Annotated in this window: 470 protein-coding genes, 3 tRNA genes, 2 other RNA genes, 1 pseudogene and 1 CRISPR repeat array (2 of these 477 running past the window's edge); of the genes and pseudogenes, 216 read left to right on the top strand and 260 right to left on the bottom strand. The window is 34.4% G+C overall.

Annotated features, from left to right (window positions below; all coding sequences use genetic code 11):
* Positions 1-921 carry the 3' portion of a KamA family radical SAM protein gene (locus EDC58_RS03300; protein WP_123352077.1) on the top strand. It extends 342 nt beyond the left edge of the window, so only the last 921 of its 1,263 coding nucleotides appear in the window; the start codon falls outside the window, past its left edge; its stop codon occupies positions 919-921.
* Here EDC58_RS03300 and EDC58_RS03295 read toward each other — a convergent pair.
* From EDC58_RS03295 to EDC58_RS03285, 3 genes are all read right to left on the bottom strand, one after another.
* Positions 918-1,298, bottom strand: a complete 381-nt coding sequence (locus EDC58_RS03295; RefSeq protein ID WP_123352076.1) for a bacteriohemerythrin — start codon at positions 1,296-1,298, stop codon at positions 918-920. The genes EDC58_RS03300 and EDC58_RS03295 overlap by 4 nt on opposite strands.
* Positions 1,299-1,375: 77 nt before the next feature.
* On the bottom strand, positions 1,376-2,800 hold the full coding sequence (hcp, locus tag EDC58_RS03290) for a hydroxylamine reductase (protein ID WP_123352075.1): 1,425 nt from the start codon (positions 2,798-2,800) through the stop codon (positions 1,376-1,378).
* A 70-nt stretch (positions 2,801-2,870) separates the two neighbouring features.
* Entirely contained in the window at positions 2,871-4,196 is a 1,326-nt protein-coding gene (locus EDC58_RS03285) for a chloride channel protein (RefSeq protein ID WP_123352074.1), read from the bottom strand.
* A gap of 71 nt (positions 4,197-4,267) precedes the next feature.
* On the opposite strand from EDC58_RS03285, the gene rgy reads away from it, so the two are divergent.
* Complete coding sequence (rgy, locus tag EDC58_RS03280) at positions 4,268-7,489, top strand: reverse gyrase (protein WP_123352073.1); 3,222 nt, start codon at positions 4,268-4,270, stop codon at positions 7,487-7,489.
* On the opposite strand, the gene EDC58_RS03275 is transcribed toward rgy, so the two are convergent.
* Positions 7,464-8,069: a sterol desaturase family protein gene (locus tag EDC58_RS03275; RefSeq protein WP_123352072.1), complete on the bottom strand. Its 606-nt coding sequence runs from the start codon at positions 8,067-8,069 to the stop codon at positions 7,464-7,466. The genes rgy and EDC58_RS03275 overlap by 26 nt on opposite strands.
* Before the next feature lie 116 nt (positions 8,070-8,185).
* On the opposite strand from EDC58_RS03275, the gene EDC58_RS03270 reads away from it, so the two are divergent.
* The 3 genes from EDC58_RS03270 to EDC58_RS03260 all read left to right on the top strand — a co-directional run bounded on the left by EDC58_RS03270 (position 8,186) and on the right by EDC58_RS03260 (position 9,752).
* Positions 8,186-8,845 (top strand): phosphoribosyltransferase, encoded by a 660-nt coding sequence (locus EDC58_RS03270; protein ID WP_123352071.1) that lies wholly within the window; start codon positions 8,186-8,188, stop codon positions 8,843-8,845.
* Between the two features lie 58 nt (positions 8,846-8,903).
* Positions 8,904-9,317: a rhodanese-like domain-containing protein gene (locus tag EDC58_RS03265; protein WP_123352070.1), complete on the top strand. Its 414-nt coding sequence runs from the start codon at positions 8,904-8,906 to the stop codon at positions 9,315-9,317.
* 78 nt (positions 9,318-9,395) lie between these two features.
* Positions 9,396-9,752 carry a response regulator transcription factor gene (locus tag EDC58_RS03260; protein WP_170151105.1) on the top strand — a complete coding sequence of 119 codons (357 nt, stop codon included), beginning with the start codon at positions 9,396-9,398 and terminating at the stop codon, positions 9,750-9,752.
* 50 nt (positions 9,753-9,802) lie between these two features.
* On the opposite strand, the gene EDC58_RS03255 is transcribed toward EDC58_RS03260, so the two are convergent.
* Both EDC58_RS03255 and EDC58_RS03250 read right to left on the bottom strand, forming a co-directional pair.
* Positions 9,803-11,335, bottom strand: coding sequence for an OmpA family protein (locus EDC58_RS03255; RefSeq protein ID WP_123352068.1), 1,533 nt, complete (start codon positions 11,333-11,335; stop codon positions 9,803-9,805).
* Between the two features lie 61 nt (positions 11,336-11,396).
* Positions 11,397-12,602, bottom strand: coding sequence for an argininosuccinate synthase (locus EDC58_RS03250; protein ID WP_123352067.1), 1,206 nt, complete (start codon positions 12,600-12,602; stop codon positions 11,397-11,399).
* 53 nt (positions 12,603-12,655) lie between these two features.
* Here EDC58_RS03250 and EDC58_RS03245 point away from each other — a divergent pair, with 53 nt between their 5' ends.
* From EDC58_RS03245 to EDC58_RS03230, 4 genes are read left to right on the top strand one after another with little or no spacing between them, the layout of a single operon-like run.
* On the top strand, positions 12,656-12,901 hold the full coding sequence (locus tag EDC58_RS03245) for an RNA-binding S4 domain-containing protein (protein ID WP_123352066.1): 246 nt from the start codon (positions 12,656-12,658) through the stop codon (positions 12,899-12,901).
* Positions 12,901-14,625, top strand: coding sequence for a proline--tRNA ligase (locus EDC58_RS03240; RefSeq protein ID WP_123352065.1), 1,725 nt, complete (start codon positions 12,901-12,903; stop codon positions 14,623-14,625). The genes EDC58_RS03245 and EDC58_RS03240 overlap by 1 nt, the downstream gene beginning before the upstream one ends.
* 32 nt (positions 14,626-14,657) lie before the next feature.
* Positions 14,658-15,047, top strand: a complete 390-nt coding sequence (locus EDC58_RS03235) for a GNAT family N-acetyltransferase (protein ID WP_211325215.1) — start codon at positions 14,658-14,660, stop codon at positions 15,045-15,047.
* A 5-nt stretch (positions 15,048-15,052) separates the two neighbouring features.
* Complete coding sequence (locus EDC58_RS03230) at positions 15,053-15,478, top strand: FxsA family protein (protein ID WP_123352063.1); 426 nt, start codon at positions 15,053-15,055, stop codon at positions 15,476-15,478.
* Here EDC58_RS03230 and prfA read toward each other — a convergent pair.
* Both prfA and rpsT read right to left on the bottom strand, forming a co-directional pair.
* Complete coding sequence (gene prfA / locus EDC58_RS03225; protein WP_123352062.1) at positions 15,475-16,542, bottom strand: peptide chain release factor 1; 1,068 nt, start codon at positions 16,540-16,542, stop codon at positions 15,475-15,477. The two genes, EDC58_RS03230 and prfA, sit on opposite strands and share 4 nt — an antisense overlap.
* 70 nt (positions 16,543-16,612) lie before the next feature.
* Positions 16,613-16,885 carry a 30S ribosomal protein S20 gene (gene rpsT / locus EDC58_RS03220; RefSeq protein WP_123352061.1) on the bottom strand — a complete coding sequence of 91 codons (273 nt, stop codon included), beginning with the start codon at positions 16,883-16,885 and terminating at the stop codon, positions 16,613-16,615.
* Between the two features lie 80 nt (positions 16,886-16,965).
* Between rpsT and glmM the strand changes: the two genes are divergently transcribed.
* From glmM to infC, 5 genes are all read left to right on the top strand, one after another.
* A complete protein-coding gene (gene glmM / locus EDC58_RS03215) occupies positions 16,966-18,288 on the top strand; it encodes a phosphoglucosamine mutase (RefSeq protein ID WP_123352060.1) in 1,323 nt (440 codons plus the stop codon).
* Positions 18,285-18,725 carry a signal peptidase II gene (gene lspA, locus EDC58_RS03210; protein WP_123352059.1) on the top strand — a complete coding sequence of 147 codons (441 nt, stop codon included), beginning with the start codon at positions 18,285-18,287 and terminating at the stop codon, positions 18,723-18,725. Before glmM ends, lspA begins: the two co-directional genes overlap by 4 nt.
* A tRNA-Val gene (locus EDC58_RS03205) sits at positions 18,716-18,791 on the top strand. Before lspA ends, EDC58_RS03205 begins: the two co-directional genes overlap by 10 nt.
* 211 nt (positions 18,792-19,002) lie before the next feature.
* Positions 19,003-20,841 (top strand): threonine--tRNA ligase, encoded by a 1,839-nt coding sequence (gene thrS, locus EDC58_RS03200; protein ID WP_123352058.1) that lies wholly within the window; start codon positions 19,003-19,005, stop codon positions 20,839-20,841.
* Entirely contained in the window at positions 20,838-21,371 is a 534-nt protein-coding gene (gene infC / locus EDC58_RS03195; RefSeq protein WP_123352057.1) for a translation initiation factor IF-3, read from the top strand. The genes thrS and infC overlap by 4 nt, the downstream gene beginning before the upstream one ends.
* 1 nt (position 21,372) lies before the next feature.
* Here infC and EDC58_RS03190 read toward each other — a convergent pair whose 3' ends face one another.
* The 3 genes from EDC58_RS03190 to EDC58_RS03180 all read right to left on the bottom strand — a co-directional run bounded on the left by EDC58_RS03190 (position 21,373) and on the right by EDC58_RS03180 (position 23,756).
* Entirely contained in the window at positions 21,373-22,344 is a 972-nt protein-coding gene (locus EDC58_RS03190; RefSeq protein ID WP_123352056.1) for a GGDEF domain-containing protein, read from the bottom strand.
* Positions 22,341-22,757 carry a hypothetical protein gene (locus EDC58_RS03185; RefSeq protein ID WP_123352055.1) on the bottom strand — a complete coding sequence of 139 codons (417 nt, stop codon included), beginning with the start codon at positions 22,755-22,757 and terminating at the stop codon, positions 22,341-22,343. Before EDC58_RS03185 ends, EDC58_RS03190 begins: the two co-directional genes overlap by 4 nt.
* A 129-nt stretch (positions 22,758-22,886) precedes the next feature.
* Positions 22,887-23,756 carry a YfdX family protein gene (locus EDC58_RS03180; protein ID WP_123352054.1) on the bottom strand — a complete coding sequence of 290 codons (870 nt, stop codon included), beginning with the start codon at positions 23,754-23,756 and terminating at the stop codon, positions 22,887-22,889.
* A gap of 162 nt (positions 23,757-23,918) precedes the next feature.
* Here EDC58_RS03180 and lepA point away from each other — a divergent pair, with 162 nt between their 5' ends.
* The 12 genes from lepA (at position 23,919) to EDC58_RS03115 (ending at position 39,521) form a co-directional block, all read left to right on the top strand.
* The gene (gene lepA / locus EDC58_RS03175; protein WP_123352053.1) at positions 23,919-25,700 is read left to right on the top strand and encodes a translation elongation factor 4; all 1,782 of its coding nucleotides are present in this window, start codon (positions 23,919-23,921) and stop codon (positions 25,698-25,700) included.
* Entirely contained in the window at positions 25,700-26,677 is a 978-nt protein-coding gene (locus EDC58_RS03170; protein ID WP_123352052.1) for an AI-2E family transporter, read from the top strand. Before lepA ends, EDC58_RS03170 begins: the two co-directional genes overlap by 1 nt.
* The gene (locus EDC58_RS03165) at positions 26,670-27,869 is read left to right on the top strand and encodes a M48 family metallopeptidase (protein WP_123352051.1); all 1,200 of its coding nucleotides are present in this window, start codon (positions 26,670-26,672) and stop codon (positions 27,867-27,869) included. Before EDC58_RS03170 ends, EDC58_RS03165 begins: the two co-directional genes overlap by 8 nt.
* Before the next feature lie 39 nt (positions 27,870-27,908).
* Positions 27,909-28,568 carry an SDR family NAD(P)-dependent oxidoreductase gene (locus EDC58_RS03160; protein ID WP_123352050.1) on the top strand — a complete coding sequence of 220 codons (660 nt, stop codon included), beginning with the start codon at positions 27,909-27,911 and terminating at the stop codon, positions 28,566-28,568.
* A 67-nt stretch (positions 28,569-28,635) separates the two neighbouring features.
* On the top strand, positions 28,636-29,685 hold the full coding sequence (locus EDC58_RS03155) for a hypothetical protein (RefSeq protein ID WP_123352049.1): 1,050 nt from the start codon (positions 28,636-28,638) through the stop codon (positions 29,683-29,685).
* Positions 29,673-30,194, top strand: a complete 522-nt coding sequence (locus EDC58_RS03150; RefSeq protein ID WP_123352048.1) for a condensin complex protein MksE — start codon at positions 29,673-29,675, stop codon at positions 30,192-30,194. Before EDC58_RS03155 ends, EDC58_RS03150 begins: the two co-directional genes overlap by 13 nt.
* Positions 30,187-33,741 carry an ATP-binding protein gene (locus EDC58_RS03145; protein WP_123352047.1) on the top strand — a complete coding sequence of 1,185 codons (3,555 nt, stop codon included), beginning with the start codon at positions 30,187-30,189 and terminating at the stop codon, positions 33,739-33,741. Before EDC58_RS03150 ends, EDC58_RS03145 begins: the two co-directional genes overlap by 8 nt.
* A gap of 165 nt (positions 33,742-33,906) precedes the next feature.
* Positions 33,907-35,754 carry an McrB family protein gene (locus tag EDC58_RS10340; protein ID WP_123352046.1) on the top strand — a complete coding sequence of 616 codons (1,848 nt, stop codon included), beginning with the start codon at positions 33,907-33,909 and terminating at the stop codon, positions 35,752-35,754.
* Complete coding sequence (locus tag EDC58_RS03130; RefSeq protein WP_123352044.1) at positions 35,738-36,910, top strand: McrC family protein; 1,173 nt, start codon at positions 35,738-35,740, stop codon at positions 36,908-36,910. Before EDC58_RS10340 ends, EDC58_RS03130 begins: the two co-directional genes overlap by 17 nt.
* Entirely contained in the window at positions 36,903-37,643 is a 741-nt protein-coding gene (locus EDC58_RS03125) for a Wadjet anti-phage system protein JetD domain-containing protein (RefSeq protein ID WP_123352043.1), read from the top strand. Before EDC58_RS03130 ends, EDC58_RS03125 begins: the two co-directional genes overlap by 8 nt.
* Complete coding sequence (locus EDC58_RS03120; protein ID WP_123352042.1) at positions 37,640-38,542, top strand: N5-glutamine methyltransferase family protein; 903 nt, start codon at positions 37,640-37,642, stop codon at positions 38,540-38,542. The genes EDC58_RS03125 and EDC58_RS03120 overlap by 4 nt, the downstream gene beginning before the upstream one ends.
* Positions 38,543-38,627: 85 nt before the next feature.
* Complete coding sequence (locus EDC58_RS03115) at positions 38,628-39,521, top strand: Fic family protein (protein WP_123352041.1); 894 nt, start codon at positions 38,628-38,630, stop codon at positions 39,519-39,521.
* On the opposite strand, the gene EDC58_RS03110 is transcribed toward EDC58_RS03115, so the two are convergent.
* The 3 genes from EDC58_RS03110 to EDC58_RS03100 are packed head-to-tail and all read right to left on the bottom strand — an operon-like array spanning position 39,515 to position 41,501.
* Positions 39,515-40,645: an MFS transporter gene (locus EDC58_RS03110; protein ID WP_123352040.1), complete on the bottom strand. Its 1,131-nt coding sequence runs from the start codon at positions 40,643-40,645 to the stop codon at positions 39,515-39,517. The two genes, EDC58_RS03115 and EDC58_RS03110, sit on opposite strands and share 7 nt — an antisense overlap.
* Positions 40,646-40,647: 2 nt before the next feature.
* Positions 40,648-41,229 (bottom strand): MarC family protein, encoded by a 582-nt coding sequence (locus EDC58_RS03105; RefSeq protein WP_123352039.1) that lies wholly within the window; start codon positions 41,227-41,229, stop codon positions 40,648-40,650.
* Positions 41,229-41,501, bottom strand: coding sequence for a hypothetical protein (locus EDC58_RS03100; protein ID WP_123352038.1), 273 nt, complete (start codon positions 41,499-41,501; stop codon positions 41,229-41,231). The genes EDC58_RS03105 and EDC58_RS03100 overlap by 1 nt, the downstream gene beginning before the upstream one ends.
* 56 nt (positions 41,502-41,557) lie before the next feature.
* Here EDC58_RS03100 and EDC58_RS03095 point away from each other — a divergent pair, with 56 nt between their 5' ends.
* Entirely contained in the window at positions 41,558-44,305 is a 2,748-nt protein-coding gene (locus EDC58_RS03095) for a MutS-related protein (protein WP_123352037.1), read from the top strand.
* Here the strand turns inward: EDC58_RS03095 and EDC58_RS03090 are convergent.
* The 7 genes from EDC58_RS03090 to EDC58_RS03060 all read right to left on the bottom strand — a co-directional run bounded on the left by EDC58_RS03090 (position 44,302) and on the right by EDC58_RS03060 (position 50,173).
* Positions 44,302-45,132, bottom strand: a complete 831-nt coding sequence (locus EDC58_RS03090; protein ID WP_123352036.1) for a DMT family transporter — start codon at positions 45,130-45,132, stop codon at positions 44,302-44,304. The two genes, EDC58_RS03095 and EDC58_RS03090, sit on opposite strands and share 4 nt — an antisense overlap.
* A complete protein-coding gene (locus EDC58_RS03085) occupies positions 45,132-46,088 on the bottom strand; it encodes an amino acid ABC transporter permease (RefSeq protein ID WP_123352035.1) in 957 nt (318 codons plus the stop codon). The genes EDC58_RS03090 and EDC58_RS03085 overlap by 1 nt, the downstream gene beginning before the upstream one ends.
* Positions 46,085-46,882: a transporter substrate-binding domain-containing protein gene (locus tag EDC58_RS03080; RefSeq protein ID WP_123352034.1), complete on the bottom strand. Its 798-nt coding sequence runs from the start codon at positions 46,880-46,882 to the stop codon at positions 46,085-46,087. Before EDC58_RS03080 ends, EDC58_RS03085 begins: the two co-directional genes overlap by 4 nt.
* A gap of 11 nt (positions 46,883-46,893) precedes the next feature.
* Complete coding sequence (locus EDC58_RS03075) at positions 46,894-47,631, bottom strand: amino acid ABC transporter ATP-binding protein (RefSeq protein WP_123352033.1); 738 nt, start codon at positions 47,629-47,631, stop codon at positions 46,894-46,896.
* 70 nt (positions 47,632-47,701) lie between these two features.
* Entirely contained in the window at positions 47,702-48,589 is an 888-nt protein-coding gene (locus EDC58_RS03070; protein ID WP_123352032.1) for an LPP20 family lipoprotein, read from the bottom strand.
* Complete coding sequence (locus EDC58_RS03065) at positions 48,586-49,527, bottom strand: hypothetical protein (protein WP_123352031.1); 942 nt, start codon at positions 49,525-49,527, stop codon at positions 48,586-48,588. The genes EDC58_RS03070 and EDC58_RS03065 overlap by 4 nt, the downstream gene beginning before the upstream one ends.
* Before the next feature lie 31 nt (positions 49,528-49,558).
* Positions 49,559-50,173 (bottom strand): hypothetical protein, encoded by a 615-nt coding sequence (locus EDC58_RS03060; protein ID WP_123352030.1) that lies wholly within the window; start codon positions 50,171-50,173, stop codon positions 49,559-49,561.
* 79 nt (positions 50,174-50,252) lie between these two features.
* Here EDC58_RS03060 and EDC58_RS03055 point away from each other — a divergent pair, with 79 nt between their 5' ends.
* Positions 50,253-51,014: an ABC transporter ATP-binding protein gene (locus tag EDC58_RS03055; RefSeq protein ID WP_123352029.1), complete on the top strand. Its 762-nt coding sequence runs from the start codon at positions 50,253-50,255 to the stop codon at positions 51,012-51,014.
* A 17-nt stretch (positions 51,015-51,031) separates the two neighbouring features.
* Positions 51,032-51,766, top strand: coding sequence for an efflux RND transporter periplasmic adaptor subunit (locus EDC58_RS03050; protein WP_123352028.1), 735 nt, complete (start codon positions 51,032-51,034; stop codon positions 51,764-51,766).
* Here the strand turns inward: EDC58_RS03050 and EDC58_RS03045 are convergent, their stop codons facing one another.
* Both EDC58_RS03045 and dapE read right to left on the bottom strand, forming a co-directional pair.
* Positions 51,767-51,979, bottom strand: a complete 213-nt coding sequence (locus EDC58_RS03045; RefSeq protein ID WP_123352027.1) for a succinyl-diaminopimelate desuccinylase — start codon at positions 51,977-51,979, stop codon at positions 51,767-51,769. It lies immediately after the preceding gene.
* An 83-nt stretch (positions 51,980-52,062) separates the two neighbouring features.
* Positions 52,063-53,160: a succinyl-diaminopimelate desuccinylase gene (gene dapE, locus EDC58_RS03040; RefSeq protein ID WP_123352026.1), complete on the bottom strand. Its 1,098-nt coding sequence runs from the start codon at positions 53,158-53,160 to the stop codon at positions 52,063-52,065.
* A 55-nt stretch (positions 53,161-53,215) separates the two neighbouring features.
* On the opposite strand from dapE, the gene EDC58_RS03035 reads away from it, so the two are divergent.
* The gene (locus EDC58_RS03035; RefSeq protein ID WP_123352025.1) at positions 53,216-54,040 is read left to right on the top strand and encodes a hypothetical protein; all 825 of its coding nucleotides are present in this window, start codon (positions 53,216-53,218) and stop codon (positions 54,038-54,040) included.
* On the opposite strand, the gene EDC58_RS03030 is transcribed toward EDC58_RS03035, so the two are convergent.
* A complete protein-coding gene (locus EDC58_RS03030; RefSeq protein WP_123352024.1) occupies positions 54,041-54,514 on the bottom strand; it encodes a class I SAM-dependent methyltransferase in 474 nt (157 codons plus the stop codon).
* A gap of 23 nt (positions 54,515-54,537) precedes the next feature.
* On the opposite strand from EDC58_RS03030, the gene EDC58_RS03025 reads away from it, so the two are divergent.
* Positions 54,538-55,701: an amidohydrolase gene (locus tag EDC58_RS03025; protein WP_123352023.1), complete on the top strand. Its 1,164-nt coding sequence runs from the start codon at positions 54,538-54,540 to the stop codon at positions 55,699-55,701.
* Entirely contained in the window at positions 55,698-56,714 is a 1,017-nt protein-coding gene (locus EDC58_RS03020) for a GNAT family N-acetyltransferase (RefSeq protein WP_123352022.1), read from the top strand. The genes EDC58_RS03025 and EDC58_RS03020 overlap by 4 nt, the downstream gene beginning before the upstream one ends.
* On the opposite strand, the gene EDC58_RS03015 is transcribed toward EDC58_RS03020, so the two are convergent.
* From EDC58_RS03015 to EDC58_RS03005, 3 genes are read right to left on the bottom strand one after another with little or no spacing between them, the layout of a single operon-like run.
* On the bottom strand, positions 56,709-57,248 hold the full coding sequence (locus tag EDC58_RS03015) for a YqiA/YcfP family alpha/beta fold hydrolase (RefSeq protein WP_123352021.1): 540 nt from the start codon (positions 57,246-57,248) through the stop codon (positions 56,709-56,711). The genes EDC58_RS03020 and EDC58_RS03015 overlap by 6 nt on opposite strands.
* A complete protein-coding gene (locus EDC58_RS03010; protein ID WP_123352020.1) occupies positions 57,245-57,586 on the bottom strand; it encodes a hypothetical protein in 342 nt (113 codons plus the stop codon). The genes EDC58_RS03015 and EDC58_RS03010 overlap by 4 nt, the downstream gene beginning before the upstream one ends.
* 1 nt (position 57,587) lies before the next feature.
* Positions 57,588-58,988: a transporter substrate-binding domain-containing diguanylate cyclase gene (locus EDC58_RS03005; protein ID WP_235823159.1), complete on the bottom strand. Its 1,401-nt coding sequence runs from the start codon at positions 58,986-58,988 to the stop codon at positions 57,588-57,590.
* A 175-nt stretch (positions 58,989-59,163) separates the two neighbouring features.
* Between EDC58_RS03005 and ligA the strand changes: the two genes are divergently transcribed.
* The 5 genes from ligA to EDC58_RS02980 are packed head-to-tail and all read left to right on the top strand — an operon-like array spanning position 59,164 to position 64,660.
* Entirely contained in the window at positions 59,164-61,197 is a 2,034-nt protein-coding gene (ligA, locus tag EDC58_RS03000) for an NAD-dependent DNA ligase LigA (protein WP_123352018.1), read from the top strand.
* Positions 61,197-61,490, top strand: coding sequence for an ATP-dependent Clp protease adaptor ClpS (locus EDC58_RS02995; protein WP_123352159.1), 294 nt, complete (start codon positions 61,197-61,199; stop codon positions 61,488-61,490). Before ligA ends, EDC58_RS02995 begins: the two co-directional genes overlap by 1 nt.
* Positions 61,491-63,686 (top strand): ATP-dependent Clp protease ATP-binding subunit ClpA, encoded by a 2,196-nt coding sequence (clpA, locus tag EDC58_RS02990; protein WP_123352017.1) that lies wholly within the window; start codon positions 61,491-61,493, stop codon positions 63,684-63,686.
* Positions 63,670-64,383 carry a leucyl/phenylalanyl-tRNA--protein transferase gene (aat, locus tag EDC58_RS02985; protein WP_123352016.1) on the top strand — a complete coding sequence of 238 codons (714 nt, stop codon included), beginning with the start codon at positions 63,670-63,672 and terminating at the stop codon, positions 64,381-64,383. Before clpA ends, aat begins: the two co-directional genes overlap by 17 nt.
* Positions 64,349-64,660, top strand: coding sequence for a DUF7132 family protein (locus tag EDC58_RS02980; RefSeq protein WP_123352015.1), 312 nt, complete (start codon positions 64,349-64,351; stop codon positions 64,658-64,660). The genes aat and EDC58_RS02980 overlap by 35 nt, the downstream gene beginning before the upstream one ends.
* Here EDC58_RS02980 and EDC58_RS02975 read toward each other — a convergent pair.
* Positions 64,653-65,276 carry a LexA family transcriptional regulator gene (locus EDC58_RS02975; RefSeq protein WP_123352014.1) on the bottom strand — a complete coding sequence of 208 codons (624 nt, stop codon included), beginning with the start codon at positions 65,274-65,276 and terminating at the stop codon, positions 64,653-64,655. The genes EDC58_RS02980 and EDC58_RS02975 overlap by 8 nt on opposite strands.
* Before the next feature lie 87 nt (positions 65,277-65,363).
* On the opposite strand from EDC58_RS02975, the gene EDC58_RS02970 reads away from it, so the two are divergent.
* Positions 65,364-66,605, top strand: coding sequence for a DNA polymerase Y family protein (locus EDC58_RS02970; protein WP_123352013.1), 1,242 nt, complete (start codon positions 65,364-65,366; stop codon positions 66,603-66,605).
* On the opposite strand, the gene EDC58_RS02965 is transcribed toward EDC58_RS02970, so the two are convergent.
* Complete coding sequence (locus EDC58_RS02965; protein WP_123352012.1) at positions 66,576-67,838, bottom strand: MgtC/SapB family protein; 1,263 nt, start codon at positions 67,836-67,838, stop codon at positions 66,576-66,578. The genes EDC58_RS02970 and EDC58_RS02965 overlap by 30 nt on opposite strands.
* Before the next feature lie 63 nt (positions 67,839-67,901).
* Between EDC58_RS02965 and mobB the strand changes: the two genes are divergently transcribed.
* The 10 genes from mobB (at position 67,902) to EDC58_RS02915 (ending at position 76,249) form a co-directional block, all read left to right on the top strand.
* Positions 67,902-68,387, top strand: coding sequence for a molybdopterin-guanine dinucleotide biosynthesis protein B (mobB, locus tag EDC58_RS02960; RefSeq protein WP_123352011.1), 486 nt, complete (start codon positions 67,902-67,904; stop codon positions 68,385-68,387).
* Entirely contained in the window at positions 68,387-68,830 is a 444-nt protein-coding gene (locus EDC58_RS02955; RefSeq protein WP_123352010.1) for a hypothetical protein, read from the top strand. Before mobB ends, EDC58_RS02955 begins: the two co-directional genes overlap by 1 nt.
* Positions 68,820-69,104, top strand: a complete 285-nt coding sequence (locus EDC58_RS02950; protein ID WP_123352009.1) for a nucleotidyltransferase domain-containing protein — start codon at positions 68,820-68,822, stop codon at positions 69,102-69,104. Before EDC58_RS02955 ends, EDC58_RS02950 begins: the two co-directional genes overlap by 11 nt.
* Positions 69,097-69,942, top strand: a complete 846-nt coding sequence (locus tag EDC58_RS02945; RefSeq protein WP_123352008.1) for a class 1 fructose-bisphosphatase — start codon at positions 69,097-69,099, stop codon at positions 69,940-69,942. The genes EDC58_RS02950 and EDC58_RS02945 overlap by 8 nt, the downstream gene beginning before the upstream one ends.
* Positions 69,939-71,846: a methionine--tRNA ligase gene (gene metG, locus EDC58_RS02940; RefSeq protein WP_123352007.1), complete on the top strand. Its 1,908-nt coding sequence runs from the start codon at positions 69,939-69,941 to the stop codon at positions 71,844-71,846. Before EDC58_RS02945 ends, metG begins: the two co-directional genes overlap by 4 nt.
* A complete protein-coding gene (locus EDC58_RS02935; protein WP_123352006.1) occupies positions 71,846-72,727 on the top strand; it encodes a hypothetical protein in 882 nt (293 codons plus the stop codon). The genes metG and EDC58_RS02935 overlap by 1 nt, the downstream gene beginning before the upstream one ends.
* Positions 72,720-73,280 (top strand): NUDIX hydrolase, encoded by a 561-nt coding sequence (locus EDC58_RS02930; RefSeq protein WP_123352005.1) that lies wholly within the window; start codon positions 72,720-72,722, stop codon positions 73,278-73,280. Before EDC58_RS02935 ends, EDC58_RS02930 begins: the two co-directional genes overlap by 8 nt.
* Positions 73,281-73,406: 126 nt before the next feature.
* The gene (locus EDC58_RS02925) at positions 73,407-74,771 is read left to right on the top strand and encodes a phosphomannomutase/phosphoglucomutase (protein ID WP_123352004.1); all 1,365 of its coding nucleotides are present in this window, start codon (positions 73,407-73,409) and stop codon (positions 74,769-74,771) included.
* A gap of 204 nt (positions 74,772-74,975) precedes the next feature.
* Entirely contained in the window at positions 74,976-75,833 is an 858-nt protein-coding gene (locus EDC58_RS10335) for a DnaJ domain-containing protein (RefSeq protein ID WP_123352003.1), read from the top strand.
* 44 nt (positions 75,834-75,877) lie between these two features.
* The gene (locus EDC58_RS02915) at positions 75,878-76,249 is read left to right on the top strand and encodes a heat shock protein transcriptional repressor HspR (protein WP_123352002.1); all 372 of its coding nucleotides are present in this window, start codon (positions 75,878-75,880) and stop codon (positions 76,247-76,249) included.
* A gap of 18 nt (positions 76,250-76,267) precedes the next feature.
* Here the strand turns inward: EDC58_RS02915 and EDC58_RS02910 are convergent, their stop codons facing one another.
* Positions 76,268-79,135, bottom strand: coding sequence for a YhdP family protein (locus EDC58_RS02910; RefSeq protein ID WP_123352001.1), 2,868 nt, complete (start codon positions 79,133-79,135; stop codon positions 76,268-76,270).
* Between EDC58_RS02910 and mltG the strand changes: the two genes are divergently transcribed.
* The 12 genes from mltG to EDC58_RS02850 all read left to right on the top strand — a co-directional run bounded on the left by mltG (position 79,059) and on the right by EDC58_RS02850 (position 90,277).
* Positions 79,059-79,997 carry an endolytic transglycosylase MltG gene (gene mltG / locus EDC58_RS02905; protein ID WP_123352000.1) on the top strand — a complete coding sequence of 313 codons (939 nt, stop codon included), beginning with the start codon at positions 79,059-79,061 and terminating at the stop codon, positions 79,995-79,997. The genes EDC58_RS02910 and mltG overlap by 77 nt on opposite strands.
* Positions 79,998-80,098: 101 nt before the next feature.
* A complete protein-coding gene (locus tag EDC58_RS02900) occupies positions 80,099-82,321 on the top strand; it encodes an NADP-dependent isocitrate dehydrogenase (RefSeq protein ID WP_123351999.1) in 2,223 nt (740 codons plus the stop codon).
* Positions 82,322-82,360: 39 nt separating this feature from the next.
* Complete coding sequence (mdh, locus tag EDC58_RS02895) at positions 82,361-83,311, top strand: malate dehydrogenase (RefSeq protein WP_123351998.1); 951 nt, start codon at positions 82,361-82,363, stop codon at positions 83,309-83,311.
* Positions 83,308-84,171 carry a fumarate hydratase gene (locus tag EDC58_RS02890; protein ID WP_123351997.1) on the top strand — a complete coding sequence of 288 codons (864 nt, stop codon included), beginning with the start codon at positions 83,308-83,310 and terminating at the stop codon, positions 84,169-84,171. The genes mdh and EDC58_RS02890 overlap by 4 nt, the downstream gene beginning before the upstream one ends.
* Before the next feature lie 11 nt (positions 84,172-84,182).
* The gene (locus EDC58_RS02885; RefSeq protein WP_123351996.1) at positions 84,183-84,737 is read left to right on the top strand and encodes a Fe-S-containing hydro-lyase; all 555 of its coding nucleotides are present in this window, start codon (positions 84,183-84,185) and stop codon (positions 84,735-84,737) included.
* 29 nt (positions 84,738-84,766) lie between these two features.
* A complete protein-coding gene (gene sucC / locus EDC58_RS02880) occupies positions 84,767-85,939 on the top strand; it encodes an ADP-forming succinate--CoA ligase subunit beta (protein ID WP_123351995.1) in 1,173 nt (390 codons plus the stop codon).
* Positions 85,939-86,820: a succinate--CoA ligase subunit alpha gene (gene sucD / locus EDC58_RS02875; protein WP_123351994.1), complete on the top strand. Its 882-nt coding sequence runs from the start codon at positions 85,939-85,941 to the stop codon at positions 86,818-86,820. Before sucC ends, sucD begins: the two co-directional genes overlap by 1 nt.
* A 209-nt stretch (positions 86,821-87,029) precedes the next feature.
* Positions 87,030-87,329, top strand: coding sequence for a 4Fe-4S binding protein (locus EDC58_RS02870; RefSeq protein ID WP_123351993.1), 300 nt, complete (start codon positions 87,030-87,032; stop codon positions 87,327-87,329).
* On the top strand, positions 87,329-88,474 hold the full coding sequence (locus EDC58_RS02865) for a 2-oxoglutarate synthase subunit alpha (RefSeq protein ID WP_123351992.1): 1,146 nt from the start codon (positions 87,329-87,331) through the stop codon (positions 88,472-88,474). The genes EDC58_RS02870 and EDC58_RS02865 overlap by 1 nt, the downstream gene beginning before the upstream one ends.
* A 24-nt stretch (positions 88,475-88,498) precedes the next feature.
* On the top strand, positions 88,499-89,329 hold the full coding sequence (locus EDC58_RS02860; protein WP_123351991.1) for a 2-oxoglutarate ferredoxin oxidoreductase subunit beta: 831 nt from the start codon (positions 88,499-88,501) through the stop codon (positions 89,327-89,329).
* Positions 89,329-89,886 carry a 2-oxoacid:acceptor oxidoreductase family protein gene (locus EDC58_RS02855; protein ID WP_123351990.1) on the top strand — a complete coding sequence of 186 codons (558 nt, stop codon included), beginning with the start codon at positions 89,329-89,331 and terminating at the stop codon, positions 89,884-89,886. Before EDC58_RS02860 ends, EDC58_RS02855 begins: the two co-directional genes overlap by 1 nt.
* Positions 89,870-90,277, top strand: coding sequence for a hypothetical protein (locus tag EDC58_RS02850; protein WP_123351989.1), 408 nt, complete (start codon positions 89,870-89,872; stop codon positions 90,275-90,277). Before EDC58_RS02855 ends, EDC58_RS02850 begins: the two co-directional genes overlap by 17 nt.
* Positions 90,278-90,290: 13 nt before the next feature.
* Here the strand turns inward: EDC58_RS02850 and EDC58_RS02845 are convergent, their stop codons facing one another.
* Genes EDC58_RS02845 through kdsB form a run of 3 tightly spaced genes read right to left on the bottom strand, consistent with a single transcriptional unit; the run spans position 90,291 to position 92,796 of the window.
* Positions 90,291-91,133 carry a 4-hydroxythreonine-4-phosphate dehydrogenase gene (locus tag EDC58_RS02845; protein WP_123351988.1) on the bottom strand — a complete coding sequence of 281 codons (843 nt, stop codon included), beginning with the start codon at positions 91,131-91,133 and terminating at the stop codon, positions 90,291-90,293.
* 60 nt (positions 91,134-91,193) lie between these two features.
* Complete coding sequence (gene pdxA, locus EDC58_RS02840) at positions 91,194-92,096, bottom strand: 4-hydroxythreonine-4-phosphate dehydrogenase (RefSeq protein WP_123351987.1); 903 nt, start codon at positions 92,094-92,096, stop codon at positions 91,194-91,196.
* Positions 92,077-92,796 carry a 3-deoxy-manno-octulosonate cytidylyltransferase gene (gene kdsB / locus EDC58_RS02835; RefSeq protein ID WP_123351986.1) on the bottom strand — a complete coding sequence of 240 codons (720 nt, stop codon included), beginning with the start codon at positions 92,794-92,796 and terminating at the stop codon, positions 92,077-92,079. Before kdsB ends, pdxA begins: the two co-directional genes overlap by 20 nt.
* Before the next feature lie 76 nt (positions 92,797-92,872).
* Here kdsB and EDC58_RS02830 point away from each other — a divergent pair, with 76 nt between their 5' ends.
* From EDC58_RS02830 to EDC58_RS02805, 6 genes are read left to right on the top strand one after another with little or no spacing between them, the layout of a single operon-like run.
* Entirely contained in the window at positions 92,873-93,556 is a 684-nt protein-coding gene (locus tag EDC58_RS02830; RefSeq protein WP_123351985.1) for a tRNA1(Val) (adenine(37)-N6)-methyltransferase, read from the top strand.
* A gap of 7 nt (positions 93,557-93,563) precedes the next feature.
* Positions 93,564-93,959 carry a YkgJ family cysteine cluster protein gene (locus EDC58_RS02825; protein WP_123351984.1) on the top strand — a complete coding sequence of 132 codons (396 nt, stop codon included), beginning with the start codon at positions 93,564-93,566 and terminating at the stop codon, positions 93,957-93,959.
* Entirely contained in the window at positions 93,943-95,199 is a 1,257-nt protein-coding gene (locus tag EDC58_RS02820; RefSeq protein ID WP_235823157.1) for a tetratricopeptide repeat protein, read from the top strand. The genes EDC58_RS02825 and EDC58_RS02820 overlap by 17 nt, the downstream gene beginning before the upstream one ends.
* Before the next feature lie 58 nt (positions 95,200-95,257).
* Positions 95,258-96,028, top strand: a complete 771-nt coding sequence (gene trpC, locus EDC58_RS02815; protein ID WP_123351982.1) for an indole-3-glycerol phosphate synthase TrpC — start codon at positions 95,258-95,260, stop codon at positions 96,026-96,028.
* A 3-nt stretch (positions 96,029-96,031) separates the two neighbouring features.
* Complete coding sequence (locus EDC58_RS02810; protein ID WP_123351981.1) at positions 96,032-96,760, top strand: GGDEF domain-containing protein; 729 nt, start codon at positions 96,032-96,034, stop codon at positions 96,758-96,760.
* Positions 96,761-96,810: 50 nt separating this feature from the next.
* Positions 96,811-97,488, top strand: coding sequence for a flagellar basal body L-ring protein FlgH (locus tag EDC58_RS02805; RefSeq protein ID WP_123352158.1), 678 nt, complete (start codon positions 96,811-96,813; stop codon positions 97,486-97,488).
* Positions 97,489-97,558: 70 nt separating this feature from the next.
* Here EDC58_RS02805 and hemW read toward each other — a convergent pair whose 3' ends face one another.
* Entirely contained in the window at positions 97,559-98,734 is a 1,176-nt protein-coding gene (gene hemW, locus EDC58_RS02800; protein WP_123351980.1) for a radical SAM family heme chaperone HemW, read from the bottom strand.
* 56 nt (positions 98,735-98,790) lie between these two features.
* On the opposite strand from hemW, the gene EDC58_RS02795 reads away from it, so the two are divergent.
* From EDC58_RS02795 to folP, 5 genes are read left to right on the top strand one after another with little or no spacing between them, the layout of a single operon-like run.
* Complete coding sequence (locus tag EDC58_RS02795) at positions 98,791-99,249, top strand: RNA pyrophosphohydrolase (protein ID WP_123351979.1); 459 nt, start codon at positions 98,791-98,793, stop codon at positions 99,247-99,249.
* A 19-nt stretch (positions 99,250-99,268) separates the two neighbouring features.
* Positions 99,269-100,477, top strand: a complete 1,209-nt coding sequence (locus EDC58_RS02790; protein ID WP_123351978.1) for an aspartate kinase — start codon at positions 99,269-99,271, stop codon at positions 100,475-100,477.
* Complete coding sequence (locus EDC58_RS02785) at positions 100,477-101,007, top strand: HobA family DNA replication regulator (RefSeq protein WP_123351977.1); 531 nt, start codon at positions 100,477-100,479, stop codon at positions 101,005-101,007. Before EDC58_RS02790 ends, EDC58_RS02785 begins: the two co-directional genes overlap by 1 nt.
* A complete protein-coding gene (locus EDC58_RS02780) occupies positions 101,004-101,549 on the top strand; it encodes a DNA polymerase III subunit delta' (protein WP_123351976.1) in 546 nt (181 codons plus the stop codon). Before EDC58_RS02785 ends, EDC58_RS02780 begins: the two co-directional genes overlap by 4 nt.
* Positions 101,546-102,706 (top strand): dihydropteroate synthase, encoded by a 1,161-nt coding sequence (gene folP, locus EDC58_RS02775; protein ID WP_123351975.1) that lies wholly within the window; start codon positions 101,546-101,548, stop codon positions 102,704-102,706. Before EDC58_RS02780 ends, folP begins: the two co-directional genes overlap by 4 nt.
* 3 nt (positions 102,707-102,709) lie before the next feature.
* On the opposite strand, the gene EDC58_RS02770 is transcribed toward folP, so the two are convergent.
* Entirely contained in the window at positions 102,710-103,018 is a 309-nt protein-coding gene (locus EDC58_RS02770) for a hypothetical protein (protein ID WP_123351974.1), read from the bottom strand.
* A 139-nt stretch (positions 103,019-103,157) separates the two neighbouring features.
* Here EDC58_RS02770 and EDC58_RS02765 point away from each other — a divergent pair, with 139 nt between their 5' ends.
* The 14 genes from EDC58_RS02765 to EDC58_RS02700 all read left to right on the top strand — a co-directional run bounded on the left by EDC58_RS02765 (position 103,158) and on the right by EDC58_RS02700 (position 119,435).
* Positions 103,158-103,856 carry a CRISPR-associated endoribonuclease Cas6 gene (locus tag EDC58_RS02765; protein ID WP_123351973.1) on the top strand — a complete coding sequence of 233 codons (699 nt, stop codon included), beginning with the start codon at positions 103,158-103,160 and terminating at the stop codon, positions 103,854-103,856.
* Between the two features lie 66 nt (positions 103,857-103,922).
* On the top strand, positions 103,923-105,572 hold the full coding sequence (locus tag EDC58_RS02760) for a hypothetical protein (protein ID WP_123351972.1): 1,650 nt from the start codon (positions 103,923-103,925) through the stop codon (positions 105,570-105,572).
* On the top strand, positions 105,569-106,453 hold the full coding sequence (locus EDC58_RS02755) for a type I CRISPR-associated protein Cas7 (protein ID WP_123351971.1): 885 nt from the start codon (positions 105,569-105,571) through the stop codon (positions 106,451-106,453). The genes EDC58_RS02760 and EDC58_RS02755 overlap by 4 nt, the downstream gene beginning before the upstream one ends.
* Positions 106,450-107,169, top strand: a complete 720-nt coding sequence (cas5b, locus tag EDC58_RS02750; protein WP_123351970.1) for a type I-B CRISPR-associated protein Cas5b — start codon at positions 106,450-106,452, stop codon at positions 107,167-107,169. The genes EDC58_RS02755 and cas5b overlap by 4 nt, the downstream gene beginning before the upstream one ends.
* Positions 107,166-109,553 carry an SIR2 family protein gene (locus EDC58_RS02745; protein ID WP_123351969.1) on the top strand — a complete coding sequence of 796 codons (2,388 nt, stop codon included), beginning with the start codon at positions 107,166-107,168 and terminating at the stop codon, positions 109,551-109,553. Before cas5b ends, EDC58_RS02745 begins: the two co-directional genes overlap by 4 nt.
* Position 109,554: 1 nt before the next feature.
* The gene (gene cas3 / locus EDC58_RS02740; protein ID WP_123351968.1) at positions 109,555-111,831 is read left to right on the top strand and encodes a CRISPR-associated helicase Cas3'; all 2,277 of its coding nucleotides are present in this window, start codon (positions 109,555-109,557) and stop codon (positions 111,829-111,831) included.
* Positions 111,828-112,313 carry a CRISPR-associated protein Cas4 gene (locus tag EDC58_RS02735; RefSeq protein ID WP_123351967.1) on the top strand — a complete coding sequence of 162 codons (486 nt, stop codon included), beginning with the start codon at positions 111,828-111,830 and terminating at the stop codon, positions 112,311-112,313. The genes cas3 and EDC58_RS02735 overlap by 4 nt, the downstream gene beginning before the upstream one ends.
* 63 nt (positions 112,314-112,376) lie before the next feature.
* Entirely contained in the window at positions 112,377-112,643 is a 267-nt protein-coding gene (locus EDC58_RS02730) for a hypothetical protein (protein WP_123351966.1), read from the top strand.
* Positions 112,636-113,625, top strand: coding sequence for a hypothetical protein (locus EDC58_RS02725; RefSeq protein WP_123351965.1), 990 nt, complete (start codon positions 112,636-112,638; stop codon positions 113,623-113,625). Before EDC58_RS02730 ends, EDC58_RS02725 begins: the two co-directional genes overlap by 8 nt.
* Complete coding sequence (cas1b, locus tag EDC58_RS02720; RefSeq protein WP_123351964.1) at positions 113,622-114,617, top strand: type I-B CRISPR-associated endonuclease Cas1b; 996 nt, start codon at positions 113,622-113,624, stop codon at positions 114,615-114,617. The genes EDC58_RS02725 and cas1b overlap by 4 nt, the downstream gene beginning before the upstream one ends.
* On the top strand, positions 114,614-114,913 hold the full coding sequence (cas2, locus tag EDC58_RS02715; RefSeq protein ID WP_123351963.1) for a CRISPR-associated endonuclease Cas2: 300 nt from the start codon (positions 114,614-114,616) through the stop codon (positions 114,911-114,913). The genes cas1b and cas2 overlap by 4 nt, the downstream gene beginning before the upstream one ends.
* 152 nt (positions 114,914-115,065) lie before the next feature.
* A CRISPR array of direct repeats spans positions 115,066-116,937; the repeat unit is 30 nt; unit sequence ATAACACCGATACATTTGGAGTATTGAAAT.
* An 89-nt stretch (positions 116,938-117,026) separates the two neighbouring features.
* Positions 117,027-117,998, top strand: a complete 972-nt coding sequence (locus EDC58_RS02710) for a virulence RhuM family protein/type II toxin-antitoxin system death-on-curing family toxin (RefSeq protein WP_123351962.1) — start codon at positions 117,027-117,029, stop codon at positions 117,996-117,998.
* A 36-nt stretch (positions 117,999-118,034) separates the two neighbouring features.
* A complete protein-coding gene (locus tag EDC58_RS02705) occupies positions 118,035-118,664 on the top strand; it encodes a HesA/MoeB/ThiF family protein (RefSeq protein WP_123351961.1) in 630 nt (209 codons plus the stop codon).
* Between the two features lie 105 nt (positions 118,665-118,769).
* A complete protein-coding gene (locus EDC58_RS02700; protein WP_123351960.1) occupies positions 118,770-119,435 on the top strand; it encodes a hypothetical protein in 666 nt (221 codons plus the stop codon).
* Positions 119,436-119,565: 130 nt separating this feature from the next.
* On the opposite strand, the gene EDC58_RS10135 is transcribed toward EDC58_RS02700, so the two are convergent.
* On the bottom strand, positions 119,566-120,003 hold the full coding sequence (locus tag EDC58_RS10135) for a ComEA family DNA-binding protein (RefSeq protein ID WP_123351959.1): 438 nt from the start codon (positions 120,001-120,003) through the stop codon (positions 119,566-119,568).
* Between the two features lie 90 nt (positions 120,004-120,093).
* Positions 120,094-120,873 carry a pyridoxine 5'-phosphate synthase gene (locus EDC58_RS02690; protein ID WP_123351958.1) on the bottom strand — a complete coding sequence of 260 codons (780 nt, stop codon included), beginning with the start codon at positions 120,871-120,873 and terminating at the stop codon, positions 120,094-120,096.
* Positions 120,874-120,917: 44 nt separating this feature from the next.
* On the opposite strand from EDC58_RS02690, the gene rpiB reads away from it, so the two are divergent.
* Together rpiB and EDC58_RS02680 are read left to right on the top strand one after the other, a co-directional pair.
* Positions 120,918-121,346, top strand: a complete 429-nt coding sequence (rpiB, locus tag EDC58_RS02685) for a ribose 5-phosphate isomerase B (RefSeq protein WP_123351957.1) — start codon at positions 120,918-120,920, stop codon at positions 121,344-121,346.
* Positions 121,336-121,668 (top strand): PspA/IM30 family protein, encoded by a 333-nt coding sequence (locus EDC58_RS02680; RefSeq protein WP_123351956.1) that lies wholly within the window; start codon positions 121,336-121,338, stop codon positions 121,666-121,668. The genes rpiB and EDC58_RS02680 overlap by 11 nt, the downstream gene beginning before the upstream one ends.
* Here EDC58_RS02680 and EDC58_RS02675 read toward each other — a convergent pair.
* The 3 genes from EDC58_RS02675 to EDC58_RS02665 form a co-directional block, all read right to left on the bottom strand.
* Entirely contained in the window at positions 121,660-122,415 is a 756-nt protein-coding gene (locus EDC58_RS02675; RefSeq protein WP_123351955.1) for a hypothetical protein, read from the bottom strand. The two genes, EDC58_RS02680 and EDC58_RS02675, sit on opposite strands and share 9 nt — an antisense overlap.
* Positions 122,415-122,927, bottom strand: coding sequence for a molybdopterin adenylyltransferase (gene mog / locus EDC58_RS02670; RefSeq protein ID WP_123351954.1), 513 nt, complete (start codon positions 122,925-122,927; stop codon positions 122,415-122,417). The genes EDC58_RS02675 and mog overlap by 1 nt, the downstream gene beginning before the upstream one ends.
* Positions 122,928-123,554: 627 nt before the next feature.
* Positions 123,555-124,871, bottom strand: coding sequence for a malic enzyme-like NAD(P)-binding protein (locus EDC58_RS02665; protein ID WP_123351953.1), 1,317 nt, complete (start codon positions 124,869-124,871; stop codon positions 123,555-123,557).
* 101 nt (positions 124,872-124,972) lie between these two features.
* Between EDC58_RS02665 and EDC58_RS02660 the strand changes: the two genes are divergently transcribed.
* From EDC58_RS02660 to mrdA, 11 genes are read left to right on the top strand one after another with little or no spacing between them, the layout of a single operon-like run.
* Positions 124,973-125,722: a TatD family hydrolase gene (locus tag EDC58_RS02660; RefSeq protein WP_123351952.1), complete on the top strand. Its 750-nt coding sequence runs from the start codon at positions 124,973-124,975 to the stop codon at positions 125,720-125,722.
* Positions 125,719-127,053, top strand: a complete 1,335-nt coding sequence (locus EDC58_RS02655) for a lytic transglycosylase domain-containing protein (RefSeq protein ID WP_123351951.1) — start codon at positions 125,719-125,721, stop codon at positions 127,051-127,053. Before EDC58_RS02660 ends, EDC58_RS02655 begins: the two co-directional genes overlap by 4 nt.
* Positions 127,054-127,737, top strand: coding sequence for a septal ring lytic transglycosylase RlpA family protein (locus EDC58_RS02650; RefSeq protein WP_123351950.1), 684 nt, complete (start codon positions 127,054-127,056; stop codon positions 127,735-127,737).
* Between the two features lie 2 nt (positions 127,738-127,739).
* Positions 127,740-128,309: an imidazoleglycerol-phosphate dehydratase HisB gene (gene hisB, locus EDC58_RS02645; RefSeq protein ID WP_123351949.1), complete on the top strand. Its 570-nt coding sequence runs from the start codon at positions 127,740-127,742 to the stop codon at positions 128,307-128,309.
* Positions 128,309-128,800 (top strand): KdsC family phosphatase, encoded by a 492-nt coding sequence (locus tag EDC58_RS02640; RefSeq protein WP_123351948.1) that lies wholly within the window; start codon positions 128,309-128,311, stop codon positions 128,798-128,800. The genes hisB and EDC58_RS02640 overlap by 1 nt, the downstream gene beginning before the upstream one ends.
* A 35-nt stretch (positions 128,801-128,835) precedes the next feature.
* Positions 128,836-129,288: a hypothetical protein gene (locus EDC58_RS02635; RefSeq protein ID WP_211325214.1), complete on the top strand. Its 453-nt coding sequence runs from the start codon at positions 128,836-128,838 to the stop codon at positions 129,286-129,288.
* A complete protein-coding gene (gene lptA, locus EDC58_RS02630) occupies positions 129,285-129,737 on the top strand; it encodes a lipopolysaccharide transport periplasmic protein LptA (protein WP_123351946.1) in 453 nt (150 codons plus the stop codon). The genes EDC58_RS02635 and lptA overlap by 4 nt, the downstream gene beginning before the upstream one ends.
* Positions 129,734-130,330, top strand: coding sequence for a ribosome biogenesis GTP-binding protein YihA/YsxC (yihA, locus tag EDC58_RS02625; protein WP_123351945.1), 597 nt, complete (start codon positions 129,734-129,736; stop codon positions 130,328-130,330). The genes lptA and yihA overlap by 4 nt, the downstream gene beginning before the upstream one ends.
* Positions 130,302-130,760: an N-acetyltransferase gene (locus EDC58_RS02620; protein ID WP_123351944.1), complete on the top strand. Its 459-nt coding sequence runs from the start codon at positions 130,302-130,304 to the stop codon at positions 130,758-130,760. The genes yihA and EDC58_RS02620 overlap by 29 nt, the downstream gene beginning before the upstream one ends.
* Positions 130,727-131,128 (top strand): hypothetical protein, encoded by a 402-nt coding sequence (locus EDC58_RS02615; protein WP_136779800.1) that lies wholly within the window; start codon positions 130,727-130,729, stop codon positions 131,126-131,128. Before EDC58_RS02620 ends, EDC58_RS02615 begins: the two co-directional genes overlap by 34 nt.
* On the top strand, positions 131,113-132,888 hold the full coding sequence (gene mrdA, locus EDC58_RS02610) for a penicillin-binding protein 2 (protein WP_123351942.1): 1,776 nt from the start codon (positions 131,113-131,115) through the stop codon (positions 132,886-132,888). Before EDC58_RS02615 ends, mrdA begins: the two co-directional genes overlap by 16 nt.
* On the opposite strand, the gene EDC58_RS02605 is transcribed toward mrdA, so the two are convergent.
* Both EDC58_RS02605 and dnaG read right to left on the bottom strand, forming a co-directional pair.
* Positions 132,889-133,848: an argininosuccinate synthase domain-containing protein gene (locus tag EDC58_RS02605; protein ID WP_123351941.1), complete on the bottom strand. Its 960-nt coding sequence runs from the start codon at positions 133,846-133,848 to the stop codon at positions 132,889-132,891.
* Entirely contained in the window at positions 133,826-135,451 is a 1,626-nt protein-coding gene (gene dnaG, locus EDC58_RS02600) for a DNA primase (RefSeq protein ID WP_123351940.1), read from the bottom strand. The genes EDC58_RS02605 and dnaG overlap by 23 nt, the downstream gene beginning before the upstream one ends.
* Before the next feature lie 40 nt (positions 135,452-135,491).
* Between dnaG and EDC58_RS02595 the strand changes: the two genes are divergently transcribed.
* Together EDC58_RS02595 and purL are read left to right on the top strand one after the other, a co-directional pair.
* Positions 135,492-136,454, top strand: a complete 963-nt coding sequence (locus EDC58_RS02595; RefSeq protein WP_123351939.1) for a tetratricopeptide repeat protein — start codon at positions 135,492-135,494, stop codon at positions 136,452-136,454.
* Positions 136,455-136,492: 38 nt separating this feature from the next.
* The gene (gene purL, locus EDC58_RS02590; protein ID WP_170151109.1) at positions 136,493-138,706 is read left to right on the top strand and encodes a phosphoribosylformylglycinamidine synthase subunit PurL; all 2,214 of its coding nucleotides are present in this window, start codon (positions 136,493-136,495) and stop codon (positions 138,704-138,706) included.
* Positions 138,707-138,713: 7 nt separating this feature from the next.
* Here the strand turns inward: purL and ppk2 (EDC58_RS02585) are convergent, their stop codons facing one another.
* The 16 genes from ppk2 (EDC58_RS02585) to EDC58_RS02510 form a co-directional block, all read right to left on the bottom strand.
* Positions 138,714-139,622, bottom strand: coding sequence for a polyphosphate kinase 2 (gene ppk2 / locus EDC58_RS02585; RefSeq protein WP_123351937.1), 909 nt, complete (start codon positions 139,620-139,622; stop codon positions 138,714-138,716).
* A gap of 8 nt (positions 139,623-139,630) precedes the next feature.
* On the bottom strand, positions 139,631-141,028 hold the full coding sequence (locus tag EDC58_RS02580; RefSeq protein ID WP_123351936.1) for an MBL fold metallo-hydrolase RNA specificity domain-containing protein: 1,398 nt from the start codon (positions 141,026-141,028) through the stop codon (positions 139,631-139,633).
* A 10-nt stretch (positions 141,029-141,038) separates the two neighbouring features.
* Positions 141,039-143,438: a phosphoenolpyruvate synthase gene (gene ppsA / locus EDC58_RS02575; RefSeq protein ID WP_123351935.1), complete on the bottom strand. Its 2,400-nt coding sequence runs from the start codon at positions 143,436-143,438 to the stop codon at positions 141,039-141,041.
* Between the two features lie 58 nt (positions 143,439-143,496).
* Positions 143,497-144,402 (bottom strand): beta/alpha barrel domain-containing protein, encoded by a 906-nt coding sequence (locus tag EDC58_RS02570; protein ID WP_123351934.1) that lies wholly within the window; start codon positions 144,400-144,402, stop codon positions 143,497-143,499.
* A 10-nt stretch (positions 144,403-144,412) separates the two neighbouring features.
* Positions 144,413-145,660 carry an MgtC/SapB family protein gene (locus EDC58_RS02565; RefSeq protein WP_123351933.1) on the bottom strand — a complete coding sequence of 416 codons (1,248 nt, stop codon included), beginning with the start codon at positions 145,658-145,660 and terminating at the stop codon, positions 144,413-144,415.
* Positions 145,657-148,329, bottom strand: coding sequence for a plasma-membrane proton-efflux P-type ATPase (locus tag EDC58_RS02560; RefSeq protein ID WP_123351932.1), 2,673 nt, complete (start codon positions 148,327-148,329; stop codon positions 145,657-145,659). The genes EDC58_RS02565 and EDC58_RS02560 overlap by 4 nt, the downstream gene beginning before the upstream one ends.
* Positions 148,329-149,624 carry a dihydrolipoyl dehydrogenase family protein gene (locus EDC58_RS02555; RefSeq protein WP_123351931.1) on the bottom strand — a complete coding sequence of 432 codons (1,296 nt, stop codon included), beginning with the start codon at positions 149,622-149,624 and terminating at the stop codon, positions 148,329-148,331. The genes EDC58_RS02560 and EDC58_RS02555 overlap by 1 nt, the downstream gene beginning before the upstream one ends.
* Entirely contained in the window at positions 149,617-150,816 is a 1,200-nt protein-coding gene (locus EDC58_RS02550; protein ID WP_123351930.1) for a dihydrolipoamide acetyltransferase family protein, read from the bottom strand. Before EDC58_RS02550 ends, EDC58_RS02555 begins: the two co-directional genes overlap by 8 nt.
* Positions 150,806-151,780 (bottom strand): alpha-ketoacid dehydrogenase subunit beta, encoded by a 975-nt coding sequence (locus EDC58_RS02545; RefSeq protein ID WP_123351929.1) that lies wholly within the window; start codon positions 151,778-151,780, stop codon positions 150,806-150,808. The genes EDC58_RS02550 and EDC58_RS02545 overlap by 11 nt, the downstream gene beginning before the upstream one ends.
* Entirely contained in the window at positions 151,767-152,738 is a 972-nt protein-coding gene (locus tag EDC58_RS02540; RefSeq protein WP_123351928.1) for a thiamine pyrophosphate-dependent dehydrogenase E1 component subunit alpha, read from the bottom strand. Before EDC58_RS02540 ends, EDC58_RS02545 begins: the two co-directional genes overlap by 14 nt.
* Entirely contained in the window at positions 152,731-153,063 is a 333-nt protein-coding gene (locus EDC58_RS02535; RefSeq protein ID WP_123352157.1) for a carboxymuconolactone decarboxylase family protein, read from the bottom strand. The genes EDC58_RS02540 and EDC58_RS02535 overlap by 8 nt, the downstream gene beginning before the upstream one ends.
* Positions 153,064-153,211: 148 nt before the next feature.
* Positions 153,212-155,119, bottom strand: a complete 1,908-nt coding sequence (locus EDC58_RS02530) for an acetate--CoA ligase family protein (protein ID WP_123351927.1) — start codon at positions 155,117-155,119, stop codon at positions 153,212-153,214.
* A gap of 9 nt (positions 155,120-155,128) precedes the next feature.
* Positions 155,129-156,088, bottom strand: coding sequence for a 6-phosphofructokinase (locus tag EDC58_RS02525; RefSeq protein ID WP_123351926.1), 960 nt, complete (start codon positions 156,086-156,088; stop codon positions 155,129-155,131).
* Positions 156,089-156,097: 9 nt separating this feature from the next.
* Positions 156,098-156,913, bottom strand: a complete 816-nt coding sequence (locus EDC58_RS02520; RefSeq protein WP_123351925.1) for a lipoyl synthase — start codon at positions 156,911-156,913, stop codon at positions 156,098-156,100.
* Positions 156,882-157,487: a lipoyl protein ligase domain-containing protein gene (locus EDC58_RS02515; RefSeq protein WP_123351924.1), complete on the bottom strand. Its 606-nt coding sequence runs from the start codon at positions 157,485-157,487 to the stop codon at positions 156,882-156,884. Before EDC58_RS02515 ends, EDC58_RS02520 begins: the two co-directional genes overlap by 32 nt.
* Positions 157,456-158,631 carry a glucose-6-phosphate isomerase gene (locus EDC58_RS02510; RefSeq protein WP_123351923.1) on the bottom strand — a complete coding sequence of 392 codons (1,176 nt, stop codon included), beginning with the start codon at positions 158,629-158,631 and terminating at the stop codon, positions 157,456-157,458. The genes EDC58_RS02515 and EDC58_RS02510 overlap by 32 nt, the downstream gene beginning before the upstream one ends.
* Before the next feature lie 60 nt (positions 158,632-158,691).
* Between EDC58_RS02510 and purH the strand changes: the two genes are divergently transcribed.
* Positions 158,692-160,212: a bifunctional phosphoribosylaminoimidazolecarboxamide formyltransferase/IMP cyclohydrolase gene (gene purH / locus EDC58_RS02505; RefSeq protein WP_123351922.1), complete on the top strand. Its 1,521-nt coding sequence runs from the start codon at positions 158,692-158,694 to the stop codon at positions 160,210-160,212.
* Here the strand turns inward: purH and ade are convergent.
* Positions 160,209-161,816, bottom strand: a complete 1,608-nt coding sequence (gene ade, locus EDC58_RS02500) for an adenine deaminase (RefSeq protein ID WP_123351921.1) — start codon at positions 161,814-161,816, stop codon at positions 160,209-160,211. The two genes, purH and ade, sit on opposite strands and share 4 nt — an antisense overlap.
* Before the next feature lie 45 nt (positions 161,817-161,861).
* On the opposite strand from ade, the gene EDC58_RS02495 reads away from it, so the two are divergent.
* The 5 genes from EDC58_RS02495 to EDC58_RS02475 are packed head-to-tail and all read left to right on the top strand — an operon-like array spanning position 161,862 to position 164,476.
* The gene (locus EDC58_RS02495) at positions 161,862-162,368 is read left to right on the top strand and encodes a macro domain-containing protein (protein ID WP_170151104.1); all 507 of its coding nucleotides are present in this window, start codon (positions 161,862-161,864) and stop codon (positions 162,366-162,368) included.
* Positions 162,369-162,417: 49 nt separating this feature from the next.
* Positions 162,418-163,005, top strand: coding sequence for a hypothetical protein (locus EDC58_RS02490; protein ID WP_123351919.1), 588 nt, complete (start codon positions 162,418-162,420; stop codon positions 163,003-163,005).
* Entirely contained in the window at positions 163,002-163,319 is a 318-nt protein-coding gene (locus EDC58_RS02485) for an MTH1187 family thiamine-binding protein (protein ID WP_123351918.1), read from the top strand. Before EDC58_RS02490 ends, EDC58_RS02485 begins: the two co-directional genes overlap by 4 nt.
* Positions 163,306-164,001 carry an ATP-binding cassette domain-containing protein gene (locus tag EDC58_RS02480; RefSeq protein WP_123351917.1) on the top strand — a complete coding sequence of 232 codons (696 nt, stop codon included), beginning with the start codon at positions 163,306-163,308 and terminating at the stop codon, positions 163,999-164,001. Before EDC58_RS02485 ends, EDC58_RS02480 begins: the two co-directional genes overlap by 14 nt.
* Positions 163,994-164,476 (top strand): HIT family protein, encoded by a 483-nt coding sequence (locus EDC58_RS02475; protein WP_123352156.1) that lies wholly within the window; start codon positions 163,994-163,996, stop codon positions 164,474-164,476. Before EDC58_RS02480 ends, EDC58_RS02475 begins: the two co-directional genes overlap by 8 nt.
* Before the next feature lie 393 nt (positions 164,477-164,869).
* Here EDC58_RS02475 and EDC58_RS02470 read toward each other — a convergent pair whose 3' ends face one another.
* Positions 164,870-165,304 (bottom strand): polysaccharide deacetylase family protein, encoded by a 435-nt coding sequence (locus EDC58_RS02470; protein ID WP_123351916.1) that lies wholly within the window; start codon positions 165,302-165,304, stop codon positions 164,870-164,872.
* Between the two features lie 52 nt (positions 165,305-165,356).
* On the opposite strand from EDC58_RS02470, the gene tsaE reads away from it, so the two are divergent.
* The 3 genes from tsaE to EDC58_RS02455 are packed head-to-tail and all read left to right on the top strand — an operon-like array spanning position 165,357 to position 167,691.
* Positions 165,357-165,758 carry a tRNA (adenosine(37)-N6)-threonylcarbamoyltransferase complex ATPase subunit type 1 TsaE gene (tsaE, locus tag EDC58_RS02465; protein ID WP_123351915.1) on the top strand — a complete coding sequence of 134 codons (402 nt, stop codon included), beginning with the start codon at positions 165,357-165,359 and terminating at the stop codon, positions 165,756-165,758.
* Positions 165,746-166,465, top strand: a complete 720-nt coding sequence (gene lptB / locus EDC58_RS02460; RefSeq protein ID WP_123351914.1) for an LPS export ABC transporter ATP-binding protein — start codon at positions 165,746-165,748, stop codon at positions 166,463-166,465. The genes tsaE and lptB overlap by 13 nt, the downstream gene beginning before the upstream one ends.
* Positions 166,462-167,691 (top strand): RNA polymerase factor sigma-54, encoded by a 1,230-nt coding sequence (locus tag EDC58_RS02455; RefSeq protein WP_123351913.1) that lies wholly within the window; start codon positions 166,462-166,464, stop codon positions 167,689-167,691. Before lptB ends, EDC58_RS02455 begins: the two co-directional genes overlap by 4 nt.
* Here the strand turns inward: EDC58_RS02455 and ybeY are convergent.
* Positions 167,688-168,104 carry an rRNA maturation RNase YbeY gene (gene ybeY, locus EDC58_RS02450; RefSeq protein WP_123351912.1) on the bottom strand — a complete coding sequence of 139 codons (417 nt, stop codon included), beginning with the start codon at positions 168,102-168,104 and terminating at the stop codon, positions 167,688-167,690. The genes EDC58_RS02455 and ybeY overlap by 4 nt on opposite strands.
* A gap of 166 nt (positions 168,105-168,270) precedes the next feature.
* On the opposite strand from ybeY, the gene queC reads away from it, so the two are divergent.
* The 6 genes from queC (at position 168,271) to EDC58_RS02420 (ending at position 175,205) form a co-directional block, all read left to right on the top strand.
* Positions 168,271-168,939 (top strand): 7-cyano-7-deazaguanine synthase QueC, encoded by a 669-nt coding sequence (gene queC, locus EDC58_RS02445; protein ID WP_123351911.1) that lies wholly within the window; start codon positions 168,271-168,273, stop codon positions 168,937-168,939.
* A gap of 300 nt (positions 168,940-169,239) precedes the next feature.
* The gene (gene argB, locus EDC58_RS02440; RefSeq protein WP_123351910.1) at positions 169,240-170,082 is read left to right on the top strand and encodes an acetylglutamate kinase; all 843 of its coding nucleotides are present in this window, start codon (positions 169,240-169,242) and stop codon (positions 170,080-170,082) included.
* Entirely contained in the window at positions 170,082-171,290 is a 1,209-nt protein-coding gene (locus EDC58_RS02435; protein WP_123351909.1) for a cation:proton antiporter, read from the top strand. The genes argB and EDC58_RS02435 overlap by 1 nt, the downstream gene beginning before the upstream one ends.
* Positions 171,291-171,321: 31 nt before the next feature.
* A complete protein-coding gene (fliW, locus tag EDC58_RS02430; RefSeq protein ID WP_123351908.1) occupies positions 171,322-171,681 on the top strand; it encodes a flagellar assembly protein FliW in 360 nt (119 codons plus the stop codon).
* A 27-nt stretch (positions 171,682-171,708) separates the two neighbouring features.
* Complete coding sequence (locus EDC58_RS02425; RefSeq protein ID WP_123351907.1) at positions 171,709-173,727, top strand: ATP-dependent helicase; 2,019 nt, start codon at positions 171,709-171,711, stop codon at positions 173,725-173,727.
* Positions 173,728-173,996: 269 nt separating this feature from the next.
* Positions 173,997-175,205 carry an MFS transporter gene (locus EDC58_RS02420; protein ID WP_123351906.1) on the top strand — a complete coding sequence of 403 codons (1,209 nt, stop codon included), beginning with the start codon at positions 173,997-173,999 and terminating at the stop codon, positions 175,203-175,205.
* Positions 175,206-175,397: 192 nt separating this feature from the next.
* On the opposite strand, the gene EDC58_RS02415 is transcribed toward EDC58_RS02420, so the two are convergent.
* Complete coding sequence (locus EDC58_RS02415) at positions 175,398-175,961, bottom strand: NifB/NifX family molybdenum-iron cluster-binding protein (RefSeq protein ID WP_123351905.1); 564 nt, start codon at positions 175,959-175,961, stop codon at positions 175,398-175,400.
* A 10-nt stretch (positions 175,962-175,971) separates the two neighbouring features.
* Positions 175,972-176,250, bottom strand: coding sequence for a DUF134 domain-containing protein (locus tag EDC58_RS02410; RefSeq protein ID WP_123351904.1), 279 nt, complete (start codon positions 176,248-176,250; stop codon positions 175,972-175,974).
* Between the two features lie 166 nt (positions 176,251-176,416).
* Between EDC58_RS02410 and EDC58_RS02405 the strand changes: the two genes are divergently transcribed.
* The 3 genes from EDC58_RS02405 to EDC58_RS02395 all read left to right on the top strand — a co-directional run bounded on the left by EDC58_RS02405 (position 176,417) and on the right by EDC58_RS02395 (position 180,211).
* Positions 176,417-177,613 carry an NAD(P)/FAD-dependent oxidoreductase gene (locus tag EDC58_RS02405; RefSeq protein ID WP_123351903.1) on the top strand — a complete coding sequence of 399 codons (1,197 nt, stop codon included), beginning with the start codon at positions 176,417-176,419 and terminating at the stop codon, positions 177,611-177,613.
* A gap of 64 nt (positions 177,614-177,677) precedes the next feature.
* Positions 177,678-179,285 carry an AAA family ATPase gene (locus EDC58_RS02400; RefSeq protein WP_123351902.1) on the top strand — a complete coding sequence of 536 codons (1,608 nt, stop codon included), beginning with the start codon at positions 177,678-177,680 and terminating at the stop codon, positions 179,283-179,285.
* A complete protein-coding gene (locus EDC58_RS02395) occupies positions 179,282-180,211 on the top strand; it encodes an HNH endonuclease family protein (RefSeq protein ID WP_123351901.1) in 930 nt (309 codons plus the stop codon). The genes EDC58_RS02400 and EDC58_RS02395 overlap by 4 nt, the downstream gene beginning before the upstream one ends.
* On the opposite strand, the gene EDC58_RS02390 is transcribed toward EDC58_RS02395, so the two are convergent.
* Positions 180,204-180,953, bottom strand: coding sequence for an SIR2 family NAD-dependent protein deacylase (locus EDC58_RS02390; RefSeq protein ID WP_123351900.1), 750 nt, complete (start codon positions 180,951-180,953; stop codon positions 180,204-180,206). The genes EDC58_RS02395 and EDC58_RS02390 overlap by 8 nt on opposite strands.
* Positions 180,943-181,296, bottom strand: coding sequence for a NifB/NifX family molybdenum-iron cluster-binding protein (locus tag EDC58_RS02385; protein ID WP_123351899.1), 354 nt, complete (start codon positions 181,294-181,296; stop codon positions 180,943-180,945). Before EDC58_RS02385 ends, EDC58_RS02390 begins: the two co-directional genes overlap by 11 nt.
* A gap of 56 nt (positions 181,297-181,352) precedes the next feature.
* Between EDC58_RS02385 and EDC58_RS02380 the strand changes: the two genes are divergently transcribed.
* Entirely contained in the window at positions 181,353-181,586 is a 234-nt protein-coding gene (locus tag EDC58_RS02380) for a hypothetical protein (protein WP_123351898.1), read from the top strand.
* Here EDC58_RS02380 and EDC58_RS02375 read toward each other — a convergent pair whose 3' ends face one another.
* From EDC58_RS02375 to aspS, 8 genes are all read right to left on the bottom strand, one after another.
* On the bottom strand, positions 181,587-182,048 hold the full coding sequence (locus EDC58_RS02375) for an adenylate kinase (RefSeq protein WP_123351897.1): 462 nt from the start codon (positions 182,046-182,048) through the stop codon (positions 181,587-181,589).
* On the bottom strand, positions 182,045-183,187 hold the full coding sequence (locus tag EDC58_RS02370; protein WP_123351896.1) for a GGDEF domain-containing response regulator: 1,143 nt from the start codon (positions 183,185-183,187) through the stop codon (positions 182,045-182,047). The genes EDC58_RS02375 and EDC58_RS02370 overlap by 4 nt, the downstream gene beginning before the upstream one ends.
* Entirely contained in the window at positions 183,180-185,201 is a 2,022-nt protein-coding gene (locus EDC58_RS02365; RefSeq protein ID WP_123351895.1) for a sensor histidine kinase, read from the bottom strand. Before EDC58_RS02365 ends, EDC58_RS02370 begins: the two co-directional genes overlap by 8 nt.
* Positions 185,191-186,987 (bottom strand): hypothetical protein, encoded by a 1,797-nt coding sequence (locus EDC58_RS02360; RefSeq protein ID WP_123351894.1) that lies wholly within the window; start codon positions 186,985-186,987, stop codon positions 185,191-185,193. The genes EDC58_RS02365 and EDC58_RS02360 overlap by 11 nt, the downstream gene beginning before the upstream one ends.
* 71 nt (positions 186,988-187,058) lie before the next feature.
* A complete protein-coding gene (locus tag EDC58_RS02355; protein ID WP_123351893.1) occupies positions 187,059-187,778 on the bottom strand; it encodes a competence/damage-inducible protein A in 720 nt (239 codons plus the stop codon).
* A complete protein-coding gene (locus EDC58_RS02350; RefSeq protein ID WP_123351892.1) occupies positions 187,778-188,359 on the bottom strand; it encodes an adenylate kinase in 582 nt (193 codons plus the stop codon). Before EDC58_RS02350 ends, EDC58_RS02355 begins: the two co-directional genes overlap by 1 nt.
* A 107-nt stretch (positions 188,360-188,466) precedes the next feature.
* Positions 188,467-188,727 carry a ferrous iron transport protein A gene (locus EDC58_RS02345; protein WP_123351891.1) on the bottom strand — a complete coding sequence of 87 codons (261 nt, stop codon included), beginning with the start codon at positions 188,725-188,727 and terminating at the stop codon, positions 188,467-188,469.
* Positions 188,720-190,486: an aspartate--tRNA ligase gene (gene aspS / locus EDC58_RS02340; RefSeq protein ID WP_123351890.1), complete on the bottom strand. Its 1,767-nt coding sequence runs from the start codon at positions 190,484-190,486 to the stop codon at positions 188,720-188,722. The genes EDC58_RS02345 and aspS overlap by 8 nt, the downstream gene beginning before the upstream one ends.
* Positions 190,487-190,549: 63 nt before the next feature.
* Here aspS and EDC58_RS02335 point away from each other — a divergent pair, with 63 nt between their 5' ends.
* A complete protein-coding gene (locus tag EDC58_RS02335) occupies positions 190,550-191,647 on the top strand; it encodes a mechanosensitive ion channel family protein (RefSeq protein WP_123351889.1) in 1,098 nt (365 codons plus the stop codon).
* Positions 191,635-192,234 (top strand): CHAD domain-containing protein, encoded by a 600-nt coding sequence (locus EDC58_RS02330; RefSeq protein ID WP_123351888.1) that lies wholly within the window; start codon positions 191,635-191,637, stop codon positions 192,232-192,234. Before EDC58_RS02335 ends, EDC58_RS02330 begins: the two co-directional genes overlap by 13 nt.
* Here EDC58_RS02330 and EDC58_RS02325 read toward each other — a convergent pair.
* A complete protein-coding gene (locus EDC58_RS02325) occupies positions 192,215-192,715 on the bottom strand; it encodes a bacterioferritin (RefSeq protein WP_123351887.1) in 501 nt (166 codons plus the stop codon). The two genes, EDC58_RS02330 and EDC58_RS02325, sit on opposite strands and share 20 nt — an antisense overlap.
* Before the next feature lie 115 nt (positions 192,716-192,830).
* Between EDC58_RS02325 and EDC58_RS02320 the strand changes: the two genes are divergently transcribed.
* Genes EDC58_RS02320 through EDC58_RS02310 form a run of 3 tightly spaced genes read left to right on the top strand, consistent with a single transcriptional unit; the run spans position 192,831 to position 196,076 of the window.
* Entirely contained in the window at positions 192,831-193,658 is an 828-nt protein-coding gene (locus EDC58_RS02320; protein ID WP_123351886.1) for an NAD(+)/NADH kinase, read from the top strand.
* Positions 193,655-195,205 (top strand): DNA repair protein RecN, encoded by a 1,551-nt coding sequence (locus tag EDC58_RS02315; RefSeq protein ID WP_123351885.1) that lies wholly within the window; start codon positions 193,655-193,657, stop codon positions 195,203-195,205. Before EDC58_RS02320 ends, EDC58_RS02315 begins: the two co-directional genes overlap by 4 nt.
* Positions 195,198-196,076 carry a hypothetical protein gene (locus EDC58_RS02310; protein WP_123351884.1) on the top strand — a complete coding sequence of 293 codons (879 nt, stop codon included), beginning with the start codon at positions 195,198-195,200 and terminating at the stop codon, positions 196,074-196,076. The genes EDC58_RS02315 and EDC58_RS02310 overlap by 8 nt, the downstream gene beginning before the upstream one ends.
* On the opposite strand, the gene EDC58_RS02305 is transcribed toward EDC58_RS02310, so the two are convergent.
* The 5 genes from EDC58_RS02305 to cutA all read right to left on the bottom strand — a co-directional run bounded on the left by EDC58_RS02305 (position 196,073) and on the right by cutA (position 198,663).
* Positions 196,073-196,612: a J domain-containing protein gene (locus tag EDC58_RS02305; protein ID WP_123351883.1), complete on the bottom strand. Its 540-nt coding sequence runs from the start codon at positions 196,610-196,612 to the stop codon at positions 196,073-196,075. The two genes, EDC58_RS02310 and EDC58_RS02305, sit on opposite strands and share 4 nt — an antisense overlap.
* 28 nt (positions 196,613-196,640) lie before the next feature.
* A tRNA-Leu gene (locus EDC58_RS02300) sits at positions 196,641-196,727 on the bottom strand.
* A gap of 128 nt (positions 196,728-196,855) precedes the next feature.
* Complete coding sequence (locus tag EDC58_RS02295; RefSeq protein ID WP_123351882.1) at positions 196,856-197,161, bottom strand: F0F1 ATP synthase subunit C; 306 nt, start codon at positions 197,159-197,161, stop codon at positions 196,856-196,858.
* A gap of 112 nt (positions 197,162-197,273) precedes the next feature.
* Positions 197,274-198,350, bottom strand: a complete 1,077-nt coding sequence (locus EDC58_RS02290) for a pyridoxal phosphate-dependent aminotransferase (protein ID WP_123351881.1) — start codon at positions 198,348-198,350, stop codon at positions 197,274-197,276.
* Position 198,351: 1 nt separating this feature from the next.
* Positions 198,352-198,663 carry a divalent-cation tolerance protein CutA gene (gene cutA / locus EDC58_RS02285; RefSeq protein ID WP_123351880.1) on the bottom strand — a complete coding sequence of 104 codons (312 nt, stop codon included), beginning with the start codon at positions 198,661-198,663 and terminating at the stop codon, positions 198,352-198,354.
* Between the two features lie 40 nt (positions 198,664-198,703).
* Here cutA and EDC58_RS02280 point away from each other — a divergent pair, with 40 nt between their 5' ends.
* Positions 198,704-199,291 carry a LysE family translocator gene (locus EDC58_RS02280; RefSeq protein ID WP_123351879.1) on the top strand — a complete coding sequence of 196 codons (588 nt, stop codon included), beginning with the start codon at positions 198,704-198,706 and terminating at the stop codon, positions 199,289-199,291.
* Positions 199,288-199,923 (top strand): hypothetical protein, encoded by a 636-nt coding sequence (locus tag EDC58_RS02275; protein WP_123351878.1) that lies wholly within the window; start codon positions 199,288-199,290, stop codon positions 199,921-199,923. The genes EDC58_RS02280 and EDC58_RS02275 overlap by 4 nt, the downstream gene beginning before the upstream one ends.
* Here the strand turns inward: EDC58_RS02275 and EDC58_RS02270 are convergent.
* From EDC58_RS02270 to argH, 3 genes are read right to left on the bottom strand one after another with little or no spacing between them, the layout of a single operon-like run.
* Positions 199,909-200,301: a tetratricopeptide repeat protein gene (locus tag EDC58_RS02270; RefSeq protein WP_123351877.1), complete on the bottom strand. Its 393-nt coding sequence runs from the start codon at positions 200,299-200,301 to the stop codon at positions 199,909-199,911. The genes EDC58_RS02275 and EDC58_RS02270 overlap by 15 nt on opposite strands.
* Positions 200,302-200,311: 10 nt before the next feature.
* Positions 200,312-200,800, bottom strand: coding sequence for an OsmC family protein (locus tag EDC58_RS02265; protein ID WP_123351876.1), 489 nt, complete (start codon positions 200,798-200,800; stop codon positions 200,312-200,314).
* The gene (gene argH / locus EDC58_RS02260) at positions 200,797-202,173 is read right to left on the bottom strand and encodes an argininosuccinate lyase (protein ID WP_123351875.1); all 1,377 of its coding nucleotides are present in this window, start codon (positions 202,171-202,173) and stop codon (positions 200,797-200,799) included. The genes EDC58_RS02265 and argH overlap by 4 nt, the downstream gene beginning before the upstream one ends.
* A gap of 68 nt (positions 202,174-202,241) precedes the next feature.
* Here argH and EDC58_RS02255 point away from each other — a divergent pair, with 68 nt between their 5' ends.
* From EDC58_RS02255 to EDC58_RS02240, 4 genes are read left to right on the top strand one after another with little or no spacing between them, the layout of a single operon-like run.
* Positions 202,242-202,520 carry a flagellar basal body rod C-terminal domain-containing protein gene (locus tag EDC58_RS02255; RefSeq protein ID WP_123351874.1) on the top strand — a complete coding sequence of 93 codons (279 nt, stop codon included), beginning with the start codon at positions 202,242-202,244 and terminating at the stop codon, positions 202,518-202,520.
* Positions 202,517-203,665, top strand: a complete 1,149-nt coding sequence (locus EDC58_RS02250; RefSeq protein ID WP_123351873.1) for an HD domain-containing protein — start codon at positions 202,517-202,519, stop codon at positions 203,663-203,665. Before EDC58_RS02255 ends, EDC58_RS02250 begins: the two co-directional genes overlap by 4 nt.
* Positions 203,658-204,401 carry a hypothetical protein gene (locus tag EDC58_RS02245; protein ID WP_123351872.1) on the top strand — a complete coding sequence of 248 codons (744 nt, stop codon included), beginning with the start codon at positions 203,658-203,660 and terminating at the stop codon, positions 204,399-204,401. The genes EDC58_RS02250 and EDC58_RS02245 overlap by 8 nt, the downstream gene beginning before the upstream one ends.
* Positions 204,402-204,410: 9 nt before the next feature.
* Positions 204,411-205,697: an FAD-dependent oxidoreductase gene (locus EDC58_RS02240; RefSeq protein WP_123351871.1), complete on the top strand. Its 1,287-nt coding sequence runs from the start codon at positions 204,411-204,413 to the stop codon at positions 205,695-205,697.
* A 5-nt stretch (positions 205,698-205,702) separates the two neighbouring features.
* Here EDC58_RS02240 and acs read toward each other — a convergent pair whose 3' ends face one another.
* The 9 genes from acs to EDC58_RS10055 all read right to left on the bottom strand — a co-directional run bounded on the left by acs (position 205,703) and on the right by EDC58_RS10055 (position 216,339).
* Positions 205,703-207,655, bottom strand: coding sequence for an acetate--CoA ligase (gene acs / locus EDC58_RS02235; protein WP_123351870.1), 1,953 nt, complete (start codon positions 207,653-207,655; stop codon positions 205,703-205,705).
* 137 nt (positions 207,656-207,792) lie between these two features.
* Positions 207,793-208,311: an inorganic diphosphatase gene (gene ppa / locus EDC58_RS02230; protein ID WP_123351869.1), complete on the bottom strand. Its 519-nt coding sequence runs from the start codon at positions 208,309-208,311 to the stop codon at positions 207,793-207,795.
* The gene (locus EDC58_RS02225; RefSeq protein ID WP_235823154.1) at positions 208,298-209,098 is read right to left on the bottom strand and encodes a YihY family inner membrane protein; all 801 of its coding nucleotides are present in this window, start codon (positions 209,096-209,098) and stop codon (positions 208,298-208,300) included. Before EDC58_RS02225 ends, ppa begins: the two co-directional genes overlap by 14 nt.
* Before the next feature lie 150 nt (positions 209,099-209,248).
* Entirely contained in the window at positions 209,249-211,189 is a 1,941-nt protein-coding gene (gene abc-f / locus EDC58_RS02220) for a ribosomal protection-like ABC-F family protein (RefSeq protein ID WP_123351867.1), read from the bottom strand.
* 210 nt (positions 211,190-211,399) lie between these two features.
* Positions 211,400-212,191, bottom strand: coding sequence for a bifunctional riboflavin kinase/FAD synthetase (locus EDC58_RS02215; protein ID WP_123351866.1), 792 nt, complete (start codon positions 212,189-212,191; stop codon positions 211,400-211,402).
* Complete coding sequence (locus tag EDC58_RS02210; protein WP_211325212.1) at positions 212,184-212,636, bottom strand: putative metalloprotease CJM1_0395 family protein; 453 nt, start codon at positions 212,634-212,636, stop codon at positions 212,184-212,186. Before EDC58_RS02210 ends, EDC58_RS02215 begins: the two co-directional genes overlap by 8 nt.
* A 23-nt stretch (positions 212,637-212,659) precedes the next feature.
* Positions 212,660-214,480, bottom strand: a complete 1,821-nt coding sequence (gene uvrC, locus EDC58_RS02205; protein ID WP_123352154.1) for an excinuclease ABC subunit UvrC — start codon at positions 214,478-214,480, stop codon at positions 212,660-212,662.
* Between the two features lie 45 nt (positions 214,481-214,525).
* Positions 214,526-216,169, bottom strand: a complete 1,644-nt coding sequence (locus EDC58_RS02200) for a sodium:solute symporter family protein (protein ID WP_123351865.1) — start codon at positions 216,167-216,169, stop codon at positions 214,526-214,528.
* The gene (locus EDC58_RS10055; protein WP_170151103.1) at positions 216,166-216,339 is read right to left on the bottom strand and encodes a symporter small accessory protein; all 174 of its coding nucleotides are present in this window, start codon (positions 216,337-216,339) and stop codon (positions 216,166-216,168) included. Before EDC58_RS10055 ends, EDC58_RS02200 begins: the two co-directional genes overlap by 4 nt.
* Before the next feature lie 114 nt (positions 216,340-216,453).
* Between EDC58_RS10055 and EDC58_RS02195 the strand changes: the two genes are divergently transcribed.
* The 4 genes from EDC58_RS02195 (at position 216,454) to EDC58_RS02180 (ending at position 220,591) form a co-directional block, all read left to right on the top strand.
* Positions 216,454-218,259 (top strand): thiamine pyrophosphate-dependent enzyme, encoded by a 1,806-nt coding sequence (locus tag EDC58_RS02195; protein WP_123351864.1) that lies wholly within the window; start codon positions 216,454-216,456, stop codon positions 218,257-218,259.
* Positions 218,256-218,783, top strand: coding sequence for a 2-oxoacid:acceptor oxidoreductase family protein (locus EDC58_RS02190; protein ID WP_123351863.1), 528 nt, complete (start codon positions 218,256-218,258; stop codon positions 218,781-218,783). The genes EDC58_RS02195 and EDC58_RS02190 overlap by 4 nt, the downstream gene beginning before the upstream one ends.
* On the top strand, positions 218,767-219,168 hold the full coding sequence (locus tag EDC58_RS02185; RefSeq protein ID WP_123351862.1) for a PaaI family thioesterase: 402 nt from the start codon (positions 218,767-218,769) through the stop codon (positions 219,166-219,168). Before EDC58_RS02190 ends, EDC58_RS02185 begins: the two co-directional genes overlap by 17 nt.
* 136 nt (positions 219,169-219,304) lie before the next feature.
* Positions 219,305-220,591, top strand: a complete 1,287-nt coding sequence (locus EDC58_RS02180; RefSeq protein WP_180937071.1) for a phenylacetate--CoA ligase family protein — start codon at positions 219,305-219,307, stop codon at positions 220,589-220,591.
* Here the strand turns inward: EDC58_RS02180 and EDC58_RS02175 are convergent.
* Entirely contained in the window at positions 220,572-221,000 is a 429-nt protein-coding gene (locus EDC58_RS02175; RefSeq protein WP_123351861.1) for a DciA family protein, read from the bottom strand. The genes EDC58_RS02180 and EDC58_RS02175 overlap by 20 nt on opposite strands.
* A gap of 137 nt (positions 221,001-221,137) precedes the next feature.
* Here EDC58_RS02175 and nadB point away from each other — a divergent pair, with 137 nt between their 5' ends.
* The 21 genes from nadB (at position 221,138) to EDC58_RS02075 (ending at position 241,097) form a co-directional block, all read left to right on the top strand.
* A complete protein-coding gene (nadB, locus tag EDC58_RS02170; protein ID WP_123351860.1) occupies positions 221,138-222,565 on the top strand; it encodes an L-aspartate oxidase in 1,428 nt (475 codons plus the stop codon).
* Complete coding sequence (gene nhaD, locus EDC58_RS02165; RefSeq protein WP_123351859.1) at positions 222,558-223,865, top strand: sodium:proton antiporter NhaD; 1,308 nt, start codon at positions 222,558-222,560, stop codon at positions 223,863-223,865. Before nadB ends, nhaD begins: the two co-directional genes overlap by 8 nt.
* 72 nt (positions 223,866-223,937) lie before the next feature.
* Entirely contained in the window at positions 223,938-225,473 is a 1,536-nt protein-coding gene (gene guaA / locus EDC58_RS02160) for a glutamine-hydrolyzing GMP synthase (RefSeq protein ID WP_123351858.1), read from the top strand.
* Between the two features lie 34 nt (positions 225,474-225,507).
* Positions 225,508-226,155, top strand: coding sequence for a uroporphyrinogen-III synthase (locus EDC58_RS02155; protein ID WP_123351857.1), 648 nt, complete (start codon positions 225,508-225,510; stop codon positions 226,153-226,155).
* 87 nt (positions 226,156-226,242) lie between these two features.
* A non-coding RNA gene (gene ssrS / locus EDC58_RS10415) (6S RNA) lies at positions 226,243-226,421 on the top strand.
* 137 nt (positions 226,422-226,558) lie between these two features.
* The gene (locus EDC58_RS02150) at positions 226,559-227,923 is read left to right on the top strand and encodes an HD-GYP domain-containing protein (RefSeq protein ID WP_123351856.1); all 1,365 of its coding nucleotides are present in this window, start codon (positions 226,559-226,561) and stop codon (positions 227,921-227,923) included.
* Complete coding sequence (locus tag EDC58_RS02145) at positions 227,923-228,300, top strand: DUF1987 domain-containing protein (RefSeq protein WP_123351855.1); 378 nt, start codon at positions 227,923-227,925, stop codon at positions 228,298-228,300. Before EDC58_RS02150 ends, EDC58_RS02145 begins: the two co-directional genes overlap by 1 nt.
* A 3-nt stretch (positions 228,301-228,303) precedes the next feature.
* Positions 228,304-228,843 (top strand): SiaB family protein kinase, encoded by a 540-nt coding sequence (locus tag EDC58_RS02140; RefSeq protein ID WP_211325211.1) that lies wholly within the window; start codon positions 228,304-228,306, stop codon positions 228,841-228,843.
* Between the two features lie 29 nt (positions 228,844-228,872).
* Positions 228,873-230,897, top strand: a complete 2,025-nt coding sequence (locus tag EDC58_RS02135; RefSeq protein ID WP_123351854.1) for a SpoIIE family protein phosphatase — start codon at positions 228,873-228,875, stop codon at positions 230,895-230,897.
* 10 nt (positions 230,898-230,907) lie between these two features.
* The gene (locus EDC58_RS02130) at positions 230,908-231,702 is read left to right on the top strand and encodes a substrate-binding periplasmic protein (protein WP_123351853.1); all 795 of its coding nucleotides are present in this window, start codon (positions 230,908-230,910) and stop codon (positions 231,700-231,702) included.
* Positions 231,703-231,759: 57 nt separating this feature from the next.
* Positions 231,760-232,443 carry a lysozyme inhibitor LprI family protein gene (locus EDC58_RS02125; protein ID WP_123351852.1) on the top strand — a complete coding sequence of 228 codons (684 nt, stop codon included), beginning with the start codon at positions 231,760-231,762 and terminating at the stop codon, positions 232,441-232,443.
* 65 nt (positions 232,444-232,508) lie between these two features.
* Positions 232,509-233,120, top strand: coding sequence for a hypothetical protein (locus EDC58_RS02120; RefSeq protein WP_123351851.1), 612 nt, complete (start codon positions 232,509-232,511; stop codon positions 233,118-233,120).
* 162 nt (positions 233,121-233,282) lie between these two features.
* Positions 233,283-234,173 (top strand): tetratricopeptide repeat protein, encoded by an 891-nt coding sequence (locus EDC58_RS02115; protein ID WP_123351850.1) that lies wholly within the window; start codon positions 233,283-233,285, stop codon positions 234,171-234,173.
* Positions 234,174-234,189: 16 nt separating this feature from the next.
* The gene (locus EDC58_RS02110; protein ID WP_123351849.1) at positions 234,190-235,095 is read left to right on the top strand and encodes a tetratricopeptide repeat protein; all 906 of its coding nucleotides are present in this window, start codon (positions 234,190-234,192) and stop codon (positions 235,093-235,095) included.
* A gap of 325 nt (positions 235,096-235,420) precedes the next feature.
* Positions 235,421-236,770 carry a tyrosine-type recombinase/integrase gene (locus tag EDC58_RS02105; protein ID WP_170151102.1) on the top strand — a complete coding sequence of 450 codons (1,350 nt, stop codon included), beginning with the start codon at positions 235,421-235,423 and terminating at the stop codon, positions 236,768-236,770.
* 100 nt (positions 236,771-236,870) lie between these two features.
* A complete protein-coding gene (locus EDC58_RS02100) occupies positions 236,871-237,062 on the top strand; it encodes a hypothetical protein (RefSeq protein WP_123351847.1) in 192 nt (63 codons plus the stop codon).
* A 195-nt stretch (positions 237,063-237,257) separates the two neighbouring features.
* The gene (locus EDC58_RS02095) at positions 237,258-238,463 is read left to right on the top strand and encodes a hypothetical protein (RefSeq protein WP_123351846.1); all 1,206 of its coding nucleotides are present in this window, start codon (positions 237,258-237,260) and stop codon (positions 238,461-238,463) included.
* Between the two features lie 89 nt (positions 238,464-238,552).
* Entirely contained in the window at positions 238,553-239,395 is an 843-nt protein-coding gene (locus tag EDC58_RS02090) for a replication endonuclease (RefSeq protein ID WP_170151101.1), read from the top strand.
* A 79-nt stretch (positions 239,396-239,474) separates the two neighbouring features.
* Positions 239,475-240,209 (top strand): hypothetical protein, encoded by a 735-nt coding sequence (locus EDC58_RS02085; RefSeq protein WP_123351844.1) that lies wholly within the window; start codon positions 239,475-239,477, stop codon positions 240,207-240,209.
* A gap of 32 nt (positions 240,210-240,241) precedes the next feature.
* Complete coding sequence (locus EDC58_RS02080; protein WP_123351843.1) at positions 240,242-240,868, top strand: hypothetical protein; 627 nt, start codon at positions 240,242-240,244, stop codon at positions 240,866-240,868.
* 10 nt (positions 240,869-240,878) lie between these two features.
* Positions 240,879-241,097: a hypothetical protein gene (locus EDC58_RS02075; protein ID WP_123351842.1), complete on the top strand. Its 219-nt coding sequence runs from the start codon at positions 240,879-240,881 to the stop codon at positions 241,095-241,097.
* A gap of 47 nt (positions 241,098-241,144) precedes the next feature.
* Here the strand turns inward: EDC58_RS02075 and EDC58_RS02070 are convergent.
* From EDC58_RS02070 to fliL, 3 genes are all read right to left on the bottom strand, one after another.
* Positions 241,145-241,221: transfer RNA gene (locus EDC58_RS02070), tRNA-Arg, on the bottom strand.
* A 13-nt stretch (positions 241,222-241,234) separates the two neighbouring features.
* Positions 241,235-241,588 carry a holo-ACP synthase gene (acpS, locus tag EDC58_RS02065; protein WP_123351841.1) on the bottom strand — a complete coding sequence of 118 codons (354 nt, stop codon included), beginning with the start codon at positions 241,586-241,588 and terminating at the stop codon, positions 241,235-241,237.
* Positions 241,585-242,109, bottom strand: coding sequence for a flagellar basal body-associated protein FliL (fliL, locus tag EDC58_RS02060; protein ID WP_123351840.1), 525 nt, complete (start codon positions 242,107-242,109; stop codon positions 241,585-241,587). The genes acpS and fliL overlap by 4 nt, the downstream gene beginning before the upstream one ends.
* 44 nt (positions 242,110-242,153) lie before the next feature.
* Here fliL and EDC58_RS02055 point away from each other — a divergent pair, with 44 nt between their 5' ends.
* The gene (locus EDC58_RS02055; RefSeq protein ID WP_123351839.1) at positions 242,154-242,933 is read left to right on the top strand and encodes an MlaE family ABC transporter permease; all 780 of its coding nucleotides are present in this window, start codon (positions 242,154-242,156) and stop codon (positions 242,931-242,933) included.
* Between the two features lie 33 nt (positions 242,934-242,966).
* Here EDC58_RS02055 and ftsZ read toward each other — a convergent pair whose 3' ends face one another.
* Genes ftsZ through EDC58_RS02040 form a run of 3 tightly spaced genes read right to left on the bottom strand, consistent with a single transcriptional unit; the run spans position 242,967 to position 246,883 of the window.
* Positions 242,967-244,079: a cell division protein FtsZ gene (ftsZ, locus tag EDC58_RS02050; protein ID WP_123351838.1), complete on the bottom strand. Its 1,113-nt coding sequence runs from the start codon at positions 244,077-244,079 to the stop codon at positions 242,967-242,969.
* Between the two features lie 13 nt (positions 244,080-244,092).
* Entirely contained in the window at positions 244,093-245,433 is a 1,341-nt protein-coding gene (ftsA, locus tag EDC58_RS02045) for a cell division protein FtsA (RefSeq protein ID WP_123351837.1), read from the bottom strand.
* Between the two features lie 10 nt (positions 245,434-245,443).
* A complete protein-coding gene (locus EDC58_RS02040) occupies positions 245,444-246,883 on the bottom strand; it encodes a peptidylprolyl isomerase (RefSeq protein ID WP_123351836.1) in 1,440 nt (479 codons plus the stop codon).
* 118 nt (positions 246,884-247,001) lie between these two features.
* Here EDC58_RS02040 and EDC58_RS02035 point away from each other — a divergent pair, with 118 nt between their 5' ends.
* The 6 genes from EDC58_RS02035 (at position 247,002) to EDC58_RS02015 (ending at position 252,508) form a co-directional block, all read left to right on the top strand.
* A complete protein-coding gene (locus tag EDC58_RS02035) occupies positions 247,002-248,297 on the top strand; it encodes an adenosylmethionine--8-amino-7-oxononanoate transaminase (protein WP_123351835.1) in 1,296 nt (431 codons plus the stop codon).
* 35 nt (positions 248,298-248,332) lie between these two features.
* The gene (locus EDC58_RS02030; RefSeq protein WP_123351834.1) at positions 248,333-249,862 is read left to right on the top strand and encodes an MFS transporter; all 1,530 of its coding nucleotides are present in this window, start codon (positions 248,333-248,335) and stop codon (positions 249,860-249,862) included.
* 35 nt (positions 249,863-249,897) lie between these two features.
* Positions 249,898-250,782 carry a protease HtpX gene (gene htpX, locus EDC58_RS02025; protein WP_123351833.1) on the top strand — a complete coding sequence of 295 codons (885 nt, stop codon included), beginning with the start codon at positions 249,898-249,900 and terminating at the stop codon, positions 250,780-250,782.
* Positions 250,783-250,812: 30 nt separating this feature from the next.
* On the top strand, positions 250,813-251,577 hold the full coding sequence (locus EDC58_RS02020; RefSeq protein WP_123351832.1) for an inositol monophosphatase family protein: 765 nt from the start codon (positions 250,813-250,815) through the stop codon (positions 251,575-251,577).
* Between the two features lie 2 nt (positions 251,578-251,579).
* Entirely contained in the window at positions 251,580-251,741 is a 162-nt protein-coding gene (locus EDC58_RS10045; protein ID WP_170151100.1) for a hypothetical protein, read from the top strand.
* A 254-nt stretch (positions 251,742-251,995) separates the two neighbouring features.
* Positions 251,996-252,508: a hypothetical protein gene (locus tag EDC58_RS02015; RefSeq protein ID WP_123351831.1), complete on the top strand. Its 513-nt coding sequence runs from the start codon at positions 251,996-251,998 to the stop codon at positions 252,506-252,508.
* Positions 252,509-252,554: 46 nt separating this feature from the next.
* Here the strand turns inward: EDC58_RS02015 and EDC58_RS02010 are convergent, their stop codons facing one another.
* The 10 genes from EDC58_RS02010 to EDC58_RS01965 are packed head-to-tail and all read right to left on the bottom strand — an operon-like array spanning position 252,555 to position 261,490.
* The gene (locus EDC58_RS02010) at positions 252,555-253,028 is read right to left on the bottom strand and encodes a hypothetical protein (protein ID WP_123351830.1); all 474 of its coding nucleotides are present in this window, start codon (positions 253,026-253,028) and stop codon (positions 252,555-252,557) included.
* Positions 253,029-253,083: 55 nt separating this feature from the next.
* Positions 253,084-253,788: a DUF72 domain-containing protein gene (locus EDC58_RS02005; protein WP_123351829.1), complete on the bottom strand. Its 705-nt coding sequence runs from the start codon at positions 253,786-253,788 to the stop codon at positions 253,084-253,086.
* Entirely contained in the window at positions 253,785-255,077 is a 1,293-nt protein-coding gene (locus tag EDC58_RS02000) for a TRAP transporter large permease (protein ID WP_123351828.1), read from the bottom strand. The genes EDC58_RS02005 and EDC58_RS02000 overlap by 4 nt, the downstream gene beginning before the upstream one ends.
* On the bottom strand, positions 255,077-255,664 hold the full coding sequence (locus EDC58_RS01995) for a TRAP transporter small permease subunit (protein ID WP_123351827.1): 588 nt from the start codon (positions 255,662-255,664) through the stop codon (positions 255,077-255,079). The genes EDC58_RS02000 and EDC58_RS01995 overlap by 1 nt, the downstream gene beginning before the upstream one ends.
* Before the next feature lie 8 nt (positions 255,665-255,672).
* Positions 255,673-257,094, bottom strand: coding sequence for a Mur ligase family protein (locus EDC58_RS01990; protein ID WP_123351826.1), 1,422 nt, complete (start codon positions 257,092-257,094; stop codon positions 255,673-255,675).
* On the bottom strand, positions 257,087-257,746 hold the full coding sequence (locus EDC58_RS01985) for a metal-dependent hydrolase (RefSeq protein ID WP_123351825.1): 660 nt from the start codon (positions 257,744-257,746) through the stop codon (positions 257,087-257,089). Before EDC58_RS01985 ends, EDC58_RS01990 begins: the two co-directional genes overlap by 8 nt.
* Positions 257,747-258,016 (bottom strand): acylphosphatase, encoded by a 270-nt coding sequence (locus EDC58_RS01980; protein ID WP_123351824.1) that lies wholly within the window; start codon positions 258,014-258,016, stop codon positions 257,747-257,749.
* Between the two features lie 56 nt (positions 258,017-258,072).
* Complete coding sequence (locus EDC58_RS01975; RefSeq protein ID WP_123351823.1) at positions 258,073-259,107, bottom strand: D-alanine--D-alanine ligase; 1,035 nt, start codon at positions 259,105-259,107, stop codon at positions 258,073-258,075.
* A gap of 9 nt (positions 259,108-259,116) precedes the next feature.
* On the bottom strand, positions 259,117-259,647 hold the full coding sequence (ruvA, locus tag EDC58_RS01970; protein ID WP_123351822.1) for a Holliday junction branch migration protein RuvA: 531 nt from the start codon (positions 259,645-259,647) through the stop codon (positions 259,117-259,119).
* Entirely contained in the window at positions 259,631-261,490 is a 1,860-nt protein-coding gene (locus tag EDC58_RS01965; RefSeq protein ID WP_123351821.1) for a flagellar assembly protein A, read from the bottom strand. The genes ruvA and EDC58_RS01965 overlap by 17 nt, the downstream gene beginning before the upstream one ends.
* 28 nt (positions 261,491-261,518) lie before the next feature.
* Here EDC58_RS01965 and murJ point away from each other — a divergent pair, with 28 nt between their 5' ends.
* A complete protein-coding gene (gene murJ, locus EDC58_RS01960; protein WP_123352151.1) occupies positions 261,519-262,916 on the top strand; it encodes a murein biosynthesis integral membrane protein MurJ in 1,398 nt (465 codons plus the stop codon).
* On the top strand, positions 262,913-264,307 hold the full coding sequence (cysS, locus tag EDC58_RS01955; RefSeq protein ID WP_123351820.1) for a cysteine--tRNA ligase: 1,395 nt from the start codon (positions 262,913-262,915) through the stop codon (positions 264,305-264,307). The genes murJ and cysS overlap by 4 nt, the downstream gene beginning before the upstream one ends.
* Here cysS and EDC58_RS01950 read toward each other — a convergent pair.
* On the bottom strand, positions 264,304-264,891 hold the full coding sequence (locus EDC58_RS01950) for a DUF996 domain-containing protein (protein ID WP_170151099.1): 588 nt from the start codon (positions 264,889-264,891) through the stop codon (positions 264,304-264,306). The two genes, cysS and EDC58_RS01950, sit on opposite strands and share 4 nt — an antisense overlap.
* A gap of 77 nt (positions 264,892-264,968) precedes the next feature.
* Here EDC58_RS01950 and pyrD point away from each other — a divergent pair, with 77 nt between their 5' ends.
* Together pyrD and EDC58_RS01940 are read left to right on the top strand one after the other, a co-directional pair.
* Positions 264,969-266,057, top strand: coding sequence for a dihydroorotate dehydrogenase (quinone) (pyrD, locus tag EDC58_RS01945; RefSeq protein ID WP_123351818.1), 1,089 nt, complete (start codon positions 264,969-264,971; stop codon positions 266,055-266,057).
* On the top strand, positions 266,047-267,276 hold the full coding sequence (locus EDC58_RS01940; RefSeq protein ID WP_123351817.1) for a M16 family metallopeptidase: 1,230 nt from the start codon (positions 266,047-266,049) through the stop codon (positions 267,274-267,276). Before pyrD ends, EDC58_RS01940 begins: the two co-directional genes overlap by 11 nt.
* Here EDC58_RS01940 and EDC58_RS01935 read toward each other — a convergent pair.
* The 8 genes from EDC58_RS01935 to secA form a co-directional block, all read right to left on the bottom strand.
* Positions 267,259-268,203 carry an arsenate reductase ArsC gene (locus tag EDC58_RS01935; RefSeq protein WP_123351816.1) on the bottom strand — a complete coding sequence of 315 codons (945 nt, stop codon included), beginning with the start codon at positions 268,201-268,203 and terminating at the stop codon, positions 267,259-267,261. The genes EDC58_RS01940 and EDC58_RS01935 overlap by 18 nt on opposite strands.
* A 160-nt stretch (positions 268,204-268,363) precedes the next feature.
* Positions 268,364-269,023, bottom strand: coding sequence for a YggS family pyridoxal phosphate-dependent enzyme (locus EDC58_RS01930; protein WP_123351815.1), 660 nt, complete (start codon positions 269,021-269,023; stop codon positions 268,364-268,366).
* A gap of 9 nt (positions 269,024-269,032) precedes the next feature.
* On the bottom strand, positions 269,033-270,076 hold the full coding sequence (gene rseP / locus EDC58_RS01925; RefSeq protein ID WP_123351814.1) for an RIP metalloprotease RseP: 1,044 nt from the start codon (positions 270,074-270,076) through the stop codon (positions 269,033-269,035).
* Positions 270,073-270,624, bottom strand: coding sequence for a CDP-diacylglycerol--glycerol-3-phosphate 3-phosphatidyltransferase (gene pgsA, locus EDC58_RS01920; RefSeq protein WP_123352150.1), 552 nt, complete (start codon positions 270,622-270,624; stop codon positions 270,073-270,075). The genes rseP and pgsA overlap by 4 nt, the downstream gene beginning before the upstream one ends.
* A 42-nt stretch (positions 270,625-270,666) precedes the next feature.
* Entirely contained in the window at positions 270,667-271,443 is a 777-nt protein-coding gene (locus tag EDC58_RS01915) for an enoyl-ACP reductase (protein ID WP_123351813.1), read from the bottom strand.
* 9 nt (positions 271,444-271,452) lie between these two features.
* A complete protein-coding gene (gene dapA / locus EDC58_RS01910) occupies positions 271,453-272,319 on the bottom strand; it encodes a 4-hydroxy-tetrahydrodipicolinate synthase (RefSeq protein ID WP_123351812.1) in 867 nt (288 codons plus the stop codon).
* Positions 272,320-272,430: 111 nt separating this feature from the next.
* Complete coding sequence (locus EDC58_RS01905) at positions 272,431-273,624, bottom strand: ABC transporter permease (protein WP_123351811.1); 1,194 nt, start codon at positions 273,622-273,624, stop codon at positions 272,431-272,433.
* A gap of 9 nt (positions 273,625-273,633) precedes the next feature.
* Positions 273,634-276,288, bottom strand: a complete 2,655-nt coding sequence (gene secA, locus EDC58_RS01900; protein WP_123351810.1) for a preprotein translocase subunit SecA — start codon at positions 276,286-276,288, stop codon at positions 273,634-273,636.
* A gap of 58 nt (positions 276,289-276,346) precedes the next feature.
* Here secA and lolA point away from each other — a divergent pair, with 58 nt between their 5' ends.
* Positions 276,347-276,838, top strand: coding sequence for a LolA-like outer membrane lipoprotein chaperone (gene lolA, locus EDC58_RS01895; RefSeq protein ID WP_123351809.1), 492 nt, complete (start codon positions 276,347-276,349; stop codon positions 276,836-276,838).
* On the opposite strand, the gene EDC58_RS01890 is transcribed toward lolA, so the two are convergent.
* From EDC58_RS01890 to ppk2 (EDC58_RS01860), 7 genes are all read right to left on the bottom strand, one after another.
* A complete protein-coding gene (locus EDC58_RS01890; protein WP_123352149.1) occupies positions 276,835-277,266 on the bottom strand; it encodes a phosphoribosylaminoimidazolecarboxamide formyltransferase in 432 nt (143 codons plus the stop codon). The two genes, lolA and EDC58_RS01890, sit on opposite strands and share 4 nt — an antisense overlap.
* A complete protein-coding gene (locus EDC58_RS01885; protein WP_123351808.1) occupies positions 277,247-278,377 on the bottom strand; it encodes an MFS transporter in 1,131 nt (376 codons plus the stop codon). Before EDC58_RS01885 ends, EDC58_RS01890 begins: the two co-directional genes overlap by 20 nt.
* Entirely contained in the window at positions 278,370-279,155 is a 786-nt protein-coding gene (locus tag EDC58_RS01880; RefSeq protein ID WP_123351807.1) for an undecaprenyl-diphosphate phosphatase, read from the bottom strand. The genes EDC58_RS01885 and EDC58_RS01880 overlap by 8 nt, the downstream gene beginning before the upstream one ends.
* Entirely contained in the window at positions 279,152-279,730 is a 579-nt protein-coding gene (locus EDC58_RS01875) for a DedA family protein (RefSeq protein WP_211325210.1), read from the bottom strand. Before EDC58_RS01875 ends, EDC58_RS01880 begins: the two co-directional genes overlap by 4 nt.
* Before the next feature lie 312 nt (positions 279,731-280,042).
* Positions 280,043-280,762: an alpha/beta fold hydrolase gene (locus EDC58_RS01870; protein WP_123351806.1), complete on the bottom strand. Its 720-nt coding sequence runs from the start codon at positions 280,760-280,762 to the stop codon at positions 280,043-280,045.
* Entirely contained in the window at positions 280,762-281,745 is a 984-nt protein-coding gene (gene trpD / locus EDC58_RS01865) for an anthranilate phosphoribosyltransferase (protein WP_123351805.1), read from the bottom strand. The genes EDC58_RS01870 and trpD overlap by 1 nt, the downstream gene beginning before the upstream one ends.
* Before the next feature lie 71 nt (positions 281,746-281,816).
* The gene (ppk2, locus tag EDC58_RS01860) at positions 281,817-282,722 is read right to left on the bottom strand and encodes a polyphosphate kinase 2 (RefSeq protein ID WP_123351804.1); all 906 of its coding nucleotides are present in this window, start codon (positions 282,720-282,722) and stop codon (positions 281,817-281,819) included.
* A 48-nt stretch (positions 282,723-282,770) separates the two neighbouring features.
* Here ppk2 (EDC58_RS01860) and EDC58_RS01855 point away from each other — a divergent pair, with 48 nt between their 5' ends.
* Positions 282,771-283,424 carry a ParA family protein gene (locus EDC58_RS01855; RefSeq protein ID WP_123351803.1) on the top strand — a complete coding sequence of 218 codons (654 nt, stop codon included), beginning with the start codon at positions 282,771-282,773 and terminating at the stop codon, positions 283,422-283,424.
* Here the strand turns inward: EDC58_RS01855 and EDC58_RS01850 are convergent.
* The 6 genes from EDC58_RS01850 to msrB all read right to left on the bottom strand — a co-directional run bounded on the left by EDC58_RS01850 (position 283,416) and on the right by msrB (position 287,440).
* Positions 283,416-283,874 carry a nucleoside deaminase gene (locus EDC58_RS01850; RefSeq protein WP_123351802.1) on the bottom strand — a complete coding sequence of 153 codons (459 nt, stop codon included), beginning with the start codon at positions 283,872-283,874 and terminating at the stop codon, positions 283,416-283,418. The two genes, EDC58_RS01855 and EDC58_RS01850, sit on opposite strands and share 9 nt — an antisense overlap.
* The gene (locus EDC58_RS01845) at positions 283,874-284,737 is read right to left on the bottom strand and encodes a polyprenyl synthetase family protein (RefSeq protein WP_123351801.1); all 864 of its coding nucleotides are present in this window, start codon (positions 284,735-284,737) and stop codon (positions 283,874-283,876) included. The genes EDC58_RS01850 and EDC58_RS01845 overlap by 1 nt, the downstream gene beginning before the upstream one ends.
* Positions 284,737-285,114 carry a hypothetical protein gene (locus EDC58_RS01840; protein WP_123351800.1) on the bottom strand — a complete coding sequence of 126 codons (378 nt, stop codon included), beginning with the start codon at positions 285,112-285,114 and terminating at the stop codon, positions 284,737-284,739. The genes EDC58_RS01845 and EDC58_RS01840 overlap by 1 nt, the downstream gene beginning before the upstream one ends.
* On the bottom strand, positions 285,107-285,373 hold the full coding sequence (locus EDC58_RS01835; RefSeq protein ID WP_123351799.1) for a DUF2018 family protein: 267 nt from the start codon (positions 285,371-285,373) through the stop codon (positions 285,107-285,109). The genes EDC58_RS01840 and EDC58_RS01835 overlap by 8 nt, the downstream gene beginning before the upstream one ends.
* 366 nt (positions 285,374-285,739) lie before the next feature.
* Positions 285,740-286,927, bottom strand: a complete 1,188-nt coding sequence (locus EDC58_RS01830) for a pyridoxal phosphate-dependent decarboxylase family protein (protein WP_123351798.1) — start codon at positions 286,925-286,927, stop codon at positions 285,740-285,742.
* A gap of 144 nt (positions 286,928-287,071) precedes the next feature.
* Positions 287,072-287,440 (bottom strand): peptide-methionine (R)-S-oxide reductase MsrB, encoded by a 369-nt coding sequence (gene msrB / locus EDC58_RS01825; protein WP_123351797.1) that lies wholly within the window; start codon positions 287,438-287,440, stop codon positions 287,072-287,074.
* A 68-nt stretch (positions 287,441-287,508) separates the two neighbouring features.
* On the opposite strand from msrB, the gene recR reads away from it, so the two are divergent.
* Positions 287,509-288,072: a recombination mediator RecR gene (recR, locus tag EDC58_RS01820; protein WP_123351796.1), complete on the top strand. Its 564-nt coding sequence runs from the start codon at positions 287,509-287,511 to the stop codon at positions 288,070-288,072.
* Here recR and EDC58_RS01815 read toward each other — a convergent pair.
* The 24 genes from EDC58_RS01815 to pheS form a co-directional block, all read right to left on the bottom strand.
* The gene (locus tag EDC58_RS01815; protein WP_123351795.1) at positions 288,055-289,431 is read right to left on the bottom strand and encodes an FAD-dependent oxidoreductase; all 1,377 of its coding nucleotides are present in this window, start codon (positions 289,429-289,431) and stop codon (positions 288,055-288,057) included. The two genes, recR and EDC58_RS01815, sit on opposite strands and share 18 nt — an antisense overlap.
* Positions 289,428-290,057, bottom strand: a complete 630-nt coding sequence (locus EDC58_RS01810; protein WP_123351794.1) for a phosphoglycolate phosphatase — start codon at positions 290,055-290,057, stop codon at positions 289,428-289,430. The genes EDC58_RS01815 and EDC58_RS01810 overlap by 4 nt, the downstream gene beginning before the upstream one ends.
* A 27-nt stretch (positions 290,058-290,084) precedes the next feature.
* Positions 290,085-290,582 carry an LOG family protein gene (locus EDC58_RS01805; RefSeq protein ID WP_123351793.1) on the bottom strand — a complete coding sequence of 166 codons (498 nt, stop codon included), beginning with the start codon at positions 290,580-290,582 and terminating at the stop codon, positions 290,085-290,087.
* A 181-nt stretch (positions 290,583-290,763) separates the two neighbouring features.
* Positions 290,764-291,216 carry a hypothetical protein gene (locus tag EDC58_RS01800; RefSeq protein WP_123351792.1) on the bottom strand — a complete coding sequence of 151 codons (453 nt, stop codon included), beginning with the start codon at positions 291,214-291,216 and terminating at the stop codon, positions 290,764-290,766.
* 35 nt (positions 291,217-291,251) lie between these two features.
* Positions 291,252-291,659 (bottom strand): YchJ family protein, encoded by a 408-nt coding sequence (locus EDC58_RS01795; RefSeq protein WP_123351791.1) that lies wholly within the window; start codon positions 291,657-291,659, stop codon positions 291,252-291,254.
* The gene (locus EDC58_RS01790; RefSeq protein ID WP_123351790.1) at positions 291,607-293,136 is read right to left on the bottom strand and encodes a pentapeptide repeat-containing protein; all 1,530 of its coding nucleotides are present in this window, start codon (positions 293,134-293,136) and stop codon (positions 291,607-291,609) included. Before EDC58_RS01790 ends, EDC58_RS01795 begins: the two co-directional genes overlap by 53 nt.
* 63 nt (positions 293,137-293,199) lie before the next feature.
* Positions 293,200-293,856 (bottom strand): 2OG-Fe(II) oxygenase, encoded by a 657-nt coding sequence (locus tag EDC58_RS01785; protein WP_123351789.1) that lies wholly within the window; start codon positions 293,854-293,856, stop codon positions 293,200-293,202.
* Between the two features lie 13 nt (positions 293,857-293,869).
* Complete coding sequence (locus EDC58_RS01780) at positions 293,870-295,570, bottom strand: molybdopterin-dependent oxidoreductase (protein WP_123351788.1); 1,701 nt, start codon at positions 295,568-295,570, stop codon at positions 293,870-293,872.
* Complete coding sequence (locus EDC58_RS01775) at positions 295,554-295,958, bottom strand: HepT-like ribonuclease domain-containing protein (protein ID WP_211325209.1); 405 nt, start codon at positions 295,956-295,958, stop codon at positions 295,554-295,556. The genes EDC58_RS01780 and EDC58_RS01775 overlap by 17 nt, the downstream gene beginning before the upstream one ends.
* Positions 295,959-295,974: 16 nt before the next feature.
* Positions 295,975-296,259, bottom strand: a complete 285-nt coding sequence (locus tag EDC58_RS01770) for a nucleotidyltransferase family protein (RefSeq protein ID WP_123351786.1) — start codon at positions 296,257-296,259, stop codon at positions 295,975-295,977.
* A gap of 10 nt (positions 296,260-296,269) precedes the next feature.
* Positions 296,270-297,103, bottom strand: coding sequence for a CvfB family protein (locus EDC58_RS01765; RefSeq protein WP_123351785.1), 834 nt, complete (start codon positions 297,101-297,103; stop codon positions 296,270-296,272).
* A complete protein-coding gene (ychF, locus tag EDC58_RS01760) occupies positions 297,100-298,194 on the bottom strand; it encodes a redox-regulated ATPase YchF (RefSeq protein ID WP_123351784.1) in 1,095 nt (364 codons plus the stop codon). Before ychF ends, EDC58_RS01765 begins: the two co-directional genes overlap by 4 nt.
* A 134-nt stretch (positions 298,195-298,328) precedes the next feature.
* Positions 298,329-299,699: a leucyl aminopeptidase gene (locus tag EDC58_RS01755; protein WP_123351783.1), complete on the bottom strand. Its 1,371-nt coding sequence runs from the start codon at positions 299,697-299,699 to the stop codon at positions 298,329-298,331.
* A 9-nt stretch (positions 299,700-299,708) separates the two neighbouring features.
* Positions 299,709-300,347 carry a DedA family protein gene (locus EDC58_RS01750; RefSeq protein WP_123351782.1) on the bottom strand — a complete coding sequence of 213 codons (639 nt, stop codon included), beginning with the start codon at positions 300,345-300,347 and terminating at the stop codon, positions 299,709-299,711.
* 1 nt (position 300,348) lies between these two features.
* A complete protein-coding gene (gene trpB / locus EDC58_RS01745; protein ID WP_123351781.1) occupies positions 300,349-301,548 on the bottom strand; it encodes a tryptophan synthase subunit beta in 1,200 nt (399 codons plus the stop codon).
* Positions 301,549-301,563: 15 nt separating this feature from the next.
* Complete coding sequence (locus tag EDC58_RS01740; RefSeq protein ID WP_123351780.1) at positions 301,564-302,094, bottom strand: adenine phosphoribosyltransferase; 531 nt, start codon at positions 302,092-302,094, stop codon at positions 301,564-301,566.
* A gap of 33 nt (positions 302,095-302,127) precedes the next feature.
* Positions 302,128-302,691, bottom strand: a complete 564-nt coding sequence (gene efp / locus EDC58_RS01735; RefSeq protein WP_123351779.1) for an elongation factor P — start codon at positions 302,689-302,691, stop codon at positions 302,128-302,130.
* A 58-nt stretch (positions 302,692-302,749) separates the two neighbouring features.
* Positions 302,750-304,318: a phosphoglycerate dehydrogenase gene (serA, locus tag EDC58_RS01730; RefSeq protein ID WP_123351778.1), complete on the bottom strand. Its 1,569-nt coding sequence runs from the start codon at positions 304,316-304,318 to the stop codon at positions 302,750-302,752.
* Positions 304,319-304,759, bottom strand: a complete 441-nt coding sequence (locus EDC58_RS01725; protein WP_123351777.1) for a hypothetical protein — start codon at positions 304,757-304,759, stop codon at positions 304,319-304,321. It abuts the gene before it with no gap.
* On the bottom strand, positions 304,756-305,916 hold the full coding sequence (locus EDC58_RS01720) for a S1 RNA-binding domain-containing protein (RefSeq protein ID WP_123351776.1): 1,161 nt from the start codon (positions 305,914-305,916) through the stop codon (positions 304,756-304,758). Before EDC58_RS01720 ends, EDC58_RS01725 begins: the two co-directional genes overlap by 4 nt.
* A complete protein-coding gene (locus EDC58_RS01715) occupies positions 305,913-306,743 on the bottom strand; it encodes a 4-hydroxy-3-methylbut-2-enyl diphosphate reductase (protein WP_123351775.1) in 831 nt (276 codons plus the stop codon). The genes EDC58_RS01720 and EDC58_RS01715 overlap by 4 nt, the downstream gene beginning before the upstream one ends.
* A complete protein-coding gene (gene aroA, locus EDC58_RS01710; protein ID WP_123351774.1) occupies positions 306,733-308,031 on the bottom strand; it encodes a 3-phosphoshikimate 1-carboxyvinyltransferase in 1,299 nt (432 codons plus the stop codon). The genes EDC58_RS01715 and aroA overlap by 11 nt, the downstream gene beginning before the upstream one ends.
* A complete protein-coding gene (gene ytpR, locus EDC58_RS01705) occupies positions 308,028-310,277 on the bottom strand; it encodes a YtpR family tRNA-binding protein (protein WP_123351773.1) in 2,250 nt (749 codons plus the stop codon). Before ytpR ends, aroA begins: the two co-directional genes overlap by 4 nt.
* Complete coding sequence (gene pheS, locus EDC58_RS01700; RefSeq protein ID WP_244939579.1) at positions 310,274-311,257, bottom strand: phenylalanine--tRNA ligase subunit alpha; 984 nt, start codon at positions 311,255-311,257, stop codon at positions 310,274-310,276. Before pheS ends, ytpR begins: the two co-directional genes overlap by 4 nt.
* Positions 311,258-311,309: 52 nt before the next feature.
* Here pheS and EDC58_RS01695 point away from each other — a divergent pair, with 52 nt between their 5' ends.
* Genes EDC58_RS01695 through murA form a run of 3 tightly spaced genes read left to right on the top strand, consistent with a single transcriptional unit; the run spans position 311,310 to position 313,803 of the window.
* On the top strand, positions 311,310-311,645 hold the full coding sequence (locus tag EDC58_RS01695) for a histidine triad nucleotide-binding protein (RefSeq protein ID WP_123351771.1): 336 nt from the start codon (positions 311,310-311,312) through the stop codon (positions 311,643-311,645).
* Between the two features lie 51 nt (positions 311,646-311,696).
* Positions 311,697-312,542, top strand: a complete 846-nt coding sequence (gene nfo / locus EDC58_RS01690) for a deoxyribonuclease IV (RefSeq protein WP_123351770.1) — start codon at positions 311,697-311,699, stop codon at positions 312,540-312,542.
* Complete coding sequence (gene murA, locus EDC58_RS01685; RefSeq protein ID WP_123351769.1) at positions 312,535-313,803, top strand: UDP-N-acetylglucosamine 1-carboxyvinyltransferase; 1,269 nt, start codon at positions 312,535-312,537, stop codon at positions 313,801-313,803. Before nfo ends, murA begins: the two co-directional genes overlap by 8 nt.
* On the opposite strand, the gene EDC58_RS01680 is transcribed toward murA, so the two are convergent.
* Genes EDC58_RS01680 through EDC58_RS01640 form a run of 9 tightly spaced genes read right to left on the bottom strand, consistent with a single transcriptional unit; the run spans position 313,793 to position 322,893 of the window.
* Positions 313,793-314,563: a shikimate dehydrogenase gene (locus EDC58_RS01680; protein WP_123351768.1), complete on the bottom strand. Its 771-nt coding sequence runs from the start codon at positions 314,561-314,563 to the stop codon at positions 313,793-313,795. The two genes, murA and EDC58_RS01680, sit on opposite strands and share 11 nt — an antisense overlap.
* Before the next feature lie 8 nt (positions 314,564-314,571).
* A complete protein-coding gene (locus EDC58_RS01675; protein ID WP_123351767.1) occupies positions 314,572-315,939 on the bottom strand; it encodes a chemotaxis protein CheX in 1,368 nt (455 codons plus the stop codon).
* Complete coding sequence (locus tag EDC58_RS01670; protein WP_123351766.1) at positions 315,926-317,335, bottom strand: anthranilate synthase component I family protein; 1,410 nt, start codon at positions 317,333-317,335, stop codon at positions 315,926-315,928. The genes EDC58_RS01675 and EDC58_RS01670 overlap by 14 nt, the downstream gene beginning before the upstream one ends.
* Positions 317,335-318,096, bottom strand: a complete 762-nt coding sequence (locus tag EDC58_RS01665) for an SPOR domain-containing protein (RefSeq protein ID WP_123351765.1) — start codon at positions 318,094-318,096, stop codon at positions 317,335-317,337. The genes EDC58_RS01670 and EDC58_RS01665 overlap by 1 nt, the downstream gene beginning before the upstream one ends.
* 9 nt (positions 318,097-318,105) lie before the next feature.
* A complete protein-coding gene (locus EDC58_RS01660; RefSeq protein WP_211325208.1) occupies positions 318,106-318,654 on the bottom strand; it encodes a DUF1882 domain-containing protein in 549 nt (182 codons plus the stop codon).
* Positions 318,655-318,690: 36 nt separating this feature from the next.
* A complete protein-coding gene (locus EDC58_RS01655) occupies positions 318,691-319,941 on the bottom strand; it encodes a serine hydroxymethyltransferase (RefSeq protein WP_123351764.1) in 1,251 nt (416 codons plus the stop codon).
* 15 nt (positions 319,942-319,956) lie between these two features.
* Positions 319,957-321,465 carry a lysine--tRNA ligase gene (gene lysS / locus EDC58_RS01650; protein ID WP_123351763.1) on the bottom strand — a complete coding sequence of 503 codons (1,509 nt, stop codon included), beginning with the start codon at positions 321,463-321,465 and terminating at the stop codon, positions 319,957-319,959.
* A 16-nt stretch (positions 321,466-321,481) separates the two neighbouring features.
* Entirely contained in the window at positions 321,482-322,006 is a 525-nt protein-coding gene (locus EDC58_RS01645; protein WP_123351762.1) for a CvpA family protein, read from the bottom strand.
* Positions 322,007-322,014: 8 nt separating this feature from the next.
* The gene (locus EDC58_RS01640) at positions 322,015-322,893 is read right to left on the bottom strand and encodes a GGDEF domain-containing protein (protein WP_123351761.1); all 879 of its coding nucleotides are present in this window, start codon (positions 322,891-322,893) and stop codon (positions 322,015-322,017) included.
* Positions 322,894-322,949: 56 nt separating this feature from the next.
* Between EDC58_RS01640 and EDC58_RS01635 the strand changes: the two genes are divergently transcribed.
* On the top strand, positions 322,950-323,996 hold the full coding sequence (locus EDC58_RS01635; RefSeq protein ID WP_123351760.1) for a dehypoxanthine futalosine cyclase: 1,047 nt from the start codon (positions 322,950-322,952) through the stop codon (positions 323,994-323,996).
* Here EDC58_RS01635 and EDC58_RS01630 read toward each other — a convergent pair.
* Genes EDC58_RS01630 through EDC58_RS01610 form a run of 5 tightly spaced genes read right to left on the bottom strand, consistent with a single transcriptional unit; the run spans position 323,993 to position 329,469 of the window.
* Positions 323,993-324,766: a carbon-nitrogen hydrolase family protein gene (locus EDC58_RS01630; protein WP_123351759.1), complete on the bottom strand. Its 774-nt coding sequence runs from the start codon at positions 324,764-324,766 to the stop codon at positions 323,993-323,995. The genes EDC58_RS01635 and EDC58_RS01630 overlap by 4 nt on opposite strands.
* Positions 324,763-324,936, bottom strand: coding sequence for an exodeoxyribonuclease VII small subunit (gene xseB, locus EDC58_RS01625; protein ID WP_123351758.1), 174 nt, complete (start codon positions 324,934-324,936; stop codon positions 324,763-324,765). Before xseB ends, EDC58_RS01630 begins: the two co-directional genes overlap by 4 nt.
* Positions 324,923-326,041 (bottom strand): homoserine O-acetyltransferase MetX, encoded by a 1,119-nt coding sequence (metX, locus tag EDC58_RS01620; protein ID WP_123351757.1) that lies wholly within the window; start codon positions 326,039-326,041, stop codon positions 324,923-324,925. The genes xseB and metX overlap by 14 nt, the downstream gene beginning before the upstream one ends.
* 27 nt (positions 326,042-326,068) lie before the next feature.
* Positions 326,069-328,219 carry an EAL domain-containing protein gene (locus EDC58_RS01615; protein ID WP_123351756.1) on the bottom strand — a complete coding sequence of 717 codons (2,151 nt, stop codon included), beginning with the start codon at positions 328,217-328,219 and terminating at the stop codon, positions 326,069-326,071.
* Positions 328,216-329,469 carry an O-acetylhomoserine aminocarboxypropyltransferase/cysteine synthase family protein gene (locus tag EDC58_RS01610; RefSeq protein WP_123351755.1) on the bottom strand — a complete coding sequence of 418 codons (1,254 nt, stop codon included), beginning with the start codon at positions 329,467-329,469 and terminating at the stop codon, positions 328,216-328,218. The genes EDC58_RS01615 and EDC58_RS01610 overlap by 4 nt, the downstream gene beginning before the upstream one ends.
* 52 nt (positions 329,470-329,521) lie before the next feature.
* Between EDC58_RS01610 and cmoA the strand changes: the two genes are divergently transcribed.
* Positions 329,522-330,241, top strand: a complete 720-nt coding sequence (gene cmoA, locus EDC58_RS01605; RefSeq protein ID WP_123351754.1) for a carboxy-S-adenosyl-L-methionine synthase CmoA — start codon at positions 329,522-329,524, stop codon at positions 330,239-330,241.
* Here the strand turns inward: cmoA and flhA are convergent.
* From flhA to EDC58_RS01590, 3 genes are read right to left on the bottom strand one after another with little or no spacing between them, the layout of a single operon-like run.
* Positions 330,231-332,405, bottom strand: a complete 2,175-nt coding sequence (flhA, locus tag EDC58_RS01600; RefSeq protein ID WP_338025534.1) for a flagellar biosynthesis protein FlhA — start codon at positions 332,403-332,405, stop codon at positions 330,231-330,233. The two genes, cmoA and flhA, sit on opposite strands and share 11 nt — an antisense overlap.
* A complete protein-coding gene (locus tag EDC58_RS01595; protein WP_123351752.1) occupies positions 332,395-332,811 on the bottom strand; it encodes an Rrf2 family transcriptional regulator in 417 nt (138 codons plus the stop codon). Before EDC58_RS01595 ends, flhA begins: the two co-directional genes overlap by 11 nt.
* Before the next feature lie 40 nt (positions 332,812-332,851).
* The gene (locus tag EDC58_RS01590; RefSeq protein ID WP_123351751.1) at positions 332,852-334,576 is read right to left on the bottom strand and encodes an ABC transporter substrate-binding protein; all 1,725 of its coding nucleotides are present in this window, start codon (positions 334,574-334,576) and stop codon (positions 332,852-332,854) included.
* Between the two features lie 120 nt (positions 334,577-334,696).
* Between EDC58_RS01590 and rpsO the strand changes: the two genes are divergently transcribed.
* The gene (rpsO, locus tag EDC58_RS01585; RefSeq protein ID WP_123351750.1) at positions 334,697-334,972 is read left to right on the top strand and encodes a 30S ribosomal protein S15; all 276 of its coding nucleotides are present in this window, start codon (positions 334,697-334,699) and stop codon (positions 334,970-334,972) included.
* A 10-nt stretch (positions 334,973-334,982) separates the two neighbouring features.
* Here rpsO and EDC58_RS01580 read toward each other — a convergent pair whose 3' ends face one another.
* The 7 genes from EDC58_RS01580 to EDC58_RS01550 are packed head-to-tail and all read right to left on the bottom strand — an operon-like array spanning position 334,983 to position 340,650.
* Positions 334,983-335,405 carry a hypothetical protein gene (locus EDC58_RS01580; protein WP_123351749.1) on the bottom strand — a complete coding sequence of 141 codons (423 nt, stop codon included), beginning with the start codon at positions 335,403-335,405 and terminating at the stop codon, positions 334,983-334,985.
* Positions 335,406-336,695, bottom strand: a complete 1,290-nt coding sequence (gene hisD / locus EDC58_RS01575; protein WP_123351748.1) for a histidinol dehydrogenase — start codon at positions 336,693-336,695, stop codon at positions 335,406-335,408.
* A 31-nt stretch (positions 336,696-336,726) separates the two neighbouring features.
* The gene (locus EDC58_RS01570; RefSeq protein ID WP_123351747.1) at positions 336,727-337,743 is read right to left on the bottom strand and encodes a hypothetical protein; all 1,017 of its coding nucleotides are present in this window, start codon (positions 337,741-337,743) and stop codon (positions 336,727-336,729) included.
* Positions 337,744-337,767: 24 nt separating this feature from the next.
* Complete coding sequence (locus tag EDC58_RS01565; protein WP_123351746.1) at positions 337,768-338,466, bottom strand: outer membrane lipoprotein-sorting protein; 699 nt, start codon at positions 338,464-338,466, stop codon at positions 337,768-337,770.
* A 46-nt stretch (positions 338,467-338,512) separates the two neighbouring features.
* Positions 338,513-338,764, bottom strand: coding sequence for a hypothetical protein (locus EDC58_RS01560; RefSeq protein WP_123351745.1), 252 nt, complete (start codon positions 338,762-338,764; stop codon positions 338,513-338,515).
* Between the two features lie 4 nt (positions 338,765-338,768).
* A complete protein-coding gene (locus EDC58_RS01555; protein ID WP_123351744.1) occupies positions 338,769-339,977 on the bottom strand; it encodes an ABC transporter permease in 1,209 nt (402 codons plus the stop codon).
* A 1-nt stretch (position 339,978) separates the two neighbouring features.
* The gene (locus EDC58_RS01550; protein WP_123351743.1) at positions 339,979-340,650 is read right to left on the bottom strand and encodes an ABC transporter ATP-binding protein; all 672 of its coding nucleotides are present in this window, start codon (positions 340,648-340,650) and stop codon (positions 339,979-339,981) included.
* Positions 340,651-340,732: 82 nt separating this feature from the next.
* Between EDC58_RS01550 and EDC58_RS01545 the strand changes: the two genes are divergently transcribed.
* The 5 genes from EDC58_RS01545 to EDC58_RS01525 all read left to right on the top strand — a co-directional run bounded on the left by EDC58_RS01545 (position 340,733) and on the right by EDC58_RS01525 (position 344,459).
* Positions 340,733-341,362, top strand: a complete 630-nt coding sequence (locus EDC58_RS01545) for a response regulator transcription factor (RefSeq protein ID WP_123351742.1) — start codon at positions 340,733-340,735, stop codon at positions 341,360-341,362.
* Entirely contained in the window at positions 341,352-342,398 is a 1,047-nt protein-coding gene (locus tag EDC58_RS01540; RefSeq protein ID WP_123351741.1) for a sensor histidine kinase, read from the top strand. The genes EDC58_RS01545 and EDC58_RS01540 overlap by 11 nt, the downstream gene beginning before the upstream one ends.
* Before the next feature lie 83 nt (positions 342,399-342,481).
* On the top strand, positions 342,482-342,922 hold the full coding sequence (locus EDC58_RS01535; protein ID WP_123351740.1) for a hypothetical protein: 441 nt from the start codon (positions 342,482-342,484) through the stop codon (positions 342,920-342,922).
* Positions 342,923-342,933: 11 nt separating this feature from the next.
* Positions 342,934-343,701: a hypothetical protein gene (locus EDC58_RS01530; protein WP_123351739.1), complete on the top strand. Its 768-nt coding sequence runs from the start codon at positions 342,934-342,936 to the stop codon at positions 343,699-343,701.
* A gap of 38 nt (positions 343,702-343,739) precedes the next feature.
* On the top strand, positions 343,740-344,459 hold the full coding sequence (locus EDC58_RS01525; protein WP_123351738.1) for an ABC transporter permease: 720 nt from the start codon (positions 343,740-343,742) through the stop codon (positions 344,457-344,459).
* Here the strand turns inward: EDC58_RS01525 and gpmA are convergent.
* On the bottom strand, positions 344,456-345,145 hold the full coding sequence (gene gpmA / locus EDC58_RS01520) for a 2,3-diphosphoglycerate-dependent phosphoglycerate mutase (protein ID WP_123351737.1): 690 nt from the start codon (positions 345,143-345,145) through the stop codon (positions 344,456-344,458). The two genes, EDC58_RS01525 and gpmA, sit on opposite strands and share 4 nt — an antisense overlap.
* A gap of 18 nt (positions 345,146-345,163) precedes the next feature.
* The gene (locus EDC58_RS01515; RefSeq protein WP_123351736.1) at positions 345,164-345,685 is read right to left on the bottom strand and encodes a stationary phase survival protein SurE; all 522 of its coding nucleotides are present in this window, start codon (positions 345,683-345,685) and stop codon (positions 345,164-345,166) included.
* A gap of 40 nt (positions 345,686-345,725) precedes the next feature.
* On the opposite strand from EDC58_RS01515, the gene surE reads away from it, so the two are divergent.
* Genes surE through EDC58_RS01500 form a run of 3 tightly spaced genes read left to right on the top strand, consistent with a single transcriptional unit; the run spans position 345,726 to position 348,317 of the window.
* Positions 345,726-346,499, top strand: a complete 774-nt coding sequence (surE, locus tag EDC58_RS01510) for a 5'/3'-nucleotidase SurE (RefSeq protein ID WP_235823151.1) — start codon at positions 345,726-345,728, stop codon at positions 346,497-346,499.
* The gene (locus EDC58_RS01505; protein ID WP_123351734.1) at positions 346,496-347,704 is read left to right on the top strand and encodes a YcaO-like family protein; all 1,209 of its coding nucleotides are present in this window, start codon (positions 346,496-346,498) and stop codon (positions 347,702-347,704) included. Before surE ends, EDC58_RS01505 begins: the two co-directional genes overlap by 4 nt.
* Entirely contained in the window at positions 347,691-348,317 is a 627-nt protein-coding gene (locus EDC58_RS01500; RefSeq protein WP_123351733.1) for a tRNA threonylcarbamoyladenosine dehydratase, read from the top strand. Before EDC58_RS01505 ends, EDC58_RS01500 begins: the two co-directional genes overlap by 14 nt.
* Here the strand turns inward: EDC58_RS01500 and EDC58_RS01495 are convergent.
* Genes EDC58_RS01495 through EDC58_RS01480 form a run of 4 tightly spaced genes read right to left on the bottom strand, consistent with a single transcriptional unit; the run spans position 348,314 to position 351,903 of the window.
* The gene (locus tag EDC58_RS01495) at positions 348,314-349,207 is read right to left on the bottom strand and encodes an AAA family ATPase (RefSeq protein ID WP_123351732.1); all 894 of its coding nucleotides are present in this window, start codon (positions 349,205-349,207) and stop codon (positions 348,314-348,316) included. The two genes, EDC58_RS01500 and EDC58_RS01495, sit on opposite strands and share 4 nt — an antisense overlap.
* Entirely contained in the window at positions 349,201-350,403 is a 1,203-nt protein-coding gene (locus tag EDC58_RS01490) for a vWA domain-containing protein (protein ID WP_123351731.1), read from the bottom strand. The genes EDC58_RS01495 and EDC58_RS01490 overlap by 7 nt, the downstream gene beginning before the upstream one ends.
* Complete coding sequence (locus EDC58_RS01485) at positions 350,400-351,089, bottom strand: hypothetical protein (protein WP_123351730.1); 690 nt, start codon at positions 351,087-351,089, stop codon at positions 350,400-350,402. The genes EDC58_RS01490 and EDC58_RS01485 overlap by 4 nt, the downstream gene beginning before the upstream one ends.
* Positions 351,064-351,903 (bottom strand): vWA domain-containing protein, encoded by an 840-nt coding sequence (locus EDC58_RS01480; RefSeq protein WP_123351729.1) that lies wholly within the window; start codon positions 351,901-351,903, stop codon positions 351,064-351,066. Before EDC58_RS01480 ends, EDC58_RS01485 begins: the two co-directional genes overlap by 26 nt.
* 137 nt (positions 351,904-352,040) lie before the next feature.
* Here EDC58_RS01480 and EDC58_RS01475 point away from each other — a divergent pair, with 137 nt between their 5' ends.
* Positions 352,041-352,766 carry a DUF58 domain-containing protein gene (locus tag EDC58_RS01475; RefSeq protein ID WP_170151097.1) on the top strand — a complete coding sequence of 242 codons (726 nt, stop codon included), beginning with the start codon at positions 352,041-352,043 and terminating at the stop codon, positions 352,764-352,766.
* A complete protein-coding gene (locus EDC58_RS01470) occupies positions 352,763-354,532 on the top strand; it encodes a hypothetical protein (protein WP_123351727.1) in 1,770 nt (589 codons plus the stop codon). Before EDC58_RS01475 ends, EDC58_RS01470 begins: the two co-directional genes overlap by 4 nt.
* A 22-nt stretch (positions 354,533-354,554) precedes the next feature.
* Here the strand turns inward: EDC58_RS01470 and EDC58_RS01465 are convergent, their stop codons facing one another.
* From EDC58_RS01465 to rsmH, 8 genes are all read right to left on the bottom strand, one after another.
* Positions 354,555-355,649: a TRAP transporter substrate-binding protein gene (locus EDC58_RS01465; protein WP_123351726.1), complete on the bottom strand. Its 1,095-nt coding sequence runs from the start codon at positions 355,647-355,649 to the stop codon at positions 354,555-354,557.
* A 63-nt stretch (positions 355,650-355,712) separates the two neighbouring features.
* Positions 355,713-356,849 (bottom strand): calcium:cation antiporter, encoded by a 1,137-nt coding sequence (locus EDC58_RS01460; protein WP_123351725.1) that lies wholly within the window; start codon positions 356,847-356,849, stop codon positions 355,713-355,715.
* Position 356,850: 1 nt separating this feature from the next.
* Positions 356,851-357,336 (bottom strand): pimelyl-ACP methyl ester esterase BioV, encoded by a 486-nt coding sequence (gene bioV / locus EDC58_RS01455; protein ID WP_123351724.1) that lies wholly within the window; start codon positions 357,334-357,336, stop codon positions 356,851-356,853.
* Positions 357,323-358,804 (bottom strand): AAA family ATPase, encoded by a 1,482-nt coding sequence (locus tag EDC58_RS01450; RefSeq protein ID WP_123351723.1) that lies wholly within the window; start codon positions 358,802-358,804, stop codon positions 357,323-357,325. The genes bioV and EDC58_RS01450 overlap by 14 nt, the downstream gene beginning before the upstream one ends.
* A complete protein-coding gene (gene mtaB, locus EDC58_RS01445; protein WP_123351722.1) occupies positions 358,791-360,005 on the bottom strand; it encodes a tRNA (N(6)-L-threonylcarbamoyladenosine(37)-C(2))-methylthiotransferase MtaB in 1,215 nt (404 codons plus the stop codon). Before mtaB ends, EDC58_RS01450 begins: the two co-directional genes overlap by 14 nt.
* Positions 360,006-363,125: an efflux RND transporter permease subunit gene (locus EDC58_RS01440; RefSeq protein ID WP_123351721.1), complete on the bottom strand. Its 3,120-nt coding sequence runs from the start codon at positions 363,123-363,125 to the stop codon at positions 360,006-360,008.
* 37 nt (positions 363,126-363,162) lie between these two features.
* The gene (locus EDC58_RS01435; RefSeq protein ID WP_235823150.1) at positions 363,163-363,447 is read right to left on the bottom strand and encodes a hypothetical protein; all 285 of its coding nucleotides are present in this window, start codon (positions 363,445-363,447) and stop codon (positions 363,163-363,165) included.
* Between the two features lies 1 nt (position 363,448).
* On the bottom strand, positions 363,449-364,354 hold the full coding sequence (gene rsmH / locus EDC58_RS01430; protein WP_123351720.1) for a 16S rRNA (cytosine(1402)-N(4))-methyltransferase RsmH: 906 nt from the start codon (positions 364,352-364,354) through the stop codon (positions 363,449-363,451).
* 43 nt (positions 364,355-364,397) lie between these two features.
* Between rsmH and EDC58_RS01425 the strand changes: the two genes are divergently transcribed.
* The 4 genes from EDC58_RS01425 to EDC58_RS01410 are packed head-to-tail and all read left to right on the top strand — an operon-like array spanning position 364,398 to position 368,391.
* On the top strand, positions 364,398-364,961 hold the full coding sequence (locus tag EDC58_RS01425) for a class II aldolase/adducin family protein (RefSeq protein WP_123351719.1): 564 nt from the start codon (positions 364,398-364,400) through the stop codon (positions 364,959-364,961).
* Between the two features lie 9 nt (positions 364,962-364,970).
* On the top strand, positions 364,971-366,128 hold the full coding sequence (locus EDC58_RS01420; protein ID WP_123351718.1) for a M16 family metallopeptidase: 1,158 nt from the start codon (positions 364,971-364,973) through the stop codon (positions 366,126-366,128).
* Positions 366,115-367,878 (top strand): ATP-dependent DNA helicase RecG, encoded by a 1,764-nt coding sequence (recG, locus tag EDC58_RS01415; RefSeq protein ID WP_123351717.1) that lies wholly within the window; start codon positions 366,115-366,117, stop codon positions 367,876-367,878. The genes EDC58_RS01420 and recG overlap by 14 nt, the downstream gene beginning before the upstream one ends.
* Before the next feature lie 39 nt (positions 367,879-367,917).
* Positions 367,918-368,391, top strand: coding sequence for a hemerythrin domain-containing protein (locus EDC58_RS01410; RefSeq protein ID WP_123351716.1), 474 nt, complete (start codon positions 367,918-367,920; stop codon positions 368,389-368,391).
* A gap of 172 nt (positions 368,392-368,563) precedes the next feature.
* On the opposite strand, the gene EDC58_RS01405 is transcribed toward EDC58_RS01410, so the two are convergent.
* From EDC58_RS01405 to EDC58_RS01345, 13 genes are read right to left on the bottom strand one after another with little or no spacing between them, the layout of a single operon-like run.
* A complete protein-coding gene (locus EDC58_RS01405; protein WP_180937072.1) occupies positions 368,564-369,244 on the bottom strand; it encodes an aspartate/glutamate racemase family protein in 681 nt (226 codons plus the stop codon).
* On the bottom strand, positions 369,241-370,548 hold the full coding sequence (murC, locus tag EDC58_RS01400) for a UDP-N-acetylmuramate--L-alanine ligase (RefSeq protein ID WP_123351714.1): 1,308 nt from the start codon (positions 370,546-370,548) through the stop codon (positions 369,241-369,243). The genes EDC58_RS01405 and murC overlap by 4 nt, the downstream gene beginning before the upstream one ends.
* A complete protein-coding gene (locus EDC58_RS01395; protein WP_123351713.1) occupies positions 370,545-371,015 on the bottom strand; it encodes a hypothetical protein in 471 nt (156 codons plus the stop codon). The genes murC and EDC58_RS01395 overlap by 4 nt, the downstream gene beginning before the upstream one ends.
* Positions 371,012-372,103 (bottom strand): succinyldiaminopimelate transaminase, encoded by a 1,092-nt coding sequence (locus EDC58_RS01390; protein ID WP_123351712.1) that lies wholly within the window; start codon positions 372,101-372,103, stop codon positions 371,012-371,014. The genes EDC58_RS01395 and EDC58_RS01390 overlap by 4 nt, the downstream gene beginning before the upstream one ends.
* A gap of 3 nt (positions 372,104-372,106) precedes the next feature.
* Positions 372,107-374,272, bottom strand: a complete 2,166-nt coding sequence (locus EDC58_RS01385; protein ID WP_123351711.1) for a polyribonucleotide nucleotidyltransferase — start codon at positions 374,270-374,272, stop codon at positions 372,107-372,109.
* A complete protein-coding gene (locus EDC58_RS01380; RefSeq protein WP_123351710.1) occupies positions 374,272-374,862 on the bottom strand; it encodes a phosphoribosyltransferase in 591 nt (196 codons plus the stop codon). Before EDC58_RS01380 ends, EDC58_RS01385 begins: the two co-directional genes overlap by 1 nt.
* Before the next feature lies 1 nt (position 374,863).
* Positions 374,864-375,088: a DnaJ domain-containing protein gene (locus EDC58_RS01375; RefSeq protein WP_235823149.1), complete on the bottom strand. Its 225-nt coding sequence runs from the start codon at positions 375,086-375,088 to the stop codon at positions 374,864-374,866.
* A gap of 26 nt (positions 375,089-375,114) precedes the next feature.
* Positions 375,115-376,506 (bottom strand): MlaD family protein, encoded by a 1,392-nt coding sequence (locus tag EDC58_RS01370; protein WP_123351708.1) that lies wholly within the window; start codon positions 376,504-376,506, stop codon positions 375,115-375,117.
* 9 nt (positions 376,507-376,515) lie between these two features.
* On the bottom strand, positions 376,516-378,504 hold the full coding sequence (locus EDC58_RS01365; protein ID WP_170151096.1) for an LPS-assembly protein LptD: 1,989 nt from the start codon (positions 378,502-378,504) through the stop codon (positions 376,516-376,518).
* Positions 378,491-378,937, bottom strand: coding sequence for an RDD family protein (locus EDC58_RS01360; RefSeq protein ID WP_123351706.1), 447 nt, complete (start codon positions 378,935-378,937; stop codon positions 378,491-378,493). Before EDC58_RS01360 ends, EDC58_RS01365 begins: the two co-directional genes overlap by 14 nt.
* Positions 378,937-380,193 (bottom strand): phosphoribosylamine--glycine ligase, encoded by a 1,257-nt coding sequence (gene purD / locus EDC58_RS01355; RefSeq protein ID WP_123351705.1) that lies wholly within the window; start codon positions 380,191-380,193, stop codon positions 378,937-378,939. Before purD ends, EDC58_RS01360 begins: the two co-directional genes overlap by 1 nt.
* 31 nt (positions 380,194-380,224) lie before the next feature.
* Positions 380,225-380,719, bottom strand: a complete 495-nt coding sequence (locus tag EDC58_RS01350; RefSeq protein ID WP_235823148.1) for a DUF2628 domain-containing protein — start codon at positions 380,717-380,719, stop codon at positions 380,225-380,227.
* Positions 380,716-380,898, bottom strand: a complete 183-nt coding sequence (locus EDC58_RS01345; protein ID WP_123351704.1) for a hypothetical protein — start codon at positions 380,896-380,898, stop codon at positions 380,716-380,718. Before EDC58_RS01345 ends, EDC58_RS01350 begins: the two co-directional genes overlap by 4 nt.
* 42 nt (positions 380,899-380,940) lie before the next feature.
* Between EDC58_RS01345 and EDC58_RS01340 the strand changes: the two genes are divergently transcribed.
* From EDC58_RS01340 to EDC58_RS01315, 6 genes are all read left to right on the top strand, one after another.
* Entirely contained in the window at positions 380,941-381,927 is a 987-nt protein-coding gene (locus EDC58_RS01340; protein WP_123351703.1) for an amidohydrolase family protein, read from the top strand.
* An 84-nt stretch (positions 381,928-382,011) separates the two neighbouring features.
* On the top strand, positions 382,012-383,013 hold the full coding sequence (gene amrS, locus EDC58_RS01335; RefSeq protein ID WP_123351702.1) for an AmmeMemoRadiSam system radical SAM enzyme: 1,002 nt from the start codon (positions 382,012-382,014) through the stop codon (positions 383,011-383,013).
* 10 nt (positions 383,014-383,023) lie between these two features.
* A complete protein-coding gene (gene amrB, locus EDC58_RS01330; protein ID WP_123351701.1) occupies positions 383,024-383,815 on the top strand; it encodes an AmmeMemoRadiSam system protein B in 792 nt (263 codons plus the stop codon).
* Between the two features lie 144 nt (positions 383,816-383,959).
* Entirely contained in the window at positions 383,960-386,554 is a 2,595-nt protein-coding gene (locus EDC58_RS01325; protein ID WP_123351700.1) for an NAD-glutamate dehydrogenase domain-containing protein, read from the top strand.
* On the top strand, positions 386,547-386,774 hold the full coding sequence (locus EDC58_RS01320; protein WP_123351699.1) for a hypothetical protein: 228 nt from the start codon (positions 386,547-386,549) through the stop codon (positions 386,772-386,774). The genes EDC58_RS01325 and EDC58_RS01320 overlap by 8 nt, the downstream gene beginning before the upstream one ends.
* Positions 386,771-387,097, top strand: a complete 327-nt coding sequence (locus EDC58_RS01315; protein ID WP_123351698.1) for a hypothetical protein — start codon at positions 386,771-386,773, stop codon at positions 387,095-387,097. Before EDC58_RS01320 ends, EDC58_RS01315 begins: the two co-directional genes overlap by 4 nt.
* Here EDC58_RS01315 and EDC58_RS01310 read toward each other — a convergent pair.
* The 13 genes from EDC58_RS01310 to fliW (EDC58_RS01250) form a co-directional block, all read right to left on the bottom strand.
* Positions 387,081-387,473 (bottom strand): GatB/YqeY domain-containing protein, encoded by a 393-nt coding sequence (locus EDC58_RS01310; protein WP_123351697.1) that lies wholly within the window; start codon positions 387,471-387,473, stop codon positions 387,081-387,083. The genes EDC58_RS01315 and EDC58_RS01310 overlap by 17 nt on opposite strands.
* A gap of 15 nt (positions 387,474-387,488) precedes the next feature.
* The gene (gene mnmE, locus EDC58_RS01305; RefSeq protein ID WP_123351696.1) at positions 387,489-388,817 is read right to left on the bottom strand and encodes a tRNA uridine-5-carboxymethylaminomethyl(34) synthesis GTPase MnmE; all 1,329 of its coding nucleotides are present in this window, start codon (positions 388,815-388,817) and stop codon (positions 387,489-387,491) included.
* Positions 388,786-389,436 carry a Jag N-terminal domain-containing protein gene (locus EDC58_RS01300; RefSeq protein ID WP_123351695.1) on the bottom strand — a complete coding sequence of 217 codons (651 nt, stop codon included), beginning with the start codon at positions 389,434-389,436 and terminating at the stop codon, positions 388,786-388,788. Before EDC58_RS01300 ends, mnmE begins: the two co-directional genes overlap by 32 nt.
* Positions 389,433-390,977, bottom strand: coding sequence for a membrane protein insertase YidC (yidC, locus tag EDC58_RS01295; protein ID WP_123351694.1), 1,545 nt, complete (start codon positions 390,975-390,977; stop codon positions 389,433-389,435). The genes EDC58_RS01300 and yidC overlap by 4 nt, the downstream gene beginning before the upstream one ends.
* Entirely contained in the window at positions 390,970-391,293 is a 324-nt protein-coding gene (gene yidD / locus EDC58_RS01290; protein WP_123351693.1) for a membrane protein insertion efficiency factor YidD, read from the bottom strand. The genes yidC and yidD overlap by 8 nt, the downstream gene beginning before the upstream one ends.
* Positions 391,259-391,480 (bottom strand): ribonuclease P protein component, encoded by a 222-nt coding sequence (gene rnpA, locus EDC58_RS01285; protein WP_235823147.1) that lies wholly within the window; start codon positions 391,478-391,480, stop codon positions 391,259-391,261. Before rnpA ends, yidD begins: the two co-directional genes overlap by 35 nt.
* A gap of 65 nt (positions 391,481-391,545) precedes the next feature.
* Complete coding sequence (gene rpmH, locus EDC58_RS01280; RefSeq protein WP_007472994.1) at positions 391,546-391,680, bottom strand: 50S ribosomal protein L34; 135 nt, start codon at positions 391,678-391,680, stop codon at positions 391,546-391,548.
* A 47-nt stretch (positions 391,681-391,727) separates the two neighbouring features.
* Positions 391,728-392,228 carry a ribosome hibernation-promoting factor, HPF/YfiA family gene (gene hpf / locus EDC58_RS01275; protein ID WP_123351691.1) on the bottom strand — a complete coding sequence of 167 codons (501 nt, stop codon included), beginning with the start codon at positions 392,226-392,228 and terminating at the stop codon, positions 391,728-391,730.
* A gap of 31 nt (positions 392,229-392,259) precedes the next feature.
* Positions 392,260-392,673 (bottom strand): type II secretion system protein, encoded by a 414-nt coding sequence (locus tag EDC58_RS01270; RefSeq protein ID WP_123351690.1) that lies wholly within the window; start codon positions 392,671-392,673, stop codon positions 392,260-392,262.
* Positions 392,673-393,671 carry a prepilin-type N-terminal cleavage/methylation domain-containing protein gene (locus EDC58_RS01265; protein ID WP_123351689.1) on the bottom strand — a complete coding sequence of 333 codons (999 nt, stop codon included), beginning with the start codon at positions 393,669-393,671 and terminating at the stop codon, positions 392,673-392,675. Before EDC58_RS01265 ends, EDC58_RS01270 begins: the two co-directional genes overlap by 1 nt.
* An 8-nt stretch (positions 393,672-393,679) precedes the next feature.
* Positions 393,680-394,366 (bottom strand): prepilin-type N-terminal cleavage/methylation domain-containing protein, encoded by a 687-nt coding sequence (locus EDC58_RS01260; RefSeq protein WP_123351688.1) that lies wholly within the window; start codon positions 394,364-394,366, stop codon positions 393,680-393,682.
* Positions 394,344-395,084, bottom strand: a complete 741-nt coding sequence (locus tag EDC58_RS01255) for a pyrroline-5-carboxylate reductase (protein WP_123351687.1) — start codon at positions 395,082-395,084, stop codon at positions 394,344-394,346. Before EDC58_RS01255 ends, EDC58_RS01260 begins: the two co-directional genes overlap by 23 nt.
* A gap of 3 nt (positions 395,085-395,087) precedes the next feature.
* The gene (gene fliW / locus EDC58_RS01250; RefSeq protein ID WP_123351686.1) at positions 395,088-395,459 is read right to left on the bottom strand and encodes a flagellar assembly protein FliW; all 372 of its coding nucleotides are present in this window, start codon (positions 395,457-395,459) and stop codon (positions 395,088-395,090) included.
* 119 nt (positions 395,460-395,578) lie between these two features.
* Between fliW (EDC58_RS01250) and EDC58_RS01245 the strand changes: the two genes are divergently transcribed.
* From EDC58_RS01245 to flgA, 4 genes are read left to right on the top strand one after another with little or no spacing between them, the layout of a single operon-like run.
* Entirely contained in the window at positions 395,579-398,152 is a 2,574-nt protein-coding gene (locus EDC58_RS01245) for a valine--tRNA ligase (protein WP_123351685.1), read from the top strand.
* Positions 398,145-398,762: an outer membrane protein assembly factor BamD gene (bamD, locus tag EDC58_RS01240; RefSeq protein ID WP_123351684.1), complete on the top strand. Its 618-nt coding sequence runs from the start codon at positions 398,145-398,147 to the stop codon at positions 398,760-398,762. The genes EDC58_RS01245 and bamD overlap by 8 nt, the downstream gene beginning before the upstream one ends.
* Before the next feature lie 8 nt (positions 398,763-398,770).
* Positions 398,771-401,095 carry an endopeptidase La gene (gene lon / locus EDC58_RS01235; RefSeq protein ID WP_123351683.1) on the top strand — a complete coding sequence of 775 codons (2,325 nt, stop codon included), beginning with the start codon at positions 398,771-398,773 and terminating at the stop codon, positions 401,093-401,095.
* Positions 401,092-401,676, top strand: coding sequence for a flagellar basal body P-ring formation chaperone FlgA (flgA, locus tag EDC58_RS10375; protein WP_123351682.1), 585 nt, complete (start codon positions 401,092-401,094; stop codon positions 401,674-401,676). The genes lon and flgA overlap by 4 nt, the downstream gene beginning before the upstream one ends.
* On the opposite strand, the gene EDC58_RS01225 is transcribed toward flgA, so the two are convergent.
* On the bottom strand, positions 401,673-402,011 hold the full coding sequence (locus tag EDC58_RS01225; protein ID WP_123351681.1) for a DUF805 domain-containing protein: 339 nt from the start codon (positions 402,009-402,011) through the stop codon (positions 401,673-401,675). The genes flgA and EDC58_RS01225 overlap by 4 nt on opposite strands.
* Before the next feature lie 100 nt (positions 402,012-402,111).
* On the opposite strand from EDC58_RS01225, the gene EDC58_RS01220 reads away from it, so the two are divergent.
* Genes EDC58_RS01220 through cysE form a run of 4 tightly spaced genes read left to right on the top strand, consistent with a single transcriptional unit; the run spans position 402,112 to position 404,354 of the window.
* On the top strand, positions 402,112-402,630 hold the full coding sequence (locus EDC58_RS01220) for a UbiX family flavin prenyltransferase (protein ID WP_123351680.1): 519 nt from the start codon (positions 402,112-402,114) through the stop codon (positions 402,628-402,630).
* Positions 402,630-403,103 (top strand): pantetheine-phosphate adenylyltransferase, encoded by a 474-nt coding sequence (gene coaD / locus EDC58_RS01215; protein ID WP_123351679.1) that lies wholly within the window; start codon positions 402,630-402,632, stop codon positions 403,101-403,103. Before EDC58_RS01220 ends, coaD begins: the two co-directional genes overlap by 1 nt.
* Positions 403,094-403,666 (top strand): dTMP kinase, encoded by a 573-nt coding sequence (gene tmk / locus EDC58_RS01210; RefSeq protein ID WP_123351678.1) that lies wholly within the window; start codon positions 403,094-403,096, stop codon positions 403,664-403,666. The genes coaD and tmk overlap by 10 nt, the downstream gene beginning before the upstream one ends.
* The gene (gene cysE / locus EDC58_RS01205) at positions 403,653-404,354 is read left to right on the top strand and encodes a serine O-acetyltransferase (RefSeq protein ID WP_123351677.1); all 702 of its coding nucleotides are present in this window, start codon (positions 403,653-403,655) and stop codon (positions 404,352-404,354) included. The genes tmk and cysE overlap by 14 nt, the downstream gene beginning before the upstream one ends.
* On the opposite strand, the gene EDC58_RS01200 is transcribed toward cysE, so the two are convergent.
* Together EDC58_RS01200 and EDC58_RS01195 are read right to left on the bottom strand one after the other, a co-directional pair.
* Positions 404,327-406,540, bottom strand: coding sequence for a sensor domain-containing protein (locus tag EDC58_RS01200; RefSeq protein WP_123351676.1), 2,214 nt, complete (start codon positions 406,538-406,540; stop codon positions 404,327-404,329). The genes cysE and EDC58_RS01200 overlap by 28 nt on opposite strands.
* A gap of 12 nt (positions 406,541-406,552) precedes the next feature.
* Positions 406,553-408,913 carry a methyl-accepting chemotaxis protein gene (locus EDC58_RS01195; RefSeq protein WP_123351675.1) on the bottom strand — a complete coding sequence of 787 codons (2,361 nt, stop codon included), beginning with the start codon at positions 408,911-408,913 and terminating at the stop codon, positions 406,553-406,555.
* Between the two features lie 132 nt (positions 408,914-409,045).
* On the opposite strand from EDC58_RS01195, the gene EDC58_RS01190 reads away from it, so the two are divergent.
* From EDC58_RS01190 to EDC58_RS01180, 3 genes are read left to right on the top strand one after another with little or no spacing between them, the layout of a single operon-like run.
* Positions 409,046-410,209, top strand: coding sequence for a pyridoxal phosphate-dependent aminotransferase (locus tag EDC58_RS01190; RefSeq protein ID WP_123351674.1), 1,164 nt, complete (start codon positions 409,046-409,048; stop codon positions 410,207-410,209).
* Positions 410,209-410,490 (top strand): Dabb family protein, encoded by a 282-nt coding sequence (locus EDC58_RS01185; RefSeq protein ID WP_123351673.1) that lies wholly within the window; start codon positions 410,209-410,211, stop codon positions 410,488-410,490. The genes EDC58_RS01190 and EDC58_RS01185 overlap by 1 nt, the downstream gene beginning before the upstream one ends.
* Positions 410,483-411,553, top strand: coding sequence for a GGDEF domain-containing protein (locus tag EDC58_RS01180; protein ID WP_123351672.1), 1,071 nt, complete (start codon positions 410,483-410,485; stop codon positions 411,551-411,553). The genes EDC58_RS01185 and EDC58_RS01180 overlap by 8 nt, the downstream gene beginning before the upstream one ends.
* On the opposite strand, the gene EDC58_RS01175 is transcribed toward EDC58_RS01180, so the two are convergent.
* The 4 genes from EDC58_RS01175 to EDC58_RS01160 form a co-directional block, all read right to left on the bottom strand.
* Complete coding sequence (locus EDC58_RS01175) at positions 411,543-412,124, bottom strand: DedA family protein (RefSeq protein ID WP_123351671.1); 582 nt, start codon at positions 412,122-412,124, stop codon at positions 411,543-411,545. The genes EDC58_RS01180 and EDC58_RS01175 overlap by 11 nt on opposite strands.
* Before the next feature lie 8 nt (positions 412,125-412,132).
* A complete protein-coding gene (gene xth / locus EDC58_RS01170) occupies positions 412,133-412,891 on the bottom strand; it encodes an exodeoxyribonuclease III (RefSeq protein WP_123351670.1) in 759 nt (252 codons plus the stop codon).
* A 174-nt stretch (positions 412,892-413,065) separates the two neighbouring features.
* Positions 413,066-414,448, bottom strand: coding sequence for an FAD-binding oxidoreductase (locus EDC58_RS01165; protein ID WP_123351669.1), 1,383 nt, complete (start codon positions 414,446-414,448; stop codon positions 413,066-413,068).
* Position 414,449: 1 nt separating this feature from the next.
* Positions 414,450-415,076, bottom strand: a complete 627-nt coding sequence (locus EDC58_RS01160; RefSeq protein ID WP_123351668.1) for a plasminogen-binding N-terminal domain-containing protein — start codon at positions 415,074-415,076, stop codon at positions 414,450-414,452.
* Between the two features lie 51 nt (positions 415,077-415,127).
* On the opposite strand from EDC58_RS01160, the gene EDC58_RS01155 reads away from it, so the two are divergent.
* A complete protein-coding gene (locus EDC58_RS01155; protein ID WP_123351667.1) occupies positions 415,128-416,681 on the top strand; it encodes an L-aspartate oxidase in 1,554 nt (517 codons plus the stop codon).
* Here EDC58_RS01155 and EDC58_RS01150 read toward each other — a convergent pair.
* The 6 genes from EDC58_RS01150 to EDC58_RS01125 form a co-directional block, all read right to left on the bottom strand.
* Positions 416,678-418,678 carry an EAL domain-containing protein gene (locus EDC58_RS01150; RefSeq protein WP_123351666.1) on the bottom strand — a complete coding sequence of 667 codons (2,001 nt, stop codon included), beginning with the start codon at positions 418,676-418,678 and terminating at the stop codon, positions 416,678-416,680. The genes EDC58_RS01155 and EDC58_RS01150 overlap by 4 nt on opposite strands.
* 46 nt (positions 418,679-418,724) lie before the next feature.
* Positions 418,725-419,690 (bottom strand): iron-sulfur cluster assembly scaffold protein, encoded by a 966-nt coding sequence (locus EDC58_RS01145; protein WP_123351665.1) that lies wholly within the window; start codon positions 419,688-419,690, stop codon positions 418,725-418,727.
* 74 nt (positions 419,691-419,764) lie between these two features.
* A complete protein-coding gene (locus EDC58_RS01140; protein WP_123351664.1) occupies positions 419,765-420,940 on the bottom strand; it encodes a cysteine desulfurase family protein in 1,176 nt (391 codons plus the stop codon).
* 70 nt (positions 420,941-421,010) lie between these two features.
* The gene (gene lpxD, locus EDC58_RS01135) at positions 421,011-421,961 is read right to left on the bottom strand and encodes a UDP-3-O-(3-hydroxymyristoyl)glucosamine N-acyltransferase (RefSeq protein WP_123351663.1); all 951 of its coding nucleotides are present in this window, start codon (positions 421,959-421,961) and stop codon (positions 421,011-421,013) included.
* A gap of 28 nt (positions 421,962-421,989) precedes the next feature.
* Positions 421,990-422,463 carry an acetolactate synthase small subunit gene (gene ilvN, locus EDC58_RS01130; protein WP_123351662.1) on the bottom strand — a complete coding sequence of 158 codons (474 nt, stop codon included), beginning with the start codon at positions 422,461-422,463 and terminating at the stop codon, positions 421,990-421,992.
* Positions 422,460-424,157: an acetolactate synthase large subunit gene (locus EDC58_RS01125; RefSeq protein ID WP_123351661.1), complete on the bottom strand. Its 1,698-nt coding sequence runs from the start codon at positions 424,155-424,157 to the stop codon at positions 422,460-422,462. Before EDC58_RS01125 ends, ilvN begins: the two co-directional genes overlap by 4 nt.
* Positions 424,158-424,327: 170 nt before the next feature.
* Here EDC58_RS01125 and EDC58_RS01120 point away from each other — a divergent pair, with 170 nt between their 5' ends.
* Positions 424,328-424,663 carry a DUF2853 family protein gene (locus tag EDC58_RS01120; RefSeq protein ID WP_123351660.1) on the top strand — a complete coding sequence of 112 codons (336 nt, stop codon included), beginning with the start codon at positions 424,328-424,330 and terminating at the stop codon, positions 424,661-424,663.
* A gap of 5 nt (positions 424,664-424,668) precedes the next feature.
* Here the strand turns inward: EDC58_RS01120 and EDC58_RS01115 are convergent, their stop codons facing one another.
* Positions 424,669-425,568, bottom strand: a complete 900-nt coding sequence (locus tag EDC58_RS01115) for a Ppx/GppA phosphatase family protein (RefSeq protein WP_123351659.1) — start codon at positions 425,566-425,568, stop codon at positions 424,669-424,671.
* A 158-nt stretch (positions 425,569-425,726) separates the two neighbouring features.
* The gene (locus EDC58_RS01110; RefSeq protein ID WP_123351658.1) at positions 425,727-426,962 is read right to left on the bottom strand and encodes a glutamate-5-semialdehyde dehydrogenase; all 1,236 of its coding nucleotides are present in this window, start codon (positions 426,960-426,962) and stop codon (positions 425,727-425,729) included.
* A 210-nt stretch (positions 426,963-427,172) separates the two neighbouring features.
* Between EDC58_RS01110 and EDC58_RS01105 the strand changes: the two genes are divergently transcribed.
* Positions 427,173-428,168: an NAD(P)-binding domain-containing protein gene (locus EDC58_RS01105; protein ID WP_123351657.1), complete on the top strand. Its 996-nt coding sequence runs from the start codon at positions 427,173-427,175 to the stop codon at positions 428,166-428,168.
* A 38-nt stretch (positions 428,169-428,206) separates the two neighbouring features.
* Here EDC58_RS01105 and EDC58_RS01100 read toward each other — a convergent pair whose 3' ends face one another.
* The 21 genes from EDC58_RS01100 to panB all read right to left on the bottom strand — a co-directional run bounded on the left by EDC58_RS01100 (position 428,207) and on the right by panB (position 449,471).
* Positions 428,207-429,064: a CoB--CoM heterodisulfide reductase iron-sulfur subunit B family protein gene (locus tag EDC58_RS01100; protein WP_123351656.1), complete on the bottom strand. Its 858-nt coding sequence runs from the start codon at positions 429,062-429,064 to the stop codon at positions 428,207-428,209.
* 2 nt (positions 429,065-429,066) lie between these two features.
* Positions 429,067-430,038: a succinate dehydrogenase/fumarate reductase iron-sulfur subunit gene (locus EDC58_RS01095; protein ID WP_123351655.1), complete on the bottom strand. Its 972-nt coding sequence runs from the start codon at positions 430,036-430,038 to the stop codon at positions 429,067-429,069.
* A gap of 10 nt (positions 430,039-430,048) precedes the next feature.
* A complete protein-coding gene (locus EDC58_RS01090; RefSeq protein WP_123351654.1) occupies positions 430,049-431,755 on the bottom strand; it encodes an FAD-dependent oxidoreductase in 1,707 nt (568 codons plus the stop codon).
* Between the two features lie 2 nt (positions 431,756-431,757).
* The gene (locus tag EDC58_RS01085; protein ID WP_123351653.1) at positions 431,758-433,179 is read right to left on the bottom strand and encodes an NAD(P)-dependent oxidoreductase; all 1,422 of its coding nucleotides are present in this window, start codon (positions 433,177-433,179) and stop codon (positions 431,758-431,760) included.
* Between the two features lie 2 nt (positions 433,180-433,181).
* Positions 433,182-433,517 (bottom strand): hydrogenase maturation nickel metallochaperone HypA, encoded by a 336-nt coding sequence (gene hypA, locus EDC58_RS01080; RefSeq protein ID WP_123351652.1) that lies wholly within the window; start codon positions 433,515-433,517, stop codon positions 433,182-433,184.
* Positions 433,510-434,028 carry a 4Fe-4S dicluster domain-containing protein gene (locus tag EDC58_RS01075; protein ID WP_123351651.1) on the bottom strand — a complete coding sequence of 173 codons (519 nt, stop codon included), beginning with the start codon at positions 434,026-434,028 and terminating at the stop codon, positions 433,510-433,512. Before EDC58_RS01075 ends, hypA begins: the two co-directional genes overlap by 8 nt.
* Before the next feature lie 32 nt (positions 434,029-434,060).
* Positions 434,061-435,140 (bottom strand): hydrogenase large subunit, encoded by a 1,080-nt coding sequence (locus tag EDC58_RS01070; RefSeq protein ID WP_123351650.1) that lies wholly within the window; start codon positions 435,138-435,140, stop codon positions 434,061-434,063.
* Positions 435,130-435,639 (bottom strand): NADH-quinone oxidoreductase subunit C, encoded by a 510-nt coding sequence (locus tag EDC58_RS01065; RefSeq protein WP_123351649.1) that lies wholly within the window; start codon positions 435,637-435,639, stop codon positions 435,130-435,132. Before EDC58_RS01065 ends, EDC58_RS01070 begins: the two co-directional genes overlap by 11 nt.
* A complete protein-coding gene (locus EDC58_RS01060) occupies positions 435,624-436,139 on the bottom strand; it encodes a 4Fe-4S binding protein (protein ID WP_123351648.1) in 516 nt (171 codons plus the stop codon). The genes EDC58_RS01065 and EDC58_RS01060 overlap by 16 nt, the downstream gene beginning before the upstream one ends.
* Positions 436,136-436,564: an NADH-quinone oxidoreductase subunit B family protein gene (locus tag EDC58_RS01055; RefSeq protein ID WP_123351647.1), complete on the bottom strand. Its 429-nt coding sequence runs from the start codon at positions 436,562-436,564 to the stop codon at positions 436,136-436,138. Before EDC58_RS01055 ends, EDC58_RS01060 begins: the two co-directional genes overlap by 4 nt.
* A complete protein-coding gene (locus EDC58_RS01050; RefSeq protein ID WP_123351646.1) occupies positions 436,561-437,520 on the bottom strand; it encodes a respiratory chain complex I subunit 1 family protein in 960 nt (319 codons plus the stop codon). The genes EDC58_RS01055 and EDC58_RS01050 overlap by 4 nt, the downstream gene beginning before the upstream one ends.
* A complete protein-coding gene (locus tag EDC58_RS01045) occupies positions 437,510-440,986 on the bottom strand; it encodes a complex I subunit 5 family protein (RefSeq protein WP_123351645.1) in 3,477 nt (1,158 codons plus the stop codon). Before EDC58_RS01045 ends, EDC58_RS01050 begins: the two co-directional genes overlap by 11 nt.
* A gap of 207 nt (positions 440,987-441,193) precedes the next feature.
* Positions 441,194-443,074 carry a molecular chaperone DnaK gene (gene dnaK, locus EDC58_RS01040; RefSeq protein ID WP_123351644.1) on the bottom strand — a complete coding sequence of 627 codons (1,881 nt, stop codon included), beginning with the start codon at positions 443,072-443,074 and terminating at the stop codon, positions 441,194-441,196.
* A 15-nt stretch (positions 443,075-443,089) separates the two neighbouring features.
* Complete coding sequence (locus EDC58_RS01035) at positions 443,090-443,623, bottom strand: nucleotide exchange factor GrpE (protein ID WP_123351643.1); 534 nt, start codon at positions 443,621-443,623, stop codon at positions 443,090-443,092.
* Positions 443,616-444,374, bottom strand: coding sequence for a hypothetical protein (locus EDC58_RS01030; protein WP_123351642.1), 759 nt, complete (start codon positions 444,372-444,374; stop codon positions 443,616-443,618). The genes EDC58_RS01035 and EDC58_RS01030 overlap by 8 nt, the downstream gene beginning before the upstream one ends.
* 113 nt (positions 444,375-444,487) lie before the next feature.
* Positions 444,488-445,486, bottom strand: a complete 999-nt coding sequence (locus tag EDC58_RS01025) for an AI-2E family transporter (RefSeq protein WP_123351641.1) — start codon at positions 445,484-445,486, stop codon at positions 444,488-444,490.
* Between the two features lie 9 nt (positions 445,487-445,495).
* On the bottom strand, positions 445,496-446,488 hold the full coding sequence (gene ruvB, locus EDC58_RS01020) for a Holliday junction branch migration DNA helicase RuvB (protein WP_123351640.1): 993 nt from the start codon (positions 446,486-446,488) through the stop codon (positions 445,496-445,498).
* Positions 446,469-447,110: a retron system putative HNH endonuclease gene (locus EDC58_RS01015; protein WP_123351639.1), complete on the bottom strand. Its 642-nt coding sequence runs from the start codon at positions 447,108-447,110 to the stop codon at positions 446,469-446,471. Before EDC58_RS01015 ends, ruvB begins: the two co-directional genes overlap by 20 nt.
* On the bottom strand, positions 447,103-448,173 hold the full coding sequence (locus EDC58_RS01010; protein WP_123351638.1) for an AAA family ATPase: 1,071 nt from the start codon (positions 448,171-448,173) through the stop codon (positions 447,103-447,105). Before EDC58_RS01010 ends, EDC58_RS01015 begins: the two co-directional genes overlap by 8 nt.
* On the bottom strand, positions 448,170-448,694 hold the full coding sequence (locus EDC58_RS01005) for a Uma2 family endonuclease (protein WP_123351637.1): 525 nt from the start codon (positions 448,692-448,694) through the stop codon (positions 448,170-448,172). Before EDC58_RS01005 ends, EDC58_RS01010 begins: the two co-directional genes overlap by 4 nt.
* Positions 448,695-449,471: a 3-methyl-2-oxobutanoate hydroxymethyltransferase gene (panB, locus tag EDC58_RS01000; RefSeq protein WP_123351636.1), complete on the bottom strand. Its 777-nt coding sequence runs from the start codon at positions 449,469-449,471 to the stop codon at positions 448,695-448,697.
* Between the two features lie 56 nt (positions 449,472-449,527).
* On the opposite strand from panB, the pseudogene trpA reads away from it, so the two are divergent.
* The 4 genes and pseudogenes from trpA to EDC58_RS00975 all read left to right on the top strand — a co-directional run.
* Positions 449,528-450,253 (top strand): annotated as a pseudogene (trpA, locus tag EDC58_RS00995) (tryptophan synthase subunit alpha); the annotation flags it as partial.
* Positions 450,254-450,400: 147 nt separating this feature from the next.
* Positions 450,401-450,777: a transfer-messenger RNA gene (gene ssrA / locus EDC58_RS00990) on the top strand.
* 60 nt (positions 450,778-450,837) lie between these two features.
* Complete coding sequence (locus tag EDC58_RS00985) at positions 450,838-451,131, top strand: hypothetical protein (RefSeq protein WP_123351634.1); 294 nt, start codon at positions 450,838-450,840, stop codon at positions 451,129-451,131.
* A 579-nt stretch (positions 451,132-451,710) separates the two neighbouring features.
* Positions 451,711-452,469, top strand: a complete 759-nt coding sequence (locus EDC58_RS00975; protein WP_123351632.1) for an SDR family NAD(P)-dependent oxidoreductase — start codon at positions 451,711-451,713, stop codon at positions 452,467-452,469.
* On the opposite strand, the gene nhaA is transcribed toward EDC58_RS00975, so the two are convergent.
* From nhaA to EDC58_RS00950, 5 genes are read right to left on the bottom strand one after another with little or no spacing between them, the layout of a single operon-like run.
* A complete protein-coding gene (gene nhaA / locus EDC58_RS00970; RefSeq protein WP_123351631.1) occupies positions 452,466-453,611 on the bottom strand; it encodes a Na+/H+ antiporter NhaA in 1,146 nt (381 codons plus the stop codon). The genes EDC58_RS00975 and nhaA overlap by 4 nt on opposite strands.
* Positions 453,608-455,446, bottom strand: a complete 1,839-nt coding sequence (locus EDC58_RS00965; RefSeq protein ID WP_123351630.1) for a WD40 repeat domain-containing protein — start codon at positions 455,444-455,446, stop codon at positions 453,608-453,610. The genes nhaA and EDC58_RS00965 overlap by 4 nt, the downstream gene beginning before the upstream one ends.
* The gene (locus EDC58_RS00960) at positions 455,446-457,068 is read right to left on the bottom strand and encodes an ABC1 kinase family protein (protein WP_123351629.1); all 1,623 of its coding nucleotides are present in this window, start codon (positions 457,066-457,068) and stop codon (positions 455,446-455,448) included. Before EDC58_RS00960 ends, EDC58_RS00965 begins: the two co-directional genes overlap by 1 nt.
* Positions 457,055-457,357: a phasin family protein gene (locus EDC58_RS00955; protein WP_123351628.1), complete on the bottom strand. Its 303-nt coding sequence runs from the start codon at positions 457,355-457,357 to the stop codon at positions 457,055-457,057. Before EDC58_RS00955 ends, EDC58_RS00960 begins: the two co-directional genes overlap by 14 nt.
* Positions 457,358-457,390: 33 nt before the next feature.
* Positions 457,391-458,551 (bottom strand): hypothetical protein, encoded by a 1,161-nt coding sequence (locus tag EDC58_RS00950; protein ID WP_123351627.1) that lies wholly within the window; start codon positions 458,549-458,551, stop codon positions 457,391-457,393.
* An 82-nt stretch (positions 458,552-458,633) separates the two neighbouring features.
* Between EDC58_RS00950 and EDC58_RS00945 the strand changes: the two genes are divergently transcribed.
* Positions 458,634-459,437 (top strand): ferritin-like domain-containing protein, encoded by an 804-nt coding sequence (locus tag EDC58_RS00945; protein WP_123351626.1) that lies wholly within the window; start codon positions 458,634-458,636, stop codon positions 459,435-459,437.
* On the opposite strand, the gene EDC58_RS00940 is transcribed toward EDC58_RS00945, so the two are convergent.
* Entirely contained in the window at positions 459,434-460,012 is a 579-nt protein-coding gene (locus EDC58_RS00940; protein WP_123351625.1) for a hypothetical protein, read from the bottom strand. The genes EDC58_RS00945 and EDC58_RS00940 overlap by 4 nt on opposite strands.
* Positions 460,013-460,088: 76 nt before the next feature.
* Between EDC58_RS00940 and EDC58_RS00935 the strand changes: the two genes are divergently transcribed.
* Together EDC58_RS00935 and EDC58_RS00930 are read left to right on the top strand one after the other, a co-directional pair.
* Positions 460,089-460,631 (top strand): TetR/AcrR family transcriptional regulator, encoded by a 543-nt coding sequence (locus tag EDC58_RS00935; RefSeq protein WP_123351624.1) that lies wholly within the window; start codon positions 460,089-460,091, stop codon positions 460,629-460,631.
* Positions 460,628-461,373, top strand: the 5' portion of a protein-coding gene (locus tag EDC58_RS00930) for a TolC family protein (protein WP_123351623.1). Its footprint extends 517 nt past the window's final position; the window shows 746 of its 1,263 coding nt (coding positions 1-746); its start codon is at positions 460,628-460,630; the stop codon falls past the right edge of the window. The genes EDC58_RS00935 and EDC58_RS00930 overlap by 4 nt, the downstream gene beginning before the upstream one ends.

The following is a 461,373-nucleotide window of genomic DNA, read 5'->3' as shown; positions in this document are numbered from 1 at the left end:
AAAAAACTTGAGGGGTCTCAACACAAATACAAAGAAACGATTCTTTTTTTCCCGAAACAAGGTCAAACGTGTCATGCGTATTGTACTTTTTGTTTCAGATGGCCTCAATTTACGGGAATTGACGAACTTAAATTCGCAAGTAAAGAGGTTGAGGTTTTAATCGAATACATAAAAGCTCATCCTACCATTACGGATTTGCTATTTACAGGAGGAGACCCGCTTGTAATGAGCTCTAAACTTCTTAGAGCTTATATAGAGCCAATATTGAAAGCTAAAATTCCACATCTTAAAAATATCAGATTCGGCTCTAAAGTTTTAGGGTTTTGGCCTTATAGATTCGTAAGTGACAGCGATAGTGAAGATTTGTTAAATCTTTTTAGAGAAATCGTAGATAGCGGATATCATTTGGCGTTTATGGCGCATTTTAATCACTATAAAGAGCTTGAGGGCGAAATCCTTGAAAAAGCTGTCCGAAATATAAGAAAAACCGGAGCTATTATAAGAACTCAAGCGCCGGTGCTTAGACACATAAACGCAAGCAGTGAAGTTTGGGAAAAAATGTGGAAAAGACAAGTGGCTCTTGGAATGATTCCTTATTATATGTTTATGCCGCGCGATACCGGGGCAAAGCATTATTTCGAGCTACCGCTATATGAAGCATGGAAAATATATAAAGGCGCTATTAGTAAAGTCAGCGGACTTGCAAGAACTGTAAGAGGTCCGAGTATGAGTGCTACACCCGGTAAAGTTGCTGTGGTTGGTGTTAATGAGATTAATGGAGAGAAAGTGTTTGTTTTAAATATGCTTCAGGCTAAAAATCCGGAGCTTGTAGATATTCCGTTTTTTGCTAAATTCGATGAAAAAGCCACTTGGATAGACGAGTTAAAACCGGCGTTTGCCGATAAGTTTATCTTCGATTAGGGCTTTGCCCCTACCATATTGAAAAATCCGGCCGTAACCGTATCCATTGTTGCTATATGATTTTCAAGCCACGGTAAAAAGTGGTCGTTAAAATATCTCTCAAGCATTTCGTAATTATCTAAGTGATTTTTTAGTTGATATAGCTCGTTTAGGATTCTGTCGTGTTCCATTTTGTGAGGTATTTTTGCAAAAAAATCGTATTTTTCCATTAAGTTTTGCTCGAACTCAAAATGATTTTCCACATCTTTTACGAATTCGTCGAATATTTCTTCGAGATTTTCTCTGTTTTTTATAGCGTTTAGGAGTTTTTGTAGTATTTCACCTTCTTTGTCGTGGATTTCGTTCATTGGTTCAAACGCAACTCTTTTTAATTCCATAAATTTCCTTTTTTGGTCGGTATTTTAATAAAAAAAAGGCTAAGAAGCCAGGAAGGAGGGCGGGTTGTTTAAACGAATCAGCCTGCGAGTTCTTTTCCGAAATCTTTGTGAATATCTCCTGAAATTACTCCTAAGTTGAAGTTTTGTACTAAGAAATTAACGATATCTTCGTTTGCAAATTGAGGAGCGTTCGGTCCGATATAGATATCTTTAATTCCAAGGCTAAGCAATGCAAGTAAAATGATAATCGCTTTTTGTTCCATCCACATAAGAGCGATTGATACCGGAAGTTCGTTGATATCTTCGATTCCAAGAGCGTTTGCAACCGCAAGTGCGATATGAACCGCTCCGTTCGAGTCGTTACATTGTCCTAGGTCGATGTATCTTGGAATGTCAGTACCAGGTACGGTTCCGAAATCTACGTCGTTGAATCTGAATTTACCACAGCTACTTGTGATAATGATATGGTCTTTCGGTACTGCAAGTGCAAGTTCTCTAAAGTAGTCTCTTTTTCTACCAGGTGCGTCACATCCTGCAATTACCCAAACTCTTTTTAATTTTCCTTCTTTAATCGCATCAAGTACTTTCGCTCCGTAAGCTTCAAGTACGGTTTTGTAATGATGTCCTGTTGCGATTTTTTCGTCGCTATCGAATCCCGTAATATCAGGAAGTTCTAAAGTATGGTCGATTAGCGGGTCGAAATTGTCGTTTTCAATTTTTTTAGCACCTTCGATACCTACGATTTTGTAAGTGTATAGTCTGTCGATATAGTTTTTAACTTTTCCTGATTTTTCAGGCGGTACGATACAGTTCGTATTTACTACGCACGTTCCGTTCCATTTGCTGAAGATGTCAGTTTGGTCGAACCACGCTTTACCGATGTTTCCTTTTAGGTTTTTATATTTTCTTAGATGAGGATATCCGTGAGCCGGTAACATTTCCGAGTGAGTATATACGTTGATTTTATCACTAAGTCCTCTTTCTTCAATTCTTTGAAGTAATTTTTCAAGCATATCGAGGTTGTGTCCAGAAACAAGGATACCTTTTCCTTCCGCTTTATTTTGAGTAACTTCTACAGGTGTAGGGATACCAAGAGCTTTTGTATGAAGTTCGCTTAGTAAATCCATTACTTTAACACCTGCGTTTCCTACTCTCATAAGTTGAGCGATATGCTCGTCAAAATTGAAGTTTACGTTTGTAAGTGTGAAATATAATGTTTCAGCAGTTACGTCATCAATATCCATTAATGTTTTCCATTCAGCTTCATCACCGAATTTTTCGATTAATTCTCTTGCGTGTTCTCTATATGCGCTAAGACCTCTTAGTCCGTATGTCATTAAGTCTTGAAGTCTTGCTTTTGTCGCGTCTTTACCACAAACTCCTTTGCTTTCTCCGTGAGCTCCACACCCTCCAGGTGCGCTCATTTCACATTGCCAACATAAAAACGGCAAATCGCACGCTTGCTTTTTGCTTTCTTCTTTTTTACCGAAAAGTCCGAACATTTTTTCTCCTTTTGTATTTTGTATGTGAGAGTATTGTAGGATTTTAAAAGGAGAAATTCATTGACTAAAATCAATGGAGCTTGAAATTAGTAAAATTTATATCTATGGTATTGAATTTTTTGAGATTGAAGTTTAGTCTTGTAAGATATGAAATAATAGCCACACTCATTCCGGTTGCGATTACTACGTTGTAGTCGTTTGTAACTTCTAACGCCAAAACTATCGAAGTAAAAGGAAGTTTCATAAGTACTCCCATAAAAACGGCAGCTCCTATAGCCGCGAAATAAAAAGGCTCTATGTTTAAATGAATAAGATTTAAAAGTTCCGCAAATCCGTATCCTACAAGCGCACCGATACTCATAAGAGGCACGAACATACCTCCGATGGCATTTGAATAGATTGAAAAAGCGGTTGCTATGATTCTTAAAAGAAGAATTTCGATTATTAATAAAAAAGGAATATGATAGGCGTTGTTTATAAGATAGGTGACGATATTGTGTCCCGTAAAGCCGGCATATGGATTGATATATATGATAAGAGCTATTGTTACTCCACCGATAATCGCAAAAATCAAATCTTTAATAATTCCGAATTTATTAAAAAGCTTCAAATTTAATAAATAGAGAATTTTGTCTTGCAAAATAAGATAAAAATAGATAAAAAACGTAATAAACGGAATAAATAGCATCGTATAATAGATATATTTCAAATCTATCTCTCTTCCGGCTGAAAAAATAAAATGAAAAGGTTTAAGATATAAAACCGAAACGGTAAAAGCGGCAAGGCTTCCTACGATTATGAATTTAAGATATGTTTTTACAAAATTATAAGCAATGCTTTCCAAGGCAAATGCTATTCCGGTTATAGGGGATACGAAAATAGCGGCTATTCCGCTGCTGGCACCAACACTGATAATCGGTTTTATTAGTTGGCTTGGAAGTTTGAAAAGTTTATGGATTTTATATGCAATCATAGCGCCTATTGCCGCACTCGGACCTTCGTTTCCAACAGCAAAGCCGCTACCGATAGATAGAGCGGAAGCTATGATTTTTAATAAAAGGTTTTTAATCGTAATCATCTCTTTGTCTTTTTCTACGATTTCGGCAATTTCGCTAACTCCGTACTCTTTTACGCTTTTATCGACTGAGACGATAAAATTTACGATTAAAATCGAAAGAGTAGGTATCAAAACCAAATACCACAATGGAAGATTATGAATCGTTTCTAAAGGGTCTCCTCTATATAAAAATTTTGAAATGAGTTTTGTTAAGATATCGTATACGACTACTAAAAACCCGCTGATAAATCCGGTAAGTAAAGAGGCGAGCAAAAAATCTCTTATTAATGATAGTTTTGTAAGGGATTGTTTTAAGATTTTTACCGGGTTTAGAGTCATCTTTTCCCTTTTTTTGAAGGTTTTCAATTATAACACATTTATGATATTATCAAATTAAAAAAAGGTCTTAAATGCTCGAATCGATATACAAAAACAGATGTCCGAGATGTCACGGCGACATCACTTCAAACAGGCTTCAAAACGGAGAGTTTTGCGATAAATGTATGAGTGAGATTAAATCGTTTGAAAATTGTGAAAATTTAATGTTTTATGAAAAATTTTGCAAAGCAAAAGAGAAATTGGAAGAATTTAACGATTTTTTTCATTCAAAAACAGGTAATGATTTGAGCGATATTCAAAAAATGTGGGCTAAGAGATATTTTTTGGATAATTCGTTTGCTCTTCTTGCTCCGACAGGAATAGGAAAAACTACATTCGGGCTTTTACTCAGTGCGTTTGAGAAAAACTCTTATATTATATTCCCAACAAAACTTCTTGTGCTTCAAGCTCTTGAGAGGTTTAAATCTTGGGGGATAGATGTTTTGGCATATACGGGTAAAAAACAAGAAAAAGAGAAAATAAAAAGCGGTGAATACGATATTTTGATTACGACCACTCAATTTTTGTATAAAAACAGAGAAATCATAAATAAAGATTTTAAACTTGTTTTTGTAGATGATGTTGATTCTATTCTTAAAAGTGCCAAAAAAATCGATGACGTTTTGTCGCTTGTTGGATTTTCAAAAGAAGATATTGACGAAGCATTGAGGCTGATTGAAAAAAAAGAGTACGAAAAACTTCAGGAATTTCAAAAAAAGAAAAAAGGCAATCTGATAGTCTCTTCGGCTACGGCGAATCCTAAAAGTAAAAGAGTGCTTTTGTTTAAGTATCTTTTGGGATTTGAGATTAGCAGACCCAACTTGTCATTAAGAAACGTAATCGATTCGTACGACGTTGAATATTCCTGGCAAAAGTCGGTTGAATGGATAAGAAGGCTTGGCAGAGGCGGACTTTTGTTTTTACCTGGTAACGAATCCAAAGAAAAGGTTTATGAATATATAGAGTTTTTGAAAAAAAATTCGATAAAGGCCTATTCTTATGAGGAATTTGAGGAAAAAATCGAAGAATTTAAAAAAGGAGAGTGTTTTTTCGTAGGGTTTGCGAGTTATAAAAACCCTCTTGCCAGAGGAATAGATTTGCCTGAGTTCATCAGATATACGCTTTTTGTCGGTGTGCCGAAAATGGAGTTTAGGCTTAGTGAAGATAATTACAGGAGTTTGTATTTTATATTGCTCAGCGTTTATCCTTATCTTTTGAAAAATAATATTTTAAACGAGGATGAAAAAATCGAATTTCAAAAAGCTATAGAATTTATGAAAAAGTACGTATTTTTTAGCGTATTGCATCCGAACGTCGAAAAAAAACTGAGTGAAATTTCTCAAAAAATAAAAAAGTTTATTAAAAAATACGAAAACGAAATAAAAAACTCTCCGGAAATCAGTTTTGACTCGGAAAAGTTAATAGTTGCGGATATTACAGGATATATTCAAGCAAGCGGAAGGTCGAGTAGATTTTATAAAGGGCATCTTACAAAAGGGCTTGCTTTAACGCTTGTGGATAATCAAAAGGCTTTTTATTCTTTAAAAAAGAGACTTTCTTGGTTTGTTAAAAACGAATTTGTGGATATTAATACTCTTGATTTGGATGAGATCTTAAAAGAAATTGACGAAAGTAGAAAAAGCGAAGAAAAAATAGCTCTAAAAACTACGTTTGTGGTCGTCGAATCGCCGACAAAAGCAAAAACCATAAGCGAATTTTTCGGTAAAGCTTCAAGAAGAGTGATTGAGGGAGTGAGTGTTTATGAGATATTGAGCGAAAATAGGGTACTGCTTATTAGTGCGAGTATAGGTCATGATTTTGATTTGGTACATGATGAGGGTGTTTGGGGAGTTAAGGATAAATATATCCCGATTTTTCATGTTTTGGAAAACAAAGATAAAATTTTGGATGCTTTCAATCTAACTTCCGCCGAGGTTGAAGAGGTGATAATTGCAACCGACCCCGATAGAGAAGGAGAAAAAATTGCATTTGACTTGACACTAAACAACAAACCTTATAATTTCAACATCAAACGAGCCGAATTTCACGAAATCACCAAATACGCATTCGAAGAAGCTCTAAATAATTTAAGAGAAGTCAATAAAAATTGGGTGGCGGCTCAGTTTTTAAGAAGAATTTCGGATAGGTGGGTCGGATTTAAAATCTCTCAGTATCTCCAAAAACTTCTAAAAAACGCTCATTTATCCGCCGGAAGAGTACAAACACCGGTACTTAGGTGGATTTGTGAGAGGACGGAGAGTTTAAAAGAGAAAATTTATGTCGTTAGAGTGAGTGTTAGTGATGTAAATTTTGAGTTTGTTTTTGAAGATAAGCAAAAAGCAAAAGAGTTTTTTGAAAAAATAGATAAAGTCGTTATTAAAAAAGTATCTCAAGAAATTGAAAATTATATTTTTACCCCTTTCAATACTTCCGCTCTTTTGAAAGAAGCGGCTCTTAAGCTTAGATTTTCTCCTCAAAAAACGATGAAATTGGCCCAAGAGCTTTTTGAAAGCGGATTTATTACGTATCATAGGACCGATTCCATAAGAATTTCACCGCTTGGAGAGCATATCGCAAAAGAGTATATAAAAGAGAGATTCGGAAGCGAATTTGTAAAGCTTAGGAGTTTTGAAAGCAGCGGCGGAGCGCACGAAGCGATAAGAGCTACGAGCGCTATGGATGCGAACGATTTAAAAAGTTATCTTTTAATGAAAAACCTAAATTTAACAAACGAACATATAAAGCTTTACGATTTGATTTTTAGAAGGTTTATCGCTTCTCAAATGAAAGAGGCGGTAGTAAAAAAAGAGAAATTCTCGCTTTTTGATAAAGAGTTTGAATTTTTAACCGAAATTTTAGAACACGGGTGTGATTTGGTATATGAAATTGAGATAAAAAAAGTAAATGAAGGCGAATTCAAAGCGAAAAAAGAGATTTTCGAAAAAAGTAAATTCACTCCTTTTACCTATGCCGAGGTTATAGATACGATGAAAGAAAAAGGAATCGGAAGACCTTCAACTTATGCAATTACTATCGAAAAACTGCTTGAGAGAAAATATATTATAGAAAAACACGGCTTTTTATTTGCGACAAGACTCGGGTTTAAAGTGATAGATATTTTAGATAAAAGCGAATATAAAGAGTTTGTAAGCGAAGAATTTACAGCCAAACTTGAAGAGTTAATGGATGAAATAGAAGAGGGAAAAGGCGATTATAAAAAAGAACTGATTAAGCTTTTTTCTTTACTCTTTTAAGTTTTTCGATTCCTTTTAGGTCTTCTTCATTCCATTGATAATATGTTCCGAATACTCTATCCCAAATATCAGTCGTAATTCCGTGGTTCATTTTAGGTTTTTTGTGATGAACGAAATGAAACTCTTGCATATATCTCCAATATTTGCTCGAAAATTCACGTCTATGCATAATGTGGTGCATAATTCCGTAGTTGAAATATCCAAGAGCCATACCTCCTACGATGGCAAAAGCGTCTCCAAGAGGCATAATGAAATGAAATAACCATACGAAAATCGAAGCTATAAGCGCACTCATAAAAAACGGCATAGCGTCGTAACTAAATGGGTTTTGGTGATGGTGTGCGTGTCCTTCAATGAAAACTTTTAAAGGATGGTTTTCGTGAAAAAGCCAAGCATGTACGGCGTATTCTATAAATGTAAATATGATAACTCCAAGAACAAAAAGAGCGATACTCGCCCATACGTCTTTTGAGTAAATTATACTCAATACTAAAAACACAAGAGCTGTTAAACCGTCAGTTATCAAGCTTAGATAATAGTTCCACTTGCTTGCGGTTACTTTTAAAATTAAATCTTTCATTTACCCCTCCTTAACCAGGACTTATACTTATAATAATTTAGAATTATATCAAAGCTAACGTTATTTTAATATTAATTTCATATATTTGTTATAATCCCCAAAAAAAAGGATTCAAGATGATATTTAAAGACAGAACTGAGGCCGGAAGACTTCTTGGAGAAAAAATAAAAGAATTAATTCAATCCGGAAGAATTGTAGATCCTGTTGTAGTAGCTTTGCCAAGAGGCGGAGTACCTGTGGCTGCAGAAATTGCAAAAGAAATCAATGCTCCTCTTGATATTTTGTTCGTTAAAAAAATACCGTCTCCCGTAAATGAAGAAGCTGCGATAGGTAGTGTAAGTGAAAGCGGTCTTGTTTTTGTAAATACTAATGCTATTGAAACTTTAAAAGCTAGAGGAATTGATGTTGACGAATCTTATATTCAACAAAAAGCGCTTGAAAAAATTCAAGAAATGGCAAGAAAAAGAGATACTTATAAAGTAGAGCCTTTACCTCTTGAAGGAAAAGATGTTATTTTAGTAGATGACGGTATTGCGACGGGAGCGAGTATGTATCTTGCCGCTCAAAGCGTTGTTAGAGATATGCCAAGAAGCATCACTATTGCGGCACCGGTTGCACCTGCGGATGAAAATGTACTTGAAATGCTTAGAAAAGTCTCTCATAATCTCGTAATTTTGGAAACTCCTCCTATGTTTATGAGTGTGGGACAATGGTATGAGGATTTTCATCAGTTGAGCGATAAAGAAGTTAAAGAAATATTGTCTCAATTTAGATGAACTTGACAAATCAATAAACTTGAGTTATAATAACTAAAATTAATTTAAGGAGGGGCTAATGGCAAAATTAACACCATTTGAACAAGAAGTAGTTGAAAGATTCAAAGAAGCAATTGAACTTAATAAAGAAAAACCGGGACTTGGAAATATCGATATTCATAAAACAAGAGAGCTGATAAAAGATGCGGGTGCTATTTTACTTGATGTAACGTTGCCTAATTTGGTAGAAGGTGAAAATGCTGAAGAAGCCGGAATTCCGACAGCGTACTATACTCCGTATCCGGAATTTACGGAATATTTGGATATTTTACCTGAAGATAAAACTCAGCCTATCGTAGTTGCTTGTAGAAAAGCGTTTTTTGCTAATAGAGTAAAAGGTCTTCTTGACGTGCTCGGATATAAAAACGTATTCGTAATGACTGACGATATCAAATATTTAATCGAAGCCCATAAAGCTCATACGGAAGGTTAATTCTTCTTTTTTTCTTCTTTTTGTTATTTTAATTTCATTTTTCTTCGGTATAGTTTCAATAAAAAAAAGTGAGAGATAGTGAATCGAAAAATCTTAGTCGTTGAAGATGAAAAATTACTTAATGATACTATAAGTACTTTTTTAACTTATAGTGATTATGATGTTGTTAGTGCTTATGACGGAATTAGCGCGGTAGAAATGGCAAAACAGCATAATCCCGATTTGATTTTACTTGATGTGATGTTACCATGTATGTTGGGATATGACGTTGCAAAAGCGATTAGAAAATTCAGTAGCGTGCCTATTTTGTTTTTGACTTCTATCGAAGATAAAGAGAGTAAACAAAAAGCTTTTGAAGCGGGAGCTACGGATTATCTCTCAAAAAGTATCGATTTAAGCGTTCTTGTAGAAAAGATTAATCAAATATTAAAATAAGTGTCAAAGGATTGTCAAATTTTAATAAAAAAAGGAAAAAAAGTTTCCTTTTAATATAAACATTGATTGTTTATAAATCTTCCGTTATTTTGTGTACATTCATATTCATCTCTTGTAACTCTTTGGATGTGAATATATCCAGGTTTGCCGTTTGACCAATGTCCTGAAGCATAAAAGTCATTTATATTTCCTGTTAATTTACCTTTGAAAACGGCATTATTAGGGTATTTTCCGTTAAAAGTAAAATCTAATGTTAAGGTTTCACTGTTTTTATTATATTTCCAACTAAATTTTTGATTATAAGTCATTTTTTTATTAAATGCGTATTCGCTAAATTGTCCCGTATTATTGGCATATAATACAAGATAGGTATGGTATTGATCGAACGTTCTTTTCGGGTCGGTTAATTTATAATATCCGATAAACGAATATTTTGTAGCGTTTTTAATAGTTGTTTTCTTTTCAAGGTTTATTTTATTAAGATGAGAGATGTTTAAGTTTCCGTCTTTTATAATATGTGCTTCAACTCTTCTATTTAAAAATCTTCCTTGGGGAGTGTCATTTGAAGCGATAGGTGCGTATTCTCCGTATCCTACGGCATAAACTTTATCTTTGTCTACTCCCATTTCTATTAGTTTGTTTACTACGGCTTGTGCTCTTTTTAATGATAATTTTTCATTGTATTTTGCATTTCCCGTAGAGTCGGTATGTCCTTGTAATTCCGCCCCGTAGCCTGTATTTTTTAGATATTGTGCCAATTTTTTTATTTGAGGTATGTATTTCGGTTTTATTTTATAGGAATTACTATCGAAATTGATATTAAACTTAAATGTGTCTCCGTTCCAATTGTTAGAAACAATTTTCAGTTTCTTTGATATTTTATTGATATATTCATTTAAGCTCATACTGTTTTTGGCATCGAAATACTCACCGTTTGCAGCTTTAGCTATTTTTTCTAATGATTTTTTTGTAAAAGTATCAACACCGTAACCTATTACATAAAGTTGAATATCCGCACCGTATTTTTGTTTTAACATTCTTGCTTGATAAACGGGGTCTCCGTTACATGTCTCTATACCGTCGGTAATTAAAATAATTTTTACCGGCTGATGCACGGCTTTTATAAAATCACCAGCTTTTTTTAAAGAGTAAGCAAGTGGAGTTTTATTTTCGGGTTCGATTTTATCTGCGGTATTTATTACTTGATTGATATTGTCGGTAGGCGGTACGAGTAGTTTAGTGCTGCCGCAACCGTGATTAAATGCCATTAAAGAAATATTTACTTTTTTTGTGTCTACTTTGTTTAAAATATCTTTTAATGATTCTTTTGCTGCATTCATTTTTATTTTACCGCTTGAATCTTTTTCTCCCATACTTCCTGAGCCGTCTAAAATGATAAGCAATACCGGTTTGTCGGATTTAATTTTGGAATAAGAAATTTCTTTTTGTTCGTTAGGATTTGAAAAAGTTTTATTAATAAATGTTTTTGTTTTTTGAGTAATTTGGTTTAATTCCACACAACCTGTGAAAGATAATATAAAAATTGAAGTTAAAAGTATCTTAAATATATTTCTCGATTTCATGAAATACCCCTTTTTCGTTTGAATCTATTTGATTAAAATATAAAATAAGAAAGGAAGGAAATTATTTATTTTTCCCTCTTACATAACCTTCGATGATAAATCTTAGTGCGTTAAGTTTAATAAAGCCTTCAGCGTCTTTTTGATTATATACGCTATCTTCTTCAAATGTAGCAAATTCAGGACTGAAGAGTGATTTTGGAGATTTTCTTCCAACAACTTGTACGTTTCCTTTGTAAAGTTTGAGCCTTACGGTTCCCTCGACATTTTTTTGAGTATTGTCGATTAGTTTTTGAAGAGCTTCTCTTTCAGGCGCAAACCAAAATCCGTTATAGATAAGCTCTGCGTATTTTGGCATTATTTCATCTTTTAGATGAGCTTCACCTTTATCAAGTGTAATGCTTTCAATCGCTCTATGGGCTTTTAAAAGAATCGTACCTCCCGGAGTTTCATAGCATCCGCGTGATTTCATACCGACAAATCTATTTTCAACGATATCGATTCTACCGATTCCGTGTTTTTTTCCGTATTCGTTTAGAGTTTCAAGAATTTGAGCCGGAGTCATTGCGCTTCCGTTGATTGCAATAGGGTCTCCGTTTTTAAATTCTATTTCGATATATTCTGGTTTATCAGGAGCTTTTTCAGGGGCTACCGTCCATCTCCACATATCTTCTTCAGGCTCAGCCCAAGGGTCTTCCAAAATTCCGCCTTCATAAGAAATGTGAAGTAGGTTTGCATCCATTGAATAAGGAGATTTTTTTCCGTGTTTTTGAATAGGAATTCCGTGTTTTTCCGCATATGCAAGAAGTTTTTCTCTACTATTCAAATCCCACTCTCTCCAAGGAGCGATAACTTTAATATCAGGTTTTAGCGCGTAATATCCAAGCTCGAATCTCACCTGGTCGTTTCCTTTTCCTGTCGCGCCGTGAGCCACCGCTTCTGCGCCTACTTGTTTTGCGATTTCTATTTGTCTTTTTGCAATTAACGGTCTTGCAATTGAAGTCCCAAGAAGATATTCACCCTCATAAATAGCATTCGCTCTAAACATAGGAAATACGTAATCTCTAACAAACTCTTCTCTTAAGTCTTCAATAAAGATGTTTTCAGGTTTTACGCCAAGTTTAAGTGCTTTTTCTCTTGCTTCTTCTACTTCTTCACCCTGTCCGATATCAGCCGTAAACGTTACAACTTCCGCATTGTATTTATCTTGAAGCCATTTTAAAATAACACTCGTATCAAGTCCGCCGCTATAAGCCAAAACTACTTTCATCGATATCCTTTTTTAGTGCAATTATAGTATAATTTGGCAAAAAAAGGCTAAATTTGAGAATAGATAAATTTTTAAATGCGGTGAATATCGTAAAAAGACGCTCAATAGCCGATGAGATGTGTAAAGAAGGCGTAGTTTTTATAAACGGCAAAAAAGCAAAGAGCGCAAAAGACGTAAAAGTAGGAGATGTTATAGAGATACATTATCTTAGCGGAATAAAAAAATACGAAGTTTTAAAGTTGCCGGAGACAAAAACCATTCCTAAAAGCAAAAAAAGCGAATACGTAAAGGAGATTTGATGAGATGGAGTAGATTTTTTGCATATACATTAAAAGAAGCGCCAAAAGACGCTGTCGTAGCAAGTCACAAGTATTTGGTAAGAGGCGGATATATTAAGCAAGTGGCGGCAGGTATTTATGATTTTGCGCCTCTTGGGAAAATGGTGCTTGATAATATTAGAAACATTATAAAAGAAGAGATGGATAAAGCGGGGGCTCAGGAAGTAATGCTTAGTTTCGTAACTCCTTATGAATTGTGGGAAGAGACGGGAAGAGCTAAAAAATACGGGGACGAGCTACTTAGGATTGAAGATAGAAAAGGGCAAAAGTTCGTACTTTCTCCTACAAATGAAGAGAGTGTGGTGGATTTGGTAAGAGGTACTATCAAAAGCTATAAACAACTGCCGGTAAATTTATATCAGATAAACCTTAAATTTAGAGATGAAGCAAGACCGAGATTCGGACTTCTTAGAGGTCGTGAATTTATTATGAAAGACGCGTATTCTTTCCATGCTACAAGAGAGGATTTGGATAGAGAATTTAATCTTATGCAGGAAACTTATGAAAAGATTTTTGAGAGAATGGGTCTTGATTTTAGAGTGGTTGAGGCCGATAGCGGCGCTATAGGAGGGAGTGGTAGTCGCGAATTTATGGTGCTTGCGGATACGGGAGAAGATGATATCGTAGTTTGCAGCGAGTGTAACTATGCGGCGAATATCGAGGTTGCCACAAGAAAACACGAAAAAAGAGAAAATCCTGTAAAAACCGAAGTAATAGAAGAAGTATATACTCCAGATAAAAAATCTATTGAAGAGGTGTGCGAATTTTTGGGAATCGACCCGTATTTCAGTATAAAAGCGGTAGCTAAAAAGGCAATATATGATGACGGAAAAGAAGAAGTTGTCGTGTTTTTTGTAAGAGGTACTGACAGCTTGGAAGAGACAAAAGCCAAAAACGCAATAGGAGCGCTTGAGCTTGTGGATGCGAGTGAAGAAGAGCTTGAAAAAGCCGGGCTTGTGCCTGGATTCATAGGACCGTTCGGGCTTCCTTTTGATGTGAAGTATGTGATTGATGATGATTTGAGAATGGCGGAAGAACTTGTTTGCGGTGCGAATAAGAAAGATTATCATATTAAAGGTGCGGGACTACTTGATGCTAATCTGCTTGGGAATCTAACTATTTATAGAGACATAGCAGCCGTAAAAGAAGGAGATAAATGTCCTAAATGCGGTGCGCCTCTTAGAATTACAAAAGGTATAGAAGTAGGACATATCTTTAAACTCGGGACGGTTTATAGCGAGCCGATGAACGCTACGTTTCTTGATGAAAACGGAAAAGCCAAGCCGTTTATTATGGGGTGTTACGGGATAGGAGTTAGTCGTCTGATAGCTGCCGCAATCGAGCAAAATCACGACGATAAGGGAATTGTCTGGCCAAAAGAGATAGCTCCGTTTGTAGTGGATATAATCGTAGGAGACGTTAAAAAAACCGAGCAGCTTGAATTTGCCGAAAAACTTTATGAAGACCTTCAAAAAGCCGGCGTTAAAGTAATGCTTGATGATAGAGCCGAAAGATTCGGGCCTAAAATTGCCGATTTCGAGCTTGTGGGATTTCCTGTGGGAGTGATTGTAGGTAAGAAACTTAAAGACGGAAAAGTTGAAGTTAGAGATAGGAAAACTGGTGAGAAATTTGAAGTAGAGGCCGGTGAAGCGTTTGAGAAGGTTATGGAATTAATTAATCGCTAAAAAATCTGAGGATTTTTTAGCGGAGAGTGATAATGGAAATAGTTTATAATGTAGATGAATATATCGATGATTTGATGGCTCTTTACAAAAACGAATGGTGGACGAATAAAAGAAGCAAAGAAGAAGTAATAAAAATGCTTCAAAACTCCACTTTTGTTTTTGGAATAGTGGAAAATAACGAGCTTATAGCTTTTAGTAGAGTTTTAAGCGATAAAGTTTACAAAGCTTTTATTTTTGACGTAATAGTTAGGAGCGATTGTAGAAACAGAGGTTTGGCTAAAATTTTAATGGAAAATATTTTAAACCACGAAGAATTAAAAAACGTAAAAACGTTCGAGCTTTATTGTAAAGAAGAGATGATAGGTTTTTATGAAAAATTCGGGTTTAAAAAAGTTGAGGATTTAGTTCTTCTAAAAAGGTAAAAATTATGGCACTTTTATATTTTTTGGCGTATCTTTTTTTTGAAATTCTTTTTTCTTATGAATTTGCGAAAATTTTTACTCCTATAGGGCTTTTTATAGAAGTTATAGTAACAGCTATAGTTGGGGTGTATATTTTAAGAACGCTTCATTTTTCTCTTGCCGTTGAAATGCAAAAAGTAATGCGAATGGAAATGACTCAAGAAGAGTTTATGACTGCCGGACTTTTTAGACTTATAGGTGCTTTTTTGCTGATAATTCCGGGAGTATTTAGTGATATATTGGGAATTTTGTTTTTAATGGAGCCGATAGCAAGATGGTTTGCTAAGAAGTTTTTAAAGCCAAAAACAACTCATTATCAAAATTATCACACTTCAAGCGATGATGATATTATCGATGTCGAAATCGTAGAAATTATAGAAAAGAAAGACTAAAGCCCCGCTTCTTTTAGGGCTTCGGCTTGGTAGTGGGCTATTAAAGGGTCGATAATTTCGTCAAATAATCCCTCACTCATAATTTGTTCGAGTCTGTAAAGAGTAAGGCCTATTCTGTGGTCGGTAATTCTGTTTTGAGGATAGTTGTACGTTCTGATTCTCTCGCTTCTGTCACCGCTTCCCACTTGGCTTTTTCTTGCTTCTCCGATTTTTGCGAGTCTTTCGCTTTCGAGTTTTTCATAAACTCTTGCTTTTAGAATTTGAAGGGCTTTTTCTTTGTTTCTTTGTTGGCTTCTTTCATCTTGCATCGATACCGTTATGCCTGTTGGGATGTGCGTCATCCTGACGGCACTTTCGGTTTTATTTACGTGCTGACCTCCAGCACCTCCGGCTCTCATAACTTCGATTTTAATGTCTTTCGGGTCGAGTTCTATATCTACGTCGTCAACTTCTGGCATAACCGCTACCGTAACTGCTGAAGTGTGGATTCTTCCTTGGGATTCGGTAGCCGGGATTCTTTGGACCCTGTGAGTTCCGCCTTCGTATTTCAGTCTGCTGTATGCGCCTTCCCCTTTTATCAAAAGAATAATCTCTTTAAATCCGCCGATATCGTTTTTGCTTTCGCTCACTATCTCTATTTTCCAACCTTTTTTTTCAGCGTATCTTACATATGCTTTCATCAAGTCACCCACAAACAATGCCGCTTCATCTCCTCCGGTTCCGGCTCTTATTTCAAGATAGATGTTTTTATCGTCATTCGGGTCTTTAGGTAAAAGGAGTAGTTTTATCTCTTCTTCTAACTTAGGAAGTTTTTCTTCAGCTTCTTTTAATTCCTCTTTTGCAAGTTCCGCCATTTCCGGGTCGTCAAGCATTGATTTCGCTTCTTCGATAGTATTTAACAGCTCTTCGTATTCTTTGGCTTTATTTACTATTTCTTCAAGTTGTCTGGCTTCTCTGGATAGTTTCGTCATCTGTTTTATATCTTGGGTAATTTCGGGAGATGAGAGTTTTTGGTTGATTTCATTATATTTTTCGACAAAAGGTTGTAACTTTTCAAGAAGCATAAATATCCTTTTTTGGTGGAATTATAACATTAAAAAGCAAGGAGGGGAATCTGGGAATTCGACGGGTTTTTTAGCTTGCCGGTTCGATTGATTTTACAAGTTTGTGAAGTCTGCTGATTTTTCTTCTTGCAGTATTTTTCTTTAAGATACCTTTGTTGATGTAGCTTTGGAATTTTTTGTTTGCTACTTTCCAATATTCAAGAGCTTTTGCATAATCACCAGCTTCTACAGCTTTTTCTACGTTTTTAGTGATAGTTTTGATTCTTGTTCTGTAGTATCTGTTTCTCTCTGTTCTTTTTTTAGTTTGTCTGATTCTTTTTTGAGCTGATTTTGTGTTTGCCATATAGTTCCTTTTTTTGAAGCGTATTTTATAAAAATTTGGTAAAATTTGCAAATCGTTATTTCATTTTGGAAAGGAAAAGGATGAAATTATTCGGAACTGACGGAGTGAGGGGGAAAGCGGGAGAGTTTATAACTCCGAGTCTTGCTATGAACCTCGCAATGGCATTTGGTGAAGTTATTCCTAAAAAAACGGGAAAAATATTGGTAGGAAAAGATACGAGAAGAAGCGGTTATATGATAGAAAACGCCATAGTTAGCGGACTTACCGCTATTGGGTATGACGTAATTCAAATAGGTCCTATGCCAACTCCTGCGATTGCGTTTTTGACTGAAGATATGAGATGTGACGGCGGAATAATGATAAGTGCGAGTCACAATCCGTATTATGATAACGGAATTAAATTTTTTAATAACGAAGGTAATAAATTATCTCAAAATATTGAAGAAGCTATAGAAAGAAGATATTTTGAAAACAATTTTAACTTAAAAACGGGAAAAGATATAGGAAAAAGTAAAAGAATCGACGACGTTATCGGTAGATATATCGTGCATATCAAATCTTCTTTTCCTAAACATTTGAATTTAAACGGAGTTAGAATTGTCATTGATACGGCAAACGGAGCGGCTTACAAGGTCGCACCGACTATTTTTAGCGAACTTGGGGCCGATGTGATTACGATAAACGATAATCCGAACGGATTTAATATCAACCAAAACGCCGGAGCTATGCATCCTGAATTTTTGGCACAAAAAGTGAAAGAATATAGAGCCGATATCGGTTTTGCGCTTGACGGGGATGCCGACAGGCTCGTTGTTGTGGATGAAAACGGAGATTTGGTTGACGGAGATAAACTTTTAGGTGCTCTTGCATATTATTTACATCAAAAAGGAAAACTCAAAAACAACGGTATAGCCGTAACCGTTATGAGTAACGGAGCTCTTGAAGATTTTCTAAAAAAATACGGAATAAAAGTCTATAGAAGCAAAGTAGGGGATAAATACGTACTTGAAGTTATGAAAGAAAAAGATTTGAATTTCGGCGGAGAGCAATCGGGACACATTATATTTAGCGATTACGCAAAGACGGGTGACGGACTTGTTAGTGCTCTTCAGGCTATCGCGTATGTGCTTGAGAGCGGCAAAAAAGCAAGTGAAGCGTTTAATCTTTTTGAACTTTATCCTCAAGTCCAGACAAATATAAACGTCTCCGAAAAAATTCCTCTTGAAAAAATCGAAGGCGCCGATGAAATGTTAAAATCGGTAGAAAAAGAAGGGTATAGACATCTTGTGAGATATTCGGGTACCGAAAACAAACTTAGACTGTTGGTAGAAGGTAAAGAGCACAAAAAGGCAAAAGAGCTGCTTGAGAAATTGACTAACTTCTTCAAAAGTAAGCTTTCATGAAAAAATTTTTTCTCTCTTTTTTCGCCGTTTTTTTTATAGACCAGCTTTTAAAACAGCTGTTTTTGCACGGATTCGAGTGGCATAGCAAATGTATCTCTTTAGTGCTTGCCATAAATAAAGGAATAGCGTTTTCGCTTTTGAGTTTTCTTGGTAGCAACCTAAAATTCATACAGCTCGGGATAATAATACTTCTTGCGATATTTCTTTATAAAGAAAAAATAATAAAAAAACATCCGATAATTACGGGGATATTATTAGCGGCGGCATTATCAAATCTACTTGATAGGTTTTTAATAGGCGGAGTGGTGGATTATGTCTATTGGCATTGCGGATTTAAGTTTGCAATATTTAATTTTGCGGATGTTATGATAGATTTTTCCATTTTGGTATTTGTTTATTATTATATTTTTGGTAAAATTCCGAAGTCGGTCGCATAGCTCAGTTGGTAGAGCACTACCCCGACACGGTAGGGGTCGCTGGTTCGAGTCCAGCTGCGACCACCACTTCAAAAAAATCTTTCTAAAATAGTACAATCCATAAATTGATTTTTTTATGTTTCTTTAACGATTGACATTAAAATAAATTTAAGATAAAATTCATAAAAATTAAACACAAGGAGATTGCAATAAACAAGGAGACACTTGAATAAGATTTTTTCTACACAAAACGCTACTGCAATCAATCTACAACTTCTAATATTTCAAAAGGATTTTAATGAGTGATGTTATTGGATACAAAATAGGCGATAATATTGTCGATTTACAGACAATCGAAGCCAAAAATATCGATACGAGCAACGCAACACCTATATATTTCGACGATAGTGAAGACGCACTTGAAATTATTCGCCACTCTGCTGCGCATTTAATGGCTCAAGCGATAAAAGAGCTATATCCTGATGCTAAATTTTATGTAGGGCCTACTATTGAAAACGGATTTTACTACGACCTAAAAACAAGCGAGCCAATCAGTGATAAAGACTTAAAAAATATCGAAAAGAAAATGAAAGCGCTCGCAAAGAAAAAATTCGATATCACAAGATACGAAATCACAAAAGATGAGGCTATCGAAAAATTCAAAGACGACGAGCTAAAACAAGAAGTATTAAAAATGATACCGGGAGATACGGTATCGATTTATAAACAAGGTGATTTCGAAGATTTGTGTAGAGGCCCTCACGTACCGAATACAAAATATCTTCAAAACGTAAAATTACAAAAAGTTGCGGGTGCTTATCTTGGAGGTGACAGCTCAAAAGAGATGCTGACTCGTATCTACGGAACTGCATTCGCTACTAAAGACGCACTTCAAAAATACTTAAAAATGCTTGAAGAAGCTCAAAAAAGAGACCATAGAAAACTCGGAACCGAACTTGAACTTTGGATGTTTGACGAAGAAATCGGAGCGGGTATGCCTATTTGGCTTCCGAAAGGCGCGCTTCTTAGAGGGAATTTGGAAAAACTTTTATATTCGGCTCATATCAGACGCGAATACGACCCCGTAAGAGGACCTGAGCTTCTTAGAAGTCATATGTGGAAAATTTCGGGACATTATTACAACTACAAAGAAAATATGTACTTTACCGAAATAGAACACGACGATCCGAACAAACCTGCAGAAGAGTACGGTATCAAACCTATGAACTGCCTTGCTCACGTAAAAATTTTCGGGCACAAAACGAGAAGTTATAAAGAGCTTCCTCTTAGATTTTTCGAATTCGGAACAGTCCACAGACATGAAAAAAGCGGTGTACTTCACGGACTTCTTAGAGTTAGAGAGTTTACGCAAGACGACGCTCATATTTTCTGTAGACCGGATCAAATAGAAGAAGAGGTGATTAAAGTACTTGATTTTGTCGATTCTATAATGCAAAGATTCGGATTCGAATACGAAATGGAAATCTCAACCCGTCCTGAAAAATCTATAGGTAGTGACGAAATTTGGGAAAAAGCGACAAACGCTCTTAAAGCGGCTTTAAATAAACTTGGAAGAGAATACGGAATCGATGAAGGCGGTGGAGCGTTTTACGGGCCGAAAATCGATATCAAAATCACAGATGCTATCGGTAGAAAATGGCAATGCGGTACTATACAAGTAGACTTTAACCTGCCTGAGAGATTCGATATCAGCTATATCGACGAAAACAACGAAAGAAAACGTCCTGTAATGATTCATAGGGCTATTATCGGAAGTTTCGAGAGATTCATTGCGATTCTGACAGAACATTACGCGGGTGAATTTCCGACGTTTATAGCACCTATTAAGGCGATATTCGTACCTATCGGAGAAAAACATATAGATTATGCAAAAGAGATTCAAAAAGAACTGCTTGAGAACGATTTAAAAACTGAAATTTACGCAAGCAACGATTCGCTTAATAAAAGAATCAGAAACGCCGAAAAACAAAGAGTCGGCTATGTTGTAATTATCGGTGATGAAGAGGTGGAAAACGGCACTGTTGCTATCCGCGATAGACGCAAAAGAGAACAATACAAAATGACAAAAGGAGAATTTGTGGAAATGATTAAAAAACTTAGCGAGGTAAAACTATGAGTAAGAAACAAGATAAAACGTTAATTAATGAAGATATTATCGATTTTACTGACAGAGTGAGACTCGTAGACGGAGAAGGCGAGCCTAAAATAGTAGATTCGCAAAAAGCGCTTGAAATTGCATACAATAAAGGGCTTGATTTGGTGCTTGTAGCGCCTCAGGCCAATCCGCCGGTTGCAAAAGTAATGGATTACGGAAAATACAAATACGAACAAGAGAGAAAGAAAAAAGAAGCTAAGAAAAAGCAAGTTAAAATCGAAGTAAAAGAGATTAAATTCACTTCGAAAATTCAAGATAACGACATCAATTACAAAGTAAAACACGCAAGAGAATTCCTTGAAAAAGGAAAACACGTAAAACTTAGAGTTTTCCTAAGAGGTAGAGAACTTGCAACGCCTGAGAAAGGTTTTGAGGTTATTAATAGAGTTTGGGATATGCTAAAAGATGTTGCCGAAAAACAAAACGAACCTAAACTTGAAGGTAACTATATCAATCTATTGGTAACGCCTCCGAAGAAAAAGAAAAAATAACCTAAGCAACGGTTATTCTGTTTCTTCCTTTTCTTTTTGATTCGTAAAGGGCTTCGTCTAGTTTTTGGAGAGTATCGTTAGTGATTTTATTCGTTTCGCAAATACCGAAACTTGAAGTGATTTTTAATCCTTGAAAATCGTGACTTTCAATGTCGTTTTTTAATTTTTCGACTACTTTCATACCTCCTTCAAGGTCGGTATTTTTAAGAAGAATAATAAATTCTTCTCCTCCCCATCTGAAAATATAATCGTTTTTTCTTATGTTGTGACGAATTATATCTGCCACTTCTTTTAATACGAAATCACCTTTGTCGTGTCCGTAGTTGTCGTTTATCTGTTTGAAGTGGTCGATATCGAGCATTATTAAAGAGTGTGTTTTATCGCTAGGAAGTGAAGCTGCGATTTCGTAAAATTTTCTTCTATTATAAGTATCTGTCAAATAATCCTTGAATGAAGCTTCTTCGAGATGGTTTTTATGGCGTTTGTTTTCTAAAAGAATTATTATTAATACACTCAAAACTATAATGGATATATCAATAAATATAAACGTTTGATTGATAACATGTTTGTATTTTTGTAGGTTGTCTAAACTATTTAATATATTTAAGTACTGGCTTTCGGCTGTATGTTTAATTATCTCATAAAGATTTTTAGTATCTTGAGTCGGGTTTACTTTATTTTGTTTTATTTTTATTTTTTCTTTTTCCAAGAAATTTTTAATAACTTGAGAGTTTTTTATCATATCTGTGAAAAATTCAGCAGTATTTATATATTGAAGTTGCAATTTTTTATCTTTGGTTAGCATTGCCTTGTTAAACATATATTGAATATTAAAAAGAAAATGCATTGGGGTTTTTAAAGTTTCTATTTGTTTGTTTATTTGAACTATTTTTTGATTTTTTGTGTATTCAAGTCCGGAAATAAATAATATGGATATTGTTATTAATAGTAAATAGAAAAGTTTTGTTTTCATTTACATTCAGCCTTTTTGATAAGAAAAATCGATTTTTTATAGATAGTTGTTTGAGGATAATTTTTTTGAGTATATACAATTTTTGGAATTATTTTTTTATTGTCGCTTTCGAATGCTAAGAAAATAGTTTTATCGTTAATTTCTTTTTTGGAGAAAATTGTTTCATAATCGTCATATGCTGTAAATTTTATAATGTTTATTTTTTTACATACATTTTTTACAAAATCTAATAAAGGAATTCCACAATAGTAATGCTTTTTAGTGTCAAAGGGATTTATTGCATAAGTGCATTTTAAAGTTTTAATTTGATTATTTGTAAAATAGTCAATTTTTCCATTTTTTATAACTATCTTTGACGAGTCATTTGCAATTAATATTGTAATAAATGCTAATGATGAAATTAAGAATTTCATTATAATCCTTGCATTTTTTAAAGTTGATAATACAATCTTTTCTTGACTTTTAAATGATATTATAAAAATTTAAAGTAAAATTGATGTAAGATTAAGGAAATCTTAAGAAAAAAAGAAGAAAAAGGAGAATTATTTGTTGATATGTTCGATTGCTTTTTCTTTGAACTCTTTAAGTTTTTTAATGAGTTCTTCGAATAATCCTCCGGTTTTATGGTTGGCTTTTATCTCTTTTTCAAGATGATTAATCGCGTCTTTTAACATTTTGTAAGTAGTTGAACTTTTGCTTGTATAACCTAATGTTTCCGCAAGTTTTAGTTGATATTTCGCTTCTTCAAGATATCTTAGAGCTTCTTTTTTGTCTTTTTTAACGATTTTACTTGCTTGTTTTACAAGAGCTTCGGCTTTTACGATAGGAATAGGAATAATAGTATCAACTTCTACAAGAGTTGAAAGCGCCATAGCAAGTACGTCTTTTGCTTCTTTGATTTTCCCTTCGTTGATGTATTTGATAGCCAAATTCAATGCCGCCGGATATGTTGCAAGCGGTAGGTTGATTGTTTTGATTACAATTTCGTCTCTTAAAGCGTTAAGGATTGCTCTTGCTTGAGGTAGTTTGTTTTCAGCTACTAAAATTTTCGCTTGAGCTACCATTTTTGCTACGTCGCTGAGTTTTCCGTTGAATTGATAAGCTTCCATTTGAATATCTACAGGTAGTAAATATGGCGCATTCGGTGCGTTTAGTACTATTGCAAGTTCACCTACCGCTTTTTTTAAAGATTCGATAGCTTTATCTTTTTTGTTTGCGTTTAGGTAGATTAAAGCGTCTTGAGTGTATTGGATGGCTCTGATAGCTTCTTTTACCAATTTAGTTGCGCTTTGAGCATTTTGTTCCGCTTTTATAACGGCATTTTTGCTAACTTCGTTTGTTTTTGCGTCAGCAGCGAATGATGATGTCACAAGTAAGCTTGCAGCTATCATTGATGTAAGTAATTTTTTCATATGACCCTCCTTAAAATATTTTAGTAAGCTTATTATATAAATTTTAGTCATATTATGTCAAGAATTTTCACTAAAAAGACTCAAAATTTAATTTTTGCTTAATAAAGATTATCTAAATTTTAAAAACATATTTAGATATAATTACATCAAAAAAGGCGGTTGATGCAAGATAAAATCAGAAACTTTTCAATTATCGCTCATATAGACCACGGCAAAAGTACGCTTGCCGACAGACTTATAGAATTTTGCGGCGGAATTACCGAAAGAGAAAAAGAAGACCAACTTCTTGATACTATGGATATCGAAAGAGAAAGAGGTATTACGATTAAAGCCCAAAGCGTTAGACTTGAATATAAAGGGCACATTCTAAATTTAATCGATACCCCGGGACACGTCGATTTTTCTCATGAAGTTAGCAAATCTTTAAAAAGTAGTGAGGGTGCGCTATTGGTCGTGGATGCAAGCCAAGGCGTAGAGGCTCAAACACTTGCGAATGTTTATATGGCTATAGAAAACGACCTTGAGATTATTCCGGTTATAAACAAAATCGACTTGCCAAGCGCAGAGCCTGAAAGGGTTGCCGAGGAGATAGAGACGACTATAGGAATCGACGCGAGCGAAGCTATTATGGTAAGCGCTAAAACGGGACAAGGAATAGAAGAGCTCCTTGATGCGATTATCGAAAGAATTCCTGCACCTCAAGGAGACCCGAACGCTCCTACCAAAGCTTTGATTTACGATAGCTGGTTTGATAATTACCTCGGAGCGGTATGTCTTGTAAGGGTGTTTGACGGAAGTATAAAAAAAGGCGAAGAAGCGCTCGTAATGGGTACGGGTAAAAAACATAAAGTACTCGACCTTTATTATCCTCATCCTTTAAGAAAACTAAAAACGGACGAAATCAAAACGGGTGAAATCGGCGTTGTGGTTATGGGGCTAAAAAACGTGGCGGATATTAGAGTCGGTGATACTATTACAATGGCGAAAAATCCTGCTTCGGAGCCCGTTGAAGAGATGAGCGAAGCGAAAAGTTTCGTATTTGCGGGGATTTATCCTATCGATACCGATAAATACGACGACTTAAGAGACGCACTTGAAAAGCTAAAACTAAACGACGATTCGATTACTTTCGAGCCGGAAACTTCCCAGGCTTTAGGCTTCGGATTTAGGGTAGGATTTTTAGGAATGCTTCATATGGAAGTTATCAAAGAAAGACTTGAGAGGGAATTCGGAATCGAACTTATCGCAACCGCTCCGAGCGTTACGTATAAAGTAAAACTGACGGACGGCAGCGAAATGGAAGTTAGCAACCCGAGCGAACTTCCTCCTCCGAATAAAATCGACAAAATTTACGAGCCGTACGTTAAAGCTACGATTTTAACTCCTGCCGAATTTGTAGGGAATTTGATTCAGTTTTTGAATGAAAAACGCGGAATTCAGCTGAAAATGGATTATTTATCGCCTGAGAGGGTACTGCTTGAATATGAGATTCCTCTAAATGAAATAGTTACCGATTTTTACGACAAACTAAAAACCTTAACAAAAGGTTATGCGAGCTTTGATTATGAACCTATCGGCTATAAAGAGGGCGACCTTGTAAAAATGGATATCAGAGTTGCTGGCGAGCCTGTGGATGCTTTAAGTATTATCGTTCCAAGAGACAAAGCCGAGAAAAAAGGAAGAGAGCTTATTAAGGTTATGAAAGAGCTTATCCCTCGTCAGCTTTTCGAAGTGGCGATTCAAGCGAGTATCGGAAATAAAATTATCGCTCGCGAAACCGTAAAAGCCCTAAGAAAAGACGTAACTGCCAAATGTTACGGAGGGGATATCAGTAGAAAAAGAAAACTTCTTGAGAAACAGAAAAAAGGTAAAAAAAGAATGAAAGCCATAGGAAAAGTAAATATTCCTCAAGAAGCGTTTTTAAGCGTGCTAAAGATAGATTAATGAGCGTTTTGTATATTGCGGCGAGTATTATAATTATTTTGGGGCTAAAATTTCTCTCGCCCGTTTTGATTTATCTGATTTTATCTCTTTTTTTGACCGTTTTGATTTATCCGATTATAGAGTTTTTTGAAAAAAGAGGTTTTCATATTTTAATCGTTTATAGTATCGTTGCGGTTATGGTGGTTTTGATTTTCGGCGGGATGTTTTTGGTTATGACTTCATCACTAAAAGAATTTTTAAATAACGCGGCGTTTTATCAGGAAAAACTGGGAAGAATGTTTAGTGATGTAAATAATTATCTAAATACTTACGGAATAAAATTCGACATCGCTTCGATAAACATAATACCGATAATAAAGTCGTTTTTGGCAAAAGCCGGGGGAATAGTTTCCGGGTTTTTGGTTGTTTTTATCGGGGTTTCGTTTATGATTTTCGAAACGAAAAATTTCGGCAAAAAATTGGTATATATTTCCAAAAACAAAGAAACTTTTAAGCTATTTTTTAAAAACACTCAAAAATATTTTATTATCAAAACGTTCACTTCGGCATTAACGGGCGTTTTGATTGCGTTGATTTTGATTGTTTTTAAGGTTCCGTACGCTTTTCTTTTCGGAATTATGGCTTTTGTTTTTAATTTCATACCGGTAATAGGGTCTATTATTGCGGCGATTCCTGCGGTTTTGATAGCTTTGATTACGTATGATATAAAGATTGCACTATATGTGACGATAGGATATTTGATAGTTAATAATTTGGTTTCAAACGTAATAGAACCGAAGATAATGGGAGACGGGCTTGATTTATCACCTGCTGTGGTGTTTTTTTCTCTGCTTTTTTGGGGATGGGTTTTCGGAATCGTAGGTATGTTTTTGGCGGCACCTCTTACGATGACTCTAAAACTTGCGCTTTTAAGCAGCGAAAAGACAAAATGGCTCGGTATCTTATTATCAAACAAAATTAGGAGGATAGATGGTTAATTATTTGATTGCGGCATACGGAATATATATTTTTATAAAAATCGTACTTGAGATTCACGAAGTCTTTTTTATCAAAAAAGAGTTTGAAAAAGGGGCGGTGTTGATGAGTCTTGACGAATACAAAAACGCCGCTCTTTATGCGATAAACAAGCACACTCTAAATATCTTCAACGACCTCGTTTCGATGTTTTTAGTGGTGTTTTGGATAAGCGGCGGGCTGTTTATTCTGAACTTTTTACTTTATAAACCGGGAGATTTACTCAGCGAACTTGAGATACTTTTTGCTTTTTTTGCGGTGAATTATATTTTGACTCTTCCGATTCATATTTGGGAGAAACATATCGATAAAAGATTCGGATTTAATGTCGCGCCTTGGAAACTTTTCGTAGTTGACGAGATTAAGAAAATAGCTCTTTTCGTAATTTTCGGAGGAGCTTTTTTTGCAGGACTTATCTATTTTATCGAACATTTTAAGAATTGGTGGTTAATAGGATTTTTATTTACTTTTGCGGTTGTAATTTTGATAAACGTACTTTATCCTATATTTGCGGCTATGTTTAATAAATTCGAGCCGTTAGAAGATGAAGAATTAAAAACGGCAATTGAAGATATGATGAAAAAAGTCGGTTTCGAATCAAACGGCATATTCGTAATGGACGCCAGCAAAAGAGATACGAGGCTAAATGCTTATTTTGCTGGGCTTGGAAAAAGTAAAAGGGTGGTACTTTTCGATACTTTATTAAAAAAACTTGATAAAAACGAAATTTTGGCTGTTTTGGGTCATGAACTCGGACATTTCAAACATAAAGACATAATCAAAAACATTGCGGTTGTGGGTGTTATGCTTTTTGTTTTGTTTTATATATTCGGACATTTGCCGCAATCCCTTTTTCATGAGCTCCATATCCCTAAAAACGGCGTTAATATAGTGATATTGGCGTTATTGTTTAGCGATATGATTTTCTTCTTGCTTCAGCCTTTGGTTAATGCCGTAAGCCGTCATAACGAATTTGCAGCAGACGAGACGGGTGGCGAGCTTGTAAGCAAAAAAGACCTTGCAAGCGCACTTAAAAAATTGGTAAAAGAAAACAAACACTTCCCGAAAGTTAGCAAAATTTATTCGTTTTTACACTACACTCATCCACCGATTTTAGAAAGACTTGAGAAATTGGAGAGAAAAGAAAGTGAATGAAGTTGTGAGGTTGTGTCAAGTTTTAAAAAAGGGGAGCGTATGAAAGTATTAATTACCGGTATAAGCAGAGGTATCGGTTACGGGCTTGCTAAATATTACCTTGAAGAAGGAGCTGAGGTTTACGCTCTTGGAAGAAGTAATCCTTTCGGCGATGCCGTTAGGTTTTATAAACTCGATATGGGTGCGTTTGAAAAAATACCTCACGCTATTGAAGCTCTTGAAATAGATTCTTTGGATTTGGCGATACTGAATGCCGGAATTTTGGGTGAAATTAAGCTTATGAAAGAGTGGAGTGTAAAAGAGCTCCAAAATATCTTCGATATAAACGTTTGGGCGAATAAAGTTTTGATAGATGAGATTTCACCTTTTACGGAAAAAATCGTAGTTATGAGTAGCGGCGCGGCAGTAAACGGAAATCCGGGATGGGGTGGTTATAGCCTTAGTAAGTGTGCAGTTAATATGATGGTGAGTATCTATTCAAAAGAGATAGACTCCAAAATCTACGCTTTGGCTCCGGGAGTTATCGATACCGATATGGTAGCGAAAGTGATAAGCGGTGACCATTCTAAATTCCCAAGCCTTGATAGGGTTGAAGCTGGAAGAGTCGGCCTTGAAGAGGGTGTCAAAAGAATCGTAAACACTATTGAAAAACTTGACGAGTTCGAAAACGGAAGTTTTGTGGATGTGAGACTCGTTTAACTTCTTTTTTTCCTTTTCAAGTCATTTTTTGATGTTATAATTTCATTTATTTCGTGTAGGAGAGCGGATGAAACATATTGAGCTTTTGAATCTTCTTTGTCGTCACAGAAAAATCTTAGACAGTGCGTATAAAAACAAAAAACTACTCTCAGTCCCCCAGGAACTCATTGAAATAGGTCTTTTTAATAAAGTCGGCGGGTTTTATTATCTCAATGAAATATATTTTACTTTTGTGGATACTCTGCTTGCAAGGGCGGATTTTAGCTATATCGCGGAGGATTTTGATAAAGAGCTTAAAAAACTGATAGAGCTGAAAGAAGAGTACAAACTAAACAAAAGCAACTATTTAAGAGATTTGATTTTCAAACTTTTAAACAGAATCTATCAGGGAATGAAAAACCGCGACAAAAGGCTTTTGGGACTTATCGAAAAGCTTGAAAACGATGAGGTGAGTGAGCTTGAATTTTTGATAAAAGAGGCAAGAAGCATACTAAAAGACGTCGAAGAGATTATGGTTAAAAACGAAATGATAGTGAATGTTTTTGAAGGGTTTATGGAATTTGGTGATTTTAAAGAGTTTGTAAAAGATATTTTGCTTGATATCATACATTTGAATCAAAACGTTGATAGTTATTTAAAGAGACTAAGAGAATTCATAACTCAAACTGAAAAGAAAAGACGCTTTAATCAAAAACTCTTTAAAATCGCTCATTTAATAATAAATGAAGATAATAGAATCGACAACTTTTTAATTACAAAACGTTTCGTAATAAAACAAAAATTCGAATACGTTCCTGATAGCGCGTATGTAAATTATGAAAAAATAAGAGAAATAATAGGAAAATTCACAAAAGAGAGAAAAATCAAACATTCTCACGTAAAAAGAGACCTCGAAGAAGTGATAAATTTAATCGACCTAAAAGGTCTTATTAAAAGTATCGAGGGCAGTGAAGATATATTTAAAAGCATTATCGCATATGTCGGAAAAATCGATAAAGAACTGTTAAATGAAAGCGTTAGGGTGTTTGTCTATATCCTCAACCACTTCGACAAAAAACTCACATATACAAAAGAATACAATGAATTTAACGTAAGGGTAGTAAAATGGAAAGCGTAATTTTTGAAATATTAAGTAAGGGCGTAATAATCTCCACCAATTCTTCGAAATTTCAAAAAGAAGCCTCATGGCTTATGGAGGATGAGAATTTCGAATCACTAAACAGGACTCTTAATAAAATCGGGCTTTATTTGGTGGGTGAAAACGGATATTTTTACCTTAGCAAAGATTTGAAAGCCGATGAAGAAGAGAAGTTTTTTAATTCCCACAAACAGCTTATTTTGGCACTTGCTCAGTTAAAAAAAGTTTTCGTTCATCTTGATAAGGGACACAAAATCAAAAAAAGCGAATTTATAAAAAGATTCGAGGCAAAAAAAGATGAAAAAATCATAAAAGCGCTTTTTGATACGAATGATATTATCGAAATTACCGATAAGCTTTTTAATCTGCTTGAGAGATTCTACGTCATAGAAAACAGAGGTAAAAAAGACGAATATGTAGTGCTTAACTCTATAAATTATTATCTTGATATTGTAGATGCGATAAGTGAAGGAGAAGTTGATGAATAAGATATATTTTTTTAACGCCGCAAATTTCGGATTTGCCGAGATAGATTTACGCAAAAAAAACGTCTTTTTCGTAGGAGATAACGGAAGCGGGAAAACTACGGCTATTAGAGCTATTCATTACTATTACAATTCCGATGTAAAAGCGCTTGGAATAGACCCGAACAAAGAGAGTTTTAAAGACTTTTATTTTAAATACGACAACTCGTTTTTAGTTTATGAATTTGAAGATTATTTTGTTTTGATGTATAAACGCTCGGGTGATATTAAAAGAATTTTTAGCAAGCAAAAATTTGATTTAAACAGAGTCCTAAAAGGCGATGAAATCGCACCTCTTAAAGAAGTGATAGAATATGCTAACGAAGCGCCTTTAAAATACCGCCCTCAAACAAACGAAGAATACAAAAAAATCATATACGGGCTTGATAGACAAAGGCTTGATTTTAAACTCACAACCATAAAAAACTACAACACTTTTATAAACCTTTACAATAAAATCTTTAACGTAAATAGAGCCGTATTCGATGCAAAAAGTATAAAAGAGACTATTTTTACTACCCTTGATAGGGTGGAAGCGGGTGAGATTAATTACGAAGAGTTTGCAAACGAGCTTATGGATTACAGGCAATATTTTATTTTTTATAGAAAATTCAAACAAGAAAGCGCAAATATCGAAAAACTATATATCTATAAAAACGCTCTTATCGAATTAAAAAAAGATATTGAAGAAGTGCTTGCAAAAATAGCTTATAAAAAAGAAATCGAAGAAAAACTCGTAGATGAGCTTATAAATGAATTAAAAGAGCTTGAAACTAAAAAAAGAAAAGTCTTAAAGCAATTCGGATATTTTGATAAGAAAATCAAAAATATAGAAGAAAATATTCAAAACACTATTTTTGAGCTTAGCTCTAAACTAAAAGAGATTGAAAAACTAAAAGAGATTTTCAACCTAAAAGCAATCCAAGAAGCGGAAAAAAAGGTGTCTCAAAAAGAAGAAATCGAAAAAAAACTCATAACTCTCCAAACATCTCTTAACGAACTGATTAAAGGAATAAAAAACCAGGTCGAAGAGATTGAAGAAGAGATAGAAAGACTAAAAAGAGAAAAAAGAATTCTAAAAGACAAACTAAAAGAAGAAGAAATCAGGGAAAAAAGAAACTTGGAAGAAGAGTTTTTCGAAAAATTCGAAAAAGTAAAAGAGGAATTCATTCAAAAAGAAAAAGAACTTTTAAGCAAAATTGAAAAAATAGAAAAAGAGATAACCGAAAAAGAAGATGAAAAAAGAGCTTACCAAAGAGAACTAAACGAAGTAAATTTCAAATATTCAAAAAAAGAAGACGAACTAAAAGCCGAAATTCAAGAAGAAATAAACAAACTCAAAAACAAAAAAAGAGAAATTCAAATAAAAAAAGACGAACTGCTTGATGAAGTCGTAAGGCTTAAAAGAGAGCTGAAAAAATTAAAAGGTGATTATCAGGAAAAAGTAGAAAACATAAAAAAAGAGTACACAAGAAAAATATCTCTTTTGGAAGAAAAAATCATTTTTTACAAAAACATCCTAAAAACAAAACCTAATTCTTTTAAAGAATTCTTAAATCAAAACGTGGAAAACTGGGAAGAAGAACTATATCCAGTGATTGACGAAAAACTTTTGAGTATGGATATTGATGAATTAAAACCGAAAGTTGTTAGTGATAGGGTATTTGGAATAGAGCTTGACAAGAGCCGTTTAAAATCCATTCCTACCATGAAAGAAGCGGAAGAAGAGATAGAAAAACTAAATATCAATATCGATTCGCTAAATAAAGAGCTTCAAAATACTTTAAGTCTTTTGGAGAAAGAATTTAAAGCAAAAGAGATAGAAATTACCTCGAAAATCGAAATAAACGAAGAAAAAGCAAAAGAGATAGATGCCGAATTTAAGCTAATTGATGAAGAGATTAAAAACCTAAATGAAAAACTAAAAGCTAAACTAAACGAACTAAACAACCTAAAAAACGAAGAAATAAAACTCATAAAAATAAACATCAACAAAAAAAACGATGAAATAAAAGCCCTAAACGAAGAGATTAATAAAATCAGAAGAGACATAAAAGCATTAAAAAGAGAACTTCAAAACAAAAAAGAGGAACTCGAAAAAGAAAAAATTCAAAAATTCAAAGAAATAAAAGAAAAATTAATAGAAGAATTTAAACAAAAAGAAGCATTAATAGATGAAAAAATCAACGAATTAAATATCAAGAAAAACAAAATATCAAAAGACGAAAGGGTTGAAGAACTAAACAGAGAAATTCAAAACATAAGAAATAAACTAAAAGAGATAGAAAAAGCCGAAATGTTTTTGAAAGAGTGGGAAGAGAAAAAAGAGTTTATAAACTCCGAAAATTCTCTAAAACAAAAACTCGAAAAATACCAAAACTATAAAGTAAGAATTAACGAATTTTTCTTAAAAATGGAAAAAATCCTAAATAATAAACTCGCTAAAATCGAAGAGAAAATAAAAAATAAAGATAACGAACTAAACATCGTAAAAGAAGGGCTAAAAAAAGTATCGGGAATTAAACTGCCTGAAAATAAAATAAAAACAAACGAATATTTGAGTACTCTGATTGACGAATACAAACTAAAAGACTCAGAATTCAAAGAGAAAAAAATCGCCCTAAAAGATATAGCAAGCGATATAAAAAGTGCACTTGAGAGATTCGTTGTAGAGGGGCTTGAAGTAAACTTCAACCTTGAGGCTCTTGGAAACCTGGTAGCCGAAGAGCTTGAAAAAGTGGATGAGCTTTATATCTTCAAAGATAAAAAATTCGACGTACTTAATAAAACAAGGCTTAAAGGTCTAAAAAACCTAATCTCAGGTATCCTTGATAAAAAACTCGATAACTTTGAAGGCGCAAAAGAAGACTTCCTAAAACAGGTAAAAAGAATCAATAACAACTTAAGCAAAGTGGATTTCGGGATTATTAAAGGTATAAGAATAGAAATTGAAGAGACAAAAAGAAATATTTTAAAAATCTTTGATGAAATCAAAGAAAATATCGCTGATTTGGTGACTCTGCTTGAGAGTGAAGAGTCACTATTTTTCGACAGGGCTGAGAGCGATAGAAAACTCAGAAAAATCGAAGAGCTTTTCAATATCATCAAACAAGAAGTTAAGAGTGAAAGCTTTACATTGATAGACGTCGTGGATATAAACGTAAAATTTATAGAAAACGAAAAAGAAAACACCCTCAAACTCATCAAAAACGAAAGCTCAACCGGTGGGTCGATATTACTAAAAATCGCAATTGCCGTGAGTTTGCTTGAGCTATTTATAAAAGAAAAAGCCTCACTTTTCCTAATCTTAGATGAGGTAAGCGTCCTTTCAACCAAAAACCAAAAACTTCTAAAAGAATACGTAAACGAAAGAGGCCTTGGGGTTATATACGTTACACCGGACCTTCCGCTTGTAGACGTAGACGAAATCGACATCTACAAATTCAGAAACATCGGCGGTGAGTTTGAAGTCGTAAGACTTATCGGAGAAGAAGGGGTTAGGGTAAATTGAGAATTGAGAATTGAGAATGGAGAATGGAAAATGAAAAGAGAAGATATTGCATTTGGGATATGGAGGGATAGGAAAATTGAAATAAACACATTAAGAAAAAAAAGATTTTGGATTAAAATTAAAGATATTAATAAGTGTGTCGAATTCAAATAAAAGGTATTAACAATGATATTGGATATTAATGGCTTTAAAAGGTTTTGTAAAAATATAAATTTTATCAAGTCAATGGATACATATATATCCTATTTAAAAAGAGGATTTGAAATAATAAATAAATTAAATTTAAATATCCATGAATTTGACAATGATGAATTTAAAGAAAAATTTCAAGAATATGTAGAAAAGAATAAATTGCATCCTGATCTATATAATGATTTTAAATCAGCATACAGAAAATATTTAGAATATCAGAATAATTTTTATGGAGATTCAATAAATGAAGAAGAAATAAAAAAAAGATATGAAAGTTTATATAAAGAAATTCAAAAATACGGACCTCTTGTGGTGAAAACATTGGAAGGAAATCCTTTTGCTATTGATATAAATTCTTCATCATTAGTCACAATAGGTGATGGAGGAAACGGTCAAGAACGTATGAGTATTTCATTAAATAAAATTTTAAGAATTATGTTCGAAAAGGAAGATTATACTTATCCTTCTTATGAACCCGTGATAATTCAATTATTATTAAATAAATATCATGATACAAAAGAATTTAGCATGAAGGAAAGTAAATTAATGAATCATGAAAATAACAATAAACCGAAAACTTCCCTCAACCAAATTTTATATGGACCTCCAGGTACAGGGAAGACATATAGTGTAATTGAGAGTGCTGTTGAGATAATTGAGGAAGTTATGCCAAGTTCAAGAGAAGAAGCAAAAGAAAAATTTAAAAAGTATCAAAAAGAGGGGCAAATAGAATTTGTGACATTTCATCAAAGCTATAGTTATGAAGAATTTGTGGAAGGTTTAAAAGCAAAAACAGATGAAGAGGGTAATGTTTATTATGAGATTGACGATGGGATTTTTAAAGAGTTGAGCAATAAAGCAAAAAAAAACTTGTATACATATAAAAATAGAAAAAGAAAAAAATCTTTTGAAGAAGTTTTTAAAGAAAAAATAATTGATAAATTGGAAGCTGAGGAAAAAATAAAAATTCCATTAAAAAGAAAAAATATTTATGTTTATGAAGTAACAGACAGAAGTATAAAATTTGAAAAAGAAAATGGAGACATAAGTCATACTCTTTCCATTAAAACTTTAAAAGATATTTATAATTCTGAAGATGTTAAATCCAGAATAGTTGGAGGTTTAGAACCTTATTATCAGGGAGTTTTAAACTATTTAAAAAGTGATTCAGAAGTTGATTCAGATGAAGTGTTAAAAAACTACATCCTCATAATCGACGAAATAAACCGCGGGAATATTTCTAAAATTTTTGGTGAACTTATTACATTGATTGAAAAGGATAAGAGGCTTGGGAATAAGGAAGAGATGAGAGTAAAACTTCCTTATAGCAAGGAAGATTTTGGGGTACCTAAAAATCTCTATATTATCGGGACAATGAATACTGCTGATAGAAGTATCGCTTTAATGGATACGGCTTTGAGAAGAAGATTTGAATTTGTTGAAATGATGCCAGAATATGATGAGTTACCAAATATTGAAGATATTGATATTTCAGAAATGCTAAAAGCTATGAATGAAAGAATTGAGTTTTTATACGACAGAGACCATACAATCGGGCACGCTTATTTTATAAATATTGAAACTTTTGAAGAGTTAAAAGAAGTTTTCAAAAATAAAATCATTCCTTTGCTTCAAGAGTATTTTTATGATGACTGGGAAAAGATTAATTTGGTTTTAAATAATAACGGATTTATAAAAGAAAAAGAGTTTAAATATTTAGGTAAGTTAGCCGATGATGAAAAAATAGTTTATGAAATAGATAAAAATGCTTTCGAAGAGATAGAAAATTATAAAAAAATATACAATGAAGAAAATCAATAATAAACATTTTCAAATTATAGAGTATGAAGAGATAAATAAAAAAAATATTAATAAAAAATATTTCAAAGAGCTTGAAGAAATAGCACAAACTACTGAGTTTTTATCGTATTCTAAAAAAGGGGTTTTGAAATCTCAAAACTATGTAGGAATTATCCAGACAAAAAGCGGATTTGTGCTTGAGATATTTCCTAAAATTTCTGTTGGTAATGATACTTACAAAGAAAGTAAAATAATCTTAATTGAGATGATAAAAACTCTTAAAAATCATCCTTTTAAAAAACTTTCAACCGCAAATCTAAAGACTGAGAAAATGTCTCTTTTAGAGATTTTTGTCTCTTTTTTTCTAAATGAACTTGATAAATTGGTTAAAAAAGGAATAAAAAGAGACTACATTTCCATTCAGGAAAATCAAAAATTTTTAAAAGGCAAACTTTTAATTAACGAACATATTAAAAACAATTTAGTACATAAAGAGAGATTTTTTGTGGAGTATGACGAATATATCGAAGATATCTTGGAAAATAGAGTTATAAAAACAACTCTTATAAAATTAAATAAACTCTCAAAAAATTTAGAAAATCAACGTAGAATTAGGGAATTCATGTTTGTTTTTGATGATGTGGGTGAAATTAGAAGTTTGTCAGAATTAAAAAAAATTCATATCGACAGAAGTAAAAAATATTATGAAAACGTGATTGAGATATGTAAGGTGTTTTTGGATAACAAATCTTTTACTCCTTATAAAGGTGAAAGTATTTCATTTGCAATTCTTTTTGATATGAATAAGCTGTTTGAAAGTTTTGTCGGGTATTGGTTTAAAAAATATTGTGATAAAGTAAAACTTCAGCATAAAAAATATTATCTTTTTGATGTGGATAAAAAATATCGCCTCACTCCTGATATTGTTATTGAAAATAAGATTTTTGATACAAAATGGAAGATAATTGAATCTTTAGATGATATTTTAGGAAATGACTTTTATCAAATGTTTGCATATTCGCAAAAATATTCTTCAAAAGAAGTGACTTTGATTTTTCCGAGGGTTTATAATATTGAAGAACAAGAGTTTGGGTTTGATGAAGAATATAAATTGAAAGTAAGGTTTATTGATTTGAAAAATTGCGAAAAAGAGGTTAAGAGGATAATAAATGACTAAAAAAAGATTTTACCGCATAATAAAAGAAGTAAAAAACGGAATTGTAGAAAATAGCAAAGACAGAAAAGATTTGGTAAAACTTATTGATGAATTTAGCAAAAAAGAGGATGTTTTTAGGTATTTTGTAAGGTTTAGGGGTAAAGAGGTTATTATTAATGATGAAAAAATTTTTGGGAGGTTTATTGAAAGTATTCTTGGATGTAAGTTTGAAGATTTTGGAGAGGTTGAAAGCAAAAAAGAACTCGCAGAAATTTTTAAGGATACGAAAGCCAAAAATCTTCACACAAGCGATATTACGATAATACATAGAAAAAGAAATGCACTTCCTCAAATTTTTTATGATGAATTTGAGCCTAAAATTAGCGGCAGGGTTGTTGTGGTTGAGAATTATGAGAGTTTTTTGAGGATTGATTTTGAGTTGTTTAAAGAAGTGGATTTTATATATCTTGGGGGATATAGCAATAAAAAAACGGCTGAGTTTTTAAGAGATAAAGATATATTGTTTTTTGGGGATTTTGATTTTTACGGGATGATGATATTTGATTCGATTAAGTGTAAAAGCAAAGAATTTTTTGTGCCTGAAAACTTAGAAGAGCTTTTTATAAAATATCCAAATCAAAAACTTTACCTCAAACAAAAGTTTATTGAAGATAAAGTAAAAAAAGTGGATGCTGTATATGAATTAATCAAAAACCATTCAGCCGTAGTAGAGCAGGAGGTACTTAATAAATGAAAATAAAAGATTTTATAAAAGAAAGAGATGGAATTTACATCTTAGAAAAAGTACTAAATAAAGACAAGACCTGGATATACTTAAACGATAATATTGAAGTACCAAAAGAGGCAATTGAGATACTTGAGAAGGTAAAAAAAGGGTACCCGATTGAGTATATTTTTGAAGAAGTGTGGTTTTATGGAGATAAGTTTTATATAAAAGAAGGTGTGCTGATTCCAAGAGACGATACGGAAGTGGTGGTAGAAAGAGCTATAAAATTAATAAATGGAAAATGTAAAATGGAAAATGGATGCAGGGTGGTGGATTGCTGTACGGGAAGCGGAGTGATAGCGATAGAAGTTGCAAAACATACGAATTCAAAAGTTTTGGCTACGGATATAAGCGACACAGCTATAGAAGTTGCGAGAAAAAATATTATGTTAAGTGGAGTGCAAGAAAAAGTAAAAGTAGTGAAAGCCGACTTGTTGGATGTGAGAGGTTTGAGAGATTCGGATTTAATATCTGTAAAAAGTAGGGCAAGTCAAGAGAAAATAGAACAAAATGATATTTTGCAATACAATGATATTGAAGAAAATATCAAAAATTTCGGTTTTGAGATTGAAAAAGGTTTGATAAAGGGTGATATTTTACTCTCCAATCCTCCGTATGTGGAAAACAGCTGGAAAAAGCCGAATGTTTATGAGCCCGATATTGCTTTTTTCGGAGGAGATGACGGGCTTGATATAGTAAGGAAACTGATAAATTATGCTATTGCTTTGAAATATAAAGCCTTGGTTTTGGAGATAGGTTATAATCAAAAGAAAAGTTTAAGTGAGTATTTGGAAGGAAAAGTTAAAAGTTTTGAATTTTTTGAGGATTTGGCGGGAAATATTAGAGGCGTTGAGATAATAGTGTAAAGTGAAAGTGTAAATTTGCACTGTTGCTTTACATAATTACCTTTTTTGTGTAAAATATTTGTGTAAATAAACAAAAAGGGTTACATTGGATTATCAACAAAAAATTGAAGAATTGCTTAAATTTTTTAAGTATTCTACTAAGCTTGCCCAAGCTTTGGGTGTAAGTCGTATGAGTCTTATTAATTGGCGCGACGGAGGTAATATAAGTGAAGAGAATAGATTTAAAATTGACGTGTTGTATAACAAGTATATTTTTATTCCGGCTTTAAAAAAAGAAGAAGTTGAAAAATATGTCAAAAAGATTATTTCCCTTGATGATAGCAGATATTTAAGAAACATTGATTTGATTGAAGAGGTTAGCAAAATTCAAGCATTCGGTTCGTATGAAATTGAGGTTTCTGATTCGAATGAAGAGGAGTTTGAAAAAATTATAGAGGGTAGGTATATTCAAAAAGATATAGAAAAAAGAAAACTTCTTGAAATGAATAACCTTGCTTTTTTAACTAAACAAATTATCGAACAAACTATAGAAGGTAAAATTGAAAAAATAACCACCGATTTAATTAAAAAATGGCATTTCGGGTTGTTTTTGGGTATAAGAGAGGATGCCGGAGAGTATTCAAAACATATAAGAAAAATCAAAAATTCGGATTTAACCTTAACTCATCCTGAAGATATAGAAGAAGAGATGGAGTATTGGGTAAAACTATACGGAAACGTATCTAATATTTATGATATTGCAAAAGCTCATGAGCATTTTGAATTAATTCATCCTTTTGGGGATGGAAACGGAAGAGTAGGCAGACTTATTATGGCTCATCAGTTTGTCAAATTAAATTTATTGCCGCCTCTTATTAATGCACAAAACAAATCTTTTTATTATATGACTCTTGAAAAAGCGCAAAAAGAAGGTGATATTTTGCCGCTTGCATATTTTTTGGCGAATGCTATAGAAGAAATGAGAAAAAGAGTCTATTGAGTTTTTATCGTATAGATAAAAGGAATTGACAGAAGTGTCAAAATCGCTGCAATTTCGAATGTTTTGAATAATCCCAAATGCTGTCCCAAAATCCCCGCAAAAAGAACGATTAAAGAGCTGATACCGAAATTAATAAACATATAAAGGCTGTTGATGAAATTCGGGGTATCGGTTTTTAGGTCGTGTGTGAAAGCAAGAAGTACGGGTGATTGAGAAAAAAGAAAAAATCCCAAAAACGGAAGTACGAATATAGAATTCATAACTAAAAAGAGCGCCAAAAATAAACTCGCACCAATAGCCTGAAAAAGCAGTGCTTTTTTTCTGCCTATTTTATCCGATATCCTACCTCCAAAAAACGCCCCCAAAATTCCTCCCGCTTGCATAATACCAAAAGCAATAGCCCCAAACTCCGCGCTTTTCCCGTGCTGGGTCAGATATACCGGTAAAAAGAGGCTAAGGGAAAATTTTGAAGTGTAGTTTAACATCATAAAAGAGCCAAGCTTTATAAAAAACGGGCTGACTTTTCTTAGTGTATCTTTGATTTGTGTTGTTTCGAATTTTTTTGCTTGGTATTTTGGCGTGTAGTCTTTTAGTTTGATATAAAGAAAAATAGAAGCGATTATCCCTAAGACCGAAAGTCTCAAAATCCCTTCAAGTCCCCACATGGATATAACCGCCGCGGCAAGCAGAGGTCCTATCGTCCTCGCGCTTTCACCCGCCGCCATAAAATAGCTCATTCCTTTGCCGCTCTCATCGCCTGAGAATTCTTTTATCATAGCGGGGCTTGGGATATGAAAAAAAGTAGCGCTGATACCTGCAATAAAAAGCAGCAACAGTGCTAAAAAGTATGAATTTACAACTCCCAAAAGTCCCATGGATATAGCAGTTACGGCAGGAGCGAGGATTACGAAATATTTTGCGTTGGTGCGCTCTGCCACTATTCCCAAAACGGGGTTAAAAAGGGCTGGTAGTTTTCTTGCTATGTCAAAAAGACTTGCCTGTGTTAGCGTAATTCCCATTTTGTCTATCAAAAGAGGAAGAATAGGAGCAAGAAGAGCTGAGAAGATATCATGCGTAAAATGAGCAAAAGATATCAGTAATACTTTTGATTTTTGAAATTTCATTTTTATCCTTGTATATGAAGATATTTTGAGATTCCCTCAAGCAACATCTGAACGGCAAGGGCGATAAGAATCATACCCATGAGTTTTTCCATTGCGCTAAAAAATTTATAAGGGATGTATTTTGAAAGCTGAATGAAAAATATTATTATCGCAGCACTTGCCACCCATGCTGCAAATGCCGCCGAGATTACTATTTTTAAATCATAATTAGTCGAAAACAAAAGAAGCGTCGCAAGTAATGAAGGTCCCGCTATCATCGGAATTGCGATAGGCACTATAAAAGGCTCGTTTTGTGCTCCGAACATCGGCTCGGAGCTTGGAAATATCATTTTTATAGCGATTAAAAATAGAATTATTCCTCCGGCAATCGATATGGATTCTTCTCTTAGACCCAATAGATGCATTAAACTTTTGCCGAAAAATATAAAAATAAAAATTACAAAGAGAGAAATTGCAAGTTCTTTTGTGATAATTTCGATTCGTTTTTTCTTATCGTAATCTTTGAGTAAAGAAATAATCACCGGCAGATTGCCAAACGGGTCCATAATGAGAAAAAGTGTCACGAAAACGGAGAAAAAATCCATTATTTAAGCTTTTCGTTCATTTTTATATATTCAGGTTTTGTCTCAATACATTGCATAGCCGGGCTTGTTTTTGGGTCGTCTCTAAATACGACAACACAATGCATTCTCGGGTATCCTTGCGTATCGAATTCATAAACCCTCGGGTTAATACCGCTCGTTTCGATTGTGTAGCTTAGGGTGTTTACCGTTTTTTTGAAAACTCCTACAATACTGTTCCAATTGAAAGCAAATGAAAAACTTGCCAAAATTACGGCAAAAATTAACTTTTTCATATCGATCCTTTTTGATATAATTATATCAATTAAATCAGGGTGAAATAAAGGTAAAAATGGATATTAATAAGCTTCTTAATTCAAAAAAACTTCTAACTGAAATCTATTTCGAGCTTCAAAAATATTACGACAGCCTCTATCCGAATGCGGTAGTTTTGATGGAGGTGGGGACTTTTTTCGAGACGTACGAAGCGGACGGAATCGGAAAAGCCAGAGAAATAGCAAACGTACTTAATATTCAGCTTACCAAAAAAAATAAATCAATCCCGGAAATTAATGTAAAAAATCCTCTAATGGCCGGGTTTCCGAATCACGCTCTTGATAGGTATCTCGAAAAATTAATAGACGAAAACAAATACACTATCGTTCTTATAAAGCAAAAAGGAACGCCTCCTAACGTCAAAAGATATCTTAGCGAGATAATATCTCCAGGAGTCAATATCGAATATTCAAAATCCGCGGAAAATTACGTAACAAGCATTATCATCGAAAAATATAACGCATATCACGTAGGATTTGCAAATATAGACCTAAACACCGGGAAAAGCTACATCTACGAAAACTACTCCACAAAAGACGACCCGACTTTTGCTTTGGACGAACTTTTTAGGCTTCTTCAAACATACAAAAGCAACGAAATTATTCTTACTTTAAAAAATGTGGACTGCGATGAAATTGTGAATTATTTGGAACTTGAAGGCAAAAATATTATCATCAATAAAGCGCGTATGAAAATCGATTATCAAAACGAGCTTTTCAAACAGGTTTATAATATTCAAAGTCTTTTAAGCCCTATTGAAGTGATGAATCTTGAAAAATATCCTTTAATTACCGAATCTCTTGCTATTTTGCTTGAATTTGTAATAGCTCACAATAAAGAGCTTCTCAATAAATTAAAACTCCCTGAAATGATAGAAGACGATAAATTCGTATATCTCGGTAATAATCCTATAAAACAGCTTGAAATAAATAAAGTCTTAAAACTTATAGACAAAACAAAAACTCCTATGGGAAGACGTCTTATAAAAGAGAGACTTTATAACCCTATCCATGACAAAGACGAATTAGAAAGACGCTACAAAAGTGTCGAATATATGCTAAAAAGATATAAAGAGTTTGAAGAGTTTATAAGAGATATTTACGATATCGAAAAACTCAACAGAAAAATAAAAATTAAAAAACTTCATCCTTTTGAGATAAATTTCTTGCTGACCTCTTTAAAATCGAGCGAAAAAATCTACACGAAACTTCGCAGAAAAACGACAAAAATAGATAATTTCATAGAGTATTTGCAAAATACATTCGATACCGACAAATTGGGAGTTAAATTCGAAGATATAAAAGAGTCGTTTTTTAAAAAAGGTGTGGATAGAGAGCTTGACGAGCTTGTAAAAGAGAGGGATTATTATCTAAAAGAATTATTAAAAATCAAAGAAAAAATCGAATCTTTAGGGGATGTAAAAGTAGAGTGCGGAGTATTGGATAAAGAAGGGCACTATTTTTCGCTTACAAAAAACAGATTCAATCTCATAAAACAGAGATTTTTAGATACTTTTATGGAGATTGACAATAAAAAGATATTTTTTAGCGATTTTAATATCAAACAACTGACAAACAGCGTAAAAATCACCGGCGGAATAATAGACGAACTTAGCGAAAAAATTTTAGCGCTCGAAGCGAAAATCGTAACGGCTACATCAAAACTTTTCTTAAAAACTCTCGAAGAAATCGAGAAAAAGTTCGACTTTTTAGATGAGCTTGCAAGAGAAATAGCAAAAATAGACGTAGCTATAAGCTCCGCAAAAGTCGCAAAAACATACAATTACTTTAAACCTACTCTTAATGAAAAAAGAGTATTCAAGAACTTAAGACATCCTTTAATAGAAGTCAATCAAGAAAACGGCGTTTACGTTCCCAATGACGTCGATTTTAGCGAATATGACGGAATGCTGCTTTACGGGATAAACAGCTCGGGAAAAAGCTCGCTTATGAAGAGTGTAGGTATTGCCGTATTTTTGGCTCAAAGCGGTTTTTTCGTACCGGGTGAAATAGAACTTAATCCTTACAGAGGAATTTTTACACGTATTGAAGCCAAAGATAATCTCTCAAAAGGGCTTTCGACTTTTGCTGTTGAGATGCTTGAACTCAAAAACATCTTCAACCGCGCAAACAAAGACTCTTTGGTTTTAGGAGACGAAATAGCCCACGGTACCGAAACTCTTTCGGCTTTAAGCATTGTCGCAAGTGCCGTTATAAAGCTTGCGAAGAAAAAAATCAATTTCGTTTTTGCTACGCATTTGCATCAGTTAATGGACTTGGAAGAGATAAAAAGTTTGCCTAATGTAGTTGCGAAACATCTTGAAGTGTGGTTTGACGGCGAAAAGCTTATTTATGATAGAAAACTCAAAGACGGAAGCGGCAGCAGCGTTTACGGGCTTGAGTTTGCAAAATCGATATATATGGACGAAGAATTTTTAAAAACGGCGGAAAATATAAGAAAAAAATTAAGTGAAGAATACAGTGCGCTTGAACTTCTTATCAAGAAAAAGCGCTCTCGCTACAACAAAAACCTTTATGTTACAACCTGTGCGATTTGCGGCAAGGTGGTGGAAGACGTACATCATATCGTAGAAAAAGAAAAAGCAAAAGAGGGCTTTGTGGGACATATGAATATCAACCACAAATACAATCTTATTCCTCTTTGTAAAAAACATCACAAAATGGTACACGAAGGAAAAATCAGAATCACCGGATTTGTTACAACCAGCAAAGGAATCGAGCTTCACTGGGAGGAGGTTGATTAAATTTCGGCTGTTATCATCGAAATAACTACCAAAACTCCTCCTATTATCTGCTTTATATTCAAGCTCTCACCGAAAAACGCTCCCAAAAACGCGGCGCTTACCGGCTCTAAAGCAAAAATAATCGCCGTTTTTGTCGGTGTGGTGAACTGCTGTGCGAACGTTTGAACGAAAAAAGCGAAAACGGTTGCGAAAACAACCGTAATAATTATCGCAAATACGACCGTAAAAGAGATTTTGACATTTTGTAAATCTTCAAAAGGTATTAAAAACAGACTGAAAATCGCTACGAACAAAAACTGAAAAGTTACAAGTGAAAAAATATTGTATTTTTTAGAAAAAATATCTGTAAAATTGATATGTAAAGCGTAAAAAAAGGCGCAAAGAATTACCAAAAAAACGTATATGGAAAAGGCAAATTTCGCTTGAGTTAAAAAGTATATTCCCAAAAACGCCAAAATTGCCGCAATTATGACTTTTTTGGGAATCTCTTTTTTAAAGAAAAAATAAGCGCTTACGGGAGTAAATATTACGAATAGTCCCGTTAAAAAAGCGACTATGTTTGAAGGTAGATAATAAAGCGAAACGGTTTGTAGCGCATAAGCCGAAAAATTTAAAAATCCTAAAATCAGAGAAGCTTTCAAGATTTTTTTGTCTATTTCTATTTTTTTATGAAAAAATACGTACATTAGCAAAAAAGCCAAAAAGAATCTTACGAATAAAAATGAAAAAGCGGGGAGGTCTTCTATCGCTTTTTTTACTAAAATAAAAGTACTCCCCCAGCTTAGAGCCACTAAAACAAGCAGAAAATCGGCGTACTTTCTTAGCACTAAAAGCCGCCTTTTACTTTCATTCTTTTTTCAAGTTTATGTCCTATAAAGCTTAAAATGCTTGTCAGCATCAAATATAAAGCCGCAACGGTCAGCCAAGTTTCAAACGGCGAGAAAGTATTGGCTACGATTTCGCGTCCGACTTTTGTCAGGTCCGTAATAGATATGATAGACACAAGCGAGCTGTCTTTGATTAAAGATATAAGCTCTCCGACAAGTGCCGGAAGCGCTTTTCTAAGAGCCTGCGGCAAGATAATATAATACATTCTTTGCCAGGCGTTGAATCCTAAGGATTTTGCCGCTTCGTGTTGGCCTTTATCCACCGCTTGAATCGCACCTCTTAAAATCTCGGCGATATACGCTCCGTAAAAGATAGACAAACTCATAACACCCGCCCAGAATCTCGGTAGGTTAAAAATCGTCGCCACAATAAAATAAAAAATAAAAAGCTGTACCAAAAGCGGAGTCCCTCTTATTACCGTTACATAAACGCTTCCGATATAATCAAGCGCCGGAATACCGCTAAGTCTCATAATCGCTATAATAAGCCCTATAATAAAAGCAATTACCATAGAAATAATCGAAATTTTAATAGTTACCCAAAGTCCCATTAAAAATGGTCCCGGTTTTAGTACGCTTTTGTAAGCTATTTCGTCATCTTCATAAAGATAATCCCCGTTTTTAAACTCTAACTTATAGCCTTTTATGTTAAATGTATATGTTTTTTTGTTTTCGCAAATTACGATGGCTTTGTCGCCTTTTATTTCAAGCTTTCCGTCACAAGGCGAAGTTATCGGTTCTTTTTGATGATAAACGAAATATTTGGGAATCATATCCCATTTCCAAGTGTAGTTTATCTTGCTTGCGGCTTGATACAAGAAATATCCAAGCCCGATATAAAACAGAAGGGCTAAAATAAGCCCCGTTTTTTTATTTTTGAAAATCGACTCTCTCATTGTACTCTTTTTAGCCAATCAGTGTTTCTAAACCATTTGTTGTAGAATTTTTCGTAAGTTCCGTCGTGTTTGATTTGTCTTAGGAAGTTGTTTAGCCAATTTAGAAAATCAGGGTCTCCGTGATTGATAGCAAATCCTAAAGGTTCGTAAGTTAAGTCTTGTTTTAAGAAGATAAGTCTTCCTTTACCTTTTCCTGCCATAAATAGTTCGTTGTAAGGTTTGTCGTAGATAAATGCATCGGCTCTGTTGTTTAATACTTCTTGAACCGCCGCACTTTCGCTGTCAAAAGTTTTGATAGTAGCGTGTTTGAAAAGTTTTCTTGCTGCGATTTCACCTGTAGTTCCGAGTTTCGTAGTGATTACGATTCCCGGTTTATCAAGGTCTTTGTAGCTTTTAACGTTTGAATGTTTTTTATTTACGAGTAGTGTTTGTCCTACTAAAAAGTAAGGGTCGCTAAAGGCTACTTTTAAATTTCTTTTTTGCGTAATCGTCATACCGGAAATGATAATATCACATTTATTCGTCATAAGTGCCGAAATAATTCCGTCCCACGCAGTAGGTACGAGTTTTAGTTTTACACCCATATCTTTTGCCATTTTTTTTGCGATATCCACGTCAAAACCGATAATTCTTCCGTGTTTGTCTCTCATCTCAAACGGCACGTATCCGGGTTCTAAACAGACTCTTAATTGATTGTTTTTAAGAATTGAATTTAGTGTAGATTTTTGCCAAAGTTGAAAATCGGCCGCAAATAGTGAAGCGACAATAAATAAAAACGCGATTAATTTTTTCATAATTTCCTCCTTTAATGATGTAAAATTTCGCTAAAAAATTTTTTTGCTCTGTCGGTTTTCGGGTTTTTGAAAAATTCTTCCGGGGTGTTTTCTTCTACAATCTCACCCGCATCCATAAATACGATTCTATCCGCAACTTCCCTTGCAAATCCCATTTCGTGAGTTACGCAAACGATTGTGTAATTTTCACGTGCAAGTTCTTTCATTACATCCAAAACTTCTCCTATCATTTCCGGGTCGAGTGCGCTTGTGGGTTCGTCAAAAAGAATGATTTTAGGTTTCATCGCAAGCGTTCTTGCTATTGCCACTCTTTGTTTTTGTCCTCCGCTTAGCTCGCTTGGATATTTGTTTGCTTGATGAGGTATTTTTACTCTCTCAAGCAGTTCCATAGCAAGTTTTTCGGCTTCTTCTTTTGGCATTTTTTTGACTTTGATAGGAGCTAACGTGATGTTTTCTAAAATTGACAGATGAGGGAAAAGATTGAAGTGCTGAAACACCATTCCGACTTCTTGGCGAAGTTTGTTTATGTTTGTTTTTTTGTCGTATAGGTCTTTGCCGTCAACGATAATTTTTCCTTCACTTATATCTTCGAGTCTGTTGATACATCTGATAAGTGTGGATTTACCGCTGCCGCTCGGACCGCAAACTACGACGACTTCACCTTTTTTAACGTCGAAATTGACATTTTTGAGTGCATGAAAATCGCCGTAATGTTTGTTGATGTTTTTCATCTGAATGATAGGTTCCATTACTCTCCCTAACGTTGATAGTTCAACAATATTATAACGAAAATATTACAAAAGTGAAGAGAGGATTAAATTAAAAAAGAGTATTTAGAAGTTTTTTTGCTTTGTCGGCACATTTTTTAATTGCAATTTTTTTTGAAAGTTCCGGATTGAAACTGCTTGCGGCACATTCGAAGAAGTACTCTTTTTGTGTCGTTTTGTCTTTTAATAAAAGATTTAATTTTGCGTTTGTGAGGTATTCACCGACAATTTTTTTCGTTTTTAAATATATGTTTGCTATTACTTTTATTTTCGGACTGTTTGAAATCGTATATTTTTTTGAGATGGTATTTAGCAAGTAGTTTTTTAAAAACGTAGAATTCGAATAGACGTTAAAAGTTGTGTTTCGGATTATTTTTTCATATTTTTTAGGAAAATTGATGTTTTGGATTTGAGGGTTTAGTATTTTTGCGAGTTTATATCTGTTTTTTAGTTTTATTATCGTTTTTTGGGCTTTTTTTGCGTTTTTTAGGTTTTCTATTGCGGAGTTTGTAAGAGCAGGGAGGTTTTTTAATGAATTTTTTATATCTTGAATGATTTTTTGAGCGTTAGTTTGGCGGTTTATTTTGATTAGAGCGTAATATTTGTCGTCTATTTTTTTGATTTTGTCTATTTTGTAATTGTAAAACGTGAAGTTGTCAATCGTACTTTTTATGTTTTGAGACATATTTTTATATACGTCTTCTTTTCCGTTGTAATCGATATATGATTTTTCGCTTTGAAAAGTAGATGATATTTTTACTTTAAGTTTGCTGGCGATAAAACTAAGAGCCGAGTTAATTGCTTCGTTTCTGTCGTATCCCTCACCGCTGCCGTAAAGATAAAGTGAATTGTCTTTTGGGGTGTTTAAATACCATTTGGGAATATCAGGTTTTGAAGAACATCCCAAAATCAGTAGTGCCAAAAAAATTAAATATCTCATTCAAAAAGCCTTTTAAAAAATCCTTCGTCAAATTTCGGTTTGACGAAATCTCCTATTTTTATTTGAGTTTTCGGGTCTTTTACTATTATCCAAGAGGTATTTTGGTGTATGACGTTGGAAACTTCTCCGCTTGCAATTTTTACTATTTCTTTAAAAGGTTTGTTTGTCAGCGGGTTTATCGATTCTTTTATCGTATAAACATCAACCTCGTCTCCCTCTTTTATGCCGTCTATCGCTCCTAACGTCGTTTTTAGAATATAGACGTCGTCTTTTTTTCTTATTTCTATAATATAGCCTTTTTTTGCAAAGAAATTTTTCAGTTTGGTTTGAATATTTGAAATCGCGCCTTTAAGTGCCTCATAAAGCAGGGCTCTTTTTTTGTTTTGATAATATCTGCTCGAATCATAAGCGCAGTCGTTTATGTAAAATGTTTTTGCTATGTAGTTTTGAGGAATTTTAATAATCTCTATTTGAGCGCTCACACACCCCCTATACGAATAATAAGGCGGTTCGTAGTGAGTTCTGCCTTTTTTGTCTTTCCAATAATAGCCTTTGTGATAATAGTGAGAATAACTCGAAGATAAGATTTTTGCATTTATGACGTAATCCGCGCTATTTATATTCGAATTACTAAGCTCCGCTTCTTGTGCGTAGATTATCTCTTCTTTTAGAGTGGTTTTTTTGTTTCTTTGGATTAACACGGCCGAGGTTTTTGAAATTGCGTTTTCAAGCAGATTTTTAAAACTTCCAAGTAAAAAATAAGTTTTAGGGTCGTTTGTCGAAATATTTAAAATCAAAACTTTCGTTTGTGCGTTTATTTCGTTTTGGCTTGGCAGATATTTTGCTTTAGGGGCGTTTATTTTGTGATATTCGGCCGGATTGATTTTCAGACTGCACGCACTAAAAAAGAGAAAAAGCACTAAAACGAAATATCTCATGAGAGCCTTTTTTATTGTAATTGTAGAAAAATCAGAGGAGCAATTCAAGCGTTTGAGGATTAATCAGCTCGGTATTGTATGCATTTAAAAGTGTTCCTGAGTTTAGTAGTGACGTAAACGTTTCGAAATCGACCGGATTTACGTTTTGAGTCGATAGCGGTGTTGTGATACTTAAATTTTGAAGAGCGCTGAAAATATTGTCTTTTTGTTTTAGCAAAAGCTCCTCATATTTTTCTATATCCGTATTCGGTGTAAAAGCCGGGATTGATAAGTTTAGTTTATCGTCTCCTATATTTATCGTTTGAGAAAAGACGTTTAGATTATCAAAAGTCGTATTGTTAATAACCGAATTTATCTCATCCGCAATCTCTTTTAAGACGTCTTGTGTGGGGTTGTTGATATTTTTTAGCATATCTACGTATGTAAGTATCGTATCAAGAGCGTTGTTTGCCGTTTGTAAAATACCTATGTTTTGATGAAATTCGTCAACCTGTGCAAAAAGCGGATTTTGTGCGAATTGGCTCGGCAAAAAATAATCCGTAACTCCCAAACTTTCAAGATGAGAGATGTAGTCGTAATTAAACGTCACAGGCACCGTTTGGATAGGGTTTATAGGTAAGTAGCTTAAAGGATAAATAGTACTCATTTTTCGCTCCTCGGTTGTTTATTAATATTAATTATAACATATTTTTGATAAAATGTTTAAAAATTTTTTAAGGTTCATGATGATAAAAATCAGACATCTAAAAAAGGTATTCGGTAGCAAAGTCGTATTAAGAGATGTCAATTTGGATATAAAAGACGAAAAAATCACTTATATTTTAGGAATGTCGGGGCAGGGAAAATCGACGATTATCAAACATATCGTAGGGCTTTTGAAACCTACTGCCGGTGAGATTTGGGTCGATGAAATAAACGTAGCCGATGCAGATATTCAACAATTATACGAAGTTAGAAAAAGAGTGGGGTTTACGTTTCAAGAGGGGGCATTATTCGATAGTATGAATATTTTCGATAACGTGGCTTTTCCTCTAAAAGAACATACGAATATGAATAAAGACGAGATTAAAAAAAGAGTTTTCGAAACACTTGAAATGGTAGGTCTTGATGCCGATAGGGTGGCTTATCTTTATCCTCACGAATTAAGCGGAGGAATGAGAAAAAGAGCGGCTACGGCAAGGGCGATAATTCTAAAGCCCAAATACATCCTTTACGACGAACCTACAAGCGGACTTGACCCGATTATCAGTGATAAAATCACAAGAATGATAGAATCTTTAACAAGAGAGCACAAAATGACAAGTGTCGTAATCTCTCACGATTTGAAAGAGACTTTCAAAAGTGCCGATTATGTCGCAATGCTTTATAACGGAGAAATAATCGAATACGGAACCGTCGAAGAATTTAAAAACTCTCAAAATCCTATCGTTAGGGCGTTTATCGAAGGAAACAGCGAAAAATACGAAAAAATAGCTGACGGAGTATAAATCGAAAAAGGAGCGATATGAAAAAATTGTTATTTTTATTAAGCGTTGTTTTATTGTTTGCGTATGATGCAAAAGTGGAGCCGTATGAGGTTTATAAAATAAAAGCGCCTCAAAGTGGTGAAGTTTTGGTTTCAAATAAAAACTTGGAATCTAAATTCGTAACGAATAAACTAATTGTCAAAATTGATGATACGAAAGATAAAATCAATCTTCAAAATTTGAAAAATCAAATTGCGGTTTTAAAAGAAGAGATTAAAAATCAAGAGCAAATCGTAAAAAGAAAAAAATCAATTTATGAAAGATATAAAAACTTAAAAACCAAATCTCAAGAACAAAAAGATTTGAAATTTTACGATTATATGGGAGCGTTAAATCAACTTTTGAATATGAAATCTCAGCTTAGTAATTTACAAGCTCAAGAAAAAACGACTCTTGATAACATAAACAAAAAAAATATCAAAGTTACGGGATATGTAAATAAAATTTATGTCACTGCCGGAGATTATGTAAATCCGGGAGTTTTGGTAGCGGAAGTGGACGATACTACAAAACAAAAGCTAACAATTTACGTGCCGATTGATAAAATAGATTCGATTTTAAACAAAGACGTCTATATAAACGGAAAACTCAGTGATTTTAAAATAGAAAAAGTATGGAGTTTGCCCGATAGCAAATATATTACGAGCTATAGAGTCGATTTGGTCGGAAAAGGTCTTAGATTCGGTGATATCGTAAAGGTTGAATTTAAATAATTAAAAAAGCGAAGGCGTTAGAGAATCTTCGCTTCTATTCGTTTCGTCGTAAATTTCTCCTATTTCGTCTATATCCAAATAATCCGGAAATTCGAACTCGATACCCCAATCGTTATAAAATATGGCTTTATCACCCCTGATTTCTTCGAATTCCAAAATTTCGCCGTCGCTAATGATTTTCATCCCCTTTTTTAATTCGTATACCTTTCTCAACCCACGCCTTTTTTAATTGTATATTAACATATAAACTTAAAGGTTTGCTGAAAGATAACAAATTGTTATCTTTCACATTTCACCTATTTCCACTCTTCAATTACGTCTTTGAATATTTTTGATAGCTTAATCACTTCGTCTTTGCCCGTTCTTTCGTTAGGAGCGTGAATAGTGTCGTTTTTTACTCCGAATTCGACTACTTTTACTCCGTATTTCGCAAAAAATCTCGCATCGCTCGTTCCGCCTGCGGTTGAATGTTTCGGCGTTATGCCCGTTTCTTTTTGTATTGCCTTATCAAGAGCTTTTACAACTTTTGTATTCGGGTCGGTAATAAAAGGTTCGGCGCTTTGTTTAAGCTCAAGCGTATAGTTCATATCTTTGAAATGCTCGTGGATGAAGTTTTTGATTTTTTCTTTGTCAGTATGAGTGTTGTTTCTGACGTTAAACATCATTTTAAGCTCACCCGGAGTTACGTTTGTCACTTCCATTCCGGCTCTGATGTCGGTGACTACGAATTTACTCGGAGCAAAATACTCATCTCCCTCGTCCAAATCCACACCCGCGATTTTGTGTAGTACTTGAGCTACTTTATGGATAGGGTTTATTGATTTTTCCGGATATGCCGCGTGACCTTGAAGTCCGATTTTTCTTAGCACTCCGTTAATACTTCCTCTTCTTCCGATTTTAATAGCATCTCCGAAAACCTCTTCGCACGTAGGCTCGGCTACAATTGCAAAATCCGGAATAAGATTTTTTTCTTTTAAAATTTCAAGCATATATTTTGTTCCCCACACGGCATCGCCTTCTTCATCGCTTGTTATAAGAGCGCTGAGGGTTCCGTTGAAGTTTTTTGCGTTTTTCATAGCCCACAAAAACGCCGCAAGTCCGCTTTTCATATCCTGTGCACCTCTTGCGTATATTTTTCCGTCAATTTCAGTCGGTGTAAAAGGGTCTGTTTTCCAGCCCTCTCCCGGTGGTACTACGTCGATATGCCCCCCGAAACACAAATGATCGCCTTCGCCGAATTTTTTATAAATAAAAAGATTTTTTACACCTTCTTTTTCTGTTTCAATTACTTCGTAATCGTTTAAATAATTCTTTATAAATTCCATCGCTCCGTCGTCATTTGGAGTAATCGATTTAAATTCAAGTAACTTTTTAAAAAGTTCTATTACGTCCATTTTTAGCCTTTTTTGTTAGAATTTTATAATATTTAAAACAGATTGGGAGTTTTTAATGGATGAATTCTTAAAAAATGTCAACGGCATTGAAAAATATAGTATATTATTTATGTTTTTTATATATTTATTTGGTTTTGTTATTGTAAATGCATTTTTGGGTAAATATAGCGTTTATGAGGTTAATGCTATTAGTACTTTAAATATAATTGCTGGTTTATTATTTTTGGTATTTTTGCTGGAATATTATTTTTTAGTGTGGAATAACTTAGTTATTTGTATAAAAAAGTATGTGTTATGGTATTGTTCTATTGAAATGTTTTTTTTATTAACTCTAAATACATTTATATTAAATAATATATTTTTTTCAGTCCATGATAATTTGATTGAATATATCTTTTTTAGTGGATTTGTATTTTTTTTTATTTTAGAATTATTAAAAATTTATAATAAATTAATTTTAGCTTTTGAATTAATATTTAAAATTATTGTAGTAATTATTTTTATTTTTTCGTGGAAACATTATCTGATTGAGTTTATAATATTTGCTTTTTATTTTCTTTTAACAGTTTATTTACTTTTTTTTAAGATTATTAAATATTTACATAATGTAAATTTTTATTTTACTTCTTTTTCATTGTTATTTGGGTTAATTTTATTTGCAGTTTACTTTGGAAAATTTATTTATTCAAATATAGATAAAAGTTTTGGTGGTGGGAAAGAAATTCCTGTAGAAATAGAAACAAATAATAAAAGATTTTATAAAGGTCTATTAATTTTAGAATTAGATGATTGTTATTTATTAAAGCAAAATGATTTAAACAAAACTAAAATAATAAAAATTTTAAAAAATAACATTAATAAAGTTGTTGTTTTTAAATAGTTAAAAAATTTTACCAACGAATCTAAAGGGTTCTTTAGTAAAAAAAATCGTTTCAAAATCCTTAAAAATTTCAAAAAACTCCTCGGTTGTCAGTTTGTATTTGGGGATTTTTTCAAATGCGAAATAACCGCCTTTTTTTAGTGCTTTTGGTATTTGTTTTAGCAAATCTAAATTAAAATATTTAATTATTATGATAACATCGTACTCATTTTGTGGTATAATATAATTATCAAGGTCAAGGCAAATCGTTTTGATTTTAGGGTTTTTGATTTTTGATATTGCGACATTGCTTATATCTATAAGCGTTACGTCGTATCCTTTGTTTAGTAAAGCTTCGGCGTTTGTACCAAGACCGCCGGCCAAATCCAAAGCTTTTTTATTTTTTGCGCTTGGTATGTGGTCTAAAAGGATACTCGGTGCTTTTGGGGTGAAAGTTTTATATTTTTCATTCCATTTGATTTTTTCTTCTATCATTTTGTACCTTTAAGGAGTTTCGTATGAAAAAAATTATAGCCGAAATAGACAAACTAAAAGATAAAATCATCGAAATTAGACGTCATATTCATATGTATCCTGACCTCTCGGGTGAAGAGTATCCCACAAGAGACTATGTAAAAGAGATTTTGCAAAAAGAGGGAATAAAAGAGATAAGAACTTTTGAAAATCACGCCGGAATGGTCGTGGATATTATAGCGGGCGATAATTTGCCTACAATTGCGTTTAGGGCTGATATGGACGCACTGCCGATAAAAGAAGAAAACAACGTTCCGTATAAGTCAAGAAAACAAGGCGTTATGCATGCTTGCGGTCATGACGGGCATACGGCGATACTCACGGGCTTTTTGATAGCCTGCAACAGACACAAAGACAAACTCCCCTTTAACATAAGAGGAATTTTCCAACACAAAGAAGAAGTAATGGACGGAGGCAGCGAAGATTTGATAAGAGACGGAGCGCTTGATGGAGTCAGTGCGATTTTCGGGCTTCATATGTATCCGTATTTGAAGACGGGTGAGATAGGGTATAAATACGGCGAAATGATGGCGAGTGCCGATATGTTTGAGATTGAGATTTTCGGAAAAAGCGCTCACGGGGCAAGACCGCACGAGGGGGTGGATGCTATTCTTACCGCTTCTATGGTTGTGAATTCTATCAATCATATCGTAAGTAGAAGAATCGACCCTTTACATCCTGCGGTGATATCTTTCGGAACGATTGAAGGCGGAAAGGCCGCCAATATCATTTGCGACCATGTAAAACTTAGCGGAACGGTCAGAACCTTAAACGATTCGGTTAGACAAAACATAAAAGAGATGATGGAAGAAGCAACCGCCGGGATTTGTAGAGCGATGGGCGCGAAATATAATTTTCATTACTACTTCGGAAATCCCGAGCTTATAAATGATGATAAAATGGTGGATGTGGTTATTAAAGCGGCAAAAAAATTCGCAACGCCTATAGACTTAAGACAACCCGTTATGGGCGGTGAAGATTTTGCGAATTATCTAAAGGTGGTTAAGGGAGCGTTTTTCAGACTCGGCTGTTGTAATGAAAACAAAGCCACCTGCTATCCGCAACATCACCCGAGATTCGATATTGATGAGGATAGTTTGATAATAGGTGCTAAAATATTTGCAAATATTCTTAAGGAGCTTAAATGAAAGGACATAGCGGAATATCATCGCCGTTTTTTATCGTAAAAAAGCCGGTTGATGCGATTATTAGAGATATTAAAAAGGGCGATTCGAAAGATATTGTCGAGCTTTTTAGAGCGAATTACGACGATACTTATTACAAAAAAAGTTTTTATGACCATAAAACGTGGGAAGAGATGGTCGAGAGTAAAAAATATTATCCGATTGTTGCCGAAATTGACGGGAAGGTTGTGGGGCAGTTTTTGCTTACTGTAAATGACAAATATAACGGAGAAATCGGAGCGGTAGTGGTTCATCCCGATTACAAAGGTAGGGGACTTATGAATAAAATGTTTGATTATTTGATAAAAAAAGCCGAGAGTCTCGGGCTTAGTGCAATATACGGAGAAGCTATAATGTTTCATCCTTTTTCTCAAAAAGCCAACCTAAAACACGGAATGATTGAAACCGCTCTTCAGCTTGGAGAGGTCGCTTCTTGGATAGCCCAAAAAGATATTAAATTCGAAAAACGCTCCGGCACGCTTGTAGGCTATAAGATTTTTAATCGTCAAAAACGCTCTTTATATACTCCGAAAATTTATAGAAAATTGATACTTGATAGGTATAAAAAAGCATCCCTTCCAATCTCAAAAGCCGCAATCAGACCTATTAAAAAGTCCCTAAAACTTTGGGAAAACAGACTTTTAAAACTCTCAGGTATCATAATTGACGGAAAAATTAAAAACTTCGAAAACAGATTCAACACTCTCTTTACAAAAGCGAAACTCAGAGGAGAAATGGTATATGCCGATATCAACCTCCACACTCCCGAAATAGAAGAAATTACCGAGTTTTTAAACAAAAAAAGATTTTTTTACAGCGGTGTTTTGTTTTATAGATACAACGGATTTGATTATTTAAGACTACAATACGAAAATACCCACAACGTCGAGGAGAGATTAAACGTATGTTTTAGCGATTATTGTAAATTTTTAAGTAAATTCGTTATAAGAGATAAAAAAAGAGTGGCGAGATTATGAGTTTTTGAAGTTTTCTATCATTGAGAGGTAGTCGTTTAGATTTTCAAATCTGTGATTGCCTCCGTATTCTACTACAACTTTTGCGTTTGGCAGGTTTTTGAATTTTTTAAGAGCTTTTTTATAGTTTAAAATTTCGTCACCGCTTTGCAAAAGTACCAAATATTTTCCTCTTTTTGGTTTTGTTTTAAGTTTTTTTAATTCTTTTAAATAGCTCTTTTTCCATTTAAAAGGAGTGTTGTCGCAATATCTGTATTGGGTGCCGATGTAAGGTTTTAGGGTTTTATAAGGTTTTAAGGACGGGTTGATTAATACAGCTTTTAGGCCGTATTTTTCGGCCAAGTGCATTGCATAATATCCTCCAAGAGAACTACCAATAAGAAGATTACCAGGTTTTGCATACTCTTTTAGTTTCTCTATCGCTTCAAGAGGGGAGGGAGGCAGGTTTATTGCGACCAAATCCCCGAAATAATCTCTTAAGATTTTGGTTTTGTTGCTTTTTGCACAGCTTGCGAATCCGTGAATATATACAATCATGGCAGAGGATTTTCATAAAAAATATAAGTTTCGTAGTTGGTTACTTCGAAATAGACCTTTTTCTTTTCATCAGGGTCTACTTTGTAGTTGAAATTTTTATCGATATATCCGTAAGCAAATCTATAAGGACGAGGTTTATTATCATCCGTTCCGTGAGCCGTAGTGAGTTTGTCTACTTTCAAAAATCTCATAACAAGCTTGCCGCCGCTATAAATGTCCACAACTCCGTTTACTCCGGTATAGTTTTGGATAGTTCTTCCGAGTTTGTTTTGTTGCTCTTGCGTACATCCTAAAAATAAGGCGCTTAGAGCCAATGGAACTATTAACAATTTTTTCATTTCAGTCCTTTTTTACTACTATTTTGTCTCTTCCGGTGTTTTTCGCTTCATATAAAGCTTGGTCCACTCTTATCATAAGTCTATAAATCGAATCTTCGCTTTTGAATTCGGTAACTCCGAACGAACAGGTTATTTTTCCGATTTTCGGAAATTCGTAGTTTCTTATCGCACTTTGTAATTTTTCGGCTACTCTTAACGCTTCGTTTAGAGGAGTGTGAGGTAGAATAATCAAAAACTCTTCTCCTCCCCAGCGCCCGATTATATCGGATTTTCTAATATTTTGTTTCATAATTCTCGCAAGTTCTTCAAGGACGATATCTCCTACTTTATGGCCGAATTTGTCGTTAATATCTTTAAAATGGTCGATATCGCAAAAGATGATACTAAGAGGATTGGCGTATCTTTTGGCTTCTTCGACCTCTTTTTGTAGCATATAATCGATATGTTTTCGATTAAAAATACCGGTTAGGGAGTCGATGGTCGCCGTTTTTATAAGTTGGGTTTCGAATTTTCTTCTTTTTTTGATTTCGAAAAATTGATAAATAACAAGCGCAATTAAAATCAAAATAAGTCCGATAGCTATAAAAGCGATAGTTAAAAGTTTTTTGGTGTCTATTCCCGTTTGATATACTACATAAACCCATTTTTTAAATATTCTCTCTTTTTCTTCCGGAGTAATTGAATCTATCGCTTTATTTATAGCGCTTACAAGCAGGGGATAGTCGTTTCTGACCATAAATCTCACTTTAAAATCAAAAGGAGTTTTTCCTGAAATTTTTAAGTTTGCGAATTGATATTTGTTGATGTTATAAGCTATTACCGGTAAATTGTCTATTGCGGCAAAAGCTTTTCCTCTGCTTACATAATCAAGAGCTGTTTTGATATCTTTTACTTCTATAATATTCAAATTCGGAAAATGTTTTTTTAATATTTCCGCGGCGGAATAGTTTTTTCCGACTACTATTTTTTTGTTTTCGAGTTGCGCCATGCTGTTTATGAATCCTATATTGTTTCTTGTGGCGATTACGATAGGATATGTGGCATAAGGTTTTGTAAATAGTGCGAAATTTTGCTTTTGAGGCGTTTTTGCCGTAGCCGGAACGATGTCGGAATTTTTATTTTTGATATCTTCTAAAACAAGCGTCCAAGAGGGTAAAATTTTGCAGTTTGATTTTAGATTCAGTTTGTGTTTTATGAGTTTCCAATAATCTATCGCAATACCTTCTATTTTGTCGTCTTTTAGCATATTAAAAGGCGCCCAATTAGGCGTTACGACACAATGAAAAAGGTGATTTTTAATAAACAACTTTTCGTTTGGTGTCAAATCTACTTGAGCAAATAGACTCACCACAGCTATTACGATAGACCATATAACCTTCATCAAACTCCCATTTTTAATCATTTATCTCATTATAATACAAAAAAAAATTTTTTTCTAGAAAAATTAACAAAAAAATAATAAATTTAATCATTTAGTCAAACTAACTAAATAAAATTGATTTTTATTACTATTTTTGATATAATCAATTACTACGCCGGCTACAATATGCTACAATAAGTTAAAAAATGGAGACGGAATGATTAAAAATCATGAGGAATATAAAAAAGCCGTTGAAACGTTAAAAAAATGGGCGTATTATTATTACGTACTTGATAATCCGCTTGTTACCGATGAAGAATACGATAAGTTATATAAAGAAGTGGAAAAGTATGAAGAAGCTCATCCGGATGAAATAGACCCGAGCTCACCTACTCAAAGAGTCGGTGATGTAGTACTTGAAGAATTTAAAAAAGCGCGTCATATTACGAAAATGTGGTCTATGGAAGACGTATTTGACGAAAATGAATTTAAAGACTGGGTAAATAGAGTAAAAAGACTTGCAAACGAGCATATTACGTTTTATATAGAGCCTAAATTCGACGGGGCGAGTTTGAATCTCGTGTATAAAGACGGAAAACTGATAAGAGCAGAAACCAGAGGGGATGGAGAAATAGGAGAAGACGTAACTCTAAATGCTAAAACAATCAACTCCATTCCTCTTGAAATAGATTATAAAGGGCTTATAGAAATAAGAGGCGAAGTCGTTATTAAGAAAAAAGATTTTGAAAAATTAAACGAAGAGAGAGTAAAAAAAGGAGAGCCGACATTTGCCAATCCAAGAAACGCGGCGGCAGGAAGCTTAAGACAGCTTGACCCGAAAATTACGGCAAGTAGGCCTTTGATATTTTATCCGTGGGGAGTGGGATATCCGATAGAAGTTTTAAATAGCGATGAAGTGAGCAAAGAGCAATATGAAAACGATAAAAAAAGATTTATCGAGGAGTTTAAAAAATACAAAAACGTAATGGATTACGTCTATTCTTTGGGATTTAAAGAACCGCCTAAAAGAGGGGAGTGTGATAGTGAGGATATCGAATGCGTGCTAAAAAAATATCACGAGTTTATCGAAATAAGAGACGATATTCCCGTAATGCTTGACGGAATGGTTGTAAAAGTAAACGAACTACATCTTCTTGAAAAGCTCGGATATACGACCAAATATCCGAGATGGATGGTGGCGTATAAATTCCCGGCTGTTGAAAAAGAGACGATACTCGAAGATGTTGTCGTGCAAGTGGGAAGAACCGGGGTATTGACCCCTGTAGCGGTGCTAAAACCTGTAGAAATCGGAGGAGTGATAGTAGAAAGAGCTACGCTTCATAATTTTGACGAAATAGAAAGAATGGATATAAGAATAGGAGACCACGTAATAGTCATAAGAAGCGGGGATGTTATACCGAAAATTACTAAAGTTTTGTATCACAAAAGAACCGGAAACGAAAAACCTATACCAAGACCTACCCATTGTCCCGTATGTGGGGCTGAGGTATTGGATGAGGGAGCGATAATCAAATGCCAAAACCTATCATGCCCTGCAAGGGTGGTAAATACGATAATCTATGCCGCAAGCAAAAACTGCCTTGATATAGAAGGGCTTGGAGAGAGTGTCGCAAAACTGCTTTATGAAAGAGGCCTTGTTAGAGATATTACGGATTTATTTAAATTAAAAGTCGAAGATTTGGAAAAATTACCGGGCTTTGCAAGAAAAAAAGCCGAAAATTTAGTAAAAGCCATAGAAAAAGTAAAAGGAATAGAGTGCTGGAGATTCGTTAACGCTCTTGGAATCGAGCATATAGGAGAGGTGGCGAGCAAAAAGATTTGTGAGACTTTCGGAATAGATTTTTACAAACACGACCCGGAAGAATTTTACAAAATCGAAGGTTTCGGGCCTGAAATGGTAAAATCTATCGCAGAATATGTTAAAGTAAATAGAGAAAAAATCGAAAAACTAATAGAATTGATACAGCCTACCAATCCGAAAAAAGAGGAGGTAGAAAACTCTCCTTTTAGCGGAAAAACGGTAGTGCTAACTGGTACTATGAAAAAACCGAGAAGCGAAATAAAAGAGCTTCTTGAGCATTTGGGCGCTCATGTCACTAATAGCGTAAGTAAAAAGACCGATTTTGTAATATACGGAGAAGACCCGGGCAGTAAGTATGAAAAAGCGCAAAAATTGGGGGTTACGCTGCTGCCTGAAGAAGAAATGTGGAAAATGATAGGAGAAGGATGATGGGTACGAAAACGACTCTTGATAATGATTTGGAAATATTACTTCCGAAGCTTTATAGAGTTATATTATTAAATGACGACTATACGACTTTTGATTTCGTAATAGAGATTTTAAAGTCGGTTTTTAATAAAACCGAAGAAGAAGCTATAAATTTGACTCTTAAAGTGGATAGAGAAGGCAGTGCGACTGTGGGAGTGTATCCATACGAAATAGCGGAAATGAAAGTAAATAAAGTACACTCTTTAGCTCGCTCTGCCGGCTATCCGCTAAGAGCCAGAATTGAGGAGGTATAAATGCAAATAACTGAAACTTTAAGAAATATATTAAATGAAATAATCCAAGAAGCGAAACGTAGAAAAAACGAATATATCACAATAGACCATGCATTCTACGTTTTGCTAAAAAACAAAAACGTCCGCTCTATCTTAGAAGACGTGGGCGTTGATATCGATTATATAAGAAGGGGACTTGATTATTATCTTGACAGATACATCGAAAAAGTTTCGGGAAGCACTATGCCTACCGAAACTTTGGCTTTTCATAAAGCTACAGATAGAATGTTTAAACATATCGAAGGTATCAAAAAACCTTATGCCGATGAAATCGACTTTTTTATAGCGTTGCTTGAAGACGAGACAAGCTACGCTTCTCAACTTTTAAGAGAATTCGGTATAGAAAAAGTCGAAATCGTTGAATACGTAACCGAAATTCAAGATATCGAAGACGAGATAAAAAAACTCAATTCCGAGAAAAAAGAAAAAAGCGTACTTGATGAGTACGCAACCGAACTAACATCGATAGCAAAAGAGTTTGACGACGTTATCGGAAGAGAATCGGAAATCGATAGGGTTATGCAAGTCCTTGCAAGAAGAAAGAAAAACAATCCGGTACTTGTAGGAGAGCCGGGTGTCGGTAAAACGGCCGTGGTAGAAGGGCTTGCCAAAAAAATAGCTACCGGTGACGTGCCTGATGTATTAAAAGGCAAAAAAATCTATTCTCTTGATATGGGAAGTTTGATTGCCGGTACGAAATATAGGGGTGAATTCGAAAAAAGAATGAAAGCTATTTTACAAGAGCTGAAAAAAGAAAAAGAGCCTATTTTGTTTATCGATGAAATTCATATGATTGTAGGTGCTGGTGCTGCCGGAGATAGTAAAATGGACGTAGCAAATTTACTAAAACCGGCGCTTGCAAGAGGCGAAATCAGATGTATAGGCGCTACAACGTATGAAGAGTATAAAAATCATTTCGAAAAAGATAAGGCTCTAAATAGAAGATTTCAAAAAATAGACATTAAAGAGCCGAGTATAGAAGATACTATTAAGATTTTAGAAGGCTTAAAACCTAAATACGAAGAGTTTCACGGAGTAAGATATTCAAAAGAAGCGATAAAAAGCGCAGCGGTACTTGCTAAAAAGTATTTAAGAGAAAAATTCTTGCCTGATAGTGCAATCGACTTAATTGACGAAGCGGGAGCGAAATATAAACTAAGAGGCAAAAAACTAATAACAAAAAGCGATATCGAAAACATCGTAGCGAAAATCGCGAATATTCCTAAAGAATCGGCATCTCAAAACGAGGTGGAAAAACTAAGACACTTGGAAGAAAACTTAAAAGCCAAAGTTTTCGGACAAGATGAGGCGATAAAAGAGCTTGTGAAAGTTATCAAAAGAAAAAAAGCGGGACTTACAAGAGACAATAAACCTATAGGAAGTTTTCTTTTCGTAGGTCCTACGGGTGTTGGTAAGACTGAAATCGCAAAACAGCTTGCAACTATTTTGGGAATCAATTTCTTAAGATTCGATATGAGCGAATACCAAGAAAAACATTCGGTTGCAAAACTTATAGGTTCGCCTCCCGGATACGTTGGATACGAAAAAGGAGGACTTTTAACGGAAGCTATTAGAAAACAACCTCATACCGTATTGCTTTTGGATGAGATAGAAAAAGCTCATCCGGATATCGTTCAGATATTGTTGCAAATAATGGATAATGCGACTTTGACCGATAATGAGGGTAGAATTGCTGATTTTAGAAACGTTGTGCTTATTATGACGAGCAACCTTGGGGTCGGCGAAGGTAATAAGCCCGGATTTATGCAAGAACATACGGAATTTAAAGAAGAGGCGATTCATAGATTTTTCGCTCCGGAATTTATAAACAGGCTTGATGCGATTGTAAAATTTAAGCCTCTTTCAAAAGAGTCGATATTGTTGATAGTAGATAAGTTCATTGACGAACTTCAAGATAAATTAAGCAGTAAAAAAGTAAAACTGACTCTAACAAAAAGAGCGAAAGAAGCCCTTGCAAAAGAGGGATATTCTCCGTCTCTTGGAGCAAGACCTCTTGCAAGGGTGATAGAAGAGAAAATCGTAGAGCCTTTGAGCGATTATATTCTCTTTGGCGATTTAAAAAGCGGAGGAGAAGTAAAAGTGGATTATGTAAAAAACAAATACGTATTAAAGAAGAAGAATGATAAAAGTAAGTGAGTATCCGCCTCTTTATTTGTTGGATGATTTTGAGTTTCCTTCTCCTTATGAGGATTACGAAGACGGCTTTATAGGGGCAAGCTACGACTTGCACCCTAAGCGTCTTTTGGAAGGTTACTCGAACGGATTTTTTCCTTGGTATCAAGATGAAGACGGGCTTTTTCATTGGTTCGTGCTTGATAAAAGGATGCTTTTAAAAACGGATGAAGTAAAAACGACAAAAAAACTTCTTCAAAAACTTAGAAGTAAAAAGTGGGATTTTAAAATAAATACCCGTTTTGATGACGTAATCAGAATGTGTAGCAAAGTAAAAAGAAAACACGAAAGCGGTACGTGGATAAACGAGGATTTTATAAAAGCTTATACCGAACTTCATAGATTGGGATACGCAATTTCTGTTGAGAGTTATTACGAAGGCGAACTTGTAGGCGGATTTTACGGAGTGGCTATTAACAAATATTTTAGCGGTGAGAGTATGTTTCATATCAAACCCGATGCCAGCAAGCTTGCTTTGATATATTTTGCAAATCTTTTAAAAGAGCAGGGTATCGAATATATCGATTGTCAGGTACCAAGCGAACATTTAGGCAGAATGGGCGGAAAAGTATATGACAAAAAAGATTTCATACCTATAATCCAAAAAGCGGCAAAAGGAATTATCATTGAAGACCCTAAAAGAGTGGAATGTACTACTTGAGCTTGTTAAAACAAAAACGGGAGCTCTGCTTTATAAGATAAACCTTGATGAAAATCACTTTTTCTTAGAGCAAAATCCTCTAAAAGACTCCAAATACGGAGTCGCTTATAGGGAGCTTAAAAACAGGTTTCCTGAGTTTTATATGTTTTGGGAGATAAAAGACGACAACTATACCGGAAAAGTTTTAACGGCAAGACTTTGCGACAAAAAAGACCTTGACGAATTTATAGAAAGCTTAGTGGGAGGAGATTTTAAAAACTACGAAGATTTCAGCTGAAAATCTTAACGACTCTTCCCACTATTTCGATTTCGTTGGGTTTTATAGTTTCGCTCGGGTAGGCTTTATTATCCGATATCAGCTCAATCTCACCGCTGCTTTTTAAATTAACTCTTTTTACAAAAACCCCTGCGTTAGTATTGACTACGAAAATTCCTCCGTTTCTTATGTTTTTGTCGTTTCTGTCTATAAAAATTATACTTCCGTCTTTAATTGTCGGCTCCATTGAATCGCCTATAACGTTTATCGCATCCAAGTTTTTATCTATTATTCTTTTGTCGATATACAAAATCTCATATCCTTCATCAAAATTTATAGCCCCGCCTCCGGCACTTGCGTTTATGTCTTTGAAATATCTGATTTGAGAAAACTTTTCCGTTTCGTTTGCTATCGTTTCTATATCTTGGTCGAAAAGAAGCCAATTTATAGATATTTTTCTTTTGGCGCAAAAATAGGCAATCTCTTCATAAGGGATTTTGTTTCTTTTTTTTAGGATGGATAAGTGCTCTGGTGTTATTCCAAGAGCTTTTGCCACGTCTTTATTTAAAACTTTTTTATTTCCTATTTCTTGTGAGATTATATCTTTTATTTTTTCGATAACTTTTTCGAAGTTCATTTTTTAAATCCTTAACAAAATGTTAATTTTTGATTTTTTATTTTATCAATTTGTTATATTTTTGTAAAGAAAATTAAAGGAGGCGGGATGAAAATTCATCTTGATTTGGATTCGTTTTTCGTATCGGCTCACAGGGTTTTTGACAAATCGCTTTTAAATAAGCCGGTTGTAGTGGTAAAAAGAAACGACAAAGAGATTTTCGAAAATCACAAATCGGAAGTATTGAATCTAAACAGAGGTGCGTTTACTGGGGATTTGATAGTTTCTAAAAAAGAGTATGATAAAAGCTATTTTTTAGAAAACGGCAAAATCAGAGGTATAGTGGTTACCTCAAGTTATGAGGCAAGAGAGCTTGGTATAAAAACGGGTACCACTTTAAAAGAAGCGCTTGAAATATATCCGAAACTGACCGTTTTACTGCCGGATTATAAGCTTTATCATACGCTCTCTTATAAACTAAAAGAGTTTTTAAAAGTCAAAATTCCGTTTGTCGAGCAGTTTAGTATCGACGAGTTTTTCGGAGATTTGGAGGGGTGGGTGGATGATAGGGACGCTTTTTTGTTTTGTAAGGACTTAAAAGATGAGATTTGGGAGAAGTTTTCGCTTCCTATTTCGATAGGTATCGCAAAAAGCAAATGGACTGCGAAACTCGCCACCTCTTTTGCAAAACCTAACGGCGTTTTTATGGTGGAAGAGGTGGATGAGTTTATAAAAGACATTCCTATCGAGAAATTCCCGGGAATCGGCAGAAGAATAGAAAAAAGACTAAAAGAAAGAGGGATTTTAACTTTAGGAGACGTAAAAGAAAACAGGGAATATTTTTATTCTTGGGGGAAACCGGGGGTTGAGCTTTATAAAAGGGTATGCGGTATAGATAACGAAGAGGTAAAAGAGAGAGAAGTTAGAAAAAGCATAGGAATTTCAAGGCGTTTTGATGTAGTGTATGACAGAAGGGAGCTTGTAAGAAGGGTGCATGTTTTGTGTAGGTATCTTTCGTTTTTGGTGCTGAAATACAAACTTAATCCGACTTTTTATTATCTGAAAATCAAATATAAAGACAAAACCTCTTCAAAAGCTCACGTTAGGATTCACAGACTCTTTAACGAGCTTTTGTTAAAAGAGATTATGACTACTCTTTTTTACAGAGCCGATGAAAAAGAGATGGGAGTTATTTCATTGTCTCTTGCCGTTTCGAAATTTAAAAGAGAGAGTAATCTTTTCGATTACGAAAAAGATTTGAAACTTCAAAATCTAAACGAAGCGATTTTTAAAATAAGAAGCAAATTCGGGGTATCGGCTTTAATGAGCGCCGAAGAGATACACCCCTAAAAAACTTAAAACAAAAACGCTCAAAATCACTTCGAAAAATTTGGTTATAAGTACGGCGAGTTCTTTTTCGCCGAAAATCCAAACTATAAGACACTTAACTACCGAGTTGGTAAAAGATGCGATAGCTATTCCCGTTGCCGCGCTTAATAAAGAGAGGTTTTTGTTCGCAAGAGAGGAAAGAGATAGCGTAATTGCGTCCACGTCGGTAATTCCGGAGAGGAAAGAGATTATATAAATTCCTATATTTCCGTATTTTTGTCCTACGAAATAGACAAGTGCGTAGATGAAGCCGAAAATTATCGCGAATTTAATAGCTTCATCAAGCTCAAGAGGGTTTTTTTCCAAAACTTCACTTTTTATTTCTATGTTTTGAGAAGTTTTTTTATAAAATCGATACGATATGTAAATTCCTACAATCGTCGTGATAGTATATGGTAAAACCAAAATAAAAAAGACCTCTTTATTTACGATAAGACTCTCAATAAGCACTCTTGCGAACATTATGGTGTTGGCAATGGCGATGGCGGCTGCGTAGGTGTAAAGAAGAGAGGAGTTTTTTTGGATTTTGTAAAGCTTTGAGATAGAAAAGGTAACCGCTGTCGAACTGATAAAACCTCCCGCGGCACCTGTGAGTAAAATTCCGTATTTTTGACCGAAAAATTTAATACCCAAATATCCTATAAAAGAGAGAGTCGCGATAATAACAGCCATAGCCCAAGTTTTGTGCGGATTGAAATAAAATATCATTTTATCCGGAAGATACGGAAGTACCAAAAAGGTCATAACAAGCAAAAGCACGGCCGCACTGATATCTTTTGAAGAAAGGGACGATTCTATTTTTTTAAGTTTCGTTTTGATATTCAGGATGAAAACTATGACGATACTTAGCGTAATAGCGAAACTAACTTCGTTTTGAGATACCAAATAGCCTATTAAAAATGTCAAAATCGCAGCAACGTGCGTGGTGGAGCCTTGTTTGTCGTAGTGTATGACTTTTAGAAAATAGGCGCTGATAACAAGAGCGCCCAAAACGAAAAAAGCAAGATAAAAAAAATAACTTTGAGTTTTTGTGATGATTCCTGCCAAAAATCCGAAAAGAGAGATTAAAGAAAAAGTCCTGCTTCCGGCAAATCCTTTTTCGTTTTGATGAATAAACGAGATATTTCTCTCAAGCCCTATCAAAAAACCTAAAACGATACTGATTGCAAGAAGTTTTAGGGTTAAAATATCCATTTTTCATCCTTTAAATAATTATAGCTTAATTTTTTGATAAAATTATGGAAAAAAAGGTTAAGTTTGAGAAAAGCAGTCGCATTTACCGGGCCGAGCAATTCGGGAAAAACAACATTAATAGAAAAAATCGCAAAAAAACTGATAAAAGATTACGAAATAGCGATTGTAAAAAACGACCCGGGAGACAAAGCGAAATTCGACGTAGAGGGAAAAGATAGTTATAAGTTTTATCAAACGGGTGCCGAAGTTGTCGTAACGTCTCCTACAAGAACGACATATTTTTCTCACAGAAAAAAACAAATCAAAGAGATTGCGGATATGATAGGGGAGTTTGACTTTTTATTGGTCGAGGGGTTAAAGACCCTGCCTCTTCCGAGAATCGCCGTATTCAGAGGGGATGTGGACGAGTCCTATTTTCCGTATATCAAAGCCGTGGCGGTTGATGACAGCGTAGATAAAAGCAAAATACCTCAAAATATCGATATTTTGGATTTGAATAACGTCGATGAGGTAATTGAGTGGATATTTAAAAACGCCGAGGAAATTTAATGAAAGAAGTTTTAAATAAAAGACTTGAAAAATTAAAAGCCCATTATAAAGCGTTAAAAGATTATCATGATTTTATAATTAAATTGGGAAATATTTACGAGCCTTTCGAATTTAGCGCTTTAAGCTTGGAAGAAAGAGCTGTTTTGGAAGCTTATTTAAAGAGATTTTCTTCCGTTCAAGATTATTTGGGAGCTAAAATTTTTCCTTTGCTTTTGGACGTTAAAGGCATACCTTATAAAAAAATGAGTGAAGTACTCTCTCTTATGGAAAAAGAGGAGATAATTAATCTTGAAGAGTGGATTGAATTTAGAAACGTAAGAAACGAGCTTGAGCACGATTATCCTGATGAAATCAAACAAGCTCTTGAAGATTTGAAGTTTTGTGTAGAGAATTTTGAAAAAATTGAAGAAATTATTAAGAAAGTTTTTGAGTATGTATCTTAGACTCGATAAAATTTCAAAAAAGAAACTTTTTGAAGCTCTTGAAGTTTTTCAAGGGTGTGAGATATATTTTTTCGGAAGCAGAAGAGACCCTGAAAAAAGAGGCGGTGATATAGATATCGCTATTAAAGGGCTTGATAAAGAGGAGTTTAAGAAAAAAAGAGTTAAGTTTTTTAAAAAACTTTTACTAAGTGATTTTGATTACGATGTGGATTTGGTGCATTATGAGAGCGCAAGCGAGCTGTTAAAACAGGAGATAAGGAGAGCAAATGACTGAAATATTCAAAGCGATAGAGGATATCGCAATAGAAATTTACGAAGCTATAAAAACAAAAGATACCGGAAAAGTGGAAACTCAAAACGCAAGCGGTGACGTTCAAGTAAAACTTGACGTAATTAGCGATGATATCGTAGAAAAACATCTATTAAAAGTAAAAAGCGTAAAAGAGATTATAAGCGAAGAAAAAGAAGACCCTATTACGAAAGAAGAGGGTGAATATTTCGTAGCGTACGACCCGCTTGACGGGAGCAGCTTGATTGATGTCGATTTAAGTGTGGGAAGTATTTTCGGGATTTATAAAGGCGGATACAACGGAGAAAATATCGTAGCTGCGGCTTATGTGGTGTATGGTCCGAGAGTTGAGCTTGTTATTGCAAGAGACGTTGTGGAGCTATTCAGACTAAACGAGCACACTAAAAAATTCGAATTCGTAAAAGAACTAAAACTTGGAAAAAAAGGAAAAATTTTAGGTCCTGGCGGTACTCAAAAAAATTGGTATCCGTTTCATAAAGAGATGATAGATTCGTTTTTTGCTGAAGGTTACAGACTAAGATACAGCGGTGGAATGGTACCGGATTTACATCAGATTCTTTTAAAAGGCGGAGGGCTCTTCGCATATCCTGGTACGACCGATAAGCCAAAAGGTAAGCTTAGAAAACTTTTTGAGGTATTTCCGTTTGCGTGTGTTTATGAAAGAGCCGGAGGAAAAGCCGTTGACGGATTTAATGAGCTTTTGAGCCTTGAAGCGGAAAGCTATCACGATACTACACCTTGCTTTTTCGGAAGCGAAGAAGAGATAATCAAAGTACTTAGAACATATAAGGAGAATCAATGAGCGATAAGTGCAAAACATACTATTTAACAACGCCGATTTATTACGTAAACGACGTGCCTCATATCGGGCATGCTTATACGACTATTATTGCGGATACGATTGCAAGATACAGCAGACTCAAAGGAATCGACACCTTTTTCTTAACGGGAACTGACGAACACGGACAAAAAATAGAAGAAGCGGCAAGAAAAAGAGGAAAGTCTCCAAAAGAGTATGCCGATGAGATTAGTGCGAAATTCAAAGAGCTTTGGGATGAGTTTGAAATCAGTTATGACAAATTCATAAGAACCACAGACCCTGAGCATATCAAAGGAGTGCAAAAAGCGTTTCTTGAGATGTATAAAAAGGGTGATATTTACAAAGATTATTACGAAGGACACTATTGTGTAAGCTGTGAGAGTTTTGTGGCTCCAAGCCAGCTTGTAAATGACGAACTATGTCCTGATTGCGGTAAACCTACGAGAATAATCAAAGAAGAGAGCTACTTTTTCAGACTCTCAAAATACCAAGACAAACTTCTTGATTGGCTAAAAAACAAAAAACCTATTTTACCGGAAGCTAAAGCCAACGAAGTTATCAGATTCGTAGAAGAAGGGCTAAAAGATTTATCTATTACAAGAACGTCTTTTGAATGGGGAGTGAAACTTCCTCCTGAAATCAATGACCCGAAACACGTAGTTTACGTATGGCTTGACGCACTTTTTAACTACCTAACAGCTCTTGGTTACGGAAGCGAAGATGAGAGTTTGGTGCAAAAATATTGGCCTGCAAAACTTCATATCGTCGGAAAAGACATCTTAAAATTCCATGCTGTTTATTGGCCTGCGTTTTTGATGAGTATCGGTTATGAACTTCCAAAAAAAATCGCGGCTCACGGATGGTGGACAAGAGACGGTGAGAAGATGAGTAAAAGTAAAGGAAACGTAATCAATCCTAAAGAAGTGGCAGATGCTTACGGGATTGAAAACTTCAGATATTTTATGCTAAGAGAAGTGCCGTTTGGGGCTGACGGGGACTTTAGCGAAAAAGCGCTTATCGATAGAATCAATAACGACCTCGGAAACGACCTCGGTAACCTTCTAAACAGAATTATCGGTATGGCGTATAAATATTTCGGCGGAAACGTTACGAGTAAAGACGTTGAGAAGTATTTTAGTGCCGAACTAAACGAAGCAAGAGAGATAGTTCAAAACTTAGAAGAAACATATCTTTGGAAAATGCAAATTCACAAATTCCTTGAAGAGCTTTGGAAAATACTATCTATCGGAAACAAAGCCATCGATACATATAAACCTTGGGAGCTTATGAAAAACGGCGAAGAAGAAAAAGCGGCGGCTTTAATCGGACTTATAGCTAATCTGCTTGCAATGGTAGCCGTTAATCTACATGCCGTAATGCCGAAAACTACTCAAAAAATCGCAAAAGCTTTAGGATTTGAAATAAATGAAGAGAGCTTTAAAAATATTATGCAAGGCAAACTTCTTGATGATTTCACAATCGAAAAAATACCTCCGCTTTTCCCTAAAATCGAAAAACCTTTAATGAAAAAACCTGAAGTAAAAAAAGAAGAACCGCAAAATATCATTACGATAGACGAATTTTTCAAAGTCGAACTTAAAGTAGGAAAAGTGGTAGTGGCAGAAGAAGTTAAAAAATCAAAAAAACTTCTAAGACTTGAAGTCGATTTGGGTGAAGAAAAACCTCGCCAAATCGTAGCGGGAATCAAAGAATACTATAAACCTGAGGATTTAGTGGATACTTACGTTTGTGTAGTAAGCAACCTAAAACCTGCAAAACTTATGGGAATGGTAAGTGAGGGTATGCTTCTTGCGGCAAAAGATGACGAGGGGCTTGCGCTTATCAGACCTGAAAAACCTAAAAAAGTCGGGACTCAGATTAAATAATGAAAATAGAAACACTCACAAACCTCATAAGCGGCGAACTTCTCAATCGCCCTTATATTTCCGAAGTGTTGTTTTACACGAGCGACGTCGAAGAAGTGAATAGAGGAAGCTGTTTTTTTGCCAAAAAAACGGCCGATATCGCAGAAGCGATAAAAAGAGGTGCTTATGCAATAATAGTCGATAAAGAAGTGCCTATTCTTGATAAAGAGATAGCATGGATAAAAGTCGATGATTTTAAAAAGGCTATTTTTAATATCTTTAAATACGAAAACTTAAAAAATAAAATTTTCCTTGGCGATAAAATTACTTTTGAGATTATAAAAAATATGAACCAAGACAAAAGAGTCGTTGTTTTAAATGAAGATGAGGATTTATTAAGAGCAATAAATTTAAGTGAAAAATATATAGTGACGAAAGAAACTTATTTTAAAGAGATTTTTTCAAACATAGAAGAGCTAAAACCTAAAAAACTCAATCTTCAAAAAGAGGGTCTTTTTAGAATGAAGTTTGAAAGTTTTGAACTTCATTTGCCTTTCGTTTATGCTGAAAACTTCGAAAAAGCTTATAATTTTTTTGATAAAAACGAGCTTAAATATACACTTGAATTCGAAATTGAGAGATTCAAACCGGTATTTGTCGATGCGTTATTAAGAGAAGTGAAATACGGAGAGAGCTCTAAAGTTGTTATAAAGGGATTAAAAAACGACGAAATCTTTTTTAAAGAGCTCAACTACATAGTCGAAAATACAAAGCACGCAAAATGTGTCTTTATTAACGAAACTACAAAAGAACTTTTAAATTCTCCTTTTAATTTCGCCGTTTGTGTTGATTTTGATTTCGAGCCGAAAGTTATAGAAGAAAAAGGACTTTTTAATGATTAAAATCGAAAAAATAAATGAGCTTTGTAAAGGAAAATTTTTAAGCTTAAAAGAAGTTTTTTTTGATTATAAAGGGAAAAAAAGACGCTGGGAAGTTTGTAACTCTATGGATAGCGTGGCTATTTTAATTTATGATATCGATTTGGAGTCAATCATTTTGGTAAAACAATTTAGACTGCCCGTATATCTAAAAAACAACGACGGATATACTTACGAACTTTGTGCGGGACTGTGCGATAAAGATAAATGCTCTTTGGAAATTGCAAGAGAAGAGGTTTTGGAAGAGTGCGGTTATGACGTACCCTCAAGCAAAATACAAAAAATAACTTCCACATGGGCGAGTGTAGGAACTAATGCGGCAAATCAAACGATTTATTATGTGGAAGTGACTCAAAAAGAAAAAGTCCATAACGGCGGCGGAATTGATGATGAAGATATTGAGATTTTCGAATTACCAAAAAATAGAGTTAAAGAGTTTATTTTTGATGAGAGTAAAGTAATTACACCGGGCGCGAAATTCGCTCTTATGTGGTGGGTAAGTGAGAAAATGAAATAGTGAAATGGTGAAATGGTGAGTTTGTGAGGAGATTGGAAAAATACGCAAGAGGTAGGGAAAAGAAACGGAAAATAGGGTGAAGATGTTAAAAAAGAGTTTGAAAAAAATAAATAAAAAGGAGAACGGATGAAGCATATTTTTAGAGAATATGACATAAGAGGGATTTTTCAAAAAGATTTAACGGAAGATGTCGTAAAAAAAATCGGTTATCATTTGGGAAAAAAGATAAAAGGCGACTATGTTTTTGTAAGCTATGATGCAAGAACTCACTCTCCTATTCTTCACGATTGGCTTGTTAGCGGGCTTAATTATGCCGGAAAAAAAGTAATAAGCGGAGGTATGTTACCTACGGGTGCGAATTATTTTGCTAACTTTAGAAAACTTTGTTTGGAAAATGTCGGACCTGTTGAAATCGGAGGAAGCATCCAAATTACCGGCTCACACAATCCTCCTGAATATAACGGATTTAAAATAACTGTTGATAAAGCGCCGTTTTACGGAAAAGATATCTATGCTTTGGGTGATGAGATTATAGCTTCAAAAGAAGATATCCCTACAAACACCGAAGTTATAAAATACGACTTAAAAGCTGATTATATCGATTATATTTCAAATCAGTTTTCTCATTTAAAAGGAATGAATTTAAATGCCGTTTTTGATTGCGGAAACGGGGTTGCCGGAGTTGTTTTAAGAGAGCTTTTGGAAAAAATAGGTATTGAAAATTATGAGATTTTATTTGAAGAACCCGACGGAACTTTCCCGAATCACCACCCCGACCCTACAGAAGAAGAGAATCTTGCCTGGGTAAAAGAAGAACTGAAAAAAGGAAGAGATTTTGCGTTTGCGTTTGACGGAGATGCCGATAGAATCGCTTTTCTTGATAAAAAATATAACTACAAAGGCGATATTTTAGCTTACTTTTTTGCAAAAACGATGAAAAATCCTTGCGTAATAAGTGAAGTAAAAGCGACGCAAGTGATGTATGACGAGATTAATAAGTTCGGGCGTGCTATTATGTATAAAACGGGTCATAGTAACTTAAAAGTATTGCTTAAAAAAGAAAACTGCGATTTTGCGGCCGAAGTTAGCGGTCATATATTTTTTAACGATAGATATTTCGGTGTTGACGATGCTATTTATGTAGCGTTTAGAATTATGGAGCTAATTAAAGAAGGTTTTGATTTTGCGGGCGAATACGAAAAACTGCCTCAAGTATATAATACTGACGAACTTAAAGTAAAAACAACGGAAGATAAAAAATTCGAAATCGTTAAAAAACTAAAAGAAGAGCTTGAAAAAAGAAAAAGCGAATTAAAAATCAAAGATATTATCGACGTGGACGGCGTTAGAGTTATTTTCCAAGAGGGTTGGGGACTTGTTAGGGCAAGTAACACGACTCCGGTACTTGTTACGAGATTTGAAGCTAAAAGTAAAGAAGCGCTTGAAAAGATTCAAAAAACTATCACTGATTTATTAAATAAATTCCTCTAATTTCTCCTCTTTTTTTCTTTATTAAATCTTATATTTTATTTTTGTTTAGTCTGTTTATTTAGAAAATATAATTTTTTTGTCATATTATTGTTGTAAAATATAAGCTTAACATTTTTGTAATTAATAAAATTGATTGACATTTACTCAATTTTATTATATAATTACTATATGAAAAATTGGTGTAGTATTGTTTAAGGAGGGGAAATGTCAAAAAGTTTGTATGAGGTGCTTGGAGTTAGCGAAAACGCTACGCAAGACGAAATAAAAAAAGCATATAGAAAATTAGCAAGAAAATATCATCCTGATATTTGTAAAAAGCCCGAATGCGAGGAGAAATTCAAAGAGATAAATACTGCTTATGAAATTTTAGGAGACCCTGAAAAAAGAAAGCAGTATGATGCAATGGGTGATAGTATGTTTAACGGTCAAAACTTCCAAGACTTCTATCGCCAACATAAAGATGTGGATTTAGAAGAGATTTTAAATTCTATTTTCGGCGGCGGTTTTGGAAGAAGCAGAGGAGGTTTTGGCTTCGGAGGTTTCGGATTTGACGAGTATGGATTCGGAGGCGGATTTGCGCCAGATTTGGACGTCCATGCGAGAATTCAAATCCCTTTTGATATAGCTGTAACAGGTGGTGTTTATCCGATTAACTATAACGGAGAGACTATAAAAATCAAAATCCCTGAAGGCATAAGAACGGGACAAAAATTAAGAGTTAGAGGAAAAGGTAAAACTTTCCAAGGTAAAAGAGGAGATTTAATCCTCGAAATCGAAGTTATGCCTTCAAACGAATGGGAAAGAAAAGGTGACGATTTATACAAAAAAATCGACGTACCTTTAAAAACAATGATGTTCGGCGGTAAAGTCGGAGTTGATACTTTCAAAGGTCATATCAACGTAAAAGTTCCTAAAAACTCTAAGTGCTGTCAGAAACTTAGGGTTAAAGGATACGGAGTTAAAGGTGGAAATTTATATCTTGAATTAAGACCGATATTGCCAAAAGTTGAGGAGCTTGATCCCGAACTTGCAAAAATGATGGAGGAAAAGCTCCCGTCATAACATAACATTTATTATCCTGCGTAAGCAGGGAAAGGAGGTGAGAAATGTATAGTTATGATGAACCGGTATATCTAATTAGTGTTGTAAGTAAAATACTTAATATCCACCCGCAAACTCTAAGACAATATGAAAGAGAAGGGCTTATTAAGCCGAGCAGAACAGAGGGTAAAATGAGACTTTACTCTCAAAGAGACATCGACAGATTAAAGCTTATTCTCTCTCTTGTAAGAGACTTGGGTGTAAATTTAGCCGGAGTTGAGATTATTCTTCAATTGAAAGAAGAGATTGAAAGACTCCAAAAAGAGATTGAAACTCTTAAAAAACAACAAGGTCAAATTCCAAGAAACAGAAGCGTAGTAATCAAAAAAGAAAACTACCAACTTATCTTAGTTCCTGAAACGAAAGAGGAGAAATAATCTTCTTTCGTTTTACTCCTAAAACAAATTAAACGGTAACGTAATTACTCTTTTAAACAATTCAAAAGGCGTTTTTATTATACTCGTACCTAAATCCTGAGTAACTTTCGGGTCGTCAAGTTTTCCACTGACAACTACTTTAACATCAATACTTCCGTCTTTTCCAAGAAGTAAATAACTAAGTCCTTTTCCGATAACAGGGATATTTTTGATGTTTAGTTTCATATAAGCCATAATTTTAAGATTCATAGTCATCGTATTAAAATCGATATAACCTTTCCCCGTAAAATCCAAATTAACGCCGTCAATTTTGATTTGTTTGAAATATAAAATATTTTTGTAATAAAGAAAGTCGATGTATCCTTTTTTGATTTTATATCCTTCGGCCGAAAATCCGGGAGATTTTAAGGACAATAAAGATGGAATCGTATTCAAAAACGCAATTAAGTTATTTAGCGCTTTTAAATCTTTTACCACTCCTTTATTGATATAAACCTTTCCGGTGTAGAAATCTTCGGGTGATTTTACGAGTACGAAATCGAGATTGATTTTATAAAAATGATTAAAAATATCAAGCAATGGTACGAGTTCTTTTTTTGAATAATTTTTTCCCGAAAGCAAAAAGTATTTGTGTTTTGTATAACCTATAAGAGAGCTTTGTTTATATTTTGAGGTTATATTTAATTCTTTGTCGTAATTAACGGTGAATTTTTCAGATAAAAATTTGTGTTTGTTATAAATAAAGTTTGTATTGATGCCGACTACTTTTGCTGTGAATTTAGAATTTTTGTTTTGAGTTTTTTTCTTTGAAGTCAGAGGTGTTACCGTATGGATGATATCTATAATCATATTTACGTTGATATCGGCGTTTTTTATCGTTGCGTCGAGTTTATTTAGGTTTTGGATATTTACGTGAGCGAATTGGTTGTATATTTTTATATTGTTTTTGTCTATATCCATAATCGCAAAAATAGAGTTTTTACTCGGTTTGTTGTTTAAAACAAGAGGTTTTTTAAGATAAAGAGTAAGTAATATTTTTACCGAATTTTTATATATATTGATTACCGAAGTTCCGTTTGTGATAATTCCGCTAAAAGGAGTGAATTTTAATATCTGTTTTAGAGAGTAAAAATAAAATCTATTATGAGCATAATCTCCCATAATCGCAAGGTTTATCAAATAAAATACTTTTCTTTTCAAATTAACGGCAATTTTTTCGTCGTAGTTTGTGATATGTAAGAGATTTAAAAGTTTTAAATTAATTATTTTTGCGTAAATGTTTAAGTATTTGTTTTGTAAATATTTGCCGTTAAATGAAGTTTTTATTTTTAAAAAGTCAAAAGGGATATAAAGATTTGTAGTATTAAATTCTCCGTTTTTTGTAATCGAGCTGTATTTTGCAAAAAGATTATCGCTTGAGAGTAGGATGTCTTTATATTGAATAATAGGTTTTTTTGAAGAAATAGAAATATTATAATCCAATTTTTTAGAATAGATAAGCGTTGTGTTTAGGTCGTTTTTGCCTGAGAGTTGAGTGATTGGGATTGTGATATTGAATTCTTTTAGCGTCGATTTTAGATGTTTATCGATTGAGGCGTTTGTGTGGAGTTTGATGATATAAGTTTTAAAATCATCTGTTTTTGCATGGATATTATCAAAAATCAGGTTATTTAGATTGATTTTGTTTATATTTAGAGTTTTTTCTTTAATGTTTATTTTGGTGTTTGTTATTGTGATGGGTAAGTTTTTGATTTTTCCGGTTATGGTTTTTGAAGATAAGTCGTTATTTAGTAGTTGGATTAGTTGTGTGGTTAAAGAGATGAATTTATATTTGAATTTATTATTCGAGCAGTTTATGTTTTTGTAATTGTTATAGATTATTACTTTGCAAACTTTTGTGCTTGCTTGGACGTTGTTATGGATTTTTATATTTTTGATTATAGCGTTTATGTTTTTTAGATTTTTGTATGAGATATCAAGAAACGAGACGTCTATTTTTTCGTTTTTGTAAAAAATTGTCGAATCAAAAGCTCTTGCGAAAAGATAGGAGTTGAAAAAATAAGTACCTATTATTTTTTTGGAGTCGATTTTAAAGTCGTCTTTTAGATGAGTGTCGTAAAGTTTGAACGAAACTTTATCGTTTGTGATATCGAAAAACGGATTTTTTGTCTGAATTTCAGTTTTGTTTTTTTGGATTTTAAGGCTGTTTGATTTTGAGGTGACGAAATATTTTTTGGCTTGGACGTCATAAGTGAAGTTTAGGTTTAGGTTTTTTGTGAAAATATTGATTTTATTAAAATGTATTTGAGACTCTTTTGTGGATAAAACACCCGTAATAATGTTATCGGCAAGTGTTGCTTTTAGATTGTATAAAAAATCTTGAAATCTGAAGCGAGTTGTAATTTTTATATTATTTTCATATTTTATACTTCCGGTTAAATCTTTGATTTTATAATTTGCATATTTTATTTCGTTTATGAAAAGTTCGGAATAGTTGTGCTTTGGTATAATCGTTCCGTTTAGTGTTAATAGATTTGATTTGAGAGTGATTTTGTGGTTTTGAAACAAAAACTCTTTTACTTTAATTTTTTTATATTTAATGTTTTTGAAATCTATTTTTTGGAAAATTTTAGAGACGTTAAAGATATAATAAAATTGTTTATGAAGATTTGTGATGTCGGTTTTGTAGTTTGTTGGCAAAATTATGATATTATCAGCTTCTAAAATAAGCTTTTTGTCGATTTTAATAAAAAGATGTTTAATTCGAAGAGTTGAAAATTTGAGATTATAAAAATGAAGGCCTTTAAACATGGATATAAAAACAGCAAACGAAAAATATAAAATTACAAAAATTATTGCGCTTATAGAAGCGTTGTTGCTTTTCATTATTTTTATCCTTTTTTATCTGACACGAGAAGTAAATGTAAAACGTATAATATATGTACCAAAAGGTAACACTAATTATACAATAAAATATCTCCATAATCGCGGGTATGACATATCATATATCGATAAAATCTTCATAAGAATGTTCGGTTATCCTCAGGCCGGTTGGATAGATTTGAAATCGACTCGTATGACTAAGCTTGATTTTTTATATAGACTGACAAAATCAAAAGCGGCTCTTGCAAAAGTGATGATAATTCCGGGAGAGACGAACTATTTCATCTATAAACAAATAGAAAAAAAACTGAAAATCAAAAATATGTATTGTCCTAATATCGAAGAAGGTTTTATAAAACCCGATACGTATTATCTTCCTATCGGTATGAAAAGAGAAGACTTATGTAAGCTTTTATATGATGTTTCTCTGAAGTGGCATAAGGATATCAGCAAAAAAATATTCGGTGTTTGGAATTACAAAAGATACGAAAAATATTTGATAATAGCTTCAATCATTCAAAAAGAAGCGGCAAATACGAACGAAATGAAATACGTCTCCGCCGTCATATACAACAGACTCAAAAAAGGAATGCCTTTACAAATGGACGGAAGTCTTAATTACGGCAAATATTCTCACACTCCGATAACGGCCAAAAGAATCAAAACCGACAAAAGCAGATACAATACCTATAAATACAAAGGACTTCCTCCAAAACCAGTTTGTGTTGTCAGTAAAGAAGCGATAATTGCGGCTATTTTTCCTGCGAAAGTGAAATATCTCTATTTTTATAAATGCGGGAATCATCATCTTTTTGCGACGAGTTACAAAGCGCATGTAAATAATATACGCAGGTGTAAAAAATAAGCTGTTTATAATAGTAACACTCGCCAAAAAAAATCTCTTAAAAATGTTACTTTTTGTTATGAAAAGGATAAAATTTAAAAAACCAAAAAAAGGAGATTTATATGGCAAATCCAACAATCGTATGGACGAAGATCGACGAAGCTCCATACTTAGCTACGTTCAGCCTACTACCAATTATGGAGGCGTTTACTAAAGATGCCGGAATTAATTGGGAACTTAGAGATATTTCACTTGCGGGAAGAGTTATCGCGGAATTCAGTGATATGTTGCCTGAAAATCTAAGACAAAGCGACGAGCTTGCATATCTTGGTGAGCTTGTAAAAAAACCGGAAGCAAACGTAATCAAACTTCCGAACATTTCTGCATCTGTACCTCAATTAAAAGCGACAATTAAAGAACTTCAAAGCCAAGGTTATCCGTTACCTGATTTTCCGGAAGAACCTCAAAACGCTGAAGAAGAAAAAATCAGACTTAAATATTTAAAATGCGTAGGTTCAAACGTAAACCCTGTACTAAGAGAAGGAAACTCTGATAGAAGACTTGCGGAACCTGTAAAAGAATACGCAAAAATGCATCCGCATCCGATGAAACCTGTTGAGCCTACAAGCAAATCTTATGTTGCTCATATGGATAAAAACGACTTCTATCAAAACGAGCAAAGTTTCATCGCTCCAAGAAATATGACGGTTGCTATCGAATTCGAAGGTAAAAACGGAACTAAAAAAGTATTCAAAGAAGTTGAACTTGAAAAAGGTGAAGTATTCTCTGGTACTTTCCTAAATAGAAAAACTCTAAGAGAGTTTTATGAAAAAACTATCCAAGACGCTAAAGAAAAAGATATCCTATTCAGCTTACACGTAAAAGCTACAATGATGAAAGTTAGTGACCCTGTAATGTTCGGGGATGCTATTAGAGTATATTACAAAGAACTTTTCGATAAATTCGGAAAAGAACTTGAAGAAATCGGATTTAACCCTAACAACGGTATGAGCGATTTAGAAGCTAAACTTGCAAAACTTCCTGAAGACAAACAAAAAGCCATTAAAGAAACAATCGCTGAAATTTATAAAAAACAACCAAGACTTTATATGGTTGATAGCGATAACGGAATTACAAACCTTCACAGACCAAATGACGTAATTATCGACGCGTCTATCCCTGCTACAATCAAAAACGGACTTAAAGGTTGGGGACCTGATGGTGAAGTTGAAGATACTGTAATTACTGTTCCTGATAGAACATATGCAAGAATGTATAAAGAAATCGTAGCTGATATCGTTAAGAACGGACAATTCGACCCTACAAAAGTAGGTACTGTTCAAAACGTAGGTCTTATGGCTAAAAAAGCTGAAGAATACGGAAGCCACGACAAAACATTCTTCCCACCAGAAGACGGAATTATCAGAGTTGTCGATACTGAAAACAACGAAGTATTAATGGAATTCGAAACAGAAGCCGGAGATATCTGGAGAGCATACACAGCTAAAGAAGTAGCTATTATCGACTGGATTAAACTTGCTGTTGAAAGAGCGAAAGAAAGCGGACTTCCTATCGTATTCTGGCTTGATAGCAACAGAGCGCACGATGCTAACCTAATCAAATACGTAGTTAGCGAACTTGCAAAATACGACCTAAGTGATGTTGAATATCACATTATGGCTCCTGAAAAAGCTATGAGATACACACTTAGAAGATTTAGAAAAGGTCTTGGTACTATTTCTGTAACAGGTAACGTATTAAGAGACTACCTAACAGACTTATTCCCGATTATCGAAGTTGGTACGAGTGCAAGAACACTTTCAATCGTTCCGTTACTTGCAGGTGGTGGTCTGTATGAAACAGGTGCTGGTGGTTCTGCTCCTAAACACGTTGAGCAATTCATCAAAGAAGGTCACTTAAGATGGGATAGTTTAGGTGAATTCCTTGCAACAGTAGAATCACTTAAACTTGCAAGAAAACAAGGTGCGAACGAAAAAACTGAAGTTATTGCCGACGCATTAAGTAAAGCGGTAGGAAAATACCTACAAAACGACAAAACTCCGAAAAGAAAAGTAGGACAACTTGACAACAGAGGAAGTCATTACTATTTAGCAAGATATTGGGCTGAAGAGCTTGCAAACTGCGGTGATGCGGAACTTGAAGCTAAATTCAAACCTGTAGCAAAAGAACTTGTAGAAAATGAAGAAAAAATCCTTGGAGAAATCGCAGCTGTTGAAGGTAAACCGGCTGATATCGAAGGATACTATCATCCGAATGAAGAAAAAGTAGCTAAATATATGAGACCGAGCGAAACATTCAACAAAATTATTGATGCTTTAAGATAATCCCTTTTGGGGTTATCTCTTTTTATTTAAAGGATAATGATGTCAAATAAAGTATCAATTATCGGTGCAGGAAATGTAGGTAGTATAGTTGGTTATTCTCTTGCAATGCAAGGGCTTGCTCATGAAATTATTTTGGTAGATAGAGATACCGATAGAGCAAAAGGAAAAGCACTTGATATGTCTCATGCCGCAAGTGCCGTGAGAAGCCATTCCATTGTAAGAGCAGCTGAGAGCTATGAGGATGTCAGAGGCTCAAAAGTTGTCGTTATTACTGCTGGATTCCCAAGAAAACCTGGAATGACAAGAGAAGATTTACTTCTAAAAAATGCCGAAATAATGAAAGATGTTATCACTAACGTAAAAGAAGTGGCTCCCGATGCAATCATTATTACAGTTTCAAATCCTCTTGATGCAATGACTTACACGGCACTAAGAGTGGGTGGTTTTCCGAGAAATCAAGTAATCGGTATGGCCGGAATCTTAGATAGTGCGAGAATGGCATATTTTATTTATGAAAAACTCGGCTACGGAGCCGGACAAATTAGAGCGAGCGTAATTGGCGGGCATGGTGATTTTATGGTGCCGCTTCCGAGATATTCAACTGTTGCCGGTGTGCCTCTTAGCGACCTTTTAACTCAAAAAGAGATTGAAGAAGTAGTCGAAAGAACAAGACACGCTGGTGCGGAAATCGTCGGATATTTAAAAACGGGAAGTGCTTATTTTGCGCCGGGCAAATCTACTGCTATAATGGTAGAGGCTATTTTGAAAGATTCAAAACAGATATTCCCATGTGCGGTATTGCTTGATGGTGAATACGAAGTTGAGGGAGTTGTAAACGGCGTACCTGTAATGCTCGGAAAAGACGGAGCTGAGAAAGTTATCGAAGTTACTCTTGACCCTTGCGAAAAAGAGCAATTCAGACGCTCTACAGCAGCTGTAAAAGAGATGATCGACGTACTTGAAAGAGACTTTTTTAAGGAGAATAAATGAGAGTCGTAAAATATGACGATATCGTAAAAGCGATAAAAGATATGATTATCTATTCGGCGACACACTTATCGCCGGATATGAAAAAAGCGCTTGAAGAAGCGTATAAAAACGAAAAAAGTGAAGTTTCAAAAGCAGTACTTAAACAACTTCTTGATAACGCAAAAATTGCAGAGACCGAATGGAAGCCTCTTTGCCAAGATACGGGTCTTGCTATTTATTTCGTAAAAGTGGGAGAAGACGTAAAAGTAGAAGGCGGAACGCTAAAAGATGCAATTTACGAAGGTACCGAACAAGGCTATAAAGAAGGATATTTAAGAGCAAGTACTTGTGATTGTTTTACAAGAGCGAATCTTAAAGATAAAGTTGGATACAACTTACCTCCGGTAATCTATTTCGATATCGTACCGGGAGATAAAATCGAAATCGAATATGCGGCAAAAGGCGGAGGAAGCGAAAACGTATCTCGCGCTACGGTTTTAGCACCGGCTCAAGGTAAAAAAGGTATTTTGGAATTCGTTAAAAAAGTAGTTAGTGACGCTGGTCCGAATCCGTGTCCTCCTTTGGTAGTGGGTGTAGGAATCGGTGGAAGCTTTGATTATGCGGCTGTTATGAGCAAACACGCACTATTTAGAGATATCGGAAGCAAAAATCCTGACCCTGAAATGGCTGAATTCGAAGAAGAGATTAAAAACGAACTTAACAAACTCGGAATCGGTGCTATGGGTATGGGTGGTACAGAAACCGTACTTGCGGTACATATAGAAACATTCCAGCCTGGAAGAATGTGTCATATCGCATCACTGCCTGTTGCGGTGAATATCCAATGTCACAGCTCAAGACACTCTCATATTACAATCTAAAGGATTAGAAAATGGCTGAATACAGACTAAAAACACCTTTAACTGACGAAGATGTAGAAAAATTAAAAGCCGGAGATATCGTATATCTTACGGGTACTATTTATACGGCAAGAGACGCGGCTCATAAAAGACTTGTAGATTTGATCGAAAAAGGTGAGCCTTTGCCATTCGACCTTAAAGGTGCAGTGATTTATTACGTAGGGCCTACTCCTCCAAAACCCGGAGAGCCGATTGGTAGTGCCGGCCCTACTACTTCATACAGAATGGACAGCTACGCGCCTATCTTAATCGAGCACGGACAAAAGGGAATGATAGGTAAGGGGAAAAGAAACGAAGCTGTTAGAGAAGCGTGTAAAAAATATAAAGCGGTATATTTCGGAGCTACCGGAGGAGCCGGTGCACTTCTTGCCGAGAGAATCAAAAACGCTGAAGTTATCGCATATCCTGAACTCGGACCTGAAGCCGTAAGAAAGCTTGAAGTAGAAGACTTCCCGGTAGTTGTAGTAAACGACTGCTATGGAAATGACTTATACGAGCAAGGTAGAAAACAATGGGAGCAAGAATAAAATAATTTAACTTTTAGAAAGGAGAGTAAATGAATATACATGAGTATCAAGCAAAAGAGATATTTAGAAAATACGGAGTGCCTACTCCAAGAGGTGGAGTGGCTTTTAGCGGACCTGAAGCAAGAAAAGTAGCTGAAGAGCTTGGTGGAAACCTTTGGGTTGTAAAAGCTCAAATTCACGCAGGTGGTAGAGGAAAAGCAGGTGGTGTAAAACTTGCTAAAACTCTTGACGAAGTAGAAAAAATCGCTGAAGAAATGCTCGGAATGACACTTGTAACTCACCAAACAGGCCCTGAGGGTAAAGTGGTAAAAAAAGTGTATATCGAAGAAGGTGCCGATATTAAAGCGGAATATTATCTTGGAATGGTGCTTGATAGAGCGCTTGAAATGCCTGTAATGATGGCTTCTACCGAAGGTGGTATGGAGATTGAAGAAGTAGCTGAAAAAACTCCTGAAAAAATCGTAAAAGTGGCAATTGACCCTACAATCGGATTCCAACCTTTCCATGCAAGAAAACTTGCATTTGGACTAGGGCTTGGAAAAGACGAGCAAAAAGAATTCATTAAATTCGCAACGGCACTTTACAATGTTTATATGGATAACGACGCTGAAATGATCGAAATCAACCCTCTAATCAAAACGGGAGACGGAAGATTTTTAGCACTTGATGCGAAAATGGGATTTGATGACAACGCACTATACAGACATCCTGAAATTGCTGAAATGAGAGACTTGGACGAAGAAGAGCCGACTGAAATCGAAGCTAAAAAATACGGGCTAAGCTACATCAAACTTGACGGAAACGTAGGATGTATGGTTAACGGTGCTGGACTTGCTATGGCTACTATGGATATTATTAAACACGAAGGTGGAGAGCCTGCTAACTTCCTTGACGTTGGTGGTGGAGCGAATCCTGATACTGTTGCAAAAGGATTTGAAATCATTCTAAGCGACCCTAACGTAAAATCAATTTTCGTAAATATTTTCGGTGGTATCGTTAGATGTGACAGAATTGCTAACGGAATTCTTCAAGCAACTGAAAAGGTAGAAGTAAACGTACCTGTAATCGTAAGACTTGACGGAACAAACGCAGAAGAAGCTGCTGAAATTTTAAGAAACGCAAATATTAAAAATATTATTCCGGCAACAGACCTAAAAGACGGAGCGCAAAAAGCCGTAAAAGCTGCGAAAGGAGAGCTATAATGAGTATTTTAGTAAATAAAGATACAAAAGTAATCGTTCAAGGATTTACAGGAAAAGAGGGTACTTTCCACGCTGAGCAATGTATAGCGTACGGAACTCAAATCGTCGGTGGTGTTACACCTAACAAAGGTGGGATGACTCATCTTGGAAAACCTGTATTCAATACTGTTGAAGAAGCTGTAAAAGCTACGGGTGCTACTGTAAGTATGATTTTCGTACCGCCTGCATTCGTTGCGGATGCGGTAATGGAAGCGGCTGATGCTGGAATCGAGCTTGCCGTAATCATTACTGAGGGTGCGCCTGTAAAAGATATGATGATGGCGAAACACTACGCAGTTAAAAAAGGTATGAAAACAATCGGACCTAACTGTCCTGGTATCATCACGGCTGAAGAGTGTAAAATCGGAATTATGCCTGGTCACATTTTCAAAAAAGGAAATGTTGGTCTTATCTCTAAATCAGGTACTTTAACATACGAAGCAAGTAACCAAGTTGTAAAAGAAGGTCTTGGTATTACGACAGCGGTAGGTATCGGTGGTGACCCTATTATCGGTCTAAGCTACAAAGAACTTCTTCCTATGTTTGAAGAAGACCCTGAAACCGAAGCAATCGTTATGATTGGTGAAATCGGTGGGGATTTGGAAATTCAAGCGGCAAAACTTATTAAAGAAAAAATCACTAAACCTGTAATCGCATTCATCGCAGGTCAAACTGCTCCAAAAGGTAAAAGAATGGGGCATGCAGGTGCAATTATTAGCGGAAGCAAAGGTACTGCGGCTGAGAAAATGGCAGCACTTGAAGAAGCCGGAGTATATGTAGTAAAATCTCCTGCGGATATCGGTGCTACTGTAGTAAAAGCTCTTAAAGAAAAAGGGAAATAATCCCTTCTTTTTTCCTACTTTCACTGTGTAATTCCTTCACTTTTTTTCTTTTTTTAATTCCCTAAAATTCGGAAATTTTCAAACATTAAACCAATGTTACGATAAATGTAACATTTTTACACAATTTCTTGATTTGCGTCAATTTTTAGGACTCTTTTAGTACGGATTTTGATATTATAAATATGTAAAGAAAATAAAAAGGAGATTAAATGGCTTTAAATGTAGATTTTAAATTAAAAGCTCCGGAAAACACGCCTGTATGGGTTGATGAAGCAATTTGTAAAAGTTGTGAACTTTGCGTAGATTTTTGTCCGACAGGTGTACTTGAAATGGTACCGGATCCTCATAATATTTTAGGTCAAATGGTAAAAGTAACACACCCTGAATGGTGTATCGGATGTAAAGAGTGCGAACTTGAGTGTCCTGATTTTTGTATTTTCGTAGCAGAAAGAGACGAATATAAATTTAAAAAACTTAACGAAGTTAAAAAGCTTAAAGGAGAAGCGTAATGCCAAGAGAAATCGTAAGTACAGGAAACCAATTAGCAGCATTAGCGGCAATTGATGCTGGATGTAGATTTTTTGGTGGATATCCTATTACACCTTCAAGTGAAGTTGCTCATGAAATGAGTAAATTACTTCCTAAAGTAGGCGGTGTATTTATCCAAATGGAAGATGAAATTGCAGGTATTTCTGTTGCACTTGGTGCAAGTATGAGCGGTGTAAAATCAATGACTAACACATCTGGTCCCGGTATTTCACTAAAAGCTGAGCAAATCGGGCTTGCATTTATGGCTGAAGTACCACTTGTAATTACAAACGTAATGAGGGGTGGTCCGAGTACCGGTCTTCCGACAAGACCGCAACAAGGTGATATTCTTCAAGCACAAGCTCCGACTCACGGGGATTATCAATCAATTACACTATGTGCTGGAAGTTTGGAAGAGTGCTACACTGAAACTGTTAGAGCATTTAATCTTGCTGAGAGATTTATGACTCCTGTATTCGTGTTACTTGACGAAACACTTGGTCATATGGTTGGTAAAGCGGTACTTCCTGATAAAGAAGAAGTTGAAAAAAATATCGTAAATAGAAAAGTTTATGAAGGTGACCCTCTAACTTATGAACCGTATAACGTAGGACCTGATGAGCCGGCAGTTCTAAATCCGTTCTTCAAAGGATACAGATATCACGTAACCGGATTACACCATGGTCCGACAGGATTCCCTACAGAAGACGCTAAAATGTGTCAAGAGCTGATTGACAGACTATTTAATAAAATTTTAGCTCATAAAGACGAAATCGAAAGCTATGAAGAGTTTATGATTGATGATGCGGATATTCTTGTAATCGCATACGGAAGCGTATCTCTTGCAGTAAAAGAAGCTATTAAACAACTTAGAGAAGAAGGTATTAAAGTAGGACTATTCAGACCTATTACATTATGGCCATCTCCGGAAGAAAAAATTGACGAACTTTGTAAAAAATTCGACAAAGTACTTGTAACAGAAATGAACAAAGGTCAATATTTCAAAGAAATTCAAAGAGCAAGCGGAAGAAAAGCTGAAACTTTCGATACGTTATTCAAAGCAAACGGTAGACCTATTTCACCGGCTGAAATTAAAGCTAAACTTAAAGAAATGGCAGGAAAATAAACAAATAAATTATAAGGAGTAACAATGGCATTTAATTATGATTATTATTTAAGAACTGATAAAATGCCAACACTATGGTGTTGGGGATGTGGTGACGGTATTATTATGAAAGCTATGATTAGAGCATTCGCAAAACTCGGATGGGATAAAAACGACATTTGTATCGTATCTGGTATCGGATGTTCCGGAAGATTTAGTAGTTATATCGACGCAAATACGGTTCATACTACACACGGAAGAACGGTAGCATACGCAACAGGTATTAAACTTGCTCATCCTGATAAACACGTAATTGTTGTTGCAGGGGACGGTGACGGACTTGCAATCGGTGGTAACCACACAATTCACGGATGTAGAAGAAATATCGACTTAAATTTCGTACTTATCAATAACTTCATTTACGGATTAACTAACAGCCAAGTTTCACCTACTACACCAAAAGGTGCATGGTCTGTAACTACTCAATACGGAAATATCGACCCTACATTCGACCCTGCTGATTTGGCAATCGGTGCAGGTGCTACATTCGTAGGTAGAGAGAGTGTTGCGGAAGCTCAAAAACTTGAAAGATTATTTATCAAAGGTTTCCAACATAAAGGATTCAGTTTCTTTGATATTCACTCTAACTGTCACGTAAACTTCGGTAGAAAAAATAAATTGGGACAAGCTAAGAAAAATATGGATTGGATTGAAGAAAATCTTATTCCGAAAGCTAAATGGGACAAACTAAGCGAAGAAGAAAAATACGAGCTTAAAAAACAAGGTAAATTCCCAAGAGGCGTTCTATATCAAAAAGAAGAGCCTGAATACTGCGAAGAATATTACAAACTTATCGACAGAGTAAGGGGTAACTAATGAGAAAGCAATTAAGATTTACAGGGGTAGGAGGACAAGGTGTCCTTCTTGCTGGTGAAATTTTGGCAAGAGCGTATGTAAAAGCTGGAAAATACGGAGTGCAAGTAGGTACTTATACTTCTCAAGTAAGAGGTGGGCCTACAAAAGTTGATATTATTCTTGACGATCATGAAATTTTATATCCTTACGCAGTTGACGGTGAAATCGACTTTATGTTAAGCGTTGCTGATAAGTCATATCATCTATTCAAAGACGGAGTAAAAGAAGGCGGAATTATCGTATATGAACCTAATCTTGTTTATCCTACTGAAGATGATAAAGCAAGATGGAAAATGTTCCCTATCGAAGTAATTACTATTGCAAAAGAAAAAGTAGGAAACGTTATTACTCAGTCAGTTGTAGCGCTTGCAATTGCTACAAGAATGAACAACATCGATAAAGATTTGGTATTCCAAGCAATGATTGAAACAGTACCGAGCAAAGCGGTTGAAATTAACAAAAAAGCTTTCGAACTCGGATATCAAGAAGCTGAGGAAGTACTTGCAAGACTTTCTTAATTCTTCCTCTTTTTTTTCATTTCAAACAATTACTTTTGAGATAACCTCCATAAATGAGCTACTTCAAAATCTAAAAAAACATTCTATTACGGATAAACAAAAAGGTGTTTATAAAATATATGCTAAAAAGTGTGATACTTTCGAGCTTATTTATATCGGAAAAGCAGGAAGCGTAGATAACAGCGGTAAATTTTACAATCAAGGATTGTTAGGAAGGCTTACGAATTATAGAGAAGTTACTTTTGAGGATATGCTAAAAGAATATAATATTTTGAAATTTGAAATAATTATAACGCCTAAAGATATTTTACCGGCATTTTTAGAAGCGTATTATATTCAAGAGTACTTTTTTAAATACAAAAAACTACCGAAATTTAATAAGAAATTCTGAAGAAAAAAGAGGCTTATTTTGATGCGTTTATAGCATCAAGCGCTCTTTGTAGAAGTTCTCCGTGATATACTTCTTGGCGAGAGATAAATAGTAAAAATTCGCTTAAATCGTCGTTTCCGATTTTTTCAGCTAAGATTAAGCATTGTTTTTCAGCGTCCATCTCTTCTTCGATGTTTTCTTTTAAAAATTCTACAATACCGATGTTTTCGTATTTTTCGTGAGGTATAGGTCTTGGTAATGTAAGTACTCCCATTTTGCTTGCAAGTTCTGCGAATCTTTTTAGATGATATATAGAATCATATGCAAGGTCGGTAAACGCACTCTCGGCAATAGTAATATCCGTATGTACTTTTAGGTAGCTATAAATTGTAATTAGTTCGTACTCTTTAAATGTTTCTTCCATTAAGAAAAATACGAGCGCCGCTTTTGAGCTCTCTTCAAGTTCTACGCCAGGGAGAGTTTTGTTGTCATTGAATGCAGTAATTTCACCTTCTAAATCAAGAGCTCTTAATTCTCTTATAAAATAAGTGTCGTCGCTTCTTAGTCTATTGATAGTAGGATTGTCGATACCTTCGTAAAGAGCGATATTTTGGTCTAAATCATCAAGCAATAATTCAAGCAAATCTTCTTCAGTTTCCGCTACTTTTAATTTCGCAATCTCTTTTTCGTCGAAATCCATATTAAATTTAATACCTTCTCTTGCGGCATCGGTCATCGCCCATACCATGTGTCTGTATTTAAACATAGCAAGGTCGTATAGTTTGTGTCTTGCGAGTTCTTCTTTTACCATTACGCTTGCATAAATAAATTTGATAAAACTTTCGTGCTGATATCTTATTAGTTTTTGATAATCCATCAAAAGCTCCTTTTTTTGTTTTAGTATATCAAACAAGAGGGGGAAAAAACTTGATGTAGGTCAATTTTTGTGATTTAAGATATATTTTATCGCATTTTCGTAACTTTTGGTTTTAGCAATACCTTTGTATGCGATGTCAAATGCCGTCCCGTGGTCGACGGATGTTCTTAGAATCGGCAGATTCAATGATACGTTTATGCTTTCGTCGAAATATAATGCTTTTAAAGGTGCGAGTCCTTGGTCGTGATACATTGCAATAAACACCCCTTTTTTAGCCGTAAATGCGATATCCGGCACAAGAGGGCCGTAAAAAATCTCTTTATTTAGCATTTCGTTTGTTTCGATTATTGCCGGCAATATCTCTTTTATCTCTTCATCTCCCAACACTCCTCCATCTCCTGCATGAGGATTGAGCCCCAAAACTCCTACTTTTTCAAATCCCGTACTTCTATAAAAGTCCGAAAAAAACTGAATAAGCTTTTCTTTTTTGATTTTTTTCGGTACTTCTTTTAGCGGAATATGCTCGGTAAATAAAGCGACATACATTTTTTCACACCCGAGCATCATTATCGCTTCTTTTTTGAAGATATCTCTTAAAACTTCGGTATGACCTTTGTATTTTATCCCGGCCTTGCTCCAACTCTCTTTATTGATAGGCAACGTACATATGGCATCGACTTTTTTTTCTTTTGCTAAGTTAATAGCACTTATAAAACTATAAAAAGAGTATTTTCCAGCTTTTTCGTCTATTTTTCCGGGGTTTATTTCAAAATCACCCTCAACCTCAAAAATTTCGAAATCATCTGGAATTTCGGTATTTAATAACTTAGCGGCTTTTTTTAACATTTTTTTGTTAATACAATATATCGGATTGACTATTTTTTTTATTTTTTCATGTGCTTTTAGAGCTATCTCTATCCCTACGCCGTTTAAATCTCCAATGCTAATTGCGACTTTTTGCATATGCTCTTGCCTTTTCAAGGTCGTCTTTTGTATCTATTCCGAAGCTTTGGGTTTTAACTTTAATCATTGCTATTTTTTTGCCGTTTTCTATAACTCTTAATTGTTCCAATTTTTCGATATGTTCTATCTCTCCTTGCATTTTTACGAACATATCGAGACTTTTTTTATCGAATCCGTAAATACCGATATGTCCGAAGTATTGGTGCGGGGTGTTGTCGCGGTTGTATGGGATTTTGCTTCTTGAAAAATATATCGCATCGCCGTTTTTATCGAGTATTACTTTTACAAGATTAGGGTCTTCGGCTTGAATTTCACTTATCTCTTTATAACAGCTTACCATTACGAAATCTCTTTTTTTTATTTCTAAAAGTTTATTTTTTACTTCGTTTAATATTTCAGGCTCCAAAAACGGCTCGTCGCCTTGCATATTTATTACCAAATCATCATCTTTTAATCCCAAAATATCGGCCGCTTCTTTTATTCTGTCGCTACCGCTTTGGTGTTTGTCGCTTGTCATTACGGCGTTAAATCCGTATTTTTTCGCTACTTCTATTACTTCTTGGCTGTCTGTTGCTATACATACGTCGTCAACTTGGCTTGCGACTTGCGCACACCAAATTATCATAGGTTTGTTTTCTATTTCGGCTAAAACTTTATTAGGAAGTCTGCTTGAGCTTAATCTTGCGGGAATAATAATCATTTATACGCCTTTTTTTGATTTTTGTCATTTTTTATTCATTGCCATTATGATAAAATTTTATCAAAAAAGGAAATCTTTGAACCTCTATCAACCTAAAAACGGATATTGTTATAACTCCGATACGATGTTTTTGTACGATTTTATAACGAAATTCAATATTAAAGGCGAGGTTTTAGAAGTCGGTGGAGGTTGTGGGGTTTTGGGTCTTTTGATAAAAAGAGATTTTCCAAAAATCAATCTAACCATTATCGAAAAGCAAAAAATAATGACCGAATTTATAGAAAAAAATCTAAAAGAAAACTCGCTAAAAGCCGAAGTGATTAACGATGATTTTTTGGATTATGAGTTTAAAAAAAGATTTGATTTTATTATCTCTAATCCCCCTTTTTATCAAGGAACTCTAAAAAGCGAAAACGAAATAAAAAAAATCGCAAGATACGAAGAGTTTTTGCCAATGGATAAATTTTTTGAAAAAGTGAATAGAGTTTTGAGCGAAAGAGGGGAGTTTATTTTTTGTTATGATGCAAAAAGAGTTGATGAAATAATAAAAAAATTGCCTAAACCTCTAAAAATTACCGATATGAGATTTATGCACCCGAAAATCGATAAAAAAGCCACGCTTGTTATGATAAGAGCAAAAAGACACGCAAAATCTATGGTGGTTATTCATCCTCCTTTAATAGGTTTTGAGGGGGAAGAATATTCGAAAGAAGCGGCAGAAATTTATAAAAAAGCCGCGACAAATAGTATAAAAGTGTAGGTGAGAGATGAAAAATTTAATCGAAAAAGAGGGATTTCCGTATAAATTCGACCCGAGTGCTTGCGAGAGTTGCGAGGGGAATTGTTGTATCGGTGAAAGCGGGTATATTTGGGTCTCTCCAAAAGAGATAGAGGATATCGCAAATTTTTTAAAAATTGACAAATCGTTATTTATTAATCGCTTTTTAATTAAAGTGGGGTATAAATATTCTATAAAGGAAAGACCTTACAAAAACGGATTTGCTTGTATTTTTTTCGAAAACGGATGTAAAATATATCCGGTTAGACCGAGACAATGTAGGACGTTTCCGTTTTGGGATTATTTCAAAGACAAAATCGACGAATTAAAAAAAGAGTGCCCGGGTATCGTGGAGAATGGAGAAGAGATTGAGAAGAAAAATTAGCCTTTTAATCGCGGGTATTTTTATTATTACGGGTTGTGCGACAAAACAAACGCCTCCGCCTATCGGAAAAAAAGTAATTCCCAATGAAGACGAGTATATTATAAAAGCTCTTTTGGCTGAAGATAGCGGCGAGTTTAACAAATCGATAGCTATTTATAAATATTTGTATCAAAAAACGAAAAAGCCAGTTTATTATGAAAAGATAGTCGAAGATTTGTTTAGGGAAAGAAAATTTGACGAAGTTATAAAAAAAGCCGAAGAATTTAACAAAGAACACTTCGATAAAAAAATATTCGAATATGAAATATTCGCTTTACTTGAAAAAAAAGAGTATGAAAAAGCGAAAAATCTGCTAAAAGAGAAATTTAACAAAAAAGACGAGTTTTATTATATGATGATGTCTTATATTTTAATCAAACAAAATAAACTCGATGAAGCCGTATATTATTTGAAGTCATTGTATGCACTAAACCACTCTAAAAACGTTCTTTTAGAACTTAGTGATGTCCTTATCAGACTAAAAAAATACAACGAAGCGCTTGCGTATTTGAGAACTCATCTCGATTTATACGGCTGTGATTTTGACGTATGTAAAAGGCTTGCCGTTATTTATAAACAAACGTATGATTACGACAATCTCGCCAATATATACGAAAAACTCGGTATTTACGATGAAAAATATTTAGTTTATGCAATCAACATCTATATGGAAAACGGCGAATACAAAAAAGCGATAAATTTAATTAAAAAATACGGCTTAAATAAAGAATATTTAATGATGGTTTATGTACAAGAAAAAAAATTCAGAAAAGCTTCGGCCGTTGCGTACGAGCTTTATGAAAAAACATCGAATCCGAAATATTTATTAAAATATTGCGAATATCTCTATTACGACCACCCAACAAAAGAGGAGATAAAAGATATCGCTAAAAAACTCGAATATTTAATAGCTTTTTATCCGAATGCATATTTGTATAATTTTTTGGGATATGTATTGATTGATAACGACATAAATGTAAAAAAAGGTCTTTATTTCGTACAAAAAGCGGTGGAATTGCAACCTGAAAATATCGAATATATCGACTCTCTTGCTTGGGGGTATTATAAGCTTGGAAAATGCAAGGAAGCTTGGGATATAATAAGATACATTCAAACAAAAGACAAAGAGATTTTAAAACATAAACGTTTGATTGAGAAGTGTGTGAGGAGAGGGAAAAGAGAAGGTGAAATGGTGAAATAGTGAATTAGAAAGATTGTGGTTGTGAAGTTGTATAATATAATCGAAAGAAAGGGGATATATGATTTTAGAAAAGATAATAACGCAGACGAAAAAAGATTTGCAAAAAAGAAAAAACGAAGAGGATTTTAAGAAATTTTTGAATGTTAAGAGGGATTTTAGAGATGTAAAAAAAGCTCTAAAATCCACTCCGGAAAATCCTTATAGAATAATTGCGGAAGTAAAAAAAGCGAGTCCCTCAAAGGGAATTATAAGAGAAGATTTTAATCCTTTGGAAATTGCTAAAATTTATAACGAAACTGCCGATGCTATGAGTATATTAACCGAGCCTCATTTTTTTCAGGGTAGTTTGGAATATTTGAAAAAAATTAACGAATTTAGTAATATTCCGCTCCTTAGAAAAGATTTTATCGTAGATGAGTTTCAAATCGCCGAAGCCTATGCAGCAGGGGCTGATTTTGTGCTTTTGATTGCAAAAGCGCTTGAAGTTGATGAGCTTAAAAAATTATACGACTTTGCAAAAAATATCGGTCTTGAAGTGTTATTTGAGATTCACGATAAAGAAGATTTGCAAAAAGCATTGGAAGTGGGAGCTGAGATTATCGGATTTAACCACAGAGATTTGAAAACTTTCAAAATGGATATGGATTTGAGCAAAAAACTTATTCCGTTTTTGCCAAAAAATTGTATAATAGTAGCCGAAAGCGGTATTAATGATTTCGATACCGTAAAAAGGCTTCATCAAAACGGAGTTGACGCCTTTTTGGTCGGGGAGCATTTTATGAGACAAACCGATATTAAAAATGCTGTTTTAAAATTAAAAGGAGAATAGAAATTGTTAAACGGGGTTTTTTTAAAAAACGCGATTAAAGATTTACTGATTTCGATAGTATCGAGTACGGTGTTTTATTTTCTACTCAGATATCTAAACGCCGATAAGAAAATAATACCTTATGCGGTTAGTTTTATGTTTATTTTTGTCTTTGCCGTATCGATAACGGCATCATTTGTTATGTTTAAACTTAAGCTAAAAATAAACGACCTAAACGAAAAACTCTCTAAACTTGCAAAATTTGACGAAACTACTGATGTTTATAAGAGAATTTACTTTTTTGAGATGGCCTATAAATATTTTGATATTTCAAAAAGAAAAAAATTGCCTCTTAGCGTTATGATTATCGATATTGACGATTTTTCGTTTTTTAATAACAAATACGGGCTTGAATTCAGCGACAAAATCCTACATACAATCGGTTCGAAACTGAAAACGTCTCTTAGGGGTATGGATATTATCGGTAGATACGGCGGTGATAGTTTTATAATTATGAGTTTTTCAAATAAAGAAGAATTGATTAATTTAGCCAACAGAATAAGAAATATGCTAAAAATTATCGAAGTGGAAGGAAAACCTATCGCACTTTCTCTAAGTATTGGTATTACAGAAAAAAAAGACCAAGACACTTTAAATAACTTAATAAAAAGAGCTGATGAAGCCGTAATCTTAGCAAAAGAAAAAGGCGGTAACAGGGTAGACTTTTTGGAACAGTTTTTGCTTTTTGAGTAAAAAAAGGATTCAAATTGAAAACCTTAACCGCCGTAGCAATTGCGGGTGGGATGCTATTTATTGGTTGTGCGTCTCACCCGATGGACCCTACTATTTCTATGACTCCTCCGAAATACGTTCAGGAAATGCCGAGTAAAGATACGGACAACGTATCAAACAATCCGGGCTCTTTATTTTCAAACGGAACCAATCTTTTTTCCGATACCAAAGCAAAAAGAGTAAATGACGTCGTAACGGTTGTAATTACCGAACAAATCACTCAATCCTCACAAGCCAGCAAAAAACTAAACGAATCCAATACTGATGCCGGAGGGCTTTTTGACGCCACGATTTCGGGCGGTGCGTATGTGGGAGGAAAAGAGTATAAACTCTCAAAAACCGGTATCGGTATTAATTTTCCAAGTATGAATTCAACAAGAACTTTTCAAGGTAGCGGCACTCAACAAAGAAACGAAAAATTTCAAACGACAATTACGGCAAGAATAGTAAAAGTACTCGCAAACGGAAACTACTACATCTACGGCACTCGCGAGCTGTATGTGGACGGACAAAAACAGATTATTCAAATAAGCGGTGTAGTTAGACCAGAAGACATCAGCCCCGATAATACGATAGACAGCAAATATATCGCCGATGCGAAAATTGCATATAAAACCCAAGGAGATATCAAAAGGTATACCGAACAAAATTGGTTTGCTAAATTGTGGAGTGCGATTGTGCCGTGGTAAGAAGTGGGGTAGTGAAATGGTGAGTTTGTGAATAGTGATATAGTGAAATTGTGGGTATTGTACGAAAAAGTCAGTCTAAAATATAAGCGCTAAGAGCGTCTGCAAGCAAGAAGTCGTAAGCGTGGATTTTATTTTGTTTTTTGAATAATTTTTTTTCTTCTATCAAAATTTCGACTCTTTTTTTCTCTTCTTCGTTTAAAATATTCTCTTCAAAGCCTAAAATGGAGCGAAGCCCTAAAAATACTTTTTCTTTTTTTATATCTTCAAGGCTTAAATATTCGTAATTGTATTTCGTAGGGTTTTTTAGGTATTCGTAAACGTCGTTTTGGGTGTAGTATCTAAATATTTTTCTTTTTTCATTCTTCATATCCCATTTTCCATTGTACATTGTACATTCTCTATTTTCCATTCCCCATTCTCCATTCCCCATTCTCCATTCCCTAAACCCTACCGCCCCGGCACCGATACCTATATATTCGTCTCCTCTCCAATATCCCAAATTATGCTCGCAAGGTTTTCCGAAATTCGATATTTCGTATTGAGGGAATTTTTCTTTAATCTTTTCAATAAACCAAATTTCAAGTTCTTCGTCATATTTTCTTTTTGAAAAATCACCTTCCCATTTCGTATTTTCTTCTATTGTCAAAGAATAGGCGCTGATGTGTGTGATCGGAAGAGAAAAAGCGATTTTCAAATCTTGCGATAAAAGCTCTTTCGTATCAAGTGCGGTAGAGTAGATGAGGTCTAAATTTATGTTTTCAAAGCCGGCTTTTTTTGCGTTTTGGATTGCATTTATCGCTTGGGATGGAGAGTGGTTTCTATTTAGGAATTTTAGTTTTTCATCGTTAAAACTCTGAACGCCGAAGCTTATCCTATTCACTCCCAAGTTTTTTATCTCTCTAAGCCATTCGTAAGAGGTGTTCGGGTTGCATTCTATCGTAATTTCACGGCAGTTTTTTATATGAGGCGCTAAAAGCCCAAAAAGTTTTTCGTAAAACTCCACGCTCATAGTCGACGGTGTACCGCCTCCTATAAAGACGGTTTTGAAATTTTCTTTTTTTACGTCGTTTAAAAACTGCTTTTTTATCGCTTCGAAGTACTCTTTTTTTAAGTGGTTTATATTTGTATAGGAATTAAAAGCGCAGTAGTTGCATTTGCTATCGCAAAACGGAATATGAATATAAAGAAGCGGAAAATCGTCGTTTGAGGTTGTAAAATTGTATTTTTTTCTTTTATTATCTGTCATTTAACGTTTTCCATTTCACAATTTTAGCTATAATTTTATCTAAAAAAGGTGAAGTTTTGAAAAAATATAGACCAAATGTTGCGGCTATAGTACTTTCACCTAAATATCCTGAAAAGGTTGAGGTTTTAATTGCTAAAAGAACGGATGTGGATGCATGGCAATTTCCTCAGGGAGGGATTGATAAAGGGGAGAGTGCGAGAGAAGCGCTTTTAAGAGAACTAAAAGAAGAAATAGGTACTGACGAAGTGGAAATTATCGCAGAGATGCCTGAGTGGCTGAGTTATGATTTTCCACCGAGGATTGCAAAAAAAATGTATCCTTTTGACGGGCAGACGCAAAAATATTTTTTGGTGAGATTAAAACCCGGAGCAAAAATAAACCTTAACACCGAAATACCGGAATTCAGAGATTATAAATTCGTAAGTCTTGATAAAGTTTTCGAATACGTCAAGTCGTTTAAAAGACCGGTTTATAAAAAAGTGATAGATTATTTTAAAAAAGAAGGCTATTTATAAAAGCGATTAAAGGAGATTAATGTTAGTAGTTCAAAAATTCGGAGGCACAAGCGTTGGAGATTTGGATAGAATCCAAAACGTAGCGAATATCGTAAAAAGTTATAAAGAAAAAGGTGATGACGTTGTGGTTGTCGTATCCGCGATGGCTGGTGAGACGAACAAACTTCTCGATTTCGCTCATCATTTCTCAAAAACACCACCTCAAAGAGAAGTGGATTTGTTGGTAAGTAGCGGAGAGAGAGTAACGAGTGCGCTTTTGAGTATCGCTCTTCAAGCTATGGGAATCCCGGCTATTGCGCTTACCGGAAGACAAGCGGGAATAAAAACTACAAGCGACCACACAAAAGCCAGAATTATGGATATCGACCCTGAAAAAATGAAAAAACACCTAAGAGAAGGCAAAGTCGTAATCGTAGCCGGATTTCAGGGAATCAACGAAAACGGAGACGTAACGACTCTTGGTAGAGGCGGAAGCGATTTGACAGCCGTGGCTATTGCGGGAGCCGTTAATGCGGATAAATGCGAAATTTATACGGACGTAGACGGAATCTACACTACAGACCCGAGAATTGAGCCGAAAGCTAAAAAAATAGACGTAATAAGCTATGACGAAATGCTCGAACTTGCGAGTCTCGGGGCGAAAGTAATGCAAAGTCGCTCTGTTGAGCTTGCTAAAAAACTCGGAGTTGATATCGAAGTGAAATCAAGCTTCAAACCGGAAATCAAAGGAACACTAATCACAAAGGAGACACCAGATATGGAAAAAGTACTTGTAAGCGGAATTGCACTTGATAAAAACCAAGCGAGAGTTAGTATTTTCGGTGTTGAGGACAGACCGGGAATCAGTGCCGAAATTTTCGGAAAACTTGCCGATAAAAACATAAACGTGGATATGATAGTGCAAAACGTAGGAAAAGACAATAAAGCGAATCTGACATTTACAGTGCCTCAAACTGAACTTGAGCTTACAAAAGAAGTATTAAAAGAGTACGAAAGCAAATCAGAAGCAATCGAATATGACGATTCTATAGCAAAAGTGAGCGTTGTGGGTGTCGGGATGAAATCTCACAGCGGTGTTGCCGCTACAGCTTTTAAAACATTGGCTGATGAAAATATCAATATCTTAATGATTTCTACAAGCGAAATTAAAATTTCAATGGTAATTGATGAAAAATACGGAGAACTTGCCGTTAGGGCATTACATAAAGCTTACGAATTGGATAAATAATGGATTTAAACCGCTTCGTTATCGATTATATTCGTAAAAAAAACATAAAATGGCTTGAAGAGAGGAGGCTTGATTTGGTGCCTCTTCTTTCGGACTTTTTATCGCAGGTGATAGAGGGTAAAAGCGTACTTATCATCACCGACACTCCAAGAGAGTGGTATGCGGATTATATGATAAATAAAATCAATAACTTTAACGAATTCAAACCTTCATTTTTACCTTTTTTTAATCTATCCAAAATAGTACCTCAAATCCATACGGCAAAACATCCCGAACAATACGATATGATAGAGGATATGCTGAATATTTCGTTTAACGATTATATTTTTTGGTATATAGGTGTCGAGACGCCTCTTTTGAAATTCGCAAGAAGAAAACCTGAGTCGTTTTTTTGGATTATGGATGTCGATTTGTCTAAAAACTTCTATTTAAAATCTATCGACGAAAAACTCGATATGAAACTTTTAAATCTCGCCGATTTGATAAACGAATCGATAAAAGCCGCGATTTTCGGAGAAGTAGAGATTTGAACAAGCTCATAATAACAAACGATTTTCAAAAAGCTATCGAGGAGATACCTCACAACGAACTTTTTTTAAGAGACGAGCTCAAAATGGAAGATGTCCAAGATATAAAAAGAACGGCTTACATAGCAGAAAAAAACAAAAAAATAATCCTCATAGCCGCAAAAAAATATAATATATACGCCCAAAACGCACTTTTGAAAATACTTGAAGAATCTCCTAAAAATATCGAATTTATCGTACTTGCGAGCTCAAAACATCTTCTTTTGGATACTATTCTTTCTCGTCTCGCTTTAGAAAAAAGAACATACGAATCTCAAAAAGCCGATATAAAAATAGACAATATTACAAATGAAAAAATATTGGAACTATTGCAAAAAGATTTGGAAAAAGAGGAGATTTTGGCTATTTTAAAAGAACTATTAAAAAAAGACCTAAACGAAGAGCAACTCAAAATATTAAACGACGCGGTTATGATGATAGAGCTCAATATCGACCCAAAAGCCGTACTTTCTTTAATAATGCTAAGCCTAAAGGTGAAACAATGAAACTTTACAAAATGAGCTGTGATATAGACCTTGCGAAATTAATGCAAAAAATGGGGGTGGATAAGCCCGGTATCGAGATTATGAAAAAAAAGAAATGCGAATATGTTTTTTATATAAAAGATATCTCTTGCGGAGCGGCTAATATCCTAAAACAAGACGCTTTGAGTATAGGCGCCGAACTTGCCGTGCCTATAGGTGTGCCTAATTGTCAAAACAAAATTTTCGACGCATTGCTTTTATGTAACAAAAAGCAACTTGAAATTTTAAGCAAAAAAGAACTCGCCCAGCCTTTTAAACTAAAAGAACTCGCAAAACAGCTCAAAGAATTTACAAAATTACCTAAGTTTCCTTTGAAAATTATGGGAGTTATTAACGCAAACGACGATAGCTTTTTTGAAGGAAGCAGATTTCAAGGAAAAGAAGCGCTAAGCGCTATCGAAAAAATGATTAACGACGGTGCGAAAATAATAGATATCGGAGGCGTCTCAAGTCGTCCGGGAAGCGAATATCCGGGAGTTGATGAGGAACTCAGACGTGTTAAGCCTATTATCGACGAAATATACGATTCAAGACTTTATGAAAAAGCACTTTTTAGTATCGATACTTTCGTACCCGAAGTTCTTGAATACGCACTTGATAGAGGATTTAAAATAGCAAACGACATTACAGGTCTTGAGAGTGACGAATATGCCAAGATAGCAGCAAAATACAACGCAAGCGTCGTAATTATGCATAAAAAAGGCGATCCGAAAAATATGCAAAAAAATCCTTTTTACGAAAACGTGATTTTGGAAGTTGACGACTTTTTTAAAGAACGAATCGAAAAAGCCAAAAGTTTCGGTGTGAAAGATATTATTTTGGATGTCGGAATTGGGTTTGGTAAAAGGCTTGAGGATAATTTGGCTTTGATAAAACATATGGAGCATTTTTTGCATTTCGGATATGAGCTGTTAATCGGCGCGAGTAGAAAGAGTATGATCGATATGATAATGAAAAAAGAAGGACTATCAACCACTCCTCAAGAGAGACTGCCCGGTACGTTAATACTACACGCCCAAGCTGTTGGAAACGGAGTGAGCATAGTAAGGTGTCACGACGTAAAAGAGCATTTTCAAGCGTTAAAGGTATTTGAAGAATTAAGAGAGTTTGATATATAACTATTATTTTTTAAAGAAATTTAATATTCTTCGTAACCAACTTCTGTTTTTTTGACTTTCTTCTAAAACTTTTGCCAAAGCTTCATTTTTTGTAACTTTTTCTAAAAGTTTGCTATCTATTTCTATTGCGAGTTTTTTCATGTATTCTTCATCAAGGTTGCTAAATTTATCGATATCAATCGTTAATTCGTTTATTGTTTTTCGTAATATTTCGTCTAAAGATTTGAGTTTTTTGGGATTTTTGGATTCCGAGAGTTTTTTGTAGAGTGTTTCTTTTATAAATTTTTCGGTAACTTTTGTTTTTTCTTCCATTTTATCTCTTTTGATTTTTGAAACTTAATATTTGATTATCAATTATATCCGATTATTATGGTTTTACAATAAATTTTGGCGTGTATCGGTACGAATTAACCTGGAAATGATATAATTTTTCAAAAATCAAGGAAAGATTATGCATTTTTACGAGCTAAAAATAAAAACAAATCTAAAAGCTCCTATTCACTTTAGAAAATCTCCTGAAGCCCTCTCGAAGCTGATAGCTACAGCCCTTATAAACTCCGGATATACAGAGCACAATGAAAAAAAGCCAAAAAATTACATCTTTTCAAATATGGGAAGAGCAGATGAAAAGGGAATTTATCAAGGTGATAAAGTTTTTTATTTCAGAACGTTCAAAGAAGACCTCGCTCAAAAAATTGCAAAGTCTCTTTTTTTATACGAAGATAATATTTTTAAGATAAAAGGTGTCGATTTTAAGGTCGTGCCTCAAAAACATATAAAAGAAATATTCACTCAAAATCCGGTTTTTGTAGTAATGAAAGAAAACGGATTGTTTTGGACTTTTGAAAAAAGCGGAGATATTACTACACTTCTCTCAGCCCTACAAGACAACCTTATCCGAAAATACGAAACGACTTTTAATAAAAAAATAAAGCCTGAGAATAATTTTATAGAATACCTGCAAATCAAAAACCAAAAACCTCAAACATTTACCTATAAAGGAGCCAAATTTTTCGGATACAAACTTGAGATAAAACCCCGAGATGACGAAGAATCTCAAAAGCTTGCCTTTACTGCTTTGGCTACCGGCCTCGGACACAAAAACAGCTCGGTAGGAGGCGGTTTTTGCGTATATAAAACATTAAGTTAATTTTAAGAGTGCGGTGTTAAAATAATTATGAATAATGATTCTTAAAATGTCAAAAAAGAGTAAGAAATGATATTTGATGTACTTGATAGAATTGATTTCGATTTACAAAAAGCTGTTTTTGATAATTATGTGCTAAAAGATGGTTTGTATGTAAGGATAAATGATAATAGGGTTGAATATTTTTTATTTAAGGATTCAAAAAAAGAAGATAAAAAGCAGCTTTTATTTAAAGATTTAGACGGAAATATTAGAGCAAATGAATATGAGTGGTTTGTTAGTAGGGATTATCTGAGTGGATATTTAAACTCGAATAAAGCAATAGACCCTCCTAAGAAGAAAATACATAGTAATAACTATTTGGCTTTATTTGTAAAAGCGTTAGAATTTACATCTGAAAACAAAGAACATTTTGCTGAAAAACTTTTTGATAATTTAAAAAAGTTCAATAGTTTTACAAAAAAACAGGAAAAAGAGGTATTAGAAGGATATAAATATTATATATTTGATGAAGAGCGTCAAAAAGATGTGGAAAAGAAAAAAGAATTATTTTTGGGATATTTTGATGAGATAGTAAGTGTAATTGAGGAAAATGAAATTAAAAATTACATCAAAATTTTTTTTGATGAACCACTTGAAAAATATGAAAAAGAGTCTGAAATTTACTATGTACTTAAAATTTACAATAAAATAGATACTATCAGGGAAATTAAGGGTAAAATTTACGGGCTTAGTGATTTTAATATGGGGCTCAATCAGAAAAAGCCCTATTTAGAACATAAAACAAGAGGTTTTTCTCTTCCTTTTATGGTGGAAAAAGATAAAATATTTGAAGTTAAAAAGCTGTTTGATTATCTTAAAAACTTAAAAGAACCTCTGAAATACGAACCTACCGCTACTGCTCCTGGAATATATCTTCATAAACACAACGAAAACGACCAGGCGGTAATTGATGATTTTGATATTTTGGTGTTTGTTGAAGAAAATTTACCTAAAAAGTTTGAATATAAAAATTATATAGGTTTAACGAGTGACGGTAGAACGTTGGAAAACAGGGAAATTACTACTTTTGAAGGAATTTTTAAACTTATTGATGAAGTGTTTTATAACGGCAATCTTAGTAATAATTTATACGGTGATGTTTACTCTAAACTTCCAAACGATTTTCAAAACTTAATCTATCTCACAAGAGATTTGGCAAAAAATATCTTAAAAAGGGATATTGATTCACTTTTTGGGTATTTAAAATTTGGTATGAATTTTATTATTTACAATATTAGACAAAACAGACTTTTTAAAGCAGGAGAAATTTTAAATTTGATTTTAAGTATTAAGGCATATAAAGGAGAGAATGTGGATATTAAATGGACTTTGGAAAAAATTGAAGGAAAGGTTAGAAATTTAGAAGAGTTAAACAGTGATGAGTGGCATATTTTAAGCGGGCAGGTCATTAAATACTTGCTTGATAAGAGCAAAAAAAGCGATAAAAAAGCGGATATGATTGAGCCGTTTTTAAGAGCTGGAAAAACTAAAAAATTAAAAGATGAAATTGAGGCTTTATATTTTAAGTATAAACACGAAATACCTCTGAACTTTACAAAACTGAATAACGCAATTGCCTTGATTATGGCAAATGAGGAAAATGAAAAAGTTGATAAAGAAAAGCTGTTAATAGGATTACTTAGTGAGAATATTTTTTATAAAAAGGAAGAAAAATGAAAAGAGCGTATGGAATTATCGGGGTTAGAGCTATTATGAGTAACTGGAATGCGGATTTTACGGGCAGACCTAAAACTACGAGCGAGGGGCAGATTTTTGGAAGTGACAAGGCGCTTAAATACCCTATGAAAAGAATGTGGGATGATGAGGGTAAAAAAGTTTTATATCTTAAAAGCTATATTGAAGATAAAAAAGGTTTTCGTCCAAAGACACTTAAAGAAAGATACGAGGAACTTTTTGGAGAGCTTAAGAAAAAGACCGAATCAACGGAAGTTTTAAAAAACTTGTTTGAATGTATTGATGTTAAAAATTTCGGGGCAACGTTTGCGGAAGAAGGTCAAAATTTATCTATTACGGGTGCCGTTCAATTTGGACAGGGATTTAATAAATTTGAAAATACGAATGTGGAAATTCAGGATATTTTATCGCCTTTTAGTGACGGGAAGAAAGTAGGAAGCGGAGAGGATGTAAACCAGTCAACCCTTGGGACAAAAATAATGGTGGATGAAGCTCATTATTTTTATGGGTTTAGTATTAATCCGAATAATTATAAAGAGTATGTGAATATGATTGAAGGGTTTGAGGGTTATACGGATGAAGATTATGAAGAGTTTAAAAGAGTGGCAAAAACTGCAGTTACTAAGTTTGCCACAAATTCAAAATTCGGGTGTGATAATGAGTTTGCTCTGTTTGTGGATTATGACACTGATAGATATTTACCTGATTTGAGTGAATATATTGAGTTTGACAGCGAAAAAAGGGAAATTGATTTGAGTGTTGTTGAGGAGCTTATCGGTGAGGGAGCAAATGTTGAAGTTTATGCTGACCCGTATAAACTTAAAGTTAAAACAAAATATGAAGTGAGAAGTATTTTTGAATGAAAGCGTTTAAGTTTAATCTAAGCGGGAAATTTGCACATTTTAAAAAGCCGGATGTTAATCAGGACGTATATTTTACATATTCTCATATCCATAAGGTAGCTTTGCTTGGGATATTCGGAGCAATTATGGGACTTGAAGGATATCATAAAGACATAAAAGATTATCCTGATTTTTACAAAAAACTAAAGTATTTAAATGTAGCGATAATTCCCAAAAAGCCTTATTTTAATAAAAAAATTCAAGCCTTTAACAATTCCGTAGGCTACGCAAGTGGGGAGCAGGGCGGCAACCTGATAGTAAAAGAGCAGTGGCTTGAAAATCCAAGCTGGGATATTGTGGTGGAGGATGACGGGAGTGAAGAATACAATGAGCTTAAAAGAAGAATTGATTTAATGGAGTTTGTCTATAACCCATATCTTGGCAAAAACGAACATTTTGCGAATATTAGTGATTTTGAAGAAATTGAACTAAAAAAAGCAACCAAGCCTCTAAAATGTATCTCTCTTGTGCCAAAGGATAAGGTTCAAATGGTATCAATAGGAAATAGAAGAGATATAAAGTTTTATTATGAAGAGTATTTGCCGGTAGGACTTAAAGAGAAGTTTTTGATTTATGAATATGAAAAGATGATTTTTAGTAGCTGGATAGTGGAGAGTGAGGAGATGTGGGAAATAAGTGGTTATGGAATTGAATTTATAGAGAAAGGGATAGAATGAATTATTATACAGAAAATGATCTTGAAAAATTAAAAATATTAATATCACAGGGTAATTCTTTACTTTTTATTGGAGCAGGTTTTTCGACTTTTGCAACAAATTTATTAAATGAACCTATGCCTACTGGAAGAGAGTTAGCAGATAAAATTGCCAAAAAAAATAATTTTGAAGCTGATGGAGATTTGTTTTATGCAGTTGAAAAATTTTTAGAAAAATCATCAAAAAATGAATTAATATCTTTTTTGGAAGAGATTTTTAAAACAAAAAAATTTGACCCAATTTTAAAAGAGATTTTAAAATTTAATTTTAGAAGAATATATACTACAAACTATGATGATGTTATAGAACAAGTGTCAAATTGTTTGTCTATTAACAGAAAATCTATCGATGCAGAAACTTCCCCTGAAAATTATTTTAAATTTTTGAATATATGTGTTCATATCAATGGATATATAAAAAATCTTAATGAAAATAATTTTGATAAATCATTTAAATTGTCTGAAAATTCATATTTGGAACCAGATAGTTTTGAAAGATCAAAATGGTGGTATTCATTTAAAAAGGATTTAGAAGCGAGTAATGCAATAATCTTTGTTGGTTACTCATTATATGATATTGAAATTAAAAAATTATTATATAATAATCCTTTTAAAGAAAAAACTTATTTTATAACGAAAACAGATTTAAAAGAAAAAGAAGCTTTTAAATATAAAAAATATGGAAAAATTATCAATATTGGAATAAAAGATTTTTCAAAAATATTAAAAAGTGTTGCACCAAATAAATCAAAAAATGATTTACAAGTTTTTAAGAAATATGAGATAGATATAAACTCAAATATAGAAATAAAAGATAAAGATATCGATTATTTATTTACAAGAGGATTGTTGGATAAAAATAAATTAATTGAGTCTTTAAATAATCCTAATAAATATTATGTTGTAAAAAGAAATATAGTAGAAAAAGTTATTGAAAAAATTAATGAATATAATTTTGTTTTTATTTATTCTGAATTTGGCAATGGGAAGAGCATCTTTATGGAAGAATTAAAATATTACATATATAAAAACGGTTATAACGTTTTTGAATTAATTGATTATGAGCTTGATTTTAAAAATGATATTGAATTAATTAATAATCTTCAAAACCAATCTATAATTTTTATTGATAGATATTGTGATAATGTTGATTTATTAAATTATTTAAAAATATATAATTCTGAAAAAATTAAAGTGATTTTGAGTGATAGAACTTCAAATCACAATCATTTTATAGAAAATAATTTTAATGATTTAAAATTTTATGAGTTTAATTTAGATATGTTAACTGAGCGAGAAATAGAAAAAATTATAGAAATATTATTTCATATTGGAATATGGGGGAAATATAGTAACAATAAAAGGGTTATTAAAAATAAAATAATTCAAGAGTATTATAAACAATTTTCTTTATTATTACTCGATATTTTTGAATCTGAGCAAATAAAAAAAGAAATTGAAAGCTTGGTAAAACCTTTTATTAAAGAAAAAAATTTAAAAGAAACTTTTTTTGCAATCTTACTTTTAAATTTAATAGATGTAGAAATTACAAAAAGTTTAGTAGAAGAAGTTTCAGGAAATGATGTAATTATGAATATAAGTTTTAATGAACTTTTTGGCAAAGATTTTAAAATTAATTCTTCATTATTATCAAAATTTATAATTTCAAATTATTTTACTTATTCTTTTATTAAAGAGATTTTGTTAAAAATTGTTGAAAAAGCACAAGATTATAAAAAATACGATGTGTTTTGGCAAAAAATTGAAAGAGAATTATTAAGATTTCACTTTATAGAACAAATAATTCCAAAAGAACATAAAAAAATATTTTTAAAACAATATTTTGAAAAATTAAAATCGAAAGATAAATTGCAATGGTTGAAAAATGAACCTCATTATTGGTTACAGTATGCAATGGCAGAAATGGCAAATAAAAATTTACAAAGTGCACAACAAAAATTAGATACTGCTTATGCATTAAAAAGTTCAAAATATGATTTTTCATATATTGATAATCAGCAGGCAAGATTATATTTATTATTTGCTTTACAAGAAAATAATGGTAAAAAAATTTTTGATTATTTTCAAAAAGCGAATAGTTTATTAACTACTAAATTAGATAGATATAGTGTAAAACATATTGCTACTTATAAAAATCTATATAAAGAAAAATTTAGGTTATTTGCAAAAAATGATAAAAGACAATTTTTAGACATTGTACGAAATATATATAATGATATATTAAAAATAAAGCAAGATGCATCTGATTTGTATATAATGTGCAATGAATATAGTAAATGCGAGAATGCATTAAGATACATATTAGATAAAGAACGATTATTATAATATGTTTTTTTCTTTTTTTTCCCACATCCACCACCAAAAACCACCTGAGCTTCTTAAAGACCATAAAAAACTTACCCAAAAATACCTTGATAAGATTTTGCAGAAGGTGGATTTGGATAGGGTTATTGATAGTTTAGGGATAGAAGATAAAGAGTTAGTTAAGCAGATGATAATTGATGCTGTGGTAATGCACGATGAAGGAAAAAGAAATCCGAATTTTCAGTATTACATTATGAAAAACAAAGATTTTAAAGATTTAGTTACGGACAAAGGGGATACGAAGCATTCGTATCTGTCGGCTAAGATATTTTTTGAGAAGTATTTTGATAAGGTGGATAAGGAAGTAGATGATAATGAGTTTTATAAGAAATTTTATTTTTTGCTTGGATTAAGTTACGTAATATCAAAGCACCATTCAAAGTTAGGGGAGTTTGAGAAGTTTGTTGATGATTTTTCGGATGAATTTGATTTAAAAGGTATTCTTCAATATCAAAGTGTTGATATCTATTTTGGGATTGAGTTTTATGTTGTAATGAAGCTTATTTACAGCATACTTATAAGTGCGGATTATTATGCTACTTTAGAGTACATGGCAGAAATTGAGGTTGATAATTTTGGAGAGTTTAGGGAGAAAGAAAAGTTTTACGAATATGAAGTAATTAAAAATATGGATAAGTTTGAAGGAGAGCTTAATAAAATCAGGCGGGAGATGTATAAAAAAAGCGAAGAAAAACTGCTTCAAAACCTTGATAAAAATATCTTCTATCTTAATGCCCCAACAGGTGCCGGGAAAACTCTTATGAGTATGAATTTGGCTTTGCAGTTTGAGCCGAAAAAGATTTTTTATGTTTTTCCTTTTAATACGCTTGTGGAGCAGACGGCGGGAGTGTTTAAGGAGATTTTTGATGATGTAGTGGTGATAAACTCAACTACTCCTATTGAGTTTGATGAAAGTGATATAAGGCAGTATGAGATAGCATATCTAAATAGAGCCTTTTATCATTATCCATTTATTTTGACAACTCACGTTAATTTTTTTGAGCTTTTGTTTGGGGTGGGGAAAGAAGAGAATTTTCCTTTTTGGCAGCTTGCGGGCAGTGTTGTGATTCTTGATGAGATACAAAGCTACAATGTCGATAAGTGGTGGTATATGGTTAAGATGTTGAATGTTTATAGCAAAATAATCGGGTTTAAACTTATCATAATGTCCGCGACTTTACCAAGGCTTGATAGGCTACTGAATGAAAAGAGGTTTGTTGATTTGCTTGGGAGTGGGTATCTTAAACATCCGGTATTTAAAGACAGGGTTGAGGTTGATTTTTCTTTGCTTGATAAAGAAATAAATTTTGAAGATATTGAAGAAGTGATACTAAGTGAAAACAAACAAAAAGTTTTGGTTGAATTTATAAAAAAAGATAGGGCAAAAGAGTTTTATGAGTATATGAAAGATACTGATGGTTATGAAGTTTATCTTTTAACAGGTGATGACAATAAACTTTACCGCGAAAAAGTTATCAAAAGATGTAAAAGTGAGGCAAGAATCCTTTTAATTTCAACTCAGGTGATTGAGGCGGGGGTGGATATTGATATGGATTTGGGGCTTAAAGATATAAGTTTGCTTGAGAGCGAAGAGCAGTTTATCGGGCGGGTTAATAGGAATGCAAAGAAAAATTCAAAAGTTTATTTTTTTGATATGGACAAAGAGGCGGATATTTACAGAGGTGATATTAGGCTTGGATTTTCTATAAAGAGTTATAAAGAAGTGTTTTTGAGAAAAGAGTATGAGAAATATTATATTGACGTACTTGATGCACTGAAGAAAGAAAAAGAAAAAATTAAATCCACAAAAAGCGAAATTGAAATTTTTAAAAGTAAAGTTATAAATCTTGATTTTGAATGGGTGAGGAAAGAGATGAAACTTATCAATGTCAAAACTCATACGATTTTCCTGTCTTTTAATATTGATATTAGTGAATTTGATATTGAGGTTAAAGATGAATTTTTAACTGACGGTATGCTTGACGGGTGTAAGGTATGGGAAGCGTATAAAGAAGCTAACGAAATAGAAAATTACGCAAAAAGAAAAATCGTATTATCTCAGGTTATGTCGCTTATGCAGTTTTTTACTTTTAATGTTTATTCTTATGTGGATATCAAAAAGTATAATGATTTAGTTGGCGGGATATATTTGATTAAGGACTATGAAGAGTTTGTAGATGATGAACTTAAATTTGATAGAAAGGCTTTTGGTGAGTATCAGAAAGGGATATTTTTATGATTACAGGTACAATTGTAAACTATTATTTCCACTGCAAAACCCAGATGTGGTTGCATTACCACAAAATCAACCTTGAAGACAACAGCGAAGATGTTAGAATCGGGAAAGTTTTACACGAAATAAGCGAAACAAAAGTAGATGAGGTGAGTTTCGAGGGGATTAAGGTAGATAAAATTACAAAAGATTATGTGGTTGAGGTTAAAAAGTCAGACAGTGACATAGAGGCTGGAAAGTGGCAGCTTTTATATTACCTTTATATTTTAAAGCAAAAAGGTGTCGAGAAAAAAGGTCGTTTGGAGGTGTTTGAGAAAAACAAGCAGGATAAAAAGAGGTTCGTTATAGAACTGACTGAGGAAAATGAGATGAAACTTCTTGAGATTTTAGATGATATTGAGAAAATTTTAAGAAGTGATACACCTCTAAAGCCGAAGTTTGAGGGCAAATGCAGGAAGTGTGCATATTATGAATACTGTTTTTTGTAACTGTTGCAAAAAATGCAACAATTCAAAAGTGCAGAATTTGTATATTGCAAAACAGGAGTTTAAATGAGGTTTATTTTTAACGTAATATTTTTAAGTTTAGTATTTAGCGGAATATTTTATTATTTTGAAAGAAAAAGTTTTATAGAAATTTTTTTTGCAAATTTGATAGTTGTTTTTATTTTTTTAGGATTTTTTAAATTACTGTTTGTATTTGTAAGTGGATTAGAAGAAAAAGTTTCAAATATTGATGAAAAAACAAAAAGTGGACTTTTGGCGGGGATTTTAATTGGGCTTGGAATTGGATGGATAATCGGGAGTGATGATGAGTGATTTTAAAGCATATATAAAGAAATGTGAATACGGCTGGATTGAGTTTTATATAAACGATATTAAAATTTATATTTCTTTTGCGTATAATCCTTTGTTTGAAATAAAAGAATCTCTTGAAAAATTAATTTGCGGCTGTGAAAATATTACTTTTGAAATAGATGAGGAAGGAAATGAAAAAAGATTTGAATTTTTTTATTCTAAACCTTACTTTTATTATGATGACAGGTATGTTTTAAAAATTTTTGACGATGATGAGCTTATTTTTGAAAAACGACTCAGTAAGGAAAAATTTGTCAGTGAAATTTATAAAACTTTTATGCTTTACGCATATTCGGATAAGTACAATGAAAAAGAGTGCGAAAGTTTTAGTGTTATAGATGCTGTAAGAAAATTAATCGGTAAAGATTTAAGTCAATATGAAATAATAAAGCTTTTGTTTGATAAATATAAAGATTTGAAATATTTTCTCGGAGGGTTGGAAAAATATCTTTTTGAATTGGAAAAATTTGATATTGACGAGTTAATTTATTTAGCCAAAAAAGAAAATCTAAAAACGAAAATACCAGTTTCTATTTATGATGAAAACACATCTATAGAAACAAAAATAAATGTCATTTTGGATTTGTTATATGAAGAAATTTATTCCGTGCATTATGAATTTAATTTAAAAGCGTTTTATTCAAAAAAGATTGAAGATTGTTTTTTATATAAAACCAAACAGGACCTAAAGCATATTGATACGTTTGAAATTGTAAATATTGGAAATAAAAATGTAGCTTTGATAAACAATATTCCATTTTTATTAAAAGAGGGGTTTGAATGCAATGTTAATGCCAAGATAATAAACTCTAAAATCGATTTGTTTATTAAAGATGATGAAGTAAAGCTTTGTAATATTTTAGAAGGGGATTATTATTACTTTTTGGAGGTTGATGATTATATTTTTAAAATTGAAAAAGAAAATTTTAAGGTTAAAATATGAAAACAAGATATATTTTCTCAATGGGTGAGATAAAAAGAAAAGATAATTCTATTGCCTTTAAAAATGAAAAAGGATGGGTTTATATTCCCGTAGAACAGGTAAGAGAGCTTTATTTTATGAATGAAGTGAGTTTAAATTCTAAGTTTTTAGATTTTGCAAGTAGGGCTGGGATAGTTTTGCATTTTTTTAATTACCACGGGAACTACTCAGGCACTTTTTATCCAAAAGAAAAGTATATCAGTGGAAAACTTACAATCAAGCAGGCTTTAGCATATGAAAACGAAAGATTGATAATAGCAAAAGCAATAGTCAGTGCAATTGCTGCAAATATTTATGAAGTTTTGTATCATTATTATAGGCATGATAAAAAGGAACTTAAGCCGTTTTTGGATTATTTGAAAAATGATATGCCAAGATTTATAGAAAAAGCAGACAAAATTAATAAGCTTCTTTTTATTGAAGGCAACATTTGGGCTGGATTTTATGACAGCTTTAAATATTTTTTACCGGCAGATTTTGTAATGAATAAACGTGTAAAAAGACCTCCCGATAATCCAATAAATGCTTTAATTTCCTTTGGAAATACGCTTCTATATACAAAAACGATAAGTGCAATTTATCAGACACATTTAGATCAAAGTATAAGTTTTTTGCATGAGCCAAGTGAGGCGAGGTTTAGTCTTAGTCTTGATTTGAGTGAAGCGTTTAAGCCGATAATTGTTTTTAGGACTATTTTTGATTTAGTAAATCGTAAGAAAATAAGAGTTGAAAAACATTTTGAAAAAAAATTTAATTATGCACTTTTAAATGAAGATGGTAAAAAAATCTTTATTCAGGCGTTTGAAGATAGAATTAACGAAAAATTTAAGCATTCAAAACTAAAAAGAATGGTGAGTTATAATACCGCAATTAAGCTTGACGGGTATAAACTTATAAAACACCTGCTGGAAAATAGAGAGTTTGTTCCTTTTTTGATTAAGGAGAAAAAATGAAAAAAGATTATAAGATTAATTATGTGTTTTTGATGTATGACATTGCTGATGAAGAGAGTGAAGCTGGAAAAAGAAGAGTAAACAAAGTTTTTAAAATCTGTAAAAAATATCTAACTCATCATCAAAAATCGGTTTTTAGAGGTGAAATCACTCCAAGCCGCCTTTTAAAACTACAAAAAGAATTAAAAGATGTAATAGATGAAGAACTGGATTTTATTACAATTATAAAACTTAAAAACAAAGAAAGCTTTTTGGAAGATACAATTGGCAAAAAAGAAAACGATATGTTTATTTAATTTTCCAACCTCTTTTTATTGACAATCTTTTAAAAACTTCGATATAATCGTAAAAATAAAAATTTTTTTGACAATTTAATGTTATAATTGTTTTGGTTGGAAAAAGGCGATAAAATCGCATTTTATATATAAAAAATCCCAAAATTCAATGTATAACACCGATACATTTGGAGTATTGAAATCCAATTCTTGCATTACGAGGTATTGCTATATCTTTATATAACACCGATACATTTGGAGTATTGAAATGCTGTAAGGTTTTCGACTTTGTCTGTTGCGGTTGTAATAACACCGATACATTTGGAGTATTGAAATTTTTTTATAAGTTTTTCCGTGTCTTTGTTCCCGAGCAAATAACACCGATACATTTGGAGTATTGAAATAGATTATGTTTAAACTCTTTCTCAAAAGTCTGCTCGGATAACACCGATACATTTGGAGTATTGAAATATATTCCCTAACGGGGGTTGAGCCTGAACTTGAAGGCATAACACCGATACATTTGGAGTATTGAAATTTTCGTATTTTAATTTTTCCAATTTAACTCCTTTTAAATAACACCGATACATTTGGAGTATTGAAATAAAGCAACAGCGTCAAGCTCACTCAAATCAATCGATAACACCGATACATTTGGAGTATTGAAATTCTTAGAATAGGCAGTTTTAACGTACTTTTTAAGATAACACCGATACATTTGGAGTATTGAAATTTATAATCTAAAGACTTAGTTAAATACTTAGTAACAATAACACCGATACATTTGGAGTATTGAAATTAGTCAAATCTCCAGCTCTTTACATCTTCTTGTGTTATATAACACCGATACATTTGGAGTATTGAAATTTTAGAAATGCTTGGACTTGACGAAGAGGGTCGGATAACACCGATACATTTGGAGTATTGAAATTTTGAAGAGAGCTACGAACAAATTTCTTCCCTATATAACACCGATACATTTGGAGTATTGAAATGTTTTAAGCGTTTCATTTTCTTTTTGCTTATTTAATAACACCGATACATTTGGAGTATTGAAATAGGAAGGAGAAGTCGAGATAATTAATGCAGGAGAAAAATAACACCGATACATTTGGAGTATTGAAATCCAAAAAGAGATTAAGCACCCTGAATTTCCCGTTGTGGATAACACCGATACATTTGGAGTATTGAAATTACGCCTGTCTTTCGACTTCTTCTTTCTCAACCACATAACACCGATACATTTGGAGTATTGAAATTAAACGCATATGCTAAAAGAAGTAATGCCCTTTCCATAACACCGATACATTTGGAGTATTGAAATAGATTATAAAAAGCAAAATCAAAATTATCATTAAAAATATAACACCGATACATTTGGAGTATTGAAATAATTTTTTACCATATGTAAAGTTATTTTTAAAAAATAACACCGATACATTTGGAGTATTGAAATTCGTTTTAAGTATGTTACACTTCCTTCTGGTAAAATAACACCGATACATTTGGAGTATTGAAATTTTGCATTTAGTGCTTTTTGTTAATACTAAAAATACATAACACCGATACATTTGGAGTATTGAAATTTTGAAGAGAGCTACGAACAAATTTCTTCCCTATATAACACCGATACATTTGGAGTATTGAAATGTTTTAAGCGTTTCATTTTCTTTTTGCTTATTTAATAACACCGATACATTTGGAGTATTGAAATAATAACTTGGATTCCGAACGGTAATTTAGATTGTCTAATAACACCGATACATTTGGAGTATTGAAATTCTTTAGCCAAAAAATTATGACACTCATCTAGAACAATAACACCGATACATTTGGAGTATTGAAATATAGCCCTTAGTGCGTCATTTTCATACTCATTTTTTATAACACCGATACATTTGGAGTATTGAAATAACACGGCAAGGGATTTGCCGCTATTTGTGTATTTAATAACACCGATACATTTGGAGTATTGAAATAAAGAAATTGTAAGAGAAAAAATTGAGGAGGTGCTAATAACACCGATACATTTGTAGTATTGAAATGTTAGAGTCAGAGAGCTATTTCTAAAAAAATAGACTTTATTATTTTTCTTTGTTACTATTGTCAAATAAAATATATTTTAGGGATTTTTATGAAAGATATTGTAAAATTTATAGACGGGGAAATTGAGATTGAGACAAAAGTGGAAAACGAAACGGTATGGATTACGCAAAAGCAGATGTGTGAGCTTTTTGGAACTGCAAAATCTACTATTAGCGAACACTTAAAAAACATTTTTGAAAGTGGTGAATTAAACAGAGAATCAACTGTTCGGAAATTCCGAACAGTTAAAATGGAAGGAAACAGAAAAGTTTCAAGAAATATTGAATATTACAATCTTGACGTAATAATCTCGGTGGGATACAGGGTAAACAGTAAAAAAGCAACGAAATTCAGACAATGGGCTACGAAAATTTTGAAAGATTATATTTTAAAAGGATATGCTCTAAATCAAAAAAGGTTGGAGCAAAACTTTAATGAATTTAAGCAGGAAATTGAGCTTTTACAAAAAGCAATTAAGCAAAATTTAAATGAAATTGAGGCAAAAGGATTTCTTGATATTATCACAAAATACGCAAAAAGCTGGATTTTACTGAATCAATTTGATGAAAATAGACTCGAAATCCCAAAAGGTAAAGAAGCAAAATTTATACTTGATTATTATGAAGCGGTTAGAGAAATAGAAAAATTAAAAAATGAGCTTATAAACAAAAAAGAAGCAACCGAGCTATTCGGACAGGAAAGGGAAAACAGCTTTAAAGGTATTATCCGTAATATTTACCAGACATTCGGTAGTGTTGATTTATTACCTACTATTGAAGAAAAAGCCGCAAATCTGTTTTATTACATTGTAAAAGACCATCCGTTTGTGGACGGAAACAAAAGAATAGGCGCTTTTATGTTCGTATTTTTTTTGAGTAAAAATAATTATTTGTATGATGAAAACGGTGAGCTTAAAATCAATTCCAACGCTCTTGTATCACTTGCTCTTTTGATAGCCCATTCAAATCCGAATGAAAAAGATTTGATAATTAAACTCATTATGAATTTAATAGGGGAGTAAATCATTTATTTGTTATAATTTACAAAAAGAGGGTATATGTTTAGAAGGCAAATCGAAGTAATAGGTGAAAAAAATCAAGAAAAGTTATCTGAAAAAAGCGTATTGATAGTCGGGTGTGGGGGGCTTGGGAATATAATCGCCACTACTATTTCTTGTATCGGGCTTCGTAAAATCTACTTGATAGACTATGATACGATAGAGCTTCACAATATTCATCGTCAATTTCAGTTTTCAAAAGCAGATATCGGAAAAAGCAAATCAAAAACCCTTTGCGAGAAGATAAATAGATGCGAAAATACCGAAATTATTGCACTTGAGGGGATGTTTGATGAAAATATGAAAATTGATGTCGATTTGGTTTTTGATGCGACCGATAATTTTGAAGTAAGAAAAAAGATAGATTCTTTCGCGAAAGCTAAAAAGATTCCTTGGATATATGCGAGTGTTGAAGAGACAAGAGGTCAAGTCGGTGTTTTTAGAAAAACTTCTTTTGAGATATTTGCTACAAAAGCTCACGAAGTCAAAGGCCAGCTGCCTCCTATGGTAAATTTAATCGGTTCGATTGCTTCGATGTCGGGACTTAAATGTTTGATAGGGGAGTGCAAAGAAGTGCTTTATTATGTCGATTTTTCTGAAGATTTAGAGATAAAGAAGTTTAGTTTTTGAATATTGATTCAATAATTTCAATTAAGAAAAATTTTCGTTTAATGTCTTTTTAATGTCATTTTGCGTTGGTATGATTTCAAATAAAAAAACAAAAAAGAGGAGAAGATGAAGTACATCGAAGCAAAAATCAGTGTTGAACTAAAAAAACCGGTACATTTCCAATACGCACCGGAGTTAATCTCAAATTACATCAAAGAAGCGGTAAGCGATAGTGAAAACTACGACTATGTTTTTTCGAATTTAGGTAAAGCGAACAGCGAGGGAATGTTCGAATACGACGGAGTAATCGCACTTAGAAGTTTCTCTCAAGAATTCATCGACAAAGCGGTAAAAAACCTACTCGATTTTGAAAACGAACACTTCAAAACAAAAAACATCTACACTTTTACAAGCAGTTTTCAGCCGATTAATACATTGTATACTTTAAACCCTGCATTCGTTTTAATTGACGAAAATATTTTCTGGACGTTTAAATCAAGCGGTGATTTTGAACTGCTTGAAAAATTAATTCTTGACGATTTAGTAGAAAAATACGAAAGAAACTTCGGAGAAAAACTTGAAGACGTTAAGTCTTTTATTAAAATTATGAATATCAAAAACGAAAAACCTTTTAGTTATATGTATGACGATAAAAAATATTTCGGTTACAAAGTTTTAATCAACCCTAAAGAAGACGAAATTTCACAAAAACTTGCATTTACTGCGGTTGGCTGCGGACTTGGACATAAAAACAAAGAAGTCGGCGGCGGATTTACAAAAATCTTAAACTAATCTCTCCTTTTCTTTTAAATTTTCCCGAATAAACATATGTGTTAAACTTGAATTTTTTGAAATTATTTAATTTGTAGTAGTATTATTGAGAATTTTGTAGAAAAGTAGAAAAACTAAGCGAAAGGTTCGCTTAGAATTTTACTTTATTTTTGAAAGCTGATTTTTTGCTGTCTAATTTTTCCATTTTCTCTTTTTTCATTTTTTTAAGTTGAGATTTTTTTGCGTTTAGTTTTGCTTTTTTGTTTTTTAAAGCTTCTTTTTTTGAGTTCATTTTTGCTTTCATTTTTGATTTTTTGTTTTTTAGAGCGGCTTTTTTTGCGTTTGCTTTATCTTTTAGTGCGCTTTTTTGATTTTTGATTTTGCTGATTGTTTTGCTGTTGAAACCTTTGATGTTTTTAAGGTCGTTAATACTTTTGATTTTGTGAGTTTTTCTGTATTGGATGATAGCTTCCGCTTTTTTAGGTCCGATACCTTTTACTTTCATAAGTTCAGCTTTTGAAGCCGTATTAAAATCGATAGCCATTAAGCTTGAAAGAGCAAATGCTAATGCTAAAAGTGTTTTTTTCATTCTGTTCCTTTATTGTGTTTTTGCAAGATTATTGTAGTGACAAAGGATGATATTAAAATGATATAAAATTTATCCGAGAAAGAGAGGGAGTTAAGAAGAGATGAGTTTTTTCATTTTTATGATAGCTTCTTTTAGTCCCAAGAATACCGAATTTGCAATGATACTATGCCCGATATTCAGTTCTACGATTTCTTTTATGTTTGCTATTTCTTTTACGTTTTGATAATTTAGCCCGTGGCCGGCAGCTACCTCAAGATTTAGGTCGTTTGCGTAAAGTGTGGCGTCTTTTAGGAGTTTTAGTTCCAATTCGAGTTCTTTTTTTAGAGTTTTTCTATCTAAATTTTCAAAAATTTTAAAAGGTGTTTCGTTGATGTTTGTGTTAAGCGCTAAGAATAAGTTTGCATACCTTCCGGTGTGTAGTTCTATCATTTCGGCTTTTAATTCCGCGCTTTTTTCTATTTGTTTTGTATCGGGGTCTATAAATAATGAAACTTCAATATCGTTTTTGTGGAGTTTTTCTATTGCGTTTTTTATCTCTTTTTCGAATTTCACAACATCAAGACCGCCTTCGGTAGTGACTTCTTCTCTTCTTTCGGGTACCAATGTAGCTCTGTGAGGTTTTAGAGTGCAGATAATATCAATAATTTCAGGATTTATCGAACATTCCATATTTACGGGTAAAAAGCTGTTTTGAACTATTCTTTGTGCATCGAAATCGGTAATATGACGTCTGTCTTCTCTGAGGTGGATGGTTACTTGGTCGGCACCGGCTTCTTTTAGGATTTCAAGAGCCATTAAAGGGTCGGGTTCGTTAATTCTGCGGGCGTTTCTTAACGTCGCGATATGGTCGATATTTACTCCGAGTTTCATAAATTTTCCTTTTTTTGTATAATTGTAGTAAAAAAAGGGAGCAAATGAAATATTTTATCGGTACCGACCATGCCGGATTCGAAGTAAAACCTTTCGTTATCGAATATCTTGAAAAAAGAGGCATCGAAGTAGAAGATTTGGGAACGTACTCAAAAGAGAGTGTGGATTATCCCGATTATGCTCACAAAGTAGCCGAAGCCGTCCTTGCAAATCCCGGAAGTATGGGGATTTTGATTTGCGGTAGCGGTATTGGAATGAGTCTTGCCGCAAACAAACACAAAGGCATCAGAGCCGCATTATGCCACGACTACTATACAGCGGAAATGGCAAGAAGACACAATGACGCCAATATTTTATGCTTCGGAGCGAGAATCGTAGGACTTGGTGTGATAGAATCTATCCTCGAAGCATGGCTCACTCACGATTTCGAAGGCGGAAGACATTTAAGAAGGGTAGAAAAAATTGATATTTAATTGGATTTTTCTAACCATTGTAATTTTAGTAATTTTGATATTGCTCTTTAAGATGTTTTATTACAAACATCTTTACGAAAAAACAAACACTCAAAAAAAGCAGCTTCAAGCTGCTTTGAACGAGGCCGAACTTCTTATAAAAAAATACCAAATCCAACTGCAACGCTCACTTGGAAACTTAGAGCTTTTGGATGAAGAGGTAAATAAGCTCAAAAACGACCTAAAAGCTATCAAAAACAGAAACGCTCAGCTAAGAGTCGAAAACGACCAGCTAAAAAGAAAAATCAGAGAACTCGAAAACAAAATCGAAGCTTTACTCTAACCTTATATTTTTTACGATATATACGAATATCAGCGGTAGTATTAAAATATTCAAAAGTAACTTTCCAAGATAAATCGAACCTAAATTTATCAGTGCGTTAATGATTTTTGCGGTATTGCTTAGGTAATAGGCTGCGTATGCTTTAATCTCTTCGAATGTTGTGGCTTTTTGTTTTATTCTATCCCAAAAACTTTGGTTTTTTTGTTCTATTTTTATCTCTTTTACGTATGGTTTTAGCTCTTTGTTTATTTTTTGAATCTGCGGGGAAAATAGATATTTGTCGGAATAAAACGATACGGCGCTGCTAAATGGAATAAAAATTTTAAGGACTATCATTAAAATTAAGAGTTTTGATAAAAATTTCGACTTAAAATAGATATTTATCAGTGCCAAAACTATCACTATAGCAATAAAAAGCGGTAAATTAGATAGTTCGAAAAGTACTTTTTCAGCTCCTAAAGTCCAAATACTTAGAGTTAAAAGGTCTGAGAATCTTTCGGTAGCGTCGTTTATCGGGTCGAGAGCTTCTCCGATTGCAACGTTTCCTTGTATTCCTACGCCAAGAGATACGGATGAGTTTTGAACGATTGAGACTGCTGCGTTGATACTTCTTGTTATAGCATATGAAACGGCGGCTTGTTTTAGGGAATTATCGATATAGTTTTGAGAAATTTTATTAAAAAGCGGCGTAAAAGCAAAGGCGATTAACGCCGCAATTGAGATAATAATCTCTTTTGTGAGTTTCATTATTTTTTCTTAGGTCTGAATGCGGTAGGGGATTCGATATAATTACCGCCGATTAAATCTATAGCGTACGGAATAGCAGCCCATACGGCTTCGAGGTTTTCTTTGATAGCTTTAGGGCTTCCCGGTAGGTTTAGAATGAAGCTTTTTTTAACGACACCTGCGGTACCTCTGGCAAGGATTGAAGTAGGGACGTATTTTAGGCTGTGCATTCTCATAAGCTCTCCGAATCCGGGTAGTTCTTTTTCGATTACCTCTTTTGTAGCTTCGGGCGTGACGTCTCTTGGTGCGGGTCCCGTTCCGCCTGTTGTTAGGATTAGGGAGCAGTTCATATCGACAAGTTCTTTTAGTGTTTTTACGATTGTGTCGTAATCGTCCGGGATTAATCTATAAACGATTTCATAGTCGTTTGTTATGTTTTCGCTTAAGAATTTTTCTATCTCTTTTCCGCTTTTATCTTCATAGATTCCTTGGCTTGCTCTATCGCTCATCGTAACTATTGCAATTTTTGTCATAGTTGTCCTTTTTTGAGGCGATTATAGCATATGAAAAGGGCAAATAAAAGTAGAGTAAGATTATTATGTTAAGTTATGGGGATGATTGAATTGGTAAAGATATTAGTTGGGTTTAGGTTTAAAGTGTTGGGTATTTGGTAATGGAGGTGTTGGGGGATTTGGTAACAGGTATTGGGTTTAAGGTGTTGAGTGTTAGGTTTTAGGTTTAAGGTGTTGGGTAACAGGTATTGGGTTTTAGGTGTAGTGTTTTGGGTGGTAGGTAAAAGGTAATAGGTATTGGATTTTATGTTTTGGGTGTAGGGTGTTAGGTATTGGTCTTGGGTAATGGGTATTGGTTGTTAAGCATTTGAAGATAGGTTATATGTAATTTTTGTCAAGTTGAGATATCGGATGATTGGTATTGGGTTATATGTAAGTGATGGTATAAGGTTTTAGGTATAAGTGTTGGGTGATGGGTGTAAGGTGTTAAGTATTAGGGTTTTGGTTACAGGTGTTAGGTGATAGGTTTCGGATTGGGTAATGTTAATAGGCATAAGGTAATAGGTTTTAGGTGTAAGGCAATAGGTGTTGGGTATTAGGTGGATTTATGATGATAGGCGAAATGTAAAAAAAAGAAGAAAAAGAGGATTATTTTGCGTCGTAATCGATACCTTCTTTTTCTTTTAGCATATTGATTAGGTGTTGTTTGTATCCTTCTACCCATTTATCGATATCATCAACTTTAATTCTCGCAACACCGCTCTCAAGCGCAGCTCTTGCAACCGCTACAGATTCGTCAACGAATACTCTTCTATCGAATGGTTTTGGAAGGATGTAATCTTTTCCAAATTTTAAGTCCGCTCCACCATAAGCGTCTTTTACGTATTGTGGAACAGGTTTTTCAGCAAGGTCGGCAAGTGCGTAAGCAGCTGCGATTTTCATTTCCATATTTACTGCTTTTGCGTGAGTATCAAGCGCACCTCTGAAGATGAACGGGAATCCTAAAACGTTATTTACTTGGTTAGGGTAGTCACTTCTACCTGTACCGATGTAAAGGTCAGGTCTTACTTCCAGAGCAAGTTCAGGTTTGATTTCAGGATCCGGGTTTGCAAGAGTTAGAAGTAGTGCGTTTGGTGCAAGTGTTTTAACCATATCTTGAGTAATACAATTCGCTACTGAGTTACCTACTACAACATCGGCACCTTTTAGTGCGTCAGCCAGTGTTTCAAGGTCTTCGTCAACCGCCCAAGGTTGTTTATATTTGTTTAGGTCGTCTCTTTTTGTAGTTACAGGACCTCTACTATCAGTTAGAACCATATTTTTGATTCCGAGAGCCTTATACATTTCAGCCGCTGCAAGTCCGGCAGCACCAGCACCGATTACTACAACTCTAAGGTCTTCAAGTTTTTTACCTTCAAGTTTACACCAGTTGATAATAGCCGCAGAAGAGATAATAGCAGTTCCGTGTTGGTCGTCGTGGAATACAGGAATATCACATCTTGCTTGAGCGTTTTTTTCGATGTCGAAACATTTAGGCGCTTTAATGTCTTCAAGGTTGATACCACCGAATGTCGGAGAAATTGCTTCAACGATTTCTACGATTTTGTCAGGGTCTCTTTCTTTTAACATAATGTCATAAGCATCGATAAATGCGAATTTTTTGAATAGTACCGCTTTACCTTCCATAACAGGTTTACCAGCTACAGGTTTAAGAGTACCAAGTCCTAATACCGCAGTAGAATCAGATACTACAGCTACAAGGTTAGCTTTGTTTGTGTAAGTGTATGCAAGTTCTTCGTCTTTGTCGATTTCAAGACAAGGAATAGCAACACCAGGTGAGTAAGCGATTGATAAGTCTCTACTATCTCTTACCGGTTTTGTTACTTCGATAGCGATTTTACCAGGGACCGGCTTTGCATGGTATTCTAATGCTTCTTCTTTAGTGAAAGTAGGTTTGTTTGCCATTACAGCTCCTTTTTTTGTTACAATTATATTTAAAAGTTACGAATCTTTACAAGATAGGGAGTTTTTTTACCTAAAAGTGTTACTAAAAGTAAAGGAGATAAATGATAATAGATACTCATACGCACTTGGATAACGAAAAATTTATCGATGATGTCGATGAGGTTATCAGGCGTGCCAAAGATGCCGGAGTGGAGAAGTTTATAATCCCTGCGGCGGACCCGAAAGATTTGCCAAGAGCGATAGAACTCGCTCAAAATTACGAAGACGTATATTTTGCCGTAGGGTTTCATCCGGTCGATATTGACAAATACGACGAAAAACTTATTACTTGCTTTATCACACACCCGAAATGTGTTGCGGTGGGTGAAATAGGGCTTGATTATCACTGGGTAAAAGAGCCCGAAAAACGCCAAAAACAAATAGAGCTTTTTCATAGACAAATAGAAATCGCAAAAGAATATAATAAACCTATCATCGTCCATATTAGAGACGCTACCGAAGATAGCGTAAAAGTTATCGAAGCTCATCCGGATATAAAAGGTGTTTTTCATTGCTATAACGCGGCTCATCATCTTTTGAAATTCAGCGATAGATTTTATTACGGAATAGGCGGAGTCATTACTTTTAAAAACGCGAGAAAACTTCTCGAAGTTTTTCCTAAAATTCCAAAAGACAGGGTTATTATAGAAACGGACGCGCCGTACCTTACTCCTCATCCGCACAGAGGAAAAAGAAACGAACCTTACTATACTATTTATATAAGAGATAAAATCGCAGAGCTTTGGGGAGTTACTCCTCAAGAAGTCGAAGAGATTACGACACAAAACGCAAAAAGGCTTTTTAAAATATGAAAAAGCTTTTTTTAATTTTCTTTGTTTTTTTAATTTTACGTGCGGATGTTGTGAACGATTCGAATATTAATGTTTTGGAGGCTTTGAATATTGAAGATAGTTTTTTATTAAATCCTACCCTTCAAAAACAATACAAAGAGTATGCTTACAGAAAAAAGCGATATTTTCTAAATATACTTGAAAACGGATACGATATTTTGCCGATAATCAGAAAAAGTATTCAAAAATCAAATATTCCCCCCGAACTCATTGCCGTGGCAATGGCCGAGAGTTATTTTATGCTTGATGCAAAATCTCATAAAAGAGCAAGAGGCCTTTGGCAATTTATGCCAAAAACCGCTAAGAGATTCGGTCTTAGGATAGATTCATATGTGGATGAAAGGCTTGACCCTATCAAATCGACTCAAGCCGCAATCGATTATCTTAAATATTTGCATGACTATTTCGGAAAATGGTATTTGGCGATTATGGCTTATAATGCCGGAGAAGCTAGAGTAGTCGAGGCTGTTGTAAGGGCAAAAGTCGATAAACTTTGCAAAATAGAGGGGAAAAGTTGCAAAAACGACCCGGATATTAAAAAATACAGAAAAATAATAAGAGAATATCAGCAAAAAGGAAGCAGAGCATATTTACCTCTGTACAAGTTATATAAAAAACTTTCGCATATACACATTACGCTTGATGATTTATTGAGATATCAGCCGGGATTAAAAAGGCAATATCTTCCAAAAGAGACGAGAAAATATATAATAAAAATCCTTGCTATGTCTTTTTTATTTAATAACGACGAATTTTTAAAATATTCGAATTCTTATATTTTAAATAGCGGAGTTACTCCTTCTTTTGATAAGGTTACCGTGCCCGGAGGTACGTCTCTTTTTTATGTTGCAAAACTTTTGCATATGAGTTATAAGGAGCTTAGAGAGCATAATTTACATCTGAAAAATTCATTTACTCCGCCGTATAAATATTACATTTATATTCCATATAAAAAAATTGCTTATTTCAAAGAACATTTTAAACCGAAACACTTTTTTTACGTGTATAAAGTTAAAAAAGGGGACACTTTACTGAAAATAGCTCGTAAATTCGATACGAAAATAAGATATATCAGAGATTATAACAGACTCGGAAGATATTTAAGAGTCGGACAAAGGCTGGTAATTCCTATGAATTCCAAATTCGTAAAATATAGAGTTAGAAACGGAGATTCTTTGGCGGGAATTGCAAGAAGATTCAATATTTCTTATAAAAAAATCATGAAATTAAACGATTTAAAATCAACCGTTATCAGAGTAGGACAAATATTAAAAATTCCACAAAGGTATTAAATGAAAAAAAATATACTTTTTTTAGCGGCGGTTGTGTTTTTTACGGGATGTGCTCAAAAAGCTTATCATACCGAGGTTTATAACGTACCCGGAGTAAAAGAAGGCACGAAAAAACCTTATTCCGTAAACGGGAAAATGTATTATCCTATGAATAGGGTTCCTATCGGTTGGACACAAACGGGAATAGCAAGCTGGTACGGGCCTAATTTTCACGGAAGATACACAAGTAACGGCGAAGTATATAATATGTACGCTTATACGGCGGCTCATAAGACGCTTCCGATGAATACGATAGTTAAAGTCACCAATCTAAGAAACCATAAAAGCGTTATTGTCAGAATAAACGACAGAGGACCTTTTGTAAAAGGAAGAATTATCGATTTAAGCTATGCGGCCGGAAAAAAAATCGGTCTTGACGTTACGGGAACGGCTCCTGTAAAAATTACGGTGATTAAGTTTAAAGGTAAAAATTATGTTAGCGGGTATATGCTGCAAGTGGGCGCTTTTATGAATAAAAACGGAGCTTGGAAAGTAGCGAAAAAATACCAAAAATTAGGATATAATACTGCTGTAATAAAAAGAAATATGCTTTATAAAGTTTATATTACGGGCTTCAAAACGTATCAAGAAGCTAAAAAATTCAAATTATCACACGGAATAAACGGATTTATCGTAGGAGAGTGAAAATGACTGAAATAAAAAGAGAAACAAAAGAGACGAAAATTGAAATAAAAGTGGATATTCAAGGAAGCGGCAAAGCGAATATATCTACCGGTGTTGGTTTTTTCGATCATATGCTTGAGACTTTGGCAAAACACAGCGGAATAGATATGGAGATTTTTTGCGACGGAGATATTGATGTCGATTTTCATCATACCGTAGAAGATGTGGGGATAGCTCTTGGGCAAGCTCTTTATGAGGAAGTTTTTCCAATCAAAAATATCGAAAGATTTGCAAATGCGGTAGCGATTTTGGATGAAGCGGCTGTTGAGGTTGATTTGGATATAGGCGGAAGACCTTATCTTGTTTATGAAATGCCAAGAGAGGGAGCTATTAGAGAGTTTGATTTGGAGCTTGTGGAGGAGTTTTTTAAATCTCTTGTATTTAATTTCAAAATCGCAGCTCATATAGTTTATAAAAGAGGTACGAATAAACACCATATTGTCGAGAGTGCGTTTAAATCTTTTGCGGTCGCTTTAAGAAGAGCTTTAAGCTATAGAGAAAGCGGAATTCCGTCGACTAAGGGAGTTTTATAATGATAGAGCTAATCGTAATCGATGTCGACGGGACATTGACCGATGGAAAAATTTATTATTCCAACGAAGGTGATGAGATTAAGGCTTTTAATATTAAAGACGGTCTGATGATAAAATCATGGAACACTCTTGGTAAAAAAAGTGCGATAATTACCGGTAGAACTTCAAAAATAGTCGAAAGAAGAGCGAAAGAACTTGATATTACGTATGTAAAACAGGGAGTTAGAAATAAAGCCGAAGTGCTAAAAGAGATAATAAACGAACTCGGAATTGATTTTTGTAACGTAGCTGTTATAGGTGATGATATGAACGATTTGTCTATGATGAGACTTGTTAGCAAAACATTCGCGCCGGCGGATGCAAGCGCTTTTGTTTATGATTATGTCGAGTATCCTCTTACGAAAAAAGGAGGAGAGGGAGCTGTTGCCGAGATGATAGAGATACTTTTAAAAGAAGAAAATCTATTTAATAAATTTATCGCGTTATGGTGAAGATATTAATCTTTGTTTTACTTTTGGCGGGTATAATGATATATCCGATTTTCGAGAGTAGAAATTTTAAAAAAATAAAAGAATACAACACTTCTCTTCCTCCCGTTGTATTGAAAAACGGAAAATTTTACGAGTACGAACCGAACCTTACAAAAAGCGGTTCGTTTAAAGAATTTATAGTAAATAAGACTAATTATTTCGGAAGAGATGTTTTTTTGAATAATTTACGCAATGAGGAGAAAATTTTTTTAAAAAAAGCCTTTTATAAAAAGCCCGTTTTAAAAGGATTGGATGTAAAATTCGTTAGCAAAGAGTATAATCTGACAACCGACAAGGGTATATATAATACTCAAACCTCGATATTAAAAGGCGAAAAGTTCGCTTTTCAAGCGCAAAGTTTTAAGGGATTCGGCGTTAATTTCATAGTAGATAAAAATAAAAACATAAAAGCCGATGATATTACATACTTTTTAAAGGTCAAAAAATGAAAAAATTGATATTTTTACTATTAACCGTCATCTTATTTGCAAGCGAATTGAAAATTACAAGTAAGCAGTTTTATTATAACTCAAAAGCAATGACTTCAGTTTTTATCGGTAATGTAAAAGCTGTAAAAGACAATGATAATATTTTCGCCGATAAATTGACCGTGTTTTTTAATAAAGATAAAAAACCGGTAAAAATTGAAGCGATTGGCAATGTTAAATTTAAAATATCTATGGATAACAATTCTACGTATAGCGGAAAGTGCGATAAACTTTTTTATTACATAAAAACAGGAGATATCCTCCTTATCGGAAACGCTTTTATCAAAAAAATAGAAACGAACGAAAGTATTAGCGGTGATAGGATTAAAATCAATAGAATTACAAAAAATATCGAAGTTTTAGGAAATAAAAACAAACCGGTAAATATAATCATAAAGGTGAATCAATGAAAGTGAAGTTTATTAAATCGGCGCCTACGATAAAAGAAGCGATCGAGCCTAATTTCGTCGAAGTTGCATTGCTTGGTAGAAGTAATGTGGGTAAAAGCAGCTTTTTAAATACTTTTACCAATCAAAAAATAGCCAAAGTTTCTCAAACTCCCGGAAAAACAAAACTTATTAACTTTTTTGAAGTGGAAGACGAGGGGAAAAAATACGTGCTTGTGGATTTGCCTGGATTCGGGTATGCGAAAGTTAGCAAATCCATGCTTAAAGATTGGGGCAAAAATCTTGATGAGTTTTTGAAAAACAGATTCAATATCAAACTTTTCATCCACCTAAGAGACGCAAGACATCCCGATTTGGATATCGATAATAACGTTGATGAGTATTTGAAATCTTTTATGAGAAAAGACCAACAATTGCTCACTGTTTTTACTAAAATCGACAAATTAAAACAAAGCGAACTTGCAAAATTAAAACAAAAATATCCTAATGCGCTTTTTGTCTCGAATCTTAAAAAAAGAGGAATAGACCAAGTAAGAAAAAAAATTAACGAAATATTGTGGGGTGAATATGATAAAGATAGTAAAACCGACTCTTGATAATATAATCGATATTCAAAGAGTATTAAAACCATATGTTGAAGAAGGGATAATATTAAATAGAGACGAAGACGAAATAGCGATGAATATTCGCTCTTATCAGCTTGTTTTTGACGATAAACAACCTATAGCCGTAGGAGCGTTACATATTTATTCTCCGTTTTTGGGAGAAATTCGCTCTTTGGCGGTTAATGAGAAATATCAAGGTCAAGGTATTGGAAAAAAGCTTGTAAATTCACTTCTTGAAGAAGCGAAATCTTTAAAACTAAAAGAGGTTTTGGTTTTGACTTATAAAAAAGAATTTTTTGAAAAATTGGGATTTAATGAAATACAAAAAGAGGAAATTCCCGAAAAAAAAATATGGGCGGATTGTATAAAATGCAAATTTTTTCCAAATTGCAACGAAATAGCGCTTATTACGTATTTATAAAACTTATAGTTTTAATTGCGGTTTTATTGTTAAATAGCAGTAATTATCTTTTTCCGCTTTTAATAGGGTTTGTCTTTTTTTGCGAAAATGTCTTTATAGCGGCTTTTTATTTGACTCTTTTTGCCGTTTTACATAAATATCCGGTAATTTATTTGGCATTTATTTTTTTCGTGTATAGATTTTTTATTCATGAAAGAATTGCGGCATATATTGATAAGCAATATCAAAATTTCGTAGGGATTTTCGTAATTTATTTACTTTTTTCTTTTGTTTATTTTCCATTTAATAAATTTATAGCAATATATTTGCTTTTTAATTATATGTTTGATTCAGTTTTAGCCAAGGTATTTAAATGCGAACCAAAATAATTTTGTTTATAATTTTTGTTTTTTATTCTCTTTTGATTTATAGGGTTTATGACTTGAGTGTACTCTCAAATGAGAAATATACAAAACTTTCTCAAAAAAACTTTGAAAAAACGGTCTATATTCCTGCCGTTAGAGGCGTAATATTTGATAGAAACGGAAAACCTATAGCAATTAACGAGCTAAGATTCGATATAAAGATAAAACCTCATTTAAAAGGTAAAGAGCTAAATCAAACGTTAAGCTCAATCGCGGATTTGACCGATGCGAATATGACGAAAATGTATAAAGAGTATCAAAAGCAAAACTCTCCATATAATCATAAGCCTATTACCGTTTTAAAGTATCTAAAAGAAGATTTGGTATATAAAATCGAGCCGTTTTTGTCACTTGACGATAATATAGAAATTACTCCGACGTATCTTAGAAAATATCCTCAAAAAATTTATCTCTCAAACGTCTTAGGATATGTCTCAAGAGCGAATGTTAAAGATTTACAAAGAAACCCTGTAATCGAATATACGCAAATTTCGGGGAAAAGAGGAGTTGAGAGATATTATGACGATATTTTGCAAGGAGAGCTCGGGTATAAAAAAGAGATAGTCAATGCAAGAAATAACGTTTTAAAAGTTACCGAAACAAAAGCACCGATTTCTCATACGCTAAAATTAAGTATCGATTCGGATTTACAAAAATTCATATACGAATTGCTAAAAAAAGAGGATAAAAAAGGCGCTGTTGTCGTAATGCGTACGAACGGTGAGGTTTTGGCGCTTGTTACTTACCCGAGTTATGACAACAATCTGTTTGTAAAAGGTATTAGCTTCAAAGAGTGGAACGCTCTTGCTCATAACATATACAATCCTCTTTTGAATAAACCTGTAAGCGGATTATATCCTCCGGGTTCTACCGTAAAACCTGCCGAAGCGGCAATAGCTATTGCAAGCGGTAAATGGAATCCTTGGAAAAAAATCGATTGTCCCGGATATATTTTGGTAGGTAATAGGAAGTTTAGGGATTGGAGACCTTGGGGGCATGGAAAAGCCGATGTGTTTAAGGCTATTAAAGAGAGTGTGGATACCTATTTTTATCAGTTAGGGTTAAAACTCGGTATTAACTACATAGCAAGTAATCTTAAAAAAATGGGTTTCGGACACAAAACGGGTATAGATTTGCCTAATGAAAAATCCGGAATCGTACCGGATAAAGAGTGGAAAGCAAGAAGATTTCACCAGCCTTGGTTTATCGGTGAGACGATGAACGCCGTAATCGGACAGGGGTATTTTCTTGCGACGCCTTTGCAAGTCGCAGTAAATACGGCTCTTATTGCAACCGGAAAACTTCCAAAACCTTATGTCGTAAAATATATCGACAATAACGAAACAAAACCTGTTTTAAAAGACGTACTAAACCAAAAAGAAAAAAACGCTCTTAGGCTTGTTAGAAGAGGTATGTGGATGGTATGTAACGCACCTGGAGGTACCGCTACAAAACATATACACACAAAAATTACAATCGCCGGAAAAACGGGTACCGCTCAGGTATATTCCATTCCGCAAGAGGTTAAAAAAAGAAAAAGAGAAGACGAACTTGCATATTTTCACCGCTCGCATGCGTGGCTTACTACATACGGGCCTTATAGACATCCTCAGTTTGTTGTTACTGTGTTAATCGAGCACGGAGGACACGGAGGGAGTGCCGCCGGGGGAATCGTTAGTGAAATTTATAACTGGCTATATGACCACGGATATATAAAAAAATAATCAAACCAAATATTTCGCCCACTCTTTTTTATCTCTTTTTTTACCTTTGTAAATTTCATCTGCGATAATTATCTCGCCTTCGTCGAATTTGGTGTAGCTTACCATCATATCTGCTGCGATTTGTTTGATGTTTTTGTCTGCGTTTTTGGAGATAGCTCCCAAAGGTCCAGGAAAGCCGTTTGTTCTCATTATCTCAAAAATTTCGCCTTTATACTCTTTGAAATAAGGGTTTTCATCTTTATTTCTTGAGATTATGATTTTTACTCCCTCGACATTAAAATGTCTTCCGACTTTTAGCAAATCTATCTCATTCGGAGTTAGCGGTAAGGTTTCGTGATAATCTTTTAGTCTTTTTGCAAAATTAATATCCGTCAGTAAACATCCGCCGCTTGGAGATTCAAAACCTTCCAAATTAAACTCTTTTGCGAGTTGAAGTTGCATTTTTCTATCTCTACCTCTGATTGCATAGAGTTTTTCTCTATCCACCCAGCCTTTGAGTTCGGGAATGGTAGGCGGTAAAAGTTTTGCGCTTAGAGGTCTTAAAACAAGTCCGTTTGCGTTTGCGAGTTTATTTACGGCATTAAGTGCCGGAAGTCTTTGGCTCATAGGTCTTTGGCCCACCACTTCACCGCTTATTATAAATTTCGCTCCGGCTTTATCCATATATTCAAGAGCTTTTTTAATAAAAAAAGCGTGGCAGTCGATACACGGATTCATATTTTTTCCGTATCCGTATTGAGGAGTAAAAAGAATTTTTTCGATATATTCGTTTACTGCGTCTATTACGGTGAGTTTGATGCCTAAATTATCGGCTAATTTTTGAAGGTCTTTTATTTTTTCTTTATTGGCTTCAAAACCTATATTTACATAAACTCCTTCAACTTCGATACCTTGGTTTTGTATGATTTTTACGGCAAGAGCGCTGTCAAGTCCTCCGCTAAAAAGAGATAGAGCTTTCAACTAATTTTCCTTTCTTAAGTTCTGATATTTTTTGGTTGTATATTTTTAAAAGATGCATTTTTTCGTGTTTGTCAATTTTCGAATCATTTTTTAACATCATGATTTTTTGTTGATAATAAGGGATTAAAATAAGTCTTATTTGATTTTTGAGTTTTTCGTAATCGAGCACAATTATATCATCTCTTAGCACGATATCAAGGAGTTTTGGATTTTCAAAGTCCTCTTTATAAACCAACTGCAACTCTTCTTGGTGCGTTTTAAACATATCGGGAGTTAAATATTCCACTATCTCATCCATCCACTCTTTGTTTTCATAAAGTGTTTTTATAATACTCGCTTCGGCGACGTCTATTTTTTTGTTGAGGTTGATATTTTGAGTGTGAGGTTTTGATTTTGAAGTCAGTTTTTGAGGCGATATTTGTAAATATCTCGAGGCTTTTAGAGCGAAATCCTCTTTTAATATCTCATCAAGCGTTGCGATATATTCCCTTAGCTCGTCAATCGCCGCTTTTTTTTGAAGCGGGTTTTTGATGTCGTATTTTTTTATTGTGTATTCGATAATAAAAGTATCAAAAGGAATAGTCTCTTTAAAATATTTTTCTAAATCTTCGCCTCTTTTTACGACATCCGCCGGGTCGAGGCCTTCTGGGAAAAGACAAACGCTACCTTCAAAAAATTTCGAATATAGAAGTTTTGACGCTTTAAGTGCTGCGTTTATACCTGCCGAGTCGCTGTCGTATGCTACTATGACTTTTGGTTTTAGTTTTTGAATTATCGGCAAGTGTTCGGGTGTAAGAGCCGTACCCAGAGTCGCTACGGCGTTTTCCACTCCGGCTTGATGAAGCATAATAACGTCCATATACCCCTCGACGATAATCATCTCTTTTTTTCTTAAAATATGCTCTCTTGCGAAATTAAACCCGTAAAACGTTTTGGATTTGTTGAATATTTTGGTGTTTGTGAAGTTGATGTATTTTGCCGGGTGGTTTGTGATAGTCCTACCCCCGAATGCTATAATCTTTCCGCTTTGTGAAAAGATAGGAAATGTTATCCTCTCGATGAGTCTCGGATATTCTCCGTTTTCCGATAAGACACCAAGAGATATAAGCTCTTTTTTGTTTAGATTGGCGTCTTTGAAGAATTTGAATTGTTTAATTGAATCGGGAGCGTATCCCAATTGGAATTTTTCTATGGTGGAATCGAAAAGTCCTCTATCTTTTAGGTATTTTAGTGCGAAATTATTTTTATAAAGCTCGCCTTTGTAGAAGTTGTTTACTTTTTCTAAGATATCTATTTGTAAAAAATTGCCTTTTGTATATTCGAGCTTGAAATTATACATCGAAGCCAATTTTTCTATGGCTTCGGGGTAGGTTAGTTTTTCTATTTCCATAACGAATTTAATCGCATCACCGCTTGCTCCGCATCCGAAGCAGTGATATATCTGTTTTGCGGGACTTACGACAAAAGAAGGTGTTTTTTCGGCATGAAAAGGACAAAGTGCGGTATAGTTGCTGCCTTGTTTTTTTAATTGCAGATAATTACCGATAACATCGACGATATCAATTATACTTTTTAGGTTTTCGATAGAAGCTTTAGAAATCATACGCAATTATACTATAATTTTAAAAAACATCGAGGGAAAAATGGATTTTAGAGACCCGCTTTTTAGTGTAATAGTTTTTTTCGTTATTGTACTTTTAAGCGTAATAGTAACTCTTATAGCAGGTAGAATCCGGGAATACTTCAGACAAAAAGAGATTGAAAAACTGCTTTTGGATTTCGAATATGTCGAAATTGAGGATTTAAAACTTGATAAAGCCTCCAAAAACGCTCTTTTACTTCTTGCTAAAGCTTATGAAAAGACGGGAGATTATGAGAAGGCTTTGAAAATATATTTGTGGATAAACAAAAACGATGAGAGTATCGATATTTTGAGAAATATCGCTTTTTTGTATTTTAAAGCCGGGTTTTTGGAAAAATCCAAAAAGGTGGTTTATAATATTTTAAAAGTAAAACCAAGAGACAAAGAGGCATTGAAACTTCTTATTTGGATAGATGAAAAATTGGGCAATTACAAAGAAATAGTCGATGTTTTGGATGTATTTAACGAGCTTGGGGTCGATTTGCCAAAAGAGAAAGCCAACGCTTTAATCAAGCTCATAACTCACGGCGGATGTAATATAGAGGACTTTTGTAAAGGGTTTGAGAGTTTTGAAGATATCTACAAAAAATATCCGTTTGTAAGACGTGAGTATGTTGCGTATCTTTTTAAGTACGACCCTCGAAAAGCTTATGAGGTATTGGATGTTTATGAGGATTTGGATTTATATTTTTACAGGAACGATATTCCTAAAAACGAAAAGTTTTGTAATATTTTAGCCGCAAAAAAAGAAACCAAATGCGATATTAAAGCGCCATTTGAGCTTGAAGTTTTAAAATATATTCCTAAAAATTTAGGTGAGCTTGAATTCGAATATATCTGTAACGCTTGTAAAAAGGTCTTTCCTCTTTATTCTACGAGATGTCCTAACTGCCATGAACTTTTCTCACAAAAACTGATAACGAAACTTGCCGAAAAGAAAAATATTGAGAATATTGAATTTTAATGGTAAAATTCAATTAAAAAAGGTCTGATATGGGATATATGGAAATTGATAAATCTCAGCTTGATGAAATTTTGGAAAAACATAAACTTACAAAAGAGGATTATGAGCATATAGTTAAGATTTTGGGAAGAGAACCTAATCTTGTGGAACTCGGGATTTTTTCTGCGATGTGGAGTGAGCACTGCTCTTATAAATCAAGTAAATGTTATTTAAAAGGATTTCCTACAGAGGCTCCTTGGGTTATTCAGGGACCTGGTGAAAATGCCGGAGTTATCGATATCGGCGGCGGAATGGCGGCTGTTTTTAAAATGGAATCTCATAACCATCCGAGTTTTATCGAACCTTATCAAGGTGCTGCTACGGGTGTTGGTGGGATATTAAGAGATATTTTCACAATGGGAGCAAGACCTGTTGCGAATTTAAACGCTATCAGATTCGCTCATATTAAAGGAAACGACGAAATCGCAAAACTCCATAGACATCTTCTAAGCGGTGTCGTTGCCGGGATTGCAGGATACGGAAACTGTATCGGAGTGCCTACAATTGGCGGTGAAACGGCATTTGAAGAGTGCTATAAAGGAAATATTTTAGTTAACGCTTTTTCTCTTGGAATCTGTCCTCAAGATGAGATTTTCTATGCAAAAGCCGAAGGTGTGGGAAATCCCGTAATTTACGTAGGGTCTAAAACAGGACGCGACGGACTTGGCGGTGCTGTTATGAGTAGTGATAGTTTTAAAGAGGGAGACGAAGACCAAAGACCGACGGTCCAAGTGGGAGACCCTTTTACTGAAAAATTATTAATGGAAGCGTGTTTGGAATTGTTTAAGACAGATTATATCGTAGGTATTCAAGATATGGGAGCGGCCGGCTTAACGTCAAGTAGTTTTGAAATGGCAGGTAAAAGCGGTAGCGGATTAAAAATGTATCTTGATAAAGTGCCGATGAGAGAAGAGGGTATGAATCCATATGAATTAATGCTTAGCGAATCTCAAGAGAGAATGCTTATTTGTGCTAAAAAAGGATATGAAGACAAAGTTATCGAAATCTTCAAAAAATACGACCTTGATGCTGAAGTTATCGGAGAAGTTACGGATACTGGCAATGTGGAGCTTTTCTGGCACGGAGAAAAAGTAGCCGAAATCCCGGTAGCGCCTATTACCGAAGAAGCGCCTGAACTATGCCGTCCCGTAAAAGAGCCGGAATATCTAAAAGAAATCAAAAACGTTCAAATCCCGAAAATTGACCCTCAAAAAGCTTTTGAAAAACTTATGAGCGAGAGTGAGATAGTAGATAAAGCTTGGATTTACGAGCAATACGATAGTATGGTTCAAACAAATACGGTCGATACCAAAAGAGTGGACGGGTCCGTTATCAGAGTGAAAGAAAACGGAAGATACCTTGGTATGAGTGCGGATTGTAACGCGAGATTTAACTATATCAATCCTCGCTTAGGAGCAGCGGCTGCGGTTATGGAAGCCGGAAGAAACATCGCCGTTAAAAAAATCAGACCTCTTGCAATTACCGATTGTCTGAATTACGGAAACCCTGAAAATCCTGAAATTATGTGGCAGTTTAAAGAAGGGTGCGAAGGAATCAAACAAGCGTGTAAAGCTCTAAATACGCCTGTTGTTAGCGGAAACGTATCGCTATATAACGAAAACGAAGGCGAGGGTGTTTATCCGACTCCTGAAATTGCAATGGTCGGTGCGAGTGATGATTTTAGAAGCAGCGAACTTAAAAAAGAAGGAAACACTCTATATATTTTAGGAGAAACAAAACCTGAATTCGGAGGAAGCTTGTATCTAAAAGTATTCGGAGGAAAAGTTGCGGGAGAACATCCTGAAGTGGATTTTGAAAAAGAACTTAAACTTTGGGACGTTTTAGAGAGCGATTTGATAGAAAGCGCAAAAGATATAAGCACTGGCGGTCTTGCAATGGCTGCTTATAAATGGGCTTGTGTAAGCAATAAAGGGCTTGATATCAACGTAAAAGTACAAAATCCAGAAGATATTTTTGCCGAGAGTTTAAGTAGGGCATTTGTCGAAATCGCACCTGAAAACGAAAAAGCTTTTGAAGAGCTATGCAAACAAAAAGGTATCTATTTTGAAAAAATCGGAAAAATAGGCGGAGATAAAATCAAAATCAACGACGTCGAGGTTGATTTGGACAAAGCTAAAGATATCTATTTCAACACTTTCCCTAAAATTATGAAAAACGAAATAGATTTTGCAGATACGATTTGGGAAGGGTAAGACCTTCTCAATCTATTTGTAGATTTTTTCTGTGATATCTTTGGACGATATCGGGGTCCGGATGTAGTGAAACTTTTGATTTTTCTTTTCCGTCATAATCAATCTGCGATAAAACGTATCTGATACTCTCGAGTCTTGCCGTTTTTTTGTCGTTTGAATTTACAATAATCCAAGGCGAATAACTCGTATGAGTTTTGCTAAACATCTCTTCTTTATAGTATGTGATTTTATCCCATAATTTTTGAGCTTTTTTATCTACGGGAGAGAGTTTCCATTGTTTTAGCGGATTTTTCATTCTCTCTTCAAAACGTTTTTTTTGTGTCTCTTTTGAGATACTAAACCAAAACTTAATCATAATAATCCCGTCGTCGATAAGCGCGTGTTCTATTTCGGGTACTTCTTTTATAAATTTGTCGTATTGCTCTTTTGTACAAAACCCGAAAACCGGCTCGACAATTGCACGGTTGTACCAGCTTCTGTCAAAAAAGACTATTTCTCCGGGGTCCGGGAGGTGTTTGAAGTATCTTTGGAAATAAAACTGCCCGGTTTCCACTTCTGTCGGTTTCGGTAGTGCTACGACTCTATATTTTCTTGGATTCAGGTGTTCGGTGAATCTTTTTATAGCTCCGCCTTTTCCTGCGGCGTCTCTGCCTTCGAAAATAATCATAACTCTTTTTTTGTTTTCATAAGCCCAGTTTTGAAGTTTTATAAGTTCGATTTGTAGCTTTTGAAGCTCCTCTTCATATTCGACTTCTTTTAGGATTTTTCTAAGTTTCTTTTTTCTGATAAGTCCTTTTAAACCGGTTTTCGTGCGAAGTTTTCTAAAACTATCCTCTAAAAAGAGGATTTTTTCTTTTAGATTGGTCTCTTTTACCTCGTTTTTGAGGTCGTTTAGCGTTTGGAAAATCGTTTTCATTTTTTATCCTATAAATATATCTTTTCTCCCATATCGACAATATGAGCTTTTTTATTAAAGAAATTCCTAATTACCGATTTGAATACGACTTGTTTTTCGTATTCGCCGTGTATTAAGAAGATTCTGTCAAGATTATCGAATTCGTTCATCCACTCAAGCAGTTCTTTTTGGTCGGCGTGTGCCGAAAAGCCGTTGATAGTGTGGATTTTTGCCCTGACGATTATCTCTTCGTGGAAAATTTTTATAAATTTCGCTCCGTCAACAATATCGCGGCCCATTGTTCCTTTTGCCTGATATCCTACGAATAATACGGAGTTTTTCGGATTCCATATTCTGTGTTTTAGATGATGTAAAATCCTACCTCCCGTACACATTCCGCTACCGGCAATTATTACGGCGCCTCTGCTTATTTCGTTGATTTTTTTTGATTCTTCTACATCTTTTACGAGTCTTAGTTGCGGAAACTCAAAAGGATGTTTTTTGTATTTTTGACAATTTTTGCTTAACAGATGACTCCATTTTTTATATACGGCCGTAACTTTATTCGCCATAGGCGAATCAAGAAATACTTTAGCTTCTCTTGGAAGCGAGCCTTCTTCGCTCATCTCTTTTAAAAGACAAAGTACTTGTTGGGCTCTTTCTATTGCAAAAGTAGGAATAATAACGTTTCCGCCGCTAAGAAGCGTATCGATTATCACTTTTTTAAATTCGATTTTGCTCTCTTCAAAGCTTTTATGGTTTCTGTCTCCGTAAGTCGATTCGATAAATAACGCATCGGCGATTGTAGGTTTTTGAGGAGGTGGCAGTACTTCATTGTCTTTATTCCCCAAATCCCCGCTAAAAACGATATGTTTTTTTATTCCTAAATTTTCAAATTCAAGTTCTACGAAACTACTTCCCAAAATATGCCCGGCGTCTTTAAATACCGCTTTTATATCTTTTGTAATTTTTATTTTTTTGTCGTAATCTATTTTTACTTTATCCATTTTTTTAAATATGGCTTTTACGTCGTCTCTTGTGTAAAGAGGTTTTCTGACAAGATGTTCTTTTCCTCTTCTTTGGGCTTTTCTGAATCTTGTTTCGTAATCTTCTTCTTGGAGTTTGGCGCTATCCATTAAAACTACTTTTGCAATATCGAAAGTTGCCGGATGAGCGAAAACTTTTCCTTTAAATCCGTATTTGTATAAAAGAGGTATTCTTCCTACATGATCAAGATGTCCGTGAGTGATAATCAATGCGTCTATTTCTTTTGGGTCGAATCCGAGCGGGTCGTAGTTTAGGTGTTCGTTTAGGCCTTGAAACATTCCGCAATCAATCAAAATTTTACTATTTCCCGTATCGAGCATATGAGCGGAGCCGGTTACGATTTTGGCGGCTCCGAAGCTTTGTTCGTATGATTGTTTCATAACTATCCTTTTATTGATTTTTTTCCATTTCCGCAATATCTTTTATGATTTTAAGTACGCTATCTGGGTTCAAACTCATACTTTCAATTCCGATAGAAACCAAAAATTCGGCAAAATCAGGATAATCACTCGGTGCTTGACCGCAAAGGCCTGAGTATTTATTGTTTCTTTTTGCGCCTTCTACGGCCATTTTTACCATTGTTTTGACTCCTTCATCCCTTTCGTCGTAATCAAACGCAACGATTTGAGAGTCTCTATCCACACCTAAAGTCAATTGGGTCAAATCGTTCGTACCGATACTTATTCCGTCAAAAATTTGCAAAAATTTATCAATCAAAATTACGTTATTAGGAATCTCGCACATTACATAAAGCGGAACATCGCCAAGCCCGTTTTCGATAAGCGCTTCTTTTACTCTTTTTCCTTCTTCTACGCGTCTGCAAAACGGAATCATAAGATGAATATTGTCAAATCCCATATCGAAAATCGCTCTTTTCATCGCTTTACATTCAAGCTCGAACCCTTCTTTGTAGCTCGGATGAGTATATCTTGCCGCACCTCTGAATCCTATCATCGGGTTATCTTCAATAGGCTCGAAATGTCTACCTCCAAGCAGATTTGCGTATTCGTTCGATTTAAAATCACTCATTCTAACGATACATTTTTTAGGATAAACAGCAGCTGCGATAGTTGCCACACCTTCGCTAAGAGTTTTAATAAAAAACTCTTCGCCGTCCCCGTCAAACGGAAAAGCAAGCTCGTCAATTAAAGCTTTTTCCGTTTCGCTTAACATTTCAGGGTGTTTGATAGCCATCGGGTGCGCTTTTATGTAGTTGTTTATGATAAATTCCATTCTTGCCAATCCGATACCGTCAACCGGAAGTTTTGCCAAGCTAAATGCAAGTTCCGGGTTTCCTAAGTTCATCATAATTTTTGTTTTTGGGCGAGGAAGTTTGCTGACATCCACTTTTTCGACTTCGAATTTCAATATACCTTCATACACTTTTCCGATTTCACCCTCGGCACAGCTGACTGTCACTTCCTGTCCGTCTTTTAGGATTTTTTTGGCGTCTTTCGCTCCCACTACAGCCGGTTTTCCAAGCTCTCTACTTACAATCGCCGCGTGGCATGTTCTACCGCCCGTTTCGGTAATAATCGCGCTTGCTTTTTTCATAACAGGTTCCCAATCCGGGCTTGTGGTGTGTGCTACTAACACGTCTCCTTCTTTGAATTTATCCGCTTCTGCCATACTTCTTAATATACAAACTTTTCCGGCTCCTATTTTTTCTCCCACGGCGTTTCCGGTAACTAAAACTTTTCCTTTTTCAAGAAGTCTGTAGATTTCGAATTCGGTGAGCGTTTCTTGAGAGTGTACGGTTTCGGGACGGGCTTGTACCATATAAAGTTCTCCGTCGATTCCGTCTTTTGCCCATTCCATATCCATTGGGGTGTATTTTCCTCTAACTTCGCTGTAGTGTTCTTCTATTTTTATCGCCCAGTCGGCAAGTTTTAGCACTTCATCATCAGTAATTGCGAATTTCATTCTTTTTTCTATAGGCGTTTTTATGTTTTTTGTGAATTGTTCGGCAAGATTTGCGACTTCGAGTTTTTCACTAAAAATCATCATTAAATTTTTACTTCCGAGTTTTCTTTTAAGCACCGCTTTTTTGCCTTTTTTGAATGTAGGTTTGTGTACGTAAAAGGCATCCGGGTCGATTGTACCTTGTACCACGTTTTCACCAAGACCCCAAGCGGCGTTTATAAATACCACGTCTCTAAATCCGCTTTCGGTGTCGATACTGAACATAACGCCGCTGCTTCCGAGGTCGCTTCTTACCATTTTCATAATAACGACTGAGAGATAAACTTTCATCGGGTCGAAGTTATGAGTATATTTATAGCTGATACTTCTGTCGGTAAAGTTACTTGCAATACACATTTTATAAGCCCACAAAAGATTATCTTCGCCTTTAATATTTAAGTATGTTTCGTTTTGTCCCGCAAATGATGCTGTTGGGCTATCTTCCGCTGTTGCCGAGCTTCTGACCGCCAAGCTTACGTCATCTCCGTACTCTTTTTTAAGCTCCGCATATCCTTGTAAAATCTCTTTTTTCAAATCTTCCGGAATTTCGGCGTCCATTATTAGTTTTCTCGCCGCTTTTCCGACGTTTTTAAGCTCGTCTATATCATCGGGATTGAAGTTTTCGAAAAGTTTGCTTAAAGGTTCCCATAAATTATTCGCACTCAGATAGTGTTTGTACGCAGTAGCGGTAACCGCAAATCCGTTTGGTACTTTTACTCCAAGAGGAGTCAAGTGATTATACATCTCTCCCAAACTTGCGTTTTTTCCACCCACTTCCGCAGTATCTTGGATTCCTATTTCCCTAAACCATTTAATAAACGCACTCATAACTTCTCCTTTTAATTTTCGTTTAATCAATTATAACTCTTTTAAACTTTGAGTTTCCTTAACTTGTCAAAATTTCAAGCGCTTCTTCTAAGTTTTTGTTTTCCGAAGTTATCGCATATATCGCATTTGCCATTTTTATCGCTTCGTTTAGAGGTCTTTGGTGGATGTTTCTGCCCGTTCCGTTTCCTCTTGTTTTTCCGATATGAATTTGTTCGTACAATTCTCTTAAAAACTCCGCTTCGTCTATTTTTTTACCGCCCTCGCACAACACTCCGCATCTCCCGGCGGCAGTTGTAGCTTCTTTTAGTAAAGTAGGGTCGAATTTTCCATTTTTATAAGGCACTTTCACTTTTGCAAAATCAGCTCCCAAACACACGGCAACGCCAGCTGCTCCGGCTATTAAGTGAGGGTCGTGTTCGTCTTTTACGAAGTTGCCTTTAGGATACATCCAAAGTACGGCAAGCATTCCGGCTTTATGGGCTTTATGTACGATATTTGCAGCTTCTTTAAGCATTGAGTGTTCATGTTCGCTTCCCAAATAGACGGTATATCCCACACCTTTTATATTCAATCCGCTATAGTTTTTAAATTCGATAACATCCTCAACACTTAGCCACTGCTCGGAATATGGGTCTTTTGCGGAGTAGGGGATGAGGTTTGTTTTTGAGTTTAGTTTTACAAGATAAGGAATATTCGGATAATCCACTCCGTATCTGCTAATAAGTCCGAATTGTGTAGCGAATACTCCTATTTTGGCTTTACTTGCGATTTTAAAAAGATGTTCGGGGTCGTTGTCTTCAAGTGGGATGTCTTTGCCGTAAAAATCGTTATTTAGGTGTTCTACTTTTTGGTCTCCAGCAAAAAGCATAAGTCTTCCGCTGCCGTTTGTCACTTCTTCAAGTGTCGCTAAAAACTCTTTTCTTTTATCTACCGGTACGTCCGCCGGGATATATTTTTCAAGCATTGTCTCCTCCTTAGAATAATAATCCGTAAATAATTGTCAAAACACCCAAAACAAAAAGCCAAAAAGCCGATGTTTTGGCGATTTTTTTGCTAAATACAAGAGCGTATATCGCTTTTAGGATGTCGTTGCTTCCTGCGGCTATTACAATTGCGGAAGCTATGTCGTTAAGTGTAATATGAAATTTTCCGGTTAATAAAGAAAGTACGAAAGGGTCGATATCGGTAAAACCTATGATGAAAGATAAGATTTTAAGTCCCACGTTTCCGAAATGACTCGTTACGTAGTGAGTAATAACCATCATCGCCACGAAAAGAAACGCAAAAACAAAAGCGGTCCCAAGCTCAAGCGGGTTTCTATCATCAATCGGTGCGTCTGCGGCTACGTTTTTTTTGTAGAGGAAAAATGAAATTATCACTCCGATTAGCGCAAATAAAACCATAGGAATAAGAATTTTTCTTGCAACTTCGGAATTGAAAATAAAAGCGATTACGAGAAGTCTTAAATACATCATGGAAGTTGCGATGATTATCGCCGAATTTATAATACTCAAAATATTTCCGCTTGCGTTTATGCTAAGGGCTTTTTTACTCAAAACCACGGTAGTGGCCGTAGAGCTGTAAAGTCCTCCGAAAATTCCCGTTAGCAAATAGCCTTTGTTTTTGAAAATGAATTTTTGAGCTAAATAACTGCCGTATGATATTGCCGAAATCACAACCACGACAAGCCAGATTTTAAAAGGAGAAATTCCTATCGTTTTGATTGGAGTATTTGGTAGTATCGGCAAAATTACTGCACTTAAAAGTACGAATTTTCCGAGTGTTTCGAACTCTTTTTCGTTTATTTCGTTTAGGGCTCTTCCTAAATAGCTTTTGTAGTTAAGAATAAATACGATAAGCACGAATAGTAGTGCAGGCATCCAGATGTTTTGGTAGATGTTTATCAAAGCTCCGAAACTATAAACGATTGCCATTATCAAAAACGAAAGAATCGACGTTCTTTGCTCTTCGTTTTTAAAATAATAATGAATCGCATACAAAACGCTAAGGGTTATAAATCCGGTGATGTATAAATTTAAAGAAATTTTATAAAAAACAAACCCGATAATTCCGATAAAAGTATAAGTTCTTGCGGAACCTAAATGGGGTTTTGGCTCTTTATGGAGTCTGTAAGCTTTAAGTTCGAGCCCCACAAGAAAAGAGAGGGCTACTACGATAAAAAAGTAGACCAAATCTTGGGGGATAAAGCTTAAAGTATTCATAGTACGTCGATTCCTTTCGCTTTTCTATAATATTTGACAACCGCTCTTTTGACAAAATCGTTAAATACGAACCAAACAAGAGTATATGCTAAAAGATAAAGTCCCCATTCCCAACCGATAGGCGTAATGATTCCGAATCCGTAAACTCCTAAAATCAAGCCTAAAAACGCTGTTGATAATGACGCAGTTAAAAGTACCCAGCTAGGATAAGGTTTTTTGAAAAACCAATCGCTTGTTCTTGTATTGAAAATAGTCCAGTGCCCCGCCATTACGAGTTTTGTAAAAAATGCGCTTTGAACGAACGCCAAAAACGCTTTAGGGTCTTTATAATCGATCCAATGAGGAAGAGGCGGCATGAATACAGGATTTAGAGGGTGTGCTTTTAGCCACACCATTGTAAAATAAAAAATAGTAAAACTACTAAGCACTCCCGCAATCCCTAACCAGCTTGAGAGTACGAGCATTTCGTGCATATCCCAGCGTACAGGTTTTTTTTCGATTTTGGTGTTGTCGTATGCGATTGATAAAATAGGAATGTCGTTAAATAGTGCAAGTAAAATAATCATCAAAGCCGTTACCGGATAGAAGTTGAAAATTACGATTGAAAGAGTCATAAATAAAATTACCCTGATTGTTTCGGCAATTCTGTAAATCGTATAGCTTTTCATTCTCTCAAATGTAATTCTCGCTTCTTTTATTGCATCCACAATTACTTTAAGCCCCGGTGCCAAAAGTACTATATCCGCGGCGGCTCTTGCGGCATCCGTCGCACCGCTGACGGCAATACCGGTATCCGCTTTTCTAAGAGCCGGTGCGTCATTTACGCCATCACCCGTCATTCCGACGATATGGTCCGCTTTTTGAAGTTCATCGACGATAAAATATTTATCTTCGGGAAATACTTCCGCAAATCCGTTTGCTTCTTCGATTATTTTTATAATCTCGCTTTCGTGTCTTTTTACGCTACCTTTTACTAATTTCGCACTTTTTTCGACCTCTTTTTTTACTTGGTCGATTATTTCGTTTACTTTTTTTTGTATCTCCTCTTCGCTTAGTTTCATCGTTTTAAGTAGAGCGGTTGAGATGATTTTTGCAAGTTCTACATATTCGTCGTGAGTTTCGTTTTTTAATTCGCGAATTGAGTAGATATTTTCTCCGATACCCAAAATTTTTGCGATATATCTCGCAACGGCTACGTTATCACCCGTAACCATCTTAATTTCTACGCCTTTGGCTTTTGCTTCTTCAATCGCTTCTTTGCTATCCGGTCTTGGAGGGTCGTATAATGGAATCAGACCTAAAAAGTGAAAAGCGCTCTCATCGCTATATTTATATGCAACACCTAAAGTTCTAAATCCGTTTTGGGCGAATTCTTCTACTTTTTCGTAAGCTTTTTTCTTATGTTCGGCGTCCAAATCGCACATTTCGATAATTACTTGCGGAGCGCCTTTTGTTGCTACCACTTCTTTGCCGTTAATTTCTACATAACTTTCCGTTCTTTTTCTAACAGGGTCGAACGGAATGAATTTTTTTAGTTTGAATTCAGGGAGTTTTAGATTGTGTTTTTCAGCCCATTCGAAAAGCGGTTTTTCGATAGGGTCGTTGTTTTCTTTTTTGCTCGCAAGCAATGCATATATGAAAAGTTCGTTTATGTCGTGGTTTTCCTCTACATACGGCTCACCGACGGTCATTTTGTTTTGGGTAAGCGTTCCGGTTTTGTCGCTACATAAAATATCCATTCCCGCCATCTCTTCGATAGCCGCCAAACGACTTACAATCGCTTGTTTTTTAGCAAGGTTCAAAGCACCTACCGCCATTACGACTGTTAGGACCGTAGGCAATGCCACAGGAATCGCCGCTACAGTCAAAACAAGTGAAAATTCAAGAAGTTCCCAAATATTTTCGTGTCTTTTTACGCCGACGAATATAATCAACGCCACTAAAATAACGGTAATAATAATCAAAAAATTTCCGACGTTGATAACCATTTTTTGAAAATGGCTTCTTTGGTTTTGTTCGGCTTTTGCAACGAGTCCGACCGTTTTTCCGAAATAGGTATTAAGCCCGGTACCTACGACTAAAGCAATCATTTCACCTTGTTTTACGATTGAATTTGAATATGCAATGTCTCCGGGTTTTTTCGTAACAGGCAAACTCTCACCCGTTAGTGCCGATTGGTCGATCGATAAAAACTCTCCGCCTCCGATTAGTTTGACATCGGCAGGGATTATATCACCGATTTTGATTTTTATGATATCCCCGGGTACTATTTCACGAGCAGGTATTTCTTGCCATTTTCCGTCTCTTAATACCAAAGCCTTTCTTGCCAATTTCTTTTTTAAAACTTCGATTGCGTTTAAGGCTTTGTGTTCTTGATAAAAATCCAAAAAGGCATTTGTAAAGAGCATAATCATAATAATCGTGAAATCTTCCCACCTATGAACGAGTGCGCTTAAAATGCCCGCAATTTCAATCATCCAAGGAATAGGTCCCCAAAATCTTCTGAAAATTCTATGCCAAAGCGGCTCTTTGTATTCGGGGATTTCGTTAGGTCCGTATTTTTTGAGTCTCTCTTTTGCTTCTTCTTCGCTCAATCCTCTATTTATATCGACTCCGAACTCGCTTGCAACTTTGTCAATCGGTATATTTTTGTAATCGTCCGTTTTCATCAAAACCTCCTTAATGCTCTATCTATAGCTTCACTATATGTAGGATGCGGGAAAACCGCTTTTTTTAAGGTATCGATATCAACTTCTGCGGCAAGTGCGCTTGAGAAGATACCGATAAGCTCTTCGGCGTTCGGAGCTAAAATATCAGCTCCCGTTATGAAATTTTCTTCATCGGCGTATATTTTTACAATCCCGAGTTCGTCTCCGTATAAACTGCCCGCAATTCCTAAATAATTAATAGGAAACTCCGCTTCTTTTACGCCTTTTGTGCCGATATTTGCATAACTTAGCGGCAGTGTGTAGATGAATTTCGGGATGTTTTCGAGGATTAGTTTTTCTTTTTTGCCCAAAATCTGATTTGCAACGTTAAGAACCTGAGCTCTTGCGGCGTGTGCGAGCATCAGTTTGCCGTTGCAATCTCCTACGGCATAGACGTTTGGCATGGTGGTTTGAAAATACTCATCCGTTACAATGCCTTTTTGGATTTTGATTTTGTCGGTTTGAACGATATCGGTTTTCGGTACTCTTCCGGCCGCTACCAAAAGATAGTCGGTTGAAAATTCTTTGCCGTTAATGTTGCAAATCACTTTTGAATGTTCGGTTTTAGCTTCTTTTATTTCGCTGTTAGGCATTAGATTTACGCCTATATTTTTTAACTGCTCTTCGAGCTTTTCGGTAATGATTTGAGGAAATTTTTTTGAAATGTTCGAATGTCTGTATAAAAGATTTACTTTTGTGCCTATCGTACTGAAAAAAGAAGCCATTTCAAGTCCTATTGCACCGCTTCCGTAAATTGTTATCTCTTTTGGAGCGTTTTTTAATTCAAGCGCTTCTTTTGAAGTAATAATTCTTTTGCCGTCATATTCTATTCCCTCAGGAATTCGAGGTTTGGAGCCGTCTGCGATTATTATGTATTTTGCTTGTAGGGTTTTGTTTTGGTTTTTTAATAAAACTCCATCATCAGTAACATACCCTTCATCTTCGATAAGCTCAACTTTTGCCATAAGTAGTTGATTTTTGACGGCTTTTGTGTGTGAGGTTATTATTTTTGATATGTGATTTTGGAGTTTTTTTAGATTCAAACTCACCTCACCATCGAAAAATCCTTCTTTTAATTCAAGCAGGGTTTTTGCTCTGTGTAAGAGATTTTTTGAAGGAATACAGCCGTTATGAAGGCACGTACCTCCTAAATGTTCCAAGTTTCTTTCAATAAGAGCCACTTTTTTCCCGGCTTTGCTTAAAACTATAGCAGCCGCATATCCGAGTCCCCCTCCTATTACTATTACGTCATACATTTTTACACTCCTCTTTAAAATCGTTGATAAATTTTGCCGCGTCAACTCCGTTTAGGATTCTATGGTCGATTGTAAAAGATACTTCCATTTTATTATTGTTTAACGCACCAAAAGCCGCAATTCCGGCGTCGTTGTCATTAATAAGAGCCGTAAAGCTTTTTATGTTAAACATTCCGAGATTGCTAATTCCGAAAGTCGAGCCGCTTAAATCTTCGATACTCAATTTTTTAGTTTTTATCTCTTTTAGCCATTCGTTTATCTCTTCAAGGCTTTTATCTTCGGCGTTTTTAATCACACACATAAAAAGTCCGTCATCTCTTGCTACCGCTACCGAAATATTGGAAGTAGGGTAGGTTAGAAGTTCGTTGTCTTTTAAAATACTACGCGTTAAAGGATGTTTTTGCATAGCAGTAGCGAGTGCTTTTATAATTTGTGCTGTTAATTTGATGTTTTCTTTTTTTGTTATTTCTACCTCTTCAAAAACGAAAAACGTAGGTTTTTTTATTGCGTTTTGGACCGTTTTTATAACTGCGATTTGGTTTGGAGATAATTTTGTGATTTTCGGGATGTTGTTTGTTTTTATGTATTTCATCACCTCATCGCTTTCTATTTTACGGTTCAATTCGAATATGTCAAAATCAAGCCCGTACTCTTTTATTAATTTTGCAGCTTTTGGTGAGAAATATTTTTTGATAATCACTTCGTCGATATCTTTTTCGTGAGCCGGAGTAGGTAATTCTCCGCTTTTTTGAAGTGATTCGATATCTATTCCCAATTTTTTGGCTTTTTGTTTTGCAGCCGGCGAAGCGCTGCCGGAAACTTTCTTACTCGGTTCATTGACGATAGAGTTTATAAGCTCGTCTATGTCTATTGAGCTATCAGTATTCGTTTTGCTGCTTTTTTCTTTTGTCTCTTTAATTTCTTCTTGTTCGTTTTTTGTTTCTTGTTTTGATTCTTCACTTTCAATTACTGCTATTACGCTTTTTACAGGTACTTCTTCACCTTCTTTTACCAATATTTTTTTAACCCTGCCGTTTACGAAACTTTCGATATCCATTGTCGCTTTGTCGCTTTCGACTTCGCAGAGTTTATCTCCTTTTTTGACCCTATCTCCCTCTTTTACGTACCATTTGATAAGTTTCCCTTTATCCATAGTATCGCTAAGTATCGGCATCGTTACTTTATATTCCATTTTCAGCCTTCCATTTTAGAATTTTTTTAACGATTTTCTCAGGAGTAGGGATTGATAAAAGTTCAAGTTTTCTATTGTACGGAATAGGTACGTCCTCACCGGCTATTCTTAATACCGGCGCGTCAAGGTCGTAAAAGCAGTTTTCCATAATTTGAGCAGCTATTTCAGCGCCCATTCCGCCGGTTTTGTGGTCTTCTTCTACGATTACGCATTTTTTTGTTTTTTTGATTGATTTTGCGATAGTTTCGATGTCTATAGGTCTTAGTGAATTCAAATCGATAATTTCAGCGTCAATTCCCGCTTTTTGTAGAGCTTTTTGGGCTTCGAGTACGTCGTATCTCATTTTTAGGTAAGTGATAATTGTCAAATCTTTTCCCTCTTTTACCACTTCTGCTTTGAACGGGTCGAAATTTTTAATTTCTTTAAATTCCATATCCATAGGATATAAAAGCTCGTGTTCTAAAAATACGACCGGGTCGTTCATAAAAATTGCGCTTTTAAGTCCGTAGTATGCATATGTCGCGTTGCTTGCGGCAAGGACAATAAGTCCCGGGACGCTTGAATATAGAGTTTCATAGTTTTCGCTATGTTGAGCTGCAAGCTGACGACTTACACCACCAGGCATTCTGATAGTTAGAGGTATCGTCATTTTACCGCCGCTCATATATCTGAATTTTGATGCGTGGTTTATAATTTGGTCCATTGCAAGAAGTGAAAAATTTGCCGTCATTATTTCGGCTATCGGTCTTAGACCTGCAATTGCCATACCTATTGCGTTACCAACGATACTTAGCTCCGCAATAGGCGTATCGATTACTCTTTTTTCTCCGTATTTGCTAAAAAGTCCTTCGCTGACCCTATAACTTCCTCCGTATCTTCCGACATCTTCACCTAAAATAACTACGCTGTTATCCGCCGCCATTGATTCGTCTATCGCTTTATTGAGTGCCTCACGGTAAAGCATTTTCACACTCCTTACAAAAAACGTCTTCAAATAGTTCGTAATCTTCAGGTTCAGGTGACTCGGCGGCGAATTTGACGGCTTCTTCTATTACGTTTTGAACTTTTGCGTCCGCTTCTTGAAAATACTTTTCATCTACGATTCCGAGTTCTATCGCTTTTTTCTTTAGGTTTTCTATAGGGTCTCGGCGTTTGAATATTTCAAGCTCTTCTTCGCTTCTGTATTTTCCGGCGTCACTCATACTGTGACCCTCGTATCTGTAGGTTTCCGCTTCGATAAAATAAGGCCCAAGCCCGTTTTCGATATGAGTTTTTGCTTCCATAACGGCGTTATAAACCTCGCAAACGTCCATTCCGTTTATTCTTTTTGTCGGCATATAGTTTTTTGCTTTGTTATATAGCTCGACAAAAGGACTAACCCAAGAAATATGAGTCCCTATTGCGTAGTAGTTGTTTTCGCAAAAGAAAATAATAGGAAGTTTCCAGGCACTCGCAATATTTATACTCTCGAAAAAAGCTCCGGCGTTACTTGCGCCATCACCGAATATTGCAAAAACCCCGGCGTTTTCTCCTTGGATTTTCCTGGCATACGCACAGCCTACTGCTATTGGCAGATGCCCGGCTACTATCGCGTCTCCTCCGTAAAAGTCGAGTTTCGGCTCGAATAGGTGCATCGAGCCGCCTTTTCCTTTGCTGATTCCCGTTTTTTTACCGAAAAGTTCGGCCATTACTCTTTTTGGCTCCATTCCTCTGGCAAGAGCTAAGACGTGTTCGCGGTAGTGCGTAAAGACGTCTCCCTTGTCAAAAGCTTGCATAGTCCCCACACTTACTGCTTCTTGTCCTATATCAAGATGTAAAAATCCGGCTATGTTTCCGTTCATATATTCGCGTTTTGCGGCAAGCTCGAATTCACGGCCCAATTTCATAAGATAATAAAATTTTTTAACCCTTGCGCTATTCATTTGAAAACTCCTCTATCGCTTTAAAAAGAGGAGTCATATACATCAAAGCCGGACCTCCGTGCATCAGTACCGCTTGCATTGCGGCTTCGATTATCTCTTCTTTATTCGCTCCGAGTTTCAAAGCGTTTTTGGTATGAAAAGCTATACACCATTCGCACTGAGCTGCTACTGCCAAAGCGATATTGATTAACTCTTTATTTTTGGCACTAACAGCCCCGTCTTTTTCGACGCTTTTTAGGAAATTAAAGAAATTTTTTGTCTCTTCAGGTGCGTTTTGTTGTAATTTTTTTACTAATTCTTCAATTTCTTGTAGTTTTTCTCTCATCATTGAACCCTCCTTCAATCGATTTGACTAAACTTTTTTTAGCCTTTAATTTATTATAACTCTCCAAACTTTAAAGAAAGCTTAAAAATGAAGAATAATTCAAGAAAATTGATATAAGTCGTATAAAGGGGATAAAAAGAGTCCTAAACTATAGGATTTTTGAAGCCTCCTCTAATGAAGTGAAGTAGAGTTTTTTGTTTTTATCAAGTAATTTTTTCGCACTTTCAAACGATTTGTCTCCAAGAAGTATCGGGATAGTGTTTTTATAGTTTAGAAGCTCTTTTGCAATAGCTTTTGCGTTTGTCATATATTGAGGAGTAATAATTACAAAAATTATATCGCTTAGATTTTTAATAATTTCAAGAGCGTTTTTGTATCTTTTTGCCGTAGCGTCGCCTATGATGTCGATAGGGTTGTTGTGAGACCATGTCGGAGGGAGGATGGCGTTTAGTTTTTCAATTGTTTTTTTATCGAGTTCTAAGAGGTCTTTGTGTTTGCTTACAAGGTCGGTAAGAATCGTACCGGGACCTCCCGCGTTTGTGAGGATTATAACGTTTTGTTCGTTTAAGAATTTCGGTGAGAAAATTAATGACTCAATAGAGTCTTTTATTTTGGCTCCTGCTATTTCGCTTAAGGTCATAATCATTTCATAATCCCCGGCGATATTTCCGGTATGAGAAAAGGCGGCTTTTTTGGCCGCGTCGCTTTTTCCGGCTTTAAAGAGTAAAATAGGTTTTTTAGAGTTTCTTATGGCTTCTAAAAACGCTTTTCCGAATTGCATGCCTTCTGCATAAATTGCGATAACTTCACATGATTTTTGTTCGTTTAGCTCTTTTATTGCGTGTGCGAAATTGAAATCCGCCATATTCCCCATAGAAATGATATGAGAAAAACCGATTTTATATTTTGATGCCTTATCCATAAGCGCAGTCAAAACAGCTCCGCTTTGAGAGATAAGTCCGATTTTTCCTTTATAAATTTTGCTTTTTGCAAAAGTTAGGTTGAGGTTTAGTTTTGAATAATAAATCCCAAGGCAGTTCGGGCCTACGATATTTATGTCGTTTTCTTTTGCAAGGCGGCTTAATTCTTCTTCGGCTTGAATATTTCCGCTCTCTTTAAACCCTGCTGAGATAATAATTATATTTTTAACTCCCTTTTTGATTAGTGATTTGACATTCTCGAGTACGTATTTTGTCGGAATGGCGATAACCGCTGTATCGATTTGAGGTAGTTGATTTAGAGAGTTATAGACTTTTTTGTTAAAAAGAGTTTTTAGTTTCGGATTGACAAAATAGATATTCGCTTTGCTTTTTAGGGCGTTTTTGGCTATTGCGTAGCCGACTTTTTCTTTTTTGTCGGTTGCACCGAAAATTGCGACGTTTTTTATATTAAAAAGCGAGTTGTTTTTTTTAACGAACTCTTTTTTTTGTTTTTCACCTTTTTTTATTCTCGCATCGACAGCGAATATCCCTTTTTCGTTGATTATCAGCGGGTTTATGTCTATTTCTAAAATATCTTCGTTTTTAAACATTTTTTGGAATTTTTTTATCGTTTTTATCAAAAGTTTCAGGTCGTATTTTTTGCCTCTAAACTGAGGAAAAATTTTTGAAATTTTTGTTTTTTCGATAGATTTCAGTATCTCTTTTTCATCCGATTCGGTGTCGATGTAGGTTATGTCTTTTTCTATCTCTACAAGAGTGCCGCCTTTTCCAAAAACGATAGTCTCTTCAAAAATAGTATCGAAAACCCCGCCCAAGAAAAGCTCGATTCCCTTAATCTCTTCTTCGACTATAAATTCATCGTCTTCATCGAGGGTTATCGAGTGTTTTTTTAGGTTTTTAATAATCTCTTTTTTTGCGGATTTGAGACTTCTGTTGTTTTGAATATTGGTAATGACTCCTCCCACATCGCTTTTATGAACCACTTTGTCGCTGTGGATTTTTATTACGCAAGGAAAAGTATCGAAACTCACCTCTTCATTTAATTTGAAAAGTTTGTATTTAGGGTGTGAAATTCCGTATTTATCGAGTAGTTTATAAACTTCTGCTTCTTTCATTTTTTCTCCTTAAATCCCCATTAATTTTTTTGCTAAAGCAAGCATATTTTCATCGAGTTCGTATTTTGAATTTACGATATCTTTTAAATCTCTAAGTACGAATTTATCATCATAATAAGTTACGATTTTGTCAGGGTTTTTTTCGATATTATCAAGGGCGGTTTTTACAAATTCCGCAGTTCTTAGTCTCTCTATCACCGTAGGTGAGCCGCCTCTTTGGATATGACCGAGTATCGTAACTCTGCTCTCAAATCCTATCTCTTTTTCAAACCACTCTTTTATTTTGTATGAAATATTAAGTCCCTCCGCGACAATTGCCAAAAAATAACTTCTGCCGTTTTTTATTTCGTCGAGGTATCTTTTTTTGAGATTGTCGAGGTTATATTTTACTTCCGGTATTAAACACATCTCAGCTCCGTTTGCCACGGCACTTGTTAGCGCTAAATATCCGCACTCTCTTCCCATAGTTTCGATTACGAAAGCACGGCTGAAGCTGCTTGCGGTATCTCTGATGTCATCTACCGCTTCTCTTATGACGTTTAGAGCCGTATCGACTCCTATGGTGTACTCGTTTAGAGGTATGTCGTTGTCTATTGTTGCTGGAATTCCCATAAAAGGTATTTTGAATTCATCATAAAAAACATCAAGCGCTCTAAAACTTCCGTCACCTCCTAAAATTATAAGAGCGTCTATTTTGTTGTTTTTTAGGTTTTCGTAGGCTATTTTTCTATATTTTTTTTCATACCACCTTTTGCTTCTGCTTGAGCGAATAATAGTACCGCCTCTATAAATTATTCCGGCGACGTCTTTGTAAGAAGCTTTTTTTATTTTTCCATCAATCATTCCCTCTAAGCCGTCATATATGAAATAGGGAGTGTAGTTTTTTTCGTAACAGCATTCGACGAATTTTTTAATAGCGGGATTCATTCCGCTGCTATCACCTCCGCTGGTTAGTATCGCTATATTCATTTCTCCTCCTTATAGTTTATCAGCAAAATAACTGCTTCTGACAAGCTCACCAGCAACTACCGCTTTAAAACCTATCGAATAAGCCATATTTTCTAATAGCTCGAATTCTTCTTTTGAATAATATTTTTTTACCGGATAGTGTTTTGGTGATGGTCTTAGGTATTGACCTATCGTTAGTTGTGAAAGGCCTGCGTTTTTTAAATCTCTCATAGTCTCTTCAATCTCTTCGAATGTCTCGCCGAATCCGACGATTATAGATGATTTTGTGATTTTAAATTTCGAATAATATTCCAAAACTTTTAAGCTTAAAGTATAAGAGCTTTTCGGTTTTAGCTTTTTGTGAAGTCTTTTAGTCGTTTCGATATTGTGAGCCAATTTATAGCTTTTGGAGCTTATCATTAAATTTAGTGCGTTGATGTCTCCTCTGAAATCGGGGGTTAGGCTTTCTATTTTGGTATTGGGGTTTAAAGCGGCTATTTTTTCTATTACGTTATAAAAATGAGTGCTTCCGTAATCGCTCAAATCGTCTCTATCAACGGATGTTGTTACGACGTAGTTTAGATTCAGCTCTTTTACGGCTTTTGCTATTTTTAGGGGTTCGTTTTCATCAAGAGGTAGAGGTTTTGCGCTTGTGACGTTGCAAAATTTACAGTTTCTCGTGCAGATATTTCCCATAATCATAAATGTAGCCGTGCCTCTTTTGAAACATTCGCTGATATTGGGGCATTTTGAAGAGTAGCATACGGTACTAAGAGAGTATTTTTCGATTATGCTTAAAGTTTTTGAGATAGCCTCAAATGAGGGAGCCTTTACTTTTGGTTTCATAAAACACCTCTTTTATATACTCTTTTAACATTTCCTTAGCCGTTTCCTGATTGATATATACTCCCTCATTATACAACGAAGTTGCTTTGACTTGGCTTAAATTGCATGGTCTAATTTGGTTAAAAGTGGTCAAATTGGGATTAAGGTGTATCGAAACTCCGTGATTCGAGCGGTTTTTTATGTATGAAAATCCCAAAGATGCTATTTTTCTGTTTTGGATATAGTATCCCGGTCTATTTTTATCGTAATAAATTGGTAAATTGAAATTTGAAAAAAATCTATTTAACACAAGGCGTACTTTTTTGAAAAAAAGAGGAGGGGATTTGACGTTGAAAATAAAATAGAGCATTAAAGTCCCCTCGTCAAAATATGTAATGCTTCCGCCTCTTTTTACCGGTACGGCAAAAGGAAATGCTTTTGCTTCGCTCTCTCCCACCGTAAAAACGGGATAGTGAGTGGCAAAAAGGAGGAAATTTTGATTAAGAGGTGTCAGTTTTTCTTGGATTTTTAGGAACTTTTCGTATTCAATTAAACCTAAATCTTTAAAATTTATTTCTGAGAATTGTTTTTCCAATTTCGACCCCCGGCTGATTGTATGTATTTACTTCAAGAAGACTACCTATTGCTGAGGTTAAAATCTCGTAATACATAATCAGTTCGCCGATATTTTTTAGGTTTAAACTCTCCATTATTATCTCATCCACCGGATACTCTTTTGCGAGCAGGGCTTCTTTTGTCGCTTCGCACTCTTTGTTGATAAGCTCGGCAAAAGTGTGGTCGTTTACGAAATCGGTAGCGTTAAGGTATGGGAGGTTGATATTCGGGATTTTGAAATCGGGGTCGAAGTTTTTGATTTGTAAGAAAGTTATCGTTTTATGACCCATTCCTTCCATTAAAAGTTGCAAAAAAGAATGCTGATCGATACTTCCTATATGACCCACAGGCATAATCTCTTTTCCGTTTTTGCCAAGAGATTCTCCGAAAAGCTGAACGAACCACTCTTTAAAAGCACTAAGAATCGTCGCATATGCAAAAAGTACGTTTACGGGGTAGATTTTGTAATTTCTTGCATAAAACGAAGCTTTTTTTAATAAATGAAGTTCGTTTTTTTCAAAAAATCGGTCTCTAAAGTCTTTTGCACCTTGCAAAATAGAGACTATATCCGCTCCTGCGGCTTTTAGAGGTATCATCCCTACCGCACTTAATACCGAAAATCTTCCTCCTACGTTTTTTGGGAGATTAAAACATTCAATTCCCCAATCTATTGCGAATTTTTCAAGAGGACTTCCGGGGTCGGTTATGATTTTTAGGTTTTTAGCTTTTGGTTTTAGTTTGAAGTGTTCTATTACTTTTTTGAAAATCGAGATAGTTTCTATTGTTTTTCCCGATTTTGAGATGACAAAAAAGAGAGGATTTTTCAGCTCTTTGAATTTTCCAATCAAATCGATAGGGTCGGGATTTTCCAGAAAAACCATTTTTTTAAGAGGAAATTTATTTTTTATCATTTCATAAATGGCTTTCGTACCAAGCGAACTTCCACCGATACCGATAATCGCTATTTCGCTAAAATCTTCAAAATTTATATCTTTGAATTTCATAGAACTCTCAGGCAGGTGATAATAGCCTATTTCTTGAGATTCGTACTCTTTTAATACGTTCTCAAAAGCTTCTTTTTCGGCTTTTTTGTTTTCGTAATCAAAATAAAGATTGTATTCCATTTAACCCCTTTTTCAAGTAATATTAAAATTATAGTAAAATTTCATAAAAAAAGGACAACAATGGCAAAAAGAGCGCTTTTAAGTGTTAGTGATAAAACCGGAATCGTTGATTTTGCAAAAAATTTGGTTGATTTGGGATTCGAAATCATCTCAACTGGCGGGACTAAAAGAATTTTACAAGAAAACGGAATTAACGCTATAGATATTAGTGAAATTACAAAATTTCCTGAGTGTTTCGGCGGAAGAGTTAAAACTCTTAATCCTTACGTGCACGGGGGGATTTTATATAGAAGCGGGATTGATGATGAAGAAGCAAAGAAACTCGGAATTCAAAGAATAGATTTGGTGGCCGTAAATTTATATCCTTTTAAAGAGACGATTGAAAGAACGGATGATTTTGATGAGATTATCGAAAACATAGATATCGGCGGACCTACGATGGTTAGAAGTGCCGCAAAAAACTTCAAAGACGTAATTATCGTAACCGACCCTGCCGATTACGACGTGGTGGTGGAGGCTTTGAGAGACGGCAAAGATACGTATGAATTCAGAAGAGATTTGATGATAAAAGCGTACGAGCATACGGCTGCGTATGATAGTATGATTGCAAACTATATGAACGAAAGATTTAAAGACGGATTCGGAGATAAAAGATTTATAGTCGGTAAAAAAGTATTTAACACAAGATACGGAGAAAACCCTCACCAAAGAGGTGCGCTTTATGAATTTGAAGATTTTTATGAAAACCTAAGAACTCTAAAAGGTGAAGCAAGTTTCAATAACCTAACAGATATTAACGGAGCTGTAAAACTTGCCGTTAGTCTTGGAGAAGGAGCGATTACGATTATCAAACACGCAAACCCATGCGGTGCGGCAAAAAAAGAAGATTTGGTAACTACATGGCAAAAAGCGCTTGAATGCGATCCTGTGAGTGCATACGGAGGAGTTGTTGCGGTAAACGGAGTGGTGACAAAAGAACTTGCCGAAGAGATTAATAAAATTTTCGTAGAAGTACTTATAGCCGGGACTATCACCGAAGAAGCGGTAAAAGTATTTGAAAAGAAAAAAAGAATAAAACTTTTCGATTTAGGTCAGCCTAAGCTTGAAATTCCGGGTGATGTTTGGGATTTCAAACATATCGAGGGTGGATTTGTTTTTCAAGATGCCGATAGAGTGCTTGAAGATGAAGTGGCAAATGCTAAATGCGTAACTAAAGTTTGCGTTGATGATAAAAGAGATTTGGAAATGGCGTGGAAAATCGCCGCTCTTACAAAATCAAACTGCGTAGCTTTTGTAAAAGATTCTCAACTTGTAGCTATCGGTATGGGTATGACAAGCAGAGTTGACGCTACAAGATGTGCGGTTGAAAAAGCAAAAAGCTTGGGGCTTGATATAAAAGGCGCGTCACTTGCAAGCGAAGCTTTCTTCCCATTCCGCGATAGCGTAGATTACGCGGCTGAGGTAGGAGTAAAAGCTATTATCCAACCTGGCGGCTCTATAAGAGACGACGAGGTGATTCAAGCGGCTGATGAAGCCGGAATCGCTATGTATTTCACAGGAAAGAGACACTTCTTACACTAAAAGCCTTTTTGGCTTTTGCATATTTTAGTGAATTCGAATTTTTCACTATCAAAAAGTCCTTTGTCCGATAATTTTAATTTAGGAATCACCAAAAGCGCCATAAATGAAAGAGTCATAAAAGGTGATGTAAGAGATGAGCCTAAATTTTTTGCTTTTTGTTGTAGTTTCGCATATTTTTTCGCTACGAAATGAGGCTCTTTCGAACTCATAAGTCCCGCGATATCAAGCTCTAAAATATCCGTTTTTTCCCCGTCATATACACAAATTCCGCCTTTGTGTTTAATGATTTCGTTTATTACGATAGATAAAGATTTTTTATCACATCCCACAGCTACGATATTGTGAGAATCATGGGCGACGCTTGAGGCTATCGCTCCTTTTTTTAATCCGAAACCTTCAATCAAGCCGAGAGCCGGTTTTGCGTTTTGGTATCTGTTTACTACGCTAAAGAGTAAAATATCGTTTTTTATATTAGGAACTTCGCCTTTAAAATATCTTTTTTCGGTTATCAGTTGTTTATCAATTGCTTTTATTACCAAATATTCTTCACATTTTTCTATTTCGAAATCTTCTTCTTTTTTTGGGGAAGTGTGAAAATTGTTTATGATTTCAGGAACTGAAAAACTATCTTTTTCTTCTTTACTGTAAGCGATTTTGCCATCTATTATTGTCTTTTGAACTTCGAAATTCTCTAAATTATCGACGATTATAAAATCGGCTTTGTCTCCTACTCTAAGCATTCCTACATCAAGTCCGTAATGGATAACAGGATTAATACAAGCGATTTTTAATACGTCAAAAAGGTCGTAACCTTTTTTTAGGCTTCTTTTTACAAGCGAATTAATATGCTCTTTTTCCAAATCGTCAGGGTGTCTATCGTCCGAACAAAACATTAATTTGTCGGGATATTTTGCAATAAGCGGATGAAGCGCTTCATAATTTTTTGCAGCACTTCCTTCTCTTATTTCAATTTTCAGTCCTTTTTTTATCTTTTCTTCGGCTTCTTCAAGAGTAAAACTTTCATGGTCCGTTTCGATTCCGGCTGAGATATATTTGCTTAAATTTTCGCCTCTTAGACCCGGGCAGTGTCCGTCGATATGTTTTTTGTATTTTTTTGCAATAGCTATTTTTCGCATTATCTCTTTTTCATTAGCGATTACACCCGGAAAGTTCATCACTTCGCTAAGATATAAAATATCATCTCTTTTTAGCAACTCTTCTATTTCTTTTACTCCGAGTTTCGCTCCGCTTGTTTCAAATCGTGTCGCCGGTACGCAGGGACTCGCTCCGAAATATATTTTTAGAGGCGTTTTTTTTGCATTTTCGAGCATATAATAAACGCCTTTTAATCCTAAAACGTTAGCAATTTCGTGAGGGTCGCTGATAGTTGCTATTGTGCCGTGTTTTAGAGCAAGCATTGCAAAGGAAGAGGGCGGCAGCATCGAGCTTTCGATATGTATGTGAGAGTCGATAAATCCGGGTAGTATGTAGCTTTTTGCTTTTGATACTCTTTTTATGGAAGTGATTTTTTGATTTCGGATTGTGATTTGTGCGGGATAGATTTTTTGTTGTAAAATATCTACTAAATTTGCAGTTACTTTCATTTTCAATCCTTTATTTATTATAAAACTTTTAAAGGAGAAATTCAAGTGTATAAGGTAGTGATTAAAAAAGGGGATATTTTTAGTGAAAAGAGCGCTGATTTTATTGTAAATCCTTCCAATACCGAGCTTATTTTAGGTAGCGGTGTTAGCGGTGCTTTTAGAAGAGTTTGTGGTAGTGCTTTGCAAAATGAGATGAGAAAATTAGCACCGATAAAGCAAGGAGAGGTTGCTGTTACCGACTGCCCGGGACATCCGGAATATAAAAAGGCTCTTCACGTTGCAATAATGGACTATACTTCGAATAATCCTTCTCCTACACTTGAAGTCATTAAAAAATCATTACAAAATATTGAAAAAATCATTAAAAATCATACTCCTTGCAAGATTGTTTTGCCGTTAATGGGAGTAGGAGTCGGGGGTCTTGATAAAGAAGAAGTTATTAAAATTTATAAAGAGTTTTTTTTTAAAAATGTAGATTTTGATTGTGAGGTGGTAATTTACGGATACAAAGATGAAGATTACACACTTTTGAAAAAATACTTTGAAAAATAACAAGTTTTTTTGTATATTTTTATAAATACAGTTTAATTAAGGTCGTATTATGAGTAAAACTAGGATAATAATAAATAAAATTATGGCAATATTCATTATTGTCTTTTTTTATTTGGTTACTGTATCGGTTTTTTTTCAGAAAATAGATTTACATAATGAAAATCTGAAAATAATAGAAAAAGAATATAACACGTCATGTTTTGTCGCATCAAATGGTAAATTTAGTTTATATAGACTAACGCCTCAATGCGAAAAATTATCTGATGATATGAAAAATGAAAAAGTATATATAAAAAAATGGAAAAAATTAGCCTTATATTATACTGTATTATATTTTGGAGTTTTTATTTTTTCTTATTTATTAAAATATGTTACGTTTAAACCTGTTGAAAAGTTATATTGTTTTTTAAAAGATATATTATTTTCATTAGTAAATAGAGTTCGTGAACACAATGTTTTTTATTTTCGGATAACTGTAGTTTTATGTTTGATTTATATACTTTTTGGTGCTGTGAAATATAATATTTGGAATCATTACTATTTGAGTAAATTTATTTTGTATTATTTAATCCCGGCAGTGTTGTTAATTGGCATCGTATGGATTATATCTGCAACAAAAAATAAGGAGGGTAAATGAGCGTTTTGGTTGAATTTGCGATGTTTCCGACCGATAAGGGTGAGAGCGTAAGCGAATATGTTAGCAGAATAATCAAAATGTTTAAAGATAGCGATATTGCGTATGAGCTCACTCCTATGGGGACGGTTTTTGAAGTGGATACGATTGAAGAAGCTACAAACGTAATAAACAACGCCTATAAACAGCTTGAAGCGGATTGCAATAGAGTTTATACGACTATAAAAATGGATATAAGAAAAAATAAATCAAACAGAATGAAGCAAAAAATCGAATCGATAAAGAAAAAAATCGGCGAAGTGAATGCTAAAGCTTAAATTTAAACATCTGTTTTTGGATATCGAACTTGAAGCGGAGGATAGTTTTGCTATTTTAGGGCCCAACGGCAGCGGGAAGAGTCTGCTTTTAAGCGTAATAACTCACGAATTATATCCTCAAAAGCTTTTTAAAAGAGAGGTTTTCGGTAAAACTTTAACATTAAAGGAGGCAAGAGAGACATTCGGAGTTGTGAATAACACTCTTGAATATTTTTATAAAAATGAAAATATTTCGGTATTCGATGCGGTTATCAGCTCTTTTAAAAATGCGCTTGTGGTTTATAATTTTTTTGATTTTTCAGATGAAGAGAAAAATAAAACAAAAGAGATTTTGGATTTTTTCTCTCTTAAGCCGAATCAGGCGGTAAGTACGTTGTCTCTTGGAGAGATGAAAAAACTTTTGATTGCAAGGGCTTTGGTTCATAATCCTAAAATTTTATGTCTTGACGAGCCGACAAACGGGCTTGATATAAAAGCTAAACATCAGTTTTTGGAGTTGATTGAGGGGCTTGATGTTAAAAAGATAATGATAACACACGATTTTAGTGAAGTTTTTTCGTATGGTAAGATTATTATGTTAAGTAAAGGTAAGATTTTTAAAGTCGCAAATAGAGTGGAAAAAGAGGATATCATCGAACTTTTTGGGATTGATGAAAAAATTTACAGGAGATTTTATGGATAGACTTTATGCACCGTGGAGAAGAGAGTATCACGTAAAAAAACAAACCGGCTGTGTTTTTTGCGATATTGCCGCTTCTGCTGAAAACGACGATGAAAATCACGTTTTTTATAGAGACGATATCTGCTTTTTTGTGATGAATAGGTTTCCTTATAATCCGGGACATTTTATGATTATTCCTATCCGTCACGTGGGAGAGTATGAAGATTTGAGTGAAAAAGAGGTATGTCATATTGCCAAAATGGCTCAAAAAGGGTGCAAAATCCTAAAAGATTTCGGAGCTGATGGTATAAATATGGGCTGGAATTTGGGTTTTGATGCGGGAGCCGGGATTCCGGGGCATATACATCTTCATTTGGTACCGAGATTTAAAAGAGATACCAATATGATGACGACCGTTTTTAATACCAGGGTTTATAGTGCGGATTTTGATAAGATTTTTGAAGAGATAAAAGAAATTTCGAAAAAATATTTATAACGATTCGTTTAGAGGGTAAAGTTTTTTTATGTTTTTAAGTTTTTGGAGGAAGATTTTTACTCCTTTTTCTTCGTTTTTGTTGCCGTGGATTAAAATTATAGAATGATTTGTGACTTTTTCTCCTTTTGCAAGCCACGCATTGGAGCCTATTGCGATTAATCCTAAAGAATTTACTATTTTTAAAGTTTTTTTATCACTTATGAGTCCCGGGAATCTAAAGAAAATCGACGGAGTTACTCCGTTGTTTATTAGATATCTTTCGTTGTTTAAGATATCTTTTTTTAGGTCGTAGCCTTTGATAAGTACGAAATTTTTATTAAGAGGGAGGTGTTTGATATATGGGTGAGTCGCCGTGTGGTTTCCCCAGAGGATATTTAATTTTTTCTCTTTTTGCTATTTTTTTAATAATTCGAATGATTTTTTGTGGTGTTTTATCCAATTTTTACTCATAAAAACTATAACGGGAGCGTTTTTTTGTTTTTTTATAAGCGATGTAAAAATGATTTTATCAAAACCTCTTTTACTTGAGGGACAAAAATCAACGCTTAATACGGGATGTTTTGATTTTGTGACACCGGCGTTTTGAAGTTTCGGTTTTTGGTTTAGGAGTTTGAAATATTTAGCTTTTAGGTCACATTGTGTTTTTAGGTCGATTTTTAGGATTATTGATGTTTTTAGAGTGTTGGTATTTACGATGAGTAGTTTTTCTTTGTCGTTTTGTTTGAATTCTCTTATGGCTAAGGTATGTTTTGATATGCAAAAATTAACGACTCTGTAATCACTTATTGCGAAAAGATAACTAAAAACGAATAAAATCGCGAATTTCATCGGCGTCCTTAAAATCTTATTTGTTATAATAATAAAAAACATCGGGGGTTTGATGCAAATCGAGGTAAAAAATATCGAAGATTTGAAAAATGTCGTCGAATGTATAAAAAATAGCGGAAAAAATATAATAATCCTAAGTGGGACTCTTGGCAGCGGAAAAACCACACTTGTAAAAGAGTTCGTCAAATTATTGGGATTAAGTGATGAAGTGACGTCTCCTACGTTTGCCATTCAAAACGTTTATGGTGAAAAAGTTTATCATTACGACCTTTATAATAAAGGAGTTGATGAGTTTTTGGCTCTTGGGATGCTTGAAGAGCTTGAAAAAGAGGGCTATCACTTTTTGGAGTGGGGAGAGGGTCTTGAAGATATTTTGAAACTTTACGGGATTGATTATCTGCTTATAAAAATTACGCTTGAGGGTGATAAAAGGATATTTGAATGTCAAAATTAAAAGCTGAAAATTTAAAAAAATCATTCAAAAAGACGCTTATTATAAAAGGTGTCAGTATTGAAGTAAATACGGGTGAAGTCGTAGGGCTTTTAGGACCAAACGGAGCCGGAAAAACGACGACTTTTTATCTTATTTGCGGACTTTTGGAACCGGATGAGGGGAAAGTGACGCTTGAAGAACAAGATATTACAAAATATCCTCTTCATAAAAAAGCGAGAATGGGAATCGGATATTTACCTCAAGAAAGTTCGGTTTTTAGGGACTTGAGTGTTGAAGATAATCTCTATATCGTAGCCGAGCAATATTATGATAAAGATACTCAAAAAAAAGTGGTCGAAGACTTGCTTGAGAAGTTTAATATCGAGCCTATCAGAAAAAGAAAAGGGATTAATCTAAGCGGTGGTGAAAGAAGAAGGGTCGAAATAGCAAGAGCGCTTGTGCCAAGACCTAAGTTTTTGTTTTTGGACGAGCCGTTTGCTGGGGTGGACCCGGTAAACGTTAACGATATCAAAGAGCTTGTGAAATTCCTAAGTCAAGAAAATATCGGTGTTATCATCACCGACCACAACGTAAGAGAAACGCTTTCGATTTGTAATAGGGCGTATGTACTAAAAGACGGAAATATCCTAACTCACGGAGATGCGAATCATATCGTAAATCATCCGGAAGTTAAAAAACATTATTTGGGAGAAGAGTTTAGGCTATGAAACTAAAACAAAAAACAACCCAAAAACTTTCAACCAAACTTATCAGTTTTTTGCCTATACTAAAAGCGGGAATCGACGAACTTTATGAGGAATTAAAAGAACAATCCTCTCAAAATCCTTTTTTGGAAGTTAAAAGTAAAAAATTCATAACTGCAAGCAACCTAAAAAACGCCATAACTAACGAAATAGAAGCGCTTAGCACTTCAAAAACCACTCTTTTGGAAGAGTTGATAGAACAAGTTGAAAATTCAAATCTCTTCCCAACCGAAAAATCGAAAATGATAGCGATGATGATAATAGAAGATATAAACCCTCAAGGTTTTTTTGAAGGCGATGAAGAGGAAATAGCAATGCTTACAGGCACGAGTGTCGAGAAAGTAAAGGCTATTAGAGAGAGATTTATGTATTTAAATCCTGTGGGAGTCGGGGCAAAAGACATAAAAGAAGCTATGCTTTTTCAGCTTTATAATACCGAAGATATAGACGAAGAGCTTTTTGCCTTGACAAAAGAGATTATAAAAAATATCGAAAACATCGAAAAATATTTTAATCATCCGCGTTTTAAAGAAGCGATGAAAATAATAAAACAATTTAAAGTAACTCCGAATCTCGAGTTTTTGCCGGATGAAGAGATAATTCCGGAAATTATAATCATAAATAACGACGGAATGCTTGAGATAAAACTAAACGACGAACACTACCCCGAAATCTACATAAAAGACGACCCTGCCGAGGATGAGTACTCAAAAGAAAAACTAAAAGAAGCAAGAAGTCTTATCGACGCTCTTGAAATGAGAAAATCGACTCTTAAAAAAATCGCTTTAATGATTGTGGAGTTTCAGTATGACTTTTTTCAAGGCGGGGTTATAAAACCTATGAAAATCCAAGATATCGCCGATGCTTTGGAGTTTGCCCCTTCTACAATCAGCCGCGCGATTGCTAACAAATATCTCTTGTGCGATAGAGGAATTATACCTCTGAAAAACTTCTTTTCAACCGCACTTGATGAGGAAGTTTCTGCAAACCAGATAAAAGAAGAGATAAAAAATATAATCAAAAACGAAGATGAAAACAAACCTTTAAGCGATGACAAAATCTGTGATATTATCAATAAAAAATATAATTTGTCACTTGTCAGAAGGACTATTACGAAATACCGCGAATCATTAAAAATCCCAAGCAGCAGGGAGAGAAAAAGACTTTATAAGGTGGGGGTGAAATTTTAATCGTTTCTTATAATCAGGCTTTTTGGAAGATTGAACTTTTCTATTAACTCTTTTTCTTTTTCTCTCATCTCTCCGTTGTCGGTTTCGTGGTCGTATCCCAAAAGATGTAAAAGTCCGTGAATAAAAAGCAGTTTTATTTCGTCATTAACACTATGGCCGAACTCTTGTGCTCCTTTTTTTGCAGTGTCGATTGAGATTACGATACTGCCAAGCGGCATACCGGGCATATCTTCAAGTGGAAAACTTAAAACGTCGGTTGCTTTGTCTTTGTTTCTGTAGGCTTTGTTTAGCTCTTTTATCTCTTCATCCGTTGTCAAAATAAGCTCGATATCTTTATTTGTGAGATATTCATAAATTTCTTTTAGTTCTTCGATGTCAAACTCATAATCCGTTCTATTGTCAAAATCTATCATTAACAGGCCTTTTTTAGTAAAATTATATAAAAGTATGGTGTTGAAATGGAAGAGAGGGGAGGGATAGTGAAGTTGTGAAATGGTGAAAATGGTGGGTTTGTAAAAAAGGGAAAATAAGTGAGATTGGTATGGGTAAAAACAGTACAATACTGAATAAAGGAAGAATATGAAAGCTGTGGTGATTTTGAGTGGTGGGATGGACTCTACAACCGCCGCGTTTATTGCAAAGCAAGAGGGATATGAGATTATTCCTCTTCATTTTAACTACGGGCAAAGAACGGAAAAAAGAGAGCTAAAAGCATTTAATGATATTTGCGATTATTTAAAAATCGAAAAAAATAAAAGATATATTATCGATATTCCTTTTTTCAAGCAAATAGGAGCGAGTGCTCTTGTGGATGAGAGTTTGGAAGTGCCTACTGACGGATTGAAACCGGGTATTCCGATAACTTACGTACCTTTTAGAAACGGGATTTTTTTGTCTATTTCGGCAGCTGTTGCTGAAAAAGAGGGAGCTGAAGCTATTTATATCGGTGTTGTGGAAGAGGATAGCAGCGGATATCCGGATTGTAGGGAGGAGTTTATAAATTATATGCAAAAAGCAATAAACGCCGGAACCAAACCGGAAACGAAAGTAGAGATAAAAACTCCTTTGATTCATCTAAAAAAAGAGGATATCGTAAAAAAAGCGGCTGAGGTTGGCGTGCCGTTGGAACTGACTTGGAGTTGTTATAAAAACGAAGATGAAGCGTGCGGGGTTTGTGATAGTTGTAGGTTGAGACTAAAAGGTTTCGAAAAAGCGGGAATGAAAGATAAAATACCATATAAAGAGTAAGATTATTATGTTAATTTGATGTGCATATAATTTTTTTTCATTTATGTATTTGTGAACTTATGAATTTATGAATTTATGTTGAATATGTTAAATATGGTGAATATTTTGCAAGGTTTTATAAGATGATTTTAAGTTGGAGTTATTGTTTAAAAAATCCTGAATAGGGTAGACTTAGAGTTAAGTTGTGGTTTTGGAGTGATTTTTTATTACAAAATTTCACATTTAAATAAATTTTTGGCATATGACAAAAAAGATTAAAAAAAATTAACCGATTACATTAAAATAAAAAAAAGGAGTACCATGCAAAAGAAAATAGAAACGGTAAAAACCTTACTTGACGCACTTCCGTTTATTAGAAAATTTTACGGAAAAACCATAGTTATAAAATACGGAGGTGCGGCGCAGATTGATGAAAAATTAAAAGAGAGTTTTGCAATTGATATTTTGATGCTTTATATGGTGGGAATTAAGCCCGTTATTGTTCACGGAGGCGGTAAAAGAATTACTGAAATTCTAAATGCCCTAAACGTCAAGACCGAATTTAAAGACGGAGTTAGGGTAACTACGGAAGATTCGATTAAAATCGCCGAAATGGTACTAAGCGGCGAAATTAATAAAGAAATTGTAAATATGTTAAATCAGCACGGAGCAAAAGCTATCGGAATCAACGGAAAAGATATGAGCTTTATGAAAGCAAAATCGCTTGTCGGATATACGGGAGAGATTACTTCGATTGACGGAGTGTTTATCAATAAACTTCTAAGCGAAAATCTTATTCCCGTAATTGCGCCTATTGCGGCCGGAGACTCTCCGACACACCCTGGATACAACATAAACGCTGATACCGCAGCAAGCGAAATTGCCGCAGCTATCGGTGCTAAAAGAATTATTTTCCTAACTGATACGCCGGGAGTGCTTGATAAAAACAAAAACCTAATAAGCTCTCTAACGGCAGGTGAAATTGAAAATCTAAAAAAAGACGGAACAATTGCAGGGGGGATGATTCCGAAAGTGGATGCCGCTCTTAGCGCAGTGAAAAGAGGAGTCGAAAAAGCCCATATAATCGATGGAAGAGTGGAGCACTCCATATTGCTCGAGCTATTGACGAGTGAGGGTATAGGTACTGAAATCAAGGAGAAATAATGCACTACATCTGGACCGAGCTTTTTATACTTTTTTTGACGATATTCGTCGCAAAAATTCTTGCAAAAAAGACGAATACGGTCGATGTACTTTGGTATATCGTGCTCGGTGCGGTACTTGGAAATTTGCATATTTTAAGCGAAGACCACAGAATCGAGTTTTTGGGTGAGATAGGGATTATTCTTGTTATGTTCGCGCTCGGATTCGAAGAGAATCTGAGTAATTTTTTAAAAGGCGTCAAAAAAGCGTGGGGAATTGCGATTATCGGTGCGATTTTTCCTTTTTTGGCAGGATTTTTGAGTGCCAAATTTTTCGGGTTTTCTACTAATTCCGCTCTAATTTGGGGACTTACGATGACGGCTACGGCCGTATCGCTTACTATGGTGAGTTTAAAGTCTTTGGGACTTGAAAAAACTCCGGCGGCTACCGGTATTATGACGAGTGCCGTTGTGGATGATGTGCTTAGTTTAATAGGAGTTGCGGTACTTTTGCCTATTATTCTTAGCGGAAACACTCAAAACGGGAATTTGGTAGTCGATTTTGAAAAATTAATGAATACGTTTTTTGACGTATTGGCGTTTTTCGGGTTTGTTTATTTGGTGGGTAAATTTATCGTCCCTCACAAAAAAGGAATAAGATATCTTTTTATCGTCGATAGAGGTAATTATGCTGTTTTGGGTGTTTTTATTTTGGTCTTTTTATTCGGAGACGTTGCACATATTTTGGGATTTCATCCGGCGATAGGCGCATATTTTGCTGGGTTGATACTTAAAGCCGAATATTTTGAAGTGGGAAATCAAAATAGAGCCAAAGAGATAGAAAAAATCACCAATACTATGGCTTTTACGGTATTCGGACCGGTATTTTTTATTTTGCTCGGCGGAAAAATAATCTTTGAACCGCATATTCTAAAAGAAGTGATTATACCGACACTTACACTTTTTGTTTTAGTGCTAGTTTTTCAGGTACTCTCCGCCGCTTTTGCCGCAAAATATACGGGCGGATATTCATCAAAAGACAGCTGGCTTATCGGCTTTGGGATGCTCGGGCGTGCCGAGCTTGCTTTTATCGTGCTTAATATCACGTATGTCCAAAATCATCTCATCTCTCAAGAAGAGTTTTATACGCTCATGTTCGTGACGTTTTTGCTTAACATTTCCGTACCTCTTCTTTTGAAATGGTACAAGCCTATTTACGAATCGGAATAGTTTTTGCTTCTCCTTTTAAAAAGGAGAGAAAATGTATAAAATAAAAAAGCCGATACCGGGGTTTGAGAACTTTAACGAAGCTACTTTTCAGTTGATAGACGAAAGTTTCGCTCTTTTAAAAATAAACGACTACATCTTCACGCTTGTCAATCCTTTTGCGCTTGATAAAAACTACTCTTTCGAGATTCCGGCCGATGTGAAGGTTTTGCTGGATATAGACGAAAAAAATCCTCCTCTTGTATATTGCAATCTCGTCAGACAAGAGCCGTTTAAGGATTCTATCGTTAATTTTAAAGCGCCGATTTTGCTAAATCCGAAAAATCATACCTTAGCTCAGGTGATATTGGAAGATTACGACTACGCTCCTATAAAAGATTTTATAAAAAAATGATAAAATTCCACCCAAAAAGGGTGGCTTTTGCCGTTAAGTAAATTAAACAAAGAACAACTCCAAGCCGCAACCGCTCCTTTGGGGCATAATTTGGTAATTGCGAGTGCCGGGACGGGTAAAACTTCTACGATTGTAGGAAGAATCGCTTATCTTTTAGAAGAAGGTATAAAACCCGAAGAAATTTTACTCCTTACATTCACCAATAAAGCCGCAGCCGAAATGAAAGAGAGAGTCGCGCGTGTGATTCCAAGCGCAAAAAATATAGAAGCCGGCACTTTTCACTCGGTAAGCTACAGATGGCTAAAAAAACTCAATAAAAACATAACCCTAAAAACTCCCAAAGATTTGAAAATTCTTTTTAAGTCCATATACGACAAAAGAGATTTTTCTCGTCTCGGAATAGAAGAAAAACCTTATAGTGCCAATTATCTTTTTGATTTGTACTCTTTATACCTAAACTCAAACGCTCCCTCTTTTGAAGAGTGGCTGTTGCAAAAAGCTCCCTCTCACGAGCCGTATGCATTAATATACGAAGATATTTTCGACGAGTATGAAAACATAAAAAAAGAGCACAATTTGGTCGATTTCAATTCTTTATTGATCGAAATGACAAACCACCTAAAAAACGGAATAGAAAATCCTTATAGAGAAGTGCTCGTAGATGAATATCAAGATACCAATCCTTTACAAAACGAACTTATTGAGTCGGTAAAACAAGAGGGGCTTTTTTGTGTGGGTGATTACGACCAAAGTATTTATGCTTTTAACGGAGCGGATATTTCTATTATTTCCACTTTTGATAAGAGATACGAAAACGCAAAAGTTTTTACTTTAAAGAAAAACTATAGAAGTTACGGCGAAATTTTGGATATTGCAAATAGGGTTATCAAAAACAACCCGAGAATTTATCCCAAAACCCTTGAAGTTACCAGAGGATACAGCGGTGAGTATCCGAAAGTTTTGATGTATAACGATACTTTTGAAGAGTATAGGGATATCGCAAGCAGGATTTTAACAAGCACTACAAAAAGAGAAGAAATAGCAATACTTTTTAGAAACAACTCTTCAGCCGATGCGATTGAAGCGATGCTTAGAGAAAAAGGAATAGAGTGCAAAAGAAAAGGCGGTATGAGTTTTTTTGACAGCAGAGAAATTAAAATAACTCTTGATTTGCTCACTTTTCTAATAAACCCGAAAGATATTATGGCTTTTATTCATATTTTCGAATACGCTAAAGGTGTCGGAAGTGCAATTGCCGGCGAAATCTTCGAAGCTCTAATGACGCTTGGCGATGGTGATGCGATAAAGGGGTTTTTAAATCCCGATACTTCAAAAAAAGTCTTTACCAAAAAAAGAACTTCATATCAGTTGGGGCTTTTTGATGATTTCGTTACGTTAGGGAGTGTGAGTAAGTTCGTAAATTTGGGGTTTGATGAAGAATTTTTGGCAAATCCGATACTAAGACACCCGAAACTATCTATTGAAGGTGCCGAATTTTTACATAATTTTTATCAATTCTTAAAGAGAATAAAGCGATTTAAAAATCCTCAAGCTATTTTTAACGAATTAATAAATTCGAAAATTTTCGATCATATTATTTCGAACATAGCAAAAGAACGCGCAAAAGACAAAAACGGAAAAATAGACGAAGAGAGATATCACGAAGCGAAAGAAAAAATAAAAAACAAAGTCAAAATTTTAGGCAATCTTTTAAAAAATTATTCGGATTTGGAGAGGTTTTTAAACGCTATGGTGCTTGGTGCGAGCGAAATGAGTGAGGGGAGCGGAGTGAACTTATTGACCGTACATGCAAGCAAAGGTCTTGAATTCGAAGAAGTTTATATCGTAGATATGATGGAGGGGCGTTTTCCAAATATCAAACTTTCAAAACCTGCCGGAGGTATAGAAGAAGAGAGAAGACTTTTTTACGTAGCAGTCACGCGTGCAAAAGACAGGCTTTTTTTCGCACTTGCAAAAAACGACAGAATAAAAAATATCACTTACGAGCCGAGTAGGTTTTTAAAAGAAGCGGGGTATAAGGTTTAAAAGGGTATTGGGTTGTAGGTGTTGGGTGATGGGTTTTGGGTGATGGATGATAGGTATTGGGTGATGAGTGTTTCAGGGTAAAGTTATTATGTTAAGTTGTTGGTTTAAATTTATAAAATTTTTGTTGGAAATCTGTCTAAAGTATAAAAGTGTATTCTAATACATATTTTGAAAATAAAATATTTTATTAATTTTAATACTCTATTTTTAGAGGAGTTTTATATCAATTCTAAATTTTGTGTTAAAATTCGCTCCAAAAAAGGAAACATTTGTCAGCAAATTATAAAGAAAACAATCTAAAAAACATACTTCACGGATTTTTCTTAGCGGTGGCGATGAGTGTTGCGGACCCTTCTACGATTTTGCCGCTTATTGTTCATCATTTTAGCGAAAGTGTTGTGCTTGTAGGTGTTTTTGCTTCACTTTTGAGGGGTGGGGCGATTGCTGTGCAGCTTTTTGCCGCTTTTTATGCTCAGAGCTATAAAAAAGTAATGCCGTATTTGAAGCGTGTATTTTTGGCGAGATTTTTGAGTTGGCTTGCTATCGGGCTGGCTATTTTGATTATAGGCGATAAAAATCCTACATTAACGTTGATAGTTTTCGGGATAGGGCTTTTTATATTTAGTTTTTCGGCAGGTTTTGGGAGTATCTATTTTAGTGAAATAATTGCTAAGATTTTTGATAAAAAAGAGCGTGGAAAATCTATGGCAAACAGGCAGTTTTTTGCTGCTATAGGTGCAATTATCAGTGGAGGTATCGCAGGTTGGGTGCTTAGTGCGTTCGAGCCTCCGAAAAGTTATGCCTATTTATTTATAATTAGTAGTTTTTTGCTCGGTATCGGGTTATATGCTTTTTCTACAATCAAAGAGCCTGTAAAAGAAAATGTTAGAGTTAAAGAAGAGAGTTTTATAAAATTCCTAAAAAACGCTTTTGTCTTCCTAAAACAAGACAAAGCTTTGCAAATTCAGATTTTAACTATACTTTTTAGTTATTCGTTTTTGTTTGCTTTTCCGTTTGTTATTCTAAAAGCCAATCAAACGATTCATCTCACAGGTTGGCTTATCGGTGGCTTTGTTACCGTTCAGATGTTCGGAGCGTTGCTTGGAAATTTGGTTTGGAAAAAGCTTGCTCCTAAATATAAACTTATAATTATTTCGGCTTTTATTTCTATGATAAGTGCATTTGTTATCGCTCTTTTTGCAAAAAATGCAATTATGTACGCTTTAGTCTTTTTCTTAATCGGTTTTGCAATGGACGGATTTAAAATTGCGGGGATGAATTTGTTGTTTGAAATAGCTCCTGAAGATAAACGACCTATTTATGTAGCATTGCAAAACAACCTAACTTCAATAGGTCTGTTTTTCGCTATTCCGGGCGGATTTATTTTAAAAGCGTTCGGATATAACGTGCTTTATGTATTTACGATTATTATGCTTATGATAGGTCTGTTTTTTGCGACGAGACTAAAAGCGGAGTAAAGAGTAAAATTATTATGTTAATATATTAACATTAAAAACAATAAAATAATTTAATTTAAAATCCAAACTTATTTGAAAGAGGGTGGTTTGATATAGTGTTGTTTTTAGGTTGAATTAAAAGTTTTGAAGTGGATTTTTTAAATAAGAATCAAAGTTCCTTGAAGAATTACTAAAAGATATAAAAGAGAGGGATTAGTCAAAATCCCCTCTAAATCTTCTACCAAATCCCAAACCGCGACCGAAACCTCTGCCGCGTCTTCCGTATCCGAAGCCTTGGCCTCTGCCAAAACCTCTTCCAAATCCCATACCTCTTCCGTATCCTCTGCCATATCCGAAACCATAAGCGTATCTTCTTGAGTATCCTACGCCTCTTGGGTAATAATCTTCTTCGATTTCAGGCTCTTTTAAAGAGTCGATATCGTTTAGTACGGCTTGGATATCTTTCTCTTCGGTAAGAAGAGGTCTGATACCTTCAAATTCAAGGTTTCTAATCATACCTTCACCGAAATCTCTTGCTACAAGCACGTCAACTCCAGCTTCTTTAAGCAAAGCAGGCAAAATTCTACCCGTACCAAGGCCTCTTTGTCCTTCAGGTAGTTCTTTAAGGTCGATATGTTCTTCGTTGATTTTTTTAAGTACCGGATTGTCTATGTAATATTTTTCTCCGGTATTAGTATCAATAATTAAAAATCCTTTTGCAAGACCGATATGGTTTGCAACTGTTTTTTGGTTGTTTGTAGGAAATGCTACTCTCATTTTGCCCTCCTTAAAAGTTTTTTTTGATTTCAATTGATTTCCCGTTTAGCAGTGCATCCGCTATTTTTGCTCTGGCTTCCTTGAGAATGCGGCTGATAGTCGGACGAGAAACACCCATCTCTTTTGCCACATCCTCTTGATAAAGCCCTTCGTAATCCATAAGTCTTATAGCTTCAAGTTCGTCTTCGTTTAAAAAGACTTTTTCAAGAGAATGTCCCGGTACACCACACGGTTTAAAACATACTCTGTCGAAATTTCCTCTAATCCTTCTTCTGATTCTTCTTGGCATTTTAATGCTCCTTTCTGACATATGTTCGTTGAAATTATACATCTTATTTTAACATATGTCAAGTATTTTTTGATATAATTTTTTAAAAATAGGGGTTTTATTATTAAAACTTATTAACACGATAAGAAAAAATGATATACTTCTAAAATTTTTTAAGGGAGGCGTAATGGCAAAGAAAGTATTGGTTTTAGGTGGTGGTTTTGCTGCGCTTGAAAGTGCGATTTGGCTGAGAAAATATGGATTTGACGTAACGGTTATTACAAATAGAGAATATATGTACGTATATCCTATTTCTATTTGGATTCCGACAGGTGAGATAAGTTTTGAAGATTGTACTCTTGATTGGAAAGAGCTTAGCAAAGTTCACGGATTTGACGTAAAATTTAAAAAAGTTACGAAAATCGATATCAACAACAAAGCCGTATATTGTGAAGGCGAAGAGAAAAACTGCGATTTTGACTATCTGATTATTGCAATCGGAGCAGATAAAGTAAAACACAAAGGCAGCGAACATTTCATGTCTATTTGCGGCGCTCCTGAAGAATCACTAAAAATAAAAGAAAAACTTGACGAACTTATTAAAAGAGGCGAGGGTAAACTTGCGTTCGGATTTGGCGGTAATCCTAAAGACCCGAGCAATGTTAGAGGCGGGCCTGCTTTTGAGGTAATGTTTAATATTCACAACAAACTAAAAAAATTAGGAATCAGAAACAAATTCGATATTACATTTTTCGCTCCTATGCCAAAACCTGGTGCAAGAATGGGCGAAAAAGCTCTAAAAGTTATGGATATGTGGTTTAACAAACTCGATATCAAACAAATAAAAGGTAAAAAAATCACCGAATTCGTAGAAGACGGAGTGATTTTTGAAGACGGAAGCAAGCTTGAGAGTGATTTGACTATGTTTATTCCTGCCGGAAACGGACCCGCTTTATTTAAAGATACCGGACTTCCGTTAAATGAAGCCGGATTTATCAAAATAAACGAATACTGCGAAGTAATGCACGATTTTGACGAAACAAGCTCTGATAAATTCCCAATATTCGCAATCGGTGATAGTGCTGCTATCGACGGACCGGATTGGAGAGCTAAACAAGGACACTTAGCCGAAGTTATGGCAAGAGTTGCGGCATATAACATCAAAATGATGGAAGAAAGTAAAGAAGCCAGAAAAGAGTATATTTCTCATATAAATATTTTATGTCTGATGGATAGCGGTGATGGAGCTGCATTCGTATATAGAGACAATAAAAAGGCTATTTTAATACCTCTACCTATTATCGGTCACTGGATGAAAAAAGGTTGGGGCTGGTATTTCAAAAACTCAAAACTCAACAAAATCCCAAGAATCCCTGGAATGTAATTTGGTATAATTTTTCAAAAGGGCTTTTGCCCTTTTAAATATCAAAAGTGTCAGAGGAAACAAAATGGAACTCGTTTATTTATGGATAGAAGACTACAAAAACATTAAACGTCAAGGATTTACTTTTTCTCCAAGATTCAAATGTGAATTTAAGCCAAAATATAACGAAAAGGATGAGTTAATACCTGAAGAAAGCGAACTAATAATAGAAGAGAAAAAAGATTATGTTAATATATTTCCCGATAATATCAATGTAACGGCAATAGTTGGAAAGAATGGGGCTGGGAAGAGCAGTGTTTTGGAAGTTTTTTATGGATATTTATATGCAAAAGAAAACAGAGATAATTTAAATAAATGTTTTATTGTGTGTAAAGATAAAAATAATAAACTTTTTCATATTACAAAAAAAAATATAAAATCAGATTATCAATATATAGAAAAAGAAAAATTTTTAAATTTAAGTTATTCAATTTTTTTTGATTTTACTATTTTTCATACTATCAGTAATGAAGGCGGCGAAGTTTATAAAAAATTTTATTCCATTGAGCCAAGCAGGACTTTTCAAACCGGAAATCAAATTTCAAAAGTTGAACCCGTATCAATACATGCCAATTTGAAAATGAAATCTTTATATTTTTATTTTTTAGCTAATGAAAACAAAAATTTATTAAATAAATTAAATTTACCAGCTATAAAAAAAGTAAAAATAAATAATAAAAAACTGCTAAGAGATGTAAAAAAAATAATTTCTATCATAGAAACGGGTTTAAAAAATGAAAATCTGAAAGGTGATAATTATCAGAACTTTTTAAAAGAAATTTTAGATAAATTAAACATAATATTGAAAAAAGGCAAAAAAGAAAATCATGAAAATGAAATCACAAAAATTAAAGATTCTATAAAGAATTATTTTAAACTTTCACAAAATGATGAACAGTATATTTTAGATACAGATTTTTCTTTTTTTAAAAATAAGGAAGATTTAATAATATTGGAGATTTTAAATAATATTTTTCCTGTTGAATTGGAATTTGAATATCAAGAAGAATATTTTACATATTCAAAATTAAGTACTGGACAGAAAATCATTTTAAGTTATATTGGAATAATTGCTAATAATATTTTACTGTATTGTGATGGAAGAAAAATAAAAAATATTTTTATTTTTTTAGACGAGGTTGAAACAGGTTTTCATCCCGCTTTTCAAAAAAATCTTTTATTTATATTTGAGAATGTTTTAAATATAATATTTAAAGAATACAATTTTTCTTTATTTTTTTTGACTCACTCCCCATTTATCCTCTCAGACCTTCCAAAAGAAAATATTATTTTTATGAAAGACGGTAAAAACGTAAGTAATGAAATAAATATTGAAACGTTTGGTGCTAATATTCATACTCTTTTGACCCACGGGTTTTTTATGGAAGACGGGCTTATGGGTGGGTATGCAAAAAGTAAGATAGATGAAGTTATTAAATATTTGAATAATGAAGAGTCAAAAATAGCTTCTGATGAGGAAGCTCAAAAAATTATCAATATTATAGGTGAGCCTATAATTAAAAAAGAGCTTCAAAGAAAACTTGACAGTAAAAAACTAAATAAAATAAATGAAATAGAAGAAAAAATAACTATATTAAAAGAACGTTTGGAAATATTAAGGAAAAATTCTTGAAAAAAATTGTTATTTCTGAAGACATAAAAAAAGAGTTTATAAAATGTTTAGTAAATGGAAATTATAAGATAGATAATTTTAAATTAAGTGAAATTGAAATCAAATCAAATTATATAAAGATAGGAAATAAAAAATTTCCTTTTTTAAAAAATATTACAATTTTTTTAGAAAAATATGATGAAAGTATTTTAGCAGAGCTTTTGCTTTCAGATAATATTGATGAACTGATTATTAATTATCAAAAAAATAAAAGAACTACTAATATAAATGATGAAATAGTTAAAGAAGCATATAATTCATTAAGAAAAAAATGGGGATATAAGCTTATAGAACTTACAAATACTTCGGTATGTCCCTATTGTAACAGAAATTATGTATTTAATTTTATTAAAGATAAAAATAAATATGTTACTACAGTAGAATTGGATCATTATTATCCAAAAGAAAAATATCCATTTTTAGCATTAAATTTATATAATTTAATTCCAAGTTGTCGTACATGTAATCATAAAAAGCGAAATGATGATAGAAGGCATTTGCACCCTTTTTTTGATGATATTGATAAAGAGTTAAAGTTTAGTTTAAAATTAATAAATTCAAATTTTTATTATTCTAAAGAAGGCTTTGATATAGAAATTAATCTTGTAAATAATAATAAAAGGGCAGAAAATCATATCGATGTTTTCAATTTAGAGTCAATATATAAAAAGCATAAAGACATAGTCCTAGAACTTATTCAAAAAAAATATATGTATAACGAAGATTATCTTAATGAGCTTTTTAAAAAATATGAGGGTACTTTTTTTAAAAACTTAGAGGATTTAATGAGATTAGTCAGTGGTGGGTATGTAAGTGATAGTGAAATAAACAAACGCCCACTCTCGAAACTCATAAAAGACATATCAGAAGAGCTTGGGATTATATAATCCCTTTTAGTTCTTCTTTTAATTTATTACTTGCAACTGTGGCTTTGTCGTTTAGGAAAATGTCCGTGATACTATTTGTATAGTTGGACGGCTCGATATTTATTTCGATGATTTTCGCTCCGTTTTGTTTTGCGAGTATCGGTAGTTGGCTTGCGGGCATTATTTCTCCCGTGGTACCGACTACAATGAGGCAGTCGGCATTTTCGCAAAGTCTTATTGATTCTTCAAAAGCTTTTGGTGGAATGGGTTCGCCGAAAAATACGAAATCAGGCTTTAATATTCCTTGGCATTCGGGGCATAGAGGAGGTAGGGTTTCAAGAGAAATAGAATCTGAGTAAAATTTTCTTTTGCAATCAATACACTCCATTTTGTTTGCCGTTCCGTGAAATTCTATTACTTTTTTGCTTCCCGCTTTTTGATGAAGATTATCGATATTTTGAGTGATTACGCCTTTTAGTTTTCCTATTTCTTCAAGCCAAGCGAGGAATTTATGTGCGTCGTTTGGTTGGGTGTTTCCCATATAGTCATAAAAAATCTCTTTTATATATTTCCAACTCTCGGCCGGATTACTCATAAAAAAATCGATATCTAAAATTTTCGGGTCGTATTTGCTCCAAAGTCCCGTAGGACCCCTAAAAGGCGGGATTCCGCTCTCAACCGAAATACCGGCTCCCGTGAAAGCTACGGGAAATTTTGAATCTTTTATGATTTTGGCGGCTGTTTGGTAGTCGTTAATCACCATTTAGTACCTCCTCGATAACGTCTTTTATTTTATGTTTTTTTGAGACATACGTTTTGATTTGATATAGGTCTAAATTACCGAGCATTCCTTCTCCGAAAAATTTAGCTACGAATATTTCGACTCCTAATTCTTTTAGTTTTTTAGGTAATACTTGTCCGACTCCAAGACCGTGTTCTCCGCAGTCTCCGTGGAGTTTTTTGTGCTCTTTTATATATTCTTTCAATGCTTCGTTTTGAATATAAGTGGTTTCGTTAGTGTCGGTATCTATGACTAAAAATCCTTTTGCCATTCCGATACGGGGCGCTAATGTTTTTTTGTCGTTGGTAGGGAGTGCAATTTTCATTTTTTCTCCTTTTTATTTTGTTAATTATAAGATATAATAAGCAAAAAGGGGCAAAAATGCTAAAAGAATTTATTAAAAAAATGACGGAGTGGGCTTTAGAAAAAGAGGAAGAAGCGGCAAAAAATTGTGAAATTCCTATGGAGCAAATCGAAAAACAACTTCAAATCCTAAAAGAAAAAAGAGACGAACTCAAACAAAAATGCGAAGAGCAGTTAAAAGAGCTTGATAGTTTGATTGAAAGAGTGGAGCAAATCAAGAATATAGAAAAACTAAAGTGCGAGAAGAAGTAGTTATTTTTTAAACTCCTTGCACTTTTCCTTATTCATTTCAAATACCTCTTTTACCTTTTTAAGGTCTTTTTCTTTGGAATAGATATATTTTAACATCAATTTCTCGCATTTGTTGTTTAAATCCACGCCGAATTGTTTAAAAAACTCTTCGTAATCGTTAAGCTTTTTGCTTGCAAGCGTGTGATAGACATAGTGAGAAAAAGATAATAAAAATATACTACCGAAAAACAGTACAATAGAAAACACTCTAATATCAAAAACGTAAGGCATCGCCTGAAAAGCGGTAATTACAAGCAATGCAAGCGCAAAAAGCGTAGCTCCAATATAATATGCTTTTGACGAAGTTACGACAAAAAGATAATTATCCATATTTTTTTCGATTTTTGTAGCCGAATAGAAGTTTTTTATAGCGATAGCTATAATAACAACACTCACGGCAATTAATCCGTAATACAATATCATTCGCACACCTCAACTCGATTTCTTCCGTTATTTTTTGCTTTATAAAGGGCTTTGTCGGCGTTTTTGATTAATTCTTCAAAACTCTCTTTTGATGAGATGTATTTACAACACACACCAAAAGAAGCCGTTATTTTTTTGCCGTTAAAGTCGAAATTTTCTACGACTTTTCTTAGTTGTTCGGCGATTTTTTGGGCATATTTGATCGATTCGACGTTTTGAATATAAATCAAAAACTCCTCGCCTCCGTAGCGTACAATTATATCATTTTTTCTAAGTGAATTTTTTAAAATTTGTGCGAAAGTTTGGAGTACCGTATCACCGAATTGATGTCCGTATGTGTCGTTTATTTTTTTGAAATGATCGATGTCTGCAAAAATTACGCAAATATTTTTATTAATATTCTCTTTTAGAATTTTTTCCAAAATATTTCTGTTATATACTCCTGTTAGAGGGTCTTTTTGGATTTTTTCTTCGTATTTCGTAATATCGTTTATGAAAATCAAAATGGAGTTGTGGTTGAATTTAATGATTTTAATTTTTAAAATTTTATCGTCGTATTTTACTATCTGTTTTTTTTCATTAAGTTTTATATTCAGTTTTTCAATTAATTCTTCAAGAGATAATTGTCCGAGCAAGAATTTGAATTTTTTGTTTGCAAGTTTTAGTTTTTTATCTATATAAAGTGCCGTAGCTTCGGTTTGGTTTTCAAAAATAACTTTCAAAGCGTTTGTGAGCTCTTCGTTTTCTCTTTTGTTTTTGATTACTTCTGCTAAAAAGTTTAGTTTTTGCAGGAGTTTTTCTTTTTCCACCGGTTTTGTTATGTAGCCTTCCGCTCCGAGTTCAAGGGCTGATTGGAGGTATTCGCTATCGCTAAATGCGGTTACGAAAATTATATAAGCGCTCGGGTCTATTTTTTTTATATCGCGTGCCATTTCTATGCCGTCCATAATTGGCATTCTTATATCGCTTATGATTATATCGGGTTTGCGGGTTTTGAATAGTTCCAAACCTTCTTTTCCGTTTGTCGCTATTATCACTTCTTTAAAGTATCGTTTTAGCATCAATGCGAATATATCCCGTATCATTTCGTCGTCTTCTACGTATAAACAAATGAGGTTTTTTAAATACCGATTAATCACGTTTCGCCTTTAATATGATTTTGAATTTAGCACCTTCTTTTGTGTTGGCAACTTCAATCTTACCTCCGTTTCTTTCGATGATTTCTTTTACCATATATAGCCCCATACCCGTACCTTTTCCTTCTTCTTTGGTTGTGAAATACGGTTCGAATATTTTATCAAGATAGTGAGGGTCTATTCCTCCTCCGTTGTCTTCGATTTCAATTATAACGTTATCGCCGTCTTTTTTTGTCGAAATTTTGATAATTCCTTTTATTTTTTCTTTTTTTCTACGCTCGTCAATTGCGTCTTTTGCATTTGAGATGATATTTAATATCGCTTGCATAAGCTCGTTTTTATATCCTTCGATTTTTGCCGATTCTAAGTTTTCGATTACTTCGATATCGTGGTTTTTCAGCTGAGCTCTTTGTAAATGAAGAGTGTTTTGGATTATATCTTTGATATCGAAAATCGTTTTTTCCTTATCTTTTCTAAAAAAGTTTCTAAAATCATCAATCGTATTACTCATAAACTTGATAGTTTCCATATTTTTTTTGATAAATTCTTTTAGGGTTTCCTTATCAAGGTGTTCGTCTTCCGCTAAATCCTCAAGCATTTGAATATTTAAAGCCAAAGCGTTTAGCGGTTGGCGCCATTGATGAGCTATTGCTCCTATCATCTCACCCATTGCCGCCATTTTTGATTGTTGAATAAGGGCTTTGTCTTTTTCTCTTAGTTCGTTTACTTTCTCTTCTACCATTTTTTGGAGGTTTTTGTTTATTTTTTGAAGTTCTTTTGTCTTTTTCTCAACTTCTTTTTCAAGGTTTTGAGCGAAATGTTCTATCTCTTTTTGGGATTTGGTCAGAGCGTTTAGCATAATCTGAAAAGCATTGGCGAGCTCTCCGATTTCATCATTTGATTTTATGTCTATTTTTATATGTTTTTTACCTTTTGTTTTTGCTATTTTATCAGCCGTTTCGGTTAGTTTTTTGATAGGATTGGTTAGGATTTTTACCGAAATAATCGTAATTAACGTAATAAAAATCAAACTTCCGAAAATATAAATTGCAATCGTGTTGAAATAGTCGTTTGCTTTTTGTTTGAAAAGTGAAGCGTTTGCCACTTGAAGAATCACTAAAAACCTATCGGGTGAGAGATATACTTTTTTCGCTTCGTAAATTTTGTTTTGTTTTGTGTCGATAAATGAAATAACGTCTTTTGTCGAGTTGTAAAGCTCTTTGATAAAAGGAAAGTCGTTAGTTATTTTAAAATCTTTGCCAAACTCGAATCCGAACTCTTTATTCGGGTTTGTGGAGTTGAAAATATAATACCCTTCGTTGTTTGCGATATAGGTTTTTATAGGGGATTTTCTTAATTTTTCAAAATCGAATGCTTTCGTTATGTTGATGTTTATAATAACGATTGCACCTGTTTTTGTGTTGTTTTCGATGATTTTTGCGATTCTGATTGTAGGTTTTATAGGAAATTCGATTTGTCCGTATTCTCTGTTGAGGTTTATTTCGGAGATGTATATTTTATTGATAGGGTATTTGATCGTTTCTTTGAAATATTTCATATTCGATTTGTTTTGGAGTGAATTTTCTTTGAGTGAAATGATTTTGTTTTTGTCTTTTATGAGTTTGATAAGTTCGTTTCCTTTAATATCCAAGATTCTTATTTGATAGTAAGATTTGTTTTGAGTTAGCATAATATTAAAAGTCGAAATTACGTCTTGGATGAATTGGGAGTAGGTTTTGTTGTCTTGCGGGTCGTATTTATACGGGTCGTTGTAAGCTCTTACAAGTCCTTTGATTAAAGGATTATAGCTAAGGGTGTTGATGTCGTATTTGAAAGATGTGATTTGGTTTTTTATAAACTCGGTGTATTGGTTGATTTTTTGGTTTAGTCTGTCTTTTGAGTTTTGGATGAAGATTTTTTCGGCTTGAGAATACGAAACGTAAGAGAGTGTTATAATCCCTATAAAAGACGTAATCATTACAAGTACCGCAATTTTAATCGACAAACTAATTTTCATAATCCGCCTCGTTAAATAGAAGTTTTAAAAGCTCTATCATATCCTCTACGTTTTTATATACGTCGTCAGGCGTTTTGTTTTTCGGTATTTCGTAGATTTTAGGAATCTCTTCTTCATTTACATTCTTTTTGATCAAAAGCTCGTTAATAGACGCGTTTGTGATACGAAGTGCGTTATAAACGGTATTCGGGGTTATGATTTTTTCTTGCGGAATTACGATGTTGCTTATTTCTATGTTAAATCTTTTTTGAGTTTTTTTGATTAAAGAAAAGAGCTTTTCCGTTAGCAAAAAGACGTCTTTTGGGGTTTTGTTGATATATGTTTCGCTTCTTTGAAGAGTGTGTTGTATTGCGCTTTTTTTGATGTGCATATGTTTTAATAGCACTAAAATTTTATTTTTCATTTTTTTAGATAATAGGAATGTTTCGTTCGGGGTGTATTCGCTTGCTAGTAATACGTCGATTGTGTTTGATATTTTCCATAAGTTAAAATAAACATCACTTGGTGTTTTGCCTCGAGGTATTTTTTTGTCTGTCATATAGATGTATTCTTCGGTTTTGTATCCCATTGAATTCAAAAGTATCGTAATAATTCCGTCAAGTCTTATTACCATTTCATATACTTCGTTCGGTGTGATTTTTCTAAGAGGCGCTTCCGGGACTTGCGATGGGTAAAATCCCATTTGAGTTTTTAATCTTATAGCTTTTTCGGTCGCTTCTATTGCTTTTTGGTAGGCGTAAATCGGTTTTAGTCCCGGGATGTACGGAGGGTTTTTCGGTACGGCTTGGATTCCTTTTAGGTTTTTTAGGATATTCAGTTTTTTTAGGATGACTTGAGTTACCGCGTATACGTTATTTGGTGTTTTTGCAAGAGATGAAGGAGGGTATTGGATTAATGTCTTTTTGAAATCAAAAAGCGGCATAATTTCGCTTGCGTAGCTTAATATTTGCACAACGTCACTTGGAGTTTTAGTCTCTTTTGGAATTTCGCTTTTAAAATATCTCTCAACACCGAGTCTGTATTTTATTCTTTGTAGTTCAGCGATGTTGTATTGTATCGAGTCGTAAACTTCGGTAGGGGTGATAACTTTATGAGGGGTTTTGGGTACGTCTGTCGGGTTGTTTATCCATAGGTTTATTTCAGCTTTTCTGACTTTATCCAAAAACTCGTACGACTTATAAAGAGCGTGGTTCGGGTGTCTGTTTGGGAGTTTTGGCGGCATAGGCGGCAATACGTAGATATTTTGGGTTTGTCTTAAAAATTCGACGATTTTAAGAAGTTTGCTCGCAAGCCCGTAAACTTGTGTAGGGGTGTAGCCGCGAATACCCAACAAATCGTCCATTGCAAGAGAAATAGACCACAAAAGTCTATAAACGTCGTTTGGTGTTTTGCCTTTGTATTTTTTTAGTTTGAGGCTTTTTAGAAATTTGATATCTTTAATAAAGACGGTGATTTCGGCGTCGTCTCTTTTTACCATTTCATAAACGTCGCTCGGGGTAATTTCACGCGCCGGATATGGAGGAATAAAAATACTTCCGTATCCGTGACGCACTCTGTAAAGGTTGATTTTGCTTAATATTTCGAGTGCTTTTTGAATAACGTGTCTCGGGTATTTGTTCGTTTGGGGCGGAACGTTTGGAAACGGCTTGTTTATGCCCGCTTTTTCTCTTAGATATTTTACTTTTTGTTTTAAAAGCATAGCGTAAGAATATACGTCGCTTGGAGTTTTCACCATATATGCAAAAAGTGCGTTAACTGCGAAGATTAATACCAAAACCCTTTTCATTTTACCTCTTTTTCTTTTACAATCGGCAAAAGAAGAGGGCGGTTAATATAAAATGTAAAATTTTTGTAAGATTATTGTAACACTTCGTAACTTATCGATTTTTTATCAAGCTCTTTTTTAAACCACTCGAAAACTTCTTTTGCGTTTTCACCGGCAAATGAGATTTCGGAGGTGTAGTCTAATTTTGGCAGTGTGGAAAATTCGACGTTTTGAGGGATTTTTTTCATTATATCGAGCATTTCGGACTCTTTTGCATAAGCGATGAGAGTAAATCTTTGTTTTTGTTGTTTTTTAGGAAAATATTTATCCACTATCCATTCGGTCATAGGATGAGACATTTGCGGAAATCCCGGCATAAAAAAGTATCTCTCATCCACCATAAATCCCGGATAGCCGTTAATAGGGTTATTCCAAATCGGTTTGGAGTTTTTCGGCCAATAAGCTAAAAGGTATTTTTTCGTATTGTCTTCGTCGGGGAATTTTTTGTCGATAAGATTTTTGAATTCTTCGTTATATTCCATTTGCGAATCGCTAAATACTTTTGCCGCTACTTCTCTTGTAAAATCATCAGGTGTAGCACCTATGCCGCCATAGCAAAAAAGATACGAATTTTCGGTGTTTTTTATGAGTTTGAAAGTATCCTCTAAGAGTTTCGGGTCGTCTTTTATGATGAAAGAGGCGAAAAGTTCGTAGCCTCTTTGTAATAGTAGGTCTTTTAGAAAATCGAAATGTTTGTCTTTTCTTCTGTTTTGGAGTATTTCCGTGCCGATTATGACTTGAAATATTTTCATTACACTCCTGCTTTTTCTTTTACGATTTTTTCCATTTCGTCTACGATTTCTTCGATAGTTCTCTCACCGTTGATTTTGATAAGTTTTCCTTGAGATTCATAGAATTTTTCGATATCCGTAAGCGGCTCTAAAAATACTTTCATTCTGTTATTGAAAACTTCTACGTTATCATCAGCGCCTCTTGCTCTTCCAAGAACTCTCTCTCTTGCCACGTCTTCGCTTACCACCACTTCGATAACTGCAACAAGGTCGATGTCGTTATTTTCTTTTAGCATTTTATCAAGAGCTTCCATTTGCTCTACGCTTCTTGGGAATCCGTCGATTAATACGATAGGCTTATCCGCTTTTTCGATAGCGCTTTTGATTGTATTGATAACGATATTTAAAGGTACCAATTTTCCGTTGTCGATGTAGCTTGCAATCTCTTTTCCAAGCTCGCTTCCGCTTGCAACTTCGGCTCTTAGTAAATCACCTGTAGAGTAGTGCACTACCAAATCAGGGTTTCTTTGTGCGATAAGCTCCGCGTCAGTTGTTTTTCCGCTTCCCGGCGCTCCGATGATTAAGAATAATTTTTTCTTCATATTCTCTCCTTTGTTTTAGTTGATTTTTCCACTTCTCTCAATTTCACTAATTCACAATTTCACAACTTCACAATTTTACTATTTTACTATTTCACAAACTCACTTCTTCACAAAATCGGACATTCGAATTTTTTAACGTAAATCTTTTTTGCCATTCCTCTACCGACGGCTAATTTTCTGCCTTCGATGTCTATTTCGATAGGACCGAAAAAGGACTTGTTGATTATCTGTCCCATTTGGCCTTTTGCTATACCCATCTCTTGCATTCTGTGTTTGAAATTACCGCAACTCTCATCAAAACCGATAATTTTAAAAACATCTCCGTTTTTAAGTTCGCTCAGTCTTGCCTGCGCTACTACTTTATTCATTTTCCGTTTTTGGTTTTTTTACTCTGATGTGAAGTTCTTTTAATTGTTCTTTTTCAACTTCACCAGGCGCACCCGTTAGCAAACATTGAGCTTTTTGAGTTTTAGGGAATGCTATTACGTCTCTGATGTTGTCTGTGTGTCTCATAAGCATAATAACCCTATCAAGCCCGAGTGCGAATCCTCCGTGAGGCGGCGCACCGAATTTAAGCGCGTCAAGCAAGAATCCGAATTTCTCTCTTGCGTCCATTTCGTCGATTCCGAGAAGCTTGAATACTTTTTCTTGAATCTCTTCTTTATGAATCCTGATACTTCCACCACCGATTTCATATCCGTTAAGCACTAAATCGTATGCGATTGATTTGATATCTTCGAAGTTTTCTTCATCCCAAGTTTCCATATTCGGCATTGTAAACGGATGGTGAAGCGGAGTAGGGTTGCCGTTTTCGTCTTTTTCGAACATCGGGAAATCCACAACCCATACGAATTCGTAAGCTTTCGGGTCGTAAAGGTTCATATCTTTTGCGATTTTCGCTCTTAATCTTCCCATATAATCAAGAACCGTTTTTTTATCTCCCGCACCGAAGAATATAATGTCTCCCACTTCAGGTTTTAGTTTGTTAATCATTCTGTTTAGCGACTCTTCGCTCATAAATTTAAGAATAGGACCTTTTAATCCTTCCTCTTTTACCTGAATATATGCAAGACCTTTCGCTCCGAATTTTCTGACGAAATTTTCAAGCTCTTTTAGCATTTTTCTGCTGTAGAATTTGTCTCCGCCCGGAACTTTTAGAGCTTTAAAGCGGTTGTTTTTTTTGTCTTTTGCAATTTCCGCAAAAATTTCGTTGTTTGAATCTACAAATTCATCAATTACGTCCACCATTGCCAAGTCGTATCTCAAATCAGGCTTATCGCTTCCGTATTTTTCCATCGCGTCGTGATATGAGATTCTTTTGATAGGTGTTTTTACGTCTATTCCGGCAACCGCAAACGCCTCTTTTACCATACCTTCTATAGTTTTAATAACGTCGTCTTGTTCTACGAAGCTCATCTCAACGTCAACCTGAGTAAATTCAGGCTGTCTGTCGGCTCTTAGGTCTTCGTCTCTGAAACATTTCGCGATTTGGTAGTATTTGTCAAATCCGGCTACCATTAAGATTTGTTTGAATAATTGAGGTGATTGGGGAAGTGCGTAAAATTCTCCCGGATGAATTCTGCTCGGTACCAAATAATCTCTCGCACCCTCAGGTGTTGATTTTGTAAGTACGGGAGTTTCTACGTCGATAAACCCTTCTTTGTCGAAATAGTCTCTAATAGCTTTTACGACTTTGCTTCTTAAAATGAAAGTCTCAAGCATATCAGGGTCTCTAAGGTCTAAATATCTGTATTTTAGTCTGAGTTCTTCGTTTACGCTTTTATCTCCGATTTGGAAAGGTAATACTTCACTTTTGTTTTCGATAACAATTTCATCGGCTACCACTTCGATTTTTCCGGTTTTTAGCTTAGGATTTTCAAGACCTTCGCCTCTTAATCTGACTTTTCCTTTTACTTTGATAACGTATTCGTCTTTTACTTGCTCCGCAACTTCATGAGCTTTTTTGCTATCCGCAGGGTCGGCAACTATTTGAATAATCCCGCTTCTGTCTCTAAGGTCGATGAAGATTACTCCTCCGTGGTCTCTGTGAGAATTAACCCATCCGACAAGTTCTACTTCTTCGCCTACATTCAGTTCGTTTAGCTCCGCGCAGTAATGGCTTCTCATTAATTTCCTTTTTTAGGCGCAATTATAACAAATTGTGATATAATTTACGAAAAAAGAGAAAAAATGAAACTCTATATAGCAATCGGGGTTGTGGTTTTAAATCTGCTTTATCTCTTTTTTACCAAAAACCTCAAATATTTCTTTTTCAAAAAAAGAAAAAATATCTTTTTAAGACTCCTTTATTCAAGAGTATATAAAATAGGAATACCTTTTTTGTTTTTAATAGACGTAAATACGTTTTTTTATCTCTTTGACGACCGATTTCCGAATAGCAACGTTAAGTTTTTTTTGAATCTGTTTTTAATTTCGTGGTTGTTTTATGAAGTTTTGAAATATATCATCTATACGGCTATTACGATAAAGGTTTCGAAAAAAGAAAACGTAAGGCGTGAGCTTTTTTCTTTGGTTATAAACCTAACGAAAGTGCTTATCGTAATCGTTATTTTCGTAGCGGTTCTTTCTCACTTGGGAGTTAACGTTACGGCAATTATCACCTCTCTTGGTATCGGCGGTGTGATTATAGGGCTTGCCGCAAAAGAAACAATCGGTAACTTTTTCGATTCTATCAGGCTTGTTAGTGAAGACGCTTTTCATGTGGGAGATTGGATAGAGACAAAAGATTTTGAAGGGTTTGTGACCGAAATAGGACTTACGGCCACTCAAATCAGGACGTTTGATAACGGGCTTATAGTCATTCCGAATTCCAAACTTGCAAACGAATGGGTAAAAAATTGGTCTCGTAGGATGATAGGCAGAAGAATAAAATTTTGGCTAAAAATCAAATACACAACAGATACCGACGAACTTAGACGTGTCGTAAACGAGATTAGAGTAATGCTTCAAAAACATCCGTTTATAGTAACGGATGATAAAATCAAAAGCCGTCTTAGAAAAAAAATGCAAAAAAACGCACTCTTTTCCATAGAAGATAAATACGGAGTTAGAAAAACGCTTCTTGTTTATGTGGATAAATTCGACGAATATTCGATAGATATTTTGATATACGCTTTTTCTATTACCGTGGATTGGGAGGAGTGGCTTAGAGTAAAACAAGACGTAATGTTAAAAGTACTCGATATTATTAAAAATTCGAAATTGGAGCTTGCATATCCTACCAACGTCATCTTTTACGATGAAAGGAAAAACCTATGGAAAAATTAATAAAACGATATATAAAAAAAGACGACCCCGAAACTTTGCACGATTTGAGAGTTTATGCAAGAAAAGTTTTAAGCAACCTTGAAAAAGAGGGAAAAATCGATTTGGGATTGAAAGAACTTCTTAAAAAATCCTCAAAACTAAGAGATACCGACGTACTTCTTGAAATATGCAAAAACAAAAAAGCCAAAAAATACCTAAAACAAAAGCATAAAAAACTAAGAAAAAAATTCCTCAAGTGGTTGAAAGATTTCAAATCTCTCGTAATTACGTTGGAGCCTCAAAAACATAAAGAAATATCACTTAAAAAATGCAAAGAGATACTTAGCGAATCGTTTTTGAATAAAGATGAAAAGAGCTTGCATAAAATAAGAATAGAGATAAAAAAATGCAGATATACCAACCCGAAATACGAAAAAAAATTCAAGCTTTTACAAGATACTTTAGGAAAAATGCATGACTATTACAACTGCGAAAGATTGCTTTTAAAACTAAACCAAAACCCGAAAACCGCCGTTAAGAAAAAACTAAAATGGTTAAAAAAAGCCGAAAAGAAAAGAATCAAGGTCCTTAAAGTCCTTGATTCATAGCTCCTAAACGTTTGCTTCTCTCCATCGCTTGTTGGGCGAGGTATCTATCTCCGAATTTTTCAAGGTTGTCGAACTCTTGCTCGAAACCTTCGAAATGCCTCTCTTCATCGGCGATAATTTGTTCGAAAATCTGTTTTGTTCCGGCGTCTCTTGCGTTTGTGCACTCAACCGCAAAATCATTATACATATCCATTGCTTCTTCTTCGCTTTTCATAGCCCATTCGAGCATTTTTTTAGGGTCTCTGATGTGTTCTACTTCGTGAGCCGGTTTCATTTCTATTTCTCCACCCAAAAAAAGTATTCTTTCGGCGAATTTTTCGGTGTGTAGCATTTCATCAATTGCGGTTTTTTTGAAAATACCTGCTAATAGGTCGTATCCCAAATCGTCAAGTACGAAATGAAAATACATATATTGGTGTATTGCGCTAAGCTCTTCGGCTATTGCTTTATTTAAAAGTTCGATTGATTTTGCTTTGTTCATTTTTTCTCCTTTTTGCTTTTTATCATTATAGCACGATTTGTTATTAACGGAAAATATTTTTCCAAATATAAGCAAAAGTAATAACTTGGTATAATTACTGAAAAAAAGGCGAATAATGACTGCCGGGTTCGTTTTAAAACCAAAAGATACGATAAAACTGAAAGAGACTTTTTTGAAAATAAAAAAAGTTTTCGAGAGTAGAAATATCGAAGTGTTGATAGACAGCGTATCGGCAAAGGCTATCGGGCTTTTGGGTGTCGAGTTTAACGATATGTGCGAGGCGGCCGACTTTTTAGTGGCGCTTGGGGGTGACGGTACCCTTATTTCACTTGCAAGAAGAAGCTATAAATTCAATAAGCCTATATTAGGGATAAACGCCGGTAATTTAGGGTTTTTGACGGATATAAATCCCGATAATATCGAGGAGTTTATTGATAAATTTTTAAAGGGTGAGTATAGGATTGACGAGAGAATGGTTATAGAAGTGGAATATAAAGACAAAAAACTTTATGCTTTTAACGATATCGTAATTTCAAAAGAAGTAATCTCTTCTATGATTCATATAAGAGTCGATACCAACGAATCCTATCTCAATACGTATTATGGAGACGGCCTTATAGTATCGACGCCGACGGGTTCTACGGCTTATAATCTAAGTGCGGGCGGACCTGTCGTCTATCCTTTAACAGAAGGGTTCGTTTTGACGCCTATATGTCCTCATTCGCTAACTCAAAGACCGCTTATTTTGCCGAGTAACTTCGTACTTGAGATAGAAGTAAAAGAAAACTTTGCAAAATTGGTTATCGACGGACAGGAAATTTATAATTTGGATGAAAAAATAAAAGTAAAAAAAGCGTTGAATCCGGCAAAACTTATTCATAGGGTCGAGAGAAACTATTTTGACGTGCTTAGAAAAAAACTGCATTGGGGTGACGGGAAATGATAGAGAGGGTATATCTGAAAGAGTATGTGACTTTTGATGAGGTCGAGCTTGAATTTAACGAAGTGGAGCTTGAATTTAGCAAAGGATTGATTGTATTTACAGGACCAAGCGGTGCGGGAAAATCGGTATTGATGAGAGGGATTCTTTCGATTTTCGGTTTTTTTGACGTAAATGCAAAAATAAGCGAAGCAATAATTGATAACAAGCTTGATTTGAGCGATTACGGAATAGAGACGGATGATGAGATAATATTTAAACAAATCAAAAAAAATAAAAGCAGATATTTTATAAACAATCAAGCAGTTAGTAAAAAAATTGTAAAAGAGATAGCCAAAAAGTTTATTGATTATTTATCGCTTAGAGAAATAAACGAGTTTCAAAGCGAGAATATTATTAAAGTATTGGATAAAATAGTCGCAGAGAAAGATTATTATGTTAAGTTGGAAGAATATAAAAAACTTTTTGAGGAGTATAAAAAACTAAAAAAGAAATTAGAAGAGATAGAGCAAAACGAAAAAAATGCAAAAGAGAGAATAGAGTTTTTAAAATTCGAACTCTCTAAAATAGAAGAAATAAACCCCAAACCCGATGAATTCGACGAACTGATGAAAATAAAAAAAGACCTAAGTAAGATTGAAAAAATAAAAGAAAAGGCTTATGAAGTCGAGAGAATTTTTGAATTTGAAAACAGCGTTTATGAGTTTTTGGATATGATAGAAGAGGATAGCGAGTTTTTTTCAAATGCTATGAACGAGCTTAGAATCGCTATTGATAAAGCTCATGAAAAAGCCGAATTTTTGGAAAATGTCGATATCGAAGAGGTGCTTGAGAGATTATCGAATCTCCAAGAGCTCATAAGACGATTCGGCTCGATTGAAGAGGCTTTAAGATATTACGAAGAGAAAAAAGAGGAATTGTCTCTTCTTGAAAATCTAACTTTTGAAAAGACAAACTTACAAAAAGAACTACAACAAATAGATACAAAACTTCACGAAATTGCCGATTATTTACACGAAAAGAGAAAAAAGGCGGCTGAGATTTTTGAGAAAAAGTTAAATTCCTACCTAAAAAAACTATATATGCCAAGTGCGGAAGTGAACGTAAAAAAAGAAGCCTTAAATCCGTTGGGTGCGGATATTGCCGAGATTGTCGTAAATGATATCGATATCAATACGATATCTACAGGTGAATTTAATAGGCTTAGAGTCGCACTGCTGGCAGGCAAACTTGAATACAGCGACGAAGAGAAAACTCTCTTTTTGGATGAGATTGATGCGAATCTAAGCGGTGAAGAGAGTATGAGCGTTGCCGAAGTATTGAAGCTTTTGAGTAAAAAATATCAAATTTTCGCAATTTCTCATCAACCTCAGCTTGCGTCGATAGCAAATAAACACTTTTTAGTAACGAAAAACGAAAACAAATCTTTTGTCAAAGAACTAAACGAAAATGAAAGAATCGAAGAAATTGCAAGAATAATCGGAGGAAAAGAGAAATCTCAAAAAGCGATCGAATATGCAAAAGAACTCTTAAAGGCTGGAAATGGTTGATGTTTTACTTTATAAGATAAAAAAACTCGAAAACGACATAAACGAAATAAAAGAAAAAAACGAATATGCAATATCGTTGATAAAAGAACTTTTAAAACCTGGAAAAATAAATAAACAAGAACTGATAAAAACCTTAACAAAACTAACTGAGCTTTTAAAAGTAGAAAAAAACGAACACTATTTTCACGGGTCGTTTTTAACTTTTAACGCTTTTTTGGATTTGGTAAAGAAAAAAGAGAACTTTTTTATAGTTTTGGTGGATGCCAATATGCAAAACATAAAACAGGATTATCTTTTGGGGTATTTGACAAATAAAATTTCTCCTATTTTTACCATAAAAGATAACATTATTTTCGGTGTTGTCGAAAAAGATAAACTAAATCTCCTAAAAAAAACGAACGTTTTGCCTTTTTATAATCCCCAAACCGGAGAATTTGATGAAATAGAGCTTTTTAAAGTACTTTTTTACGTAGAAAAGGTCGATTTTAAAACGCTTGAGAAAATGAAAAAAATATTTAGAGATTTTAGAGTCAGACCGAGCTATAAAAATAAACATTTTATCGAGTATTCTTTGGTAAAAGATAAAGTTGTGGATTTCGAACAAGAAGAACTTAACAAACAAAAAGAGAAATTTTCATATATATATGACGAAAAATATCCTAATTTGGAAGTTTTAGTCAAAAAAGAGATTAAAAATATTCCTTTCATACTTGCGGTACTTGAAAGAATCGATACCGAACTTGATGAGATAAAAGAGTCAAAAGGAATACAAAACGTAGTAAATAGAATCTTAAACTATATCGAATTAAATCTCCCCGAAGAGGGTGTTTTGGAAGAAGTGAGATTTTTAAGAAAAAAACTTTCTTCTTAAAAACCTCTTAGTTTTCTTATTTTATTGTAAGCGTCGTTTATTTGTTGGGTTCTTATTTTTGCAAAAGTAATAAAATCTTCGTGTAGATTATATCCGGCTATGATATCGGGATGAAATGCTTTTATCAGCTTTTTATATGCTTTTTTTATCGTATCTGTGCTGTCCGTTTCTTTACATCCCAATACTTGATACGGATTTTTTGAAGTGAAAGATTGATACTCTTTTTTTGAATTGTTTGAGGAATTGTTATTTGAGGAGTTATTATAAGAGTTATTTGAGTTTTGATTATAGTTGTAATTTCCGTAGCTATAGTTTTTATCGTATCCGTAATAACTATAATCGTTATCTTTTTTACGATTTGTCTCTTCGTAAGAATAACCGCGTCTTTGATAGTAATAATACCCGTTTTTAGAATAGTCGTTTGAAGAGCCGCTGCTTAATAAAGATTTTAAAAATATAAAAAATACAATAATCCCGCCGCCGATTAAAAGTATCGTATTTAAAGTTTCGCTGTTGATTGAATGCAAGAAGTGCATCGGTAGCCTTTGTCAAAATAGGTGATTATGGTGCGGCGGGAGGGACTCGAACCCTCACGGGCTTACGCCCACAAGGCCCTCAACCTTGCGTGTCTACCAATTCCACCACCGCCGCGTGTGTGGAGTAGAATTATAACAAAGAAAGTTTATTTTTTCAATAAGTAATAGTGGAAATTTAGAGCTTTTAAATTGTGACTGACACTATTTGATAGTAAAAGTTAAAAGCCCGAAAAGGGCTGAGGATTAACCTAAGAACGGGTTAGCGTAAAGTGCGATAAGTGCAAGTACAAGTGCGTAAATAACTTGCGCTTCGATCATCGCTAATGCGATGAACATTGTACCCATAAGTTTACCACCCATTCCAGGGTTTCTTGCTGTACCAGCGATAGTTGCCGCAGAAGCGTGTCCCATACCGATTGCACCACCAAGTGCTGCAAGACCAAGACCTACAACAGCCGCTACAACGCTGTATGCTTTAATCATTGTGTCACCGTCAGCTGCGAATGCGAAAGCTGCGAAAATAGCCATAAGTGCTACGATTTTTTTCATTGTGTTCTCCTTGTGATATTCTATTACGTTACGTCCGTTCGGCTTGCGTGTCCCTACTTAACACGTAATGCAGTGAAATTATAAGCTAAATTGAGGCCTTTTGCAAGGCTTTTCATATAGAATTAATGAAATTTTTTATTCTTTTTGCCGCAATTTTCAATTCTTCGATGTTTTTAGTATATGCAATTCTTATGAAATTGTTATATTCTCCAAAATCAATCCCGGGCGTTGTCGCTACTTTTGCTTTTTCAAGCATTTCGTTTGCAAATTTTAAAGAGTCGTTTGAATATTTGCTTATATCACACCAAAGATAAAAAGCTCCCTCCGGTTTTGCGATAGGAAAAATATCTTTTAGTTCTTCATATAAAAAGTCTCTTCTTTTTTGAAACTCCTCTTTTGTTTTTTGCAAATGCTCGTAGTCAAATGCTTCAAGTACTGCGTATTGTGATAGGGTAGGGGCTGAAATAAGGATATTTTGGGCAATTATTTCCGCTTCTCTTTTTAAATTCTCAGGTACAATCATCCAGCCGATTCTAAGACCGGGCATACAAAAGAATTTGCTAAATCCGTTTATTATTATTGCGTTTTTATTATATTTTAGAGCCGTCGTATAATTGTCCGTATAAACAAGCCCGTGGTATAGTTCGTCGCTTATTAGGAGTTTTGAATTGTTTTTTGTAAATTCGCATATTTCTTTTAGCTCTTCTTTTGAATAGATAGTGCCTGTGGGGTTGTTCGGCGAAGAAATCATAAGAGTATCGAAATCGATACTTTCTAAATCTTCTGTTTTTAAGTTATATTCCGGGAATTTTGTCGGGATTTTTATAAACTCTTTGTTTTCAAGTTCGGCAAAATTTTCATAACACGGATATCCTGGAGTCGGGGTTGCTATTTTTTTTGCAAAATGAAAAGCGATTAAAAATCCGGTCGAAGTGCCGGTAGTGATGATAATATTTTCAGGGTCTACTTCTACGTCGTAAAAATTTTTATAGTGTTTTGATATTTTTTCTCTTAGTTTTCTTAAACCTTTTGCTTCGGTATAGAAGAATTTGTCGTTTTTAACGGCTTCTAAAAGAGCCGTTTTTACTTTCGGACTTGGGAGTAGGTCCGGCTCTCCGATTTCCAGATGAATCACATCTTTCATTTCTCTTGCTTTTTTAAGCACGTCCATTACAATAAAAGGTTTCATTTTACTCCTTTACGCTATCATCAAGCCAATTTAAATAATCAAGATTTGCATTGACTATCGGCAAAGCTATAATTTCGGGTACGTCGTACGGGTGGTTTTTTGTGATGAAGATTTCAAGTTGTTTGAAAACGTCCTGTTTTGTTTTTATTATAAGCAAAGATTCTTTTTCTTCTTTTATTTCGCCCTGCCATAAAAATACCGAATTTACTTCATCGATAATATTTACACAAGCGGCAAGAGAGTTCTTTACCAAAAGATTTGCGAGAGTCTTTGCATCATCTTTTGGGATAGTACAATACACGACTATAAACATTTTTTGCCTTTTTGTATAATTTTATCAAAAAGAGGGGAGAATGGACTATCTGATTTTGGCATTTGTTGGATTTGTAGCCGCTTTGACTCCTGGACCCGATATTTTTTACGTAATAAGACAAGGTTTATGCAACGGAATTAAAAACTCCCTCATAGCCGTTGCCGGAATTTTGAGTGGAAATATCGTCTATTTATCTCTTGTTTATTTAGGGCTTGGGACGATAGGGAAAAATCCTTATTTTCAGCTTATTGTGGGAATTTTAGGTGCGATTTATCTTTTTAGGATAGCCGTTATAATTTTTAACGAAAAAGTCAGTATAAAAAAAGAGTGCGATATTACAAAAAACATATATAAAGAAGCGCTTTTTTTAAATTTGAGTAATCCTAAAGCTATGATTTTCTTCGCGGTAGTTGTTACACCTTTTTTGAGTAAGAATATTATGTTAAGTTTTGTAGCGCTTTTTACAGGAATTGCACTTGCTTTTCTTACAGGGGCTGTAATAAGCTCGAAAATCAACCTTGAAGAAAAACTCCTAAATCTAATAAACAAAATAGCAAGCGTCGTTTTTGTCTTTTTTGCAATTAAATTATTAATAATTGCATTCGAAGCTTTTAAGGAAATTTTTTGATTGTCGGTATCGATTTGGGAGGAAAAAGGGGAGATAAAACAAGAATAGTCGAGTGCGAAATAATAAACGATAAATTAAAAATCAATTCTATTCATAAAAACGCGATTAATTATCTACAAAATATAAATTCTCCGGCGGTTATAGGAATTGACGCTCCTTTTTCAGTGCCCGCAAAACTGATAAAAACAAACGAAGAAAAAATAGAAATAGTCGGCAACGAATCTCATTCGATAAATAATCCTTATCTTTATGACAACTCGGCAAGGCTTATTTATAAATACACTAAAATTATTCCCTTAGCGCCTTGTGCGACGTATATAGGGTATTTGACTGCCTATATGCAAGAAATTCAAGATAATTGCAAACATATCGAATTCGTAAAAACACCCGAAAACATTGAAATCAACGGCTTAAAAGCTATTGAAGTTTATCCGAGCGCTTTGAAAAAGATTTTGAAAAAAGATATTCAAGAATATTTTGAAGATGATTTGAATAGATTTAAAGACAAAGACTTAATCGATGCTTGTTTTTGTGCTTTAAGTGTTTTTTTGGTTTTAAAATACGGGTTTGTAAAAGAGGAGTGGGAGTTTAAGAATAGTTTTATTTATCTCCCGAAATTAGAATTTGTTTAGGTATTTGCAAGCGTCTTTATTTCCGAGTTTACAGGCTTTGTTTAGAAGTTCTTTTGCTTTTTTGGTGTTTCCTTGTTTGTATTCGTAATACCCAAGTAGCGTACAACTATCGGCGTCTTTTAATTCGCACCCTTTTTTGTAGTATTTAATAGCTTCTTTGTGGTTTTTTTCGATACCGCCGATACCTTTATCAAGCATATATCCCACCATACCGCAGGCGTATCCGTCGTTTTTGTTCATACATCTTTTTTCAAACCCTGAAAATGCTTGTTTGAATTTTCCGTTTAGTGCCAATTGCAAATCGGGGTCGTTTGTTTGTCCGTGATTCATCGCAAACAACAAACCGCCAAAAGCCAAAGTTATCAGTAATTTTTTCATTTTTCACTCCTTATGAATTACAACAAGCGCATCCGAATCCGTCATCGTCATCATGAAAACTCTCAAGTCCCAAATCTCCACCGTTTCCTGAGATTATGGATTCTTTAAACGCGATAGTTTCTCCGTTTAATATTATAGTATAAAAAATCTTGCTTGTTGCCCTTACGGTATTAATAGTCGAACAATAAGTCTCAAGCGAGCTTAACACCCATCTTTTAGCCGTTACGTTATCGGCGTTTGAATCGAATTTGTAAATAAAATGAAATTCGGTAAAGATTTTCGGGAAAGTGTCTCTTCTTTTAAATTCTATCTCCATAGAAGCGTTTTTTATTTCAAAACCTTTGTTTTTCGCCATTTCCACTACGTCAAAAAGCGAGCAGTTACCCATACCCGTAATAAAAAGCTCCACCGGCGAATATTTTTGAGTATCGATTACCAAAATATCTTTTCCGTTTGTCGCTTCGTATTTTTTTCCGTCAATATGTCTTATTTTTATCATTCGCTCTCCTTTAAAAACTTCTCAAAATACTCAATTTGTTCTTGAACCCTCTGAGGTGCCGTAGCTCCGTAGCTTTTTCTCGAATTCATAGAGTTTTCAAGGCTTAAATCCAAATCGTCTCCGATTCTATTATCTATTTTCTTAAGCTCCTCTAAGCTCAAATCGCTCAAATCCACACCTTTACTCTCAGCCAACGCAACAGCACGTCCCGTAATATGATGAGCCTCTCTAAACGGCACGCCTTTATTTACCAAATAATCTGCCAAATCGGTTGCCGTTAAATGTCCTTTTTTGCAAGCTTCATACATTTTATCAGCGTTTACGCTCATTGTTTTAAGAGTTTCTTTTAAAATTTCGATAGATATAAGGGCGTTTTTTACGCTGTCGAATACCGGTTCTTTATCTTCTTGGGTGTCTTTGTTGTACGCAAGAGGTAGACCTTTCATAACGGTCAAAAGCGCAACCAAATTCCCGTAAACTCTTCCGGTTTTACCTCTGATAAGTTCCGGAACGTCAGGATTTTTCTTTTGCGGCATGATTGAACTTCCGGTAGAATATTCGTCGCTCAAAGTAATAAATCCGAATTCGCTTGTAGACCATATGATAAGCTCTTCGCTGATTCTGCTTGCGTGCATCATAAGCATCGATATGTTAAACAAAATCTCAAGCGCAAAATCCCTGTCACTCACGGTATCGAGGCAGTTTATGGTAGGCTCGTCGAATCCAAGCGCTTTTGTCGTTTGAAATCTGTCGATATTATGAGGAGTTCCGGCAAGTGCGGCACATCCTAACGGGTTTTTATTGTTTCTTTTATAACTTTCGATGAATCTTTCATAATCTCTTTTGAACATACTCGCATATGCCAACATATGATAAGCAAAACTTATCGGTTGCGCGTGTTGGAGGTGCGTCATTCCGGGAAGCAGGGTGTTTTTGTGCTCTTTTGCGATATTTACGAACACTTCGATAAGCTCTTTGATTTTTTTTGCCAAATCGAGGTTTCTTTTTAATACCCAGCGTCTGAAATCTACTGCTACCTGGTCGTTTCTACTTCTTGCGGTATGAAGTTTTTTTCCTGTATCTCCGATAAGCTCGATAAGTCTTTTTTCAATAGCCATATGGATGTCTTCATCCGCTATATCCCAGGTAAATTCCCCGTTTTCAATCTCTTTTTTTATTTGTAAAAGACCTTCTTTAATCTTTTGTGCCTCTTCTTCGCTTAAAATACCTTGATTTGCAAGCATTTGAGAATGCGCGATACTTCCTTCGATATCTTCTATATAAAGTTCTTTGTCAAAAGGAATGGATGCATTGAATTCGTCAAGAATTTTAGCAGTCCCCGTACTAAATCTTCCGCCCCAAAGTTTCATTATATGCCTTTTTTGGTAGAATTATATCAAAGACTGCAAAGTTTGGTCGATTTAAAATAAAAAGGCTTGCTATGAATATCTCAAATAATGTAAATTCTCTAATAGCTCACCAAACCCTTATGGATATAAACGCAAACAACGTTGCAAACGTTAATACCGAAAATTTCAACGCAACGGATGCAAAAATAGTCGATAAACTTGAAATTTCTTCAAGAGATACTCAAAAACCTACAGACTTGACAAAAGAGCTTACCGACCAAATCGTGATTGAAGAGGGGTTTAAAGCTCAAATTCCGGCAATAAAAACCCAAGACGAGATGACAAAAACACTTTTGGATATAAAAGCATGAACGCAAAACTTGTAAAATTAATATTTACCACCGCTTCTATCGAGAGGTGGAACGATATTCCAAGACCTCTTCGGTTTATGGAGCTTGATAAGCAAGCTCACGAGATGATAATCGCATATATTTTAGGGCATTACGAAAAGAAGATCGATTTTATAAAGTTAATTAACCTTGCAATTGCCGGGCTTTTGTATAGAGCGGTGCTGACGGATTTGAAATCGCCCGTTTATAAATATTTAAGGAAACACAAAGGAAAAGAGCTTGACGAATTCGTGATTAATAACCTCAAATCGATAGTAGACGACGAGCTTTTGGAATATATCGAAATATACAACAACACAAACTGCAAAGAAAGAAGAATCCTAAAAGCCGCAAGTTATCTTGCAAGCAAATGGGAATTTGATTTTATATACAACTTCGCAAAAGATTCTTACGGCATAGAAGAGATAAAAAAATCCCTCGAAGACGAGCTTGAGGATTATTATGACTTGGAAGGTGTGAGAATACTCGCTTTAAAAAGAAAAGCTTATGATTTTATATCGCTTTGCGGGAATTTGAGATTTCAAAAAAGGTGGGCCAATACTCCAAGAGTTCCTGAAACTTCTGTGCTTGGGCATATGCTTTTTGTGGCGGTTATGAGTTTTTTGTTTACAAAAGAGTACGGAGGAAATCCTCACAAGCTTTATTATAACTTTTTTACGGGACTTTTTCACGATTTACCAGAAGCCCTAACAAGAGATATCATAGCCCCCGTAAAACAGGGGGTCGCCGGTCTTGATGAGATACTAAAAGATTATGAAAATATGCTAATAGAAGAGAAAATATTGCCTCTTGCACCTTTACCTATCCAAAAAGAGCTAAAAATCTTAATTACCGATGAGTTTGCCAATAAATTAATTACTGAAAACGGATATAAAAAAGTTGATATTGCCGAGGATTTGCTCGGTACGAAAGGAATTGACGGCAGTTTGGTAAAAGCGGCCGATCATTTCGCCGCGTTTGTCGAAGCGCTTATGAGTATAAAACACGGCATAAAATCCCCCGAGCTTATAAACGCCGTAGAATATCTCAAAAACAGATATAAAAACAAAAAAATTTTTTCAATCGAACTAAAAAACTATTTTAACGAAAGGTTTTTTGATGAATAAGCTTTTTTTAACCGCACTTGCTTCCACTTATCTTTTCGCCCAAACCGAAATTTACACTTATACGGTGTTTATGGATTACAGAGAATATGAAAACGGAAGCGTAATAGATAAAGATTATACGAATTTCGGGGATTTAAACGGGATAGGGATTTTTTATAAAAGCAAAACAAAACCTCTCAAATTTACTTTAAGAGCCGAATTTGCAGGAGGTGAGAGTACTTACGAAGGCTCCACGTGGGATGGCACTCCACTAAAAAACAGACAAAGCGGCGTTTATATATTTAATTTTGAAAGTGGAGTTGGGGTTAATTATTTCTTTTTAACTTTAGGATATAGAGAGTGGAATAGGGGAAAAAGTAATTATTCGGGAGATTACGACGAAAAATATTATTGGCCGTATTTCGGTATAAGATACGATTACCATTTCTTTTTTAATAATTTCGCTTTTAATCCCAAAATTTCATACCAAGCAGCAATTTCTCCGAAACTAAAAGTCTATTTAGGAAATGAGCCGGTACTAAATTTAGGCTATACAGACGGAGCTTATATAGACTTGCCTCTATATTTCAAAACGGGAAATACGGTTTGGTATATTTTTTATAAATACCAATATTGGCATATTTCAAAATCGGATTATGCCGTACTTCAGACAAGTACAAATAGGACACTTATTTACGAACCGAAAAGTATTACGAGAAATCAATATTTGGGTGCCGGGTTTGTTTTTAGATTTTAAGGAGGGAAAATGATTGACGTATTGGTTATAGGAGGAGGGGTTGCGGGATTTGTCAGCGCAATAAACGCAAAGCAGTTTTATCCTCAAAAAAGAGTGGTCTTAATAGAAAAAAATCCTAAAAAGTTGGTGCCTTGCGGTATTCCTTATATTTTTAACACTTTTTCGATTGACGATGATTTGATGAATCTTGAAAAAAAGCTTAAAAAACACGGAGTAGAGCTTATTGAAGATGAAATAAAAGAAATTGATTTTCAAAACAAAGAAGCTATCGCTAATGAAAAATACAAATTCGACAAACTGATAATTGCTACTGGGTCAAAACCGAAAATTCCTCCGATTCAGGGAATAAAAAACGCTTATTTTATAAAAAAAGAGTACGATTATTTAAAAAATCTGCTCGAAAAAACAAAAAATGCAAAGAATATTACGATAATAGGCGGAGGGTTTATAGGGCTTGAGGTTGCCGATGAGCTTGCAAAGAATGGTAAGAATATTATGTTAATTGAAATGATGAAAAATATTCTTCCGAACTCCTTTGACGAAGACTTTTCAAAAAAAGCCCAAGAATCACTCCACAAAAACATCACTCTAAAACTTAACGCTCGCGTAGAAGAGATAGGGGAAAATTACGTATTGGTAGATGATGAAAAAATAGCTTCGGATTTGACGATTGTAACGACTGGATTTTCACCTAATACCGAGTTTTTGGATGTAGAAAAAAACGAATTTGGTTTTATAAAAACGGACGAATATTTAAGAGTAAAAAAAGATATTTTCGCAGTAGGGGATTGTGTGGAACACAAGGAGTTTTTTACAGCAAACCCAACACCTCTTATGTTAGCTTCAACCGCTGCTTTTGATGCAAGAGTGGCTGCGGCGAATTTATATAGCCTACAAATCATTCGTCACAACAAAGACTCATTAAATATTTATTCTACAGTTATCGGAGATAAAGTTTTTGCAGCGGTGGGAATAACAGAAAATATGGCTAAAAAAGAAGGATTTGAAGTCATAGTTACAAAAGCAAAATCTTACAACACTCATCCGCCGAAATTCTCACACTCGACCGATGTAGAGGTAAAACTTATTTTTTCAAAAAAAGACCTCTATTTACTCGGTGCTCAGATTGTCGGAGGAATAAGCACTGGAGAGATGATAAACATTTTAGGCCTTGCAATACAAAAAAACGCGACGGCTTCGGATTTATACACTATGCAAATAGGCACTCATCCGCTTTTAACACCGCCACCGACTCTCTATCCAATAGCGGTAGCCGCAGGAAAAGCCCTGGTTTAGGGCGCTTATAATTCGCAGCTATTTACTACGGCTATAATTGCTTCTACAACGCTCGGGTCTTCAAGAGTTGAAGTGTCTTGTTTGATTTCTTCACCTTTTGCGATGGCTCTTAGGATTCTTCTCATAATCTTACCGCTTCTTGTTTTCGGAAGTCCTGGTACGAACGCAATATCTTTTACTTTTGCAATGTTACCTATTTCTTTTGAGATGATTTCGTTTATTTCTTTAATAAGTTCGACTTCTTCACCCAAATCGTCAGTCGATTTCAATACCACATAAGCAAAAATACTCTCACCCGTAATTTCGTCAGGTTTACCTACTACCGCTACTTCGGCTACGTGAGGGTGTTTTTTGATTGCCGCTTCGATTTCGGCGGTTCCGAGTCTATGACCTGAAACGTTGATAACGTCATCAACTCTTCCCGTTATCCAAATGTATCCGTCTTCGTCGTACATTGCCCCGTCACCTGAGAAATAGACAGGTTTTCCGTTTTTCTTAGCGGTAGAAAAGTAGCTTTTTACAAATCTTTCAGGGTCTCCCCAAATCGTTCTAATCATACTCGGCCAAGGTTTTGTGATACATAAAAGACCTTTTTCTCCTGGTTTTACTCTATTGCCTTCTTCATCGATAATTTCTGCGAAAATTCCCGGAAGAGGGAAGGTCGCACTTGCAGGTTTGATAGGTGTAGCCGCTGGCAGAGGAGAAATCATATGACCTCCCGTTTCTGTTTGCCACCAAGTATCCACAATAGAACATCTTCCGCCACCTACGACATCATAATACCATTTCCAAGCCGCAGGGTCGATAGGCTCACCCACAGTACCTAAAATTCTCAATGAGCTTAGGTCGTATTTTTTAGGCTCGTCCGCTCCGATTTTGTTTAACAATCTAATAGCGGTCGGTGCCGTGTAGAATTGGTTGATTCTGTAATCTTCTATCATTTTCCAAGCTCTTCCGCTATCAGGATATGTTAATACTCCCTCAAACATAACGGTAGTCGCACCTGCCGCAAGCGGTCCGTAAACGATATAAGTATGCCCCGTAATCCAACCGATATCCGCCGTACACCAATAAGTATCGTTGTCTTTTATGTCAAATACCCATTCCATTGTAAGTTGCGCCCAAAGAATATATCCGGCTTGAGAGTGCTGTACGCCTTTTGGTTTTCCTGTACTTCCTGACGTGTATAATAAAAATAGAGGGTCTTCGCTATCCATAACCTCCGGCTCACATTCGGTTGATTGGTTTTGGATAAGCTCGTTATAACTTACGTCTCTTCCCTCAACCCACTCGATATCTTCGTTGTTTCTCTCAACCACAATCACTTTTTCAACAATATCAACGCCCTCAAGAGCTTTATCAACTACGGGTTTTAGCATATAAGGTTTGCCTTTTCTAAAAGCTCCGTCAGCAGTAATAACTACTTTTGCCTGAGCGTCTAAAATTCTGTCTTTCAAAGCTTCCGCACTAAATCCTCCGAAAACTACGCTGTGAATCGCCCCGATTCTCGCACACGCAAGCATCGCAAACGCCGCTTCGGGAATCATCGGCATATAAATTACGACTCTATCTCCTTTTTTAACGCCCATTTCTTTTAGAAGATTTGCGAATTTATTAACTTCTTTATAAAGCTCAAGATAAGTGATTACTCTTTTTTCTCCGTTATCACCTTCCCAAATAATAGCGGCTTTGTTTTTCTTTTTATCAAGATGTCTGTCTATACATTGATACGAAACGTTTAATTTTCCACCCGTAAACCATTTATAAAAAGGAGCGTTACTTTCATCGAGCACTTTATCGTAAAGTCTAAACCATGTGATTTTTTCTCTTGCAAGTTTTCCCCAAGTGCCTTCGTAATCTTTTTCGAATTCTCTTACCTTGTCATGATACTCGCACATATTTTTAAAAGCCGGATTTTTAAATAGCTCTTTGTGCGGATAATATACTTCGTTTAACATATTTTCTCCTTAGGTTTTTTATCTATAATAAACAAAATCAAGAGTTTTGAGATAGGTTTTAAATGCTTTAAATAGAAAATGTGTAGATAAGTAACAAAAAAGCGAAAAGTTATAAAAAACTTTTCGTTTATGTTTTTTTATTTGTAGTTGTCAATCGCTTTTTGAATAAGCTCGATAGCTTTTTCTCTTCCGGCATATCCCGTAACTTTTACCCATTTACCAGGCTCAAGGTCTTTGTATGTTTCGAAGAAATGTTTGATTTGGTTAAGTTCGATTTCTGGTAAATCTTCAAGAGTATTGATATTCGCCATTTTAGGGTCGAGTTTTGTAACAGGTACCGCCACTACTTTTTCGTCTTTTCCGCTCTCGTCTTCCATAATTAAAACACCGATAACTCTACTTTTAATTACAGTACCTGGTACTACGCTTTCGCTTGAAAGTACTAAAATATCGATAGGGTCTCCGTCATCTGCCAATGTATTCGGTACGAATCCGTAATTTGCAGGATAAAATTGGCTTCCGTATAAAATTCTATCAAGGAAAATAGCTCCGCTTTCTTTGTCAAGTTCGTATTTGATATTGCTCCCTTTTGGAATTTCGATAACTGCGTTTACCGCTTCTTTCGGGTCTCCCGGTTTGATTTTAGTGATATCCATTATCTCTCCTTTTTTGTGTAATTATATCTAAATATTTAATAGCGTAAATACCGCCGATATAAATAATCCAGTTGATATATATCCATAAAAACAAAAACATCAAAAGCGAAATCGAGCCGTAAATTGTGGTATATGTTTTATTGATGAGTACGTAATAGATAAAAACGTTTTTTGATATGAAAAATGCGACCGAAACAAAAAACGAAACTACGAAAGTAGAGCGGGTACTCTCACCGATAAGCGTAAATTTATACGCCAAAAAAAACGTCATCCAGATAATAAAAAACGGAGCGAGTTTAACGACGTTTATCCATGAAGTGTATTCGGATTGATTGAGAAAAAATTGAAACTTTACGGACAAAAATATAGCTGCGGCAAACATCATGGGAAATAGTGTAAGCATCGTCCAATAGAGTTTTATTTTTTCCCATAAATTACGCTTTTCTTGAGAGAAAATTTGAGAAATTATCGTTTCGTAGTTGTCAAAAAAGAGTATGGAAGTAATAAGAACGTAAGCACCGCCTAAAAGCCCCATTTTCGAAGAATTGCTCAAAAAGTCTTTTAAATACGTCGAAATCATATCTTGGTTGGTCGGCAAAATATTCGAAGCGATAAAATGCTCGAGTTTTGTATAAAATTCACTAAAAAACGGTGAATTTGAAAAAATACTTAACACTATCAAAATTATCGGCACAAGCGAAAAAACGGTATAAAAACTAAGTGCCGCCGAATAAAGCGTAATATCGTTTATCGTGTTTTGAATCTCTTTAATATCTAATTTTTTCAAAAAATTCTTCAATTTCTCTAAAATTTTCGCTCCTTTTCAGACACGCAAAAAACGCAAACTTGACAATAATTATATTCAGTTTTTTTCCAAAGTACAAACAAAAAGATATTTAAAAAATAAAGAAAATTTCATTATTTTTTCTTTATAAAATCACCCTAAATTTTCAAGTTCCTCTTTTTTTTCTTCAAGTTCGAGGTATCTCTCAACCTTTTCGTCATATATTTTTTTAATTTCTTCAAGCTCTTCACTTAAACTTACAAGTCCTTTTTCTTGATAACACTCAGGATTTGCCAGACATTCTTCAATCTCGGCTATTGTGTTTTCGAGCTCTTCTATAAGTTTTGGCAACTCTTCAAGCTCTTTTTGTTCTTTGTAGCTTAGTTTTTTTTGTTTTTTAGGTTTTGGTTTTTCTTTTTTCGTATTTTCTATTTTTGTCACCTCTTTTTCAAGAAGTTTGAGTTCTTTTTCTATTTCAAGGTATTCGGTATACGGAATATGACTCTCTTCTACAATTCCGTCGCCTTTAAAAATAAATAACTTTTTAGCCACTTTATCGACAAAATATCTGTCGTGGCTGACAAATATTACGCTTCCCTCAAAATCAATCAGATACTCTTCCAAAATATTAATCGTCGGGATATCGAGGTCGTTTGTCGGCTCGTCCAAAATCAAAATATCGAAATCTTTCGTAAAGAGTAGGGCAAGCGCCACTCTTGTCTTTTCACCGCCGCTTAAAACGCCTATTTTTTTAGTAAGATACTCAGGCGGAAACAAAAACTCCCTCAAATATCCGTAAACGTGCATATTGCGACCTCTGACGTTTACGTGGTCGCCTCCTTGAGGACAGAAAGTTTCTATTAGGTCTTTGTTATCGTCAAGCATCGATTTTCTTTGGTCCAAATATCCTATTTTCAGGTTTTCTCCAACCTTTATAATCCCGCTATCGGGTTTTTCTTCGCCTATTAAAAGCTTAAGAAGTGTGGATTTTCCGGCACCGTTTTTACCTACAATCGCAATTTTATCTTTTTGTAAGATTCTTGTTGTAAAATCTTTGATTAAAAGTTTGTTTCCTATTGATTTCGTTAGGTTTTCTATTTCGAACATTACCTTTTTTTTGTTGATTTTTTCATCTTCTTTAGCTAAAAGCTCTCTTTTTAGCTGCATTTCTATTTTTCTTATTTCGCTTCTGTCTTGTTTTACTTTTTCGCGTAGTTCAAGGACTCTTTTTTTTCGTCCTTCGTTTCTTTTTAGTCTCGCTTTTACCCCTCGTCTTAGCCACTCTTCTTCTCTTTTTAGAAGTCTTAGCTCATTTTCGTACTCTTTTTCTTTTATTTTTAAAAGCTCCTCTTTTTGGCGGATATAATCGGCATATCCTCCTTTGAAGCTTCTAAGCTTACAATTTTCAAGCTCTACGACCCTTGTTGCGATTCTGTCGATAAAATATCTGTCGTGGCTGACGACGATAAAGGTATATTTTTCTTTTAAGAGCATATCTTCCAAAAACTCGGTCATATAAACATCAAGGTGGTTTGTCGGCTCGTCAAGTAGTAAGACGTCGGGTTTTTGCAATAAAAGAGAAGCAAGAGCGACTCTTCTTTGCTCGCCTCCGCTAAGCAGTGAGATATCTTTGTTTTCATATTTTTTTAAATCGAACTCCTGCAAAACCCTCTCGATTCTATCATCCAAATTCCAGGCGTTATGAAAATCCAAAAACTTGGTAATTTTGTCAAGTTCGTTTTGGATTGCTTTGTTATCGGGGTTTTCACTGAATTCTTGTGTTAATTTGAGATATTTTTCATACGCTTCTTTAAACTCCGTCAGTTCGTTTTCGATAGCTTCTCTAACACTCACTCCTGCATTGAATTTTGGCTGTTGAAGAAGTCTTTTGATTTTTATTCCGTTTTTTGTAATAACTTCTCCGCTATCGGGCTCAATCGTGCCGTCTATTATTTTCATAAGAGTGGATTTTCCGCTTCCGTTTTTTCCGATAAGTGCGACTCTTTCACCCTCATCAAGATGAAATTCCACATTACATAAAATTTTTTGAGCTTCGAATTTTTTACTGACGTCCAAAAGGTCTATTAGCGCCATTTTATTCCTTATATAAAAAAGTTTTTCGAAATGATATCAAATTGGAATGTTTTGATTTGTAAAACTGAAAAAGCGTGTAATTTTTACACATCTTTAAAGTTTTTTTCGTTTTTTCCTTGACATATCATTTTTACATGCTATAATTTCGGCTTCAAAAACAAGGAGATAAATATGAAAACAAAATTTGACAAATTAAATATCGCAGCAGTATTAAGCGTATTGTTTAGCATAGCTATTTTTTCGGGAATTTAAAACTGACTTGCAGTTTTGAATATCCTGCTTAATAGCTTCTTTCAAAGCGCTTAAACTCTCAAACTTACGATTTTCTCTCAAAAATTCGACAAATTCAATCTCAATCAAACCGCTAAAATCAACCTCAATATCCAAAATATGAGTTTCAATCGAAAAATTGTTATCGGTACTTCTTATCCCAAGAAACGTAATCGAATCAAACCCGTTTGTTTTTGTAGCATAGACTCCGGATTTTGGCTGGGTGTAAGGTTTGAAAAGTTCGATATTGATTGTCGCTACAAGCTCTTTTTTGCCTAAACCTTGGCCTTTTATTTTCGTACCTTTTATTTTGTAAAACCTACCCAAAAAATCGTTAGCTTTTGATATTTCACCTTTTCGTATGAGCTCTCTTATGGTTTTAGCGTGTACTCCCGTGCCTTGGATTTTTATCTCTTTTATCACTTCAACTTTGAAGTGCTCTTTCAAAAGCGAAATATCTCCGCTTCTATTATGTCCGAACCTAAAATCTTCTCCGACAATTATCTCTTTTGCGTTTAGTTTTTTGAGATATTCGATAAATTCGTAAGGAGATAGATGTTTAATATCATCTAAAAATAGAAAATCAAAAGGTTTATTTATGTATTCGAGTCTGTCAAATCCGGGAGTTAGGGAGCTTCCTTTTTCGATAATAACAACTTTATCCGCTCTATTAATCAGCTCTTTGTGAGCGATATGCACTCCGTCAAATCCGCCGATAGCAATCTTATGCATAGAGGTCTATTTTCATTTTTGGATTTCGGGAGTTTTGGTCGTTAGAGTTATTATTCATCTCTTGCATAGCTTTTGCGGCTATCATATCCGCCGTTTGGGCGACTTTTAAATCCTGAGGGCTCGGGTCTGCAGGGGCTAAAGCGGCTGCTTTTACCTGATTCATAAGTTTTATTGTCTCCTCAGGTGTTTTTCCTTTTTGGATTTTAATAGGCACTTCCCCGGCTACCGCGTACTCTTTTCCGTCGGGTCCTTTTACGGTAGAGTAGGTTGGCGCTCCGGCAAGTCCGCCACCGGCTGCTTGATGAGCCATTTCGTGGGCTCTGACTTTTGAGTCGATTGATTGAAGTTTTGAAATTTCTTGCATAATTTTAGGGTCTTTTAAAATATCTTTTTTTTGATAGTTATTTGAATAAATATTAAAATTATTCGTAACGGACCCTATCAATTACGCTCCTTTTTTTCTTAATTTTACTTTCTTTCTTGAAAAAATTCAATTATCGCTTTTGCGTCTTTTTCGTTTAGGACGCTTTTTAGTTCGTTAAAAGAGGCTTTTTTAATATTTTCAAACGTACCGAAATAGTTTAAAAGCTTCGTCATTTTGGCTTTTCCTATACCTTTGATTTTTAAAAGGTCTATTTGAGTATCTTTTTTTCTTTTTGTTTTTCTGTGAAACTCTATTGCGAATCTGTGAGCTTCATCTCTAAGCATTTGTAAAAACTGAAGCCTTTTATCTTTTTCGCTTAGGTCTATTTTTTCAATTTTTAACTCTCCTTCTTCCATTTTCCAAGGAAAATAGATTTTATCTTTTGCCGCACCTTTTGCTCTATGGGCTTTTGCGTCGATTTTTTCTTTAGATATCGCTAATATATCGACATTCGCACCGGTTGAGTCAATAACTTCTTTTGCAATTTTCAATTGAGCCGCCCCTCCGTCAATCAGCCAAAGCTCGGGCGGCGGGTTTTTTTCAAAACTTTGAGCGCGTCTTGTTAAAAGCTCTCTCATTTGAGAATATTCGTCTTTTCCTTCCAGATGATAATGCCTGTAATCGCTCTTTTTAAATTTTCCGTCTTCCCATACCACCATAGCTCCCACAGTCGCTTCTCCTTGCATATGAGAAGTATCGAAAACTTCGATTTTATAAGGAACGTTTTGGAGATTAAAGAGTGTTTTGATTTCAAGTAAAATAGTGTTTTCTTTTTGATTTTTCACAACTTCCGCGGCGTTTAGTTTTGCAAGTTTGACAAGGCTTTTTCTTTCGTTTGTAGTCGGGGTGATAATGGTGATTTTTTTATTAAATTTTTCGCTGAGAACTTTACTTAGCCATTCTCTTTCTTCAAAATCGTCCCCCACCAATATTTTGCTTGACGTAAAAGGAGTTTGAGTCGAATAAAACTCCAAAATCGCCCGTGTGTAAATTTCGCTTTTTTCAGGGATAGTTTGGGAGTTGATTATATTATGAGAACTTGCGACCACTTTTCCTTCGCGAACGAAAATTCTAATTACAACGGCTTTATTTCCGAATACCTCAACGACAAAAATATCCAAATCTTCAAGTTTTGCCAAATCTACATGAGAGTATATTTCGGCACTTTCGATTGATTTTATTCTGTCTCTGATTTCCGCCGCTTCTTCGAATTGAAGATTTTCGGCGTATTTTTCCATTTTTTTATAAAGTATTTCCAATATCTTTTCTTTATCGTGCACCAATTTTATCGCTTTATCCACATACTTCATATACTCTTTGCTTGTTATTTTCCCCTCACACGGTGCTAAACATTTGCCTATTTGATGATACAAACACGCCTTTTTTCCTCTAAGGCAGCTTTTTGACTGCACCAGAGGTATTTCTTCATATACGGTTTTAAGTATTGCGCTCGCTCCGCTGCTAAAAGGTCCGAAATATTTGATGTTTTTGCCTTTTACGACTTTTCTCGTGATTTCGAGTCTTGGAAACTCTTCGTCCAAATCTATATAAATATAAGGATACGTTTTGTCGTCGCGAAGTAATATGTTGTATTTGGGTTTTAGCTGTTTTATGAGTGAATTTTCAAGAATAAGCGCGTCGTTTTCGTTTTCTACGACTATATAGTTTAAATCTTTTGCTTCGCTAATCATTTTATAAATTCTCGGGCTCAGATTATCGGCGGGTCTGAAAGGATTGAATCTAAAATAACTTTTTACCCTTTTTTTTAGACTTTTCGCTTTTCCGATGTATAGAAGTTTGCCGTTTTCGTCGAAATATTGATAAATTCCTGGTTTATCGGGCAGTGAGCGCACTTTTTCAAGCAGCAAAAAATATCCTTTTTTTGTGGAATTATATAAAAAGAAGAGAAATTAATCTCTTCCAAAAGCCCTTTTGATTATTTTTTCATCCGGTTTAGTTAGGGCTGTAATTATTAAAAGAGTAAGAGTAGAAAGAGGAAGAGCTATTACAAGAGCGTCTACAAAAGCCCATTTACTATGTCCTAAAAGAGAATTAACACCAAAAAGAGCTTTTGCAACCCCTAAGGCTTTCGCTTCTTTGAAATGGCAAAATAGAAGCCAAAAAGAAGACACTAAAAATCCCACAATCATACTTGCAATGGCAGCCGGCTTTGTAATTCTTTTGCTAAAAAGTCCGAAAATAAAAGCCGGTAGAAAAATAGAAGCGCATAATGCAAAGAAAATAGCCGTACTTCTTGCGATAATTGCAGGTGCTTTTTGAAATTTGTAAGCCAAAAATACCGAAAATAAAATAACCGCAACAATTCCTATTTTAGTCCAAAGAGTGGTTTTTTCTTTGTTTGCACCGAATGTTTCTAAAATATCTCGTCCCACAGCCGTACCCATCGTATGAAATTGACTTGATAGGGTAGACATAGCGGCTGAAATCAAAGCGAATAAAAATATAAAACTAAACCAATGCGGCATTGCGATATTTATGAAATGAGGAATCACTTTACCGATGGCTCCGGCAGCTTCCAAAGCGTTTTTACCTCCCATATTTTCAAAATACCATGCATTTGTAAGACTTCCTACGATAAAAATTACTCCTGTCATAGCTAAAATAAAAATACCTCCTACTAAAACCGCGCGATTAAGTTCTTTTTTACTTTTAACCGTCATAAATCTAACAATCAATTGAGGCTGAGCCAAAACACCGATACCGACTCCCAAAGTAATAGTAGTAATTACAAAAAGCCATCCAGGCGACATAAACACAGGCATCTTGTTCCAGCCTTCAAATCCCCAAATTTGAGAGAGTTTCATCATAAAATCACCGCTTCCCGGTACCAAATCTTTTAAAGAAACTCCGCTTAATCTATCCACTACGGTAATTTGCCAAACTTTATCTAATTTTGCAAACGCCGCGTCAATTCCCCCAAGAGAATTTATAACCATAAATATTAAAAACACCATCGCAAAAAACATTATGGCACCTTGAAGCGCGTCTGTGTACATAACTCCTTTTAGTCCTCCGGCTAAAACGTAAGCCGTAATAATCAATGAAAAAATTAAAAGCGCAATATGATAATCGACTCCGAAATAGACGCTTAAAAACTGAACTCCTCCGATTAATACAGCCGTTGCGTACAAAGGCATAAACGCTAAAATTATAAGCGCGGCAAAAACTTGAATAAATTTAGAATCGTATCTTTTACCTAAAAATTCCGGAAAAGTGTGAGCGTCAAGTCTTAGTCCCATTTTTCTTGTGGGATTTCCTATAAATACAAATGCGATAAAAACTCCGACAAAAATATTCAAAAAAGTCAGCCATAATAAAGAATTACCAAGCCAAGCGGCAACTCCACCAAATCCCACTATTGCAGCCGTTGAGATAAAAGTGGCTCCGTAACTCAAAGCCATTACGAAAGGGTGAGTATCTCGTCCTGCCAAAAGATAATCCGTAGAAGTTTTTGTTTTGGAATATCCCATCCAACCTAACCAACCAATAGCTACTAAATATAAAATTATTACGGCAATTTCAAAAAAACTCATAACAATTCCTCCTCAATTTCTTTTTCTTCTTCGGCCCATTTGGCAAGAAGAGCTTCATTGCTCTCTTCATCTCCTTTGTTCCAATTAATAATTCCGTAAACTACACAAAGCAGTGCACTTAAAATTGTCAGCCAAAAAGCAAGCGACACGCCGAGGTCAAAATGAGACATTTTTTCTCCTTAATTGTTGTTATATCAATAAATTTTAACAAATTTGACAATTATTAAGCAAAAATTAAAAAAACTTTTGTTATGATTTATTAAATTTTACACAAAAGGATATGAATGAAGCTGACTTTAATGGGAAACGAAGCGATTGCCTGGGGGCTTATTCATAGCAATACGCAAATGGTAAGCGGATATCCCGGTACTCCTTCGAGCGAAATATTAACAACCGTACAAAAAATAAAAGATTCGAAAAATTTGCCCGTTTACGCCCAGTGGGCTACGAACGAAAAAGTTGGTTTTGAAGTCGCTTATGCAGGAGCGATAGCCGGAGTAAATGCAGCAGCGACTATGAAACAAGTGGGGCTTAATGTGGCAAGCGATGCGCTTATGAGTGCGAGTTTTATAGGAAACAAAGGTGCGTTTGTATTGATAGTGGCTGACGACCCGGGATTTAACTCATCACAAACTGAACAAGACAGCCGAGAATTTGCAAGGTTTGCAAGAATACCTGTCCTTGACCCGGCAACCCCTGCCGAAGCATATGAATTTACAAAACTTGCAAGCGAAATATCAAAAAAATTCGAAATTCCGGTAATGCTTAGAAGCGTTATGAGAGTATCTCATTCAAGGGAAATCGTTGAAATTGACGATAATTTCGAATTTAAAGAACAAAAAGGCAACTTCCAAAGAGATATCCCAAGATGGGCCGCAGTCCCAAGAGAGGGGAGATTAAAACAGGCATACGAGCAGCTTGAAAGAATCGAGGCGATTAAAAAATACAACTACGAAAACCTTATTAAGTCTAAAATAGATAAACTAAAAGGCACTAAAAACCTTATCATATCAAGCGGAGCGGCATACGGATACGCTAAAGAAGTGGTGGACGAGCTTAATTTGGATGTTGATATACTAAAAATTGATATGCCATACCCTCTGCCTGACGAATTAAAAGAGTTGGTTAAAAATTATGAAAAAGTACTCGTAGTGGAAGAGACTTATCCAGTAATCGAAGAAGAGCTAAGAAGTGAGAACGTATTTGGAAGAATGTCTGGGCATATACATTTGGTGGATGAAATGAATAAAGAAAGAGTGCTTGAAGCATATAAAAAAATTGGTTTTTATGAAGGAGAAAATATCTATAAGCCTTATTTTAAGGTAGAAGACGTCAATCAAAGAAAACCGAACCTTTGTCCCGGGTGTCCTCATAGAGACGTCTTTTTTGCTATTAAAAAAGTTTTCAGACCGAAAAAATCGATATATCCTTCGGATATCGGATGTTATACGCTTGGCATAAACCTTGAAGCAATCGATACGGTACTTTGTATGGGTGCGAGCGTTTCCATGGCTCACGGCTTATCTATTGCGGATAAAGAAAAAACAGTAATTGCAACTATCGGGGATTCTACCTTTTTTCACGGGGGAATTCCTCCTTTGATAAACGCCGTTTATCAAAAAGCTAAATTTATATTGGTGATTTTGGATAACTCCACTGTAGCAATGACGGGACGTCAAACAACGCCCGAGAGAGAAAATCCTCAGGTAGATTTGAAAAAAGTGGCCGAAGGTTGCGGTGCGGAAGTTATGGAATATTTTTACAAGCCTGATATAAACGAAACAATCGAATTTTTTAAAAAAGTAAAAAAAAGATACCAAGAAATAGACAAACCTCTTGTGGTAATAAGCAGACAATACTGCGTTTTGGATAAAGAGAGGGCAAAAGATTTTCTGCCGGGGATTTTTGCAACTGTCGATGAAGAAAAATGTGTCGCTTGTGACGTATGTACCACTCAATTCGTTTGTCCTCCTATGCATTACAACGAAAGAGGAAAAATAGAAATAGACCCGCTGTTGTGTATAGGTTGCGGAGTGTGTATTAGCGGAATATGTCCGACAGACGCGTTTATCCCAAGGAGAGAAAAATGAGATATCAAATCGTAATAGCGGGATTCGGAGGACAAGGGGTTGTCTTTTTGGTGAAAGTTTTGAGTATTTGCGCTTCAAAAAGGGGATATAAGTTCTTAGGTACGGAAAATCACGGAATGAGTCAAAGAGGCGGAAGTGTGAGCTCTCATATAAAAATAGGTGATTTTCACAATCCTCTTATCGATTTTTCTCAGGCGGATTTATTAATCGGGCTTGACAAAGACGAAGCTCTTTTAAATCTTCCTTATTTAAAAAAAGACGGGAAAGTCGTAGTAAATGCAGAAAGTTTCCCTAAAATCGACGCGGAAGTATTTGCGGTTGACGCAAACGCACTAGCCGAAAAAGGCATATTTGACGCAAAAGGGCTTAACGTTTTTATGCTTGGAATTACTTTGGCAAAAATAAAAGATTTTCCGTTTAGCACGCAAGAAGTAAAAGAAGCTATAAAAGAGATTAATCCTAAATTCGCAGCTAAAAATTTTGAAATTTTGGATAAAGCGATAGAGTATGCAAAAAATATTTAATTTTTTTAATAAAGGAGGTGATTTCGCTTCGAATATCGGAATAAAATTACTTGAAGTTCATTACGGATATGCAAAAGCTAAAATGCAAATAAAAGAATTTCACCTAAATCAAGCTGGTGTGGCACACGGAGGAGCTATATTTACGCTTGCCGATTTTGCTTTTGCGGTAGCTAGCAACTCTTTTGGAAAAGTTTCTCTTGCTATTAACACTTCCATCTCTTTTATGCACGCTGCAAAACTTGGGGATATATTAATAGCCGAAGCGAATCTTGTGGACGAAAGCAACAGACTTGCCACTTATGAAGTGATAGTAAAAACCGAAGATAAAAAAATCGCATTTTTTACGGGCACCGTTTATAAAACGAAAAAGGATGTGTTTGAGTGAGGGAAAAAGGAGGAAAAGACAAGGAAAAGAGAAAGTGAAAATGGTGAAATAGTGAAATCATGAAAGAGGTGAAATTGTGAGTGAGTAAGTTTAATTTAACACAACACAAAAAGGAAAAAATAAAAAAGGAGAGAAAATGATTTGGAATGAGATTGAAAGCGCAAAAAGAGAAGATATCGAAAAAATTCAACTAAAAAGATTAAAAGAAGTAGTAAGCAGAGTTTATCATTTAAGTCCCTTTTATAGAGAAAAATTTGAAAAATTAGGAATTACGCCCGACGATATCAAAACTCTAAAAGACATTCAAAAATTACCTTTTACAAAAAAACAGGATTTGAGGGATAATTATCCTTTCGGGCTTTTTACGGTACCTATGAGCGAAGTCGTTAGAATTCACAGCTCTTCGGGGACTACCGGAAAACCGACGGTCGTAGGATATACCAAGCACGATATGGACGTTTGGAATGAGGTGATGATGAGAACATACGCCATGGCTGACGTGACAAGTAAAGATGTAGTCCATAACGCATACGGCTACGGACTATTTACCGGAGGGCTTGGATTTCACGAAGCGGCACAAAAAATGGGAGCGACAATCGTACCGGCAAGCGGAGGTTTTACCGATAGGCAGCTTATGCTAATGAGAGATTTCGGAGCTACGATTCTATGCTGTACGCCGAGTTTCGCTTTGCATTTGGCGGAAGTTGCCAGAAAAGAGGGGCCGGAGTTTAGAAGAGACTATAAACTTAGAGCAGGTTTTTTCGGAGCTGAACCAACGAGTGAGGGAATGAGAAAAGAAGTCGCTAAAGTTTGGGATATCGAATACTACGAAGTTTACGGACTTAGCGAAATAATTGGACCGGGAGTTAGCTGTAGCTGTAATAAAGGCAGAGGTCTTCATATAAACGAAGACCATTTTTACCCTGAAATTATCGACCCTAAAACCGGAGAAGTTTTGCCGGACGGTGAAGAGGGCGAACTTGTTATTACCACTCTAACAAAACAAGCTCTTCCTATAATCAGATACAGAACGGGAGATATTACAAGACTCTACAAAGAGCCGTGTGCCTGCGGCAGAACGTTTGTGAGAATGGAAAGTGTCAGCGGAAGAGCCGATGATATGTTAATAATAAACGGAGTAAACGTCTTTCCGTCTCAAATAGAACACGTAATAGCCGAAAATGAAGGAGTAACTCTTAACTATCAAATAGTTGCCGATAAAAAAGGATATCTTGATAAACTCGAAATTATCGTAGAAGTGGATGAAAACGTAATGCAAAGCGAATACGACTCAATCAAAAAACGCCTTCAACACGACTTTTTAAATAACCTTTACATCAACGCAAACGTTATATTGGTAGAACCCGGCAAAATAGAAAGAAGTATGGGTAAAGCTAAAAGAATTATCGACAAGAGGCCTTAAGAGCTTCTTTTATTTCTTCAAATTTCTTTTTTATTTCCGGATTTTTGGCTTTTATGTCGAAATCTTCCACTTTTCTTATGTAAAATTTAATCTCTTTTGGAGGTTTTGGAGGAGGGGAGTATTTATAATCCGTAATTATTTTTTTTGGATTTATCTGTTTGCAAATCCCGGCGCTATGCATTGTTTTTATGAGAGAAAAAATCAAATTTCTTTTATAAAAAATCTCTTGTCTTAAAGCCGGATGAGAGACTTTTATGTATAATACGTCTCCTTTATAGCTCATTTGGGTTATGTATTTTTTGTAATTTTGGGGCATAAGTGCTATAATTTTCCTCAAACAACGATGTAATGACAACTTACTTTCATAAGGTGCAAGTATATGGCTAAGTATCTCTTTTGCTGTTTTCATATTGTTATTATAGCGACTTTTTTGGGGTGCGGTTATAAAGCACCGCCGACATGGAATAAAAGCAAACAAAAAGTCCAGGAAAAAGACTTGCAAATTATTGATTTAAACTCAACTTTAAAAGTAAAGATAGGAGTAAAATGAAACCGGATTGCATAATTATAGGAAGCGGACTCGCAGCGATATGGAGTGCTAAATTTTTAAACGACGCAGGATTTACTACATTGATGATAACGAAAAATCAAGTTTGGGATTGCAATAGCTTCTACGCCCAAGGCGGCGTTACTATGGCAAATGATGAAAACGACGTACCTTTGCATATCGAAGATACTCTAAAAGCCGGAAGTTTTCATAATAAAAAAGAAGCCGTGGAAATTTTAAGCAAAGCTTCCGTAAAATTAAAACAAGAACTTTTGGAATACGGATTTAGATTCGACCCGGGAGTAACAAGAGAGGGAGCTCATAGTGTTAGTAGAGTCTATCACAAAGGCGGAGACGCAACGGGTAGGGAAATTCATAAATTTTTATTACAAAAAGATAAAAGCTACCTGCTTGATGAGGCGATAGTTTTTGATATTTTGATCGAAAACGGAGTAGCGTATGGCGTAAGCGTACTGCATAAAGGAAAAAAATACAATATTTACGCAAACAACGTAATAATCGCCAGCGGCGGAGTGGGAGCTTTGTATAAATACGACACGAACGCAAGAACGATAAGTGGCGATATGCAAGGACTCGCCGTTGAAAAAGGCATCGCACTCAAAGATATGGAAATGACTCAATTTCATCCGACCGTATTTATCGAAATGAAATTTTCTCAAAAACTTCTATTAACCGAAGCCTTAAGAGGAGAGGGCGCACACGTAATCGACGAAAATGGAAGAAGATTTCTTTTCGATTATGACGAAAGAGGAGAACTTGCAGGACGCGATATCGTAAGCAGGGCGATTTTTATGCATCAGCAAAAAGGACACAAAGTCTTTCTTGACGTGAGTATGTTTGATGAAGAGTTTTTTAAAAAAAGATTTCCTACAATTTACACTAAACTTAGAGATTACGACATCAACGTCCCTTATGAGCCTATTCCAATTTCGCCGGCTTTTCATTATATGATGGGTGGAATTGAAGTGGATTTGAATTCCAAAGTAAAAGGTTTTGAAAATTTATATGCCGTAGGAGAGGTGGCATATACGGGAGTACACGGAGCAAACAGACTTGCAAGCAACTCTTTACTCGAATGTTTTATATTCGCAAAAAAAGCCGCAAAAGAAATAATTGAAAAAAAATTTAGCACAAAAGAGAAAAATTTTGAGATAAATAGTGAAGAACTTTTCAAAAATGACGATAAACACTATAAGAACCTTCTAAGAGAACAGATGTGGAGAAACGTAGGAATTATCAGAGATGAAAAAGGCTTAAAAGAAGCCTTAAGTTTTATTGACGAGACGATTCCGAAACTTGGAAGGTTAGCAAAACTTAGATTTTTAACGGCAAAAGAAATCGTAAAAGCGGCACTAAATAGAAAAGAGTCGCTTGGAGCTCATTATAGAAAGGATGAAAATGCATGAGATGATTCACGATTTTACCCATACATGGGTAGGGATAGCGGTACTGCTCGTATTCGTTATCGGCTATGTAATGATAGCCGCCGAAGAAAAATTCCATATGAATAAAGCTAAGCCTGCTTTATTTATCGGTACTTTTTCTTTTATGCTTATCGGTATTTATTTTGCTATCGAGGGACTAAATCCGGGACCTCTTCATCACGAAATGAAAAACTTGATCGAAGAGATTGCCGAAATTTTCTTTTTCTTATTCGTTGCAATGACGTATATCGAAACGCTTATCGAAAGAGGAGTTTTCGAAGCTCTAAGATTCAGACTCGTATCTCGCGGATACAGCTATAAAAAACTATTTTGGATTACCGGGATTTTGGCGTTTTGGATTTCGCCTGTAGCGGACAACTTAACAACCGCTCTTATTTTATCAACCGTACTTTTAACAATAGATAAAAACAAACCCGAATTTTTAGTACCGGGAGCTATTAATATCGTGGTTGCGGCAAATGCCGGTGGTGCTTGGTCGCCTTTTGGTGATATTACGACTCTTATGGCTTGGACGGCGGGAAAAGGTGAATTTAAAGACTTCTTGATGTTATTCCCGGCTTCGTTAATAGGTTGGCTGGTAACGGCGTTTTTATTAAGTCTTTTCGTTCCTAAAGGCGAACCTCATTTCGATGTATACACGACACCTAAAGTTTCTATTAAAAAAGGCGGGAAAGTCGTAATTTCCTTGGGTATCTTAACTATTACAATCGCAGTTTTAGGTCATATCTTTTTCCATTTCCCGGCAATGTGGGGAATGATGTTCGGTCTTTCGCTGTTGCAACTATACAGCTTTTATCACAAAATCAAACACAAAGAACACTTTAACGTTTTTGTAAATATGGCAAAAGTGGAAAACGATACGCTTCTATTCTTCTTCGGTATCCTCTCGGCCGTAGGAGCGCTATATTTCTTAGGATGGCTATTTTATATTACAAAACTCTACGAACATATCGGTTCTACATGGGCGAATGTCGGAGTAGGGTTTATTAGTGCTATTATCGATAACGTACCTGTAATGGCTGCGATTTTAAAAGCAAACCCACCTATGGGAATCGATCAATGGATGCTTGTAACGCTTACGGCCGGTATCGGTGGTAGTCTTATTAGTTTCGGTAGTGCTGCAGGTGTAGGTGTTATGGGTAGAATGAAAGGTATCTACACTTTCGGAAGCCATATGAAATTCGCTTGGACCGTACTTGCGGGATATATTGTCAGCTGTCTGATTTGGTACGTTCAGTTCGAAATTATGGGGATTTATTAATCCTCCCTTTTTACTCTCCTTTACTTTATACTTTTAAGCTTTTTTGTTACAATTTCAATAAAAAGGAAGTTTATGCAAGTAGAAATTTTAATACTTGATTTCGGTAGCCAATATACCCAGCTTATCGCCAGAAGATTAAGAGAAGAGGGTATTTATAGTGAGATAGTTCCTTATTTCGACGGATTAAAAGCTGCAAAAGAGAAAAAACCAAAAGGTATCATATTCTCAGGCGGACCTGCAAGCGTATATGACAAAGACGCTTATAGAGTTGATAAAGAGATTTATGATTTAGGACTTCCGATTCTCGGTATCTGCTACGGTATGCAATTAATCACTGTCGATTTCGGCGGAGAAGTAGTAAGAGCGGACCACCACGAATACGGAAAAGCAGAGCTTTTTATAGATGATCCTCATTTGTTATTCAAAGATGTTAGCAACCCTACGATCGTATGGATGAGCCATAGCGACAGAGTGGAAAAACTACCTCAAGGATTTCATAGAATAGCACATACTTCAAACGCACCGTATGCTGCAATAGTAAACGACGAAAAAAACATCTACGCTATCCAATTCCACCCGGAAGTTACTCACAGCGTAGAAGGTCAAAAAATCCTTAGAAACTTCGCAAGAGAAGTTTGTGGTGTTACAAGCAAATGGGATATGGCGCATTTCGCAAAAGAACAAATTAAAAAAATTAGAGAGCAAGTCGGAGACAATAAAGTTATCTGTGCTCTAAGCGGTGGTGTTGACAGCTCTGTAACCGCTGCACTTTTACACGAAGCTATCGGCGATAAACTGATTCCGATTTTCGTTGATACCGGACTTCTTAGAAAAAACGAAAGAGAAGAAGTGGAGCATGCATTTAAAAACGTACTTCACGTACCGCTTATTACGGTTGACGCGAGAGAAAAATTCCTAAGCAGACTAAAAGGCGTAACGGACCCTGAAGAGAAAAGAAAAATCATCGGGCATACTTTTATCGAAGTATTCGATGAAGAAGCAAAAAAACACAAAGACGCAAAATTTTTAGCTCAAGGTACGTTATATCCTGACGTAATTGAAAGTGTTAGTGTAAAAGGTCCGAGTAAAACTATCAAATCTCACCACAACGTAGGCGGACTTCCTGATTGGATGAAATTCGAATTAATTGAACCTTTAAGAGAGCTTTTTAAAGATGAAGTTAGAAAACTTGGACTTGAACTCGGTCTTCCGAAAGACTTGGTATACAGACATCCATTCCCGGGACCAGGACTTGCTATTAGAATTATGGGCGAAGTAAATGAAAGAGACCTTGAAATTTTAAGAGAAGCCGATGCGATTTTGATTCAAGAGCTTAAAGCTTGGGGATTATACGACAAAGTATGGCAAGCGTTTGCGGTACTTTTAAATGTAAGAAGCGTAGGTGTTATGGGTGATAACAGAACGTATGACAACACCGTAGCAATTAGATGTGTAAGCTCTACGGACGGAATGACTGCGACATTTAGTCATTTACCTCATGAATTTCTTGAGAGAGTAAGTACGAGAATTATTAACGAAGTAGACGGAATTAATAGAGTGGTTTATGATATTTCAAGCAAACCTCCTGCAACAATTGAATGGGAGTAATATTAATTGAGAATGGAAAATGGAGAATTGAAAATTGATAAAAAATTTACCAATATATCTCTTAACTGATGAAAAAAAAGAGGGTATTTTAAACTATCCGGTAATCAAAATAAACTTTCTCTCTCCTCAAGTCTCTTTTGAGGGGGTTGATTTTCTTATTTTTACTTCTAAAAACGGAGTTAGGGCTATTGATAACCTTACTTCCGAATGGAAAAAAATTCCTTCTCTTGCAATAGGAAAAGCTACGGTAAACGAAATAAAACAAAGAGGCGGTATTTTGGAATATACCGCTAAAAGTTCATACGGCGAAGATTTTGCAAAAGAGATAGTCTCAAAATATAATAATAAAACCTTTCTCTTTCTAAGAGCAAAAAAAATACTAAGCGATATAAAATCTATTTTTGACTCTTCTACAAACACTTTAATCGAAAAAATAGTTTATGAAACGGTATGCAATAGACCAAAAGGCTATATTAAAAGACCGGCATTCGTTATTTTTTCTTCACCTTCAACGGTTGAATGTTTCTTGAAAATAGAAAACATCGAAAATATTATTCCTATCGCCATCGGAAAAAAAACAAGAGACGCTCTTTTAGCTCATAAAATCAATAACTATCTTATGCCTAAAAAACCGGGAATAAAAGAGTGTATAGAGCTTGCAAAAAACGTAAAATTTAAGTAAAATATCAATAGAAATACTTCAGAAGCTTTCGAAGAGTTCTTTAAAAATCTTGATTGAAATTAGCTCAAAGTTATGATATAATTTCATAAGAGCCTGGGAGGAGCGCTACCCGCACATTTTGGGGCCCTACAAGAAATTTTTTTGGGGAGACGGTAGTGGCCGGGGTGTGCGGCGGGCTTTGCCTGCCCCTAAACCGGCCCTCCTATCCCCACTTTGTGGCTCGCGGGAGCCCAAAGTCACTGCGTGAACGCCCTCCTGGGTTTTAAATTAATTAATATTTATTGCCAGACACTACATTTGCAATTGAGTTATTTTATCTCTCTGAGACAAAATCCTCTTATAAAATTTCAGATAATAAAGATATTTTTTGTATAATTTCTATACAATAATAAAGGGATGAAGAATGCTTAATTACGAGTTGTTAGAAGAGATTGAAAAAACCAAAGATAATTTAGATAAACTGATAGAGAAATTAATAAAAAACCTAAAAAGAGAAGAAAAAATTCTTTTATTATCCGATAAAAGACAAAGAAAAGAATATGACGAACTTCAAAGAAAATATGAAGAAGTAAAAAAATTACAAAAAAATCAACAAGAACTAATAGACGCTTTTATAAAAGTAATTGCTACGGCAATCGATATGAAAAGCGAATATACGGGTGCTCATTGTGAAAGAGTTCCTATTTTAACCAATTGGATTGCAAAAGCCGTCAGTGAATCCGATGAAGTGGATTTTAAAATAGAAAACGAGGATCAGGAAAAAGAGATTTCTACTGCGGCATGGCTACATGACGCCGGTAAAATTGCAACTCCCGATTTTGTTATGGATAAAGCCGTAAAATTAGAGACGGTTTATAATAGAATTCATGAAATAAGAACAAGATTTGAAGTATTATACAGAGATTTAATAATTGAAGCACTAAAAAGAAAATTAAACGGTGAAGATGAAAAAGAAGTGGATGAGTGGTTAAAAAAAGAACAAGAAAAGCTTCAAAAAGAGTTTGAATTTATAGCGAAATTAAATTACGGTACGGAATCTTTAGATGAAGAAGATCTTAAAAAATTAAAACAAATCGCAAATCGAACATGGACAAGATATTTTGATAATACTCTTGGAATTTCAAGAGAAGAGAAAAAAAGAATGAAAGAAAACGGTTGTATTGTCAAACCTCCAGCAAAAGAATACCTTCTTTCCGATAAAAAACATCATATTATTAAACGTTCTAAAAAAGATATAGAAAAATTTAAAAATAAAGGTTTTAAAATAGAAATTCCTGAAAACCTATATAATCTTGGAGAAATATACAATCTTTCTATTCCAAGAGGTACTTTAACAAAAGAAGAGTACTTTAAAATACAAGAACACGTAATCAACACAATCCTTATGCTCGAATCTCTTCCGTTTCCCGAAAAATTCAAAAACGTACCTTTATATGCAGGAGCACATCACGAAACATTAAACGGAAAAGGATATCCGAGAAAATTAAAAGGCGACGAAATTCCTATTCCTTCAAGAATCATGGCAATTGCCGATATTTTCGAAGCTTTAACGGCACACGACAGACCATACAAATTAAAGAAAAAACTTTCCGAAGCCATTGAAATTTTGGTATCCAAAGCTCTAAACGGGGAACTTGATAAAAAAATATTAAAAGTCTTTTTAAAATCTGGATTATATAAAAAATATGCCGATATTTACTTATCAAAAGATCAAATCGATGAAGTAAATATAGAAGAGTACATAAAAAAATTAGAAAAGGAAAATTAATGGAAAAAGTCTATATTCCCGCTACCAGATACACTCCGGAAATTACTTTGGACCCTCAAAAGGGTCTCATTGAAATGAAAGGAAAATCATATCCCGAAAACACCTTTGAATTTTATAAACCGATTATTGATTGGGTCAAAGAATATATTAAAAACCCAAACGACACTACGACAGTAAATATGGAAATAGTATATTTCAACTCAAGTACGTCAAAACTTTTTTTTAATCTTTTTGATATTTTATACGAAAATAAAGATAAATCAAAAATTACAATAAATTGGATTTATGACAAAGAAAACGATACTGCAAAAGAAGCAGGAGAAGATTTTATCGAAGACTTTCCTGACATAGATTTCAGACTCGTCGAAAAGGACTAATAAATGTATAACGCTTCGGAACTTGAAAAACTTTTGCAAAAAGACGGAATAGTATTTTTGACATACGGCGGGTATTTTACTCAATCGCTTATCGTTGCAATGACTGAAGCATTAGAAAAAGAAGCTGAAAAGTCGCTTTTATCAATGACTCTTGCAAATAACATTTTTGTAGTTTTTATCGAGCTTTCTCAAAATTTAATGAACTATACGAAAAAAGTCGAAAAAGAATTCGACACCAAAGGACTTATTTTAGTGGGAAAAAACGAAAATGACGGCTATTTCGTATATTCTCAAAATGTCGTAAGAAAAGAAGATGCCGATAAAATAAAGAAAATATTAGAACATATCTTAAGTTTATCAAAAGATGAAATAAAAAAAATCTATAGAGAGCTAAGAAGAGCAAAAAGAGATTCTCATCAAAAAGGCGGTGGAATAGGGTTTTATGAAATTGCGAAAAAATCAAAAAAAATCGAATATAGTTTTGAAGACATCGGTAATGACAAAATGATTTTCAGATTTAAAGCGATAGTAGGAAAAGATTAAAAAAACCGGAAAAAGAATTGAGGAAATAAATGGTAAAATTTAGAAACAGTATTATTTTCAAAGTAATTTCAATTATAGTTGTCTCACAATTAATAATTTGGTTTTGGCTAATTACATCCATAAAAGACGCTCAAAGAGAAATCCTAAACTCCTTAAACACTCAACAAAAAGAATTCGTTATAAAGTTTATTGAAGAGCAAAAACAAAAAACAATTAAAAAAACACTTGAAAGCTTAAAAAAACTAATCAAATATTCACAAGCCGCTTTAAGTTACTCTTTATTCAACTACGAAGAAGGCAGCGCAAAAAAAATTATATCGGACGTTTTACTTGAAGAAAAAAGTATAAAAGCGGTAGAAGTTTATGATACCGTAGGAAAATCAATCTTTATCAGTGCATATAAAAAAGACGGAAAAAAAATATTTACAAAAAACAAACTTCCCAAAAATTTTGAAAAATATAAATATATAAAAACCGAACTTATTTATAATTCCGAACCTATAGGATTTGTAAAAATTTATTACGATTTAAGCCCGATATTAAAACACTTAGAAGAAATTCAACAAAAAGAACTAGAGCTCGTAAATTTAAAATTTGAAAAAATATACAAAGAAACTCAAAAAAAAGAAAAAAAATTATTCGTTTATTTTATTATTGCGGCTATTTTTACATTACTTTTCCTTTTATTTATTCTAATTAAATTTATAAACATACCACTTATGAAAATAAAAGCTGGGCTTGAGAGATTCTTTAATTTTCTATCCGATCCTAAACAAAAAATCGAGCCTATTGATATAGACACAAATGACGAATTCGGAGAAATAGCAAAATTTACAAACCAAGGAATATCTGTAAGTTCTAAACTTCACAGAGAACTCGCCGAACTTGTTGACGTAATCGATAAAAACATTATGATTTGCGAATTTGATGAAAACGGAAACGTTATAGAAGTAACAACGGCATTTATGAAAGTTTGCGGTTACTCTAAAGATGAAATTAACAATAAAAGAAAAGAGGTTTTGTGTAATGTCGATTTGAAAAAAATAATAAAAACCGTAGAAAAAGAGGGTAATTGGAACGGTGAAGTTAAATGTAAAACTAAATACGGAAAAGAACTTTGGCTAAAATCTAATATAACGAAAAAATGCTCTTATGAAAATAATAGCTGTAGATATATTAATATTTTATTTAACGTGACAGATAAAAAAGAACTTGAAAAGCTTAAAAATCATCTTGAAGAACTTGTTGAAATCAAAACAAGTAAAATCAAACAACTTCTAAATATGACAAAAGAGAGCATAAGATATGCTTCGTTAATTCAAAAAGCAATCTTGCCTTCTCATGGAATATTCAAAAAAGCTTTTAAAGATTATCTAATAATTTGGGAACCAAAAGACGTTCTTGGCGGAGATATCTATTTTCTTGATGAAGTTAGAGACGGAGAATATATTTTAATGTTGGCCGATTGTACGGGACACGGAGTTCACGGAGCACTAATGACAATGCTCGTAAAAGCTATCCAAATTCAGATAATAAACGAACTATCCCATACAAACAAAGAAATATCAACATCAAAAATTCTTTCTAAATTCAATAAGTCTATTAAAGAAATTTTAAAACAATATGATAAAGATTCTAATTCAAACGCCGGTTTTGACGGAGCTATAATTTATTATGACAAAAACAAAAACATTATTAAATTCTCAAGCGCAAACCTTCCTCTATTTTTTATAAAAGATAACAATGTTGATGTTATAAGAGGCGACAAGAGCTCTGTCGGTGACGTGTTTACTCCTATTGATTATAAATTTAAAGAATTTGAAATGAAAATTCATGATGAATTAAAACTTTATTTAACTACAGACGGATTTTTAGACCAGATAGGAGGAGAAAAAGAACTTCCTTTCGGAAAAGAAAGGTTTAAAAAATTAATTCTTAAATATCAAAATTTAGATTTTATAATGCAAAAAGAGATGTTTTTGGAAGAATTAAAAAAATATCAAAAAGATAATCCGAGAACAGATGATATCGCCGTAATAGGACTAAAACTATAAAGGAGAGAGGATGAGAATAATTTTGGGATTACTAATAGCTCTGAGTCTATTTGCGAAAGAAAACACGATTCGAATATGCGATGATGCTGCCGAATGGCCGCCGTTTGTTTTTTATAAAAGAGTAAACGGAAAAGTAGATAAAAAACATATCGTAGGTGCATTAAAAGATATGTACGATGTTATTTTTAAAGATTTAAATATGAGTTATAAGCTTGATTTGATACCTTGGAAAAGATGTACATATCTTGTAAGTAGATACGACAAAGCAAAGAAATATGTTATTTTTCCGGGTATTTATTCTGAAAAAAGAGCAAAAGTGCTTTATTACACCAAACCAATCTATTATACTCATCAAGTAGTTTGGTATTCAAAAAAGAAATTTACAAAAGAAAAACTTCTTCATATTTTAAAAACAGACCCGAACAAACTAAAAATATGTGACGTAAACGGGTACAATATTTACTTTTATTATAAAGTTTTAAATCTTAATAAAAACAAAAAAATAAACCAAGAAGCCACAAGTCAATGTGCGGTACTTAAAAAAATTTCGGCCGGAAGATGTGATATTATGATCGCTTCTAAAGAAGCAATTCTTGGGTATCAAATGATTGGAAAATGTAAAATACCAAAAGATATTTCATATGTACCTTATGACAAACTGAAAGTTTCAAAATTTTTACTATTTATTCCGAAAAGTTATCCTCATGCAAAAGAATTAGTAAAAAAACTCAATAATGAAATCGATAAACTTGACAAAAGCGGTTTAAGAGACAAAATAATGCAAAAATGGCTAAAAACCCAATAGCCTTTTTGTCATTTTCGATACATTTTATTCAAATATAATTGTCTAAAAAGGCAATTGATGAAAAAAATAATTTTCTTACTTCTTATAAAACTCTCTTTTGCTCTTACTTATCAGGAATTAGCGTTTATGATTGTTAATCATAAAATTAACAGCTTAGATAACGAATTCATATTTAGATACGAAGATAACAACTCCTCAATAAATCCTACGAATATCTACACAATAAATCCCAAATGTAACATAAAAATATTCGATACCGATAATTTTTCATATATTTACGACTCGAATAAAACCGCTTTTATAATTAGATTTTCAATAGGAAATAATGAAAATTTAATTACGAGAAATTTTTCTTATATATCTCGCAAAAACCTTTTAATAACACAAAAGCATTACACTACCGAGTGGATAAACTTCCCTACAAAAGGCAAAAGAGTACTGCAAAACGAAAAGCTTTACTTTCTCAGTACAAAAAACTGCAAAATTACAATCACACCCACAACATACAAAAAGCTTTATCTCCAGGAAGATAAAAACTTAAATAAGACATATATACGAAAAATGAAAATATTAACTCCAAAAGAAAAAACAAGACTAAAAAACATCCAAAGAGCGTGGTTAAAATACATCACTTTAAAATGCAAATACCCTATAAAGCCTCAAAAAAACAGCAATATATACAAATGTCTCTATAATGAAACGAAAAAAAGAGTAGGGGAACTTAAAAAAATAACAAAATAAAAAGTTTTACAAAAAAGTAATACTTTTGTGTTAGTATTACATAAATTTGACATTAAGGATTTAAAATGAATAGTCAATTACTGTTATTTAAGGAACTAATCAATTTGTCAATCTATTTTCATACCGAATTTGCAAAAAACGAAAACAACTTAGTTAGAAAACACGACAAATTTACGCCGTTTTATCTACATCCTGTCACATGTGCCGGAATGGTTATGGAAGATGACAATAATATAAACATTAAAGACAGATTTCTAATTGCAAGTACTTTATTATTTCATGACGTATTGGAAGATACAACAATTAGTGACAATAAATTAAAATTGCATATTTCCGAAATATTTCAAAAATACTACAATTATCAATTAGAAGAAATCTTAGGAAACGAAGAAGAAGTTATAAATAAAATTTTAGATTTGGTAAAACAAGCTACGACTATTGGCGGAAGCGAAAAAGAATACAAATACTTAAAAGCAAATGAAGAGAAAATAACCCAAGAGCTTTGGTATTTAAAATTTATTGATAAATATTTCAATATTTTAGGTAGCAAACAAAGACTCACACAAAACGCAAAATGGGAATTTTACAAAGAGTTTTTGAACTATTTGGCTTCTCAAACCTCGAAAACGAGATTTAAAGACAGTATTTGGCTAAAAACCGTCAAATGTATTGATTAAAATCTAACTTTTTCTTCTTTTTTCTTTAAATACAAAATTTATAAATAGTTACTATTATTAACAAAAAACAAGACTTTCATTAATTCTTTTAAGTATGATTTGGCTTATTTATTTAAAAAACTTTATAATTATAGACTAATTAAGCTTAAAAAAGGAGAAAGGGTGAAAATAAAAAAATTATTGTTAATTGTTTTTATTTTTAGTTTAGTATTCGGTGAAAATTTCAAAATTGATGAAAAAAACAAACAAAGAGAAATCTTAGAAAAAAACAAATTTCTCAGCATAATAGAAAAAACTGACGACAAAATCAAAAGATTAAAATTATTAAAAGAAGAATGCAATAAAAATAATGCATTTATTTGCAATGTTTTGGGAGAATATTATGTATCAAGTGACGAAAAAAATTTATCATTGGGTGAAAAATATTTAAAAAAATCTTGTGACCTCAACAGCGAAATAGGTTGTTATAATCTAATTTTTTTTGAAATGCATTATAAACAAAAAAAAGATAGCGAGCTTAAAGATTTAGCATTAAAAACATGTAACATTGGATACAGAGCAAAATATGCTGGTAATGCATGTTTACACAGCGGAGTTTTATATTTAAAAAACAATGAAACTAAAAAAGGTTTACCATATATAAAAAAAGCTTGTTATTTAAAAAATCCAAAAGCTTGTTATATTTTGGGACTGTTGTATAATAAAGGAGATTATAATGTAAAAAAAGACGAAAATATCGCAAAAAATTATTTAAAGAGAGCTTGTGATTTAGGAGAAAAAAGAGCTTGTTATATGGAATTAAAAATTTATTTGGACGAAGGACAAAAAATACGTCACAATAAGAGAATGAGAACTATTATAAAAAAACTATGCGATGATTTTAATGACGCTGAAATCTGTTTTCAATATGCAATAATTAGAATGGATGATATTTTTGAAAAAACCAAAAAGAAAAAAGTAGTTTTACCAAAAGAAATAGTACATTACATAAAAAAATCATGTATATTAGGAAATAAAAAAGCTTGTGACTTTTTAGAAAAATTCTCTAAATAATTAAAAAAGGAAAACAATGAAAAAGGTAGTTTTATTTATTTTTATCACCATCAGCTTATTAAAAGGTGAGTTAAACAAAGATGATATTTTTAAAGTAAATACTGCTAACATTTACAAACAAATCAATGAGTATATAAAAGTAAAAAAAATTTTAAACAATTCATCTAATGAAAATCCTGATTCTAAATACAAATTTTTAAAAGAAGAATGTAATAAAAATAATAATGCCGTCGCTTGTGCAGTATACGGTGAATATCTTTTTGAAAAAAAAGGAATTAAACAATTAGGAGAAAGCTATATTAAAAAATCATGTGACTTAAATAATGAAGTGGGTTGTGCTAAGTTACTTCAACTAAAAGAAAAATATGAAAAAAATTACAATAATAAAGAGTTATTAGATAAATTATGCAAAATTGGAAATCAACCGGATATGGCTGGATATGGATGTTTTATGCTGGCAAAAAAATATTTAGAAACGAAAGGCAAAACCCAACAAGGATTAAATTATTTAAAAAGAGCGTGTTTTCTAAAACACCAACCTTCATGTTATGTTTTAGGGATTTTATATTATAAAGGTTTATCAACTCTGCCAAAAGATGATGAAAAAGCGAAAAAATATATAAAAAAAGCGTGTGACCTTGGATACGAAAGAGCATGTGTTTTTGAAATTAAAATGTATGCGGAAAATAAACAAATTAAACAAAATGAACAAAGAGTATTATCAATTGCAAAAAGAACATGTGATGAATTCAACAACCCAAAAACATGTTTTATATATGCGATGATAAAACTGGATGATATAGTATCACAAAACAAAAACACTAATAATGTTTCAGTACCTTCAGAAATAGTTAATTATTTTCAAAAATCGTGTAATTTAGGACTTGAAAAAGCCTGTGAGATATTGAAAAGCTTTAAATAATCTTCATAGATAAAACTTTTCTTCTTTTTCCCTTTTTACAATTCTAAATTATTTAATTAAAGTTACTTTTTGTTTTGTGTATTATTTAGAAAGCCGAGTTTTAGAGTTTTTTTGAAAAAATACATGGCGTCCCCGGCGTGACCCGAAAGCTCTCCGAACTTCCCGAAACTTCATTATTTTTGTAAAACGAAAAACTCTCAAAAGTCCCGAAAATACGCATTTGTCAAATAATTTGACAAAATGAAAGACGATTTGTGTTTTTACGGGCTTTTTTGATACAATGGTGCCACGGGTTACACAACGGGTTACACAAGGGGGTTACACGATGACTTTACGTGAAATAAAAGCATTAAAGTGGAATGGCAAACGTGAACTTTACAGAGTAGAACAGGGACTTTACGTGGAAGTCCTTAAAAATAAAAAAGTTTACAGGCTTCTTACAAAAAAGAATGGCAAACAAATTAAAGCGACCTTATGCGATTTCGATGAGATGAGCCTTACTGATGTCAAAAAGCTTAAAGACAAAATTCTTCTTTCTATTAGGGATATGGACTATAATGAGACAACGGAACTTATTAGGAAAGAGCTCGGAATCCGTGAAAGTAAAAGAGACAAAGTTTTAAAAACAAAAAAAGCAAAGGAACGTGAGAAATTCTTACTAAAAAACATCATACAGGAATTTTTAGTAACGAGAACGAGGCAGGAACAAAACAGGATTCAAAATTACATCATTAGGCTATTAGGGGATAAGGATGTCCGAGAAATAACAAAGAGAGATATTATCGACTTCTTTCAAAAAGTTAAAACGCTGAACGTTAATCCTAAGCAAACTACATATCAGTCAAACAAGATGGCTACAATAAAACGCTTAAAAAACAACCTTAATCTTTTTTATAAATACCTTTACTTGAAGTATGACGTGGAACATAATCCGATAGCGAACCTTACGATGAAAGACATTGAACGCTTACTGGGGGAAAAATATCAGGTTACGCACTTTAAAGCGACTACAAACATTACTGACATACAGGAACTTTATTTTAACATCTGGCAACTAAAAACAGATTATGACGTTAAGAGTAATAAACACAAAGCCACAAGCATATACACCAAATATGCTCTGATGTTTTTGATATTGAGTGCCTTGCGAAACGGGACACTTAGACGGCTTACGTGGGATATGGTTAATTGGAAAAAGGAAGTGATTGAAATACCGGGAGAAATAACGAAAACAAAAAAGGACTTCCGACTTCCGTTAAGCAATACAATGCGTAAAATTTTGGAAGATTTAAAGCAGATTGAAAAACATCCAAAGGGACTTATATTTAAAGGTAAAAATGGCGAAGTGATGAGTGAAAATACACTTAACGCTAAAATAAAAAAACTATCGGATGGTAAGACAACCGCCCACGGAATCCGAAGCACATTTTCCACAATATTAAAGGAACGAGGGGAAAATCCTCTTTACATTGAGGAACAATTGATGCACGTGGTAGAAAATAAAGTCGGGCAAGCTTATACCCGCACGGATTACTTGGAGCAACGAAGACACTTATTGAAGACGTGGGCTTTTTTTGTTACCGCAAAAGTTGATAGTTACTTAGAAAAAGAGAAAGAAAAAGAAATGCTAAAAAATATGCCGAAAATAACGGACGGCGAAGAATTTCCCTTTTAAACAAAACTCCGAAAACTACAAAAATCTTTCCGAAAAATAAACAAATTTTTTCTCTCTTTAATTCTTTATTATAATTAATCAAAACACGAAAGGAGTTATTATGAAAACGAATTTTAAACAAATCAAAAATTTGATTACCAAATTAGAGAAAAAAGAAAAAGAATTAGCAAGTTACAAAGCAAAAGTTGCTAAGCTTGAAAACGAAGTTCAAGACATCCAGTCTGAACTTACAACGTTACTGAATGCAACTAACAGCGAACAAACAAACTCATTCTCAACTTACAACGCTTAATTCTTTCTTTCCCTCTTGCCCTTTTCCCGGGTCGTATTTTTTTAAACTCTAAAAGATATAAATAGATTAAAAGCAAATGCGAGCTTGCGAGCGTTTGCCGAACGAAGCAACCCGTTAGGATGCGGAGTGAGGCCTCACTCCACGCCTTACGGCGTTGCGTGAGCCCTCGCAAGCTCGGGATGTAAAGGAGAGAATATGGCAAAGAGAATAGCGAGCATAAACATACAAAAAGCCCACGTAGGAGAATTTTGGCATAACACAAGAGAAAAAGATACCGTTAATAGTATATTCGACAAAAGTAAAAATGAGTTTGACAGAACCGCGCGGGAAGCCATTTCGATATACAAAAAGGACTTGGAAGAAAAAAGCAAAAAATACACGGAACGGACGGGACAAAAACTACAAAAAAGAGCAACTACACTTATGAACGCCGTTGTGAATTTAGACGAACATCATACCTTACAGGACTTAAAAAAAGTGGCAAGGATGCTGGAAAAGAAATTGGACGTAAAAGTTTATCAAGTGGCGGTTCACAACGATGAGGGGTATATTGATGACGAAGGGAAAAAACATATAAACAAACACGGACATATTTTGTTTAGTGGCTTGGATTCCGAAGGAAGAGCCGTTAAGCGTAACAAGCTAAACATCCACGTATTAAGAGAGCTTCAAACGGATGTCGCAAACATTTTGGGAATGGAAAGGGGCGAAAGGGGAAAAAAGAGAAAACACGTTGACATCCACACTTACAAGGAAATGAAAAAGAAAGAGAATGAAGCTTTACGGGAATTAAAACAAAACATTAAACTTGATGATGAGAAAATTGAGAAATATATCAATAAATTTGATAAGGCACTTGAAAAATTTTTAAGCTTTGGACGTGCTAAACGTGAGGACGTTATAACGCTTTTCGGGAAGTTTTTAAATTATTTAAAAACTGAAATCGGTGTTTTGGAAAAAGAAAACGAAAAATTGAAAGAAGAGAACCTTCAATTAAAGCAAAAGGTTGGAGAGAAAAATTTTGAGAATTCAGAACTCAAAGCTGAGAACCTTAAATTAAAAGAAGAAAATAAGCGACTTATTGATGAGAACTTGAAAGCGAGAGAAACGATTAAAAAGGTTAAACAATTGGATTCCGTGAAGCTGGCGGAAGAGAACAAAGAATTAAGGCTTACGATAAAAGACTTACAAGCGGAAATAAGTTCGCTAAGAAAACAGATGATTAATATTAATAAAAAACTCCAAGAAAAAGAGCAAGAAAAGATATTTAATAAAGAGGACTTCCATTACCTTAGCAAATTAAAAAAAGAAGCGAGAAAGGATACATTAAAAGAGATTTATGAAGAGTTCGTTAAGTTTAAAAACAAAGTGGAAAAAAGAGGACATACAATAGAAATTTGAGAAATTTTTTCTCTTTTCAATTTTTTGAGAGATTTTTTATTAGAATTAATCACAAAAGATATAAATAGAATAAAACGTAAGGAGCTATGATGAGTGCGAAATCTCAAAACAACTTGACTATTAATAAAAAAGTGTCGGCAGATAAAGTCATTAAGAAAATGAGAGAAAATTGGATAAAAATAGCAAAAGAAAAAGAACGGAAGACGATTAATTATCTGGATAAGCATATTTTACATTTGTTACATCTGGATGAGTTTGTTGGAATGAGATATTCACTTAAAAAGAAGTTTGAGCTTGATTATCACTATTACAAAGGGGTGGCTGACTATATAAGCAGAGAAGCTGTGGAAAAGGGGTTAGTGCCTATTTTTGTAACGCTTACGCTCCCGTCAAAATATCACAGATTCCGTATAAACAAAAGGACTGGAAAGCACGTATTTAATCCAAGGTATAAGGGCTATACGATAAAAGAGGGATATAAGTTGCTACAAAAGGCTTCAAGAGAAATTTTAAGACATTTTAAAAGTTATGGAAAATACAGAAAAGGTTATAATATTCCTTACATAAAAGCTGTCGAAGCACACAAGGACGGCACGGCACACGAGCATTTCGTCGCTTGGCTTCCGGAATGGCTTGTGGATGATTTTATAAGAATAGTTAAAAGCAAGATTAAGCTTTTTAGCCTTGGAAGAAAATATAAAATTGAAGTTCTAAAAGATGTAGATAAGGGGAGCGGTTATTTACTTAAATATTTACGAAAAACGCTTTTGGATAATAATGAAGAAAACCTATATGTATTGGACGGGTGGAGAAAAGAAAACAGGATAAGAATTTTTACGCATTCGCAAGCTTATTTAAAGAGACGGGATTTTGAAAAAATCCTTCCTCATTTTACAGATGAGCTGGAAGAAGAATTAAAGGATTATCTTTAAATACGGCGATGATGAGTGGTTTAACCGATACGAAAATATCCTTAATCTAAGTGTTAATATGGTTTATAAGGATAGGGAGATGCCGTCGGAATCCTTTTTGAAAAGTTTAATTCCGGGGCTTGTCGGGTTAAAAGGTATGCGTAAAATTCACAACTATGTGGTTGTGAAAGAGGTATGGTCTTTTGAAAAAGAATTTGAGATGACAAGTATGTATAACGAATTCTTAAAATTGGAAATAAACAAAATGTGGGCGAAGTTCTACGAGTTAGAAAAGAATAAATTTTTAGGACGTGATTATAAGCTTAATCAAATGAAAGAGGCTTTTATTAAATTTTTGGAAACGCAGGAATTAAAAATACGATTAATAAAAGAGTTTTTGTCGGAAAACGAAGTTCAATTAAATAAAGTAGGGAAAAAAGCTTACAGAGAAGCTTTTAATAATTATACCAAAATATTAGATGAGATGACGGAAATTGTAGTGGAAATTATGGAAAACGTAAAACTACCGAAAGCGGATTATTGGATTAATTTTGACATCCGTAAGAGCAAGGATTGGGAAGCGTTTAAGGCGTTTATGGAAGAAGAAAAGAAAAAAGACATCAGTTATAAACGTTTGAAAAAAATCGTTTATAAGACATTGAAGCAGTTAGAAAGTAAGCTTATCTATTTAAGCTATAACATTACTGTGACTAAAAAACATAAAATTTTTTATGTTGATAATGACGGAAATGTTGAAAAGGTGTATGATAAGGATTATGTAGAGGTAGTTTACGTCCCGGATTCCGAAGTGAAAGAAGAATTATTAAATCTTTAAAAAATAATGAAAAAGTAATGAAAGGAGTATTTATGAATAGAGAAAAATTTTTTGAAAAACTTGAAAGTTTTAATGATGGAAAACATATGAAAAGTGCTGATGTTTTTTATCTTCTTGTATATTTTGTAAAAAGAAAAGTTCATCGGAGGTATAGTAACTTTTTAAGTAATTTATTTTTATTTAACAAGCTTGTTCGGAATAAATACAATAGTATGTATAAGAACTCTTTGTGGCTAAATTGTTTATATGGTGAAATTAAAATATTTTTTGAAAATGTCGAAAAAGAAATGGGATTAAGAGTTGAAATTAAGGAAAAAAATAATGTAATGCGTGGTGCTGATATAATAGTTAATATTACTGATGAGCTGTATTTTTTAATAAAAGTATATGTTACGGGAGCTAAGTTTTATTTTAACATCGAGCTTTACTATGATAATATTAAAAATATCAAAGGTTATAATAAGAAGATAGAGTTAAAATTCGCAAATTTTGGCGAATTTTTTGCCGTAAGCAGTCTCGTAGATTATGTCAAAAAGAATATATATGATATTACGAGTGATGAACGTATAAAACATATGCTTGTTAAAGATATCGCATTAGATATTGCTACAAAGCAAGCCGAAAGAAGCGTAAAAGAAGAAGAAGAGATTCCTTTTTAAAGGGTTAAAAATGAGTGATAATAAAGACTTACAAAAATTAAAAAAAACGATTGAGTTCTATGAAGAAAGAATAAAGCATAACGAAGAGCTATATAACAAAACGGATGACATTAAGTTCGCAAGATATATTATGGCGGAAACTGAGATATTAGAAGAAACGCTGGAAGCATTAAAAAGCGAACTTAAAATGGTTCAGGGGTTACACAAGCAGGTTACACAAAATTGTTAAAAATGCTTTGAAAGTCCGAAATTTCGGGGATTACTGAGAAAGATACTTGGCGTCCCCGGCGCGATTCGAACGCACGACCCCCACCTCCGCAGGGTGGTGCTCTATCCAGCTGAGCTACGGGGACATTTGAGATGAAATTATATCATATTTTCTTTTAAAATTATAACGGCTGCTATAGCAAACCCCCCGTCGTGAGAGATAGATAAATCGGCGGCTTTGATGTTGAATTTTTGAAGGGTTTTTTCTGAAAAATAGGGTTTATTTTTGGGAGTTTTTAGTATTTCTATATCTAAAAATGAGCATTCTTCCCCGATACCGCTACCAAGTGCTTTGCTAAAAGCCTCTTTTGCAGCCCAATATCCTGCAATAGATGCGGAAGAAGAGAGCAGGGAGATTTCTTTTGGTGTTAAAAATCGCTCAAGTGCCTTTTGACCGAATTTTTCGATCATATTTTCAATTCTTTTAATTTCTACGATATCAATTCCTATCATTGAATTACAAACTCCGTAAAGTAAACGTTTCTAACTTCTCCGGTTGTTAAAATTTCATTTATTTTTCTTTTGATTTCTTCTTTTAATTTTTCTTTACCTTTTGAGGTTTGAATTTCTTCTACGGTTTTGCTTGATAAGATTCTAATAATCAAATCTCTTATTGCAGGTAATTTTTTATCTATTTCTTGTTGTAACTCCGGAGAATCAAGTTCAAGATCGATTTTACATTTCAGATATCTATCGGCATTGGTGCTTACTAAATTCACTACGAATTTATCAAGAGGGTAAATAGGACCGATTTCCGTCATATCGGAAACTTTTTTCTTTTTCTCGATTTTTTGTTGCTGTTGTGGTTGGTCGGCTTGTTCGTCATTGCCGCTTAGTAAAAAATATGCGACTAAACCGCCTATTATTAAAAGAAGTAACAATAAGACAATAATTACAATCAAAAGCAGTTTGTTACCGCTTCCTGATTTTTCTTCTTTTTCTTCTACTTCTTTGTTTTCTTTTTCTTCCGCCATTTTCGTCCTTTTGTGTGATATAATTTTAACAAAAAAGGTTTGAGTTGATTAACAAACTTTTATATTATATCGGCAAAATTACGCTTGATTTAATCTCGGGACTTGGAAAATTCACGCTTTTTCAGCTTGAAGTAATAAAATTGATGTTTAAACCTCCCTTTCGAATAAAAGAGTTGTTTAATCAATTAACTTTTATGGGATATGGAAGTTTAGGAGTTATATTTTTGACATCGTTTTTTACCGGACTTGTCGAAGCGGTACAGCTTTATAACGGATTTCATAAATTCGGAGTTGAAGATTTTATGGGATATACGATATTTATTTCAATCGTAAAAGAATTAGGTCCCGTTTTTGCTTCACTTATGGTAATAAGCCGCGGGATTAGTGCATACGCAGCAGAACTTGGAAGTATGAGAGTAACAGAGCAAATCGACGCACTTGAAGTTATGGCTGTTAATTCAAAACACTATCTTGTAATTCCGAGAATTCTCGCTACTATTATTTCTCTTCCTCTTTTGATTTTGTTTTTCGACGCGGTTGCAAATATCGGGGCATATTTGATTTCGGTATATTCTTTGGATGTAAACGGATATGCTTATCTTGAAAATTTAAGACAGCTTGCGGAATTCAGAGATATAAACGAGGGGATAATCAAAGGAATAGTATTCGGATATATAATTAGTGCGATAGGTACTTATATCGGATATTATACAAGAGGCGGAGCTAAAGGAGTAGGGCAAAGTACTACAAAAGCTGTTGTTTTCGCTTCTATTTCAGTTTTTATTGCGGATTACGTATTATCTGCGTTTTTCTTGGTATTTTAAAATTAAAAGTTAGAAGGCAAAAGAGAGTAGCTTTTAGTCTTTTGCTTTTCTAACCCAAGTAGGGATATCAAGTGCGTCGCTATCGAGCTCAAGACCACCTGAAACTTTTCTTTTAAGTAAAATCTCTTCAATATTTGATTTGATTTCTGTAGGTTCAGTTTTGTTTGCGATTTTTTCTTTTTCAAAACCTGTTGCAACGATTGTAACTTTAATTTCATCCGGTGCAAGAGAGTTATCAGTTGTCGTACCGAAAATAATATCAGCGTCTTCGTCCGCTTTTTCATAGATAAGATTCATACTTTCTTCCATATCGACAAGAGGATAATCTTCATGAAGCGTAAAGTGTACGAGCACACCCATTGCGCCATCAATTGAAATATTATCAAGAAGAGGTGATTCGATAGCTTTTTTGATTGCGTTAAACGCAGCATTTTCGCCTTGTTCTTCACCGACACCCATAAGTGCGAGACCTTGATGAGACATAACTGTTTTAAGGTCGTTAAAGTCGACGTTAATATCGTTTTCTCCGTAGCTGATTACCATATTTGAGATACCGCTTACTGCTTTATACAATACATCGTCAACCAAACTAAAAGCTTCTCTTCTTCCGACTTTTCTATCGATGATAGTTAATATTTTATCGTTAGGAATTACAACGATAGAATTTGTTTCGTTTTTTAGTTCGTTAGTACCGATTTCTGCAAGTTTTCTTCTTTTAGGACCTTCGAATGTAAAAGGTTTGGTAACAACCCCGACAGTCAAAGCTCCGACTTCTTTTGCCGCTTTTGCGATAATAGGTGCAGCACCAGTACCAGTACCTCCACCCATTCCTGCGGAAATAAATACCAAATCGGCACCTTCAAGTTCTTTTTTTATCTCTTCATAGCTCTCTTCTGCGGCTTTTGCTCCGATATCTGGCCTCATTCCGGCACCGAGACCTTTTGTAAGAGATTTTCCAAGTTGAAGTTTTTTATGCGCTTTACTTGTTTTTAACGCTTGAATATCGGTATTAGCAGCAATTAGTTCTACGTCTTTAATACCTCTTGCAGCCATATAATTTATCATATTATTTCCACCGCCGCCAACTCCGATAACTTTGATTTTTGGTCCGATAACTGTATCATTTATTACAAAAAGCTCTTCCATTTTTCATCCTTTCTTAAAATAAGTTTCCAAGCCAAGTTTTTATTTTTTGTATTATGTTAGATTCTTTTTTATTATCTGAGATTATTGTTGTAATCTCTTCTTTCTCTTTTGTTTTTTTCTCCTCGGTTTCAATATCAAGTTCCATAGGAATTGAAGTCGTTTTTGTTTCTTCAAAAGAGTATTTGGTTCTGAAATTTCTATTTGAATCGATTTCATAATTGAGTCCGTCTTTGATTCCGTAAAGTAATAGTCCTATAACACACGAATATTCAGGAGCTTTTAGATTATCAAAAAGCCCTCCTATTTCTTTAGGATATCCGACTCTTACCGGTAATCCTCCGAAAAATTGAGACGCTATTTCCTTAATATTATAAAAATTAGTAAACCCACCGGTTAATACGATTCCGGCCCCAATTTTATTTCTAAGCCCAGAATCTTCGATTTCTTTATTTAAAAGTAAAAAAGTCTCTTCAATTCTTGCACTAATTACTTGAGTGATTGTAGTCAATGAAGCGGTTTGTTTTTCGTCTTCGCTTCCTATTACAGAAATTTCTATTAAATCTTCTCCGCTTTTTACAAGCTCTTCAAAATTTATTTTAATCGCCTCCGCATCAGCAAGAGGAGTATGTAAAGCCATTGATAAGTCATTTGTAATATGATAGCTTCCTACACCTAAAAAGTCGGTGTGTCTTAGAGATTTGTTGATAAAAATCGCTAAATCGGAAGTTGTAGCCCCGATATCGATAACTGCAACTCCGAGTTCTTTTTCGTCTTCTTTTAACGTAGAAAGTCCGCTTGCATATCCTGCGGCGACGATATTTTCAATTTCAAGCCCGGCTTGTCTCATTGTTTTTTTAAGATTTTCAATACCACTTTTTTGTGCGACGATAATATGTAAAGAAACCTCAAGTCTACTACCGCTCATTCCGGCAGGATCGTCGATTTCGTTAAGTTCGTCGACTTTAAAGTCATAAGGAATTGCCTGTAATACTTGATAATCATTAGGTATATTTGCATTATAAAGAGCGGTTTGGATAGCTCTATTAATTTCTTTTATTGTAATTTCGTTTCCTGGTACGTTAACTATCCCGTAACTAGTAATACTTTTAGTATATGTAGAAGAAATTGAAACGATAGCTTTGTTTATTCCTTCGACTCCGGCAATTCTTACCGCATCGCTCAAAGCTTGTTTTATAGAACGAGAAGCGTGGTCGATATTGATTATCGCACCTTTTTTAATTCCTTTTGATTTTGCAATACCGACACCGCTTATCGTTAGTTCTTCGTTATCGTAATTCGCAATTATCGCTGTGGTTTTATAACTCCCTATATCTACAGCAAGTATATTTTTCAATTTCTATCCTTTATTTAACATATCTTACGACTTTATATTTTTGTAAAAGTTCGTTAATCAAGTCGTTTAGTAATTCACTATTTAACATCGCTTCAGTTAAAAGATATACGTTTTGTTTGTTTTTTTCATATTTTTTTTCATCAAGCAATTTTTGTGCCGAAATGTTATATAAAACCGCGTATTTAGGGTCGTTTTGAGGTAAAAGCACAAAATCTTTTTTATTTTGAGAAGTAAATACTTTAAATAAAAATTCCGCTGCGTATAAAGGATTAAGTCCTTGAATTTTATTAGTATCGTATTTTGTCACGAATCCGATATCTTTACCTTTAAAGTTATTTAGTTCTTCTTTTGCTTGTTTTATAAGTTCTTGAGTCGCTTTTTTGTCAAGAAGGATTTGAGTAACCTCAGCTTTTGCTTTTTCGAAAGGTTTAGGTTGCGGTTTGATTTCTTCGATAAGTTTCGCTATAACATATTCGTTATTATAAACGAATGGCTTCAAATAGCCGTTTTTAATCAATTCAGCCATTTTATCAGAAGGAATAGTGCTGTTTTCTTTTGTAACTTCCGCTAAAACGTAATTTTTAAGTTCGTTGTTTTTCAGTTTTTTATATGCTATTACGGCTTCTTTTTTTAATTTATGCGCTAAAACGTCCGCTTTTACTTGATTTTTTGCTTTTTCAAAAGGAATAATCTCACCTTTTGCGTTTTTGTAGTTTTGGATATTGTTATTGTAATAATCTTTTAGTTCTTGTTCGCTTACATCACCTTTTAGAGGAATTGTAACAAGAGCGATTTTGTATTTTTCAGGAGTTAGGAATTCATTTTTATGTTTTTCCCAATAAGCTTTTATCTCTTCTTCGGTCAAACTTACTTTTACGTTTTCTTTATTTAAGATTTTTATTTGAAGTTTGTCAGCATTATATAGTGCGCTTGCGATAGATAATAGTTCAGTTTTTGTTGGTTTTAGGTGTAGATAATCAAGAAGTTTTTCAACTAAAATAAGTTTTCTAAGTTTAGCTTCGAAATTTGCCGGTTTTTCACCTATATTTCTTAGATAAGTTTTATATGTTTTTTCGTTGCCGAAAGTTGATAAGATTTTTCTCGCTACATCTTGGTCCGTAACTACAAGCCCCAAATCTTTTGCGTATTGTCTTAAAGCTGCGGTATTAATCGCTTGTTGTAGCGCTTTTACTTTTAGTCCCATTTTCTCAGCCGTAGCGTCATCAAGTCTTCCGCCGAGTTTTTGGTTTTCGATTTGAAATAAGTTTTGATAAGCTTCTTGCCAATCTTGAATAGTTACTTCGGTATCACCGACTTTTGCAACTGCCGATTGTGATTTTCCGAATTGAAATTGCCCCCATCCTACAAATCCGGCTCCGATAAAAGCTATAGTAGCAATCCAAATAGTTATCACAAGCCATTTTCTATGAGTCTGCATCCATTCTATCATCAATTTTACCTTTATTTTTCACTTTTTGTCATACTCGTGTCATATACCTGAATTTAGGTGTTTTTTAAGCTATTTTTGATATTATAATAAAAAAAAACGGCGAAATAAAGGGATTTTGATGAAAAACTCAGAAATTATGAAAAAAGACCTCAAATACAACTGGCACCCGTGCACTCAAATGAAAGATCACGAGTTTTTGCCGATAATTCCTATCAAAAAAGGAAAAGGCGTTTACTTATACGATTTTGAAGGCAATAGCTACATCGACGCAATCAGCAGTTGGTGGGTTAATCTCTTCGGTCACTCAAACGAATATATCAATCAAAAAATCAACGAACAACTAAATACTTTGGAGCATGTAATTTTTGCCGGATTTACTCACGAAGGTGCGATAAAACTTGCTGAGAGATTATGTAAACTTACCGGGTTTGATAAAGTTTTTTATGCGGATAACGGAAGTAGCGCCGTTGAAGTTGCTATAAAGATGAGCTTTCATTATTGGAAAAACAAAGGAGAAACAAGACCTCTTTTCTTTTCGCTTGAAAACTCTTATCACGGAGAGACTATCGGAGCTTTAAGCGTCGGAGACGTGGGATTATACAAAGATACTTATAAAGAGATTTTAATCAAAAACATAACAATTCCGATTCCTAAAAACCAAAGCGAAGATGAGGCTCAAAAAGCACTGAAAAAAGCCGAAGAGATTTTCCAAAAACATCATAAAAAAGTGAGCTCTTTAATTATCGAGCCGCTCGTGCAATGCGCGGGATATATGAAAATGCATTCGCCGTCTTTCGTAAAAGGATTAAGAGAGCTTTGCGACAAATACGATATTCATATGATTGCGGATGAAATCGCCGTGGGATTCGGGCGTACGGGAAGTATGTTCGCTTGCGAGCAAGCGGGAATCAAGCCTGATTTTATGTGTTTGAGTAAAGGACTTACGGGAGGATATCTGCCTCTTAGCGTAGTACTTACTACAGATAAAATTTATATGGCTTTTTATTGTGATTATAAGGAACTAAAAGCGTTTTTACACTCTCACTCATATACCGCTAATCCTTTAGGTATTGCAGCAGCAAACGCAACTTTTGATATTTTCGAAAAAGAAAACGTAATCGAAAAAAACAAAGAAAAATCGAAATATATTTGGGAGAGTATGCAAAAATTCAAAGAGTTGCCGAATGTAAAAGAGATACGTCAAACGGGTATGATAAGCGCAATTGAGATGATCGATTATCCGTGGGAGAAAAGAATGGGACTAAAAGTTTATGAGTACGGACTCAAAAACGGAGTACTTCTAAGACCTCTTGGAAATGTAATATATTTTATGCCGCCTTACATTATTAATAAAGAAGAAATAGACAAAATGATTAATACTGCGTATGAGGGTATAAAAAACATTGAAAAATAATATGAAATCATTCTAAAAATAGGAGTAAAATTATTATGATAAACGTAAAAGAAGCTATTAAAAATTCACTACTCAATCCGATTAAACATTTTAGGCTAAGATACCTGCCTCTTTTAATGATTTATTTCGCCTACGGAGCAAGCGGTATAAGCGGAGTAGCGGAAACGTTTTGGGTAAAAGAAGAGCTCAAACTTTCAGCGGCCGCTCTTGTGAGTCTTGGTGTTTGGCTTAGTATTCCGTGGACTATAAAAATGGTTTTCGGACAACTTGTCGATAGTGTCCCGATTTTCGGCTCTCAAAGAAGAGCTTACGTTTATATCGGTGCCTCTTTAATTGCGGCGGGGACGATTTTATTAATAGGACTTGCAGGAGATTATTCTTGGGCGAAATTCGCAAGCAAAGAAAACGTCTATATTATCTCGGCTCTTCTTAGCGTAATAGGATTCGTGCTTCAAGACGTGGTTGCGGATGCGATGAGTACCGAGGTTGTAGATAGAAATCAACCCGAAGAAAAAGTTCAAGAAGAGCTTGCGTATGTGCAAATTTTAGGTCGTCTTGCGATATCATTGGCAGGTGTTATGGTAGCGGGACTCTCCGGATGGCTTGCACAAATATACAGCTACGAGACGATTTTTAAAATTTCTCTTATAATTCCTATTATTTCGATAATAGGCGTTACGATTATCAAACTCGAAAACGTACAAAGAAGTCCTATAAATTGCAAAATTTTGTGCGGAGGACTTGCTTTTGCCGTTTTTGTAGTCCTTATGGGATACGGACAATATCAGCATTGGCAAAATCAGGTTTTAGCTTTTATTTTCAAATATTCTCAAGAGATTGTTTTTATTGTAAGTCTTAGCGTAATCGTTTATATGATAGGACTTATCCTAAATGACATAGACCCAAAAACCCGCTCGTTTATTATTAAAACGGCAATAGTTATATTCGTATATCGTGCGATGCCAAGCGTCGGTCCGGGACTACAATGGTGGGAAATCGACGTTTTACACTTTGATAAGGCGTTTTTCGGAACACTTAGTCAAATAGGAGCGATTTTATCAATTTTGGGAATGTGGCTTTTTAGTGATTTTATCGCTAAAAAACCGGCTCACTATACACTCCTTTGGCTGACTCTCATCACTACTATTTTATTTTTACCGATTATCGGGTTATATTACGGAATTCCTCAAAGTTTGGGGCTTTCACCAAAAACCGTAGCAATTATCGATACGGCACTCGAGTCGCCTTTTGCGCAACTGAGTATGATTCCTCTTTTGACTTTAATAGCAATTTACGCACCTGAAGGCAAAAGAGCTACTTGGTTTGCTTTGATGGCGAGTTTGATGAATTTGGCTCTTACTGCCGGAGGACTTTTAACCAAATACTTAAACGAAATTTTCGTAGTTAGCAGAAAAGTTGTAGAAAACGGAAAAGTAATAGTTCCCGAAAACTATTCTAATTTGGGAATTTTGATGATAATAGTTACTATTTTAAACGTTACGATACCTGTTGTAACCATTTATTTTCTGATGATGAGAAATTCATCCAAGATTAATAAAACTTGATATAATATAACTAAAAAAAGTTAAGGAGATGACATATGTTTAGTTTTTTAATGCTTATAATTATGAACATAGCCGTAATGGCATCGATATATTTATCGCTATTTTTAATCGAATTGATTTTCGGAGTTAGAATCGACCCTCAAAGTGTAACGGGACTTGCTATAATTGCCGTTATTATCGGGTTTTCGGGAAGTATTATTTCTTTGCTTATGTCAAAATGGATGGCTATTAAGTCAATGGGAGTTAGAGTTATCGAAACTCCTCAAAGCGAAGCGGAAAGATGGCTTGTGGAGACTACCCACAAACTCGCAGACGCAGCCGGAATACCAAGACCCGAAGTAGGAATTTTCGACGGGCCTCCGAATGCATTTGCAACGGGGCCGAGCAAAAGCAATTCGTTAGTTGCGGTATCTACTTCACTATTTGATTTAATGGACACAAAAGAGATAGAAGGTGTCCTCGCACACGAAATCAATCATATCAAAAACGGCGATATGATTACTATGACACTCGTTCAAGGTGTTTTGAACTCGCTCGTATTTTTCGTATCAAGAATAATCGCAAATATTTTAGCACCGAAAGACGACAACGGAAATCCGAATCCTTTTGCATATATGGCGATAAGTTTCGCACTTGAGTTATTATTAAGCGTTTTTGCTTCTATGATTGCTATGTGGTTTAGCAGATACAGAGAATACAAAGCCGACGCAGGTGCCGTAAAAATCGACGGACCTTACGGAATTTATTATGCTCTCGCGAAACTCGGACAAATTCCAAAAGACCAAGTAGCTCTTCCGCAAGAGATGAAAGCGTTCGGAATAGTGGGATTTTTCAGCGAACTATTCAGCTCACACCCACCAATACCTAAAAGACTTGAAAATATCAAAAAAGTAGCAAGAGAGCTCGGATATAATGTATAATTCCTCCATAATTTTCTTGGAGGAATTGCCATGTTTGAAAAAACAATACAAATCGTAAAAGAAGCCGGAGAGATTTTTAAAGAGGGCTATTATAAAGACAAAGAGATAGTCCTAAAAGGAAAAAAAGACCTCGTTACCGAATATGACATCAAAGTCGAAGAGTTTTTAAAAGAAAAACTAAAACCCTTCAACACTAATTTCATAGCCGAAGAATCCATCTACAACGAAAAAATCCACAAAACGTTCATCATCGACCCGATAGACGGGACTACCAATTACGCTCATCAAGTACTTCACTGCGCTATTTCCGTGGCATATTACGAAAACAACAGAGAAGTTTTCGGTATAGTTTACAATCCTATATTAAACGAACTTTTTTACGCGAAAAAAGGGGAGGGCGCTTATCTAAACGGTAAAAAAATAGAAGTCTCAAAAAACGAATGTTTCCAAAGAGCGCTTATCGCAACAGGATTTCCCTATTCAAGTGCCGAAAACGAAGCCGATTTGAAATGGGTCATATCAAAACTAAATAAAGTCCTTCCGAGATGTCAAGATATAAGAAGGCTCGGAAGTGCCGCACTTGATTTGTGCTATGTGGCATGCGGAAGATACGAAGGTTTTTATGAAATAAACCTAAAACCTTGGGATGTAGCGGCCGGAAAAATAATAGTACAAGAAGCGGGAGGGGAGGTTAGTAACAATTTCGGAGAGAGTTATAATATTTTCGAAGATAGATGCATAGTAGCATCAAATATGAAAATTCATAAAAATCTAATAAGTTTACTTGAAGGATAAAAATGACTGAGATGAAAAACGCAAATTTTAAAATCGAAAAAAGCAAATGGGAAGCTTTTAAAAAAATAGCAAAAATAAAACATTCGGATTCAAGCAAAGAGCTTAGAAAATTAATCGATAAATACCTTGAAGAAAACAAAGATTTATTAAACAAATTGTTTTAATATTTAATTAATAAATTAGTAAAGAAATAGTCTCGTTAACCTTTTGTTAACTTTTAAAAGATAAAATTTGTCTGCAATCCCTGGATTGCAACCGAGAAGAAGGCGACTTTATCACAACCCCCTTAGATTATCGCCCATCTCTTTCTCCTTTTTCCTTTTTTCTTTTTAATAATTTTTTTTAATTGAGTTTAAGTTTACACTTCGTTAACATATTTAATATATAATTAATATAAGAAAAACCTAAGGAGGTAAAAATGAAAAAAATAGTAAAACTAATCGGTTCAGTTCTTCTTGCAAGCTCTGTAGCATTCGCTATGGGCGGTGGCGGAGGAGCTGGCGGTGGAGCCGGCGGAGGAGGTATGGGCGGTGCTGACGCCGGTGGAATGAGCGGAATGAGTGGAGCAATGGGAAGCATGGGAGCTGCTGGAAACACTTTATCACCAAGTGCAATAACCGGAGGAATGCCTGCAGGTTATAAAGGCATGCAAAAAATGGAACAAAAGCAAAATAAAATGCAAAATAGAGCCCAAAACAGAATGCAAAAACGTATGCAAACTAAAATGCAACAAAAACAAATGATGCAAGCACAAAAACAAATGCAACAATTAAAACAAGACATGAAAAAAATGCAACAAAGAATCCAAATGATGAAACAAACCGCCCAAACAAAAGCACAAATGCAAAGAGTTAGAAAAATGGAAAGATTAATGCAAAGAATGCAACAAACTTACAGACAAATGCAACAACTTATGCAACAAGCTCAATAGCCACCGCTCAAAAGCCCTGACGGGCTTTTTTTGATACTTCTTTAAATTATCTATTTCTTTTTATTATCCATATTTCCACATCATTTTCACTATAAGGTCCGAAAAATATATATAAAATGAAATATATAATCAGATATGTACCAAGTGTAAATATCATAGAAATTAATATATCATAACCAAATACTTTATGAAATAATAAAAAAATCAGAACAGTAACTAAATGAAAAATGATACTTAAAACACTTAAAAATAGTGTTATTAAAACAAATATATAAAAAATAATCATTGCAATAACAAAATATAGTCCATGCAAATATTTATCTAAATAATGATATTCTTCATACAACAAAAATAAATTTAAAATCCAACCAAAAAAGAAACCTACCGTTGCAAACAATATCGCAATTTTGAATGACTTTTCCGTAATTAAAGTATAAATACTTACCATACCATAAAGAAACATCCCAATATATATATAAGTTTTCCATTGATACCAAAAGTTTAAGAATTCATTTATCATTAAAAATCCTTTTTTTAGTATTTAGTTAACATAATGTATATTCTCTAAAAAATATTTATTTCTCCCCTAAAAGCTTTTTTAGTCTTAATGCGTCTTTAAAAGCGCTATTATCATCCGTATTGTTAAAATAAACGAATGCGTAAGTTAGTTTTTGAGCTAAAGAGTTTAAAAACTCATCATCATACGAGCCACTATATTTCGAATTTGAACCATGCAATCTAACATATTCGAAATCGGCCGTTTTTTCAAATACGATATCTTGATTAAAATCATGCCACACAAGAGCAACGTTATAACGCTTTAATATTTCATAAGTTTTGTCGTTATACCAGGTTTTGTTTCTGAATTCTATTGCATACCTTATATCTTTATCAAGGCTTATACAAAAGTTTTCCAATCTCTCATCATCAAACTTCAATGACGGCGGCAATTGAAACAAAAGGGCACCAAGATTATCTTCTAAAATCTTAACAAGCTCGACAAACTCGTTTAGTTTTTGAGTTGGCAAGAGTTTTTTCGTGTGAGTTATGTATCTATTCGCTTTGATTGATAATTTGAAGTCGTTTAGTTTTCTTATTTTGTATTTCCAGCTTTTAAAGGTTGTGGGTTTTGGGATTTTGTAAAAGGTGGAGTTTAATTCCAAAGAGTTAAAATAGGTCGCGTAATAATCGAAATATTTACTCTTAGGCAAATCGGGAGGATAAAACTCCCCTACCCAATTTTTATAAATAAATCCCGAAGTTCCGATATAAATACTCATTTTACCAATAAATATACGAGTTTAGGCTCGAATAGCACTATAAGAAGCGCTATTAATTGAATGATAATAAACGGAATTATTCCTTTATAAAGGTCGCTTGTTTTTATCATATCTCCGGCCGCTCCTTTTAAATAAAAGAGACTAAAACCAAAAGGCGGAGTTAAAAACGAAGTTTGTAAGTTTATAGCGATTAATAGCGCAAACCATAACGGGTCGATATTAAATTCTTCTACGATAGGCAATAAAATAGGAATAACGATAAAAGTAATTTCAATAAAATCGATAAAGAATCCCAAAATAAAAATCAAAATCATCGTAATTGCAATAAAAATATATTGATTCGAAATAGAGTCGGTAAAGAATTCCGTTACGATATCCCCCGCCCCGCTTTCGTTAAATACCAAAGAAAATGCTGTAGCTCCTATTAAAATCATAAAAATCATAGCGGTGATTTTTACGGTTTCGACACTTGCGTATCTTAAAAGCTCCAAATTAAACGTTCCGTAAAAAAACGTAAGGATTATAGCACCGAGCGCACCTATCGCCGCAGATTCGGTAGGAGTCGCAAATCCTGCAAAAATACTACCTAAAACCAAAGCGATCAAAATAAAAGGCGCAACCAAGCTTTTTAGAGCTTGAAGAAGGATTTGAGAATAAGGCTCGTCAGTTTTTATCGCCGGAGCGACTTCGGGTTTTATAAATGCAATCACCAAGATATAAATAATATAAAGCCCTACTATGATTAATCCCGGAATTATAGCGGCTTTAAATAAATCCCCAACGCTTATTTGCATAACCGCACCAAGAATAATAAGCACGATACTCGGAGGAATAAGCTGTCCTAACGTACCGCTTGCCGCAATTACACCGCTTGCCAAACGAGGAGAATATCCGTATTTTAGCATTACAGGCAAAGAAATTATCGTCATCATAACGACACTCGCACCCACTATCCCAGTAGATGCGGCCAAAATCGCACCAACTATAACAATAGCGATAGCAAGCCCTCCTCTAACCGGTCCGAAAAGTTTTCCTATCGCTTCGAGCATATTTTCGGCTATTTTACTTTTTTCAAGAATAAATCCCATAAAAATAAAAAGAGGGACCGCCATTAAAGTAAAGTTTTGCATAATTCCGTAAATTCTATACGGCAAAAGTCCGAAAACCTCAAGCCCCAAGTTCGGGTCAAGCAGTGCCGCAAAAATAGCGCTCGCACCAAATGCAAAAGCAACCGGAATTCCGAGCATTAAAAGTATAAAAGCAACTACAAATAAAATTATCCCCGTCATTATTCGCCTTTATGATGTTTTAGTTGATAATAGATTTTTCTAAGTTCTGCGATTGATTGCAAATAAACAACCGCAAACGCCCAAATCATCGCACTTTTAATAATCCACCTACAACAAAGCCCTCCAGGGTCGCCGCTTGATTCGTGCTGAGCGTAGCTCATCTGAACAAAAGGAATCGCTTCAACTATAATCAATACGCTAAGAGGTATAACAAAAAACAAAATCGTAATTAAATTAATCGTTTTTTTGAGTTTGAAAGGAAATTTGTCATAAAAAATATCAACTCTTACGTGTTTATCCTTGCTAAGCGTATAAGCAATAGCAAATAAAAATACGATGTCGAACAAATGCCACTCAAGTTCTTGAAGAGCGATACTTCCTCCGTGAAAGAGCTTTCTTGCTATTACGTCATAACTTACAAGAAGAGTCAAAGAAATAAGAGCGATAACCGAAATTATCATAAAAAAATTGGTAAGTTTTTCAATAGGATAATCGATTTTTGGTATTAGCGACAAAACAAAAGCAATCACGATAGCCGCTAAAATCGTCAAATCCAAATGGTCGTTTAAGTAATTGATAATATCCATTTTCCCTCCTATAAATAATCTGGTGCGTCGTTGCTGAAAATTATCAAATCCCCGGGTCCCGTAAGCTCGGCAAGTACTTTTTCAAGTCTTGCTTTGTCTTTTAGAGAAACTTTTTCAATCGTTATATTATTACAAAGCGTTTTTTTATTTATATTTCCCGTAATAATTGCCAAATCAAACGTTTTATTTATCTCTTTCGCTATTTTTTTATTCATCTCTTCATTAGCTTCCACAAGTCCCGGAGTTACGATAATTTTTCTACCTGGATACGTTCTTATAAGTTTGAAGCTTTCTATCATTCCTTCGATATTTCCGTTAAAACTGTCGTCTATTATAACTTTTCCGCCGGCTTGAATTTTTTGAAGTCTGTGAGGAATAGGTTCGAGTTTTGCGACTTTTGATTGTAGATAAGAGATATCTTTTATAAACTCATACGCTTGATAAATCGCCAATGAAATATTTATAGCGTTAAAACCGCCCAAAATTTTCGTTTCGAAATGATAATCTTTGTTTTCAATCTCCAAATCCCACTCTGTTTTTTCGAGTGTTGCGTTTACGTTTTTTATTTTGCTTTTTATAATTTCCACTTTTTCATTATAAGGAAGCTCGTATGAAAACCCTTTTATCAAACGCGGAGAATCGAAAACTTCCAATTTCGTTTTTTCGATATTTTCGATAGTTTTGAAATACTCTATATGCTGCGGTCCGATTTTGCCCAATATCGCATAATGATTTTCTAAAAATTTTACAATCTCCCTGATATCCCCTCTTTCTCTCGCACCGGCTTCAGTTACGTATATTTCGGTGTTTTCGGGTAGCTTGGTATTAATATCAAGAACAATTCCCTTTAGAGTATTTACACTTCTTGGAGTTTTATAGACTTTGAATTTTTCTTCTAAAAGTTGATAGGTGAAGTTTTTAATTGAAGTTTTGCCGTAACTTCCCGTAATCGTGATAATTTTAGGATTGATTTTTTCAAGTTTTTCTTTTGCTTTTTTCTTAAACTTATAAAACATATACGCTTCAACAAGCTCGGATAATATAACGGCAATCGATAAAACAACTATTAAAGAAAGCCCCGGATTATTATCGAATTTATTCATCAATACCAGATTAAACGTTTCCGTAAATCCCAAAATCAGAAAAAATCTTTTAACTCTTCCCGTAACGTTAAGAGGTTTTTTGACTTTTCGAAGCCAAAAGAAAAACGCCGGAATATAGCCGAAAATAAAATATATCCAGAAAAACTTATAAGCGAAAATATACGTAATTATAGGAATTATGAGGTAAAAAACATGCCATCTGTAGTTGTGAAAATGAAAAATTATTCTATTTACCTTGTAGTTGTACCATTGAAGTACGGTAATTAGATAGTACCCTATAAACATAGTAGTCAAAAAATGAATAACCAAATTAAAAACACTAAACATGAATCAATCCTTTAATTATCGAAAATAACATCTCTTTTTGAGGCAAAAACAAAAACATAATCAAAAGCGTACTTATAAAAATAAGATTGGTGGTTTTATCGGTTGAACAAAACTTTAAAGCACTCCCGAAGGATTTTTTTATTTTTCTACCTGTCAAATCAACACTATATATTTCATCCAAAACGAGATGAGTAATATACCCCAAAAAAACGAAAAACCCCAAAAGATAGCTTTTTTGAATATCCATATTCCAATATTTATAGGCTATTAAAGATATCAAAAACCAAGCCAAAAAAGCAGCCGGAATGGAGTGAATCATACCTCTGTGGGTTGTGAGTTTTTTAAAAAAATAAAAAAAGACTGTCGTCAAAAAATAAGCACCCGCCCACATCAAAGCAATATTTAAAATAGGGACGTTTCCTATGAATTTGTAAGTAACCAAAAAAGCTATTAAATTCGAAAAGAAAAATTGCATAATTTTAAGAGGAGTGGATTTGTCGTGGTCGATATCGGGCAATAATCCCCCTACAATTCCGGCAAAAAAATAGAATATTCCGTCTTCTTTCGAAGCTACGCCGCTATATGTAACGAGCGTAGCCCCTACTCCGCTAACAAATGCAGAAACGTTAAGATGAGTTGAAAAATTCGCCACTTAATACCTTATTTCAAAATCTCTAAATTCAATTTCCGGAATTTCTTGATATTCTATATGCTCGACGTGAGAATAAGGCGAACCTTTTTTTAGGATATCGATAAATTCTTTGAATCTCTCTTCGTTTTCGATATTCGCAACAGCCTCGACTCTGCCGTCGTCTAAATTTTTGACATACCCTTTAAACCCGGCTTTTTTTGCATTTTCGCTTACGAATTTTCGATACCAAACGCCTTGGACTTTTCCGGAAATCAAAAATTTATAGGTCATAAAAAACCTTTTTGATAATTATAGCATTTTGAAAGAAAAAAGGGGAAATTTTGGGGTTATTTTCCTTTTGCCATTTGAATTTTATTGATATAGGCAAAATCAATATTTATAGGTTTTTCGAGAGTTACGTTTTTTGCAAGAAGTTCGAGTTTTTCATCGAAATCATCAAAAAGATAATTTGCAAGACTGCCGGGAATCGGATTTATTTCGTTTAGATACACAACTCCCTCTTTTTCAAAAAAATCACATCTTATAAGAGCGTTTTTGAATGTAGTGTTATAAATTTTTTCAAAAGCCTCTTTTATTTTTTGCTCTATTTCAGCATCAACTTCTTCAAGTTTAGTCTCTTTTCTTGAAAAATCCATATATTTTTTCTCAAAATCCAAATACTCTTTTTTATTTACTTTTTCCACTTTTGAAAAAACAAACCCTTCACTACTCAAAAATCCCGCAAGATTATATTCGTTTATACCCTCTATAAACGGCTCTACCAAAATCAAATCATCAAATTCCCTTGCCACATCAAAAGCGTAATCAAACTCTTCTTGGTTTCTAACGACACTAACCCCGATACTGCTTCCAAGTCGTGCCGGTTTGATGATTATAGGAAAATCGAATTTTGTCTTTGGAAAGTCGATAACTTCATAATCAATTACATCGACTCCCATTTCTTTTGCATACATTTTTGTGTATAGTTTATTATAACTCACCACACTCGCTTCGATATTAGGTGTTATGGCTTTGATACCGAAAAATTCGAGCATTCCCGGGATTTTTCCGTCTTCCCCGTCTCTTCCATGGATGAGGTTTATCGCTACATCGAAGTTAACATAATAATCTTTCTTTAACAAACCTTTTTGATATTTAAACCCGCCTTTTGTTATTTCCGCTTTTTGAGCTTTTTTATATTCACCGCTTGCAAAATATTTGCTTTTCATATTCTCTTTGTCTATCAAATAAAACTCTCTATTTGGAGAAACATACAAAAATTCAAGAGAGTGTTTTTTGATTTTGTCTTTTAAAGTAATCGCACTAACTATAGATATTTCATGCTCGAAGCTGCTTCCTCCGAAAATTACCAAAAATTTCATTTATCTCCTTTAATGAAGTCTTTTTAACGCTTCTTTTATAATCTCTTCGACACTACCGCTAAGACCGCTGATAGCTTTTATGATATCGGCTTTTTTAAAGCCTAAATTTTCAAGAGCCATAATAGCCTGATTTATTTCCGGATTTACGCTTTCAACTTCAAAATCACCCATTTCCATAAGGATTCTTTTTGCAGATTTCGGCCCTATTCCCGGTACTTTTTTTAAAGAATTTATATCGTTTGAATTTATGACCTCCACAAATTCCGAGGGCGTAAAAGTCGAACATATCGCAAGAGCGACTTTCGGCCCCACTCCGTTTAGCTTAATAAGCGAATCAAACATCTTTTTTTCGTCTTTATCGGCGAATGCATATAATGAATACTCGTTTTCTTTTATTATTTCGGTTATGTAATATACGCCGTCACTCGCTTTTGAAAAAGTTATCAAAGAGACGTTTAGTTCGTATATTACGTCATTTACATCAAGCAAAATTTTACCATTTTCTTTTTCAAAAATCTTTCCTCTAAGAGCCGCAATCATTATCAACCTTTATTTTTACAATTTTCGGAAATTCGAAAAATCTAAGCTTAAAACCGCAATATCCGTCGTCTTTCGTATCGTATTTAAGAGTTACGGGCGGTTCTAAAAGTTCGAATTCGATTCGGTTATATGGAGTCCATGCCGAACAATTTATTATTTTGGCATTATATAAAGCATTTTGAATATTATCAATAGTTTCGAGAATTTCTTCTTCTTTTAGTTTTAAATTCATTATTTTTTCATTAAATTTTAAATATTTTTTATTTATTTCTTGATATTTTTTTAGCTTTGTAATTAATGCGGGAGAGTTTTTTACGCCTCTTTTTTTATTTTCTTCGTATGTTTTTTTTAGCTCCAAATATCCTCTTTTGTTTTCAAGCAAAATTTTTTTAATTTTTAGCGCTTCTTCTTTTACTCTTCGAATATCTCTTCTAACCTCTTCAAGCTCGGTTTCGAGTTTTTTTATATCGGTATCCTTTAAAACTTTTTTTGGTGATATGCAAAAAAGATTTTCCTCTCCTTTTAACACATTAACTTTTATCTTTTTAAGAGCATACATTTTTACGTGTGAGAGCAACATATCTATCTCTATCTCTTTTGCAACTATCTCCCCGCCCAAAGCTCTTTTGACATACACCTTATCAGCAACAATTCTGCCGCTCTCAAGAGAATTAATAGTAACGTTTTTGGCTTTTAGATATCCTTTATGTACGTTAATTTCCGCTTCAATAGCCAAAATTTTGCTGTTTTGGTGTGTTTGACCTTCTATTTTTAGAGTTTTTGCTTTGACTTTCGATTTATTGCCGACGTTTCCTTTTATAATAAGCTCTTTACTTTCTACGACCATCCCGTCCGCCACCGCTTCTTTTAAAACGTCGGATTCGTTTATTTTCATTTTTACGTCCGACTCGTCGGCACCTTTTATATTTCCGGTTTTTATATTGACCTGTCGTAGCTCCAACTGGTCTTTTATTTCGAATTTATCGTCTTCTTTTACGACATATCCGTCTTTTAGACTCACAAAAACTATCCTCTCTTCATTTTCCTCTTTTTTTATCGTTTTTTCATCAAAAGCGATATCGGGAATAGTAAATTCCAAAAGCGGCTCGGCTTTTATTATTTCGCCTTTGCAGTTTCGACCGTTGGTACCGGGTTTGGGTTTTATTATTTCTATAATCGTTTCACCTTTTTTTATCGGATAAATATATAAGTTTTCATGCTCTTTTTTGTGTTTTTTATACGTATATTCGACTCGTCCTTGAATTGTCGGTTTCGGATCGATGCACTTGCAAAGTTCTATTTTAAAATCTTGAGACAACCCCTCTTCTATCAGCACTAAAGATACGAGTTTGTTTATATCTTCTTTCATATTTTTATCGCATAAATTAATAAGAAGGGAATTTTTGAGTTTCTTTTTATTAAATTCGTCTATTAATTTCTCTTTTAGATTTTTTATATTGAGTTTTGAACTCTTAAGAATGACAAACTCCGCTTTTGTAAGGTTTTTATTCGTTTTCATCTCTCCGATTATTTCGAAATCATCTTCAAAGCGGTACTTTTTTACTTTTATTTCGTAACTCTGTTTTATCTCGTTGTGCTCGTCTATTAAAAAATTTTCATGCTCTATGAGTTTTAAAGTTTCGCTATCGGCCTCTACAAAATCGGTATCCCCCATTTTTACAAACGTCTTGTAACTCAGAAGCTCGAAATCAAGATTTGATAGCGGTAAGTCGTATTTTTTCGAAATATCAAGGAGGGTTTGCGGGACATTTTCCGTTTTTAGGATAATTTCGCTAAATTCCTCTTTGTTTTCCTCTTTTTTTAAAAAATCGAATATCCCCACACTGACCCTTTATGTTAAAATTTCAACTATGATTAAAAGTATTATCGTTAATTTCGTAGGAATCTTTAATTCCAGAATCTTAGGATTCATAAGAGATTTGTTAAGTGCAAGCGTTTTGGGGGCAAATATTTATTCCGACATATTCTTCGTAGCTTTTAAATTTCCAAATCTTTTCAGAAGAATATTCGCAGAAGGCGCATTTACCCAAAGTTTTTTGCCAAGCTTTGCAAAAAGCCCTTACAAACCCAAATTCGCATGGAAAGTTTTTATAACTTTTCTTTTAATTATATTAGGTATTACGATTTTAGTAAACCTTTTTTCCTATCAAATAACCTCAATCTTAGCATACGGATTTTCGCAAAAAGCAAAAGAAATAGCAGCACCTTTGGTTGCGATAAATTTTTGGTATTTGGATTTGATATTTATCGTTACGTTTTTCGCCTCGCTTCTTCAATACAAAAACCATTTCGCAACCACAGCTTTTTCGACGGCTTTATTGAATATTTCGCTTATTGCGGCGCTTTTATACTCTATGAATCTTCCAAAAGAGAAGATAATCTGGTATCTTAGCTGGGCTGTTGTCATAGGCGGAGCGGCTCAGGTGATAGCTCACTTAATAGCGGCAAAAAGATACAAAATCCTAAAATTCCTCTATATCGGAGCAAAAAGCAAAAAAGAAGTCGATTTGAGTACTTTTAAAAAACACTTTTTACCTTCAGTTTTCGGAAATTCTACGGCTCATTTAAGCGCGTTTTTGGATACGTGGCTTGCAAGTTTTTTGGCTGCGGGAAGTATCAGCTACCTATATTATGCAAACAGACTCTTTCAACTCCCTTTTGCGCTTTTTGCAATAGCGATTTCTACCGTTTTATTCCCGAAAATCACAAAAGCACTAAACAACAACCAAGAAAAAATCGCTCTTGAAAATATGAAAAAGGCTTTTTGGTATTTATTTTATCTATTGATTTTCGCAAGTATAGTAGCTATAGCGGATGCAAAAGAGATAGTTAAACTTCTCTTTCAAAGAGGAGCATTCACTCAAAAAGATACGATAGAAACTTCGGTGGTTTTGATAATGTATATGATCGGACTCGTGCCGTTTGGGCTAAACAAACTCTTCTCAAGCTATCTGTACGCAACACACAGACACCTAAAAGCCGCAAAATATTCGGCGATTTCCTTAGGGGTTAATATTGTTTTTTCAATAGCTCTTATTTTTCCTCTGAAAGTTTACGGCTTGGCGCTTGCAAGCAGTATCGGGGGTATAGTTTTATTCTTTTTGACGTTAAAAGAGTTCGGATTTAAGCTTTTTATAAACTTTTTTCAAAAGAAATACGTGCTTTTGATGTTTTTGGTAATATTTGGTAGTATAATTTCAGCAATAGTTTTCAAATACGCAATAATATTTTTAGAAGGAGTATTATGATTATCTACGATTCCCACCAAAGAAAAAAAGTACCTTTCGAGCCTATTAAAAAAGACGAAGTAAGAATGTACGTCTGCGGACCGACGGTATATGACGACGCTCATTTAGGACATGCAAGAAGTTCTATCAGTTTCGATTTACTAAGACGTACTTTAGAAGCGCTCGGATATAAAGTGACTTTTGTTAAAAACTTCACAGATATCGACGACAAAATCATAAACAAAATGAATCAAACGGGAAAAAGTTTAAAAGAAATTACGGAGTATTATATCGACTCTTATCTTAGAGATATGGACGCTTTAAATGTAAAAAGAGCCGATATCGAACCTAAAGCCACGGAATCTCTTGATGCGATGTTCGATTTGATAGACAGGCTTTTGGAAAAAGGATATGCGTATAAACTGCCAAACGGAGATATCTATTTCGATACGAGCAAAGACGAAGAATATTGTCGTCTCTCAAACAAATGCCAAGAAGATGAGGTGGTTCACAGAGTAGATACCGAGGGCAAAAAAAATCCGGCCGATTTTGCTCTTTGGAAAGCATGCAAAGGTGAAGGTGACGTATGTTTTGATTCGCCGTACGGCAAAGGAAGACCGGGATGGCATATCGAATGTAGCGCAATGATAAAAAAACATATCGCATACGACGGAGAATACGAAATCGATATTCACGGCGGGGGAGCCGATTTATTCTTCCCTCACCACGAAAACGAAGAAGCCCAAAGCCACTGCGCTTACGGAGGACATTTGGCTAAATACTGGATGCATAACGGATTTGTGCAAATCAACGGCGAAAAAATGAGCAAATCTCTTGGTAACAGCTTTTTCGTAAAAGACGCGCTAAAACATTATCCGGGAGAAGTACTAAGATTTTATCTTATGAGTACGCATTATAGAGCGCCTCTGAATTTCAGCGAAGAAGATTTGATAGCAAGCAAAAAAAGACTCGATAAACTCTACCGCCTCAAAAAAAGAGTTTACGGAGTAACAAAAAAACAAGAAGACAAAGAGTTCCAAAACGCCCTACTTGAAGCGATGAAAGACGACTTAAACATCTCAAAAGCCCTCGCGGTAGTGGATGAATTCGTAAAAGTGGCAAACGAAGCGCTTGATAAAAATCCGAAAGACAAAGCCTTAAAACAAAAAATTGTTTCAAACATTGAATTTATCGATAAGCTACTTGGGGTTGGCGGAAGCGATGCTTATGAATATTTCCAAGCGGGAATCGACGAAGAAACAAAAGCCAAAATCAACGAGCTTATAGAAAAAAGAAGCGCGGCAAAAAAAGAGAAAAACTTCGAACTTGCGGACAAAATAAGAGACGAACTTAAAGAAATGGGAATAATGATTCAAGATACTCCAAACGGCACAGTATGGGAGAAAGTTTAGTTTTTCTCCTCTATTAGTTTTACTTCTTCAGCTTCCACATCGATAATATCATCGTCTTTTTGAGTCGTTACAGGCTCTTTATAGCTCAAAAACGCAACTATCAACATCAACCAACCTATTATCTCCACCAAAAATCCTATTGCGATAACTTTTAATACCGCACCCAAAATAATCATAACCCCGCTGTATTCAAAAAGCGAAATATCTGTAGAGTCTTTTAATTTTGAAAGAGATTCTTTTATTAAAAACGCTCCGAAAATATTCAATACGTAATAAACCGCAAAATAAATAGCGATAGTACCTAAAACCGGAACGACGGGATTAGCACTAAAAGCTCCCATTAAAACGGCAAAAATCACGGCCGCGATTTTAAACATAAAAAGAAAAGTCGCAATCGCTTGGATTATCATCCCGAATAAAAATTTCGTAAAAATTTCGTCGTTTGAAAAATATTTCGAAGCCAACCAAAACGCATAAATCAAAATCACTGACCCTATTAAAATAAAAAAGACTGAAGCATTCGGAATATAACTCAAAAGATATAAAATAACCCCGATAATTCCCCATGTTTGGAATTTTTGCATTTTCATCCTTTATTTTGGAATACGCTATTTTAGCATTTTTCAAAACATTTATGTATAATTTTACAAAAAGGAAACTTATGAGCCTTTTTGAAAATATTAAGCCTCTTATTTACAAAATCGACCCCGAAACCGCTCACAATATCGTCGAGCTTATTTTTAAGACTACAAGAAGATGTCCTCTGTTTTTTAATTGGCTAATCGAAAAAAACTTTATTGACGACCCTATGCTAAACCAAAAAATATGGAATTTGGAATTTAAAAATCCTATCGGTGTCGCTGCAGGTTTTGATAAAAACGCGACAATGATTCCGGCTTGGCCTGTCTTAGGATTCGGGTGGGGAGAGATAGGTGCGGTAACACCTATCGAACAACCCGGAAACGAAAAACCTCGCTCTTGGAGATGGGTAGAACACGAAGCCATTCAAAACGCATACGGATTTAATAACGACGGAATGCATATAATCAAAAAAAGACTCGAAAAAATCTATCCTTTCGTATTACCGATAGGAGCAAATATCGGAAAAAACAAAACCACTCCCGAAGATAAAGCGATTGAGGATTATAAAGCTCTTGTGAAAACTCTAAACGACGTCGTCGATTTTTTCGTTATCAACATCTCATCACCGAATACGCCGGGGCTTAGGGATTTATTAAACGCAGAATTTATAGCGAAACTTTTTAGCGAGCTTAAAAGTCTCACAAAAAAACCTATTTTAATTAAATTTTCTCCCGATATGGAAGACGAAATGATTATAAATTTGGCGAATCTAAGCGTATTAAACGGAGCTGACGGAATTATAGTAACAAACACAACCGTAAATTACGACCTTATAGAGACTCCTGTAAAAAAAGGAGGAATTTCCGGAAAACCTCTTGCAAAAAGAAGTTTTGAAGTTTTAAGAATAGTCGCAAGCGAAGTATTCGGAAAAGTTCCTATCATAAGTGTCGGCGGAATAGACAGCGCCGAAGAAGCGTATAAAAGAATAAGAATGGGAGCGAGTTTATTGCAAATATATACGGCAATTATCTATAAAGGTCCGAGTGTTGTCAGAGATATAAATTTAGGACTTATAGAACTTCTTAAAAAAGACGGATTTAATCACATAAGCGAAGCGATAGGCGTCGATATCCCTAAAAAACTCACAAAGGATGAGGATGCTTCATAAATTTTACAAAACGACTTTAAAAAATTCTCTTGAAGTTATCGCAATTCCTATGAATAGAGGCAGCAAAGTAATAACAAGCAATATTTTTTATAAAGTCGGAAGCAGAAACGAAACTTTAGGAAAAACTGGGATAGCTCATATGCTTGAGCATATGAATTTCAAATCAACAAAAAACCTAAAAGAAGGTGACTTTGACAAAATAGTAAAAAGCTTAGGAGGCGTGGATAACGCTTCTACCGGGTTTGATTACACTCACTACTACATAAAAACCTCAAGCGAATATCTAAATAAAACGTTCGAGCTTTTTAGCGAAGTTATGCAAAACTTAAACTTAAACGATGAAGAATTTCAAAGAGAAAGAAAAGTCGTTTACGAAGAGAGACTTTGGAGGACGGATAATAATCCTATCGGATATCTCTATTTTAGGCTTTTTAACAATACTTTCGTTTATCATCCGTATCATTGGACGCCTATCGGATTTAAAGAGGATATTTTAAATTGGACGATAGAAGATATCAAAAGTTTTCACAAAACCTTTTATCAACCGAAAAACGCCTTTTTACTTGTCGCAGGTGATATTGACGAAAATGAAGTTTTCAAACAAGCCGAAAAATATTTTGCAGATATCCAAAACTCAACTGAAATACCTGAAATTCACCAAAAAGAACCGCCTCTTGACGGCGACAAAGAAATAGTGATAAAAAGAGAAACTCAAGTCGATATCGTCGCAATAGCTTTTCACATACCAAATTTCAGACACGAAGACCAATTCGCCCTAAGTGCTTACAGCGAAATATTAAGTGGTGGAAAAAGCGGTATTTTAAGAGAAAAATTAATAAACCAAAAAGCACTTGTAAGCGAAGTGTATGCGTATAATATGGAATTAAAAGACCCGGGAGTATTCTTGGCACTTGCAATGGTAAACCCGGGAGTAAATCCGGATAAAGTTATAAAAGAGATTAAAAAAATCCTTTTAAACACTAAAATTACCAAAAAAGACTTAAATAAAGTCAAAAATCAAACGAAAATGGACTTTTTGACTCATCTTGAAAGCAGTAGCGGGGTTAGTAATATTTACGGAGACTATTTCGCAAAAGGAGACATAACTCCGCTTTTGGAATACGAAGAAAAACTAAACGCCCTAACCCCTCAAAAGTTAGAGGAGATAAAAAAATATTTCGATAAAAGCGTAACTGTAAAACTACTCAAAAATATCTGACAACGCCGGATATATAACGCTAAAATAGACTTCCCTAAAACTCTTTTTTGCGTTTTCTTTGCTAAAAATCGGAAATTTATCAAGCCAAGAACTATCCGCCGGATAAAACCCTCCGGTATTTCCGTTGGTATGGTTGGCTTTTAGGACATAAACGTATGGTTTTTTGTTTGTGACTACATAAAAATAAACAGGCAGTTTTAAAGTGTTGATATGATAGTCGTATCTTTCGTGAAGATATTTTGAAAAATTTTTTAAATCATCTTGAGTATTTAGGTTTTTGTTGTATTTTACTTCAAAAAGAGCGGCTTCTTTTTTTTCGTTATGGGTAATAAGCAAATCAGGCATTCTTTGAAAAAGAAGTTTTAGTTTTTCAATGTAGTTTTTTTCATATCCGTTTAAATGCGCAAAAACGGAAGATATATTCTCAACGCCCACTTTTGAAACGTCATATCCCATATTTTCGAAATGAACCCTGCAAATATTTTCTGCCAAATCTCCTTTTATTTTGTTTATTAAGAAATTGTCTTCAAAAGAGAGCTCTTTTATAACTTTTGGAATAAGCCTTTTTTGCATCTCTTCTATAGTCTCTTCAAAAGCACTGAAATCTTTGCCGTCTGGGTCTTCAAAAGGAATATGGATAGTCTTTTTGGCATTCGGATAGACAGGGCATGCTTCTCTTGCATTATCGCATACGGTAATTGCCAAATCAAACTCTTCATTTTTTAAGTCGGTTATTGATTTTGAATGATAATCATCACACCATGCACCCATTTTTTTAAGAGCTTTAATTGCGTTTGCGTTTACTTTTCCGCTCGGCTTACTACCGGCGCTTTTTGCCTCAATACCTTCTAAAAATTTATTGATAAGTCCTTCAGCCATAATCGACCTACAACTATTTCCGGTACATAAAATCAAAACTTTTTTCATACGTTCCCCTACTCGATTATTTTTTAAAAAAACCAATCAATTCTTAAATATTACACAAAAAAAATATGCTCAGCTAAAAAAATTAAAAATGCAAACAAACAATAGATAGGTGTTAAGTGAATAGGTTTATTTGTCCACAACTTAACATAATATTTTTACTCTACATATAGCTGTTTATTAGCGCACTCCCGACTCTTATCATATTCGACCCTTCTTCAATAGCTATTTCAAAATCTCCGCTCATTCCCATAGAGCATATCTTTGCTCCGTAAGGTTTTAGCTCTTCAAAAATTTTGTATGTCTTTCTAAACGACTCTCTAATCGCTTTTTCATCATCAGTATGAGCCCCGATAGTCATAACGCCTTGTAGGTTGATATTCGGTAAGTTTTCTTTTATTTTAAGATAGGTATCGACTGCTATTTCAGGCTCCATTCCGTGTTTTGTCGGCTCACCGGAGCTATTTATCTCGATAAGACATCTAACGGGTTTATCGGCTCTTTTGTTAATAGCCTCGGCAAGTTCGTACGAATTGATAGATTGAATCATAAACGGATTTAGTTTTAGGAGTTTGTTGATTTTATTTTTTTGCAAATTACCTATAAAATGCCATTCAATCGGCAAATCGCTTAGCGCTTTTACTTTACCTTCCATATCCTGGACCCTATTTTCTCCAAAAGCCCTTTGTCCGTCGTTATATAGTCTTTTTAAAACTTCCGGGTCGTTAGTATATTTCGTAACCGCTACGATTTGAACTATAAGATGTTCGCTTCTTCTAAGTCTTGCGGCTTCTACTCTTTGGATTAATTCATCAAGCGTCATTTCTCCTCCTTATCCGGTAAAAATTCTATGCAAGTCGTTATAAACCCCTATCAACATCAATCCTCCCAAAATTATCCAACCGGCAATTGTTAAACGATACATTATTTCTTCATTTACTTCTCTTTTAAAAATAGCCTCATACAGATTAAACATTATATGTCCGCCATCAAGCGCCGGTATCGGTAGTAGGTTCAAAACTCCCAAGTTTACGCTAAGAAGAGCTGTCAAAAATAGAAGCGGTTGCCATCCTAAAGAAGCAACTTTCGCCGTAACGTCCACAATTCCGATAGGTCCGCTTAAATTATTAAGACCGATTGCTCCCGTTATCAGTTTTTGGACGCCTTTTACTATCATAGTGGCATCACTCAAAAACTTATCCCAAGCCACTTTAAAAGCCTCAAAAAACGAATATTTAACTTTTATGATTTCAGGTTTAGGGGCTATACCTATTATTTTTCTTTTTACCACTTCGTTAAAAATATTCTTTTCGGGTACTATTTTGGGTTTTAACGTAACATCCAAAACTTTCCCGTCTCTTTTGATTGTGAGATGTAAGATATTACTTTTTTGAATTATTTTTCCTATCTCGTCCCAGCTTTTTATTTTAATTCCGTTTATCGCTAAAATAACGTCGTTTGGTTTTAGAACTTTTGCAGCGGGCGTATCCGGAAGAACTTTTCCTACAACAGGAGCCAATTTAGCCCACCCGGTAAACGCTACAAAAAGGTAAATCAAAAACGCAAGCAAAAAGTTAAAACCCGGTCCTCCAAGAAGAATAAGGATTCTCTGCCAAGGAGTTTTTGAAGTGTAGCTGTCAGGGTCGTCACTTTTACTTAGAGGGTCGCTGTCGTCTTGACCTTTCATCTGAACGTAACCCCCAAGAGGAATAGCACTCAAACACCACTGAGTTTCGCCTATTTTTTTGCAAACGAGCTTTTTACCGAAGCCAATTGAAAAAACCTCCACTTTGACACCGACAAGTCTTGCCATAATAAAATGTCCGAGCTCGTGAAAAAAAATCAAAAAAGAGAGTATTAAAATAGCGGTAATCATTTTTGCGCCTTAATATAAACTTTTACATAATCGATACCGCTATATATCGTCAAAAATACCGCAATCCATAGCAGACAATCGGCACATGGCCAATCCATCAACAAAAATCCGATAGCGCCCATTTGAGAGACGGTTTTTACTTTTCCTGCCATGGAAGCTTTTACGCTAAGCCCCTCGCTTGCCATAGCAACCCTAAGTCCGGTAATAAAAAACTCCCTTACCAAAATCAAATATACCGCCCACGCATTTGCTCTGTGTAAATACAAAAGCCCCAAAAAAGCACCTAAAATAAGCATTTTATCGGCAAGAGGGTCAAGAATTTCTCCGAGTTTACTTGAAGCGTTGAAGTTTCTTGCTATATATCCGTCGAAAAAATCGGTAATAGAAGCTATTACGAAAATCAAAGCGGCGAAATAATCGAGCCAAGAGGAGTGAATACCGCCGAAAATATCTCGATTTACCAAAAAAAGATACATTAAAAATGCAAGCAAAATCCTTAAAAACGCCAAAATGTTAGGAACGTTTTTAAGTCTTTTTTGCCATTGCATATATCTGTGGAATCTTATCCCCTCAGGAGTGACAACCAAAAATTATCCTTTACATCCGAAAGTCGTTCCACCATCAACAATAAACGTCTGAGCGGTAATCCAACTCGCTTCATCAGTACATAGAAAATAACAAATTCCCGCCAAATCTTCCGGTAGTCCCATTCTATTTAGAGGACTTCTTTTTTCAACTTCCGCTTTAACTTCTTCATAGTTAGGAAACGCTTTTAATGCATCGGTATCGATAGGACCTCCGCTTACGGCATTGACTCTGATACCTTTGCCACCAAGTTCGCAAGCCGCGTATTTTACTACAGTCTCAACCGCAGCTTTGCTTGCTCCATGCCCCGTATAATTCGGAGTGAATACCAAGTTTCCGGTAGAGCTTAGAGAAATTATACTACCTCCACCTACTTTTTCCATTCTTTTTGCCGCTTCTTGAGCTCCAACAACAAATGCACTAACTGTCGCCGTAAAGATATTACAAAGGCCTTTAGGTTTCAGTCTCATAAAAGGACCGAATCCCCCGACAACCGCACGACCGCTGATAATTGCGTTTGATATGAAAAAGTCCACTCTATCGAAATCTTCATCGATTTGTTTAAACAAATCCTTATAAGTTTCCGGCTCTAAAATATTCAATTGATACGCTTTTGCTTTGATTGAATATTTATCTTGCCACTCTTTTGCCAAATTTTCAGCCGTTTCTTTGTTCGAATTGTATGTAAATGCTATATTTACGCCCTCACTCGCAAATTTTTCAGCTATCGCTTTTCCGATACCTCTTGTCGCCCCGCTTATTACTAATACTTTACCTTTCAAACTTTCTCCTTATAGATATTTTTTCAATACTTTTTTGATTTTTTCTTTATTTTCTTCGCTCGGTTCCACAAGCGGAAGTCTGTATTCAAGACTCGGTAGCAAACCTGCTTCGTACATTGCGTATTTGATAGGAATAGGATTGCTTTCTACAAACAGAATTTTATTCAACTCGTAAAGCTCTTCGTTTATTTTTTTAGACTCTATAAATTCCCCTTTTAACGCACTATGAACCAAATCCGCTATTTTTTTAGGAAGTAAATTCGAAGTAACAGAAATAACACCTTTTCCGCCGCTTGCGATTATAGGATAGTTGATGGCATCATCGCCGCTGATAACGCTTATTCCGCTTTTAGAGCAAAGCGCGACTACGTTTTCTATTTTTCCGGTCGCTTCTTTAATAGCTACGATATTTTCCACTTCGTTGAATAATCTTATAGCAGTATCGACTTCGATATTGCTACATGTTCTTCCCGGTACGTTATATAAAACAACAGGAATTTCTATTGAGTTCGCAAGAGCTTTGTAGTGTTCGTAAAGTCCTCTTTGAGTAGGTTTATTATAATAAGGTGATACGCTAAGAATCGCATCGGCACCTTTTTCTTCTGCGAATTTCGCCAAATCTATCGCTTCGTGAGTAGAATTACTCCCGGCTCCGGCTAAAACTTTCGTATCGGTTCCTTTGCAAACTTCCACAGCAATTTCGATACATCTTTTATGTTCGTCGTGAGTTAGTGTGGCACTCTCTCCCGTCGTTCCTACAGGTACGACCCAATCGATTCCGTTGTCGATTTGTCTTTGAATAAGTTTCGCATACGTTTCCTCATCAACTTTTCCGTTTTTAAACGGAGTAATAAGGGCGGTCATTGCACCTTGCATTTTTATCCTTTTTTCCGAAATTATAGCATATTATATTATATGAAAAACGGAAAACGAAAACCTGATAATAATTTAGTAAAAAACAAAATAATCATTGATTTTCCGTTTTAATTATTCATATCTTAAAGTCTCAAGCACGTCCGTATCCGCAGCTTTTTTTGCAGGATAAACGCTTGAGAGAAGAATTATCACAAAGGCACCTATTATAATAAGCCCGAAATCAACCAAACTCAAATCTATAGGAAGCCTGCTAACCCCGTAAACATCCGCCGGCAATTTAATAATATCAAACGTCCTCAAAACCCATATTCCAAGCCCGCCTAAAACCGCACCGCTTATAATTCCGGCAATTCCGATAATCATCCCGAGTCTTAAAAAGATAGCTTTTATCTCTTTTTTACTCGCACCAAGACTCATCATTAAAGCAATCTCTTTTCTCTTACTCATAATCATCATCAAAAGCGAGCTTATGATATTTAAAGCGGCTACGATAATAATCAACATCAATACTAAAAACAGAGCCCTTTTTTCCATTTTTAAAGCGGCAAAGAAGTTTCCGTTTTGCTGCCACCATCCGACAACTCCGATTCCTGGAGGAAGGATTTTTTTGATTTTTTCGATATCTTTAAAAGGATTAGGCGTCCAGATATGAATACCGCTATAGTAGTTTTGGTGAAGAATTCTTTTTAGACCTTCGATATTCATATACGCAATTCCCTTATCATACGCAACAAGCCCGCTGTTAAAATAACCGATAACTTTAACTTTTTTTATTAAAGGCGAAATTCCGAATCCCATAGGAGTCATTTTTGAAAAAATCATTATTATTTTTTCGCCTTTATACATACCGGTACTATCAAAAAGCCTTTTCCCCACCACTACGTCAAAAATCCCTACTTTTTTAATTCCTTTTATCGCATCTTTGAAAATATAATTAATCTCGGCTTCTTTTTTGAAATCCACCCCGTAAAGCATAACGCCGTTGAGTCCGTTTTTTTTGATAATCGCATTCGATTCGATATAAGGAGAATATTTGAAATTAGGAAAATGTTTTTTTAAGAGTTTTAAAGTAGAGTCGTTTACTTTTGCAAGAGAAGTATAAACGGTTATAGGATAGTTCATAACTTTTAATTTTTTTTCAAACTCCCTATCCATTCCGTTCATAATTCCCATAGCGATCATAAGAGTCGCAACACCTGTCATAATGCCTAAAAAGGCGAGAATAAAGCTGATATAGATAAACGGATGTTTTCTATCGAACCTCAGATATCTTTTGATTATAAACTTAACAAACTTTTTATTCAAACAAAACCTTTAAAATTTTGGGCTTTTACCGCAGCAATCTTTATATTTTTTGCCGCTTCCGCAAGGACAAGGCTCGTTTCTTTTTACTTTTTTTCTCTGTTTAGCTTCGAATTCGGCTTTTAAAGCGTTCGTTTGAGCTTCAAGCTCTTTCATAATCTCATCCATATCTTTGTTTTCAAATTGCTCTTCACCCGGAATTTCAGGAATATTTGCCAGTATCTCGTCGATATCTTTACCTTCTAAAGATTTTAAAAATTCGTTAATATCCGGGTCAATTTCCGGCATTTGATATTCGATTTGTAGATTATGAAGCACTTTCATACTTTCGACTTTAATTCTTTGAATAAGCTCTTGGAATAAATCGAACGACTCTTTTTTATATTCTACAAGAGGGTCTTTTTGATTATAACCTCTAAGACCGATACCCGTTTTTAAGATATCCATCATATATAAGTGGTCTCTCCAGCTCTCGTCAAGCACTTGTAAAAGCACTTGTCTTTCGATTTTTTGTTTATCCTCAGGTGAAGCATCTTCGAATTTTTTCTCATACTCTTCTTTTAATCTCTTAATCAAAAACTCTCTAAGTTGTGAGTAATCTTTGCCTTTTAATTCTTCATCGTTAAAATCGATACCCGTATACTCTTTTAAAGTCGCTTTTAATTTTTCTATATCAATCTCTTCAGGCAAAGAGTGTTCGAAAATTTCGGCATGAGAGAGAATATAATCCACAAATTCTTCTCTTATTTCATCAATTTTTACGGAAATATTAAATTCAGGGTTTAGGATTTGGTCTCTGAATTTGTAAATCACTTTTCTTTGTTCGTTTGCAACGTCGTCATATTTTAAGATATGTTTTCTTGCTTCAAAATGCATAGTTTCGACTTTTTTCTGTGCGTTTTCGATAGCGCGGCTTACGAGTTTAGAGTCGATATGCTCTCCTCTTTCGATTCCGAGTCTTTCCATAATGTTTTTGATTCTGTCACTACCGAAAATTCTAAGCAAATCATCTTCTAAAGACAAATAAAATTGAGAAACTCCCGGATCTCCTTGACGTCCCGAACGTCCTCTTAGCTGGTTGTCGATTCTTCTACTTTCGTGTCTTTCCGTACCTATGATATACAATCCGCCAAGTTCTCTTACTTCATCATCAATCTTAATATCTACACCCCTACCTGCCATATTCGTAGCCACCGTCACAGCGCCTTTTCTTCCGGCTTGTGCGATAATTTCAGCCTCTTTTTCGTGATGTTTGGCGTTAAGTACCGTATGAGGAATTCCCTCTTTTTTAAGAAGATGGCTTAAATATTCACTCTTTTGTACGCTTGTAGTACCTATAAGTACCGGCTGTCCTTTTTTATGAAGCTCTTTTACTTTTTTAACTACAGCTTCGAATTTCTCTTCTTCGGTTTTATACACAAGGTCGTTTAGGTCTTTTCTGGCAACAGGTTTGTTTGTAGGAATAGAGATTACTTCAAGTCCGTAAATTTCCAAAAACTCAGTAGCTTCAGTCTGAGCCGTACCCGTCATACCGGCAAGTTTTTCATAAAGTCTAAAATAGTTTTGGTATGTAGTTTCGGCAAAAGTTTGAGACTCTTCTTGAATTTCGACACCCTCTTTCGCTTCAAGAGCTTGGTGTAGCCCCTCGCTAAATCTTCTACCCTCGGCAATTCTTCCGGTAAATTCGTCTACGATTAACACTTCACCTTTTCTAACGATATAATCTCTTCCTTCTTTAAAAAGATAGTTCGCTTTTAAAGCCTGGTCTAAATGATGAGCAAGCACCGCGTTTTCAGGTGTATATAGGTTGTCTACGCCAAAAAGCTCTTCGGCTTTTTTAATCCCTTCTTCAGTTAATAAAACGACTTTGTCTTTTTCGTCTATTGTAAAATGTTTGTCTTTTTCGAGCTGTTTTGCAACTTTATCCGCTCTTATATAATCTTCCGTTCTTTTGTTTGCGGGACCTGAAATAATTAGAGGAGTTCTCGCTTCGTCAATCAAAATCGAATCCACCTCGTCCACAATCGCATAATAGTGCCCTCTTTGGACTTTTTGCTCCCACTCATAAGCCATATTGTCTCTTAAATAATCAAATCCGAATTCACTGTTCGTTCCGTATGTTACGTCGCATTCATACGCTTTTTTTCTTTCGTAATCTTCCATACCGCTTACTACTACGCCTGTTGTAAAGCCGAAAAAGTCATATAATTTCCCCATTTCGTTGGCGTCTCTTTGTGCTAAGTAATCGTTTACGGTTACTACGTGTACGCCTTTACCCAAAATAGCATTTAAAACAACCGGCAAAGTCGCAACGAGCGTCTTACCCTCACCCGTTTTCATTTCGGCGATTTTACCTTCGTGAAGCACCATACCACCCACAAGCTGAACGTCGAAATGTCTCATATTAAGAACTCTCTTACCAGCTTCCCTTACCATTGCAAAAACATCGTTTAAGTATTTATTGAGAGTTTCTTGCTCGTCCGCCCCGTTTTTAATCTCTTCTAAAACTTGGTTTTTGATTTTATTAAATTCGTTTTTTAATTCTTCGTCGCTTAATTTTTCGTATTTAGGCTCCAAGGCATTAATCTCTTGCACTCTTTTAAAATATCGTTTCAATTCTCTATCGTTTTTTGTCCCGAAAATCTTTCTAAACACGCTCTTAACCATTAAAATGCCTTTAAAAGTTTTTTGTTATAATAACATAAATTAATTATAAGGAAAATTAATGAAAAAGATAATTTTATTTTTAAGCGCAGTTTTTTTATTCGCCCTGACACCGCCTAAAGAATTCAGTGCGAAATTCGTCCAAACCGTAAAATCACAAGACCAAACTATAACTTATAAAGGCGACGTATATAAAAAAGGCGAGGAAATAGTCTGGAAATATACATATCCTACCGAAAAAACAATCTGGATAAAAAACAAAATCTACATCTACGAACCCGATTTGATGCAACTAACAATTGCAAACAAAAAAAACGCTACTTTAAACGAAATTTTAAAAAAAGCAAAAAAAATAAAAGACGACCTTTACGAAACGAAAGTAGATAATAAAACAATATATTTCATATATGACAAAACTCTTAAAAAGCTTTATTATACTGACGATTTGGGAAATAAGGTCGAAATAAAGTTTTTCGACCAAAAAAACAGTGCTCCAAGTGACGTTTTCAAACTAAATTATCTTGCAGATGTGGATGTCGTACACGAAAACTAAATAAGTTTTTTAATATTTTCTTCGGTCTCTTTTATCTCTTCTTCACTCAAAACACTTTGTAACTGCTGGATAAAAAGACCTCTTTCTTTTTTAAGGTACGCTTTTAGTATCTCTTCAAAATCGTCGAATTTCAAAAATGCATCGGGAGATTTTTCGACACTTTTTGCTTTAATATAATCAAGCATTCTAAAAAGCATCTCTTTTACAAGCATATTTTCAAGTACGAATTTTTTCGCTTTTTCGTTTGTTACGCCGTATTGTTGGAGATTGAAATGAAAATCAAGCTCGCTTCTCATCTCTTTTACCAAATCATACAGCTCTTCATAAAACGCATCGGGATTTCCGAAGTCGAAATTATCTCTTAAAAATTGCATTTTTTTAAAAATCTCTTTTAACTCTTTTTGGTGGTTAATGATAGGCTCTAACATATCCGTCCTTTAAATAAAATAATAAAACAAAAATCATACCTGTGATTGAATAAACATATGCGAAATTTTCTCCGTAATTTTGCCACAATTTTCCTATAATCAGAGACGCTAATGAAGCACTTATGGCAACACCGGTATAAAAAAAACCGTAAACTGTCGATTTGTTAAATGCATTGTCAGAAATATAACTCCTTATCGCGTTTAATGACCCGACGGTAAAAATACCCAAAAATACGAATCCTAAAACAATATATGACATTTTCATAGCAATTACGCTAAGTATCCCGAAAACAAAACTTATCAAAAGAATCTTTTTATATCCCTCTTTTTCTATTTTAACACCCAAAAAATAACTTAAAAGCGTTTGAGTTAGATTATAAACAATAATTAACAAAGGTATCATTTCAAATGTAAAACCGCTCTCTTTTGCTTTTATAACGAAAAAAGAGTCGTTAAACGCAAAAATCAAAAATCCGAAATAAAAAAACAAAAATTTTATTACCTCTTTATCTTTTTTAAAATCTATATTTTTAGAAATTTTTTCTTTTTTTACGTCTTTGACGAAAAAAATAACTAAAAAAACGGAAATAATTCCGGGAATTATTGTAAAAGCAAAAATCAATCTAAAAATTTCTTCACTTTTACCGATAAACATCAAAATCAAAAAAACTATTAAAGCTCCCGTCATTTCACCTGCAACGTCAAGCATCTTATGAAAACCGAAAGTTTTTCCGCTATGAGAATGAGAATAAGCACTTAACAAAGTATCTTTGGTAGCAGAGCGAATAGCCTTGCCGATTCTCTCTGTACCTCTTAAAAAAGCGACACTTTTCCATGTGTGAGAAAAATATAAAAGAGGTTTTGAAATAGCGGAAATCAGATATCCCGTAACTACGAAAGGTTTTACAATTCCGTATTTATCGGAAAAGTAACCGAAAACGACTCTTAAAGCATACGATAAAAATGTGGCAATAGCAAGTACATAGCCTAACTTATCGACACCTTCATTTAAAATATAAACTATAAAAAGCGGTAGTATGGTATTTACCATACTACTTGCAAGATCAGTAAAAAAACTTACAATACCTAAAACGACAACGTTTTTATCCACTTATCATTCCGATGTGAATCATCCAAAGTAAAGCAGCACCGAAAAGTATTCTATAAACCCCAAAAGGAATTAGCGTATATTTCTCCACAAATTTCAAAAACAACTTAACGGCAACATACGCCGAAATGAAACTCACAACAAACCCCACCGCCAAAACAAGGCCGTTTTGGTCTTTGAAAGAGTGAATGTTTTTTAAAAGCTCATATCCGCTTGCCGCAAACATCGTAGGAATAGCCAACAAAAAGCTAAAATCGGCAGCCGTTTTCCTGCTAAGCCCGCTAAGCATTCCGCCGACAATGGTAGAACCGCTTCTACTCGTTCCCGGAATCAATGCAAACACCTGAAAAAACCCGACAATCAAAGCTTGTCTGTAGTTTACGTCTTCTACTTTCGTAACTTTTGCTTTTTCTTCTTTATAAAAATATTCAACAACAAAAAAGACAATTCCGCCTATTATAAACATCCAAGCAACGGTCGTAATAGTAAAAAGCTCTTTTATTTGATGTCTTAGAAGAAATCCTACAATCGCCAAAGGGAAAAACGCTAAAATCACCTTTTTCCATAAATCTATCTCTTTAAAATTGATTTTATTCAAATAAATCAAAACGATAGCAAGAGTGGCACCAAGCTGAATAATCACCTCAAAAGCAACGTTTTGGATTGTTTGTTTAAGTCCCAAAAGCGTCGATACTACAATCATATGAGCTGTTGAAGATATAGGTAAAAACTCCGTTATCCCCTCTACTATTCCCAAAATCAAGCTGTCAATCAGTGTCATTTTTTAACCTTTAATTTGATATAAAAGAAAATAATAATCGCTAAAACAACAAGTGTAATTATAGTAATTTCTCTAAGGTATTTATGTATTATTTGCTGATTTTCTCCGATAAAATATCCAAGAAGCGCCAAAATCGTAACCCAAATTCCGACACCAAGAGCGGTGTAGATTGTGAATTTTAGAGGATGCATTTTCGCAAGACCCGCCGGAAAAGAGATATATTGTCTAACTCCCGGAATCAACCTACCGCTAAATGTTGAAATATGTCCGTGGTTTTCGAAAAAGTTTTCAAGTTTTTTTATCTTCTCTTCACTCATAAACTTAATCAAAAACGCCCTACCCATATGTGAAGCTATGAGATAATTAAACCACGCACCTGCAACAGAACCTAAAACCGCCACGAATATAGCCAAATATAAATTCATCTCTCCTTTGCTTGCCAAATAACCTGCCGGTATCATTACAACTTCGCTCGGAAACGGAAAAAAACTACTCTCCAAAAACATCAAAAGAAAAATTCCGATATATCCCCACGCACCGATCGTATCGACTAAAAAATTTACAATTTCACTCAAACCCTCTCCTTTAAAAATTATACGCTAATGTCAGTAAATACAATTAGCAAAATAAAAAATCACAAAAAACTCACATCTCTACACCTGAAATTTCAAATTAACAAAAAAATAACCTTTTCTTAAACTCAATTTAAATCTTAAATTTAAAAACCCTAAAATATGAAATATTTCTTAAAAAATTAAATGTTTGTAAAATTTAAAGAAATAAATATTTGTATTAAACTCAAAAATAACCTGTTGTATTAAATTCAAAAACAAATTCTAAACTTTAAAAAAATTACCGAGATATCGCCCCAACTTAACATAATATTCTTACTCTATACTTCTCAAAACTTCTTTTTCTATAACTTTTCTGTTTTTCGGATTCAAAAAGAAATAATGGTCTCCACTTAACATAATAAGTTTACTATTAAGTAGTTCGCTTTGCTTTTTTACAGCCGCCGGTGGTACGGCCGTATCTTCTTCTCCACCGAAAATGAGGGCTTTTTTAGTAAAGTTTTTAAACTCTTCGCTAAAATCCTCATCAACCACGTTTTTAAAAGTCTCGTACATATTTTCGCTCATACCTTTAACATCCGAACTGACGAATTTTTCTCTAAACTTCCCAAGTCCCAATTTTTTCATAGCTTTGAAAATTTTAATTTTAAGTCTTACATTTAAAGGTTTAGGCATCACGATTCCGGCACTCCCAAGCAGCACAAGAAGCTCTGGGTTTAAAAGAGTGGCGACTTTACCGCCGAAGCTGTGAGCTATTATTATCTCTTTTTTTACTCCCAAATCATTCAAAAAATTATCGATTATTTTTGCATAATCTTTTGTAGTTAATACATAATCGTTCGATGATTTACCAAATCCGGGCATATCGATATAGATATGCCTAAAACCTCCAAAACAATCTTTAAAAACTTTCATAACTTCCTTATTACTGCCCCACCCGTGCAAAAAAACGATATCTTTTTTTTCCGAAGGGTTTAAAATATCATAGCTTATATCAAACTTTTTACCCTCAACCTCCACACTTCTTAATGCCATTAAGCCAGCCTGTTCGAAACTTCGATAATTTTCTCAAGATGTTTTATAGCTCTGCCGCTTTCGATTTCTTCTTTTGCCATCTCTATTCCGTCCTCAATATTTCCTACTTTTCCGTCAACAAACAAAGCAGCCGCAGCGTTTAAAAGTACGGCGTCTCTTTTTGCGCCTTTTATTTCTCCGCTTAAAATTCCTCTTGTAATTTTAGCGTTTTCTTTAGCGTCTCCACCTATCAAATCCTCTTTTTTGCCTATCATTCCGTAAGCATCAGGGCGAATTTCCATATCTCTTAGTCTAACTCCGTCATAATAAAGAGCCTTTGTAGGTGCGGCTATGCTTATCTCATCCATTCCGTCAAGCGAACTTACTACCATTGCACTTTTTACGTCCATTAAAGTCAATGCATTTGCCACAGGTTCTATAAATTCGGGAGAAAAGACTCCAAGAAGATATTTTTTAGCTCCTGCCGGATTTGTCAAAGGACCCAAGATATTAAAAATAGTCCTATGAATTAATGATTTTCTAATAGGCATAATATGTTTCATAGCCGGGTGATGATTGATAGCGAAAATAAATGTAAATCTCACTTCTTCAAGCATTTTTACTTGTTTTTCAGGAGTTAAGTTTAGGTTTATTCCAAGAGCCTCAAGCATATCGGCGCTTCCGCTTTTACTCGTTATGCTTCTGTTTCCGTGTTTTGCGACATAACTTCCTATCGAAGACACCAAAAGCGCGGTTGTGGAAGAGATATTGAAACTATTACTTTTATCTCCGCCCGTACCTACGATATCGATTAATTTTTCTCTTAATTCTTCACTGACGGGAAGTTTTATAGAATGCTCTCTCATCACCTCCGCAGCAGCGGCAATCTCTGCGGCACTTTCACCTTTTTCATATAGCTCTACCAAAAATTTCTTCGCCTCTTCTTTACTCATTTCGTTTTTAAAAAGCTTTTGAAATTTCTCTTTGGCTTCGTTAAAAGTCATACTTCTCTCCTTTTTGTTTAAAGCATTTTATCAAATTAAATCCGCACAAACTCACAATTTCACTTTTCTACTTAACTCACAAACTTACCGCTTCTAATTCTATCCGCTTCCATAATCTCTATTTCTCTCGCACCAGATACCACGATACCCTCATCCACTCTATAATCAAGGTCCGGGTTTCTATCCGGATAATCCACGGCGTTTAAAATAACTTTCATAGCGTTTAATCTCGCCAAATGTTTATTATCACTTCGAATCACGGTCCACGGAGCGTAATGAGTATGGGTTGCTTTTAGCATTTTATATTTCATTTCGGTAAATTCATCCCATTTATCTTGGGCCTGAAGGTCAATCTCGCTTAGTTTCCATTGTCTTAGAGGGTCTTTTCTTCTTTTTTCGAATCTTTTAGCCTGTTCTTCTTTTGAAATGGAGAGATAAATTTTTACTAAAATAGTCCCCTCCATTACAAGAGATTTTTCAAACATAGGACATTCGTGCATAAACGTTTCGTATTGTTCTTTAGTACAAAATCCGAAAACCGGCTCGACCATAGCCCTATTGTACCAGCTCCTATCAAAAAAAACTATCTCACCGCCTCTTGGAAACTGCTCTACGTATCTTTGAAAATACCATTGAGTTTTTTGTACGTCGCTTGGCTTTCCAAGAGCCACGACTCTATAATGTTTTTCGTTCATATATCTGACGATTCTTCTGATAGTTCCGCCTTTACCGGCGGCATCGCGTCCTTCAAAAAGCACTATCATTCTTTTATTTGTATCCTCAAGATACTTTTGCATTTTAATAAGCTCCGCCTGATAAGGCTTTAGCTCTTGTTCTTGAAGATATTTTCTAACCGCTTTTTTATTTACGCGTTTTAGTTCCATATATTCGTTAATTAAGTCGTTTAGGTTCATCTTTTTATTGCCAACAAGCACATATTCGGGATTATAGAGCTCGTTGATATTAATTTTTTCCATTTGAAACTCCGAAGTGATTTTTGATATTATATCAAACAAAGGAGCGTTATGATTATATCGTTATACAACATAAAAGGCGGGGTCGGCAAAACATCGACGTGTATAAATCTCGCAAGTACGGCTTCAAAAACGAAAAAAGTACTTATCATAGACCTTGATATACAAGGAGCGAGCAGTTATTTTTTCGGTAAAAAGCCTAAAAAAAGAGGCATTTTTAAAAAACCTATCGAAAAAATAATAAAAAAAACAAACAACCCGAATATCGACATAATCCCCAGCGACAAACAGCTTATAAAATATCAAGGCGAACTAAAAAAGCTTCTTAATCTCAAATATGATATTATTTTTATCGACGCTCCTGCAACACTTAACGATTTGACAAAAGATATTTTAAAATATTCTGATATCGTACTATCTCCCGTACTGCCGAATATTTTATCGCTTCGTACTTACAATCAGCTACTTGAGACAAAACTCAACAAAAACATCAAACTTTTCGTAAACGCATACGAAAACAAACCCTCACACAAACAAATTGTAAAAGCAATACTCAAATTACCCAAATCCCAATACCTAAAAACATACATCCCAAAAAGCGAAAAGATAGAAAATATGCCTCTTTATAAGATGAGCGTAGTTGATAAATATCCGTATAGTTTGGAAACAAAAAGATATCAAAAGCTTCTTAGCGAATTAATATAGAGTTTTATCCTCCATACTTTCCCAAAGTTTCATAACTTCCAAAGCTTCTTTTGAAGGTGTGTGTTTAAATAATACGTTATCTTCTCTTTTCCCTTCGATAACATCCCAAATAAACTTATCGTCAAACCCGATATTTGCGGCATCTTCTCGTGTAGCGGCAAAATATACCCTCTCTATTCTCGCCCAATGTATCGCACCAAAACACATAGGACACGGCTCGCATGTTATATACATCTCGCAGCCGCTTAAATCGAAGCTTCCTATATTTTTACAAGCATCTCTAATAGCCTGAATCTCGGCATGAGCCGTAGGGTCTTTTAGTTTGACGACTTGATTATGACCTTTGCCGATAATTTTCCCGTTTTTTACAATAACGGCACCAAAGGGGCCTCCTTCTTTATTCAAAACGCCTTTTTTAGCTTCATAAACGGCCTCTTTCATAAAATCCATTAAAACTTCCTATCGACGACTTTATCGGCTATTATCATTAAAGCCGGGATTTCGTATTTTTTTATTACGTTTTTGGCTTCATCGACAAGCTCTTTGGCTTCGTCAAAACATCTTTTTATAATACCGTATTTTTGCATAAGAGCTCTTATCCATTCGACTTCTTCATCACTTAGTCTCTTTTTGTATAATGATTTTAGTTTTTCTTTTTCTTCTTCGTTTGCCGATTCAAACAGATAAATAAAAGGTAGTGTGGTTTTCCCCTCAAAATAATCATGCATAGCCGGTTTACCTAAAGTTTCGCTATCTTGCGTAATATCAAGCAAATCATCAACAATCTGAAAAGCAATACCTATATTTTTTCCGTACAGTGCGAAATCATCTTTATCATAGCCTTTTGAAATTGCCGAAGCTTTACAAGCCGCTTCAATCAAACTCGCGGTCTTTTTATAAATCATTTGCATATATTTTTCTTTGTTTAAGTTTAGGTTTTTAGAGAGTTTTACGTCTTCAAGCTCACCTTGAGATAACAAATATACGGCATTTGAAATTGTCTTTGCAATTTCGCTTCCGAAATCAATAAGCTCGTAAAAAGCCCTTGAATATACGATATCTCCAAGCATTACGGCCGTGTGGTCTCCGTATTTCGCGTTGATAGATTGTACGCCTCTTCTCGTATCGGCTTCGTCTATTACATCATCATGCAGCAAACTTGCAAGATGTATAGCTTCCACTAAGGCAGCCAATTTTTGGGCTTCGGGGTTGATTATGGTTATAAGTTTTCCTCTTATACCCTTGCCTTTTTGTATATCTCTATACTCCTCAAACTCATCAAACATACTATCAAGAATATTAAAAAACTCCATTATTCGCCTTTTTTAACTCTAACTTTTTTACCGTTAAACAGATAAATTCTGAATTTTGCTATTTTATCATTAAAATCGACAAATTCGATTAAAAAATAGGGAATTTTCTCAGGACATTTGGCAATATCAACCCTAAAAGTATTTAGAGGGTATTCTCTCTCAAGAGTTATCTGATAAGGAAAGTCGTCATATTTATACAAAACCGTCAAAACTTCGTTTTTATACAAAGTCCATCGCATTTCAAGAGGATATGAGTGTTTTTCGTAATATACTTTAAATTTTGCAATTTCGTCTTTTTTGAGCGAAAAAGTGTATGGAAATTTGACTATTTCGGCAAATAAAAAAAGAGGAAAAATGAAAAAAATTAATTTATTCATTTTTTGTTAAGATATTTGCCATAGTATGGATGTATAGGTCATCCTCCGCAGCTTTTACTTCGTCGCTATTATTGAAAATAGCTTCTTGAATCTTCATTTCGACTTCATCACCATAACATTTCTCAGCCAACACCTCAAGTGCCGCCATTCTCTCGAATACTTTTTCAAGCTCTTCGATTACCAAGTTTTTATTTGCGTGATAAACTATCTCAAAAAATTTATCTTTCGGGGTTTTTTGCTCATCAAACGGATCCCACATACGTATCTCCTTTTTTGGTTTAGAATTTATCATAAAAGTGGAGTTTTTGCAAATCTTTTTGAAAAATTAAGAAAAATTGTTACTTTTATTAACTTTCTATAATATTTCTTTTTAGTTTTCACAATTTAAAAAAAGCACAATCTCCAATATAATTAACACCTCCAATTTGCACTAAAAAAACTACCCTTTTAAAACTATCACTTTTAAATATTCATGTAAATAAAAAAAAACAGATAAATACGAAAAATATAAAAAATACATAAAACATCATAAAATATTACATACCAAGAATACTCACCAAACAAAAAACGGACACCAAAATAATTTCTCATTCCACCTTTACTTAACATAATAATCTTACTCTACTCACTTAAGGACATTATTTACGAATTTTACTATCTCATCAATATCTGCCATCGGATTAAGTGCAACGCTCCTTACAAATTCTTTATCTTTTATTTTACATTTAGAAAACATTCCTTTTGGAAGTTTTGATAAAAATTCATTTACAGCCATATTCTTAGGCCTAAAAAGAGTTATTCCGCAAATAGGTTTGTTAAAAACTTCAATTTGCTCTATTTCTTTTAATTTGTCATAAAATAATAAAGCATTTTTTAAAGAATATGCTATTAATCTATCAATCCCCTCTTTTCCGAAATATAAAAGTGTAGCAAGTAAAACTACCCCATTAGCGCCTTTTGAGCCTTGAATACCGATATTGGCACTGCTTAAATAATCACTACCGAAACTCATAACTTCTTTAGCTTTTTTATTGTCCTTAAACAAAACGATAGCACTATCTTTTGGTTGATAGAGCCACTTATGAGCAGAAAGTGAAATCGAATCGGCTTTTTCAATGCCGTTTAGTATATTAGAATATTCGGACGTAAATTTTAAAGCCCCGGCATATGCTGCGTCTATATGAGTCCATTTTGCCTGACCTATCAAACTAAAATCATCAATAGCACCGCTACAAGTAGTTCCGGCATTTAATACCAAACAAGCGTTTTTCAGATTAGGAACACTTTTTTTATCTATACTTCCGTCATTGTTTATAGGTACTTTTATAAGTTTCATATTTAAAATTTTTGCCGCTTTGTCTATACTTATATGAGAAGATTCCGAAGCTACGATAGTATCGATGTTTTTTGTGTCTCTTGCCACCCATAACGCGGTTAAATTCGCAATACTCGAACCGCTACACATATGTCCTCCATCCATTCCAAAAAAACCTTTAATCCAATCAATAACCGACTCTTCCGCTTGCGTTGCAAAAGGTGAAAGCTCTTTGTGGAGTAAATTTTGATTAAGTCTGGCATTCCATAAAGCCATAGCCCAAGCAATCCAAGGGGTCGGAGGATCCATATGAGCAAAAACAAGAGGAGAATCCAAATAAGTAGCCTCGCCTAAAACTTTTGAAGCCATAATTTTTAAGGTATTCTCCCCTAATCCTTTTTTTGGAAATTCTTGAGGTAAAATAACTTTTTCAAACTTCTCTTTAGTTATAAAATCTACGGCTTTATATAAGTTTTCGTTAAATTTAAAATCATTCATAAGTTTCTTATCCTTAAAATTCATTTATGTAAATTTTTAAACAGCTCTTCAAATGGACTTTAAAAACTAATTTTAACAATCAAATATTATATATTATAAACAAAAATAAAAAAACAATTCTAACTTAACATAATATTCTTACTCTTAATACTTCGGTTCAAATTTCAAACTTGTGGAATTAATACAATACCTAAGACCCGTCGGTGCCGGTCCGTCGCCGAATAAATGACCCAAATGAGCTTTGCAGTTTCCGCACATCACCTCTACTCTCACCATTCCACCCGTAAAATCGGGAGCTTCAAGTATTTTGCCAATCGGCACATAAAAGCTCGGCCAACCCGTACCGCTATCAAATTTATGCTCGCTGCTAAAAAGCACTTCATCACAACATTTGCATTTATAAATTCCGGGAGTTTTATTATCCCAATATTCGTTATTAAAAGCCGGCTCAGTTCCTTTTTCGCAAATAACGTATTTTTCAAAATCCGTTAGTTTATTTTTACAATTACACATATTTATCCTTTGATATAATTTCGTATTATTTTTTAAATATATCAAATTTTTCCAAAAATAGGAGCAAAATGAAAGACCTCAACTCACTAAATAAACTCATAGAAGCGTTTGAAGAATTGCCGAGTATCGGAAAAAAAAGCGCAACCCGCCTGGCTCTTGCAATAGCAAAAGACAAATTCAAAGCCTTAAAACTCATAAACGCAATAGAAGAGGTCGTCACAAACGTAAAAGAGTGTGAAATTTGCGGAAGTTTCAGCGAGCATGAAATATGCGAAATTTGCGACGACCCAAACCGCGAAAAAACCCTTGCGATTGTAGAAAGCGCAAAAGACGTTATGGTTATTGAGGAGAGCGGGAGTTATAACGGGTTTTATTTCGTTTTATCTCATCTTGACGATGAAAATATTCAAAAAATCAGAGACATTATCAAAAATAAAGAGATAAAAGAGGTGATTTTCGCCTTTCCTCCGTCAGTCGAGAGTGAAGCAAGAAGCCTCTATCTTGAAGACAAACTTAAAGATTTGGGAGTAGAATTTTCGCAAATAGCCCAAGGAGTGCCGACAGGAGTTCATTTTGAAAATGTAGATATAAACTCTCTCGCAAAGGCTATCAAATTAAGATTTAAGCTCTGAAAAGTTTCTTTTTCCCATATCTTCGGGATATCCTCTACTTTTTGCAATTTCGCACGCTTTTTTTGTAATTACTTCGTCACTTAAACTTAAAATTTCCGGAATTTCTATCTGTTTTTTGTATTTTATCCCGAATCTTTTACTTAAATCCTTAGCTATCGAATCCGCCATAGAGGTAACTGTCGAAGCTTTTACCACCTCACATCTTGCGTAATTCTCTTCAAAACTTATCTCAACCGCCCTAAGCTCCGCATCTCGACCCGGAATTTGCTGAGCCCCGAAAAGCGGCACGTATGTAACTTCGCTATCTTTAAATTCAGGAATAAACTTACTCATATGCTTAATAGCTCTTTTCGCCCTGCTTGCAGCCTCTTCTTTTTGCCACCCTTTTTCTATTTTTTCAATAAAATGATTAGGAAGTTTGGGGTATGAGCTTTCTTCATCCGAGCTTACAAGCCCGTCGTCAAACAACGTAATATCTTTCGTCATTCCGTGAAGTTGAAAAATCCCGTTTGCATACGGCGTAAACTGCGCCATTCCTTTTGGTGTTCCTCTTTTGCCGTGAAATATTATCTCCGGCCATGTAAAGTCGAATTTTTTATTTTTCACAACATACGCAGCTTTGAACTCAGTTAGTCTTTCTCTTTTAAATTCAAGAGCGTCATCAACAATACCGCTTTTAAAACCTGCGGCGTTTATCAGATAGTCAAACTCCTCGCCGTTTACTATCCACTTATCACCTTTTTTTGATACTTTTGCTTCTTCATACCTCACAATGTCCTTTTTTTCCAAAATCATCTTGGCAATTGCCGAGAGTCTAAATACGTTTACTCCGTATTCCTGCACCAAAATTACGGGATACTTGATTTTATTAAGGTTTGTATATTTTGCAAAAGGAATCATCCATTCATCCAAAGTTTTCGGCTCTTTTACAAGCTCTTTTTCTTTTAATTTTTCCAAATCTTTTTTGTAATATAGCTTGTAATAATCTTCTGGTTCACCTAATACTTTGTTTTTTGGGTCTTTTTCAATCATTTTTTTATATTCGTTTTTTAATATTTCAAGTGTTTCTATCAAATCCTCAGGCTCTCCCTCATCATCCACAGGCACGGCAACTATTGTGGGTCTGAAATCTATAGCTTGAGGATATAGCCTGATAAAATCTATCGATTCTTTTAAAAGCGCTATTTTTTCTTTTAGCGTAATTTCTCTATACAGATTCCCTCCCGCATGTAAATGACAAATCGGAGGACCGCTTACTAAATCGTTTTTTTCAAAAAGCGTAACATCAACACCCAAATTATCAAGATACATAGCAATACTGCTCCCCGTAACTCCTCCGCCGATAATCGCTACTCTCATAAAACCTCCAGAAGTTTTCTAAAATCATCAATTATAATATCCGGTTTATAAATCGACACGTCTTCTCCGTAATTGTAGCCGTAATTTACGGCAATGGATTTTATCCCCGCATTTCTCGCAGCCAATATATCGTTTTTTGAGTCCCCTATCATTACCGCTTCACTCGGCTTATAGCCCGTCTTTTCACATACATATAAAAGCGGCAGGGGTGAGGGTTTTTTCTCAGGCAGACTCTCACCTCCTATATACATTTCAAAATACCTATCAATCTCAAGAGTTTTTAATATCTCACCCACAAACTCATAAGGTTTATTGGTTACTATCGCTTTTTTATAAGGCAGTTTTTCAAGAGTCTCTTTTACTCCGGGATAAAGAGTAGTTTTATTGCATACGTTATTTTTATAGTGGTTTTTGAAAATTTTAAGGGTTTTTTGTAGCAGCTTTTCATCGTTTTTACCTCTAAGAGCCCTCTCAATCAATGTCCTCGCTCCGTTTCCGAGGTAATTTCTCACATCCTCTTCACTAACCCTCTCAATCCCGAGCTCGTCAAACGTCTTGTTTATCGCATCGGTAATATCGGGTACCGAATCTATAAGAGTTCCGTCCAAATCAAATATTAATAACAAATCAGACCTTTTTTATCCGCAATATTATCAAAAATTTCTTTTAAATTCTTCAAGGTTTTTATATATTTCTATTTCGGATAATCTCTCTTTTGGAATAAAAGAGCAAGTTTTAAATTCCTCATACGCTTCACCCAAAAGACAAATCCTAAAATCAAGCCCAAGCCCGTATTTTAACGCCCAAACCATAAATATTTCATTAAGCGTACCGATACTTCCTGCTTGAGCGATAAAAACTTCACTCCCGACAATTAGATTTTTTAATCTCTCAAAAAGATCCGGTGTTTGTATTTTCTTTGTGAGGTACGGATTTTCAGGGCGTATTTCATCAAAATATTTAAGAGTAATACCTATAACTTCACCTCCGGCTTCTCTAACTCCCCGGCTCACCGCCTCCATAAGCCCGCCGTATCCTCCGCATTTTATAACATAACCTCTCTCAGCCAAAAACTTCCCAAGCTCCACTCCCTCTTCGTAAAGTTTAGGGTCTTCCACCCTGCTTGCTCCAAATGTAGTCGCTATTTTCATAGATTCCCTTTATTAAAAATCTCAATTGACTATACATCCACTATCATCTAAAAACATAAACAAATACAAATAAGTGGAAAATGTTCCTATAAATATCCTCTCTAAGCATTTTAATAACTTTATGAAAAATCATTAAAGAAAAATAAAGTCAATTTCATTCAACAACATTAACATAATAATTTTACTCTACACTACTGAGCTCATCCCTATGAGGTTTCCAACATTCGTTAAAGAACTTGTTTTCGCTTTTTAATACTTTTTCATCACATTTTTTTATAATCTCTTCAGCCCACTCTTCTATTTTTGATTTTACCTCATCTCCCCATTTCATAAAATATCTATCATAATCTTCATCGGTATATATTTTATCACCCACAAAAGGCCAACCGTCAAGCGCTTGAAGTTTAAAAATTTCATAAGTTGTCGTATCAAGAAGAGTTTCTGGTTTTTTGTATTTTTTTACAACAGCTTCTTTTTCACTTGCAACGCGCCTTTTGTAAGAGAGATTTTTAAAAATCGCATATTTTGTGGCTTCGGCTATTCCTATAGCTTTTGCGTGGGGTTCGTCAAATCCCAATCTCAAAGCTCTTTTGTATTGAAGTGCCGCCATTTTCGGAAAACGATTTATTCTCATGGCACATCCTTTTTTTATATTATAACTCTAAATACTTACTTTTGTGTGCCATCAACATAATACCACTTATCTTTTTTTACAAAACGGCTTCTTTCATGCATAATATAATCATCAATATAAGCTTTAAATTCCACAAAAGCTTCTTTTTCTCCGTCTATAAATTCAACAATCTCAAGCTTTTTAAATTCACTTTTGCTGAACTCCTTAATAGACCTTTTCCACTCATCCAAATCCTTCTCTTTATGAGGAGATGTTGGATGAGTGGTTTTTATAATATAATCGGCATTTCCGATTGCGTATGCCGTGAATCTACTTTTCATAAGCAGTAAAGCATTCGGTGCACTTCCAATTTTATGCCACCTAAAACAACAATCCTTATATTTCTTCCCGCTACCACACGGACATTTCGTGTTTTTTGAAATTTTTAATTTCTTTAATTTCATTTTTATTTAAACCTTTTTTAATTAAATTTTTTTTTAAACAAAAATAAAAAATTTTTTCCAATATTCTTGATAAATTAACTTCATTTATTTTGCACTTTGCTTCTGAAAAAGGATAAAAGTCACAAAACCTTTCAAAATTCAATAATCCTAATATATTTTCATTTCCTAATATTTTATTATTAAATATAATCAAATTGTTATCCATTGAAATTATATTGATCAATTTTTCATACGTTACTTTATTTTTAATAATAAAAATGCAATTATCAAACTTAATATTTTTCAAATTTGAATATGGACTTAAATTTAAATCAAAAAAAATACAATTTTCATAATCTATATCAGATATATCACTATTACTAAAAATAACATGTAACAAAATTAAATTATTAATTTTTTTTTGCATAAATAAATCAGCTAAATTCAATTTTTTATTATCTTTTTTAGATGCATTATAATTTAGTTTACAATTTACAAATTTAGTATCCATTAATACACTGCCAGACAAATTAATATCACTAAAATTAGAGTTTTTTATAGTAGTGTTTCTGATTACAGAATTATTCATATTTGTATTTTTAAAACTACAATTTTCTATTTTATTATTCTCAAAAACTGAGTTTGACAAATTTGCATTATCAAAATTTACATTTTTTAAATATGAATTTAAAAATTTAGAAGATACTAAATTAGAACCTGAAAAATCAACATTAGAAAAATAAACATAATTTGAAAATAAATATTTCAAATTTCTCTGAGATAGATTAATTTTTGGAATATAATCACTTGAAATATTCTCATCATTTACAAAATTTTTAATAATTTGATTATCTTGATGATCTTGATTTGTTATAGTTATGTTTGAAGGAAGTTTTATATAAAAATATTTAATAATTAACTCAAAATTAAAATATAAAGCTAAAATTAAATATATAGAAACAATTATTAAATGCCAAATTATTTGTTTAATGTACTTAAAATCAAAAATGCTAAATAAAAATGTAATAAAAACACTTAAAGAAAATAAAAAAAGACTAAATTGAAAAAAAAATAAATTTTTATCTTGTATTTTTAAAAATGAAGCTATTAAATAAATTTCAACAAGCAAAGGATAAATTAATATAACAATAAAGATTAAAAAAAATATTTGTTTTAGTGGTACATTTAAAAATGCATTATCCACTATAAAAGGAATTAACGGTTTTAAATTTTTCTCTTTTTTTATTGCTTTTATATGATAATACAAATTTGCAAGCAAATAAATATAAAAAATTGTAATAAATAAAATTGATAAATATCCAAAATAATAAATATTTACTTCTGAATTAATAATAGGCAAAATTAATGTTGATTTTTCATAAAAAAGCAAGTCTAAATCATTTATTGATAATAAACTTATTAAAATAAATGTAACCAAAGACAAAAAAGTAACTAAAAAAATTTTATTTGCTCTTGAAAAATTTTCAAAATTTTCCATATTTTGTCCTATTATTATACTTTTTAAAAAAAATTATATTTTATTCAATAAAAAGTATCAACATCAAATCACATCCCACCACTTCACAACGGCAAAGCGGTTGTTTCCGTGTACCGGCTTCACTTCGTGTGAAAAAAGTCCGTGGCTTGGGAATACTATCATCTCTCCGGCTTTTGGTTTATGAATAACCCTATCACCATTTGCGAATCTTAAATGACAAAACTCCACTTCCCCACCTTTATAATCATCATTTAAAAACATAAGGGTCGTAAGTTTTCTCTCAGGCTTTACCACCTTATACCCCACAAGCTTTCCGTTTTTAACAATTTCACTCGCATTATCGGCATGGCATTTGTAAAATCCGCCCTCTTTATATTCAAGTACTTGAAGCTCTGTACCTTTAAGAAAACTTACTCCGTAAAATTTCTCGACTTTTTCTTTAATAGCAAAAAAAGCTTTTTCAAAAACTTCTTTTATCTCTTTTGTAGGAGTATGAATAATCGTCTTTCTTATGCTTTCATCAAGACCGCTTCCTACAAGCTTGGCTTTATAATCACAATTACTTAAAGAATTCAATGCTCTTTTACACTCATCTTTTGAAACAAGATTTTCAAATACCAAAAAAGGATATTCGTTATAATGACTTGCAAGCGGATATTTCTCAAAATCCATCTGCCATATGTCATCCAACGCATATATCTTTTGACTTATAGGAACCATAGCCGCTCCTTAGTCAGATTTCATAATATGCGTTTTGACCTTTTGCTTTTAGGATTTTGTTTATTTGTACTCCGCCTTTTGCAAAAATTATATTTTCAGGTAAATTAAAATCATATTTTATCACTTTTTTATCAAAATTCTCTCTCACAAAACTTAACATAATATTATTACTCTTTGGATTTATATAAATATTTTCATCTCTTAAAAACTGAGAATTAAGGGCTTTTGTCTCTTTTGCAGTGACTACTTCAAAAGGCTTTTCGTTATATCTAAAATCTTCTGTTAAAAACTTGAATTTTCCGTTATCCGTAAAAAATTCATCACTGTACGGAGGTTTATCGAATATTTTTTTTCGGAATATTTCATCCCCTATTTTTTCCAAATCGGTATTTAAAATCTCTTCAATATATTCATCTTCGCTTTTTAAACCTTCAAATCCGAATTTTTCCATTAAATACTTTGTAAGCTCATATTCCGAAATTTTCTCCCCACCACTCAAAAATCGATTTGATTTTTGAGTGATAACAAACTCGTGAAAATAACTCCCCCTAACGTCTTTTTTTTCATAAAAATCTTTTGTAGGAATAAAAAGTGTGGCAATTCGTGCAGTTTCGTCCATATATTTTCCAAACACTATAGTGGTTTTTTCTTTAAGTTTTTCCCACTCTTTTCTATTTAAGAAACTCACAAGAGGATTTGCCGCCTGTATAAATACTGCGTCGTAATCATCAAGATTCACATCCCAAAGCGGCACTTGATTTTTATGATTTATTTTAAAAGGATTGTTTAGTCCGTATCCGCTGCTGCCAAGAAAAGCAACTCCCATCTTTTCTTTACCAAAATATCCAAGTAAGTTTGCAAGCGAGTCAATTGCCCAAGTTGTTTTCCAGCACTCTTTGCATTTTGCAACTCCAAGCCCCGTAAGAATTACGGCGCCATCTTTTAAAACTTCAAATAATTTCATTAATTTTTCATTATCTATTCCACATTTTTTCATTAATTCTTGCTTATCATAAGAAAAAACTATTTCTTTAAATTCTTCAAAATTATCTCCGTGCTTGTTATATTCACCGCTTTGAATTACAAGTCTTGAGAGCAAAATTGCAAGATAATAATCGCTGTTTGGTTTTACTTGAATGAAAAGATTTGAATTTTTAGCGGTTTTTGTTTTTATTGCATCGATTGTTATCGTAAATTTATCTTTTTTCATCGGTATCAAATGAATATTTGTAACATACGGATTTCTACCCCAAATTATCACATTTTTTGCGTTTTTAATTATCCACGTTGGCAATATAAGAGATTTTCCTCTACCTTTAATAATCCCCTCTTCCCCAAGTCCGTCACATGTGGAACCTATAGCAAAAGTTGCACCATAATGCTCAAAAAAAAGCTTTGTAATATTTTGCATAATACCCATATTGCCCGAGCCTTTTACAAATAGCACCCTTTTTGGCTCGGTGTTTTGCAAAATATTAGTTAATTTTTCAAGAGCCTCACTTAACATAATATTTTTACCATTGTATTTTGGAGTGCTTTCGGAAGGAAATTTGAAGTAATTATTAAGCTTCCAGCAAAGATACGGAGTAATTCCTTCACCTACAATACGCCCCAAAAAATCTGACGATTTTTCAGGGACCCCTTTTTTAATTTTCCATTTTCCATTTTCAATTTTACATTGACATGCGTCCCAACAATCAAGAGGACAAAACATCTTCCAACTCTTTCAAAAAATTAAGAACATTTTTATTGTGTTTATTTTCTTTTTTTGCTGCTTTAATTGCTAAAGATAAGTCAAGTTTTTTAGACTCATTGATTAATTTTTGTTTAAATTCATCCAAATATTCATTAACAACTTCCCAAACTATATTTTCATTAATTCCAAAATATTCATGAACTATAATATTTCTAAAATCTACGATTATTCTATAATCATTTTCTAAAAAATCATATTTTAAAAGTTTATTTGTTGCTTCGCCGATTATTTCCAATTCTCTAATTACTGCATCCCAACTTTTCTCATCATATAGCAATTCAGTTGCACTATTAAATGGTTGTATATAACGTTTTATTTTATCAATCGCAATAAATATATCTACCAAATAAAATTCCACATCCCTACACATATATAAGGTCTTTTTGGATTTTTTCTTTTATATACTCTCGTACGGAATTTTGCAACCCTAAATCCACTCGTCTTTTAAGTAAATTTTCCAAAAAATATTTGAGTTCAAAATAATTCTTAAAAGAACTTGGCATATCTACTATCAAGTCTATATCACTTTTTTCATTTGCCTCATTTCTTGAAAAAGAACCAAACAATGCAATTTTTTTAACACCAAATTTTTTTTTAAGATAAGCTTTATTTTCTAAAAGAAGCTTTAAGATTTCTTCTTTTGTCATTAAAAACCTTTTAAGAATTTATTTTAATTATACCATTTTCCTGAACTATTTTTTCTTCTTTTAAAAGAGTATTGATTGCGTATTTGAATGCTTTTTTGCTTATCCCAAAAACTTTTTTAATATCTTCAGGGTTTGATTTGGTGGTAAGGTTTATTGATTTAATTTCTTTAAGTTTCTCATAAACTTTATCTAAAACGTCATCTCTTGAGCCGATTTTTTGAAGTGAAAGATCGAGCTTTCCGTCAACTCTTACGTTTTTGACAAACGCTTTTTTCTTTTGCCCCACTCTTACGTCTTCAAATATTTCGTTATCAAAAAGCATACCCTCATACATATCATCCACTATACATTTGTATCCGAGTGGAGTTTTTGCGATTACTATTATTTTAACTTCATCGTTTATATCATAATTTTTCGCTTTTTTGATATGACGGGAAAGTTTAGAATCAAGCATAAGCCTATCTGTTTTTTCGTCATATACGATTTTACCTATAACGCTATCGCCCTTTTTAAGTTCTTTTTTCATATTTGCTAGAGGCATAAACAAATCTTTGGGCATTCCCCACTCAACAAATACTCCGAATTTTGTTACATCTACAACCCTAAATACCCCGAATTCCCCGTATTCGTATTTAGGTTTATCGGTGGTTGCAACGTATCTGTCCTCAGAATCGTTATAAATAAACACTTCTATTTCATCGCCTATTTTCATATCATCGGTTACGTATCTGTTCGGAAGCAAAACCGTATCCCCCTCAAGAGCTTCAAGATAAAGCCCTTGAGGAGTTTTTTTAGAGATTTTGAGTTTGTTTAGTGAGCCGAGTTTGAGATATTCTTCTATCATACGTTAAACCTGAAGTGCATCACATCCCCGTCTTGAACTACGTAGTCTTTACCTTCAAGTCTCATAGCTCCCGCTTCTTTTGCACCTTGTTCGCCGCCGTATTTTATAAAATCTTCATAGCTTATAACTTCCGCTCTAATGAAACCTTTTTCAAAGTCGGTATGAATAACTCCCGCAGCTTGAGGTGCTTTTGTACCTCTTTTGATAGTCCAGCTTCTAACTTCTATTTTCCCGGCTGTGAAATAGCTGATTAAATCAAGTTTTTCATACGCTTTTCTGATAATCTGATCAAGTCCGCTCTCTTTAGCGCCAAGGCTTTCAAGAAATTCTTTTTTCTCTTCATCACTCATATCAACCATCTCTTCTTCAAGCTTAGCGCATAGTTTTATCACTTCTCTTCCGTGTTTAGCAGCATACTCTTTTAAAGCTTTTACATATTCGTTATCTTCTGCAAGTCCTTCTTCATCTACGTTTGCGCCGTAAAAAATTTCTTTGTTTGTTAGGAAGTTAAGTTCTTTTTCGAGCACTTTAAACTCTTCTTCGTCTTTTTTAGGAAACGTTTTTACCGGATTTCCTTCAGCCAGCCACTCCATAAGCTCTTCTGCAAGTTCAAGTTGTTTTTTAGCTTCTTTGCTTCCTTTTGCTTGTTTTTGAAGTTTCGCTATTCTTTTTTCGAGTGTTTGCATATCCGCGTACAATAGCTCTTGTTCGATAATTTCAACATCTCTTATAGGGTCTACGCTGTTTTCGACATGAATTACATTCGGGTCGTCAAAACATCTCACCATATGCAAAATAATATCCGTCTCTCTAATATTTGCCAAAAACTGATTTCCAAGCCCCTCACCTTTGCTTGCACCCTTTACAAGCCCGGCGATATCTACAAATTCAATTGTTGAGTATTGTATTCTATCCGGATTTACGATTTTCGCAAGCTCTTCTATTCTCTCATCAGGTACCGGTACTATCGCTTTATTCGGCTCTATAGTACAAAACGGATAGTTTTGAGCTTCCGCATTTTGAGTTTTTGTCAGTGCGTTAAAAGTCGTCGACTTACCTACGTTTGGCAAACCTACTATACCTACTTTCATTTATTTCCTTTTTTTGATGAAATTATACCTTTTATTTGTATCTTTTGCTATGAAATGATTTTTTAAAATCTAATTACATAAAAACCATATTTTATATAAAGAAAAGAGATAATTTTTAACATAAAAAGAAGAAATCAGAGAGATTGAAGAAGACTTACTATCGTATCGACTCCGAATCCGCTTGCTCCGTAAGGATTATATCCCCACTCTTTTTCAACAAAAGCGGGTCCTGCTATGTCAAAATGAGTCCATTTATCTTTGTTTTCTTTTTCTATGAAGTTGCTTAGGAAAAGTCCGGCGGTCAAAGCTCCTCCGTATCTGCTGCTTGCTATATTACAGATATCCGCAACATTGCTTTTTAGAAGTTTTGGCAGATATTTATTAAACGGCAAGTATGCGAAGTGCTCTCCTCTTTTCTCTCCCGTTTCAATCGCTTTTTGGATAGTGTTTTTATTAAAGCCCATAACTCCGGCAGTATATTCACCAAGGCCTACGACACAAGCACCTGTTAATGTCGCAAAATCCATTATTTTATCAAAGTCTTTTATATTCTCTTGCGCATAACACAGACAATCAGCAAGTACAAGTCTTCCCTCGGCATCAGTATTTCTGACTTCTATCGTTTTTCCGTTTTTTGCTTTAAGTACGTCGTCTGGTTTGTAAGCGTTACCGCCTATCATATTTTCCGCCGCACCAAGTATTGCGTGAACTTCAATATCAAGCCCAAGCTCGCTTATGGCTTTTATGATTCCAAGAACGGTTACGGCTCCGGATTTATCGCTTTTCATAGTCACCATATAATCGCTCGGTTTCAAACTAAGCCCACCGCTATCGTAAGTTAGACCTTTTCCGACAAGTACGATTTTTTTCTTCGGATTTTTCGGTTTATAAGTTAGATGAATAAGTCTTGGAGGATTTGCGCTTGCTTTTCCTACCGCATAAAAAGCTCCGTATCCGTTCTCTCTTAGCCACTCTTCGTCATAAATTTTACAATCAAGTTTATTTTCTTTTGCTACTTCCTCGGCAATCGCAGCAAGTTTTGCAGGTGTAATTTCATCCGGCATAGAGTTGATTATATCTCTTACGAAACATATAGCATTCGCTCTGATTTTAGCTTCTTTGATGACATCTTCAAAGTCTCTTTTCGAATTGATAGCCACTTTTTGAATTGGATGTTTTGCTTTTTCGCTTTTATATTTATCAAATTCATAATCACCTAAAATAAATCCTTCAAAAAAACTTAAAAGCAAATCTTTATCTTTAGTATTCGGAGGAGTGATTTCTACACTTTCAAATTTATAATTTTTAAGCGCTTTTATGATTTTCGCAGTTGCCGTTTTTAAGTTTTCGCTATTAATTTCATCGATTCCGACATAAATTCTTTTTTTATCCGGAAGTACCAAAACTTCTCCGTCTTTGCCGTTAAATCCGTACTCTTCGAATTTTTTGCTACCATTTACAACTATTTCAGCCTTAATTTGACCTTTTCCTTTAATAAATTCCATATATCCTCCTTAGCTTTCTTCTTTTTTGTTTATATACCACAAAATTCCCCAAACAACAGCTAAAAACATAATACCGAAATACCAGTGTTGTTTTAGCCATTTTAGAAATTCGAGTAACTGCTCTCCGAAAATATAACTCGGAATAATCGTAACACTCGCCCATACAAAGGCACTTATAAAGTTAATAATCGCATATTTTTTAGGGTCGTATCCCAAAACTCCGATAGTCATAGGAATAATCGTCCTCATTCCGTAAATAAATCTTTGAATAAATATCACCCAACCGCCGTATTTTCTAAGAAGAAGACGTGCTTTTGCGAATTTTCTTCTATGGGCGTTGAGCTCTTTTAATACCCAATTTTTATTAAATCTTCCCAAATAATAATATATTTGGTCTCCTATAAATCCACCAAGAGCCGCTACAACAATAGCAACCCAAAGGTTCATATCACCCGTATGTGAAAGTATCCCGGCCATTACAAGACCGGTTTCACCTTCCATTATCGACCAAATGAAAAGAATTATATAACCGTATTCTTTTAAAAGATTGATTAAATTATCTTCGCTAAAAAAATCTTTTATATCGCTAAGATTAAAGCCGTATAAAAGAGTAGCGAAAACTAAAAAAAGAAAAATCCACTTCTTCATACTAATCCTCAAAATGAAGTAGATTTTTCGCTTGCATCATATCCTTATCACCGCGACCGGATAGATTGACTATTACAAGTTTATTTTCTATATCTTTTAATTTTTTTAGATAAGCTACGGCGTGTGAGCTCTCAAAAGCCGGAATTATTCCTTCTTTTTGGCTTAGCCACACAAACGCGTCAAGTGCTTCTTCGTCGGTTATATAATCGTATTTTACGTTTCCTTTTTCAAAATGAAAGGCGTGTTCGGGTCCGATTCCCGGATAATCAAGACCGGCACTGATACTATGAGCTTCTAAAATTTGGCCGTCTTCATCTTGAAGCAGATAGCTCATTTGTCCGTGAAGTACCCCGGGAGCTCCGGCATTTAAGCTTGCTCCATGTTTTCCGCTCTCAATCCCTAAACCTCCTGCTTCAATACCTATACACTCGACGTCTTCCTCTTCAAGAAAATGAGAAAAAATACCCATTGCGTTACTTCCACCGCCGATACAAGCTATGACATAATCCGGAAGTCTTCCTTCTTTTGCTAAGATTTGAGCTTTTGCTTCGTATCCGATAATCGCTTGAAAATCCCTAACCATCATAGGATAAGGATGAGGTCCCGCAACCGTACCGATTACATAAAATGTATCTCTTGCATTTGTCACCCAATATCTGATAGCTTCGTTCATTGCGTCTTTTAAAGTTCTGCTGCCGCTTTTTACCGGATGTACTTTTGCTCCCAAAAGTTTCATTCTAAATACGTTAAGTTCTTGTCTTTTTACGTCTTTTTCACCCATAAAAATTTCACATTCAAGCCCCAGCAGTGCCGCAGCCGTCGCAGTAGCCACTCCGTGCTGTCCGGCTCCCGTCTCGGCAATCACTCTTTTTTTACCCATTTTTTTAGCAAGAAGAACCTGTCCTATCGTATTATTTACTTTATGAGCTCCTGTATGGTTTAAATCTTCTCTTTTAAGATAAATTTTTGCGTTTAATTCTTCGCTTAAATTAGGAGCGTAATACAAACCTGTAGGTCTTCCGATATACTCTTTGTAATAATAATCCATCTCTTTCCAAAATTCTTTATCAAACCTGACGTTTCTATAAAACTCCTCAAGTTCCAAAAGCACCGGCATTAACGTCTCAGGTACGTAACGTCCTCCGAATTTATCGAAATGACCTCTCTCATCCGGGTCGAAAATTGGCTTTGGTATATACATCAACTTTTCCTTTTTTTAATATTTCACAAGACTATCGACATCAACCCCGAGCTCTCTTATTTTATCGGCACCATCAAGAAAAGTAAGCTCAATCAAAAACGCTGCGGCAACTACGTCGCCACCTATTTTTTGAATAAGTTTTATAGCCGCTTCAGCCGTACCTCCGGTGGCTATTAAATCATCGACAAGTAAAACTTTAGGGTTTTTTATATCCTTAAAAGCGTCTATATGAATCTCTATTTCGTCAAATCCGTACTCAAGCGCATATTTTTCAGCAATCGTAGTATATGGAAGTTTGCCTTTTTTTCTGAGAGGTACGAAACCTTTTTTGATTTTTGCAGCTATTGCGGCACCGAATATAAACCCTCTGCTTTCAATTCCGCATACGAAATCTACATTTTCATATTTTTTTGCAAAATAATCGATAACTTCGCTAAAAAGTTCTCCGTCGTTTAGCAAGGTTGTGATGTCTTTAAAAATTATTCCTTTTTTAGGATAATCGGGGATATCTCGAATGGAGTTTTTTACTCTTTGGGCCAAATCCATAATTTTCTCCTTATTCACCCGAAAAAGGGCGAATTATTTAACTTTTTCTATATAATCTCCGCTTCTCGTATCTACTTTGATTTTGTCACCCTCTACGATATGACATGGCACGGTTACAACCGCTCCAGTTTCAAGTTTTGCGGGTTTTCTACAAGCTCCACTTCTGTCTCTATTGCTAACAGGTTGAGTTTCAACAACCTCAAGCACTACTTGCATAGGAAGTTCCACTCCGATTACTTTTCCGTTGTGAAATAAAATATCAACTTCCATTCCCTCAAGCAAAAATCCTTTGCTCTCTTCAAAAACTTTTACATCCACAGGAAGCATTTCGAAAGTTTCGTTATCCATAAAATAATAGATATCGCCTTCATTGTATGAATATTGATATTTTCTTCTCTCAAGATTAGGCTCATCAGCTTTATCACCTGCGTGGAATGTTTTTTCTATAACTCTTCCGTCAATTAGGTTTTTAAGCTTAGTTCTTACAAACGCAGCACCTTTTCCTGGTTTTATATGATGATATTCGATAATTTTATAAGGAATACCGTCAAGTTCGATGTTTAGGTATTTTTTTAAATCGCTCATACTATATGCCATTTTGTCTCCTTTATTTTTTATCTAAACTAACTCACAATTTCACAACTTCACTATTTCCTCAAATCTCCGCATACCCTACGCTTAACGCCGCTTTTAAGTTTCTAAGTTCGTTTAATACTTCTTCGTTTACATCGTTATCTACGATAATAACCGCCATTGCTTGACCTTCTTTGTTTCTACCGAGTCTAAAGTCGGCAATATTGATATTATATTTCGCAAGAGTCATACCGACTTCTCCGATTACACCCGGTACGTCGGTGTTTTTGAAGAAGATCATTTTGCCTTTTGGTTCGAATTCCAAATCAAAACCTTTAAACTCCACGACTCTCGGATGATTTTCAAGCATAGTACCGCTTATTGAATATTCTCCCTCATCCGTAATTACCTTAATATTTACAAGATTTTTATATGTTTCGTTTTTGCTTGATTTCGCTTCCGTTTTGATACCTTTTTCATTAGCTAAAAATTCGGCATTTACATAATTTACATTATCAGTAATATTTTGAAGAAGCCCCACAAGCGCAAAAGTCATAACGGATTTATCTTCTTTGCTGATATCACCGCTTAAATTCACTTTTACTTTTTTGATAGGTTTATTAATGATTTGGCTTAAGATATATCCCATTTTTTGAGATAGTTCCAAATATTTAATCACCCACTCAGGCGTATTTGCGGTATTGATAGGAAGATTCAAAGCATTAGGATAACTGCTTCCCCTAAGCGCTTCGATAATTCCTTCTGCCGCTTGAATTGCGATTCTCTCTTGAGATTCTTTTGTGTTCGCACCGATATGAGGAGTTACCGATGTATTTTCAAGCTCGAAAAACGGATGGTCCGTTACGGGTTCTTTTTCGAATACGTCGATACCAAGCCATCTGATTTTTCCGCTTTTTAGCCCTTCATATACGTCTTTTTCGTTATAAAGCCCACCTCTTGCGCAGTTGATAAGCACTACGCCGTCTTTCATTTTTTCTATCTCTTTTTTTGTAATCATATTGATAGTTTCAGGCGTTTTAGGCGTATGAATCGTAATAAAATCACATTTTAAAATTTCATCAAAATCCGTCGTATATTTACATCCCAAATCAGTAGCTTTGCTCGGGTCGATATAAGGGTCGTATGCAATTACGTCCATTTCAAGAGCTTTCGCTCTTATTCCTACGCGGCTTCCGATATTACCGAAACCTATAATTCCTAGTTTTTTTCCTGCAAGTTCGATTCCGAGCCATTTTTCTCTGTTCCATTCGTGCTCTTTTTTAAGGTTCCATACCGCATTCGTAAAACTTCTCGCAGCTGTCAATAAATGAGCCATAGTAAGCTCAACAGCCGCCAAAGTATTGGCAGTAGGCACGTTCATAACGATAATACCTCTTTTGCTACACGCTTCGATATCTACGTTATCAACACCAACACCGGCTCTAACTATCGCTTTTAGTTTTTTTGCGTGAGAGAGGAATTTTTCATCAACAGGAGTCGGACTTCTCGTAATTACCCCGTCAGCATCTTCGATAACTTTTAAAAGCTCGTCTTTTGGAGTTCTGCTCGCATCTACAACCTCGATATCTTTTGCTTTTTTTAATACTTCAAATCCCGCGGGATGAATCGGATCGCAAACTACTACTTTCATTCATATCCTTTGTTTTAGTTTTTGTAATTTTATTTTGAAATTATACTCTTTAAATAAATTTATTACCCTATCAGCCTCGGCTAAATTTCTAAAAAGAATATAAATTTTTATTCCGTTTTTGTCTTCTATCATAGAAAACGGAATATTTTGCGATTTCAAAAGCTCTTTTACGTTAAAAAGCGTAAATTTATCATTTACGTCAATTTCGACTTTGTATATTTCAATATACCTAAAATCTCTAAAATCCACACTCATATACGCTATACGAGCCGGAAAATCATACTTCGTCTCAAGCTTAAAATCGTTTAAAACTTTAACTTTTTTTTCTTTTTTTTCAACTTTTTGAGTTTGAAACGACTTTTCGGGAGTTGAAATTTTAACATAAACAAACCCGAGAATTAAAACTATCAAAAGCGAAAGAGAAGCAATTATAATTTTCATTCACTAAGCTTAATTCTTTCGCCGTTAATTTCAATTATTTTTCCGATAAAATCATCGCCGATTTCGTACTCTTTTGAATAATCTTCTTTTCTAACAAGCGCTTCTACGTCCCCAAGGTCGATAAACATACCGAAATCAGTAATATATTTAACTTTTCCTTGAATCTCATCTCCAACGACATGATTTTGAGCAAAAATATCATAAGGGTTTTGCATCGCATCTTTTCTTGAAACGATAACTTTGTTTTCTTCAGGAATTATCGTTACTACTTTAAACTCAAGCTTATCTCCGATTTCAAAAATATCGCTCGCTTTTTCACCTTTTTTATAAGATGCGAATTTGTTAGGCAATAATACGCTTATTCCGTCCACTTCCACAAAAGCCCCGACGTTTATAAATTTAGTAATTATTCCTTCCACTACATCGCCTACGTTATATTTTTCGGCGAATTTGCTTGCAGGTTTTTCCAATAGATTTTTTCTTGTAACTCTTAGTCTCTCTTCTTCAGGATTTATTTCAACGATTTCCACTTCAATTTCTTCACCCAACGTCAAATCGTTTATCCCGTCCCAATTTATTTCGCTGATATGTAAAAAGCCTTCCACTCCGTTTCCAAGGTCTACAAACGCTCCGTAATCGGTAATATGAGATACCGTCACTTTAATTCTATCTCCGATATTTAAGTTTTTAACTTCTTCCCATGGATTCGGAAGCGCTTTTTTAATAGAAAAAACTCTTCTTTCAGGGTCGATTAATACGACCTCAATCTCATCACCCTCGTCGAAATATTTTCTATGGTCTATTTTTTTATAAAAAATTTCATCTTTAGGAACAAATCCGCTGATTCCGTCGATATCAATTACAAGACCGCTCGGTTTTACTTTTGTAACTTTTGCCGGAATAATCTTATCTTTTAAAGCTTCGACTTTCTCTTTTACTTCGTTTAGATACGCTTTTCTATCTACCACTACCGAATTTTGCTTGAATTCCTTGACTTTTGCTTTAATAATTTTGCCTATTACGCTTTCGTCTTCTTTTAGACCGCTAAGGCTTTTAGGAAGAAAATACTCAACTCCGTCCTTATTGCCTACAAATCCCCCCTTAATCAATTTTTCAATCTGAAACTCAACCACATCTCCGATTTTTAGCTCATTCATGTCATTTCCTTTATCTTTGAGATTATTTTTTCAACCAACCACTCAGGCGTAGAAGCACCCGCACTAATACCGCACAACTTTTTGTTTTTAAACCACTCGGGGTTCAGTTCGTCTTCGCTTTCGATTAAATAACTCTCACAATTCTCTTTTGCGATATTATAAAGTTGTTTGGTATTCGAAGAGTTTTTACCGCCTACAATAATCATTATATCCGCTCTTTTACTAAGCTCTCTTACGGCGTCTTGATTTTCGAATGTCGCATTACAAATGGTATTGAAAACTCTAACTTCTTTATAATTTTCAATCAAATAATTGGTAATTTTCAAATAATCGCTAAGTTTTCTCGTAGTTTGCGCGACGGTGGCTATTTTTTCTCTTAATCTTTTATCTTTTAATTCATCCGGAGTCAAAACCACATAGACTCTATCGTGAACGGCATAGCTCATAACACCTTTGATTTCAGGATGGTTTTTGTCTCCGAAAATAACGATATCATATCCTTGTTTACTCATCTCTTCGACTATTTCTTGAGGCTTTTTAACAAAAGGACAAGTAGCGTCTATTACTTCTACGTTTTTCTCTTTTAGTTTTTGAAGTTTGTCTTTAGGAATTCCGTGAGTTCTGACAATAACTCTTTTGATATTTTCGTCTATTTCATCAATATTATTAACATATTTGACATTATAATTTTCAGCAAGTCTTTGAATTTCAAGAGGATTATGAATAAGAGGTCCTAAAGTTACGGCATTTTGAGAGTTTTCAGCAATTTCTACAGCTCTTCTAACTCCAAAACAAAACCCGTAACTTTTAGCTTTTTCAATTTTCATCTATTATCCTATAGTCTGCTATTTTAGAAAAGAGTTCGAAAAATCCGGGAAAAGAAGTATTGATACTTTCGGCTTTGTCAATTTCCATGCCGCAAAGAAGTCCTAAAATCGCAAAACTCATAGCGATTCTATGGTCGCCGTGAGAGTCGATTTCGGCTTTTTTAGGAGTTCCGCCGATAATTTCATACCCGTCTTCAAATTCATTCGCTTCGATTCCGCAATTTCTAAGTCCGTTTACTACGGTAGAGATTCTATCGGACTCTTTTACTCTTAGTTCTTTTGCGTTTTTTACTACGCTTTTGCCCTCGGCAACGGCCATAGCCATCGCAAGTGCCGGGAGTTCGTCTATAAGCCAAGGAATATTTTTCGAAACTTCTACGCCTTTTAACTCTTTTCCTTTTACGATGATATCACCGATAGGCTCGTATTTATTCTCTTTTTCTACATATTCTATTTCCGCACCCATTTTTTCAAGTACTTTGTAAGCTTCGATTCTCGTAGGATTTAATGTAACGTTTTCAATAATAGCAACCGACTTCGTTATAGCTGCGGCAACGGCAAAGAAAAACGCGCTGCTCGGGTCGTTTGGTACGGTAATAACAAGAGGTTCAAGTGGTTTTGAAAGAGGTTTTATAAATACTTCGCAACTCAAATCGTCATTTATTTTCGTCTCAATTTCCGCACCCATTCCCTTAAGCATTCTTTCGGTATGGTCTCTACTTAAAAACGGCTCTTTATAATGAGATTCGCCATCTGCGTTAAGCCCAGCTAAAATCAGCGCAGATTTAACTTGAGCCGACGCTATTTTACTTTCGTAATCAAAGCTTTTAAGCTCTCCTCCCCTTACAGCAAGAGGAGCTAAATTTCCGTTATCTCTTCCGTCAATTTTAGCACCGATACTTCTTAGAGGATTTGCAACTCTTGCCATAGGTCTTTTTCTAAGGTATCGGTCTCCGGTTAAAACGAAAAATCCGTCGATTCCGGCCAAAAGCCCCATATATATTCTAATAGTCGTACCGCTGTTTCCGCAATATAGTACGTCGTTTGCTTCTTGAAGTTTTTTAGGAGCTTCTATTTTAATAGTTTCGCCGTCATCTTCAACTTTAGCACCCAAAGATTCGGCGATTTTTAAAGAATTGAGAGTATCTTCGGCTCTTAAATAATTTTTTATAACGTTTTGACCGGAAGTTAAAAGAGAGAAAATCGCACATCTGTGCGATATTGATTTGTCAGCGTCTACTTTAAACTTTTCTTCGAATTTTTTACCGCTAATAACCTCTAATATCATCTAAGCTTTATCCCTTTCGCTTCTAAGACAGATAAAATTTTTTCCATTATATCATTAATTTCTTTTTCTTGTAAAGTAGAATCCTCTTTTTGTAACACAAATCTGATAGAAAGTGAGTTATTTTCACCCAAATCAAATATATCGAACGGATAAAACTCTTTTAATTCCTCAATATTCAATGAGTTGATAATATCCGCTACATCTTTATAGCTCATATCTTTACTAACCACAAGACTTAAGTCTCTTGTAACTTTAGGGAATTTAATAATATCTTCGGCCTCTTTTTTAACTTTTTCAAGTTTATCAAGCTCGATTTCCGCAAAATAAGTATCGTCTATTTCGAAATCTTTCGCAACTTTAGGATGAAGTTTGGCAACTACGCCGATTACTTTACCGTCTTTAAGAATTTTTGCGTTTTGATACGGATGCGCTATCGGATGAGAATCGTTCGGTAATAATTTGATATCTCCGAAAATCTGAGATAATTTATCCACTATAAATTTAAAATCCACTTTTGCAGGTTTTCCGTGATTTACCGGATTTTCGTAATCGCTTTGTCCGTTAACTACAAAAGCGATACTTTGTTTTTCGTTTCTTTGTTTATCATAAACACTACCGCTACTGAAAAGATAAATTCTTTTATATCCGTTTGCTTTGTTTCTTGCGATATCTTCAAGAAGTTGTAAAAGAATTGTACTTCTTAGAGTATCGAGCTCTTTTACAATCGGATTTAACAAATCAAGATTATCTTCAACAGTCTCGAATCCGTATTTTTGAAGTCTCTCTTTATCATCAAATACGAAATGAAGCACTTCATAAAATCCGTTTGCCACGGCTTTTAGTTTTAATTCATTTAAAAAGTCGATATTTTCCAAAACTTCGTTCGTTCTGTCAGCTTCCACGAAATGAAGAGGTTTGCTCGGAATTTCGTCAATTCCGTAAATTCTTAAAACTTCTTCCGCGATATCTTGAATATTTTCTATATCGCTTCTAAATAGAGGTACTTTAACTTTTACACTCGTCTCAGTAATAGCTTCGATAGAAAATCCTAATTTTTTGAGAATTTCAACTATCTTTTTCTCATCTATATTTTCCCCGATAATAGAATTAAGCTCGTCAATATCTACATTGATAATTTTCTCTTTCATATCGATTGAGAGGTCAATATCCCCGCTAAATACAGGCAAGTCAAGTTCATTAAGTAAATAATCGACTCCGAATCTCAAATTCGGCTCGCTTCCTCTGCTCGCACGGAAGAAATAATCATCCGTTTTGAGATTTTTCAAAAAGACGATTTCACTGACATATTTAGGGTCGATATAGTTGGCATTTACGATATATTTCCCGCTCTCTTCTACATTTATTTCGTTTCTGATACCCACATAATATTTTCCGTAACACTTAAATACGTCAACTCCGTCCTCATCGTCAAGCTCGATACTTCCTACGTTACCTCCGACAAGAAGCACTCCCGTTGCGTGCATTGCATATTTTATAAATTTATCGAATTCGCTTTTGGCTTCAAGTTCTACAAGAGCAAGTCTGTAGTCGATTTTTAGTTTAGAATTTATTTTTCCTTCAAACGCTCTTATTAAATGAGAAGAGTGTTTGGCTTCGTTTTTTTCCACTTTTACTATTCTACCGATACCCTCTTGTAACTCTTCACATTCGAATTCAAGGCTTTTTAAATCTCTATTTAATCCCGCACTAAGCTCTCTTGCGATTCCGTAAATACTAAAACAATCACCTCTATTCGCAGTTACTCCAAGCTCGATAACCTCATCATTTAGATATTTTCCTGCATATTCTCCGATTTTCAGCTCTCCTAAAGAATCGTCCATTACCAAAATTCCCTCGTGAAAATCAGGAAGTCCGATTTCTCTTGCTGCACAAATCATACCGAAACTCTCAACTCCTCTGAGTTTCGCTTTTTTGATTTTAAAATCTCCCGGAAGTACCGCTCCGATTTTGGCAACAGGTACTTTTTGTCCTGCCGCTACGTTGCTTGCTCCGCAAACGATTTGTAGCTCTTCATCTCCCACATTTACTTTACAAACGTTTAATTTATCGGCATCGGGATGTTTATGACACTCGATAACCTCTCCTATTACAACTTTTTGAGGCACTTCGATTTTTTTATATCCCTCTACCTCTTGTCCGATTCTATTTAGCGTATTAATTATCTCTTCAGTTGAAATTCCGTCTAAATCGATAAATTCCTCAAGCCATCTTCTTGTCACTATCATTTGAACTGCTCCATTAGTCTGATATCTCCCTCGTACATACTTCTTAAGTCGTTAATTTTATTTAAAAGCATCGCAAATCTCTCAACCCCAAGACCGAATGCATATCCGCTTACGTTTTCATATCCTACGGCTTTGAATACGTTAGGGTCCACAACACCGCACCCCAATACTTCAAGCCATCCGGTTTGCGAACACACCCTACATCCTTTTCCTTCACAGAATATACAACTGATATCTACTTCGGCACTCGGTTCCGTAAACGGGAAAAACGAAGGTCTGAATCTGACCTTTACATCCCCGAACATATGAACCAAAAACGCTTCGAGTATGAATTTCAAATTCGCAAAACTCACTTTTCCTTTTTCATCTACCACAAGCCCCTCTACCTGATGAAACATAGGCGTATGAGTTAAGTCGTAATCTCTTCTGAAAACAGCTCCCGGACTTATAATTCTAATAGGCGGTTTTTGTTTTAGCATAGTTCTTATTTGTACGGGAGAAGTGTGAGTTCTAAGAAGACTTCCGTCTTTGAAATAAAAAGTATCTTGCATATCTCTTGCAGGGTGATATTTCGGAAGGTTCAGGGCTTCGAAATTGTGAAAATCGTCTTCCACTAAAGGCCCTACTTCAACAGCAAAATTCATTCTTGTAAAAAATTCGATAATTTTATTCATAGTATCCGTAATAGGATGTATAGCACCCGTAGGTTTGGGATTGAATAAAGTAACGTCGATTTTTTCGAGTTTTAATTTCTCTTCAAGTAGTTTTTCTTCAAGCTCTTGTTTTTTTTGAGCAATTAAATCGAGAGCTTTTTCTTTTAATTCGTTAAGCTCTTTTGCGACCTTTTTTTTCTCTTCCGGAGCTAAATTTTTAAGCTCTTTAAATTTTTGAGTGATAATTCCGTTTTTACCAAGCAGTTTAACTCTGATTTTTTCAAGTTCATCCAAACTCAGCGCTTTGCTAATCTCGCTTAAATCCACCAAAACTCCTTAAAATTTTTGGATATAATACCAAAAAAAAAGGAGCCTTTCAATGGAGTGTATTTTCTGTAAAATCGTAAATGGTGAGATTCCGAGCAATAAAGTTTTGGAAAACGATAAATTTTTAGCATTTCACGATATCAATCCCATAGCACCTATTCACGTGCTTATCATCCCAAAAGACCATTATGAAAAATTCGACTCCACTCCTGTGGAATTACTGCCTGAAATGGCCGAATTTATAAAAGAAGTGGCAAAAGAACTTAATATTACCGATTACAGATTAATCACAAACAACGGAAAAGGTGCGGGACAAGAAGTTTTTCATTTGCATATCCATATGGTCGCAAATCCAAACGGCAAACTTTTATGGCCTAAACTTGCGTAATTAACACAAAAGAAACATAAAAAATATAAACTTTCGAAAAAAAGGAAACGTATGAAATATGTCGGAGCCCACGTAAGCGCCGCGGGAGGTGTCGAAAACGCCGTTAAAAACGCCGTAGAAATCGGCGCTAACGGATTTGCGCTTTTTACTAAAAACCAAAGACAATGGTTTGCAAAACCTCTAAGCGAAAAAAGTATTACAAAATTTAAAGAATGGATGCAAGAGCACGGATTCAATGCCGATGCCGTTTTGCCTCATGATAGTTATCTTATCAATTTAGGACATCCTGAAGTCGAAAAAAGAGAAAAATCACTTGAGAGTTTTATTGACGAAGCAAGAAGAGTCGAGCAGTTGGGACTTAAGTATCTAAACTTTCACCCCGGCAGTCATCTTAAAAAAATTAGTGAAGAAGAGTGTCTTGATTTGATAAGCGAGAGTGTAAATCACGCAATAAAAGAGACGGAAAGTTGCGTTTTCGTTATCGAAACGACTGCCGGACAAGGTAGCAACTTGGGATATAAATTCGAACATTTGGCGTATATTATCGACAAAATCGAAGATAAAGAGAGAATCGGAGTATGTATCGATACGGCTCATATATTTGCCGCCGGATACGATATCAGAACAAAAGAAGCATACGAAGCGACAATGAAAGAATTTGATGAAATAGTAGGTTTTAAATACCTAAAAGGAATGCATATAAACGACTCAAAAGCCAAATTCGCAAGTCGTGTGGATAGACACCACTCTTTAGGAAAAGGCGAAATAGGAATCGATGCGTTTAAATTCATAATGCAAGATGAAAGAATCGACAACATACCTTTGGTACTTGAAACAATCGAGCCTGAATTATGGCCGGAAGAGATAAAAATGCTAAGAAGTTTCGAAAATGTATAAGTACCTGCATATCTACCAAACACCAAAGCTTAGCGGCTCTATCGATATTAGCGGAGCCAAAAATTCGGCACTTCCGGCCATAGCGGCTACTATTTTGGCAAAAAACGAACCGACACTCACAAACGTCCCGGAAGTTGCGGACGTTAAGACGCTTCTTAAGCTTTTGAAAATTTTAGGAGCGAGTTTTGAATTTGAAAACAACACTTTAAAAATCGACACCTCCACTATCAACAACACAACCGCGGTTTATGAAATAGTAAAAACGATGAGGGCTTCGATTTTGGTACTCGGTCCGCTGCTTACGAGATTCGGAGAGTGTAAAGTTTCGCTGCCCGGAGGATGTGCAATAGGTGCAAGACCGGTGGATTTACACCTAAAAGCACTTGAGAGAATGGGAGCGGATATTACGATAGAGGGCGGTTATATTCACGCAAGAGGAAAGTTAACGGGCAGTGATATCGTTTTTGATAAAGTAACCGTTACGGGTACGGAAAATATCCTTATGGCGGCTGCTCTTGCTAAAGGGAAAACAAGAATAATCAATGCCGCAAAAGAGCCTGAAGTCGTACAGCTTTGCGAAATATTACAAAACGCAGGCGTAGAAATAGAAGGTATAGGCAGCGATGAGATTTTAATAACCGGAACTGACGGAGAACTTTTGGATTTTAAAACCGCAAGAATAATCCCGGATAGAATAGAAGCCGGAACTTACCTTTGTGCCGGAGCTATTACAAATTCTCAAATAACGATTAAAAAAGCAAATCCGAACCATTTGGAAAGTATTTTGATAAAGCTAAACCAAATGGGATTCGCAACGGAAATTGATAACGACGAAATTACGATAAAACCGGCAAGAAAAATAGAACCGGTAAATATTTCTACTACCGAATATCCGGGATTTCCTACGGATATGCAAGCTCAGTTTATGGCGATTGCAACTCAAGCTGAGGGCGTTAGTATTATTGAAGAGAGACTTTTCGAAAACCGCTTTATGCACGTGCCGGAACTAAACAGACTCGGAGCGGATATAAGAATTCAAGGCAAAATCGCAACTATTTACGGCCCGAAAGAGCTCATAGGAGCCGACGTAATGGCAACTGACCTTAGAGCAAGCTCGGCACTCGTTTTAGCCGGACTCATAGCCGAGGGTGAAACAAAAGTGCATAGAATTTATCATCTTTTTAGAGGTTATGAAAAACTGCTTGAAAAATTCAGAGCCTTAGGGGCTCAAATGGAACTAAAAGAAGAGCCTAATCCTTAAGAATCTCAAAATAAATCTTCGCCACTTCTTCTCTTTTTAACTCTTTTCCCAAAAAATACTCCATAGCCAATACGCCTTGATATACCAACATATCAAGTCCCGTTTTGGTTTTGAGATTATATTTTTTAGCAAGCGCTAAAAACGGTGTCTCTTTTCCGTAAATTACGTCAACGGCATATTTCGCATTTGAAAAAAGTTTATTTAAAATCTCTTCGGGTGCCGGGAGATTATCGTCGTTTAGGCCGGCTGAAGTGGTATTGATTATCAAATCGTATTTGAAATTATCGATATTATCCCAGGTAAAGGTTTTTTTGTTTTTTTGTTTGAAATATTCAAGTCTGTTTGCCGAGCGGTTTAGTATATCGGCTTGCGGCAATACAAGACTCAAAGCCTTAGCCGTACCGCCCGCACCGATAATAAGCACACTTTTATAATCAAACTCCTTTATAGCTTCTAAAAATCCGGGTGCGTCGGTATTGTAGCCTATTATTTTATCTCCCTCTTTTACAAGAGTATTAACCGCTCCTATCTCTTTTGCAATACCTCTGACTTCATCGCATAGCTTAAACGCCCACTCTTTATGAGGCACAGTTACGTTCGCACCTTTTATTTTCAGCTCTTTAAATTTTTCAATTATTTTAGAGCCCTCTTTTAGATGATATCTGCCGTAACATTCGTCAATTTTTTCTTTTTTAAAAAAATAATTATGCATCAAAGGCGACTTGCTATGACTTACAGGGTCTCCGAATATCAAAAACATCTCTCTCCTTATCTGATAAGATAAAAATAGAACTCTTCCCCGTCAAAATAAAATTTAACCTCAATACCTTTTCTATTAACGACGATATTTTGTAAATTTTCTATTTCGTCAAAAACTTTCGGAAGCGTAAGATTTATATCGACATCGTATTTTTTAAGCTCTCTTTTTACGTTACCTACTATTATATTCGCAAACTCACCGACCATATCGACTAAGTCTTCTTTGCTTTGGTACTCTTCTCCAAGCAAAATTTTACTAATTCTTCGTGATAATTTTTCCGTAAAAATCAAAATCATAACTCCGTCATTATCTCCGTAAAACCCGATAGAGCTCGCTACGTAATCTTTACTCGTATCAAGAGTAACTTCTTTGATGTTAGGAGGCTCTTTTGTCGCGGTAACTCCCGTCATAAGCTCAACGGTCGAAATAGTAGCGTTTACGAAATACGGCAATATTTTTACGAAATCTTTGGTGATTTTTTTTGCTCTTTTATAAATAACGTCGTTTGATTCAAGAGCGTCTTTATACTCTTCGGAATTTAAAAGCTCTTCTTCATTTGCAAAAAACATAAACCCGACATCTTCCAAATCTTCCAAAAGATTTTTTTGTATATTTTTCGCATTTAATCCTACAATCGCCAAAAGAGCTCCGTATTCGGCACCTTCGACCCCAAGCTTACTTAAAAACCTGACGGCATGAACGTTTAGACCTTTTACTTGGTTCATATCAAATACAAAAACCCTAAATCCGATTAATAAATTACGCCTGAAATATTCTATATCGAACATATTCGGAAGATTTGCGTCCAAAAAGTTATCGAAATAAAAATAAACTACCCCGTTTTTTACGACCGCTCCCACTCTATTCGAAATTTTAGTAACAAACGATTCTTTAATAATTACGCCGTCTTTGCCTTCCTCTTCGTTGTTAATAACCTTGGGGTTATAACCTTTTTTAACGAGATAATAAATTAACATATTTTTGTTTTGGTCGTCTTTTATACAACAAAGATAAATTGGCTTTTCCTCTCTATAGTCATCATCGCAAAATATTTTTTCTATATGTTCGTTTTCGAAAAAGTGAAAAAAGCAGTTTTTTAAATTACCGATAATCGTTTTTATGTTTTTGTTTGCATTAAAAATACAACCTTCGATATTTTTTTTATAAAGCATTTCGAAGATATCGTTCATAAACCGAATGGCGTTCATATTCGCACTTATGATTTTTGAAAAATCGATACTTACGTATTTGACGCCTTTTTTTTCAAAAAGCGAAATATCGGCGGGAGTGATAATCTCTCCTACCGCTTCGGCGTCTAAAAAACCTTGAGGTTTATAATAAACTTTTTTACCTTGAAAACTTCTAATTACCCCCATCTAAATCCTTTAGAGTGGCAACCAACGCTCCGAGTTTGTTATTGACCTCTTTGTATTCGAGTTCAGGCTTGCTATCGGCAACGACACCGGCTCCGGCTTGAAAAATCACTTCGTCATCTTTTATAAGAGCCGTTCTGATCGTAATTGCGCTATCCATATTTCCGTCAAAACCGAAATATCCTATACTTCCTGCGTAATATCCTCTTTTTAGACCTTCGTATTTTGCTATTAGCTCCATCGCTTTAATTTTAGGAGCTCCGGTCATCGTACCGGCGGTGAAAGTCGCTTTAAATAAATCGAACATATCGTATTTGCTATCAAGTTCGCCTACGACGTCGCTTACCATATGCATAACGTGAGAATATCTCTCAACCCTCATAAGCTCTTCGACTTTCACACTTCCGGCTTTTGCTACACGACCGACATCGTTTCTTCCGAGGTCAACGAGCATGATATGTTCCGCTACTTCTTTAGGGTCGTTTATCATATCATGTTCCATTTCCAAATCTTCTTTGAGCGTCGCGCCTCTTTTTCTTGTTCCCGCTATCGGTCTTAGCAAGATTAAATCGTCATTTAATCTTACCATTACCTCAGGAGAACTTCCTACAATAGCAAAATCGTCAATATCCAAATAATATAAATATGGAGACGGGTTTTTACTTCTCAGTTTTCTATAAAAACTGAATCTATCGACTATCGCTTTTACTTTTAATCTGTTTGAAAGTACGATTTGGAATATATCTCCGGCTTTGATGTTTTCTTTGGCGTTTTTTACCATTTCAAAAAATTTTTCTTTACTAAATACGAATTTAGGCTCTTCTAAGATTTTAGCCGGCTTAATAGGTAGGTGTTTATAAGTCGAGTTTATCGAATCTCTTATGACATAAAGGTGTTTTTCGTACTTTTCGTCATTGATTATTACCGTAAGTTCCGAAGATTTATGAGAAAAACCTACGACTATTTTAGGTCTTATCATATAAAGGTCTGGAATGTCGGTTTCATCTTTTAAATTATCCATTACGGGCTTTAAGACAGGCTCGAAAACTTTTACCATATCATAACCGATATACCCGACAAATCCGTCAACAAAACCGATTTTAAGTTCACGAGAGAGTTTTTTATATTTTTCTTTGTCGATTTTCGAATAGTACTCTTTAAAAAAAGAAAAAGGATCTTTATCTAAAACTTCCTCTTTTTCTCCGTCAAAATAGTAAGTTTTATAATCTTTATACGATACTCTCTCTTTTTCGCCTATAAAAATAAAAGAGTAGTTTCCGTCGGTATTGTTTATAACACTTTCGAAAAGAAACATTCTCTCGCTCGGAAAAAGAGAAGAGAGGGTATTATAAATTGCAATCGGTGAAAACTCATCAACTAAAAACTTATCAAAAACCATTATTTCGCCTTATAAATAAATGCGTTTTGAGTTACTTCTCTTTTGATTTTAGCAAGTGCTCTTTTAGCATCGCTTCTTGTTTTATAAGGACCTACCAAAATTTTCGTAACTTTGATTTTTTCGCCGTTTTTTACGATATACGTATGAATGTATTTGTAATTGAATCCGTATTTTTTTAGCAATGCCAAGAATTTTTTATTAGGTTTTGCGTTTTTAAGAAGTGCCGCTACTTGAACGTAATATTTTCCGTACGCAACTTTTTTAGGTTTCGTAGTAACCGCAGGTTTTGTTACTTTTACGGGTTTTTTTGTGATTTTTTGAGTTTTTTGCTCTTTTGCTTGAGGTTTTTCGTTTTTAACCGGCTCTTGAGTTACTTGAGGTTTAGGTTTTTGAGTTTGAGTGTTGTTTTGAGTCGTATTAGTTTGAGTTGCAGCCGGTGTTTGAGCGTTAGTATTTGTTTTTGCGTTATTTTGAGTATTTTCATTAACGTTTTGATTTTCATTTTGATTTGCGTTTTGATTAGCCGTATTCTCATTTGCCGTCTCGATCGGTAACGGTTTAAACTCTTCTTGAGGTTTAATCTCTTTTTCAGTTTTTGGTTGAGGCGGTAATATTTCGTTATTTTTTCCGCTGCTCATATTTTGAAAAATAGCCACGGCAATTACTATAATTATAAAAATTAAAAAACCTATAGCCGCGTAAATCAGAGGCTTTTTCATATCCTTTTTAGGATTGATATTTAATAAATCGTCATTTTTCATTGTTACTCCTTACATATGTCGAGCCCAAGAAGCTCCTCTTTCTTTTTTATATAGTTCATAAGGCAGGTTTAAAATATTAAACTCGCTTGGCAACTCGTCAGTTGGAAAAACTCTCCATTGCTTAGGCAATTTCGTCGCAAGTTTCATCGAAAGAGCTTTTCCAAGCTGGATTGCTTCTGCAACGGTCGTATGTCCTTTGTGGATATAAAGATGTAAATGACCTCTTGTTTTGGAGTGATACGCAGTAAAATTCAAAAATCCCTCTTCTCTTAAAAGCAAACTCGCCCTATTCCAAAATCTCTCCGGGTCTATTCCGTTATAATCAAAAACGATATTTTCAACGATATTTCTTTGTCTGTTGATTAAATCGTGAGCTATGATTTTTTTTCTTTCAATATGTTCGTTCATTACTTGAAGAGTTAAAGGTCTTTCTATTTTTTCGTACTTATCGAAAAAAGTTCTGCCTTTGTAGTTGATTTTGGTAACGATTTTACCTCTGTATTCGAAGTAGTAGTTTCTATTCATTTTTATCATTGCGATATCTACGTTATAAGCCAAAACGTCTCCTTTTTATGCCCCAAATAGGGGAAAAAATTAATAAGTAGGTCTGTCGTAAATTACGAATTTGCTTGCAAGTTCTTTAAGTTCTGCCGCAACTTTATCTTGAAGTTCGAGGTTATAAATATCATCAAGAACATCTGCGATTTTGTTCGCTATAAATCTGAACTCTTCTTCTTTCATACCTCTTGCCGTAAGAGCCGGGCTTCCGATTCTGATACCCGAAGTTACAAAAGGACTTCTTTTCTCACCAGGAACAGTGTTTTTATTTACAGTAATTCCGGCTCTTCCAAGTGCCTCTTCGGCTTCTTTACCGCTGAATTCTTTATTTAAGAAACTTACAAGTACAAGGTGATTATCAGTACCGCCGCTTACAAGGTCATAACCTCTTTCCAGCAATACTTCAGCAAGCGCTCTTGCGTTTGCTTTTACTTGTTTTGCATAATCTTTCCAGCTATCTTGAAGATTCATTTTAAATCCTACCGCTTTTGCCGCGATTACGTGTACAAGCGGTCCTCCTTGGATTCCAGGGAAGATTGCGCTGTTGATTTTTTTAGCGTATTCTTCGTTATTTGTAAGAATAAGTCCTCCTCTTGGTCCTCTTAAAGTTTTGTGAGTCGTAGTTGTCACAACGTCACAATGAGGGAATGGATTCGGATGCTCACCAGCAACCACAAGTCCTGCGATATGTGCAACGTCCGCCATTAAAATAGCACCTACTTCATCAGCAATTTCTTTGAATTTTGCAAAATCTATTTCTCTTGGATACGCACTCGCACCGCAAACTAACATTTTAGGTTTTACTATTTTAGCGATATCTCTTACTCTATCATAATCGATTCTACCTGTTTTTTCGTCGATTCCGTAAGAGAAAGAGTGATAATGTTTACCTGAAAAGTTTACTTTCGCACCGTGAGTTAAGTGTCCTCCGTTGCTTAAGTCCATTCCTAAAAGTTTTTCAAGAGGTTTCATCAGCGCAACATACACCGCTCCGTTTGCTTGGCTTCCCGAGTGCGGTTGAACGTTTGCGTATTCGCATCCGAAAAGCGCTTTTGCTCTGTCAATTGCAAGTTGTTCGATCATATCCGCATATTCACATCCGCCGTAATATCTTTTTCCGGGATATCCTTCAGCGTATTTATTTGTAAAAACGCTTCCCATAGCTTCCATTACTTCCGGAAGAGTGAAGTTTTCAGAAGCGATCATTTCAAGATGATTCGTTTGTCTCTCAAGCTCTTTTTCCAAGATTGAATAAACGTCTTGATCGTAATTTTTAAGTAAACTCATATAATCTCCTTTTCTTTATTTAACGTCGTCTTCGTCTTTAATCTCTTTTTTAGGTTTCATTGTCGGGAATAAAATCACATCTTTAATAGAATGTGAGTTTGTCAAAAGCATCACAAGTCTGTCGATTCCTATACCTTCACCTGCTGTCGGAGGCATTCCATATTGAAGTGCACGGATATAGTCGTAATCCATATCCATACCCTCTTCATCACCTTTGGCTTTAGCCTCAAGCTGAGCTTTAAATCTTTCGTATTGATCAAGAGGATCGTTTAGCTCGTTAAATCCGTTTGCTATTTCGCGCCCGGCGATAAACAATTCTAATCTCTCTGCAAATTCAGGATTTTCGTCACTTCTTCTTGCAAGAGGTGAAATTTCAATAGGAAATTCAGTTACGAACGTAGGATTGATAAGTTTTGATTCTACGAACTCGTCAAATAGTTCCGCCCAAAGTTTGCCTTTTGAATCGATATGCTCTTCTATTTCAACTCCGGCGTCTTTTAGATATTTTTTCATAGCTTCCACATCTTCAAGTATATCTTCAGGTACTCCGCCGATTTTAACGAGCGCATCTTTATAAGTGATTGTTTTCCAATCGTCAAAATCTATTTCCATATCTCCGTATTGAAGTTTTTTCGGAAGATTCAATTTTTCAAACAGATAATCAAACAGCTCGCGTGTAAGTTTCATCAAATCTTCCATAGTATGATACGCCCAATAAAACTCGATCATTGTAAATTCAGGATTGTGAGTGTGGTCGATTCCTTCGTTTCTGAAGTTTCTGTTTAGCTCGAATACCGCTTCGAATCCGCCTACAATAAGTCTTTTTAAGAAAAGTTCAGGCGCAATTCTTAGATTCATATCGATATCAAGAGCGTTATGGTGAGTCATAAAAGGTCTTGCGTTCGCTCCGCCTACAACCGTATGAAGCATAGGAGTTTCAACTTCCAAAAATCCTTTTTTCAAGAAAAATTCTCTTACCAAACTAACGATTTGACTTCTTAATTTGAATCTATCTCTCGTCTCTTTATTCATAATCATATCAAGATATCTTTGGCGATATTTCGTTTCGATATCTTGAAGTCCGTGGAATTTTTCAGGTAGAGGATGAATCGCTTTTGTTAAGATTCTCACATCATCCGCGTGAATACTAAGCTCTCCGGTTTTCGTTACAAAAGGATACCCGGTAACTTCTACGATATCACCCACTTCCAATGTTTTTTTAAGAAGATTAAATTTATCTCCCAAGTCGTTTTTGCTCATATATGCCTGTAAAATACCGCTTTCGTCTTCAAATTTAAAAAACGCGGCTTTACCCATAAGTCTCAAAAACTTAACTCTTCCGGTAACCGTAAACTTACGATTTTCGTCTCTTTTGTTTTCGAGCTCGAAAACGTCTTTGTTTTTTTCTAAAAATTCAGCGATTTTAGTATCTCTTTTTGCATTATGCCCGTACGGGTTGATTCCCGCTTCTTTTAATTTTTCGGCTTTCGCCATTCTTTGTTTTACGTATTCATTTGAAAACATCAATCTCCTTTTAGGATTACTTTATTGGAATTTTAACATTTTTAGAGACTTTTTCTAAATCTTGAGGGCTAATATTTATAATCTTTTCTCCCACTTTTAAAAGCACGGGATAAACAAGACTTTTTTGAGTATATTCATGCATTTTTTCGCGTACGAATTTCACTTGATATAAAAGCGCGATTATCACCGCTATCAAAACGAAAAATTTAGCTCCCGAAAAAACAAATCCCAAGATTCTATCAAACACGCCAAGAGCACTTAATTTTAAGATTTTAGCAAGCAAAAATCCAACAAATACGGCAAACAACCAAAAACCGACGAATACTGCGATAAAACCTACCAAATCTATTGCTGATTTGTTCGGAATAGCAAAAAGGTTTTGATTAATATAAACTCCCACTTGATGATAAAACTTGCTTGCCAAAATAAGCCCGCCGACAATTCCGACAAGTCCAGCTATTTCTTTTATAAAACCGTTAAAAAAACCTTTAATCGCCAGAATAAGCGTAATACCGATAATTACCGCATCAAAAATACTCATTATTCTCCTTACAAAATTTTATAGCCGTTTTTTTCCACCTTCGCTTTATATAGCGCCTCATCGGCTCTTTTTATCATTGACTCGATTGTGTCACCGGCTCTGTGTTGAGTGATTCCGGCAGATATCGTAATTTTAATATAATTTTCTTTATATTTTAAGGTTGTGCGGTAAATTTTGTAAATAATTCTCTCAATACTTTTTTCGGCGTTTTCAAGAGTTGAACGATTAAATACGATTATAAATTCATCACCCCCGTATCTGTAGATTTTGTCACTTTTTCTAATTAAACTTTTCATCGTATCGGCAAGCTTGATTAAAACGAAATCTCCCACCAAATGTCCGTATTTATCGTTTACCATTTTGAAATTATCTATATCTACGATAGCTATCACCAAATCAAGGTTTCTATCTTTTCCTTTTTCTAAAATTTCACCTAAGTCTTTTTCGAGCGCTTTTCTGTTATATACTTTTGTCAAAGGGTCAATCAAAAGCTCTTTATAAGCTTTATCAAGCTCGCTTTGAAGTTCTTGAATTCTCTCTTCCATTTGATTAACTTTTTCTATCAAGTTGGCGGAAAATTTAATAACCATCTCTTTTATTTCATCAGCATCGGCAACGTTTACTTCGTCTATTATCTCTCTTGAATCGTTTTTTATATCTTTGGTATGAATAGATATTTCACTGATAGTTTCCGAAGTTTTCGCAAGTATTATCTCATCAAGAGTCGGAGCTATACACAAAAGTTTAGGATTTAGTTGATTAAGTATTCCTTTTTCGTTTGCAATCGCATTAAAAACGTCCCTGTAATATAAAGGATAAGGCGGTTTTTTAGCCTTTTCCAAGTCTTGCATAGTTTTATTTGCTATTTCTTTAATCAATTCTTCCATAACTTTCCCTTTTTTGCTATTATAGTTACTAAATTATCGGATATTAAGGAGAAAAATTGAGGCTTTCTAAAAAAGATGCAATAAATTTAATTGAAAACAAAGATTTAAGAACGCTCGGAGAAATGGCTCTTGCGAAAAAAAGAGAACTTCACCCTAAAAAAATCACAACTTTTATAGTAGATAGAAACATAAACTATACCAATATATGCTGGGTGGATTGTAAATTCTGCGCTTTTTACAGACACAAAAAAGACAAAGACGCTTATATTCTTAGTTTCGAAGAAATAGACAAAAAAATAGACGAACTGCTTGAAATCGGAGGTACTCAGATTCTTTTTCAAGGGGGCGTTCATCCGAATTTGAAAATAGACTATTACGAAAATCTTGTAGAGCATATCCATAAAAAATATCCTCAAATTACAATTCACGGATTCAGTGCACCGGAAATCGATTATATAGCAAAAGTATCGAAAATTTCGATAAAAGAAGTACTTGAGAGATTACAAGAAAAAGGTCTAAGCTCAATCCCCGGAGCCGGAGCCGAAATACTTAGTGATAGAGTAAGAGACATTATCGCTCCTAAAAAAATAGACTCCAAAAGATGGATAGAAATACATAAAACAGCACACGAAATAGGAATGAAAACGACAGCTACTATGATGTTCGGAACTGTAGAGACGGTTGAAGAAGTTGTGGAGCATTGGAATATGATTAGAGAGCTTCAAGACCAAACCGGAGGATTTAGAGCTTTTATAATGTGGTCTTTTCAGCCGTATAACACTCAGCTTATGAAAGAAGGAATAGTAACCCATAAAACTTCTTCGAACAGATATTTAAGATATTTGGCCGTAGCAAGGCTATTTCTTGATAATTTCAAAAATATTCAAAGCTCATGGGTAACACAAGGCAGCTACATAGGACAAATGGCTCTTCTTTACGGTGCAAACGATTTGGGCTCTACGATGATGGAAGAAAACGTAGTCAGAAGTGCCGGCGCACAAAACAGAATGAATCAAGAAGAGATGATAAGATTAATCAAAGACGTAGGAGAAATTCCGGCTAAAAGAAATACGGCTTATGAGATATTGGAAATTTTCGATTAAAACTCTATATTTTTATAAAGTTTTAAAAACTTCCACTCTTTTCTCGCCTCTTTAACTTTTTCTTTTTTTATATCACTTATAGCCATCTCTTCGCTTGAACCGAGCATATTAACACACTCTCCCTCAGGGTCTATCACAAAAGAGTTACCGTAAAACTCCCAATCTTCAAAAGTTCCGACTCTATTGACCCTTACAACATACATATTATTCATAAAAGCCCTGCTTTTAAGCATTTCAAACCATCTTTTGTGCGAACCGAACGTCCCGACGCTCGGAATCAAAATACAATCGACTTTTTTATCCCTAAAATATTCCCAAAAATCATCAAAATGACTTTCAAATCCGAACATCACACCGAATCTTATATTTCCTACACTAAAAACCATAGGCTTGTTTTCTTTTTTTGAAAAAAACTTATCTTCGTTCCAATGAGAATAAGGCATAAAAACTTGCGAGTAATAATATCTGACGCTATTTTTATAAAATTTTCCTATTACTTTATACACATTATCGCCTTTTACCATTATCAAAGGCGCGATTATCGTCATATCATACACTTCGCTTAATTTTTTTAATAATTTAACCTGATGAGAAGTCTGTTTTTTTATAAATCCTAAAGGCATTTTTTCAAGCTCTTTAAAAAACCTGTTTAACACATACTCGGGCAATACGAAAATTTTAGCCTTTTCTTTTCTTGCTTGTGAAAGAAAATAGTTGATTTTCGCCTTATCAAGAGGCAAAGAGTCCGATTGCATTATTGCGATATTCATTTTATCTCTTGAAATTGAAGTTTGGCTTCTTCTATCATTTTAGTCGCTTCTTCTAAAAGCTTGATACCCTTTTTGTATGTCTCCATTGCTTCATGAAGCGTAATTTCAGGGTCGTTTAATTTTTCAAGAAGTTTTTTAGCTTCTTCAAGTTTTTTTTCAAAATCTTGCATCAAGTTCTCCTTTTAAAATATCGCTGATTAAAAAGTCGAATTTATCAACTTCGACCAAAAAACTATCATGCCCGTAATCGCTATCAATTTCATAATATTGGCATTTACCGCCCACTTTATCCATATATTTTTTGATATCTCTCATCTCCTGAGGAAAGAATAACGTATCTCCGGAAAAAGAGATTAAATAGAGGTTATCTTTTATTTGCGAAAAAGCATCATCAAGCGAATTAAAGCCTCTGCTTATATCAAAAAGAGAAATTGCCTTTAAAAGATAAATATAACTCAAAGGATCAAACCACTTAGGAAAATTAGCACCGTTGTATTCAAGATAAGATTCAACCTGAAATCTACCGAATAGCTCGAACATTCCGTCAGTTTTTACATATTCTCTTCCGAATTTTTTCTCAAAAGTGGCCGGTGAAATATAATTCAGATATCCGATCATTCTTGCCGCGGCAAGGCCTTTTAGACCCTTTTCTTTAATAATATCGGGGTCGTAATTCCCGTTTTTAAATTCGCTATCGGCTCTAACGGCTTCCATCATCGCTTTATTTATAGCGATAACATAAGGTTTCGTCTGATACGTTGTGGCGATAGGAATTACGTATTTTGCAAAGCCCGGATAATCAACCGCAAGCCTTAAAGCCTGCATTCCTCCCATACTTCCGCCTACTACGGCAAGAAGATTTTTGATTCCCAAAGAGTCCAAAAGAATTTTTTGAGCTTTTACCATATCTTTTATGGTAATTACCGGGAATTTAAGTCTGTACCTTTCATTGCTTCCGGGATAAATCGGACTCATAGGACCGGTTGAACCGAAACAACTACCGATTACGTTCGTAGCGATTACGAAATATTTGGTGGTATCTATAGCTTTCCCATCTCCAATCAAAGCATCCCACCAGCCCGGTTTCCTATCTCCTTCGTAAAAACCAGCCGCGTGATGAGAGCCGGATAATGCATGAGTGATTAATATTACGTTGCTTTTGTCTTCGTTTAGCTCTCCGTACGTCTCATAAATAATCTGCCACGGCTCTAAAATACGTCCGCTTTCCAAATATAAAGGCTTGGTAAATTTTGCAATATGTGTAGAGATTTTCATTTTTGCCTTTTTTTAACTGAAATTTTATCATAAACTAAGCTCAATAGGCTCACAAAAATAAAATCCTTGATATTCGTCAATTCCAAGATAGCTTAAAATTAAAAATTTTTCCTCGTCACTTACAAATTCCGCAACCGTTTTTATATTGAAATTTTTTGCGAATTCTACGATTAACTCTACGATTTTACGATATTTTTCGTTATTTAAGTTTTTGATAATCGAAGCGTCGATTTTTATAATGTCCGGATTCAAATCCAAAATATTTACAAAGTTACTATATCCGCTTCCGAAATCGTCAATCGCTATTTGAGCGTTGTATGATTTTACTTTTACGATAAACTCTTTTACCATATCGAAATTTTTGATACTCTCGCTCTCAAGCACTTCAAAAACAATATTCTCTCCTCCTTGTTTTTCAAGAAGAGAAAAGATAAGCTCGTTAATTTCTCTATTTACGATATCTTCGAAAGAGAGATTAATAGATACCGGAACGTCTATTTTTTTTGAGTCTTCAAACACTTTTTCAATCATTATTTTTGAAAAATCGTGATAGATATTCGCTTCTTTTATCAAATCCATAAATGCAAAAGGAGAGATTATTTTGCCATCGACCTCAACTCTCATCAAAGCTTCGTATTTACAGATTTTTCCGTCTTTATCGACAATACATTGATAATAAGGAAAAACTTTTTTCTCTTTTAAAGCATGATGAAGAGATTGGATTTTATTAAATTTCTCTTTTTGGCTTTTTTCTATTTTTTCGTCGTAAAGAAGATATTTGAGTTTGTTTTTTTTAGCCATTTTCATTGCCATTTCGGCAGTTTGAAAGAGTCTTTCTTTTATATTACTTCCGCCTATTTCGTAATTTATATCGATATTGTTGTATTCAAAAGACATATTAAGTACGTTTTTTAATTCAAAACCGTTTATTTGATGCGGATATCCTATCGCAAATTCGTCACTACCCACTCTATAAAAATATTTATAAGCTCTGAATTTTTCTTTTACTTTTTTCAAAATTTCGTTTCCGAATTCAAATCCGTAAATCTCATTTATAGTAGAAAAATTATCGATATCGAAAACTATCAAACCTTTAAATTTTTCCATATCTTCAAAAAGCTTATTTCTATTGGGCAGATGAGTTAGTTCATCATAATAATATTGATTTTTAAGTTTGGAAATAAGCCCTTCATATTCTTTAATCAAATCGCTTTTCGTTCTGTTTATAAAAGGAACGAAGAAAAACATAAAAATTATAAAAACCAAAATATAAATCACAATCGATAATATGAAAAAGTTTTTAAACTGCCTAACTACATAATCGATTTTATTTTTTAATTCCTGTTTTATTTGAGATTCGTATATTCCTTTTAGAATAGAAAGATTATATTCGTGCAAAAGTGAATAATAAGAGACTTTTTTTTCAACTTTTCCGGTTTTAGGATTTTCGAAATAATAACTTACAAAACAGCTCTTTCCTTTTTTCAGACAATTAAAATATTCCTCTCTAAAATAGTTGCCTTTAACATCGGGTTTATTTACAGATAAAATCATCCCCTCTTTGCTTTTTAAATTAGGCGGCATATAAAAAAGATATCCGAAATTTCCGTTCTTATCAGGAGTAAAAGTCAATATTTTTCCAAGAGCGATGTAGCTTGGGTTGTTTTTGTTTATCTTATCAAGATAGGAAATTATTTTTTCCAGCACGAAAGAATCAATAATCTTTTTATTAATCCCGGCAAGATAAACTTTTTTTCCTAAATTGGTAAAATAAACCAAATATTCACACTCTCCGTGTTTTAAAATAACGAATTTATTATTTTCAATTACATAATTAAATTTGACGTTTTGGGGAATCTCACCTGCAATAATATCGTCTCCGTCAAGTTTTAACGTATGAAGATCGGTATGTTTTATAAGATATTTCAAAAACTCCGCCAAATCATCTTGAGTTCTTTCGTAAATACTTATTTTAAACAAAGAAAATGTCTGTTTGAAATCTTTTACGCTCTTTTTTAAATATCTTTTTTCAAGATTAATAACTTTTTCTTGGGTTAATTTTAGCTCTTTGTCGATATTATCTTCAAAAGCGAAATACAAAAAAATAAAAAAGGCTACCGATATCGTAAAAACTATAACAATCGGCAGGTAAGAGAGTAAAAGTATGTTTTTTTTCAATCAAGTCCTTTCTTTATATCGGTTATTAAATCTTCTATATCTTCAATTCCGACACTAAGCCTAATAAGACCTTCTGGTACTCCGGCGGCTTTTAGCTCTTCTTGACTTAATTGTTGATGAGTCGTACTTGCCGGATGCGTTACAAGAGACTTACTGTCAGCTATATTCGTCACTAATGAAAAAATCTTTAGTTTTTTTACGAAATTTTTCGCCTCTTCGTAACTATCGAGCTCAAAGCTTAATATTCCTCCTCCGAATTTCAGATATTTTTTTGCAAATTCGTAATTTTCGTCACCTTCCAAAAACGGATAATTAACTTTTTTTACTTTCGGATGTTTTTGTAAAAATTTCGCAATTTCCAAAGCGTTTTGAGAGTGAGCTTTTATTCTTAAATGTAGAGTCTCAAGTCCGTTTATTAAAAGCCAGGAGTTAAAAGGAGATATTACCGCTCCGTAGTCTCTAAGAAGTGCGAGTCTCGCTCTTGCAATAAAAGGATTTTCGAATTTTTGTGTATAAACAAGCCCGTGATAGCTCTCGTCCGGTTCGTTAAATTGAGGATATCTTTTTGATTTCAGTTTTTCTTTTAAATGCTTAGCTTCCACTAAACACCCCGCAATCGCACTTCCGTTTCCGACAATATATTTACTCGCACTATGTACGACTACATCCACGCCAAGCTCGATAGGCTTAACGCCATAAGGTGTAGCCATTGTATTATCACATATCGTAACAACACCTTTTTCATTCGCTATTTTTACTATTCCTTCGAAATCAGGCACCGTTAAAGCCGGATTTGCAATGCTTTCAAATAGTATCAGTTTAGTCTTTTCATCTATCAGCTCTATTAATTCCTCCGGTTTTTGAGGGTCAAAATATTTTGCGCTTACTCCGAATTGTTTTAGCGTTTGAGTCGATAGAGTGATACTTCCTCCGTATAGTTTTTGAGAAATGATTATATTGTCCCCCGCTCTTACAAGATTGGAAATAGAATAAAATATAGCCCCCATACCGCTTGCAACGGCCAAAGCGTCTATTCCTCTCTCAAGTGCCGATATTCTTCTTTCAAAAACTCTCGTAGTGGGATTTCCGATTCTTGTGTAGATATTTCCCTCTTCTTCCAAAGCAAAAAGTCTTGCCGCATGGTCGGTATCTTGATATTCGTATGCCGTAGTCATATAGATAGGAACATTCATAGTTTTTTGGGCGTCTTTTTCGTAGCCGTAGTGAAGAGCGATAGTAGCGTCTTTCATTTGTTTATCCTTTTATGATAAAATCTATCCAAATTATATCAAAAGGAGATGAATGAATACTCCAAAAGACGAAGTTTTTAATAAGCCAATTAGCAAACAATTCGAATTTGACGAGGAAGTTGCCAGTGTTTTTGACGATATGCTTAATAGAAGTGTTCCTTTTTACAAGGAAAATCTGAATCTTCAAATAGATATTTTAAAAAATTTCTTAGATAAAAACGACAAAATTGTAGATTTAGGAAGCTCTACAGGGACGTTTTTAATCGAGCTTGCCAAAAAAACTGATAAAAAACTATCCCTAATAGGAATAGACAACTCTCCTGCTATGATAAAAAGAGCGACTCATAAAGCAAAAGCGTTCGGTGTGAAGGTAAATTTTGTAGAAGCGGATTTTTTGGAATATGATTTTTCAAATTCCAAAGCGATAGTGGCAAATTATACCGTTCAGTTCGTAAGACCTCTAAAAAGAGAAAAACTTATAAAAAAAATTTACGATTCTTTGGTAAATGAGGGAATTTTTTTAATGAGCGAAAAGCTTATTACCGAAAACAAAAAACTAAATAAAATTATGATCGATTTATATTACGACTACAAGAAAAAAATGGGATACAGCGAATACGAAATAGCGCAAAAAAGAGAAGCTCTTGAGAACGTTCTCATTCCTTATACGATGAACGAAAACATAGAAATGCTAAAAAATGCGGGCTTTAAAGATATCGAAGTTATTTTTAGGTGGAATAATTTCGCGACTTTTATAGCTTTTAAGCGTTAAAGTCGATACTTATACTTCCTAATACTTCAAATTTGGCGTTAGGGTCTATTTCGGCATGGGACAACACTACTATCTCAACGCCGAATCTCTCCAAAATCTCAGCAAGCGGTTTTCTTATGAGCGGGTCTACGATTAACACCACAGGCGCAACGCCTTTATTTACGAGTTCGTTTACGGCGTTATTGACCTCTTCTACGAGCTTATTCATCTCCGCTACGGTTAGCATAAACTGCTTTTGTTCGCCTTGCTGTTGAAGTTTTGAAATCAAATACTGCTCCGTCCCGGCATCAAACGTTACAAGTTTAAGAGTTCCGTCTTCACTTTCGTATAGTTTTGTAATAACACGACTAAGCGCGCTTCTTACATGCTCTACTATAACGTCGATATTTTTAGTGTATTCCGCCACATCCGCTATAGTTTCTAAAATAGTTATCATATCTTTAATCGGGATTTTTTCATGAAGAAGTGATTTCAAAACTCTTTGAATAAGCCCGATATTCGCAACTTTTAAAGCATCATCCACAATTGCAGGGAAATCTTTTTTGACTCTGTCAAGAAGAGCTTGGACGTCTTGACGAGTAAGAAGCTCTTCAGCGTATTTTTTGATTATTTCGCTTAAATGAGTAACTATTACGGTAGAAGGATCGACAACGGTATATCCGTTCATAAGAGCTTCTTCTTTTTTATCTTCGTCAATCCAAAGAGCCTCTATTCCGAATGCCGGCTCTTTTACTTTTATTCCCTCTATCTCTTCTACGACCATAGGCGTTGACATTGCAAGATATTTATCCGGATAAATTTCTCCTTTTGCAACTTCTACGCCTTTTAATAAAATCATATATTCCGTCGGTTTGATATTCAGATTGTCTTTTATTCTAATTTGCGGCACCAAAAATCCGAAATCGGCGGCTATTTTTTTACGCATAGCTTTTATTCTGTCAAGCAAATCCCCTCCTTGATTCGGGTCGGCTATTTTAATAAGCTGATATCCGATATCAAGCTCAATAAGCTCGACTTTTAAGATATCTTCAAGGACTTTTTCCTCTTCTTTGGCTTCTTCTTCAGGAGATTTTTTAGGTTTTTCCTCTTTTGATTCTTTTTGTTCTTTTTTGCTCTCTTTTTTCGGAGGAGGTTTTTTTCTGAATTTCGCTATCAAGCTTTCAATAGGGTCGACACCTTTTTGAGTCTCCATCATCAAATATCCGGCGATCAAAAACACCCCGCCCACAAATAAAAGACTTCCGGTAGGAAATCCGGGAATAAACGCCATAAATACAAGTATCACACCGACTATTATGACGACTTTATAATCTCTCATAAGCTGTTTGATAACGCCCTCTGCGAAATTGCTCTCATCTTTTGTCGCACGAGTAATAATAATACCTGTAGCTGTCGATACCATAAGAGCGGGAATTTGTCCTACAAGTCCGTCACCGACTGTTAGAATCGTATACGTAGAAGCCGCCTGAGCCAAATCCATTCCATGTTGGAAAATACCTATCAAAAATCCGGCTATAATATTTACTACAGTAATAATAATTCCGGCAATAGCGTCACCTTTTACGAATTTACTCGCCCCATCCATAGCCCCGTAAAAATTCGCCTCTTTTATAAGCTCTTCACGACGTCTTTTTGCTTCTTGTTCGTCTATCAAACCGGCATTTAGGTCGGCATCTATCGCCATTTGCTTACCAGGCAAAGCATCAAGAGTAAATCTTGCCGCAACTTCCGCAACCCTCGTAGAACCTTGAGTAATAACCATAAAGTTAATGACAACCAAAATAATAAAAATTATTATCCCGATTACATAATTTCCACCTACAACAAACTCCCCAAATGCCGAAATAATTTTACTAACGGCATCGGGACCTTCATATCCTTTGCTTAAAATCATTCTCGTAGTAGCGACGTTAAGCGAAAGTCTATAAAGCGTAACAATCAAAATAATGGTAGGAAAGGTCGTAAAATCCGTAGGCTTTGGAATATATAAAGATAAAAGCAAAATCAAAACCGCAACGGCTAAAGAGATAGTAAGAAAAAAGTCCAAAAGCCCGCTTGGCAGCGGTACGATAATAATCAGTAGTATTGCAAATACGAATAATACTACGCCTATATCAGTTATTTCATTAAAAAATCTTAATGCGTTTTTGACTTTATTTACCAGATTTCATCCTTATAACGTCTTCTAAAGTATATTTATCTAAAATTTTCGATATTTCGCCTTCAAGTTTTGCAAAAAAAGGCCACAACGAACAAACTCCGCCTCTGTCTCTCGTACAATCGTTTATATTTTTAGAACAATAAAAAACAAGAGACTCTTTATCTTCCATAGCACTAAATACATCCGTAATTTTAATATCTTTAGGCTCTTTTGCCAATACGAATCCTCCGTGAATTCCTTTAAACGACTTAACAAACCCTTTTTTTGAGAGAGTTTGAAGAAGTTTAGCTAAAAACGGCTTGGGAAGCTCCGTGAGTTCAGATAGTTTCGTAACATCGACCGGTTTATCGAATTTCGATAATTCGACAAGCGCTTGTAAAGTATATGCGGTAGATTTCGTAAATATCATATGAGTCCTTTTTAGGAAATTATACAAAAATAATCTTATTTTATAAAATTATTTCCATAATTACGCTGTTTTTATCCACTCTGTAATTACACTCACTGCAAAAATACTGCTGCATAATCAAACGAGTATAATAAAGTTCGTTATTAAGTACGTTTTCGAAATTATCGATTAAATTTTTCGAAAAATGTTTAAAACGGATATGAATCTCGATTTTGTCTTCTTTGAATTCGAAAATGATTTTTTCAATTTCGTTTTGAAATTTTGACATATTATACAAAAAGTCCAAAATCACTTGTTGAAATTTATTTTTATATCCGAATATATAAATATTTTCGCCTTTTATTTCTACAAGTCCCTCATTTAAAACGTCTTTTAAGCTGTAAACAACCTCTTTTGTCGCTTCTTTGAGGTCGAATTCAAGTACCGAGCTGTCGTTAAAATATTTTTCTATCATAGTGAGCTTATTTAAAATATATGTAGCTTCTTCTTTTGTTTCCTCTTTTTCCAAAAGCTTATGAAGTTTTTCTTTAATTTTTCTTGAAACCATCAAAAACATCTCACCTATTGCGGACACTTTTGTTTGATGAAGAAGTAATTTTTCTTTTTCTTTCAGTTCGCTTAACGCACTAAAAATCTTCTCTTCAAGCTCTTTATTCATTTTCGATATTTTTTCGTTATATTTTTTAAGCTGTATATTTTTCAAAATCAAAATCACAATCATCATCAAAACGGCAAAAAATATAATAATACTTCCGATTATCCACTCTTTGTACATTTCATAAAAAGTGCGAGGTTTATTGACATATATTGCGTTTTTATATCCTAAAGCATACGCATCGATACCGAATTTTTTAAGATTGAGGACGTTTAGGTACATTTTATTTGCTTTTTCGAACGTAAAACCTATCTTTTGCATAGGCGTACCGGATAGATATTCAAGCACTTTTTTACCCGCTTCTTTTCCTTGAGTTAAAGCATCGGTGGCTTTTCCGCCCACTACGTTGGAATTCGGCACGTTTGCCAAAAGATCGGTATGAATAATAATCGGATGAGGAAAAACTTGAGATATCAAAACTATTGCGTATTTATAGCTTATATGACTATCTTCCAAAGAAAAACTAAAAGGTGTCAGCAATAACATAGCCGAATTTTTCGGTGCTTTTTTTATCGTCTCAAGGATATTTTCCAAATTTTTTTCATTTAAATATATTAAAGTCGGAGATTTTATATTTTTAAACGCGTTTTTGTACTCTTTCATAACGGCTTTTGCGGAGTTCGAATTATCGGCAACCACATATACGGTTTTTAGATTCGGTACGATTTTTTTTGCAAAATTAAGATTCACAAGAGGCTCTTTTTTCTCAAATACGCCGGCATAAACGTTTTTTGGCAGCGTATCGGCGAGTTTTAGGTTGTTTACACCGGCAAAAAAGACCTTTGCGTTTGAAAAAATCGGTTCGTTTTTATATTTTCTAACGAAATTCAAAGCATTATCATCAGTGGTGATTACGATATCGAAGTTTATATTTTTATATTTGTCTTTTAAATAATAGTAGTAATTTAACATCCTCATAGGTGTCGGCTGAAAATATTTCGTATCCATAAATTCTATAAAAATTTTTAAATTTTGCTTATTATTGATTTTTTCCAAAATACCTTCAAGCTCACCCTTAGTCCAAGGAAGTTTTATGGAGTAGGAATTGATAATCAAAATGTTTTTTGCAAACAAAAACACCGCCAAAAACAGCAAAAACAGAATTCTCACTTATCCCCTTTCGATTAATACTGCAAAATTTTATCATAAATTTGCATTTTCTCTAAAATAAAGATATACTTTCATTTCAAAACGTTTATTAAAACGAAATTTACCAATCAGGAGGCTACTATGGCTTTGGATTCGGCGAAAAAAAGAGAAATTATCGCTAAATTCGGAAATAACGAAAATGATACTGGAAGTCCAGCGGTTCAAATCGCGCTTTTGACTGAAAGAATCAACGAGATTAACGAACACTTACAAAAACACAAACATGACCATTCAAGCAGACTTGGTCTTCTTAAACTTGTAGGTCAAAGAAAAAGACTTATGAGATACCTAAAGAAAAAAGATCACGATAAATATCTAAAAGTTATCGCTGAGCTTAACCTAAGAGACAGAGTTTAATCTCTTTCTCTTACTTATTTAACGCTTTTCTTTCCATCTTATCAAGCCTGTCTTTATATTCAATATTCGCCGCAATTACTTTTCCGTGAAAAATATCAAAGATTTTTTTATCTCTATTTTTATGATTCAATAATTTTTCAAAAAATTCAAAAGATTTTTTTTCATCATTTTTGATTTTAAAGTTTTGTACAAATAATTCTATCGCGGTTATTAAATCGGCTTTTGAAGATTTCGGATTTTTTGCAATTTTTAACAAATCATCAATAGTAAGCTCTTTTTTGCTCGGAGTTTTCATAGTTTTTTTTGGTTTATTAAAAATTTTTGCCGCAACAAATATCAAAATTACACTAATTAAACTAAAAGCGCCTAAATAGATTAAAAAAGCAAGAGGAGTTGAAGGGAAAAGGTCCTCTATTTTATCTATGAGCCACAATTATTTAAGTCTTTCAAGTACTGATTTTTCATGCGCCGTTAAGCCTTCTGTATGCGCTAATACGGCACACTCTTTGCCCATCTCTTCAATAGCTTGTTTGCTAAATGAAATAATCGAACTTTTTTTCATAAACACTTCGACGTTCAAAGGCGAATAAAATTTAGCCGTACCGCCTGTCGGAAGAGTGTGGTTTGGTCCCGCTATATAATCTCCTATAGGCTCAGGCGTATATTCTCCTAAGAAAATAGCACCCGCGTGTTTGATTTTCGGTAACAATTCAAACGGATTTTTAGTCATAATCTCAAGATGTTCCGGTGCTATTTTATTCATAAGCTCTATTGCTTCGTCTATATCGTTGGTTACGATAATAGCGCCTCTTTCTTCGATTGATTTTCTTGCAATCTCTTCTCTTTCTAAGTTTTTTAGGAATTTTTCAACCTCAATAGCCGTCATATCGGCAACTTCTTTACTATCGGTAATCAAAATCGAACTTGCCATTTCATCGTGCTCGGCTTGAGAGAGCAAATCGATAGCCAGATAGTTAGGCCTTGCGCTTTCATCGGCGATTATTCCTATTTCGCTCGGTCCTGCTATCATATCGATATTTACATCTCCATAAACCAATTTTTTAGCAGTCGCTACGAAAATATTTCCAGGACCCGTAATTACGTCAACTTTAGGAATGGTTTCGGTCCCGTAAGCCATAGCCGCAATAGCGCTTGCCCCTCCGACTTTATATGTTTTAGGGCATCCGCAAATATAAAGAGCTCCGAGTAGAAGCTCGTTGGGTTTGTTTTCGATAACCGGAGTCGTTACTACAATCTCTTCCACTCCGGCGACAATTGCCGGAATTACGTTCATTAAAAGAGAGCTCGGATAAAAAGCCTTACCTCCCGGTACATACACACCCGCTTTATCCACAGGTGTTACTTTTTGTCCTAAAATAGTTCCGTTTTTTTCAAAATCGAGCCATGATTTAGGAAGTTGTTTTTCATGATAAGCTTTTATTCTATCAAATGCCAAATGAAGGGCTTTTTTTAGTTCGTCACTCAAGTTTTCATACGCTTTTTTCATCTCATCTTTACCAATTTCCAAATCATTATCGCTTTTAGGCTCCCATCTATCAAACTTAGCTATATGTCTAAAAAGCGCTTTGTTTCCTTCTTCTTTCACTTCGTTAATAATACCTTTTACGATACCTTCAACGTTTTCGATATCCATTTTCCCACGAGCCAAAATCTCTTCAAACTCTTTTTTAAATCCGGGATTATTAACATCAAGTATTTTCATACTCTGCCTTTATTCTTTTTATAAAATAATATCAAAAATAATACCCCAAAGATACTTTAAGATACTTTTGTTTAGTGGAAGTCAAAAACTCGGTTGTAAATATAAAATTATTTTTAAAGTCATAACTTCCGCCTATTAGTAAAGAATTTATATTTTGAGTATAGTTTCTGATGCCCGTCATATATGCCGTCAGATAATCTATAAAAAAATCTTTTTGAGAAACTTTAAGATACAAAAATTTATTATTATCCCATTTTTTATACCACTCGCAAGTTATCGTATAATCATAATCGCTTGCGTATTTTGCACCTAAGAGATAGGAGTTGTTTTTATCGCTGTCAAATGCGTATTCCCCGTGAATTTCAAGCTCCGTCATTAAATTAAAAGAAAAATCACCACCGAATCTGTCGGCATAAGTATTGCTTTTTTCAAACATAAAATCGATATCGACGTCTTTATATAGCATATAAAGTTTTCCTCCGAAATTTTGGGATTTTTTTAGGTCTGAATTTAATGTGTCGGTTACGGGCATATAAATTAAATCAATTGAGTAATTTTTAATATCGGAATTTAAAGAACTAATAGTTTTTAAATGCAATAAATCGTATCCTTGTTTTAAATCCTCAGGATATAAGGGATTTTTTTCTCTTGTAAAAAAATTCACAGCACTATATGCATATCCCTTACCCCATTTTAAAAGCTCTTTTCCTATAGTAATGTTTTTATTAACATCGCCGTATTTTACGTATCCTTCGTTTAAAACGCCGAAAGTTTGAATATCTTTTTCGTCATTTATATAATATCCGCTCCAATTAAACTTAAAATACCAAAGATTCTTTTTATAATCACCCTCAAAATTAAGCTCAGTTTTTATTTTTTTATATTTGTCTTTATCATCGATATAATAAGCTTCGGGTTTAACATATCCTTTGTAAGAATACGGCTTATCAACATCTCCCAAATCAAAAGAAGTGTCGATATTGTCTAAATCACCGGCAAACATAAAAACCGGCAATAAAAACAAAATTTTCCATTTTAAATTTTTCATCTTAATTCTCCATTTTCCATTAAATTACTTTCTAATCTCATTAAGATGAGGCATAAATTCAAGCGTAAAATATTCGTCTTTAAGCTCTCTCGGTTTGATTTTCGCCCAAATCATTATACTTTTATAACCTTTTTGAAGCGGTGAAGTCGTTTGCATAACGGCAGGTCTTACTATTCCGTTTCCAAAATCTGTAATTTTTCCGTATTCAATCGTTTTTATTAATATCCCGCCCGCATAACAATCAAGCCTAATTGGCAATTTTCTTTTTAAATCTATTTTCATAACTATTTTTTCATATGTAACATCTTCGTTTTTTGCTTTTAGATAAAGCGTATCGCCTTCTTGTTTTTCGATATCGTATTCAACGGCATAATCGACTCTTAAAATATCGCTGTTATTGAAAACGCCCCCTGTTACGCTTTGAGCCGATGCAACTCTTAGAGGCTTAGCAATACCCGGAATATAAAGCCACATATTATCTCCAAGTCTTAAAAGCGATCTTCCGTTGTCAGTTGCAGGCTTTAAAAAGAGGTTTGCGATTTTGTCTTTGTCTTTTTTTATCATCCACATAAGAAATTCTTTACGACTTCCGTCGGGTTCGATGTTTATAAGTTTCTTGTAAGCCTCAAAGCTTGAAGGGTTTAGATTTTTATCAATCTCTTCAAGAATATTCGATGCTAACAAAAACACCGGAATAAGTACTGCTAATAATAATTTTTTCATTTTTTCTCCTTAAGATTAAATTCAATATAATATTGGAAGACAAATATTATGAAACAACTGCAAATTTCAATGAAAAAAAAGCGTTAAAAAAAGTACACCCAAAGCGAAGCGGTCTGTACTTTTTAGCTTTTTTGAAATGTCCGAAATTTGCATTATTGTTGAATATATTTAGTCTGTAAATAAACACGACTTTTCTGTCTTCCAATTTATATATTTTGCATTGTCCATTCTCCATTCTCAATTCTCCATTTTGCATTATCCATTTTCCATTGTCTATTATCCATTTTCCATTGTCCATAAAATTAACTCCTAAGTGCTTCAATCGGTTTTAAGCTCGCAGCCTTAAACGCCGGATAAAGACTCGCTATTATCGCAATAATCACAACCATAGCTCCCACACTTAGCACGCTTTTATAATCGATATGAGGCACCAAAAGTAAGTTGCTTTGACGACCGAAGTTATAATGGATATCACCGATTAAATAGACAAAAGCAACACTTGCCGCCACTCCTATAATAAATCCGAATATCCCAAGAAGCAATCCTTCATTTACAAACATCGATACTATAAAACTTTTAGAAGTACCCATAGCTTTCATAGTCCCTATCTGTTTTATTCTCTCAAAAACACTCATTATCATAACGTTAAGAATGGAAACAAGTACAATTGAAATCAAAATTATTTCAATACTGAAAGTCATAATATCAAGCATTTTTATGATATTCGCAAATGGTGAGAGTTTTATCCACGTATGCACTTCAAGTTTCGGTTTTTGAATAGTTTTTGTAAAACCGATAAGCTCTTTATTTACTCTCTCAAGCAATTCAGGATTTTTTAGTTTTATAACTATTTCATTAATTTCCGGTTTTTTGATTCTAAGAAGTTTTCGTGCGTCTTTTATGTTTATATACCCGTCTCTACCTCCGGGACCCGAAATAATTCCCACAATTCCACTGATTTTAAAAGTTTTTGCGTTCATACTTCCGTTTTTATTGGTAGCTACAAGCACTACGACGTCACCTTTTTTTAATTTAAGCCCTTTTGCTATAAGCTCAGGAATTACTATTTCCCCTTCTTTTGGAAGATGACCGTTTAAGCGCTCTTTAAGCAGAGGCAGGGTTTTTGCTTCCATTTCAGGGTCGATTCCGTTAAGTCTTATATTCGTAGAATCGGTATAATTACTAATCATTCCTCCGAATTTAAGGCTTTTGCTGTATGAATAAATCTCCGGCATCGAATTTAGCTTTTCTTCTATTTTTTTGACTGTTTTTGGAGGCAAATTTTTATCAAGAGGCAGTGAATCGAGACTTGAAACGTAGCCTTTTTTGTGAATTTGAAGTTCACCCATTACGCTGTCCGTAATCTGAGCTATCATAGAGTTTTTAAAACTCTCCGCGTATGTGATATATAGAACCACAAACACGACGCCAATTGCTATGAGTGAACCGGTTAAAAACGTTCTTCTTCCCATTCTGATGAGGTTACGAAACGCAATTTTAAAACTTTCCATTTTATTTCCTTTCGTCTTTTATAATTTTTCCGTCCTGCAAATATAAAACCCTGTCAACCTCATCAATCAAATGGGTATCGTGAGTGGAGAAAATAAATGTCGTATTAAATTCTCTTTGCATCTTCCTCATAAGCTCTATCACCTTATGACTCGTCACACTATCCAGATTTGCCGTAGGCTCATCAGCAAGTACTATAAGAGGGTCGCTAACAAGAGCTCTGGCGACCGCTACTCTTTGCTTTTGACCGCCTGAGAGCTGGTCGGGGAATTTATTTATCTGATCACTCATGCCGATATCTTCCAAAAGCGCTTTTACCTTTTCATCGTCTTTTCTTTTATGTATGACTTTCAAAGGAAAATTTACGTTTTCAAAAACGCTGAAAACTTCAATAAGGTTAAAATCCTGAAAAATATACCCCAAATGATCGGCTCTAAATTTTGTAAGTTCTTTTTCATCTCTATTCGTAATATCGACTCCCGCTACTTCCACATTGCCGCTATCAGCCTTGTCGAGTGCTCCGATAATATTTAAAATAGTGGTTTTGCCGCTACCGCTCGGTCCTATAAGAGCTACAAATTCGCCTTTTTGGATATACAAATCAAGACCTTCTAAAACCTTTACTTCGATTTCTCCCGATTTATAAGATTTGTGAACGTTTGTGAGCTTAACCATATCTGCTCCTTTTTTTTCATTATAAACCTTTAACCTAAACCGAAACTAAACATATGATAAAATTATGAAAAAAAGGTTTTGAATGAAAATTTTACTTTTAGAAGATGATTTCACGTTAGCGGATACATTAAAAGAAGTTTTGGAATCGGAGGGTTTTGAAGTAGATATCGCAAACAACGCACAAGAAGCATACGAAAAAACATATAACGAAAAATATGACCTTTATATTTTCGATATCAATTTACCCGATGAAAACGGAATAGAAGTCCTAAAAAACCTAAGAGACGCGGATGACGAAACTCCTACTATTTATATTACGGCTCTTACCGACTTAAATACGATGTCAAAAGCGTTTGATGCGGGAGCTGATGATTTTATAAAAAAACCTTTCGAACCTGAAGAATTACTTATCAGACTAAAAGCGAAGTTAAAACCGCACCACGACATCATAAAAATAAACGACATCGAATACGACCCGCAAACAAAAGAGGTAAAAAAGAACGGGAAAATCATCTCTTTAGGATTCGTATTAAAAGACATTTTCCACGAGCTAATTACAAATAAAAACAAAGTCGTTCCAAAAGATAGACTTTTAGAGCTTACAAACGCCCATAGCGACGCAACTTTAAGGGTTAATATCACAAAATTAAAAAACAAATTGGGAATAGATATCAAAAACATAAGAGGTGAAGGATATACTATTGAATTATGAAAAAAAGTTTTTAATTTCAAGCTTTTTAATTATCTTTTCAATTCTTTTCGCTTTTATTTTATATATAAACTACAACAGCTATAACCTGCAAGTCGGTTTTTTAAACAACAAAACGAAAAAAGAGCTTATTATCTGCTCTTATAAAATGAACTGCCCGAAAACCGATATAAACTTCATACCCAAAAACAAAAAACCAAAACCCGAAATATTAAAACTCAAAGAAGACAAAAACAGTTTTTTTATGATTTTTGACGTACCTTATCTAAAAAAGTATTATCTAAAACTTTCAATCTCAAAAATAGAATATCTAAATGCCTTAAAAAAAATCAAAGAAAACATTTTCAGACAATTTATTGTCGAATTTACTTTTATACTTATATTTTCATTAATTCTAACGTATATTTTATATAAGCCCCTAAAAGAAGCGTACAAAATAAACGAAACATTCATAAAAGACATACTTCACGACCTAAATACACCTCTAACATCTTTAAAATTAAATATTTATCTTCTAAAAAAAGAGATAGGTGAAAATCAAAGAATCAAAAAATTAGAACAAAATATAAAAGCCATCCTAAATTACCAAGAAAATTTAAAAAATTTCCTCTCAAACAATCCCAACCAAGTCGAAACATTCAATATAAAAGATTTAATCGACGAAAAATTGTCGTTTTATTCGATAAATTACCCTCATATCAAACATACCAACAGTGCCGATTGTGAAATAACAATAAACAAAAACGCTTTTAATTCAGTAATCGAAAACATAATAAGTAACGCTTTTAAATACAACAAAAAAGGCGGAGAGATAAAAGTATATATGAAAGACAAAAAACTCATTATCGAAGATACGGGAATTGGCATAAAAAATCCTCAAAAAGTTTTTAATCGTTTTTATAAAGAAAACGAAAGAGGTATCGGAATAGGAATGAATATAGTAAAAAAACTTTGCGACGAATTAAAAATAGATATAAAAATCGAATCCGAAAAAAACAGAGGCACAAAAGTTATTTTGGATTTAAGTCGTTATTGTTAATACTTCGTAAACACTAAATTAACGAAATGTTTGCACTTTTCTTCTATACTTTCAACAACGAAAAAACAAAAAAAGGAGTGACTATGAAAAGATTAGCACTATCACTATTAAGTTTAAGTATAATTACAACAGGGGCATTCGCCTTAACAGCTCAAGATGTTGAAAAAGAGATTCAAAAAATTGAAAATCTTCCTTTACAAGAGAGAGTTCAAAAAATGAACGAACTTAAAGAACAAATAAGACAACTAAACGAGCAAGAAAGAGAAAAAATTATCCAAGAACTTGCCGAAAAACAACAAATGATGCAAGAAAAAATGGAAGAAAAAAAAGCTAAAATGCAAAACAGACATCAAGAGATGAAACAAGAAAGAGAACATGTAGAACACGAAATGGAACACGTAGAACATGAAATGGATAATGATGTAGAACGTCCGGATATGGATCACGACATCGAACATCCTGACGTACCTGATCATCCTGATGTAGACACAGATACTGATAAAGACACTGATATCGATAAATAAGGATTTCAACCATGAAAAAGTTAATATTAACGGGGCTTATTGCCCTATCTTGTTTTGCACAAACCGTAGATAGCGACCTTGACGGAGTACCTGATAATATTGACTTATGCCCTAACACTCCGTTTTTACAAACGGTAAATAAATACGGATGCTCGAAGCAACAATTAAAAAAACTCAACAAAATCAACTACTATTTTAATTTCGGATATGAAAAAGACGGATATAAAGACTATAAAGATTCGAATATTTTCTTTACGTCAATTTCGGCAAAAAAAGACAAACTAAAAGCAAAATTATATTTTTCAGTAAAAGATGACGGATACAGCGACGGATATAAATCAAACGACCTGATTTTAGCAGGATATTATTATCTAAATAATGTCAAAAACAGCAATATCAATTTGAAATTAGGCGCAAAAATTTACCTGCCTACGTATTTTAACGACAAAACCGATTATGCGCTTTATATAAAAGGTACGTATTATTACAAAAACTACAGCTTTTCTCTTAGTGAAAAACACAAAATTTACGGAGAAAGCGGAACAAACGCAAAAGACACTATTACGGCAAGCGTCGGTACTACATATAAAAAACTATTTATTTCACCATATGCATATGTTGAAAATTCCGCTTACGATTCGGGTGATTGGAGCAAATATTTAGGTATGAGCGTTTATTATCCGATAAACAAAAAATTAGGCGTTTTAGTGGATTACTCTTTTGATATCGAAGAATCGGCAAACTATACGCTTATAGGAAGCTTAGGATATAGCTTCTAAGCTTCTTTTTGTTACAATTACGCCAAAAAAGGCATTTGATGAACCTCTCTTTGATAGCTTTAAGCTTCGTTTTGGTTTTAATTCCCTCAATCATAACCTACAAACTGAATATCGGAATTGAAAAAGAGATACTAAAAAACTCCATAAGAGCCCTACTTCAATTAACGGCCTTAGGTTTTATACTCGGATTTTTATTTAAAATTACAAACCCTTTATATTATATTCCGGTTGTTTTGTTTATGCTTTTATATTCTGCATATATCGCTAAAAAACGTACCGAATATTCATACAAAGCGGCATTTTTATCTCTAACGCTTGCCACTACCATTATTCTAACCATTCTCATATCTTTAAAAATCATATCATTAAAACCTAACGAATTCATTCCGATTGCGGGAATGATAATCGGAAACGCTCTAAATACCTATACTTTGACAATCGAGAGATTAAAAAGAGAAATAGAACTTCAAAGAGAGCTTATCGAAGCCTTTATCGCAATAGGAGCAAGATACAGCGACGCTCTTAAAATTATGCAGCGCCAGGCTATAAAAGCCGCTTTAATACCTGTAAATAATATGCTTCAAACGATAGGAGTCGTAGCGATTCCGGGGATTACGACCGGAATGCTGCTTGCGGGAGCAAGCCCGCTAAAAGCGGTAACTTATCAGATAGTTATTATTTATATGCTTGTGAGTATCAATCTTTTCAGCTCGCTATTCGGAAGCTTTTTTTATATACGCGAAAAAGGTGCGTATTAGTCTAAATTGTATACGTTTTTGATATGTAAAGCTTCATCGAATTCATAAACTCTCGGAACACCCGTTGCGATTTCGAATTTCGGAATATCCTCGTCGCTGATTCCGTCAAGCTCTTTTACCATACCTCTGATAGTATTTCCGTGAGCCGTAATAAGTACGTCTTTTCCTTCTACAAGTAAAGGAGCCACTCTTTCGTGAAACGCCGCCATAGCTCTTATTTGGTTATCTTTTAAACTCTCAGTACTTGGTAAAAGCTCTACCGGAAAGTTTTTATATTTCGGATCGAATCTCGGATGTCTCGGATCGTCTTCACTTAGCGGTGGAGGCGGTACGTCGTAGCTTCTTCTATAAAGCAAGAATTTTTCCTCACCTACTTCCGCTTTTACTTCGTCTTTATTAAGCCCCGTAAGAGCTCCGTAAAATCTTTCGTTGAATCTCCAATCTTTAAGATGATCAATCCATAACAAATCAAGCTCTTCTAAAATAATAATTCCAGTTTTTATCGCTCTTTTTAAATAACTTGAAAAACAAATATCAAAAGCAAATCCCGCTTCTTTAAGCTTTTGACCCGCTTTTTTCGCTTCTTCGATTCCCTCAGGTGCCAAATCGACATCAACCCAACCCGTGAATCTGTTTTGTTTGTTCCATTCGCTTTTTCCGTGTCTAACAAGAACAAGTTTTGCCATTACATCCCCTTTAAAAAATTAATTGTGAAATTTTATCAAATTTTTCATCCCCGCTCTATTTTTCCACTCTACAAGCTTAATAATCGCCAAATCGATATCGAAATTTTTCGTAATCATAGGAAAAATCACCTCCCCGTCAACCGCAATAAAAAAGTTGTCGTGAAAATCTTTATAATCTTTTCTTTGCACGATTAGATATGTAAGGTCGTTATCAAGGGTTCTCGGAATGTTTTTATTGATACAAACGCCTATTTGCTCTCTCATAAAAGTATTTAACGCTTTCATATAATTTAAAACCAAATCCTCCCAGCTTAGCTCTTCTCCTTGAGAATTGAAAAAACGAATCTCATCCATTCTCCATTGTCCATTCTCCATTTTCAATTCTCCATTCTCCATTTTATCCACCCACACTCCAACGTCATAACCGCCGAGTCTTCTTTTGAACTCCTCAAAATCTTCCTCGATATCGGCATATGCAAAAGTATAATTTGATAAAATTTTAAAATCTATATCATCTCTTAGGTATTTTTTATAATCCATTCAAAAACCTTTTTTGATGAAATTATACAAAAGGAATTTAATGAAAATCTTAATAACAAATGACGACTCGTTCGAAGCGAAAGGTCTTGAGGTTTTAGTAAATGCGGTAAAAGATTTGGGAGAAGTGTATGTGGCGGCTCCGGCTTTTCCAAAAAGCGCATGCTCTCACTCTCTTACAATCACAAAACCGCTAAGATTTATAAAAGTAGCCGATAACTTCTACAAACTCGACGACGGAACGCCTACTGATTGCGTATATTTGTCTTTTCCCGAATTTTTCGGAGGAGAAAAACCAGATATCGTACTAAGCGGTATAAACCACGGAGCAAATTTAGGAGAAGATGTCACATATTCGGGCACTGCCGGAGGCGCAATGGAAGGAGCGCTTCACGGCATTCCTTCTATCGCATTTTCTCAGCTTATAAAAAGCTACGACAATCCTCCAAGCGAAATAGATTGGGACCAAGCGGCAAAAGCTGCAAGAAAAATCACAAAAGCGGTGCTTGATGGCAAAATAAAAATCCCACATCGCCATATTTTAAACGTAAATATCCCGAATACAAAAAAAATCAAAGGCTTCAAATTCACAAAGCTCGGCTATCGCCTATACGGAAACGACGCGCACAAACACAAAAATCCAAGAGGAGAAGAATATTATTGGATAGGGCTACATCCTTTAGCTTTTAAAGAAGAAAAAGGCACCGATTTTGACGCTATAAAAAACGGATACGTCTCAATCACTCCTATCAAATTGGATATGACGGGATACGAAGCGCTAAATGAATTAAAAAATACCGATTTAGGCGACTTATGAGAGAGTTTTTGGAAAAATTGGGCGTAAAAACGCTCTTTTCATACACCAAGCCCACCTCAAACGTCTATAACGTAACCTTAAACGCAATAGATTTGCCTTTTGTGAGTTTCGGCAAAGGCGAAAGCCTCGATGAGGCGTTAAACAGCGCATACGGAGAAATGTGCGAGAGGATTTTGACAAGAAACTTTTTAGAAGAATACTACATTAACGCTCTTTACCCCGACGCAATAGTTACGGATAAATTTCTAAACGAACCTTTAAGAGAATTTTACAAAATAGACGAACTTGAAAAAGAAGAGCTTCTGGATTTTAATTCGGATGTTTTCGATATCCTCTCAATTCCTTTTACAAACCCCAAAACCGGAGAAATCGTCTATTTTCCTATAAATATCGTCCAAAATCTATATGCAAGCAACGGAATGGCTTTTTATAGCGATTTAAAGACGGCTTATTATAACGCCAAAACCGAAATAATCGAAAGATTCGTAAAATACGAAGTCATACGCTACACCCTATCAATTCCTAAAATTTCTCACCCGCTAAATGACGAATTTATTCAGGTCTATGACGCCACACTCGGGGGAAAATATCCGGTAATGGCTGTGAGTTTTATAAAAGACAATGAAATAATTCTAAGTTTCGGTTGCGACCTTGATAGAGAAAAAGCGATAAAAAAAGCCTATTTGGAGCTATTCCAAACGGAGCTTAAAAAAAGAGGAAAGCTAATAGATGACGACAGCGTAAAAGACAGCTTCAATCTCACAAAACATTTTATAGATTTAAGCGGAGACGTGCATATTAATTTTTTGAAAAAGCCTTATTTTAAAGAAGCTAAATGGGATTTTGACAATTTGGGAGTTTTCAAAGAAGACGAATACATCAAAATCTACACAGCTCAAAATTTCTACGCCGTACATTTGATTATTCCACAAATAAGCGAAATATATCCGATAGACGATTTGATTTATCACAATATCAACAAAGGCAAATTCATCCGAAAAGATATTTTACAAAGACAAAACAAACAAAAAGTCATCGATTATATCTACGAACACGGAGCTTGGGATATCGGGCAGTTTATCGGAGTGATTTTCGATAAAAAATATACTCTTGAAAATCTTGACGAGCTGTATGAGGGATATGAATTCGGCTCTGAATATCAAAACATCCTAAAACTCTCAAAGGAATTAAATGCGCTACGATAGATGTAAAAAATTATTCGGTAAATTCGAGCATCTTCAAAAACTAAACGTCCTGATTTGCGGAGTCGGGGGTGTAGGAGGATACGCTCTTGATTGTCTTTATCGCTCGGGAGTTAAAAATATCACAATTGTGGATTTCGATACGTTCGATATCACAAACCAAAACCGACAAATCGGAAGTGAGTTTTTGGGTGAAAAAAAAGTGGAAGTTTTAGCGAGGTTGTATCCGGGAGTCACTCCAATCGATATGAAGCTTACTCCTCAAAACATTGAAAATCTGAATTTGGAAAAATACGACATTGTTATAGACGCGATAGACGACTTAAATGCAAAAATTGCACTGATTTTAAAAGCATACCCTAAAATCGTCTCATCAATGGGAGCGGCAAAGAGAATTGACCCTACAAAAATCAGAATAGATAGTATCTGGAAAACACAAAACGACCCGTTTGCCAAAAAAATAAGAGACAGACTAAAAAAAGAGAATTTCAAAGGCGATTTTAAAGCTGTTTTTTCACTTGAAAAGCCCATACCTTGCGATATGGGAAGCTTTGTGGGAGTTACGGGAGCTTTCGGGTTTGCATTATGTAGCGAGGTGCTAAAAGATTTTGTTTAGGCTTTTACTTTTTTGATAATCTTATCAATCACCTCATCTTCGGTTTTTTCACTTTCGATATCAAGAGTAATTCTGTGTCTAAGGACGGGCTTGATATATTTCAATACGTCACTTGGCATTGCGAAGTTTCTTGAGTTTTCATATGCCGTAAATTTAGCAAGTTTATATAAAGCAATCGAAGCTCTTGGAGAAGGGCCCACTTCAATCTCTTCATCTTTTCTAAAAGCGATAATAAGCTCGGCAATATAATCTATCGTTTCCGGATTAACGGTTATTTTGCCAATTTGTCTTTTGGTATTGAAAAACTGAGAACTACTGAATTTAGGAAAACTGAATTTTTTATTAAATACGTTTAAAATCGCTTTTTCGGCCTCTTTTTCCAACGGGTAATTTACGATAACTTTCATCAAAAATCTATCAAGTTGAGCTTTTGGCAAATCGTAAACCCCCTCTTCTTCTATCGGGTTCATCGTCGCCATTACCAAAAAAGGCTCTTTTAAGTCATAACTCTTATCTCCGATACTCACCTGTCTTTCTTGCATCGCTTCAAGAAGCGCACTTTGGACTTTCGCAGGAGCCCTGTTGATTTCGTCCGCCAATATCAAGTCCGCAAAAATCGGCCCTTTTTTGATATAAAATTCATCTTTTTGCATGGAGTAAATTTCACCTCCTATTATATCGCTCGGGAGCAAATCGGGAGTGAATTGGATTCTTGAAAATTTAAAATCAAGCATTGAAGAGAGATGTTTAATAGCCGTGGTTTTTGCAACACCCGGCAACCCTTCTACCAAAATATGCCCGTCAACAAACAACGCCGCAACCAAAGAATCTATCAGCTCGTCTTGTGCTACGATAGCTTTTTTTAGCTCTTGTTTTAGTTTTTTTACCATAAAGGCTCCTTTTTTATAGATAAATTTTTAAAATCATTTTTGCTTTTAGTTTTTTCTTCGCTTGAAGATTTAGTTTTTTTAGTAGGGATTATTATTGTTTTTAAGTTATCTTCGTTTTTATAAAGACTCACAAAATCATATAACCTATCAATCCTCTCATCGCTATATTTCTCTTTTAACTTCCTGACCAACTCATACGCTTTTTTATATTTTTTCATTTTCGTCAATATCAAAGCCATATCGTAATTTTTTATTTTTTCATACCCTTTTACATCTTTTAAAAGATTATATGCTTTTTTAAGCTCTCCGTTTTTCATATAAAAAGTAGCAAGTTTAATTTTCGCAAAATCGCTACCGCTTTTTTTAAATTCGCTAAGAGCCGCACTTTGCAAACCTATCTTTTCATATAAACACCCCAAAAAATCCCCGGCATAAAGGTGCCTTGGAATCAAAAAAATCAAAAAGACCAAAACGAATCTATTATAAACCCCGCCTAAAAGAAAAGATATAAAAGCCAAAACTACGAAAATATAATCGATTCGTTTGTAAGTTGTGATTTTTTTGGTGGTGTAAGATTGTTTTTTTAGGTATTTTAGTAGTTTATCACCCTCATTATATGCGAAATATTTTTTTCCGATGATATTTAATTTACTAATCGCATCAAATCCGGGGACTTTCGCTCCTTTTTCAGTAGCAAAACCCCAAAAAACAAAATCGCCCTGCACCTTTTTCTCTCCCCCGTCACTAATAAGCACTATAATTTTATCTCCGTTGCTTACCGTTTTTACTCTATTTATCGCCATCTTTATATCCGTTGAGGCTTTTACCGGTTTTAGTTTTTCTATTTTTTGTTTTAAAAATTCATAATCCGTAGTAGGAAAACTGATAAACTTAACCTCTTTATCAAAACTAAAAACCCCCACCGGTTTTTTAAGTTTTTTTATGAGGCTGAAAAACTCTTTTTTCGCATATTCAAGTCTATCGGGTTTTAGGTCTTTACATGCCATCGAATAGGTCGTATCAAAAATAAAATAGATATCTTTATCCGTTTTTATCTCTTTTTGTGACACTTTAGCAACACCGCTGAGGGCTATAACGATAAAAGAAGCGCTTAGTATATAAAAAAAGTTTTTTTTATTCACAAAAGCCCATAATATCGGTAATAAAATCAAAACATAAGGATACAAAATCTTCATATCGCACCTTGCAATAAAGCTAATATAAACAATATGCCGAAAATAATTATTTCGTTTTTATATTTTTTAGTTATATCGTTTTGTAACTCTTTTATCAAATAATCGAATTCATTTAGTTTTTTTGAAAAATAGTTCCTATACTTATTCAAGCTCTCTATTTTTTCGGGATAATTTTTCAAAACGTAATAATAAAATTTTTTAATATCACTCTCAAAAACTCCGCTTTTAACCAAAAATTCTTTTTTCTTTTTGTTCATCAAATACAAAAGCGCCAAAATATACGCAAAAAAGATAAAAGCCAAAATCGACCAAAAATCGTTTTTTCGAGGTTTTGGAAACTCCAAATTTATATCGAAATTTTTTATTTTGCTTCGGTTATAGACGAATTTCGGAGTTTTATATTCGCGATTATTTATATAAACTTTTAGCGGTAATACTTCGAGTTTCGAGTGATAAAAAATCCTAAATTTTTCTCCGATATAAAATTTGTCGTTATGCCAAAATGAGAATTTCTCTTTTTCCAAAATATCACCTTGTGTTATCATAAAAGGCTGGACTTTAAAACTTTTTATTCTGTTTTTTGAAATCGTATAAATATAAAGCGTAGAAGTCTGTGGTGCGAATTTTATTTTTACATCCGTTGCAAAAAGCAAAGCAAAACTAAACGCCAAAATTAAAATTCTCAAATCTAAGCCTTATAATTTTATATATCATCAGCATAAAAGCAGCCACCAAAAACCAATAAAAAAACTCTTCTTCTTGATAAGAATAGACTTTTGTTTTTTCTTGATATTTCGATACGGGATTGTATTTTTTTAGTTTGGTGTTGTTAAAAATTTTTTCATAAATTTTATTGTTTTTGTCATCTCCGAAACCTATATATTTTATTTGCATACCGTTTGCAAGTTTTTTTAGCTGTTGTACACTTACGGAAGATTCGTCATTGGGACTTCCGTCGGTTAAAATATAGATTTTCGGATTATATGGTCTAAAAGCATTAATCACACCGCTTATCGTATCTCTAAGCATCGACCCGCCTTTGCCGGTTACCGCATTGAAGTACAAATCGTTAATCTGTTTTTTCAATTCGTCGTAGTTATCGGTAAAATAACTAAGAATTTTATAATCCCCTTCAAAAATCACAAGCATTATATCGGCTTTGGCTTTATTATTTTCGATAATGTTTAAGGCAATACTCTTTTCTAATTTTACATAATCCTCCATAGAAAGAGAATCGTCTAAAATGATTATGATTTTTTCTTTTTTGTTATTGTAAAATTGATAATCGACTTTTGAAGTTATATATTTTGTAGTGTATTTCACGGGATACATCAAACTAAGAGTCAAAAATATCAAAATAAGCAAATCGACTATATCGACACTAAAACTTTTGGTGTTTTTGAAAAAATGAAGATGTGTAAATTTTCTTTTTTTTTGAAAAAGTAAAAACAAAAGCCCTAAAATTCCGAAAAGTGCAAATTCCGGATGTAGAAACGTCACAAAAATTTCCTTAATCTAAAAATCAAAAAAGCACCTATTACTCCCAAAATAATATATTTAAAAAAATCCAAATTACAATTTACGACCATTACTTCCATCGTAACTCTTTTTGTATAATTATACTAAAAAGGCTTTTTTTGAAAAAAGTAAAATTCAAAAAACAAATCCTAACAAAAAGTCTTGTAAAATTCGGTGTTGATGATGATTTTAAAGAGCTTAGGGAGTATATTCCGGGAGAAGACATAAGAAACATCCACTGGCTAAGCTCCGCAAGAGCCTCAAAACTTCTTGCAATCGAAAAAGAACACCTGAAAAATCAAAAAATCGCCTTAATTTTACTGCTTGATATAAATATGCTTTTTGAAGACAAACTCCAAATAGCGCTAAAAACTTTCGAAATTCTTGCAATTTCTGCTATTTATTACAAACAAAAACTTGAAGTTTTTATAATAAGCGATAAAATGAAAAAATTCATCCCTAAAAAAATTGATGACGTCGAAAAAATCAAAAAATATATTTTATCGCTTGATTTAAAAAAAACGACCCTAAAGCCTTTTTATTTAAAACAAAAAAACTTTTTGGCAATTTATATAGGTGATTTCTTTTACAAAATAAAACTAAACCCGAAAAATAAAAACGTTTTGTTGTTTATAAGAAAAAAAATCGAAGAAAACCCCAAAAAACTGCTATTTAACAACTTAATTTCTCTCGATAAAAAACAGAGTGCTTTTTTAAATTTAAACAACCTGACTCACTACCTAAACACTCTCAAAAAAAATGATAAAATTTACAAAAAAGAAAAAGTAAGAAAAATCTATTCGGATAAAAATTTAATCTCGATATTAAAAGAGACGTTCGAATGAGAGGAGTTATATTTTTATTGCTATTTTCACTGCTTTATGCAAGATACAACATAGAACTAAAACCCCTAAAAACTTTTAAATCGGACATTCAAACGGCTGAGGTAATAGACGGAAAAGTCTATTTTTTAACAAATACACCCAACGGCAAAAAATTTATCGTAAAAAACGGCAAAAAGATTATTTTATATTACTACCCGAAAACTCAAACGATTAAATTCGGAAAAGTTACTATAAAAGGAAAATACATAGGAGCGTATCCTATCGAAGATAGGATGATAGTTTTTACAAACAAAGCGGCTTATCTAATCAACCAAAATATCATCTATAAAGTCGTGGAATTTAAAGACTTCAAACCCGAATACGTTGTAAAACACCAAGACAAATATCTTTTGGTAATAAGCGGAAAAGATATAAAAAACGGAGTTTTTCTCTTCAATTCCAACCTAAAAGCTAATTCCGGATACCTCTCGGACAATATAGTCCGCCTATATGACGGAGATATCTATGTAGGATACTCAAGAAATATAGAGTATGATATACCGGATGATTTTTTCAATGTAAATATAACCTCCTTTGGAACCTATGGAAATAGTAATATAAAAATAAAAGCCGTTAATTACAAACTTTTTTTGAAAAAAAACGGCAAAGTCAAAACGATAAAACTCCCAGGAAAGCCCGATTTTATAAAATCAAAAGGTGAAGACGTTTACGTTTATATAGACGGGGTGCTATATAAATACGTCTATTCTTCCAAAAAACCTTTATGGAACTATAAAATAAAAGGCCTAAAAGATATTGTTTTTTTAAAAAAACCTATTTTAATCGTTAAAAACAGAGCTTTTATTTTGGAAGAAGAATTAACCAACCCTCAAAAAATAGAGCTTAAAACAGCATTTATTGCAAAAATCATCAACGCAGACAATCCTCTTGTCTTAACGAAAAAAGACAAATATACCCTGACTATGTTTAACAAAAACCTAAAAATAATTTGGCAAAAAAATTTTTCCGCAAAAATAAATAAAATGAGATACATAAACGGAAAAATTTATCTTTTGGGAAGTAAAAACAACTTTTTTTGGATTGGCGTACTTGATAAAAACGGAAAGCTTCTAAAAGAAAAAAGTTATTTTAAAAACTCTCAAGCCTACGATATCGTAAAAACAAAAACCGGCTTTTTAGCCGTTGGATATAAATTTTTCGATTTACTCGGCAAATATACCAAAAGAGCGGTAATAGTAAAACTCGATAAAAACCTAAACGAACTCGTAAACAAAACATACCTAAACACTACCTCGGTAGCAACGGATATTTTAAAATATAACGATAAATATTTCGTCATAGCAAGCACGCAAGGAAACTTTCCTAAAATATATTTTTTGATATTCGATTCGAATGCAAATCACTTGGATACTTTCGAGACCACTTTTGAAGGAATTGTTTCACCTATTTATTATCCGGAAGACAAGGCTATCTATTTTACGGAAACTTTTTCTTTCTGGAAGGACAAAGTCGGTATTTATAAATTCAAAGACAACTCATACGACGTTTATAGGGATTTTAAAATCGGAGAAATAGAAAAAATCCTCTCTCCTTATTGCGTTATCGGAAATACTAAAATCATTTCGGAAGATAGAGTATACGGAAGAGTGATTTGTCATAACGATATTTGGATAGATGATTTTTATCTTTACGGAGGAATAAGAATCAATCAAGTTTTTTATCTGATAGGAAAAAGTGAGGGTAAATTTTTTATTTTGAAAAAATAAGCTCCCGAAAAAGGGAGAAAAATTAGCATTTGTCGTATTTGAAATCCGTATCTCTCGTATCAAGGAACCATTTCATACCGACATCAGTCCATTTTCTCGTATCAGGGAAGTAGCTTTGAATATTTTCATATACTCTTGCGAAGTCTTTTGATTTGTTTGCGTTTTCTTCAAGGATTTTTTTGATAGCTTTTTTAGCCGCTTCGTTTACGTCTGCCGGGAATTCGCAAAGTTTTACACCGTATTCACCGCTCATAATTTTTTTAAGCGCTTTTCCGTTTTCGTATTGGAATTGCGCAAGCATTCTTGCGTTCATTTCGTTTGCCGCAGTTTCGATGATAGCTTGGAACTCTTTTGGAAGTCTTTCGAATTTTTTCTTATTAAACGTAAGTTCGAGGTTAGTTCCAGGTTCATGCCATCCGGAATAGTAATATTTCGCTACTTTATAGAATCCCATTTTCGTATCAAGTGCAGGTCCTACCCATTCCGTCGCATCAATTACGCCTCTTTCAAGAGCGGTGTATAGCTCACCTCCAGGAATATTTACAGGTTTTACTCCAAGTGCTGCCATTACTTCACCGCCAAGTCCCGGGATTCTTATTTTAAGTCCCTTCATATCCGCAAGAGATTTAATAGGTTTTCTAAACCATCCTCCCATTTGGTTTCCTGTGTTACCGCCTTTGAAAGGAATTAGGTTGTATTTTGCATAAAGCTCTCTCCAAAGCTCCATTCCTCCAGCAAAATCAAGCCAACCTTGCATTTCATCCGCTACCATTCCGAACGGATACGCAGTAAATAGACTGAATGCAGGGTTTTTACCTTTCCAATAATAAGGACCCGAATGGAACCCGTCGATTAGTCCTTTGCTACATGCGTCAAATACGCCAAGGGCCGGTACGAGTTCGTTCGCTCCGTAAACTTTGATTTTTAATGCGCCGCCGCTTAGTTCTTTTACTCTGTTTGCAAAGAAAAAGATTCCCTCACCCATAATAGGCAAAGTTTTTGGCCAAGAAAGACATACTTTTAGAGTTTTTCTCGTTTTTGCGTAAAGATTAGTAGTAAATGCAGTAGTGGCAACCGCTCCTATTCCCGCAGTTTTTAAGAATTTTCTTCTATCCATTCTCTCTCCTTTTTAAATTTTTAACGATTCATTTTATCAAAAAAGAGAGAAAAAAAGAAAAAATTAATAGAAAATAGCGATAACCGCGTAACTTAAGAATATCATTAGGTGAGAAAGTCCCTCAAGATAATTCGTCTCCCCGTCTTCCGTGGTTTTCCATACAAGCATAATAGTAAGAAGTAGCGCCCCTACTTGCAAAGGAGTAAAATCAAGCGTAAGTTTTACGCCTATAAGCATAGAAAGGAAAATCAAAGCCGGCACCGTCAAAAGAATACTAACGGTACTCGCACCCATTGCGATATTGATAACTCTTTGCATTTCGTCGTTTTTTGCCGCTCTAATAGCTGTAAAAAGCTCGGGAGCAACCGTTACGAATGCTATCAAAATCCCTACAAACCCGGCCGTAAGCCCAAAACTATTAAAAACAACGACTCCGTCGTTTGCGAATATTTCCGAAAGTACGCCGATTAACACAAGCAAAAACGCCAAAAACACGATATTAAAAATATTTGATTTTCTATCGAAATAGTAATCGTCGTGCTCGTCTTCTTTTATATATTTTTTTACCCTACTTCTTTTTTTGAATTTGAAAAAGTGAACGTGAGTATCCGTTTGGAATTTGAAAATAAAGAAATAAAAAATAAACAAAAGCACGGCGATAATCACACTTGCTTTAAATAAAGCGTCTTGACTTGAATGAAGCGAAATGGTAGTAGGTACCAAAAGCATAGCCGCCGCTACGAAAAGCACGGTTGTATAGCTTGCCGAAGTATCTTCGTTGTGGACTTGTTCTTTAAAACTAAGCCCCCCGACAAATACGGCAAGTCCTAAAAGCGCGTTCAAATCGACGATTACCGTAGCTACTATCCCGTTTTTAACGGTCTCTAAAACTTCAGGGTGTGTTTTGGCTTCCATAATCACCATAAAAAGAATCAAAATCTCAACCAATACAGCACTAAATGTCAATATCATACTCCCGAAAGGCTCCCCGAACCTCTCAGCCAAAATCTCTGCAATTTCGGAAATAGTAACGGCCAAACTTCCTATTCCTATCGCAGCAAATATAGTCGCTAAAAGATGAACTCCTTGTAGATGAAAAATAATCGCAAGTGGTAAAGACGAAAATCCTACGAAAATATCCCAATAATCTTTGAAAATTTCAATATATTTGTTTTCCGAATGCTCTTGCCGCTGGTGCAATTTAACTCCTTAAAAAATGATTTGCTTTTTTTATAAAATAAACATCGGCATAGTTTCTAAAAAATTCATATGCCGCTTTTAAAGCCGAAATTTTATCATATTCTCCTAAAAAAACCTCGACTTTTACATTTTTTAAATGCTTTATTTTTTCCCAATCAAAAGTAAAAAGCTCTTTTAGTTCCTCTATATCGCAATCACAAACATATTTTTCATCCGGCAAACCGGCTTTTTTTAAAAAATTTTTAATATAGGCTTTTTTGTCTTTTTCAAAGGCGATTAAGTTCATTTTGATTATTTTATCGGTATAGTTGAAATATGCGGGAGAGAGAAGTTGGAGTTTATCGACTCTTTTTTTAGTATTTAAGACATAATCCAACGCTATTTGAGCTCCTTTGCTAAATCCGGCAACTACGAATTCCCTATCCTCCAAGTAATCCGCAAAAAGCTCTTTTTCGTTACACAAACAAAAACCGCTAAAAAATTTCATCTTTTATTTTTTTCAAATCTTCTTTGTGAATAACTTCGTCTTTTAACATTTTTTCGTAAGCTTTTTCTATCAAATCAAGGTTGGAATTATAAAGCACTTTTGTTTCGGCATAAGCGTCGTTTAAGATTTTAGCCGCTTCGCTCTCATCTCCTACAACACTCTCGCCCATTCCGTATTCTCTTATCATAAGAAGTGCGAGCTCTCTTGCTTTTTTGATATCCTTATGTGCGTTTGAATATTTTTCGTTAAATTTCTCTTCTACAGCCACTCGTCCGGCAAGAAGAGTTTCTATTTTACTCATAATCTCGGTTTTTGAAACAATCTCTTTGTCTTCTTCTTTAAAATCGTCTTTAACAAGAGAAATTCTCTCGAAATCCACCCCGAGCCAATCCGCGATAACAGCTTTTGCCGCTTGATAATAGCTAAGAATTTCTTTTTCTTTCGGAGAGTAGGTATTTAGGCGTTTTTTTCCTAAAATCACTTTATCTTTTACTGCGTAAAAGTCTTCTTCGTCGATAAAATGTTTGCCTTGTTTTAGTGCGTGAATACTAGCTTCATTCACCAAAGAAGCAAGAGCCGCCCCGCTAAAACCGACCGTCATTTTTGCAATGTTTTCAAGGTTTCCTTTAAATGGTTTGTCTTTCAAATGGACTTTTAAAATAGCGATTCTGTCTTGAAGTCCCGGAAGCTCTACAAATACGCGTCTATCGAATCTCCCGGGTCTAAGAAGCGCTTCATCCAATAATTCCACTTTATTCGTAGCACCTATAACAATAACGCCTTCACTCCCTTCAAACCCGTCCATTTCGGTCAAAAGCTGATTAAGAGTAGCTTCTCTTTCGTCGTTTCTTAAATTTCCTCTGGCTTTTCCTATCGCGTCGATTTCGTCGATAAATATGATACTCGGAGCCATCGCTTTTGCTTTGCTAAACAAATCCCTAACTCTTTTAGCCCCTACACCTACATACATCTGCACGAAACTACTTCCGCTTTGATAAAAAAACGGCACTCCGGCTTCTCCGGCAAGAGCTTTTGCTATAAGAGTCTTCCCGACTCCCGGAGGCCCTACCAATAAAACCCCTTTTGGAAGATTAATTCCGAAACTTCTGTATTTTTCAGGGTTTTTTAGAAAATCAACTATCTCAAAAAGCTCTTCTTTTACTTCGCTAATCCCGGCTACGTCTTTAAACGTTACGTTTGAAGTGGTCGGTTGAATTACAAAATCTTTTTCAATCCCCGTATTCATCTCCACTTGTACATGCTGAGTCGGTTGTTGCGGTTGTGGTGCCAATTTTTTAAGAAGCAGTAAAAATCCGATAAAAAATCCGAAAATTATCACTACCGCTATTATTTGCGACATAAGAACGCTTGCGTTTAAATCTCCGGATTTAATCCCAGCCCAAATCAAAAGCATAAAAAGTATGGCAACTATGCTGATTATAATTAAAGAATTTTTATTCTTTGACATTTTCGATTTCCTTTACCTCGTAATTTTTCACTCTCACCCACTCTCCTTTATTAAAATCGCCTTTTAATTTCATTTTGTTATAAAACTCGTCATATCCGGTATAATATCCGTCTTTAAAATCCTCAATATGCACAAAAAGCGGTAAATTTTTGTTTTTTAATCTGAACTCGTAATTATTTCTTTTTACTATTTCGTCTAAAATTTTAGCACGTTTTTTGGCAATATCGCCGGGAACGTCTTGTTTCATCGTAGCACTTAGCGTTCCTTCTCGAGGAGAGTATCTGAAAATATGAATATGAGTGAGCGGATATTTTTTGAAATTTTCAAGCGCTTCTTGCCATATCTCCTCGCTCTCTCCGGGATGCCCGACGATAAAATCGGTCCCTAAAGCTATATTTTTTGAAGCGAGTTTTTCAAAAAGCTCAAGAGTGGGTTTTACTCTGTTTCTTCTTTTCATTATTCTTAGCATTTTATCACTTGTGTGTTGTAAGGCGATATGAAGGTGTTTTTCAAGAATTCCGTTTTGGGTTAGGTCTATGAGCTCCTCATCTATCTGACTCGGCTCAAGACTCCCAAGACGTATCCTCTTAACTCCTCTGATTTCAGATATTTTTTTTATAAGCCCGCTAAGAGTCGTACCGGTATCTTTGCCATAACTTCCCATATTGATACCTGTCAAAACGAATTCGCTAATACCGGCATCTCTTAGTTTTTTTATTTCATCCAATATTACGTTTTCTTCTATACTTCTCGAATGCCCTCTGACATAAGGAATAATACAATAAGCGCACTCAAAATCACACCCTTCTTGGATTTTGATAAAAGCTTTCGTTTTCGAGATGTTTTGCAAAATTTTTGAATTTTTGAAATTAAAATCTCCAAGTTTAATACCTCTAAAATCCAAATATTTATCAATTTCTTCTTTATACTTATGTCCGAGAACCGCTTTTACTTTCCCCTCTTTTAAAAGCTTTTTACCCTGAGTATATGCACCGCAGCCGGTTAACATAATATCTTTACTCTGCCACTTATTAATATATTGTCTCAAATCCCTATCGGCGAAATTGGTAACGGTGCAGGAATTGACGATTATCAAATCGGCTTTATCTTCACTATCTACAACTTCACCGATTATATTTTTCATAATCTCACTATCAAAAATATTACTCCTGCACCCGAACGTCTTAATAAAAACCTTCACTTAACCCCTTTTAAATATTTTTTCATACGCTCTTTTTAAAAGCCCGCTTTTATTATTGAGCCTGTTTTTATTAAGTATATAATAAAAGACAGGTAAATAAAAGAGGTTAAGTATTGTCCCCCACATAAGCCCGAAACCTAACGCGATGGCCAAAGGCTGTAAAATCGCGCTTTGGCCGTAAGGGAAAAACATAAGTGTAAAAAGCCCGAAAAACGTCGTAATAGACGTAAGAAGCACAGGCCTTAGTCTGTACGACGCAAAAAGAAGTATCTCTTCGATGTTTTTTGCTTTTTTAATAAAATCGACCATTACTATTCCGTCATTCACCACTACCCCGGCAAGCCCGACGATACCTATCATCCCAAGCATAGTCATATTCATATGCATAACCATATTCCCGAAAATCACTCCCAAAAACGAAAGCGGAATTACAGAAATAATCACAAAAGGTAAAAGAATCGAATCGAACATCAAAACCAAAATCAAGAAAATAAGAAGTATCGCAACCACAAGCGCTTCTTTCAAGTCATTCATAAACTCTTTACTCGTCTTAGCCGCACCGCCGATTAAAATTTTAAGACCTTCTTTTTTAATTTTTTCAAGTACGGGATCTATTTTTTTATAAAAATCATTAACGGTTAATATTTTTTTATTTACGCTCGCATATACGCTTTTTGCCGCTATTCCGTCATATTTATGGATTTTTTTGAATGAACGTTTAACGATGAAATCCGCTACTTTATCAAGCTCGATTAACTGATTGGTCCCGGGAATTGTAAGTCTGAAATATTTAAGTTCATCGATTTTGTCTTTGTTTATATCTTTTATAATGATTTTAACTATTCCGTCTTTATCAAAAGTCTTCGCATACTCCGCTTCACCAAAAAACGCTCTTAACTGCGAAAAGATATTCCCCTCGCTAAATCCCAATTTTTCGCCGTAAGCGTTAGGTTTTATCTTAAGCTCATACGCCCCGAGCTCCGCATCGTCATAAATATTATAAACCCCTTTTATTTTCGCCATGGCACTCTCAAGCATTTTTATCGCTTTTAAGATTTTTTCTTGATTGTCTCCGGCAATACTTATGACAATATCGCTCTTAACGACTCCTGCTTGCGGGACTATTACATTAAGCTCCGTAAGCCCGGGGATTTTTATATGTTTGTACTCTTTTTTCAATTCCATTGCCAATTGCTGAGCAGTTACTGTCCTTGTTTGTCCGGTAACTTTTATAGGTTGAAAAATAGGAGCGATATATTTATTGTAAAAATCGGTCGGCTTTTTATCTTTCAAATCCACAAAAATATGAAAATAGTTCGCTCCGACATTCGCTTCGCCTTTATTATTCATCTGCATTCCGACTACGGTCGTAAATCCTTCAACATCGGGCCCCAAATATTTTTTTAATACTTTCTCGATAGGTTTAATAGCCCGAGCAGTTTGAGTGATAGTATAATTGCCCTCGAATTTTCCGTTTACATATATCTGACTCGCATCAAACGTCGGGAAAAGTTGAAATTTAGAGTGTTTAAAGCCCATAGCAAGTAAAAACGGAACGATTACCAAGAAAAAGAAAAGAGCAACATACCTGAATCTAAAAATAACTTCGAGAGTCTTTCTATAAAAGTTTTGAAATTTCTCCCAAAAAATCTCTTTTTTAGAAGGTACGACCTTTAAAATTTCTTTTGAATGAAGAGGCAAAAATACAAACGCTTCAAAAAGCGAACTTAATATTAAAATAGTAATCATAACCGGCAAAATCTTAATAAACACACCGATTTCACCTTTTATCAAAAGCATAGGTAAAAACGCAAGCACGGTAGTCATTGCAGCTGCCACCACCGGCCAAAAAACTTCCACAGTTCCGTCAATTGCTGCTTGGAGTTTAGTTTTTCCCATTTCCATATGACGATATATGTTTTCACCTACCACTATCGCCTCATCCACAATCATCCCAAGAGCTATCAAAGCCCCGAGCATGGATAAAAGATTTAGCGAAAAATTATAATAATCAAGCGCAATCATAGCAATTGCAAAAGATGTCGGAATCCCAAGCGTAACAACAAGAGAAATCCTCCAATTGAGAAAAATCCACATAATGAAAAAGACCAAAATCAACCCGAAAATAATATTACTAACAACGGTATTGAATCTGTTTCTAACCCATTTGCTCGTATCAGTGGAGATACCGAAAATAACTTCGGGATGTTTTTTGTGATACTCTTTTAGAATTTCTCTGATTTTTTTACTTAAAGCAATAGCATCCCCGCTCTCACCTTTTCTAACGTCAATCGTAATATTCGGAATTCCGTTGTATTTTCCTATTTGAGTAGGAGTGGCATAAGCCCTTTTTACTATTGCGATATCGCTAAGTCTGACAATCTTATCCCCTACTTTTATCAATGTATTTTTGAAATCTTTCACACCCTGAGGAAACATTGATACGAAATAGTGTTTCGAATCTTCCACTTTTCCTACCGGGAAAATAGTATTAACGGAACTCAATGCGTTAATCAAAAGGGTTTTATCAAGTCCTAAAGCTTCGATTTTTTTGTTATCAAGCTCAAAATAGATATTTTTATCACTATCGCCTCTAATTTCTACCTGAGTTAAATCTTTTAGTTTGCTAAGCTCCTTTTTCACCTCATCCGCCGCTTTTAAAAGCTGGTCTTTATTTAAGGTATTGCTTGCAACTGATATAAACATCAAAGGAAAAGCTTTTTTTGCAATTGTTACGGTAGGTTCGGTCATATCGCTTGGCAAATCCTGCCTGATATTCGCCACGACGTTTTTAAATTCGTTTAATAATTCGAGTTTGTTGCTTCCGGGTTTTAGATTGACCGTAATTACAAAATTCCCCGAGCTTATGACAGACTCTACAGAAGAGACTTCCTGGTAAGTCTTAAGTTCGTCTTCAATCGGCACCACCGCCATTTTATCAAGAGTCTCGGGGCTTGCTCCAGGATACGCACCCTGAATCAGAATCTTATCGAGCGTTGCAGGTGGAAAAAGCTCTTTTGGAACGTTTTTATAAGCTAAAATTGCGGAAATTATCACGATAATAAATAGCGTATGAGTAAAAGCGGCATTTTTGATAAAAAACTCGATTATTCTTTTCATATACCCTCTTTTTTAGGCGAATTGTAGCACATAAAGATTAAAAAGAAGATGAAGCCATCCTGTTTTTAAATTTGAGCTTCTCTATTTTTGATTTTAGAAGCGAATTTTCGGCTTCGAGAGAATAGTATTCGTTAAGAAGTTTATTGATTTTTACCGAAGTGTAGTAGATATTTGTCGCTACGTATATCTTCGGAATAGAAAGCATCAACACAAAAAGTGCTGCGATTACGACGTTTCTGATAATTGTAACCGATAATTTTTCACTCTCAATTTGGTCGTAAACCTCTTCTAAAACCACCCTTTTTTCATCCATTTTCTCCATTTTATCCCTTTGTAAACATAAATCCTCTAAGTTTTGCGCTTCTGCTTCTCGGGTTTTTTTGAATCTCCTCTTTTGTAGCGGTTATCGGTTTTTTGGTGAGGATTATTCCTTTTTGGTTATTATTTCCGCATTCGCATCTTATTGCTTCAGGCGGACAAATGCATTTTTTAGCCCACTCTTTAAAACGATTTTTTACTATTCTGTCTTCCAAAGAATGAAAAGTTATTATTCCGAGTATTGTACCATTTTTTGCAAGTTTTTCAGACTCGTTTAGAATATTTTCGAGCTCGTTTAGTTCGTTATTTACTTCGATTCTTATAGCCTGAAATATAGGTGCGAGCTGTTTTTTGTCTTTTAGACCCGCTTTCATTAAAACTTCGCTTAGTTCTCTATTTGACGTAATAGGTCTGTTTTTTATAATAAAATCGGCGATTTTTTTATATCTTCTATCTTCAGAATACTCTTTTAAGATTCTTTCCAAATCCTCTCTGCTATAAAAATTCACAACGTCTTTTGCGCTGAAATCCTGGTCTTTATTCATTCTCATATCAAGAGTATCACTATCAAAAGTAAAGCCTCTTTCGGGATTGTCAAGCTGAAAACTGCTAACTCCTATATCGGCCAATATTCCGGTAATATTTAACCCTTTTAGTTCTTTTAAAGCATCGCTTGCTCTTTTGTTTATGAATTCCACTCTATCGGAATATTTCGCGAGTCTTTTTTTAGCGAACTCCATTGCGTCTTTATCTTGGTCTATACCTATGAGTTTGATATGAGGGTATCTCTCAAGCATAGCTTCGCTATGACCGCCGAATCCCAAAGTACAATCGACAAAATAACCCTCTTTTATATCTTTGAAAAGATTAACGGTTTCGTTTAATAACACGGGAATATGAGGAGTATCCAACACAAAGCCTTTTTTGTTATAATTGTATCAAAAAAGGCGATATTTGGTAACTTCTACGCTAATAGACGAATATTTGCTCGTCGCAAGAGAACTTTTTAAAAAAGATTTTATGCACATCGGGCTTGGCAGTATCTCTATGAAACTAAAAGCCGACAAAATGATAATAAACAAAAAAAACAAACACGTAAACGAAGAGGATTTTATAAAAACTCTTCATATTCTAAAAGAAGATATGGCTTGGGAAGAAGCGACCGATGATGTAAAAGTGCATTCTAAAATTTACGAACAAGTCCCGAGCGCAAAAGCAATAATTCATATTTGCCCCAAAAACGTCATTACCTATTCGCTAAAAAGACACAACTGCTTAAAACCGATCGATTTTATCGGTAAGCATTTTATAAAAAAAGTAAATATCATCGAAATCAACTCTCTACAAGAGTGGGAAGAAAACAAAGAATTTATAGTAGCAAAAGAGCTAAAACACAAAGATATCGTAATTATAAAAGGTCACAGCGTATATCTAAAAGGCAGAGACTTAAGAGAAATATTAAAAAAAGCCGTAATATTGGAAAATAGCGCTTATATGTTATTGAATTCCACTAATTAAAGGAAAAAGATGTATTTTATTTATGAAAAAGATGCTCTTGGTAGAACAATTTTCGAGATTGTTTTTAAAAACACCGGAAGTATATACGCAAAAGACGCGGTGGCGTATATGACCGCTCATATACTAAACACAAAAGGAACACTTGATAAAAAAGAGAAATTTTATTCTCAACTCGAAGAGAAAGCTATTAATTTAACAATCACGACAAACAAAGAATTTTCGACCGTTTCAATGACTTTTTTAAACGAAAAGAGCTCTTTTGCCGTTAAAAAACTTATAGAACTTTTGCAAAATCCCAATTTTACGCAAGAAGCTCTTGAAAAATCAAAAAAAGAGATTCTCGCAAAAAAAGAGAACCTAAAAAACAACCACGACTATATCGCATCGAAAAATCTTTTTAAGGCTATCTTCAAAAACACGCCGCTTGAGAGAGAAACAATAGGAGAAAATATTCAAAACGTTACATTGGAAGATATAAAAGAGCATTTTTCATATTTCGCAAAAGAAAACGCCGTATTTATAAACGGAGGCAAAAAAATCGACATCGCCGAATTTATAGAAACATTGCCTAACTCAAAGCCTAAAAACGACCTCTTTTTCAAACCTAAACAATCTCACATCGAAGAAAAAAGAGAAGTAGAACAAAGCTATATCTATTTCGCCGCTCCTTTTGAAGTGAAAAAAGAGGAGTATTATCTTGCAAAGATAGCTACTTTTATCTTAGGAGCGGGAGGTTTTGGTAGTAGGATGATGGAAGAGATAAGAGTAAAAAGAGGTTATGCATACTCCGCATACGCTATGAACGAATTTAAAAAAAGCTATCAAATCCTAAAAGGACACCTCCAAACAAAACTCGAAAATACGATTGACGCTAAAAACTTAGTGGTAGATATAATTAACGTTTTTTTAGAAAAAGGAATAACCCAAGAAGAGCTTGATAGTGCTAAAAAATTTCTAATAGGAAGCGAGCCTCTAAGAAATGAAACGCTCTCGCAAAGACTGCTTAGAAAATTTAACGAATATTATTTGGGACTTGGGGACGGATATTTCGAAAAAGAATTAAACCTAATCAAAAACACAACGCTTGATGAAATAAACGACTTTATCAAAAGACATAAAGAGATAAAAAATTTAAGTTTCTCAGTTGTGACAAATGACAAAAATTAACGACGAAAAACTAAATAAAATCGGCATTACCAACACAATAGAGCTTGCATTAATAAAGCCCAAAGAATGGGAAGATAACAACATCTACCCTTTCATCACCGGCAAGCCTCAGGCTTTTGAGGCGGAAGTACTTGACATTCAAAAATCAACAAAAATTACAAGAGTTAAGTTTTATCTAAAAAACATTCAAACGATAATGTGGGGAGTTTTTTTTACGTTTAAAAAATGGCACGAAGCGACATTTTATAAAGGCAAAAACCTATATATAAGAGGAGAAGTCAGAAACAATCAAATAATCCAACCAAAACCCATTTCAAAAATAGGAGAAATTACTCCCGTTTATAAAACGCCTATAAATCAAAGAAGTTTTAAGGCTTTAGTAAGAAAATATCTCTCTATTGAATCTTTAAATCCCCTGCCTCAAAAAATAGCTTCGATTCTTTATTATATGCATTTTCCAAGAAGTTTTGAGGATATCGACGAAAAAAAGATTAATTACGCTCTAAAATTTGCAGAAATTTTTAATTATCTTTATAAACTCCAAAGCAAAAAAAGAGTCTATCCGGCAACTCCTATAAAAGCGGAGCCCGACAAATTTATAAATTCCTTGCCTTTTAAACTCACAAACGACCAGATAAAAGTTATTAACGAAATAAAAGAGGATATAAAAAAGCCGATTCAAGCAAGAAGAGTAATCATCGGGGATGTAGGTAGCGGAAAAACTCTTGTAATGCTTGCGACGGCTTTTATGGCAAAAAAGAGCGCTATCATGGCACCAACTTCAATTTTGGCAAATCAACTTTTCGAAGAAGCGAATAAATTTTTAGGTAAATTCGGCTTTAAAATCACTCTCGTAACCCAAAAAAGCAAATATACCCAAGAAGACTTAGAAAACTCCGACCTGTTAATCGGCACACACGCACTTCTTTATCAAAACCTTCCCAAACTAAACGTTATAATGGTGGACGAACAGCATAGATTCGGTACAAAACAAAGAGCAATGCTTGAAAAACTAACGACGGACGGAAAAACGCTTCCTCACTATTTTCAATTCAGCGCCACGCCTATCCCAAGAACGCAGGCGCTTATTATGAGTAGTTTTGTGAATGTAAGTCTTATAAAAGAGTTGCCTTTTAAAAAAGATATCGAAACGAAAATAATAACAAAAGAAAACTTCAAAGAGCTTTTAGCGCATATAAAAAAAGAGATTCAAAACAACAACCAAGTCGTTATCGTATATCCTTTGGTGGAAGAATCCGAAAATTTCGGATATCAAAGCATAGAAGAAGGAAAAGATTTTTGGCTTAAATATTTCGAAGGAGTATATATCACGCACGGAAAAGACAAAAACAAAGAAGAAGTGCTTGTGGAATTTAGAGAAAAAGGAAATATTTTAATCACTACTACCGTTATTGAAGTAGGTATTTCTCTTCCGAGACTAACAACTATAGTAATAGTTGGAGCCGAAAGACTCGGACTTGCCACACTACATCAATTAAGAGGTAGAGTCGGACGATACGGTCAAAAAGGTTATTGCTTTTTATATACAAACGACAAAAACAACAAAAGATTACAAGAATTCGCAAAAACACTCGACGGATTTAAAATAGCGGAGCTTGATTTGAAATTCAGAAAAGCCGGAGACATAATAGACGGAAAACTCCAAAGCGGTGAAACGTTTCAATATTTCGACGAAACGAAAGATTTAGAAATTTTAGAAGAAGCAAAAAAGCACTTGGCACTTTCTTAGCACTATATTAAGTTAACATTAAATAAAAAAAGGTGCCGGATGCTAAAAAGCATTAGAAAAACTCTTAGAAGTAAAGAAAATAAATATCATAAAAGAGATTTAATAAAAAAATTACAAAAAGATCATCAAAAATTATTAAAGCTTTTTTTAGCCTTAGAAGAAGCTATAAACAAAAAATCACCGAATGCAATTAAAAAACTTCATCATTTCATTGATGAATTAGAACTTCATCTAATTTTAGAAAATTCTCAATTTTACACACATTTGGAATCTAAATACAGATTTTGCAATTTAAAAAAACTTAAAGAAATTAAAGAAGAAATTCCGAAAAACGCCACCTTGTTCTTACAACTCAAAAATACTTTAGAAGAAAAAAATTTTGCAGAAGCACAAGAATTGTTTAATATAATACGAACATTTTTATTTAAAAGAATAAGATTCGAAGAAGAAAAACTTTATAAAATTTACGATAATTTACACACATGCAACGAAATTTATCTATTACTGAGATAATCGGTTAAAAAAGAAACGATTAATAAACGAATTTTGCGATTAGAATAATGTTTAATACTAAAAATAAAAATATAAAATCATCAAGTAATGCAGTCCCTTTCATCTTTGACCCCCTTTTTCATCTTTTCTCGGAGGTATTTTATTAACCTATAATGACACTAAGATGACAATATCACTGACACATTATTTTAACTGCAAAATTGCAATGAATTTTCGTAGTATCAAGAATAGTTTTTGAAGTGTCTTTTTGAGAAATCAACATTCCGATTTCGGTACACCCTAAAATTACACCCTCGGTTTCATACTTCTCTATTATTTTTAAAAACTCTTTTTTTGACGAATCTTTAGTCACACCAAGACACAACTCATCAAATATTACTTTATGAATAATCTCTCTATCTTGAGATTCAGGAACAACTACATCCACTCCTCTTTTTTTCAAATAATCCACATAAAAACAATCTTCCATTGTAAATTTAGTACCCAACAACAGCACATTTTTTAAATTTTTAGCTTTAATCTCTTCGATAAGAGAGTCTCTTATATCCAAAAGAGGTATGGAAATTGAAGATTTTACTTTATCGGCTACTTTATGCATCGTATTTGTAGCTATCATTACAAAATCGGCACCTGCTTTTTCAAGAGATTTTGCAGCGTTAGATAATACTTCAGCACTTTTTTCCCATAAATTATTTTTTTGATATTCTGCAATTTCTTGAAAATCGACACTATAAAGTATTATCTTTGCGCTGTGTAACCCTCCAAGTTTTCGGTTGATTTGTTCGTTTATGAGTTTATAATACTCCGCACTACTCTCCCAACTCATTCCGCCTATTATTCCGCATGTTTTCATAAATATCCTCTTAGTTGATACGTGATATCACCCGCTCCGAATCCGATAATCAATCCATTATCTATTGTTTTTATAATTTCTCCGTTCTCATCAATTAACATAATATTATTTCCATCAACTTTTACTCTCTTTGCAAAAATTGGATTATGTTTTGCAAAATGCTTTTCAAAATCAATAAACACCTCTTTCTCTCCCGCAGACCATACCGGAAGTATCACAAGCTCGCTCGCTTCATTGAAGCATTCAACAAACCCTTCAAGATTATCGATCGTTCTGCTGTATTTGTGAGGCTGCCAAATAGCTACGACATTATCAAGTCCGTTTAGCATAGCGTATATCTTTGCCGAATGAAGAGTTGCTTTTATTTCGGTAGGATGATGTCCGTAATCGTCAATCAAAACGAAATTATCGGTATGTCTTATAATATCGAATCTCTTTTTGATACCAATGAAATTTTTAATATTACTTACAATCTCGTCAATATTCAAAAACTCTCTTGCAGCTTCAATAGCAAGAAGCGCATCAAGCACCAAATGCTCTCCGAATCCGTAAACTTCAAACTCTCTATTTTCATATTCGAATACGGTTTTAGGAAGTCCGTCTCTTACTTCGTAACGAATGTTTTTTGCGTCTTTTAAATAGACTTTTTTCATAGGTAAATCAAGTTTTTTGATAAATTCGTCATCTCCGTTAACAACTCTGATTTTCGCTTTTTTCAAAAATTCTTCATAATGAGCGTAAAATTTATCCAAATCGTGATTATAAAACTCCATATGCTCGGGCTCTGTATTCGTCACAATAGCGATATAAGGATTAGAATCTACAAAACTTCCGTCACTCTCATCCGCTTCGAATACCAAAAGCTCACTATCCGTTCTTCTTGCATTCGAATGAAACTCTTTACTCTCGGCTCCGATTAAGGCGTTAGCTTGAGGCAAAACGGAAGATAAAATAGCAGTAGTCGTGCTTTTTCCGTGTGCTCCGCAAACGGACAAAACTTTTTTATCATTTACGATATATGGCAAAAACTCTCTTCTACTTAAAGTTTTAATACCTTTTTTCTTTGCCGCTATAAGTTCTACGTTATCTGGCTTTGCTACGGCAGTATGAACGAGCAAATCCGGAGTCGTTACGTTTTTTTCATCATGAGGAATATTTACTTCGATTCCTTCGACTCTAAGTTTTGCAGTAAGAGGCGTCTCTTTTATATCGCTACCGCTAACCTTCACTCCGGCAGCGTTTAAATATCTCGCAATGGCACTAAGCCCGATACCCCCGATTCCAACAAAATGAACGTGATTCATTTTGCGTCTTTACTAAACTCTTCTTGAAATTGTTTTTTGTGTTTTATAACAAGCTCGTCGATATCATCGTTAAATTCCGCTAAAAACATATCTTTATACGCTTTTGAATCGTCAACATATTTTTCAAAAAACGTATCGATATCCAATTTATCAAGCATTCCGAGCACATACATACTAAACATCTCTTTAATTTTAGGGTCGTTAACAAGATACGCCATATCATAGCCGACCTCTTTTGCCTCTTCGATTTCGCCGTCGTTCCACAATTCGAGCATATATTCGAACATTGCTCTAACAGCCGCCGCCTCTTCAGGGTCGTTTATATCAAAAGTACCTTTAGATTCTATCTTTTTATTTACAAGGTCGAATGTTTCTTTTAAAATCTCGCTAAAAATTTTATTTATTTTTTCCGCATCGTCTTTATGCAGGTATTTTTCCAATTCTTTATATTTTTGTGCAATACTCATAATAGCTCCTTAATTATTTTTAATGCTTTTTTCGTTCTTTCTTCATCATACACAAGGGCAATTCTCACATACCCCTCACCGGCTCCTTTTCTTCCCATAAAACGTCCCGGCATTACTTTTACGCCTCTTTTATACGCCTCTTTTGTAAATTCTATATCATCACCCACCTCAAGCCAGATATAAAAAGTGGCTTTTGGAATCTCCACTCCCAAAATCTCTTTTGCAATCTCGAAATTTTTTCTATATTTTTCTCTAAAAGGCTCGACATGTTCATCATCACTCCAAGCCTCAGCCGCAGCGTATTGTAAAGGAAGCGGAGAAGCACATCCCACATAGGTCCTAAAAGACAAGTATCTTTTTAATATTTCGCTATCGCCTGCGATAAATCCGCTTCTAAGCCCCGGCGCACTGCTTCTTTTGGAAATGGAATTAATCGCCAAAATATTTTTAAAATTTTTATTTCCGACATTTATCGCCGCTTCTAAAATACTCGGCGGTTTTTCGTCTATATACAGTTCGCTATAACATTCGTCACTCAAAATAACCACATCGTTTTTCAAAGCATACTCAACCCACTCACTAAGCTCATCCAAACTCATAACGCTTGCTGTGGGGTTATTTGGAGTATTTAAGATTATAAAATCCTCATCCCCCTCAAGCTGAGACAATCTATTTTTAAAGTCGTTTTCTTTTTTTAGCTCCATATAATTTATTTCGCTACCGGCCGCTATTGCCGCACCTTCGTATATTTGATAAAAAGGATTAGGAAAAGCGGTTTTTTTAGGTCTTAAAAAAAGCGGAAAGTTAAATAAAAGCTCTCTTGTCCCGAAACTCGGCAATAATTCGTCTTTTTTAAGCTCAATCGAATATCTTCTTTTTACAAAGCCTCTTTGAGCTTCTTTTAAAACTTCTTCACCCGCAGTTTTTGGATATTTGTTTAGGTATTTTGCGTTTTTGCAAAGCGAATCTTGAATGAATTTGGGAGTTTCGAATTGAGGCTCGCCGATTGTCAAAGACAAAACTTCCTCGGGATGAGGAACGTCTTTTAAAAGTTCGTTTAGTTTTTCAAAAGGATATTTTTCAAACATCCGCTACTCCGCCAAAGCAAGTTCGATTTTAAATCCGCTTTGAGAGAGGACTTTTACTTTGATTTTTTGACCTTCTTCAAACTCATCAAGGCTTCTTCCGTTTAGTTTGCTGATATGTAAAAGCCCCTCGACATCAGGTGCGATTTCTACAAACATTCCGAATGGTACTTTTCTTTTAATAGTTCCCTCAATCACGCTTCCGATTTCGAAGTTAGGTATTTTTGGTTTGTCGTCTTTACAAATTACGTTTAGAATATAATCTTTTGCCGCGTTCATTTGGTCGTAACTATCTCCGTAAATCTTAACTTTACCCGTTTCTCTGTCAAGGTCGATAGTAATACCGAATTTTGCAATAATTTCTTTAACCGTTTTTCCTGCCGTACCGATAATATCGATAATTTTGTCAGGTTCCACTTTAAAGCTTACGCTTTTTGGAAGTACGTCTTCATTATATTTGATGTTTTCTACCGCGTTTTCCATTTTTTCTAAAATAAACGCTCTTGCTTCTTTTGCTTGATAAAGCGCTTCTTTTAAGATATCAAGAGAAATTCCTCCGAGTTTAATATCCATTTGCATTGCTGTAATTCCGTCCCACGTACCGGCAACTTTAAAGTCCATATCTCCGTCGTGGTCTTCAAGTCCCATAATGTCAGTTAAAATAGCGTATTTATCACCCTCGCTAACCATACCCATAGCGATACCCGCAGCAAGTTTTAATAGAGGTACTTTTGCCGCTTTTAAAGCGATAGCGCTCGCACAAACGGTTGCCATTGAAGATGAACCGTTACTTTCGAGAATCTCGCTCACAACTCTTACTGTTTCATCAAATTCAGGGTCGATTAACGGTTCTATCGCTCTTTTAGCCAAGTTTCCGTGTCCAAGCTCTCTTCTGCTCGGAGGTCCGAGTCTTACGGCTTCACCAACCGCAAATGCCGGGAAGTTGTAGTGAAGCATAAATCTTTCAAGTTTTTCTTCTTTATCTGTGAGGTTTGCATAAACTTGCGCATCCATTTCACTACCTCTTGTAGCCACCGCTAAAGCTTGAGTTTGTCCTCTTGTAAACAGACAGCTTCCGTGTGCTCTTGGAAGTACGTTAGTTTCGATACTAATAGGTCTGATTTCGTCAAGTTTTCTTCCGTCTGCCCTTACGTTTTCATATAAAATCATACCTCTGACAATTTCTCTTTTCACTTCTTTAACAGCTTTTAAAATCGCATCGAAGTTCTCTTCTTCGCCAAGCGCGCTTGCAATTTTTCTTGCGAATTGTTTTAGGAGATAATCTCTTTCGCTTTTACTTAAATGTTTGATAATTTCTCTAAGCTCATCGGCATATTTTTCTTTGATTTCTTTAATATAAGGAGTTAAATCAACCTCTTTTCTCTCTTCGAAATTAACTTTTTCTTTTACGAAGTTTTTAAGCGCTTCTTCATAAATTTCCGCACCTTCTTTTATCTTTTCTTGTGCCAATTTTAAAGCTTCTATAAGCTCGTCTTCACTAATTTCGTTCGTTTTATATTTTACGATAGTGTTTTCAATAGGAGCCCCGTCAAGCATAATATCTTCAACAGGAATTATCTCAATCTCTTCTTGACCTTGGCTTGCGTACTCAATCATTAAAAGCTCGTCTTTCGTACCCGTTACGAAAAGATTAAAATCACCCTTTTCAAGTTCGCTTAAAGACGGATTAACAACCAATTTCCCGTCGATTCTTGTGATTCTAACCCCGTGTACCATTTTTGCAAAAGGCAAAGAGCTCATATACATACACGCAGCCGCCGCATTCATAGCCGCCACTTGCAAATCGCTATCTTCATCCGCACTCAAAGCCATAATGGTAATAATAGTATCGTATCCGTAGTTTCTCGGGAAAAGAGGTCTTAGGCTTCTATCTACTATTCTTGCGGTTAATGTTTCGAAATCTCCCGGTTTTTGTTCTCTTTTTACAAATCCCGCAGGAATTTTCCCTACCGCATAAGCTCTTTCTACGTATTGCACTACTAAAGGTACGAAATCTTCTTCGATTACCTCATCGGGATTGTATGTTAAAGTAGCAAGCATTACGGTATTTCCTTCTTGCCACCAAATAGAGCTATCCGCTTGTTTCGCAACTTTATTTAATATTAACTTTTGTTCTTTATCGTTTAACTTAATATCAACTTCACAACTCATTAAAACTCCTTAAAATAAAATTCGGTATCTATATAATCTTCTACAACTTTAACAAAAAACGTATGGTCAACAAGTTTTTCAACCATCTCCGCCGTTTCTTTTGCTATTACGGGTATCGCAACACTTATTGAACTTACGTTTTTGGAAATACAGCTTTTTATGGCACATAATAAAGTAAGTCCTGTATTCGCTCCCTCATCCACTAATAAAACATTTTTATTCTCAAGTGAAATTATACCCTCTCCCGCACGAAATTGATAAATATCCTCTAAAATTTTCTCCTCATACACCCTTTCTATCTCGCCAAACAGATAATCATCTGTAATTTCAAACGACTCGATAAGCTCGTCAATCAAAACATAATCTCTCGTCTCACTAACAGCCGCAAGTGAAGTATCTTTATTAATCGGAGATTTAACTTCCTCGATAAAAAGAAAATCCCCCTCAACCAGCCCGTTTCTAAGCCCGAGCTCTCTTGCGTAATATACTCCGTTTTTACTTATCGCTAAAATAACGCAATCAGTAAAAATATCTTTATCTACCACTTCAAGAAGTTTATTCAAAGCGTCTTCTCTATTTTCGAAAATCATCTCACACCTTAAATTTTTTGATAAATTCATCCGGATATTGTTTTAAAATTTCTTCTTCGCTAAATGTAAATTTATAATTTAAAACGTAATCTTTTAAAATTTTATAAGCTTCGTTTATTTTTTTCATCTTTTCATCATCTCCGCCCATATCAGCGTGATATTTTTTTGCAAGTTTTTTATATTTTTTGTCGATATCTTTCATAGTACTAAGAGGCTTAATCTCCAAAATGTTACAAGCCTCTTTTATTTCGTCTATTTTAGAAATGACGTACCTCCTCCGGCAATAATGGTCTTCAAGTCGTTATCGATAAATTTAACACCCACACCTAAGAAAAACGTTCTCGCATCGGCATTTAGAATATTATCAACACCGGCAATAAACTCCAAGTGTTTCAAATACAGATATGTAGCTTTTAAAGAAAGATTAGGATTATTCCCTCTTATGTCGTTAACCGAATTGAAATCATAAATATCGGCACTCAATTTCACCCTGTCTTTATCAAGAAAATAATCGGCTCCAACACCGCCGGTACTTTCTATAATTCCTCCTCTAATTAGTAAATTGTCATATCTTTTACCAAGCTCGGCGTTAAAATAGATTTTATCTTCATCACTAGGATTTTTAGTCGAATAGTCTTTCGTACTCGTAACTCCTACGATGTAATATTTTGTAGGATTAGGCATATATGCAATATTTGCCGTCGTTTTAAAGTAGTCGTCTCGTGTCATATAATTTGAGAAAATATCGACTTGAATTTGTGATTTTTGCATACTTGCGAGCATATCGTCAAGCTTTTGAAAACTTTTGCTTCCACTTGCAAAGAAATCACTCGCTGCGTCAATAGTATTTTTAAGTCCTTGTTTGTTTTCGACAAGAAGTTGATTTGCGTTTTTTCCTAAATTTATATACTCATCCGCCAATTTAGGAAGTTTGGTATTTAAAATTTCACCCGTTTTGTTCAATTTAGCAAGTAACATATCGGTTTTATCCAAAATTTCAGGAATTTTGCGCTTAATAATATCACCCGTCTCTTTATACGAAACCACAAGAGCGTTTGCATTATCCAAAATTTTAGGCAACTTCATTTGAGTTGTAGCTAAAATATCATTTAATCTCTCGGAAGAAACTTTTAAATTTGCAATCATAGCGTGAATGTTATCTATAGTTTGCTGATTTAGTGTAGTATTAAGCTTTGCAAGCAATACCCTTACATCACCTACGGCTTTATTAATATTTGTAAGTACGTCTTCCATAGAAGCGGAAGGTACGTATTTTTTAATAACACCTTTTGGTTGTAGATATGCCGTATTATTCGAAGGAATAATTTTTAGATATTTTCCGCCAAGAACGTTATCCTGAGCTACGGCAACTTCCGAACCGACAGGAATTTTTACACCTTTTTGAATCAAAAGTTTTAATTTAACTCCGTTATCAAGAAGTTTCATACTATCTACATATCCTATAGTCACACCTCTGAGTTTGACTTTTGATTTTTTAGTAATACCGCTTGCATCGTTTACGATAGCATAAACCGGATAGCCTTTTTGTTTAAAATCTTCAAGAGTCTTTATCTGAAAAGTCATATATAAAAGCGATAAAAGTCCTACTAATATAAAAAGACCGACTTTAACTTCAGTTTTCATTATTTTCCCTTAGTTTAATAATATACTCTGCTTTAACCCGCCGATAGGATTAAAATAGACGTTAAAATTCAAAATATAATCGTTTCTATAAGAAATTCCGTCTTCTTTAAGTACCGGAATTCTATTTCGTTTAAACCCGATATCGTACTGCCAACATTTTTTTGACATTTTTACACCTAAAAGTATATACTTATTATATCTATTTAACAAATCATAACTATATTCCGTATAAAATCGTTTGTATTGATTCAAGCTTTTTTCGAACCTTAAAGTAATCGTTTTGATTTTATTCGTATTAATTTTATCATATTTATAAATATGTGTCATTTTTAAAAGATAATTACTATCCGAATAAGAAGCCGTTAATGCGTTATAAATTGTTCTTTTATAATCCCAAGAATATTTATTTTGCAAATTAAGAGAGTAATTTCCTTTTTTTACATTTAATGTATTTTCCAAATCGTTTTTTTGGTTCGAATCTATATAAAGCATTTGCGACAAAGAATGATCCAAATAAAAATTTCCGTTTTCAAAAATTTGGAAAAGTTTTAAATTAACGCTATTGTTAATTTTCAACTCTCCCAATAAATTATTGGAGTTTTGAATATGGTTATAGTTGTTAAAATTAAAAGTAACGGAAGGATTAATAATATGTAAATATCCGTCTTTTTTTATCAAAGAAGAGTATAACTCAACACTCGTATAAAGCTGCGAAAAAACGTCCGGTTTTGTTTGAGAATTATAATAATTCGCACTCGCAAAACTAAAAGATTCCGTTATTTTATATGAAAGATAATGATTTAATATTGCTTTTGAATAGCTTATCGGTAATAAAGTATCAAACTGATAATATTTTGTAGGAATAGAATAATAATTGTAAAAATTCGCATCAAAAGAGTTTAAAATATTGCTGTTTTTCGTTACGAATTTATGTAAATTAATTTGTGGTAAAACCTGTATCGTATCTTCATTTGAAAGTTTTGAAGTATCAATAAAATATTTAGCGTAAATTCCAAATATATAATTCGTATTAAATCTATTAATATAATTTATTTTTGAAGTAATTGTTTTATCGATAAGATACGAAGTGTTAAAAGTATAATTATAAGGATTAAGATAAAAATAATCGACGTCGTTTGCGTATTTTAAATCCATATATAATTTATCGTTTGTAAAGACGGTCGAATTCCTCTCGTATAAAAACTGATATCCGAAATGTTTTTTGTTTGCCAAATTATATTTAGTAAAATATTTATCATAATCAATAAATTCACCCAGTTTTATTTCTCCATAAGAATTTGGAGAATCTACAAACCTAAAAGTAGCGTATAAACCTCTACCTCTTGCAGTTCTGATCGTCGGATCGAATTCCAAATCGGCCCTTTGACCCAAAACTATATAAACCGGTTGTGTATATAAAAAGCCCTCTTTTGCAGAATATCCGAAATACGGTCTAAGTAATCCCGAACGCCTTGTTTTATCAAGAGAGTTAAAATAAAACGGAAAATAAAAAACCGGTACTTTATGAACGTAAAGAGTAAGGTTATAAAGCTTTATATATTTTGTTTTTTTGTTGTAACTTCCTTTTTTGGAATAGATAAACCAATCGGGCTTATCGATACAACAACTACTAAAAATAACCTTTTTAAATTTAATCAAATCGCCGTTTATCGAAACGTTTTTCGTTTTAAACCACAAATCGAGATTTCTATCGTAAATAATATTGTTTTTAGCAAAAATTTTATTTTTGGAAATTACTGTAACCTTATCCGCTTCTATGGCGCTGTTTTGATAAAAAACAGTCACATTTCCTTCCAAAACAGCGGTTTTATCGTTTTTTACGATACCTTTTTGAGCTTGAATAATAAAATCTTTATAGATAATAAGAGGTTTTTGAAGAATAATAGTTTTATTCTCTTCCAAAGCTTTTGTGGCATAAACTTTTATAATATCCGCATAAGCGAATATTGCGAAAAAAAGAATACTAATTATCTTCAACAACAACTGATTTCCCTACGATATCGTGAATTGCTCTATTTAGTGGGTCAACGATAGCATACGCCATACCCAAATAAAAAAACATTTCGTCAAAATTTCTAACGATACTCCTTATAAGCGCCCTGCCCCATGACGGCTTATCGAATGTTTCGATATCGATAGTTTTGATTTTCATAATCATTTTACCTATAGTTTTCCCGTAAAGCGCAATAAAAATCCAATGATATAGAGTATATGCCAAAAATATATACCCTATAAGCTCGTTTGTTAATATTATTTGCTGCTCTAACGTTTTAGCATTAACAAAAGAATCGAAAAACGCTATAAAAATAATAAAAGAGACAAGAAGGTCGTCTATTGTCATAGAAACCGCTCTTTTAAAAAGTGAGGCTTCTTTGAAGCCTTGCATATGGAGTTTATCTACAAGTTCCATTATTTCCCTATTGCTTGATATGCTATATCTTTTCTATATTTTTTACCCTCAAAATGCACTTTATCTACGATTTTATAAGCTTCGTCTCTTGCTTGTTTTACGTCTTTTCCAAAACCGACGCACACAAGCACCCTACCGCCTGTAGCCATAAGTTTTCCGTCTATTTTTTTAACTCCCGCATAAGCGATATATCCGTTGCAATCACTCAAATCATCAACGGTAATTTCCGCAGGTTCACTACTTGAATAAGGATAGTTTTTAGAAGCACACACAACTCCCACAGCCACCATATCTTTGATTTTTACGTCGATTTTATCAAGCTGTTTGGTCGCACCGTTAAAAAACATATCATAAACGCTGCTGTCAATCAGTGCCATAAGTTCTTCGCACTCAGGGTCACCGAATCTAACGTTATATTCAAGCACATAAGGCTCGTTATCCACAATCATAAGCCCTATAAAAAGTACTCCCTCAAAAGGCGCTCCCTCTTCTTGCATTCCTTTAAGAGTAGGTTTTATAATTCTTGATTTTACTTTTTCATAAAGCTCTTCGTTTGCAAGAGGAGTTGGGGCGTACGCACCCATACCTCCGGTATTCGGACCTTTATCTCCGTCAAGTAGCCTTTTGTGGTCTTGTGCCGCAGGTAAAAGTACAAAATCTTCTCCGTCGCAAATAGCGAACATACTAAGCTCGTACCCGTCAAGAAACTCTTCGACAATTACTTTTTTACCGGCATCACCGAATGCTTTTCCGCTTAGCATATCTTCTACCGTTTTTTTGGCTTCTTCTTTACTTTCGGCAATAATTACACCTTTTCCGGCGCAAAGTCCATCGGCTTTTACGACTATTGGAAGTTTATCCATCGAGTCGATAAATTCATAAGCTTTTTGTTTATCGTCCGTTTCGATATATCTTGCTGTAGGAATATTGTGTTTTTTTAGGAAGTTTTTCATATAAACTTTACTTCCTTCAAGTCTTGCAGCTTTGCTTGAAGGTCCGAAAATTGTAAGCCCGTGAGATTTGAATACGTCCACGACACCTTTAACAAGAGGGTCTTCAGGCCCTACTATTGTCAAGTCGATATTGTTTTCTTTCGCCCAATTAGCAAGTTCTTCGAAATCTTTAATATCTATATTTGTAGCGAACTCTTCAGTAGCTCCGTTTCCGGGTGCATAAAAAATTTCCGCTTCGTCTTTCATAAAATATCCGATACTATACTCTCTACCACCGCCGCCAATTATCAAAACTTTTTTCATATCAAGCCTTTTTTTGCGAAATTATAACAAATTAAGTCTTTAATGAATACCCAGTAATCAGTGCGAAAAGCCAAGGCCAAATAAGAGCGATAATTACGATAACAGCGATAATCACATATGATATTTTAGGTTTTACTCTTTTTTTCAAACACTCGATATCCGTATTATACTCTCCACAATAATCCACATCCCTATTAAATTTATTAAGATACAAAAAGTAATAGCAAAAACCGCTTAGTAAAGAATTTACGATTATAATCGTAGCAAGCACCAATAACGGATGAATTTTCGCATAAGCCATTAAATAAGCAATCATTAAAGATATTACAAGAACCGAAAACGCTTCGAGCACCGCTCTTTTATACAAAAGATAAAACCAACCGAAAATAAACGCTTTTAAATTAAATTTCGGCTTACATTTTCCAAGCCCCTCGTCATTCATAATCTCTTCGAAAACTTCCATATCTTTCTCATCCCCGACATACACCTCTTTTAAAAGTTTTAAATATTTATCTCTCAAACTCATACTCTTCCTTTTATAAACGTTTTGTAATAATCCCAAATAGCAAGCAACAAACTCCCCACTACTGGTGATAGCAATATCGAAATTATAAAAAATATCCAGTGATTATGACCTAAACGATATGCAAAATATGCAACTACCGTGGATAAAATAATAAGATTAATAATAACAAACAAACCCATTTAGCGCCTTTTTTAGTAAAATTATATTAAAAAAGGACCTAAATGAAAATCAAAGTCCCAAAATCCGTAGATTTAAACGTGAAAAACTCCGAAAGCGTAGCAAGAATAGCAGCCGCTTCAAAAAACGGCGGAGTAATAGCCGCTCTTATGATTCCGAAACAAAAACCGATTTTCGATAAACTGCATTTAGCCTACAACCTCAAAAGAGCGAACGAAGAAAATTTCAATCTTTTAGTAGCGGTAGAAGGAATTCATGAAGGCAAACTCAGCGAAATTTCCATTTTAAAACAAAAAGGTGCAAGCGCTATATTTATCAATAGCGATGAAGATATGAATCTTATAAAAAGAGTTTTTGAGTATGCCGAATTTTTGGATATTCCTATTTTCGTAAACTGCCACAACAAATCCCTAAGCTACGGCGTTATGAACGACAGCGAAATAGCATATGCCATGGGAGTTAGCGGCATACCTAATTATGCCGAAAGCGTAGAAGTCGCCAAAATTTACGAATTATCAAGCCACTTCAATGCAAAAGTGGTATTTCAAAGTATCACCACAAAAGAATCTCTTGAAATTCTAAAAAACAAACCCGAAAACATCTTTATAGACGTATGTATCGATAATCTCTATTTTACCGACGAAAACCTAAAAGATTTCAATACTTTATATAAAACTTTCCCGCCTTTAAGAAGCGAAAAAGACAAAAACGCACTATTAAAAGCCTGTGAGGAAGGATTAATCGACTTTATATCATCAAATCATATCGCCACAAACCAAAAAGACATTCCGTTTGAAGAAGCGGAATTCGGAATAAGCAAACTCGACATTTTCTCTCAGCTTGCATATTCATTGCCTATTTCACATGAAATAATAACGAAACTCATCTCGACCAACCCTGCAAAACTTTTCGGCATAGATATAGACGAATATATGGAGATTGAACTTGGTGAATTCGAAGTGGATTTCGAAAACTTCGCAAGCAAAGGCAAAAACTGCCCTTATACGAGAGTGAGAGCAAGAATTATTTAGCCTCCTTATATCAACTTCATTAAATCAAACTATTTACTTTTTCTCCTCCTTGTGGTATAATATATAAAAGTTTAAGGAGGGGAAATGAAATACTACGAAGCTCTTGAAAACGGAAAAATCAGATGTCTTTTGTGTCGTCATCACTGCATACTCAAAGATGGACAAGTAGGTATTTGCGGTGTTAATATGAATAAAAACGGCGAGCTGGTTAATTTAGTATACGGACATCCTTCAAGTATAAACGTCGATCCGATAGAGAAAAAACCGCTTTTTCACTTTTTACCGGGAAGCGGTGTTTTGTCTTTCGGAACTGTGGGATGTAACTTTAAATGTCCGTTTTGTCAAAATTGGCAAATAGCCCATACCAATAAAGTAAACGATTCGGTATACGTTTCACCGCAAGAAATGGTAAAACTCGCACTCGAATATAACTGCAAATCTATCGCATACACATACAACGAACCGAGTATATTTTATCCGTATGCAAGAGACGTAGGAGTTTTGGCAAAAGAAAAAGGACTAAAAAACGTATTTGTAACAAACGGATTTGAAAGTGTATATGAGATAGAAGATATGAAAGATTGGGTCGATGCATGCAATGTCGATTTGAAAAGTTTCAAACCCGAATATTACAAAAAAGTATTAAAAGGTAATTTAGAAGACGTCCTTGATACCATAAAAAGATTACATGACGTTGGAATTTGGCAAGAAATTACGACTCTTATAGTGCCGCAAGATAACGACAGCGAAGAAGAGCTTACTAAAATTGCCGAATTTATAGCAAGTGTAAGTACCGACATACCTTGGCATATCAGTAGATTTCATCCTGATTACAAAGTCCAAGACAAACCGGCAACTCCTATGGAAACTATGATAAAAGCGTATGAAATAGGAAAAAAAGCGGGATTAAAATATGTCTATTTAGGAAACGTGGCACTGCCTGTGGTGACATATTGTCCGAAATGTAACGAAGAGCTTATTGTAAGAACCATTTACAGAGTAGAAAAAAATATCTTGCAAATTGACAACCAAGGGGTCGCTCGCTGCCCTACTTGCGGCGAAGTGATTCCAGGAGTTTGGAAATAAGGAGTAAAAAATGAGAAGAGCGGTAGTAAAAGAGTGGTACGGCGGTAGTTGTGAGGCTGTTGAGCAGTATATAGAGCATTTTAATAAAATAATCGACGAAAACGTCGAAGCAGACAAAGCCGCCGAAGTTTTTTCTTTAAAACCAAAAGCGATAATAGTACCTCATGCCGGGTGGATGTATAGCGGATTTACCGCTAATTTCGCATACAGAATAGCAAGCAATACAAAACCTAAAAGAGTAGTAGTCATAGGACCATCGCACAGATTTCCGATAAACGGCATTTCGACAACTCTTGAAGAGAGTTACGAAACGCCTTGCGGGCTTTTGCCAATAGATAGAGAGTTTGCAAAAAGTCTTATAGAAAATTTCGGCGTACAAAACTTAGAAGAAGTGCACCAAGAACATTCTACCGAAGTGCAAATGCCGTTTATTTATCACTATTTCGGTCCTATTCCTGTTGTAGAACTAATCTATGGCAATTATTCGCCTGAAAAATTAAAAAATATTATCGAATATGCGATAGAAGATGGCTCTTTAGTGGTAATTTCTACGGATTTGAGCCATTATTACGACCTAAAAACCGCAAACGCACTTGATTATAATTGTCTTGAAGCGGTGCAAAATCTTGATTTACAAGCACTTGATAAATGTGAAGCATGCGGTAAAATAGGAGTGAGCGCAATGATTATAGCCGCAAGCGAGCTCGGACTAACTCCATTTATCGTAGATTATAGAACAAGTGCCGATGTAAGCGGCGATGAAAGCCAAGTTGTGGGATATATGAGCGCGATATTCATTTAATATTAATTTAATTTTGATATAATTTTACCTACTCCATAATAGGAGGTGCGTATGGCAAGAGGAAAATTCAAAATGAAAAGAAAGAGAAGAAGAGTTTTATATTCTAAATAATTTCTCTTTCTTTTCTTAACACAAAGAAAATGAATGCAAATAAAAATAAATGAAAAAAATCTCACAATCACCTCTCAAAATCCTCTAACAATTAACGAAATCGTTGATCTTTTAGAGAATTTTCAATTCACAATACAAAAACTGAACACTTCACAAAACAATTACGAAATAGAAGTAAATAAACCGATAAAGAACAAAGAACTTTTTACTAAAATCTTAAAAAACGCACTCCTTGGAAAAATACCTAAAAAATGCAAACTTTACTATTTTTATCAGCTTGATTTTTCTTTAAAAGAGATAAATTTTTTAAGAGCCTTAGCTATTTATCAGTCTCAAATAATGAAATTTTCTTACGAATTCATTATCAACACCTACATAAAATATTCTTCATTTATAAAAAATCCCTCTTTAGAAATAGACACCGATAATCAAAGCGAACATCAAGTACTTTTGATTTTTAGAGAAATTAAAAAAAACATAATAAAAACTAATTTGGAAAAAAACAAAGAAACTATAGCTTTTAAAATCGATATCAAAAACTTCAAGCACCTATTAAAAGGAATTAATCCCAATATCGAAAGTTTTGTTTATCATAACGATTTTTGCGGCGTTCATCTTAGGATGAGTAAAATCAGCAGAGGCGGTATCAGATATTCTCAAAGAGTGGATTTTAGAGAAGAGATAAAAGATTTAATGACAACCCAACAATACAAAAACGCAATTATCATCCCAAACGGAGCAAAAGGAGGATTTTTTATTTTTGATGAAAATCCGAGCAGAGAAAAAATTAAAAAATGCTATTCGTTATATATCGACGCACTTCTTGATTTGGTGGATTTTGAGTACGGGGAAGATAAAGATTTTTATTTCGTAGTGGCGGCCGATAAAGGTACGAGCGACTTTAGCGACATAGCAAACGAAATAGCGATTAAAAGAGGATATTTTTTCAAAGACGCTTTTGCAAGCGGCGGCAAAAACGGATATTCTCATAAAAAATTGGGAATTACTGCTCTTGGAGCTTTGACCTCAGCAAACAGACACTTTTTGGAAATAAACAAAAATATATTCAAAGACGAAATAAGCGTCGTGGGTGTGGGCTCTATGAGAGGAGACGTTTTTGGCAACGGAATGCTTATGAATGAAAACTTCAAGCTCATAGCCGCAATATCTTCAAAAGAGATTTTCATAGACCCAAATCCCGATATTAAAAAATCTTTTTTAGAGAGAAAAAGGCTTTTTGAAAACTCACTTTCGTGGAAACACTACGAAAAAAAAGCTCTTTCAAAAGGCGCAGCGATATTTGATAGAAGCAAAAAAACTCAAAAAATATCAAATGAGATTCAAAAATTAATAAATCACGACTCCCAAATCATCCAAACGGACGAACTTATAAAAAAATTATTAAAACTAAAAGTCGATATGTTATATTTCGGAGCAATAGGTACATACGTAAAAGCAAGCGAAGAAATCAACGAACTAATAAGCGATAAACAAAACGCAGACATAAGAATCGACGCAAACGAAATAAAAGCTTTCTGTGTTTGCGAGGGCGCCAATTTAGCAATGACGAATAAAGCCAGAGTCGAATACTCTCAAAAAGGAAGAATAAACCTTGATGCTATAGACAACAGCGCGGGAGTTAACATAAGCGATTATGAAGTAAACCTAAAACTAATTAATGCCGACGTTTTAAAATATACCGATATCGTAATAAAAAAAGTGCTAACCCAAAATATTATGCAACCTCTTAGAATCTCGCTTGACGAAAAGCTTAGCGAAGAAGACATTAAAGAGTTTGCAAACACTCTACAAAACGTAGAAACTTTTAATGAAGTTTTCAAAACGTTCGATTCTACCAAGCCGTTAAGACCTATCCTTGCGATTTTGCTTCTTTATACAAAACTTTTTATAAAAGAAAAAATAGATTTTTTTGATGAAAAATATCTAAAAGAGTACTTTCCTTTAGAAATAGACTATGAAAAACACATCTTAAAAAAAGAGATAGCAAAAACCGTAATAACAAACAAAGTAGTAAATCTTTACGGACTAAAAATCCTAAAAAACTTTTCCACTCAAAAAATTATCAATATTTTAATCTTAAACGAAGTTTTAAATCTTGAAAAAATAAAAGAAGAAGCTTTAAATTTAGAAATAAAAAAACAATATAAAATTTTGGAATTAATTGATGATATCATAACTCTAAACATAGATTCGAGTATAGAAAAAACGGATGAGAAAATAATAAACGACCTTGATGATTTTATAAAAAACCAAAACAGACTCAAATTTATCTCAATTTTGCTTAAAATCTCTCAAAAAACGGGCAAAAGCTTAAGACAGCTACAAAAAATATATTCTCAAATAAACGCGGTAATTAAACTTGAAAAAATCCTAAATCAAATCAAAAACATAAAAACAAAAAGCAAACTCGAAGAAGAGATGAAATATCAAACTTACAAAAATTTCCAAATATTTCTTTACAACTCCATTTTATATTCGCTAAATCATGAAATCCATCCAAAAAACTTTATAAATCCTTTAGAACTTAAAAAACATAAGTCGATTTTTTATTATAATTATTTAAGTAATGAACTTCTACTAAACTCCTTAAAGGTTGAAAATGAGTGATATAGAAAAAGAGATAGCCCTTACAAAACAAAAAATCGAAGAGATAATAAAAAATCAAGAGTTTGATTTTAAAGACCTCTTCAATGAAGAAGATTTGGAAAAACTAAAAAAATATTCTCAGGAATTTATAGATTTTTTGCTTGAGAAAAAAGAGATGCCTATTGTTTTTTTACTCATCGCTTTTATAACAGGACTAATAATAGGAAAAGCGTTAAAATGAAAGGACTTATTACAATTTTGGAGCTTCTTAGACTTTCTGTTAAAATGATGGAGCTTAAAACACTAAGTTTTATAGAAACTCAAAAAGAAAAACTTAACACCTTAATTCAAAAAAGTTTGATTTTGATATTTTTGATGATTTTAGCCTCTCTTTTTATCGGTTTTGCAATAATCGGTATTTTTTACGGACTATTTTTGATACTTTCTATTTATACCTCAAAAATTACCGCAGTTTTTATTTTAAGTTTTATATTGTTGCTTTTGGGAGTGATTTTAGGAGTTTATATACACAAAAAAATAAAGGAGATCAAAGAGATTTTATAATCTTGCTTGCAAGACCTAAATCGATATCTCCTCTTTGTTTTAATCTTTTCATAATCTCACCCATATTTTTACCGCCGATTTCGTCGATTATATTTTTAATTATTTTCGTAGTTTCTTCTTCATTTAACATTTTAGGAAGAAAACTTTCATAAATTTCAAGTTCTTTTTTAGCCTCTTCCATTCCGGCTTCAATAGATTCTTTAGCCATTTTAGCAAGTTTTTTAGCGGCGTCGATTATGTGTTTTTCACTAACTTCTTCACCTTTTTCTTTTGCGATTTTTTGTGCGCTATCAACAAGCATCATTAATGCGTTTGCTTTTGTTTTGTCTTCTTTTTTAGCTTTCATCATCATTTTTTTAAGTTCAAGTATTGTCATTTTTCACTCCTTTATTTATTTTCCTACACAAAAACTACCGAACATCTTATCAAGCATTTCGTCATACTCGAAAGGTTTGGTAATTTCGCTAATAGCTCTGATTGCATCTTGTATTTGATAACTGAAAAGTTCAAGCTCTCCCGTTTGTAAAAATTGTTTTGATTCGTTAATGGCGTTTAATGCTTTTTCTACGGCGTGAATTTGGCGAGTCGAGATTAATATATGTTCGTCTTCACTTGAAAAACTATCAAGTAAATTTTTCAGTTCGTCTATTAAAGGCGAAATATCTTTTTTTGCGGAAATTTTTACTACTTTTAAACCTTGGAATTTATCCAGGTCTATATTGATGCCCTTATCGACTTTATTAATAACGATAATAACTTCTTTATCCACATTTTTTAAAAGCTCCAAAATCTCTTCGTCTTCTTTTGTGAATTCATCGGCACTAAAAACTCCAACTACTATATCAGCTTCTTCAATAGCCTTTTTACTTCTCTCAACTCCAATTTTTTCAATTTCGTCTTTTGCCGCTCTAATTCCAGCGGTATCGATTATTCTTATGAGATGAGAGCCGATTTGAATATCTTCTTCGATAGTATCTCTCGTTGTACCGGCAATATCACTTACAATCGCTCTTTGTTTATTTAATAAAGCGTTTAAAATAGAGCTTTTACCGACATTTGGCTTTCCTACGATTGCTACTTTATAACCGCTAAGAAGAGCTTCTCTTCTTTTGCTCGATTCAAGAGTATGAATCAAAAGCTCTTCTATTTTTTGAAGTCTCTCTTCGATTTCACTACCTAATGTTTCAGGCAAATCTTCTTCGGCATAATCGATAAAAACTTCGGCATACGCCATTATCTCTATAAGTTTTTCTCTTACTTCATCTACGAATTTAGATAAGTCTCCCTCAAGCTGACGAGATAATAATTTCGCACCCTCTTTTGAGCGTGTTTCAATAAGCTTTGCAATTGCCTCGGCTTGCGAAGCGTCAATTTTTCCGTTTAGAAAAGCTCTTTTTGTAAATTCACCCGGATTTGCAAGTCTTGCACCGTGTTTTAAGACCTCTTCTAAAATAAGACGACTAACTACCACACCGCCGTGACATTGAAATTCGACAACATCCTCACCGGTAAACGAACTTGGTGCTTTGAAGTAAATTACAAGAGCTATGTCGATTAATTCGTCGTTTGAGTCAAATACTTTTGCTAAAGTGGCTTTTCTTGGAGTAAACTCTTTTTTTGTCAGTTTTTTTGCTATTTCAAGTGCATTATCACCCGAAATTCTAACAATCGAAATCGCCCCTATCCCGTTAGGAGTCGCTATTGCCGCTATTGTCTCCATGTCTATCTCCGATTACTACATATTTTTCGCCGTTTCTCTCTTTAATAGCGACATATTTCTCAGGAAATGCCTCTCTTAAAATTTCCAAAGCCAAAAACGCTAAAATTCCGTCAAAAGGTTTGGTTTTTCCATAACCTCTTTGTCTCACTTTTTCAATAAACGGCGCCAAAAAACTTCTTAACATCTCTTCTTGATTTTTAAGAAACTCAGCAATTTCAAGTCTTACTTTAAATCCGTATTTTTGGTTTATCCAATTATAAAACATATAATTCAAAGCGTTGTATCTATAGCCTTCTTTTCCTATCAAAAGTGCTGCATCTTCTCCGTCAAGTTTAATAAATACGGTCTCTTCGTCATATTTTTTAACTTCGCTAACTTCTACGTTAAAACATGATTTTTTAAAAAGATTCTCAAGCCCCTCTTTGATTTTAGGAAGTACGTCTTCAATATCAAAATCTATATGCTCGTCCACTTCGATAATCGCAGGCTTTGCAAAAAGACCGAAAATACCCTTTGACGGGTATTGAATAACTTTTGCGTTTAAGTCCGAAACGGAACAATTAAGTCTTTTTGCCGCTTCTAAATACGCTTCATCCAAAGTTTTAGCTTCTATTCTCACTTTTTAGCCTTTAAAGCTGCCTTTTTACTTTCCATTATTTTATTAATAATCCATTGCTGTGCGATTGATAGGATATTGTTCGTTGTCCAATATAATACGAGACCCGCAGGGAACGTCGCCATCATAATCGTAAAGATAACAGGCAAGAATTTGAAAATTTTCTCTTGCATAGGGTCTTGGAAATTTGTCGGTGTAAGTTTTTGATGAATATACATAGAAACACCCATTAGTACCGGTAAAATGAAATACGGATCCATTAAACTCAAATCTTTAATCCATAAGAAATGAGCCCCTTTAAGCTCGATTGAATATAATAGGAGTTTATAAATTCCGTAAAAAATCGGGATTTGCAATAATAAAGGTAAACAACCGCCAAGAGGATTAGCTCCATGCTCTTTATAGAGCTTCATCATATGCATTTGAAGTTTTTGTGGGTCTTTTTTATATTTTTCTTGGATTTCTTTCATTTTCGGCGCAAGCTCTTTTAGCTTATACATACTCACCATTCCCTTATATGTTAGAGGGAATAGTACAAGTCTTACAAGCACCACTAAAAGAATAATAGCAACCCCCCAGTTACCAACCATTTTATGTAACCAATCAAGTACTAAGAAAAGATTTCTCGCAAAAAACGTACCCACTCCGTATTGCACTACATCTACAAGTTGAGGGTTTATACTTTTTAGAGTATCTACGAATTTAGGACCGATATAGCCTGTAAGTTCGATATTTTTATCGCTTTTTACAAAAAGAGTCGGATTTTCTTCTTTATCAGGCACCACTACGGCAGTAATAGGTTCTTTAGAGAAAAACAGAGTCGTATAATATCTGTCAAACCCCGCTAAAACGATAGCGTTATTGATTGTTTCAGGCTTAGCGTCTCCGTCTTCTATAATTTCAAGAGTTCCGTCGCTTTTTTTGATAAGAGCTCCGTGAATCGTTAACTGATCTATTGCAACATCAGGTCTGTATCCAGGAGAGATATAATAAGTTACATTTTTTGAAAGCTCTACTTTTATATCATATCTTCCGTTAGGATAAAAAGTGATAACTTTTTTAACTATCAACCCGTTTAAATTCTGAGTAATAGTGACACTTTGAGGTTTGTCCTTGATTTCGATTTTATTTTTATCGGCAGTTGCTGATGTAGAAAATGCAAGTTTGTTAATTTCAGCATCTTCAAATCTCATTTCAAGCGGTTTTGGCAAATTAGGAGCAATTAATTGTAAATGCTTACCTTTTTTCGTGTTGAATTTGTTTTGTTTAAGTACGAAACTTGTAATTCTACCGATAGAATCGATTTTTACATCGAAGTTTTTAGAACTTATTTCAACTAACGTTTTTGTATTTAATGCTTTTGTGTTTGAAGCTACTTTTGAAGTGTTTGTAGTTGTAGTCGTGTTTTTTTCTACTTTTTGAGTTTGGGTCTTTTGAGCTTTTTCCATTTGCGGCTGCAATACGAAAAAGTCATAAGCCACAAAAAAAGCAAATGAAATCACCGTTGCTATGATTATTCTTCTTAGATTACCGCTATTATTCATTATTCGCCTTTATTACGATATATTTATTCTTTTTTTTCGTAGGAATATACCAAAAATCAATTTTCTCTTTTTTTCCATACACCGGTTTTATTTTCTTTGTAATTACCGGATAGTCTATCCCTCCTCTAAACAACTGATTACATCTTAAAATTCTTAATATTGTTTTTACGGTAGCACTGAAAAAGTTATCGTTTTTATATTCCCACAACGCATATTCGCTACAAGTAGGATAATATCTGCATTTTTGACCGAATAAGGGACTTATAAAATATCGATAAAACTCAACCGATTTTATCGACAATTTTTTTAAAATCATTTTCCAATCTCTTAAATTCTATTTCCGAAATATCAAATTTCGGCAAAACTATAAAAAAACCTGTTTTTAAATAGATACTTGCCAAATGTCTGATTCTTCTTTTTATTTTGTTTCTTATAACGGCTTTTTTAGATATCTTTTTCGATACTATCGCAGAAACTTTTAAAGAATCAGAGGAAAGATACAAAATAGTAAAAAATTTGCCGTTTAATCTCTTTCCTCTTTTATAAACTATCTTTATTTCTTCGCCGCTTAAACCGCTAATCTTTTTCTACCTTTTGCTCTTCTTCTTTTTAGAACTTTTCTCCCGTTTTTAGTTTTTAGTCTCGCTCTAAAACCGTGAGTTCTCTTTCTTCTGATTTTACTTGGTTGGTATGTTCTTTTCATAAACCTACTCCTTTTTTAATTTTAGTGTGGAATTTTACCAAAAGAAATTAGTATAATCCAAGTTTTCCGTCTTTTCTTCTGTAAATTACTCTTTTTTCTCCGTGCGTGTCTTTAAACACCATAAAATAAAGCCCGGAATTTTTGAACTCTTCAATAGCTTCGTCAATTGTTAGAGGTTTTTCCACATCAAGAGGCATTTCTACGATTTCGTCAACCTCTTCTTCTACGATTAGCTCTTCGATTCTGTCTTTTTTGCGATGGTCTTTAATTTTATCGTGATATCTTCTTAGTAATTTTTCAAGTTTATCTTTTGCTTTATCAAGAGCTGCGTACATATCTTTATCGGTATAATGAACTACCGCAGTTCCTTTTTCAGGGATATTCATAATTATTTCGACTGTAAAAAAGTCCCTTTTATCTTTATCAACCGTAACGATTGCGTGCATAATCCCGAGATTATATTTTTCAACTTCGTCGATTACTTTTTGAATATGGTCTTTCATTGGCTCAGTTAAAGCTACGTTTCTTCCAACAATTTCTACGTTCATATTACTCCTTTTTGTTAAATTATATCAAACATCAAGGGTTTTGAAGTGTAACTCTTACTTTTCTGATATAAAAATCGGGGTTTTTAGACGTTACAGTAACATAAACGAGTGCGGTCATATTAGTATCATTCGTATCTTCATAAGTACAATCTCCATTTGTAGTGGTGCAAGAAGGTGTAAAATAGTGAAATCTGACTTCCGCGTTAAATTCAGGAAATGATAAATCAATTTTTTTAATTCTTCCGTAAGTGGCATAATCGTGCCCTTGCATTGCCAAAACCGCATATTCTGTTGCCGCTCTTAGCGCAAGATCGGCTCTGGTATCCATAAAACTTCTTGCCGTATGTCTTGTAGATGATGCACCGAGTTCCAAAATCATAACACCCACCATCGCCATAATAATTATAAAAATTAAAGTAAAAAGTAACGAAAACCCTTTTTTCATTAGAATACCACCTTTTCTTTACAAATTGTAATTTTTTCATCACCTGCTTTTACTTTAGGATCGCTTATACAAATATAGATTCTCATGATTCCGTTTTGTTCTCTAAATCTAAATTGTGTTACGTGAGTTGATATTAAAGTACTATTACCGTTGACGTATGTTTCGGAATTCCATGGATAATAATTTTGTCTAAGAGTTAAATTAAAATCTTTAGTATCGGGATTATAAACCGGCACGATAGCCATTGCGGAATTTACCAAATAAAAGCCTTCAAAGACCATCGTACTATTAGACGTACTTATAGCCTTGACATCGGCAACGGTTTTGTTTTCATCCACTTTAAAACTTTTTACCTGAAAAACATTTTGAGCGGGACCGTTATAATACCCGTATGAAGAGTTTACTTCACTAAAGTCTCCCCTATCATCCGCACCTGAAAATATCAAAACTTCGTATTTTCCGGCAAATACGCTACCACCCGTCGAAACTCCCCATTGAGCTGTCCAGTTTGAATCCATATTCTCTACAATGTTAAAATTACTAAACGGCATACTTATATTATATTCGTCATTACCTAAATCCACCGTATTTATTAAATCTACAAATCCGGCCCATCCGGGTACGATGTAACCTTTCGCATCGTCATATATTCCTCTTTTTGAGTATACGTCTTTTGCCAGCCATTCAAGCACGGGATATTTATATGCATCCGCGGGAGTTACCAGTGATACCGATTTATAAGAAAGTACGTTTCCGTTAGCACACCCACCGTTAGTAGCGTTACACTCCACAGCAATCGTGGAATTAGGAACTCTTTGAGTCATTTTACTTGCTATCATATTTAAAACAATATCCGTTTTAAAAGAGAGCTTGTTTAAAGCTCTGGAAATATAGTAGTTTTGATAAACTTTATAAATTATTTGTGTAGTTATCGTAGCTAATATACCTACAATTATTAATACCACTAATATTTCAATTAAAGTAAAAGCTTTTTTCATTAATTCTCCTATTTATATGAAAGCATAGCCGAACGCCCAATATTACATCTTGGATAACTTAATTTTATTACGGTTCCGTCTTTTAAAACGGTCGTTATAGTTATAAGTTTTATATTTGTAGCGGTAGTCGTCACCCCGCTTGTATAAGTAAACGTAATATTCGTATCCCAATAATTGGTACTATCGGGAATATATTTAACGGTTACGTTTAAATCATATCCTTGACTTTCAACTCCGGCATGATGTTCTCCATAACCGTTATAATCGTCAATATCATCATATGTTGTTTCGTTAGGTTCGTTTGCATCAGGTCCGATATGCGAAACGGTATCGGCACTACCGCTTCTAAAATCCGGAGTTATTAACGATTTTGTTCCGGCTTCGATTTGATGTTTTCCTATTCTATATAATCCGTCCGTATAAGCATTAATCAAAAGTTCGCTATCTCCATTTGTTGCATTCAAGTCTTTATAATAATTCTCACCAACCGTATTGTTCTCATCAAAATATTTTGCGACAATTATATTAAGTAATGAAAACTGAGAGAAAAAAACTTCTTCTTTTATATTAGTTTTAACCGAAGTAGTAAATGCCGTCATCATAATAGGAATCGTAGCCATAACGATACCGATTATAATTATCGAAATCAAAACTTCTATTAAAGTAAAAGCCTTAAATTTTTTTTGACTTTTCATAAGTGTTTATAATCCCTTTCATTATTTTTCCCCTAACTCCCTCTTCTTCGAGAGTTCTAATACCTTCTGCCGTCGTTCCTTTAGGAGACATTACGCTGTTTTTTATTTGCGAAAAATCATCATCCAATTTTGCAAAACTCTCGAACAAACCTTTTGTAAGTTCTATTGAGACATCTCTTTTTAGACCGCAATAAACTCCTCCGTCACTAATTGCTTCCGCTATTATAGCCAAAAATGCCGGACCGCTACCAATAATTGCGGTTGCCATATCGATTTCGTCATCACTATTTACCCAAACGACTTTCCCTATCGCACCTAAAATTTCGGTTGCAAGCTCTTTTGAATCGATATCTCCCGTAATTGCGGTTGTGGAAGCTGCGTATTTAGCGGCTACGTTCGGCATTGCTCTTATATATGAAAAAGCGGGGATTTTTTGTAACTCTTTTAGAGGTTTTCCGGCAAGAATCGAGATTAATAATTTTGCTTTTCCCTTTAATTTTTGAGCCACTTCGTCCAAAACATATGGTTTTACGGCTAAAATTACGATTTTATTATCGATATTAGCTTCTTCGAAAGTATAATATTTTGCGCCGTATTTTTCTGAGAAGTTTTTAAGTTTTTCTTTGTCTCTTCCTATAACTTCAAGTTCGTATTTATCTTTTAATCCCTCGGCTATGGCGCTTGCCATAGCTCCGTATCCTATCAAAGTGACCTTCAAACCCTATCCTTTTTTAAAATTTGCCAAAGGCTCGGCTAAAGAGTACGGATATTTATCAAGTATTACCTGACCCATAAGTTTATCATCCATATTAAAAATCAAAGGCGCTGCGAAATTTACCGTGGATTTTAGAAAATCTTCATTAAGTGTTACGATATTTAACACCAAAAACTTTTTATTTTCATCAAGCTTTAAAGCCTTTTGTTCGCTTTCGCTTATTTCAAAATCGTAATCGTCCCTAAGCGCAAAGGGATTTACGAGTGTAAAGGTTACGTTTTTACCTTTTAGTCTGTAAAAAATATCGCTTACTTCTTCGAGTTCGAACTCTTTTTCATCCTCAAATCCCAAAATCGGAAGCACAACGTTAAATTTCATTTTAATCCTTTTTTGCCATAACAAGCAAATGCTATTCCAAATTATAGCAAATTTGAGAGTTTGTCAAATTTTAAGCAATCGCCTATTTTTAGTATAATTGCACCAAAAAAGGATTTTGAGTGAGAGAATACAATCCTAAAGAATACGAAAAAAGCACGTACGAAACTTGGGAAAAAGAGGGATTTTTCGAAGTTGACTATTCAAAAGATAAAAACTTCTGTATCATGATGCCTCCTCCAAACGTTACAGGAAGCCTTCATATCGGTCACGCTTTGACTTTTACGCTCCAAGATATTATGGTTAGATACAAAAGAATGGACGGCTACGCTACGCTTTGGCAACCGGGAACCGACCACGCCGGAATCGCAACTCAAAACGTTGTTGAAAAACAGCTATTGGCCGAAGGAAAAACAAAAGAAGAGTTAGGGCGCGAAGAGTTTTTAAAAAGAGTATGGGAATGGAAGGAATTCTCAGGCGGTACGATTACAAAACAGCTTAGAAGCCTCGGTGCATCTCCTGCTTGGAGCAGAGAGAGATTCACAATGGATGAAGGACTACAAAGAGCCGTAAGAGTAGCATTTAAAAGACTATACGACGAAGGTTACATCGTAAAAGGCAACTATATGGTTAACTGGTGTCCGAAAGACGGGGCACTAAGCGATATCGAAGTGGAATACGAAACTCATGAGGGAGAACTTGTTTATATCAAATACCCGATTGTAGATAGCGACGAATATATCGTAGTTGCAACGACAAGACCCGAAACTTATTTCGGAGATACGGCAGTTATGGTAAATCCTGAAGATGAGAGATATAAACATCTAATCGGCAAAAAAGTAAGACTTCCTATTATAAACAGAGAAATTCCGATAATTGCGGATGAATACGTAGATATGGAATTCGGTACGGGTGCCGTGAAAGTAACGCCGGCTCACGACCCGAACGACTACGAAGTGGGACTTAGACACAACCTTGAACTTATAAAAGTATTCGATGAAAAAGGTATCTTAAACGAACACGCCGGAAAATTCAAAGGGCTTGACAGACTCGAAGCAAGACCTAAAATAGTAGAAAAGTTAGAAGAATTAGGTTTTATCGAAAAAAGAGAAAAACATATTCACCAAGTGGGTCACTGCTACAGATGTAAAAGCGTAATCGAGCCGTATGTTTCGACTCAGTGGTTTTTGAAAAAAGAAGTGGCGATTCCTGCAATAGAAGCTGCAAATAGAGGTGATGTGAAATTTCATCCTGCTCAATGGAAAAACAACTATGACGCTTGGATGAGAGAACTTAGAGATTGGTGTATCAGCCGTCAGCTATGGTGGGGACACCAAATTCCGGTATATTACTGCGACGAATGCGGACATGAATGGGTAAGCGTGGAAGAACCGAGTGAATGTCCGAAATGTCATAGCAAAAATTTCCACCAAGACCCGGATGTACTCGATACTTGGTTTAGTTCGGCTCTTTGGCCTTTTTCAACTCTCGGATGGGAAAACGGCGAATGGGGCAAAGGTATTAAATGGCAACCTGAAGATTTGGAAAGATTTTATCCGAATAATCTTTTAATTACGGGATTTGATATTCTCTTTTTCTGGGTTGCGAGAATGATGATGATGGGAGTTCATTTCTTAAAAGACGTACCTTTCCGCGACGTATATCTTCACGCACTCGTTAGAGACGAACACGGTCAAAAAATGAGTAAATCAAAAGGAAACGTAATAGACCCTCTTGAAATTATCGAAAAATACTCAGCCGACGCGCTTAGATTCACTCTTGCGGTACTTGCTGTACAAGGAAGAGATATTAAACTTAGCGAAGCTAAAATCGTAGAATCGAGAAACTTTACCAATAAACTCTACAACGCCGCAAGATTTTTAACTATGCATCAAGAAAAATTCGAAGATTTGGATAATATCGAAATTAAAACGGAACTTGGAAAATGGATGCTTTATAAATTCAACGAAGCCGTTAAAAACGTTAGACGCGAACTTGACGAATACAGATTTAACGACGCGGCAATGACTCTTTATAGATATTTATGGCAGGATTTCTGCGACTGGGGAATCGAACTTAGCAAAGTAAGCAAAGATTCTATTGCGGAGCTCGGAGCTATTTTCAAAGAATCTATGAAACTTCTTCATCCGTTTATGCCTTTCTTGACTGAATTTTTATATCAAGAATTAAGCAAAACCGACGTAAAAGAAAATACTATTATGTTAAAAGAGTATCCAAAAGTAAAAGATGTAGAAAAACCTGCTGATTTCGATTTGATAATCGAAGCGATTGTAAGTCTTAGAAGAATAAAAGCCTTAACTCAAAGCAACTTCAAAAAAGCGTATGTTTTGGCGAATCTGCCTGAAATGGCAAAAGAGTACATCAAAAAACTTGCAAAAGTAGAAGAGATAGAATTCGTAAACGAACCTATTGAAAATGCAATCAGAGATATAAGCGATAATCTCGAAACTATGGTTAGCAAAGAGGAGATAGACCTAAAACCGATTATCGAAAGATTGAACAAACAAAAACAAAAATTACAAAAAGAAGTGGAAAAATTAGAGAAAAAGCTACAAAACAAAAACTTTATCGAGCGCGCACCAAAAGAAGTGGTTGAGAAAAACCAAGCCGAATTAAACGAAAACAAAGAAAAACTTCAAAAAATTGAAGAAGAACTAAGGAAATTAAATGCGTAAAATTATATTTTTACTCCCTTTTTTGCTTTTTTTGGCTTGTAGCAATAAAACGGCCGAAAAAACTGCAAACTCCGCTCTTGGAATTCACAACCAAATTTACAAAGCTTTAGAAAGTGGATATTATGACAATGCCGATAATTATCTTTTGGACCTTGAAGCCGCGTTTCCGGGTTCTATTTATATAAAAGAAGATTTATTAATGCTTTTTTACGCTCATCTAAAAAATGAGGATTTTCAGCTTGCGAAATTTTATTTGAATCAATACGAAAAAAGATTCGCAACCCCACAAGAAATTCCTTGGTGCGAATACCAAAAAATCAAAATAGATTTTCTCTCTTACCAAAACTCATACACAAACGAAGGAAAAATCCTCAATTTGATAAAAGAGTGTGAAAATTACAAATTGCAGTATCCCAACTCAAACTTCTTATACGAAGTAAACACAATTTATATGAAAGCACTCTTGACAAAAAAATATCTATACGCTAAAATATATAAGCTATATAAAAAAGAAGGCAAAATAAAAGCCGCTCAAAAATACAAAACTACATTACCAAAAGATTCAAAACCGCCTGTAATTCCATGGTATAAAAAACTATTTTATTGGTAAGGAGAGACATGACATTAGAAAACTATAAAGATTTACCGGCTGAAATTCCCGTAATAAAAGAAAAAGAGTTAATTTATCCTTTTATGATTATTCCGATTTTTCTTGAAGAAAAAGAGGATATTATAGCTATTCAAAAAGCAATAAACGACCACTCTTTAATCTTCGTCTCAATAAAAGACGAACCCGGAACTTACGGGACTATCGGTACTATTATCAGAAAAGTAACACTCCCTGAAGGCAAAGTAAAAATCCTATTTCAAGGGCTTGCAAGAGGTAAAATTATCGAAATTACCGATAAAAACCCGACAATTGCGATTGTTGATAAAGTAGCAAGCGAACCTGGAGATAAAAAAGAAGTTTCCGCACTTCTTGAAACGCTAAAAGAGCATATTGTTACTTTGAGCGAACTTAATCCGTTTTTTCCAAAAGACTTTATAAAAATTATAGACAGCAATTCAGACGCCGATAGAATAGTAGATATTATTGCAAGTTCTCTAAAACTTCCTATCGAAAAAGGATACGAACTTTTCAAAGAAATAAACACAAAAGAGAGACTTATTAAATTAATTCATTTTATTTTAGAAGAAATTGAATCTATCAAACTAAAAAACGAGCTCTCAAGAAAAGTAATGGAGCAAGTCCAAGAAGCCAATAGAGAACATCTTCTAAAACAACAACTAAAACTTATCCAACAAGAGCTCGGTATGACAAACGAGCTTGAAGAAGAGATAAAAGAGTATAGAGAAAAACTCGAACAATTAAAACCTTGCATGAGAGAAGACGCATATAAAGAGATAAAAAAACAAATCGACCGCTTATCACGTATGCACCCCGATAGTGCCGAAGCTACCACGACTCAAAACTATATCGAATGGGCTTTGGAAGTTCCGTTTTGTAACTATGCAAAAGAAGATTTCAGTATTGAAGAACTTCAAAAAAGGCTTGATAAAGACCATTACGGACTAAAAAAACCAAAAGAGAGAATAGTAGAATATTTTGCGGCAAAAGAGCTTGCTAAGAAAAGAAACGAAGAATTCAGCGGCGCCACTTTATGTTTTGTAGGGCCTCCGGGAGTTGGTAAAACGAGTCTTGCAAATTCGATAGCAAAAGCGCTTGATAGAAACCTTGTTAGAATCGCTCTTGGGGGACTTGAAGACGTAAACGAACTAAGAGGTCACAGAAGAACTTACATCGGAGCAATGCCAGGACGTATTGCTCAGGGAATCATCAACGCAAAAGAGATGAACCCGGTTATGGTACTTGATGAAATAGACAAAATCTCAAGATACAGAGGAGACCCGACAGCCGTACTTCTTGAGATATTAGACCCTGAACAAAATACACATTTTAGGGATTTATATCTGAATTTCGATCTTGATTTAAGCAAAGTACTATTTATCGCAACGGCAAACGACCCGAGCACCATTCCGGCACCTCTTAGAGACAGAATGGAGATGATTTTTATAGGAAGCTACACACCTCAAGAGAAATTCGAAATAGCAAAAAGATACCTTATTCCGCAAGAAGCGAAAAAACATTCTCTTAAAAAAAGCGAAGTCTCTATTAGCGATGCGGCGTTAAGAGAAATAATAGACAAATATACAAAAGAAGCGGGTGTTAGAAACTTAAGAAGAATAATCGCGAAAATTATGAGAAAAGCCGCTCTTGAGATTTTAGAAGGTAAAGAAAAAGTAAAAGTTACGCTCAAAAACTTAAAAGATTATCTCGAAAAAGGCTATTACGGAATCGAAGCCGTAGAGAAAAAAGACAAAGTCGGAGTGGTAAACGGACTTGCATGGACTCCTGTTGGTGGAGACGTACTTAAAGTCGAAGCCGTAAAATATAGAGGAAAAGGCCAAGTTATCTTAACCGGGCAACTCGGAGACGTTATGAAAGAATCGGCTCATATAGCATTTACACTTATCAAAGTCTTAATCGACAACAAAAAAATAAAAGTAAAAGAGAAATCTAAAGAGCCGATTTATTACAAATACAACGTCCATATTCACGTACCTGAGGGAGCGATACCAAAAGACGGACCGAGTGCGGGAATTACGATGGCAACGGCAATTGCAAGTATATTTAGCGAAACAAAAGTAAAATCCGACGTAGCGATGACGGGTGAAATTACTCTAACCGGAGAAGTTTTACCAATCGGCGGGCTTAAAGAAAAACTGATAGCCGCTTATAAAGCTAAAATCAAAAAAGTACTCATACCGGTAAAAAATTATGAAAGAGACCTTGATGACGTTCCTGAGGAAGTAAAAGAAGGGCTTGAAATAGTACCGGTAAAAACTATTGACGAAGTTTTGGACCATGCCCTCGTAAAATAATATTTTTAATCCCTCTTTTTCTTTTTGCTTCTGTTAAAAGCGAAATAATTAACTTTTACAAAAAAACATATCCCAATATTATTATCGAAAAAATAACTGCAAACCCCGCACTTCCGAAACATTATAAAAAAATAAAATTCCTATTAAGCCCGAAACAAAATTCTGGCAGTATCATAATTGACGGCAAATATTATTACATCACTATAAAAGCTGAAATTCCGGTTTTCGTAGCAACTTCCATAATCAGACAAAACTCCCCTATTTTGCCTTATGTAGTAAAAAAAATCGTAAAATTCAGATATTTTTATTCAAAACCTCTTGAAAAAATTTCACCTAACCTCATTGCATCAAAAATAATTTCGAAAAATTCCGTTATCAACGAATCGAATACGAAAATAGCACCTGCCGTTTTAAGAGGAGAGAGAGTAAGCGTCTTGATAAAATCGAAAAACATTACCATATCTTCGAGTGCAAAAGCACTAAGAGACGGAAACATAGGAGATATTATACCTATTGAAATGAACAGAAAAATCTTCAATGCAAAAGTTACCGACAAAGGCGTCGTAACTTTAGAAAATTAACTATTAGCTAAAGGGTCGGCTCCGAAGTCATTGGTGCCTTCTGTACCTTTTTTGAATAAAAGAAAAAGCCCGATAATAAAATTCACAACAGGCACCAACATCAAAAGAGCCCACCAACCACTTCTATTCAAATCGTGAAATCTTTTTACGATAATTGCAAAATTCACCCATATCATAGGAATAACCAAAAGAATAAAAATCATACATATGGAGCTATCTGGATTATTTTTACAAACAAAGTCAGGCGCTAAACTCACCAAAAACAACCCCAACATAACAGCAAAATATTTCAACCTATTTATTCTACCTTTAAACGAAAATAGAAGTTCTAACATAATTTCTCACTTTTTTTAGCAATTATACTTTTAAAATTGGATAAAATCAATAAAGATTAAAAATTTAATATAATCACACAAATATTTAAACGGAGCGAAAATGAAAAAAATATTGGTTTGTATATCGGGCGCAAGCGGAGCAAGTTTGGGGCTGAAACTCTATAGCCTCATTCCTCCCGAATACGAAAGATTCTTAGTTTTAAGCGAACACGCTAAAATAGTACTCGAAAAAGAAGAAAATATTTTTCTAAACGACGACATCGCAGCAGCTCCTGCAAGCGGAAGTTTCGGTATCGACGTAACTTTTATAGTGCCTTGTAGTATGAATACTCTTGCAAAAATCGCTCTTGGAATTGCGGATAATCTTATTACAAGAGCGGCACAAGTTGCGATAAAAGAGAAAAAAAAGCTCATAATCGCGCCTCGTGAGATGCCTTTTAGCGAGATTTATTTGGAACATATGCTAAAATTATCAAAATTACAAAATGTTATAATTGCACCTCCGGTAATAGCCTATTACAACAAACCCGAAACAATAGACGATATAGAAAAATTCTTAATAGGCAAATGGTTTGATTTGGCGGGAATTGACAATAAACTTTTTAAAAGGTGGAAATAGTGTATACAAAAGCCATATATCCTGGAACTTTCGACCCCGTGACAAACGGGCATGTGGATATTATCAAAAGAGCTTGTAAGATTTTTGATAAAATAATAGTAGCAGTCGCTGACAATAAAGACAAAAACACAATGTTTTCTCTTGAAAAAAGAGTGGAAATGATGAAAAAAGCTACAAAAGATTTTCCTAAAATAGAAGTGAAAAGTTTTTCTTCTTTGCTTGTGGATTTTGCAAAAAAAGAAGAAGCGAAGATTATCATAAGAGGTCTGAGGGCTGTGAGTGATTTTGAATACGAACTTCAAATGGGTTACGCAAACAAATCGCTTGATAACGAAATCGATACGATTTATTTAATGCCGAATCTCGATAACGCTTTTATATCTTCAAGCGTTGTGAGAAGTATTTTAAAATACAATGGCGACGTTTCTCATTTGGTACCGAAAGAAATATTAGAGGATTTGAAATGTATATAGCATTAGAAGGTATCGATACGGCGGGTAAATCTACACAAATAGAACTGTTAAAAAAAGAATTCGAAAACGCTGTTTTTATAAAAGAGCCGGGGTTTACCAAATTCGGAGAAAAAATTAGAGAAATAATATTTCATGACGAAATTACTAAAAAAGCCGAGCTTTTTTTGTTTCTTGCAGATAGAGCAGAAACCGTAGAAAAAGTTATAAAGCCGAATTACAACAAATTAATAATAAGCGATAGAAGCGTTATAAGCGGAATAGCTTACGCTATGGAATTTTTCGATTTCGATTTGCTTGTGAATCTAAACAGATTCGCAACGGATGGAATTTTTCCGAATTTCGTATTTATTTTGACACTTGACGAAGAGACTCTAAAATCAAGACTTTCGCAAAAAGAACATGACAATATAGAAAAAAGAGGCATAAAATACCTTCTAAACATCCAACAAAATATGATAGATACTTGCAACAGACTCGAAATCCCTTATCAGCTCATACCAGCAAATTCAACTATCGAAGCTATTAATTTCAGAATAAAAAAGGTGATAAGTGAGTTTGTTTAGTAAGATAAAAAAGGACTTTTTAGCCGTAAAAGATAGAGACCCGGCGTTTAAAAACGGAATAGAACTTTTTTATGCTTATCCCGGGATTTGGGCTCTTGTAAATTACAGAATCGCAAATGCAATCTATAAAAAAGGATTCAAAAGATTTGCAAGATTTATTATGGCCGTAAATCAATTCATAACAAATATCGATATTCACCCTGGAGCAACAATAGGTGAAAACGTCTTTATAGACCACGGAATAGGCGTAGTTATAGGAGAGACGGCAATTGTTGGGAATAACGTAACTATTTACCAAGGCGTAACGCTTGGTGGTGTAAGTCTGAATCCCGGCAAACGCCACCCTACTATCGAAGATGACGTCACAATAGGTGCGGGTGCTAAAATTTTGGGAAATATCACTATAGGAAAAGGTAGTAAAATAGGAGCTAACTCCGTCGTCGTAAAAGACGTACCGCCATATTCGACCGTTGTGGGAATTCCTGGTAAAGTTATAAAAAGAAAAGACTACTCGCCTCTTGCTCACAATAAACTACCCGATATTGAAAAAGAACTTTTCGAATATTTGATGGATAGAATTAAAGTACTTGAAGAAGCAGTGATTAAAGGTGAAAGCGACATTATAGAAAAAGATGAAGAAATAGAAAAAAAATACAGAGACTATTTGGAAGCTTTAAAAGAAAGATAGTTATTATAAAATTCAATAAAATCTTTTTGTGGCATAGGCTTTGCAAAATAAAATCCTTGAATAAACTCGCAACCGTTTTCTTTTAAAAACTCAACTTGTTCCGCCATCTCGACTCCTTCTGCCACTACTCTTTTACCAAGAGAATGAGCCATTGAAATAATTGCTTTTGAAATAGAAATATCCTCTTCATTTTTTGGAAGATCTTTTATAAACGTCCTGTCGATTTTCAATGCAAAAATAGGTAATTTTTTTAAATAAGCCAAAGAAGAATATCCTGTTCCGAAATCATCAATTTCAAATCTTACTCCTATTTTTGTTAATTCTTTCATATTTTTCAATAAAATTTCCAAATTTTCCATCAATACGCTCTCTGTTATTTCCAAAATTATTTTATTTGGGTCAATTTCGTATTTTTCTATTAAAGAAATCACTTCTTTATAAAACCCTAAATGAATCTGTTTAGCTGATACGTTTATAGAAATTGGAATATCAACATTTTGATTTTTTATAAATTTAAAAACTTTATCTAAAACAATAGCACCGACTTCTTTTATTAAACCTCTCTCTTCTAAAATAGGTATAAATTCCCCGGGCGAAACTAACTTATCGTCTTTTTTCCAACGTAATAATGCTTCAGCCATAGCTATTTTATTATTTTGAATATCAATTATAGGCTGATAAAAAACTAAAAAATTATCTTTTTTTATACTCTCTACCAACTCGCTTTCCAAATTAAGATTTTCTAAAGTGGTTTTTTGTAAAGATTCTTCATAAAATTCAATACCTTTACCTCTTTTTTTAGATTCTCTCAATGCCGCTTCTGCAGAGGCAAATAATATTTCTTTCGTTAATCCGTCATCCGGGAAAAATGCTCCTCCTACACTTACGGTAACCAGAAATTTCTTATTTTCTATCTCAAATATATATTCGAAATCTTTTAAGATAGTCTGAATTTTATATATAGCTTCTTCTTTGGTTTTTACACCATATAAAAATAATGCAAATTTATCACCACCCACTCTTGCTAAAATATCTTTTTTTCTTTGAACTTTTTTTAACATATCCGCAATTCTCGAGAGAACAATATCACCGGCCCAAAAACCTACAGTCGAATTTATCGTCTTAAAATTATTAATATCGATTATTAAAAGCGTTCCTTTTTGATTTTTTTCTTTTAACATTTCAAGCAATGATTCTAGTTCTTCAAAAAAATATCTCCGATTAGGAAGAGAAGTCAAAACGTCATAATATGCCAAATAATCAATATCTTCTTTTCTTGATAATGACACTAATCCGAAACCGATATCATGAGCTATTTGTTTTAGAAGATGAATTTCCTCCTCTTCAAACTCTTTTCCTTTATAATAAACAACCAAAACGGCTTTTATATCCTGATGAGTGATAATTGTAGAAAGAGCGTTTTTTTCTTTATAAACTGGAATCATTATTTTATGACAGAACACTTTTTCTTCATTTTGTAAATTATCCTCTTTTAAATACTGATTTTTAATTAATTCATTTATACGAGTAAACGGAATTTCATTGTTTTGAAGGTAATTTTTAAAGTCTTTATTTTCACCATACCATGCTTTCGGTATCAATTTTTCATTTTGTATTTCTCCTATCCAAGCAAAATCAAAATGCCCTTCTTTTACCAAAATCTCGCAGCTAGAAGAATATATATCATTTATATCGATAGCCCTTATTATAAGTTCGTTTATCAAACTCAGAATTTTATACAGTCTTAATAAGTTTTTCAGTTTTAGTTCAATATCTACTTTTTGCTTAATATTTAAAGCTATTAATCGTTTGAAAATCTTATGTCCTACTTCAAACTCTTGGATTTCAATTTCAATAGGTATTAATGCGTTATTTTTTAAAAAAATAATTTTTTGATTATAATCCTCATATATAAAATCATCAATTTTTTTTCCGATTACATCCTCTTTTTTTAAATGAATCCATTTAAGAAAACTCTCATTAACATCAATTATTTCATCTTTTTCGTTTAAAACGATTACGGCTTCTCTAATAGAATTTAAAACATGTTTAAAATTTATGAAAAGTTTTTGCAATATCTCATAAAACTTTTCATAAACTTCCTTTTTTTCTTTGTCGGATAAAGAGGAGGTTTCAAGATAATTTTTGAAAACCTCCTCAAAAAATTTAAAAACTTCATTAGTCATAATTGACCTTTATTAGAATTTGTTTTTCTTAACATTCTCCAACATTTTATCCGCCATATCGTTTACTTCTTCAGCAATAGTATTTACTTCTTCTACCGAATTTTCCATAAGTTTGGTTTTTTCGTTTACATCTTCGATTTTAGCGGTTGCGTTTGCAATTTCGTCAGTTTGTTTTATAATAGCTTCACCGATATTCGTAATCGATTGAGTTAAAAGATTAATATTCGCATCAATTTCGCTTAAGCTTTTTTGAGTTTTTTCAGCCAATTTTCTAACCTCATCCGCAACTACGGCAAACCCTCTTCCGTGTTCGCCGGCTCTTGCGGCTTCGATTGCAGCATTTAACGCTAAAAGATTCGTTTGGTCGGCAATTTCTTGAATAATTCCCACTACGTTTTTAATATCTTGAGATTGGTCGATAACCGTTTTTGTTTGATTTGAAATTTCAAAAATTTCGTTATTTAAATTTTGCATAATATTCGCAACTTCAGATAATTCATAAGAAGCTTCTTTTGCGGCATCTTTTAATGCATGCATTTTTTCTTTTAATACACTTGCAGTTTGTGATAGTATATCTCCGTTTTCTTTATTTACGCTTAAAATATTCACAATAGTATCAAGTACACTGTTTACGGCAAGTTCCACTTTACCGATTGCATTTTGGATTCTTTTCGTAAAATCTTTATGCATTGCACTATCGAGAACTTTTACAGTTTTATTTACGTCTTTTCCGATAATTTTTTCCATAGAATCTTGCATTTCGTTAAATATTACCCTAACCTTTTCAAGGTCCGGATTTGATGCTTGTTCGTAAATTCTACCCTCCAAAACTCCGTTTTTCATTTTTTCAACTTCTCTTACCAGCCCTTGAATCATAGCCGCGTCTTGCATCAAGCCTTCTTCGATTTTTCTAATATTTTCATTAATCACTTTAGCCATCAAGCCTATCTCGTCGTTGGAATCTATTTCTATCTCTTTTGCCTGAGTAGTTTCTCTATTTAAGAATTTAAAGAATTCCAATAATCCTTCTTTAAGTTTTTCAGTTGATTCAACTAAATTTTTAGAAATAAAAAAGCTTAAAGCCGCCACTGCTAAAATAATCAAAATAACAATTGCTACGATAGTATACAAATAGATAGTCATATTATTAACGATATTACTGATTTTTATCAAAATTTCTTTACCTAGTTTATCTATTAGGGCTTTTATTTGATTAATTACCTGAGTAGACAAAGAAATCCATTGTTTCGGATTAAGTCCGCTAAGTTTAACTCCTTTTGTAGAGAGTGTTTTGAATGCCTTAATAGCGGGCGAATCGTTAACTTTTACAATTTTATCAAGTTCGTGAACGTTTAAATGTTCTTGATATCCTTCAACAACAGCAGGTAATCCATTATAATATTTTCCAAAAACGGTTTTTATTTCATTTATCAGTTTCTTTTCTTGTTCGGATTCTCCAAGAGCTTCATATTCTTTTATTTTTTGATTAAGAAGTGCGTATTGTTTATCGAATTTCTCTTTATATTTTTCTTTTCCTCTTAACACGTAATTTTTAAAATTATGAATAAGTCCACCATATCCTACAAGCTCTTTCATTTGAGATACGATATGTTTTTTTTCGTTATAAGAATTAATAATATCTCTAATCTTTTTAATTTGCGAAGTTACAGCTAAAATCTCTTTTGCGATAGTAGGATATTTTTTAATTATATCTTTTTGGTAAGCGATAGCACTATTCCATTTTACAAGTAAATCGTGAGGTAATTTCCCCGTACTAAGCATATACGCGACAATTGCTCTTTCTACACCCATTTTTTCCGTAAGTTTTAATAAATCGAAATATTTTGCAATATCATCAGTTACGCTTTCATCAGCCTGATATTTTAAAATTTCATCCTTAGTATCGATAAAATATCCGTTAATATCGGAATAGTAATCAATGACATCAATTGGAGCTATTTGTAAAGCATCAACTTTTTGTCTTATTGAATTAATCATCGAATATTTTTCGAAAGCTTTTTCGTAATAGTGATATACGTGTTTATCTATTTTTTGTAATTTATATTTTTGAACTTCTCTTTTTAGATTAGCAAAAGCCAAATCTACCTTTTCTCTTTGCTTACTTAATTCTTCTTTAAATTTTTTACCGCCGTTTGCAATATAAGCTATACTATAACCTCTCTCTTTTTGAAGTTCATGAATAGCTTTTGAAGTATGTTTTACGGTAATTTTCATTATATTTTCCAATTTTTTCAATTGAGATAAATTTTGGTAGTTATCATATATCAGATAACTTGCAAAGACCAATAAAAAAAATACCGGCAATGCCACAATCATTAACATCTTCTGTTTAATGCTCAAATTCTTCAACATTTCGTCCCCTTCAAGTAAATTTTAAGCAATATCGGTAGTTTTTAATTTTTATTTAACTTTTTAAAAAAACTTTATATACGATAGAAAATTAATGCTTTTTAGTATATAATTTCCTATAAAAAAGGGTTTGTAATGTTTAGCAAAAGAATTGAAAAGTTAAGCCCCTCATTGACTATCGCAATCTCTCAAAAAGCAAGGGAATTAAAAGCACAAGGTAAAGACGTTTTGGCATTCAGTGCCGGTGAACCTGATTTCGACACTCCCGAAATTATTAAAAAAGCTGCAATTAAAGCAATTGAAGAAGGATTTACGAAATATACTGCCGTTGCCGGAATTCCGGAGCTTCTTGAAGCAATTAAAACCAAACTGAAAAGAGACAACGACCTTGAATATGAAACTGACGAAATCATCGTAAGCAACGGTGCAAAACAATCTCTTTTTAACATCTTCGCATGTCTTATTGACGAAGGCGACGAAGTAATAATCCCTGCACCTTATTGGGTAACATACCCTGAACTTGTAAAATATCACGGCGGTGTACCGGTAAGTATCGAAACGGATGAGAGTACCGGATTTAAAATTACGGCAGAAATGCTAAAAAAAGCTATAACTCCTAAAACTAAAATCCTTATATTAACATCTCCGAGTAATCCAACAGGTGCCGTTTATACTAAAGAAGAGCTTAAAGCACTTGCTGATGTATTAAAAGATACGAATATCTGGGTTGTTAGTGATGAAATGTACGAAAAACTTATTTACGACGGAAAATTCACAGCAACCGCAAGTATTAACGAAGATATGCTAAAAAGAACTATCACCGTTAACGGACTTAGCAAATCTCACGCAATGACCGGGTGGAGATTCGGATATTGTGCAAGCAAAAATAAAGAACTTGTAAAAAACATGATAAAACTTCAATCTCAAAGTACTTCAAACATTAATTCAATCACTCAAAAAGCCGCCATTCCGGCACTTCTTGGAGAAGCGGACGCGGATGTGGAGATGATGAGAAAAGAGTTTGAAAAAAGAAGAAACTTCGTTTATGAAGCGTTTAATAAAATTCCGGGATTATCGGCTGCAAAACCTGCCGGAGCTTTTTATATTTTCGTAAATCACAAAGAAATCATGCCGGAATCTATGAGTTTTGCATTAACTCTTCTTGAAGATAAAGGCGTGGCTGTTGTGCCGGGAGTTGGATTCGGAAGTGAGGGGTATTTTAGATTTTCTTTTGCTACGGATATAGAAACCATAAAAGAAGGAATCAAAAGAATTGAAGAATTCGTAAAGGCTCTTTAATGATTAGACACGTAGTAATTTTCAAAACAAAAGAGGACGCTCCTCTTTTGGAATTTAAAAAAAGAATAGAAAATTTAAAAAATTTTATTCCGGAAATTAAACATATCGAAGTAGGAGTCGATATTAGATATGATAAAAATCCGAGTGATTTTTGTGTAATTACGGAAGTAGAAAATATAAAGGATTTAGATATTTACGCCAAACATCCAAAACATTTAGAAGTTATTGAATTTATAAAACCTTATGTTATTGAAAGACGAGTAGTAGACTATAATGTTTAGACTTAAAATTCTTCTTAAAAACACCGGGGCTTCAAGCGTTATAATAGCCCTTTTGTTTGTAATTTTCGCTATTATAGTAGCAAACGGGTATTTTATAGTTCATTCGCTTAACAAATACACTAAATACGACAGTCTTCTAATCAACAAACTCGGTCAAATAAGAGGAAACATCCAAAGATATACGAAATTCAAGATAATAAAAGACTCTCAAAAATTAAATCAAATTAAAAACAATATTGAATTCGACTTCAAAACAATTAAAATGCTTATTGACAATTTTCCGGAAACTATACCGGAGAAGTATAGAATTAAATTTTATGACATATACACCAACCTTTATTCTTTATGGCAAGATATAGAAGAAACAAAAGAACTAAACGCATTAATTAAAAAATCGGAAAAGGCATGGAAAATAGCCGATAAAATTACTGCCATGATGCAAAATATTTCCGAGAAAAAAATAGAAATAATCTCCAAAAGATTTTCATTGGCTTCAATGCTTGCAGCAGCTTCGATATTAATTTTGATACTTTTCGTTTATAGGGTAATTCGTGTAGGTCTTGAAAGAACATCCATCACCGATTCTCTCACAGGTCTATACAATAGACTCTTTTTCAACGAACAAATCGTATATAATATAGAAAAATACAATCGTTATGGAGAACCTTTTTCTATGATGATGTTTGATATAGATAATTTTAAATTGATAAACGATACATACGGACACAATGAAGGTGATAGAGTTTTAAAAGAAATAGCTCATATTATTAAAAAAACTATAAGAAAAACGGATTTACCTTTTAGATACGGAGGAGAAGAATTCGTAATAATCTTCCCTAAAACAAAAATAACATCGGCAAATATAATAGCACAAAGAATAAAAAAAGAAATTGAAGAAAATATTAACGTTTACGATCATCCGATTACTATCAGTGGAGCTGTAGGAGAATATCAAGACGAAGGAATTTATAAATTCATCCAAAAAATAGACAATAAACTATATGAAGCAAAAAGAACGGGAAAAAATAAAGTTTTGCTTGCAACTTCAAAAACTAAGATTTAGACTCTTTTTTCAATTCTCTAAAAACATAAACCGAAGCGATAATAATAACACCCCCAAGAAGTATCAAACTGCCATAAACCACCTCTTTATGAGCGGCCTCTCCCGCTCCGAAAATATATCCTATCATTATTAAAAACCCGGTCCAGATTAGATTCGCACTGAAAGTCAAAGGAATAAACCAGCGAAGAGGCATATGAGACAGACCTGCGGGAATTGAAATATATTGCCCGAGCCCCGGAGTCAAAGGAGCCAAAAACGCTGAAATTTTTCCGTGCTGATTCCAAAATTTCGTAACTTTTTCGATTACGGGTTTGTCTTTTAAAAACTTATTAACAATCCACTTAGCAAGAAAATAGTTAATAAGAGCCCCGCTCAAACTACCAAGTGCGGCACACACCCAAACAAGATACAAATCCATATCTCCTTTTGCCGCCAAATACCCTGCAGGAAGCAAAACAAGCTCGCTTGGTACGGGAATAAAAGTTCCGACCAAAAGCATATAAAAGTATATTCCGATATATCCTAAAGAATGCGCAAAATTTACCAAAAAATCCACTATTTGCTGAAACATCTTATCCCCTATACATCAAATTCCGCAATTACCGGTACGTGATCGGAAGGTGTCGGTTTTCTTTTTCTTCTTATTGAAGTTAAAATTTCCAAATTTTTAAATTTTTCAAACAGAGGTTTGGTAACAAGAATATAATCAAGCCTTAATCCTTCGTTTTTATAAACCGCCGCACCTCTATAATCATAAAACGTAAATACCTTTTCATTCGGATACTCTTTTCTTATGATATCGACAAATCCGATATCCAAAAACTTGGAAAGTATCGCTTTTTCTTCAGGTAAATGAGTAACTTCTCCCTCCCATATCACTTCATCCCACACATCAAGCTCTGTGTGCGAAATATTAAAATCACCGCAAATAAGTACTTTATCTTTACTTAAATCAAATCTTCTAAGCCATTCGAAAAGCTTATCGTAAAAATACATTTTATATTCGAATCTATCTCCGTAATTATCCCCAAGAGGTGCGTAAATATTGATGATATGCACTCCGTTAATAAGCGTATAGATAAATCTCGGCTCGTTTAATTCTCCCTCAAATCCTTTTTGTGATTCTTCTATAGGAAATTTAGAACAAGTCGCAACTCCGTGAAGTTTTTTTTGGCCGTGAATCACACACTCGAAATCTTTATCAATCAAAGGAAAGTCTTTATTTTCGACTTTTATCTCCTGCATACACAAAACTTCGATATTATAATCGTTTACTAAATTTTGAACAATCTCAAGCCTACTTCTTATCGAATTAACGTTAAACGTGCATATTCTCATTTTATTTCCCCCAAAATACAAAATCAATGCCATTAAACATAATCAATGCTACAATAGCAAACATAAAAATCTTAAATCTCTTTGATTTTATTTCTTTTTTTTCGGGCAAATTAGGAGAAAAAAGAATCAAAGGAGAATTAATATTTTCAATTCTCCAATTAACATTTTTCATTATTATAGTCCCATTTTCCCTGGATTAAGAATTCCGTTCGGGTCGAAAGCTTCTTTTATTCTTTTAAACAGATTAAGCTCGGCTTCACTAAAGGCTATTTTCATAAACGGAGCTTTGCTAAGCCCTATTCCGTGCTCTCCGCTGAGAGTCCCTCCCATATCCACAACGGCTTTAAATATCTCTTCAACGGCCTCATATCCTTTTTTCACTTCTTCTTCGTTACTTCCGTCTACCATTACGTTTACGTGAATATTACCATCTCCCGCATGCCCGAAACACGGCACTACAAGTCCGTATTTTTCACCTATTTGAGTAATAACTCTCAAAGCATCGGGAAGTTTGCTTCTTGGTACGGATATGTCTTCGTTTATTTTTTTACTTCCGTAAATCGTAATAGATTGACTTGCGTTTCTTCTTGCGTACCAAATTTCATTCGCTTCGTTTTCATCACGTGCAACTTTAAACTCTTTACATCCGTTTTCTTTAAAGCTTTTTTCTAAAATTCCAAGCTGATAATTTATCTCTTCTTCTACGTTCCCGTCAACGTCTCCTATCAGCAACGCTCCCGCCCAATCAGGTAAATTCACACCGAGTTTCTCTCTTAGAGCTTTAACAACCAACGAATCCATAAACTCCATAGCAACGGGCATTGCACCGCTTGCAAGAGATTTATAAACCGCATTCATAGCATCTTCTACGTTTTCGAAAATCCCCATATAAGTTTTTTTCATTTTCGGTTTTGGTAGAAGTTTTAGAGTAATTTCGGTAATCACTGCCAAAGTACCCTCACTCGCAATCAAAATCCCGGCTACGTTATACCCCGCTACGTCTTTAATAGTCCTTTTTCCGGCTCTGATTATATCTCCGTTTGGAAGTACGGCTTTTAAGCTCATTACGTAATCTTTTGTAATTCCGTATTTTGCCGCTCTCATACCCCCTGCGTTTTCACTGACGTTTCCGCCGATTGTAGAATAATCCATACTTGCCGGGTCAGGCGGATAAAAAAGTCCTTTTTCTTCAACGGCTTTTTGCAAATGAGCGTTTACAACTCCTGGTTGCACCACAGCAACCATATCTTTTTCATCAATTTCAAGAATTTTATTCATATATTTTTCAACCGCCAAAATAATACCGCCGTTAACAGGCAGTGCACCACCGGTAAAACCGCTTCCGGCACCTCTTGGAATTACAGCGATTTTGTTGTCGTTACAATATTTTAAGATTTTACTAACTTCCTCTTCATCTTTTGGAAAGACAACGGCTTCGGGATAATAATGCTCTTTTGTAGCGTCGTAAGAGTAGGCTCTTAGATGAATTTTATCGGTTTTGATATCTTCTTCGCCTACAATTTTTTTTAGTTCGTCAATATGTTTTTTATCAAGCATCTTAGTCCTTTATAAGCGATTTATAGTATTGTTCGATATTTTTACCTGTAATTTTAAAACTCGGAAAAGTTACGAAAAAGGCTTTATCGTATTTTGCTTTGAAATCGATATCTCTTTTCTTTATAGCATAAAAACTGAAACTGTCAACCTCATATATCTTATCAAGCACGAAAATTATTCTCCCGATATTCATATCGTTACAAAACTTCTCAAAATCTTCTCTTGTAGGCATTTCATCGATAAAAGGAGCGAAAATATCAGGCGAAATAATCGTATTGCCTTTATATAATTGCGCGGTTTTTATATATGCGTTTTGATTCGGCGCGATAATTAATATTCTTCTATAGTTTTTACCCAAAATAATTTTATCTCCCGGTTTAGGTGATACCTTAGGCAGAGCAAAAGCGTCGTTTTTAAGCTCGGTATAGTTATAAAATTTTACGATATTCCCGAAAGCCACGGCTTTTGCGCAGATTATCGGAGTTTTATCATAGGTACAAATCACATCTCCGCTAATACCTTTTTTTATGTAGCTGTCGATTTTTGCATAGTCATTGTTTACGCTTAAGATTTTAACATCGAATGCAAAAGCGAATACCGCTAAAAATAATACAAAAATTATCCTCATTTAATTACCTTTTTGGTAAAATTATATCAAATAAAAGATTAAGGATACGTTATGAAATACGATATTTTGGTAATCGGAAGCGGTATTGCGGGTATGATGGCGGCTATAGAAGCAAAGGAGCTCGGTAGTAACGTAGCGATTGTAATGAAAAAATCTCCTATGGCAAACAACTCTTTTATGGCAAAAGGAGGAATCAACGCCGCACTAAATAATATGGGAGACGGCGATTCTATAGAACACCATATCCAAGATACTCTAAAAGCCGGAATGGGACTTGCCGAAGAAGAAGCTGTCAGAATCTTTTGCGAACAAGCCCCTCAAATCGTTAGAGAACTTCACAGAAAATTTAAAGTGCCTTTTACCACACTGCCTGACGGAAGACTCGCGCAAAGACCTTTTGGAGGTACTAAATTCAAAAGAACGGTATTCGCCGCAGATGCAACGGGACCTGCGATTATGAAAGCGCTAAATAAAGCACTTAACGACTTAAATATCGATACGATAAAAAACCACTTCGCACTCAATCTTTTGATAAACGACGGAAAAATAGCCGGAGCGACTTTCGTAGATGAAAAAGGTGAATTAAAAGTCATTCAGGCAAAAGCGGTTATAGTGGCGACAGGTGGTTTTGCCGGATTATACAGAGGTCACACCACAAATATAACCGACGCAACGGGAGACGGAATTGCAATGGGACTAAGAGCCGGGCTTGAAGCTATGGATATGGAATTCGTTCAATTCCACCCGACAGGTCTTGAAGGCACTAATTACCTAATAAGCGAAGCGGCAAGAGGTGAAGGCGGAAAACTAATAAACAGCGACGGAAAAGAGTTCGTAGATGAATTAAATACCCGTGATTTCGTGACTCGTGCAATTGTCAAACAACTCCAAAAAGGAAAAAAAGTCTATTTAGACCTAACTGACATCCCTGAAGAAATAATTAACACAAAACTTATAAATCTCAAAAAAAGAGTAAAATCTCTAAAAGGCATCGATATCTCAAAAGAACCTATTCCAATCACTCCGCTTGCTCACTACACCATGGGCGGAATCAAAACCGACACTTACTGCTTTACAGATATCGAGGGGCTTTTTTATGCCGGGGAAGCCGGAAACAACGGAGTAAACGGAGCAAATCGTCTTGGTGGAAACTCTCTTAGTGAGGGTGCGGTATTCGGAAGAATAGCAGGATATCAAGCTGTAAAATATTCTCATAGACAACAAACTCAAATAGAGCCTAAAAAAGAAGATATTCAAAAAGACAAAGAACTTATCGAAACTCTAAAAAATACAAAAATAGACGCCAAAAAAATAAAAGACGAAATCGGTGAGATTTTATTTAATAAACTCGGAATTTTAAGAAACGGATACGCTATAAAAAAAGCGTTGGATAAATTTGAAGATATTAAACGCGAAATGAGCCAAAACCACGAAAACGATTCATCTCTAAACGAAAAAATAGAGTGCTTAAATGCTCTTGATATTGCAAAAGTACTTGCAAAATCTGCACTTTACAGAGAAGAGAGCAGAGGCGCTCACTTTAGAATGGATTACCCGGAAAGCGACCACGCATTCTTACATCACACACTGGAAAAACTCGACTAAAAGCCGAATTTTTCCACTTTTTCCACTATCAACTCTTCAATTAACGCAGGTTTAGCAAGAAAATATCCTTGAGCCAAATTAATTCCGGCTTTTTTAATTTCGTTTAAAATCTCTTCACTCTCGACATATTCAGCAACACTTAATAAATTAAGCTCTTTTGCCATATTCGAAATTACGTTTATTATTTTTTTGTTATATTCGTCATCGATGTTTTTTATTAAACTTCCGTCGATTTTCAATACTTTTAAAATACCTTTTTTCACCAAATCCACAACACTTTGCAAAGATGTATATCCCGTACCGAAATCATCCACAGCAAAAAAGAGATTATATTTTTGATTAAGCTCAAATAAAATTTCTACGTTATCGACAAATTTTTGCTCTGTTAATTCAAGCAAAAGTCCGACTTGAATATTATCGATAAGCTTTTCGAGTTTTTCCAAATACTCTTCGTTAAGCAAAGAATTAAAACTGACGTTTACGAAAATTTTATCGGTAATTTGTTTGATTTTTTCTTTGTCTTCTATAAGTTTTCTCAATACCGCCAAATCCAGCTTTTCAATTAGATTCATCGAATATACCTCATCGATAAAAAGCCCGGCCGGTATTAGTTTGTCTTCATCTACAATCCGAGCCAATACTTCTAAAGAGTAGATTTTGTTTGTCTGGATATCGAAAATAGGATGATAAGCAAGTTTTAATTCAGCGTTTTCTATTTTACTTTTGATAAATTTCGAATCGTATCTGTTTTTAAGCCATGATTTTAACATCTCTTTTGAGTAGTGATTGATTACAAGAAGTTTATTACATTTACTCTGTTTAGCTTTATTTTTGAGATGATTTAAAATCATTATCATTTCGTCTTTTTTGATATCGAAATACTCCTCTATCTCAAGTCCTGCGATTATAGGAGTAAATTCTATTTTGTTTTCATCAAGAATTACGGGCTCTTTAATTATTTCGATGATATTATCGATCATTTTTTTGTATTCGTCATACGAATAATCGATATTGAGCATATAAAAATTTGAAGTCATCCCTTTTACGACCAAACTTCTTGCCTGGTCTTTTTCGAAAAATCTATGAAGCCGCTTTTCTATTACTTCAAGAGCTTTAGTAATAGTCTCTTCTCCGTAGATAGAATTTAGGCTTTTTAAACTTTTCATATCGATTAACGTCACAAACTCTTTTTTATTTGTTTTATATATCTCTATAAGTTTAAAAAAGCTTACTTCCAAATTTGAATAAGTTATAAAATAAAGTTCTCCTATTATGCCCTTAAATTTTAAAATCTGCTCTTTCAAATCCTTAAAAATCATATACGCTTCGCTATATGCGCCTTTTGCATAATAAAGATAAAAAGTATTTGCGAGTTTGTGTAAAAGCGAATGCAAATCATGCAAATACATACACAAATTCACATCGATACAAACCATCAAAGATTCCGGATAGTTCAGATACTCTTCAAACTTACATTCACTCGCGGCAATCAAAGGAAACTTCGAAATATCGTCTTCGCTTATACTTTCGATAATACTCTCTACCCAAGAGATATGAGATTTAAACAACAAGTAATCCTCAAAATAGGAATTTCTAAGTTTTTTGAGTGTAACGATATCTTTTTTCAGATAAACTTTTGCCGTTAAATTTATAAATTTATCGAAATATTCGGAAAATTCGATAATCGTCTCTTTATCAACACCCTCTTTATCAAGAGCGATTATCACCTCTTTTCTTATATAATTCAAACTCCTAACGACAATAGCATAAGGAATTTTCAAATCTTTATAAAACTGCATACATTTTTTTTCGTCCAATATGTTTTTTTGAAAATCGTAAAGATATTCTTGAATTAATTTTTCTTGAAGTGAAAGCAGTTTATCAAGTTCTTCTTCCGTTTTTACAAATTCATAAATCGTTTTATCGTTTTTTATTTGGATTTTTACTTCTTGAAGAATAGTAGGAAGATGATTTTTAATCGAATCGACATAACGCATTTTAGCCCCTTTCTTATATTAATTATAGCAAAAAGGGGCGAGGAAGTTATACCTGCTCCACTTTGATTTTATCGGTATTGAGCTCTTTTTTTAGCATATCTTCAATTGCCAAAAGAGTCATTCCGCCGCTGGCGCAGGTACTGCATGCCCCTAAATACCTAATATATACTTTTAATACCCCGTCCTCTTCTCTTACGTCTATGAGCTCCAAACTTCCGCCGTCCATTGCAAGCATAGGTTTGATTTTTTTATCCAAAATCTCTTCAATCGTTTTGATTTTTTTAATAAGGCTCATATTATCAAAATCGTCTGTCGTAACACTTTCTTTAATTTTTTCTTTTTTCATCTGCTCTTGGACTTCTTTAATGATATCTACAAGATAAACGTCTCTTTCTTCATGACCTCCCGGGGCTACGCAGCTTTTACAATATTTTCCGGCATCAGTGTATTTTTGAAGCTCTTCTACCGTTTTTACGTTATATTTTCTGACAATCTCTTCAATTTCTCCTCTTGTTACCCTCGCACACTCACAAACGATTTCGTTATTTTTAAGTTCATCGACTTTTTTTCCTTTATATTTGGCAGCCGCTTCCATAATAACATCATAAGCCATCACGCTACAATGCATTTTTTGAGGCGGAAACGCAGGTTTGTCCGGCTCGTCTCTTAGTGCTTTTTCAACATCAAGATTTGTAACTTTCATCGCTTCATCAACCGTTTTTCCGATAGTAAGCTCGGTCATAACATCACTTGAAGCTATAGCGGTACCGCATCCGAAACTTTTAAATCTCGCATCGATAATTTTGTCCGTTTTCGGGTCTACAAGCCAATAAAGCCTAACGGCATCACCGCAAGCCTCACTACCGAAATCCGCAACTACAAGCTTCGCACCTCTTTTTTTAGCATCCTCTTCAGTAAATTCACCTAAAAATTTAGGATTATTCATTCTCTCGATTACTTTATTAGAATATTGCTCCCATACGTTTCCCGTTATTAAATCGTTTCTTCCCATTTCAGCTCCTTAAATTTTATTATTCACCAACATTCCCTAACACCTAACACCTTTCACCTCTTACCTATCACCCATTACCTATCACTCGGCTTAACCTTCGCATATGTCATAGAAATATCTCTAAGTCTCTTAACGATTTTAGGCAACACTTCTATTACGTAATCAATCTCTTTTTCGGTAGTAAATCTGCTAAGAGAAAAAATAATCCCCGTATGAGCTATTTCAGGGTCCTCTCCAAGCGCTTCTAAAACTTCGCTTCCCTCAAGTCTTTCGCTACTACAACTACTCCCCGTCGCCGCGTAGATTTTATGCATATTCAAATCCCATAGCATCGCTTCACCCTCTATTCCTCTAAAAGAAGCGACAACGGTATTCGGGAGTCTGTATTTTTTATCCACATATGTTTTGGTATCCGGAATTTTCAATATCGCTTCTTCGAGTTTGTCTCTAAGTTTTGCCACTCTGTCATACATTTCATCAAGATGTTCGTTTGCAAGTTTTACGGCCTCAGCCATTGCGATTATCCCGTTAAGATATACACTGCCTCCTCTTTTACCTCCCATTTGATTACCGCCGTGAATCAAATTAACAAAAGGCGCGCCCTCTCTTACATAAAAACCCCCGACTCCTTTTGGTCCGTGAAACTTATGAGCGCTAAAAGTAAAATAATCCACCCCTAATTCTCTTACGTTTATTTTGGCTTTTCCGATAGCTTGAGCTCCGTCGCAGTGAAAAGGTATGCCGTATTTTCTTGCAATTTGGCTTATTTCTTTAATCGGCTGAATAGCTCCGCTTTCGTTTGAAGCAAAAAGCACACTGATAAGAGCCGTATCCTCTCTTATTGCATTTTCGATATCTTTTGGATTCACTCTTCCGTTTTCGTCGGTGTAGATGTATGTCACTTCCATTCCGTGGGTTTTGGCATAAGCACAAGTGGCTTTGATAGAAGAGTGTTCCGCCACGGTTGTTATGATATGTTTTTTACCGCTGCCTTTTAAGTACGAATCAAGAAAAGTTTTAATAACCGTATTATTCCCCTCTGTCGTAGAAGAAGTGATAATAATATCGTCTTCATCACTCGCTCCTATTCCCGGATACAAAATATCATAAGCTTCGTTTAGTTTTTTTCTCGCTTCGATTCCCAAATCATAGATTACGTTTATATTTCCGAAGTATTTAGTAGCGTCACAATAGACCTCTTTTACTCTCTCATCCATAGGTGTTGTAGAGTTGTTATCAAGATAAACCATCTCCTCTCCTTATAAGTTTTACTTATTTTACTCAAAGGAGAAGAGATTAAATTTGACTTATATCAAGAAATTAAGATTTTTTTAGAAGTCTTGAAAGAAGACCTTGAAGTTTCAGCCATGTTTTATGAGGCATAAGCGGAAATCCGCTATAAACACCCGGTTCTTTTATACTTTTCGTAACTCCGCCTCTTGCGGCTATGGTAGTAAAAGGAGCTATTTCGAGATGACCGGCGGTTGCGCTTTGTCCTCCCATAACGACGTTTCTTCCGAGTTTTGTAGAGCCTGAGAGTCCTACTTGCGAAACCAAAATTGAATATTCGCCTATTTCGCAGTTATGCCCGATTTGCACCAAATTATCGATTTTCGAACCTTTTTTGATTTTAGTCTCACCGAAAACCGCCCTATCGACAGTCGTATTGGCTCCGATTTCCACATCGTCTTCTATAACCACTCTACCTAAATGATAAATTTTAACATGCTCCCCCGTTTTCATATGAGCATACCCAAATCCGTCGCTTCCTATTACGCTTCCTGCGTGAATCGTTACGTTTTTTCCGATTTTGGTATCTCTATAAATAGTAACGTTCGGATAAATAACACTTCCCTCATCAATCTCTACGTTCGGTCCTATTACGGCATTTGGCATAATAATTACGTTTTTACCGATTTTCGCGCCTTTTCCTATTCTTACGCTCGGGTCTATTTTCGCGCTTTCATTGGCTTTATAACCTCCGTCAACCCAAGGGTCTTTGACAAAATAGCGAGTCAAAAGAGCAAGTTTCAAATAAGGCTCTGGAGTAATCAAAGCGATTACGTCTTTTGGTAACTTATCAGCATCTTCTTTTCTTATTAAAACGGCCGCCGCTTTCGTATCTTTTAGATACTTTTCATATTTCGGATTTTCAAGAAAACTTATCTCTTTTTTGTTTGCGTCTTGGAGGGTATTAATCCCTTCTATTTCGATATCTTGTTTAATATCGCACTCAAGATTTAATTTTTCGCAAATTTCGCTTAATTTCATTGTTTTCACCTCTTTTTTGTTATGACACTTATCTTTCAATTACGCTTACCCCGCTTCTTACGATTTCCACGTTATTGTATTTAGCTTGAATGGCTTTTAAAAAGTTATCTATTCTATTTGGTCTATCCACTACGCTTACTACGATATGTTTATCGTTAACATTACTGATTTTTCCGTTGTAACATCTTGCGATAGCATCGATATCGGCAAGATTATCTTTTACTTGTTTTAGCGGGAATTTCACCATCGCCATCTCTTTTTCGATAAAATCATCACTCTCAATAACTTTATAAACCGGTATCAACTTATAAAGCTGCTTTACGATTTGTTCGAAAATCTTAGGGTCTCCGTCACTCATAATCGTCATTCTGCTAAATTCGCTGTTTGGAATCGGCGCTACAGTTAAAGAGGTGATGTTATATCCTCTTGCGGCAAACATATTAACGATTCTTGCAAGCGCTCCGTGTTCGTTTTCTACGATTACAGATATTATTCTTTTCATTTGTCTTCCTTAAATACAAGCATATTTTTTAGAGGCGAATTAGGCGGTACCATAGGTAATACATCTTCGCGTCTGTCTACTTGCACGTCGATAATCGCAACTTTTTTACTATCAAGCGCTTTTTTCAAAGCTTCTTCAAATTCGGCTTTTGTTTTTACTCTAAATCCAATACCTCCCATACTTTCGGCAAGTTTTACAAAATCAGGCTGAACGTCGCTAAGGTCCGTTTCGCTTAATCTGTCGTCATAAAACATCGTTTGCCATTGTCTAACCATTCCTAAATAGTTGTTGTTTAAAATAATATTGATTACGGGAAGTTTATATTTATAACCGGTGAGAACTTCCTGAATATTCATCATAATACTTCCGTCTCCCGTAAAGTTGATAACCGTTCTATCCTTAACTCCCTCTTTTGCTCCGAGTGCAGCCGGAAAACCGAATCCCATAGTCCCAAGACCGCCGCTTGTTAAAAGTTGTCTCGGATATGTAAACGGATAAAACTGAGCCGTCCACATCTGATGTTGTCCCACATCCGTAGAAATTACGGCATCCTCAGGTGCGATTTCACCAGTTTTTTGAATAACCCATTGAGGTTTTATCACACTATCGTCGTCTTTATAAGTTAGAGGATAAAGTTCTTGATATCTATTTAAAATCTCTCTCCACTCTTCGTATCTATCGGTATCGAGCCCGTCAAGAATAAACGGCATCATCTCTTCTAAAACAAGTTTCAAATCACCGACTATCGGATATTTCGTAGGCACTACTTTTCCGATTTGAGATGGGTCTATATCGATATGAACGATATCGGCGTTTTTAGCGAATTCGTCAATTTTTCCGGTAACTCTGTCATCAAATCTCGCACCGAGAGAAATAATCAAATCCGCATCGTTCATAGCCATATTAGCGGCATAACTTCCGTGCATTCCAACCATTCCCATTAAATAAGGACAGTCGTATCTTAAAACGCCTCTTGCCATAAGTGTCTCGACAGCAGGGATTTTCGTCAGTTTTACAAGCTCTCTTACAAGCTGATAAGCTCCGCTTAAAACCGCTCCTCCTCCGATATAAAATACCGGTCTTTTAGCTTTTTTGATAGCTTCTGCGGCTCTTTTGATAGCTCTTACGTTACCTTTATATGTAGGTTTATAGGTTTTCAGCTCTATTTTTTCAGGATATTCGAATTTTGTTTTTGCAACCGTTACGTCTTTTGGAATATCGATATGCACAGGTCCAGGTCTTCCGCTTTTTGCAAGATAAAACGCTTCTTTTATAATATATGCCAAATCGTCAACGTTTTTTACTAAAAAGTTGTGTTTGGTAATAGGACGAGTAACTCCCACAGCGTCAACTTCTTGGAAAGCATCCGTTCCGATTGCGAATGTAGGAACCTGCCCTGAGATTACGACCATAGGAATAGAATCGGTATATGCGGTTGCGATTCCCGTTACGGCGTTAGTCAGCCCCGGACCGCTTGTTACCATAGCCACACCGACTTTTCCGGTAGCTCTTGCATACCCGTCGGCCATATGTACGGCGCCTTGTTCGTGTTTTGTCAGGATATGTTTGAATTTGTCTTGTTTGTAGATTTCATCGTATACATTCATAATAGCCCCGCCGGGATAACCGAAAACAACCTCAACATTTTCTTTAATCAAACTCTCGATAACAATTTGAGCACCGGTTAATTTCATTCAAAAACCTTTTTGTCGCAATTATAACAAAAAATAATTTCCAAAAACTCCTATTTTTATGTTAAAATTTAAGCAATCGACTACTTTCAACCCTACAAAACGAAATTCAACCGCAAAACCTACGGCCGTATGTTTTAAAAATCGAAAAAAATCACGTAAAAGGACGTATCATGAGCAAATTTGACGAAAAATTAGAGCTTTATTCTAAAAAACTTAAAGAAATAGAGCCGAATTTCGACGCGGAACTTCTTAGAAAAGTTACTAAAGGATTAGGACCTTCAATTTACAAACTCGACGCTGAAGCTATCGCTTGTACTGACAAAAAAGAGACTGAAAGAGTAAGAGAAAACTTCTTAAAGAAAAAATTGGGTCTTAAAAAATCTGACGAAGAACTTGATAAAGCTATTCAAGAAGTTTGCGAAAAATTCGGAAGAAGCAAAAAATATAGAGCGATTGTGTATTATCTTCTAACTAAAAAATTCAAAAAAGAAGACGTTTACGCATAAGAGGCTTAGGCCTCTTTGCATGCGCTTATCGCAACACCTTCTCTAACACCGTCATCACACACCACGCACTCTTTGTATTTTGTAATTTTGAATATTTCTCTAAAAATCATAATCCCGCTTACAATCAAATCACCTCTACCGACACCTACAAGCTCTTCACGTTTTTTCATCTCCATTTTCATAAGCTTCTCAAGCCAATAATCCAAATCTTCAGGAGTTACGATTGTCCCGTTTATTCTTTTAGGGTCGTAAGTTTTATAATTCATACCTTTTTTCAAAGCGGCGATTGATGTAGGAGTCCCGCTGCTTGCCGTGAAAATTTTCGGTTTTCTATACGTATTAAACGCCAAATCGATAAAATCTTTAAATTTTGCAACCTCTTTTTTTACTGCAAATTTAATAGCGTCGGGAGTTTTGTATTTTTGAGTAAACGTAACGATTCCTATTTTATAGCTTTGAGAAAGAATCGTATCTTTGTGTTTTAAAATAAGCTCGGTACTGCCTCCTCCGATATCGACTAAGAAAAACTCTTTTGCGTCATATCCGCATTTATTTAGGCAATTTTCAACCGCAATAGTGGTATATGTAGCCTCTTCTTCGGGAGTTATCACTCTAAATTCAACACCGGTAGCTTCTTTTACTTTTTTGATAACCTCATTAGCATTTTTCGCAAGTCTCAACGCTTCGGTAGCTACCGCTACGATTTTATCGTTAAAATCCATTTTTTCTTTTGCTTCGTTAATAGCCTGAATAATTCTCTCAATTGCCTCATCAGAAATCACTTTCGTTTGAATTAGTTTATCTGCTGTTTTGATTATTTTTTCGAATTCGGCAATTTTTTCGTTTGTTTTACAATCCCATTTTACTATTCTTATGGTATTGCTTCCTAAATCAATAGCTATCATAAAATTTCGCTCCTTTTTTTAATTTTTCTATTCCTACCACAATTTCACTATTTCACCTTATCTTTTCCTCTTCTTGCCTTTTCTTTTCCCTCTCTGTACCTCTTCTTTACCAATTTCACAAACTCACAATTTCACCACTTCACTATCTCACCACTACCTTACTCCCTAACCTGTCCGTTTCCTATGATTTTATATTTATACGTAGTTAAGTCATCAATCCCCATAGGACCTCTTGCGTGAAGTTTATTTGTAGAGATACCTACCTCCGCTCCGAATCCGAAAACTCCTCCGTCGGTAAATCTCGTAGATGCGTTAACATAAACGCAAGCACTATCCACTCTATTCAAAAACTCCTCCGCAGCTTTTAGATTATCAGTGACAATAGAATCGCTATGTCCCGAGCCGTATTTTTCAATATGTTCTATCGCATCTTCAAGCCCGTCAACTACTCTTATCGAAAGAATCTTATCAAGATATTCGGTATGCCAATCTTCTTCGGTTGCCGGTTTGATATCGATATATTCAAGAGTTATTTCGCAGCCTCTAAGCTCTACACCCTCTTTTTCCATCATCTCTTTAATAACAGGCAAAAACTCTCCCGCTATTTTTCTATCGACCAAAAGCGTCTCCATCGCATTACAAACACCCGGTCTTTGGACTTTTGCATTTAATGCTATTTTCGCGCCGTCTTTTAAATTAGCGTTTTCATGAATATAAACATGACACAATCCTTTATCATGTTTTACAACCGGTACTTTGCTGTTTTCACTTACGAATTTGATTAACTTCTCTCCACCTCTTGGTATTATCAAATCTACGTATTTATCTTGTTTGATAAGCCATTCCACTCCGCTTCTGCTATAATCCGGAAGAAGTGAGACTATATCTTCTGGAAGCGAATTTTTCTCAAGTACGTATCTTAAAATTTCTATAATAACGCTGTTGGAATGAAAAGCCTCTTTTCCACCTTTTAAAATACATGCGTTACCACTCATAAAACATAGCCCCGCAGCGTCACTTGTTACGTTCGGTCTTGATTCGTAAATGATACCTATCACACCGATAGGAATTTTTACTTTTTGAATTTCAAGCCCGTTATCAAGTTTCCACCCATCGATTATTTTTCCTACCGGGTCTTTTAATTTCGCTATATCTCTTAAAGAGTCGGCCATAGCTTTTATTCTTTTTTCATCAAGCAGCAATCTATCTATTAAAGCGTTTGAGAGATTTGCTTCTTTTGCGTAATCAAGGTCTTTTTTATTGGCTTCAATAATGGATTTAGCGTTTTTTTCAAGCGCATCGGCCATTTCGTTTAATACTTTTCTTTTAATTCCGCTATTAAGAGTCGCTACTACTCTACTTGCCTCTTTTACTTTTTGTAACACTTCTTCCATCGAATTCCTTTTTTAATGTATATTTTATCAAATTATTCAAATAATAACAAAAATCTCGAATTATCAATGAATATTCGTTCATTTTTTAAACCCTTTCTCTCTTTTTAATGAAATTTTGTTACAAATTTACACGCTTAAAAGCCATTTTTCACTCCTAAGGTTTTATTGATTAACTTACTAAGTTATAATTCAAATAAAAAAGGAGCTTTAATGAGCCTGGATAAAGTGTTTGACATTGCAATTATCGGTGCGGGTCCTGGAGGAATCGCAAGCACTATCGAAGCTAAATTAAAAGGAATAGATAAAGTTATCGTTCTTGAAAAAGCTGACAATCACAGCGATATGATTAGAAAATTCTACAAACCGGGAAAAAGAGTTGATAAAGATTGGCAAGGTAAAAAATTCGAATTCGAAGGTAACGTAACTTTCGAAGAGTGCAGCAAAGAAGAATACCTTGAACAAATGGAGAAAAAAATCCAAGACGCAGGTGTAGCGGATAAATTCAAATACAATCACCACGTTTACGGAGTAGAAAAAAACGGTGACGGAATTTTCGAAATCGGTGCGGACCATGAACTTGGAGTAATCCAAGCTAAAAAAGTTATCGTAGCAATCGGAAGAATGGGTAAACCAAATAAACCAGCATATAAATTCCCTCCTAAAATCAGAAAAAGATTAAACTTCAACCTTGATAAAGTACAACCTGGTGAAAAAGTACTTGTTGTAGGTGGTGGTGATACTGCGGGTGAATATGCATACGGACTTGTAGATATGGATATCGGATGTGACGTAACTCTTAACTACAGAAGACCTGAAATTATCAGAATGAACCCTACAAACAAAGAAATCGTTGAAAGATACATCAAAGAAGGAAAAATCCATTCAAGACTCGGTGTAGATATCGAAAACGTAGAAGCTGTAGAAGTTGACGGAGATTACAAAGTAAAAGTAAACTACAAAGACGGAACAAGTGAAATTTTCGATAGAGTAGTTTATGCTCTTGGTGGAACAAGCCCAGTTGATTTCCTTAAAAACTGCGGAATCAATCTAAATGAATGGGGTGAGCCTGAATACAACGAAGAGACAATGGAAACAAACGTTGAAGGTCTTTACACAATCGGTGATGTCGTAACAAGCCAAGGAAGTATCGCTCTTGCATTCAACCACGCATACAGAGCAATCAACGACATCGCTAAAAAACTTTAATTCTTTTTTCTCCCTTTTTCTTTTTCAATACCCCTCAATCAAAGAGGGATAATATGATGGTTTAATCCTAACTTTTCTTTATCTATTCCAAAAGCCAAACCTAACAATTGAGGTAAATGCAATACCGGCATTTTTAAGTTTTTGTTTACTTTTTTAGCCGCCGCTTTTTGTTTTACATCAAGATTCAAATGACACAAAGGACAAGGCGTAACTATCATTTCGGCACCGTTTTCATTTGCATCAAGTAACGCATTTGCCGTTAAGTTTTCACTAAGTTCGGTGTTTTGCAAATCGACATGAAATCCGCAGCACTTGATTTTACTCTCATAATCAACAGGTACCCCTAATAAAACTTTTATCAAACTCTCAATCGCGTCAGGTTTGTACGGATTTTCGTTTAAATTGTCTCCGTCATGAGTTTTTGATGGTCTGATTATATGGCAGCCGTAAAAAGGTGCAACTTTGGAATTAAGCGGTTTTTTTACATGTTTTGAAATCTCTTCAAGACCGATATCTTCCAAAATTGCATATAAAAAGTGCTGAACTTTACTCGTTCCTTTATATTCGTATCCTACTTCTTTTAATTTTTCATTTACTTTTTCTCTAAACTCTTCATCACTATCGAGTTTTCTTTTTGTGTTTTCAAGCATCAGCTGACAAGTATTGCATAACGTCACTAATTTTAAACCTCTTTTTTCCGCTAAACATATATTTCTTGCATTTAATACATAAGCTAAAAATTCGTCAAAATCTTGTAAATGACTCGCCCCACAACAACTCGCTTCTTCCAAAATCTCAATTTCAATCCCCAAAACTTTAGCCACTTCAAGAGTCGATTTCAAAAGCTCGGGTGTCGACTCTTTTGCAGTACATCCCGTATATAAAGCGTATTTCATAATCAATCCTTTAACTCATGAGTTTGAGAAATTTCTATAAGTTTTTGAATTTCATCCAAACCTTTACTTTTCGGCATTTGCCAAGGAAGTTTAATTTTTCCTTTCGCAAACATTGCTATAGCTTCCGGAAGATGTCTTACTACGTTTACGCCTTCACTATATAATACAAGCATTCCCTCATCCAAAATTCCGTGTTTTTTAATCGAATGAACGAATCCTTCGGCGTGTTTAGTAGCTACGTTTTTCTTAGCGACTCCCTCCTCAAAGATTTGATTATGTAAATGTGTAATTTTAGTAAACGGATCGACTCCTTTAGGACACACCTCAATACAACCCTGACATTTAACACAATCCCAAACCCCGATACCAAGCTCGTTTACAAGTTCCAATCTCTCTTTTTTAGCTTCATCTCTTACATCAGCGGTAAATCTATAAGTTTTAGCAAGAGCCTGAGGTCCTAAAAACTCCGTATCACCGCCTCGTATCGTCTCGCACGTATAATAACAGCAACCGCAAGCAATACAATAATCCGCATCTTCCAATAACTCCACGAGTTTAGGAGGAATCAGATTTTCACTTGTCGGATGTTCGTCTATTTCCGCTATCAGATACGGCTTAACTTTTGCGTTTTTATCCCAAAAATCTTTTTTATCGATTACTAAATCTTTTATAACTTTTTCTTTTTTCTTACTTAAAGGTTCCACAATCAAAACATTACCGAACTGCTCCACAGCTTCTTTTATAGGAGTTTTACACGCAAGTACGTTTTTGCCGTTAAGTTTTATCGCACAACTTCCGCAAATACCGTGTCTACAACTTCTCCTATAACTCAAACTGCCGTCTATTTCCCATTTTATTTTATTCAAAGCGTCCAAAATCACACTATCTTCACCCATTTCGAGTTTATATTCGTCATAATGAGGTTTATCGTCAAATTCGGGATTAAATCTATATACTTTAAACGTAACTTCCATAGCTTATCCTTTAATATTTTCTCTCTTGAGGCTCGTATTTGGTGATTTTCACATCGCCGTATTCAATTTCAATATCATCACCTTTTAAATATCCGAAAGTATGTTTTAAATAATTTTTGTCGTCTCTTTTCGGATAATCTTCTCTATAATGAGCTCCTCTTGATTCTTTTCTGTTAATAGCCCCTTCGACGATAAATAGTGCGTAATCGAGCATATGCCCGAGTTCTATAGCTTCTTGTAGGTCGGTATTATACATTTTGCTTTTATCGTCAAGTTTTATATGTTTGAATCTCTCTCTTAACTCTTTAAGTTTATTTTTGGCCTCTATCATAGTCTTTTCTTCTCTAAAAACACCTACTTTAGTCGTCATTGTCTCTTGCAATTCGTTTCTTATTTGTGAGACTCTTTCATCGCCGTTAGAATTCAAAAGTTTTTCTACTTCATCAAGCATCACCACCGCTTCATCCGGCTTAGCTTCTTTAAAACTCAACGAATCAAGGTCTTTTAATATAGAATTTCCTACCCATCTTCCGTAAAACAGAGCTTCAAGCAACGAGTTCGCTCCAAGCCTATTTGCTCCGTGCACACTCACACAAGCACACTCACCGGCAGCATAAAGTCCTTCTGTAAGTTCGTTAGGAGATTTTTTTACGTGTCCGTTAATATCAACAGGAATTCCACCCATCGAATAGTGAGCGGTTGCTGAGATTAAAATTGGCTCTTTTACCATATCACGCCCTAAGAAAGTCAGTGCCAAATCTCTAAGTTCGGGAAGTCTTTCGTTGATTTTCTTTTCTCCTAAGTGCGTCAGATCGAGATATACGGCAAAAGGATCTTCTGTTGCACCTCTTCCTTCAATAATTTCTTTCATAATAGCTCTACTTACAACATCACGCGGCGCAAGTTCCATTTTTTCCGGAGCATATTTTTCCATAAATCTTTCACCGTTTCTATTAAACAGCCTACCGCCTTCTCCTCTTGCCGCTTCACTCATTAAAATACCGCTTCCGGCAAGTCCCGTAGGGTGAAACTGTACGAATTCCATATCTTCAAGAGGAATACCTCTTCTTGCCAATATTGAAAGTCCGTCTCCCGTATTCGCATGAGCGTTTGAGTTGATTTTAAAAGCTCTTGCATATCCTCCCGTCGCGAACATTACGGCTTTTGCATTAAAGATAGCAGGAGTCATATCTCTTAGATTATATGCCACTACTCCATAAGCTTTCTTTCCGTCATATAACACATCAGCCACATACCATTCATCAAGCATCAAAACGTTTTCTCTAACACACTGTTCGTACATAGTTTGAAGTAGGGTTAGTCCCGTTCTGTCTTTTGCAAAACATGCTCTTGGTCTGCTTTGCCCACCAAACGGCCTTTGTGCGATTCGACCGTCTTCTCTTCTACTGAAAACGGCACCCATTCTCTCAATCCATCTAATCGTCTCAGGTGCTTTTTCACACATAAGCTCGACAGCGTCTTGGTCGGCTAAATAATCACTACCTTTGATAGTATCGAAAATATGAAGTTCAACATCGTCGTCATCCGCGAGTGCGGCGTTGATACCGCCTTGAGCGGCTCCGGAGTGGGAACGTAAAGGATGAAGTTTTGTCAAAACCGTTACGGTTTTACCGTTTTTTACGAGCTCTCTTGCGGCTGCAAGCCCAGCAAGCCCCGCTCCTACTATAACAACATCACTTTTATAAACAGCCACCATTTTTAATCCTTTAATCCGAATTGTTCTAATATCGCATAAGCGGCGTCTCTACCGTCTCTTGCGGCGGTAACTACCAAATCGGCGCCTCTTACGGCATCTCCGCCGGCATACACTTTCGGATTAGTGGTCTGTTTTTTATCATTAACAATCGGACACCCCCACTTATCCGTTTCAATACCGGCATGTTCGTACCAAGGAAACTTCACGTTATCAAATCCGAGTGCTAAGATAATTATATCACAAGGAATTTCAAAATCGCTTCCTTCAACCACCTGAACTCTTCTTCTACCGCTACTATCCGGCTCTCCGAGCTCCGTTTTTTGACAAACGATTCCTATAACGTTTTTGTTTTCATCGACTTTTACGGCTTTAGGAGCGGTATAAAACATAAATTTAACACCCTCTTCTTTTGCGTTAATAACCTCTTTTTTACTTCCCGGCATATTAGCTTCGTCTCTTCTATAAACGCAAGTCACTTCCTTAGCACCGCTTCTAATAGCGGTTCTGACTGCATCCATCGCACTATCTCCACCCCCAAGTACCACTACTCTTTTATCTTTTAAAATGCAATCGTCAAAATCTTTAAATACTCTTTTTTGAGCATGTGTGAGTACATCCATTACATGATAAACACCGTTTGCGTCTTCGTTTTCCATTCTCGCACCCCTACCGCTTGGAGCACCCACTCCGATAAATACCGCATCAAACTCGTTTACTAATTTTTCAAATTCTTCTTCAGTTAAGATAGGATGATTCAAATGGAGTTTCAATCCTGCCTCTTTCATCCACTCAAATCTTCTAAATACAACGTCTTTATGGAGTTTGAAATTAGGAATACCATAAGTTAAAAGACCTCCTGGTCTATCCGATTTTTCAAAAATTTCAACGTTTACACCGCCTCTTAAAAGAAAAGTAGCGCAACTCATTCCGGCAGGACCGCTACCGATAATCGCCACTCTTTTTTTTCTTTTTTTATCCTCTCCATAATAAGGTTTCAGTCCTTGTTTAAAACCTTCTTCGCTGATAAATACTTCAATAGCTCCGATTGTAACGCTACCGTGCTCGGTTTTTGCAATAGTACACGCTCCTTGACAAAGATTATCATGAGGACAAATTCTTCCCAAAATTTCAGGAAAAGGAGAAGTTTCATTACTAAGTTCGAAAGCTTTTTGTAAATTACCGTTTCTATATTCCCTAATCCATTGAGGAATATAGTTATTTAAAGGACATCCCGTTCTACAAAAACTAAACTCACTCTCAAGTCCTCTCAAAATATCAATAGGGCACGTAATACATCTTTTCGCCTGTTCAATAGCTTCTTCAGGGGTAAATTCATGATATACCGGTTCGAAATCTTTTACTCTTTCATGAGGTTCTCTTTTTCTTTGGATTTTTCTTGGAATAACTCTATAATGCTTTTTCATTTTTACTCCTTTATCTCAATATAGTCTATATATAATTCTTCGCCGGAAATTATTTTGGTTTTTCCGCTTTGACATTTAGGACATCTAAAATCGAATCCTTCAACCTTGCTAATTTCTCCGCAAGAGTAACATTCAATCTTTATATCCACCTCAACAATCTCCATTTCGGCGTTTTTACAAACAGTGTTTTCTTTAAAAACATCAAAGCTCTCTTTCAAAAAATAGGGCTCGACTCCACTCATTTTCCCTATTTTGACTACAATTTTTTCTACTTCTTTACCGTTACTCGCTTTTTCAACTATTTTCATCATCGATTGAATGATTGATAGTTCATGCATGTTGGTTTAGTCTCTCAAATGCCGCTTTTTGTTTTCTTATTTTATATTCGTCGTAATCTATTAGTTCAAGAGCATCCGTAGGACAAACATTTACACATGCCTGCTCTCCTTCAACGCCTCCGCATAAGTCGCATTTCAAGGCTACAAGTCCCGAAACGTTTTGAGATTCGCTTTTTGCCATAACTATAGCACCGAAAGGACATACGATAGCACAGCTTCTACACCCGATACAATCTTCTTCGTATATTTTTACGTAATTGTTTTCGTATTTAATAATATCGATCGGACATGCTTTAACGCACGGAGCATCCTCACACTGCATACATTGCATAGGTGCTGTTAAATTCGCAACTTTCAATACTGTATTTCTATGTATAAGCTCCATACCTTTAAGTCCCATTTCATAAGCTTGTTCCAAATCCACTCCCATATGACTCGCCGCACACGCAAGTTCGCAATTGAGACATCCTATACATTTAGTAGCATCCGCAAATATAAACTTATTAGCCATTTACTCTCCTTTTTTTATTTAAATTGAAATATTTAGCGTTCCGTACATGAAATACAAGGATCGATACTGTTAAAAATAACCGCAACATCACTTAGTTTATTACCCGGAATCATCACTCTTAACGCTTCCCAATTCATATAAGTAGGGACTCTCCAGCGCATTCTTTGAGGTCTTTGTGTTCCGTTTGTTTTTAGATAATAAATAAGCTCTCCTCTTGGAGCTTCGGTTCTTGTAACAGCTTCCCCTGCGGGAATATGAGGTCTTTTTTGCGTAACAACCGGACCTTCCGGAAGATTGTTTAGCGCTTTTCTTATAAGCCTGATAGATTCTTTTACCTCCCTCCATCTTACTTTCATACGAGAATAAACATCTCCGTTCTCTTCTAACATCACGGTAGGTTTTAGTTCGTCATACGCAGCATAAGGAGCTTTAACTCTTACGTCGTTATTAACTCCGCTACCTCTGGCAGTCGGACCCGTCACTCCGAGTCTGAGCGCGTCTTCTTTTGGTAAAACACCGACATTAACGGTTCTTGCTTTTACCAATTTATTATTAAAATAGATATCTATCAATTCATCCGTTTGTTTTTCAAGCTCATCTAATTTATTCAAAATAAACTCGATTTGCCCTTCGTCCAAATCATATTTAACACCGCTTAAAGTATTGGCGCTCATATCCATTCTATTTCCCCAAATAGACTCTTTAACGTCTTGCATAATTTCTCTTGCTTCCATAGTTTGGGTCATTAAAGAATGAAAACCTATTAGGTGCGCAAGCATCGATAAATTGAACATATGAGAAGCTACACGTTTTACTTCATCCGCTACAACTCTTAAATAATTAGCTCTTCTACTCACTTCGATTCCCGCTATCTTCTCAACAGCCATTACGTAAGTAAAAGGGTGATTGTTCGAACATAAAGCACATACTCTTTCAGTTAAAATCAAGTTTTGAAAAAAGTTTTTTTGCATCACAAGATATTCTATACCTCTATGAACAAAACCGTTTATCATATCTACATTTACTACCGTTTCCCCTTTTAAATCTATTTTAAAATATATAGGTTCTTCAAGTCCTATATGAAACGGTCCTATAGGTATTTTAGTACTCATCGTTATGCCTTTGTGCTTCTACTCTCTCCCACATACAACACGTAGCCGCTCCGTTCATCGCTTGTGAGAGAGGCATATATTCTTTTAATATTCCTTCAGCAATGCTTTCATCCAAAAATAATCTTTTAGGATTAGGATGACCTATTAATTCGATACCGTACATCTCTTTGAATTCTCTCTCGGCCCAATTTGCGGATTGTAAAATAGGAGTTATGGATTCTACTTTGTTATCAGGCAGTTTTATTTCTACGTTTACAAGCATTCCGTCTATGTCGAAATGATAAACGAGTACAGGAACTTCATCGTTCGTATATGCACTAATAATTACGCATCTTCCCCCGAAATCTTTTATTATCTGTGCCATATGCACTATATCTTTTTTATCAATTTTCAGCCAAAGCTGAATATTGCCTTTTTCGTCTTTTTCTTCTTTTAAATCAAACTTTTCTATTCGTTCTTTTATTTCGCTTTTTACTTTTCTTTTTAATGTCTCAACCATAAATGCAACCTTTCAAAAGCTATTTTTTTTCTACATTCCGGACAATAAAGTTTTAATTCGTCCAAATCTATATCAATACCGTTATAAGCTCTTTTTAAAAGCGCCTCACTCGGAGGTACGAATTTTGTTTTGCAGTTCTTGCACTCCGTCTCTTTTATTACGGCAACTGTGACGAAAGAATATTTTTCATCTTGAAAATGTGCCGTGTGAAAATCGGTGGTGAGTTTTATCGCACCCGTAGGACAAAAAAATTCACAGTTACCGCAAAAACAACAAGTGTTATACCAGGTCGTATGTACGTAAGCTCCTTCATTTTTAGTAATTTTTATCGCACCTGAGGGACAGACTTCCTCGCACGTTCTACATGCCGTACATTCCGAAGCGTCAACTTTTAATTTACCTCTTAACTTCTGAGGAATAAAAGTATCTCCGAAAGGATACGGATCGGTTGTAGGACCTTTTAAAAGGTTTCTTATTGCAATTTTTAAAAATCCGCTCATTTGAAATCCCTTATTTTTCTTTTCCAAATTTCAAGTGCTTTTGCCACTCCGTCGATAATCGCTTGAGGTCTTGGAGGACACCCCGGAACGTTTACATCCACTTCAACATATTTATCAAGAGGGCCTTCAATAGAATAAGAATCTCTAAAAATACCGCAACTTGTCGGACAAGTTCCTATAGCAACGACAACAAACGGTCTTGGCAGTTCATCCAATACCTCAATCAAATAAGGTTTACTTCTGGCGGTTATCGGTCCCGTCACAAGCAAAATGTCGGCATGTTTAGGACTCCCCGTATATCTGCATCCGAGTCTTTCGACATCGTATCTCGGTATCATGGCCGTAGTAGCAAGCTCTACGTCACATCCATTACAACTACCTGTATTTATCCTGAATAAAAACGGACTTCTGGTAATAATACTCATATTAATCCTTTTATTGACAAAATAACCAAAACAAGAGTTATTAAGCTCAATGTCGTAGGTACGATAATCAAAAATTTAAACGCTTGATCTATTCTAAAACTTGCGAAAATCGCATGAAGCAATGAAAAAAACATTACGAAAATAACCGTTTTAGCGATAAAAAAGAGTAAGTTGACAACAACATCGCCTCCTATAACGCACGGACAAAAGAAAATTTGAAAAACGATACTTAAAAGTACGATTTTTAAAGCATCGGTCATTTCATATATCGCAAGAGGAATCGAACTGTGTTCAATCAAAAACCCGTCCATTACGTCCGCGTCGTTATGATGAGCAACTTGAAAAGGAGGAAACTCCATAGTTGCCAATACGAAAATTACAAAAGCCACTATCGCAGGCCAAAACTTCCAATCCAAAATTAAAGGAGAGTTGTTTAATTGATAATTCATAATATCTTTTAACGATAAAACGGCACTCCCTTTTCCTACATAAAGAGCTATACTAAAAGCTATAATTACAAACACCACCTCATATACAAGCATTAATTTCAACTCTCTATTTACGGCAATAGCGGCATAAGGTGAACTCGAAGCGCTTCCTCCTAAAATATGAGAAATCGCCGGTAAAGCCATAACGTAAATTAGAATAATCAAATCCGAATTATTCCCCGCTCCTTCATATACACCGGGCAAAGGTATGAAATAAAGCATTGCAATCAACGCGGCAAAGCCTAATACCGGAGCATACATAAACACAATCTCTTTGGAATCTTTAGGTACTAAAATTTCTTTGTTAAACAGCTTAATAACATCAATAAAATTTTGATAAATAGGAGGCCCCACTCTTCCTTGTAATCTCGCTACCACTATTCTCTCAAGCGATAACATAAAAATTCCGAGCACAAGTGCGAATAAACCGCCCGGAAAAATTAAAAAATGAATGATTTCAGCGCTCAACGTATCCTCCTTTTAATCCGAACACTTTTTTAGTGTAATAGATTATTTTTAAAATAAGCTCGGTAACGCTTTCATAAAAACTATCCGCTTTAATATGAAGATCTTTTTTACTTAAATCTCTAACTCCCGAAAGGAATATATGAGTTGTTCTCACTCTTTTTTTGAAAAGATACATACTTACCGCAACAACTAATCCCAAAATGATAAACACTGCAAGCGAAAACGTATTTAATACGTCATTTCCAAGAGTAATTGAGCTTGGAGTAATCAAAATCTCTTTTAATCCGAATTGAGTCAATATGAAGTTTATAGGTTTTAGCATTACATACGGGAATATTCCTAATAAAATATTTAAAAACGCAAGCAATACCATAGGCACCGCCATATAAAAATCAACTTTTTCTATTCTTTTTTCATCACTCTTACCAAGATACGCACTATGCATAAATTTAACGAAAACAAGCAAGACCATAATACTTCCAAGAAGGGTAAGTATTGCTAAAAAAACATAACCTTTCGCCATTAAAGCATGATAAATTATCCATTTTGAAACAAACCCGCTAAACATAGGAACACCCGCGGTTGAAAATACGGCGACCATAAATACTCCGAAAGTAATAGGCATTTTTTTAGCAATTCCTCCGAGTTCGTTTAAATTATCAATACCCGTTTTATAAAAAATAGCCCCAGCACTCAAGAAAAGCAAATCTTTAAAAAACATATGATTAACAAGATGTAAAAGACCTCCCGCAAGCCCTTCGTTAGTTAAAAGAGAAACACCGGCCACTATATAACCTATCTCGGCAACGGTTAAAAATATTAGTAATCTTTTCATAGAGTTGGTAAGCAATCCGAAAGCAGCACCCATTATAATCGTTACGACACCGATAATAGCAGCAATATGCGCTATATCGTTAATTGTTAAAATATTTATCAATAGACCGGTTGCAATCAGCATATAAAAAACTTTGACAAGCATAAAAGGTCCTGTTTTTAACATAACCGAAGATATATAACCGCTAATAGGAGTAGGCGCAGGTTTCGGGTGCATTTGATAATCGATCCTAATAGGCAATTGAGCCGCTTTCATTAAAAATCCGATAGTTAAAAGAATTACCGCAAACGTTAATGTTGCATTTAAAGTTAGATTTTTTAATAAGCTAAGCTCGATACCGTAATTTAAAAGAATGCTAAAACCTATCATTAATATACCGGCACCCGCGTAATTGTAAATCAAATATTTACTCGCTTCTCTTATTGAGTAGTCATCTTCTTCATGTACAAGGGCTAAATACAATGCCCATCCGCCCATAATTTCCCAGAAGAAGAACATATTATAAATATCTTTAGAAAGTACGACTCCTAAAATTCCTACGATCATAATAATAAAATTAGCGAAAAATCTATACGGTTTGTGGGAATGATCCATATATCTTGCAGCATAGATAAAATTCAAGATAGCCATAAACACAACGAGAATCGCAAAAAAGATTCCGAATGAAAATTTATGAAAAGAAAGTTCTATTAATGCTAAGAATGAAAATAAAGCTGACAAAATTCCGGCATGAACGCTTTTTTTAGCGAAGAAAAAGACAACAAAAGCTCCAAGTATCATTATCGATACACTAAACGGAATATGCAAAACAAAAGGAATTAACTGCACTTTTTGATGAAAAGTATAAAAAATAGAACTGTTAATAAAGCTCATTACTTCGTTTGGAAAAATACCGAGAATAAAAGATATAATAGCTAAAAAGTAAGTTACGAAAACTTTTATACCTTTTACTTCTTCGAAATCTCTGTGAGGATTAAATAAAAAGATATATTTAAAGACTCTAAGCATACCGATAAATCCGATTATCGCACCTATAACCAGCCCGAATGCCACGACATAATTATGAGCATTCATTGAAGAATAAACCATTAAAAACTTCGAATTGAAATTTCCAAAAGGAGGAAAAGCACTAATCGCAAAAATCCCCACTCCCAACGGAAACGCCAAAAACGGCATTTTTTTACCTATACCTTTTAAATCTTCAAGATTTCTACTTCCTGCACTTAATATCAAAATTCCCGCACTTAAGAATAATAAATCTTTTACGACTGCATGATTGATTATATGATATAATGCAGCACTTAAGGCACTTAAACTCATCAATCCCAAAACGGTAATAATTTCACCTATTTGACCTATTGTCGAATAAGCCAATAATCTTTTCAAATCTGTTTCGTATAAAGTTTTGATTTCACCATATAAAAGAGTGATTAGCCCTAAAAATATAACTAAATATGAAAAAATTTCATTGTTAAATTTAAAAAGATAAATAGTTAAAATAATCCCGAAAATTCCGGCTTTAGTTAAAATACCGGACAAAGGTGCCGAAATACTGCTCGGAGCTTCGGGATGGGCTATTGGTAACCATTTATGCAACGGTACAATACCTGCTTTCACTCCGAATCCCAATAACAACAAAACGGCTAAAGTGATATTTATAGTTTTGATTTCGCTAAAACTCTCAATTCCGTGAGTATAAAAATATGAAAAAGTCAGTTGCAATAAATAAGCCCCGGCAATACACATTAAAAAGTATATTTTAGCGGCTCCTATTGATTTATCGCTTCTTGAATGCATAATAAGAAGATATGAAGAAATAGTCATAAGCTCCCAAAATAGATAAAAACTCTCAAAAGTATCGCTAAAAGCAACTTCTATCAAACTTATCGTCAATACCGCCAATGCAAAATAGTAAAAAATTTTATTTCTTTTGATGTAATCTAAAGAATATAAAAAGACCATTAGCATAATAAAACCGAATAATCCTCCAAAAAGAAGTCTTATACCACCCGTATCAAAAGAGAAAGAAATATGAAATGTTTTTATATCGCTAAAGCTTTGAGGCAAAATTAGATACAACTGAGGATAAACGAAAACCAAAATCGAAGCGAAAGTAAATAGAAAAATCAAAAGTTTGTTTTTTACAAAAGAGATACTCTCTCCGTTTTTGATAACCAAATTTTCAAATACCGTAATTAAATAAATGGCTTGAATGAGGTTTATAACAACCACCAAATAACCGAAGTCAAAAAGATTGTTCGCACTAAACGTATTTAAAATAAGCTGCTTGGAAGTAATCAAAGAAACACCCAAGCTTCCGAAAATAGCGAGTCCGAACACAACTCCCCAAACATTAAAAGCCACACCTTTTAAATCTTCTAACAACTCGCTTTTTTTAAATGAAATAAATTCAAACAATAAAAGCAACGCCAACATTCTAAAAACGAATTGATACTCGATATGTAACAAAGCGGAACTTAAACCGTAACTACCCAAAAACGCTAAACTTAAATAAAAAATCTCAGCAGTACTTGCGATAATAAACGATTTTTTAACTTGCTTGACGTTTATTAGGGCAAATACTTTGAGGAATAAAATAATTAACAATGATAATAATACAATTCCCTCCACTCTACATCCTTCGTTAAATGATTACTCATTCATATTATAGAGCAAGGATTTTATAATTATGAAGCAAAAATGAAGATTTTTTTTGAAGTTTTTACAAATGTTTATTTTCTACACACAAAAAGATAAAAGGAGTTTTAAGGTATTTTTATACTTAGCGTCTGTCACTATATTTAAGATAATAAAAAAGGAATCAAAAAAGGCGGAAGATTATTCTACTTCCGCGTCGATTACGTCGTCGTCTCCGCCTTTATTTTGTCCTTGGTTTTGTTGTTGTCCGCCTTGTGCTCCACCTTGAGCCGCCATATTTTGAGCCGCTTTTTGAAGCTCTGATTCAAGTTCAGATTTAACTTGTTCGATTTTAGCTTTATCTTCACTTTGTTGCTCAATTAGTTCTTTAGCTTCTTTAATTTTAGCTTCAAGAGCACTTACGTCTCCAAGTTTGTCTTTGTTGTCTTTGATGAATTTTTCAGCTTGATACGCTACCGCGTCAAGTTCGTTTCTTGCTTTGATAGCTTCGATTCTCGCTTTTTCTCTTCTGTTTGCTTCTTCAGCTTCTCTAATCATTTTTTCGATTTCTTCTTCACTTAGAGTCGAGCTTCCTGTAATTGTAATTTTTTGCTCTTTTCCTGTATCTTTATCTCTTGCAGTTACGTTTAAGATACCGTTTGCGTCGATATCGAATGTAACTTCGATTTGTGGTACTCCTCTTGGTGCCGGTCTGATACCTTCAAGGTTGAATTGTCCTAAAGATTTGTTATCTTTTGCAAGTTCGGCTTCACCTTGCAATACGTGAATTGTAACCGCTGTTTGGTTATCTTCAGCAGTACTGAATACTTGTGATTTTTTCACAGGTATTGTCGTACCTTTTTCGATAATTTTTGTCATAACTCCACCAAGAGTTTCAATCCCGAGGCTTAATGGTGTAACGTCAAGCAATAATACGTCTTTTACGTCACCTTTAAGAACTCCCGCTTGAATTGCCGCACCAAGTGCAACCACTTCGTCAGGGTTTACAGATTTGTTAAGTTTTTTACCGTTAAAGTAATCACTTACCAATTGTTGTACTTTTGGAATTCTTGTCGAACCACCAACCATTACGATTTCATCGATTTCGTCTTTGCTAAGTCCTGCGTCTTTAAGCGCAGTATCGATGTGTGTCAATGTTTCTTGTAATAAATCATCGATCATCGCTTCGAATTTCGCTCTTGTTAGTTTTTTAACAAGGTGTTTTGGTCCGCTTGCGTCCGCTGTAATGAACGGCAAGTTAATTTCTGTCTCTTCTTTTGTTGATAACTCTTTTTTAGCTGTTTCAGCTGCGTCTTTTAATCTTTGAAGAGCCATTTTATCGTTGCTCAAATCGATTCCCGTTTCAGCTTTGAATTCGTCAATTAACCATTGAACGATTCTGTTGTCAAAGTCGTCCCCACCAAGGAATGCGTTACCGTCAGTTGCTAGTACTTGGAAAGTACCGTCACCAATTTCAAGAACAGTTACGTCGAAAGTACCACCACCAAGGTCGTAAACAAGTACTTTTTCTTCACCTTTTTTATCAAGTCCGTATGCAAGCGCAGCTGCTGTCGGCTCGTTGATAATTCTTAGTACGTTAAGTCCTGCGATTTTACCTGCTTCTTGAGTCGCTTTTCTTTGTGCGTCGTTGAAATATGCAGGTACAGTAATAACAGCTTCAGTTACTTCTTCACCGAAGAACTCTTCAGCGTCTTGTTTTAATTTTTGTAAAATTTTCGCACTGATTTCTTGAGGTGTATATACTTTTCCGTCAACCTCAACAGCACACGCTCCGTTTCTATCAACGATTTTGTATTGAACGTGTTTTTTAGCTTCTTGAGCTTTCGGCTCATTACACATCATACCCATAATTCTTTTTACAGAATAGATTGTTCTTTCAGGGTTAGTGATTGCTTGTCTTTTAGCAGGTTCACCTACTAAAACACCTTTATCAGTAAACGCCACTACTGATGGAGTAGTGTTTTTACCTTCTTTATTAGGAATTATTTTTGCGTCTTTTCCGTCATAATATGCCATTGCTGAGTTAGTTGTACCTAAGTCAATTCCTATTACTCTTCCCATTTTTCCCTCCTTAAATTATTTTTTATTGATTGTGACCATTGAAGGTCTTATTAATTTGCCTTTTAGAGTGTATCCTTTTTGATACACATCCACTATATCACCCTCTTCATGCTCATCACTTTGAACATGTTGGATAGCTTGGTGATATTCAGGATTGAACTCTTCGTGTTCAACCGGCTCGATTCCGTGATTTTTAAAGGTATCGAGCATTTTTTTGAGAGTGAGTTCCACTCCCTCAACAAGCTTATCAAAAGCTTCTTCTTTATTTTCAAGTTCGTTAGCATGAGCTATAGCCAACTCCAAACTATCTACGACCGGCAATAGGTCTTTTGCAAATTTTTCATATGCATAATCGACCATAGCATCGGTCTCTTTTTTGAGAATTTTTTTATCATTCTCACATTTAGCATAAGCCCTCAAACACTCTTCAAGTTTCTTTTGAAGCTCTTCGTTTTGTTTTTGAAGCGCTTCGATATCGATTTCTTGATTTTCTTGTTTTACTTCTTCATGTTCTTGGGGCTTTTTTTTATGCTCGTGTTTTTTAGCCATTCTCCCCTCCTTTGATAGATGAAATCAAATCCAAAAAATTACTATAAACATCCGCCACAAACACCGCTTCGATAGTTTTATCGAAGCTGCTTGAGCGAAGTTTATAAATTAAAGCGCCTTTTTCATAATTAATTATATCACTTAAATCGTTTGATTCAAGTTTTTTGAAAAAGCTTTTTTCAGGTTCGCTATAAACATTATATAATATTTTTTGATTAATTGTTATGTATTCATAAAGATTATCAAGTTTTTTTATATTTTCGATTTTGTATTTTTTAAAAATATCTCGAATGTCGTTGAGATATAAACCTCTTAAAGAGTAAAGAAAATTGAATAAATTTTCGTCATATCTCAAAACGACTTCATCTTTTTCAAATTCCATAATTATAAATTTATTATGAAAATTATAAACTTCATTTAACATTTGATTGTCAAACATCTTAATGTATGCGAAAATATCAAGCTCTTCACATTTATTTTTGATATTGTCAATATCAAATTCATCAATTCTACCCGGCAATACCTCTTGCCAGAACTCGACCATAGCTTTAACACTCGGCTTAGAGCCGCTGCTGATATGCTCTTTTTGTGCCAAGCCGTTTTTTTCAAGAGTTTGCAAATAACTCCTGATTGTCGATGCCGAATACGGCAAATCGGCCTCATTTTTTAGAGTGGTTGAGCTTATTGGTTTGTTTAATTTTAAGTATGTATAAATCAAAGCATTTAAAACTGACTCAACCTTTTCTCTCATTTTGGCACTCTTTATTTGATATTGACAATGAAATTATACAACTTTAAAAATACAATGTCAAGTATTTTCAATAAAAAATTTAAAAAAGTTTAGTTGTTTTAACTAAACTTTATTTATATCTTTTCATAATATTTTAAAACGGAGATAAAAAGTGCGGTAATTGCGGGACCGATAATGATTCCCCATAACCCGAAAGATGAAAGTCCGGCAACTATTGCGAAGAAAATAAGAAGAGAATTAAACTCGATATCGTTTCCGAAAAACTTCTTAACCCAAGCGATAATAAGCGGCTTAATAAACGTATCGGCTATAATCGAAATTATGACGATAGAATAGACGATAATAACAATTGCCGCTTGAATATTGCCGTTTGCATAAAAATAAAGACTAACAGGAGCCCACATAATAAGTCCGCCGACTACCGGAATTAAAGAAGCAAAAGCGTACATTACGGCAAAAAAGAAGAAGTTAAGTCCGTACAAACTGACGATAAAGCCAAAAAGCGCCCCCTCAAGTAGTGCCGTAAATACGGTAGAATAAAAAACGACACTCATCACCTCACTTGTAGTGAAATACAACTTTTCAAGTTTATCATCTTCCAAAGGAATAACTTTTTTAACATATAACAATATATCTTTGCCGTAAAGAATCGCAAAAAAGAAAAATACCACTATCAAAAACGCATCTTTTATAAAAACGGCACTTTTAGCGGTCAAAGTTCCCACTATAGGCATAATAGATTGATAAATTTTTTGGATATTGTCGTCTGTTAGCCAATTTTTTATATATCCGGCTATTTCGTTTGGCAAATATGTCAAAAGATTTTGAGCTTTTAAAATAACTATTTTAATATCTTCGATATTAATATGAGTAATAAATTTACCCGCTACGATTATGAAATATAAAAGAGGTCCGAAAATCAAAAGAGCAAAAACAAGAGTGATAAAAGAAGCTAAAAGATATCTGTTTTTGATTTTTTCGGACAATTTTATCTCTATTTTACTAAATGCAATCGCCATAAGTGATGCGATAGCTATATCCAAAAGATACGGCCTATATGTCAAATATACGAAATATCCGATAATAAGCGTCAAAAATGTAAAAAAGTTCATTAATTTCCTTTAAAATAGAGTACTCGGCGTAAACCTTAATATTTCATACGTTTTTCTTGTGGCGATTCTACCTTTTGGTGTTTTTTCAATGTATCCGTTGGCAATCAAAAACGGCTCGATAACCTCCTCAATCGTATCTTCGTCTTCGCTTAGAGCAGCGGCGATTGTCGATAATCCGAGCGGTTTTTTCGCATCCGCAAGTAAAGTTAAAAATCTAATATCAAGCTCGTCAAAACCGTGTTCGTTTATTCCGAGTTCGTCAAGCGCATATTTGGCTATTTTTTTGTCTATCGTTTTTTTGCCCTCTACTTCCGCAAAATCCCTGACTCTTTTAAGAAGTCTAAGAGCGATTCTCGGAGTTCCGCGAGAGCGCATAGCTATTTCGTTTGCCGCGTCATCTTCGATAGTAAATCCCAACTTTTTACTTGCAAGCTTAATAATAAGAGCAAGTTCTTCTACATTATAAAAATTAAGCCTAAAACTCATTCCGAATCTGTCACGAAGAGGATTGGAAAGCATTCCGGCTCTTGTGGTTGCACCGATAAGCGTAAATTTTGCTACGTCTATTTTTATAGTCTGAGCCGCCGGTCCGCTGCCTATTACGATATCGAGCCTAAAATCCTCCATCGCAGAATAAAGCACTTCTTCAATGCTCGCTTTTAATCTGTGAATTTCATCAATAAACAAAATATCACCCTCTTCCAAATTCGTCAAAATAGCGGCCAAATCCCCGCTTTTCTCAAGCATAGGAGCCGCTATTGTTTTCAGGTTTGCGTTCATTTCGCTTGCTATGATATTGGCAAGTGTGGTTTTCCCAAGCCCCGGAGGCCCGAAAAAGAGCATATGGTCAAGACTCTCCCCTCTTTTTTTAGCCGCTTCGATAAAAACTTTCAGATTCTTTTTTATCTGCTCCTGACCTATATACTCATCAAGATTTTGAGGTCTTAGCGACTTCTCATACCCTTCTTCAAAACTAACTTTTTCAATTTCGACTATTCTCAATTATTCTCCTTTTATTATTTAACAACCAATTTAATAAACTAAAATAAAAATCGATTCCATAATCTATATAATCTTCTATTTTATTAAAAACTTCCAAAGTATAAATTAAACCTTCAATTAATTTTTTTCTATCTTCTATTAATGATTTATCGTTGAGATTAAATGCTTTTATTGTAAAATCAGCTTTTTTTTTATTAAATTCACTTAAATCATCTTTTGGTAAAATATGTCCAGTCAAATCATATTCAAAAAAATACTCAGGATTATTAAATACTGGATGAATTAAATACTTAAATTCTTCTTTATTAATTGAAAAAGAATCTTTATGTCTTTCACAATGTGTCGCACTATCACAAGATACAAATAAATTGTTATAATCTAATGTTAAATCTGGAAACAAATTCCTTTTTTTAAAATGATCTATGGATAAATTTGTTAAATTTTCTAATTTTCTTTCACAATAAGCACATAAAAATTTTTGTTCAGAAATAATATACTCTCTTAATTGTGATTTTATTTGTTTAATATTTTCATCTTCCCAAGCTTTACTAATATTAGGACTCTTAACTTTTCTTTTCGCTTTTTTAAAAAAATCTGGCTCTTCTTTCTTAATTTTAATCATTAAAACCCTTTAATCTTGCTTGCATATTCAATAACTTTAAATCTACATCTTCACCTAAATAACTATACATTTTATTATATAATTGTTTATATTTTTCCCAATTTTTCATTAAAATATATTCTCTTAATTTATTGAAATCTTTCTCTACTTCCTCAGTTCTTAAATTATTTATTCCCATAATCTCTAACAAAATTTTATTAAATTCAAGCCCATAACTTCTATTGAACTTTTTAACAACAACTTTATTTTTTTCAAAATTTAAAACTCTTAAATACTCACTTTTTGCACTTCCAATAATTAAAGGAGAATGAGTTGCCAAAATTATCTGACAATTATTTTTTATTGCATAATCTTCATAAAGCTTTAAAATTTTACTCTGCCATTTCGGATGTAAAGACAATTCTGGTTCATCAATTAAAATCACCATATTCTTAATATTACTTAGATATAAATATAATACCTCAGAAATCAAAGTTCTTTCTCCACTTGACAATTCGTCTATTAAAAACTTTTCCCCGGTTATTTTATGTTTAAAAAACAAATTACCTTTACCATCTCTACTATCAAATTCAATATTAATATTTAAACTATCAAAAATATCATTTATATTTTCACGTATTTTTTTATATACTTCACTTGCCTTAATATCATATTCAAACACAAGCTTTTGAATATATTCTGGTAAAAAATTTTTTATATCTCTTAAGCTACTTTGATAAGAAAAATAATGTATTTTTCCTTTTATTTCATCGTTATACCAAAATTGTTTAATGCCTTCCCCACCAATTGCTAAAGCTGAAGTATTTGAATTAAATACTTTTTTTTCATTGTCCAATATAGTTTCTAATCTAATTCCACCAATTTTCTTAATTCCATATATTGACTCTAATACAGCAGTCTTCCCACTTCCATTAATTCCAGCTAATACAATAATAGGTAAAGGATTATTATTTTTATCACAAAAGTCTATTTCAAAATTTTTTAAAACTTTATAATTATTTATAAAAAGTTTTTTAATTTTAAGACCTTTTTTTATATTCCAGTTTTCAAATAAAAATTTCATAACCACACCTTTGAAAAATCAACTTTTATATCACATGTTAAATCATCGGTTTTGAAAATTCCATCTCTCAAATCGGAAATCTTAATATATTCTCCGTTAATCAGTTTATAGATTTTGACTCTTTTTTCGTTAGGATAGACCAATCCGTAATATTTTACACCCTCTTTTTTATACAAATCGAATTTTACTATTTCGTCTCTTCTTATACTGTTTTCACTTACTACTTCGAAAATAATCTCCGGTGTAAGTGTTATATCGTCTATTTCACCGCATTTCACCAATACGTCAGGTCTTACTACCGTATCTTCGCTAAACTTCACTTCACTCTCTATAAGTGCAAAGCATTCACTACAATTATCCAAGCTTTCATCAAGCTCTCTAAATATCTTACCGCTTATTCGCTGGTGAGAAGGAAGAGCAAAAGGGCTCATCGCATAAGGATATCCGTTTATTAATTCCCAATCACCTTCCCATTTTTCATAATCTTTATAAGTATAATGTTCCAAATATTCAATCGCCATTTAATAAATCTCCTCTTCACCAGGGAATTTTCCGGTTTCTACGTCTTGGACGTATTTTTTAACGGCTTCCCTGACAAGCTCGGCGCCGTTTAGATAGCGACGGACGAATTTAGGTTTGAAATCTTCAAAAAATCCGAGCATATCGCTCCAAACAAGCACTTGACCGGTAGTATATCTTCCGGCACCAATTCCGATTGTGGGAATATTCACGCTCTTTGTAATTTCACGAGCCACGTCTTCTTTTACGCCCTCTATTACCAAAAGCACGGCCCCGGCTTCTTCTACGGCTTTTGCGTCTTCAAGAAGTTTTTTTCTTGAGTTTTCGTCTTTTCCTTTTACGATATATCCGCCCTCGCTTCTACTAAACTGCGGCATAAGTCCTATATGCCCGACTACCGCAATAGCGTTATCGCTAAGCGTTTTGATAATTTCGGCTTTTTCCGCTCCGCCTTCGATTTTTACGGCATCGGCACATGTCTCTTTATATACTCTAATAGCATTTTCAAGCGCCGTTTTGCTATCAGGATATGTCCCAAACGGCATATCGCAAACGATATAGGCTTTTTTTGCTCCGTTACATACGGCTTTCGTGTGATAAATCATCTGCTCAAGCGTAGCGCTTAGCGTATCGCTCGCTCCGTAAAAACTCATATTCAAACTATCGCCCACCAAGATAATATCAGCGATATCGTCAAAAATTTTTGCAAAAAGCGCGTCATAAGCGGTAATCATCGTAAGTTTTTCTTTTTTATAAAGTTTTTTAAGTGTGTTTTTCATCACAAACCTTTTGATATAATTTCTAAAATTTATTATATCAATTTTACCAAAGGAAAAATATGAAAAAGCTTGTAGCTTATATAACAACCGGCTTTCCGGATAAACATTTTACCGTCGATTTGATTAATTCTTTAAAAGAAAACGGCGTTGACGCAATTGAGCTTGGTATTCCTTTTTCGGACCCCGTTGCCGACGGACCGGTGATTCAAGAAGTAAACAAAAGAGCGCTTGAGAGAGGATACAAAATCCAAGACACTTTCGAAGTTAGCGAAAAAGTGGCAAAAAATATCGATACTTATTGGATGGGATATTTTAATAACTTTTATCACAAAGGCTATGATTTTATGGTTGATAAAGCCAAAGAATACGGCGTAAAAGGCTTTATTATCCCTGATTTACCGTACGAAGAAGCGGTAATTTACGAAGAAAAATTTCCTCTAATCTCTTTCGTAGCCCCGACTGACAGCAAAGAGAGAATAAAAGAGATTTTGAAAAATCCTAAAGAGTTCATCTATTTAGTGGCATACGCAGGTATTACGGGTGCTGAGAAAAAAGAAGACTTAAGCGAAATAATAAGCTACATCAAAGAAATCACCTCAACTCCTCTTTACATAGGCTTCGGAGTAAACGAAAAAACGGCTCGCGAAAAAGCTCAAGGAGTTGACGGAGTTATCGTAGGTAGTGCTTTTATTAAGGTACTGCTCGAAGATATCTCAAATAACGAAAAAATCAAAAAAATTTCTCAAATGGCAAAAAACATAAAAGAAGCGATAAATTCTTAAACGCCATTTTTTGACTTCCTTTTTTATTATAATTTCATATTCGATTAATTAAAACTTAAACTTTCCTTAAAAAAAACTTGATTTTTTAAGGATTTTTTGATAAAATTCGCTTAGTCATTCGCGCATAGACTTCAAAGAAGTCCTTGCGGGGGTGACATGGCTTCGACAGGGGTAGAAAGCCCTAAGCTGCACGCGCGCCTGGGCAAGCGCTAAAACGGCCCGCTAAAAATAAACGCAGCAAATAACAAATCTTACAGCCCAGCAGTAGCTAGAGCTGCTGCTTAATTAAGTAGTTTCGGGCGCCTCCGCCCACTGAGGCTTGCCACCGCCTCGGGCGGAGAGTAAAGAGTGGCTAGGAGTGTGACTCTCGGGTGTGGGTTGCACTCCGAAAACAAAAACACCCCTCTCTTCCGTAAGGCTTTGTCCGTTGAGCCTGGAAGAGCAGTATAATCAACGGACTAAGCGTGTAGACGCTTAGGGTAATCTACTTCTGGACTCGGGTTCGATTCCCGACACCTCCACCATTTAATATTTAGTGTCAGAGATACATATTGATTTTTTAAAACTTGAAAAAGGAATAAGCAATGGATAATAAAATAGAAACCTTTAGAGATTATTTTAAAAATAATTTTTTACAAATAATATCCTTTATAAGTTTAATTATTGGTGGAATTTATTTTTTATTATATTTAATTAACATCAATTATTTCCCAAATTTAACTTTTAATGATATCATAATAATTTCTGCTATATATTTTTTAATTGGTTTAATTTTTTCTCTTTTATTATTCTTATTTTTTTTTGTAACTGAAGTATTTGTATATAAATATCATCAATTTACTTCTAATCTTGAAAAAAAAAATTCTCAATTGTCTTAGTAAAATAAATTCAAAAATTAAACCATATAACCTTAATAAAAAAAATAACAAATTATATATATGTATTGAAAAAATTTTTTTATTCCTTTTATATATAGTTATAATTTACTTTATCTTAATATTATTAAATTATTTTGTCTTAATAAAATTCTTACATTTTAATATAAAAAATCCTTTATTTAATAATAAATACTTATTTTATTTAATTACAGCCTCTTTATTTTATTTTTCTGATTCTTTTAAAATAAGTAAAAAATATTTTACTTTAATTCTTTTTTTCATTATTATATTTTACACAATGTACATTTCGTTTAATTATGTCCCCAAAATTTTAAACTTTGGAAATTATAATAGCACATTATATATAAACAACAAATATATTTGCCAGTATTACCATGTAATAAAAAATTTGAAAACAAAAAATAAAAATATTTGCTTCATAACTGGAAAAATATTATTAAAAACATCTAACAATTATATTATAAAAATTAATTTTGAAACATTTGTTATTCCTAAAAAATATGTATTAATGGAAATTAAATAAAATAATATTGCTATAATTTTCCAAAAAGGCTTTAGATGAACTTTTTGGAAAATAAAATAGCGCTTATTACGGGCGCAAGCTCGGGCATAGGCGCTGCAACAGCAAAAAAACTCAGCGAATACGGCGTAAATTTGATTCTAACAGGAAGAGATGAAAATAAACTGCAACAACTCAAAAATTCTCTTCAAACCCAAACATTGACATTTGCATTCGATATCAGAAATAAAAAAGAAGTTGAAAAATTCGTAAATGAAATCTTATCAATCACCCATATCGACATTCTCGTTAATAACGCAGGGCTTGCTTTAGGGCTTGAGCCTATTGATGAGGGAGATATAGAAGATTGGGAGACGATGATAGATACGAATATAAAAGGAGTACTTTACATTACAAAACCGATTTTCAAACATATGAAAGAAAGAAATGAAGGTCATATCGTAAATTTAGGCTCTGTCGCCGGCAAAACGGCTTATCCGGGAGGAAATGTATATTGCGCTACAAAAGCGGCTCTTCACTCTCTTAGTGAGAGTCTCAATATCGACGCTTTCGGGACGAATATAAAAGTCAGCACCATTGCACCCGGCGCTGTTGAGACGGAGTTTTCAAACGTAAGATTTAAAGGGGATAAACAAAAAGCTAAAAAAGTCTATGAAGGATACGTGCCTCTAAGTGCGGAAGATATCGCCGATACTATCGTTTGCGTTTTAAACACTCCTCCGCACGTAAATATTCAATATGTCGATATTATGCCTACAAACCAAAGAAATCCTTATATGCTATATAGGGATTCTTAGGTTTTTCTCAGTATCAAATATCCGACGATTCCTGAAATTAACGAGCCTAATAAAATAGCGAGTTTATCGGCGAATTTAAATAGTGTAGCGTCTCCGAACGCCAAAGAGTCGATAAACAAACTCATAGTAAACCCGATACCAGTCAAAACACTTACACCATAAAACATCTTTAAATTTACCCCATCGGGCATTTTCGCGATTTTTAGTTTCATTGCTATCCACGAAAAGCCGAAAACTCCTATCTGTTTTCCAAGGAAAAGTCCGAGCATTATCCCAAGAGGCGCTCCGCTAAATAATTTGTTTAAAGACAAATCCCTCAAATCGATACCCGCATTTACAAAAGCAAAAAGCGGTAAAACGAAAAAGTTTACAAAAGAATGAAGCTCGTGTTCGAGCTCTTTTAACATCGATTTTCCGTTAATTTCTTTAATAGGAATAAACTTAGCAAGAACCACCCCGGCAAGCGTTGCGTGAACTCCCGATTTTAAAACGCTCACCCAAAGAATAATTCCAAGCAAAATATAAGGCATTTTTTTACTGACGTTTAAAAGATTCAATATCAAAAGCCCGAAAATTGCTGCCGCGGCTACCGCTAAAGATACGAGCGATAAACCTTTTGTGTAAAAAAGAGCGATGATAATAATAGCACCCAAGTCATCGATTATCGCAAGAGCCATTAAAAATATTTTCAAAGCCGGATGAACCCTATTTCCAAGAAGCGCCAATACTCCAAGTGCGAAAGCTATATCCGTAGCAGTAGGTATCGCCCAACCTTTCATTGCTATCGGGTCCCCGTAATTTATTAGCGTATAAATAACAGCCGGCATTATCATACCGCCAAGCGCGGCAATTGCGGGAAGTGTGATTTTTGAAACGGAAGAGAGCGCTCCTTCTAAGACTTCTCTTTTTATCTCAAGTCCCACAAGAAAGAAAAATATAGCCATAAGCCCGTCATTCACCCACAAAATCAAAGGCTTTTGTATCTCAAGTCCTCCGAAAACAACACCCAAAGGAATATCCAAAAACTTAGTATAAAAGGTCTTTAGCGGCGTGTTTGCCAAAATCAGAGCGATTATCGTCGAAATAATAAGCAGTATCCCGACACTCGTCTCTTTATGGAAAAAATCCTTAATCATTTTCATTGCATTTCCTTTATCATCGATTGAATTCTCGGCAGCTTCATTTTCATATTTTTATATTCACCAAGCAAATCAAGAGCTTTTGTTTTATTTTCCAACATCTCTTTTTCGGCCTGTTTTAGAGTTTGTCTGAATTTTTCTTGAATCTCTTTATAGCTTTTTAGCTTTCTTAGAAATTCATACATCTCCGCAAGTTTTAAAGCTTCGTCTATTTTGTTATCGGCAATTAGTGCCAAAAACTTAAAAATAACCTCGAGCATATTTAATATTTCTATCGCTTTATCCTCGTATTCTTCTATATCTTTTAAAATCATCGCCGCTTTTTTTGCCTTTTGAAACTCTTCTTTTTCTAAAAATTTAAGCGCGAATTTATATAAATTTTCGGCATACGTCATAAGTTTTTGATATTCCACGCTTTCTTTAAGTTCCGGGTGCTCTTTCAAAAGAGCATAAACACCTTTAAAATCTTTTTTTGCGATTTTTTCTTTAAAAATTTTTAAAATCTCCGCTTTCTTTAATAAAAGCTCGATTAAAGGAAGTTTCTGAGTCACCGCCATAAACGGCTCCAAAAGCTCTTTTGCTTTTTCGAATTCTCCGTTTATTACCGACTGATATGCTTTTTCGTATGTTTTTTGCCATCTTAGTTCCAAAATCTTATAATATTTCGTTTTTTTAAGCTCTTCATACATATTCGCAAGTTCGTATGCAAGGGCATAATTTCCTTTAAGAACCGCGTTTTTAAATTTAGCCAAGTTTTTATAATGCTTTATTAATTTTTCAATTTCTTCTCTTTTATTAGGTACTTTCAAAAGAGGCTGTAACACTTTTACGGCTTCTATTTCGCTTTTTTCAAAAAGTAAAATCGCCTTTTTTATCAAAAGCTCTTCATATTTAATAAGCCTTTTAAAACCTTCGCTTCTTTTTAAAAACGGATTTTTATCTATCAAATCGTATGCTTTTTTAAAATCTTCTTTCAAAATCGCATCCAAAAGCTCTTTTTCTTCTTCGAAAAGGTCTTTATAATAAAGCTCTCCGTTTGTGGTCGAGATTATCATTTTATTCGAATAAATAACGACTTTTTCCATATTTTCGAATTCTAAAAATTTATCGTTCAAAATTACTTCGTTTTTCAAATCATAAATCATAACCTTGTTTTTCGATAAAATCACCAAAAATTCCCCGTCAATCCAAAAATCACTGAATTTTCTATAAAAATCGACTCTGTCGATTGAGGTGTGTTTGTATTCGTCCCATTTGACAATATCGCTGATTTCATCTGCCGAAATAAGGTTTTCTTTTTTTTCTATTTTTTTTACGGGTTTAATATGCAAAAAACGCTTTTTAGAATTAAAACTCGAAAGATTGGAAAAAATCACCGCCTTATCATATCCTCCCGCACAAATATAATCTTCATCTACAAAAACGATATCCGTTATAAAATCTTTATGTTTCGGGAGTTTGGCTACTCTTTTTAAAATTTCCAAATTTATCAGATATATCTCTCCGTCAATCCCGCCGCAAGCCAAATACTCTTCATTTAAAAACGACACCGCCAAAATATCGTGTTTGAATTCGAAAGTTTCAAGATGTTTTTTTTCTTCTATATTCCATACACCGACTCTGTTTTTTGAAGTGACGGCTAAAAATTTGCCTTTATTTGAAAACTTAACGCCGTTTTCTTTAGGAGAGTTTTTTTCGAATTTGAGCCTAAAACCTTTAAAAAACGAAAGCCCCATATCAAAAATCAAAACTCTATTAATTTCATCCACTACATATAAAAAATTATCTTTTATAAAAAATCTACTAACGGGTACTTTTAGATTTTTAAATTTTATCATCACTTCTTCCTTAAAACCGTAAAGATTAAAATCACTCCCAAAATAGAAGCAAAAATAAATCCGATTATTCCGAATAATGAAATATTTTTAAATAAAGGCGGAATATGAGAGCTTAAAAGCATCGACGAGCCTATAAGAAGAGAAGCTATGATTATGGAAGTGGATAATCTGTTAAATGACTTTTCTATAGCTTCTTCAAACTCTTCAAGACCTACGTGCTCGAATTCGACTTTGAGTTCACCTCTTTTTAGCTTGCCTATTATCTCGTTCAAATCACTCGGCGCTTGAGTTATAAACTCCATAACCGCTTTATTTATCTCATGGGAACGTTTTAGGATATTAAAAGGAGAAATGGTTTGTTTGTAGATTTTTATGATAAAAGGTTTTATCTCTTCTGCGGCGTTGAACTCGGGATATAGTTTTTTGCCTATTCCCTCCATCGTCACCAACGCTTTTGCAAGCAAATAGTTATCTTCTTTGAAATATATTTTATATCTCTGCATTACTTTTAACATATCTTCAATAAGCGCTCTTAATTCGACTTGTTTGAGCGAAGAGTAAAAATAGCTGCTTATAATATCCGCCATCTCTTTTTTAAAAGATGAGATATCGATTTCTCCTTGGACTTTTGATAGTTTTAAAACATAAAGAGCCGCTTTTTCTTCTTGTTGTTTTATTACGTAATATATCATTTCTACAAAATATTGCCTGTCTTCATCGCTTAATCTGCCCATTATCCCGAAATCCAAAAAGACTATTTTTCCATTACTCACCATCAAATTTCCGGGATGAGGGTCGGCATGAAAAAATCTATGAATAAATATCTGCTCGCAAATTAAATCGAATCCTTTTTTAGTTATCTCTTTTAAATCGTAACCCGCTTTTTTTAGCGCGTCGATATCCGAGATTTTTATACCCTCGATAAACTCCATAGTCAAAACACGTTTGGAAGAGTATTTTTCGTAAAGTTTAGGTACTTTTATATCGGAATTGTTTCTGAAATTATTTGCAAATCTTTTTAAATTTAGTGCTTCGATATTAAAGTCAAGCTCTTTTTTTATCGATTTTGCAAACTCTTCGACTATTTTTTCCAAATCGACGCCGTAGATTAAAAATCTGTCTCTCAAAAGTTTTGCAAGCCTTTGTAGTATTGCAATATCAGCATAAATCTTCTCTTCGATATCGGGTTTTAAAATCTTAACGGCTACGATTTCTCCGGTTTTTAGTCTCGCTTTATAGACCTGTCCTATAGACGCCGAAGCCAAAAGCTCGAAGTCTTCTTCGAAAATTTCAGTATAAGGTTTTTCGAATTCATCCTCAAGCACTCTTTTCATCTCTTCAAAAGGCAAAGGTGTTACGCTATCTTGTAGCTTCTCAAACTCCTTTGCCAAATCAAGAGGTACCAAATCGGGTCTTAAAGATAGAAGTTGCGCGAGTTTGATAAACGTAGGACCCAACTCTTCGATAGCTTTTCTTATTCTTTCGCTTCGCGAGAGTTTCGGAGTTTCTTTAAAAGGAACGGGAATTCCCAAAGATTCGATAATATCCCCGAATCCGTATTTGGCAAGGACAAAAATAATCTCTTTTGTCCTCTTTAGCTCATAGAGGCTATTTTTGAACATTTTTTAAGAGTTCTTTTAGTTCTTTAAGTTCGCTTTTTAAGTTTTCGATATCCTCTTTCGTAGCTACACCCAACTCTTTTAGTTGTCTTCTTACCTCATCTTCAATCATTTTTTTAAGTTCGTTAAGTTTTTCTTGAGACTCTTTTTTAAGCTCTTCAATCAAACTCTCAGCCTCTTTTTCGGTTAGTTCTCCTCTTTTTTTAGCCTCTTCTACAAATTCTTCGAGTTTTTCTTTTGCCAAAAAAAGACTTCCCACACCTACTTTTAAAAGTTCGTCTATTTTAATCATTTCCCCCTCCTTTTTTATTTATTTTAACATATTTTAATTATTTTGAAGTAAAGCAAGAATGTTTTGTGCATAATTTTCATCAAAAAACATATACGAAGCTATATTAACGTTTTGTTCGGACGGCGCAAAGATAAGCATTTCATCACTTTTACCCAAATATTCTACACTATAATCTATATTTACTCCGTCGATATGCAAATATAGTTTGTTTCCGGATATTTTTATAGAAAAAGTGCCTCCGAATTTCGTTCCGTCAACAGCATGAAAAAGCCCGGCACTCGCGTCCGAATTTATCTGTACCTGATTTAAAATCAAATTTCCATCACTATCTTGAAAAACTTGATAAAAAACTTTTCCCGCAATTAATTTTTTTAAGTATTCTCCGCTTTTTAATTCGTTTGCAAAGTTATCGGCTTGAGTTTTCGAATAGAAAAGCTCAAGAGATTTCACGGGCAAATTATCATACAGATACGTTAAAGTAACTCTATCGTTATATAAATTCAAAACCGCGGTAGTATTGTCTTCAAAATTCACAACCGTGCCGTTTATACTAAAACCCATATTCACTGCGCCGTCTATATTCGTCTCGTTTGCGTCTGCGTTTATCGTTAAATAACCTTCCTCAACTTCATCCGCACTTTTTACGTAATAGAGGGTTTTGTTTGCAAGAGTATCTTTTACCATTTGCGTTTGGGAGTGAATAAGATTTAAAAGAGCTTCGGTTTTAGTGTAATATTTTCCGTTGTATGTTGGCAAAGTCTTTAGCTTTTCATATAAACTCTCAATAGCCGTATCGTCAATTGAAGAGAGTGAATAGTTTGCAAGCAGTTTATTTTCTTCGGCGCTTATCGTTATACCGTTACTCGGGTCCCCGTCGATATCCAACGTCTGCAAAAGTGCCGCTATCGCGGAAGAGTTTTCCATTATAACTTTACCCTCTTCAAGCTCGTAAGATTTTATCGTCTTAAAGGCAATCCCTCCTACTCTAAAAACGCAATCTTTTCCCTCTTCATAAATAAAACCTCCCAAATTATCCGTGACTCCCGAAACGCCGCCACATTGATATTCAATTCCGGCAACAGGAGCGTCAACATACGTAGCACTTGCCGTTTTTAGCTCTTCACCCCCGCCAGAAGAGCTACCGCATCCCACAAAAAACAAAACCGCCGCGGCAGATAACAAAAGCTTTTTCATCTTTTCTCCCTTTTATGAAATTTATATTAAAATCGACAAAAAAATTTTTATCTTTATTATAATTTCACAAAAAGGACTTTCAATGTTCTATCAAGAACTTGAAAAAATAATCGAAACTTCCGATTACGATAAAAAGTTCGAACTTTTTTATAAGCTTTATGAAAATATCGACTCTTATAATTTTACTTCGAATGAAAAGCCCAAAATCTTTGAAAAACCAAGTTATGCCGACTTTTGCGAAATAGTCCACCCGGCAAGAGTACCAAGAAGAAGAGGTTTTGAAACCGACGAAAAAAAAGCGGTCTTATTACACGCAATAGTTCATATCGAATATAGTGCTATAGATTTGGCTCTTGATGCCTGCTATAGATTTAGAAATCTTCCGAAAGAATATTATCTCGATTGGCTCGAAGTCGCCGAAGATGAGATTAGACATTTTAAAATGATGAATTCACTGCTTGAAAAAACAGGCTATAAATACGGAGATTTTCCCGTACATAATTCGCTTTTTGAAGCTTCTCAAAAAACTCAAGATTTATTAAGCAGAATGGCGATAATTCCGAGATGGTACGAAGCCAACGGACTTGACGCAAACGAAAAGATAATAAAAAGACTCCAAAAAACAAACGACCCGTTTGCAAAAGAAGTGATTGATGCATTAAACGTTATTTTAAAAGAAGAAATCCCTCATGTTAGCAAAGGCGATAAATGGTTTAAGTGGGAGTGCGAAAGGAAAAATTTAGACCCGCTAAAAACATATTTCGAAATTATCGATTCTTTTTTTAAAGATTGGAAGAAAAAAGACCTAAACGTCGCAGCCAGACTAAAAGCCGGATTTACCTGCGACGAGCTTAAAATTTTAAGCAATAAAGAGATTAATTGTTAAAAAAGTCCGCATTTCAGCCAAGTTCCGTCTTTGAATTTGGCTTTTGTTACAATAAAATAGAGTTTTAAATTTTCAGGTTTTTCATCTTTTAGATACATTTCCAAATCACCGTCAACCATATGTTTTTTGTGAATAGTTACTTCTTCTCCGGGTTTTAATACTATATCCCTATCGATATAGTCTTTCAATACTTTAGTACCGTCATCTTTATCTTCGGCATAAAGATTTCCTTGAAGATAAACTACGGTTTTAGGATAAGTATTTTTTAGAGTTATTGTCAATTCATAATACGGAAATACAATTTTTTTAAACTTATATTTTAAAGAAACGACTTTGATTTTGTCACAACTTTTTATTGCAAACTCTTCTTGAGTTTTTTTTGCTTGATTTTTAATCTCTTTTTGTTGAGTTTTAAGCTCTTTTTTTAATTTTTCTATCTCTTTATCTTTTGCTTTAACTTCTTGTTTTAATTGTTGGATTTGTTGTAAAATCAAATCTAATTTTTTGTCTATATCGGCACTGTTTGCCGCAAAAAGCATACTCGTTATCCCTACTACCGCTAAAAACTTTTTCATTTTTTTCCTTTTTTCTTGCTATTTTAACAAAAAAGTTTTATAATTCTATTTACCTACCGGTAAGTAAGGAGAAAATTTGAAAGAAAGAATATTGAAAACCGCACTAAAACATTTCGCAAAAAGCGGATATGAAAATACTTCAATGAAAGAGATTGCCGAAGATTTGGGTATTACCAAACCGGCACTTTATTATCATTATAAAAGCAAAAACGACCTTTATAACGAAATATTCAAACACCATTTCTTAACCTTAAAATTTCAAAAACAACCCACAAACGAAGAAAATATCATACATTACATAAAAACGATGTCTAAATTCTTCCATCAAAATCCCGATATTGCAAAACTTTTTGCAAAAGAGTTGTCATGCGAGGGAGAACACCTCCAAGAAGAGACTTTAAAAATTATGAGTAAAACAATTAAATTTTTGCAAGAGAGTTTACCAAACGATATAAACCCGTTTTTTATACAAACACTTATCATCTCTGCATTCACTACTTTTCAAAATACACTCAATCTTAGAAAAAAAGTCTCTAAGCTAATTCAAAAATCTCCCGATTTTAATATTGATGACGAAATAACGACTACAATTTTATCTTATATAAAGGCTAAATCATGAAAAAACTAAGCCTCGTATTAATTGCGGCAAGTCTTTACGCCGCAGATATAGGCACGCTTTTTGACGCTATCAAAAAGCAACCCGAGACGAAAATAGACAATTTACAGGTAAAAAACGCAAAAATTGCTAAAAAAAGCGTGATTAATTCTTTATATCCTACCGTAAATCTATTTTCATCAGCCGAGCATTACAACGCTCCGTTTTCATTAAGACCTGTCACACCGACTGAGAGTGCTTATCTTTTAAAAACAAACGATTCGATTCCTTTTTCTCAAAACATAATAAGAATAGGTTTTGACGTTTCCATGCCGCTTTTTATCAAAACGATATATGACAATAAAGAAAAAATGTCTTATATTATCAATGCGGCAAAATACAAAGCAAAACTCAACCTTTTACAAAGAGAATCGATGCTTGTTATTTATCTGAGTAATTTGAATTATTTGTATTCTTTAAAAAAGGCGCTTTTAGTTCAAAAAAATTCAATTCAAGAGAGTATTAAAGCAATTGAAGTGGGAGTGAAAGTTGGAAGAATTCCGGAATTTAAACTCCTAAGATTAAAAGATGCCGTAAATCAAATAGATATAAAAATTAACGACATCGACTCAAAAATCGCCGATACCAATTCTAAAATTTACACTTTAACGAAAATTCATCTCAAAAAACCTATCGATTTTCAAACATCAAACGTAAAAAAAGAGGAATTTTTGGCGGTTAAACCCATAAAAGAGAATATAAAAGC

Origin of the sequence: Caminibacter pacificus (genome assembly GCF_003752135.1) — a bacterium.
Classification (GTDB): Bacteria; Campylobacterota; Campylobacteria; order Campylobacterales; family Nautiliaceae; genus Caminibacter; species Caminibacter pacificus.
The sequence above is the reverse complement of the archived record's forward strand: the minus strand, read 5'-3'. Positions and strand labels throughout refer to the sequence as shown.

Coding starts and splice junctions, on each gene's coding strand:
- EDC58_RS02765 (WP_123351973.1), top strand. CDS start 103,158: ATGCATTTTTACGAGCTAAAAATAAAAACAAATCTAAAAGCTCCTATT.
- lysS (WP_123351763.1), bottom strand. CDS start 321,465: ATGTTTTCAAATGAATACGTAAAACAAAGAATGGCGAAAGCCGAAAAA.
- hpf (WP_123351691.1), bottom strand. CDS start 392,228: ATGAACGTAGAAATTGTTGGAAGAAACGTAGCTTTAACTGAGCCAATG.
- EDC58_RS02655 (WP_123351951.1), top strand. CDS start 125,719: ATGAAAAAGCTTTTTTTAATTTTCTTTGTTTTTTTAATTTTACGTGCG.
- EDC58_RS03230 (WP_123352063.1), top strand. CDS start 15,053: ATGGCACTTTTATATTTTTTGGCGTATCTTTTTTTTGAAATTCTTTTT.
- EDC58_RS01440 (WP_123351721.1), bottom strand. CDS start 363,125: ATGAAAAGAATAATCGAGTTTTTTATCAAAAATGCCGCTTTTACTCAT.
- EDC58_RS01095 (WP_123351655.1), bottom strand. CDS start 430,038: ATGGAAGTTACGTTTAAAGTATATAGATTTAATCCCGAATTTGACGAT.
- purH (WP_123351922.1), top strand. CDS start 158,692: ATGGCAAAAAGAGCGCTTTTAAGTGTTAGTGATAAAACCGGAATCGTT.
- recR (WP_123351796.1), top strand. CDS start 287,509: ATGAAAGACCTCAACTCACTAAATAAACTCATAGAAGCGTTTGAAGAA.
- EDC58_RS02105 (WP_170151102.1), top strand. CDS start 235,421: ATGACTTTACGTGAAATAAAAGCATTAAAGTGGAATGGCAAACGTGAA.
- EDC58_RS01030 (WP_123351642.1), bottom strand. CDS start 444,374: ATGAGAGAAAAGGTTGAGTCAGTTTTAAATGCTTTGATTTATACATAC.
- queC (WP_123351911.1), top strand. CDS start 168,271: ATGAAAGCTGTGGTGATTTTGAGTGGTGGGATGGACTCTACAACCGCC.
- EDC58_RS01090 (WP_123351654.1), bottom strand. CDS start 431,755: ATGGTGGCTGTTTATAAAAGTGATGTTGTTATAGTAGGAGCGGGGCTT.
- EDC58_RS02975 (WP_123352014.1), bottom strand. CDS start 65,276: ATGAACTTCGAAAAAGTTATCGAAAAAATAAAAGATATAATCTCACAA.
- fliW (WP_123351908.1), top strand. CDS start 171,322: ATGTATAAAATAAAAAAGCCGATACCGGGGTTTGAGAACTTTAACGAA.
- EDC58_RS01890 (WP_123352149.1), bottom strand. CDS start 277,266: ATGTTAGAGCCTATCATTAACCACCAAAAAGAGTTAAAAGAGATTTTT.
- EDC58_RS02730 (WP_123351966.1), top strand. CDS start 112,377: ATGAGGTTTATTTTTAACGTAATATTTTTAAGTTTAGTATTTAGCGGA.
- ybeY (WP_123351912.1), bottom strand. CDS start 168,104: ATGATAGATTTTGACAATAGAACGGATTATGAGTTTGACATCGAAGAA.
- EDC58_RS01800 (WP_123351792.1), bottom strand. CDS start 291,216: ATGAGAATAAATCGTTTTCCGAAAATGGCGGCACTTCAATACAAAAGA.
- EDC58_RS10045 (WP_170151100.1), top strand. CDS start 251,580: ATGACTGAGATGAAAAACGCAAATTTTAAAATCGAAAAAAGCAAATGG.
- EDC58_RS03190 (WP_123352056.1), bottom strand. CDS start 22,344: ATGAAAACAAAACTTTTCTATTTACTATTAATAACAATATCCATATTA.
- lolA (WP_123351809.1), top strand. CDS start 276,347: ATGAAAAAGATAATTTTATTTTTAAGCGCAGTTTTTTTATTCGCCCTG.
- EDC58_RS01120 (WP_123351660.1), top strand. CDS start 424,328: ATGAGCAAATTTGACGAAAAATTAGAGCTTTATTCTAAAAAACTTAAA.
- hisD (WP_123351748.1), bottom strand. CDS start 336,695: ATGAAAATACTTGATGTTAATAATCCCGGATTTAAAAAAGAGTTTGAA.
- abc-f (WP_123351867.1), bottom strand. CDS start 211,189: ATGGCGCTAATAGACCTTTTGGACGTCAGTAAAAAATTCGAAGCTCAA.
- EDC58_RS01880 (WP_123351807.1), bottom strand. CDS start 279,155: ATGACACTGATTGACAGCTTGATTTTGGGAATAGTAGAGGGGATAACG.
- EDC58_RS01100 (WP_123351656.1), bottom strand. CDS start 429,064: ATGAAATACGCTTTATATACGGGATGTACTGCAAAAGAGTCGACACCC.
- amrS (WP_123351702.1), top strand. CDS start 382,012: ATGAAATACTACGAAGCTCTTGAAAACGGAAAAATCAGATGTCTTTTG.
- EDC58_RS10135 (WP_123351959.1), bottom strand. CDS start 120,003: ATGAAAAAAACACTTTTAGCATTAGCATTTGCTCTTTCAAGCTTAATG.
- murC (WP_123351714.1), bottom strand. CDS start 370,548: ATGAATCACGTTCATTTTGTTGGAATCGGGGGTATCGGGCTTAGTGCC.
- EDC58_RS02250 (WP_123351873.1), top strand. CDS start 202,517: ATGAACGCAAAACTTGTAAAATTAATATTTACCACCGCTTCTATCGAG.
- purL (WP_170151109.1), top strand. CDS start 136,493: ATGGAAATTGATAAATCTCAGCTTGATGAAATTTTGGAAAAACATAAA.
- bioV (WP_123351724.1), bottom strand. CDS start 357,336: ATGAAATTTTTTAGCGGTTTTTGTTTGTGTAACGAAAAAGAGCTTTTT.
- EDC58_RS01065 (WP_123351649.1), bottom strand. CDS start 435,639: ATGGTTGAGACATTAAAAAGAAAAGTAAAAAGCGAAATAAAAGAACGA.
- EDC58_RS02390 (WP_123351900.1), bottom strand. CDS start 180,953: ATGGTGATTAACGACTACCAAACAGCCGCCAAAATCATAAAAGATTCA.
- EDC58_RS02525 (WP_123351926.1), bottom strand. CDS start 156,088: ATGAATATAGCGATACTAACCAGCGGAGGTGATAGCAGCGGAATGAAT.
- EDC58_RS02355 (WP_123351893.1), bottom strand. CDS start 187,778: ATGAAAATATTTCAAGTCATAATCGGCACGGAAATACTCCAAAACAGA.
- EDC58_RS01495 (WP_123351732.1), bottom strand. CDS start 349,207: ATGGTAAAAAAACTAAAACAAGAGCTAAAAAAAGCTATCGTAGCACAA.
- EDC58_RS01565 (WP_123351746.1), bottom strand. CDS start 338,466: ATGAAAAAATTATTATTAGCAGTACTTATTCCGGTGTTTTTGTTAGCA.
- EDC58_RS02675 (WP_123351955.1), bottom strand. CDS start 122,415: ATGAAACTCACAAAAGAGATTATTATCTCAATTGCGGCGTTAATCGCC.
- EDC58_RS01845 (WP_123351801.1), bottom strand. CDS start 284,737: ATGGAGTTTTTTAATATTCTTGATAGTATGTTTGATGAGTTTGAGGAG.
- yidD (WP_123351693.1), bottom strand. CDS start 391,293: ATGATTTTAAAAAAATTGTCGATAAAATCGGTTGAGTTTTATCGATAT.
- acpS (WP_123351841.1), bottom strand. CDS start 241,588: ATGATAGGAATTGATATCGTAGAAATTAAAAGAATTGAAAATATGATC.
- EDC58_RS01795 (WP_123351791.1), bottom strand. CDS start 291,659: ATGAAATTAAAGAAATTAAAAATTTCAAAAAACACGAAATGTCCGTGT.
- EDC58_RS03285 (WP_123352074.1), bottom strand. CDS start 4,196: ATGACTCTAAACCCGGTAAAAATCTTAAAACAATCCCTTACAAAACTA.
- mrdA (WP_123351942.1), top strand. CDS start 131,113: ATGCGAACCAAAATAATTTTGTTTATAATTTTTGTTTTTTATTCTCTT.
- tsaE (WP_123351915.1), top strand. CDS start 165,357: ATGCAAATCGAGGTAAAAAATATCGAAGATTTGAAAAATGTCGTCGAA.
- EDC58_RS02915 (WP_123352002.1), top strand. CDS start 75,878: ATGTATAGTTATGATGAACCGGTATATCTAATTAGTGTTGTAAGTAAA.
- infC (WP_123352057.1), top strand. CDS start 20,838: ATGAGTAAGAAACAAGATAAAACGTTAATTAATGAAGATATTATCGAT.
- EDC58_RS01780 (WP_123351788.1), bottom strand. CDS start 295,570: ATGTTTTGTCCTCTTGATTGTTGGGACGCATGTCAATGTAAAATTGAA.
- EDC58_RS02485 (WP_123351918.1), top strand. CDS start 163,002: ATGAGCGTTTTGGTTGAATTTGCGATGTTTCCGACCGATAAGGGTGAG.
- EDC58_RS03255 (WP_123352068.1), bottom strand. CDS start 11,335: ATGAAATCGAGAAATATATTTAAGATACTTTTAACTTCAATTTTTATA.
- EDC58_RS01265 (WP_123351689.1), bottom strand. CDS start 393,671: ATGAAAAAAGCTTTTACTTTAATTGAAATATTAGTGGTATTAATAATT.
- nadB (WP_123351860.1), top strand. CDS start 221,138: ATGAAACCGGATTGCATAATTATAGGAAGCGGACTCGCAGCGATATGG.
- EDC58_RS01025 (WP_123351641.1), bottom strand. CDS start 445,486: ATGAACTTTTTTACATTTTTGACGCTTATTATCGGATATTTCGTATAT.
- mltG (WP_123352000.1), top strand. CDS start 79,059: ATGGATATAAAAACAGCAAACGAAAAATATAAAATTACAAAAATTATT.
- rgy (WP_123352073.1), top strand. CDS start 4,268: ATGCTCGAATCGATATACAAAAACAGATGTCCGAGATGTCACGGCGAC.
- EDC58_RS01740 (WP_123351780.1), bottom strand. CDS start 302,094: ATGGATTTGGCCCAAAGAGTAAAAAACTCCATTCGAGATATCCCCGAT.
- EDC58_RS01670 (WP_123351766.1), bottom strand. CDS start 317,335: ATGGTTTTTGATAAGTTTTTAGTTGATGAGTTTTCACCGATTGCAATT.
- glmM (WP_123352060.1), top strand. CDS start 16,966: ATGAAATTATTCGGAACTGACGGAGTGAGGGGGAAAGCGGGAGAGTTT.
- EDC58_RS03065 (WP_123352031.1), bottom strand. CDS start 49,527: ATGAGATATTTCGTTTTAGTGCTTTTTCTCTTTTTTAGTGCGTGCAGT.
- EDC58_RS03095 (WP_123352037.1), top strand. CDS start 41,558: ATGGATATTAATAAGCTTCTTAATTCAAAAAAACTTCTAACTGAAATC.
- rpsT (WP_123352061.1), bottom strand. CDS start 16,885: ATGGCAAACACAAAATCAGCTCAAAAAAGAATCAGACAAACTAAAAAA.
- EDC58_RS10340 (WP_123352046.1), top strand. CDS start 33,907: ATGATATTGGATATTAATGGCTTTAAAAGGTTTTGTAAAAATATAAAT.
- EDC58_RS01560 (WP_123351745.1), bottom strand. CDS start 338,764: ATGGACAATGGAAAATGGATAATAGACAATGGAAAATGGATAATGCAA.
- trpD (WP_123351805.1), bottom strand. CDS start 281,745: ATGACTTTTAACGAAGCCAAAGAGAAATTTCAAAAGCTTTTTAAAAAC.
- EDC58_RS01930 (WP_123351815.1), bottom strand. CDS start 269,023: ATGACGCTTGATGAATTAATCCAAAGAGTAGAAGCCGCAAGACTTAGA.
- pgsA (WP_123352150.1), bottom strand. CDS start 270,624: ATGCAATGGCAAAAAAGACTTAAAAACGTTCCTAACATTTTGGCGTTT.
- cysS (WP_123351820.1), top strand. CDS start 262,913: ATGATTATCTACGATTCCCACCAAAGAAAAAAAGTACCTTTCGAGCCT.
- EDC58_RS00955 (WP_123351628.1), bottom strand. CDS start 457,357: ATGATTAAAATAGACGAACTTTTAAAAGTAGGTGTGGGAAGTCTTTTT.
- EDC58_RS01380 (WP_123351710.1), bottom strand. CDS start 374,862: ATGATTTTCGAAAATAGAGAAGACGCTTTGAATAAACTTCTTGAAGTG.
- dapA (WP_123351812.1), bottom strand. CDS start 272,319: ATGCAAGGTGCAATGACCGCCCTTATTACTCCGTTTAAAAACGGAAAA.
- EDC58_RS03160 (WP_123352050.1), top strand. CDS start 27,909: ATGAAAGTATTAATTACCGGTATAAGCAGAGGTATCGGTTACGGGCTT.
- EDC58_RS02140 (WP_211325211.1), top strand. CDS start 228,304: ATGTATAACGCTTCGGAACTTGAAAAACTTTTGCAAAAAGACGGAATA.
- trpC (WP_123351982.1), top strand. CDS start 95,258: ATGATTTTAGAAAAGATAATAACGCAGACGAAAAAAGATTTGCAAAAA.
- EDC58_RS03030 (WP_123352024.1), bottom strand. CDS start 54,514: ATGATAGAAGAAAAAATCAAATGGAATGAAAAATATAAAACTTTCACC.
- EDC58_RS02330 (WP_123351888.1), top strand. CDS start 191,635: ATGGAAAAATTAATAAAACGATATATAAAAAAAGACGACCCCGAAACT.
- EDC58_RS01225 (WP_123351681.1), bottom strand. CDS start 402,011: ATGTTAGAACTTCTATTTTCGTTTAAAGGTAGAATAAATAGGTTGAAA.
- EDC58_RS02290 (WP_123351881.1), bottom strand. CDS start 198,350: ATGAAACCTTTTATTGTAATGGACGTGCTTAAAAAAGCAAGAGAAATG.
- mog (WP_123351954.1), bottom strand. CDS start 122,927: ATGACAAAAATTGCAATAGTTACGATGAGCGATAGAGCAAGCCAAGGA.
- EDC58_RS01830 (WP_123351798.1), bottom strand. CDS start 286,927: ATGAATGATTTTAAATTTAACGAAAACTTATATAAAGCCGTAGATTTT.
- EDC58_RS01515 (WP_123351736.1), bottom strand. CDS start 345,685: ATGGATTATAAAAAATACCTAAGAGATGATATAGATTTTAAAATTTTA.
- EDC58_RS02665 (WP_123351953.1), bottom strand. CDS start 124,871: ATGGCAAACAAACCTACTTTCACTAAAGAAGAAGCATTAGAATACCAT.
- EDC58_RS01470 (WP_123351727.1), top strand. CDS start 352,763: ATGAGAGGAGTTATATTTTTATTGCTATTTTCACTGCTTTATGCAAGA.
- EDC58_RS01790 (WP_123351790.1), bottom strand. CDS start 293,136: ATGGAAAATTTTGAAAATTTTTCAAGAGCAAATAAAATTTTTTTAGTT.
- EDC58_RS01315 (WP_123351698.1), top strand. CDS start 386,771: ATGAAAGGACTTATTACAATTTTGGAGCTTCTTAGACTTTCTGTTAAA.
- EDC58_RS01805 (WP_123351793.1), bottom strand. CDS start 290,582: ATGAAAATAGCGACTACATTTGGAGCAAGCAGGGTGGAAGACCCTAAA.
- EDC58_RS01595 (WP_123351752.1), bottom strand. CDS start 332,811: ATGATATTTACGAAATCTACCGCATATACTTTACAAGCGCTTGTCGAA.
- EDC58_RS02690 (WP_123351958.1), bottom strand. CDS start 120,873: ATGAAACTCGGAGTAAATATCGACCATATCGCGACGTTAAGAAACGCC.
- EDC58_RS01490 (WP_123351731.1), bottom strand. CDS start 350,403: ATGAAGATTTTGTATCCTTATGTTTTGATTTTATTACCGATATTATGG.
- rpmH (WP_007472994.1), bottom strand. CDS start 391,680: ATGAAAAGAACATACCAACCAAGTAAAATCAGAAGAAAGAGAACTCAC.
- EDC58_RS02195 (WP_123351864.1), top strand. CDS start 216,454: ATGAAGCTGACTTTAATGGGAAACGAAGCGATTGCCTGGGGGCTTATT.
- gpmA (WP_123351737.1), bottom strand. CDS start 345,145: ATGGCAAAACTTGTTCTTGTTAGACACGGAAAAAGCGAATGGAACAAA.
- EDC58_RS01435 (WP_235823150.1), bottom strand. CDS start 363,447: ATGGAGAAAATGGATGAAAAAAGGGTGGTTTTAGAAGAGGTTTACGAC.
- mdh (WP_123351998.1), top strand. CDS start 82,361: ATGTCAAATAAAGTATCAATTATCGGTGCAGGAAATGTAGGTAGTATA.
- EDC58_RS00960 (WP_123351629.1), bottom strand. CDS start 457,068: ATGTTCAAAAATAGCCTCTATGAGCTAAAGAGGACAAAAGAGATTATT.
- EDC58_RS03155 (WP_123352049.1), top strand. CDS start 28,636: ATGAAACATATTGAGCTTTTGAATCTTCTTTGTCGTCACAGAAAAATC.
- EDC58_RS03010 (WP_123352020.1), bottom strand. CDS start 57,586: ATGAAAAAATTGTTAATAGTTCCATTGGCTCTAAGCGCCTTATTTTTA.
- cas5b (WP_123351970.1), top strand. CDS start 106,450: ATGAAAGCGTTTAAGTTTAATCTAAGCGGGAAATTTGCACATTTTAAA.
- lspA (WP_123352059.1), top strand. CDS start 18,285: ATGAAAAAATTTTTTCTCTCTTTTTTCGCCGTTTTTTTTATAGACCAG.
- EDC58_RS02965 (WP_123352012.1), bottom strand. CDS start 67,838: ATGGATATTTTAACCCTAAAACTTCTTGCAATCAGTATCGTTTTAGGT.
- EDC58_RS02540 (WP_123351928.1), bottom strand. CDS start 152,738: ATGAATAGCGCAAGGGTTAAAAAATTTTATTATCTTATGAAATTGGGC.
- amrB (WP_123351701.1), top strand. CDS start 383,024: ATGAGAAGAGCGGTAGTAAAAGAGTGGTACGGCGGTAGTTGTGAGGCT.
- EDC58_RS01980 (WP_123351824.1), bottom strand. CDS start 258,016: ATGACCTATAAATTTTTGATTTCCGGAAAAGTCCAAGGCGTTTGGTAT.
- EDC58_RS01815 (WP_123351795.1), bottom strand. CDS start 289,431: ATGAGAGTAGCGATTATCGGCGGAGGAGTTACGGGGAGCAGTATTGCT.
- EDC58_RS01645 (WP_123351762.1), bottom strand. CDS start 322,006: ATGAGTATTTTTGATGCGGTAATTATCGGTATTACGCTTATTCTGGCG.
- EDC58_RS01055 (WP_123351647.1), bottom strand. CDS start 436,564: ATGAGTATTATTACCAGAAGTCCGTTTTTATTCAGGATAAATACAGGT.
- sucD (WP_123351994.1), top strand. CDS start 85,939: ATGAGTATTTTAGTAAATAAAGATACAAAAGTAATCGTTCAAGGATTT.
- ppk2 (WP_123351937.1), bottom strand. CDS start 139,622: ATGAAAACGATTTTCCAAACGCTAAACGACCTCAAAAACGAGGTAAAA.
- EDC58_RS01505 (WP_123351734.1), top strand. CDS start 346,496: ATGAGAGAGTTTTTGGAAAAATTGGGCGTAAAAACGCTCTTTTCATAC.
- hemW (WP_123351980.1), bottom strand. CDS start 98,734: ATGACAGATAATAAAAGAAAAAAATACAATTTTACAACCTCAAACGAC.
- acs (WP_123351870.1), bottom strand. CDS start 207,655: ATGTTAAACGAAGTATATTATCCGCACAAAGAGCTATTTAAAAATCCG.
- EDC58_RS02095 (WP_123351846.1), top strand. CDS start 237,258: ATGGCAAAGAGAATAGCGAGCATAAACATACAAAAAGCCCACGTAGGA.
- EDC58_RS03055 (WP_123352029.1), top strand. CDS start 50,253: ATGATAAAAATCAGACATCTAAAAAAGGTATTCGGTAGCAAAGTCGTA.
- prfA (WP_123352062.1), bottom strand. CDS start 16,542: ATGCTTCTTGAAAAGTTACAACCTTTTGTCGAAAAATATAATGAAATC.
- EDC58_RS01420 (WP_123351718.1), top strand. CDS start 364,971: ATGTATTTTATTTATGAAAAAGATGCTCTTGGTAGAACAATTTTCGAG.
- EDC58_RS02890 (WP_123351997.1), top strand. CDS start 83,308: ATGAGAGTCGTAAAATATGACGATATCGTAAAAGCGATAAAAGATATG.
- EDC58_RS01160 (WP_123351668.1), bottom strand. CDS start 415,076: ATGAGGATAATTTTTGTATTATTTTTAGCGGTATTCGCTTTTGCATTC.
- EDC58_RS02350 (WP_123351892.1), bottom strand. CDS start 188,359: ATGAAGAAAAAATTATTCTTAATCATCGGAGCGCCGGGAAGCGGAAAA.
- EDC58_RS01350 (WP_235823148.1), bottom strand. CDS start 380,719: ATGAGTTTGAGAGATAAATATTTAAAACTTTTAAAAGAGGTGTATGTC.
- EDC58_RS01555 (WP_123351744.1), bottom strand. CDS start 339,977: ATGGAAAGTTTTAAAATTGCGTTTCGTAACCTCATCAGAATGGGAAGA.
- EDC58_RS02435 (WP_123351909.1), top strand. CDS start 170,082: ATGCACTACATCTGGACCGAGCTTTTTATACTTTTTTTGACGATATTC.
- EDC58_RS02825 (WP_123351984.1), top strand. CDS start 93,564: ATGAAAAATTTAATCGAAAAAGAGGGATTTCCGTATAAATTCGACCCG.
- EDC58_RS02470 (WP_123351916.1), bottom strand. CDS start 165,304: ATGAAATTCGCGATTTTATTCGTTTTTAGTTATCTTTTCGCAATAAGT.
- EDC58_RS02735 (WP_123351967.1), top strand. CDS start 111,828: ATGATTACAGGTACAATTGTAAACTATTATTTCCACTGCAAAACCCAG.
- EDC58_RS01840 (WP_123351800.1), bottom strand. CDS start 285,114: ATGAATAAATTAATTTTTTTCATTTTTCCTCTTTTTTTATTTGCCGAA.
- EDC58_RS02090 (WP_170151101.1), top strand. CDS start 238,553: ATGAGTGCGAAATCTCAAAACAACTTGACTATTAATAAAAAAGTGTCG.
- EDC58_RS01360 (WP_123351706.1), bottom strand. CDS start 378,937: ATGGAACTTGTAGATAAACTCCATATGCAAGGCTTCAAAGAAGCCTCA.
- EDC58_RS02125 (WP_123351852.1), top strand. CDS start 231,760: ATGAAAAAAATAATTTTCTTACTTCTTATAAAACTCTCTTTTGCTCTT.
- sucC (WP_123351995.1), top strand. CDS start 84,767: ATGAATATACATGAGTATCAAGCAAAAGAGATATTTAGAAAATACGGA.
- EDC58_RS01850 (WP_123351802.1), bottom strand. CDS start 283,874: ATGGATTTTATGAAAGAGGCCGTTTATGAAGCTAAAAAAGGCGTTTTG.
- clpA (WP_123352017.1), top strand. CDS start 61,491: ATGCAAATAACTGAAACTTTAAGAAATATATTAAATGAAATAATCCAA.
- EDC58_RS01340 (WP_123351703.1), top strand. CDS start 380,941: ATGAAAATCAAAGTCCCAAAATCCGTAGATTTAAACGTGAAAAACTCC.
- dnaK (WP_123351644.1), bottom strand. CDS start 443,074: ATGGGAAGAGTAATAGGAATTGACTTAGGTACAACTAACTCAGCAATG.
- EDC58_RS01870 (WP_123351806.1), bottom strand. CDS start 280,762: ATGGCATTAAGAAGTGTGGAGGTTGAGGGTAAAAAGTTTGATATAAGC.
- EDC58_RS01155 (WP_123351667.1), top strand. CDS start 415,128: ATGAAATACGATATTTTGGTAATCGGAAGCGGTATTGCGGGTATGATG.
- EDC58_RS02185 (WP_123351862.1), top strand. CDS start 218,767: ATGCAAAAAATATTTAATTTTTTTAATAAAGGAGGTGATTTCGCTTCG.
- EDC58_RS01010 (WP_123351638.1), bottom strand. CDS start 448,173: ATGAAATTTTTATTTGAAAACTGGAATATAAAAAAAGGTCTTAAAATT.
- xth (WP_123351670.1), bottom strand. CDS start 412,891: ATGAGAATATGCACGTTTAACGTTAATTCGATAAGAAGTAGGCTTGAG.
- EDC58_RS02545 (WP_123351929.1), bottom strand. CDS start 151,780: ATGCTTTACCGTGAGGCACTCAATAAAGCGATAGACGAATCAATGGCG.
- EDC58_RS02270 (WP_123351877.1), bottom strand. CDS start 200,301: ATGAAAAAATTACTGATAACTTTGGCTTTTGGCGGTTTGTTGTTTGCG.
- EDC58_RS02135 (WP_123351854.1), top strand. CDS start 228,873: ATGGTAAAATTTAGAAACAGTATTATTTTCAAAGTAATTTCAATTATA.
- EDC58_RS01940 (WP_123351817.1), top strand. CDS start 266,047: ATGCTTCATAAATTTTACAAAACGACTTTAAAAAATTCTCTTGAAGTT.
- folP (WP_123351975.1), top strand. CDS start 101,546: ATGAAACTTTACAAAATGAGCTGTGATATAGACCTTGCGAAATTAATG.
- EDC58_RS02455 (WP_123351913.1), top strand. CDS start 166,462: ATGAAACTAAAACAAAAAACAACCCAAAAACTTTCAACCAAACTTATC.
- EDC58_RS02365 (WP_123351895.1), bottom strand. CDS start 185,201: ATGAAAATTAGTTTGTCGATTAAAATTGCGGTACTTGTAATGATTACG.
- panB (WP_123351636.1), bottom strand. CDS start 449,471: ATGAAAAACACACTTAAAAAACTTTATAAAAAAGAAAAACTTACGATG.
- EDC58_RS00975 (WP_123351632.1), top strand. CDS start 451,711: ATGAACTTTTTGGAAAATAAAATAGCGCTTATTACGGGCGCAAGCTCG.
- EDC58_RS03180 (WP_123352054.1), bottom strand. CDS start 23,756: ATGAAAAAATTACTTACATCAATGATAGCTGCAAGCTTACTTGTGACA.
- EDC58_RS03070 (WP_123352032.1), bottom strand. CDS start 48,589: ATGAGATATTTAATTTTTTTGGCACTACTGATTTTGGGATGTTCTTCA.
- EDC58_RS01370 (WP_123351708.1), bottom strand. CDS start 376,506: ATGAAAACTGAAGTTAAAGTCGGTCTTTTTATATTAGTAGGACTTTTA.
- EDC58_RS02805 (WP_123352158.1), top strand. CDS start 96,811: ATGCTATTTATTGGTTGTGCGTCTCACCCGATGGACCCTACTATTTCT.
- EDC58_RS02490 (WP_123351919.1), top strand. CDS start 162,418: ATGAGTAAAACTAGGATAATAATAAATAAAATTATGGCAATATTCATT.
- EDC58_RS01630 (WP_123351759.1), bottom strand. CDS start 324,766: ATGAATATCGCAATAATGCAATCGGACTCTTTGCCTCTTGATAAGGCG.
- mnmE (WP_123351696.1), bottom strand. CDS start 388,817: ATGGAGACAATAGCGGCAATAGCGACTCCTAACGGGATAGGGGCGATT.
- EDC58_RS01115 (WP_123351659.1), bottom strand. CDS start 425,568: ATGATAGCTATTGATTTAGGAAGCAATACCATAAGAATAGTAAAATGG.
- EDC58_RS01835 (WP_123351799.1), bottom strand. CDS start 285,373: ATGTGGGATCCGTTTGATGAGCAAAAAACCCCGAAAGATAAATTTTTT.
- EDC58_RS01755 (WP_123351783.1), bottom strand. CDS start 299,699: ATGGAATTTATTAAAGGAAAAGGTCAAATTAAGGCTGAAATAGTTGTA.
- EDC58_RS02280 (WP_123351879.1), top strand. CDS start 198,704: ATGGACTATCTGATTTTGGCATTTGTTGGATTTGTAGCCGCTTTGACT.
- EDC58_RS03020 (WP_123352022.1), top strand. CDS start 55,698: ATGAAAGGACATAGCGGAATATCATCGCCGTTTTTTATCGTAAAAAAG.
- ade (WP_123351921.1), bottom strand. CDS start 161,816: ATGAAAGTAACTGCAAATTTAGTAGATATTTTACAACAAAAAATCTAT.
- EDC58_RS01140 (WP_123351664.1), bottom strand. CDS start 420,940: ATGGTTTATCTTGATAACAACTCTACAACACCTATGGATGAGAGAGTA.
- EDC58_RS01165 (WP_123351669.1), bottom strand. CDS start 414,448: ATGCTTGATAAAAAACATATTGACGAACTAAAAAAAATTGTAGGCGAA.
- recG (WP_123351717.1), top strand. CDS start 366,115: ATGACAAAAATTAACGACGAAAAACTAAATAAAATCGGCATTACCAAC.
- ruvA (WP_123351822.1), bottom strand. CDS start 259,647: ATGATTGCGGCTCTTAGAGGAAAGATTTTTGAAAAAGAAAATGGTAAA.
- ilvN (WP_123351662.1), bottom strand. CDS start 422,463: ATGAAAAGAATAATATCTGTAATCGTAGAAAACGAACACGGAGCGCTT.
- EDC58_RS00940 (WP_123351625.1), bottom strand. CDS start 460,012: ATGAAAAAGTTTTTAGCGGTAGTAGGGATAACGAGTATGCTTTTTGCG.
- xseB (WP_123351758.1), bottom strand. CDS start 324,936: ATGCAAGATTTTGAAAAAAAACTTGAAGAAGCTAAAAAACTTCTTGAA.
- EDC58_RS02580 (WP_123351936.1), bottom strand. CDS start 141,028: ATGAAACAATCATACGAACAAAGCTTCGGAGCCGCCAAAATCGTAACC.
- EDC58_RS01385 (WP_123351711.1), bottom strand. CDS start 374,272: ATGAGTTGTGAAGTTGATATTAAGTTAAACGATAAAGAACAAAAGTTA.
- metX (WP_123351757.1), bottom strand. CDS start 326,041: ATGAAAATCTCTACACATATTGCAAAATTTACCAAGCCTTTATATTTG.
- thrS (WP_123352058.1), top strand. CDS start 19,003: ATGAGTGATGTTATTGGATACAAAATAGGCGATAATATTGTCGATTTA.
- EDC58_RS01390 (WP_123351712.1), bottom strand. CDS start 372,103: ATGTTTGAAAAATATCCTTTTGAAAAACTAAACGAACTTTTAAAAGAC.
- pdxA (WP_123351987.1), bottom strand. CDS start 92,096: ATGCAAAAAGTCGCAATTAGCATTGGAGATTTAAACGGCGTAGGGATA.
- ligA (WP_123352018.1), top strand. CDS start 59,164: ATGATTAAAAATCATGAGGAATATAAAAAAGCCGTTGAAACGTTAAAA.
- EDC58_RS02415 (WP_123351905.1), bottom strand. CDS start 175,961: ATGAGAGTAGCATTTCCTACAAACAACCAAAAAACAGTTGCAAACCAT.
- EDC58_RS02510 (WP_123351923.1), bottom strand. CDS start 158,631: ATGGAATACAATCTTTATTTTGATTACGAAAACAAAAAAGCCGAAAAA.
- pyrD (WP_123351818.1), top strand. CDS start 264,969: ATGAGCCTTTTTGAAAATATTAAGCCTCTTATTTACAAAATCGACCCC.
- EDC58_RS01085 (WP_123351653.1), bottom strand. CDS start 433,179: ATGAAAAAGCATTATAGAGTTATTCCAAGAAAAATCCAAAGAAAAAGA.
- EDC58_RS01125 (WP_123351661.1), bottom strand. CDS start 424,157: ATGAAATTAACCGGTGCTCAAATTGTTATCGAGAGTTTGATTAAAGAA.
- msrB (WP_123351797.1), bottom strand. CDS start 287,440: ATGTGTAATTGTAAAAATAAACTAACGGATTTTGAAAAATACGTTATT.
- ppa (WP_123351869.1), bottom strand. CDS start 208,311: ATGGATATCACTAAAATCAAACCGGGAGACCCGAAAGAAGCGGTAAAC.
- EDC58_RS02335 (WP_123351889.1), top strand. CDS start 190,550: ATGAAACTCTATATAGCAATCGGGGTTGTGGTTTTAAATCTGCTTTAT.
- EDC58_RS02885 (WP_123351996.1), top strand. CDS start 84,183: ATGGCTGAATACAGACTAAAAACACCTTTAACTGACGAAGATGTAGAA.
- EDC58_RS03185 (WP_123352055.1), bottom strand. CDS start 22,757: ATGAAATTCTTAATTTCATCATTAGCATTTATTACAATATTAATTGCA.
- EDC58_RS01325 (WP_123351700.1), top strand. CDS start 383,960: ATGCAAATAAAAATAAATGAAAAAAATCTCACAATCACCTCTCAAAAT.
- nhaD (WP_123351859.1), top strand. CDS start 222,558: ATGCATGAGATGATTCACGATTTTACCCATACATGGGTAGGGATAGCG.
- nfo (WP_123351770.1), top strand. CDS start 311,697: ATGAAATATGTCGGAGCCCACGTAAGCGCCGCGGGAGGTGTCGAAAAC.
- EDC58_RS01105 (WP_123351657.1), top strand. CDS start 427,173: ATGAGCCTGGATAAAGTGTTTGACATTGCAATTATCGGTGCGGGTCCT.
- EDC58_RS02310 (WP_123351884.1), top strand. CDS start 195,198: ATGGTTGATGTTTTACTTTATAAGATAAAAAAACTCGAAAACGACATA.
- EDC58_RS01720 (WP_123351776.1), bottom strand. CDS start 305,916: ATGAATGAGCTAAAAATCGGAGATGTGGTTGAGTTTCAGATTGAAAAA.
- EDC58_RS01180 (WP_123351672.1), top strand. CDS start 410,483: ATGTTTAGACTTAAAATTCTTCTTAAAAACACCGGGGCTTCAAGCGTT.
- murJ (WP_123352151.1), top strand. CDS start 261,519: ATGATTAAAAGTATTATCGTTAATTTCGTAGGAATCTTTAATTCCAGA.
- lepA (WP_123352053.1), top strand. CDS start 23,919: ATGCAAGATAAAATCAGAAACTTTTCAATTATCGCTCATATAGACCAC.
- EDC58_RS01070 (WP_123351650.1), bottom strand. CDS start 435,140: ATGAGTACTAAAATACCTATAGGACCGTTTCATATAGGACTTGAAGAA.
- EDC58_RS01060 (WP_123351648.1), bottom strand. CDS start 436,139: ATGAGCGGATTTTTAAAAATTGCAATAAGAAACCTTTTAAAAGGTCCT.
- EDC58_RS02755 (WP_123351971.1), top strand. CDS start 105,569: ATGAAAAGAGCGTATGGAATTATCGGGGTTAGAGCTATTATGAGTAAC.
- EDC58_RS01005 (WP_123351637.1), bottom strand. CDS start 448,694: ATGGCGATTGAATATTTGGAACATTATACTTATAAAGATTATGAAAAA.
- aat (WP_123352016.1), top strand. CDS start 63,670: ATGATAAAAGTAAGTGAGTATCCGCCTCTTTATTTGTTGGATGATTTT.
- EDC58_RS02945 (WP_123352008.1), top strand. CDS start 69,097: ATGACTGAAATATTCAAAGCGATAGAGGATATCGCAATAGAAATTTAC.
- cutA (WP_123351880.1), bottom strand. CDS start 198,663: ATGTTTATAGTCGTGTATTGTACTATCCCAAAAGATGATGCAAAGACT.
- EDC58_RS02320 (WP_123351886.1), top strand. CDS start 192,831: ATGACTGCCGGGTTCGTTTTAAAACCAAAAGATACGATAAAACTGAAA.
- EDC58_RS02790 (WP_123351978.1), top strand. CDS start 99,269: ATGTTAGTAGTTCAAAAATTCGGAGGCACAAGCGTTGGAGATTTGGAT.
- EDC58_RS02075 (WP_123351842.1), top strand. CDS start 240,879: ATGAGTGATAATAAAGACTTACAAAAATTAAAAAAAACGATTGAGTTC.
- EDC58_RS03275 (WP_123352072.1), bottom strand. CDS start 8,069: ATGAAAGATTTAATTTTAAAAGTAACCGCAAGCAAGTGGAACTATTAT.
- EDC58_RS02855 (WP_123351990.1), top strand. CDS start 89,329: ATGAGAAAGCAATTAAGATTTACAGGGGTAGGAGGACAAGGTGTCCTT.
- EDC58_RS01410 (WP_123351716.1), top strand. CDS start 367,918: ATGCTAAAAAGCATTAGAAAAACTCTTAGAAGTAAAGAAAATAAATAT.
- EDC58_RS01195 (WP_123351675.1), bottom strand. CDS start 408,913: ATGTTGAAGAATTTGAGCATTAAACAGAAGATGTTAATGATTGTGGCA.
- EDC58_RS01995 (WP_123351827.1), bottom strand. CDS start 255,664: ATGGATATTATCAATTACTTAAACGACCATTTGGATTTGACGATTTTA.
- EDC58_RS02620 (WP_123351944.1), top strand. CDS start 130,302: ATGATAAAGATAGTAAAACCGACTCTTGATAATATAATCGATATTCAA.
- EDC58_RS02040 (WP_123351836.1), bottom strand. CDS start 246,883: ATGATAGAATGGATGCAGACTCATAGAAAATGGCTTGTGATAACTATT.
- EDC58_RS03270 (WP_123352071.1), top strand. CDS start 8,186: ATGATATTTAAAGACAGAACTGAGGCCGGAAGACTTCTTGGAGAAAAA.
- dapE (WP_123352026.1), bottom strand. CDS start 53,160: ATGGACGTAATAGAACTTTTTAAAAAGTTACTTGAATTTAAATCGATT.
- EDC58_RS03145 (WP_123352047.1), top strand. CDS start 30,187: ATGAATAAGATATATTTTTTTAACGCCGCAAATTTCGGATTTGCCGAG.
- serA (WP_123351778.1), bottom strand. CDS start 304,318: ATGAAAGTAGTAGTTTGCGATCCGATTCATCCCGCGGGATTTGAAGTA.
- EDC58_RS02550 (WP_123351930.1), bottom strand. CDS start 150,816: ATGGAATATAAAGTAACGATGCCGATACTTAGCGATACTATGGATAAA.
- EDC58_RS01395 (WP_123351713.1), bottom strand. CDS start 371,015: ATGAGTATTGCACAAAAATATAAAGAATTGGAAAAATACCTGCATAAA.
- EDC58_RS02870 (WP_123351993.1), top strand. CDS start 87,030: ATGGCTTTAAATGTAGATTTTAAATTAAAAGCTCCGGAAAACACGCCT.
- hisB (WP_123351949.1), top strand. CDS start 127,740: ATGACTGAAATAAAAAGAGAAACAAAAGAGACGAAAATTGAAATAAAA.
- EDC58_RS01725 (WP_123351777.1), bottom strand. CDS start 304,759: ATGAAAATTATAATTGCTTCTCTTTCGCTTTTGATAGTTTTAATTCTC.
- argB (WP_123351910.1), top strand. CDS start 169,240: ATGCAAAAGAAAATAGAAACGGTAAAAACCTTACTTGACGCACTTCCG.
- EDC58_RS00950 (WP_123351627.1), bottom strand. CDS start 458,551: ATGAAAAAGCTTTTGTTATCTGCCGCGGCGGTTTTGTTTTTTGTGGGA.
- hcp (WP_123352075.1), bottom strand. CDS start 2,800: ATGTTCGGACTTTTCGGTAAAAAAGAAGAAAGCAAAAAGCAAGCGTGC.
- aroA (WP_123351774.1), bottom strand. CDS start 308,031: ATGATATTAGAGGTTATTAGCGGTAAAAAATTCGAAGAAAAGTTTAAA.
- EDC58_RS02360 (WP_123351894.1), bottom strand. CDS start 186,987: ATGAAAAGGGTTTTGGTATTAATCTTCGCAGTTAACGCACTTTTTGCA.
- EDC58_RS02640 (WP_123351948.1), top strand. CDS start 128,309: ATGATAGAGCTAATCGTAATCGATGTCGACGGGACATTGACCGATGGA.
- EDC58_RS02910 (WP_123352001.1), bottom strand. CDS start 79,135: ATGAAAAGCAACAACGCTTCTATAAGCGCAATAATTTTTGTAATTTTA.
- EDC58_RS02200 (WP_123351865.1), bottom strand. CDS start 216,169: ATGAGTTTTTTTGAAATTGCCGTAATAATTTTATATTTAGTAGCTATT.
- EDC58_RS01110 (WP_123351658.1), bottom strand. CDS start 426,962: ATGGAAGAAGTGTTACAAAAAGTAAAAGAGGCAAGTAGAGTAGTAGCG.
- htpX (WP_123351833.1), top strand. CDS start 249,898: ATGTTTAGTTTTTTAATGCTTATAATTATGAACATAGCCGTAATGGCA.
- EDC58_RS03240 (WP_123352065.1), top strand. CDS start 12,901: ATGAGATGGAGTAGATTTTTTGCATATACATTAAAAGAAGCGCCAAAA.
- hypA (WP_123351652.1), bottom strand. CDS start 433,517: ATGCATGAACTATCAATCATTCAATCGATGATGAAAATAGTTGAAAAA.
- EDC58_RS01695 (WP_123351771.1), top strand. CDS start 311,310: ATGGAGTGTATTTTCTGTAAAATCGTAAATGGTGAGATTCCGAGCAAT.
- EDC58_RS02480 (WP_123351917.1), top strand. CDS start 163,306: ATGCTAAAGCTTAAATTTAAACATCTGTTTTTGGATATCGAACTTGAA.
- EDC58_RS02405 (WP_123351903.1), top strand. CDS start 176,417: ATGGCAAAGAAAGTATTGGTTTTAGGTGGTGGTTTTGCTGCGCTTGAA.
- EDC58_RS03295 (WP_123352076.1), bottom strand. CDS start 1,298: ATGGAATTAAAAAGAGTTGCGTTTGAACCAATGAACGAAATCCACGAC.
- EDC58_RS03250 (WP_123352067.1), bottom strand. CDS start 12,602: ATGAAAGTAGTTTTGGCTTATAGCGGCGGACTTGATACGAGTGTTATT.
- rpiB (WP_123351957.1), top strand. CDS start 120,918: ATGAAATATTTTATCGGTACCGACCATGCCGGATTCGAAGTAAAACCT.
- EDC58_RS00965 (WP_123351630.1), bottom strand. CDS start 455,446: ATGATAAAATTTAAAAATCTAAAAGTACCCGTTAGTAGATTTTTTATA.
- EDC58_RS02595 (WP_123351939.1), top strand. CDS start 135,492: ATGGATTTTAGAGACCCGCTTTTTAGTGTAATAGTTTTTTTCGTTATT.
- EDC58_RS03075 (WP_123352033.1), bottom strand. CDS start 47,631: ATGGAACCTATCATTCAGATGAAAAACATCAACAAACATTACGGCGAT.
- EDC58_RS01075 (WP_123351651.1), bottom strand. CDS start 434,028: ATGGCTAATAAGTTTATATTTGCGGATGCTACTAAATGTATAGGATGT.
- rpsO (WP_123351750.1), top strand. CDS start 334,697: ATGGCTTTGGATTCGGCGAAAAAAAGAGAAATTATCGCTAAATTCGGA.
- EDC58_RS10335 (WP_123352003.1), top strand. CDS start 74,976: ATGTCAAAAAGTTTGTATGAGGTGCTTGGAGTTAGCGAAAACGCTACG.
- EDC58_RS02345 (WP_123351891.1), bottom strand. CDS start 188,727: ATGAATAAAGTAGTAGCGCAGGCAAGACTGAGCGAACTTAAAAACGGA.
- EDC58_RS01550 (WP_123351743.1), bottom strand. CDS start 340,650: ATGGTTAAGCTCACAAACGTTCACAAATCTTATAAATCGGGAGAAATC.
- EDC58_RS03100 (WP_123352038.1), bottom strand. CDS start 41,501: ATGAAAAAGTTAATTTTTGCCGTAATTTTGGCAAGTTTTTCATTTGCT.
- EDC58_RS02080 (WP_123351843.1), top strand. CDS start 240,242: ATGAATAGAGAAAAATTTTTTGAAAAACTTGAAAGTTTTAATGATGGA.
- ftsZ (WP_123351838.1), bottom strand. CDS start 244,079: ATGGAAGAGCTTTTTGTAATAAATGATACAGTTATCGGACCAAAAATC.
- nhaA (WP_123351631.1), bottom strand. CDS start 453,611: ATGAAAATGATTAAGGATTTTTTCCATAAAGAGACGAGTGTCGGGATA.
- EDC58_RS02950 (WP_123352009.1), top strand. CDS start 68,820: ATGTATCTTAGACTCGATAAAATTTCAAAAAAGAAACTTTTTGAAGCT.
- EDC58_RS02785 (WP_123351977.1), top strand. CDS start 100,477: ATGGATTTAAACCGCTTCGTTATCGATTATATTCGTAAAAAAAACATA.
- EDC58_RS03120 (WP_123352042.1), top strand. CDS start 37,640: ATGAAAATAAAAGATTTTATAAAAGAAAGAGATGGAATTTACATCTTA.
- kdsB (WP_123351986.1), bottom strand. CDS start 92,796: ATGATTATTATTCCCGCAAGATTAAGCTCAAGCAGACTTCCTAATAAA.
- EDC58_RS01145 (WP_123351665.1), bottom strand. CDS start 419,690: ATGGGAAGAAACGATTTAATAACGGGAAACGTATGGGAGCAATATTCT.
- EDC58_RS02535 (WP_123352157.1), bottom strand. CDS start 153,063: ATGAGAGAAAAACTACAAGAAATTGAAGAATTAGTAAAAAAATTACAA.
- yihA (WP_123351945.1), top strand. CDS start 129,734: ATGAAAGTGAAGTTTATTAAATCGGCGCCTACGATAAAAGAAGCGATC.
- EDC58_RS01640 (WP_123351761.1), bottom strand. CDS start 322,893: ATGGAAGAATTGATTAAAGAAATAGCAAATAAAACTATGCAAGACTTG.
- EDC58_RS01185 (WP_123351673.1), top strand. CDS start 410,209: ATGATTAGACACGTAGTAATTTTCAAAACAAAAGAGGACGCTCCTCTT.
- EDC58_RS02085 (WP_123351844.1), top strand. CDS start 239,475: ATGCCGTCGGAATCCTTTTTGAAAAGTTTAATTCCGGGGCTTGTCGGG.
- EDC58_RS02650 (WP_123351950.1), top strand. CDS start 127,054: ATGAAAAAAAATATACTTTTTTTAGCGGCGGTTGTGTTTTTTACGGGA.
- EDC58_RS02530 (WP_123351927.1), bottom strand. CDS start 155,119: ATGAAAGAAGCAGAAGTTTATAAACTACTCGATAAATACGGAATTTCA.
- EDC58_RS03170 (WP_123352052.1), top strand. CDS start 25,700: ATGAGCGTTTTGTATATTGCGGCGAGTATTATAATTATTTTGGGGCTA.
- EDC58_RS01345 (WP_123351704.1), bottom strand. CDS start 380,898: ATGGGTTTGTTTGTTATTATTAATCTTATTATTTTATCCACGGTAGTT.
- EDC58_RS02245 (WP_123351872.1), top strand. CDS start 203,658: ATGAATAAGCTTTTTTTAACCGCACTTGCTTCCACTTATCTTTTCGCC.
- EDC58_RS03150 (WP_123352048.1), top strand. CDS start 29,673: ATGGAAAGCGTAATTTTTGAAATATTAAGTAAGGGCGTAATAATCTCC.
- aspS (WP_123351890.1), bottom strand. CDS start 190,486: ATGAGAAGCCATTACTGCGCGGAGCTAAACGAACTGAATGTAGGCGAA.
- EDC58_RS02725 (WP_123351965.1), top strand. CDS start 112,636: ATGAGTGATTTTAAAGCATATATAAAGAAATGTGAATACGGCTGGATT.
- EDC58_RS03165 (WP_123352051.1), top strand. CDS start 26,670: ATGGTTAATTATTTGATTGCGGCATACGGAATATATATTTTTATAAAA.
- EDC58_RS01770 (WP_123351786.1), bottom strand. CDS start 296,259: ATGACAAAAGAAGAAATCTTAAAGCTTCTTTTAGAAAATAAAGCTTAT.
- EDC58_RS02475 (WP_123352156.1), top strand. CDS start 163,994: ATGGATAGACTTTATGCACCGTGGAGAAGAGAGTATCACGTAAAAAAA.
- EDC58_RS02900 (WP_123351999.1), top strand. CDS start 80,099: ATGGCAAATCCAACAATCGTATGGACGAAGATCGACGAAGCTCCATAC.
- EDC58_RS01935 (WP_123351816.1), bottom strand. CDS start 268,203: ATGAAAAAAGTTTTGATTTTATGTACCGGAAATAGTTGTAGGTCGATT.
- EDC58_RS03005 (WP_235823159.1), bottom strand. CDS start 58,988: ATGATTAAAAATGGGAGTTTGATGAAGGTTATATGGTCTATCGTAATA.
- EDC58_RS01190 (WP_123351674.1), top strand. CDS start 409,046: ATGTTTAGCAAAAGAATTGAAAAGTTAAGCCCCTCATTGACTATCGCA.
- EDC58_RS01545 (WP_123351742.1), top strand. CDS start 340,733: ATGAAAATTTTACTTTTAGAAGATGATTTCACGTTAGCGGATACATTA.
- EDC58_RS02110 (WP_123351849.1), top strand. CDS start 234,190: ATGAAAAAGGTAGTTTTATTTATTTTTATCACCATCAGCTTATTAAAA.
- fliW (WP_123351686.1), bottom strand. CDS start 395,459: ATGAAATTTAACGTTGTGCTTCCGATTTTGGGATTTGAGGATGAAAAA.
- EDC58_RS03015 (WP_123352021.1), bottom strand. CDS start 57,248: ATGATTGTATATATTCACGGATTCGCAAGCTGTGCAAAAAGCAACAAA.
- EDC58_RS00945 (WP_123351626.1), top strand. CDS start 458,634: ATGTTCTATCAAGAACTTGAAAAAATAATCGAAACTTCCGATTACGAT.
- EDC58_RS02745 (WP_123351969.1), top strand. CDS start 107,166: ATGAATTATTATACAGAAAATGATCTTGAAAAATTAAAAATATTAATA.
- EDC58_RS01750 (WP_123351782.1), bottom strand. CDS start 300,347: ATGAAGAAGTGGATTTTTCTTTTTTTAGTTTTCGCTACTCTTTTATAC.
- EDC58_RS03085 (WP_123352035.1), bottom strand. CDS start 46,088: ATGAGAGAGTCGATTTTCAAAAATAAAAAAACGGGGCTTATTTTAGCC.
- lpxD (WP_123351663.1), bottom strand. CDS start 421,961: ATGAAATTAAGCGAAATTTGCGAAAAATTAAATCTTGAGTGCGATATT.
- EDC58_RS02010 (WP_123351830.1), bottom strand. CDS start 253,028: ATGATAAATGAATTCTTAAACTTTTGGTATCAATGGAAAACTTATATA.
- EDC58_RS02560 (WP_123351932.1), bottom strand. CDS start 148,329: ATGAAAACGGACGATTACAAAAATATACCGATTGACAAAGTTGCAAGC.
- EDC58_RS03265 (WP_123352070.1), top strand. CDS start 8,904: ATGGCAAAATTAACACCATTTGAACAAGAAGTAGTTGAAAGATTCAAA.
- EDC58_RS03025 (WP_123352023.1), top strand. CDS start 54,538: ATGAAAAAAATTATAGCCGAAATAGACAAACTAAAAGATAAAATCATC.
- EDC58_RS01220 (WP_123351680.1), top strand. CDS start 402,112: ATGAAAAAAATATTGGTTTGTATATCGGGCGCAAGCGGAGCAAGTTTG.
- EDC58_RS02100 (WP_123351847.1), top strand. CDS start 236,871: ATGAAAACGAATTTTAAACAAATCAAAAATTTGATTACCAAATTAGAG.
- EDC58_RS02930 (WP_123352005.1), top strand. CDS start 72,720: ATGATTAAAATCGAAAAAATAAATGAGCTTTGTAAAGGAAAATTTTTA.
- dnaG (WP_123351940.1), bottom strand. CDS start 135,451: ATGATTTCTAAAGCTTCTATCGAAAACCTAAAAAGTATAATTGATATC.
- EDC58_RS01855 (WP_123351803.1), top strand. CDS start 282,771: ATGATTATATCGTTATACAACATAAAAGGCGGGGTCGGCAAAACATCG.
- bamD (WP_123351684.1), top strand. CDS start 398,145: ATGCGTAAAATTATATTTTTACTCCCTTTTTTGCTTTTTTTGGCTTGT.
- EDC58_RS02845 (WP_123351988.1), bottom strand. CDS start 91,133: ATGGATTATCAAAAACTAATAAGATATCAGCACGAAAGTTTTATCAAA.
- EDC58_RS02380 (WP_123351898.1), top strand. CDS start 181,353: ATGCTAAAAGAATTTATTAAAAAAATGACGGAGTGGGCTTTAGAAAAA.
- EDC58_RS01270 (WP_123351690.1), bottom strand. CDS start 392,673: ATGAAAAAAGGGTTTTCGTTACTTTTTACTTTAATTTTTATAATTATT.
- EDC58_RS02410 (WP_123351904.1), bottom strand. CDS start 176,250: ATGCCAAGAAGAATCAGAAGAAGGATTAGAGGAAATTTCGACAGAGTA.
- EDC58_RS02635 (WP_211325214.1), top strand. CDS start 128,836: ATGATATATCCGATTTTCGAGAGTAGAAATTTTAAAAAAATAAAAGAA.
- EDC58_RS01150 (WP_123351666.1), bottom strand. CDS start 418,678: ATGCGTTATGTCGATTCGATTAAAAATCATCTTCCTACTATTCTTCAA.
- EDC58_RS02660 (WP_123351952.1), top strand. CDS start 124,973: ATGATAATAGATACTCATACGCACTTGGATAACGAAAAATTTATCGAT.
- EDC58_RS01655 (WP_123351764.1), bottom strand. CDS start 319,941: ATGAGTTTACTTAAAAATTACGATCAAGACGTTTATTCAATCTTGGAA.
- EDC58_RS02015 (WP_123351831.1), top strand. CDS start 251,996: ATGAAAAAAATAGTAAAACTAATCGGTTCAGTTCTTCTTGCAAGCTCT.
- EDC58_RS03105 (WP_123352039.1), bottom strand. CDS start 41,229: ATGGATTTTTTCTCCGTTTTCGTGACACTTTTTCTCATTATGGACCCG.
- EDC58_RS02190 (WP_123351863.1), top strand. CDS start 218,256: ATGAGATATCAAATCGTAATAGCGGGATTCGGAGGACAAGGGGTTGTC.
- EDC58_RS02935 (WP_123352006.1), top strand. CDS start 71,846: ATGAAAATAGAAACACTCACAAACCTCATAAGCGGCGAACTTCTCAAT.
- EDC58_RS02770 (WP_123351974.1), bottom strand. CDS start 103,018: ATGGAAGAAAAAACAAAAGTTACCGAAAAATTTATAAAAGAAACACTC.
- EDC58_RS02020 (WP_123351832.1), top strand. CDS start 250,813: ATGTTTGAAAAAACAATACAAATCGTAAAAGAAGCCGGAGAGATTTTT.
- EDC58_RS02565 (WP_123351933.1), bottom strand. CDS start 145,660: ATGAATACTTTAAGCTTTATCCCCCAAGATTTGGTCTACTTTTTTATC.
- EDC58_RS02970 (WP_123352013.1), top strand. CDS start 65,364: ATGAAAATTCATCTTGATTTGGATTCGTTTTTCGTATCGGCTCACAGG.
- EDC58_RS01465 (WP_123351726.1), bottom strand. CDS start 355,649: ATGGATAGAAGAAAATTCTTAAAAACTGCGGGAATAGGAGCGGTTGCC.
- EDC58_RS02710 (WP_123351962.1), top strand. CDS start 117,027: ATGAAAGATATTGTAAAATTTATAGACGGGGAAATTGAGATTGAGACA.
- EDC58_RS03110 (WP_123352040.1), bottom strand. CDS start 40,645: ATGAAATTTCAAAAATCAAAAGTATTACTGATATCTTTTGCTCATTTT.
- rseP (WP_123351814.1), bottom strand. CDS start 270,076: ATGATTACCGCTATTTTAATACTCTCTTTTTTGATTTTTTTTCACGAG.
- EDC58_RS02570 (WP_123351934.1), bottom strand. CDS start 144,402: ATGCTTGAAAAATATATCCCGGCGGACGTACCGGTAGATAAAAGAAAA.
- EDC58_RS01665 (WP_123351765.1), bottom strand. CDS start 318,096: ATGAAAAATGACGATTTATTAAATATCAATCCTAAAAAGGATATGAAA.
- EDC58_RS02760 (WP_123351972.1), top strand. CDS start 103,923: ATGATATTTGATGTACTTGATAGAATTGATTTCGATTTACAAAAAGCT.
- EDC58_RS02555 (WP_123351931.1), bottom strand. CDS start 149,624: ATGTATGACGTAATAGTAATAGGAGGGGGACTCGGATATGCGGCTGCT.
- EDC58_RS01950 (WP_170151099.1), bottom strand. CDS start 264,891: ATGCAAAAATTCCAAACATGGGGAATTATCGGGGTTATTTTATATCTT.
- EDC58_RS01525 (WP_123351738.1), top strand. CDS start 343,740: ATGAACCTCTCTTTGATAGCTTTAAGCTTCGTTTTGGTTTTAATTCCC.
- fliL (WP_123351840.1), bottom strand. CDS start 242,109: ATGGCGGAAGAAAAAGAAAACAAAGAAGTAGAAGAAAAAGAAGAAAAA.
- EDC58_RS02385 (WP_123351899.1), bottom strand. CDS start 181,296: ATGAAAATTGCACTCCCTACCAACGACAAAAAAACATTAGCGCCCCGT.
- murA (WP_123351769.1), top strand. CDS start 312,535: ATGTATAAGTACCTGCATATCTACCAAACACCAAAGCTTAGCGGCTCT.
- EDC58_RS03080 (WP_123352034.1), bottom strand. CDS start 46,882: ATGAAAAAATTAATCGCGTTTTTATTTATTGTCGCTTCACTATTTGCG.
- metG (WP_123352007.1), top strand. CDS start 69,939: ATGAGCGATAAGTGCAAAACATACTATTTAACAACGCCGATTTATTAC.
- purD (WP_123351705.1), bottom strand. CDS start 380,193: ATGAAAAAAGTTTTGATAATTGGCGGCGGTGGTAGAGAGTATAGTATC.
- surE (WP_235823151.1), top strand. CDS start 345,726: ATGAAAATCTTAATAACAAATGACGACTCGTTCGAAGCGAAAGGTCTT.
- tmk (WP_123351678.1), top strand. CDS start 403,094: ATGTATATAGCATTAGAAGGTATCGATACGGCGGGTAAATCTACACAA.
- EDC58_RS01035 (WP_123351643.1), bottom strand. CDS start 443,623: ATGGCTAAAAAACACGAGCATAAAAAAAAGCCCCAAGAACATGAAGAA.
- EDC58_RS02925 (WP_123352004.1), top strand. CDS start 73,407: ATGAAGCATATTTTTAGAGAATATGACATAAGAGGGATTTTTCAAAAA.
- EDC58_RS02180 (WP_180937071.1), top strand. CDS start 219,305: ATGATTTGGAATGAGATTGAAAGCGCAAAAAGAGAAGATATCGAAAAA.
- EDC58_RS02000 (WP_123351828.1), bottom strand. CDS start 255,077: ATGACGGGGATAATTTTATTTGTAGTTGCTTTTATACTTTTAATGCTC.
- EDC58_RS02120 (WP_123351851.1), top strand. CDS start 232,509: ATGAATAGTCAATTACTGTTATTTAAGGAACTAATCAATTTGTCAATC.
- EDC58_RS02295 (WP_123351882.1), bottom strand. CDS start 197,161: ATGAAAAAAATCGTAGCACTTATGGCTATTTTCGCAGCTTTCGCATTC.
- EDC58_RS10055 (WP_170151103.1), bottom strand. CDS start 216,339: ATGTCTCATTTTGACCTCGGCGTGTCGCTTGCTTTTTGGCTGACAATT.
- EDC58_RS02705 (WP_123351961.1), top strand. CDS start 118,035: ATGTTTAGAAGGCAAATCGAAGTAATAGGTGAAAAAAATCAAGAAAAG.
- EDC58_RS02265 (WP_123351876.1), bottom strand. CDS start 200,800: ATGATAAAAATAAGACATATTGACGGAAAAAAATACGAAGCGACAAAC.
- EDC58_RS01675 (WP_123351767.1), bottom strand. CDS start 315,939: ATGGGGGTAATTAGAAGTTTTCAAGGTAAAAAAGTTTATTATAAACCT.
- EDC58_RS01610 (WP_123351755.1), bottom strand. CDS start 329,469: ATGAAAGACGCTACTATCGCTCTTCACTACGGCTACGAAAAAGACGCC.
- EDC58_RS03050 (WP_123352028.1), top strand. CDS start 51,032: ATGAAAAAATTGTTATTTTTATTAAGCGTTGTTTTATTGTTTGCGTAT.
- lptB (WP_123351914.1), top strand. CDS start 165,746: ATGTCAAAATTAAAAGCTGAAAATTTAAAAAAATCATTCAAAAAGACG.
- EDC58_RS02315 (WP_123351885.1), top strand. CDS start 193,655: ATGATAGAGAGGGTATATCTGAAAGAGTATGTGACTTTTGATGAGGTC.
- EDC58_RS01450 (WP_123351723.1), bottom strand. CDS start 358,804: ATGTCAAAGAATAAAAATTCTTTAATTATAATCAGCATAGTTGCCATA.
- guaA (WP_123351858.1), top strand. CDS start 223,938: ATGCAAGTAGAAATTTTAATACTTGATTTCGGTAGCCAATATACCCAG.
- EDC58_RS02035 (WP_123351835.1), top strand. CDS start 247,002: ATGAAAAACTCAGAAATTATGAAAAAAGACCTCAAATACAACTGGCAC.
- EDC58_RS01405 (WP_180937072.1), bottom strand. CDS start 369,244: ATGAAAACATGCGGAATAATAGGCGGAATGAGTTGGGAGAGTAGTGCG.
- EDC58_RS03235 (WP_211325215.1), top strand. CDS start 14,658: ATGGAAATAGTTTATAATGTAGATGAATATATCGATGATTTGATGGCT.
- EDC58_RS01975 (WP_123351823.1), bottom strand. CDS start 259,107: ATGAAATTTTTGGTAATTTTCGGAGGAAGCAGCTTCGAGCATGAAATA.
- cmoA (WP_123351754.1), top strand. CDS start 329,522: ATGAATACTCCAAAAGACGAAGTTTTTAATAAGCCAATTAGCAAACAA.
- EDC58_RS02175 (WP_123351861.1), bottom strand. CDS start 221,000: ATGAAAACAGCAAAAGAGATACTTAGCCATATACTTGCACCTTATGAA.
- EDC58_RS01260 (WP_123351688.1), bottom strand. CDS start 394,366: ATGAAAAGTCAAAAAAAATTTAAGGCTTTTACTTTAATAGAAGTTTTG.
- secA (WP_123351810.1), bottom strand. CDS start 276,288: ATGGTTAAGAGCGTGTTTAGAAAGATTTTCGGGACAAAAAACGATAGA.
- yidC (WP_123351694.1), bottom strand. CDS start 390,977: ATGAATAATAGCGGTAATCTAAGAAGAATAATCATAGCAACGGTGATT.
- EDC58_RS02255 (WP_123351874.1), top strand. CDS start 202,242: ATGAATATCTCAAATAATGTAAATTCTCTAATAGCTCACCAAACCCTT.
- EDC58_RS01535 (WP_123351740.1), top strand. CDS start 342,482: ATGAAAAGATTAGCACTATCACTATTAAGTTTAAGTATAATTACAACA.
- EDC58_RS01680 (WP_123351768.1), bottom strand. CDS start 314,563: ATGTTTTTGATATTCGGAGACCCTGTAAGTCATAGCAAGTCGCCTTTG.
- EDC58_RS02865 (WP_123351992.1), top strand. CDS start 87,329: ATGCCAAGAGAAATCGTAAGTACAGGAAACCAATTAGCAGCATTAGCG.
- EDC58_RS02400 (WP_123351902.1), top strand. CDS start 177,678: ATGGAACTCGTTTATTTATGGATAGAAGACTACAAAAACATTAAACGT.
- EDC58_RS01015 (WP_123351639.1), bottom strand. CDS start 447,110: ATGATTAAAATTAAGAAAGAAGAGCCAGATTTTTTTAAAAAAGCGAAA.
- efp (WP_123351779.1), bottom strand. CDS start 302,691: ATGGCATATAGTATGAGCGATTTAAAAAAATACCTAAACATCGAACTT.
- EDC58_RS02145 (WP_123351855.1), top strand. CDS start 227,923: ATGGAAAAAGTCTATATTCCCGCTACCAGATACACTCCGGAAATTACT.
- EDC58_RS02325 (WP_123351887.1), bottom strand. CDS start 192,715: ATGAACAAAGCAAAATCAATCGAACTTTTAAATAAAGCAATAGCCGAA.
- EDC58_RS01570 (WP_123351747.1), bottom strand. CDS start 337,743: ATGAAAAATTTAAAATGGAAAATTTTGTTTTTATTGCCGGTTTTTATG.
- EDC58_RS02520 (WP_123351925.1), bottom strand. CDS start 156,913: ATGAAACCAAAAGTAAAGGCTCCCTCATTTGAGGCTATCTCAAAAACT.
- EDC58_RS02375 (WP_123351897.1), bottom strand. CDS start 182,048: ATGATATTGTATTACGGATTAATTGCCGTGAGTGTTGTTATTATAGCT.
- EDC58_RS02700 (WP_123351960.1), top strand. CDS start 118,770: ATGAAGTACATCGAAGCAAAAATCAGTGTTGAACTAAAAAAACCGGTA.
- ychF (WP_123351784.1), bottom strand. CDS start 298,194: ATGAAAGTAGGTATAGTAGGTTTGCCAAACGTAGGTAAGTCGACGACT.
- ytpR (WP_123351773.1), bottom strand. CDS start 310,277: ATGATAGTGACAAGAAGATGGCTTGAGGAATTTATCGATTTAGACGGA.
- EDC58_RS01785 (WP_123351789.1), bottom strand. CDS start 293,856: ATGGTTCCTATAAGTCAAAAGATATATGCGTTGGATGACATATGGCAG.
- cas1b (WP_123351964.1), top strand. CDS start 113,622: ATGAAAACAAGATATATTTTCTCAATGGGTGAGATAAAAAGAAAAGAT.
- cas3 (WP_123351968.1), top strand. CDS start 109,555: ATGTTTTTTTCTTTTTTTTCCCACATCCACCACCAAAAACCACCTGAG.
- EDC58_RS01175 (WP_123351671.1), bottom strand. CDS start 412,124: ATGTTTCAGCAAATAGTGGATTTTTTGGTAAATTTTGCGCATTCTTTA.
- EDC58_RS02860 (WP_123351991.1), top strand. CDS start 88,499: ATGGCATTTAATTATGATTATTATTTAAGAACTGATAAAATGCCAACA.
- EDC58_RS01715 (WP_123351775.1), bottom strand. CDS start 306,743: ATGAAAATTGAAAAAGCTAAAAGTTACGGGTTTTGTTTTGGAGTTAGA.
- EDC58_RS03130 (WP_123352044.1), top strand. CDS start 35,738: ATGAAGAAAATCAATAATAAACATTTTCAAATTATAGAGTATGAAGAG.
- ppsA (WP_123351935.1), bottom strand. CDS start 143,438: ATGAGTGCGTTTATTAAATGGTTTAGGGAAATAGGAATCCAAGATACT.
- EDC58_RS03125 (WP_123352043.1), top strand. CDS start 36,903: ATGACTAAAAAAAGATTTTACCGCATAATAAAAGAAGTAAAAAACGGA.
- EDC58_RS01200 (WP_123351676.1), bottom strand. CDS start 406,540: ATGACTAATGAAGTTTTTAAATTTTTTGAGGAGGTTTTCAAAAATTAT.
- EDC58_RS01990 (WP_123351826.1), bottom strand. CDS start 257,094: ATGTTTAGTGTTTTTAATTTGGTTATTCATTTTTTGACTACTATGTTT.
- lon (WP_123351683.1), top strand. CDS start 398,771: ATGACATTAGAAAACTATAAAGATTTACCGGCTGAAATTCCCGTAATA.
- EDC58_RS02005 (WP_123351829.1), bottom strand. CDS start 253,788: ATGAGTATTTATATCGGAACTTCGGGATTTATTTATAAAAATTGGGTA.
- EDC58_RS02215 (WP_123351866.1), bottom strand. CDS start 212,191: ATGCATAAGATTGCTATCGGCGGATTTGACGGAGTGCATATCGCTCAC.
- lptA (WP_123351946.1), top strand. CDS start 129,285: ATGAAAAAATTGATATTTTTACTATTAACCGTCATCTTATTTGCAAGC.
- EDC58_RS01310 (WP_123351697.1), bottom strand. CDS start 387,473: ATGACAATACTTGAACTTAAAAAAATGATGATGAAAGCTAAAAAAGAA.
- EDC58_RS02305 (WP_123351883.1), bottom strand. CDS start 196,612: ATGCACTTCTTGCATTCAATCAACAGCGAAACTTTAAATACGATACTT.
- EDC58_RS01530 (WP_123351739.1), top strand. CDS start 342,934: ATGAAAAAGTTAATATTAACGGGGCTTATTGCCCTATCTTGTTTTGCA.
- EDC58_RS02150 (WP_123351856.1), top strand. CDS start 226,559: ATGCTTAATTACGAGTTGTTAGAAGAGATTGAAAAAACCAAAGATAAT.
- EDC58_RS01320 (WP_123351699.1), top strand. CDS start 386,547: ATGAGTGATATAGAAAAAGAGATAGCCCTTACAAAACAAAAAATCGAA.
- EDC58_RS03035 (WP_123352025.1), top strand. CDS start 53,216: ATGGATGAATTCTTAAAAAATGTCAACGGCATTGAAAAATATAGTATA.
- EDC58_RS00985 (WP_123351634.1), top strand. CDS start 450,838: ATGGATAATAAAATAGAAACCTTTAGAGATTATTTTAAAAATAATTTT.
- EDC58_RS01765 (WP_123351785.1), bottom strand. CDS start 297,103: ATGATAGAAGAATATCTCAAACTCGGCTCACTAAACAAACTCAAAATC.
- EDC58_RS01500 (WP_123351733.1), top strand. CDS start 347,691: ATGCGCTACGATAGATGTAAAAAATTATTCGGTAAATTCGAGCATCTT.
- EDC58_RS02240 (WP_123351871.1), top strand. CDS start 204,411: ATGATTGACGTATTGGTTATAGGAGGAGGGGTTGCGGGATTTGTCAGC.
- cas2 (WP_123351963.1), top strand. CDS start 114,614: ATGAAAAAAGATTATAAGATTAATTATGTGTTTTTGATGTATGACATT.
- EDC58_RS02030 (WP_123351834.1), top strand. CDS start 248,333: ATGATAAACGTAAAAGAAGCTATTAAAAATTCACTACTCAATCCGATT.
- EDC58_RS02130 (WP_123351853.1), top strand. CDS start 230,908: ATGAGAATAATTTTGGGATTACTAATAGCTCTGAGTCTATTTGCGAAA.
- EDC58_RS02955 (WP_123352010.1), top strand. CDS start 68,387: ATGAAAGAAGTTTTAAATAAAAGACTTGAAAAATTAAAAGCCCATTAT.
- EDC58_RS03060 (WP_123352030.1), bottom strand. CDS start 50,173: ATGAGTACTATTTATCCTTTAAGCTACTTACCTATAAACCCTATCCAA.
- ppk2 (WP_123351804.1), bottom strand. CDS start 282,722: ATGGAAAAAATTAATATCAACGAGCTCTATAATCCCGAATATGTGCTT.
- trpB (WP_123351781.1), bottom strand. CDS start 301,548: ATGTATATACCAAAGCCAATTTTCGACCCGGATGAGAGAGGTCATTTC.
- EDC58_RS02995 (WP_123352159.1), top strand. CDS start 61,197: ATGGGTACGAAAACGACTCTTGATAATGATTTGGAAATATTACTTCCG.